The organism is Spiroplasma taiwanense CT-1 (genome assembly GCF_000439435.1).
Taxonomy (GTDB): domain Bacteria; phylum Bacillota_I; class Bacilli_A; order Mycoplasmatales; family Mycoplasmataceae; genus Spiroplasma_A; species Spiroplasma_A taiwanense.
Genome location: NC_021846.1, coordinates 576,715 through 1,038,087 on the forward strand (window position 1 = coordinate 576,715; position 461,373 = coordinate 1,038,087).

Annotated in this window: 463 protein-coding genes, 9 tRNA genes, 3 rRNA genes, 8 pseudogenes and 4 riboswitches (2 of these 487 cut by a window edge); of the genes and pseudogenes, 50 read left to right on the plus strand and 433 right to left on the minus strand. The window is 24.0% G+C overall.

The window, feature by feature from the left end; genetic code table 4:
* The 22 genes from STAIW_RS02915 to STAIW_RS03025 form a co-directional block, all read right to left on the minus strand.
* A protein-coding gene (locus STAIW_RS02915) for a hypothetical protein (RefSeq protein ID WP_020834357.1) crosses the window boundary here: on the minus strand, window positions 1-120 show its start. It extends 603 nt beyond the left edge of the window; only the first 120 of its 723 coding nucleotides appear in the window; it begins with the start codon at window positions 118-120; its stop codon lies off the left edge, out of view.
* A gap of 95 nt (window positions 121-215) precedes the next feature.
* On the minus strand, window positions 216-836 hold the full coding sequence (locus STAIW_RS02920) for a SprT-like domain-containing protein (RefSeq protein ID WP_020834358.1): 621 nt from the start codon (window positions 834-836) through the stop codon (window positions 216-218).
* A 14-nt stretch (window positions 837-850) separates the two neighbouring features.
* On the minus strand, window positions 851-2,164 hold the full coding sequence (locus tag STAIW_RS02925; protein WP_020834359.1) for a Y-family DNA polymerase: 1,314 nt from the start codon (window positions 2,162-2,164) through the stop codon (window positions 851-853).
* On the minus strand, window positions 2,157-2,975 hold the full coding sequence (locus STAIW_RS02930; protein ID WP_020834360.1) for a TlyA family RNA methyltransferase: 819 nt from the start codon (window positions 2,973-2,975) through the stop codon (window positions 2,157-2,159). Before STAIW_RS02930 ends, STAIW_RS02925 begins: the two co-directional genes overlap by 8 nt.
* Before the next feature lie 27 nt (window positions 2,976-3,002).
* Window positions 3,003-3,848 (minus strand): hypothetical protein, encoded by an 846-nt coding sequence (locus STAIW_RS02935; protein ID WP_020834361.1) that lies wholly within the window; start codon window positions 3,846-3,848, stop codon window positions 3,003-3,005.
* Window position 3,849: 1 nt separating this feature from the next.
* Window positions 3,850-5,490, minus strand: a complete 1,641-nt coding sequence (locus tag STAIW_RS02940) for a 1-deoxy-D-xylulose-5-phosphate synthase N-terminal domain-containing protein (RefSeq protein ID WP_020834362.1) — start codon at window positions 5,488-5,490, stop codon at window positions 3,850-3,852.
* A gap of 193 nt (window positions 5,491-5,683) precedes the next feature.
* Window positions 5,684-5,887 (minus strand): exodeoxyribonuclease VII small subunit, encoded by a 204-nt coding sequence (gene xseB, locus STAIW_RS02945; RefSeq protein ID WP_020834363.1) that lies wholly within the window; start codon window positions 5,885-5,887, stop codon window positions 5,684-5,686.
* A gap of 1 nt (window position 5,888) precedes the next feature.
* On the minus strand, window positions 5,889-7,157 hold the full coding sequence (gene xseA / locus STAIW_RS02950; protein WP_020834364.1) for an exodeoxyribonuclease VII large subunit: 1,269 nt from the start codon (window positions 7,155-7,157) through the stop codon (window positions 5,889-5,891).
* 22 nt (window positions 7,158-7,179) lie between these two features.
* Window positions 7,180-8,640, minus strand: coding sequence for a hypothetical protein (locus tag STAIW_RS02955; RefSeq protein ID WP_020834365.1), 1,461 nt, complete (start codon window positions 8,638-8,640; stop codon window positions 7,180-7,182).
* Window positions 8,641-8,657: 17 nt separating this feature from the next.
* Window positions 8,658-9,059: a transcription antitermination factor NusB gene (locus STAIW_RS02960; RefSeq protein ID WP_020834366.1), complete on the minus strand. Its 402-nt coding sequence runs from the start codon at window positions 9,057-9,059 to the stop codon at window positions 8,658-8,660.
* Between the two features lie 35 nt (window positions 9,060-9,094).
* Entirely contained in the window at window positions 9,095-9,994 is a 900-nt protein-coding gene (locus STAIW_RS02965; protein ID WP_020834367.1) for a lipoprotein, read from the minus strand.
* A gap of 99 nt (window positions 9,995-10,093) precedes the next feature.
* Entirely contained in the window at window positions 10,094-10,999 is a 906-nt protein-coding gene (locus STAIW_RS02970; RefSeq protein WP_020834368.1) for a deoxyribonuclease IV, read from the minus strand.
* 166 nt (window positions 11,000-11,165) lie between these two features.
* On the minus strand, window positions 11,166-12,056 hold the full coding sequence (locus STAIW_RS05675; RefSeq protein ID WP_020834369.1) for a riboflavin kinase: 891 nt from the start codon (window positions 12,054-12,056) through the stop codon (window positions 11,166-11,168).
* A gap of 4 nt (window positions 12,057-12,060) precedes the next feature.
* On the minus strand, window positions 12,061-12,336 hold the full coding sequence (locus tag STAIW_RS02980) for a hypothetical protein (protein WP_020834370.1): 276 nt from the start codon (window positions 12,334-12,336) through the stop codon (window positions 12,061-12,063).
* 887 nt (window positions 12,337-13,223) lie between these two features.
* Window positions 13,224-13,496, minus strand: a complete 273-nt coding sequence (locus STAIW_RS02990) for a hypothetical protein (RefSeq protein ID WP_020834372.1) — start codon at window positions 13,494-13,496, stop codon at window positions 13,224-13,226.
* Between the two features lie 52 nt (window positions 13,497-13,548).
* The gene (locus STAIW_RS02995) at window positions 13,549-13,896 is read right to left on the minus strand and encodes a hypothetical protein (protein ID WP_148285975.1); all 348 of its coding nucleotides are present in this window, start codon (window positions 13,894-13,896) and stop codon (window positions 13,549-13,551) included.
* A gap of 349 nt (window positions 13,897-14,245) precedes the next feature.
* Window positions 14,246-14,689, minus strand: coding sequence for an ATP-binding cassette domain-containing protein (locus tag STAIW_RS05985; protein ID WP_084676585.1), 444 nt, complete (start codon window positions 14,687-14,689; stop codon window positions 14,246-14,248).
* 39 nt (window positions 14,690-14,728) lie between these two features.
* Window positions 14,729-14,911, minus strand: a complete 183-nt coding sequence (locus STAIW_RS03005; protein WP_020834375.1) for a hypothetical protein — start codon at window positions 14,909-14,911, stop codon at window positions 14,729-14,731.
* A 2-nt stretch (window positions 14,912-14,913) separates the two neighbouring features.
* Window positions 14,914-15,252, minus strand: a complete 339-nt coding sequence (locus tag STAIW_RS03010) for a hypothetical protein (protein WP_020834376.1) — start codon at window positions 15,250-15,252, stop codon at window positions 14,914-14,916.
* A gap of 2 nt (window positions 15,253-15,254) precedes the next feature.
* Window positions 15,255-15,440 carry a hypothetical protein gene (locus tag STAIW_RS03015; RefSeq protein ID WP_020834377.1) on the minus strand — a complete coding sequence of 62 codons (186 nt, stop codon included), beginning with the start codon at window positions 15,438-15,440 and terminating at the stop codon, window positions 15,255-15,257.
* Window positions 15,441-15,632, minus strand: coding sequence for a hypothetical protein (locus STAIW_RS03020; protein WP_020834378.1), 192 nt, complete (start codon window positions 15,630-15,632; stop codon window positions 15,441-15,443).
* Window positions 15,607-15,936, minus strand: coding sequence for an ATP-binding cassette domain-containing protein (locus STAIW_RS03025; RefSeq protein WP_041618851.1), 330 nt, complete (start codon window positions 15,934-15,936; stop codon window positions 15,607-15,609). The genes STAIW_RS03020 and STAIW_RS03025 overlap by 26 nt, the downstream gene beginning before the upstream one ends.
* 28 nt (window positions 15,937-15,964) lie before the next feature.
* On the opposite strand from STAIW_RS03025, the gene STAIW_RS06875 reads away from it, so the two are divergent.
* On the plus strand, window positions 15,965-16,594 hold the full coding sequence (locus tag STAIW_RS06875; RefSeq protein WP_041618852.1) for a hypothetical protein: 630 nt from the start codon (window positions 15,965-15,967) through the stop codon (window positions 16,592-16,594).
* Window positions 16,595-16,633: 39 nt separating this feature from the next.
* Here the strand turns inward: STAIW_RS06875 and STAIW_RS03035 are convergent, their stop codons facing one another.
* Window positions 16,634-17,212, minus strand: coding sequence for an ABC transporter ATP-binding protein (locus STAIW_RS03035; protein ID WP_020834380.1), 579 nt, complete (start codon window positions 17,210-17,212; stop codon window positions 16,634-16,636).
* A gap of 230 nt (window positions 17,213-17,442) precedes the next feature.
* Here STAIW_RS03035 and STAIW_RS03040 point away from each other — a divergent pair, with 230 nt between their 5' ends.
* Window positions 17,443-18,081, plus strand: coding sequence for a hypothetical protein (locus STAIW_RS03040; protein WP_020834381.1), 639 nt, complete (start codon window positions 17,443-17,445; stop codon window positions 18,079-18,081).
* Window positions 18,082-18,121: 40 nt separating this feature from the next.
* On the opposite strand, the gene STAIW_RS03045 is transcribed toward STAIW_RS03040, so the two are convergent.
* From STAIW_RS03045 to STAIW_RS03090, 10 genes are all read right to left on the minus strand, one after another.
* Window positions 18,122-19,510, minus strand: coding sequence for a glycoside hydrolase family 1 protein (locus STAIW_RS03045; RefSeq protein ID WP_020834382.1), 1,389 nt, complete (start codon window positions 19,508-19,510; stop codon window positions 18,122-18,124).
* Window positions 19,500-19,709: a hypothetical protein gene (locus STAIW_RS03050; RefSeq protein ID WP_020834383.1), complete on the minus strand. Its 210-nt coding sequence runs from the start codon at window positions 19,707-19,709 to the stop codon at window positions 19,500-19,502. Before STAIW_RS03050 ends, STAIW_RS03045 begins: the two co-directional genes overlap by 11 nt.
* Window positions 19,710-19,760: 51 nt before the next feature.
* Window positions 19,761-21,098, minus strand: coding sequence for a PTS transporter subunit EIIC (locus STAIW_RS03055; RefSeq protein ID WP_041618853.1), 1,338 nt, complete (start codon window positions 21,096-21,098; stop codon window positions 19,761-19,763).
* 38 nt (window positions 21,099-21,136) lie between these two features.
* On the minus strand, window positions 21,137-21,985 hold the full coding sequence (locus tag STAIW_RS03060) for a PTS glucose transporter subunit IIA (RefSeq protein ID WP_041618854.1): 849 nt from the start codon (window positions 21,983-21,985) through the stop codon (window positions 21,137-21,139).
* 89 nt (window positions 21,986-22,074) lie between these two features.
* On the minus strand, window positions 22,075-22,605 hold the full coding sequence (locus STAIW_RS03065; protein ID WP_020834384.1) for a hypothetical protein: 531 nt from the start codon (window positions 22,603-22,605) through the stop codon (window positions 22,075-22,077).
* On the minus strand, window positions 22,595-22,822 hold the full coding sequence (locus STAIW_RS03070) for a hypothetical protein (protein WP_020834385.1): 228 nt from the start codon (window positions 22,820-22,822) through the stop codon (window positions 22,595-22,597). Before STAIW_RS03070 ends, STAIW_RS03065 begins: the two co-directional genes overlap by 11 nt.
* A gap of 37 nt (window positions 22,823-22,859) precedes the next feature.
* The gene (locus tag STAIW_RS03075) at window positions 22,860-23,204 is read right to left on the minus strand and encodes an MATE family efflux transporter (RefSeq protein WP_236608514.1); all 345 of its coding nucleotides are present in this window, start codon (window positions 23,202-23,204) and stop codon (window positions 22,860-22,862) included.
* Window positions 23,177-24,094, minus strand: a complete 918-nt coding sequence (locus STAIW_RS03080) for an MATE family efflux transporter (RefSeq protein WP_020834387.1) — start codon at window positions 24,092-24,094, stop codon at window positions 23,177-23,179. Before STAIW_RS03080 ends, STAIW_RS03075 begins: the two co-directional genes overlap by 28 nt.
* Before the next feature lie 89 nt (window positions 24,095-24,183).
* Window positions 24,184-24,477 (minus strand): hypothetical protein, encoded by a 294-nt coding sequence (locus STAIW_RS03085; protein ID WP_020834388.1) that lies wholly within the window; start codon window positions 24,475-24,477, stop codon window positions 24,184-24,186.
* A gap of 22 nt (window positions 24,478-24,499) precedes the next feature.
* Window positions 24,500-25,186, minus strand: coding sequence for a hypothetical protein (locus tag STAIW_RS03090; RefSeq protein ID WP_020834389.1), 687 nt, complete (start codon window positions 25,184-25,186; stop codon window positions 24,500-24,502).
* 112 nt (window positions 25,187-25,298) lie between these two features.
* On the opposite strand from STAIW_RS03090, the gene plsY reads away from it, so the two are divergent.
* Entirely contained in the window at window positions 25,299-26,099 is an 801-nt protein-coding gene (gene plsY, locus STAIW_RS03095; RefSeq protein ID WP_020834390.1) for a glycerol-3-phosphate 1-O-acyltransferase PlsY, read from the plus strand.
* A gap of 13 nt (window positions 26,100-26,112) precedes the next feature.
* Here plsY and STAIW_RS05680 read toward each other — a convergent pair whose 3' ends face one another.
* The 19 genes and pseudogenes from STAIW_RS05680 to STAIW_RS03180 form a co-directional block, all read right to left on the minus strand.
* Window positions 26,113-26,814 (minus strand): MBL fold metallo-hydrolase, encoded by a 702-nt coding sequence (locus STAIW_RS05680; protein ID WP_020834391.1) that lies wholly within the window; start codon window positions 26,812-26,814, stop codon window positions 26,113-26,115.
* Window positions 26,815-27,160: 346 nt separating this feature from the next.
* A complete protein-coding gene (locus STAIW_RS03105; RefSeq protein WP_169522262.1) occupies window positions 27,161-27,586 on the minus strand; it encodes a hypothetical protein in 426 nt (141 codons plus the stop codon).
* A 20-nt stretch (window positions 27,587-27,606) separates the two neighbouring features.
* A complete protein-coding gene (locus STAIW_RS03110) occupies window positions 27,607-28,305 on the minus strand; it encodes a UPF0236 family transposase-like protein (RefSeq protein WP_020834393.1) in 699 nt (232 codons plus the stop codon).
* A gap of 62 nt (window positions 28,306-28,367) precedes the next feature.
* Window positions 28,368-28,979: a hypothetical protein gene (locus tag STAIW_RS03115; protein ID WP_020834394.1), complete on the minus strand. Its 612-nt coding sequence runs from the start codon at window positions 28,977-28,979 to the stop codon at window positions 28,368-28,370.
* Between the two features lie 88 nt (window positions 28,980-29,067).
* Window positions 29,068-30,117: a hypothetical protein gene (locus tag STAIW_RS03120; RefSeq protein WP_148285976.1), complete on the minus strand. Its 1,050-nt coding sequence runs from the start codon at window positions 30,115-30,117 to the stop codon at window positions 29,068-29,070.
* Between the two features lie 908 nt (window positions 30,118-31,025).
* Window positions 31,026-31,202, minus strand: coding sequence for a hypothetical protein (locus STAIW_RS06200; protein ID WP_169522263.1), 177 nt, complete (start codon window positions 31,200-31,202; stop codon window positions 31,026-31,028).
* Entirely contained in the window at window positions 31,183-31,614 is a 432-nt protein-coding gene (locus STAIW_RS03125) for a hypothetical protein (protein ID WP_020834398.1), read from the minus strand. Before STAIW_RS03125 ends, STAIW_RS06200 begins: the two co-directional genes overlap by 20 nt.
* Window positions 31,589-32,143, minus strand: coding sequence for a hypothetical protein (locus STAIW_RS03130; RefSeq protein WP_020834399.1), 555 nt, complete (start codon window positions 32,141-32,143; stop codon window positions 31,589-31,591). Before STAIW_RS03130 ends, STAIW_RS03125 begins: the two co-directional genes overlap by 26 nt.
* Window positions 32,144-32,170: 27 nt before the next feature.
* Entirely contained in the window at window positions 32,171-32,902 is a 732-nt protein-coding gene (locus STAIW_RS03135) for a hypothetical protein (protein WP_020834400.1), read from the minus strand.
* An 80-nt stretch (window positions 32,903-32,982) separates the two neighbouring features.
* Complete coding sequence (locus STAIW_RS06205; protein ID WP_169522264.1) at window positions 32,983-33,132, minus strand: hypothetical protein; 150 nt, start codon at window positions 33,130-33,132, stop codon at window positions 32,983-32,985.
* Entirely contained in the window at window positions 33,092-34,780 is a 1,689-nt protein-coding gene (locus tag STAIW_RS03140; RefSeq protein ID WP_041618856.1) for a PTS glucose transporter subunit IIA, read from the minus strand. The genes STAIW_RS06205 and STAIW_RS03140 overlap by 41 nt, the downstream gene beginning before the upstream one ends.
* Before the next feature lie 190 nt (window positions 34,781-34,970).
* Entirely contained in the window at window positions 34,971-35,333 is a 363-nt protein-coding gene (locus tag STAIW_RS03145; protein ID WP_020834401.1) for a sulfite exporter TauE/SafE family protein, read from the minus strand.
* Entirely contained in the window at window positions 35,308-35,610 is a 303-nt protein-coding gene (locus STAIW_RS03150; RefSeq protein ID WP_020834402.1) for a TSUP family transporter, read from the minus strand. Before STAIW_RS03150 ends, STAIW_RS03145 begins: the two co-directional genes overlap by 26 nt.
* A gap of 12 nt (window positions 35,611-35,622) precedes the next feature.
* Window positions 35,623-36,459, minus strand: a pseudogene (locus STAIW_RS03155) (SUMF1/EgtB/PvdO family nonheme iron enzyme).
* 205 nt (window positions 36,460-36,664) lie between these two features.
* Window positions 36,665-37,801, minus strand: coding sequence for a hypothetical protein (locus tag STAIW_RS03160; protein WP_020834405.1), 1,137 nt, complete (start codon window positions 37,799-37,801; stop codon window positions 36,665-36,667).
* A 2-nt stretch (window positions 37,802-37,803) separates the two neighbouring features.
* Window positions 37,804-38,103, minus strand: a complete 300-nt coding sequence (locus tag STAIW_RS03165) for a hypothetical protein (RefSeq protein WP_020834406.1) — start codon at window positions 38,101-38,103, stop codon at window positions 37,804-37,806.
* A 130-nt stretch (window positions 38,104-38,233) separates the two neighbouring features.
* Window positions 38,234-38,752, minus strand: coding sequence for a hypothetical protein (locus STAIW_RS03170; protein WP_020834407.1), 519 nt, complete (start codon window positions 38,750-38,752; stop codon window positions 38,234-38,236).
* Complete coding sequence (locus tag STAIW_RS03175; protein WP_020834408.1) at window positions 38,752-40,959, minus strand: hypothetical protein; 2,208 nt, start codon at window positions 40,957-40,959, stop codon at window positions 38,752-38,754. Before STAIW_RS03175 ends, STAIW_RS03170 begins: the two co-directional genes overlap by 1 nt.
* 92 nt (window positions 40,960-41,051) lie before the next feature.
* Complete coding sequence (locus STAIW_RS03180) at window positions 41,052-41,489, minus strand: MarR family winged helix-turn-helix transcriptional regulator (RefSeq protein WP_020834409.1); 438 nt, start codon at window positions 41,487-41,489, stop codon at window positions 41,052-41,054.
* Window positions 41,490-41,695: 206 nt separating this feature from the next.
* Between STAIW_RS03180 and STAIW_RS03185 the strand changes: the two genes are divergently transcribed.
* Window positions 41,696-43,567, plus strand: coding sequence for an ABC transporter ATP-binding protein (locus tag STAIW_RS03185; RefSeq protein WP_169522265.1), 1,872 nt, complete (start codon window positions 41,696-41,698; stop codon window positions 43,565-43,567).
* 33 nt (window positions 43,568-43,600) lie between these two features.
* Here the strand turns inward: STAIW_RS03185 and STAIW_RS03190 are convergent, their stop codons facing one another.
* The 10 genes from STAIW_RS03190 to STAIW_RS03235 all read right to left on the minus strand — a co-directional run bounded on the left by STAIW_RS03190 (window position 43,601) and on the right by STAIW_RS03235 (window position 52,952).
* Complete coding sequence (locus STAIW_RS03190; protein ID WP_020834411.1) at window positions 43,601-44,350, minus strand: hypothetical protein; 750 nt, start codon at window positions 44,348-44,350, stop codon at window positions 43,601-43,603.
* Between the two features lie 167 nt (window positions 44,351-44,517).
* Window positions 44,518-44,718: a hypothetical protein gene (locus STAIW_RS03195; RefSeq protein ID WP_020834412.1), complete on the minus strand. Its 201-nt coding sequence runs from the start codon at window positions 44,716-44,718 to the stop codon at window positions 44,518-44,520.
* Window positions 44,719-45,399 (minus strand): hypothetical protein, encoded by a 681-nt coding sequence (locus STAIW_RS03200; RefSeq protein ID WP_020834413.1) that lies wholly within the window; start codon window positions 45,397-45,399, stop codon window positions 44,719-44,721.
* 34 nt (window positions 45,400-45,433) lie between these two features.
* Window positions 45,434-45,943, minus strand: a complete 510-nt coding sequence (locus tag STAIW_RS03205) for a hypothetical protein (RefSeq protein ID WP_020834414.1) — start codon at window positions 45,941-45,943, stop codon at window positions 45,434-45,436.
* Between the two features lie 288 nt (window positions 45,944-46,231).
* Window positions 46,232-48,286, minus strand: coding sequence for a PTS transporter subunit EIIC (locus STAIW_RS03210; protein WP_020834415.1), 2,055 nt, complete (start codon window positions 48,284-48,286; stop codon window positions 46,232-46,234).
* 30 nt (window positions 48,287-48,316) lie between these two features.
* Window positions 48,317-48,559 carry a hypothetical protein gene (locus STAIW_RS03215; RefSeq protein ID WP_020834416.1) on the minus strand — a complete coding sequence of 81 codons (243 nt, stop codon included), beginning with the start codon at window positions 48,557-48,559 and terminating at the stop codon, window positions 48,317-48,319.
* Window positions 48,560-48,856: 297 nt separating this feature from the next.
* A complete protein-coding gene (locus STAIW_RS03220) occupies window positions 48,857-49,075 on the minus strand; it encodes a YneF family protein (RefSeq protein ID WP_020834417.1) in 219 nt (72 codons plus the stop codon).
* 55 nt (window positions 49,076-49,130) lie between these two features.
* A complete protein-coding gene (locus tag STAIW_RS03225) occupies window positions 49,131-51,098 on the minus strand; it encodes a transketolase (RefSeq protein WP_020834418.1) in 1,968 nt (655 codons plus the stop codon).
* 152 nt (window positions 51,099-51,250) lie between these two features.
* Window positions 51,251-52,258 (minus strand): hypothetical protein, encoded by a 1,008-nt coding sequence (locus STAIW_RS03230; protein WP_020834419.1) that lies wholly within the window; start codon window positions 52,256-52,258, stop codon window positions 51,251-51,253.
* Window position 52,259: 1 nt separating this feature from the next.
* Entirely contained in the window at window positions 52,260-52,952 is a 693-nt protein-coding gene (locus STAIW_RS03235) for an ABC transporter ATP-binding protein (RefSeq protein ID WP_020834420.1), read from the minus strand.
* Between the two features lie 216 nt (window positions 52,953-53,168).
* Here STAIW_RS03235 and STAIW_RS03240 point away from each other — a divergent pair, with 216 nt between their 5' ends.
* On the plus strand, window positions 53,169-53,381 hold the full coding sequence (locus tag STAIW_RS03240; protein WP_020834421.1) for a hypothetical protein: 213 nt from the start codon (window positions 53,169-53,171) through the stop codon (window positions 53,379-53,381).
* A gap of 17 nt (window positions 53,382-53,398) precedes the next feature.
* On the opposite strand, the gene STAIW_RS03245 is transcribed toward STAIW_RS03240, so the two are convergent.
* The 32 genes and pseudogenes from STAIW_RS03245 to STAIW_RS03385 form a co-directional block, all read right to left on the minus strand.
* Window positions 53,399-53,677 carry a hypothetical protein gene (locus tag STAIW_RS03245; protein WP_020834422.1) on the minus strand — a complete coding sequence of 93 codons (279 nt, stop codon included), beginning with the start codon at window positions 53,675-53,677 and terminating at the stop codon, window positions 53,399-53,401.
* A 725-nt stretch (window positions 53,678-54,402) separates the two neighbouring features.
* Window positions 54,403-54,876 carry a hypothetical protein gene (locus STAIW_RS03250; RefSeq protein WP_041618857.1) on the minus strand — a complete coding sequence of 158 codons (474 nt, stop codon included), beginning with the start codon at window positions 54,874-54,876 and terminating at the stop codon, window positions 54,403-54,405.
* Window positions 54,863-55,141, minus strand: coding sequence for a hypothetical protein (locus tag STAIW_RS03255; RefSeq protein WP_020834425.1), 279 nt, complete (start codon window positions 55,139-55,141; stop codon window positions 54,863-54,865). The genes STAIW_RS03250 and STAIW_RS03255 overlap by 14 nt, the downstream gene beginning before the upstream one ends.
* Before the next feature lie 84 nt (window positions 55,142-55,225).
* Complete coding sequence (locus STAIW_RS03260) at window positions 55,226-55,597, minus strand: hypothetical protein (RefSeq protein ID WP_020834426.1); 372 nt, start codon at window positions 55,595-55,597, stop codon at window positions 55,226-55,228.
* Complete coding sequence (locus tag STAIW_RS03265) at window positions 55,563-55,907, minus strand: hypothetical protein (protein ID WP_020834427.1); 345 nt, start codon at window positions 55,905-55,907, stop codon at window positions 55,563-55,565. The genes STAIW_RS03260 and STAIW_RS03265 overlap by 35 nt, the downstream gene beginning before the upstream one ends.
* A 168-nt stretch (window positions 55,908-56,075) precedes the next feature.
* Entirely contained in the window at window positions 56,076-57,293 is a 1,218-nt protein-coding gene (locus STAIW_RS03270; protein WP_020834428.1) for a lipoprotein, read from the minus strand.
* Between the two features lie 162 nt (window positions 57,294-57,455).
* Window positions 57,456-57,818, minus strand: a complete 363-nt coding sequence (locus STAIW_RS03275; protein WP_020834429.1) for an ABC transporter permease — start codon at window positions 57,816-57,818, stop codon at window positions 57,456-57,458.
* Window positions 57,778-58,275 (minus strand): hypothetical protein, encoded by a 498-nt coding sequence (locus tag STAIW_RS03280; RefSeq protein WP_020834430.1) that lies wholly within the window; start codon window positions 58,273-58,275, stop codon window positions 57,778-57,780. Before STAIW_RS03280 ends, STAIW_RS03275 begins: the two co-directional genes overlap by 41 nt.
* A 19-nt stretch (window positions 58,276-58,294) precedes the next feature.
* Window positions 58,295-58,435 (minus strand): hypothetical protein, encoded by a 141-nt coding sequence (locus STAIW_RS06210; RefSeq protein WP_020834431.1) that lies wholly within the window; start codon window positions 58,433-58,435, stop codon window positions 58,295-58,297.
* Between the two features lie 12 nt (window positions 58,436-58,447).
* Window positions 58,448-58,801, minus strand: coding sequence for an Mbov_0396 family ICE element transmembrane protein (locus tag STAIW_RS03285; protein WP_020834432.1), 354 nt, complete (start codon window positions 58,799-58,801; stop codon window positions 58,448-58,450).
* Between the two features lie 400 nt (window positions 58,802-59,201).
* Window positions 59,202-60,032, minus strand: a complete 831-nt coding sequence (locus tag STAIW_RS03290; protein ID WP_020834434.1) for a hypothetical protein — start codon at window positions 60,030-60,032, stop codon at window positions 59,202-59,204.
* Between the two features lie 116 nt (window positions 60,033-60,148).
* Window positions 60,149-60,541, minus strand: a complete 393-nt coding sequence (locus tag STAIW_RS03295) for a hypothetical protein (RefSeq protein WP_020834435.1) — start codon at window positions 60,539-60,541, stop codon at window positions 60,149-60,151.
* A gap of 447 nt (window positions 60,542-60,988) precedes the next feature.
* Complete coding sequence (locus tag STAIW_RS03300; protein ID WP_020834436.1) at window positions 60,989-61,891, minus strand: Mbov_0401 family ICE element transposase-like protein; 903 nt, start codon at window positions 61,889-61,891, stop codon at window positions 60,989-60,991.
* Between the two features lie 61 nt (window positions 61,892-61,952).
* Entirely contained in the window at window positions 61,953-62,561 is a 609-nt protein-coding gene (locus tag STAIW_RS03305) for a hypothetical protein (RefSeq protein WP_020834437.1), read from the minus strand.
* Window positions 62,562-62,594: 33 nt separating this feature from the next.
* Window positions 62,595-62,690 (minus strand): annotated as a pseudogene (locus tag STAIW_RS06830) (hypothetical protein); the annotation flags it as partial.
* Entirely contained in the window at window positions 62,687-63,394 is a 708-nt protein-coding gene (locus tag STAIW_RS03310; RefSeq protein ID WP_041618860.1) for a hypothetical protein, read from the minus strand. The gene STAIW_RS03310 and the pseudogene STAIW_RS06830, both read right to left, overlap by 4 nt.
* Before the next feature lie 120 nt (window positions 63,395-63,514).
* Entirely contained in the window at window positions 63,515-65,344 is a 1,830-nt protein-coding gene (locus tag STAIW_RS03315) for an extracellular solute-binding protein (protein WP_020834438.1), read from the minus strand.
* 224 nt (window positions 65,345-65,568) lie between these two features.
* Entirely contained in the window at window positions 65,569-66,051 is a 483-nt protein-coding gene (locus STAIW_RS06215; RefSeq protein WP_169522266.1) for a hypothetical protein, read from the minus strand.
* 389 nt (window positions 66,052-66,440) lie between these two features.
* A complete protein-coding gene (gene guaB, locus STAIW_RS03325; RefSeq protein ID WP_020834440.1) occupies window positions 66,441-67,910 on the minus strand; it encodes an IMP dehydrogenase in 1,470 nt (489 codons plus the stop codon).
* Window positions 67,911-67,922: 12 nt separating this feature from the next.
* Window positions 67,923-69,461: a glutamine-hydrolyzing GMP synthase gene (gene guaA / locus STAIW_RS03330; protein WP_020834441.1), complete on the minus strand. Its 1,539-nt coding sequence runs from the start codon at window positions 69,459-69,461 to the stop codon at window positions 67,923-67,925.
* A 110-nt stretch (window positions 69,462-69,571) separates the two neighbouring features.
* Window positions 69,572-69,763, minus strand: coding sequence for a DUF896 domain-containing protein (locus tag STAIW_RS03335; protein WP_020834442.1), 192 nt, complete (start codon window positions 69,761-69,763; stop codon window positions 69,572-69,574).
* Between the two features lie 36 nt (window positions 69,764-69,799).
* Window positions 69,800-70,762, minus strand: a complete 963-nt coding sequence (locus tag STAIW_RS03340) for an ROK family protein (protein WP_020834443.1) — start codon at window positions 70,760-70,762, stop codon at window positions 69,800-69,802.
* Window positions 70,763-70,828: 66 nt separating this feature from the next.
* Window positions 70,829-72,124 carry a ribosome biogenesis GTPase YqeH gene (gene yqeH / locus STAIW_RS03345; protein WP_020834444.1) on the minus strand — a complete coding sequence of 432 codons (1,296 nt, stop codon included), beginning with the start codon at window positions 72,122-72,124 and terminating at the stop codon, window positions 70,829-70,831.
* Window positions 72,111-72,692, minus strand: a complete 582-nt coding sequence (locus STAIW_RS03350) for a YqeG family HAD IIIA-type phosphatase (RefSeq protein WP_020834445.1) — start codon at window positions 72,690-72,692, stop codon at window positions 72,111-72,113. Before STAIW_RS03350 ends, yqeH begins: the two co-directional genes overlap by 14 nt.
* 132 nt (window positions 72,693-72,824) lie before the next feature.
* The gene (locus STAIW_RS03355; protein ID WP_020834446.1) at window positions 72,825-74,129 is read right to left on the minus strand and encodes a hypothetical protein; all 1,305 of its coding nucleotides are present in this window, start codon (window positions 74,127-74,129) and stop codon (window positions 72,825-72,827) included.
* Between the two features lie 181 nt (window positions 74,130-74,310).
* The gene (locus STAIW_RS06085) at window positions 74,311-74,484 is read right to left on the minus strand and encodes a PTS sugar transporter subunit IIA (RefSeq protein ID WP_169522267.1); all 174 of its coding nucleotides are present in this window, start codon (window positions 74,482-74,484) and stop codon (window positions 74,311-74,313) included.
* Entirely contained in the window at window positions 74,454-74,714 is a 261-nt protein-coding gene (locus tag STAIW_RS06835) for a PTS sugar transporter subunit IIA (protein ID WP_084676591.1), read from the minus strand. The genes STAIW_RS06085 and STAIW_RS06835 overlap by 31 nt, the downstream gene beginning before the upstream one ends.
* A gap of 98 nt (window positions 74,715-74,812) precedes the next feature.
* Window positions 74,813-75,691 carry a mannitol dehydrogenase family protein gene (locus STAIW_RS03365; RefSeq protein WP_408640669.1) on the minus strand — a complete coding sequence of 293 codons (879 nt, stop codon included), beginning with the start codon at window positions 75,689-75,691 and terminating at the stop codon, window positions 74,813-74,815.
* Between the two features lie 291 nt (window positions 75,692-75,982).
* The gene (locus STAIW_RS03370) at window positions 75,983-76,648 is read right to left on the minus strand and encodes a ribulose-phosphate 3-epimerase (RefSeq protein ID WP_020834448.1); all 666 of its coding nucleotides are present in this window, start codon (window positions 76,646-76,648) and stop codon (window positions 75,983-75,985) included.
* Window positions 76,638-76,919 carry a hypothetical protein gene (locus tag STAIW_RS03375; protein WP_041618862.1) on the minus strand — a complete coding sequence of 94 codons (282 nt, stop codon included), beginning with the start codon at window positions 76,917-76,919 and terminating at the stop codon, window positions 76,638-76,640. The genes STAIW_RS03370 and STAIW_RS03375 overlap by 11 nt, the downstream gene beginning before the upstream one ends.
* Window positions 76,920-76,923: 4 nt before the next feature.
* The gene (locus STAIW_RS03380; protein WP_020834449.1) at window positions 76,924-78,645 is read right to left on the minus strand and encodes a PTS ascorbate transporter subunit IIC; all 1,722 of its coding nucleotides are present in this window, start codon (window positions 78,643-78,645) and stop codon (window positions 76,924-76,926) included.
* A 14-nt stretch (window positions 78,646-78,659) separates the two neighbouring features.
* Window positions 78,660-79,100, minus strand: coding sequence for a PTS sugar transporter subunit IIA (locus STAIW_RS03385; protein ID WP_084676592.1), 441 nt, complete (start codon window positions 79,098-79,100; stop codon window positions 78,660-78,662).
* 121 nt (window positions 79,101-79,221) lie between these two features.
* Here STAIW_RS03385 and STAIW_RS03390 point away from each other — a divergent pair, with 121 nt between their 5' ends.
* Window positions 79,222-79,995: a MurR/RpiR family transcriptional regulator gene (locus STAIW_RS03390; protein WP_020834451.1), complete on the plus strand. Its 774-nt coding sequence runs from the start codon at window positions 79,222-79,224 to the stop codon at window positions 79,993-79,995.
* A 430-nt stretch (window positions 79,996-80,425) separates the two neighbouring features.
* Window positions 80,426-80,725, plus strand: coding sequence for a hypothetical protein (locus STAIW_RS03400; protein ID WP_169522268.1), 300 nt, complete (start codon window positions 80,426-80,428; stop codon window positions 80,723-80,725).
* Between the two features lie 400 nt (window positions 80,726-81,125).
* Here STAIW_RS03400 and STAIW_RS03405 read toward each other — a convergent pair whose 3' ends face one another.
* The 9 genes from STAIW_RS03405 to STAIW_RS03435 all read right to left on the minus strand — a co-directional run bounded on the left by STAIW_RS03405 (window position 81,126) and on the right by STAIW_RS03435 (window position 88,995).
* A complete protein-coding gene (locus STAIW_RS03405) occupies window positions 81,126-82,415 on the minus strand; it encodes a DUF2130 domain-containing protein (RefSeq protein ID WP_020834452.1) in 1,290 nt (429 codons plus the stop codon).
* A gap of 686 nt (window positions 82,416-83,101) precedes the next feature.
* Complete coding sequence (locus tag STAIW_RS06220; protein ID WP_020834453.1) at window positions 83,102-83,473, minus strand: putative cysteine peptidase; 372 nt, start codon at window positions 83,471-83,473, stop codon at window positions 83,102-83,104.
* A 243-nt stretch (window positions 83,474-83,716) separates the two neighbouring features.
* Entirely contained in the window at window positions 83,717-84,208 is a 492-nt protein-coding gene (locus STAIW_RS06225; protein WP_408640670.1) for a lipoprotein, read from the minus strand.
* Between the two features lie 284 nt (window positions 84,209-84,492).
* Window positions 84,493-84,678, minus strand: coding sequence for a hypothetical protein (locus STAIW_RS06685; RefSeq protein WP_201764829.1), 186 nt, complete (start codon window positions 84,676-84,678; stop codon window positions 84,493-84,495).
* Window positions 84,679-84,683: 5 nt separating this feature from the next.
* Complete coding sequence (locus STAIW_RS06690) at window positions 84,684-84,980, minus strand: S66 peptidase family protein (protein ID WP_201764806.1); 297 nt, start codon at window positions 84,978-84,980, stop codon at window positions 84,684-84,686.
* On the minus strand, window positions 84,944-85,435 hold the full coding sequence (locus tag STAIW_RS06385; RefSeq protein ID WP_201764807.1) for an LD-carboxypeptidase: 492 nt from the start codon (window positions 85,433-85,435) through the stop codon (window positions 84,944-84,946). The genes STAIW_RS06690 and STAIW_RS06385 overlap by 37 nt, the downstream gene beginning before the upstream one ends.
* A 564-nt stretch (window positions 85,436-85,999) precedes the next feature.
* A complete protein-coding gene (gene rpiB / locus STAIW_RS03425; protein ID WP_020834455.1) occupies window positions 86,000-86,425 on the minus strand; it encodes a ribose 5-phosphate isomerase B in 426 nt (141 codons plus the stop codon).
* Between the two features lies 1 nt (window position 86,426).
* Window positions 86,427-87,101, minus strand: coding sequence for a ribulose-phosphate 3-epimerase (locus tag STAIW_RS03430; RefSeq protein WP_020834456.1), 675 nt, complete (start codon window positions 87,099-87,101; stop codon window positions 86,427-86,429).
* The gene (locus STAIW_RS03435; RefSeq protein ID WP_020834457.1) at window positions 87,091-88,995 is read right to left on the minus strand and encodes a PTS transporter subunit EIIC; all 1,905 of its coding nucleotides are present in this window, start codon (window positions 88,993-88,995) and stop codon (window positions 87,091-87,093) included. Before STAIW_RS03435 ends, STAIW_RS03430 begins: the two co-directional genes overlap by 11 nt.
* A gap of 143 nt (window positions 88,996-89,138) precedes the next feature.
* Between STAIW_RS03435 and STAIW_RS03440 the strand changes: the two genes are divergently transcribed.
* Window positions 89,139-89,969 (plus strand): MurR/RpiR family transcriptional regulator, encoded by an 831-nt coding sequence (locus STAIW_RS03440; RefSeq protein ID WP_020834458.1) that lies wholly within the window; start codon window positions 89,139-89,141, stop codon window positions 89,967-89,969.
* Window positions 89,970-90,029: 60 nt separating this feature from the next.
* Here the strand turns inward: STAIW_RS03440 and STAIW_RS03445 are convergent, their stop codons facing one another.
* The 8 genes from STAIW_RS03445 to STAIW_RS06235 form a co-directional block, all read right to left on the minus strand.
* Window positions 90,030-90,833: a hypothetical protein gene (locus tag STAIW_RS03445; protein WP_020834459.1), complete on the minus strand. Its 804-nt coding sequence runs from the start codon at window positions 90,831-90,833 to the stop codon at window positions 90,030-90,032.
* Window positions 90,834-90,965: 132 nt separating this feature from the next.
* Window positions 90,966-91,613 carry a hypothetical protein gene (locus tag STAIW_RS03450; RefSeq protein WP_020834460.1) on the minus strand — a complete coding sequence of 216 codons (648 nt, stop codon included), beginning with the start codon at window positions 91,611-91,613 and terminating at the stop codon, window positions 90,966-90,968.
* Between the two features lie 112 nt (window positions 91,614-91,725).
* The gene (gene rmuC, locus STAIW_RS03455; RefSeq protein ID WP_020834461.1) at window positions 91,726-92,880 is read right to left on the minus strand and encodes a DNA recombination protein RmuC; all 1,155 of its coding nucleotides are present in this window, start codon (window positions 92,878-92,880) and stop codon (window positions 91,726-91,728) included.
* 275 nt (window positions 92,881-93,155) lie between these two features.
* Window positions 93,156-93,965 carry a hypothetical protein gene (locus tag STAIW_RS03460; RefSeq protein ID WP_020834462.1) on the minus strand — a complete coding sequence of 270 codons (810 nt, stop codon included), beginning with the start codon at window positions 93,963-93,965 and terminating at the stop codon, window positions 93,156-93,158.
* A 224-nt stretch (window positions 93,966-94,189) separates the two neighbouring features.
* Window positions 94,190-94,516, minus strand: coding sequence for a hypothetical protein (locus STAIW_RS03465; RefSeq protein ID WP_020834463.1), 327 nt, complete (start codon window positions 94,514-94,516; stop codon window positions 94,190-94,192).
* Window positions 94,517-94,554: 38 nt separating this feature from the next.
* Window positions 94,555-94,668, minus strand: coding sequence for a lipoprotein (locus STAIW_RS06840; RefSeq protein ID WP_408640671.1), 114 nt, complete (start codon window positions 94,666-94,668; stop codon window positions 94,555-94,557).
* A 19-nt stretch (window positions 94,669-94,687) separates the two neighbouring features.
* Window positions 94,688-94,990 carry a hypothetical protein gene (locus STAIW_RS03470; RefSeq protein WP_020834464.1) on the minus strand — a complete coding sequence of 101 codons (303 nt, stop codon included), beginning with the start codon at window positions 94,988-94,990 and terminating at the stop codon, window positions 94,688-94,690.
* Window positions 94,991-95,053: 63 nt separating this feature from the next.
* Window positions 95,054-95,167, minus strand: coding sequence for a lipoprotein (locus tag STAIW_RS06235; protein WP_020834465.1), 114 nt, complete (start codon window positions 95,165-95,167; stop codon window positions 95,054-95,056).
* 359 nt (window positions 95,168-95,526) lie between these two features.
* On the opposite strand from STAIW_RS06235, the gene STAIW_RS03475 reads away from it, so the two are divergent.
* Genes STAIW_RS03475 through STAIW_RS03485 form a run of 3 tightly spaced genes read left to right on the plus strand, consistent with a single transcriptional unit; the run spans window position 95,527 to window position 97,533 of the window.
* On the plus strand, window positions 95,527-96,705 hold the full coding sequence (locus tag STAIW_RS03475) for a hypothetical protein (RefSeq protein WP_020834466.1): 1,179 nt from the start codon (window positions 95,527-95,529) through the stop codon (window positions 96,703-96,705).
* A 6-nt stretch (window positions 96,706-96,711) separates the two neighbouring features.
* Window positions 96,712-96,984, plus strand: coding sequence for a hypothetical protein (locus STAIW_RS03480; protein WP_020834467.1), 273 nt, complete (start codon window positions 96,712-96,714; stop codon window positions 96,982-96,984).
* A gap of 45 nt (window positions 96,985-97,029) precedes the next feature.
* Window positions 97,030-97,533: a hypothetical protein gene (locus STAIW_RS03485; protein ID WP_020834468.1), complete on the plus strand. Its 504-nt coding sequence runs from the start codon at window positions 97,030-97,032 to the stop codon at window positions 97,531-97,533.
* Window positions 97,534-98,730: 1,197 nt separating this feature from the next.
* Here the strand turns inward: STAIW_RS03485 and STAIW_RS03495 are convergent.
* From STAIW_RS03495 to STAIW_RS03535, 9 genes are all read right to left on the minus strand, one after another.
* Complete coding sequence (locus STAIW_RS03495) at window positions 98,731-99,315, minus strand: ComEC/Rec2 family competence protein (RefSeq protein WP_041618867.1); 585 nt, start codon at window positions 99,313-99,315, stop codon at window positions 98,731-98,733.
* 53 nt (window positions 99,316-99,368) lie between these two features.
* Complete coding sequence (locus tag STAIW_RS03500) at window positions 99,369-99,734, minus strand: MBL fold metallo-hydrolase (RefSeq protein ID WP_041618868.1); 366 nt, start codon at window positions 99,732-99,734, stop codon at window positions 99,369-99,371.
* Window positions 99,735-99,736: 2 nt separating this feature from the next.
* Window positions 99,737-100,999 carry a carbohydrate ABC transporter permease gene (locus tag STAIW_RS03505; protein ID WP_020834469.1) on the minus strand — a complete coding sequence of 421 codons (1,263 nt, stop codon included), beginning with the start codon at window positions 100,997-100,999 and terminating at the stop codon, window positions 99,737-99,739.
* An 11-nt stretch (window positions 101,000-101,010) separates the two neighbouring features.
* On the minus strand, window positions 101,011-101,997 hold the full coding sequence (locus STAIW_RS03510; protein WP_020834470.1) for a carbohydrate ABC transporter permease: 987 nt from the start codon (window positions 101,995-101,997) through the stop codon (window positions 101,011-101,013).
* Complete coding sequence (locus STAIW_RS03515) at window positions 101,998-103,881, minus strand: ATP-binding cassette domain-containing protein (RefSeq protein ID WP_020834471.1); 1,884 nt, start codon at window positions 103,879-103,881, stop codon at window positions 101,998-102,000.
* A gap of 12 nt (window positions 103,882-103,893) precedes the next feature.
* A complete protein-coding gene (locus tag STAIW_RS03520; protein WP_020834472.1) occupies window positions 103,894-104,823 on the minus strand; it encodes a DHH family phosphoesterase in 930 nt (309 codons plus the stop codon).
* Window positions 104,824-104,826: 3 nt separating this feature from the next.
* Window positions 104,827-105,120: a hypothetical protein gene (locus STAIW_RS03525; protein WP_020834473.1), complete on the minus strand. Its 294-nt coding sequence runs from the start codon at window positions 105,118-105,120 to the stop codon at window positions 104,827-104,829.
* 175 nt (window positions 105,121-105,295) lie between these two features.
* Window positions 105,296-106,150, minus strand: a complete 855-nt coding sequence (locus STAIW_RS03530) for a hypothetical protein (RefSeq protein WP_020834475.1) — start codon at window positions 106,148-106,150, stop codon at window positions 105,296-105,298.
* Window positions 106,120-106,686, minus strand: a complete 567-nt coding sequence (locus STAIW_RS03535; protein ID WP_041618869.1) for a lipoprotein — start codon at window positions 106,684-106,686, stop codon at window positions 106,120-106,122. Before STAIW_RS03535 ends, STAIW_RS03530 begins: the two co-directional genes overlap by 31 nt.
* A 94-nt stretch (window positions 106,687-106,780) precedes the next feature.
* Window positions 106,781-106,844: riboswitch (nucleoside riboswitch) on the minus strand.
* 265 nt (window positions 106,845-107,109) lie between these two features.
* Here STAIW_RS03535 and STAIW_RS03540 point away from each other — a divergent pair.
* Together STAIW_RS03540 and STAIW_RS03545 are read left to right on the plus strand one after the other, a co-directional pair.
* On the plus strand, window positions 107,110-107,310 hold the full coding sequence (locus tag STAIW_RS03540) for a lipoprotein (RefSeq protein ID WP_020834477.1): 201 nt from the start codon (window positions 107,110-107,112) through the stop codon (window positions 107,308-107,310).
* Between the two features lie 19 nt (window positions 107,311-107,329).
* Window positions 107,330-107,524: a hypothetical protein gene (locus STAIW_RS03545; RefSeq protein ID WP_020834478.1), complete on the plus strand. Its 195-nt coding sequence runs from the start codon at window positions 107,330-107,332 to the stop codon at window positions 107,522-107,524.
* A gap of 71 nt (window positions 107,525-107,595) precedes the next feature.
* On the opposite strand, the gene pnuC is transcribed toward STAIW_RS03545, so the two are convergent.
* The 9 genes from pnuC to STAIW_RS03590 form a co-directional block, all read right to left on the minus strand.
* A complete protein-coding gene (gene pnuC / locus STAIW_RS03550) occupies window positions 107,596-108,312 on the minus strand; it encodes a nicotinamide riboside transporter PnuC (protein WP_020834479.1) in 717 nt (238 codons plus the stop codon).
* Window positions 108,313-108,396: 84 nt separating this feature from the next.
* Window positions 108,397-109,305: a PfkB family carbohydrate kinase gene (locus tag STAIW_RS03555; RefSeq protein WP_020834481.1), complete on the minus strand. Its 909-nt coding sequence runs from the start codon at window positions 109,303-109,305 to the stop codon at window positions 108,397-108,399.
* A 10-nt stretch (window positions 109,306-109,315) separates the two neighbouring features.
* Entirely contained in the window at window positions 109,316-110,311 is a 996-nt protein-coding gene (locus tag STAIW_RS03560; protein ID WP_321163250.1) for an ADP-ribosylglycohydrolase family protein, read from the minus strand.
* A gap of 118 nt (window positions 110,312-110,429) precedes the next feature.
* A complete protein-coding gene (locus tag STAIW_RS03565) occupies window positions 110,430-112,055 on the minus strand; it encodes a hypothetical protein (RefSeq protein WP_041618871.1) in 1,626 nt (541 codons plus the stop codon).
* 244 nt (window positions 112,056-112,299) lie between these two features.
* Window positions 112,300-112,539, minus strand: a complete 240-nt coding sequence (locus STAIW_RS03570; RefSeq protein ID WP_236608515.1) for a hypothetical protein — start codon at window positions 112,537-112,539, stop codon at window positions 112,300-112,302.
* The gene (locus STAIW_RS03575; RefSeq protein WP_169522270.1) at window positions 112,529-112,750 is read right to left on the minus strand and encodes a hypothetical protein; all 222 of its coding nucleotides are present in this window, start codon (window positions 112,748-112,750) and stop codon (window positions 112,529-112,531) included. Before STAIW_RS03575 ends, STAIW_RS03570 begins: the two co-directional genes overlap by 11 nt.
* Window positions 112,751-112,773: 23 nt before the next feature.
* A complete protein-coding gene (locus STAIW_RS05685) occupies window positions 112,774-113,718 on the minus strand; it encodes an Mbov_0401 family ICE element transposase-like protein (RefSeq protein ID WP_020834486.1) in 945 nt (314 codons plus the stop codon).
* Between the two features lie 92 nt (window positions 113,719-113,810).
* Complete coding sequence (locus tag STAIW_RS03585; protein WP_020834487.1) at window positions 113,811-114,635, minus strand: hypothetical protein; 825 nt, start codon at window positions 114,633-114,635, stop codon at window positions 113,811-113,813.
* A gap of 86 nt (window positions 114,636-114,721) precedes the next feature.
* Entirely contained in the window at window positions 114,722-115,039 is a 318-nt protein-coding gene (locus tag STAIW_RS03590; RefSeq protein WP_041618872.1) for a hypothetical protein, read from the minus strand.
* Here STAIW_RS03590 and STAIW_RS03595 point away from each other — a divergent pair.
* Both STAIW_RS03595 and STAIW_RS03600 read left to right on the plus strand, forming a co-directional pair.
* Window positions 115,004-115,864: a PTS transporter subunit EIIC gene (locus STAIW_RS03595; RefSeq protein WP_053228512.1), complete on the plus strand. Its 861-nt coding sequence runs from the start codon at window positions 115,004-115,006 to the stop codon at window positions 115,862-115,864. The two genes, STAIW_RS03590 and STAIW_RS03595, sit on opposite strands and share 36 nt — an antisense overlap.
* A 27-nt stretch (window positions 115,865-115,891) precedes the next feature.
* Window positions 115,892-116,230: a hypothetical protein gene (locus tag STAIW_RS03600; protein ID WP_020834489.1), complete on the plus strand. Its 339-nt coding sequence runs from the start codon at window positions 115,892-115,894 to the stop codon at window positions 116,228-116,230.
* Between the two features lie 258 nt (window positions 116,231-116,488).
* Here the strand turns inward: STAIW_RS03600 and pgmB are convergent, their stop codons facing one another.
* The 5 genes from pgmB to STAIW_RS03625 form a co-directional block, all read right to left on the minus strand.
* Window positions 116,489-118,648 (minus strand): beta-phosphoglucomutase, encoded by a 2,160-nt coding sequence (gene pgmB, locus STAIW_RS05690; protein ID WP_148285980.1) that lies wholly within the window; start codon window positions 118,646-118,648, stop codon window positions 116,489-116,491.
* 44 nt (window positions 118,649-118,692) lie between these two features.
* Window positions 118,693-119,415 (minus strand): glycoside hydrolase family 65 protein, encoded by a 723-nt coding sequence (locus STAIW_RS03610; RefSeq protein WP_041618873.1) that lies wholly within the window; start codon window positions 119,413-119,415, stop codon window positions 118,693-118,695.
* Between the two features lie 103 nt (window positions 119,416-119,518).
* Window positions 119,519-120,109 (minus strand): hypothetical protein, encoded by a 591-nt coding sequence (locus tag STAIW_RS03615; RefSeq protein WP_020834490.1) that lies wholly within the window; start codon window positions 120,107-120,109, stop codon window positions 119,519-119,521.
* Window positions 120,110-120,452: 343 nt separating this feature from the next.
* Complete coding sequence (locus STAIW_RS03620) at window positions 120,453-121,835, minus strand: amino acid permease (protein WP_020834491.1); 1,383 nt, start codon at window positions 121,833-121,835, stop codon at window positions 120,453-120,455.
* The gene (locus tag STAIW_RS03625; protein WP_020834492.1) at window positions 121,825-122,859 is read right to left on the minus strand and encodes an alpha/beta hydrolase; all 1,035 of its coding nucleotides are present in this window, start codon (window positions 122,857-122,859) and stop codon (window positions 121,825-121,827) included. Before STAIW_RS03625 ends, STAIW_RS03620 begins: the two co-directional genes overlap by 11 nt.
* Window positions 122,860-123,046: 187 nt before the next feature.
* Between STAIW_RS03625 and STAIW_RS03630 the strand changes: the two genes are divergently transcribed.
* Window positions 123,047-123,388: a hypothetical protein gene (locus STAIW_RS03630; protein ID WP_020834493.1), complete on the plus strand. Its 342-nt coding sequence runs from the start codon at window positions 123,047-123,049 to the stop codon at window positions 123,386-123,388.
* Window positions 123,389-123,458: 70 nt separating this feature from the next.
* Here the strand turns inward: STAIW_RS03630 and STAIW_RS03635 are convergent, their stop codons facing one another.
* From STAIW_RS03635 to STAIW_RS03745, 28 genes and pseudogenes are all read right to left on the minus strand, one after another.
* On the minus strand, window positions 123,459-126,182 hold the full coding sequence (locus STAIW_RS03635; protein WP_020834494.1) for a DEAD/DEAH box helicase family protein: 2,724 nt from the start codon (window positions 126,180-126,182) through the stop codon (window positions 123,459-123,461).
* Between the two features lie 122 nt (window positions 126,183-126,304).
* Entirely contained in the window at window positions 126,305-126,739 is a 435-nt protein-coding gene (locus STAIW_RS06520) for a hypothetical protein (RefSeq protein ID WP_236608516.1), read from the minus strand.
* A complete protein-coding gene (locus STAIW_RS06525) occupies window positions 126,709-127,071 on the minus strand; it encodes a hypothetical protein (protein ID WP_236608517.1) in 363 nt (120 codons plus the stop codon). The genes STAIW_RS06520 and STAIW_RS06525 overlap by 31 nt, the downstream gene beginning before the upstream one ends.
* A 7-nt stretch (window positions 127,072-127,078) precedes the next feature.
* Window positions 127,079-127,597, minus strand: coding sequence for an MFS transporter (locus tag STAIW_RS06530; RefSeq protein ID WP_236608518.1), 519 nt, complete (start codon window positions 127,595-127,597; stop codon window positions 127,079-127,081).
* A gap of 138 nt (window positions 127,598-127,735) precedes the next feature.
* Window positions 127,736-128,020: a hypothetical protein gene (locus STAIW_RS06535; RefSeq protein ID WP_236608519.1), complete on the minus strand. Its 285-nt coding sequence runs from the start codon at window positions 128,018-128,020 to the stop codon at window positions 127,736-127,738.
* A gap of 143 nt (window positions 128,021-128,163) precedes the next feature.
* Complete coding sequence (locus STAIW_RS06540) at window positions 128,164-128,445, minus strand: glycerophosphodiester phosphodiesterase (protein ID WP_236608520.1); 282 nt, start codon at window positions 128,443-128,445, stop codon at window positions 128,164-128,166.
* A 33-nt stretch (window positions 128,446-128,478) separates the two neighbouring features.
* Complete coding sequence (glpK, locus tag STAIW_RS03650) at window positions 128,479-129,987, minus strand: glycerol kinase GlpK (protein WP_020834495.1); 1,509 nt, start codon at window positions 129,985-129,987, stop codon at window positions 128,479-128,481.
* 12 nt (window positions 129,988-129,999) lie between these two features.
* Complete coding sequence (gene glpO / locus STAIW_RS03655; protein WP_020834496.1) at window positions 130,000-131,157, minus strand: type 2 glycerol-3-phosphate oxidase; 1,158 nt, start codon at window positions 131,155-131,157, stop codon at window positions 130,000-130,002.
* 25 nt (window positions 131,158-131,182) lie between these two features.
* A complete protein-coding gene (locus STAIW_RS03660; RefSeq protein ID WP_020834497.1) occupies window positions 131,183-131,971 on the minus strand; it encodes an MIP/aquaporin family protein in 789 nt (262 codons plus the stop codon).
* Between the two features lie 567 nt (window positions 131,972-132,538).
* Window positions 132,539-133,942 carry a hypothetical protein gene (locus STAIW_RS03665; RefSeq protein WP_020834498.1) on the minus strand — a complete coding sequence of 468 codons (1,404 nt, stop codon included), beginning with the start codon at window positions 133,940-133,942 and terminating at the stop codon, window positions 132,539-132,541.
* Window positions 133,943-134,012: 70 nt separating this feature from the next.
* A complete protein-coding gene (locus STAIW_RS03670) occupies window positions 134,013-134,336 on the minus strand; it encodes a hypothetical protein (RefSeq protein WP_020834499.1) in 324 nt (107 codons plus the stop codon).
* 98 nt (window positions 134,337-134,434) lie between these two features.
* Entirely contained in the window at window positions 134,435-134,989 is a 555-nt protein-coding gene (locus STAIW_RS03675; RefSeq protein ID WP_020834500.1) for a hypothetical protein, read from the minus strand.
* Window positions 134,990-135,141: 152 nt separating this feature from the next.
* Complete coding sequence (locus tag STAIW_RS03680; RefSeq protein WP_236608538.1) at window positions 135,142-137,115, minus strand: PTS transporter subunit EIIC; 1,974 nt, start codon at window positions 137,113-137,115, stop codon at window positions 135,142-135,144.
* Between the two features lie 115 nt (window positions 137,116-137,230).
* The gene (locus tag STAIW_RS03685; RefSeq protein WP_020834502.1) at window positions 137,231-137,482 is read right to left on the minus strand and encodes a hypothetical protein; all 252 of its coding nucleotides are present in this window, start codon (window positions 137,480-137,482) and stop codon (window positions 137,231-137,233) included.
* The gene (locus tag STAIW_RS03690; RefSeq protein ID WP_020834503.1) at window positions 137,482-138,618 is read right to left on the minus strand and encodes an SIS domain-containing protein; all 1,137 of its coding nucleotides are present in this window, start codon (window positions 138,616-138,618) and stop codon (window positions 137,482-137,484) included. Before STAIW_RS03690 ends, STAIW_RS03685 begins: the two co-directional genes overlap by 1 nt.
* 2 nt (window positions 138,619-138,620) lie before the next feature.
* The gene (locus tag STAIW_RS03695) at window positions 138,621-139,394 is read right to left on the minus strand and encodes a DeoR/GlpR family DNA-binding transcription regulator (protein WP_020834504.1); all 774 of its coding nucleotides are present in this window, start codon (window positions 139,392-139,394) and stop codon (window positions 138,621-138,623) included.
* Between the two features lie 165 nt (window positions 139,395-139,559).
* Complete coding sequence (locus STAIW_RS03700; RefSeq protein ID WP_148285981.1) at window positions 139,560-139,757, minus strand: hypothetical protein; 198 nt, start codon at window positions 139,755-139,757, stop codon at window positions 139,560-139,562.
* A complete protein-coding gene (locus STAIW_RS03705; protein ID WP_020834506.1) occupies window positions 139,739-140,101 on the minus strand; it encodes a PTS lactose/cellobiose transporter subunit IIA in 363 nt (120 codons plus the stop codon). The genes STAIW_RS03700 and STAIW_RS03705 overlap by 19 nt, the downstream gene beginning before the upstream one ends.
* 11 nt (window positions 140,102-140,112) lie before the next feature.
* Window positions 140,113-140,406 (minus strand): family 1 glycosylhydrolase, encoded by a 294-nt coding sequence (locus STAIW_RS06695; RefSeq protein ID WP_201764830.1) that lies wholly within the window; start codon window positions 140,404-140,406, stop codon window positions 140,113-140,115.
* Window positions 140,358-141,229, minus strand: a pseudogene (locus tag STAIW_RS06845) (family 1 glycosylhydrolase). Before STAIW_RS06845 ends, STAIW_RS06695 begins: the two are co-directional and overlap by 49 nt.
* 59 nt (window positions 141,230-141,288) lie before the next feature.
* On the minus strand, window positions 141,289-141,561 hold the full coding sequence (locus STAIW_RS06705; protein ID WP_053228515.1) for a family 1 glycosylhydrolase: 273 nt from the start codon (window positions 141,559-141,561) through the stop codon (window positions 141,289-141,291).
* 16 nt (window positions 141,562-141,577) lie between these two features.
* Window positions 141,578-142,267: a PTS sugar transporter subunit IIB gene (locus STAIW_RS03725; protein WP_041618876.1), complete on the minus strand. Its 690-nt coding sequence runs from the start codon at window positions 142,265-142,267 to the stop codon at window positions 141,578-141,580.
* Window positions 142,268-142,269: 2 nt separating this feature from the next.
* The gene (locus STAIW_RS03730; protein WP_041618877.1) at window positions 142,270-142,656 is read right to left on the minus strand and encodes a PTS transporter subunit EIIC; all 387 of its coding nucleotides are present in this window, start codon (window positions 142,654-142,656) and stop codon (window positions 142,270-142,272) included.
* 92 nt (window positions 142,657-142,748) lie between these two features.
* A complete protein-coding gene (locus STAIW_RS05835) occupies window positions 142,749-143,399 on the minus strand; it encodes a PTS transporter subunit EIIC (RefSeq protein ID WP_063623136.1) in 651 nt (216 codons plus the stop codon).
* Window positions 143,400-143,441: 42 nt separating this feature from the next.
* A pseudogene (locus tag STAIW_RS03735) lies at window positions 143,442-143,939 on the minus strand (RpiB/LacA/LacB family sugar-phosphate isomerase); the annotation flags it as partial.
* 85 nt (window positions 143,940-144,024) lie between these two features.
* Entirely contained in the window at window positions 144,025-144,210 is a 186-nt protein-coding gene (locus tag STAIW_RS06020) for an RpiB/LacA/LacB family sugar-phosphate isomerase (RefSeq protein WP_084676598.1), read from the minus strand.
* A gap of 9 nt (window positions 144,211-144,219) precedes the next feature.
* Window positions 144,220-144,372 (minus strand): hypothetical protein, encoded by a 153-nt coding sequence (locus tag STAIW_RS06240; RefSeq protein WP_020834508.1) that lies wholly within the window; start codon window positions 144,370-144,372, stop codon window positions 144,220-144,222.
* A gap of 61 nt (window positions 144,373-144,433) precedes the next feature.
* Window positions 144,434-145,204, minus strand: coding sequence for a DeoR/GlpR family DNA-binding transcription regulator (locus STAIW_RS03745; RefSeq protein WP_020834509.1), 771 nt, complete (start codon window positions 145,202-145,204; stop codon window positions 144,434-144,436).
* A gap of 107 nt (window positions 145,205-145,311) precedes the next feature.
* On the opposite strand from STAIW_RS03745, the gene STAIW_RS03750 reads away from it, so the two are divergent.
* The gene (locus STAIW_RS03750) at window positions 145,312-146,157 is read left to right on the plus strand and encodes a class II fructose-bisphosphate aldolase (protein WP_020834510.1); all 846 of its coding nucleotides are present in this window, start codon (window positions 145,312-145,314) and stop codon (window positions 146,155-146,157) included.
* Between the two features lie 121 nt (window positions 146,158-146,278).
* Here STAIW_RS03750 and STAIW_RS03755 read toward each other — a convergent pair whose 3' ends face one another.
* From STAIW_RS03755 to STAIW_RS03765, 3 genes are all read right to left on the minus strand, one after another.
* Window positions 146,279-147,220 (minus strand): 1-phosphofructokinase family hexose kinase, encoded by a 942-nt coding sequence (locus tag STAIW_RS03755; protein WP_020834511.1) that lies wholly within the window; start codon window positions 147,218-147,220, stop codon window positions 146,279-146,281.
* Between the two features lie 37 nt (window positions 147,221-147,257).
* Entirely contained in the window at window positions 147,258-149,462 is a 2,205-nt protein-coding gene (locus STAIW_RS03760) for a PTS transporter subunit EIIB (protein ID WP_020834512.1), read from the minus strand.
* 70 nt (window positions 149,463-149,532) lie between these two features.
* Entirely contained in the window at window positions 149,533-150,267 is a 735-nt protein-coding gene (locus tag STAIW_RS03765) for a DeoR/GlpR family DNA-binding transcription regulator (RefSeq protein WP_020834513.1), read from the minus strand.
* 142 nt (window positions 150,268-150,409) lie between these two features.
* Between STAIW_RS03765 and STAIW_RS03770 the strand changes: the two genes are divergently transcribed.
* On the plus strand, window positions 150,410-151,255 hold the full coding sequence (locus STAIW_RS03770) for a class II fructose-bisphosphate aldolase (RefSeq protein WP_020834514.1): 846 nt from the start codon (window positions 150,410-150,412) through the stop codon (window positions 151,253-151,255).
* Window positions 151,256-151,293: 38 nt separating this feature from the next.
* Here the strand turns inward: STAIW_RS03770 and STAIW_RS05840 are convergent, their stop codons facing one another.
* The 3 genes from STAIW_RS05840 to STAIW_RS03785 all read right to left on the minus strand — a co-directional run bounded on the left by STAIW_RS05840 (window position 151,294) and on the right by STAIW_RS03785 (window position 155,646).
* Window positions 151,294-152,232 carry an ATP-binding cassette domain-containing protein gene (locus STAIW_RS05840; RefSeq protein WP_063623138.1) on the minus strand — a complete coding sequence of 313 codons (939 nt, stop codon included), beginning with the start codon at window positions 152,230-152,232 and terminating at the stop codon, window positions 151,294-151,296.
* A complete protein-coding gene (locus STAIW_RS03780) occupies window positions 152,232-153,941 on the minus strand; it encodes a hypothetical protein (RefSeq protein WP_148285983.1) in 1,710 nt (569 codons plus the stop codon). Before STAIW_RS03780 ends, STAIW_RS05840 begins: the two co-directional genes overlap by 1 nt.
* A 61-nt stretch (window positions 153,942-154,002) precedes the next feature.
* On the minus strand, window positions 154,003-155,646 hold the full coding sequence (locus STAIW_RS03785; protein ID WP_020834516.1) for a hypothetical protein: 1,644 nt from the start codon (window positions 155,644-155,646) through the stop codon (window positions 154,003-154,005).
* A gap of 325 nt (window positions 155,647-155,971) precedes the next feature.
* Between STAIW_RS03785 and STAIW_RS03790 the strand changes: the two genes are divergently transcribed.
* Together STAIW_RS03790 and STAIW_RS03795 are read left to right on the plus strand one after the other, a co-directional pair.
* Window positions 155,972-156,271, plus strand: a complete 300-nt coding sequence (locus STAIW_RS03790; RefSeq protein WP_148285984.1) for a hypothetical protein — start codon at window positions 155,972-155,974, stop codon at window positions 156,269-156,271.
* Window positions 156,272-156,583: 312 nt separating this feature from the next.
* Entirely contained in the window at window positions 156,584-157,360 is a 777-nt protein-coding gene (locus tag STAIW_RS03795) for a polysialyltransferase family glycosyltransferase (RefSeq protein ID WP_020834519.1), read from the plus strand.
* Between the two features lie 481 nt (window positions 157,361-157,841).
* Here the strand turns inward: STAIW_RS03795 and STAIW_RS03800 are convergent, their stop codons facing one another.
* From STAIW_RS03800 to cas9, 3 genes and pseudogenes are all read right to left on the minus strand, one after another.
* Window positions 157,842-158,198, minus strand: coding sequence for a hypothetical protein (locus STAIW_RS03800; protein WP_020834520.1), 357 nt, complete (start codon window positions 158,196-158,198; stop codon window positions 157,842-157,844).
* On the minus strand, window positions 158,188-158,550 hold the full coding sequence (locus tag STAIW_RS03805) for a CRISPR-associated endonuclease Cas1 (protein ID WP_041618879.1): 363 nt from the start codon (window positions 158,548-158,550) through the stop codon (window positions 158,188-158,190). Before STAIW_RS03805 ends, STAIW_RS03800 begins: the two co-directional genes overlap by 11 nt.
* A gap of 114 nt (window positions 158,551-158,664) precedes the next feature.
* Window positions 158,665-161,829, minus strand: a pseudogene (gene cas9 / locus STAIW_RS06775) (type II CRISPR RNA-guided endonuclease Cas9).
* A gap of 100 nt (window positions 161,830-161,929) precedes the next feature.
* A riboswitch (nucleoside riboswitch) is annotated at window positions 161,930-161,993 on the plus strand.
* Window positions 161,994-162,084: 91 nt separating this feature from the next.
* Between cas9 and STAIW_RS06710 the strand changes: the two are divergent.
* Both STAIW_RS06710 and STAIW_RS06715 read left to right on the plus strand, forming a co-directional pair.
* Window positions 162,085-162,471: an amidohydrolase family protein gene (locus tag STAIW_RS06710; protein ID WP_041618883.1), complete on the plus strand. Its 387-nt coding sequence runs from the start codon at window positions 162,085-162,087 to the stop codon at window positions 162,469-162,471.
* 20 nt (window positions 162,472-162,491) lie between these two features.
* The gene (locus tag STAIW_RS06715) at window positions 162,492-162,995 is read left to right on the plus strand and encodes an amidohydrolase family protein (protein WP_041618884.1); all 504 of its coding nucleotides are present in this window, start codon (window positions 162,492-162,494) and stop codon (window positions 162,993-162,995) included.
* A 186-nt stretch (window positions 162,996-163,181) separates the two neighbouring features.
* On the opposite strand, the gene STAIW_RS03835 is transcribed toward STAIW_RS06715, so the two are convergent.
* The 28 genes and pseudogenes from STAIW_RS03835 to STAIW_RS03945 form a co-directional block, all read right to left on the minus strand.
* Entirely contained in the window at window positions 163,182-163,463 is a 282-nt protein-coding gene (locus tag STAIW_RS03835; RefSeq protein ID WP_169522272.1) for a hypothetical protein, read from the minus strand.
* Between the two features lie 179 nt (window positions 163,464-163,642).
* On the minus strand, window positions 163,643-164,344 hold the full coding sequence (gene dcuC / locus STAIW_RS03845) for a C4-dicarboxylate transporter DcuC (protein WP_084676599.1): 702 nt from the start codon (window positions 164,342-164,344) through the stop codon (window positions 163,643-163,645).
* A gap of 2 nt (window positions 164,345-164,346) precedes the next feature.
* On the minus strand, window positions 164,347-164,970 hold the full coding sequence (locus STAIW_RS03850; RefSeq protein WP_053228516.1) for a nucleoside hydrolase: 624 nt from the start codon (window positions 164,968-164,970) through the stop codon (window positions 164,347-164,349).
* On the minus strand, window positions 164,961-165,263 hold the full coding sequence (locus tag STAIW_RS06720; protein ID WP_053228517.1) for a nucleoside hydrolase: 303 nt from the start codon (window positions 165,261-165,263) through the stop codon (window positions 164,961-164,963). The genes STAIW_RS03850 and STAIW_RS06720 overlap by 10 nt, the downstream gene beginning before the upstream one ends.
* A gap of 61 nt (window positions 165,264-165,324) precedes the next feature.
* Window positions 165,325-165,388, minus strand: a riboswitch (nucleoside riboswitch).
* Window positions 165,389-165,692: 304 nt separating this feature from the next.
* Window positions 165,693-166,397, minus strand: a complete 705-nt coding sequence (locus tag STAIW_RS03855) for an ROK family protein (RefSeq protein WP_020834522.1) — start codon at window positions 166,395-166,397, stop codon at window positions 165,693-165,695.
* A gap of 14 nt (window positions 166,398-166,411) precedes the next feature.
* Window positions 166,412-166,549 carry a hypothetical protein gene (locus STAIW_RS06250; protein WP_020834523.1) on the minus strand — a complete coding sequence of 46 codons (138 nt, stop codon included), beginning with the start codon at window positions 166,547-166,549 and terminating at the stop codon, window positions 166,412-166,414.
* A gap of 18 nt (window positions 166,550-166,567) precedes the next feature.
* Entirely contained in the window at window positions 166,568-166,873 is a 306-nt protein-coding gene (locus STAIW_RS03860; protein WP_020834524.1) for a hypothetical protein, read from the minus strand.
* Between the two features lie 189 nt (window positions 166,874-167,062).
* Window positions 167,063-167,179, minus strand: a complete 117-nt coding sequence (locus tag STAIW_RS06095; protein WP_148285987.1) for a class I SAM-dependent methyltransferase — start codon at window positions 167,177-167,179, stop codon at window positions 167,063-167,065.
* 128 nt (window positions 167,180-167,307) lie between these two features.
* Complete coding sequence (locus tag STAIW_RS03865) at window positions 167,308-168,510, minus strand: acetate and sugar kinases/Hsc70/actin family protein (RefSeq protein ID WP_020834525.1); 1,203 nt, start codon at window positions 168,508-168,510, stop codon at window positions 167,308-167,310.
* Between the two features lie 519 nt (window positions 168,511-169,029).
* Window positions 169,030-169,236, minus strand: a complete 207-nt coding sequence (locus tag STAIW_RS03870; protein ID WP_020834526.1) for a hypothetical protein — start codon at window positions 169,234-169,236, stop codon at window positions 169,030-169,032.
* Between the two features lie 47 nt (window positions 169,237-169,283).
* Complete coding sequence (locus STAIW_RS03875; RefSeq protein WP_020834527.1) at window positions 169,284-169,946, minus strand: 5'-methylthioadenosine/S-adenosylhomocysteine nucleosidase; 663 nt, start codon at window positions 169,944-169,946, stop codon at window positions 169,284-169,286.
* Window positions 169,946-171,046 carry a nicotinate-nucleotide adenylyltransferase gene (locus STAIW_RS06850; RefSeq protein ID WP_041618977.1) on the minus strand — a complete coding sequence of 367 codons (1,101 nt, stop codon included), beginning with the start codon at window positions 171,044-171,046 and terminating at the stop codon, window positions 169,946-169,948. The genes STAIW_RS03875 and STAIW_RS06850 overlap by 1 nt, the downstream gene beginning before the upstream one ends.
* Window positions 171,047-171,088: 42 nt before the next feature.
* Window positions 171,089-171,910, minus strand: a pseudogene (locus STAIW_RS06855) (Cof-type HAD-IIB family hydrolase); the annotation flags it as partial.
* 70 nt (window positions 171,911-171,980) lie between these two features.
* A complete protein-coding gene (locus STAIW_RS03885; protein ID WP_020834529.1) occupies window positions 171,981-173,654 on the minus strand; it encodes a hypothetical protein in 1,674 nt (557 codons plus the stop codon).
* Window positions 173,655-173,719: 65 nt separating this feature from the next.
* On the minus strand, window positions 173,720-173,965 hold the full coding sequence (locus tag STAIW_RS03890; RefSeq protein WP_020834530.1) for a hypothetical protein: 246 nt from the start codon (window positions 173,963-173,965) through the stop codon (window positions 173,720-173,722).
* A 479-nt stretch (window positions 173,966-174,444) separates the two neighbouring features.
* Window positions 174,445-176,487, minus strand: coding sequence for a lipoprotein (locus STAIW_RS03895; protein ID WP_020834531.1), 2,043 nt, complete (start codon window positions 176,485-176,487; stop codon window positions 174,445-174,447).
* Between the two features lie 26 nt (window positions 176,488-176,513).
* Entirely contained in the window at window positions 176,514-178,625 is a 2,112-nt protein-coding gene (locus STAIW_RS03900) for a lipoprotein (protein ID WP_020834532.1), read from the minus strand.
* A 14-nt stretch (window positions 178,626-178,639) separates the two neighbouring features.
* Complete coding sequence (locus STAIW_RS03905; protein WP_020834533.1) at window positions 178,640-183,172, minus strand: ABC transporter permease; 4,533 nt, start codon at window positions 183,170-183,172, stop codon at window positions 178,640-178,642.
* Between the two features lie 29 nt (window positions 183,173-183,201).
* On the minus strand, window positions 183,202-185,334 hold the full coding sequence (locus STAIW_RS03910; protein WP_020834534.1) for a hypothetical protein: 2,133 nt from the start codon (window positions 185,332-185,334) through the stop codon (window positions 183,202-183,204).
* A gap of 46 nt (window positions 185,335-185,380) precedes the next feature.
* Window positions 185,381-186,070 carry a hypothetical protein gene (locus STAIW_RS03915; RefSeq protein ID WP_020834535.1) on the minus strand — a complete coding sequence of 230 codons (690 nt, stop codon included), beginning with the start codon at window positions 186,068-186,070 and terminating at the stop codon, window positions 185,381-185,383.
* A gap of 156 nt (window positions 186,071-186,226) precedes the next feature.
* A complete protein-coding gene (locus STAIW_RS03920) occupies window positions 186,227-186,958 on the minus strand; it encodes a hypothetical protein (RefSeq protein WP_020834536.1) in 732 nt (243 codons plus the stop codon).
* Window positions 186,959-186,990: 32 nt separating this feature from the next.
* Window positions 186,991-187,944, minus strand: a complete 954-nt coding sequence (locus STAIW_RS03925; RefSeq protein WP_020834537.1) for a hypothetical protein — start codon at window positions 187,942-187,944, stop codon at window positions 186,991-186,993.
* Between the two features lie 60 nt (window positions 187,945-188,004).
* Window positions 188,005-188,166 carry a hypothetical protein gene (locus STAIW_RS06255; RefSeq protein WP_020834538.1) on the minus strand — a complete coding sequence of 54 codons (162 nt, stop codon included), beginning with the start codon at window positions 188,164-188,166 and terminating at the stop codon, window positions 188,005-188,007.
* A gap of 6 nt (window positions 188,167-188,172) precedes the next feature.
* Entirely contained in the window at window positions 188,173-188,283 is a 111-nt protein-coding gene (locus STAIW_RS06260) for a lipoprotein (protein ID WP_020834539.1), read from the minus strand.
* 34 nt (window positions 188,284-188,317) lie between these two features.
* Complete coding sequence (locus tag STAIW_RS03930) at window positions 188,318-188,824, minus strand: hypothetical protein (protein ID WP_020834540.1); 507 nt, start codon at window positions 188,822-188,824, stop codon at window positions 188,318-188,320.
* A gap of 135 nt (window positions 188,825-188,959) precedes the next feature.
* Window positions 188,960-189,217 carry a hypothetical protein gene (locus tag STAIW_RS03935; RefSeq protein WP_020834541.1) on the minus strand — a complete coding sequence of 86 codons (258 nt, stop codon included), beginning with the start codon at window positions 189,215-189,217 and terminating at the stop codon, window positions 188,960-188,962.
* Window positions 189,218-189,946: 729 nt separating this feature from the next.
* Complete coding sequence (locus STAIW_RS03940; RefSeq protein ID WP_020834542.1) at window positions 189,947-192,220, minus strand: hypothetical protein; 2,274 nt, start codon at window positions 192,218-192,220, stop codon at window positions 189,947-189,949.
* Window positions 192,221-192,251: 31 nt separating this feature from the next.
* Window positions 192,252-192,983: a hypothetical protein gene (locus STAIW_RS03945; RefSeq protein ID WP_020834543.1), complete on the minus strand. Its 732-nt coding sequence runs from the start codon at window positions 192,981-192,983 to the stop codon at window positions 192,252-192,254.
* An 86-nt stretch (window positions 192,984-193,069) separates the two neighbouring features.
* Between STAIW_RS03945 and ispH the strand changes: the two genes are divergently transcribed.
* On the plus strand, window positions 193,070-193,939 hold the full coding sequence (gene ispH / locus STAIW_RS03950; protein WP_020834544.1) for a 4-hydroxy-3-methylbut-2-enyl diphosphate reductase: 870 nt from the start codon (window positions 193,070-193,072) through the stop codon (window positions 193,937-193,939).
* Window positions 193,940-193,956: 17 nt separating this feature from the next.
* Here ispH and STAIW_RS03955 read toward each other — a convergent pair whose 3' ends face one another.
* The 26 genes and pseudogenes from STAIW_RS03955 to rpmG all read right to left on the minus strand — a co-directional run bounded on the left by STAIW_RS03955 (window position 193,957) and on the right by rpmG (window position 222,061).
* Window positions 193,957-194,751, minus strand: coding sequence for a Nif3-like dinuclear metal center hexameric protein (locus tag STAIW_RS03955; protein ID WP_020834545.1), 795 nt, complete (start codon window positions 194,749-194,751; stop codon window positions 193,957-193,959).
* Entirely contained in the window at window positions 194,744-195,436 is a 693-nt protein-coding gene (locus tag STAIW_RS03960) for a tRNA (adenine(22)-N(1))-methyltransferase (protein WP_020834546.1), read from the minus strand. Before STAIW_RS03960 ends, STAIW_RS03955 begins: the two co-directional genes overlap by 8 nt.
* Before the next feature lie 2 nt (window positions 195,437-195,438).
* Window positions 195,439-196,857 carry a sigma-70 family RNA polymerase sigma factor gene (locus tag STAIW_RS03965; RefSeq protein ID WP_020834547.1) on the minus strand — a complete coding sequence of 473 codons (1,419 nt, stop codon included), beginning with the start codon at window positions 196,855-196,857 and terminating at the stop codon, window positions 195,439-195,441.
* A 2-nt stretch (window positions 196,858-196,859) separates the two neighbouring features.
* Complete coding sequence (dnaG, locus tag STAIW_RS03970; RefSeq protein WP_020834548.1) at window positions 196,860-198,797, minus strand: DNA primase; 1,938 nt, start codon at window positions 198,795-198,797, stop codon at window positions 196,860-196,862.
* 16 nt (window positions 198,798-198,813) lie between these two features.
* Window positions 198,814-200,181: a glycine--tRNA ligase gene (locus tag STAIW_RS03975; protein WP_020834549.1), complete on the minus strand. Its 1,368-nt coding sequence runs from the start codon at window positions 200,179-200,181 to the stop codon at window positions 198,814-198,816.
* Window positions 200,182-200,285: 104 nt separating this feature from the next.
* A complete protein-coding gene (gene recO, locus STAIW_RS05715) occupies window positions 200,286-201,068 on the minus strand; it encodes a DNA repair protein RecO (RefSeq protein WP_020834550.1) in 783 nt (260 codons plus the stop codon).
* Between the two features lie 12 nt (window positions 201,069-201,080).
* Window positions 201,081-201,983, minus strand: coding sequence for a GTPase Era (era, locus tag STAIW_RS03985; protein WP_020834551.1), 903 nt, complete (start codon window positions 201,981-201,983; stop codon window positions 201,081-201,083).
* Window positions 201,984-202,000: 17 nt separating this feature from the next.
* Entirely contained in the window at window positions 202,001-203,134 is a 1,134-nt protein-coding gene (locus STAIW_RS03990) for a hypothetical protein (protein ID WP_020834552.1), read from the minus strand.
* A gap of 20 nt (window positions 203,135-203,154) precedes the next feature.
* Window positions 203,155-203,826 carry a hypothetical protein gene (locus STAIW_RS03995; protein WP_020834553.1) on the minus strand — a complete coding sequence of 224 codons (672 nt, stop codon included), beginning with the start codon at window positions 203,824-203,826 and terminating at the stop codon, window positions 203,155-203,157.
* Between the two features lie 56 nt (window positions 203,827-203,882).
* Window positions 203,883-204,605, minus strand: coding sequence for a hypothetical protein (locus STAIW_RS04000; protein ID WP_020834554.1), 723 nt, complete (start codon window positions 204,603-204,605; stop codon window positions 203,883-203,885).
* 34 nt (window positions 204,606-204,639) lie between these two features.
* Window positions 204,640-205,353 (minus strand): hypothetical protein, encoded by a 714-nt coding sequence (locus STAIW_RS04005; protein ID WP_020834555.1) that lies wholly within the window; start codon window positions 205,351-205,353, stop codon window positions 204,640-204,642.
* Window positions 205,354-205,395: 42 nt separating this feature from the next.
* Window positions 205,396-205,806, minus strand: coding sequence for a cytidine deaminase (gene cdd, locus STAIW_RS04010; RefSeq protein ID WP_020834556.1), 411 nt, complete (start codon window positions 205,804-205,806; stop codon window positions 205,396-205,398).
* A 3-nt stretch (window positions 205,807-205,809) separates the two neighbouring features.
* A complete protein-coding gene (locus STAIW_RS04015) occupies window positions 205,810-206,223 on the minus strand; it encodes a diacylglycerol kinase family protein (RefSeq protein ID WP_020834557.1) in 414 nt (137 codons plus the stop codon).
* 1,142 nt (window positions 206,224-207,365) lie between these two features.
* Window positions 207,366-207,842, minus strand: coding sequence for an rRNA maturation RNase YbeY (gene ybeY, locus STAIW_RS04020; protein WP_020834558.1), 477 nt, complete (start codon window positions 207,840-207,842; stop codon window positions 207,366-207,368).
* Window positions 207,843-208,267: 425 nt separating this feature from the next.
* Complete coding sequence (locus STAIW_RS04025; protein ID WP_020834559.1) at window positions 208,268-208,477, minus strand: hypothetical protein; 210 nt, start codon at window positions 208,475-208,477, stop codon at window positions 208,268-208,270.
* 149 nt (window positions 208,478-208,626) lie between these two features.
* On the minus strand, window positions 208,627-208,944 hold the full coding sequence (locus tag STAIW_RS04030) for a hypothetical protein (RefSeq protein ID WP_020834560.1): 318 nt from the start codon (window positions 208,942-208,944) through the stop codon (window positions 208,627-208,629).
* Window positions 208,945-209,089: 145 nt separating this feature from the next.
* Window positions 209,090-209,476 (minus strand): hypothetical protein, encoded by a 387-nt coding sequence (locus STAIW_RS04035; protein WP_020834561.1) that lies wholly within the window; start codon window positions 209,474-209,476, stop codon window positions 209,090-209,092.
* Window positions 209,476-211,506 (minus strand): annotated as a pseudogene (locus STAIW_RS06860) (cysteine peptidase family C39 domain-containing protein). The gene STAIW_RS04035 and the pseudogene STAIW_RS06860 overlap by 1 nt, the downstream one beginning before the upstream one ends.
* A 62-nt stretch (window positions 211,507-211,568) precedes the next feature.
* The gene (locus STAIW_RS04050) at window positions 211,569-212,054 is read right to left on the minus strand and encodes an LSm family protein (protein WP_020834562.1); all 486 of its coding nucleotides are present in this window, start codon (window positions 212,052-212,054) and stop codon (window positions 211,569-211,571) included.
* A 59-nt stretch (window positions 212,055-212,113) separates the two neighbouring features.
* Window positions 212,114-216,577: a PolC-type DNA polymerase III gene (locus STAIW_RS04055; protein ID WP_020834563.1), complete on the minus strand. Its 4,464-nt coding sequence runs from the start codon at window positions 216,575-216,577 to the stop codon at window positions 212,114-212,116.
* Between the two features lie 24 nt (window positions 216,578-216,601).
* Window positions 216,602-217,837 (minus strand): RIP metalloprotease RseP, encoded by a 1,236-nt coding sequence (rseP, locus tag STAIW_RS04060; RefSeq protein ID WP_020834564.1) that lies wholly within the window; start codon window positions 217,835-217,837, stop codon window positions 216,602-216,604.
* A complete protein-coding gene (gene dxr / locus STAIW_RS04065; RefSeq protein WP_020834565.1) occupies window positions 217,830-218,966 on the minus strand; it encodes a 1-deoxy-D-xylulose-5-phosphate reductoisomerase in 1,137 nt (378 codons plus the stop codon). The genes rseP and dxr overlap by 8 nt, the downstream gene beginning before the upstream one ends.
* Before the next feature lie 3 nt (window positions 218,967-218,969).
* The gene (locus tag STAIW_RS05720) at window positions 218,970-220,064 is read right to left on the minus strand and encodes a phosphatidate cytidylyltransferase (protein WP_020834566.1); all 1,095 of its coding nucleotides are present in this window, start codon (window positions 220,062-220,064) and stop codon (window positions 218,970-218,972) included.
* A complete protein-coding gene (gene uppS / locus STAIW_RS04075) occupies window positions 220,051-220,833 on the minus strand; it encodes a polyprenyl diphosphate synthase (RefSeq protein ID WP_321163251.1) in 783 nt (260 codons plus the stop codon). Before uppS ends, STAIW_RS05720 begins: the two co-directional genes overlap by 14 nt.
* Window positions 220,785-221,852, minus strand: a complete 1,068-nt coding sequence (locus STAIW_RS04080; RefSeq protein ID WP_041618891.1) for an aminopeptidase P family protein — start codon at window positions 221,850-221,852, stop codon at window positions 220,785-220,787. The genes uppS and STAIW_RS04080 overlap by 49 nt, the downstream gene beginning before the upstream one ends.
* A gap of 65 nt (window positions 221,853-221,917) precedes the next feature.
* Window positions 221,918-222,061 carry a 50S ribosomal protein L33 gene (gene rpmG, locus STAIW_RS04085; protein ID WP_020834569.1) on the minus strand — a complete coding sequence of 48 codons (144 nt, stop codon included), beginning with the start codon at window positions 222,059-222,061 and terminating at the stop codon, window positions 221,918-221,920.
* Window positions 222,062-222,204: 143 nt separating this feature from the next.
* Here rpmG and STAIW_RS04090 point away from each other — a divergent pair, with 143 nt between their 5' ends.
* A complete protein-coding gene (locus tag STAIW_RS04090; RefSeq protein WP_020834570.1) occupies window positions 222,205-223,035 on the plus strand; it encodes a hypothetical protein in 831 nt (276 codons plus the stop codon).
* Between the two features lie 74 nt (window positions 223,036-223,109).
* Here the strand turns inward: STAIW_RS04090 and STAIW_RS04095 are convergent.
* The 11 genes from STAIW_RS04095 to STAIW_RS04145 all read right to left on the minus strand — a co-directional run bounded on the left by STAIW_RS04095 (window position 223,110) and on the right by STAIW_RS04145 (window position 229,391).
* A tRNA-Leu gene (locus STAIW_RS04095) sits at window positions 223,110-223,198 on the minus strand.
* Window positions 223,199-223,215: 17 nt separating this feature from the next.
* Window positions 223,216-223,291, minus strand: a tRNA-Lys gene (locus tag STAIW_RS04100).
* A 20-nt stretch (window positions 223,292-223,311) separates the two neighbouring features.
* Window positions 223,312-223,386, minus strand: a tRNA-Gln gene (locus STAIW_RS04105).
* Between the two features lie 5 nt (window positions 223,387-223,391).
* Window positions 223,392-223,475: transfer RNA gene (locus tag STAIW_RS04110), tRNA-Tyr, on the minus strand.
* A 13-nt stretch (window positions 223,476-223,488) separates the two neighbouring features.
* Window positions 223,489-223,564, minus strand: a tRNA-Thr gene (locus STAIW_RS04115).
* Window positions 223,565-223,893: 329 nt separating this feature from the next.
* Window positions 223,894-225,204 carry a thymidine phosphorylase gene (locus STAIW_RS04120; protein ID WP_020834571.1) on the minus strand — a complete coding sequence of 437 codons (1,311 nt, stop codon included), beginning with the start codon at window positions 225,202-225,204 and terminating at the stop codon, window positions 223,894-223,896.
* 17 nt (window positions 225,205-225,221) lie between these two features.
* Complete coding sequence (locus STAIW_RS04125; protein ID WP_020834572.1) at window positions 225,222-226,121, minus strand: lysophospholipid acyltransferase family protein; 900 nt, start codon at window positions 226,119-226,121, stop codon at window positions 225,222-225,224.
* A gap of 3 nt (window positions 226,122-226,124) precedes the next feature.
* Window positions 226,125-226,595, minus strand: coding sequence for a dihydrofolate reductase (locus STAIW_RS04130; protein ID WP_020834573.1), 471 nt, complete (start codon window positions 226,593-226,595; stop codon window positions 226,125-226,127).
* On the minus strand, window positions 226,595-227,464 hold the full coding sequence (locus STAIW_RS04135) for a thymidylate synthase (RefSeq protein ID WP_020834574.1): 870 nt from the start codon (window positions 227,462-227,464) through the stop codon (window positions 226,595-226,597). The genes STAIW_RS04130 and STAIW_RS04135 overlap by 1 nt, the downstream gene beginning before the upstream one ends.
* A 77-nt stretch (window positions 227,465-227,541) precedes the next feature.
* A complete protein-coding gene (locus STAIW_RS04140) occupies window positions 227,542-227,862 on the minus strand; it encodes a holo-ACP synthase (RefSeq protein WP_020834575.1) in 321 nt (106 codons plus the stop codon).
* 5 nt (window positions 227,863-227,867) lie between these two features.
* Window positions 227,868-229,391: a CvpA family protein gene (locus STAIW_RS04145; protein ID WP_020834576.1), complete on the minus strand. Its 1,524-nt coding sequence runs from the start codon at window positions 229,389-229,391 to the stop codon at window positions 227,868-227,870.
* Between the two features lie 101 nt (window positions 229,392-229,492).
* Here STAIW_RS04145 and rnhC point away from each other — a divergent pair, with 101 nt between their 5' ends.
* Window positions 229,493-230,392, plus strand: coding sequence for a ribonuclease HIII (gene rnhC / locus STAIW_RS04150; RefSeq protein ID WP_020834577.1), 900 nt, complete (start codon window positions 229,493-229,495; stop codon window positions 230,390-230,392).
* Window positions 230,393-230,406: 14 nt separating this feature from the next.
* On the opposite strand, the gene STAIW_RS04155 is transcribed toward rnhC, so the two are convergent.
* The 17 genes from STAIW_RS04155 to oppB (STAIW_RS04235) all read right to left on the minus strand — a co-directional run bounded on the left by STAIW_RS04155 (window position 230,407) and on the right by oppB (STAIW_RS04235) (window position 252,509).
* Window positions 230,407-230,877: a deoxycytidylate deaminase gene (locus STAIW_RS04155; protein ID WP_020834578.1), complete on the minus strand. Its 471-nt coding sequence runs from the start codon at window positions 230,875-230,877 to the stop codon at window positions 230,407-230,409.
* Between the two features lie 3 nt (window positions 230,878-230,880).
* The gene (locus tag STAIW_RS04160) at window positions 230,881-232,224 is read right to left on the minus strand and encodes a hypothetical protein (RefSeq protein ID WP_020834579.1); all 1,344 of its coding nucleotides are present in this window, start codon (window positions 232,222-232,224) and stop codon (window positions 230,881-230,883) included.
* Window positions 232,225-232,241: 17 nt separating this feature from the next.
* Window positions 232,242-233,150, minus strand: a complete 909-nt coding sequence (locus STAIW_RS04165) for an RluA family pseudouridine synthase (protein ID WP_020834580.1) — start codon at window positions 233,148-233,150, stop codon at window positions 232,242-232,244.
* Window positions 233,150-233,896 carry a signal peptidase II gene (locus STAIW_RS04170; RefSeq protein ID WP_020834581.1) on the minus strand — a complete coding sequence of 249 codons (747 nt, stop codon included), beginning with the start codon at window positions 233,894-233,896 and terminating at the stop codon, window positions 233,150-233,152. The genes STAIW_RS04165 and STAIW_RS04170 overlap by 1 nt, the downstream gene beginning before the upstream one ends.
* A gap of 11 nt (window positions 233,897-233,907) precedes the next feature.
* Window positions 233,908-236,613: an isoleucine--tRNA ligase gene (gene ileS, locus STAIW_RS04175; protein WP_020834582.1), complete on the minus strand. Its 2,706-nt coding sequence runs from the start codon at window positions 236,611-236,613 to the stop codon at window positions 233,908-233,910.
* A 431-nt stretch (window positions 236,614-237,044) separates the two neighbouring features.
* Complete coding sequence (locus tag STAIW_RS04180; protein WP_020834583.1) at window positions 237,045-238,346, minus strand: lipoprotein; 1,302 nt, start codon at window positions 238,344-238,346, stop codon at window positions 237,045-237,047.
* Window positions 238,347-238,396: 50 nt separating this feature from the next.
* Window positions 238,397-238,747, minus strand: a complete 351-nt coding sequence (locus tag STAIW_RS04185) for a hypothetical protein (RefSeq protein WP_020834584.1) — start codon at window positions 238,745-238,747, stop codon at window positions 238,397-238,399.
* The gene (locus STAIW_RS04190; RefSeq protein WP_020834585.1) at window positions 238,747-239,604 is read right to left on the minus strand and encodes a MurR/RpiR family transcriptional regulator; all 858 of its coding nucleotides are present in this window, start codon (window positions 239,602-239,604) and stop codon (window positions 238,747-238,749) included. The genes STAIW_RS04185 and STAIW_RS04190 overlap by 1 nt, the downstream gene beginning before the upstream one ends.
* Before the next feature lie 10 nt (window positions 239,605-239,614).
* Window positions 239,615-240,643 carry an ABC-2 transporter permease gene (locus tag STAIW_RS04195; protein ID WP_020834586.1) on the minus strand — a complete coding sequence of 343 codons (1,029 nt, stop codon included), beginning with the start codon at window positions 240,641-240,643 and terminating at the stop codon, window positions 239,615-239,617.
* A 3-nt stretch (window positions 240,644-240,646) separates the two neighbouring features.
* Window positions 240,647-241,630, minus strand: a complete 984-nt coding sequence (locus tag STAIW_RS04200) for an ABC transporter permease (protein ID WP_020834587.1) — start codon at window positions 241,628-241,630, stop codon at window positions 240,647-240,649.
* A gap of 13 nt (window positions 241,631-241,643) precedes the next feature.
* Window positions 241,644-242,927 (minus strand): ATP-binding cassette domain-containing protein, encoded by a 1,284-nt coding sequence (locus STAIW_RS04205; protein ID WP_020834588.1) that lies wholly within the window; start codon window positions 242,925-242,927, stop codon window positions 241,644-241,646.
* Between the two features lie 8 nt (window positions 242,928-242,935).
* A complete protein-coding gene (locus STAIW_RS04210; RefSeq protein ID WP_020834589.1) occupies window positions 242,936-243,874 on the minus strand; it encodes an alpha/beta hydrolase in 939 nt (312 codons plus the stop codon).
* 59 nt (window positions 243,875-243,933) lie between these two features.
* Entirely contained in the window at window positions 243,934-246,216 is a 2,283-nt protein-coding gene (locus tag STAIW_RS04215) for an ABC transporter substrate-binding protein (protein ID WP_020834590.1), read from the minus strand.
* Window positions 246,217-246,232: 16 nt separating this feature from the next.
* A complete protein-coding gene (gene oppF / locus STAIW_RS06750) occupies window positions 246,233-248,398 on the minus strand; it encodes an oligopeptide ABC transporter ATP-binding protein OppF (RefSeq protein WP_020834591.1) in 2,166 nt (721 codons plus the stop codon).
* Window positions 248,399-248,402: 4 nt separating this feature from the next.
* Window positions 248,403-250,292 (minus strand): oligopeptide ABC transporter ATP-binding protein OppD, encoded by a 1,890-nt coding sequence (gene oppD / locus STAIW_RS06755; RefSeq protein WP_020834592.1) that lies wholly within the window; start codon window positions 250,290-250,292, stop codon window positions 248,403-248,405.
* Between the two features lie 13 nt (window positions 250,293-250,305).
* Window positions 250,306-251,268 carry an oligopeptide ABC transporter permease OppC gene (gene oppC / locus STAIW_RS04230; protein ID WP_020834593.1) on the minus strand — a complete coding sequence of 321 codons (963 nt, stop codon included), beginning with the start codon at window positions 251,266-251,268 and terminating at the stop codon, window positions 250,306-250,308.
* An 11-nt stretch (window positions 251,269-251,279) separates the two neighbouring features.
* Complete coding sequence (gene oppB, locus STAIW_RS04235) at window positions 251,280-252,509, minus strand: oligopeptide ABC transporter permease OppB (RefSeq protein ID WP_020834594.1); 1,230 nt, start codon at window positions 252,507-252,509, stop codon at window positions 251,280-251,282.
* 70 nt (window positions 252,510-252,579) lie between these two features.
* On the opposite strand from oppB (STAIW_RS04235), the gene STAIW_RS04240 reads away from it, so the two are divergent.
* A complete protein-coding gene (locus STAIW_RS04240) occupies window positions 252,580-253,062 on the plus strand; it encodes a hypothetical protein (protein ID WP_020834595.1) in 483 nt (160 codons plus the stop codon).
* Window positions 253,063-253,501: 439 nt separating this feature from the next.
* Here STAIW_RS04240 and STAIW_RS04245 read toward each other — a convergent pair whose 3' ends face one another.
* The 34 genes from STAIW_RS04245 to STAIW_RS04405 form a co-directional block, all read right to left on the minus strand.
* Entirely contained in the window at window positions 253,502-255,697 is a 2,196-nt protein-coding gene (locus tag STAIW_RS04245; protein ID WP_020834596.1) for an ABC transporter substrate-binding protein, read from the minus strand.
* A 16-nt stretch (window positions 255,698-255,713) separates the two neighbouring features.
* Window positions 255,714-257,867, minus strand: coding sequence for an oligopeptide ABC transporter ATP-binding protein OppF (gene oppF / locus STAIW_RS04250; RefSeq protein ID WP_020834597.1), 2,154 nt, complete (start codon window positions 257,865-257,867; stop codon window positions 255,714-255,716).
* 12 nt (window positions 257,868-257,879) lie between these two features.
* Window positions 257,880-259,565 (minus strand): oligopeptide ABC transporter ATP-binding protein OppD, encoded by a 1,686-nt coding sequence (oppD, locus tag STAIW_RS04255; protein WP_020834598.1) that lies wholly within the window; start codon window positions 259,563-259,565, stop codon window positions 257,880-257,882.
* 13 nt (window positions 259,566-259,578) lie between these two features.
* Entirely contained in the window at window positions 259,579-260,352 is a 774-nt protein-coding gene (locus STAIW_RS04260; RefSeq protein ID WP_020834599.1) for an ABC transporter permease, read from the minus strand.
* 68 nt (window positions 260,353-260,420) lie between these two features.
* Window positions 260,421-260,549 carry a hypothetical protein gene (locus tag STAIW_RS06725; RefSeq protein WP_020834600.1) on the minus strand — a complete coding sequence of 43 codons (129 nt, stop codon included), beginning with the start codon at window positions 260,547-260,549 and terminating at the stop codon, window positions 260,421-260,423.
* Between the two features lie 13 nt (window positions 260,550-260,562).
* Entirely contained in the window at window positions 260,563-261,780 is a 1,218-nt protein-coding gene (gene oppB / locus STAIW_RS04265) for an oligopeptide ABC transporter permease OppB (RefSeq protein ID WP_020834601.1), read from the minus strand.
* A gap of 684 nt (window positions 261,781-262,464) precedes the next feature.
* Window positions 262,465-264,633 (minus strand): oligopeptide ABC transporter ATP-binding protein OppF, encoded by a 2,169-nt coding sequence (oppF, locus tag STAIW_RS06760; RefSeq protein ID WP_020834603.1) that lies wholly within the window; start codon window positions 264,631-264,633, stop codon window positions 262,465-262,467.
* Window positions 264,626-266,335 carry an oligopeptide ABC transporter ATP-binding protein OppD gene (gene oppD, locus STAIW_RS06765; RefSeq protein ID WP_020834604.1) on the minus strand — a complete coding sequence of 570 codons (1,710 nt, stop codon included), beginning with the start codon at window positions 266,333-266,335 and terminating at the stop codon, window positions 264,626-264,628. The genes oppF (STAIW_RS06760) and oppD (STAIW_RS06765) overlap by 8 nt, the downstream gene beginning before the upstream one ends.
* 207 nt (window positions 266,336-266,542) lie before the next feature.
* The gene (locus STAIW_RS04280) at window positions 266,543-267,256 is read right to left on the minus strand and encodes a lipoprotein (protein WP_020834605.1); all 714 of its coding nucleotides are present in this window, start codon (window positions 267,254-267,256) and stop codon (window positions 266,543-266,545) included.
* An 18-nt stretch (window positions 267,257-267,274) separates the two neighbouring features.
* Window positions 267,275-269,620 (minus strand): peptide ABC transporter substrate-binding protein, encoded by a 2,346-nt coding sequence (locus tag STAIW_RS04285; RefSeq protein ID WP_020834606.1) that lies wholly within the window; start codon window positions 269,618-269,620, stop codon window positions 267,275-267,277.
* 14 nt (window positions 269,621-269,634) lie between these two features.
* Window positions 269,635-270,606: an oligopeptide ABC transporter permease OppC gene (gene oppC / locus STAIW_RS04290; RefSeq protein ID WP_020834607.1), complete on the minus strand. Its 972-nt coding sequence runs from the start codon at window positions 270,604-270,606 to the stop codon at window positions 269,635-269,637.
* A 2-nt stretch (window positions 270,607-270,608) separates the two neighbouring features.
* Window positions 270,609-271,883: an oligopeptide ABC transporter permease OppB gene (gene oppB / locus STAIW_RS04295; protein WP_020834608.1), complete on the minus strand. Its 1,275-nt coding sequence runs from the start codon at window positions 271,881-271,883 to the stop codon at window positions 270,609-270,611.
* A 114-nt stretch (window positions 271,884-271,997) separates the two neighbouring features.
* Window positions 271,998-272,216: a hypothetical protein gene (locus STAIW_RS04300; RefSeq protein WP_020834609.1), complete on the minus strand. Its 219-nt coding sequence runs from the start codon at window positions 272,214-272,216 to the stop codon at window positions 271,998-272,000.
* A gap of 76 nt (window positions 272,217-272,292) precedes the next feature.
* Window positions 272,293-272,601 carry a cell division protein SepF gene (sepF, locus tag STAIW_RS05730; RefSeq protein ID WP_020834610.1) on the minus strand — a complete coding sequence of 103 codons (309 nt, stop codon included), beginning with the start codon at window positions 272,599-272,601 and terminating at the stop codon, window positions 272,293-272,295.
* 3 nt (window positions 272,602-272,604) lie between these two features.
* Window positions 272,605-273,861 (minus strand): cell division protein FtsZ, encoded by a 1,257-nt coding sequence (ftsZ, locus tag STAIW_RS04310; protein ID WP_020834611.1) that lies wholly within the window; start codon window positions 273,859-273,861, stop codon window positions 272,605-272,607.
* Between the two features lie 17 nt (window positions 273,862-273,878).
* Window positions 273,879-275,198, minus strand: coding sequence for a cell division protein FtsA (locus STAIW_RS04315; RefSeq protein WP_020834612.1), 1,320 nt, complete (start codon window positions 275,196-275,198; stop codon window positions 273,879-273,881).
* 1 nt (window position 275,199) lies between these two features.
* Window positions 275,200-276,144, minus strand: a complete 945-nt coding sequence (rsmH, locus tag STAIW_RS04320; protein ID WP_020834613.1) for a 16S rRNA (cytosine(1402)-N(4))-methyltransferase RsmH — start codon at window positions 276,142-276,144, stop codon at window positions 275,200-275,202.
* Window positions 276,144-276,575, minus strand: a complete 432-nt coding sequence (gene mraZ / locus STAIW_RS04325; RefSeq protein WP_020834614.1) for a division/cell wall cluster transcriptional repressor MraZ — start codon at window positions 276,573-276,575, stop codon at window positions 276,144-276,146. The genes rsmH and mraZ overlap by 1 nt, the downstream gene beginning before the upstream one ends.
* Window positions 276,576-277,283: 708 nt before the next feature.
* Window positions 277,284-277,619, minus strand: coding sequence for a hypothetical protein (locus STAIW_RS04330; protein WP_148285989.1), 336 nt, complete (start codon window positions 277,617-277,619; stop codon window positions 277,284-277,286).
* An 89-nt stretch (window positions 277,620-277,708) separates the two neighbouring features.
* Window positions 277,709-277,885, minus strand: coding sequence for a 50S ribosomal protein L32 (rpmF, locus tag STAIW_RS04335; protein WP_020834616.1), 177 nt, complete (start codon window positions 277,883-277,885; stop codon window positions 277,709-277,711).
* A 14-nt stretch (window positions 277,886-277,899) separates the two neighbouring features.
* Entirely contained in the window at window positions 277,900-278,400 is a 501-nt protein-coding gene (locus STAIW_RS04340) for a DUF177 domain-containing protein (RefSeq protein WP_020834617.1), read from the minus strand.
* A gap of 4 nt (window positions 278,401-278,404) precedes the next feature.
* Window positions 278,405-280,813 carry a phenylalanine--tRNA ligase subunit beta gene (gene pheT, locus STAIW_RS04345; RefSeq protein WP_020834618.1) on the minus strand — a complete coding sequence of 803 codons (2,409 nt, stop codon included), beginning with the start codon at window positions 280,811-280,813 and terminating at the stop codon, window positions 278,405-278,407.
* Window positions 280,814-280,826: 13 nt separating this feature from the next.
* Entirely contained in the window at window positions 280,827-281,873 is a 1,047-nt protein-coding gene (gene pheS / locus STAIW_RS04350; protein ID WP_020834619.1) for a phenylalanine--tRNA ligase subunit alpha, read from the minus strand.
* A 36-nt stretch (window positions 281,874-281,909) separates the two neighbouring features.
* On the minus strand, window positions 281,910-282,488 hold the full coding sequence (locus STAIW_RS04355) for a hypothetical protein (protein ID WP_020834620.1): 579 nt from the start codon (window positions 282,486-282,488) through the stop codon (window positions 281,910-281,912).
* A 60-nt stretch (window positions 282,489-282,548) separates the two neighbouring features.
* Window positions 282,549-282,654: ribosomal RNA gene (gene rrf, locus STAIW_RS04360) — 5S ribosomal RNA — on the minus strand.
* A gap of 111 nt (window positions 282,655-282,765) precedes the next feature.
* Window positions 282,766-285,677, minus strand: a 23S ribosomal RNA gene (locus tag STAIW_RS04365).
* Window positions 285,678-285,968: 291 nt separating this feature from the next.
* Window positions 285,969-287,489: ribosomal RNA gene (locus STAIW_RS04370) — 16S ribosomal RNA — on the minus strand.
* Together the 16S, 23S and 5S rRNA genes form the textbook arrangement of a ribosomal RNA operon.
* Window positions 287,490-287,783: 294 nt before the next feature.
* The gene (locus STAIW_RS04375; RefSeq protein WP_020834621.1) at window positions 287,784-288,989 is read right to left on the minus strand and encodes a hypothetical protein; all 1,206 of its coding nucleotides are present in this window, start codon (window positions 288,987-288,989) and stop codon (window positions 287,784-287,786) included.
* A 115-nt stretch (window positions 288,990-289,104) separates the two neighbouring features.
* Window positions 289,105-290,520: an NADP-dependent glyceraldehyde-3-phosphate dehydrogenase gene (locus STAIW_RS04380; RefSeq protein WP_020834622.1), complete on the minus strand. Its 1,416-nt coding sequence runs from the start codon at window positions 290,518-290,520 to the stop codon at window positions 289,105-289,107.
* Between the two features lie 19 nt (window positions 290,521-290,539).
* Window positions 290,540-291,292 (minus strand): TrmH family RNA methyltransferase, encoded by a 753-nt coding sequence (locus tag STAIW_RS04385; RefSeq protein WP_020834623.1) that lies wholly within the window; start codon window positions 291,290-291,292, stop codon window positions 290,540-290,542.
* 4 nt (window positions 291,293-291,296) lie between these two features.
* The gene (locus STAIW_RS04390; protein WP_020834624.1) at window positions 291,297-292,394 is read right to left on the minus strand and encodes a hypothetical protein; all 1,098 of its coding nucleotides are present in this window, start codon (window positions 292,392-292,394) and stop codon (window positions 291,297-291,299) included.
* An 18-nt stretch (window positions 292,395-292,412) separates the two neighbouring features.
* Window positions 292,413-292,919: a dUTP diphosphatase gene (locus STAIW_RS04395; protein WP_020834625.1), complete on the minus strand. Its 507-nt coding sequence runs from the start codon at window positions 292,917-292,919 to the stop codon at window positions 292,413-292,415.
* Between the two features lie 67 nt (window positions 292,920-292,986).
* Window positions 292,987-294,267: a glucose-6-phosphate isomerase gene (locus STAIW_RS04400; RefSeq protein ID WP_020834626.1), complete on the minus strand. Its 1,281-nt coding sequence runs from the start codon at window positions 294,265-294,267 to the stop codon at window positions 292,987-292,989.
* Window positions 294,268-294,286: 19 nt separating this feature from the next.
* Window positions 294,287-294,613, minus strand: coding sequence for a S1 RNA-binding domain-containing protein (locus tag STAIW_RS04405; protein WP_020834627.1), 327 nt, complete (start codon window positions 294,611-294,613; stop codon window positions 294,287-294,289).
* A gap of 88 nt (window positions 294,614-294,701) precedes the next feature.
* Here STAIW_RS04405 and STAIW_RS04410 point away from each other — a divergent pair, with 88 nt between their 5' ends.
* Window positions 294,702-294,941 (plus strand): NifU family protein, encoded by a 240-nt coding sequence (locus STAIW_RS04410; RefSeq protein WP_020834628.1) that lies wholly within the window; start codon window positions 294,702-294,704, stop codon window positions 294,939-294,941.
* A gap of 32 nt (window positions 294,942-294,973) precedes the next feature.
* On the opposite strand, the gene sufB is transcribed toward STAIW_RS04410, so the two are convergent.
* Genes sufB through sufC form a run of 5 tightly spaced genes read right to left on the minus strand, consistent with a single transcriptional unit; the run spans window position 294,974 to window position 299,568 of the window.
* Window positions 294,974-296,386 (minus strand): Fe-S cluster assembly protein SufB, encoded by a 1,413-nt coding sequence (gene sufB, locus STAIW_RS04415; protein WP_020834629.1) that lies wholly within the window; start codon window positions 296,384-296,386, stop codon window positions 294,974-294,976.
* A 3-nt stretch (window positions 296,387-296,389) separates the two neighbouring features.
* Complete coding sequence (locus STAIW_RS04420; protein ID WP_020834630.1) at window positions 296,390-296,824, minus strand: iron-sulfur cluster assembly scaffold protein; 435 nt, start codon at window positions 296,822-296,824, stop codon at window positions 296,390-296,392.
* Window positions 296,825-296,840: 16 nt separating this feature from the next.
* Window positions 296,841-298,055: an aminotransferase class V-fold PLP-dependent enzyme gene (locus STAIW_RS04425; RefSeq protein ID WP_020834631.1), complete on the minus strand. Its 1,215-nt coding sequence runs from the start codon at window positions 298,053-298,055 to the stop codon at window positions 296,841-296,843.
* The gene (locus tag STAIW_RS04430; RefSeq protein WP_020834632.1) at window positions 298,055-298,825 is read right to left on the minus strand and encodes a SufB/SufD family protein; all 771 of its coding nucleotides are present in this window, start codon (window positions 298,823-298,825) and stop codon (window positions 298,055-298,057) included. Before STAIW_RS04430 ends, STAIW_RS04425 begins: the two co-directional genes overlap by 1 nt.
* Entirely contained in the window at window positions 298,825-299,568 is a 744-nt protein-coding gene (gene sufC, locus STAIW_RS04435) for a Fe-S cluster assembly ATPase SufC (RefSeq protein ID WP_020834633.1), read from the minus strand. Before sufC ends, STAIW_RS04430 begins: the two co-directional genes overlap by 1 nt.
* Before the next feature lie 207 nt (window positions 299,569-299,775).
* Between sufC and STAIW_RS04440 the strand changes: the two genes are divergently transcribed.
* The 3 genes from STAIW_RS04440 to STAIW_RS04450 are packed head-to-tail and all read left to right on the plus strand — an operon-like array spanning window position 299,776 to window position 304,374.
* Complete coding sequence (locus STAIW_RS04440) at window positions 299,776-302,172, plus strand: lipoprotein (RefSeq protein ID WP_020834634.1); 2,397 nt, start codon at window positions 299,776-299,778, stop codon at window positions 302,170-302,172.
* Window positions 302,172-303,911 carry a hypothetical protein gene (locus tag STAIW_RS04445; RefSeq protein WP_020834635.1) on the plus strand — a complete coding sequence of 580 codons (1,740 nt, stop codon included), beginning with the start codon at window positions 302,172-302,174 and terminating at the stop codon, window positions 303,909-303,911. The genes STAIW_RS04440 and STAIW_RS04445 overlap by 1 nt, the downstream gene beginning before the upstream one ends.
* Before the next feature lie 55 nt (window positions 303,912-303,966).
* Window positions 303,967-304,374, plus strand: coding sequence for an HIT domain-containing protein (locus STAIW_RS04450; protein WP_020834636.1), 408 nt, complete (start codon window positions 303,967-303,969; stop codon window positions 304,372-304,374).
* Between the two features lie 53 nt (window positions 304,375-304,427).
* Here STAIW_RS04450 and STAIW_RS04455 read toward each other — a convergent pair whose 3' ends face one another.
* The 11 genes from STAIW_RS04455 to ftsY all read right to left on the minus strand — a co-directional run bounded on the left by STAIW_RS04455 (window position 304,428) and on the right by ftsY (window position 314,948).
* A complete protein-coding gene (locus STAIW_RS04455) occupies window positions 304,428-305,390 on the minus strand; it encodes a 3'-5' exoribonuclease YhaM family protein (RefSeq protein WP_020834637.1) in 963 nt (320 codons plus the stop codon).
* A gap of 141 nt (window positions 305,391-305,531) precedes the next feature.
* Window positions 305,532-307,322 carry a biotin/lipoyl-containing protein gene (locus STAIW_RS04460; RefSeq protein WP_041618893.1) on the minus strand — a complete coding sequence of 597 codons (1,791 nt, stop codon included), beginning with the start codon at window positions 307,320-307,322 and terminating at the stop codon, window positions 305,532-305,534.
* A gap of 80 nt (window positions 307,323-307,402) precedes the next feature.
* Window positions 307,403-308,110: a hypothetical protein gene (locus STAIW_RS04465; protein ID WP_020834639.1), complete on the minus strand. Its 708-nt coding sequence runs from the start codon at window positions 308,108-308,110 to the stop codon at window positions 307,403-307,405.
* 37 nt (window positions 308,111-308,147) lie between these two features.
* Window positions 308,148-309,458: a methylenetetrahydrofolate--tRNA-(uracil(54)-C(5))-methyltransferase (FADH(2)-oxidizing) TrmFO gene (gene trmFO, locus STAIW_RS04470; protein WP_020834640.1), complete on the minus strand. Its 1,311-nt coding sequence runs from the start codon at window positions 309,456-309,458 to the stop codon at window positions 308,148-308,150.
* A complete protein-coding gene (locus STAIW_RS04475) occupies window positions 309,451-310,110 on the minus strand; it encodes a copper homeostasis protein CutC (RefSeq protein WP_020834641.1) in 660 nt (219 codons plus the stop codon). The genes trmFO and STAIW_RS04475 overlap by 8 nt, the downstream gene beginning before the upstream one ends.
* 1 nt (window position 310,111) lies before the next feature.
* Window positions 310,112-311,245 (minus strand): methionine adenosyltransferase, encoded by a 1,134-nt coding sequence (gene metK / locus STAIW_RS04480; protein ID WP_020834642.1) that lies wholly within the window; start codon window positions 311,243-311,245, stop codon window positions 310,112-310,114.
* 56 nt (window positions 311,246-311,301) lie between these two features.
* Window positions 311,302-311,396: riboswitch (SAM riboswitch) on the minus strand.
* Window positions 311,397-311,430: 34 nt separating this feature from the next.
* Entirely contained in the window at window positions 311,431-312,396 is a 966-nt protein-coding gene (locus tag STAIW_RS04485; RefSeq protein ID WP_020834643.1) for a serine aminopeptidase domain-containing protein, read from the minus strand.
* 45 nt (window positions 312,397-312,441) lie between these two features.
* Entirely contained in the window at window positions 312,442-312,807 is a 366-nt protein-coding gene (locus STAIW_RS04490) for a hypothetical protein (RefSeq protein ID WP_020834644.1), read from the minus strand.
* Window positions 312,808-312,878: 71 nt separating this feature from the next.
* Window positions 312,879-313,646: a TIGR00282 family metallophosphoesterase gene (locus STAIW_RS04495; protein WP_020834645.1), complete on the minus strand. Its 768-nt coding sequence runs from the start codon at window positions 313,644-313,646 to the stop codon at window positions 312,879-312,881.
* Entirely contained in the window at window positions 313,646-313,969 is a 324-nt protein-coding gene (gene ylxM, locus STAIW_RS04500) for a YlxM family DNA-binding protein (RefSeq protein ID WP_041618894.1), read from the minus strand. The genes STAIW_RS04495 and ylxM overlap by 1 nt, the downstream gene beginning before the upstream one ends.
* On the minus strand, window positions 313,962-314,948 hold the full coding sequence (gene ftsY / locus STAIW_RS04505) for a signal recognition particle-docking protein FtsY (RefSeq protein WP_020834647.1): 987 nt from the start codon (window positions 314,946-314,948) through the stop codon (window positions 313,962-313,964). Before ftsY ends, ylxM begins: the two co-directional genes overlap by 8 nt.
* A gap of 81 nt (window positions 314,949-315,029) precedes the next feature.
* On the opposite strand from ftsY, the gene STAIW_RS04510 reads away from it, so the two are divergent.
* Window positions 315,030-315,926: a hypothetical protein gene (locus STAIW_RS04510; protein WP_020834648.1), complete on the plus strand. Its 897-nt coding sequence runs from the start codon at window positions 315,030-315,032 to the stop codon at window positions 315,924-315,926.
* A 20-nt stretch (window positions 315,927-315,946) separates the two neighbouring features.
* On the opposite strand, the gene phoU is transcribed toward STAIW_RS04510, so the two are convergent.
* From phoU to STAIW_RS04565, 11 genes are all read right to left on the minus strand, one after another.
* On the minus strand, window positions 315,947-316,636 hold the full coding sequence (gene phoU / locus STAIW_RS04515) for a phosphate signaling complex protein PhoU (protein WP_020834649.1): 690 nt from the start codon (window positions 316,634-316,636) through the stop codon (window positions 315,947-315,949).
* A gap of 12 nt (window positions 316,637-316,648) precedes the next feature.
* Window positions 316,649-317,521, minus strand: a complete 873-nt coding sequence (pstB, locus tag STAIW_RS04520; protein WP_020834650.1) for a phosphate ABC transporter ATP-binding protein PstB — start codon at window positions 317,519-317,521, stop codon at window positions 316,649-316,651.
* Between the two features lie 2 nt (window positions 317,522-317,523).
* Window positions 317,524-319,650 (minus strand): phosphate ABC transporter permease PstA, encoded by a 2,127-nt coding sequence (gene pstA / locus STAIW_RS04525; protein WP_020834651.1) that lies wholly within the window; start codon window positions 319,648-319,650, stop codon window positions 317,524-317,526.
* 9 nt (window positions 319,651-319,659) lie between these two features.
* Window positions 319,660-320,853 carry a phosphate ABC transporter substrate-binding protein gene (gene ptsS, locus STAIW_RS04530; protein WP_020834652.1) on the minus strand — a complete coding sequence of 398 codons (1,194 nt, stop codon included), beginning with the start codon at window positions 320,851-320,853 and terminating at the stop codon, window positions 319,660-319,662.
* 24 nt (window positions 320,854-320,877) lie between these two features.
* Complete coding sequence (locus STAIW_RS04535; protein ID WP_020834653.1) at window positions 320,878-323,856, minus strand: AAA family ATPase; 2,979 nt, start codon at window positions 323,854-323,856, stop codon at window positions 320,878-320,880.
* A gap of 94 nt (window positions 323,857-323,950) precedes the next feature.
* On the minus strand, window positions 323,951-324,646 hold the full coding sequence (gene rnc / locus STAIW_RS04540; RefSeq protein ID WP_020834654.1) for a ribonuclease III: 696 nt from the start codon (window positions 324,644-324,646) through the stop codon (window positions 323,951-323,953).
* Window positions 324,646-325,650 (minus strand): phosphate acyltransferase PlsX, encoded by a 1,005-nt coding sequence (plsX, locus tag STAIW_RS04545; protein ID WP_020834655.1) that lies wholly within the window; start codon window positions 325,648-325,650, stop codon window positions 324,646-324,648. The genes rnc and plsX overlap by 1 nt, the downstream gene beginning before the upstream one ends.
* A 75-nt stretch (window positions 325,651-325,725) precedes the next feature.
* Window positions 325,726-325,944, minus strand: coding sequence for a hypothetical protein (locus tag STAIW_RS04550; RefSeq protein WP_041618895.1), 219 nt, complete (start codon window positions 325,942-325,944; stop codon window positions 325,726-325,728).
* 43 nt (window positions 325,945-325,987) lie between these two features.
* Window positions 325,988-329,800: an ABC transporter permease gene (locus STAIW_RS04555; protein WP_020834656.1), complete on the minus strand. Its 3,813-nt coding sequence runs from the start codon at window positions 329,798-329,800 to the stop codon at window positions 325,988-325,990.
* A 310-nt stretch (window positions 329,801-330,110) separates the two neighbouring features.
* A complete protein-coding gene (locus STAIW_RS04560; protein ID WP_020834657.1) occupies window positions 330,111-331,754 on the minus strand; it encodes a DAK2 domain-containing protein in 1,644 nt (547 codons plus the stop codon).
* 115 nt (window positions 331,755-331,869) lie between these two features.
* Complete coding sequence (locus STAIW_RS04565) at window positions 331,870-332,181, minus strand: Asp23/Gls24 family envelope stress response protein (RefSeq protein WP_020834658.1); 312 nt, start codon at window positions 332,179-332,181, stop codon at window positions 331,870-331,872.
* A 233-nt stretch (window positions 332,182-332,414) separates the two neighbouring features.
* Between STAIW_RS04565 and rpmB the strand changes: the two genes are divergently transcribed.
* Together rpmB and STAIW_RS04575 are read left to right on the plus strand one after the other, a co-directional pair.
* Window positions 332,415-332,615 carry a 50S ribosomal protein L28 gene (gene rpmB, locus STAIW_RS04570; RefSeq protein ID WP_020834659.1) on the plus strand — a complete coding sequence of 67 codons (201 nt, stop codon included), beginning with the start codon at window positions 332,415-332,417 and terminating at the stop codon, window positions 332,613-332,615.
* A 112-nt stretch (window positions 332,616-332,727) separates the two neighbouring features.
* Window positions 332,728-332,810 (plus strand) — tRNA-Leu (locus STAIW_RS04575).
* A 39-nt stretch (window positions 332,811-332,849) separates the two neighbouring features.
* On the opposite strand, the gene STAIW_RS04580 is transcribed toward STAIW_RS04575, so the two are convergent.
* From STAIW_RS04580 to rsmD, 12 genes are all read right to left on the minus strand, one after another.
* On the minus strand, window positions 332,850-333,464 hold the full coding sequence (locus STAIW_RS04580) for a thiamine diphosphokinase (RefSeq protein ID WP_020834660.1): 615 nt from the start codon (window positions 333,462-333,464) through the stop codon (window positions 332,850-332,852).
* Window positions 333,457-334,134 (minus strand): ribulose-phosphate 3-epimerase, encoded by a 678-nt coding sequence (locus STAIW_RS04585; protein ID WP_020834661.1) that lies wholly within the window; start codon window positions 334,132-334,134, stop codon window positions 333,457-333,459. The genes STAIW_RS04580 and STAIW_RS04585 overlap by 8 nt, the downstream gene beginning before the upstream one ends.
* Window positions 334,134-335,033 (minus strand): ribosome small subunit-dependent GTPase A, encoded by a 900-nt coding sequence (rsgA, locus tag STAIW_RS04590; RefSeq protein ID WP_020834662.1) that lies wholly within the window; start codon window positions 335,031-335,033, stop codon window positions 334,134-334,136. The genes STAIW_RS04585 and rsgA overlap by 1 nt, the downstream gene beginning before the upstream one ends.
* Complete coding sequence (locus STAIW_RS04595; protein WP_020834663.1) at window positions 335,034-336,047, minus strand: serine/threonine-protein kinase; 1,014 nt, start codon at window positions 336,045-336,047, stop codon at window positions 335,034-335,036.
* Between the two features lie 48 nt (window positions 336,048-336,095).
* Complete coding sequence (locus STAIW_RS04600) at window positions 336,096-336,854, minus strand: PP2C family protein-serine/threonine phosphatase (protein ID WP_020834664.1); 759 nt, start codon at window positions 336,852-336,854, stop codon at window positions 336,096-336,098.
* The gene (rlmN, locus tag STAIW_RS04605; RefSeq protein ID WP_020834665.1) at window positions 336,844-337,917 is read right to left on the minus strand and encodes a 23S rRNA (adenine(2503)-C(2))-methyltransferase RlmN; all 1,074 of its coding nucleotides are present in this window, start codon (window positions 337,915-337,917) and stop codon (window positions 336,844-336,846) included. The genes STAIW_RS04600 and rlmN overlap by 11 nt, the downstream gene beginning before the upstream one ends.
* A 250-nt stretch (window positions 337,918-338,167) precedes the next feature.
* Window positions 338,168-338,800: a hypothetical protein gene (locus tag STAIW_RS04610; protein WP_020834666.1), complete on the minus strand. Its 633-nt coding sequence runs from the start codon at window positions 338,798-338,800 to the stop codon at window positions 338,168-338,170.
* Window positions 338,787-339,281: a hypothetical protein gene (locus STAIW_RS04615; protein WP_020834667.1), complete on the minus strand. Its 495-nt coding sequence runs from the start codon at window positions 339,279-339,281 to the stop codon at window positions 338,787-338,789. The genes STAIW_RS04610 and STAIW_RS04615 overlap by 14 nt, the downstream gene beginning before the upstream one ends.
* 487 nt (window positions 339,282-339,768) lie before the next feature.
* Complete coding sequence (locus STAIW_RS04620; RefSeq protein ID WP_020834668.1) at window positions 339,769-340,515, minus strand: hypothetical protein; 747 nt, start codon at window positions 340,513-340,515, stop codon at window positions 339,769-339,771.
* Window positions 340,516-340,557: 42 nt separating this feature from the next.
* A complete protein-coding gene (gene rsmB / locus STAIW_RS04625; protein WP_020834669.1) occupies window positions 340,558-341,811 on the minus strand; it encodes a 16S rRNA (cytosine(967)-C(5))-methyltransferase RsmB in 1,254 nt (417 codons plus the stop codon).
* Complete coding sequence (gmk, locus tag STAIW_RS04630; RefSeq protein WP_020834670.1) at window positions 341,811-342,695, minus strand: guanylate kinase; 885 nt, start codon at window positions 342,693-342,695, stop codon at window positions 341,811-341,813. Before gmk ends, rsmB begins: the two co-directional genes overlap by 1 nt.
* Window positions 342,688-343,287, minus strand: a complete 600-nt coding sequence (gene rsmD, locus STAIW_RS04635; RefSeq protein ID WP_236608522.1) for a 16S rRNA (guanine(966)-N(2))-methyltransferase RsmD — start codon at window positions 343,285-343,287, stop codon at window positions 342,688-342,690. Before rsmD ends, gmk begins: the two co-directional genes overlap by 8 nt.
* A gap of 45 nt (window positions 343,288-343,332) precedes the next feature.
* Between rsmD and def the strand changes: the two genes are divergently transcribed.
* The 5 genes from def to STAIW_RS04660 all read left to right on the plus strand — a co-directional run bounded on the left by def (window position 343,333) and on the right by STAIW_RS04660 (window position 349,561).
* Window positions 343,333-343,941 (plus strand): peptide deformylase, encoded by a 609-nt coding sequence (gene def / locus STAIW_RS04640; RefSeq protein WP_020834672.1) that lies wholly within the window; start codon window positions 343,333-343,335, stop codon window positions 343,939-343,941.
* 184 nt (window positions 343,942-344,125) lie between these two features.
* Window positions 344,126-345,925: a ribonuclease J gene (locus STAIW_RS04645; protein WP_020834673.1), complete on the plus strand. Its 1,800-nt coding sequence runs from the start codon at window positions 344,126-344,128 to the stop codon at window positions 345,923-345,925.
* An 8-nt stretch (window positions 345,926-345,933) separates the two neighbouring features.
* Entirely contained in the window at window positions 345,934-347,538 is a 1,605-nt protein-coding gene (locus tag STAIW_RS04650; RefSeq protein WP_020834674.1) for an APC family permease, read from the plus strand.
* 67 nt (window positions 347,539-347,605) lie between these two features.
* Entirely contained in the window at window positions 347,606-348,592 is a 987-nt protein-coding gene (locus STAIW_RS04655; protein ID WP_020834675.1) for a hypothetical protein, read from the plus strand.
* 60 nt (window positions 348,593-348,652) lie between these two features.
* The gene (locus STAIW_RS04660; protein ID WP_020834676.1) at window positions 348,653-349,561 is read left to right on the plus strand and encodes a hypothetical protein; all 909 of its coding nucleotides are present in this window, start codon (window positions 348,653-348,655) and stop codon (window positions 349,559-349,561) included.
* Between the two features lie 67 nt (window positions 349,562-349,628).
* Here the strand turns inward: STAIW_RS04660 and STAIW_RS04665 are convergent, their stop codons facing one another.
* The gene (locus STAIW_RS04665) at window positions 349,629-350,414 is read right to left on the minus strand and encodes a hypothetical protein (protein WP_020834677.1); all 786 of its coding nucleotides are present in this window, start codon (window positions 350,412-350,414) and stop codon (window positions 349,629-349,631) included.
* A 206-nt stretch (window positions 350,415-350,620) separates the two neighbouring features.
* On the opposite strand from STAIW_RS04665, the gene STAIW_RS06865 reads away from it, so the two are divergent.
* The gene (locus tag STAIW_RS06865) at window positions 350,621-350,827 is read left to right on the plus strand and encodes a lipoprotein (protein ID WP_169522278.1); all 207 of its coding nucleotides are present in this window, start codon (window positions 350,621-350,623) and stop codon (window positions 350,825-350,827) included.
* Here STAIW_RS06865 and STAIW_RS04670 read toward each other — a convergent pair.
* Window positions 350,824-351,402, minus strand: coding sequence for a hypothetical protein (locus STAIW_RS04670; RefSeq protein ID WP_020834678.1), 579 nt, complete (start codon window positions 351,400-351,402; stop codon window positions 350,824-350,826). The two genes, STAIW_RS06865 and STAIW_RS04670, sit on opposite strands and share 4 nt — an antisense overlap.
* Here STAIW_RS04670 and STAIW_RS06730 point away from each other — a divergent pair.
* Complete coding sequence (locus STAIW_RS06730) at window positions 351,383-351,517, plus strand: hypothetical protein (RefSeq protein WP_269077201.1); 135 nt, start codon at window positions 351,383-351,385, stop codon at window positions 351,515-351,517. The two genes, STAIW_RS04670 and STAIW_RS06730, sit on opposite strands and share 20 nt — an antisense overlap.
* Before the next feature lie 35 nt (window positions 351,518-351,552).
* Here STAIW_RS06730 and STAIW_RS04675 read toward each other — a convergent pair whose 3' ends face one another.
* From STAIW_RS04675 to STAIW_RS04730, 12 genes are all read right to left on the minus strand, one after another.
* Window positions 351,553-352,749: a phosphoglycerate kinase gene (locus STAIW_RS04675; RefSeq protein WP_020834679.1), complete on the minus strand. Its 1,197-nt coding sequence runs from the start codon at window positions 352,747-352,749 to the stop codon at window positions 351,553-351,555.
* Window positions 352,750-352,885: 136 nt separating this feature from the next.
* Window positions 352,886-353,254: a hypothetical protein gene (locus tag STAIW_RS04680; protein ID WP_020834680.1), complete on the minus strand. Its 369-nt coding sequence runs from the start codon at window positions 353,252-353,254 to the stop codon at window positions 352,886-352,888.
* A 56-nt stretch (window positions 353,255-353,310) separates the two neighbouring features.
* Window positions 353,311-354,324 carry a type I glyceraldehyde-3-phosphate dehydrogenase gene (gap, locus tag STAIW_RS04685; protein WP_020834681.1) on the minus strand — a complete coding sequence of 338 codons (1,014 nt, stop codon included), beginning with the start codon at window positions 354,322-354,324 and terminating at the stop codon, window positions 353,311-353,313.
* A 118-nt stretch (window positions 354,325-354,442) separates the two neighbouring features.
* The gene (locus tag STAIW_RS04690) at window positions 354,443-355,342 is read right to left on the minus strand and encodes an ATP-binding protein (protein WP_020834682.1); all 900 of its coding nucleotides are present in this window, start codon (window positions 355,340-355,342) and stop codon (window positions 354,443-354,445) included.
* Between the two features lies 1 nt (window position 355,343).
* Window positions 355,344-356,603 (minus strand): DnaD domain protein, encoded by a 1,260-nt coding sequence (locus STAIW_RS04695; RefSeq protein ID WP_020834683.1) that lies wholly within the window; start codon window positions 356,601-356,603, stop codon window positions 355,344-355,346.
* 149 nt (window positions 356,604-356,752) lie between these two features.
* Window positions 356,753-357,586, minus strand: coding sequence for a DNA-formamidopyrimidine glycosylase (gene mutM / locus STAIW_RS04700; RefSeq protein ID WP_020834684.1), 834 nt, complete (start codon window positions 357,584-357,586; stop codon window positions 356,753-356,755).
* A gap of 10 nt (window positions 357,587-357,596) precedes the next feature.
* On the minus strand, window positions 357,597-360,293 hold the full coding sequence (gene polA, locus STAIW_RS04705; protein WP_020834685.1) for a DNA polymerase I: 2,697 nt from the start codon (window positions 360,291-360,293) through the stop codon (window positions 357,597-357,599).
* A gap of 53 nt (window positions 360,294-360,346) precedes the next feature.
* Window positions 360,347-363,343, minus strand: coding sequence for a DNA polymerase III subunit alpha (dnaE, locus tag STAIW_RS04710; RefSeq protein ID WP_020834686.1), 2,997 nt, complete (start codon window positions 363,341-363,343; stop codon window positions 360,347-360,349).
* A 200-nt stretch (window positions 363,344-363,543) separates the two neighbouring features.
* Window positions 363,544-363,924: a J domain-containing protein gene (locus STAIW_RS05845; RefSeq protein ID WP_020834687.1), complete on the minus strand. Its 381-nt coding sequence runs from the start codon at window positions 363,922-363,924 to the stop codon at window positions 363,544-363,546.
* A gap of 12 nt (window positions 363,925-363,936) precedes the next feature.
* On the minus strand, window positions 363,937-364,227 hold the full coding sequence (locus tag STAIW_RS04720) for a hypothetical protein (protein WP_020834688.1): 291 nt from the start codon (window positions 364,225-364,227) through the stop codon (window positions 363,937-363,939).
* On the minus strand, window positions 364,217-365,404 hold the full coding sequence (thiI, locus tag STAIW_RS04725) for a tRNA uracil 4-sulfurtransferase ThiI (RefSeq protein WP_020834689.1): 1,188 nt from the start codon (window positions 365,402-365,404) through the stop codon (window positions 364,217-364,219). The genes STAIW_RS04720 and thiI overlap by 11 nt, the downstream gene beginning before the upstream one ends.
* 14 nt (window positions 365,405-365,418) lie before the next feature.
* Window positions 365,419-367,170, minus strand: a complete 1,752-nt coding sequence (locus tag STAIW_RS04730; protein WP_020834690.1) for a hypothetical protein — start codon at window positions 367,168-367,170, stop codon at window positions 365,419-365,421.
* 264 nt (window positions 367,171-367,434) lie between these two features.
* Here STAIW_RS04730 and rpsD point away from each other — a divergent pair, with 264 nt between their 5' ends.
* On the plus strand, window positions 367,435-368,052 hold the full coding sequence (gene rpsD, locus STAIW_RS04735; RefSeq protein ID WP_020834691.1) for a 30S ribosomal protein S4: 618 nt from the start codon (window positions 367,435-367,437) through the stop codon (window positions 368,050-368,052).
* Window positions 368,053-368,101: 49 nt separating this feature from the next.
* On the opposite strand, the gene STAIW_RS04740 is transcribed toward rpsD, so the two are convergent.
* The 3 genes from STAIW_RS04740 to pgsA are packed head-to-tail and all read right to left on the minus strand — an operon-like array spanning window position 368,102 to window position 370,066.
* A complete protein-coding gene (locus STAIW_RS04740; protein WP_020834692.1) occupies window positions 368,102-368,617 on the minus strand; it encodes an L-threonylcarbamoyladenylate synthase in 516 nt (171 codons plus the stop codon).
* Complete coding sequence (locus STAIW_RS04745) at window positions 368,617-369,420, minus strand: SDR family NAD(P)-dependent oxidoreductase (protein WP_020834693.1); 804 nt, start codon at window positions 369,418-369,420, stop codon at window positions 368,617-368,619. The genes STAIW_RS04740 and STAIW_RS04745 overlap by 1 nt, the downstream gene beginning before the upstream one ends.
* Window positions 369,407-370,066, minus strand: coding sequence for a CDP-diacylglycerol--glycerol-3-phosphate 3-phosphatidyltransferase (gene pgsA, locus STAIW_RS04750; RefSeq protein WP_020834694.1), 660 nt, complete (start codon window positions 370,064-370,066; stop codon window positions 369,407-369,409). Before pgsA ends, STAIW_RS04745 begins: the two co-directional genes overlap by 14 nt.
* Before the next feature lie 99 nt (window positions 370,067-370,165).
* Between pgsA and STAIW_RS06735 the strand changes: the two genes are divergently transcribed.
* Together STAIW_RS06735 and STAIW_RS04755 are read left to right on the plus strand one after the other, a co-directional pair.
* Entirely contained in the window at window positions 370,166-370,288 is a 123-nt protein-coding gene (locus STAIW_RS06735; protein WP_020834695.1) for a hypothetical protein, read from the plus strand.
* Window positions 370,289-370,377: 89 nt separating this feature from the next.
* Window positions 370,378-370,872: a hypothetical protein gene (locus STAIW_RS04755; protein WP_020834696.1), complete on the plus strand. Its 495-nt coding sequence runs from the start codon at window positions 370,378-370,380 to the stop codon at window positions 370,870-370,872.
* Between the two features lie 43 nt (window positions 370,873-370,915).
* Here the strand turns inward: STAIW_RS04755 and STAIW_RS04760 are convergent, their stop codons facing one another.
* From STAIW_RS04760 to ytpR, 8 genes are all read right to left on the minus strand, one after another.
* Window positions 370,916-371,650 (minus strand): hypothetical protein, encoded by a 735-nt coding sequence (locus tag STAIW_RS04760; protein WP_020834697.1) that lies wholly within the window; start codon window positions 371,648-371,650, stop codon window positions 370,916-370,918.
* An 11-nt stretch (window positions 371,651-371,661) separates the two neighbouring features.
* Window positions 371,662-372,909: a tyrosine--tRNA ligase gene (gene tyrS, locus STAIW_RS04765; protein ID WP_020834698.1), complete on the minus strand. Its 1,248-nt coding sequence runs from the start codon at window positions 372,907-372,909 to the stop codon at window positions 371,662-371,664.
* 15 nt (window positions 372,910-372,924) lie between these two features.
* Complete coding sequence (locus STAIW_RS04770; RefSeq protein WP_020834699.1) at window positions 372,925-373,407, minus strand: gluzincin family metallopeptidase; 483 nt, start codon at window positions 373,405-373,407, stop codon at window positions 372,925-372,927.
* 17 nt (window positions 373,408-373,424) lie between these two features.
* On the minus strand, window positions 373,425-373,778 hold the full coding sequence (locus STAIW_RS04775; protein WP_020834700.1) for a hypothetical protein: 354 nt from the start codon (window positions 373,776-373,778) through the stop codon (window positions 373,425-373,427).
* Between the two features lie 69 nt (window positions 373,779-373,847).
* On the minus strand, window positions 373,848-374,543 hold the full coding sequence (locus STAIW_RS04780; RefSeq protein WP_020834701.1) for a hypothetical protein: 696 nt from the start codon (window positions 374,541-374,543) through the stop codon (window positions 373,848-373,850).
* Complete coding sequence (locus STAIW_RS04785) at window positions 374,536-375,474, minus strand: hypothetical protein (RefSeq protein WP_020834702.1); 939 nt, start codon at window positions 375,472-375,474, stop codon at window positions 374,536-374,538. The genes STAIW_RS04780 and STAIW_RS04785 overlap by 8 nt, the downstream gene beginning before the upstream one ends.
* 28 nt (window positions 375,475-375,502) lie before the next feature.
* Complete coding sequence (locus tag STAIW_RS04790) at window positions 375,503-376,558, minus strand: nicotinate phosphoribosyltransferase (RefSeq protein WP_020834703.1); 1,056 nt, start codon at window positions 376,556-376,558, stop codon at window positions 375,503-375,505.
* Complete coding sequence (ytpR, locus tag STAIW_RS04795; RefSeq protein WP_020834704.1) at window positions 376,543-377,121, minus strand: YtpR family tRNA-binding protein; 579 nt, start codon at window positions 377,119-377,121, stop codon at window positions 376,543-376,545. Before ytpR ends, STAIW_RS04790 begins: the two co-directional genes overlap by 16 nt.
* Window positions 377,122-377,200: 79 nt before the next feature.
* Here ytpR and STAIW_RS04800 point away from each other — a divergent pair, with 79 nt between their 5' ends.
* From STAIW_RS04800 to STAIW_RS04810, 3 genes are read left to right on the plus strand one after another with little or no spacing between them, the layout of a single operon-like run.
* The gene (locus STAIW_RS04800) at window positions 377,201-378,031 is read left to right on the plus strand and encodes a DegV family protein (protein ID WP_020834705.1); all 831 of its coding nucleotides are present in this window, start codon (window positions 377,201-377,203) and stop codon (window positions 378,029-378,031) included.
* 15 nt (window positions 378,032-378,046) lie between these two features.
* Window positions 378,047-378,877, plus strand: a complete 831-nt coding sequence (locus tag STAIW_RS04805; RefSeq protein WP_020834706.1) for a DegV family protein — start codon at window positions 378,047-378,049, stop codon at window positions 378,875-378,877.
* Between the two features lie 25 nt (window positions 378,878-378,902).
* On the plus strand, window positions 378,903-379,766 hold the full coding sequence (locus tag STAIW_RS04810; RefSeq protein WP_020834707.1) for a DegV family protein: 864 nt from the start codon (window positions 378,903-378,905) through the stop codon (window positions 379,764-379,766).
* Between the two features lie 50 nt (window positions 379,767-379,816).
* Here the strand turns inward: STAIW_RS04810 and STAIW_RS04815 are convergent.
* The 12 genes from STAIW_RS04815 to coaD form a co-directional block, all read right to left on the minus strand.
* Window positions 379,817-379,892, minus strand: a tRNA-Trp gene (locus tag STAIW_RS04815).
* Window positions 379,893-379,941: 49 nt separating this feature from the next.
* Window positions 379,942-380,017 (minus strand) — tRNA-Trp (locus STAIW_RS04820).
* Between the two features lie 61 nt (window positions 380,018-380,078).
* Window positions 380,079-380,516 (minus strand): Fur family transcriptional regulator, encoded by a 438-nt coding sequence (locus STAIW_RS04825; RefSeq protein WP_020834708.1) that lies wholly within the window; start codon window positions 380,514-380,516, stop codon window positions 380,079-380,081.
* Between the two features lies 1 nt (window position 380,517).
* Window positions 380,518-380,742 (minus strand): phosphopantetheine-binding protein, encoded by a 225-nt coding sequence (locus STAIW_RS04830; RefSeq protein WP_020834709.1) that lies wholly within the window; start codon window positions 380,740-380,742, stop codon window positions 380,518-380,520.
* A gap of 529 nt (window positions 380,743-381,271) precedes the next feature.
* Window positions 381,272-382,084, minus strand: a complete 813-nt coding sequence (locus STAIW_RS04840) for a hypothetical protein (RefSeq protein WP_020834710.1) — start codon at window positions 382,082-382,084, stop codon at window positions 381,272-381,274.
* Between the two features lie 60 nt (window positions 382,085-382,144).
* The gene (locus STAIW_RS04845) at window positions 382,145-382,447 is read right to left on the minus strand and encodes a hypothetical protein (protein WP_041618898.1); all 303 of its coding nucleotides are present in this window, start codon (window positions 382,445-382,447) and stop codon (window positions 382,145-382,147) included.
* A gap of 91 nt (window positions 382,448-382,538) precedes the next feature.
* Window positions 382,539-382,614: transfer RNA gene (locus tag STAIW_RS04850), tRNA-His, on the minus strand.
* A gap of 122 nt (window positions 382,615-382,736) precedes the next feature.
* On the minus strand, window positions 382,737-385,733 hold the full coding sequence (locus tag STAIW_RS05735) for a 2-oxo acid dehydrogenase subunit E2 (RefSeq protein ID WP_020834712.1): 2,997 nt from the start codon (window positions 385,731-385,733) through the stop codon (window positions 382,737-382,739).
* 68 nt (window positions 385,734-385,801) lie between these two features.
* A complete protein-coding gene (locus STAIW_RS04860; RefSeq protein ID WP_020834713.1) occupies window positions 385,802-387,058 on the minus strand; it encodes a Pr6Pr family membrane protein in 1,257 nt (418 codons plus the stop codon).
* A 107-nt stretch (window positions 387,059-387,165) separates the two neighbouring features.
* Entirely contained in the window at window positions 387,166-388,359 is a 1,194-nt protein-coding gene (locus STAIW_RS04865; protein ID WP_020834714.1) for an acetate kinase, read from the minus strand.
* The gene (pta, locus tag STAIW_RS04870) at window positions 388,359-389,342 is read right to left on the minus strand and encodes a phosphate acetyltransferase (RefSeq protein ID WP_020834715.1); all 984 of its coding nucleotides are present in this window, start codon (window positions 389,340-389,342) and stop codon (window positions 388,359-388,361) included. Before pta ends, STAIW_RS04865 begins: the two co-directional genes overlap by 1 nt.
* Window positions 389,342-389,776 (minus strand): pantetheine-phosphate adenylyltransferase, encoded by a 435-nt coding sequence (coaD, locus tag STAIW_RS04875; protein ID WP_020834716.1) that lies wholly within the window; start codon window positions 389,774-389,776, stop codon window positions 389,342-389,344. The genes pta and coaD overlap by 1 nt, the downstream gene beginning before the upstream one ends.
* A gap of 105 nt (window positions 389,777-389,881) precedes the next feature.
* On the opposite strand from coaD, the gene STAIW_RS04880 reads away from it, so the two are divergent.
* Window positions 389,882-390,631, plus strand: coding sequence for a type III pantothenate kinase (locus STAIW_RS04880; protein WP_020834717.1), 750 nt, complete (start codon window positions 389,882-389,884; stop codon window positions 390,629-390,631).
* A 64-nt stretch (window positions 390,632-390,695) separates the two neighbouring features.
* On the opposite strand, the gene STAIW_RS04885 is transcribed toward STAIW_RS04880, so the two are convergent.
* The 49 genes and pseudogenes from STAIW_RS04885 to STAIW_RS05130 form a co-directional block, all read right to left on the minus strand.
* Window positions 390,696-391,649, minus strand: a complete 954-nt coding sequence (locus STAIW_RS04885) for an L-lactate dehydrogenase (RefSeq protein WP_020834718.1) — start codon at window positions 391,647-391,649, stop codon at window positions 390,696-390,698.
* Window positions 391,650-391,802: 153 nt separating this feature from the next.
* The gene (gene rpsI / locus STAIW_RS04890) at window positions 391,803-392,207 is read right to left on the minus strand and encodes a 30S ribosomal protein S9 (RefSeq protein WP_020834719.1); all 405 of its coding nucleotides are present in this window, start codon (window positions 392,205-392,207) and stop codon (window positions 391,803-391,805) included.
* Entirely contained in the window at window positions 392,207-392,662 is a 456-nt protein-coding gene (gene rplM, locus STAIW_RS04895) for a 50S ribosomal protein L13 (RefSeq protein ID WP_020834720.1), read from the minus strand. The genes rpsI and rplM overlap by 1 nt, the downstream gene beginning before the upstream one ends.
* 111 nt (window positions 392,663-392,773) lie before the next feature.
* Complete coding sequence (locus STAIW_RS04900) at window positions 392,774-396,898, minus strand: ABC transporter permease (RefSeq protein WP_020834721.1); 4,125 nt, start codon at window positions 396,896-396,898, stop codon at window positions 392,774-392,776.
* Between the two features lie 289 nt (window positions 396,899-397,187).
* Entirely contained in the window at window positions 397,188-397,925 is a 738-nt protein-coding gene (gene truA, locus STAIW_RS04905; protein WP_020834722.1) for a tRNA pseudouridine(38-40) synthase TruA, read from the minus strand.
* 6 nt (window positions 397,926-397,931) lie between these two features.
* Window positions 397,932-398,813 (minus strand): energy-coupling factor transporter transmembrane component T family protein, encoded by an 882-nt coding sequence (locus STAIW_RS04910; RefSeq protein ID WP_020834723.1) that lies wholly within the window; start codon window positions 398,811-398,813, stop codon window positions 397,932-397,934.
* A gap of 17 nt (window positions 398,814-398,830) precedes the next feature.
* Window positions 398,831-399,724: an energy-coupling factor transporter ATPase gene (locus STAIW_RS04915; RefSeq protein ID WP_041618997.1), complete on the minus strand. Its 894-nt coding sequence runs from the start codon at window positions 399,722-399,724 to the stop codon at window positions 398,831-398,833.
* 311 nt (window positions 399,725-400,035) lie between these two features.
* A complete protein-coding gene (locus STAIW_RS04920; RefSeq protein ID WP_020834725.1) occupies window positions 400,036-401,238 on the minus strand; it encodes an energy-coupling factor transporter ATPase in 1,203 nt (400 codons plus the stop codon).
* Window positions 401,239-401,433: 195 nt separating this feature from the next.
* A complete protein-coding gene (gene rplQ, locus STAIW_RS04925; protein ID WP_020834726.1) occupies window positions 401,434-401,793 on the minus strand; it encodes a 50S ribosomal protein L17 in 360 nt (119 codons plus the stop codon).
* A gap of 16 nt (window positions 401,794-401,809) precedes the next feature.
* On the minus strand, window positions 401,810-402,763 hold the full coding sequence (locus STAIW_RS04930) for a DNA-directed RNA polymerase subunit alpha (RefSeq protein WP_020834727.1): 954 nt from the start codon (window positions 402,761-402,763) through the stop codon (window positions 401,810-401,812).
* An 8-nt stretch (window positions 402,764-402,771) separates the two neighbouring features.
* Window positions 402,772-403,161 (minus strand): 30S ribosomal protein S11, encoded by a 390-nt coding sequence (gene rpsK, locus STAIW_RS04935; protein WP_020834728.1) that lies wholly within the window; start codon window positions 403,159-403,161, stop codon window positions 402,772-402,774.
* A gap of 17 nt (window positions 403,162-403,178) precedes the next feature.
* Window positions 403,179-403,544, minus strand: coding sequence for a 30S ribosomal protein S13 (rpsM, locus tag STAIW_RS04940; protein WP_020834729.1), 366 nt, complete (start codon window positions 403,542-403,544; stop codon window positions 403,179-403,181).
* Between the two features lie 47 nt (window positions 403,545-403,591).
* Window positions 403,592-403,705, minus strand: coding sequence for a 50S ribosomal protein L36 (rpmJ, locus tag STAIW_RS04945; protein ID WP_020834730.1), 114 nt, complete (start codon window positions 403,703-403,705; stop codon window positions 403,592-403,594).
* A 52-nt stretch (window positions 403,706-403,757) separates the two neighbouring features.
* The gene (gene infA, locus STAIW_RS04950) at window positions 403,758-403,985 is read right to left on the minus strand and encodes a translation initiation factor IF-1 (protein ID WP_020834731.1); all 228 of its coding nucleotides are present in this window, start codon (window positions 403,983-403,985) and stop codon (window positions 403,758-403,760) included.
* On the minus strand, window positions 403,985-404,758 hold the full coding sequence (gene map / locus STAIW_RS04955) for a type I methionyl aminopeptidase (protein ID WP_020834732.1): 774 nt from the start codon (window positions 404,756-404,758) through the stop codon (window positions 403,985-403,987). The genes infA and map overlap by 1 nt, the downstream gene beginning before the upstream one ends.
* Entirely contained in the window at window positions 404,758-405,393 is a 636-nt protein-coding gene (locus STAIW_RS04960) for an adenylate kinase (RefSeq protein ID WP_020834733.1), read from the minus strand. Before STAIW_RS04960 ends, map begins: the two co-directional genes overlap by 1 nt.
* An 8-nt stretch (window positions 405,394-405,401) precedes the next feature.
* The gene (secY, locus tag STAIW_RS04965; RefSeq protein ID WP_020834734.1) at window positions 405,402-406,826 is read right to left on the minus strand and encodes a preprotein translocase subunit SecY; all 1,425 of its coding nucleotides are present in this window, start codon (window positions 406,824-406,826) and stop codon (window positions 405,402-405,404) included.
* Complete coding sequence (gene rplO / locus STAIW_RS04970; RefSeq protein WP_020834735.1) at window positions 406,827-407,264, minus strand: 50S ribosomal protein L15; 438 nt, start codon at window positions 407,262-407,264, stop codon at window positions 406,827-406,829.
* An 18-nt stretch (window positions 407,265-407,282) separates the two neighbouring features.
* Window positions 407,283-407,918 (minus strand): 30S ribosomal protein S5, encoded by a 636-nt coding sequence (gene rpsE, locus STAIW_RS04975; RefSeq protein ID WP_020834736.1) that lies wholly within the window; start codon window positions 407,916-407,918, stop codon window positions 407,283-407,285.
* 17 nt (window positions 407,919-407,935) lie between these two features.
* Window positions 407,936-408,286, minus strand: a complete 351-nt coding sequence (gene rplR / locus STAIW_RS04980) for a 50S ribosomal protein L18 (RefSeq protein ID WP_020834737.1) — start codon at window positions 408,284-408,286, stop codon at window positions 407,936-407,938.
* Window positions 408,287-408,309: 23 nt separating this feature from the next.
* Window positions 408,310-408,852 (minus strand): 50S ribosomal protein L6, encoded by a 543-nt coding sequence (rplF, locus tag STAIW_RS04985; RefSeq protein ID WP_020834738.1) that lies wholly within the window; start codon window positions 408,850-408,852, stop codon window positions 408,310-408,312.
* Between the two features lie 20 nt (window positions 408,853-408,872).
* On the minus strand, window positions 408,873-409,262 hold the full coding sequence (rpsH, locus tag STAIW_RS04990) for a 30S ribosomal protein S8 (protein WP_020834739.1): 390 nt from the start codon (window positions 409,260-409,262) through the stop codon (window positions 408,873-408,875).
* An 18-nt stretch (window positions 409,263-409,280) separates the two neighbouring features.
* Complete coding sequence (locus STAIW_RS04995; protein WP_020834740.1) at window positions 409,281-409,466, minus strand: type Z 30S ribosomal protein S14; 186 nt, start codon at window positions 409,464-409,466, stop codon at window positions 409,281-409,283.
* A gap of 19 nt (window positions 409,467-409,485) precedes the next feature.
* Window positions 409,486-410,025, minus strand: a complete 540-nt coding sequence (gene rplE, locus STAIW_RS05000) for a 50S ribosomal protein L5 (protein WP_041618999.1) — start codon at window positions 410,023-410,025, stop codon at window positions 409,486-409,488.
* Window positions 410,026-410,055: 30 nt separating this feature from the next.
* Entirely contained in the window at window positions 410,056-410,373 is a 318-nt protein-coding gene (rplX, locus tag STAIW_RS05005) for a 50S ribosomal protein L24 (RefSeq protein WP_020834742.1), read from the minus strand.
* An 11-nt stretch (window positions 410,374-410,384) separates the two neighbouring features.
* Window positions 410,385-410,753, minus strand: coding sequence for a 50S ribosomal protein L14 (gene rplN, locus STAIW_RS05010; RefSeq protein ID WP_020834743.1), 369 nt, complete (start codon window positions 410,751-410,753; stop codon window positions 410,385-410,387).
* Between the two features lie 17 nt (window positions 410,754-410,770).
* A complete protein-coding gene (gene rpsQ, locus STAIW_RS05015) occupies window positions 410,771-411,028 on the minus strand; it encodes a 30S ribosomal protein S17 (protein WP_020834744.1) in 258 nt (85 codons plus the stop codon).
* Window positions 411,029-411,408: 380 nt separating this feature from the next.
* Window positions 411,409-411,792 (minus strand): annotated as a pseudogene (gene rpmC / locus STAIW_RS06870) (50S ribosomal protein L29); the annotation flags it as partial.
* A 20-nt stretch (window positions 411,793-411,812) separates the two neighbouring features.
* The gene (gene rplP, locus STAIW_RS05025; protein WP_020834746.1) at window positions 411,813-412,226 is read right to left on the minus strand and encodes a 50S ribosomal protein L16; all 414 of its coding nucleotides are present in this window, start codon (window positions 412,224-412,226) and stop codon (window positions 411,813-411,815) included.
* A 2-nt stretch (window positions 412,227-412,228) separates the two neighbouring features.
* The gene (gene rpsC / locus STAIW_RS05030) at window positions 412,229-412,939 is read right to left on the minus strand and encodes a 30S ribosomal protein S3 (RefSeq protein WP_020834747.1); all 711 of its coding nucleotides are present in this window, start codon (window positions 412,937-412,939) and stop codon (window positions 412,229-412,231) included.
* A gap of 15 nt (window positions 412,940-412,954) precedes the next feature.
* Window positions 412,955-413,290: a 50S ribosomal protein L22 gene (gene rplV / locus STAIW_RS05035; RefSeq protein WP_020834748.1), complete on the minus strand. Its 336-nt coding sequence runs from the start codon at window positions 413,288-413,290 to the stop codon at window positions 412,955-412,957.
* Window positions 413,291-413,312: 22 nt separating this feature from the next.
* A complete protein-coding gene (gene rpsS, locus STAIW_RS05040) occupies window positions 413,313-413,582 on the minus strand; it encodes a 30S ribosomal protein S19 (protein ID WP_020834749.1) in 270 nt (89 codons plus the stop codon).
* A gap of 12 nt (window positions 413,583-413,594) precedes the next feature.
* Window positions 413,595-414,437, minus strand: a complete 843-nt coding sequence (gene rplB, locus STAIW_RS05045) for a 50S ribosomal protein L2 (protein WP_020834750.1) — start codon at window positions 414,435-414,437, stop codon at window positions 413,595-413,597.
* Between the two features lie 53 nt (window positions 414,438-414,490).
* Window positions 414,491-414,775 carry a 50S ribosomal protein L23 gene (rplW, locus tag STAIW_RS05050; RefSeq protein WP_020834751.1) on the minus strand — a complete coding sequence of 95 codons (285 nt, stop codon included), beginning with the start codon at window positions 414,773-414,775 and terminating at the stop codon, window positions 414,491-414,493.
* Window positions 414,775-415,401, minus strand: coding sequence for a 50S ribosomal protein L4 (gene rplD / locus STAIW_RS05055; RefSeq protein ID WP_020834752.1), 627 nt, complete (start codon window positions 415,399-415,401; stop codon window positions 414,775-414,777). Before rplD ends, rplW begins: the two co-directional genes overlap by 1 nt.
* A 19-nt stretch (window positions 415,402-415,420) precedes the next feature.
* Window positions 415,421-416,137, minus strand: coding sequence for a 50S ribosomal protein L3 (rplC, locus tag STAIW_RS05060; protein WP_020834753.1), 717 nt, complete (start codon window positions 416,135-416,137; stop codon window positions 415,421-415,423).
* Between the two features lie 50 nt (window positions 416,138-416,187).
* On the minus strand, window positions 416,188-416,496 hold the full coding sequence (gene rpsJ, locus STAIW_RS05065) for a 30S ribosomal protein S10 (RefSeq protein WP_020834754.1): 309 nt from the start codon (window positions 416,494-416,496) through the stop codon (window positions 416,188-416,190).
* A 148-nt stretch (window positions 416,497-416,644) separates the two neighbouring features.
* Window positions 416,645-417,889, minus strand: a complete 1,245-nt coding sequence (locus tag STAIW_RS05070; protein WP_041618901.1) for an ABC transporter permease — start codon at window positions 417,887-417,889, stop codon at window positions 416,645-416,647.
* 336 nt (window positions 417,890-418,225) lie between these two features.
* A complete protein-coding gene (locus STAIW_RS05075) occupies window positions 418,226-418,732 on the minus strand; it encodes a hypothetical protein (RefSeq protein ID WP_041618902.1) in 507 nt (168 codons plus the stop codon).
* A gap of 299 nt (window positions 418,733-419,031) precedes the next feature.
* Window positions 419,032-419,376, minus strand: coding sequence for a hypothetical protein (locus STAIW_RS05085; RefSeq protein WP_041618904.1), 345 nt, complete (start codon window positions 419,374-419,376; stop codon window positions 419,032-419,034).
* 119 nt (window positions 419,377-419,495) lie between these two features.
* Window positions 419,496-420,572, minus strand: a complete 1,077-nt coding sequence (locus STAIW_RS05090; RefSeq protein ID WP_020834756.1) for a hypothetical protein — start codon at window positions 420,570-420,572, stop codon at window positions 419,496-419,498.
* A gap of 105 nt (window positions 420,573-420,677) precedes the next feature.
* Window positions 420,678-425,705, minus strand: a complete 5,028-nt coding sequence (locus tag STAIW_RS05095) for an ABC transporter permease (RefSeq protein WP_020834757.1) — start codon at window positions 425,703-425,705, stop codon at window positions 420,678-420,680.
* Window positions 425,706-425,783: 78 nt separating this feature from the next.
* Complete coding sequence (gene alaS, locus STAIW_RS05100) at window positions 425,784-428,459, minus strand: alanine--tRNA ligase (protein ID WP_020834758.1); 2,676 nt, start codon at window positions 428,457-428,459, stop codon at window positions 425,784-425,786.
* Window positions 428,460-428,517: 58 nt separating this feature from the next.
* On the minus strand, window positions 428,518-428,775 hold the full coding sequence (locus STAIW_RS05105) for a hypothetical protein (RefSeq protein WP_020834759.1): 258 nt from the start codon (window positions 428,773-428,775) through the stop codon (window positions 428,518-428,520).
* Window positions 428,776-428,846: 71 nt separating this feature from the next.
* Window positions 428,847-430,736 carry a dihydrolipoyl dehydrogenase gene (lpdA, locus tag STAIW_RS05110; protein WP_020834760.1) on the minus strand — a complete coding sequence of 630 codons (1,890 nt, stop codon included), beginning with the start codon at window positions 430,734-430,736 and terminating at the stop codon, window positions 428,847-428,849.
* Between the two features lie 13 nt (window positions 430,737-430,749).
* The gene (locus tag STAIW_RS05115) at window positions 430,750-432,093 is read right to left on the minus strand and encodes a dihydrolipoamide acetyltransferase family protein (protein ID WP_020834761.1); all 1,344 of its coding nucleotides are present in this window, start codon (window positions 432,091-432,093) and stop codon (window positions 430,750-430,752) included.
* 16 nt (window positions 432,094-432,109) lie between these two features.
* A complete protein-coding gene (locus STAIW_RS05120) occupies window positions 432,110-433,099 on the minus strand; it encodes an alpha-ketoacid dehydrogenase subunit beta (protein WP_020834762.1) in 990 nt (329 codons plus the stop codon).
* Window positions 433,099-434,208 carry a pyruvate dehydrogenase (acetyl-transferring) E1 component subunit alpha gene (pdhA, locus tag STAIW_RS05125; protein ID WP_020834763.1) on the minus strand — a complete coding sequence of 370 codons (1,110 nt, stop codon included), beginning with the start codon at window positions 434,206-434,208 and terminating at the stop codon, window positions 433,099-433,101. The genes STAIW_RS05120 and pdhA overlap by 1 nt, the downstream gene beginning before the upstream one ends.
* Before the next feature lie 15 nt (window positions 434,209-434,223).
* Window positions 434,224-435,219, minus strand: a complete 996-nt coding sequence (locus tag STAIW_RS05130; RefSeq protein WP_020834764.1) for a lipoate--protein ligase — start codon at window positions 435,217-435,219, stop codon at window positions 434,224-434,226.
* A gap of 142 nt (window positions 435,220-435,361) precedes the next feature.
* Here STAIW_RS05130 and STAIW_RS05135 point away from each other — a divergent pair, with 142 nt between their 5' ends.
* On the plus strand, window positions 435,362-436,234 hold the full coding sequence (locus STAIW_RS05135) for a Cof-type HAD-IIB family hydrolase (RefSeq protein WP_020834765.1): 873 nt from the start codon (window positions 435,362-435,364) through the stop codon (window positions 436,232-436,234).
* Window positions 436,235-436,269: 35 nt separating this feature from the next.
* Window positions 436,270-436,719, plus strand: a complete 450-nt coding sequence (locus STAIW_RS05140; protein WP_020834766.1) for a peroxiredoxin — start codon at window positions 436,270-436,272, stop codon at window positions 436,717-436,719.
* Window positions 436,720-437,795: 1,076 nt separating this feature from the next.
* On the opposite strand, the gene pepF is transcribed toward STAIW_RS05140, so the two are convergent.
* The 8 genes from pepF to STAIW_RS05180 form a co-directional block, all read right to left on the minus strand.
* Window positions 437,796-439,568 (minus strand): oligoendopeptidase F, encoded by a 1,773-nt coding sequence (gene pepF / locus STAIW_RS05145; protein WP_020834767.1) that lies wholly within the window; start codon window positions 439,566-439,568, stop codon window positions 437,796-437,798.
* Window positions 439,569-439,610: 42 nt separating this feature from the next.
* The gene (locus STAIW_RS05150) at window positions 439,611-440,951 is read right to left on the minus strand and encodes a M17 family metallopeptidase (RefSeq protein WP_020834768.1); all 1,341 of its coding nucleotides are present in this window, start codon (window positions 440,949-440,951) and stop codon (window positions 439,611-439,613) included.
* A gap of 56 nt (window positions 440,952-441,007) precedes the next feature.
* Complete coding sequence (locus STAIW_RS05155; RefSeq protein ID WP_020834769.1) at window positions 441,008-441,586, minus strand: GIY-YIG nuclease family protein; 579 nt, start codon at window positions 441,584-441,586, stop codon at window positions 441,008-441,010.
* Between the two features lie 77 nt (window positions 441,587-441,663).
* Entirely contained in the window at window positions 441,664-442,851 is a 1,188-nt protein-coding gene (tuf, locus tag STAIW_RS05160) for an elongation factor Tu (RefSeq protein WP_020834770.1), read from the minus strand.
* A 104-nt stretch (window positions 442,852-442,955) separates the two neighbouring features.
* Window positions 442,956-445,025 carry an elongation factor G gene (fusA, locus tag STAIW_RS05165; protein ID WP_020834771.1) on the minus strand — a complete coding sequence of 690 codons (2,070 nt, stop codon included), beginning with the start codon at window positions 445,023-445,025 and terminating at the stop codon, window positions 442,956-442,958.
* 23 nt (window positions 445,026-445,048) lie between these two features.
* A complete protein-coding gene (gene rpsG, locus STAIW_RS05170) occupies window positions 445,049-445,516 on the minus strand; it encodes a 30S ribosomal protein S7 (protein ID WP_020834772.1) in 468 nt (155 codons plus the stop codon).
* Window positions 445,517-445,563: 47 nt separating this feature from the next.
* Window positions 445,564-445,983, minus strand: coding sequence for a 30S ribosomal protein S12 (gene rpsL / locus STAIW_RS05175; protein ID WP_020834773.1), 420 nt, complete (start codon window positions 445,981-445,983; stop codon window positions 445,564-445,566).
* A 96-nt stretch (window positions 445,984-446,079) separates the two neighbouring features.
* The gene (locus tag STAIW_RS05180) at window positions 446,080-446,823 is read right to left on the minus strand and encodes a hypothetical protein (protein WP_020834774.1); all 744 of its coding nucleotides are present in this window, start codon (window positions 446,821-446,823) and stop codon (window positions 446,080-446,082) included.
* Window positions 446,824-446,897: 74 nt separating this feature from the next.
* Between STAIW_RS05180 and STAIW_RS05185 the strand changes: the two genes are divergently transcribed.
* Window positions 446,898-448,034, plus strand: a complete 1,137-nt coding sequence (locus tag STAIW_RS05185) for a hypothetical protein (RefSeq protein ID WP_020834775.1) — start codon at window positions 446,898-446,900, stop codon at window positions 448,032-448,034.
* Window positions 448,035-448,071: 37 nt separating this feature from the next.
* Here STAIW_RS05185 and STAIW_RS05190 read toward each other — a convergent pair whose 3' ends face one another.
* The 13 genes from STAIW_RS05190 to STAIW_RS05250 all read right to left on the minus strand — a co-directional run.
* Window positions 448,072-448,272: a hypothetical protein gene (locus STAIW_RS05190; protein WP_020834776.1), complete on the minus strand. Its 201-nt coding sequence runs from the start codon at window positions 448,270-448,272 to the stop codon at window positions 448,072-448,074.
* Window positions 448,273-448,346: 74 nt separating this feature from the next.
* Entirely contained in the window at window positions 448,347-448,823 is a 477-nt protein-coding gene (locus STAIW_RS05195) for an ECF transporter S component family protein (protein ID WP_020834777.1), read from the minus strand.
* Window positions 448,810-449,517, minus strand: a complete 708-nt coding sequence (locus tag STAIW_RS05200) for a PD-(D/E)XK nuclease family protein (RefSeq protein WP_020834778.1) — start codon at window positions 449,515-449,517, stop codon at window positions 448,810-448,812. The genes STAIW_RS05195 and STAIW_RS05200 overlap by 14 nt, the downstream gene beginning before the upstream one ends.
* A gap of 41 nt (window positions 449,518-449,558) precedes the next feature.
* Window positions 449,559-452,045, minus strand: coding sequence for a hypothetical protein (locus STAIW_RS05205; RefSeq protein ID WP_020834779.1), 2,487 nt, complete (start codon window positions 452,043-452,045; stop codon window positions 449,559-449,561).
* 11 nt (window positions 452,046-452,056) lie between these two features.
* Complete coding sequence (locus tag STAIW_RS05210; protein WP_020834780.1) at window positions 452,057-453,532, minus strand: hypothetical protein; 1,476 nt, start codon at window positions 453,530-453,532, stop codon at window positions 452,057-452,059.
* Between the two features lie 243 nt (window positions 453,533-453,775).
* Window positions 453,776-455,116 carry a hypothetical protein gene (locus STAIW_RS05215; protein ID WP_020834781.1) on the minus strand — a complete coding sequence of 447 codons (1,341 nt, stop codon included), beginning with the start codon at window positions 455,114-455,116 and terminating at the stop codon, window positions 453,776-453,778.
* Window positions 455,109-455,939, minus strand: coding sequence for a peptide chain release factor N(5)-glutamine methyltransferase (gene prmC, locus STAIW_RS05220; RefSeq protein ID WP_020834782.1), 831 nt, complete (start codon window positions 455,937-455,939; stop codon window positions 455,109-455,111). Before prmC ends, STAIW_RS05215 begins: the two co-directional genes overlap by 8 nt.
* Before the next feature lies 1 nt (window position 455,940).
* Window positions 455,941-457,026, minus strand: a complete 1,086-nt coding sequence (gene prfA, locus STAIW_RS05225; protein ID WP_020834783.1) for a peptide chain release factor 1 — start codon at window positions 457,024-457,026, stop codon at window positions 455,941-455,943.
* Between the two features lie 15 nt (window positions 457,027-457,041).
* A complete protein-coding gene (locus STAIW_RS05230) occupies window positions 457,042-457,644 on the minus strand; it encodes a thymidine kinase (protein ID WP_020834784.1) in 603 nt (200 codons plus the stop codon).
* Between the two features lie 4 nt (window positions 457,645-457,648).
* Complete coding sequence (locus STAIW_RS05235; RefSeq protein WP_020834785.1) at window positions 457,649-458,599, minus strand: DHH family phosphoesterase; 951 nt, start codon at window positions 458,597-458,599, stop codon at window positions 457,649-457,651.
* Window positions 458,600-458,612: 13 nt separating this feature from the next.
* Entirely contained in the window at window positions 458,613-460,457 is a 1,845-nt protein-coding gene (locus tag STAIW_RS05240) for a hypothetical protein (protein ID WP_020834786.1), read from the minus strand.
* Window positions 460,458-460,548: 91 nt separating this feature from the next.
* Window positions 460,549-460,833, minus strand: coding sequence for a 50S ribosomal protein L31 (rpmE, locus tag STAIW_RS05245; RefSeq protein ID WP_020834787.1), 285 nt, complete (start codon window positions 460,831-460,833; stop codon window positions 460,549-460,551).
* A 95-nt stretch (window positions 460,834-460,928) separates the two neighbouring features.
* Window positions 460,929-461,373: the 3' portion of an SPE_1075/MLC_0560 family membrane protein gene (locus tag STAIW_RS05250; protein WP_020834788.1), read on the minus strand. Its footprint extends 392 nt past the window's final position; 445 of the gene's 837 nt are visible here — the last part of the coding sequence; its start codon lies beyond the right edge, outside the window; the stop codon is at window positions 460,929-460,931.

A 461,373-nucleotide genomic window follows, 5' to 3' on the forward strand; every position in this document is an offset into this window, starting at 1 on the left:
TCTTCTTACCTTAGCACCAATATCTTCTTCAATTTCCTTATTTTTATTAAAAACATTTTGTAATTCACACACATGTATTTTTAAGTGAGTGGGGCAAAACTTTGGTGCAAAACTACTCATATAACCTCCATATATTGATAATATAATTTTAACATTTTAATAAATAAAAATAGATTTGACTTTATTTTTTTAATTAGTGTATATTACAATATACACTAATTAAAAATTTTGAAATTTAAATTACAATCCAAACATTTTATATTCAATTCTTTTTCTCTTGTATTGTTAATAATTGTGTTACACCCTTTACATATATATTTTTTAGATTTATTATATCCTTTTGGTGTATGTTCAATAGCATCTTTATGAATTAATTTTTTAAATACATTTATATTAAAGTCAATTCTATTATTTATTAATCAAATTAATTCTTCACTAAGTTCTGTATATGCAAAACCTAATCTTACATCTCGAGATTTAATTTTTAATTTTGCAATATTTATTGCTGTATTTCTAAAATTTTTGTTATGTCTTTGATTATTCTCAGTATCTTTTAAATTATTTTCAAAATTAAATTGATGAATCATTTCATGAAGTAATACACCAATTATTTTTAAATAATCTCCATTTAAAGCTAATGTTCAAATAGTTATTTGATTTCTTTTATCACTTCAATCTTTTGAAGTAGAAAAGTGACCCAAAGTTAATCTATTTTTTCTTATGCTTGTTTCAATATTTATTTTGATTGGTTGAAGAGAATTATCAAAAAGAATTTTATTTAGTTGATTGTGTATTGAATGTAATTCAAGTATTAAATCATCAATTCTGTATTCCATTTATGTAAATCCTCCTATTTTTTCTTACTTCATTTATCTATTATTTGATTATTCGAAATATGTACGTCATCATTCTTTAAAAATTTTGATTGACTTATATTTTTATTCATATATTTCAATAATTTTTCACCAGTAAAAATTTTTTCTTTTCCAAATTTTAAATTTAAATTGTAAATTATTTTTTCTATTTCATTAAAATTTAATGTTTCATCTAAATTTATTTGATCTATTGAAAGTTGTTTCACTTCTTCAATTTGATTAGAAAGTTTTGATAATCTAACTCCAAGTAATAAAATAGGATCTCCTTCTCATAGTTCATAAAAACATTCTTTTGCAATAGAATAAATCTTTTCAACATTATTTGTTGGTTTTGAAATTGATTCTTGCTTTGTAATATGTTTTTTTCTTTTTTGTTCATTATAAATTTCAAATGAGTTATCTTCTAAAAATTTTAAAACAATTGAAACTGTTGAACCTTGTAAATATCTTTGCTTAGCTCTGTTAGAAACTTTTAAACTTAATTCATAAATCATTTCTTCAATTTCATCAGAATCTGTTGTTGTAAAGTTTAAAGTTAATTCGTTACCAATACTTTTAAATTCACTTGCATCACGTGAAATTTTATTTTCACCTTTTCCATTTGCCCAATATCATAATACCAAACCTCTTTTTCCAAAAAATTTTGAAATTCTATTTACATCAAAAAAAGCTAAATCTTTTATTGTAAAAATATTAAATTCATTAAATTTTTTTTCTGTCGAAGGACCAACCATAAACATTTTTCTAACCTCAAGTGGTCAAAGTTTTTCTTCAATTTCTTCTTCTAATAAAAATGAAATTCCATTTGGTTTATTAAATTCAACTGCCATTTTAGCTAAAAATTTATTTGTACTAATTCCAATTGAACATGTTAATTTAGTTAGTTTAAATATTTTATTAATAATTGTTTGAGCAGTTTTTTTAACACTTCCATATTTTTTTCAAATATTTGTAACATCAATATAACATTCATCAATTGATGCAACTTCAAAGTTTTTTGTAAAATATTTATATATTATTTCAAAAACCATTTCTGAATACTTTATATATAATTTAAAATCAGAATTAACAATGTATAAATCCTTACACAACTCTTTTGCCTTAAAAACAGGTGTTCCTGCTTTTATTCCAAACTTTCTTGCATTATAATTAGCTGTTGTAACAATTCCTCTTTTATTTGGAGAAGATACAACTAAATTTTTATTTATTAAACTTTGATCTTCTGCAATATGACAACTTGCAAAAAATGAATCCATATCTAATAAAAATATAATTCTTTTACTATTCATAATTGTTTTCAAAAAAGTCTCAACAAGTATTAATTAAGTTTGAAATATTATTGATATTAAATTTATTTTCAATTTTTTTAGTTTTTTTAATATAACACAAGTATTCAATATTTTTTTTCTTATTTCCAAGTATAGGAGATCAAATAATATCTATTATTGAAAAATTATTTTTGTTACAATAATTTAAAACTCTAGTAATAGATTTCATATGTGCTTCTTTTGAATTTATTTTTCCTTTTTTAACATCTTCTTTATCAGATTCAAACTGTGGTTTTATTAAAATAATACCAACAATATTTTCTCTTATAATATTTTTTAAAGGAATTAATATTTTTTCTACCGATATAAAACTCACATCGCAACAAAAAAAATCAATTTCTTTTTCAAAAAAATTTATTGTAACATTTCTAAAATTTGTTTTTTCCAGTGATTTAACTTTTGAATTATTTCTAAGTTTTCAATCTAATTGATTCGTGCCAACATCAACTGCAAAAACAAAACTTGCACCATATTGTAAACAACAATCGGTAAATCCACCAGTAGAACTTCCTATATCTAAACAAGTTTTATTTTGTAAATTAATTTTTCATTCTTCAATTGCTTTGTATAATTTTTTTCCAGCACGACTTACAAATTCTTTTCCCTGTGCCAACAATTTTATTTTAATTTTTTCTTGATTAAATAATGTTCCTGGTTTAGTAATTTTTTCATCATTAACGAGAACTTTACCATCAATTATAAAACCTCTAGCTTTATTTCTATTTTCTACTAAATTTAAATCTAATATTATTTGATCAAGTCTTTGCTTCATATTTTTTTTCCTTTCTACCAATTTATTTTATAATTTTGATTTTTTCTTTTTTAAAGCTTCAATTTTATTTATTCTATCGATATTACTATATAAAGCATTTTCTTCTTGAATTCAATTTTTTATTTTTTTAAATAATTCAGAACCATAAGTTTTTTCAAAACCTGTTTTCAATGCTTCTAATTTTTTCATATATCTTGCACATGATATTGTAATTGGTTTTTTCAAATTTAATTTTTTATAATGACCTGAATTTAAAATGTTTTTTATATTTGAAATAATAACTTCTTTTTCTTCTTCATCATTAACAATTATTTCTTTTTGATTTGTTAAATAAGGTTCTATTTCATCTTTTTCTAGTAATTTTGAAACTAAACTTTTGTCTTCCCCAAAATATTCATTTGTTAAATTTTCTTCTAAATCTCTAATTGTAATATCATTAAGTGGGTCAAGTGCTGTTTTTTCTCATAAATCTGTAGTTCTTTCTAAATCACTTGAGTAATCTTGAATATAAGGATTAGATAAATTTAATATATTTTTAGGTGTTGATATTTTTTTATTATATTTATCTTTTTTTATATTTTCAAAATCCAATGTATAAAAATCTGGAAAATCGTTATACATCTCTTTATTAAAAATATGTAGTTCTCTTATTAAAGTTTCTTCAGTCCCTGTTGGAATAATAATTAATTCATCAAATTCATCTAAAATTCTTTTATCCGTTTGATCTTTAATATGTAAAACTCTTCTAATTTCTTGCAAATTTTCAAAAAATGATAAATTATCTTTTCTAGACTGGTTTGAAATTAAATTATTAATTTTTCTATCTTTCAAGAGTTTATTTAAAAAATAATTTTGATCATATATCCTTCTCATTCTATTCCTCATATTCTATTTGATTTACAATACTTTCAATATCCATTTTTAATGCTTTTAATATATTTTTTTTATCACCATGATGAATATTTGTTTCAGAAAAAGAAAAACTAAAAATATCATTTTTATTATATAAATACTCTTTAATATTAGTAAATAAATTATTTTTGTCAATCACTTGTTCATAGACAAAAAGCTTATTTTCTTTATGTTTTTCAAGCATAGTCTTATCTATTGGATTAATAAATCTAGCATTAATTAAGTTTATTTTTAAATTATTTTCTTGAAAATAATTTAAAAAATCTTCAAGAATTGAACCATAACTAATTAATGTAACTTTATTATTTATATTATATTTTAATTCTTCTCATTCTCCAATTTCAAATTCATTTTTATTATCATTCATTATAGTTTTTTCATTTTCATAACGTATAAAAAATTGTTTATCATTTGTAAAATATGCCAAATCAATTAGTCTTTTTAAATCACTATAACTATAAGGTTGAGCAATTATAGCTTTTTTGAAGTTATTTATAAGAGATATATCAAAAATACCATGATGACTGATTCCCCCACCATAGTTTAAACCTCCCCTATCAATTAAAAAAGTCATTGGTAGATTATTTCTAAAAACATCATGTACTAATTGATCAAAAATTCTTTGTAAAAATGTTGAATATATTGAAATAAAAACTTTCTTTTTTGAATTTGCAATAGCACAAGCTGTTAAAATAGCAAATTCCTCATTAATTCCAACATCGATTACATTATTTTTAAATTTTTGTTTTAAATTATTAAAATTGGATGAATTTAACATTGCAGGACATACTAAAAAATCATTCTTTGAAAATTTTGTTTCAATATACTCTGCAATTAGTTTTGAATATGAATTTTCAATATTATTTTCAATTGAATGATTAAAAACAAGAGATCTTTCTCCGTTATAACCAAGTGCTTTTTGTGTTAAACAATGAATTACAATATGCTTTTTTGCTTTTTTAGCAATTTTAATAGCAAAAAATAGCTTTTTAAAATCATGACCATTTTCACAAAGAAAGTACTCAAAACCTAATGATTCAATATATTTTTTTGAATCTTTTAGAAATAAAGCATTTTCTCCAATTGCTTCTCTATTATCATTTAGAATTGTAATTGTTTTTTTATTAACATTATTTAAATTTAATAACCCTGAATGAACATAGCCTGTTAAAAATGCAGCATCTCCAATTATTGAAACTATATTTTTCATATTATTTGCTAAAGCATATCCAAATGCATATCCAAGTGAAGTTGAACTATGCCCTGTACTAATTCAATCAAAATTTGATTCATTTATTTCTTGAAAATTACTTAAACCATTATATTTTTTTAATGATTTAAATTTTTTAATTCCATTAACTAATAATTTATATACATGAGATTGGTGGCCTGTATCAAATAAAAGAATAGTATTTTTTAAATCAAATTGTGCAAAAATTGCAATTGTTAATTCAACAACACCTAAATTACTTCCAATATGACCGTTATTTAAATTAACAAAATTAATTAAAAAATCTCTAATGTTTTGCGATAGTTCTTCTAATTCAGCAATATTTTTATTATTATATAATTCTCTAAAAGTTAATAGTTTATTTAATTTCATAATAATTCTCCTATATAATTTTACAATATAGTTGATAAAAATAGAATAAATAAAAAAAACCACATAAAATGTAGATAAAAAATTCATTTTTACTTACTTATTTTTTTTGGAATTTAAAAATAAATTATAAGTTTTTTCTTTAGAATTTGGAGTAATATTTATTTTTAAAATTTAATTCATTTTTTAATAAAAATTAAAACTCTTCAGTTTTATTATCATCTAAAACTTTTTTTACTTCTCCTTCAAGTGATAATAATTGTTTTTTTGCTTCATTAATTAGTTCTGTACCTTTTTTAAATAATTCAATTGATTCTTCCATTGAAGTATTTGAGTCGTTTAATTTATCAGAAATAATTTTTATTTCTTGTAAAATTTGATTGAAGTTTTTTTCATTCATATTATTTTTTTTCTCCTTTAACAGTTAAATTTATTTCTCCATCGTTAATAATTGCAACAATGTCTTTAGTTTTATCTATTTGTTTTATACTTTTAATAACTGTATTATTTTGTTTTAAAATCGAATATCCTTTACTTAAAGGCAAAAATGGGTTTTGTAACTCAATTTTATCATTAAAAGAATTCAATATATTTTTATTAACATCTAATTTATGTGAAATTATTCTTTTTCAATTATTTAAACTATTAGTAAAATTTTGAGTAATTAAATTAAGTTTATTTTTAATAATAGAATTAAAAATATTTGAACTATTTCTAAATTCTTGTTTTAAATAACTAATTTTATTATTTAAATCGACTTTTAATTTATTTGAGTAATTATTTACTTGATCTTCAATTTTATCAAGTTTATTTTTTAAATTTTTTCCAAAATCATTTAGTTTTGAATTTAAGAGATTAATTATAGTTTGATAATCTGGAGTTGATTTTTCTGCTGCTGCTGTTGGAGTTGAAGCACTAAAATCTGCAACATAATCAGATAATGTAGTATCTGGTTCATGACCAATACCTGTTATAACTGGAGTAGTACACTTTTCAATTGCATAAATTACTTCTAATTCATTAAAACTTCATAAGTCCTCATAACTTCCTCCCCCTCTTCCAATAATTAATGTATCTAATTTAGGAATAAAGTTATCAGCTTGAATTATTTTTTTTGAAATATCTTTTGCAGCTTCTTCTCCTTGAACAAGTGTAGGAAAAATAAAAATATTTACAATAGGAAATCTTCTTTTTATTGTTGTAACTACGTCTCAAATTGCGTCTCCAGATGCAGCGGTTATGATTCCAATATTTTTAGGAATATTTGGAATTGTTTTTTTCTTTTGTTGATCAAATAAACCTTTATCTTTTAACTCATTATATCTTTTTTCATATATTAAAGAGAGCTCTCCGATACCATCAATTTTTACAGAACTAATTGTGAAAGTAAATTTACCACTTGGTTTATAAAAAGTTAAAACCCCTTTTGCTATTATTTCTGTCCCCTCTTTAACAGATAAATTTATAAAAGATTGAGTATTACTTTTTCAAATTGCACAATCAATTCTTGCTTCATTATCTTTCAAAGAAAAATAAATATGACCAGATTTATTAAAAGTTAAATTAGAAACTTCTCCTTTAATATTTATATTTTTAAATTGATTTGTTTTTTCAACAAAGTTTTTTATATTTTCATTTAATTCACTAATTTTAAATATTACCTTTGACATAAAAAATCCTTTCTATAAATTTTTAATTAATAAATTCAATTTCATTTAAGCAATTTTTAATTTTAATATATAAAAAATAAAAATTCATTAAATCCTGTTTTGAAATTTTTTTACTTTTTAAATCCATAATTAATAAATCTTTTTTACTTACTAAAAATTCCATTACTTCTCTGATATTTCTATTATTCATTTTCTTTTTAAAGATTTTATATTTTTTACTATCAAAATTTGTAGAAGTTAAACTTATTTCATTTTTAACTTTATCAAATAAATTTATAAAACCATTAAATTCTTTTATAATATTTTTTAAATCGTTATTAAAATAAAACTTCTCTTCTTTAGTAATATGATCAATAATACTAATATTTTTATTTTTATCGTGTTTATTTGATTGAGAAAATTTTTCTGCTTCTCCAAAAGTAACTGTTTGTAAAAGATCTTGTGTATCATTTCTTTCACTTGTATTAAATTCATCAATAAGAGCTTTATTTTTATTATCAGAAATAATATCTGATCAATATCTTGTTAATGTATTTGTAATTTCTGTTTTCTTTTCTTTAATTATTAGTTTTTTAACAACTTTTTTATTTACATTTAAATTAAAATCAGAAATATTTTTAAATTCATTTAATGTTAATACTTTTAATAAGTTAAAATATTTATTTTCACCAACTATATAGATTGGACATTCATTTTTAATTATATTATAAAAAATGTTTAAATTATTTAACATTGCGGTCTTGTAATAAGATTTTTGTTCTAAGTTATTTAAAAAAATAAAAATAGTTTCTTCATTAAAAGTTTGACTTATTTTTTTCAATTTTATTTTTAAATATTCTTCATCGTATTTAATTGGTGTATGAATAAATTTTTCTAAACTTGATATGATTTTTTTATTAAAAAAATCATATCAAATTGATTTAAAATCAAGTTTAATTCCCCTAAATTTATTTTCTGTAACTTTATTAAATAATTCTTCATCATATTTATAAAAGATTCTTTTTACTTCTTTAACATATTGTTCTAAATTTTTTGAAAATTTTATATCTTTTAAAAAATAATCGGCATTGTATCAATCCAAATTTCTTATAAATACATTTAATTTTAAATCTTTTGTAATATAATCAATTGCTTTATTAACTTCTTGATCATTTTTTAAAATAGGTTTTGCAGAAATAATTACAATATTTTTAAAAACTTTTTGCTCAATTTTTTTAGAACAATTTTCTAAATAATTTGTTATTAATTTATAATTTTTTAAACTAAAAATTGTATTTTCAAAATTATTAATGTAGCTTAAAGAAATATATTCACAAAAAGCATTTGTTAAATAACTTTTTTTATCAATATCATTAATTTCAAATTTAATTTTATAAATAAAATTTTTAAATTCTTTAAACATCATTTCTTTTATTTTATACTTTTCAATATTATTAAATTTCTGAAGTTCTTCTTTTAATTCTAATGGATTATTTAAACTCATATTACGAACCTTTCTAATTAAATAATTTTATCTAGTAAACCATTTATAAAATTTGTATCTCAACTTGGAAGATACTGTCTTGTTAATTCAATACTTTCATTAATAACTATAGCTTTTAAAGTAATATTATTTTTTATTTCATAAGCTCCATTTATCAATATTGCTTGAATTATTTTTGGAATTCTATTTCAATTTCAATTATTTTCTAATAAATTTGAAACAATTTCAATTAATAAGTCTATTTGTTCTAATAAATTAAATAAAAATTCATTTTGATTTTCATCTATTGATTTTAATTGAAAACCATCTAATATTTCTTGTTTAATTTTATCAATATTATTATCTAATAAAAAAAGGCGATAAAGTATTTGAATCGCTTTTTTTCTTCTATTTTTTAGTTCATTTATCGATTTTTGCATAATTTATTGCCTTTCTTTATTAAATTTTTAAAGAACTATTTTTTTTGAAATTGAATCTTTTTTTCTTCTGTTGTTATACCAAGAACAGTTGCAAGTTCAACAATTTCACCATTTTGTAACTTTTTAAAAAAATCCTTAAATTCCGTATTCTTATTAGCACTTATAATTCAATTAATAAATTGTTGTTCAGGACTTAAAAGAATATAGCCAGCCTTGACTTCTCCTTTAATTGAATAATTTTCTCAAGATACTCTCCTTTCAAAAAATAAATTACTATTTTTTGATTGTAATGTTTTTAAAATACCTTTAATAAATTTTAATGATGTTGAATTTTGTATTAATTCAGTACCATTGCTGATATTTGCCCATGTTACTTTTGAAGATAAAAAATAACTATCTAATTGATAAAAACCATCTGTAAAAGTAAAATTATTAAAATCAAATTCTGAATTTAATGTTGGTATGTTTGTTATATTTATTGGCAATTTTGAACTTTCACTAGTTTCAGTTTTATTATATGTAAAATAAATAGTTTTATTTGCTTGTTCATTATTATATTCTGTAAACTTTGAACCTAAGTAGCTAATTAAATCATTTTCAACATCTAAATTATTACCGTTTGAATAATAAAAATTAAATTTCAAATTTTTAAATTGATCTTCTTCCACCAAATTATCTTCATTTTTAAATCTGTAAGCAATTAAATTTTTTAATAAATTTTCTAATTTAGTTTTATCTAAAGTTACCTTATTATCATCTCCAAATTTAGCAATATCAAAAATACTAATTGTTTTAAATTCTTTAAAATCTCAATATTTTTCTATATCAGATAAAGTTTTAAAAGTATTATCTACTGGTGTAACACAACTTATAATTTGAGTTGCTGGAGTTAATGTAATTGTAAAACTTGATAATAATATTAATAATTTTTTCATTTTTTCACCTAATTTACTATTATTTTACATTATTATAGTAGTATTTTTTCAATAATACTTTTAAAATAACACTTTTTTTAAAGAAATAAAGTAAAAAAGTTACTTTATTTCTTTATCATTAAATGGATTTGTAAATTTTTTTTCCTTTAACATTTCTATTTCAACCTTATAAGGACTTGTTTTTGCATCAAGTCAAGGAGTTTCAAGCAAAATTGGAATTTCTTTAAATAAGGGGTTGTGAACTACCTTACAAAGTGCATCAAAACCAATATATCCATAACCAATATTTTCATGTCTATCTTTATGAGAAGAAATTGAATTTTTACTATCATTTAAGTGAATAGCCATTAATTTTTCCAATCCAACAATATTGTCAAATTCTTCTACAACTTTATCAAAGTTATTTTTTACATCATATCCTGCATCATGCATATGACATGTATCAAAGCATACTCCAACTTTTTCTTTTTGTTCTACTAGATCCAATACTGTTTTGATTTCTTCAAAAGTGATACAAACTTCAGTCCCTTTTCCAGACATTGTTTCTAATGCTATTTTTACTGGTGAATTTGGCAATTCTTTATATACTAAATTTAAGCCTTTAGCAACACTTTTTAAAGCATCTTCTTTTAATGCCCCAACAGCAGCTCCTGGGTGTAAAACAAGTAAGTGAACCCCAATTGCTTCAAGTCTAATTAATTCTTCTTTTAATAGTCTTACACCAAAATCAAAAGTTTCTTGTTTTACTGTATTTGCTAAGTTAATTGTATATGGACCATGACAAATTACTTTTGTAATATCAATTTCGTTTTCAATTAATAATTCTTTAAATTCTTTTATATTTAATTTTTCAGTTTCTGTTCTTCGAGTATTTTGTGGTGCTCCTGTAAAAAACATTAAAGTATTTGCATTGTTTTGGATTGCTTCAAGTGCACTTCCAACTAAAAATTTTCCAACCCCGTTCATTCCAACATGGCTTCCAAGATAAAAATCAGGTTTTTTCATATTTTTCACGCTCTTTCATTTCTAGTTTGATTATAGCAAACTAAAAAGAGATTATATAATCTCTTTTTAACACCATCAAAATTAAATGAAATATTACCAAAAAATAAAAAAACAAGTAAAAACTTGTTTTCTAATATACGATAAATATTTTATTTGACCTATTTACCTAAAATTTTAACATTTCTATTTTTTTAGTATTTTCAATATCTAATGCTAACATTTCTTTTAATTCTTCAAGATCATTTACTTTAACATTTTCTCTTAATTTTTTAAAAGGAGTTATAACTACTTTTCATCCATAAATTTCTTGATCAAAATCAATTATATTTGTTTCAAAAACAAGCTGATTTAATTCATTTGTTCAATAACAACCTGCTCCTAGAAAATGTTTTTTTAAGTGATCGATATAAACGTCACAAACATATACTCCTGGTTCAACTAATATTTTTTGAGGAGTAATTAAGTTAATTGTTGGAAAACCAATTTGTCTACCAAGTTGTTTACCGATAGATACTCTACCTGTAAATTGATAATAGAAATTTGTTTTTTTCTTAAACTCATTAAAATCACTATTTTTAATCAAAGAAATAAGTTCTTTACATTCTTTTTTTTCTTTAAAATTCCCAACAATTAAAGCGTTTTCTTTTCAATTATCTTTAATAAATTTTGTTGTAAATTTAGGTTCTATTTCACTTTTAAAATCCTCTGCAATCATTATTTTTTCAATACTCAAAAAATTTGAAATATTATCAAATAATTGTTGTTCTGTCATTAAATTAAACATTGGGTTTATAAAATAAAATAAAATTAAATCAATATCAACTTCATTTGCTTTTTTTATTAAATTTTCTTGATTTCATAATCCAAAATTCAATTCATCTTTAACAAGAACAAATAAAGTTGATTGCAAATTTTGCTCTTTTGCTTTTGCTTTTAACTCTTTAATTTGATTATCTTCAAACTCATTTCAATTCTCAAAATCTGTAATTAAACCAATTGATGGTTTTAGATGTACCATTATTAAAGTCATATTATTATAAAAAAAAGATTGAACCATATTTTTATTCCTTTTCCTCTTTTTTTATTTTTTTAATTTCACTTATAAATCTTTTTTCTTCATCTTTAAAATCAAAATATAAGACTATTCTTGATTTAAATTTTTTCACTCTTTTTTCATTCATTATAAATTTTGTAAAACATTTTGTGCATTTATAAGAATTATCTCTTTTATCAACTGCAATTTTTAAATGAATGCATCTAGAAATTCCTTGTGTAACATAATATTTTTGAATTTCCCATTCTAGATTTTCATCTAGATCAAATATATAATCTCTCATATTTCCAACTCACTTTTTAATATTTTACCATATTATTTGTAACTAACAAAATTGATTACTTATTATGCTACAATACTTTTTTACTAAAAATCATACTAAATAATACTGATTAAATTATTAATATTTAAAATTTTTCTTATTTATTTTTTTTATTATTATTGTGTCAAGCATAATAAAAATAAATGAATATATAAAATTAATTCTATAAGTTCAATAATTTGAAATAACTAAAGGTTCAACTTTTGTGTAGTTCATAAAAATAATATTTAAAAACGGTAAATACATTATTGTATTTTGAATATAATAATTGATATTACTATTTAAAATAAGTTGTAACATTTTAAATAGTATTGAAAAAATAAAAATTGAATATGAAATTATATAAAACCAGAACAATTTATTAGTTCTAATTTTAAAATAAAAAGCAAGCAAAACAAATATTCAATATATAGTAGTTAAAAAAATAATAGAAAAAACAATTCATAAATTAAAAAATCTTTATTAAATTGATAATCAGCTGCATATTTTCCTATAATAAAAATAAAAAACATAAATATTAAAGTTGCTGAAATAATTATTAAGTAATTTATAAAAAATTTATTTATAAATATATATAAATTATTATTTTTTTTAAAAAATTGTTATAGTTTGTATTATTAAGTTCGATTGTTATAAAAATTAATATTGCTCCAATTAAAAAAAGTGAACTAGACAATACACCAAAAATTTTTAAATTATTTATTCCATCTTCAAATACAATATATAAATAAAAAGTATTAACATCAGAAACAATGTATGTAATTAAAAAAATAATTATATATTTTTACCATTTATCAAAAATAAAGTTTCAATTTAATTTAAAATTTATTTTTAAAAAAATATTTTTCTTAAAAATTATTTTCACTAAAGTCTGAGTTTTTTGCTCTAACACAAAGACAAATCTCCATTTTTGTATATAACCCATTAACATGATAAACATTGTTAAATACAGTTGCAATTTCTAACATTGAAAGTCCTAACACTGCGCCAATAGATATTCCAATCACTGGAATTTGTGTAAGACCATTTAATATTTCTAGTATTTCTGCTAATCCTGCTCTTCCAGTGTATAAAAATCTTCAATAGAATTTATTAATTTTTCCTCAGCTTCAAAATTTCATAAACCAATAATAACTTCATATCATTGATATCTTGTTATATATTTATAACCTTTTACATTTCATTTTTTTCATAAGTTCATCTTGTATTAGTTCAATCAAAATTATTAATTAATATTTTAAGTACTTCTTTTGGTATTGCTAAATTTATTAAAATATTTATTGTTTTTTTAGTTAATAAATTCAAATTCAATATTTCATCAATTATTTTTTGATCATTTTTATATTTATATAAAAAATTTAAAATTTTATAATTTTTTTCTTTTGTTAAAATACTCATTTCATTAATAAAATTATCTTTATAATCATTAAGCATCAAAATTTCTAAATTTTTATTTATAAAATTTAAATTATTATAAAATTTTTGATTTTTTAAAATTTTTTCACTACTTTTATCAAACAAATCTTTTTTTATTTTCACAGGAAAATTATTGCAGCTTACTATTGTTAAAGTACTAGAACTAAATAAACCAATAGAACAGACAGTAGATAATAGTTTTTTTCATCTTTTTTCTCCTTAAAAGTTTTTAAAAATTATTATTTATAAATTAGTAATTACTATTAGATTTTTATTTTGATACAAAATACTTTATGTTAATTCAAGTTAATAAAAAAATAATTATTTTTACCCTTTTTCTCCTTTAATCAACATTTTTATATTATTTTTTTTATAAAAAAAATCAATTTTATTTAATTATTTTTAAAAAAAACTAATAAAATTAACTTAAGTCAATTATACTATCAATTAGTTTTTAATTTTCTTCTGTAAAATTAGGAGAAACCATAATTGCAGTTTTACCTTTTTGAGATAAAACTAATTTTTCAATATCATTTTTTTTAATTGAATCCAAATTTGCAGTTAATTCATCTAAAATAAGTATTTGCTTTTGATTATACATATTATAGGCAATTGACTGTTTAAATAGGTAAATATTTTGATCAATATAATCAATTTTATCTCTAAAACTTAAAAAATTATTTTGATTTATTTCAATATTATTTGCAATCAAATTACCATTTTCAATATCTACAATTCCAACAATTGCTTTTAATAAAGTTGACTTACCAGATCCACTTGTACCTGTTATTAAATATTTTTTGTTTTTTAAAAAATTATAATTAAAGTCTTTAATTATTTTTCTATCTGCAATTGAAATATCAATATTTTTTAATGAAATATCATTTATTACTTCTAATTTTTTTGATTTAGAAAATTCTTTTTGAGTATAATTAAATTATTTATTTAAATATCGCCCATTTTTTATTTGTCCAAAATAAATCCCAGAAGATATTACTAATGAAATAAAGGCTTCACTAACAGAAGACATTAAAATAACGTTTGCAATACTTAATCCCCCATTTAAATAAAGATAAACTACTGCTGCTAATATTGAAGCTGAAAATAAAACGACAAACATTTTTAAAGGAATATCCACAATTCCATATATTTTTGTAAATTTATTATAATTTTTTTATCTAATTGATATGTTAAAGTTATTTTTTCTTTAAATTTTTTTATTCTATTTCCAAAATAAAATACTTTTATTCCTAAAAGAGTTGACATTAGCCCATTTACATAAATTCCATAATTTTGAATATATTCAAAAATAGCTTTATTAAATTTTTTATATAAAATATTTGAAACTAAATACATTATTAATGCAAAAGCTAATAAGATTAGAAATAATACTCAACTAATTGTTAGTAATGCAGCACTATAGCTAATAGCACTTGCAATTATTCCAATAAAACTAAACAAAGTTATATAAATTTGTCCTGAAATTGTTGGAACATCGATACTATAGTGATTAACAATTTGACCAACTTCTTTTTTATTGTTTGAGTATAATCAAGATTTATAAATTGCTTTGTAACTCTTTTTCTTAAATCAAAATTAATAAGTGAAAGTGTTACATCTTGAAAGTATTTTGCAATAACTTTTGCCATTTATGCTCCAACTCAGATTCCAATAATAATATAAAGTTGAGTTCAATTAATATTTGTTTTATTTGTTTCATCAACAACAGTATATAAAAATTTTAATTGATAAATAGAAAAGAAATCAACAATGGATGAAATTAATAAAACAATTATTATTAAACTAAATAATAATTTAGTTTTCAATGATAATGTTTTCATTTTCTTTTATTCCTTTAAGTTCTATTTGTTTATCAATTAATTTTAAGTTTTCACTTGTAAAATCATGTGAAATCATAATTACTGTTAATTGTTTATCTTCTAATATTAATTTTTCAATTTCATTTTTTGTATTTGGATCTAAATTTGCAGTTGATTCATCAAGTAATAAAAATTTTTTATCACTATATAAAGCTTTTGCTAAAGCAATTCTTTGTTTTTCTCCCCCACTAATTTTTTGACTAATTCCCCCAATTTGAGTTTCTAAACCTTCATTTGAATTCTCAATTAAATAATCTAATTTCACTTTTTTAATAATTTTTTCAATTTTATCTTTGTCGTATTTTTCAGGTAATGCAATATTAAATGCAATTATTTCATCAAATAAATATATTTCTTGTTATATATATTCAATATCCGATCTTAAATTTATTAAATTCTTTTTTTTAATTTCTTTTGAATTTATAAAAACTTCTCCATTATTTATTGGAAGTAATCCAATAAAAGAATTTAGTAATGTTGACTTTCCAACACCACTTTTACCTGTTATTAAATATTTTTTATTTTCTTTAAAAGTAAAAGATAAATTTTTAATTATTAATGAGTCATTTCTTTTTATAGAAATATTTTTAAATTCTAAAGTTTTAATTTTTCATTTACTAATGTCTTTAATTTATTCATTATTTTTCATTTTAAATTTTAAAAATAAATCTTTTGAAGATTTAAAATTTTGAATATTTTCAAAAATACCAAAAATATTTGTCGAAAAAGTTATTGCAGTTAGACTTATTGAAAGTAAAACCCCAATTTGTACAAGATTAAATTTATATAAAAAAACAACAATTAAAAACATCCTAATAATTATTGCTGTTTTAAAAAATGATGTAAAAAATTCAATAATATTTTTTTTGACTATTATCTTTTTGTTCAACATTCATTTTCTCATTTGAATGTTTATAAATTAATTTTTCATATTCATCAATTTTATTTGAAGAATAATAAATTTAATAACCTGAAATTACATCAACTAAATTATTTTTATAACTTTGGTTACCAGTTGATATAGAAATATTTATCTTGTTTAGTAATTTTGAAGAAATTGTTAAAATAACTAACAACATTAAAATTGAAATTAAACCGAACAAAGATAATCATGGACTAAAAATAAACATTGTTATTAAATTTGCTAATAATAATGTAGAAAAATTAAATATTTCAAAAATAGCACCATATCTATCTTTTGTTAATACATCAAGATCGTTTGAATATCAAGAAATAAAAATTGCAGAATTTATTTCTTCAATTTCACTATAAGATAAATTTAAAATTTTATTTGTAATACGAACTTTTATATTTTCTCTAAATAATGTTTTTACTTTTATAACTATATAATAATTTAAAAAATAAAAACAAAATCCAATAATTGAAGTTGTAATAATTATTGAAACTAATATTATAATTTCTTTTGTATTATAATTTCCTATTTTACTTAAATTTGCCATAAAATAAGTAGAAACAGAAAAAAAGCCAGCACTTAAAATTATTGTAAGAATTGCAATAAAAATTCAAATTTTCATTTTCATTTTTTCTCCCTTCAATAAAATAGTGCTAAATTATTTAATTTAGCACTAGATACTACTTAATAATTATAATAACTAACCTTGATTTAATCATAAAATCTCACTTTCCTTTTAAAATAAATATATCATAATTAAAAAATTTTATTTATCTTTAAGTAATACAAAAGAAGTTTTATTTTTTTAAAAAAAATACTTTGCAAATGATAAAATTTTATTGATTACAGGAGAGAATAATGTTTGAGTTTACTTTAGTGGATATAATTTCATTAGTTACAGGAATTATAAGTTTAATATTAGCAACTTTTATCTCAATATGAATTTATAGAAAAGATGACTTTAAGGATTTTTATAGAGAATTTAAAGAAAAGTATTTTTTTACTTTCAATAAAAATTTATTAAAAGAAATTAATGCTTATATAAATATTAGTGAAAAAAATAGTGAGGAAATTGATTCAATTGAAAATCAATTAAATAAAATTTTATATTTTCTAAGTTTTTTAATTGAAAATAAAAAAACTATTAAATCAATTTATAACAAATATAAAAAACATATTAAAAATCATTTGAAGAAAATGAAATTTAATTCTTTTAGTATTAGAACAAATAAATCAACTAGACAAATTACTCTAAATAAAATTCCAGATACAGAAATGGATTTTTTACAAAACTTTAAAGATAAAAAAATAAATGAAATATTTAATAATTTTAATAAAATATATAATAACCTTTTCAGTATTTTTATTGATAAAAATACTGAAAAACAAAAACTGGATCAAACTATACAAGTTTTAAGTTTTTTATCTAAAACTGAACCAGATATTATTTTAACAATTCTTTGAATTTTTAAATTATCAAAAGCTGTTAGTGATTAAAAAAACCTTACTTTTGTAAGGTTTTTTTAATCACTCAAAATTATAGACCATTATTTTCAATCACTTTTTGATATCAATAAAAACTTTTTTTTCTATATCTTTTTAAATCTTTTAGATCATCATCAGTTCTATTTACAAAAACAAAACCATATCTTTTTTTAATTCCTTCATGAGTTGAAACTAAATAAATTGCACTTCATGGATTATATCCAATTAATTCAACTCCATCATTAATAGCTAATTTTAATTGTTCAATATGTTTTTGATAATAATCAATTCTATAATCATCATTAACTTTGTCATCAATTAATTCATCATATCCACCAATTCCATTTTCTGTAATGATTAAAGGAAGTCTATATCTATCATAAATTTCTCTTAATGTTGTTTTTAATCCAATTGGGTCAATTTCTCAACCAAATTGAGTTTTTTGTAAATTTGGATTATATACTTGTCTGTATACTCCTTTGATTGATCTCACTTTTTGTTGATCTGTTAGAGTTTTAAAATTATCATTTTCATATGACATTTCAGCAGTTCCAGAAGCATAATAATTAAAAGCAATAAAATCAGGTTTTGATTTTTTTAAAATTTCTAAATCTTCTTTATAAATTTCGAACATAGAATTGTGTTTTTCCAAATAATTTAAAACAAATTTATTGTATATTCCAAAAATATAACAGTCTAAATAAAATCAATTTCTAAATATTTTCATATTTAGAGCTGCGATTTGATCTTCAGGTTTATTTGTATTGGGATATATTGCAGCAATGTTTGGAGCTGAACCAATTTTTCCATTTTTTACAGTTTGATGGCATATGTCCATTGCTTTTGCTTGTGCTAACATCATATGATGATTTACTTGATAAGTATTTTTTAATCTCTCTTTTCCTTCACCAAATTTAACACCAACTATTTCACCAAAAATAATCATTACATTTTGTTCATTTATAGTTAATCAGTATTTTACTCTATCCCCAAAATTTTCAAATAGAATTTTTGCATAATTTGCAAAATGATCAATTGTCTCACGATTTAATCAACCTCCATTTTTCTCAAGTTCATTTGGTAGATCAAAGTGATACATTGTAACAATAGGAATTATATTATATTTTAATAGTTCATTAATAATATTATTATAAAAATTAATTCCGTCTTTATTTATTTTACCAAATCCTTTTGGCAAAATTCTTGTTCAAGAAATTGAAAATCTATATGATTTAAAACCCATTTCTGCCATTAAAGCAATATCTTCTTTTCAATTATTATAATGATCTGAATCTACTTTAAAATCAGTTGTTCCATTAGGTATATTTTTTCTAACATCTTGAATTAAAGGACCTTTTCCATCACTATCCCATCCTCCTTCAAATTGATAAGCACTTGTCGATGCTCCTCATAAAAAATTTTTTGGGAATTTATTTGACATTTTGTTTTATCTTTCTATTTTCTTTAAAAAATTTTTTAAATATAAAATAATCTATTTCCTGTTCTTTAATTACTTCATAACTAATTTCCAAATTATTAATAGCATTTTGATAAGTTAATAAAATATTTTTTAATAGTTTTTCATCTATTATTAATTTTGAATTTTCTAATAATGTTTCTATTTCTGATATTATTTTCATATTAAATGTTTTATAGTTAAGAGTTACTTCATCAACTTGTTTAGTTAATTGTTAAATCTCTAATTTTATTTTTTCAAATTTTTCATCTCTTTGATAATTATTATAATTTGTTGCAAGTAAATTATATTTTTCTTTATTAGTTTCAATATTTTTAATTGCCCTATTATAAAGTTTATCCTTATGAGTTGTAAATATTTCATTCGTTCTTTGTAATTTAATTTCTTTATTTGAAAGAGAAATTAAATTCTTTTCATATAACTTATAATTATTTTCTAATTTAATTTTATTTTTTATATTTTCTAATTCTTTTTTTAAATTAATTATTTTAAAATCATTTTTTTCAATATTATTGCTTGAAATTATTACTTTAAATAATAAATTGCTTACTTTATTAAATTCTTTGACTTCAGATTTTCTGTCAATATATAAAATAAATGTAATTAAAAATGCACTTGTAATTGAGATTGCTGATGCAATTAAACCCATAATTAGATTAGAATCAAGTCCTAAACCAATATATGACATTACACCAGTTCCAGTTCTTGAAACTTGATGAACATCTAAAATTCCTCCCACTGTTGCCCCAATTAATGCTCCAAAACTACCATACAAAAATGGTCAAAATTTTCTAAGATTTACACCATAAATTATTGGTTCTGTAATTCCAAAAATAGAACCAGGTAAACCATCAAAACATGCTTGTTTTATTTTGTTATTTTTTGTTCTTATAGCAACAGCTATTGTTGCCCCAATTTGTCCCACAATTGCAATTTGAAGTGCTGCATACATTACTGAAGGTTCAACTGGAGTTTGAGTCATTGGTAAACTTATTGCAGTAACAACAGCAACATGAGTTCCTGTTAATACTAAAGTTTGTCATAACATTGCAAATATTCCAAGTCCTAAACCATAAGGGATTTTTTCAAGTAATATTACAAATTGTGAAATTAATTGTTCAATAATTCTAAAAAATGGTCCTACTGTAAACATTATTATAATAAAACTAACAAATACCACAAATGCAGTTCTAAAAACAACATCAATAGCTGAAGGCATTCATTTTTTAATTCATACATTTAAATAATGAACTAAAAATCCTGCAGCAATCATTGGAAGTACAGTGCTTTCATAAGATTTTATTGAAATAGAATTACCAAGAAATGTGAATAATACTCAACCTGCACCAAATATATATCTACTTGTTAATAATAAGGCAAGTAATAGTGCCATTGAAGTTTCACCTTTTAAATATTTCACAGTACTATATAGAAATGCAACACCAATTAATTCAATTCCTACTCTTGATCCTACATAAAATAAAGCACTTGCAATATCATGATTCATAACTTCTGATGGACTTGCTGGGTTTTTTAAAACACCCGAAACCACTAAAATAGCTTGTAATCCCCCAATTATTCCAGTTCCAATTAATAAAGGAATAGTTGGAAATAAAATTGATGTAATAGCTGGTGCAAGTTTTTTCTTAAATGGAATTTTTTTATTTCTTCTTTAACATCTAAATTATTTTCAATAATATTTGAACATTCTTGCCTAACTTTATATACTTCTCCCCCAATTATTATTTGCAATTCCTGACCAGCTCAATTTATTCCTTTAACAATTGAAATATTTTTAATTTTAGTTTCATCAACAAGATCTTTATTTCTAATTTTAAAACGAAGTCTTGTCATGCAATTATAAAAATTTGTTTGATTTTCTTTCCCCCCAATTGCAGATAATATTTTTTGAGCTGTATCTACATATTTATTTATTTCTCTATCCATTTTTACAAGATCACTTGTATTAACTTCTTTTCTTTCAAAATCAATTTCAAAAAGCAAATCTCCTTGTTTTACTGTTTGATTTATTTTTTTTAGATTTATTTTATATTTTTTAAAATTTAAAGTTTCTATTAAAATAGATGTTTCAAGTGAAATATGACTAGATATACTACTTTTATCTAATTTCATTATTTCACTTTTTTTAGAAACTTTATCTCCAAGTGTTTTTAGTAATTCAAAAGGTTTACCTTCCAAATTTACTGTGTCTAAACCTACGTGAACTAATAGGTTAAAATATTTATTTGAAAAATAATATGCATGTTTTGTATCTGCAATTAATTCAATTTTTGCATTATCAAGAGGACTTGTCATTATATTATTTTCTGGAATAATAAATACACAATCTCCAAGTGATTTGGATGCAAATGCAGAATCACTTATTTCTTCAATTTTTTTGACATAACCATCAAATGGTGAATATACATTTACTTTCATTTTTTACCTCCTAGTTTTAATATAATAGGTGTAGAAAAAAATTCTATATAAGAAGCAAAAAAGTCTAATACTTTCCAAAAAGAGAAATATTAGACAATCATACTTTGTAAAGTAAGTAGTATATAGTCAATACATATTTTTCTATATTTAAAATTAATATATTTTTCATTATTATAAATAACAAATTTATCATTAAATAAATTTATTTTATTGGATTGAGATTCTGAACTAATTATAAATAAATTTTCTTTTTTACAGTCTTTATTTAAAAAATTAATAAATTCTACTAAAAATGTATTATCTTGGCCAGCAAGTAGCAATAAAACAGGTGTATTTTTAATATTATTAGCAACAATCTTATCTGATATTATTCGAATTTCTGAAAATAAAACTTCTATACCAATTTCTGAAAAAATATCATTTGCATATTTTGCACAAGGAATAAGTTGATAAGAAGAAACAATTATTATTTTTTTTGTTTTAATTATTTTTTCTATCAATTTTTGTGAAAAATCATTATTTTTCAAAATTAAACTATGAAAATAATCAAAAATTGTTTTATTAAGTTTATAAGATTCATTAAAATTTTTTTTTAGAATTATAATATCTTTAATATTCATTTTTTAAAGAAAAATTAAATTCTCTAAAACCACTAAAACCTAATTTTTTTGCAAATTTTGTAAGTACACTTTCACTTACAAAGCACTCTTTTGCAAGTTCAATTTGATTTTTAAATATTCCTGTATTGTAATTTTTCAATATTATTGTTGCAATACTTTTATATGAACTTTTTGAATTACTTTTAGATAAATCAACTAATAATTCTCTTATATTCACAATAATTCCCCATTCATTTTTTTAATTTAATACTGATTTAATGCCCAATTAAATTATCAGTTTGTTGTTCACCAATTTTATGAACATATTTTGTTCATTTTCCATTAAGTCATCGTATTACATATGTAATTGATCTTGAAACTGGATCTGTAATTAAAGTTAAGTAAATTAACAATAACCCTCAACCTTCAAGAAATTCAAAACCATAAACAACAAGCATAGGTAGACCAACCATCCCTATTCCCATTGTTATAAAAGAAACAAAAATTGGATATCACAAGTCACCAACACTTCATAAAGCTCTTAGTAAAGTCATATTGACTGTATCAAATAAAATTTTAATAGCATAAATTGTTAGTAAAGATATTCCTCAAGGCATCAAGTATTTTTAGGTCCCATTAATTCTAATAAAGGTCAACTCAAAGCAATCATTATTACATTTGCAATTAAAGTTGCATAAATTGATGCTTTTCAACAATTAATTGCAACTTCATATGCACCTTGCTTATTATTTTCTCCAACTTTTCGAGCAACAAATACACTTGTAACTGTTCCCATAGCTTGAATAAAAGCAGAAGAATATTGGCCAATGCTTGTTGCACTTCTATGTAACACTAGTCATGTATCGTTTCCTGCATTTGGAGATAAATGGGCAATTGCAGCTCCTGTTCCAAAATTACATAAGTTTCAAACACCCATTTCAATTGTAACAACTGTACTTTTTTTCATTGATTGTAGTCCTGCAATAAATACTTGAGGTAAAGACATCATTATTAATTTTATATTCATATATCTATAATAATCTGCAACAAATTTTAGTTCATTTGGTTCTAAAATAACATTATTATAGATAATTTGTGTATTATTGCTTGCACCCATTAAATAACCAATTTCATTTGCAGCAGCTTCTATTGAAATAAAAATTACACCTGTAATTGTAAAATTTACTAAAAGTCCTGTAACAACAACTTTTGAAACTTCTTCTTTTTTTCCTTGTCCAATTAAGTTTCCAGCAACAACAATTGCTCCTGTTGCAATTAAACTTGGGATAAATTGTAGAGTATTATAACTTAAAGTTGCTTTTGCAACAGCACCAGCATAAACTTCATCTTTATAATGATTCAAAGCAATTAAATTTATTTGAGAAATTAAAATATTAAAAAGCAATTGTATAAAAATTGAAATTGCCATTATGGCAATATCTTTTACATTATCAATTTTATAAAAAGGCGTCTTTATTTTTTCAAAATGACTTACTTTTTTAGTTTTCATTCTTTTTTCCTCGTTACAATTATTTTATACAAAAAAAAGTTTTAATAATAAAACTTTTTAAATTATAGTAATTATTTTAGAAATTTCTTTTAGATATTATCAATTTTTTTCTTAATGATTTGAATTTCTAATTCAAGATATATTAAGTTTTCTTTAACTTTTGCTAAATTATGATAATTTTTATCATTTGTTTTTCTTTTATTTAAATGAATTTGATAAATTAATAGTCCAAAACCTGGAATAAAGTATCATCAAAATAAATTTTTTTTTAACTTTTTATTTACTTCTTTTTCTTTTTTGAAAATATTTTTATATTCAATTTCTTTTTCTTTTAAATTATTTTCTAAATCAGGTTTTTTCATATTATTATATTTTTCAAACATTTTAAAATCCCTTTTCTCTCTTTTAGTTAGATACCAATGCTTTTAAAATCTCATTTATTAAATTATTCATTGATTGAAAAATTATTTTTAATTCGTTTGTTTGAGAAAGAAACACTGATTTATGTGCTTCAATTCCTACACCCTCTAAACTTGAATAAATATTTTTTGTATCCTGAATAAAATGTACCATTTTTTCAGTTGCTTCTAATTTTTTTGTAAAATCAGGATTATAAGTCATTTCAATAAGAATCCTTTTTAATTCTTCAACAAATTTTTTATTTCAAGATTCAACATCAAAATCTTGAATAGATTTTAAATAATCTTTATTAAAATAATCAATTTGAGCTGCAAAAAATTCTGAAATATAATCCATAAATATCATTCCTGAATCTGTTATTGAAATATCTTCTTTAATATCATTACAATAACCTATTCATTGAATAACTGCATTATTAAAATAATGATATCTTTGTAGTAAAAGAGTTAGCATTAAATTAAAATCCATTGAAGATGATTCTTGATATTTATTAAAGAAATTATCAAGTCCTTCAAGTAATGTTTTACTGTCTTCTGTTTTTGCAATTGCTTCTAATTCTTCTTTTTGTTCCTGACTGACTTCAAAGTCAGGAGAAGTAATAAAATTTTTAATATCCTTTTCATAAAACTTGAAAATTATTTTTCTAAAGTCTACTAGTTCAATTAATTTCATAAATTTCCTCCATAAATAATTATTATAAATAATTTTAACTCATTTATTTGCATAATACTATATTTTTATAGTATGATTATGATTGTATAAGAACAAGAGAGGGAGAAAAAATATGTATTTAGGTACTGTTTTAGCCTCTATTATTGGTTATTTTATAGGAAGTTTTAGTTTCTCAATTACAATTGTCAAATTTAAAGCTAACAAAGATGTTAGAGAATTTGGAAGTAAAAATGCAGGAGCAACAAATGCAAGTAGAATAATTGGTAAAAGTTGGGGTGTTGCAATTATGTTGTTGGATTTAACAAAAATCTTATTTACAGCAGTTGTTGCAATGTTAATTAATTTAATTCCCTCTGATTTATTTAATCAAACAAGCTTTATTATTCCAGGAATAATTGCATTAATTGGTCACTGTTGACCAATATATTACAAATTTAAAGGTGGAAAAGCTGTTAGTTGTTTTTTTGGTGTTTTACTTATTAGTAATCTTATTATATTTGCACTATTTTTTATTTTATTTATGATTTTACTTTTTACAACAAGAAAAGTAAGTATTGCCTCACTTTCAAGTGCTATTATTGCAACAGCTTTAATATGAGTACCTCAAATTTCAGGAGGTAATCAATTTATTTTTAGTGGTTATGACTTTTTTTATCAAGTATATGAAAATAATTTTTATGCAGTTTGATTTAACAAATTTCATGATTTAAGTGTAGACAATAAATTTTATGATAGCTTTATAACAATTGATATTGTTGTTACATTAGCTTTATTTCTGTTACTTTTTAGACACAGAGAAAATATAATAAGAATATTTAAGGGCACTGAACCTGCCTTTTTAAAATCAAAAAAAGAAAAAAAGAAATCAGAAATTTTAAAAACAAATAAAGAAGATATAAAAATGATCAATTAAAAATTGATCATTTTTATATTTCAAGATAATTTCTATTTTCTTCTTCTAATAGTTTTATATAATATTTTTTTAATATATTTTCTTCTTCTAAAATATTTCTTATTAAAAATCCATATTTATGATGACCTGGAAATATTGAATATTTTTTTGAAAATGACTGAAATAATCATTTCATTGTTCTTAAAATTTCTTTTTCCTTTATCTTATCGTTTTGGCTAAGATTAAGTCCATCAAATTCATTATAAATTAAATCTCCAATAAATAAACAATTTAATTCTTCAAAATCAAATATTAAACTTCCATTAGTATGTCCAATTTTTAAATAAATATTAATGTTATAACCATTTATAAGAGTTTTTATATCATTTGAAATAACTTTTAAATTCTTAATTGGTTTTGCAGCATACAAATCAATTTCTTCATATAATAAACTTGTATTTTTTCTTGGATCAAATAAAAATAATAAATCATCTTTACTAATATAAACATTAGGGTGATTTTGATTTTCACAAATTTCATTAATACCATAAAAATGGTCAAAATGACCATGTGTAATAAAAATATCTGTTATCTTAATATTTTTTTCTAAAATAAAACTTAAGATATCAGTATAAGAAAGATAGCAAGTGTCAATTAAAATTCCTTTACCCTCTTCATTATAAATAAGAAAAGAATTAGTGTTCTTAAATTTCTTGCATGAAAAGATTTGTATCAAAATATACTTCCTTTCTTTTAGCAAATATATATATTGTTTCCCTTTAAATTATATATAAAATAAAATATTTTACAATAAATAATTTTTTAATGGTTGTATAAAAAATGTGGGGGTTTTATTATTATAAATTTGTAATAAATAAAATATTCAGTTTTTGCTTGATTTAATTATAACTCTATTTTATAAAAAATATTTAAAAATTTAAGGGTGTATAACTTAAAGGTAGGGAATGGAAAATGCGATTTTTTCATTCAATTGTACTTTTATTATACATTTTTTAACATTTAAACAAAACAAAAATTACAAATTTTTTAGATTTGTTTGTCATTTATTAAATTACATATTATTAAAAGATTAAATTATTGTTCAATTTATATGCTCTTTCATTGAGCATATTTTTTAATACGGTTAATGAATATACTTTACTTCCATAACCCAACGCAGACTTTACAAGCCTTGAAACATCTGATTCAGCCGATACTCCAATATTTCATTTTGTACCTTGATTGATTATTCCTACCTTATTATTTTTAAAGTATTTAAAGACTTCTTTTGGAGCCTCAATTTCTAGTAATTCTATTAGATCATCATAATTACCTGAATAAAATAAATCTATGGCGATTTTAAATAATTCTTTACCATGATATTTACCACTAAACAAAAATAGCTTTCTAAATTCTCTAACAGCATGAAATCTATCTAAAATATAGTTAGCTCCCATAAACGAAGCTAATTCCTTAATTCAAGTAGCGCCATCTCCTCCAACTACCAATTTAGCATTTTCAAAGTTTTCTAGAAATTGCATCCTAATTCATAAATTCTTATAGCTAGTTCTTCAGTTGTTAACTTTTCATCTTTTCCCATAAAAAATGTAGTTCTTTTATCTTTTAATTTTCTACGCTTTTTATGAATTGTTTTAATATCAAAACCTGTGCAAAAAGAAATTACTCTTATTTGAGTATCCTTATTTCTTTTTAATTTTCTTCATTTATATTTATTTTTAAATCTATCAACATTAACAAATGCATCATCAACAAAAATATATACTCTTTGTTTATCAACTAAATTAACTTTCCTCTCAACTTTATTTCTTTTATCTTGATTTTCTATAGATTTAAAGATTCTTGAAATAGTCATTGGTGATAATTGAGCTTCAGGAAACATGTCAATAATATCTCTATAACGTTTACCAGTACCTAATTGTTCTTTGATTAATTCAATTAAATTTGAATCCAGTTTAGATCATTTCTTTAATTTTAATTCTTCATCAATTAGTGCTGTATATTTTCATTTTTTATTTATATAATGTTTATAGATATGTCTATCGAATGTTAAATTTTCAAACTCTGTCGTAATTGTTCTGGATTTGACTTTAACGAGAATGTATCTTTTTTTGTCTCTATTTTCAAGAAGTTCCATGTCTCTAGTCTCTATTTCTTCCTTTCTTTTGTTTAATAAATATTTATATTCTTCCTTACGATTAAATAACATATTATTTACCTCCTTTCTAAATAATTATATTATTTAATTAAATAAAAAATAGAGCTTATGCTCTATTCAAATTTAGTATTAACTTTTATACCATCTCAATATCAATTATTTATATTTTCACTATTTTGTTTCGGTTGCAAATTTCCAATACCAATAATTGCAAATTTTATTATTTCTTCATATTGATCTATTTCTCATTTAGAACTTTTAATATTCATAACTAATTCTTCCAAAGACAAATTCAATGCGCTTGGCAACATTTCAAAATATTCGCCATTTTTATTCAATAAAGAATATTTAATAACTTCTGAATCCTCATTGGAAGTAACATCAAATTTAGGATTAAAAAAATAAATTGAAATATCTAAATCTTTAAATTCATTTCATTTATTTTCAAATTCTTTTTCCGAATAAAAGTTTATTTTTTCATTCTTAAAAGAATTAAATATTTCTACCTTTTGGTCATCCAATTTATCAAAAAAATCCTTAACTATTATTGATTTTTCTATATTAAAATTATCAATTTTTTTTGATATTTCAGTAATTAAAGACAAATCCTCATTAGTTAAAGAATAACTTAATTTATCATTAGAACAAGAAATTACAGCCATTGGCGTTGCCGTTAATACAGATAATGATAATAAAGATAAAAGTTTTTTAAATATTTTTTTCACCTCTATGTATTATATTATCATTTTTACCCTAGTAATATTTTGTTTATTAATTTTAAATAATGTCAAATTATCTATTGAAATAACCTTATTATTTTTGCCAACTAACTTTATTTTTTCAATTACCTGAACCATAAATTCCGGAGATATCTATTAGCTTTGGATTTAATGTATTTAGTTCAAAATTATATTCTAATAAGTTATTGTTATTTAATTTAATTATATTATGATAATTAATTTTAAATAATTCATCTTTTTTACCAAAATAATTAATTCACTCCTTTGAAACTTGAACAATAAATTTTCCTATGTTTTCGTCTTCTAATTTAAAATCTTTAACAGATAATGAAGGTAATTGTGTTTCATCAATTTGATTAGGTAAAAAAGGTCAAATGAATCTATTTTTAGTTGTCTTAATTGTCAATGAATCTGAAATAGTATTTTTTAGCGAAATATTAGTTGTACCATTCAAAATATTTTCTAAATTAAAATATAAACTTTTTAATTTAACTTTAATTGAGTCTTTAAATTTTCAAATCCCAGTACCATCATCTTCAATAGTTCCAGTTCATATAGGTTTAGTTTGTAGTTCAAAAAATCAAGGTAACAAAATTTTATTATCTTCATTTAAACCTTGATTAATTGATAAAGAACCAAATATGTTATGTGATAACATTGCTCTAATAGATTTATAATTTTTGTATTGTTCTTTATCGATGTAATCAGGAAAATTTTGTTCTCAATTTTTTTCTAAACCGTCAATATATTCAACAATTGTTTTACCTTCAAATTCTTGTTTATATTTTGCCATTTCATTAAGTTCACCAGTCTGATCATTTTTATATCCCGAACCTTTAAAATTATTTTTATAATTATAACTAGCAGTAAGAACTTCATATAATAAGTTTAGTAGACTATTTGTTATTAAAATTTTTTCTCTATATAGTGTAATAGAATGTAATTTTTCATAACTATTAGCATATTTAATTTTTCCATCTTGTTTCTCAAATGAAGGACTATTACCAGGGATTTGCTGCGTTTTTCTTTCAGGATAAAATTCTTTTGTATCTCAATAACCTTGTCCAATACCTGTTATTACTCATGTTTTTTTCAGTGTAATGACCCTTATAATCAAACTCAATTTTTTTTAAATTTTTACCTTGTATGGTTTCTATTTCTATTTCAGTTTCTTCTGAATTATCTACAATTAAATCATTTATTTCTTTAGTATTTATAAATTCTTTTGCTTTCTCTCAAGGCAAAATATCTTCTATCATTCAAAAATTAAATAAATTAGCTTCTCCTTGATCATTGATTTCAATTGGATTAACTCAAATGGGTATTAAATCACTTTTGGATATAATTTCAGGAAATAACTCAATGCCCTCTTTTGTTTCTCCTAATACTTTTAAATTTGAAAGTAAAAATGAACTTGGTGCAGTTATTTTTAATTTCTTTAATTCAAGAGAATCTAACTGTTTACCAATTCTAAAAATAGCATTATTACTATCACGTGCAGCTCATGTATTTAGATCTACAATTTCGATATTTTTATTTCCATTCATATTATCTGTCAATGGACTATCTGCATCTATTTTTTGAATTAAATAACCAAAATTAGTAATGTCATCATCTGTTTCTAAAATGAACTCAGATACCATGTATAACTTATTTCTTGAGTATTTAAATGTCTTCCCATTTTCAAAATTTAAAGAACCTGTTAAATCCAAATATGAATATACGTTCTCTTTTTCGTATTGTGCAATATCAACTTCACCATCCATATTAGATACAGATTGTTTTGTACGATATTCATATGTTTGAGCATCTGGTCTTCAAGTTTCAAATTTTAAATACTCATCTTTATAAATAATTACTAAATTTACACTATTTGGTGAAAAAGTTAAAAGCGAATCTGTCTTACCTTTTATAAGTTTTTTAAGCTCATAAAGATAATATGTCTTTCTTTGACCGCTCGGAAGACTTTCTATTTGATCATCTTCTTCATATATAATTTCATTTGGATTTAAAGTCATAGGATTTGGCATATTAATCTCCTTCGTATTCTAAACGTTCTTTTTTCATGTATGAAATATAATTTTTCATCATTGCATATGTTCTAGCTTTACCATCTTTTCAACCATTTTGTTTAGCTAGTTCATTATATTCTTCTTCTATTTTTTGATAGTTTTCTTCTATATCTTTTTTAAACCTGTGGTAATTCACTGGGTCTATCTTCTTGCGAATCTTTGGCATATATTTCCTCCATTGATGGTGTATCCATCGCCTTCTTTAAATAATTTCATTTATCATAAGAAGAATTAGCTTTATGTGTAGTTTCTTCTAACTGATTTTTTAAAGTATCTAATTCTTCTAATAAATTAGAATTTATTAATTTACTCTGTTGAACATCTTCATATTTAATTGAAATACCTTTTTGTTGTTCTAGATGCAATTGGTATTCTTTAAATTTTCTATTTGTTTCTTTTTTAATTTCTTGTTGTTTTGCAATTACTTCTTTTTCTAGGTCATTTTTATAAGCTAAATTTAGTCCATGTTTTTTTTCTAATTCTAAAATCTGCTTTTTAAGATTTTGAGTTTTTTTATACTCACTAATTCATTTTTGTTGTAGATCCATCTTGTTTCTCCAATCTTTTTAATTGAACTATTTTCTTTTCTGTTTTGATTAGATACCAACACACAATTAATGTAATAACGGGAATAAGTTTTATAATTGCATTTACAGTAAACTTAGCCTTTTTACTAGGAATAAATTTATGAAAATTATGCAGTAGCGCGCCACTGGCACCTGGGATTAAAGTAAGCATTAATTGATTACCTCAATTATTAGCTCCAAAACCTTCCATGCCCATATTAGCCCATTCTAGTCAATATGGTAAGTCAATTAAAGAAGGTAATAAAGTTCAAAGTGTAGTAATAATTAATATGAATAAAGCACTAATGCTATTTATCATTTGACCTTGTTTCTTTCTAATTTTTTCAATTGGATTTAAAAACTGATCTTCATACCTTTCTCTATCTTTTACATAATCTCTCTTAGTTCTATTAAATGGTATAGAGCAATGTCAGGTATAATTAGGTTTTTCAATTTTATTATTTTCTATTATTTTTCTCCTTTTATAGTCTATTAGAAACCATATAATCATATAAAAATTCAGGTACTCAAATATAATTTATATTTTCAATTTGACCCTTTCATTAATAATAGTAAATGATGTAATAGTACTTTGACCATTAACTTTAAGGACTTTTCCATTATCATTAATATAAATACCATACATAATGATTAAAGAATTTAATGGTCTTTCGTTTTTTAATCTATCTTTTCAAAACTGATCGGATAATAATACTGTTTTTGGATTAAGTAATGTTTTGCTTAGTAAATTTAGTTTTTCAGTGAATTTAATTTCTAATTCGTTTTGTTTAATTTCTAATTCGTTTTGTTTAATTTCTAATTCATTTAATTTTTCAGTGAATTTAATTTGTAATTTTTCCTCAAATTTATTTACTAAATCTTCATTATCTACTAATTTAGTTGCAATATTGTTAATTAACTCTCCATCTTGACTTAATTCTTTTTTATATTTATCTAATCTATCTTCAACATAAGCAGCAATATCTTTAAATAAATTTTCAGATTTAATTCTGATTATTTCAATTAATTCATCAATTTCAGCTGCTGTGTATATATAATCAAAATTTTTATCCTTAATATGAGAAAATACTTCTTCTCATGTTGAATATACTTTTCATAGTTGTTTGATTTGAGTTTGATTAAGTGCCTTAATTGCGCTTGGAGTAAATATATCTTGATAATGGTTAGTTTCTCGTGTTTGATTTTCTTCGATTGAATATCCAGAATTATTTGAAAATGTTTGCTTTACATTTTTATCTGTAATTAACATTCCATATAATTTTGAAATAAATGTAGAATAGCATGCTGCTTTAATTAATTTTAATTTATTAATAGAAAGTACATATATTTCTATGTGAGAAAATAATTCATTAAAGAAAAAAGTACACCATAAATTGCAGGTTCAGTTATACCAAAGATTCCAGAAGGAATTGCTGCAATTGAATCATTTTTAGTTTTATTATTTTTTGAAATAATTGCCAATCCAATTATTGCTCCCAAACACCCCCATTGTGTCATTCCAACAGCAGATTGTAAGAAAGAAACTCCCCCATCTTTTTGAGCAACAGCAGTTAAAATTGTAATTATTGGTAAATGCATTCCCATCATAACCATTAAAGGTCAAAATATGCAAGAATTGCTTGTGCCATTCCAAATGGTGTAAGTGTCAAATAATAAACAATTCAGAAACAATTTGTTCTATTACATAGTAAATTGATCCTAATATAAAGAATGTTATTAGTGCAATTGAGAAAATAACTAATAAAGGTCTAAAAACTGTTTCAAATGATGGTTTAATTCAACTTTTAATTCAAACATCTAATTTACTTGCAAGATATATTCCATAAATTATTACAAATGGTCTATTTGTAAAAGGCATTACTTTAATTTGTGCAAGACCATATCACGCAGGGTTTTCATTTACACTTCCATTAATTCCTGTTTCAAATAATGTTCATTCAGTTCCATAAAGTCCATTTACAGTACTTCCACCATTAAATAAAATAGGATTTGCAATAACTAAACCAATTGCAGAACCAATTATTGGTGAAAGTCCAAAATAATTTGCAGCAGTAATTGCAGCAAATAGATCTAAAAATTTTAAAGGTGCATCTGAAATTACTTTTAAAATTGCTAAAAATACATTAGCATCTTTTAACAAAACAGAACCTTCTGGTATTATTCCATTTGGTGGAGTTTCATAAAGTACATTTGGCATTACTTTTGCAATTTGTAAAATAGATACAATTCCCATCATCATTACAGATGCAATTAAGACAGGAATTAATGGAACCATAACTCCACCAATTACACCAAAAAATCTTTTAAATAATGAGTTTTTTTGATTATTTGTTTTTACTGCAAAATTTGCTTGAGAAGAATTATTTAACTTAACAATTTCATCCTTTACTTTATAAACATCTTGACCAATTACAATTTGAAGTTCAACTCCATTTCAAATTAAACCTTTAACTCCCTCAGTATTTTTTATTTCTGATTCTTTAACATTAGTTTTATTTATTACAGTAAATCTTAATCTAGTTATACAATTATAAACTTTACTATAATTATCTTTTGAACCAACTAAAGTATTTAATTTTAAAGCTAATTGTGAGTAAAAATCTTTTTGATTAAAATAACTTTCAAGATCAATATTTAAATTTATTTCTTCATTTTTTACATTTGCAATAAATGTACCTATTAACTCTCCCTTTTTATAATTCAATTTATTTTTAAATATAAATTCATAATTAATATTTTTATTTTGATTATCAATTGTTATTGGACAACTATATTCATATCCTTCATTTTTAATACTTTGTAAATCAACATCAACAATTTTTGTATTTAAATTAACTGTGTCACCTAATTTAACATATTGATTAAATGGTTTACCATTTAATTTTACAGTGTCCAAACCAATGTGCATTAAAATATTTACATTTTCATTTATTTCAAAAAAATATGCATGTTTTTTATCAGTTACTAATGATAATTTTGAATTTTTTAATGGTGAATTAAAAAAACCATTTAGTGGTTCAATTCAAAAACCATTTCCAAGCATTCTAGTTGAAAATAATCCATCATTTAATTCTTTTAAATCATGTGCAATACAATCAACTGGTACATATATCTGAATTTTTTCCATTTTATTATTCTCTTTTCAAAATAATTTTCCAATAAAAAAAAAAAAAAACAATTTTATTAAGAAACTAAAAAATTACTTTCATTAATAGAAAGTAATTTTTAAACTATATCAATTATCATTTTAATTATTGAAGCTCATATTAAGATGATTAATAATCATTTTATATATATTTCTTTTGTAAAATATTTTTTTAAAAAAAGGCAGAAACAGTTGAAATTATTGCTGCAAAAGAGAGCGGTAATAAGAAGTTTAAAGTTATACTAGAATTCGTAAAATTCTCATTTTTTATAATTAAATTAATTAGACTTGAGATCATTATTATTGTGTGACTAATTGGTGCAGCTTCTTTCATATTTAAATAACACAATAAAACTAAAGCAGGCATAATAATTGGTCCTCCACTCATTCCAGTTAATGAAGTTATAATTCCTGCAAAAAAAGTAATTAGAGATATTTTTAGCATATTAATTTTTGTTTCACTTTTTTTATTAATATTAATAATTAAGAAATTTTTTTTATAAATTATTTTATTTGAACTTTTTTTTAAAAACATATTCAGATAAAATAAGCAAAATAGTCACAATTGTCAAAAATATTATTATTATATAATTTATATTTTTTTTAAAGCACTCTAAAATTACATTAAATGTTGCACTAATAAATACTAAAAAAGTCGATATAAATTTAATTTCTTCAAGTGCATATGTAGTTAAAATAACTAGAAGCAATGGAACATAAAGTACTCCTCCACCAACTCCAGAAATTGAACCTAAAAAAGAAACTAATAATGTTAAGAAAAGTAATAAAATGACAATTTCAATTGTTCCCATTTTAATTACCTCTTAAGTTATATCTTCTACAACTCTAAATCCTGTATTACTTGATGAAGTTGCAGCAGAAGCACCATTTCTAGAATAAACTTTATATCTTTTGCAATAAGAATCATGATATAAAAATGACCCTCCTCTAATTGCAAACATTTGATCTGAATTATAGCTAAATTATTCTTTCATTTTTAAAGCACTCATTTCATTAAAAAATTTATAATCAATTCTTGCTGGATTTAAGCATCATTCTCAAATATTTCCAACCATTTGATAAAGTCCATAACCATTTGGTTCAAAACTCTTTACTTTTATTACACCATTTTTAGTTTCAAAATTAGTAGTTTCACTATATTTAAATTCTCCTTTTCAAATATTACATCTCATTTCATTATTGCTATCAAGAAAATCATTTCCTCATGGATATATAGAATTTAGTAAACCACCACGAGCAGAATATTCTCATTCAGCTTCTGTTGGCAATCTTTTATTTGCTCATTTACAATATTCTAATGCATCATTTCTTGAAACATGAACAACAGGAAAATCTCACCTATTATCAATGTTGCTTTCTATTCCTTCTGGATGATCTCAAGTTGCTTGAGTAACAACATATCATCAATCAGCATTTGGAACTTTTGAATATTTTTTTCTTTGTTCATCATTTAATAATGAAAAAAATACATAACTAAATCCAAATTTTTGCGCGTCAGTAATGTAATTTGTTTTATCAATAAATTCTTTAAATTCCAAATTTGTAATTGGTGTTTCACTAATTTTAAAATCATTTACTTTAACAAGTAATGCTGGAGAATCATTATCAACTGTTTTATCTTTTATTTGTTCATTGCCCATTAAAAACTATTTCCCTTAATTTTAATCATACATTCACCATTTTCTTTCATTATAATTAATTTGATTATATCATTTATAAAAGAAGTGTTTTTCCCTATAAAAAAATAATTAGCATAATTTTATATAGTAATAAAAATACATGAACTATTTTTTCATTCATGTTTAATTTAAATTTAATTGCTACAATTACTTTTTTTACTTATTATTAAATAATAGTTATTTTGAAACTAAAGTTATCTGTACCTGGATAAAAAAGTGTTATTACTGTTTCACCAAGTTTATAGATTTTAAAATTAATAAATATTTCTTCACTATTAGTATCATTATAAGAAATTGAATAAAATTCAGCTACAGAAACATCACTTGATAAAATTTTTGAAAATGGTCTATAAAATCAATCTTTTATAATAACTTTAACTTTTTGAAATGGTAAATTTTTATATCATTTAAATTCTTGATCTGTTGTTCCTATTATAACTGCTTTTTTTGTTGTTTGAACAGTTAATGATCCCTTAAAAAAATCTGAATCTTCTATTGCAATTATTGTTACTTCTTTATTTGCAATTATAATATCATTCTCTATAGCAGAATCTTTTAGAAAATCTATCATAAAATCTTTTTCATAAGATACACGGTCAATTTTTAATAAAAGATTTAATTGATTTTTGACTAATTCCAAAATATCATTTCTTTTATTTCCTGCTTGTATAATAACTGAAAAATTAAATATATCAAATTTCTGAGTTATATATTCTTTTGAACCTCTAAAAAATTTATTGTTTGCTTTACACTCTACAATTAAATTTTTATTTTCCATAATTTGATCATTTAGTAAATTAAATGAATTTTTTTCATAAATAAAATTAAAGTCATTTTTAGAAAAATAATTAAATTTATTAAAAAATAAAGAAATACTATTTTGAAAATTATTTTCTATTTCTTCTTTTAGGAAACCTGCATTTGGAACAAAATTTAATTCATCCAATTCTAAAAAGCTTGATTTTATTTTTTTAACCCCTTTAAGAATATTATTGACATTATTATTTGCAGAAATAGTAATTATTTTGTCTCCTACAAGAAAACCATTATCAAAAGATTCGTTCTCGTAACTAATTGAAAAGTTATCAGCAGTAAATACATTTTTATTATTTAATTTATTTAAATTTTCAAGCACTTGCTCTAAAATAAATTCTTTTTTTGAGCCTGCATTAATTTTCAAATCTAAATTTTCTAAATCTAATCTTAAATCTTCATTTTTTTGTTTTTCTTCACAAGATACTACAGTAATACTTGGAAAAGAAAATAAGCCTATACTTCCAAATAACCATATTATTTTTTTCATATTTATTTTTTTCCTTCTATTTTATGTTCACGTTTAAATATATTATTTTTTTCTTTTGAATTATTTTTCAATAATTTTTCTTTCTTAAGTTTTCAATCTTTAATAATTTTTCTAATTATTTCTATTTCAAATTCAAGATCTTGAGTTTCTCTTTTATAGAACTCAATTTCTTCTTCTAAATAATTCTTTGCACCAATCTTTTTTTCAAATTCACTCTTTCTTTTTTTAGCAATTACTTCTTTTTCTTTTATTTTTTTATCCAAATCTGTTAAATATAAAAATGACTCTTTACAATATGACATATTTTTCCCTTTTTAGTTTTATTCTTATTTATTTTATTGCTAAAAAAAATAACTAAAAGATTTAAAAAAAAATAAAATATTTTTTACAAATAGTAAAAACATTTTATTTTTCATAAATAATCTAAAGTTTCTATTTTTCAAAACTTTTATATAAGAATGATTTTTTAAAAATCATTCTTATAAAAATTATTTTTTTGAATTTTGAATTTGAATTTTTACAAATTACAAAATTTTTAAAACTTTTTAAAATTTCAAAAGTTACTACTTTTTCTCCAAATAACATAAGAGAATTATTTTCCATTTTTAATATTGAAAAATACTTGCAAAATAGAATCATATATATTACAAAAATAATTTCATAGATAAAATAAACTGCAGATAAAATAATATAATTTTTGATAAAAAATTCATTTGTAATGTCTACTTTTAAAATTAGTTCTGGATTAAATAATATTAAAAATCAAAAAATACTTATAAATAGTAAAGATAAAAAAAAGAAAATATTTATACCTAAATAAGTGTAGGATATTTTAGTTTCTTTTATTTTAATAATTTTTAAATAATTAATAATAATTCATAAATTAATTAAAATAAAATTAGTAAATGAAAAATACGATAAATACTCAAACAATATTAAATATCAAGCCATTACTTTAATTCTCCCCTTGAATATATTTTTATTAAGTTAATTAGATTTTTATATCCTTGAATTTCATCATAATCAGATAGATTTAATTGATATTCAATAAAAGACTTATTAAAATATAAATTCTTTTTAAAATTTGTATCACTATAATTAAAATCAAATTTAGTATTACTTAATTTTGGACCTTTTTTTAGTTCCCTTGATATATTAGACTGTAAATCACTTTTATTTAAAACTCCTTTGTTAATTAAGAAATTAAATTTATTTGTTAAATTTGTACCAACTTTTAATTGCTCAAATCTAATTGAAGGAAGAAATTCAACACTTAAATCACTCTCAATTTGACCTGATTGAGTAACATGATCATATTTTGGATAAGCCCACATTGTATCTCCAGAAATATAATTTAAGTCTACTCATGGATAATCATCAAAATCTGAACTTCAAACATTATTTCCATTTTGTCATCCTGTTATTACATATTTTAAGAATGAAGGAGACCCTTGTAGTAATAGTGCCATTTGCATATATCCCAAAATACCTGGTTCTGATTTTGGTAAATTAAACGTGTTATCAACATCTAATGAATATTGACCTGTTTTTAATCCCAATTTATTTCTATTATTTAGCAATTTATTAAAATTTGGATTTGCTTCATTATAAACATCTAAAAAATATATTCATAATTCATCAACAAAGTCATAACCTGAAATATAATTATAATCAATGTCTCTATCTCAATCAGAAACAGCTAATTTTAAGTATTTCTTTTCTGGATCAATTTCTTTCATTCAATTATTATGTTGAGTTGTAGTTCACTTATCTTTTTCATCAATATAAAAATACAAATCTAGCTTATCAAATCAATCAGGATTTTTTGAATCAATATGATTTTTAAACTGCTCAAATCATCAAGTATTAAATTTTTTACCATTTTTATCTAAAATTGAACTGTTTGCAGTAAAATATTTTTTAGTTTTATCATTGTAAATCATCAAACCACCTTGATTTTGGCCTCAAACTGTATTAATTGAATTTAACATACCCCTTTTCATTCCAACTTCAACCATTAAATTTAAAAATTTATCAAATGTTGCTCAACTTTCATCACTAATATATAAATCATTTACAATTTCTTCAAAAACAATATCATTACCAAATAAATTATCTGTATTTAAATCACCCTTATATTGTCAAGGAATAAAATTCATTTCTTTTCTTCTATTTTCTCATCCATTATTTAATTCTTTTTCACCAAAATTAGAATTTCATTTTTCTGAAATATTCATTTGAAATCAATTCATACCCATTTCTGACATATAAGTAAATTCATTTTTTCAGTATTTTTCTCAATTATAATCAATATATTCATTCATATCATTTTTATTTAAAATAGTACTTGGTACTTTTCCATTATTATAATAGTAAGAACTTCACTCTGGAAAATGAAATAAATTATAATCAGAAACTGTATTATCAAATGATAAATTTAATGCATTTATATTAATATCTAAAATATTTGAAAATATATTTAAATTTTCTTGATTTGATGAAAAAACTTTAAATTTTGCTTTTATACTTTCATTACTTGTTGAAAGATACTTTGAAAAATCATTTGATTTAAATGAAATATATACAATATAAATTCTATTTTTAATAGCATTATTTAGTGCCTTATTTGAAGTCATCTTATCAGGAACAAGTAAAGTTCTATTAATTCCATAAGGGTTATACATTCCATTAGATAATTTACTACCTGATGCATAAATAAATTCTGCAAATCCATAGTTAACTTCAATTCCAATTTCTTCTAATTCCTCTTTATTTTGCAATTCAACAGATAAATTTAAGTTACTTATATCATTTTTTATAACAATTTGTGAATTTCAAAAATCATTATTTCATAAATCAATTGAATAATTTGAATTATCACAATAAGAATAATTATCATAATTTCCATAAAAAGAGGCATTTTCCAAATTATTGCTTTTCTCATTAGTAGTATATAAAGCAAAATTTTCAAGCCCATCTGCTGCAAATGAATGAATTTTTTCATTAGAGATATCTGTTGATGTTTCGCTAGAATGTTCACAACCTTCTAAAAAAACATCTCTAGTTAAATCTTTTTTTAAAGCAAAAGTTACAATTATTAAAATAAGTAAAGCTGTTTGAAATACTAAAATAGTAAATATCAAAAATTTGGTTTTCATGTTTAATACCCTTCTTAAAAAATTAGTATAAAGTTTTTTATGTTTTTATAATATCAAAAAAATAGTTTTTTATTTTTTAAATTAGATAATGATTAAAAATTTGAATATTTTTTAATCATTATCTTAAACATTAATGATAATTCTTTTGTGTTTTGTTCTGTAAAACCCATTTCTTTTTCATATTCATTAACTCATTCAATAATATCATTAACAACACTTTCTCCCTTTTGAGTCAAATAAATTTCATTTTCATTTGCTCTTGAAGAAAGTTTTTTTTCAATGTAATTATTTTTTATTAAGCTTTGAATATTTCTATGCATTGTTGAAGTATTTGTGTCTGTTAAATCTGCTAGTTCAACTTGACTTATTCCTTCCACATGTTTTATAAACATTAAATGTAAATATGCAAGTCTATAAAGATCTTGGTATTTTCTGATCATTTTTAAACTTATTCTTTTACTTAAAATAATAATTACTAAATTTCCTTTAACTAAAGTGCTTAAATTATCTAAATTATATTGTTTTTTCATTGACACCTCTTAATAGATATTATATGATTAACTTGTTTCATATGAAATAAGTTAATTTATTTGAAATAAAAAATGTTACTACCATAATTTATTATAAACAAAATAAAGGAGAAAATAATAAAATGCTTATTAAAAAAAGGAAAAAAATTGAACTATACACGCATTTATTCAGTGCACTAAAAAATAAAAAATTCTTAACTTTTTTAATGTTTATTTTAACAATAACTATTGCTTTACTTTTTATTTGAAATATTAAAGCAATTGAATATATTACAGCACTATTAGTCTCAAAAAGTGTATTGGATTCAATGTTATCAATGAATACAACAGATATTTATGAAATAATTCAAAAATTAGGTTTAGATTATACTCAAAGTCAAATTGATGAAATTTGAAAAAGTTTAAATTTTGGTTCAAATGTCTATGAACAAATAATTCAAAAATTCTTTTATGATTTTGTTTATTATGATGATGGCAAAAACTTATATTTGGTTTTTTGAAATATGAAATTTAATCTTTATTCACTTTCATTTACTATGATTGGTGATGTAAGTATTATAGTAGTACTTTCATATTTTAATTTTATTACAAGTGGTTTTATCGCTCAAGCTTATGAAAATGATTTAAAAAGAAAATTAATAAATAAAATAATTCTTCAAGATTTACATTATTTTAATTCAAATAAATCAGGTCAATTAATTTCAACAATAGTAAAAGATAGCTCAATTGTTACTTCATATATTAAAGAAGCACCAATTATCTATTTCTTATCAATTATTACAATTTTATTTTCAGCAATTGTTATGTTTAATATAAGCTGAAAATTAGCTTTATGTGTTTTTGGTTTATTACTAGTATTTATGCTAATAATTTTTATTACTATTTTAATTTCAAATAGTTCTACAAGAAAAATTAGTAAAATTTCACAGGGACTTGATAATGAACTTAGTGAAAAAATTTATAATATCAGACTAATTAAATCAGTTGGAACTTTTGAAAAAGAGAAAAAAAATTTTGATGATATGATCAATCATGTTGGAAAGAAAAAAAAGAAAAAATTCTTTGCTTCTGAAATCCCTTCTGCATTAATAATTGGGGGAATTGGAAGTTTCTCAATGGCATCAATTATATTTGGAGTATTTCTATTTTATAATGAAACACAAGCGCTTATTAGTATAATGACCTCTTTTACAGCAGGCGTTATTGTAATGACAATTCCAATTATGCAACTAAGACAAATAATTGGTGATGCTCCTCAAGCCAGAGTTTCTGCTGTAAATATTAGTAATTTAATAAATAGTGAAATATTTATTGAAAAAAATAATACTTTAATGATTAATGAAAAAATTAATTCTATAGAATTAAAAAATGTTGGTTTTGTATATTCTGAATCAAATGAATATGTAATTAAAAATTTTAATATAAATTTAGTAAGAGGAAAAAAATATGCTTTTGTTGGACCAACTGGTAGTGGAAAATCAACAATTGCAAAATTATTATTAAGATTTTATGATCCACAAGATGGAGAAATACTGATAAATAACAAATTAGATTTTAAAAAATTGAATTTAAAATCTTGATTAGATAAAATTGGTTATGTTGATCAAGAGCCCCAAATTTTAAGTGGAAATATTTATGAAAATGTAAGTTATGGTTTAGAAAATAAAACTCAAGATGATATTATTGAGGCCTGTAAAAAAGCAAAAATACATGACTTAATTATGAGTTGACCAGAAAATTATGAAACTGTTTTATATGAACGTGGAGCACAATTAAGTGGTGGACAAAAACAAAGACTAGTTATTGCACGATTAATTTTAAAAGACCCTGAAATTTTAATTTTAGACGAAGCTACAAGTGCACTTGATAATATTGTTGAAGCAGAAATTCAAAGTGAACTTGAAAAATTAATGGAAGGAAGAACAACCATTTCAATTGCTCATAGATTAAGTACAATAAAAAAATTTGATGAAATTTATGTATTAGAACAAAATAAAGGAATTGTTGAAATTGGAAATTTTGAAAAATTAATTTCTATTGACGGTTTATTCAAAACATTATATCAACTTTCAAAATAGAAGAACCTCATAATATTATGAGGTTCTTTTTTATTAAATTTTAAATAATGTTTCTAAGGTTAATTTATGAATTTGTAAATCTAAATCTACTATTGGAACAATTATAAAATCTTCTTTAAAACCAAAGTAAGGAATTTCAATAATATAATTATTACCATCTTGCTGTTCAATTATATTTTTTTGATTTGAATTTTCATAATCATTAATAAAACTTCTATTTCTTCATAATTCAAATTGTCTTTCATTTTTATTTTTTGGAATATAATTTTCCACTCTTAAAAATAAACTTTCTTTAACCATAACTTTGCAATCATTAACCTCAGTATTACATCAACCTTTTTTAGATTTTTCATCAACAGATATTTTCATTTTTTTTGCATTAAAATTTGAATTTATATATAGAGTAATTCAATTAAATGAATTTGTTGTAGCTTCACTAATAAATAACTTTTCATAATATTCTGGTAATTTATTATTTAAACCAATAACATATAAATCATTATTTTCTCACCCTATTTCAAAATATCCATGCAAAGTAAATTTACTTTTATTAGAAAAATTTAAGTAGTCTGATTTGAAAATAGTATTTTCAATTATATTAAAAGATAATTTCAATTTTTTATAGTTTTTGACACCCTCTAAATGAAATCAATTTTTTTGTCCATCATTTTTTACTTCAATTATATTTTCATTAGAAGTTTTAAAACCATTACTACTGTAATTAAGTATAATATCAAATTTTTCAGTTTTTATTTCATTTATATTGAAATGACATTCATTCAACCCATAATATTAACTTCAATTTTTTTATAATTTACACCTTTAAAAGTGTCATCATAAATTAATTTAAAATAAATATCATTTTTATTTATATTAAGAGATAAATAAAATTTATCATAAAATTTTACATTATAAAGTTTTGTAAAATTTTCTTTTAAGATTTCTGTTTTTTAAATTAAGTCTTCCATATTTTTAAAGTTTCCATCTTCATATAATTCCTGTACTTTTTTTAAAAAAATTTTTTCAAAATTTGGTGATTTTTCATAAACTGGTGGATCATATACAAAACTTGTATTAGAACATGAATTTACAAAAGTTATAGGTATAAAAGTAAGATATAACACAAAAATGCTTTTAATAATTTTCTTCATTTATTTTATTTCTCATTTTAAAATTTTTAAATCTAATGAAGTATTTTGTCATTTACTACCAAAACCTGTAACTCCTATAGAACCATAAATTTTATATTCCAAATCATAATTTAAATTTATTCTAACTGTTATATCACTATCAACTTCTGAATATACACCAAAACTAGTTTTTTTAAATTTTATTAATTCCACTTTTTGTTCAACATTTAATTTCATTTTTTCTAATGAAAAATTTGAATAATTTTTAATGTTATCATAACCATTTACATTAAATTTTAAATTTTTAAATTTATTTGTAAAAGCTTTAAAGTAATCATAATTGGCTGTTTGTTTTTGCTCATCTGTTAAGTAGTCTTTCAAATTTAAAGCTTTATATCAAATATTATTATTTTCTCAAAAATATGTATTAAGCGTACTTCAATTTGAACTAATTTTTTTATTTATTTTATGAAAAATTTGACGATTTAAACTGCTATAGTCATATGTAACATGAACAATTGCATTTAAAGAATTATGATTAAAATTAACAAAATTTGTTGAATTAATTATTACTTCGAAATAAGCTTCAGTATAACCACTGCTTTTATATGGTGATTTTATTTTTACATTTAAATTTTTAGAATTATTTTGTAATAATTTATCATAGTTATTATTTCCTCAAATATTATTTATTTTTGGCATCAAAAAATCATCAATAGCTTTTAATGCATCTGTTTTATTTAAATTTAATGATTCAGGAATTTCATTTTTTTTTCATCATTATTGTTGTTTGATTTTTTGAATTATTTGGATCAAAAAATTTATCAAATTCTGATAAATCGATACCTTGCTCAAATGGAACTAATCAAACATTAAATCAAGTAAAACCTTTAAATAACGAATTAGTTGGTAAAGCAAATATTAATATTTCATATTTATTGCCAATTGAATTTTTGAGAATAGTAAAATCTTCACCTTCAATAATGTAATTATTTTTATTTAATCAAACATCACTTAGAAATGCAATATCTTCTGGGTATTGTTTAATTAATTGTAAATATACGTAATTTCTAATATTTTTTTCATCATTTTTTATAGAAATACTATTTGGCTTTAATTTAAATTTTGAGATATCTTCTTTTTGATCAATTTCTTTTTTATTAATTGAATTTTCCTGATTATTTAATAATGGTACAGTATTTGTTAAAGTACCTAATGAAAATAAAGTTGCTAATAAAAAATTCATATTTTTTTTCCTTTATATTTTAAATTTGCATTTTTATATTTATATTTATATTTTAGTTTTTTAAATGCAAACTTATTTACATTTGTAATTTGTTAAATCAAACTAAATTATTTTTATTCCTCCTTTAGTTTCACTATATTTTCAAATTTTTTAAAAAAATTAAGATATTTTACTTTGAAAAAAAGTACCATAAGATTTTTAAAATTTAAAATTAGTTTTTTTAATAAAAAATAAAAAAATCTATAAAATTAAATTTCATAGATTTTTTATTTCTAAATTATAAAATTATTAACTAGATTTATTTCTCATCTCTTCAAGTAGTTTATTCATTCTTGGTTTAATTGCTTCTTGTTCTCCACCATAAACTATGTGAATACTGTTTCCTTTTACAAGACTTCCAGTAGTTCCTCCAAGTGCTTTAATTCCATTTAGATCTGCTATTGAAGAATCTTTTACAGTTAATCTTAATCTTGAAGCACATGAATCAACATCAACAATGTTGTCAGGCCCTCCAAGGAATTCAATAATTTTTGCAGCTTTAGCAACTCTTGCTTCTTCTGCCTCTGCACCTTTTCCTTCTTTTTTAGCTTTAAAGTCAGCTTTGTTAAATAATTTAAAGTCAACTTTACCTTCTCTACCTGGAACCATAACATTTCCATATTTTACTGCAAAATAGAATGCAAAGAAGTATGCAAATGCCATTGCAACTCCAACTAATAATACACCAAATACATTTCATGCACCCATTGCATTATTACCAAAGAATGGAATTAATCCAAAGACAATATAATCAATAAATCCACCACTAACTGTCATACTTACATGTGTTTGTAATAAACCTGCAAATAAGAATGAGAAAGCAGCTAATGGCATATGTACTCCATAGAATAATCAAGGAGCTAAGAATAAGAAAGTATATTCTAATGGTTCTGTAATTCCTGTTAAGAAACAAGTAAATGCAGCAGAGAAATAAATTCCCATTACTGATTTTCTATTTTCTTTTGGAACATTTAAGAACATAGCAACTCCAGCTGCTGGTAATCCAAATAACATAAATCCAAATTTACCACTTTGGAATCTTCCAATATTTAATCCTAATTCTTGTAAGAAAGTATAATTCATTATATCTAAGTTACCATTTACAGCATAAGCCATATTTTGATCACCCATTGCCCCTCAAAGTGAAGTTTTTGCAATAGCTTCTCTTAAATTAGCTCAACTTGTAAAAGTATTATTTTTGAAAAATGAATTATATAAGTCAAGTAATCTTTGTTGTTCAGTTGCATCTTTTACATTATTAAAAGCTTCTGCAATTGAACCTCCTGCGTTTGTTCATCATAATGGAGCATAAAATACGTGGTGTAATCCAAATGGTACAAGAGATCTTTCAATTATCTCAAATACAAATGAATCTACTCCATATCCTATTTCTCCTGATTTTTGTCCAAATCAAGCAAGACCTTGACCTAAATATGGTCATAGGAACATAAATATAAATGATAATGGTACAACTAACATAAATGCAATAATTGGTACAAATTTTGTTCCACTAAAGAAACTAATTGCACTTGGCAATTGAATTGCATGAAATTTGTTATAAGCGTATGCAGAAATTGCACCAACAAAGATTGCTGCAAAAACTCCAGTATTTAATGAATTAACTCCTAAATTTGAAGTAATTAATCCATTAGGAATTCCATTTATTCATAATAGTGAGTAAAGGATTTTTCCTGCTCCATCAATTTTTTCTAAATTTGAGTTTAACATTATTGTATTACTGTCAATAACACCCCCAACTGTTGGTGCAACACTACTACTAAAGTAAGTAATATTTTGTCCAACTCCTGGGGTATCCCCAACTCAAGCTGCTCATTCTCCATTTGAATATGATGCAAATCCTAAAATTTTTCCATCAATATCTGTTAAAGCAGCATAAACATTATTTTCAACAGTTTGGCTGTGTAATAAAGCTGCTTGCATTCCGTTTAAAACTAAAAATCCAACAACAGCTGTAATTGCAGCAACACCAGAATCTTTTGTATATGCCATAGCAACTGAAATAGCAAATAAAATTGGTAAATTTCCAAAGCAAACATCACCCATTTTATTCATAGTTGATCCTAAATAAAACCCAAATGATGCATCAGGACTATTTGAAGAAATAGCTGCCCCAACACCCAAAAATATACCTGCAATTGGCAATAATGCAATTGGAAGTAAAAAAGCTTTACTTAGTTTTGATAAAGTTGGTGAAATTCTTTTTCCAAAATTTTTTCATCACTGTTTTGAAAAGAAAACAACTTTATTTTGATCTATCACTTTTTCTGTAATATCTGTTTTCATTATTTATTCCTTTCTAGTAATATTTCAAATTTAAAAGGCTTGAATTGTCATTGCAATAAAAGTAATTACTATTACTACCATTAATAGAATTGAAAAAAATAAAATATTTTTTTTCAAAAAATTTCAAATATTATCTCTATTTGATTTTCCTGCTAAATTAGACTGAACATAATTTCTATTATTTTTAATTCAGTAATAAACTACAATTAAAATAATTAAAATTACAAAAGAACTAACCAGTCCACTAATAGAAATTATTTGTTCATTTGTCATAATTTTATACCTTTCTATTTAGTAATTCATACCTTTAATTTTTAGTGAGACTAATCTCACTTATAATAATAAAGAAATATAAAAGAAAAGCAATATTTTCTCCAAATATGTTAATTTTTTTAGAAATCTAATTGAAAATCTAGCATTTTTATTATTATATTATAAAAATATTTTTATAATTGGTTAAATGATTTACTTATTTTAAAATATAAATTATTTTTGTATTTTAAAATATTTTTGATTCCAATTTAAATTAAAAAGGAACAATATAAAATATTGTTCCTTATAATTATTTTTTTATTTACCTCTTTTAACAGCATTCATTGTTTTTTTAATGTCTGTTTCTGTAGGTTTTCTTCCCATACTTCTATACATTGCTCTTATTTGATTTTCATTAATTGGAGGATTATCTCTTAATTGTTTTTGAATTACTTTTCTTGTAATTACAAAACCAATTATTCCTCCAACAACAGCTGCTGCTATTCCAATTAACAAAGCTCCTCATCATGCTATCATAGTTAATATTCTCCTTTATAAAAAAAATATGTCTTATTAATAATAACATATTTAATTAATCAATACTATTTAAAATTTCTTGTGAAATATTTTGTGCATCAAATTTAATATGTTTTAAAACATCATTAAATGGTGCTGAATAACCAAATGTATCCACACCAAATGCTACTCCACTATCACCTAAAAATTGGTGTCAACCAAAAGTTGATGATAATTCTATTGAAAATCTTTTTGTATTTTTATCAATTATTTGATTTTGATATTCTTTTGATTGAAGTAAAAATTCATTCATATTTACCATTGAAACAACATTTACCTTATGATTTTTATTTTCCAAAATTTCTTTAATTTCTAATGCAAGTTGAACTTCACTTCCTGATGCAATTAGAGTTATATCTGCATTTTGTGATTTTGAAATTAAATAAGCTCCTTTTTTTACTTCATTTAAAATATCTTTTGAATGATCAAGCTCTTTTAAATTTTGACGAGTAGCTACAATAACACTTGGTTTTGTTTTATTATTTAAAGCACAATAATAACTAGCAAGAGTTTCTGCCATATCACAAGGTCTATAAACACTTATATTTGGTATACTTCTAAGCATTGCAAGTTGTTCAATTGGTTGATGAGTTGGCCCATCTTCTCCAACAGCTATTGAATCATGTGTAAATACTGAAAGTGTTTGAATTTTCATAATTGCACTCATTCTTAACGCTGGTTTTAAATAATCTGCAAAAACAAAGAAACCTGATGCAATTGGTAAAAGACCAGTATGTAATGCAATTCCATTATTAATTGCACTCATAGCAAATTCTCTTACACCATACATAATATTTCTGCCTGTTTTATTATTAAAATCATAATTGCCATCAGCACCTTTAATTTTTGTTGATTCGCTTAAGTCTGCACTTCCCCCAATTATACTTGAAATATTTTTGCTCAATCAATTAAAAGTATTTGATGAAGAAACTCTTGTTGCTTGTTCTTGTTTTTCATTTAAATTCATTAATTGATCAATATCAATATCTCATTCTTTATTGATTGAGTTTAAAAGTTGAGTTGCTAATTGTGGAAAGGTTAATTGATATTTTTCAAATAAATCGTTTCACTTTTTATTTGATTCAACTCCCCTATTTAAAACATTTTCTTTATAAAAATTATATACATCACTTGGAATACTAAAATCTGATTCATTTCAATTAAAATAGTCTTTAACTACTTTAATATCTTCACCTAACGCAGCACCATGAACTTTTACAGTTCCTTGATTTGTTGCACCAATTCCAATTATTGTTTTTACCTCAATATATGTTGGTTTATCATTTTTTTGAGCTTTTTCTATTGATTTAACAATGTTTTCTAAATCTTCACCATTATCAATTCTTAAAGTATTTCAACCTGCTGCTTTAAAGCGATCAGCAATATTTTCACTTTGTGCAACATTTACTGGTGCATCTAATTGAATATCATTTGAGTCATGAATAACAATTAATTTATTTAATTTATATCTTCCTGCAAAACTAATTGCCTCTTGACAAACACCTTCTTGTAAATCTCCATCTCCACATAAAACATATGTAAAGTGATTTATTATTTCTAAATCTTTTTGATTATATTTTGCAGCTAAATGACTTTCTGCAAGTGCCATTCCAACTCCCATTGCAAATCCTTGTCCTAAAGGACCTGTTGTTGCTTCAACTCCTGGAGTATGTTGAAATTCAGGGTGACCTGGTGTTTTTGAGTTTAATTGTCTAAATTGTTTTAAATCTTCAATTGATAAATCAAAACCTGATAAATGTAATGCACTATATAATAATCCACTTCCATGACCTGCACTTAACACGAATCTATCTCTATTAAATCAAGTCGGGTTTTTAGGATTAATGTTCATTATCTTTGTAAATAATGAATAAACAATTGGTGCTGCACCAAGAATAATTCCTGGGTGACCTGAATTAGCTTTGTTTACAGCTTCAACTCCAAGAATACGTAATGCATTTAAATTTTTATTGTTTTTGTTCATAGCTCTAACCTCTTCATTTCACTTTTATTATATATTTAAACATTAAGAAAATTGCACTATAAATTAAAATATCTAAAATTGATTTATTTTACAAAAATTTTAATTTTTTTACTTTTTGAAAAATAAAAAAATGTTAAATTAAATAACATTTTTTAAAAAAACTGTATAACTAACTTTTTAAACATATAAATCTTCTTTTGAAAAGATAATTTTTTTATATAAATAATTATTGATGAAATCCCTAAATAAAATATTGGTATAAAAATATTTAACCAAATATTATCTTTAAGTTTATATTCTTTAATTATTCATCAATAATTATTTTCATCAAGTTCTTGTGTTTTTATAAATTCTGAAGAAAAAAATAGTGGATTTATAATTAAATTATCTAAACATAAATAGCTAAAAATTTTAAAATTTATATAATTATTTTCTGAAATATCTCCCCCATTTGTCTTATACATGTAATAAAAAAATCAAGTTATTAAAATATAAGAAATAATTATTGTATAAATTATTATTGAAATAAAATTTTGTTTTTTTATTAAAAGAACAGCAATAAAAATTAAAATAGAAGTTAAAAATATATTAAAAATGATAAATTGTAAACAATATCAAAATAATCTGAAAAAATATTTATTTGCGTCTGTTGCAAATGCACGAAATATTAATATAATAAAGAAAATTAAAGAAGATAATATAATATTTAGAATAATTATAGCCAAACTTTTCATAATTATAAGTTTTTCTCTAGAAATTGAAAGACATAATCATGAAACAATTTTTCCACTTTTTATTTCAGAAATAAATATTTTATTAATAAAAATAACTGAGGAAATTGCTAAAAATGCTATTGTAGGACCTGCAAATAAAAAATTTGAAAGTAATGTAGAATAATTATTTGATACATATTCTGATTGAAAAATTCATTCAACATTTGGATCTCCTAATGGGGAGAAAGACATATCTATTTTGCCAATATATGGTCCACCTAAATGTTTTTCAATAGTTATTTTGTAATCTAAAAACATATAAATTGAAATTAAACCAATTGTATAAATCGTTGTTATTATTAAAAAGTATACTAAAATTTTTCAGTACATTTTAAAATGAGATAGTAAAATTTTATTATCATTTTTTAATTTTATAAAAATTTTCATTTTATTTATATAGACTTAAAAAGTCCTGCTCCAATTGATTTACATTTTTATTATTAATCTCAATTTTTTTTATTATTTTTCCATATTTTAAAAAGCCCACAAAATTAAATAATTTTGCAACTTCTTCAAAAATATGTGAACATAATAAAACAGCTGTTCCTAATTTTACTAAATCTTGAATTACTTCATTAAAAACATTTTGCATTAAAGGATCTAAACCACTTGTGGGTTCATCTAAAATTAAAATTTTTGGCTTGTTCATTAAAGCAGCAATTATGGCAATTTTTTGTTTTTGTCCTTTAGACATTTTTTTAACTTTTATTTTTAATATATCTTTTAAATCAAATTTTAAGATTAATTCTTCAATATATTGATTTTCATTAATTTTTTTATATTGTTTCATAAAATTCAAGTATTTTTCTCCTGTCATCTCATCAAATAAAATGATTTCACCAGCTACATATTCAGTTTCCTCCATTATTAATTTTGAATTATTCCAAGAAATAATTTCATTTAACTTAATTTCACCTTCAGTTGGTTTAATAAAGTCCATAATTTGCCTTATTAATGTAGTTTTTCCAGCTCCATTTGGACCAAGAATTCCATAGATATTAGATTTTTTTACATTTATATTTATATTTTCATTAATAATTTTATTATTTATAATTTTTGAGACTTCTCTAATTTTTATCATAAATTCATTTACTCCCTTATTTTGCAATAAGTTTTACAGCAGAAATATATCTTTGAACATTTAAGGTGCATAACTTAAAGGTAGGAAATGAAAAAGACATTTTTTTCATCAATTGTTAATTTAATTATTCCATAATTCTAGTCAAAATAAAACAAAAATTACAAATTTAATAAATTTGCATAAATAATATAATTAAATTAGAAAGGAGGCATTATTATGTTTTATAAGTTAAAGAGTCAAACATGACCAGATAATTATTCAACAGGTATTGAAGGAGTTATTATAAATGTTGCTCATATTATGAGAGCCTACAAAGTTGATTTTCAATATATTATTGTATTTCAAGATAATAGTAAAATTTCTCTAATGTACAATGATTCAAAAAATGATATAAAAGAAATTGAAAAATTAATGAATATCACTAAATAAATAAATTATTATTAAGTTTATATGCTTTTAGATTGATTAGCTTTCCTATTAAACGAATTTTTTAATAATCCATTAACTTCAATATAATAACCAATTGAAATTTTTTTATATTTATTTCATAATTCTAAATCTTCAAAAATTAGATCTATTCATTGATTATTGTCAAAAATAATCTTAATTTTTCTAATTAATCATTCACCAGAACCGTTAGCATTTTTACCAGAGCGTTCTTCTGGGTTTGAATAGACTTGTCCTGATAAATGAATTAAATTGTTTTTAACTATATCTTTATTCATTATTATCACCGTTAAATTTTTCAACTGTTAAATTTTTAATGGTATTTGATTGAGTATTAATTATCTTTAATAAGGTTTCCATTTCTTTTTATATCTTTTGACTTTTTCCTTTATATAATTTTTTTAAACGTAACTCTATTTCTAACTGATTGCATTTATTACAAACTTTCAAAACTTTACTTTTATTAATTAAATATCTAGTATGTGGAAAATAACTAAATTCTCTACTACAGCTTGTATTTTGACATTTATTTTTCATTTTAAATTACCTCTATATTTCTATAAAAGTATAAAAAATAACATTCTTTCCAGAGCCCGCTCAGGTTAGACGCACTTTGCACTATAAAAAGAACAAAGTGCAATTCTTTCGGTCACCACGCAACGGCCAGCATGCATGTGAGTATCATTTACATTTTCTACCCCAAAAACCTTTCACAAGGAATCTCACTTATGCAACTCATAAGAGTTTAGACTGCCATTTTTTGTTAATATCTAATAATTAGGTACAACAAAAAATCTACCTCTATCCATTAAAATTGGATAGCCGTACTTCAAGCGCAACCCTGAAGTTACCCCGCCTTTTATAGATGCGGTCTCTAATGGTTCACGTATACCACATAACCGGAGAACAATTTTTTAAAGAGTCACCCCAGAACATAAGCCGCCTCTAGCCATCCTTCATTTTAATGAGGATTAATTTAATTCACTCTCTTATGAGCTTTACTTTAACGTATATTTATTATACCTTCTTTTTTTGCTGATCCATAATAGTAGATAATAATTGCATCCACTTCATGCTCATTAATGCGTTTGGAGCACCAAAATCAACCCCCAGCACGACCAACTTTAAATATGAGTCCCTCAATTGATTTTTTATTATTTTGAATTTTATCTTTAAAGTTTTTAATCATAAATGAATTAATTTTAAATATGTTTTTATATTTAATTTCAATAGCACCTATTAACTTTGAATATGAAACCATATCTGTATTAGCTACATTATTTTGTAAGGGTCTCATTTCTTCAAAAATAATACATTCATTAATTGATGGGTATAGACCTCTAATTTTTTGTATGAATTTAAAATGTTCTTTTCACTCTTTACTAAAAAAAGTATGAATATTAAAACCATCAAAAATTGAGGTTGTACCAGTTCCAGAAATATCGATTCCTAAATAGTAACTATTAATATAAATCAACTCCCATACTTTTTGGCCTTCTTTGAAATTTAAATTCAATAGCCTCAAATGGAATTTCTAGATCTAGCATTTCATACACTTCATATAAATTATTTTTTAATCAAATTAGACATTCTTTAACTTTACTGCAAACAGGTAATTCAAATTTAATAATTTCTTCTCATTCTAATTGATAAGAACTGAATTCTTCAATTTTGTATAAAAGTCTAAATTCTTTAGAACCTCTAGAAAAACTCATATATTTAAATTCTATTCTCGCATGCATATTAAAATCTCTTTCCAATATTTATACGAAGTGTTTATTTGGTTTTACAAAAGAACAAAAAAAGACGAATTTATCGTCTTTTTTCTATTTTCCTACCTCTTTGTTATACGCCCGAACATTTATATATTTTCTAGTTAAACTTGCATTTCTAAAATTAAATGATACATTATATTTTACTACTAGTCTTCCTGCATCTGATCAATATAAACCTATATTTATCATTGCTAATTTTGGATAATTTGCATCTTCATCTGTATGAATAAATACAAATGAACCTATTTGTTTTCCATAAAATCCAGTGTCTGAAGGATAATTTCAACCCACTTTTAAATAACTTTCTTGTTTTTGACTTGGTGTTGTCAAGATTGGTTTATTATAATCACTAATATATTTTAAATCTGTGAAAAAATTTAAATAACCATTAAAAAAAATTATAAGAATTTCCTTCTGATTCATAAATTCCAACTAAAAATATTACTTTTACTTCAACAGAAGTATAATTTTGATTTATAAAATTCATATTACCAATTAAATTTGTATTCAAATAAACATCTCCTGTTCTAAAGTCTCCTTTTGTACTACTTCCTCAGCTTGAATAGCCCCCTTCAGTAAAACCTTCATTTGTTGGACTGTTAATAATAACATTGCTTTGTAGTTTATTTGTAATTGGACTTTCATTCAAATTATTTTTTGTTTGAATATTAGTCATTGATAATAAACTACTTTGAAAAATACACACTAATGATAAAATAGATATTCTTTTCATTTTATCCCCTTCTTTTGTAGTTACTTAAATTTGTAACTACAAATATTATACTTTTGCAAAAAAAAATATTTTAAAAATGCTAAATTCCTTTTAAAATATAAAAAATCTATATATTTAAAAATACATAGATTTTGAATTTTTCTAATGAATTATATATATTATATATTTTTATTGTGCTGCTGTTACTGTAACTGTAAAAGTAACATCTTGGGCACCAGTATAACTTACTGTTATTTCTGAATCACCAGCTGCAACACCTGTAATTTCAATTTTATTATTTTCTTTTATAGCAACTGTTGCATTAGCAATTGTTGCTGAAGTTGCACTAATTTCTACTCCATCAACAGGATGTGCAATTTCTACAGTAACTTCAATTTTTTCACCAGCAACAACTGTTTTGTTTTCAATTGGTGATATAACTGGTGCTTCTGCTTCTGCTTCTGCTTTAACAGTTACTATGAATTTTACACTTGTTGCACCTTCATAACTTACTGTTATTTCTGAATCACCAGCTGCAACACCTGTAATTTCAATTTTATTATTTTCTTTTATAGCAACTGTTGCATTAGCAATTGTTGCTGAAGTTGCACTAATTTCTACTCCATCAACAGGATGTGCAATTTCTACAGTAACTTCAATTTTTTCACCAATAACAACTGTTTTGTTTTCAATTGGTGATATAACTGGTGCTTCTGCTTCTGCTTCTGCTTCAACAGTTACTATGAATTTTACACTTGTTGCACCTTCATAACTTACTGTTATTTCTGAATCACCAGCTGCAACACCTGTAATTTCAATTTTATTATTTTCTTTTATAGCAACTGTTGCATTAGCAATTGTTGCTGATTCTGCTTTAAGTTCCACTCCTTCAACAGGATTTGTAATAGTTACATCAACTTCCAATTTTTTACCAATAACAACATTTTGATCTTGAATTGCTGATATAATAGGAGTTTTTGAATCATTTTCTTTTAGTTTAACAACTGAAACACCTTTTTTAACACTATCTGTATTTTTAACAAATTCATTTTTAGCTGTTCCTGCTTTTGTTGCATAAACTTCAATATCAAATGATAATTCAGCTACTTTTTTTGAAGTTTGACCAATTTTTAAGATTAAACTATCTGATTTTAATCCTGATAAACTTTCTGCATCTTTAACAACGTTTCCATCTTTAACAACAAATTTTGAAAATGTAGCATCAATAATATCTTGTGCTGTTGTTGTTCCTTCAATTCATGAGTCATTTCCTTTAGAAATAAACTCTTTAACATCATTTACTAATTTTTCAGCTGCGCTAACTTCTTTGTCACCACATGCAACAACAGTTGCGCTGGTTGTTGCAACTAAACCAGTTGCAGCTAATAATCCTAATAATTTTTTCATTTTTTCTCCTTTATTTTTTTGAATAACCCGACTTTAAGTCTATATATATTTTAATATGTACTACTAAGGTTAATTTATTTTAATCAAAATGAAAAAAAATTTAGTAAATAAAAAATAATATATATTTATAAATATATTATTTTTTACATTTTAAAAATAATTTTAGTTAATTTTGTTAAAATCAATTAAAACACTTGGAGAGTTATTTCTAATTTTTCAAGTTGTTATTAATAACGAAATAAAATATAAAAGAAAAATTAATATTCCAGCAGTTAAAGGAGCCCATCAAGTAATCCCAAAAGAAATAATCCCAATAAAGTTAATTATAATTTTAACGGATGTATAAATTGCAAGATAACTAAATGAAGCTCCAATTAAAAATGAGAAAAATGAAGTAAGAATTAATAAACCAAATATACATAAGAAAATTTCCTTATTTGAATATCCAAAATTTTTCATAACAATCATAAATGTTCTATATTGACTAACATATAAATCACTTATTAAAATAATTGTTAATATCATAATTGGAATATTTATTAATTCAGGTTTTACAAAAATCATATAATCAATAATAAGTATCATTTACCTTATTTCTTTTTGCAACAAATCTATCAACTGTATTTACTCCTGCAACTTTACCAAAATTAGATGCTACACCTTTAACAACATTTTTAGTAGTTGCTCCCATACTTGCTCAACCTTTTCTTGAAAATAAACCTCCAGCAAATGCAACACCACTTGTTGCACTTCTTGTAACTTTTCCAATAACACTTGGAAAACCACTCCTTTTTTGTTTTATATTTTGAGCAGCTGCAACATTTTGTTTTCCTCCTTCAATTGAACCATCTGGGTCCGAAGCAGAAAAGTTTTGTATTTTATCAGTAGCTTTATTTAATGCATTGGTTGCAGCATTTGAACCTTTAGATTTAAATAAAGCCATCATTCCAGCTCCTCCAGCAGCTCATCCAAGTTCTTTCATTCCGGCTCCAAATATGCATTTACCGTGTTTTTGCACTTAAAAGAGCATTTTGACCTTCACTATGTGTTACACCTTCTCCACCAGTAAAACTAGCTATAATTTGAGGAGCAACAAGTGCAAATGTTGATACACCAAAAATTACAACAATTAGTAAAAACATTTTTGTTGAAAATTAAAATTTATTAATTGATTTTGAAATAAATAACATTAAGAAATTAATCATTACTATGTAACTTAAAATATTTCCTATACTCACCAAAGCTTTAGCAATAATCATGTATTTTCATTGTTTCATTCTTATACCATGATCATTTACCATTCATGCAGCAACAAGTGGTCCAATTAAAAATAATAAAAATAACTCAATACTTTTTTGAACAATTGCCATACACAACATTATCAAAGTATAAAGTAAAAATGCAACTGCCAATATTTCTACAACTATATTATAGTTTCTAATATTTCCAGGAACTGCATAATCACTAGGTATATTTTCAAAATCCCCTTTTCAATCAGGGTCACCCATTTTATATAACAAATCTGCTAAATTGGCATTTTTTAAACCAAAAGCTAATTGAAAAGCTTTTTGTAAAAATTCGATTAAAAATGTTAATCCATAAAAAAAACAATTGGTATAAAAAATATAAACACTATTGCAAGTGCAGTTGATTTTAAAGATTTTACAATTCTTGTTTTTCAATCTAAATCTTCATTAAAAGTATTCGTATAGCAATAGTTAAAACTAATCCTAAAGTTAATGAATAAATTTTAATTACATTATCAATTTTTTTAATCATAAAAAGCCTCCAAACTATTTTAAAAAAATTTTTATTAAAATAATTTAATTTTATCATAATAAAAATTTTTAATAAATTAATTTTATACTCACTAAATACTCTTATTTTTTTATTTTATTTACTTATAAATTAAAATTCTAATTCTGAATTAACTACTTTAGAATTATTATAGTTTTCAATTTTTAATATTTGTTTTGAATATAAAATATTTGTCAAATAATTTAGACCACACCCTAAACCAACAGGTGCAAATACAACTGCAATTAATTCCACAGAAAATACTCCTCATCCTACAACATATGGATCTATTTGTGGATAAGGAAATGGTTTGTATGCACCCATTTCTCTATCATCTGGATAATAATTTATTAACATTGCAGCTCTAGTTAAGATATATACAGTATAAGTACCAATTAAAAGTATATTAAATCAACTATATTTTTTAAAATAAGTTTTATTGTTAACAATTCCTTTTGGAATTATAAAATAAAATACAATAACCAAAATTGGTGTTAACACATGTTCAAAAACTGATTTAAAAATATTATATCAAGTGTCAAAACCAGTCATCCCACTTCAATTTTTAGTGACACTAGATATTATTAATTGTGAATTATATATTAAAAAAGTAACAATATTTATTACAACAAGTCTAGTTAAATTATTTTTTCCTGAAATTCACTTTGGCATATTATTATAATTGATACTAATTCAATTTGTAATTCCATAAGCAGATGTTGCTAATGCACTTCAAACAGATAAATAAAGTGATTGAGAAATTAATGCATAATCAAAATTTACTGTATATTCTCCATCTTTTCCAGGTCCATATTTTGGTTGAATTGTTGTGAAAAATAAATCCAATAATACACATAAAATAGGAACTAGAGCAAATCAAATTAAAAAAGTCTTTTCAATTTTCTTTTGATTATGATTATTTTGTTTCAGAAAAAAATACATTTTAAATCCCCTTTACTATTATTTAATGATTATAACTTTTATGGTATAAAAAAACTTTTTAAAAAAGTGATATATTTTACTTTTAAATAAAATATATTACTTCAAGTTAAGTTATTTTATTCTGACAAAACTGGTTCATCCATTTGTTTATTTATTTCCATTTGGGGACCTGAATTTAATTCAGCAGGTGCACATAGAATTAAAATACCACCAATTAGTCCACTAAATAAGATTCCTAAAACGCCTAGTGCAACTTTTAAATTTGTTGATTTATTTTTTAATGCTTTTACAAACAAAATTAAAGTAACTAAAGTCCCTATCATAAATGATCCAAGGAAAAGAATAACTATAATAGTTGCTATTACAAATTCAATTCCTTGTTTAATTCCTAATAAAATTATTATTAGTGCATAAAGTAAGAAAAAGCCTAAACTTAAAGAAGACAAAACAACAGTTATGATTACTCCAACTTTAAATAAACCTTCAAATTCTGTTTTATTTTTTTCCATATTTTACTCCTTTTTATTAGTATACAAGTTTTTAATAAAATAATAAATAAAACTAAAAATTTTGGGTGTATAACTTAAAGGTAGGGAATAGAAAATGCGATTTTTTCATTCAATTGTACTTTTATTATACATTTTTTAACATTTAAACAAAACAAAAATTACAAATTTTTTAGATTTGTTTGTCATTTATTAAATTACATATTATTAAAAGATTAAATTATTGTTCAATTTATATGCTCTTTCATTGAGCATATTTTTTAATACGGTTAATGAATATACTTTACTTCCATAACCCAACGCAGACTTTACAAGCCTTGAAACATCTGATTCAGCCGATACTCCAATATTTCATTTTGCACCTTGATTGATTATTCCTACCCTATTATTTTTAAAGTATTTAAAGACTTCTTTTGGGGCCTCAATTTCTAGTAATTCTATTAGATCATCCTAATTACCTGAATAAAATAAATCTATGGCGATTTTAAATAATTCTTTACCTTGATATTTACCACTAAACAAAAATAGCTTTCTAAATTCTCTAACAGCATGAAATCTATCTAAAATATAGTTAGCTCCCATAAACGAAGCTAATTCCTTAATTCAAGTAGTGCCATCTCCTCCAACTACCAATTTAGCATTTTCAAAGTTTTCATAGAAATTGCATCCTAATTCATAAATTCTTATAGCTAGTTCTTCAGTTGTTAACTTTTCATCTTTTCCCATAAAAAATGTAGTTCTTTTATCTTTTAATTTTCTACGCTTTTTATGAATTGTTTTAATATCAAAACCTGTGCAAAAAGAAATTACTCTTATTTGAGTATCCTTATTTCTTTTTAATTTTCTTCATTTATATTTATTTTTAAATCTATCAACATTAACAAATGCATCATCAACAAAAATATATACTCTTTGTTTATCAACTAAATTAACTTTCCTCTCAACTTTATTTCTTTTATCTTGATTTTCTATAGATTTAAAGATTCTTGAAATAGTCATTGGTGATAATTGAGCTTCAGGAAACATTTCAATAATATCTCTATAACGTTTACCAGTACCTAATTGTTCTTTGATTAATTCAATTAAATTTGAATCCAGTTTAGATCACTTCTTTAATTTTAATTCTTCATCAATTAGTGCTGTATATTTTCATTTTTTATTTATATAATGTTTATAGATATGTCTATCGAATGTTAAATTTCCAAACTCTGTCGTAATTGTTCTGGATTTGACTTTAACGAGGATGTATTTTTTTTTGTCTCTATTTTCAAGAAGTTCCATGTCTCTAGTCTCTATTTCTTCCTTTCTTTTGTTTAATAAATATTTATATTCTTCCTTACGATTAAATAACATATTATTTCCTCCTTTTTAAATAATTATATTATTTAATTAAATAAAAAATAGAGCATAAGCTCTATTCAAATTTAGTATTAACTTTTATACCTTCAACTCATGCATTTTTAGGTTGATCTTTATCATGGCTAATTTTTATATCCCCTAATACTATTAACATATTTTTTGAAATCTCAAAAAAATTGTCAGTTTTTCATCGTTCACCAGTTCTTGCAATTGAAAAATCATTTATAGATAATTCTAATCATTCTGGCCAATTACCTTGATTAAATTGCTCTAAATTTTTATTATAATTTTTTTTATAATAACTTCACCCATGACCAGTTTCATCTTTTAAAACATCATATTCTTTATTAAAATAAACAATAGATATTTCTAATTTATCAAATTCTTGTTTCTTTTTATCAAATTCTTGTTCAATATAATTGTCTTTGGTTTCTTGTTTAAATTTATTAAAAATTATTTCTTTTTGTTCATCAAGTTCTATAAAAACATCTTTTAATAAAGTTACTAATTGTTTTACTTTTTCATTATTACTATTTTTAATTTTTTCTTGCAATTGTCTCATTATTTCAACTGAAACTTCATAATCCATAACTGTTCCATTTAGTTGTGCACCATTTGGTTCATTATTTCAAAATCAACCATCAAATCCCATTTTCAATGCCATTTCTATTAAAACATCAACAACTAAATATTTTCCTGTTGAATCTTTTTCAATAAAACCTTCAATTAATGGTTTTGTTAACCCATAATAACCATCTAAAAAAATATTTCCTAAAACTTTAGTTCCATTTAAATGAGCTTTTTAACTTGATTTTTTGCTGGTGGAACTATTATTCCTTCATCAATTGCACCAGCTCATGAAATTAAAATATCATTATATTGATAGTTATTAAAACTTCTTTCATAAGTTCTTTTTTTGTCAATAATAGTATTTTCTTTTGAAGTTGATTCTATAATTGTTGTCATATTTGCTTCAAGTGCTTTACTACTTTGACGATCAATTCATTTTTGAGCAACTTTTTCTTTATTTTGAAGTGGAATTCTTGAAGTATTATATTTTGCATCTAAATCATCTTCATATTTTCAATCCACAATTTTATTTTTTACATCATAAAGTTCTATTTTATTTATTTTCTTAAAATTAGATACAAAATTTCCATTTGGTAAAAACTTATTATTTAATGAAACTCCTGTTGCAACTTGTTTTTGTATTTCCATTTTTGTTTTAAAAGAAGTATTAAAATTATTTAAATCTAAATAACTCCCTCTTGACTCAATATCAATTTTTCCTAAATCTTCAATTTTATTTTCTGTTTTTGAAATTGGTACATTTCACTTATCAAGATAACCATTAAAATATGGTTCCTCATTTGTTCAATTTCAATTTGCTATTTTTGATAAATCAGTACCAAAATTATTACCCACACCACACGCAACAACAGAAATTGAAGGCGCAAAAAAAAATATTGATAATGTTATTCTCAATATTTTTTTCATCTTTTATTCCCACGATATGTAAATATATTATTTAAAAAAAAATTAATTTTCAAGTAGTTAGATAGAATATTTTTTTAATAAAAAAAAGAAATCTTTAAAAGTTTCTTTCTTCTTTAAAAATTAATTTTCTTTTCTATTTAAAATAATATTATTTTTATTTTCTATTGTAGTTTCAAATTCAGGTAATTTTAAAGGATTAATATCTGTTGCTATTGTATTAAATTGAGCAGTTGCTCCAACATAACTAACTTTTGAAGTATTTTCACCTTTTCAAAATTTATCCATTGTTAATTCACCATCTGACTTATACATTCCCACTTGAATTTCATTTTTAAATACTTTATCTCTAACTGAACCTCCTGGTTCAGCACTTTCGATTGTGTTAAAATTATGGTTATCTTTATCGCCTAATAATTTTGCAATTTGTGCAATTATTAAATTTTGACGATTATAGACTTGACCATCTTTATAATATTCAACTTCTTCTTCACCTGAAATTCATTTCTCATAATCTGTTTCAGTATATGCTTTTTCATTTGAAGGCATATAACCTGTTCAAATTGCCAATTTTGCCATATTATCTTTATTCATTAAAAAATGAGTAAATTCTTTTGTTACATTTGTTTTTTCCTCAGTAGTACTTTTAAATGAACCAAACCCTGCACCTTGTTGCATAATATGAGAACCACCTTTTTGAGTACTTTGTGCTAAAACTAAAATATCTGTTGGTTTAACAGCAACATCACTATTCACAGTTTTTCCAATATTTGCTTCAGGTGTTCATCATAAAAATGATTGTGAATTAGAACCTGATGCCATTAACATTGTTCCTTGTGAAAAATAATTAAATGAATAAATTTTACTTCCTGTATCTCTATTTGAAACAAATAAAGTTCCAGTTTCATCTAATTTTGATATATCTGAATTTAATGAACCAGTTGTTTTGTTATTATTATTTTCAATTAATCTCAATTCTTCCAATCAATCAACTGTTTCTTTTACACTTTCAGAACCACTTTGGTTATTTACATATAATTGATCATTATAATAATTATACAAAAATTTTTTATTTTCAGATGTAACTTTAATTCTTTCTTCACCAAGATTATTTGCATAATTTGAATATACTTTATTATCCATTGAATCAATTCCTAAAGCAAAAGCTTTTGCATATTCATTTTGTTCATTTTTTGCATTTTTTGTTTGTAAATTTTTAAAGTCTTTTGCAAGTTGAGCAACATTTGTATTAAGTTGTAAAATTTTTCTTAATGCATTTACACTATTTGCTTTTGCAATATCATTATATAATTCCTTATTTTCTGACACTACTATTTGACCATCAACAAATAAATCAGAAGATACAATTTTAATATCTTCTCCCTTTTCATCTTTTATTCCTAATTCATTTTTCATAAAAACTCCATTTGAGTCATAATTAGTTCCTGGATCTTTAAAAATATCTACCATTTCTTTTAATAATCTTAAATTTAAAGATGATGTATCAAAAGATTTTAAAACAGGTAAAACATACATACCCCCAGCAATAACACCTTCATCTAAAAATGTTTCTTGATATGGTGTAAATATTGAGTCATTTGGTAAATAACCTGCTTCTTTAACATCGACAACTTTTTCAGGTGCAAAAGCTTTATATTTTGCCAATACATCTGCATAAGTTATATATAAATCAGGTAAAACTTCATTTGCTTGAATTGAATTCATAATTTGTCCATCACCCCAAATTTGTAGTTCAACCTTAACATCAGAATCATTATAATTATTATTAAAGTCATCAATTACATTTTTATACGCATCAGAAATAGTTTGTGTTGTTCATTCATCAAGCATAAAAATTACTTTATTATCACTATCATTTTCACATGCAACAATTGTTGTTGTTGCTGAAACAACAAGTGTTGCAGAACTTAATAAACTTAATAGTCTTTTCATATACTTTTCTCCATTTAATTTAAATAATGTGAAATCAAAAATAACTTTTTAGATTTATACGTAAATTAATTAGTTTATTCAGTTTTAAAATTAGGAATTTATAATTTTTAATATTAACTCATAAATTTCTCATTGGTGAGAAAGTAGAAACACTAACCCGTTATGTTAGTTTATATAAGTTATTTATGATTCCATAATTATTTTACTATATAAAAATAGTTTTTTTATAGTTCTTTATTAATATTTTTTATTTTAAATTTAAAAGCTAAATTATTAATATACATTAAAAATAAATGATGTGCTGTTATTCAAAAGAAAAATATTACAGATAATAAAATCATATAGCTAAAAATTGAATTACCAATAAATAAATTCTCAAAATCTAAAAAAGGATAAGGTCATGCTCCAAAACTCAAGCTATCTTTTTCATACATCAACCCTCTTATGTAAATATAAAACATATATAGAAGAGGATATAACATAGCAATATAAATATCAAATTTTTTTCACATATTAAAATATTCAATTTTTTCATTTCCCATTACAAATCAATAAATAATTATTAAGCTTAATGGTGCAATAAAATGGGTTACAATTGTACAAATTATTTGGTTTTTTGAATAACTACTAATAAATTCAGCATCTTGATGAATATAATAAATTATTCCAATTCAAAATATTATGAAAACAATTAAATTTCAATTCATAATAACAATTCTAAATCGATCCGAATTGACTCCATACTTTCTTTTATTAAAAAAAATTAGAAAAAATATTATTCAAACAATTGTCATAATATTTACTTGAACAGATAAAAAACTCATTAAAATATCAAAGTTAAAAAAGCTTGAATACTCTGCATACCAATATTCTTTAAAGGAACATAAATATAATCCCCATAAAATAAAAAATAAAAAAAGTAAGAGCAATGCAAAATGATAATATCATATTCAATTTTTATACCATATCCTATTATTCATAATTACACCCTTTTAATTTGAATTATAACATAAGAATAAAATTTTTTTTAATTAAAATTTTAACAATTAAATAAAAATGCAAAATTATTTTAAAAAATTAATTTTGCATTTTAAAGTTACTTATTATAATTTGGTGTTTCTTTTGTCATTTCAACATCATGTGGATGTGATTCTCTTAAACCAGCACTAGATATTTTTACAAATTTGCAATCATGTCTAAGATTTTCAATGCTTTTACATCCAGTGTAACCCATTCCACTTTTTAACCCACCAGCTAATTGAAAAATTACATCTTTTAATTTTCCTTTAAAAGGAACACGAGCTTCAACACCTTCAGGTACTAATTTCTTGGCACCTTTTTGAAAATATCTGTCACTACTTCCTCTTTTCATTGCAGCTAGAGAACCCATTCCTACATAAGATTTATATTTTTTTCCATTAGCAATTATTTCTTCTCCAGGTGATTCTTCTGTTCCTGCAAAAATACTTCCTAACATTACACAATGTGCTCCCGCACCAATTGCCTTTACAATATCTCCAGAATACTTTATTCCCCCATCAGCAATTAAAGTAACATCTTTATCTTTTGCTCAGTTATAAACATCATTTATTGCTGTAATTTGAGGAACACCAACTCCAGCAACCACTCTTGTTGTACAAATACTTCCAGGACCAACTCCAATTTTAATACTATTTGCACCAGCCTCATATAATGCTTTTGCACCTTCAGCAGTACAAATATTTCCAGCAATAATTTGTAAATCTTTATATTTACTTCTAATTTGTTTTACAATTTCAATTATTCCTTTGCTATGTCCGTGTGCTGAATCAACAACTAAGATATCAATTCCTGCTTTTACTAAGGCTTCAACTCTTTGCAAACAATCTTCTGAAACTCCAACAGCTCCCCCAACTCTAAGTCTTCCTTTTGAATCTTTACAAGCGTTTGGATGATCAATTGCTTTATCAATATCTTTTGATGTTATTAAACCAATTAAATTATTTTTTTCATCCACAATTGGCAACTTTTCAATTCTATTTTTATGTAGTATTTTTTTAGCTTCTGCTAAACTTGTTTTTGAATTTCCAACAATTAAATTTTCTTTTGTCATAATTTCTTCAACTTGTGAGAAAAAATTTTCAATATATTTTAAATCTCTGTTTGTTATTATTCCAATTAATTTATTATTGTTATCCACAACAGGAAGTCCTGAAATTTTATATGTTGCCATAATTTTATCTGCTTCTTCAACTGTTGTTGATTTTAAAATGGTAATTGGATCTGTTATAAAACCTGATTCGTTTCTTTTAACTTTTTGAACTTCTAAACTTTGTTCTTCAATTGATAAATTTTTGTGAATAATCCCAATTCCCCCAGCTCTTGCCATTTCAATTGCAAGAGCTGATTCAGTTACTGTATCCATTGCTGCACTTATTAAGGGAATATTTAATTCAATATTATTTGTTAGTTTTGTTTTTAAACTAACTTCATTTGGTAGAATACTTGAATAATTTGGTACTAATAAAACATCATCAAAAGTAATTCCTTCACTAAGGATTTTGTTGTTTAAACTGTTTGTACACATTTTTAAAAACTCCTATTCTCATTCAATTGTTCCTGGTGGTTTTGAGGTAATATCATAAACCACTCGATTTACTTTATCTACTTTATTAATAATTTCATTTGTAACTTCATCAAGAAAATCTCAAGGTAAATGAGTACTTGTTGCTGTCATAAAATCAATTGTATTTACACAACGTAATGCAACAACATAATCATAAGTTCGATTATCTCCCATAACACCAACTGTTTTAACTGGAAGTAAAGTTACAAAGGCTTGAGATACTTTATTATATAAATTTTTTTCAATTAATTTATTTATAAAAATATCATCTGCTTCTTTTAGAATATCACATTTTTCCTTACTAATTTCTCCAATTACTCTTACTCCAAGACCAGGCCCTGGAAAAGGATGCCTATTAATCATTAAATCTGGAATATTTAATTCTTTTCCAACTGCTCTTACCTCATCTTTAAATAAATTTCTTAATGGTTCAAGCAATTCAAATTTTAAATCATCGGGCAATCCCCCAACATTATGATGTGATTTAATTGTTTTTGAACTGTGACCTTTTAAAGAAGATTCAATAACATCAGGATAAATTGTTCCTTGTGCTAAAAATTTTGCATTTTTTAAAATTCTTGCTTCATTTGAAAATACTTCAATAAAATTATGACCAATAATTTTTCTTTTTTCTTCTGGATCTTTTATACCTTTTAATGCATTGTAAAACTTCTCACTTGCATCAACAAATTTTATATTCATATCAAATTCCTTTGCATATAAATCCATAACTTTTTTGCCTTCATCTTTTCTCAATAAACCTGTATCAACAAATATACAAGTCAATTGCTTATTAATTGCTTTGGAAATTAAAGCAGCTGCAACAGAAGAATCAACCCCTCCACTTAAACCAAGAATTACATTTTGATCTTTAACTATTTCTTTTATTTCTTTTACTTTTTCTTCAATAAAACTTTCCATTGTTCAATCTTTTTGACAATTTGAAATATCAAATAAAAAATTTTTTAATATATCAATTCCATAAATTGAATGTGTTACTTCTGCATGAAATTGTATTCCATAAATATTCTTACTTAAATTTGCAATTGCAGCAACACTATTTTCAGAAGAAGCAAGCTGAACAAAATTATCTGGCATTTTTGTTACATGATCTGCGTGACTCATTCAAACCTGAGAATTATTTTCAATATTTTTAAATAATTTATTTTCAATTTTTTCTAAATTTAAATTTGCTTTTCCAAATTCTTGACTATCTGCAAGTTCTACTTTTCCACCAAAAGTTTCAGTAATTAATTGCATTCCATAGCAAACTCCTAAAATTGGTAAATTTAAATTAAAAATTTCATTATCAATTGAATATGCATCATTTGCGTAAACACTTGATGGACCACCAGATAAAATAATTGCTTTTAAATTTTTATATTGTTGTATTTCATCAGCTGAAATATCGAAAGGTAAAACTTCTGCATAAATATTTAACTCTCTAACTCTTCTTGCCAAAAGTTGTGTATATTGACTACCATAATCTAAAATAATAATTTGAGTATTCATTTATTTCTCCTATATAAAATAAAAAATAAATTTCTATTTTTTATTTTGAATATTTTATCTTATTCAAAAGAAATATTTTTAAAATAAACTATTTCTTTTTATTTTTATTTTTATTTTGGAGTAACATCATTTCCAAACTCATCAAGAACAACAACATTTTTAAGTTGTTGTTCTAATCCACTTCTAAAAATTTTAATATATTCTTTTCTTAACTCATCCCGTTCTTTTAATTCTTCAGAACTTAATTCTCTTTCTTTTGCAATTTTTGCAAGAACATTAATTCTTTCCAATATTTTTTGCATAATTCAATTATTCCTTTATAAAAAATGATTGAAAAATTAAAATATTTTTCAATCATTTAGTGCATAATATGCACTTCCAACCATAGCAGAATCATTTCCTAATTCTGCTATTTCAATGCTCAATTCTTCTTCTGAAGTATCAATAGTATATTTTTTAATATTTTCATTAATTATTTCTAATAAAGCTTCACCTAAAATAGTTAAACCACCTGCAATAATCAAGGCTTCAGGATCAAGTGCATTTACCATTGTTGCCATATGCATAATTAATGGTTCAAGTGCTTGTGTAAGTAATTCTTTAATCTCTAGTGGGTGATTTTCAATTTCATAAATTTCAAAAATTGATTTTAAATTAATTACTTCTAAATCTTTAAAATAAATTGCTGCAGGATGTTTTTTATTTTCTTTAAAAGTATCTGTAAAAAATGTTTCAATTCCTGTAACAGAAGACATTGGTTCAATACAACCTTTTAAACCACACTTACAATTATATTTGCTTTGAAATCAACCCCCACCATGACCAAATTCACCAGCATATCCTCTAGCACCAGGCATAAGTTTACCATCCAAAATAACAGCTCCTCCAATTCCTGAATCAATAAAATAAAATACTATTGAATCATACTGTTTTGCGACTCCAACTCAAAATTCACCAAGAGCACTTGCATTTGCATCATTAAGTACAAAAATTGGCTTTTTGAATAATTCTTCTGCTTTTTCTTTTAAATTTAAATTATTTCATTCCAAATTAGCAGAATAACGAACAATTCCAAGCATATGATCAACATAACCAACTGTTGCAATTGCTATTTTTTCAATTTCTTCTTCATAATTTACACCAATTGCTTCTAACCCTTCTACAATTTCACTGTGTAAATTTTCCAATAATTTTGCCTTATTATGTTCAATAAAAAATCTTGCCTGTAAATCCCCATATTGGTTTACTAAACCAACTTTTGAAGAATTAACACCAATTTCAATAGATAGAATTAATTTCATTTCTATTCCTCCTTAATGTTATTAATATAAATATACCACTTTTTAAATAAAAAAATAATGTTTATACTAAATTAATGCTGGTAAGTTAGTTACTCTTATTCCATATTCAGTTTTTGGTACAGTTATTTCAATTTTCATACCCTTAAAGGTAGTAACATTAACTCAACCAAGTCCAGAAATATGTAAGTCAATTTTTTTTGTATCTTTAAATTCAAAACTATGCGTTTCAAATTTAGAGTTATAATCTAACAACCTTGGAGATAAAGAATGACGATTTTTTTTAAAGTAATCATTAACATTATTTACTTTTGTTCTATGCAATGGCATTTGCTTATTTATATAAAAATGAAAACTTGTTTTTTGAGGTTTATTGTTTTTCTGATTATATTCAATCCCATCAATAAAACTAATTCAAGCAAGACCTCCATAAAATATTGTTTGACCTGCAAATAATTGATAAGTTACTTGTTTTATCTCTTTTTGAAAAAAGAAAAAATCTCAATAACTTGGTGCTGTTGCTATTGCAATATGATTATGTTTCACAAGTCCTGGAGTATCATATATATAATTTTTTTCAGTAAAGTTAATTTTAATTTTATCTAAAGTAGTATTTACATATTTTGATGTAACAATTGAAGGAATTTGATTATTTACTTTTAAACAAGCATTAATTAAACTAGATTTTCCAGCATTTGAAATTCCAACGATATATTGATCATAATTTATTGACTTTAATTCATTAACTAAAGCAAAAACATAGTCTTGTTTAATTGAAGAAGTCAAAATAATTTTTGCATTTTTAATTGGTGAATCTTCAAAAAAAGCTTGTACATATTTTAAAATTTTTGTTTTTTTGACAGCTTTTGGAAATAAATCAATTTTATTTACTAATAATACCACTTCTTTTTTTGAAATTAATTGCTCAAGTCAAGTTAATCTGCTACCTGGTAAATCAAAAATATCTACCACATAATAATAGCGAATTTTTTCAGTTGTAACGTTAATTTGATTAATAATATCAATAAAATCTTTATCATTTATTTCTTGTTCAACTAAACGATTATAATGTTTAATTTTAAAACATCTTAAACAATAATCTTGTGAATCAATTTTTAAAACATAACCTGGTTTTGTTTCATCTACTGTTTGAAGAATTTTTCCACATCCAACACACTTTTTTGGACCATTACCTTCTAAATTTGTAGTATTTCCAATACCAGGTTTTATTTCAGTTAATGAAACTTTACTTTTTTGTTTAACCTTAATAGTTTTATTTTTTAGAGAATTAATTTGTAAAACCTGATCTTCCAAATTTTCCAATTCTTTTTCAATATTATCAAACTCATCTTTAGAGAATTTCATAGTTTCCTCCAATTTCTCCTTCATTATAAAAACCTTCATGCAAGATATTTTTTTGTGATAATTTTTTTAAAATATGGTTTTCTAAAAATTGTACTATTTTATTTTCTTGATTATTTCTACTTAGTGGTGAAACTAAAATACTTTTTATATGAGACCTATTTGCAACTAAAACATCTGTTACTAATTGATCTCCAATCAAAATTATTTCATTTTCTTTATATTTAAATAATTTCTTAACAATTTTCATCTTACCTAACAATGGTTTTTTACAATCCCAAAAGTAATTTTTAATTCCTGCTTTTTTTGCAAAATTTTCAACTCTACTTTTTACATTATTTGAAAATAAAACAAATTCCATATTATGTGCATAAACATTTTTGATAAAATTTAAAATATCCAAATTTGGTATTCTTTCATTTCAACCAATTAAAGTATTGTCCATATCACATAATACTAGTTTTATTCCACTATTTTTTAGTGAATCCAAATTAATTTTTTTAAAACTTTCAAGATAAATTGAAGGTTTAAAATAATTTAATAATAAAAAAGTATTTTTTTTATTTGCCATTCTTTAAATTCACCTCTTATACTTAATTATTATACCTAAAAAATAAATAAGTATTTAAAGTGCAAAACATATATTTATAAAAAAATAAAGCATTGCCTTATTTTTTTATAAATACTAATGATAATTTATTTTTTAAGTTGTTGCAGTATTAAGTGTATAGGTTACAACAACACTTCCCCCTTCAATATAACTTACAGATCCACTTTTTACCTTAATTGTTGCTTCAATTAAGGAAGGTGTTCCATCAACTTCAACTTGTGAAGTATCTAAATTTGAATTTTTTGCCTTAGCTGCTGCTAAAATTTGGTCATTTGTTGGTGCTATTGTAGTATCATCAACTACAATTTCACCAAGATTTGTTTCCTTAATTGATTCATTTAAAGCAACTGTTTTTTGACCTAGTGTATAGGTTACAGTAACACTTCCTCCTTCAACATAACTAGTTGATCCACTTTTTACCTTAATTACAGCCTCAGTTAATGAAGGTGATCCATCAACTTCAACTTGTGAAGTATCTAAATTTGAATTTTTTGCCTTAGCTGCTGCTAAAATTTGGTCATTTGTTGGTGCTATTGTAGTATCATCAACTACAATTTCACCAAGTTCTAAAACTGTAACAACAGAATTTAATGCAACTTTTGCAACAAGAGTATAAGTTACATTAATTGTATTACCCACAACATAACTAACAGCATCACTTTTTACCTTAATTACAGCTTCAGTTAATGAAGGTGTTCCATCAACTTCAACTTGTGATAAAACTAAACTTGAGTTTTTTGCTTTAGCTGCTGCTAAAATTTGGTCATTTGTTGGTGCTATTGTAATATCATCAACTATAATTTCACCAAGATTTGTTTCCTTAATTGATTCATTTAAAGCAACTGTTTTTTGACCTAGTGTATAGGTTACAGTAACACTTCCCCCTTCAATATAACTAGTTGATCCACTTTTTACCTTAATTACAGCCTCAGCTAATGAAGGTGTTCCATCAACTTCAACTTGAGTTACAATTAATGAAGGATTTTTAGATTGTACCGTTAACAATATTTCTGCATTTGAAGGAGAATTTATATCTAAAACCAAAATTTCTCCTAAATCTAAATTAGTAATAACTGTTGTAATATTTATTTTTGGTACACTGTTCAATGTAAAAGTTACAGTAACACTTCCTCCTTCAATATAACTTACAGATCCACTTTTTACCTTAATTACAGCTTCAGTTAATGAAGGCGTTCCATCAACTTCAACTTGTAAAATGTCTAATTTTGAATTTTTTGTTCTTAAAAAATTCAGAATTTTTTCACTTGTTGGTGCTGTTGAAGTATCTGACGTTTCAATTTTACCTAAATCTAAATTAGTAATAACTGTATCTAGTGCAACTTTTTCATATTCTTCTGGCACTAATATTTCACATCCAACAATACTTGAAGAAGTCATTGAAATTATAGATATTGTTGTTAATAAACTTAATAGTTTTTTAATTACTCTCAGTCCCTTCTAAAATAAAAAAATTAAAATAATATTTTTATATAAAAATTATTATATTTTAATTTTATTATATTTTTATTATATTTTTCATATAATAAAAATATTTATTTAAAAGATTAGATTACATTTTTTATTCATTAAAAGTTATTAATTTCTCTACTTTTTTTAAATTCGGGTATTCAAGTAAATCTTCAAAAAAGGCTTCATCCATTGAATTAACTGCAATATTTTGTAATATATCTATCTGATCTTTTGGTTTAATTGCTAAAGCAATTACCACTTTAATTTTTGTTTTATCACTCAAAAAATTGAATTTTTTAAGTGATAAAACAAAATAATTGATTTTTCTAATACTTGCATTCCTTCATATGTTCCATGTGGAATTGCAATATTATTGCCTATATTAAAAGAACTTATTTTTTCTCTTTCTAAAATTGAATTTATATAAAATGAATTAATACCTTCATTTTCAAATTTCTTAAAAATGTCTTTTAATACTTCTTCTTTATTATTAAAATTTTGATTTAAAAATATATTTTCTTTTTTAACATTTTATTCTTCCTTGCTTAAAATATAATTTACTTGTTCTTGTGAAATGTTATTAATAATCTGTTTTATAATATTTTCATTTGTTATATTATTTTTTTTTGCATTTCTACAAGTTTTTTTCCATCTAAATCATTAGGGTTTAAATACTCAATTACATTTAAAATGCTTTTTCTTATATTTAAAGTTTTTAAATTTAAACATAAACCAATAAATAAAGGCTTTAAAATTCTTTCATTTAATTGTAATTTTAAATATAAATTTCTTCCAACTCTTTCCAAATTATCTTTGATATAAGGATTTTCAAATCTTTTTAATATTTCATTTATAATTTTTTTTACTTCTAAAATATCATAATTAAAATAATTAGAAAAAATTAATCCTACTTCTTCTAAATATGATAGTAAAAAAGATTTTAGTTCTTTAATTTTTAAGCTTTCATAAGTAAATGGTGAATTAAATTTATTTAATCTATATGAAGCTCAACTTAAACTTGCATGTCCTCCATTTAATAATCAAACTTTTTTACAAATTTCTGCATCAATATTTTTAGAATAAGTTAATGCATCCAATTTTTCTATTTCCTTTGGTCATTGATTTGTATCTACTATTCATGAATAATATTTTTCTACTTCAATATCTAAATTATTCATTTCTTGATCTGGAACAATCCGATCTACCATTACATCAACAAAATATATAAATTTCTCATTAAATTTATAATTTTTTATAATTTCTTTTTTGAATTGACTAGAAATTTTTTCACCATTTTCACAACACATTATTATTAAAACTTTTTTATTCAATTCACTTGTTTTTATAATATCTATTATTTGAGTTTTAATATATGTTAAATTTTGTGCTCCTATTGATGTAGTACAAATGTCTACATTATATTCTTTTAATTTTTGATTTAAATTTTGATTTGATACAGTTATTATAATAATTAATTCTACAAACTTTAATTACATTTCTATTTTATTATAAAAATTTAATAATATTAAAATAACCTTAAAAGTTCATTAGCATAGTTTTATATCTAATTCAATTACATAAATAACCTTTTTTAGTTTCAAAACATATTATTTATAAAATATATGAGTTTGATTATATTATTATTTTTGAATTATTTTTATTATATTTATATTAAATAAAGCATTTCTTTTTTGTTTTTGTAGATAAAATTCATTTAAATTATTGATTTACCTTATTTATTTTCCTTTAAAAATGTAAATAATTTAAAATAAAAATCTATCTTATTTAAGATAGATTTTTTCATTTAATTGTAATAATCTTTTACTATAATCTAATTCATTAAACAATCAAGAACCTACAACAATTAAGTCTAATCCTGTTTTAATTAAGTCAATAATATTTTCTTCTCTAACTCCCCCATCAATTTGTAATAAATAACTATAATTATTTTCTTTCCTTTTCTTAACAAGAAAATCAATTGTATTTCAAGTTAGTTTATTAAAAGCTTGACCAGCAAAACCTGGTTTTATACTCATAATTGTAACCAAATCAACTTGATCTAATAATTTTGAAATATCATTTAAATTATCATCTAAGTCAATTCCAATTCCAATTTTGATGTTTTTAGATTTTATTTTTTTAAATAATTCTTCAAGATTTGTTTTTTGTATCGAGGAAAAATGAATTGTAATATAGTCAACATCATTTAATTGATCTAAAATATTTTCAATATTATTAACCATTGAATGAAAATCTATTGTAATGTTTGGAAATATTTTTTTAATTTGTGAAGACATCATTGGGGTTAAACCAAGATTATTTACAAATTTTCCATCCATTAAATCAAAGTGAATTCAATCAATTCCAGCCTTAGACAGTTTTGTTAATTCAGTTTGAATATTTAATAAATCACAAGTCATAAGTGATGGTGTAATTTTATAATTCATATTTTTCTAAAAATTCTGTTAATTTTTCTTCTATTTCATCATTATCTAAAAGATTATTTAAAACTATTTTTTGTTCAAAATCAATTGAATCTGACAAATCAATTCCACATATTACTGCATTAATTGAAGAATCATTACTGTCAAATAAATTTAAATTTGCATGTTCAACAATAATATCATCTCTTCCCATTTGATTTAAAACATTTTTAATATTCATTTCAATTATTAGACTACTTCCTAATCCTTGACCACAAACTGCCACAAATTTCATATTTCTACTCCTTTCTAACTAAAGTTATTTTTGCTTCATATTCTTTATTTAAACTATTTAATAACTTATTATGTTCTTTTGTTAATTGCTCAATATTTTTAATTATTTGAGTTTTTTTATCTTTTTCTTTTTCTGTTTTTAGATTTAATTTTAAGTCTTTTAAATTTTTTTTGTAAATTTTAAATTCACTTTTTTCTTTTTGACTTTTTTCTTTTTCTAAATCTTTTACTTCTAAATAAACTTTTTTATAATTTTCATTTCTCATTTTTAGTGAGTGTAAAATTATACTTATCAATGGGAACATTAATCATAAAACAATCATTATACTTAATAGACCTCATTTTCCTGATAATTTTAATAATAATGCTGGAATTATCCCAACAATAAAGTCTGCATCTGCTCATGTTATATAAATTTGTTCACCATTACTTGAAACTAAATTTGGTGTTAATTCAAGTCCAATGAATAAATAAGGTATGATTGAAATAATAATTCCATTAATAAATGCTCCAATTAAACAACCAATTATTCCTCCCTTTGCATTTCCAAATACTCCACTAGTAGCACCAGTAAAGAAATGAGGAATAATACTTGGAATTATAATTGCAGCTCAAGGACCTGTTTTAATTGCAGAAGACATTCCTATATTTATTCCAAAAGCAATTAAACCCCCAACTGTTGAAGCAATAAATCCCATAATTACTGCATTTGGTGCAAATGGAAATACTACAGGGCAATCTATTCCAGGCTTTGAACCTTTAATAACTTTATCTGCAAACCCTTTAAATGCTGGTGTTATTTCTGCAATAAACATTCTTACACCAATTAAAAGAACTTCAACTCCAGCTGCAAAAGTAAATGCTTGAAGTATTCCTTGTACTATTGGAGAATCATTTTTTCCCAAAATTCCTGCTTCAACCATTGTATCAAAACCTTTTACACCTCAAACACTATAATAAACTATGCTAAATAGTATAAACATTGTTAATGCAATTGAAACATTTGTATTTCTTAAAAATGCAAGACCTTTTGGAAAATTAATATCTTCTGTTGATTTAATTTTTCCTTTTTTTGCTTTATAAATTAGTTCACCCATATATCCACTTAGTGCATATGTAATTGAACCAGTGTGAGCAACAGCTAAACTATTTCCTTTTATAATAATTTTTGTATGTCTATTTAGAAGAGCTGGAGAAATTACCATTCACATTGAAACAAATAATGATCCTGCTAAAATAACCAATCACATATCTGCTGTTGAATTTGCTCCACTAATTCATAAAACACTTGCAATCATTGTTGAAAAATATCATGCTGAATGTCCTGTTAAATATATATATTTTAAGTTTGAGAATTTTGCAATTACTATATTTAATAGCATTGCAAAAACTAAAATAAGTGATCCACAAGTTGCTATTTGTGCCATTCCTTCTTGTGATAAAAATAAACCTGGCATAACATCATTATTTGCAAGTCACCCTTCTCTGCCAAATAATAAATTAAATGCAGAACCAAATTTTCCAATTGAACCTGAAATAATTCCAGCTCCACCCCCAATTATTAGAAAACCAATTACTGTTTTAAATACAGATGTAAGAGTTTCTGCAAAGTTTTTTCTTTGTACTAAACAACCAATTAACGCAAATAAACCAATTATTAACGCTGGAGTTCCAAAGAATCCATTAATAAAGTTCATTAATTGATCTTGAACTGTAAATAATTGCATATTTTTTTCCTTTCCTAATCATTAAAGTATTTTTTATATATTTTTAAATATTCTTCATATGAATTTATTGACTCTAATTCCTTTATAAATTCTTTATTAGAAAAAGTTTTTGAAAATTTTACCAAATAGTCCATATGATCATCTGGTGAAGTTGTTGTTAAAAAGAAACAATATAATACTTTATGATGTTCTTTATGTGAAAAAGATATTTGTTCTCCTAATTTAATTAACATTAAATTAGTTTTCAAATTTTCTCCACCTGGTGAAATATGAACTAAAGATATATTTTTGGAAATTATAAAATAAAAACCCAATTTTTCAATTTCACTTAATAATTCATTATAATAATTTTCTCCAACAACTTGATCCCTTTGTAATTTTTCACAACCTTTTTTTAATAATTCTTTTCAATTTTTCGCACTTTTTAAATACATGAAATTGTTTTTCTCAATCATGTTTTTCTTTACACCTCTTTTCTAATTCACTAAAATATTATGTTACTTTTGGAAAATATTCCATTATTTTATAAAAATAGAAAAAAATAATATAATAATTAAAAAGAAAGAGGAAAACATTATGTTTATTGATGAATATTATTTAAATTTAACTAATTTGGAAAAAGAAATACTAAATATAATTTTTAAAAATGCAGAAGTTTTTATAGATATAAAAATACAAGATTTTGCAAAAAAACTTTATACAACAAGTGCAACAATTACTAAATTAATTCAAAAAATTGGTTTTACATCTTACAAAGAATTTCAAAAACATTTGAAAGAAGAAATTACAAATAGAAATATAGAACATAAAAATTTTGATGCATCAAAAATGGAAATAATAGCACAATTAGAAGAAATTCTTGAAAATGCAAAAAAATTCATTAAAAATGAATTTGAAGATATTAGTGAAATAATAATAAAATCACCAAAAATAATTACAATTGGTTTTGGAAATAGTTTAATTGCTGCAAATGAAATGTTTCAGTCTTTATCAAGATTAGGTTTAGATTCTTATTGTACAAATGATATTTTTGGTAATTTAACTTTATTTGAAAATATTTCAAAAGAAAGTTTAATTATTTTTTATTCACATCAATTTAAATCCAGAACTGTTTTTAGAGCATATGAATTAATAAAATCTTTAAATTTAAAAATAATATTAATTTCTTCAAATAATTATATTAGTGATTCATTTAAATTTTATAAAGTTATAATCTACAAAGATAAAAATAACAAAAATAAAAGTTTTAGTACAAAAATAAATCAAATTACTATCAATTTTATTTTGAAAGATTTAATTAAACAGAAACTAAACAAAAATATTAAAGATAAGCCAAGTATTTTAATTTAATTAACTTTTAGCAAAATAATTATTTTATAGAATTAAAACCCTTATTTGCAACTTGAGTAATATTCATTCAATACTTTCTTTCTCTACTTATTTTTTATGCCCTATCAATAAAAAGTATATTACTTATAAAAATTTAATTTATAAAAATAAAATGAAAAAGCAAATAATAAGTTTGATATTAATAATATTATAAAAATCAGCAGAAATAAATTTGGTCCCTTATATAAATAATTTATTATTTTATAATAACTATTACTATTTTCTTTAAATTCTTCATAGTTTACTTGAAAATAATTATTTGATATTGAAACTTGAAATGTTTCAATTGGTAATAAATTATCATAACTTTTAGTAACAAATCCAAACTTAGATAGATATTCAATTCATAAAAAAGGACTAGTATAGTAATGAAAAAACTGACCTCTTGTTGGTGTTTTTATTGCAGGTTGAGTTTTGAATAATTGATTTAAAAGTTTCAAGAGAATTTAATTTTCATTGATTAAATTGTTCAAATACTTCATTATTATCTGTTTTAGCTCTTAAATTTGCTTCAATTACTATAAGTTTTCTTATAATTGAAGCAACAAAAGCAAAGCTATCGGAATCTGCTATTAAAATGTTTTTATTTTTTTGAGAAACTAAAAATGATACTTTAAATTTTTCAGCAACACTTGTGCAACCAAAATTGCATAATTGCCACCTTCTTTTGCCATATCTTCTGTTAATTTAGATTCTCATGTTTCTTTTCATTCACCATTTTTACATTCAAAAACTATTTTTCCTAAATCAACTTCATTTTCTTTTATAATTCAACTTCATTTTTCAATTTTTACCTTTTATTTTATTATTTAAAATTCTATTTGTAGCACGAGCTACTTTTAAATCTGTTATTTATTTTGACATTTATGTTTAAAATTTTGATTTTTTATCTTCAATTTTTACAATAAGAATTGCTACAAATTCATTATTATTTTTATTCGTATAGACATTTTAAAAAAAACACTAACATATGTTTTTGTTACTTTTTCTTGATTTATGTTTTTCTCCTTTCATATCTGAGGAAAAAATAAATATACAAACAAATAAAAAACTAGTTCTCTATTTACCTTTTAATATAATATCATAAAAAATTAAGAACAATTTTCAGTTATAAATACTAATAATTCTTCAATTAAGTTATCTAAAATATCCTTGCAATAACCTTCTGCCTTACTATTTGCAATATTAATTTTATTCAATTCTTTCTGAATATTAATTATCTGTTCTTTTGATTTTTGTAACTTTTTACTCAAATCAATAGATATTCAATTAAAAATTTTAACTTTTTTTTCTTCTATTTGTTCATTTGAAACATATTTATTAATTAATTGCATTTCCTTATTCAGCATAATTCTAACAATTTGCGTAACAAAAATATAATATCCTGGATTACATACAAAAATATTTTTAGACGGAATTTTTTTAAAACCAATATCTCCAAATTTTTTGTTAAATGAATTTGCCAATAAAATTCCATAATTTCCTTTCTCTTTAGAAATATCATCTTCAAATTTTGATAATCATTCTGATTCTCATTTTTCTCCTGATTTAAGTTCAAATATTATTCTCCCAATTTCACTATCATTTTTATGAACAATTTCTCTAAAATCTGCTCCCTTTCCTTCTGTTTTATTAGTTACAATTTTCTCTATAATATCCTCAGGAAAAGTTGAATTTAAATTAGTTTTAAATTCTTCTTCAAATTCTTTACCAATTATTTGAGATGAAAGAGTTTTTTTAGAAATTATTTTTTTTTCTAAATTATTATTTTCTTCTCTCAACTTATTAATTTCATCATTTTTCAATTCTTTTATTTCTGAAACTTTTTCTGCTATTTCTTTATCAGTAACTGTCTTACTAGTTTCTAACTGAGTTTTCAAATTACTAATTTCTTCTCTCAACTTATTAATTTCATCATTTTTCAATTCTTTTACTTCTGAAACTTTTTCTGCTATTTCTTTACCAGTAACTGTCTTACTAGTTTCTAACTGAGTTTTCAAATTACTAATTTCTTCTCTCAACTTATTAATTTCATCATTTTTCAATTCTTTTACTTCTAAAACTTTTTCTGCTATTTCTTTATCAGTAACTGTCTTACTAGTTTCTAACTGAGTTTTCAAATTACTAATTTCTTCTCTCAACTTATTAATTTCATCATTTTTCAATTCTTTTACTTCTGAAACTTTTTCTGCTATTTCTTTGCTTACAATTAAATTATTTTCATTAATAAGTTCTTTTTTTATAAGTTCTTTATAATTATTTTCTCTTTCTTTTAAATGGCTCTCAATATAATCATTTAATTTTTTGTAATTAACTTCATTTTCTTTAAAACTTCCTTCATTAATTACTTTACTACAATAAGGACATACTATTTCTCACATATCTTTTTCTCCATAATTAAATAATAACAAGAAATGCCTTTAGTTGCATTTAAATTTAATTTTTTATAATTTGGATAATTAGTACATTGAAAAACTTTTTTGTTTTTAATTTTTTATCTATATTTTTTTTATTATTACTATAATCTGGTTTTGCAAATTCAATATACTCACAATTACGATAATTTGAGCAAATTTTGAATTTGATTCCTTTTTTACTTATTTTATCAAAAATATATCATTATTATATTTAAAACACTTTTTTGGGGAAGTTTTATTTTTGTAGGATAATTAATTTATAAAAACTAATGTTTATAATGATATGGTATTTATCATTTTTTAAAGTTTTAAAATTTTTTATCTGTAAAAAATATAAAATCTTTTTATAACAAAAAGGATAAATTATTTAAATTTGTTACATTTTGGAAATAGTGCATTTTTAAACCAAATCATTATATTTAAAATTAAATTTTTATGTTTTTAACTAAATTAAATATTATTTTAAAACTTATTAAAGATATTTTATTTTATAATATAACAAAATTAATATTTCTGTAATCATAAATATTTTAATAGAATAAAAAAAGAAATAAATTAAATTAATAACATATCTCTTTTATAAATAATATTGATATATTTCAAATACTAAAATTTGTATATTTATAAAAAATATTGTGCATTTTACTATTTTATTTATCTCTTAAACTATATCAAAATCCCATACTTAAATAATATCAAATATCTGATTTTTTAATTATTTGTCTACCGTATGTTCTTCATGGTCAACCATAGTTTACTACATATTCATTTGTTGATTTATTATAGCCATATATTACAATTGAATGTGCTTCTCCTCTAACAAAATATGATAATAATACAGGTCTATTATATTTTTTAATTCAGTCTTCAGGTTTTGAAGTGTGAGATCAACTTACTGAATAATCATCAATTAAATTTTTTGAATACTGACCTAATCATGTTTTCATAATTTTTCTCAAACTTTTTCTTTCTCTGATATCATATCATCTTCCCCCATATTTATCAGATACTTTTTTATACATCAAATAAGGAATTGCACTCTTATTACCACTACCACTTTGATAATGAATTACCTCACTAGAGTTTAATTTTTCAAAATATTTTTCTTTATCATAAACAGAATATAAATTATATTTTCCAAAAACCTGAGAATAGTTTATTAATATATTTAGTGCAATATATTCACATAATCCAGTTCCCCCAGATACACCATAATTAAGTAAATCTGTATAAGCTAAATTTTCTTCTTTATTTATATTTTCTATTTATCTCCAATTAGTAACTAAATTTGAAAATTTAGAAATTTCTTCAATTGTTCCAATTCTTCTTGTTATATTTGCATTTTCTGTAATTGAATAAAAATCAATTTTATATTCTTGAATTTTTTCATAATTATAAGTAAATTCTACTTCGCCTGTAAGAGCTGGTTTATCATGACCCTCAATAACTCTAATTTTGCATGAAGTTTTTGTTGGCAAACCAACAAATGCAATATGTTTTAATGGTGCTGATCAACCTCAGTCTTCAACGTTTTCATGTGCTTTTGAAATTCCATTATAGATAATTTCAAGACTTGGGACATCTTCTTGTCCTGAAATTGTTCCTAAATCAAAAATAATGAATGCATCCTTAAATGTAGTATAAACTTTTGGTGTTGTATCAAAACATGAAACAACACTTGATGATGAAGTTAAAATTAAAGTTACTGACCCTAACAAAATTAATAATTTTTTTATATCTTTTTTTCTCCTAAAAATATTTTATAACTTTTAAATATTGATTATAAAATTTAAAAAGAATTAAAAAATAATTATAAAAGAGAAAATATTTTATATTTATACTAATTTAAATAATATAGATAATAAAGTAATTATAAATAAAGTAAATTTAGTGCATGCAATAAATTTAATTTATTTATACTTTTTTGATTTTTCCACTAATTAACATATATTTTGAAAAAAATTTAAATATTTATTATAAGTATCTAAACTATTTTGTTAATTAATTTATTTTCATAAATTTTCTACTTTTAATTAATTACTTATAAAGTTTTTTTCAACTCAAAATCGATTTCACATTTTATTCCATATGGAATAATAGTTTTTGGGTGTGCATGCCCAAAGTTAACATTATAAATTATTGGAGTTTTATATTTTTCAGTTATATCTAACAATAATTTTTTATATTCTTCATAAAATCTTTCGTCTTGAGGTTTACCAACAATTATTGCACTTACATTTTATAGGTTTTTATTTTTTCCAATTCTTCTAATAATTTTTGATAATAAGAAATTTCTTCCTTTGGTTCACTTGTTTCTATAAAAAGTATCTTTCCTTTTCATTCATCATTTTTTGGAACAAGATTAAATTGATCTGCAATGGCTTGTTTAGGTGAATTTTTATCAATTAAAGAATATATTGTGTCTATACAACCACCAATCAATTCTCCTGATATATTTCCACTTTCTCTCAAAACTTCATAACCTTTGTTATCTAAATGTTTAATTCTTGAAGTTCCCATAGAATCCATTGAAAAATCTTTTCTTTCTTCAAATCAATATTTGCTAGCCTCAACTTCAATATTTTGGTTATTAAAAAATAATATTTCAAATGCTTTTTTGAATATTCTAGCATTTGATCATCTAACTCAGCAAAATCAACTAAAAATGAATGCCCATAAAAAGTGTTTAATCCTAATTTTCTAAACATTAAATGATTAACTGTTGTATCTGAAAAACCAATAAAAATTTTTGGTTTTTTTTGTACAATTTCTTTAAAAAAATCATTATTTAATAAAAATGGCGCTGTCTTATATGTATTAAATCCCCCAATAGCACATAAGATTTCATCATTTGCAAAAGCCTCAATTAAGTCATTTGCTTTAGCTTCTGGATTATTAGCTAAAAATTCTGTTCCTTTTAAGCTATTAGGCATAAAAACAGGTTCTAATCCAAGTTCTTTTAATCTTTTTATTTCTAATTTCAATTAATGTTTACAAAAAATTTCACCAAGAATTCCTGATGATAAACTAACAATAGCAATTTTATCTTCTATTTGTAATTTTTTTGGTTTTATTTTTCTCCTTTATTGATTATGTATGTATTTAATAATTTTCTTATTATATTTTTTATGTAAAATGATTAGTATATTTAACTTTAAATATTTACAAATCTTTAATTTTATTACTTCTTTAATTGAAGTTAAAATTACTTTGTCATTTTAAATAATATAAAAATACATAGTTTTTTATATTATTTATATTTATCACATGTATTTATTATAATAAAAAAATAATTTTTTATTTTTCAATTATTCAAAAAAATTGCAATTCTGAATATAAATGCTTTTCCTTCTTTTAATATTATAATCAAAATAATTAATTTAAATATTTAATATTAGTTATCTTTCTATTACAGTAAAATTAAATTTATTATTTTTATATTTTAAACTAAATTTAAAATTATGCAATGAATATATAAAACACTTAAAATAAATATAATTTTGTATAAAAAAATCTTGTAAAATTACTTACAAGATTTTTATAAACTATTATTTATACATTTCAATTCTTTTTTGATGTCTGCCACCTTCAAACTCAGCATCAATTCATTCTTTTATAATCATTTTTGCTAATTCTAGTCCAATAACTCTTGAACCCATAGATAAAATGTTTGTATTATTATGCTCTTTTGAAAGTTTAGCACTATAAGGTTCACTACAAACCACAGCTCTAATTCCATCTACCTTATTTGCAGCAAGAGAAATACCAACTCCAGTTCCACAAAAAATAATACCTAAATTTACTTCATTTTTTGCAACAACATCAGCAACTTTTTTTCCATAAATTGGATAGTCAGTTCTTTCTTCTGAATCTGCACCTAAATCAACAACTTGATAACCTAATTCAATTAATCATTTTTTAATTGGTTCTTTCAATATAAAGCCAACATGATCACTACCAATTGCTATTTTCATATTACAATCCACCCTCTATTTTTTTAATTTGCTCAATTAATTGATTATTTGCAACATTTATAAAAGCTCCTACAACCATAACTTCTGCACCACATTGTTTTAATTTTTGATAAGTTTCTTCTCTAACTCCCCCATCCACTTGTATAAAAAAATTTAAATTTTTATCTTTTTTATAATCTGAAAGGTATTTTAAATTATCATAAACTAATTCATTTAATTTTTGACCATTAAAACCAGGTTTAATAGACATACACATTACACCATCTAAAACTGATAAGTATTTATTAATGATTGATGGATTTGTTTCTGGATTTATAGCCATTACAGCTTGCATATTTTTACTATGAATATTTTTAATAATATTTATTATATTTTCTTCACTTTTATCAGTCACTGATTCAAAATGAAAATTAAAATATGTTACACCGCTTTGAGCAAAAGAATCAATATATCTTTGCGGTTCTAAGCACATTAAATGTGCATCAATAGTTATATTTGAATATTTTTCTTTAATATCTTTGCAAAACTTTTGACATAACGCATAATTATTAACAAAATTTCCATCCATTATATCTACATGAATCCAGTCAATTCCAACATTGATTAATTCTTCAATTTTCTTACCAATTTCTAAAAAATTAAATACATATATGGAAACTGCTACTTTATTCTTCATTTTTTTTCTCCATTTCTTCTTTAACATCTAAAGCAATATTCGAAACTTGGGGACCATATATAATTTGAATATTATTTTTCTTTTTAATTATTCCCATTGAACCTGTTTCTTTTAAAATTGTTTCATTTATTTTTTCTATATTTTTTACATCCACTCTAAGTCTAGAAGCACAATTTTTAATTTCTATTATATTTTCCTTAGTGCCCAGTCCCTCAATTATTTTTATAGATTGATTTAAGGAATTTTTATTTTTTTTATTTTTATTTAAAGAATCTACTGTCATTTTCAATGAAATATCATTTTCGTTTGATATTCTTCCAGGAGTTTTAATATTTTTAAACTTAATAAGAGCTCAAAATGAGAAGTAATATGTAGGACCAATTATAAGCAATCCATAAATTAATATTCATAATGCTCCATTTCTTCCAGCAAACATACCAAATATTTTTTTACTTTCATCACCAATTATGTTTACACCTGTTGAATATCCTGGAAGTAATCCAAAGAATACATAATCTATTAGTCCCGCTGTAAATCCATTACCTGCTTGAACATTTAGCAAATATGCTAATAAATAACTGATACCACCAATTAGAGCATGAACTCCAAATAATAATGGAGCTACAAATATAAATGAGAATATCAATGGTTCAATAATTCCAGTGGCCATTGATGTAATAATTGCAGATCCAAGTATTCCAGTAACTTGTTTTCTATTTTCTGGTTTAGCCATAAAAATCATTGCTAAGCCTGCAGCTGGTAAGCCATAATTATACACTGCAAATCTACCACTCATAAAGCCTGTTCCTACTTCTGTTGTATAGTGATTAAATGAAATGAAATAATTATCTCCATTTTGATATAACATATCTAAATAATTTGTCATATTTTGATCAATTAATTGTTGATATGCTGTTGGTGAAAGTTGAAAACTTTGCCCAACTCAATTCATTTGTTCAAAAAATACTGTATATGCTCCTTGAACTGAATTAAAACTTGTTATAACTCCATCAGTTACAACTGGAGCATATCAAGTACCACCAACTGAAGTAAACCAAAATGGTGTATAAAATACATGATGTAAACCAGTTGGAATTAATAATTGTTCAAAAACTCCAAAGAAATATGCTGCTATTGCTCCTGAAGTTCTTGTATATTCTTCTTTACTCCCAACATTCATTCATGTTCCAAGTCCCTCACCTGTTTTAAATAATGCAATCATAATCATAGGTCATATAAAGAAAACAATAATTCCTAATCCAATACCCATGAAAAATGCAGCAATTGGAACAAATTTTTCTCCTCCAAAAAATGAAAGCATTCTAGGTACCTTAATATTGTATGTTTTATTGTGTAGAACTGCTGTTAAACTTCCCACAATTATTCCACCCAAAACAGATAAATCCATTGCTGGTGAAATACCCATTACACTAGAAAGCATACCCTTATTTTGACCAACTGAAACCAATTTATTTTCACCTGTAATTTTTCAGGGATCAAATGTAACAACTAAATCACCATTTGAATTTGTATAAGGTATAAATAATGCAGAAACAGTAACTGTCATAACCATAAAAGCAATCATTGCTGAAACAGCTGCAACACCTCTTGATTTTTTTGCAAAACCAAATGCAATTGATGAAGCAAATAAAATTCCCAAACATGAAAATATTATATTTCCAATTGTTTTAATAATTTGAAAAAAATTTATTCAACCAACTCCTCATTCATTAGTTTGTGCAGCAGCTAAAAAGCCACCACCAATGCCTAACAATATTCCAGCAATTGGTAAAACTGCAATAGGAAAAACTATTGCTCTTGAAAGATTTTGAATTTTACTACCAGTTTTATTTCCAAAAGTTTTTCAAGATTCTTTTAACTTTAAAAAATTCATAATTTAATACCCTTCTATGAGAACTATATGTTCTTCATTTTTATTCTATTACTCAAAGTAAAAATGAAATAAAAATTTTATTTTTTGTTGCTAAGCAACAATTTTTAAAATGGTATAATTTTTTTAGAAAAGATGTGATTTTAGTGGAATTAACAAGTACAGAAAAATTAATATTATTAAAAATAAAAAATGATATTGAAGTATTCACAACAAAATCAATTTCTGAATTGAGTAAACTCTATTATGCCTCTGATGCTTCAATCTTGAGATTAGTCAAAAAATTAGGCTATAAAACTCTAAAAGAAATGCAAATTGAATTTGGTAGTAAGTTAAAAATTGACAATATGTTAGATGATTTTAAAGAAGATTTTCTTTTTGATGAAAATGCTAATATTAGTGAAACTATTTCAAGTATTACTGCTTTGAGTTTATATTCAATTTTTAAAACTGAGGAAAATCTAAATAAAGATTCAATTGAAGAATTTGTTAATATAATCTCAGATAGCGGTGAATTATCAATTTTTGGAATTGGAAATTCAAAAAATTCTGTTGAATTTTTAAACAATCAATTAAAAAGAATTGGAGTAATCTCAACAATACATAATTCTGTTCATGGTTTTTTAATTCATACAAATTTTTATAAAAATAAAAATATTGCATTAATAATATCAAATTCTTTAAAAACAAAAGAAGTGACATTTATATTAAATTACTTAATTGAAAATAAAATTCCATATTTAATTATTAGTTCTATTGATAGTACAAATAATAACTTGTTTATAGAAAAGGCAAAGTCTTATATTCTATATTCAACAAATTCAAAGGAAAAATATTCATTTCCTATGATAAGTTCTTTTTACTCACAAATTTTTATAATAAATATAATTTTCAATAGATTAATTCAAAAGACAAATGATTTTAAAACTAAAATTGAACTTGGAAATAAATTAACTAATAAGTGAAATGAATCCTAATTAAGTATTTTTTACATTAATTTAATCAATATTTCATTAAAAAAATATATAAAAATATTTTTATTTTTTTATTATTTGCAGTTCCTTTATAATATTAAAAAATATTTCTTCTATTAATGAAAAAAGTACTATTCTTAATCATCCTATATAAAGAAAAACTTGATTATATAATAAATTAATATCTCCATGCATAAATGAATTTCGTAAATCACGACCATTTTTTTTCTTATCTAAATATAAAATTCAATATATAACTTTAATACTTTCTTTAGATATAAAATCTTTAAAAATTTCATTAAATTCAAATATTTCTGCTAATTCAGTTTTTATTAATTTTTGTGATATTTTAAATTCTTCACTTCAAATATCTAATTGATTTTTATATACAAAAATTTTTTTGATAAGTAACTCAATTGCCTGAAGCATGCAAAATAAATGCCCTTGATATCTATAAGAATTTATTTCATTTTGTACTAAATTAAAAGATTCAAACACCGATTTTATTCATGAAAAAAAATATAAATATTCAGTATTAGTAAAATTAAATTTTTTTGTAATTAATTTAAAGTAGTAAATAATTCGATTAAAATAATCATAACTTATACTTATATTTTTAGTAAAAAATATACCATATAAGTTTAAAAAAATATTGAAAATTTTTACAAAAATAGAAACATCTAGAGTATTATATGTTTTATTTTTCAAATACCTTAAAAGAGAAAAATTTTCTTTAGATTTTGTTAATTTTCAAAATGAAGTATATGTTTTTTTAAATTTATCATATTTCAAAAAAATAAAAAATTTATTTTTGAAAAAATTCAATAATTCTTTTTCAAAAGTTTGATATTCAGTGAAATCTTTCATGAACTTTGTACTTCCTAATTCAATCAAATTAAATTCTTCAAGATTAATTGTTTTTCTTAAATTTTCTAATTCTAAAATTATATTTTTATTATTAATAATTTTTGTTTTTTCAAAGATTTTATTAAAATTATTTTAAAATCCCAATTTAAAAGTTGAAGATTGCATTTCAACTTTTTCTACTAATAAATTAATTTTATTTTCAATATAATTTTCATCTTTTATAGTTTTATAGTGAATTTTCAATAAATTTAAAAATATTTCAAAATTTAATGAAATATCTTCATTTAAAAAATTATCATCAATATTTTTTATAACTATTTTTTTTGTTTCATTGTAAAAAATATCAAAATTTTTAATAATGTAATTAATAAAATACAAGTCATTAGAAAAAAAATTTACAATTTTATTGACTACTTTAATGTTCTTTTTAATAAGATTTTTTTTCGTTCAAAAAATATGTTCAAAAAATTCTGAAAAGTAATCACTAAATAAGTTTGTCTCAAAAAATTTAAATTTATTTCAGTTTTTTATTAAAAAGTTAAATAAAAAGTTTTCATATACTATCAATTTATCAGAAAATAGTAAAATAAGTTCTTTTATAATATTTTTATAATTATCTTTAAAATTTATCTCAATGTCAATATTATTAGTTTTAATATCATTTATAAATTTTAATATCTCCCAATAATAAAAATGAAATTTAATTTCATAATTAATTTTTTTCTTATTTATTATCTGATATTCTTTTAAAGAACATTTATGATTTATTAATTCTTTCAAATCTTTTTCAATTTAATTTAGAAAAAAAATTAATGAATAATCATCTAAGCCATAGTAATTATTAAAAATATATTCTTCCTTCATAATTTACCTCAATTTTTTAATAAATTTTTTATTCTTGTGTTTTTAATAATTTATTATACATATTTGTTAATGAACTTTCTTTTACTTTTAAAGCATTGAAATTTTCAATTAAATTTTCAATTGTTTTAAATAAACTTTGTATTTGTTGATCATAATTTTTCATATATTTTATAACTTTACCAAGAATTTTAATTTTCTTATCAGCTTGATTTATATTATCAAATAAGTTCATATAATGATCTACAGAACTTATAATTCCAACTAATTTACTTCGTCCAGCAATTATTACTTTATTTTTAAACCCTTCATCAATTAATTCTGCAAAGCTACTTAAAAATGAAAAGATTCCTTCACTTGGAATAAACATAATTGAATAAACTGTATTGTCTTCCTCACTAATATATTTACTGGTTTCTTTTATTCTAGCTTTTATATCCGCTTTAAATTTTTTAATATTGTTTTGATAAACCTCACTATTATTATCCAAATTCTGAATATCAAGATAGGCATTAAATGAAAATTTTGAATCTATTGGAATATTTACAAATTTTTGTCCCTCTCCTTTAATAAATAAATCAGGTTTCAAATTTTTATCTTGTTCATCTTTTTTCTTCATTGTATATTGTCGTTCAAACAATAAATTATTATTTTTATTAATTCCAGCTAAATTTTCAAAAATTCTTTCTAAAAAATATTCTCCAGATTTTCCAGCTTTATTATTTTGACTTAAAAGATTATCTAATTTATAAATTTTTTCTTTAACTTCAAAAATTGGTGTTGATTGATCCTTTACTGTGTTTAATAAATTTCTTACTTCTCTATTTGAATTATCCAATTTTTCTTCTGTATGTTTAGTTTGACTTTCAATTCAATTTTTTACTTCTTTTTCTAGTGAAATAATTTTTTTAGTTTCTTTAATGTTTGAATTATAGAATTCTTCTTTAACTATTTTTTCAAAATTAGTTAATTTTTCTGAACTTTTATTATTAATTTCATTCATAAAATTTTTTAATTCCTCAGAACTTCTAATATTTAAATTTTCAATTTGTGATTGAAGCAGCTCCAATTCTACTTTACTAACCCCTTCGACTTTTAAATTTGATTTTTTTAATAAAAAAACAATACTCAAAATTATTACTACTGAAATTAAAATTATTACCAAAATTAATAGTGTAATCTCCATAGTTTTCCACTTACTTTTATTTATGTAAATATTTTATTATAAAATATTTACATAAATAAAAGTATTTTATATCTTTTACTTTCAAAAAAAAAATATTACATTAATATGTAGTTATTGATTTTTTATTTATAACTATATTTAATTTTTAAAATATAAAAAGCAACCTTTTGAAATTGTTTAGTTTTTTTAAAATGCTAAACATTTCTTTTAAGATTGCTTCTTTTACTTCAGTATTTATTTTTTTATATTAATATTAGTATCTAATAAAATAAAAATTAATTAGTTGCATTAGTAGTTTCTTGAATATATTTAAATCTACAATCAATTTTTCCAATATAAGCATCATCTTTAAGAACTACAGATACCTTATTTCCAAAATTATTTTCTAAAACTAATTTATCTCTAAAATTTTCCAAATCAGGATTTTTATCTATAATTACATTAAGAAGTTGCTCAATTGTTGGTCTTTCTAATGGACCCTTAATTTTGCCATGTTCACTAACTTTAAGTAAACTAGAAAGACTTTTTACATTTAAAGAATTTAAAATAAAATTATAAATAGATTCTAAATTTTTTAATGATTCATTAACTAAATCTTGTATATCTTTTAAAAAATCAGAACTTTCCTTCAAAATTTTAATAATACTTTCAATATTTATAATATTTTCATCTCTAGTAATTCCAATTTTGCTTTCAACTTTTATTGAATTCAATTCTATTGTATTTGTTTTTGGGTTAAAATCATAAACTTCAAACTCTGTTGCATTTGGATTAAATTCTAATCATTCTCCAAGAAAAATACCAATAATATTTTGTTCTTCAAAATATCTTTCTAAAAATAGAAACTCATAAACTTCAACTTTTTCTATTTTAAGGTTTCCAAATTTTTCATATTGTTTTTTTAAAGTTTCAGCAAATTTTTGAGAATACTTTAATAATCCTTCTTTTGCACTTTCTGATGTTGTAGGTCATGATGGTAGCAGAAAGTTTGTATTATCTTCAACATCAGAGTTACATGTAACAACTGATCCTACTGATGTAGCTGTTAGTGATAAAACAGCAAATGTACTTAATAATTTTTTCATTTTTTCTCCTTAATTTATAATATTTTTTATATCAATATTTTAAGTAATTTGTATAAATTTAAATTATTATTTATTGCAATTAATAAATATAATTATTTTTTTTAAAATTATTATTAGTTTTTTAATTTAAAATTTTATTTATCACGTTCATTACATGAAAAAACACTCAAAACTGGTGTTGTTGTTAATGAAAACATTGTCATTATTGTAATTAATTTTTTTATTTAACTACTAACTCCAAAAACACTATCATAATCTTTTTTTATTTCTTGTGCATAAATTCAACCATATGGTAAACCATTATTTTCAACTCAAAAATCATAAAATTCTAAAAAATAATCTCAAATATTAAATTCAGAAATAAAATCTCCTAAAAATTTATAATCTTTATATTTTTTCTCTAATTCATCAAAATTAAGATATGCTGAAAAATGATCATTAATTATAAGTGCATACATTTGTCATAAGTTCATTATTGCTGAAACAAACCCTATTCCTCCTTCTCTACTTCCCTTTTCTGCATCATTAAGTAATATAAAAACTTCTTCCATTTTTTGTTGTGCATTATCATTATTTATTTCTTTTAAATCTAAATAATAAAAGTTCCCATATTTGGAGCTTCACGTTCATTACATGAAACAACACTCAAAACTGGTGTTGCTGTTAATAAAAACATTGTCATTATTGTAATTAATTTTTTTATTTAACTTCTTCTTTCTTATTTAACTACTAACTCCAAAAACACTATCATAATCTTTTTTTATTTCTTGTGCATAAATTCAACCATATGGTAAACCATTATTTTCAACTCAAAAATCATAATATTCTAAAAAAGATTCTCATCTATTAAATGCAGAAATAAAAGTAGGTCAATGATAATAATCTTTATATTTTTTTTCTAATTCATCAAAATTAAGATATGTTTCAAAATGATCATTAATTATAAGTGCATACATTTGTCATAAGTTCATTATTGCTGAAATATAACCTATTCCTCCTTCTCCACTTCCCTTTTTCTGCATCATTAAGTAATATAAAAACTTCTTCCATTTTTTGTTGTGCATTATCATTATTTATTTCTTTTAAATCTAAATAATAAAAGTTCCCATATTTGGAGCTTCACGTTCATTACATGAAACAACACTCAAAACTGGTGTTGCTGTTAATGAAAACATTGTCATTATTGTAATTAATTTTTTCATATTTTCCTCTTTTCTTTAAAATTATATTTTTTAAATGTAATAAAATTTTTTTACTATATTTTTTAAAAATATTTTATTCATTTTCATTTTTTGAAAAAAATTTTTACATTTAAATTTTTTATAAAATTATTTTTGACCAAATAAAAATAATTTATTTTTAAAATTAAAATTTTTTATACTTTACTTTTTTTCTTTTTTAAATAAAGTGTTGCTTGAAAGGAAAAAAAAATTTATAGATAAAGTTTTTAAAACAATTTTTAAAAATAAAAAAAATATAAATAAAAAAAAGAAAAGTTATAATTTCATCAACAATTTCTATTAGTTTAGTTATATTATTAACACTTGGAATTACTTTACCAATGACACTAATTGATAAAAAAATTTATTTTAATAATATGATTTTTCAAAATGAAGAAGATTTATATTCTTATGCTAAACAAAATGCAAAAAAATCTTCATATTCATTTGACACAAAAGAATATATTTTTGATGATAAATTATTTAATAATTCAATATTATTAAATAATTATATTAAAGAAAAATTTAATATAATTAAGGAATTTACAAATAGAAATATTCAAGAATTTGTAATAAATACAGCTGGAGAATTAAATTCATTAGTTGAAATGGATAATAATGACTCTATTTATGAAATATTTGAAGGTAATGATTCTCTAAGTTATTTAAGTGAAAATGAAGCTAAAAAAACATTTTCAAAAAATATTAAAAAAAATTTTGCAATAGAAAATAAATATTTTGAAAATTGATTTTCTGCAAAAGAATATTTGAAAAATATAAAAATTGCAGAATTAGAAGAAAATAAAACTTCTGAGTGCTATATAGTTTCTAGCATTTGCTATACAAAAGACGAATTAACTACAAATATTCGTAATGAAATTTACAGTGGTTTTATACTTGAAGGAAATGAATTTTCAGATTTAAACTATAGTGAATTTTTAGAATACACAAAAGTATTAAGTGATAAAACAATAAATAAATATATAACAGAAAATATTAATGCAAAATATAATTCATATTGAATTAATCATGAAACAAAAAATTCTACAGGAACATTTTCAGGACCTCAATATGTAGAAACTGAAAATAAATTAGATACAAAACTCGAATTTAATTTAGTAAGTAATACTGCAATAAATCAAAATTTTGTAAATATTGCTCTATTGGGATCAGTTTTAAAAATATTTATAAATTTAAGCAATAAAGAAATTATTGAGGAAAATGATTTTAAATTAGATAACTTTTTAAATTTAAATTATAAAAAGTTAAACATAAGTCAAGAAAATTATAATTTAATCAATTCATTTCTACAAAATAACCGAAATTTATCTTCACAAATCAATCAAAATTTAAATAAAATTAAAAGTTCTGATTTTACACCAACTCATAAATTAATGGTTGCATTTAAAAGAATATCAGAACTAAATAAAATTTATGATTTAAAAGTAGAAGAAATAAATATTGAAAAACTTTTAAAAGATATTATGCTTGAAATAATTTTAGCTAATGATAATTTTTAAAAAAAAATGTCAAATGATAAAAGTTGAGTTTTATTATTAAGTGATGAAAAAATAACTTATAATGACATTTATTCAATATTTATAAATTTTCAAGAATTTATGTTAAAAGAAAATTGATATTCTGCTTTTATAAATAATTTAATTAATATACAAAAATTTTATGATGATTTAATTAACAGTTTTGATTTATTAAATGGAGTTGCAGATGCAACAAATGAACTTTCAAAAAAAATGCAAGATAAAAATAATGAGAAAGCTGTAAAAGAGATTAAAAAATAAAACCAAAAATTAACAAAATTATTTTTAACTAAACAAGATGAAATAATGGAACAATTTCACTTAGAAGATTTGAATTCTCAAACTTATGTTAGTCCAATTATTGTAATTGATCTTATTGTTAAAATGTGAGATCTAATGAGTGTAATTAGTTTCTTTTCATATAACACATATGAGGCTAAAATTGATAATACACAATCATTACTTTATTCTGAAATGGGAATTAAATTACCACTATTAAACATTCCCCTTTCACCTGTTGGAGCAAATGCAACTTCAGTATTATTAACTGAAAGTCCATTAGAAACAATGCCTGAAATTGAAGGAATTGAATCAAAACAATTATTTGTATTTAGAAATAAATATTTTCACACAAAAGAAGATGCAATAAATGAAATGAAAATTGATATGTATTTACATCCAGAAAATTATGCAAATACAACAAAAATGATGACAAATTCATTTAATAAAGAACATATTTTTACTTATGAAATACCAAAAATTTGTACAGTAAATAATGATGAAAATGAAAATATTGATTGTATTACTTAACCTCAATATGAAAAACAAATAAATATTGAAAAAGAAAATTATAATCAACATTTGAAGATTCAATAAATTGTTGATAGAGTTTCATATCCTTTAAATAAAAATTCAAATTATCTCTAATTTCAACTGGTTTATAACTTTCAACTCCACCTAAAATATAATTAACAATAAAATTATAAAAAGTTAAACTTGATCCTGAACTTATAGACGGATTATTTATTTGATTAAAAAAATCACGATTAATTTGAACTGGGTTATTTCTATCTAATTTTACATATTTATCACTTAGTGTATAAGAAATTTCTGTAGTACTAACTTCTTCAGTTTTTGCAATATATGGAATTCCATTATTTGAAAAACTAATAGGTGAATTTTTTTCTTTTCTGTTAAAAACGTTGCTGGTAAACTTGCAATAAAATTTAATGATAATAATAAAGTTATTATTATAGTTGAAATTTGTGCTTTTAATTTTAAACTTGCTAATGTGAAAAAACTAATTAATACTAAGTAAAGAAAATTAACTATTGTAACTTTTAGTACAAAAAAAATTAAATTTTAATTTTATTAATGAAGCTAATATATTTAGAACTGAAAAATTAATAAATCCTATTAAGATCAAATATAAAAATATAATAAGTAATTGAAATGTAATAATTTTAAATCTAGAAATTTGTTGTAAAGAAAGTATGTAAATTGTTTTATCATCAATTTTTGTATATAAAAATGAAAGAATAGTTAAGACAACAACTGCCTTATTTATAACTAACAATTTAAAATTGATACTTGATATTGTAAAAAACTAATATTTTTTTTCATTAACTATGAACCTACTTAATTTTAATTTCATAAATAATTAATTAATTTTTTTATTTACCCTATAATTAATTTTAATTTAAATAATAAATTTTATTTTTTTATTTTAAAGTTAAATTTCTAAATAATTTTATTCATCTTTAATAGTTATTAAAAAAATAATTTTATTATTTTTAAAATATGTAATCTTTATTATTTCTTTAAAAATAAAGATTACAATTAGTATAAATTCAAAAAAGAAAAAAGAATTATATTTTATAAATATAAAAAATAATTTACATTTATAAAATATTTCATTTTAATAAAATAAAAAGTTAGATTAATTAAATCTAACTTTTAAATATTTATTTGAATTGTATTATTACAAATTGAAAGTAATTTTCTTATTTAATTTAAACTATCTAAAATTGTTTCTTTATGTGTTATTGTTTCAAAAGTTTTATCTGCTTTTACTTTAAACTCGTAACTATAATTATAATTATCTAAGTCCCTAGTATTATCATTATATGGAGTTCCTGTTAAACTTAACTCTTTATCACAATAATTTGAAAGATTATTTAATGCACTTGTTGTAGGGAAAGGATGTCCCCCATCAAATTTACTTCAATTTGGTTCTTCAGATTCACTTGAAGTTCCAGAAATATAACAATATTTAGGTTCAATTTTCTTTAAAAAATTTGGACCAGCTGAATTTGCACTTCCATGATGTGGTACTTCGTATACATCAATTCGAATTAAGTTTATATTATCATTATTAACAATTTGAGTTGCTTCAGCCGCTTCTGAATCTCCAGTTATTAAAAATGAAATGTCATTTATTGTAAATTGCAAGAACGTACTTTTATTATTTTGATTAGTTATTTTTTTCAAATAATCTTGAATATAATAAGTTCAATTATTAAAAGTAATTCCCCCAAAATTATATTCTTCTTTAAAATCTGTAATTATATTAATTTCATCTTTATCAACCAAAATTTGACCTTTATTGATTTTTTCTAAAAAACCGCTGTGATCATATGGTAATACTAAATTATTTTTATTTTAAATTCCTCATCCACTTTATAAAGATTTGCATAATGATCTGTATGGTAATGTGTTAAAAATATTGGTTCAATTTCTTTAACACCTTGGCTTTTCATAAAATCTGATGAAAATGGATTTTTTATAAAATCATCTTGGATTCATTGTGTTGGATTTCCTCCAACTCCAGTATCAAAAACAATTGCTTTATCAGTATCATACTTTAAAAATGTAAATAAACCATTTCCAACAGATAATACATATAATGAACTGTCAATAAAAACTACATTTTTTGTTGAACAAGCAATAGCAGATGAAGTTGTTGATGCAATTAAGATTGTACTTAAAAAGGTTAATAATATTTTTTTCATAACTAACCTTTTTCTCCTCTTCCTCTTGTAATTCCGTTTATAATTAATCTATTTGTAAATAGAAACATAATTAACATTGGTAAGATTGATAAAGTTGCACCAGCTAATTTTAAATTTTGAGGATCTCTTGCTAATTCTTCTAAACCAACATCTCCCCCAACTCCCCCAGTGGCACTCATTATTCCCCATAACATCATAGGAACAGTTGCTCATCCTGAATCAGTTTTTAAAATCATTGTTGGTCATAAAACAGCATTTCAAGAAGAAATTAATGAAATAATTAATGAAGTTATTAAAACTGATTTTATTGATGGAAGTGCAATTTTTCAAAAGTATTTAAATGTTGAAAGACCATCAACTTTTGAAGCACTTTTTACACTTTTTCCAATTCTTTCAAATGCTTGTGACATTAAATAAATTGTAAAAACATTAGATAAGAAAGGTAAAATTAAAGCTAGAATATTATCTTTTAGTTTTAGTTTTACCATAAAAATGTATTGCCCTAATAAAAGAGCTTCTCCTGGAATCATTAATGTTGATAATAGAATTATTAAAATAACACCTTTTGCTTTTGTTCTATAATTTGCAAGTCCAAAACCTGCAATTACAGAAACAACTAATTGTAGTGCTGTTGAAATAACACTAATAATAATTGAATTTAAGAAAAATCTTGGTACACTAACAAAATACTTTAAATCATTTGAATTAATATATTCAAATAATGCTTTATATCCTTCTAAAGATCATGTTTCAGGCCAAAATGACATTGGTCTTGTTGGATCTAAATCATTTGTTGTTCTAAATGATGTTAATATCATTCAATAAAAAGGAAATATAATGATTACTGCAATAACAAATAAAAATAATGCTTGTAATACTTTAAGAATAATTCTTTTTTTTAAACTTTCACCAGCCATTGATGAAGTAAAAATTGTTTTTCTATTAATTAAATAATTATATTTAAAGTTTATAAAATAATTACCTATTGAATTAACTTTTAAGCTTAATCTTAAAGTTATTGATAAAAATAATTTGACAAATAAATTACTTGTTATTTTATATAATTCATCATGTTTTTCATGCTTATTTATAATTTTAAATTCACTTAGTTCTTTTCTTTTTTCTCTAATTAATTCCTTGTTACTTGAAGATTCTTTTAGTTTTAAAAAATTAGTTTTACTTTCTAAGTATTTTTGTTTAAAGTGAAGATTAATTTCTTTTCTATTAATTAGTTCACTTGTTTGTGATAAATTATTTTTTTCCATTAACTTTCTCCTTATCCATATTTCTTATTCAAAATATTACTAATTCTTTTATTTACAATTGTTAAAGCTAAAATAATTGCCATAAGAATAATTGAAGCTGCCCCTGCTTTTTGATATGAAGGAGAAGTAGAAGAAGCATTAATTTTATCATAGATATAAAATACAACAGTTTGACTATTTGAATTTGTTGCATCAATGTATGAACCAAATAAACCTAATGGAAAAACTTTAAAACTTGAAATTATTCCTGTTGTTATCATATAAACAATCATTGGAACAACTCCAGGTATTGAAATTCTTCAAAATTGTTTTCATTTTGGCATTCCATCAATACTTGCTGCTTGATAATATCTATTATCTAATTTTAAAAATGCTCCTGTAAACATTATTATTTCAAATGGCAATGACCTTCAAATTCCATAAATCATAACAAGTATTATTCCCTTACCTGGTGATTTTCATAGAATTGAATCTACTCCAAATCATCCCAAAATTCTATTCATTAATCCAAAATCTCCGGATGAAAAAATAAAGGAAAAGGACATAGCAATTGCCATTGATGAAGTTACATATGGTAAGAAAAATAATGATTGTAGAAATGAGAAAACTTTTTTATTTAATATATTAGAAAGAAATTTTGCTGTTGTTAATGTAATTAATAAACTAATTGGAATAACAACAACTGTATAAATTAGTGAATTTCTCAAAGCAATTGTAAATGTTGAATCTGAAATTACATTTTTAAAATTAACTGTTGAAAATTGAAAGTCAATTAATGGTCTTTTTGCTGAATTAAAACCAGTTTGAAATACTATAAAAATCGAATAGTATAAAAACATTGCTAACAAAAATAAAGCTGGTGTCATTCAGATAAGTTGATTAACCAAATCAAACTTTCTTTTTTCCATATTATTTAATTTATTTTTTTTATTTTTCAAAATTTTATCTACTTTTAGCCTGAACCATGATTTAGGTTTTATTTCTGAATTGTTATCCAACTAAATCACCTCCAGTAAATTTTTATTTTCGTCATTTTCAAAAATATAAATTTTATTTTTTAAAATATTAAATTTAATCTTTTGTCCAAGTTGTACATTTTCTAAAATATGTGAATCATAAATAATTCCAATAGTATTATTGTTAAATTTTAATTTAATAAAGTTTGTTTTTCCTAGCATTTCAAAAGATGTGATTTCTCCAATTAATGGTTTTTCATTTGAAATGTTTTGATTTGTTTTTGAAGAATCCAAAATTAAATGTTCTGGTCTAATTCCTACAATTACATCTTTATTTTTTAAATTAACTGATTTGGCAATTTTAACATCTTGTAAAAATATTTCTCCCTTTTCAGATATTTTTGTTTCCAAAAAATTCATTGAAGGTGTTCCAATAAAATTTGCAACAAATTTGTTAGCTGGTTTTTGATAAATTGATTTAGGTTCTTCTCCTTGTTGCAACTTACCTCTTGACATAACAAATACTTTATCTGAAATACTTAATGCTTCTTCTTGATCGTGTGTAACAAAAATAGTTGTAATTTTTGTATCTTGTTGAAATTTTTTAATTCATTCTCTTGTTGAAACTCGAAGTTTGGCATCAAGATTTGAAAGTGGTTCATCAAGTAATAAAATTTTTGGTTTTTTTATTACTGATCTTGCAATTGCAACTCTTTGTTGTTGACCACCACTTAACTCATATGGTTTTTTATAAAGCTGATCTTGTATTTCAACACGTTGTGCAACTTCAAAAACAGCTTTTTTGACTTCACTTCTAACAGAAGAAATATTTTTTCTGTAATTTAAAACCTCGGTTTTAAATTCTTCTTCTGTAAAGAAAATATCATTTTTTGAAAAATCCGTTATAATTTGTGACAATTTAAATTCCAAATCAATTAAGAATTTATCTATTATTACTTTTATTTCTTTATCATACTTTAAAGTAAAATCATCATTTATTGATTTAGCATCAATATTAAAATTTTCAATTATTTCTAGATATTCTGTATCATTTTTATCAAACAAAAATTCTTTTCCTGTTGTTTTTGTTTTTCTAATTTGCATTTTTTTTTCAAAATCAAATGACTTATTATGTTCATTTAATGTTCTTTTTGTTTCTTTTAAATTAAAAGAAATTTCATCAATATATTTTAGCTTTAAATCTTTTAAAAATTTATTTATTGAAGAATTAATATATTGATTTTTTTCTTTTTGATTTAATTCCTTTTTAAAATTTATTATTTTTAATTTAAAATCTCTTAATAATTTCAAATAAAAATCCAAATAAAATAATTTTGATTCATCATACATTCTTGAAATTTGTTTATTTTTAAAAACCTCAAGATGCGAACTTTTATAAAGTTCACTAATATATTTTTCAATTATTTGTCTGTATTTATCAAATAAATAACTTTCTAAATTTAAATATTTTTCATTTAAATCTTTTAAAAATTTATTAAATAATTCGAATAATTTTTCTTGAAGATCAAAAATATTTTTTTTCATGTTAGATTGTTTTAATTGATAAATTAATCTTGAATAATTTTGATTATTTTTTTTAACTTCTCTTTTAAAAGTTTTACTTTGATAAAGTGGGAATGCAATATTCTGAAATACATTTAAATGAGGATATAGTGAATAGTTTTGAAAAACTAAACCTATATTTCTCTTTTGAGTAGTTTTTTTTGAAACGTCAATACCATCAAAAATAATTTGACCACTTGTTATATTTATTAATCCTGCAATTGCATTTAATGTTGTAGATTTTCCACAACCACTTGGCCCCAGTAATGAAGCAAGTTCACCTGTTTCTATATCAATTGTTAAATTATCAACTGCAAGAAAGTTTCCATAATCAATACTAACATTTCTTAATTTTATACTCATAGTTTCATTCTCCTAAAGTAATTCATCAATATCTTTAATTATTGCATTAATTGTTTCTAAATCAGGAACAATTGCTCCTGCAGCAAGGTCATGACCTCCACCACCATATTTGGCAGCAATTTTATTAATTACTGTTTCTGCACTTCTAAATTCAACTCTATAAGATTTATTTTCAAATTGTGAAAATGTAATTCAAACTTTTATTTCTTCAAAACCTGCTAAAGTATTTGCATATTTATTCATCATTTCTGCTGTTAAATTATGTTTTTTTAAGTCTTCTAAAGAAATAATTACATATGCTAAACCTTTTTTTGTTAGTTTAAAAGTATTAAAAATTAAATTTGAAAATTCTAAATCTGATAATTTTCTTGTATTCAATTTTTTATAAAGTGCAAATAAATCAAATCCTGTTTTTAATAAAACAGAAGCTACTTCAAAAGTTCTTGCAGTTGTTCCTCTATATAAAAATCTTCCTGAATCTGTGACTGTTCCACAAAAAATTACTCTTGCTGCTTCTTGGGGAATATTTCAATTTAATTGAACTGCTAAATATCCAACCATTTCTGATGCAGAAGTAAAAGTAACATCCACTCACATTATATATCCATATGGAGTAACATTTGGGTGATGATCAATTTTAATAATTTGTTTTGCTTTTGAAAATCTTTGATCTGAAATTCTTTCTACATTAGCACAATCTGTAACAATTACTAATGCTTCTGAAAATACTTCATCATCAATTTGATCAACTTTTCCTAAAAAACTTAATCACTCAAATTCATCACCAACAACATAAACTTTTTTATCTTTAAAATTATTTTCAATTAAGTGTTTTAATCCAAATTGAGAACCATAAGCATCTCCATCAGGATTAACATGCCTTTGAATTATTATTGTTTGAAATTTTTTAATTTCTTCTTCAATTGTTTTTAATAAATCCATATATTAATCTTCTTTTCTATTTGGTAAAATTACTTGATAATTTAAACGTGTAGTTTCAAATTGAGCAGATAAATTTGGGTCTAAATCTGTTGCAATTATTTTAAATTCTTCAGTTGCACCTGTATATGAAACTCCTGATACTTTTTCACCATTTCAAAATTTATCAATTGTTAATTTTGAAGGTGATTTATACATACCTGATTGAATTGTATTTTTAAATACTTTATCACGAACTGCACTTCCAGGTTCTGAAGCTTCAACTGTTGCAAAGTGATTATTAGTTTTACCTGCAAGCATTTTATCAATTTGTGCAAAAATTAAATTAGTTCTATCATATTTATTTCCATTTTGATTACTAATTACTTTTTTTGTTCCTTTAACTCATTCATATAGTCACTATCACTATAACTTTTTGCATTTGCAGGCATATAACCTGTTCAAATTGCCATTTTTGCCATATTACCTTTATTCATTAAAAAATGTGTAAATTCTTTTCAACAGAAGCTTTTTCATTACTTGAACTTTTAAATAATGCAATTCCAGGACCTTGTTGCATTACATATGAATCACCTTTTGCTGTACTTGAAGCAACAGCAAATAAGTCAGTTGTTGCAACAGCAACATCAGCCATTACTTTTCCAGCTTTATAATCTGCTTCATTTTCAACAATTTTACTTGGTGTTGTTGAATAGTAGAATGATCCTGCACTTGAACCTGATGCCATTAACATTGTACCTTGTGCAAAATAACTTGAAGAATACACTTTGCTACCAGTATCTGAATTGGCCACAAATAATGTTCCAGTTTCATCTAATTTTGATACATCTGAATTTAATGAACCAGTTAAATTTTCAATTTTTATTAATTGTTCTAATCATTGAATTACTTCTGTAATACTTTTAATACCTGAACTATTATTTATTTTAAATGAATCATTATAGTAGTTATAAATAAAATCTTTGTTCTCTGAAGAAGTAACTATTCTTTGTTTTCCTAAATTATTTGCATAATTTGCATAAACTTTATTTCCCATTGAGTCAATTCCCAAAGCAAAAGCTTTTGCATATGTATTAGTTTCATTTTGAGAATTTTTAGTACTTAAAGATTTAAAATCTTTTGCTAAAATAGCAATATTTGAATCTTTTTGTAAAATTTTTCTTAAAGCTGATGCATCTGTTGCTTGTGCAATACTATTATATAATTCTTTATTATCTGAAGTTCCTGTTTCATTAGTAAATAAATCAGAAGCTTCAATTTCAATATCTTTTCCATCTTTTTGCAGTCCCAATTCATTCTTTAAAAATACACCAGTTGCTGCATATTCCACAGTTGAATCTTTAAAAATTTCTGTATTTGGTTTAATAATCTTAGATTTACTGTATTAATGTTAAAAGATTTTAATACAGGTAGAACATAAAGATTTTCTCCTATTGTTCCTTCTTCTAAGAAAGAACTTTGATATTCACTAAAAATAGTATTATCTGTAATATACCCTTCACTTTTTACATCCACTATTTGATCTGGAATTATTGATTTATATCTTGCTACATTATCTGGATAAGTTAAATATAAATCAGGAAGTGCTTCACCTGCATTAATTGAATTTAAAATTTGACCAGCTGATGGTGTTTCAATTTTAACTTCAATACCTAAATCATTATGATTTTCATTAAAATCTGTCACTACATCTTTATAATCATTTATAATCGACGAACTTATTGTTGTTAAAGCATCAATCATAAAAATTACTTCTTTAATTGATGATGCTGGTGATGATGAATCTTCATTACCACAAGCAATAACAGTTGTTGCTCCTGAAACTACAATTGTAGTCATACCTAATAAACTTAATAGTTTTTTCATTAAGGTGAAATCAAAAATAACTCTTAGTAAGCTCATGAGAAATCATAAATATTTATTTAGTTTTAAAGGGATTTTCATAAAAATTTTTTAAATCACTCATAGTTGTTTTATTGGTAAAACAGTAGAAACATCAACCCTTTATGTTGATATATATAAGTTAATTTATGATTCCACAAATATTTTACAATAAATAAAAAATATTTTATTAGTTTAAAAAATATTTGCTAATTTCAAATTTAAAACCCTATTTTAATTGAGTATATTTAAAAATAATATTTTCCATAAAAATATTAAATAATAGATATTTTTTCTAAATTATAAAATAAAATTTTTAATATTTAAAATTATTTTACTAATTAGACTTTTCTATTTTAAATAAAAAATATAGTTTTAAAATCATTTTGTGTTAAATAAGGGGGAAAAATGAAAAAATTATTATCTATCTTTGCAGCAGTTGGTTTAACTGCTACATCAAGTGGTTTAGCAACCACAGTTGTATCATGTACAGATTCTCTAAATGATGAAAATACTTACATTTCATATTACAATGAAAATAAGGATAAAAATAAGGAAGAATTAGAAACAATCTTTGCTGATTTAAAAGAAAAACAAAAAAAAAGCTAGTGATAAAATATTAGAAAGTTTGAGAAAAGATCAAATTAGTGAAGTTGATAAAATTTATATTTTTATGTCAAAAGTATTAGAAGATAAATCTACAATAGAAGATATATCTAAAATCTTTGCAGAATATTTACCACAAATTGAGAAACTTATTGGATCTGATTTTGTAAATAGCTTATATAAACTTAATATTATTACAATATTATTAAGGGCTTAAAAAAAATAAATAAAACCCTTTATTAAAGGGTTTTATTTATTTTTTTGTAAAAAACCTATTTAGTTTATAAACTATTTTTTTTTAGTACTTAATTGTTTAAGTTCTTCATAAGTTAATTGTTTAGGTTTTTGTTTTTGCAAATTTTTATTTAATTTTATTCAATTTAAAAAGCCATATATTGAATTAATTAAATATGAAATATGCATAATTATAAAAATTATTGCTGTTGATTGTTCATAAGCTTCATTTTCAATATTTACTAAAATAATAATTCACATAACTAAGTTTATAAAATTTACTAAAAGTCATAAAAATCATTGATCTACATATCTAAAAATCATTAAAATAACAGCAATAATACTTTCCACTAAAACAAAAGAATCTAATCAAACATTTTGTGCCTCAGTAAAATTAATCATTATTAATGAGTAACTTACTCAAATTAAAATAAGTGTAACACAAACTAAGATAATTCCTTGAATTGATAAGAATCTTGCAAAAACATCTCCTTGGTTATTTCTCTTTTTAAATCATAATGCAAAACCAATAATATTCATTGGAATATAAAATCCTGCATGTAAAATTACAGAACTGAGCAACATTCCTTCTAGAGCAATGATTATATATAAAATTGAATTAATTGATGCAATTATAAAAGAACTAATTTTTCCCTTTGCACCTAAAATCACTCCAATTGTTCCAGTAATACCTGCAATTATTGTAATTGCAATATCTTTTGCAATAATTCCTAAAACTAAAATTAGTATTAAGAAATAAATAACAAACATATTTCAAAAATATTTCATCCAGATAATTCTGTTTTTAAAAAATGCCATTTTGATTTTTTAATAGTTTGATTTTGATTGTTAATGTTATTCATAATTTTCTCCTAATTCTTTTAAAAAATTTATATTATTTAACTTTGTTCCTCTAATTTGAACTATTTGTGAAGAAATTAAATTTGCAAATTTTAATGCTTCTTTTATATTATTAGTTTTTCAAAAATAAAACATAAAGGCCCCAATATGTCCATCACCAGCCCCAGATGTATCTTTAATTTTTTTTACTTTATTTGCTTCAACTTTTATAAATTCTTTTCCATCATAAGAAATTGATCCATTTTCTCCAAGTGTAACAATAATTAAATTTTTATTTTCTAAATAAAGTTTTTTTATTGAATAAGTTAATTCAGTTTCATTTGTATATTCTAAAATTTCTTGTTCATTTAAATGAATTATTGGTTTTAAAAGCATTATTTTTTTTAATATTTTTTTATCAATTTGATTAAAAACAGGACCTGGTGCAAAATAAAACTTTTTATCTTTTAATTTTAATAAATAATCTATAAGTTTTAATGCATCCAAATTTTGCATTTTATATCCTTCAAAATAAATATTTGAATAATCTTCAATATTAATATTATTAAATCAATCCTGATAAAAATTTTGTTCTAGTCCTGAATAAGTTACAAAAGTTCTTTCACCATCAGGTTCTACAAAAGCAATACAATAGCCATTATCCATAGTATCATTTTTTATAACTATCTTATGTTCATCTTCTATTAATTGTTTTTCAATTATTTTTGAAAAAAAACCTGTACCAATTGGTGCAAATAATGTATATTGCATATCTAATAGTTTTAAAATATTTGCAACATTATAAGCACATCCCCCAACAACAAATAAACTATTTTTTGAAATTACATCTCCTTTTCTTTTTGGAAGATTTTCAACTTCAATAATAATGTCAACAATTGCAGAACCAATTACTAATGTTTTCATATAAAATTTCCTATTTACTTATATAACTTTCTATTTTTTCTACATAATATTCAAAATTAATATTATTATTTTCTTGAATACTTTTAACAAAATTTTTATTTATTTTTTCAATTCCTGTATATGCACCACAAATTGCACAAGCCATTGCCCCAATTGTATCTGTATCTACTCCAAGATTTGCAGATAAAAATGCAGCTTTATTTACATCTTTTGCATAATATGCAATTGCAATTGCACAAGGAACAGATTCACTAATATTAACACCCGCCCCAATTAAATCATATAATTCATCAATAAATTCTATATCTCTATTTTCAAATTTTTTTGCAATTGTAATTGCAAGTTTAATTATTTTTGTTAAAGAAGGACTATAAGTTTCAGATGCAACTTTTAGTGCTAAGTCATCAACAAAATAAATATTTTCAAGTATTTGATCAAAACTTAAACCATACATTGCACAACTTACTGCTGTTGCAATAATTGAAGCCCCTGAAATTGCAATATCACTTGTGTGTGTTACTTGTGAAACTTTAAAAACATAATCAATTAGTTCATTATGTTGGTTTGGTTTAAATAGTAAACCAATTGGTGCAATTCTCATTGAAGCACCATTACTTAATGCTTTTTTTGTAATTTGACTTGGATCAATATTTTGCTTAATTAATTTTAGTGCTTCTTTTGAAGTTGGTCCTAAAATATTATTTTCAAATGCATTATTTTCTTCTGCCCAAACTAATAAATTTTTTGCAATTATATTCTTATCAGGAACAAAATTATTTTCAAATAAGGAATCTAAAATAACTAAAGCTTGTGCTGTATCATCTGTGAATTGAGTCTTTTTATAATTCTTAGCAGCTTCATTTTCTTCAGGACCATCTAAAAAGTCTGTTATATAGCCTGAAAAATAATTTCTAATTTTTTTTCTTGCTCATAATTCTGAAGGCATCCCCATTGCATCTCCAATTGCCATTCCGTAAATAACACCTTGAATTTTATTTTTAAGTATTTATTTCCTCCATAATATTAATAATTACTCTTACTTTTTTATTATATTTGAAATTATAAATATAAGTATTTTAATATTAAAATAAAAGAAAATGTCACAAAATTTGTAACATTTTCTTTTATTTTATTGCTTTTTTCTTCTTTTTAATAAAAATTATACTTAATGAAATTATTGTTGCTGTTGCACCAACTGTAACTAAAACTATAATAAATATTTCAAGTGTACCTAAATTATTTTGCAATTGAGCATTTTCAAAAAAAGTTCCCTCATAAAAATCATAATAATTCAATTGACTACTATAATTAATATCTCTATAGTTATTCATTTTACTTCCAAAACCATCCAATGCATGACCGAATTCATGAATTAAAACACTATATTTTGCAGGTGAACTTCAAAATCCCATTGTGTAATCAGAATTAAACTGTTTAAAAGTTAATGATAAACCTGTCAATAGAATTGATGAATATGCTGAGCTTGAATAATCATTATAAAATCAATTAGATGTTATTCCCATCACCCCAGTTAAGTCCTCAGTTTTAGAATATATAGGATAATCAGGGGTAATTATAAATGCTGTTAATAAGTTTTTAACTCATGCTTCATTTTGAATCATTGAAAATAAAATATTATATAAAAATAAAGTTAATTCTTTTAAGTTTTGTGTATCTGATGTTGTTCATTTTTCAGAATCTTCAAAATTCATTGGTGTTGAATTTAAATATATTTTTTCAAGAGCACTATAAGTTCTTTCAAAATCAATTGTACTAATTTGATTAACATCTTTTGTTCATAAAATAAGTTTACTATTTAAATCTTCAAAACTTGAAAAATTATTTGTATTAAAATTTTTAAAACTTTCAATTGATTCATCACTAGCTTTTGTATAACTATCATTTAAAAAGTTTTCAAAAACAGATTTAAATTCTGCAGCATTTGTAATAGAAAAACTTACATAATAAGTATTAGCAATTCGACTATTAATACTTGATAAAATATTAGTTGTATTATTAATACCAAAATAATAACCTTCTAAAAAAGAACTCGACATATATTGCAAATCTACACTATTACTAGAAACATTTAAATCAAGATTATATTTTGTATCATCTGCTTCAGTTTTTTCTTCTTCTAAAACTTCATCAATTGATTCAATAATAGTTTCTTCTAAAGTAGAATTTTCAATTGTATTTGATAAAGCTCCACCTGTTTTTAAAATTTCAGGTAATACTGTTGTAAAAAAATCATTTGTTATTTCTCAACTTTTATTTTTTAATTCATCTGGAGTAGTCAATCATTTTGAAAAAGCTTCTGCAAAAAATTCTGCATCACTACTTGAACCATAAATACTTAAATTTATTGTTGAAGCAAAAATATTTTGTAAAAAAAGTTGTTTATAAAAATTATCATTTTGATTTTGATTTAAGTTACTATATTTTACTACTAAGTCATTTTCCAATTTAGTTAAATTATCTTCAGAAATAATAATATTATTTGCATAATAATATTTTAAAATTCTTCCAAAATACATTAATGTTGACTGATTATTTTGGCTAATAATTGGAGAAAAATAACTATTATACTTTAATTCTTCTGCTTTAGTATTTGCTTTATTATCAATTGTTAGTTTATTACTTATTAAAGTATTGTTATTATTATTTATTACTTTTATAAAACTTAGATTATATAAAAATAATGATAGCATAATAAGAATTTTACTAAATAGTTTGAATTTTTTATTCATTAAATCACTTCTTCTCATTTAAATAATATTACTACTTTTCTTTAAAAAAAGAAAGTTTTTTTAAAATAACGGTTGTATAAAGTTTTTTGGGGAGTATTATTTTAAGGTGATTTTAAAATATATATTATTTGCTTTTAAAACAAACACTTTTCTTACAAATCTATTTTAACAAAAAAACTATCATTTTTTAATATATTTATAAGTTTAAAGACTAAAAAAATACAAATGGAAATTTTTTTGCATACTAATGACTGTTGTGCCTGAAGCCTGGAACATTAAAAGTACCATTACTTCCTGATTTAGTGCTTTTATTTGTTTTCTTATCTCTATTTAAATAACCAATTGATTTATAATGATAAACATATTTAAAGTCATACTCTAAATTATCAATCTGAATTGTTTCTAAATCATATTCAAGGAGTGAGCTAAAATTATATCCATTAGTTTTCAATTTTTTAATTAAAAGTAAGTTATTAAAAGTCAAATAACTGTATATTTTTTGCATATCCTAAAATTGACTTAATAAATCAAGAAATCATTCCTTCAGTGTGAGAACTAGAATCAAAATTTTTATAATAATTTTCAATTTCTACTTTATTTCTCTTAATAAAAGCTATAAATGTTTTAAATTCTTCTAATTTCTCAAGTCATGATTGTTCTTCTAATCATAAGTATATATCATTGCATTTTTCCATAATTTCTTCAAATGAATGACCTTCTAATATTTGTTTTCTCAAACTATAAAAAAATATCTATATTTATCAACTATATCATTTTTTCTTCCACGAATAGGAAAAATAGCTTTTAAAAGTTTTAATAAATGAAATTTATCTAATACATATTTAGCATTCATTTCTGTAGCTAAATTTGGAATCCATTGTGCCGCATCTCCAAGTAAAATTAATCGTTTTCCTTCAACATTGCTAAACCACTTATTTAATAGTCGGCTGATTCTTTGAGCATATTTATTAGTTTTGATTGTTTCACCATTTTTAACTAATAAATAATCAACTCTTTTATTTTCTAAATAATTTCGTTTATGCAAACCTTTTCTAGAACCTGTATGCACAGTTAATAAGCGGACTCTATATTCTTGCTTTTTTTTATCAAATTTAAAAATTGGAAAGGTATCATCTGTTTCCAAATAAATATATGGTTTATCTAAAACATCAATTTTATTGCATTCCAAATCTAATAGAGCTTCATCAGAAATATTGAATCTCTTTACTACATTTGAAATAGTTTGCTCACTTATATCTGCATCTCTCAATGAATCAATAATGTCACAATATCTATTACCATTTCCTACTCTATTTAAAATTTCAACTTCTAAACTTGGTATTAATCTTTTATACTTTTTAATATTTATTTGATCATCAACTAAATATTTATATTCTTTCGTATGCTTATTTTGATACGTTTTTCTTGGAAAACAAATTGCTCCATAAATGGTTTTTTGCTTCCTAAGTCTTGTATCTTTTACATATCAACCCTTGTTTATTCTTTCAATACTATTCTTTATTTCTAAATCCATAGATATAAATTTACTAATTAGTTTTTCTATTGCCTTTTTTAAAAATTCTTCATGTATTTCTTTAAAAAAATTAATTTGATCAAAACATAATTTTTGTATATTTTTTATTAATTCAATCCTTTTATTCACTCTTTCATAAAGATTTTACCAAAAAAATATTTTTCTTATATTTTGTTAGCTTAGATTATGAAAAATAAAAAGCCTAATTTAGGCTCTTTATTTTATTTAATTTTTTTGGGCTTTGTTCTTTTTCAAATTCAATAAACAAGTAAACTAAAACTAGAATTAAATTTAATTGTTCTTGAATCAATTCCAATATAAGCTCCATGTCTATAGCTTGATCCAGCATTATAATTTAGCATTGTGTTTGTGGTAATTTTAAAATTTAAAGTATTTCCACTTCATGAATGACTTAATTTTGCTTCTATTCTATGGTAATCATTTGAACTATGATTAAATGATGGATTTAAAAATATATAACTTCCACTACTTGAGTTTAAATTATAATTAAATATCTTTCTAGTTGGCGTCCCCATATTCATTTTAGCGGATGATTGTTGTCACCCTTTACTTCCATTATTGGTAAAATTATATCCATAATAAAGATCAGCTGTAATTGAAGTATAATTTTTTAAGAACTCTGCTTTGGATGGAACATAATCAAGTGTATTAATACTTAATGTAGTTCATTCTTGACCTCATCATTTATTTCTATCACCTTTTGAAATTTCCTTATTGAAGTCATAAGATGAATTAAAACTATTTAGACTACCAAAGTCACTATATCGATGAATAAAAGTTCTTCTATCTTTTCCATAATAATTCATATTTTTTGTAAAAGTTGGATAAGTTGGATTATATCTTAAACCAGTCTTATAATCATAATCAACATTTGAATCATAATTTTGAACATTTTCATATTCTTTTTGAACATTTTTATCTAATTTTTGACTGTTTTCTTTAAAATTAGAGTCATTAAATTTAATTAATAGTGGCATTGTAATTAAAGTTGATAATCCTATTATTGATAAAAATATTTTTTTCATGCTTTTTCCTCCATTATTAGATAAATAAAAAACAAAACATTTGTTTTGTCTCGTCTTATCTTCCCTATAACATTAATATTAGTTTCCTATCTTTGTTTAGAATCTAATGTTTTTTCGTTATCTTTTTTATTTTCTAATTTTTCTTGTTGAAATTTATTCATTTCAGAAAAAATTGTTTCGATTTGATCACGTGAATAAACTCTATTTTCATAACGACCAGTTTCACCAGCAGCTTTTTGTTTCTCAGTTGCTGGACAAAACACAGTTGCTGGAAATGAATTTCAGGGTTTTTCCATTTCATTTGTTGTAGCATTTAATATTTCTTTTCCAACTGGAGGTAAAGAAATCTCAAAAGCTCCAATTGATACATGAATTATCCTTGAAAAATAGCCTATACTTCTCAAGTAATTTCTGCAATTGGTATTGCAATAATTGGTGCATATTTAAATATTTGAATTAAAAGAGTATCACCAAATGTTATTAATCAAATTACTGTTCCAACAATAACAATTCTTGGTTCTTTCACTATAAGATTATTTATTATTGGACCAGTTGGATATGTAATTGGTTCTGCAATTGGTATTGCATTTCAATGAGCTTTAACTGATGGGATTGCAAAATACTTTTTTGTTATTATAATTGGTTTATTTCACGCTGGATTTGTAATTACAGGAATGTATCACTTACTAAATGCAGTAATTTTACAAAATGTTGCTCAAAATTGAGGAGACTTTATTTTTATGAGTATTTGTGCTCAAGCAATTGGACAAGGAAGTGCTGTAATTGGGTGAATGATTCTAAATAGAAAAGACCCAAAAACAAAAGAAGTTGGAACTGCTTTAGTTGTTTCTGCCTATCTTGGAGTAACTGAACCTGCACTTTATGGTGTAAATTTAAAATATTTATTCCCTTTTATAGCTGGTTCAATTTCAACCGCTATTGCTTTAGAAATTTGTGTAATGTCTGGGGTAACAGCACAATCAATTGGAAATGGAAGTTGATTGGGAATTTTAAGTGTACAAATTAATTCAAAAGTAGAAGGAGTTAAAACATGAGCTGGTACTGCATACTTATGATTTATGATTGCCAATATTGTAAATGCAGCATTAGTTATTTCACTTTCTTATATATTTGGAAAAATGAAATTCTTTAAAAAATTTGATCCAAATTTTGTGGAATTAAAAAATGAAAATAAAAAAATTAAAAATAAAGAAAAAATAGTTGCATAATAATTTTGTAAGGAAAGGAAAATTAAAATGGCTAGAAATATTGATAAAACTGAATCAATTACCAAAGCAAGTTATTTTTTAGGAGTAGTTTGATCTTTGAGTTTAGTTATTGGAACAATACTAGTTTCAATATTGGAATTATTTAGTTTTTGGTGAATTTTAATAATTATTACACTTTTAAGTATTGGATTATTTATTATTCATTTAAAAATAACAAGAAATATTATGAATAACATCAATGTTGATAAGAATATTTTTATACTTCATTGATTATGTTTTATTCAATTACTAGCTTTAAATATTCCTTTATTTGCATATGAGGTAATTGGAATTTTATTTTATAAAAAAATTGCATATATACTATAAATTCTATGTTAACTAAAACTTAAAGTATTATTATAAAAGACATATAATAGTAATTCTAAGACCATGATGTAGTTCTTTGTAGATACTTAGATAATTGTAGTGTTAACTGCAAACTTACATTAGAAGTTTAATTACCCTTATTATAAGGGTGATTTTACATTTATACTAATAAAAAAAGTAAAAAAAAATAAATTTAATAAATAATTTTATAATTAAATAACTATAAATAAAAAACTCTGTTAAAACTAACAGAGTTTTTTATTTATTATATTCTTTTAAAATTTTTTCAAAATTAAGTTTATCAACATTTTCAAAAATTATATTTGCTTGACTTACCTCTTCTTTTTCTCCAACACCAATAGCAAACATTTTTGCAGATTTAATTGATTCAATACCTATTTTTGCATCTTCTACTCCTCAACAATCTTTAACATCGATTCTAAAGTAATCAGCTGCTTTTAAAAAGATTTCAGGATTTGGTTTATGTTTTAAAATATTTTTTGGATTTACTAAGTAATCAAATAATTCAATAATATTTGCTTGTTCCAAAATAAATTTTGAATTGCTACTAGTTGATGCCATAGCAATTAAAATATTTTGTTCTTTTAAGATTTTAATAAATTTTATTGTTCCTTCATAGATTTTAATGTTATTTTTTTGTTTTAAGTGATTTAAATAAACTTTATTTTTTTCAAAAATAATTTCCTTTTTTTCTTTTTTTGAAAACTCTCTTTTACTTATAAATGATTTTAAAATTAATTCTAAACTATCTTTTCTTGAAAGTCCTCTAAATTTATTTAAAAAACTTTCATCTAAATTAATATTTAACTTTTTATTTGCAACTTCTTTTCAAGATCAATAATGTAAATATGCAGTATCACTAATAACACCATCACAATCAAAAATAACTAATTTTGGAAATTTCATTATAATTGAATTTCCAAAATTAGTTATTAATTGGTACATTTTTTGATTGTGTTTAATATTTACATTATCACCTGATATTTTTTGCAAATATAAAATTTTATTTTTTAATTTAAAATTAATTATTGCAGATTGATATTCAATATTAATAGAATAAGAATTTATTTGATCATTAAATACAGGATCAATCATTAAAAATTCTTCTTCAATGTTAAATAATCCATAAATAACAAACATTCTAACTCCACCCATATTTGCCATATGTAATCCTCTATCTGTATTTTTATGAGTGTCATATAAATCAAGATTAATTGACTCTTTAAAATATTTAAAGCCAAAGTCTTTAATTTTTAGTCTGACTGCCATTATTGCATATACACACTTAGAACGTGATGAATCAGCTGTATCGGTTTTATCATAAAACTCTCAATTATTAATCATTGTTTCTTTATCAACTTTGTCATAAAAAAACATATTTGCCGAAACAACATCTGCTTGTTTTGTAACTCTTAGTGTATTTATTGATAAAGAATGTAAAGTTCTTAAAAAAGGCTTATATTTTTCAATATACTCTTTTGTAACTGGCTTTCTTTTTAAGAAATTATCGTGTTGTGGATTTAAATTCAATTCTTTATTATAAGGAATTAAAATAACATTTGCTAAATTTTCAAATTCCTTTAATTCCTCTTCAGTAATTTTAAGTTGTTCTTTTTTTTGATTATAGAGATTTATGTTTTTTTCTTTTAACATTTTAAAACTTTTATTTGCTCATTTTAAATTATATTGAGCAACACAATTTGTTCAATAATCATCATTTACAAGAATTTGATATTCATCTGGTCCTGTAACTGAATTAATATGTCCAACTCCATCAGTTACAACAATTTTATCTTCTCAAACTCTTGCAGTTTCAATTAAAATATCTAAACCATAATTAAATAAAAAATCATAATCTTTTGTTGCTTTAAAATAATTTATTATTGTAAAACAAATATCTCCATTGATATGATATTGAGCAGTTCCAGCTGGAAAATATGTGCTTGTTTCATCTCCATTTATTGTTCTTCAAGTAAATAAAGCACCTTTTGGGTGAGCTAAAAGTTTTGCTCTTTTTCTTGCACTATCTAAAGTATTATATCTAAACATTAACATTAATTTTGCAAGTGTTGGATCAAATAATGTTAAAGCAATGGCAATATAAATTTCTGAATCTCAAAAATAATGACCAGCATATCCTTCTCCTGTTAATCCTTTTGCAGCAACATTTGTTCAAGCTAATTTTCCAATATTTGTATAAAGTTGAAACATATTAAAATTATTTGCTAATAATAAATTTTGATTATTTTCTCCAAAATTACAGTTTGCTCTTTTTCAAAAATCTATAAAAAAATCTTCTTGTTGTTTTAAATAAAATTGATAATTATTTTTTGCAAATTCCATTAACTTTACTTTTGCTACGTTTATAGTTGGTTTTGAATAGTTTTGTTCATACAAAACACTAATTTTATCAATTATAATAGTTTCATTTAAAATTTTTTTTAATAATAAGTTTTCTCTTCATATTCAGAAAAATTAAATGAATTTAAGCCACTAATTTTTGTTGCATAAACAACTTTTTGATTTGACTTTAATGTTTTATAAACAATACTTTGAAAACTATTTGAAGATTCTCTTTCAATTTTATTAAAACTTTTTTGATCTTTTAATAAAGCTCTTGGGTCATTTGGTATGCCTTTATCTGTTGATGTTTCTTTAAAAATTAGTGGAAAATTAATTTTTACCTCTTTTTCACTTTTAAATGAAGTTGTAAAACTTATTTGTTGCAAAAATAATTCATAACTTATTTGAGATAATAATTTAGAAAAATAAAAATCTATATATTCTTCATCATTTAAGTTAAATCTATATTTTCTAACAATTTGACCAGATTGCATTTGATATTCAATAGAATAATTTGATGCTTTAGTTGGATCAAATAAAATTCTTTTATCATCAATATATATTTCCAAATTTTGAATATTGATTAATGGCATCATTCTTTGATATAAATCTGGATATCCTGTATATTTAGCTGCATATTGAATGTCAAAATAATCATAAAAAGCATTAATATAAGTGCCTTCAATTGAACTATTTTTATTCAAAATTTCCTCTTCAAATGAACCTCTAATTCCAATATAACCATTTGATATTGAGAAAATTAATTCTTCAACTTTTCTATTTTCAATTTTAAATTCTTTTTTTTCTATAAGTAATTCCATACTAACCTCCTTATAAATATTTTATTAAATAAAAGTAAATTTAAAGAGATTAAATAGTTTTAGTTGTATATACAAATAATTTAAAATTAAAAAAATGACTAGATTAAGTCATTTTCTTTTTTAATTCCTCACTATTTATACAGTCACTATCATTTCAATTTGCTAGTAGATTTATATAATTCATAAGTTCATATCCTTTATATATATCAATCAAATTATGTTTCTTTATTAATTCAAATTTTAAGTTAATATTCTTTCTTTTTCTTAAATGACCTCTAAAAAACTTCATTACATCTCTTACAATATCATAATTTTCATATTCATCTCCATATTTTTTCATAAATGTTTTAATTATTTCACTTACTTTATGCTTGTAAGATAAAACAGGATAGTATTTTGTATCATAAAAAAAATCATATACATCAATAAATTTAGAAGACATGCTTTCTAAATTTATCATAAAATTTTCAAAATTATTTGAAAAGAAAGATAAGGCTTGAACTTCTTGAAATTTAGACATGTAAAGTAACTCATCAATATTATTTTCCTTAATATATTGAGCAATTACAAAACTCATTTTTTCAAGTTCATTCATTAATTTTTTTTGATTTTTTCAAGTATTTGTAAATTGATAAACAAATTCATTTGATAAAATAAATTGATTTTTTTCCTCATTAAATTCCAAAATTCCCATACCAACAGTATATGGTATGTCATTAATTGTAATTTTTGGAAATTTAATTTTATATTGTTGATAAAACTGAAATGATTCAAAATCAATAATACATATTTTTTTTAATTTATGTTTTACCCCATTTATATAACATAGAAATTAAATTTCTATGCTTAAAATAATTATAAATTAAAATAAAATAAATTTAAAAAGGTTAGAAAGAGGAAATTTATTTTATCAATAAAATTTAATTTTACTAATGCAAAATTTTATTAATTTTGATTATAATTACAAACAATTTAATAAAAAAAATGTTGTAAAAATTATTAAAGTAAATTTTGATAAAAAAATAAAACCAAAGGTTTTATTTTTCATTAGTTAAAATTTTAACTGATTTGTCACTATCTGGATTTTTTGCTTTTTGTAATTTATTTTGAATATGATATTTTAAAAATCCTACTGGAACTAATAAAATTACAAGTAAAATCATAACAATTGGTTTTCATATATCTTTAAGTTCAATTCCTGTTAACAATAACATAAATGAACCAATTAAAGTTAAAATACAAGTTATATATGAAAATACAACAAATACTCAAAATAATCAATTTTTATATATTTTTTTATAATTTTGGTCTTTTAATCTTAAGTAAACTATGTTTGTTGTCATTAATATTTTTAATGAACTTACTGCAAGTGAAAAGTAACCTAATAATTCTCTTATTTCATTAAACATAATATAAATTGATGCAATAGCCATTAATAATAACATTGAGTACATTGGTCTTCCTGATCATTTTGAAAGTTTTAAGAAATGATGACTTAAATCTTTTTCTTCTGACATTTTTTGAACTAAACTTGTTTGGTATACTAGATAAGCATTGATACCACCAATAAATAAAACAATTGCAACTGAATTAAATACAATTGTTGCTCATTTTGGAAGTAAAGCAAATCCATTTAAAAATCCATCTTCTACTTTTCCAATTGATAAAATTGCAATTGCATATAATACATAAACTAACATAACAATACCAACACCAGCAAGAATTACTTTTGGTGTTGTTTTTTCAGCATTCTTAATTTCAGCTGTTACATATGTTGGAATTTCAGTTCCTGAATATGAAAACATTGTCATTGTTATTGCAGGAATTAATAGTGTTCCTCCAATATATGCCTGAGATAAATTTTCTTTCATAGCTCCTGAATTTAATAAGTTTTCACTTGTCCCATAAACTAAAGCTAAAATTAAAATAAATGCTATTGGAAAACTTTTTAAAACCATAAAAATAATTTGACTAACTTGACTACTATTTTTAATAAAGATTTGTGTTCCTCCAATAAAAAATAAAATTAAAATTGAAATAAATTTTCACAAATATTCATTATCATAGCCTGAAAAATCTCTAATAATATTTGTTAAAGCTAGACTTGCTGTTGCAATAGCAACAGCAGAAACAAATAATGTTAAAACTCAACCAAATCAAAAAGCCATAACTTTTCAATTTGCTCTTCTTAATCAGCTATAAGCTGTTCCATTTTCTTGAAATGAAATAGCTGGTTCAACCATTAAGAAAGTTTCAGGAAGGATAATAATTCCCCCTATTATTCAAACAAAAATCATTAATAAAGGATTATTTCCTGCCAGTGAAGAAACACTACCATAAGTAACAATAATGCTTGTTCCGATTGTTGCTGTAAGTGTTAAAGCAAGAACCGTTCAAAAACCCATTTTTTTAGTTTTCATTTACTTTTTTCTCTCTTTCATTTGCAAAATTTAAAGTCCTGTCCAAATATTGTTCATTGTAATCTGTTATTACATAAACATGATTTGACCCTTCTGGAGTTCAAATTTCACTAAGAGTATTTGATTCAAATTTTATTTTTTTATTATACATGTCTAAACTCATTTCATAGGGAATGAAAGTATCTCCAATTGCATGAATAAATAAAATTGGTATTTCTTTATTTAGATTCATTAATTTTAATAAATCATACTTACTTTGATTAGTTTTTGTAAGTTTACTAAATTTTTTTGTATATCCCATTCCCACAATTCATCACGGTTTTTTGAAAAAATTATTTTGAATATAATATCTATATTGAAGTTTTATACTACTAAAACCACAATCAGCTACAACTCAACTAATATCATCTTTAAATTTTCCAGTTTGAGAATAAAGAATTGATGTTGAAGCTCCCATACTATTTCCAATTAGTCCAATATTTTCAACTTGATATTCTTTTTTTAGATTGTCAATTATTTGATCAATCATTGAAATACTTGAATATCCAATATCAGTATTTTGCCCATAACTTTTTCCATGAGCAAAAGCATCAAAAGTTAAAATATTATAACCATTTTTGTAAAAATGATTAACTAATCTTAAAGCAAGATATTTATCTTCTGTTCAACCATGCATTCCAATAACTCATTTTTTTGAGTTACCATTTAATGCTTTTAAACAACTAATATTTCCTTTATCTGTTGTAATATCAAATTCAAATAAGTCTTGTTTTTTAAAAGAATCTTTGCCTAAATTCATTTTATCAATATCTCAATAATGATATTCTAAAGTATTAACCTCTACTGGAATATGGTTAAATTCTCCATTTGGTCCTTCATATTTTCCAAACCTTGGATATGTATAACAAAAGTACTTATATAATTTGAATAATTTATTTGATTTAATAAAGATTATTGGAAATAAAATAGTTGATAATATAATTTTTAAAAAATTGTATGTGTATAATTTTATTTTTTTTGACATAAATACTCCATTTAAATTTAAACCATTATATAATGATTACTTCTAAATTTTAAAATATATAAAAAAAAATATTACACTTTTTTATATTTTGAAATTTTTTTTCATAACTTAATTTTCAAATGTAATTTTTTTTTTTTTTTGCTAAAATGCCTTTTGTGTATATAAATGCATATAGAAAGAGGTAACTATGAATGGATTAGCAAAGGGTGGAATTATTACTAATTTTGTTGGAACAGCTTTAGCAGCATTAATTTCTATAATACTCTTAATTGCTTCTTTGCTTACTACAAGTACTTTACCAATAGCTGGAGGAATAATTATTATATTTACAATAATTTCTCTAATTTCTTCAATATTGATAATTATTTTTGGAGCTCTTGCATTAGCAAAAGGAAACAACAAATTTAAAATAACTACAGGAATAATTGGAATTATTTCAATACTATTTAATTGAATTGCATATTTCTTTGTTGCAATTATAATATTAGTAGGATCAATATTAACTTTATGCGGAAAAGCAAAAAATTAAATTAAATAAACTTTTAAATTATGAAATAATAAAAAGCAAGATTTTTTCTTGCTTTTTATTATTTCATAATTTACATATCAAATTCTGCTGTTAAATAATTATCTACAATCATATTATTAAAAGTGCCTATACCAATAAATTTATATAATTTCAAAAACATATTTTTCTGATTATAATTTTGTTTATCATGAATAAACAAATATTTTTTTATTTCTAAATTATTAAAATCCTTAATAATTTTATGTTCTAAAGTCATATTTTCTGGAATTGATCAATAAAATTTATTATTTTCCATATCATATTTAGTTAATTTGCCATACCCCATTCCATCTTCATCTGCTAAAATAATTTGCTTTGAATTATCAAAAGTCAAATAACCAGCTTGAAAAGTTAAAACTTTTAATTGCTCTCGGTAAAATAAAAAATTAGTACGACCCACTGCTGCTAAACACTGTTTTACTGTATATGTTGAATTTATAGAAAGAAGTTTTTCTGTATTATCAGAAAAAATTAATGTTTCATTATCTAATTTATATTTAAGAATTAAAATTATTTCTTCAACAATTAACTGATTATTATCCATAAAATACTGAACCAAATCATCTATTTTCAAATAATTAGGATATAAACCTAAGAATTTTTTCATACTTGTTATTTCATATAAGACTGATGTTATAAAAAGATTATCTAAATCATAATCAATATTTAATTTTTCAATTTTTCTTGTCAATCTTCTATAAAAATAAGAAATTATTTTATAGTTATCTAAAAATATAAACTGTTTTAAAATATTTTTATTTCTTTTTGTATCATTTTGAGTAGGTAAATAATTTGATATTTGCTTTGCAGTTTTTATAAACAAATCATCTAAATTATTATAAAAATCTTGAAGAGTTAATTCATAATCTTTAATTATCATTTCTAAACTTTTTAAATTATATTTTTGAAAATATTTAACTACTTGTTCTTTAATTATATTTTTATTGCCATATCATTTTTTTAAACTTTTTAAAATAATTTCTTCAGCATTTTTTTCTAAAGTAATCGTTGAATTATAAGGCAAGCCATGTTTGGTTGAAATAAAATTAGTTCCAATAATTTTTGGCTCAAAAAGATTTCTTATTCCTAAAGTTAAATCATACTTATTATCTATATTTGAAATTAAATCATAAACTTCTAATTTATTTTTCAATTCTGTCTTTCTTAGCCCTCTACCCAATTGTTGAAGATAAATTGTTTTTGAATTTGTTGGTCTTAATAAAATTATTGTATTTATTTCTGGTATATCAATACCTTCATTGAAAATATTTACAACACAAAGATAATTTATTCTACCTATCGAAAATTCATGAATAATTCTTTTTCTATCATTTTTATTCTGTGATGTTAAGACTTCTGCTTTTAAGTTTTTGGCTTTTAAAAAAGTAGCAATAATATTTGCATGCTCGATTGTTACACAAAAAATAAGTGCTGTTGGTCTAGCATAAATTCCAAGATACTTTTCAATTGTTTTAAATAACAATTCATTTCTAGATTCAGTATTTATTTTTTTAAAAATTTCTCTATCTGAATCTAAATCAACTCCTGTTAAATCAGTTTTACTATCATCAATACAATAATAATCAAATGGGCATAATAGTTTTTGATCAATAGCATCTCATAATCTTAATTCAGAAGCAAATTCATCATTAAAATATTTTTTAATATTTTTCCCATCTTCTCTTTCAGGAGTTGCTGTTAGACCAATAATTTGCTTTGGTTGAAAGTAATTAAAAGTTTTATCAAATGTATTTGCAGCTATATGATGTGCTTCATCATATACAATAATATCAAATTGTTCTTTTTTAAAATCTTCTAACCTATTTGATAAAGATTGAATTGTTGCAAATAAATATTCTGGATTTTCACTAATAATTTTTTGATCATATAAAACTTCACCAAAATTTGAGTCATTTAAAACTTGTCTATATGTATTAATTGCTTGATCAATTATTTCTTTTTGATGTGCTAAAAATAAAATTTTTAATTTTTTATTTACTTGCTCTATCTGTCTTTTATAATCAAAAGCAGAAACTAAAGTCTTTCCAGTACCTGTTGCCATTACAATTAAATGTTTATTTTTATTTAAAAACCTTCGATATGATAATTTATCTATTACTTCCTTTTGAAATTTATATAAATATTTTTTTGAATATTCAAATTTTGAATCTTGATTTAAAATTTCTAATTGAATTTTAGAATCCTGATTTTCTTTAATTCTTTGAATTAGAAAATCTCTTTCAAAAGAATTTGAAAAATCAACAAAATCTTCTTCTCATAAATAATCAAATTCTTTTATCAGTTGATGAACTAAATCATTTTTTTCTTTTGAAATAATTTTAATATTCCATTCCCTTCCGCTTATCATTCCTTTATAAGTTAAATTTGAAGAACCTATTATTGCACTATCTTGTTTTACTTTTCTTTTAAAAATAGCTGCTTTAATATGTATTCTTTCACTATGCTTTTCCAAATTATCTTCAATTTTAATTTTTATATTTTTATATTTTTCAGAAATTTTTCTTATTTCATTTAAATTATTAAATTGTGCTAAATCATCAAAAGTTGTAGAAATTATTTTAATAATAATATTATTTTTTAAACAGTATTCAAAAGTAGGTTCAATTTTATTTAAAATTGCTTTTGATATGAAAGGATAAATTAAATAAACTTCATCTGAAGTAACTATTTCATTTTTTATTTCACTTAAAAGTTCTTGCTGATCTTTATTTGTAAAAAATTTATCTTCTTTCATTTTTTTAGTTCCTTTTCTATTTTATTATTATATAGATATTAAAAATATAAACTAAAAAACATAATTTTTACTGACTTTTCAATTTAAAAAACCCAAAATCAATTAGGTTTTTTAAATAAAATTTATTTTATTATATTTCTTAATTTTACTTCATTTGCTTTTTCACGTTTTAAACAAATGACCGATATTATTCCTGCAATTGCTGCTAAAATACCAATTATAGTTATAACAGATAAACTGATTTGATTTGCAAACTTATTTGTTGCATAACCTGCTTCTGTTTCATATTTTTTTAATAAAATTGAATCTATTTGTCAAAACCAAGCATCTGGTGAGAAAGCAATACAAGAAATAAAGCCAACACTTGCTGCATATTCTTTTTGACTAACTTTAATTTCATAAATAGTAGCTCATCTATTTGTAACTAATGCTCAACATGATATTCCAAGCATTAAATAAAGAGTTGAAACTGCAACTTGTACTATAATTTTTCCAGTATGGCTCATACTTAAAAATGAATTCTCACTTAAACCTGAATTATTATTGCAATAAGACATAAAATTGATGAAATAAATAAACCAATTGTTATAAACAAAATATATTTACCTGATTTATCTGCTAATTTACCACTAGGTGCTGAAAAAATTGCTCTAAATAAATAAGTTCTTAAAATCCCCAAAGCTACAACCACCATAGCTGTAACTGTAAGTGCTTCTTGAATAAATGTTACAAAAACGCTTAATCCTGATTGAAACATATAAACACCCATTATTAAAAATGTTACTAATCAAATTTTGTAATTTTTTAAAACACTTGTTAAAGTATGTAAATCAAATTTATCTTCTTTTTTTACTTCATTTTTTGTTTCTGGTACAAAAAAACAAAGCAAAATACCATTAATTGCTATTAAAAAACTGAAAAAAAACCAATGTTGGAAAGGCTCAATTTCCAAGAGAATCTACAAAAACTGTTCCCATTATGTAGAAAATTAAATATACAAAACCAATAACAGCTGTTCCAATGATTCCATTTAAACTACCATGAACTCCATTTAGAACTCCATTTTGCTCATTTGTGCCTTGCTCGGAAAGAAGTTTTCATAAAGCACTTCAAAATATGAAGCAAGTTATAAAACTTCAAAGAGAAAATATTATATAAACCTGTGCTACTTTTCCTTCATTTATAAAAGGAATGAATCCATACCAAACTCCAATAAAACCTACTCCTAAAAGTCCAATTAAACATAATTTTTTTAAACTAATTTTATCTACAAAAAAACCTCCAACAAAATAACTTAATATAGCAACATATCCATAAATTGAATTTACTTGTGAAAACTCTGATGGTAAAATTTTTAATGAATTTGCAATTTTTACAGATGAAATTACATTTTTTAAATAAAATGGTACTGCCATTACAAGCACATCTGCTAAGGTTAGAATTGAAATGATTGATACAGTTTTTTTTACTAAGTTTATTTTTCACTTTAATTTTTTTTAAATCCGAAACTTCTACTTGTTTTTCATCCATAATTATTTATCCCCCCTTTTTTTCTAAATATTTATATCTAAATCAGGATTATCACTAATAAAAGAATTTATTAATTGGGGTTTATACATTTTTTTTATAATTTTTACATCACTATTATTTTTAAAAGTTCAAATATTCATTGGCAAATTTATTTTATTTATAATTTCAACATTATTTTTTTGTTTTAAAGATCCTAAATAAGAATTCAAATAGTCAAATTTTCTTATTAATTGCATATTTATATTGTTTAAACTTTCACATAAATAGGCTTTTTTAAAATCACTATTTAAAGTTAAAATAAATTCCAAGGCATTTTTTCCAAAAGATGAAACTATTATTTCAGCTTTAGTTTTTTTTCTAAATAAATCTAAAGCTGAATATAAAATTTGATATTCTTCTTTTGTATATCTATCAGGTTTAATTTCAACATTAATTACTTCATACTGATCACTTAGTTTTTCAATGAATTCTTCAATAAATAAACAAGGTATTCATTCAGGATTTTTTTGAAGTAATTAATGTTTTTTATTTCTTCATATGTAAAACTTCTAACAGTTTCGTCAATTGAACCAATTCTCTTAAAATTATGATCATGAAAAATAATAATTTTTTTATCTTTTGTCATACGAATATCAAATTCTACAGCTCTACATTTTTTTAAAGCATTTTGAAAATCAATAAATCTATTTTCACCATTTGGATTTCTAAAACCTCTATGTGCAACTAATATCACTTATATCATCTCTTTTCTTTCTTAAAAATTTTTTTACTCTATATCGGTTAATCATGAAAATGTTCTTTGAACAGCTTGTCTTCATCCTTTAATTAAATGATCTGCTTGTTTTTGTTCAATTAATGGATTCATTTCAAAGTCAAATTCAATATTTTTTCTAATTTCATCAATATCTTTTCAATAACCAGATTTTAAACCAGCTAAATAAGCTGCTCCCATTGCTGTTGTTTCAATATTTAATGGTTTTACAATTTTACATTGTGTAATATCTGATTGAAATTGCATCATAAATTTATTTTGAGATGCTCCTCCATCCACTTTTATACTATTAATTTTAGCTTTAACGTCTTTGCTCATTGCACTAACAACATCATATGCTTGATATGCAATTGCTTCTAAGGTTGCTCTAACTATATGTTCTCTTTTTGTTCCCCTATCTAAACCAAATATTGCTCCACGTGAATATGAATCTCAATAAGGTGAACCAAGTCCAGTAAATGATGGAACAACATAAACTCTTCTATCATCTTTTGTTTGACCTGCATATCATTCTGTTTCAATTGCATTATAAATAATTCTTAAATTATCTCTTAATCATTGAACAGCTGCTCCTGCAACCATTACAGAACCTTCTAAAGCATATGTAATTTTTCCGTTAATTGAATTTGCTACAGTTGTTAAAAGTCCATGATTTGAAAAAATTCTTTCTTCTTCTGTATTCATTAATATAAAACAACCAGTTCCATAAGTTACTTTTGATTCTCCCTTATTTATGCATAATTGACCAAATAAAGCAGATTGTTGGTCTCCAATTGAAGAATAAATTGGAATTTGTGTTTTATCCGTTTTTGAAATTAATCCAGGAAATGTATTTCCAAAATGAGCATTACAATCTTTAATTTCTGGAAGAATATTTTTTGGTATATCAAATAACTCTAATAATTCATCATCTCAATTGTTTGTATTAATATTGTATAACAATGTTCTTGAAGCATTAGTATGATCTGTTAGAAAAACTTCTCCTCCTGTTAATCGATAAATTAATCAAGTATTAATGGTTCCAAACATTAATTTATCCTCTTTTGCCAATTGTCTTGCTCCTTCAACATTATCCAAAATTCACTTAATTTTTGTTCCTGAAAAATAAGGATTAATTATTAATCCGGTTTTTTTTCTAACCATATCTACTTGTTGTTGATTCATTGATTCACAATATTTTGCTGTTCTTTGATCTTGTCAAACAATAGCATTATAAATTGGAAGTCCTGTTTCTTTATTTCAAATAACCACTGTTTCACGTTGATTTGTAATTCCAATTGCTGCAATTTGTTCACCTGAAATTCCAGATTTATTTAAAACTTGAACTAATGTTGAACGTTGTGTATTTCAAATTTCTGTTGCATTATGTTCAACTCAACCATCTTTTGGAAAATATTGAGTAAATTCTGTTTGATCAACTGCAACAATTTGTCCCTTTTTATTTGTAATCAATGTTCTTGCACTTGTTGTACCTTCATCAAGAGTAATAATATATTTTTCCATATTTCTCTCCTTTTAAACTATTGGAATAATTGCTTTTTCCTTTGAATTTCATTTTTCTTTTTTTTCTAATTTTCCATTAACATTCTCTATTAATTCAATTACCATATCTGCTATGGCTGGTGCTGATGCTATGGCTGGTGATTTCATTCCCCCAACATTTATAAATTTTTTATCACCACTTGCTGGTTTTATTCAAAAATCATCATAAATTGGTTCAATTGGTCTTGAACCTGAATAAGTCATACAAGTTTTTTGCATTTTAATATCGGGAATTAATTTTTTTCCAATTTCTCCAATAAAATCAAATTGTTCTTTTGTAACTAATCTTGTTTCATCTTTTGGTACTCCATCAACTGCTGTTGGACCAACCATAATATGTCCTGTTAATAATGGAGCTACAATAACTCCTTTACCGTGAATTGTGGGAACCATAAAAACAACTGAATTAACTATATTTTTTTCTGTTTTTTCAAGTATTCTATATTCTCCTCGCTTTGTTACTAAATTAAAGTCTGGATAGCCAGCCATTTTTGAAATTACATCTGCATAATGACCTGCTGCATTAATTACATATTCAGCAATAATTTCTTCATTTTTTGATGTAGTAATTGTATATTCTTCATTATTGTGTTTTATATCAATAACCTTTGAATTAACTCTTAATTCAATTCCGTTTTTAATTGCATTTGTAAATAAAACTTTAGTAAGTTCTGGTGTATCTACTGCAATGGATGAATTACAAACTAAAGCACCAATTGCTTCTTTTGAAATATTTGGTTCCCTTTTTTGTAACTCTTTTGCATCAATAATTTCTAGTTCTGAAGATTTTAGTCCGTTTGTTATACCACGCTTATACAACATATTAATATGTTTCATTTCTTCATCATTAAATGCAACAACAGTTGAATTTATTCTTAAAAAAGGAAAGTCCATATCTTTTATTCAATCTTCATATCTTAATTTACCGAGTTGATTTAGTTTTGCATTTAATTTTCCAGGTGTTGGGTCAAACCCACCATGTACTAGACCTGAATTCCCTGCTGAAGTTTCCATAGCAACTCTTGAATTTGCTTCTAAAACAATAACTTTTTTATTATATTTTCCAAGTTCACGAGCAATTGAAGCCCCAATTACTCCCCCACCAATTATACAAATATCATATTTTTTCATTATTTACCTAATTTCTATTTTATTTTTAAAAAAGTAAAAATATAGCTCCAACACTTACTCCTGCTAAAATTGCGGCAAGAACTGGAACAAATGAATATGATCAATCAGATTTTCCTTTTTCTTTTAATGGCATTAACATATGAATAATTCTTGGTCCTAAATCTCTAACTGGATTAATTGCATACCCAGTAGTTCCTCCAAGTGATAGACCTATTGAAATAACTACAATACCAATTACAATTGGACCAAAGAATGTTCCAGATGCAAATTTTCCCATTGCTAATGCTGCAAATACAAGTACAAATGTTCCAACAAATTCCATAAGTAGATTTAATAAAGTTGTAAATGAAAATAAACTACCTTTAAATGTTGAAGAAGTTGAATGCATTCCTAAAACATTTGCTGTTGAAAATTCTTCTTTTGTTTGCAAAGTTTTTTGAATATGTTTAAAATATAGTAAATCAATTATTATTTGCCCAAGCATTGCTCCAAGTAATTGAACAAAAAATAAACCAAAAAACAATCCAATTGCTCCTGAAGTTGAACCAGTTAATTGAATCATTAAGTCTCCTTTATCTGCAATTGTTGCCCCAACCATTACTGCTGGATTAAATCAACCTGGTGCACCATTGAATGATGATGCAATTAAAGCAGAAACTGTAACTGCAAATCCTCATCCAAGAGCAATTGCCACTAATCCAGCATTATTTCCCTTAGTATCTTTTAATACACAGTTTGCAACAATTCCATTTCCTAAAATAATAAGTAAGGATGTTCCAAAAAATTCTGTTAAAAATAATTCTGTTAAATTCATAACAAAAAACCTCCTTTTATTTTTTATTATTCCCCATTCAAGTTTAATAAGTAAAAGAATATTATTGTAAATTAGAAATATAAATTTTATTATATTTAAGCAAATTACATTATCAAAACATATTCTTTTTTTAAATTGAATAAGATGATTAATATAAACTATATTTGTAATGCATTTTTATTTATACATTATTTGTTAACAATAAATACTGTAAATAATTTTTTATTTAATTTTTATTAACTATAAAATTACTAGAAAACTAAACTAGTTCTATTAATTTAATATAGCAAATAAAAATACCCTCTTCTTTTACTCCTTTCCTAATTATTCTATCTAAAAAATGGAAAAAATTTCATTTTCATATCAAAATAAAATATTTTTTCTATTTATTTATTCTTTTAGACTATATTTAACTAATTCATTTTAATTTATGCATTAAATTTTAAATAAATTCAAAAAAATAACCATTAGATTATTTTTTTAAATTTATTTTTTATAGAATAGCAAAAAAATGATATTTTATTTAAATTATCATTTTTTATCTTAAATTTTTTAATAAAAAAATGTCTAATGTTTTTTAGTGTTATATTTATTTTTAACTTGTTGAATTTCTTTTTCCATTTCAAGTAAATTATTTTTGTCTTCAGTTTTAACTCAATGTGATAAATATATATTTTGAAATCTATCTCAAAAAATAAGAATTAAAGTAAATATAATAGTTAAATATAATGATCAAAAACTTGAAAGTGTATAAGAAATAATTTTAAATTTATCAACAAATTTAAATGAAAATATTGAAATCAAGAAAAAAACAATATAATTTAAAGGTAATAAATAAGATAAACAGTTTTTTAAATTGGAGATTAATAAATATTTATAAAGTAAATTTAGTAAGTATTTTGAATTAGTTTTTGATAAAAAAATAACATTAATTTTATTATCAATTAAATTTAAAGATTTATAAAATGATATTTTTAAAATTAAAAATTTTAATTCATAACTTTTAATACTTTTGATTCTTTGAATTTTTCTTTTCAAATTATTTAAAAATTTAAATTTTATATTAAAGATTTTTCATTCTAAATAGACAAACTTAATTGCAAAAGTAATTCCTACTGCAATAAAGGCTTTCATTATAATTGACAAGTATAGTTCAACAGAATCATGAAAATATATTTGTATTGTTGTAAATATAAAGTTTGTTTCATTATACAATGTTAAAATTGTAAATTCCTTTAAAAAAAAGGAATTTAGTGAATTTGCAATAAAAAGTAATAAAGCATTAATTTTTAAATTTAGTGAAAATAAATTTAAAAGAATAAAAATTAAAAATGGAATAATTAAATATAATAAATGATTTTTTAAAATATAAATTCCATTTATATACGATGAAAATTTTTGATAACCTATTGTAAAAAACATTATTGTAGAAATTATAAATATAGGAAATAGTATTTTAAATAAAGTAATTATAATTTCAGTTTTAATATAATTAAAATTTTTATTTTTAAATAGTTCTAAACTATAATAAAAAATCTCTACTAATAAAACTGCTGAAATTAAAGCTCCATATATCATCAAATTTTTTTCTCCAGTAAGAAATTGAATTGGATAAAAGCAAAAGATAGGAATAAAAATAATTCTAAGAATTCTTTTTGATAAAAACATTTCTAATAAAAATGTCCATACAAACATGAAACCAACAATAATTGATTGTTTTATAACTCTAAATATTAAATCTCACAAACCATAAATTGTGTAATTACTCATCATTAAATAACCACAAAAAATTAGTAAAGTAATTTCAATTAAATTATATTCACGTTTTATTTTTAATTTAGGTTTTTTCTTATGATTGAAATATTTTATTATTGAACCCAAAATTATAATTATGAATATAAAAGCACACAATAAAAAATTAACATTATCTTTTTTATTTTCAAAAAAATAGATAGTTAATAGTCAAGACAATAGAATAGAAATTGCAATAAACAATCTAATAAAAATTTGAAAATTATAGTAAATTTACTATTTTTACTCATTAACTTAGTATTTCTTTAACTACTTCTCTTAATTCATCATCATTTTTATAAAAATATAATTTTAAATTTCCATTATCATCAATATTAATATACATATAAATGATTGCTTCTTGACTTGAATATAATGTACTGTGTGAAATTCCCTCAATTACAGAATTTAATGCTCTTTGATAATCATAGAAATATATCTTTCCATTTGTTGAAAATTGAGAATTTACACTATAAATTGTATAAATTCCATCTTCTACAATATCATTAAAAGATCTTGGTCTCCCATTTCATGAACTATAATAAAGACTTTCCTTTATATTATCTTTTAGCAACAGGTATTTGATAAATCAGTTGCAATTAATTAAGATTTTAAAATTTAAAGTGTATAAAACTTTCTTGCCATCGTGAAATTAATATTAATTGAAATTCTTTAATTATTATCCACATTTAGTTTTCAGTTCTTTTGAAGAATGCATTTTATACTTATAAAAATTAAAAATCAAATCGCATACATATTCTTGATAAATCACTTACAGTATCACATTGGTTTTTTTATTGTGTAATAACATTTACATTTAATTTTTTTATGAAATATAAAAAATATTAAATCAGTATTTTTGTCTCATTCATAATTAATTCCAGAATTTACAAATCTACACATTGAATTAACTAGACCTGCACAATAGTCAGAATAATGAATTAAGAGATTATTTAAAGAATTTAGTTGAACAACTTGTAAATTTGAATTTATAAATTTTTGATTTAAAAATCAAGTAGTTTTAATAAATGCTTCCAATGATTCTAATTTAACACCATTTTTATTATATATATTTGGTACTACTTTTCTTTGATCAATATAAATATTAATATCAATCACTTCATTATTATCAATAAATAAATTACTTAATGTTCTTTCTATTATATAAAACACCATTATATTATGAATTGAATCCAAATCTGTTTTTCATTTTTCTTTGAAATTCATTTTTTTTAGATTACTTGTTATACTAATTTTTTTGATTGTAATTTTTTATATTATTAATTGAAAATTTTTTTAATCAATAGCAAAATTATAGGAATTAAAATTTTTGGAATTTAAAAAGACATATTCAAATTGAATATGTCTTTTTTTAACTTCTATTTACCTGTTTTTTCATGAACAATATTTGCAACATGTTCAACATCTGTTTCAATAATTAATTGTAAACCTTGATCTCCAAGTCTTTTTATACCATAAATTCCAAGAGCTTTAAGTTTATCATCATTAATATCTGTTTTATTATCTTTTACTGTTAGTCTTAATCTCGTACTACAATTATCTACTTTTATAAAATTATCCATTTTAACTATTTCAATAATAGCATTTGCAAGATTTTCATATTTTTCATTACTATTTTTTGCTTTACCTTTTACTAATGATTTATTTGAATTTACATCCCCAATTGTTTCATTTTCATCATCACGTCCAGGAGTTTTAATATTCATTTTTTTAATTATAATACTAAATGTAAAGTAATATGCAGGAAATGCCAGAGCTGCTAGAGCAAACATTCATAATGGATTTGACAATACTCCATAAGTTCCCCCATTTACAAGACCTTCATATTTGCTCATTCCTCAACTATTTGCAAAACTAATTATATAATCGATAAATCCACCACTAAATCCAAAACCAATATGCAGATGCATTGCAATTGCAATGGCTGCAAATATTGAAGTATAAACAGCATTTACAACTCATAATACTGGACCAACAAATATAAATGAAAATACTAAAGGTTCATCAATTCCAGTTAATGCAGCAACAATAGCAACTCCTCCTAAGAAAGTTGCAACTTCTCTTCTTCTTTCTTTTTTAGCACACATTATCATAGCAATAGCAGCACCAGGTAATCCTCCTCAAAACATTGGAAAGTATCCTGTTTGAAAGTTACCAGAAATCATTGATTTTTGAAAAGCATTTATATCCCCAAAAATTGTAAAACTAGGCAATCCACTTGTGGTTTGATTTAATAAGACACCTGTTGGGATAATTCCTTGTCTAATTGCAAAATATTCTTTAAAGTTTTCTCCTGTAATTGGGGTTGAATTGAACATTTTATTTGCTATTTCTTGAAGCATATTTTGTCCAAAATCACTTAATCCTCCATTTGCATTTAATAATGCTTCACTTGTCATTTTATTTCAAAGAACAATATGTCCATTAAAATCAACAATATAACCTTCAATTGGCATCTGGAATCACAAGAATGTATTTATAATATGGTGTAAACCTGTTGGTTGAACCAATCTGTTTAAAAGTCCATATAAAAATGCACCAGGAACAGCTCAAGAATCTCCTGAACTTACAAGTTTACCAAAAGAAATTAGTCCATATTGAAATCATGGTCAAATTATTGCAAATAAGAAAGCAACAGGAACTGATGCTACCATTATTACCATTGGTACAAATCTTCTTCCTCCAAAAAATGATAAGGTTTTTGGTAATTTAATATTTTTAAATTTATTATATGATCAAGCACTTAAACATCCTGCAACAATTCCACCAAGTACTCCAATATTTAAAATATATGTTCCCCCAATAATTTGTAATTTGTCATTTACCATTCCATAATTTGGAACATAAAATAAACTTGAAAGTTTACCAGCTACTTCTCAATTTCCTTCTGTATTTTTTGCAAAATAATCAAATGTTATTGTATTGTCATAAAATAATTTTGGCAATCCATTTTCACCAAGAAATGTAGTTAATATAAGGTAAAAAGCAGCACCAACTAATGCAGCTTCTCCTCTTTGATCTTTTAAAAGACCAAAAGCAGTTCCTATTGCAAAAAATAATGGTAAATTATCAAATATTGTTGAACCTGGTTTTTGAAGTATAAAACCAATTCATCAACCAGCATTATACTGATGTTCAACATTTAATTCCATAGCTAAAGAACCAAATCTGTTTAGTAAAGCTGCAAAAGGCAATAATGCTATTGGAAACATTAATGATTTTCCTAAACCTTGCAATTTTACTAGAAAGTTATTTCAGTGATTATTTCCAGCTTTATTTAATGGTTTTTCTGAATCTACTGTTTTAACTTTTTTTTCTTTTTTTGAAAGCATATTCACTCTGTATTCCCTCCTTCTTTCATTTTTAGTTTATAAATATATAAAAAAAAAATCAAATAATTTTAGAAATTATTTTATTTTTTATGAAAGAAAATGGAAATTTATTTCATTATTTTGTTAATTCAACAATTAACATTGAAAAACAAAAAATAATAACTAAGCAAATAAAAAATAATATAAAGGTTTTTAATCACTTACTAAATAAACTATAAATTTCTTTTTGAGGTCTTAAGTTAATTTGATTTTCCTTTTGCATAACTACTTTATTTTTTTTATTTCATTTTAAGTAAAAAATCATTAATATAAGAGCTAATAAAGCAAATATTAATCCACATAATAAACCAATTTCAATACCTGTCACTAATTAAAATCTCCATAAATTTTTACACCCTTAACAACACGATTAACTTCACCACTTGGACAAGGATTGTCTGGATTTATATTAACAGCTACTGAAGTATTTACTGCTAATAGCTGAGCAAATAAAATATAATATATACCAATTATTATTTCATTTAAATCATTTGTATCTAAATTTAAATAAAACTTTGTAAATTTTTCAAGATTTACATCATGTTTATTATCTAAAATAACAAGTTGTTTTATTTTTTTATCATTAGAAATTTCTGAAATTAAATCAAATTCATATTTTCTTGAATATTCATCTTTACTCATTAAAAAAATAATTGTTGTATTTTCATTTAAAATTGATTTTGGTCCATGTCTAAAAGCAAGTATTCCATTATAAAATGCTGGAATAATTCCTTGAGTAAGTTCTAAAAGTTTTAAATATGATTCAATTGCAATACCTTTAAACTCCCCACTTCCCAAATATACTACTCTATCATTTACTTGTAAATTTAAGTTTTTTATTGAATTGTTAAGTTTAAATAATATTTTGTCAAATCTACAAATTGCATTTTCAATTTGATCAAAACAATTTTGATTTACAAGTTGAGATAAAAATAATAAAGCTGCAATTGTCATTCCTGAATAACTTGAAGTCATTGCAAAACCTTCATCATTTGATTCTTTAGGTAGTAAAAATAATTCACTATTTGCTGTTTCTTTTGCTTTTTTTGCCAAAACACCGTTTTGATTACAAGTTATAACTAAATTAAAAATATTATTTACAAATTGATTTGCAATATCAAAAGTTGCAGTTGATTCAGGTGAATTTCCACTTCTTGCAAAAGAAATTAGTAAGGTTTTATCATTTGGATTTAAATAATTTTTTGGATTAGAAACTATATCTGTTGTTGGTATTGAAACTATATTTAATCCTTTTTTAAAAAAATATGGGCAAAGTGCATCACCAATAAATTGACTAGTTCCAGCACCAGTTAAAATTATTTTATAATCTTTGAACTTACTAATGAAATTTTGATAAAAATCCAAATTTTCTTTAAATTGATCACTAATTTGACTTCATATAATTGCTTGTTGTTGAATTTCTTTTGATGTTTTAAAATCATCAATATTTATTTTATTACTCATTTTTAATTCTCCTTTGAAAATACAATATTTAAATACTCTATTTTTTCAGTTATTAAACCTTTTGCTTTTTGATCTGTAATTAAATTATTAATGTCATTAACACTAATTAATTGATTTATTCCTTCATTTACAAATTTTGAAGAATCAACAAGAAGATTTTTAACAGTAGAACGCTTTAAAACTTCTATTAAAACATCTAATTCTGGTGCAAAATCATCATAGATATTTCCTTCATAATCAATTGAATAGCAGCTAAAAAATGCATTTGAGAATTTTATTCCTTCTAAATATTTTTTAGTATCTCTGTTATAAAAAACTTGAGACTTTTCTTTAAAAATACCACCAAGTAAAAAAACATCTTTTATATTTTTATTATTTCAAGCTGATAAAAAAACAGGAAAAGAATTTGTTACTAAAACTTTTATTTTTTTATCTATTTTTTTAACAAAATGTTCAATAGTTGTTCCAGGAGCACAAAAAATTACATCATTTTCTTTTAATAATTTTATAGCTTCATTTGCAATAGCTACTTTTTTGTACAATTCTTTTTGAGCTTTTTCTATTCTTCCAATTTCTAATTCGTTTTCTACTTTTGAAATAATTCCCCCAAAAGTTAAAGTTATTTTGTCTTCTTTTTCTAATTCTTTTAGATCTCTTCGTGCAGTACTTTCATTTATTCCATTACTTTGAGCATATTCCAAAAAGTCCTTTGAAGACATAAAGTTTTTTTCCACAATTTTTTGTAGAAGAATTTCTTTTCTTTTTAACTTATGCATATAACCTCCATTCACAAATATTATAGACATTTTTTGAAATAATTTGAAATAATTTGAATTATTAAAAATAAAATATAAAAAGCATATTTAAAAATATGCTTTTTATATTTTAAATGTTATATTAAACAATTGTAAATAAAATTATTAAACCAATTCCAATAATAATTAAAGTTGAAAAAGACTTCTTACTATTAATTTAGTATAAAAATTTTTATTTTCTTTTGAAATAACAAAATCCTTTGTAAATTCTGTTTTTTGTTTCAATTTTTTTTCAAAAAATAATAAAAGTAAAATTGAAATAAAAATTATTAAAATACCCAAAATCATTAAAATACCCAAAATCATTAAAATAATTCTAGTCATTTTTTTTGTTTTTTTCAAAATTCAATTAAATTATATGCAAGGTCTTTTAATAAAAGTGTTGTCATTAAGTGATCTTGACCATGAATTATAGTCAAAGTTATTTCATTATATTCTTCTTTTGCTTCTTCAAACAACATATCTGCTTGACTTCTATGTGCTTGATTTAGCAATTCTTCTGCTTCTTTCATTAACTCATCAATTTTTTCAAAATCATTATTTTTTGCATTATTTATACATTCCATAATTAAACTTCTTGCTTCACCTGCATATGCTACTAATTCTAAACCTTTAATGTTATTTCTCTTTTTTTTGACATATTTTTTACCTTCTACTCTGTCATTCATTTATAGATTTATTATAATAAATTTTTTTCTACATTATCTAAAAGTTTATCTAAATCAACTTTAGTATCTAATCTATCTTGTTTAGTCTTTTCCAATCATCAATAAGCTAAAAGTTTTTCATATCTCTTTTGATTTTCAAAATCTACATAAAATAGACCATATCTCTTATTATATCCATTAGTTCAATTAAACATATCCATATGACTTCATAAATAATAATGCTCTATTTTTTCACCTTCATCAATTAATTTTTGAATTATATCAAAGTGTTCTTGAATATAATCAATTTTTTCATAATCTTTAATAAAAGGAGTTTTTTTATATCTTCTAAATCACCAAAACCATTTTCTGTAATAGAAATTGGTTTTTTACAATTAAATTTTTCTGAAATTCATTTAACAACTATATATAAACCTTTTGGATAAATTGTTCAATCTCAATTTGTGGTTTTTACATCCGGTCTAAATACTACTTTTCATAAACCAGGAATATTAAATTTAGATTTTCCTTTATCACCTGTTGAATTTACAGAAAAGTCTATTATTTCATCAACTTTTTCTACAAAATTTGTAAAGTAATAATTTATTCCAATTCAATCAATTTGTTTTGAAGATTTTTTAATAATATTCAAATCTTCTTTTTGAGGTTTAAATGTGAAATCATATAATTCTAAAACAGAATTAATTAAATTAAGTGCTTCTTCAGAGTATTCCCCAGAACAAATTGGCTCAACAAAACTTCAATTTGTAATTGAATTAGTTCTATTTGAAGCTAAAATATCTTCTTTTTTTCTGTATTAGGAACAAAAGGACAAATATTTAACGGTATTCCTATCTCCCGTTTATATTTTTTTTCTTTAAATAAATTAACAGTTTTAGAATGAGCTAATACCATATTATATTGTTGTTTAAAAAAATGACCATATTCAAGTGTAAAGAAAGGTGGTAATGCAGCTTTAATATTTTTTTGTTCAGAATAAGCATTTATTTCATTAATTGTTGATCAATATTTTATTTCTTTAAATTCATTAAAACAAAAATCAGCGAATTTTACAAAATCATCAATATTTGTTTTAGAAAGAAAATCTCCTTTTTCAACAAATCATTGTGGAGAATCAAAATGATGCAAAGTAACATTTGGTTCAATTCCTTTTTCCTACATAGATTTAAAAAAGTTATGATAATGCTCTACTGCTTTTTATTAATTTCTGTTGAATTTGAAGGAAAAATTCTAGATCATGCAATAGAAACTCTTAAAACTTCAATTCCATATTTTTTGGCTAATTCAAAATCAGTGTTATATACTTTATAAAATTCACTTGTTGGTTCAGGACTATATTTTGCAATTGACTTATTATTTAATAATACATCATCTCAAATACACTTACCTCTTCCACCAGTATTTAAATTTTTTTCACATTGAAATGCAACTGTTGCTGTTCCAAATTTAAAATTTTTCATATTATTTTTTCTCCTTTTAATTTAAATTTAAACCTTCTAATATTTTTTTATAAGTAACTTTTTTATCTTTAATCATTTCAATAAATTCTGTTCCTTTAGTTTGATGAACAGTTAATTTAGTTTGTGTTTTTGCAAGATCCATTAAATCTTTTTCAATTGATCTTGCTTGAGGTGAAATAATTACAAGATCTGTTTCTGCAATATAAACTGAATAATTTTCAATTGAACAAGCTTTTGCATTTATTTTGTATTCAGATTCTTTAAAAACTTGATTAATTGTTTCAGCAAGCATTGCGCTTGTTCCTGCACCCATACAGATAACTAAAATTTCATATGTTTTCTTTGTAGAATTGTCTTCTTTATTAATTTGTTTTGTTTCAATAATTATTTCATCATTGTTTAAATTATTTTTTAATTGTTGTTTTTTATTTTTAATTTCTAAATGAATTTTTTTTCTAAAAAATAAATCGCCTAAATATTGAATTCCATTTCTAAAATCTACAAACTCTTTTTCTTTAGTTGCTTGACTTAATTCTTTTTTGTAATATACACTATCTTGTAAAATTAAAAATGGTGAGTACATTCCAAAACTTATTAAAATTCAAATTAATGGTAAAATAAACGATTCTCATTGGAAACCAGTACTTAACGGTAATGCAAAGAAAGTTGGCATACTTCAAGGCATTGCAATATAACTAGAATTCATATTTAAAACTTCAACAAAAAAACTCCTAGTAAACTATTAAATATTGGTGTTAATAAAAAGGAAATTGCCATCAATGGATTTAGAATTGTTGGAATTCCAAATAAAACTGGTTCATTTACTTGAAACATTATTGGAATTATTGCAACTAAACCAATTGATTTAAGTTGTTTTGATTTACAAAATAAAATTATTGCTAAAGGAACAGCTATTTGAGCTCCAGTTCCCCCCATTGAAAATGCTCCCATTTTAAATGGATCAGTGCATAAATTTGATGCATGTTCTCCTTGATTAACTAAAACAATATTTTCTTCTAATCCTAGTGCAGCTAGAGTATCTGTTATTCCACTTCAAACAGAAGTATAAATACCTAAAAATCATGTTAATGACAATACAAAAGCTCATATAACAAAAAATCAATTACTATTTGCCCCTTTTAATAAAGGAGTTAATCAATTAAATAGAACATTTAAAAAGGAATCTCCTAAAAAAATGCAAATAAAAATCCAAAAACTCCAAATACAATTATTACAAATAATAAAGAAAAAATATTTAAAAATGCTTGTGATATATTTTGAGGAACTTGTTTTGGTAATCTAATTATAATATTAAATTTATAACACAAATAAAAAAACCAAGGTACTATTGTTCCACAAATTATTGATATAAAAATCCCTTTTACACCAAAAATACTAAATAGTATGTTAAAAAAGCTACCATCTTTTGAATGTCCTACAGAAATTAAAAAATAAGCTATATATGTTGAAAAGGCATTAATGATAATATTCATTTTTTTGCTTGCTTCAAGTTTTGAATTTATTTTTTCAGACATTCTAGAGGAAATCGCAATACATAAACATGCACCCAACAAACCATATGATAAATTATACAATCTTAAACAAAAAGCTTTAAAATCATTATATCAACTATCAGCAGATGGTTTATAGCCAAATGAAATAGGTAACTCTGCTATCAATATAAATAAAGTTGAAGCTATTATAATAGGCATAACAAGTATAAAACTTTCCATAATTGAGGCTACAAATTTATTTTGAGAAATTTTTTGTGCTAAATTTATTCCTTTTTGTCCAAATTTTTTAAATAAGTTTTCAACTTTTCTTTTTTCTTTTATCATTTTATACTCCTTTAAAGAAATAAAAATTAAATTATTATACTTTTCATAATAGAATTCATCATTTCATTTTTTAATTTCTTTATCAAAAATAGTATCACTATAATCATTTTTAATTAATTCATTAATTTTATTAATAACAGCATCATTTTTACCTTCATATTTTGTATTAATAAAAGATTCAATAATTTAATACATTAATCCAAGCCCTATTATTCTTCCCCCAAATCCAACAATATTTGCTTCATAATTTTTACGTGCATCTACAGCTGAAATAACATCTTTTGTTAAAATTACTCTAGCGCCCTTTACTTTTTGTGCCCCATTTGAAATTCCAACACCTGTTCCACAAATTACTATTCTGAAATCTGCTTCATGTTTAACAACTTTATTAGCAACTCTTTGTCCAAAAATTGGATAATGAGTTCTTGTAAAATCAAATGTACCACAATCTATTACTTCAATTTTATCTCTTTTTAACATTTCAATTATTTTATCTTTGATATCAGTTACTATGTGATCACAACCAATTGCAATTTTCATTATTCACCCTCCAATAAATTATTTAACATATTAATTCTTACTAAATGTCTTCTTGCTTCAAAATTAGCATTTAAATATGAATCAATTATTTCCACCATATTTTTTTTGCAATAATTTTGTAACCTAAAGATAAAACATTTGGATTATTATGTTGAATTGTCATTCTTGATGAATGAAAATCTGAAATTTGAGCAACCACAATTCCTTTATTTTTAGCCATTATTAAAAATGGTAATGTTCCATAATCATCAATAAAAATAACTCTATTAATTTCATTTGTTTAAATTTCTTTAACTAATTGTTTATAAACTTCAAAAATATCATCAATTTCAATAAAATTTATTTTAAAATTATTGTTTTTAATATTTTCAATTAAATAATCTTTGTAACATTTATTAATATTTTTATCAAATAATATTTTTATTTTTTCCATTTTGTATCTCCATTAATATAATACAACAAAATGATAAAACAATAAAAAAAATGATAATAAATTATCATTTTATATCAATATGTGATTTTATATTTTCAAACTCTTTTTTTATAATTTCTTCATTAGTTAAAAATAAATCTATTTTTGAACTATCTACAATTTTGCTACCTGAAGGTGTAGGATTAAATTTTGAACTATCTACTAAGCAAATTACATTATTTGAATTTTTTATTACTAATTTAATTAATTCAGCTTCATCATCATTGTTATTATATAAGAAAAAATTTTTATCAATATTTGTAACAGTTATAAATGATTGAGAAAATCTCAAATCCTCAACAGTTTTGTTTGCAATTGGACCACATAATGCACTTGACTGAAGTCTAAGTTTTCCACCAATTATTACTACTCTGTGAATATTTTTATTTGAATTTGCAAGTCTTGCTATTTCAAAACCATTTGTATATACAATTTTTATTGGTCTGTCGATATTCTTAACAAAATTTTCCATTGTTGTTCCAGCACTTATAAAAATTTCATCAGCATTAAGTTCTTTTACAGCTAATTTTGCAATATTATTTTTTTCTTCTTTATTTTTTGCTTGTTTTTCAATTCTTGTTGTTTCATATTCTTTATTTTCAACTAATTTAATTAAGCCCAATTCCTGATAGATATAATTTAAATTTATTAATTCTTTTAGATCTCTTCTTGCAGTTATTAAAGGTATATTTTCTAACTCTGCTAAATTTAAATATGCTTTCATACTTATATCTTTTTCTTCTTTAAAGAAATCAATATATTTTTTAAACCTTATATGCTTTTCAATTTTCATATATTCACCTTTTTCGTTCACTTATATTTAATCATATTTTATAAAAAATAATAAAAAATTATCACTTTTTATCAAAATTTATGATAGTTTTAAAGTGAGGTGAATATATGAAAACTAAATTAAAAGAAGAATTATTAAAAGCAAAGCAAGGTAAATATGCTATTCCTGCTTTTAATTTTGATAATTTAGAAATGATGAAGGGAATAATTGAAGCAGCAGAAGAAGAAAAATCTCCTGTAATTCTAATGGTTACAGAGAGTGCTGCAAAATATATGGGAATTGATTATGTATTTAGTTTTGCATTAACTGCAACAAATAATGCAAATATTCCTGTTATATTACATTGAGATCATGGTTTTGATATTGATTTAATTAAAAAAGCAGTTGATGCTGGTTTTTCAAGTGTAATGCTTGATTCTTCATTAAAACCTTTTGAAGAAAATGTAAAAGAAACTATTGAAATAGTAAATTATGCTCATTCAAAAGGTGTTCAAGTTGAATCAGAAATTGGACATGTTGGGGGAAAAGAAGATGATAGAAACTCTGATTCTAAAGGTTATACTGATGTAAATGAAGCAATTGAGTTTGAAAAATTAACAAAAATTGATGCTTTGGCAATTGCAATTGGTACAAGTCACGGTTTATTTAAAGGACAAGTTAAACTACAATTTGATTTACTAAAAGAAATTGAATCAAAAGTATCAGCTCCCCTTGTAATTCACGGCTCAAGTCAAGTGCCACTTGAAGATTTACAAAAAACTATAAGTTTAGGAATTACAAAAATAAATATTGGAACAGATTTAAAAATGGCTTGTGCAAATGGTTTAAAACATTGATTTGAAAAAAATCCACAAGGATTTGATGCAAGAAAATATGGAAAAGAAGCAATTGAGTTTGTAAAAAAAGAAGCCAAAATTAAAATCAGAGCATTTGGTTCAAATAATAAAGCTTAAAGAAACTAGTAAATTAATTTTTTCCTTCTAAATAAATTAACAATAAAATTTAAATAAATAAAAAATAACCTATTTGAAAAAAATTTACAAAATATTTTTCTAGGTTATTTTTTAACAAAATTTATTCTATATTAATTATTTTTAAACTATCCATTGAAAGTAACATTTCTTCAATTAGCTCTAATGATGCTATTTTATCTGAATAAGCAGTTGCACTTCCACAAACTATTCCCATTTTAAGAGCTTTAGTATAGTCTTTTGTTTTTATATATTCACTTAAAAATCCACCAAGCATACTATCACCAGCACCTGCTGCATTAACTAATTGTTTATTTCAATTACCAATACTACACTTTTGTGTAATTTCTTTATTTAAGAAAATAGCACCTTCATCTCCCATTGAAATTAAAATGTTTTGAACACCTTTATCTAATAATTGTTTAGCTGCTTTTAATATATCATTTTGATTTTTTATTTCTGAACCTGTTGTTATAGACAATTCTTCTATATTAGGTTTTATTAAAAATGGTCTTTTTTCAATGGCATATTTTAAGGAATCACCGAATGCATCAATAACACAATGTGCATTTAAAGAATTTGTTAATTCTGCAATTTGTGCATAAATTTTATTATTAACTCCTGTTGGAATACTTCCTGTGGCAATAACATAATCATTTGTTGATACATTTTCTTTTAAATATTGCATCAGTTTTTCTAATTCTGAATTTTCAATTTCTGAGCTAGTTACACTACATTCAGTCTGATTTTGATCAATCAATTTTAAATTTATTCTAATTTCTCCGAGGGAATTAAATTTTTTATATTTAATTTTCATCAAATCTAAATTTTTATAAAAGAATTTTTCAAAATCACCATTTGAAAAAATAATTGATTCATTTTTTACTTTTAAATTATTTAGTAACATTGAAATATGAATTCCTTTTCCTGCAGGATACATTTCAACATTATTCGGTCTATTTGTTTTATTCATTTTAAGTTCATCAAATTTTAAAATATAATCAATTGCTGGACTTAATGAAATAATATATATATTATTTGCCATACTTAACCTTTCTCAATTTATATTTTTTATTAAAACATTAAATTGCTTTTGCTTTAATTAAATTTTCTTTAATTTCTAAGTAATGAATATCATCAAAATATTGATTTTTAAATTCTTTTAATTTTTTTTCTTTTACTTTTTCAATTTGATTTAAATTTTTTTCAATATCTACATAATATTTGTTAGTTTCAATTTCTAAGTTTTTCTGACTATCTGAAATTATTTTATTTAATTCACTAACTTGATTTTTTAGTGTTTCAATTTTTTCTAATTTGTAATTATTTTTTTCAGACTCTAAAATTAATAAATTTCCCTTTTCAGTTTTGAAACTAATGTTTGTATTTAAAAGTTTTTGTCCCTTATTAAATAATGAAGCGTTTTTTTCTTCTCTTAACTCTAAAAATCTATTTATTGTATATTCTAAGTTTGTTTTTTTTACAGTCAATTTATAATGTTTTTTTGTAACTTGATTTAATTCTTTTAAAAGTTTTACATTATTTTTAAGTTCTAAATAAATTTTATTTAATTCAATTTGTCTTTCAGTTTTTACTTCTTTCAACATATTTAATAAATCTTTTGTTAATTTAGAATTTTTAACATCATTTCTTAAATTTAAAATAAAATTAATTATTAATGGTTCTAAAGATTTATTTAATTTAATTACTTGAACTTTATTTTTTTCAAGTTCTTTAATTAACTCTTCTTTATCAACTTTTTTATTATTACTTTTTTTAATTAATTTAATTGTATTTCTTGCAGAAAAATCAATTTGACCAATTAAAAATTCTTGTTTTGCTAATTTTAAAGTTGTTTTTAATGCTAAACTTTTTTCTGTTTTTTCTTCTTTTCAGAATAAATAAGTAACTAAAATTCCCAAACCAAATGAAGCTAAATCAATTAAGATTGCAGCTACTAAGTCATCAGTATAAGCTAAAAACCCAACAATTCCACCAAGACCTGCTAAATTATCTAAACTTACATTGAAAATTCCAATTAATCATCCACCAATTCCACCTGCTAAAACACCTGTTAAAAATGGAATTCCTTTTGGTAAGTTAACCCCATATATACAAGATTCAGTTGGACCAGAAATTAAACCTGGTAAAGCAGCTGCAAATGCAGCAGATCTATCAATTATTTTTCTTGATTTAATACCAACAGCAATAGTCGCTCCCATTTGTGCTCATGCTGCTGCAAAAGCAGCTGCTAAAAATAATGAAGGAGTTCCTTCTTTTAAACTAGCAACAGCTGCAAAGAATAGGATATTGTGTACTCCTAAAACAACTAAAGGTTGTCATGTTAAACCAACTATTAAAGTTCCAAGCCCTATTGGCATATTCATAAATCAATCAAATGCAGTTAATAAAGCATTTTCTACAACACCCATAATTGGTCCCATTATAAAGAATGCTAATAATCCACCAACAAATAAAGTTAGAAATGGATTTAATAAAAAGTTTGCTACTGGGTGAAAATATCTTTCCATTGATTTTTGTGCATATGCAATTATTACACCCATTGCAATAAATACTAAGATTGTTGAATAAAATGGCTTAATTACTATTTCTCAACTACCAAGTTTTATTAAATCAATTCCAGCTTCTGGAATAATTGGTGAAACCATTATTAATGCAAGCGCTATTGCAATTGGAGTTTTACCTCCCAAATATCTAACAGTAGATCACATAGCAACTACACCCATCATTTTAAATCCAGTTGAAGCAATAACGTTTAGAACATAATCAAAAATATTATAATCTATTCCTAATTGTGATCCATCAGCTGCTGGATCAGATGCAACTCCACTTCTTATTAATAATTGTTGTAAAGCCATAATTAACCCAACACCAATTAAGAATGGAATTAATGGTCCAAAAATTGCAGAAACCGATTTTATAAATTTTCTTCAAATTGAAACATTATTTTCTTGAATTTGTGCTTTCACATTAAAATCTGTATTATTTTTATTATTATTTTGGACTTCACTTTTAAGATTGTTCTTAAATAAAGCAGTTATTTGAGATACCTCAGGACCAATAATTAATTGTAATTCACCATTTGATCATAAAGCACCTTTAATATTTGATATAGTTTTTAAATCATTTATGTTTGCAGCATCTTGATTATGTAAAGTTAATCTCATTCTTGTTGCACAATGATATACATCTTTTACATTTTCAGGGCCACCAACTTTATCGAAAATATTTTGAACTAATACTTCTTGCTTTTCAATTTTGCCCATTGAATATAATTTCCTTTCTACATAAATTGTTTTATGTTAGAAGAATGATTTAAAATCTAACTAAAACAATTTAAGCGTAAATAAATTTTCCTTTAAAGTCAGAGGGAGATTCTTTACTTATAAGAGCAGTTTCTTTTTTTACATCAACCTTAATTCTGTTTTTTGAATAAAATTTTGTTGGATCCATCAAAATATATGATTGTTCTGAATTTTTAATTACTTTTTCTTTAATCATAGCTTCTTGAATATTTGTTGTATAAAACTCATTATTATCATAATTGTTCATACCAACAAATGCTTTATCAAAGTAAAAATTATCAATGAATTTTAAAGATAATTCACCAGCTGTTGCATGTGTTGAAGGAATAATTGTTCCACCAACTAAACAGACTTCCATATCTTGTTCTATTAATTCTAATGCAATAGAATAACCATTTGTTACTACTGAAATTTTTTTATTGACTAAATATTTAATCATTTGTTTTGTTGATGTACCTGTATCTATAAAAATTAGGTCACCATTTTCAATTAATTCTGCAGCTTTTCTTGCAATTTTATCTTTAAATTCAATATTCACTTTTTCTTTTTCCTCATCAAAGTGTTCTTGCATACGTTTTGAAGAATTTTGCAATGATTTTGCACCACCATAAACCTTAATAATTTTTCCTTCATTATGAAGTTCATTTACATCTGTTATTATTGTTTGAATGGTAGAATTTGTTAACTCAGACAATGTTATATTTTTAACAAAACCTTTTTCATTAATTATGTTAATGATTTTTTCTCTTCGTTCATTTTTTAGCAAAGAATATTCCTCCTTCTTTTATAATACAATATATTTTAAAAAAGTTTAAAATTATTTAAAATAAATTAAAATAAGTTTAAAAAAGTTTAAAAAATATAGTAATATAAATTTGTAATATACAATTATTATAAGGAGAAATTTTATGAAAACTAAATTAAAAGAAGAATTATTAAAAGCAAAGAAAGGTAAATATGCAATTCCTGCTTTTAATTTTGATAATTTAGAAATGATGAAAGGAATAATTGAAGCAGCAGAAGAAGAAAAATCTCCTGTAATTCTAATGGTTACAGAGAGTGCTGCAAAATATATGGGAATTGATTATGTATTTAGTTTTGCATTAACTGCAACAAATAATGCAAATATTCCTGTTATATTACATTGAGATCATGGTTTTGATATTGATTTAATTAAAAAAGCAGTTAATGCTGGTTTTTCAAGTGTAATGCTTGATTCTTCATTAAAACCTTTTGAAGAAAATGTAAAAGAAACTATTGAAATAGTAAATTATGCTCACTCAAAAGGTGTTCAAGTTGAATCAGAAATTGGACATGTTGGGGGAAAAGAAGATGATAGAAACTCTGATTCTAAAGGTTATACTGATGTAAATGAAGCAATTGAATTTGAAAAATTAACAAAAATTGATGCTTTGGCAATTGCAATTGGTACAAGTCATGGTTTATTTAAAGAAGAATTTAAACTACAATTTGATTTACTAAAAGAAATTGAATCAAAAGTATCAACTCCCCTTGTACTTCATGGCTCAAGTCAAGTGCCACTTGAAGATTTACAAAAAGCTATAAGCTTAGGAATTACAAAAATAAATATTGGAACAGATTTAAAAATGGCTTGTGCAAATGGTTTAAAACATTGATTTGAAAAAAATCCACAAGGTTTTGATGCAAGAAAATATGGAAAAGAAGCAATTGAGTTTGTAAAAAGAGAAGCCAAAATTAAAATCAGAGCATTTGGTTCAAATAATAAAACTTAAAAAAAGCCTTTTAAAAGGCTTTTTTTATTTATATAAATTTATTTTTTTACACTTTCTTTATCTTCAAGTGCTTTATTTATTGATTCCATATTTATTGGTAGTTTAATTAAATTTAATATTGGATTTGTAAGACCAATAAAATATAAGAAAACCCAATTTATTTCTTTTAAAGATTTTGTTGCAAACACAATTGAATTTTCATCTTCATCATAATTGAAACTTTTAATGTTTTTTTCTGCTAAAAATGCTCTAAATTTTGGAACATCAAACTTTTGATCTAAGAATAATTTATATTTATTGTATATATTTAATTCTAATTGTGAACCTTCAAAAATTTTTTTGCCATCTTCAAGAATAATATAGTCATCAATAATATTTGAAATTTCATCAATATTGTGTGCTGTAATAATTACAGTTTTACCTTGTTTTTTATAATCATATAATAAATTTTTAATTTTATTTCTTCAATAAGAATCTAAATTTGCACCTGGTTCATCTAATATAATAATTTCTGTTCTTTTAATAAAACATAATATTAAATTCATTCTATTTTTCATTCCTCATGAGAAATTTTTAACTTTTTTTGTTCTATCTTCTCAAAGATCAAAATATTTCATTCAATATTCTATTTCTTCTTTTATTTCATTTTTATCTAAATTAAATGATAAACAAATTAATTTTAAAAAATTATAAGCTGAAATATCATATAATGAAAAATCCATTTGTGTATAAAATCCAAATAATGTATTTTGTAGATATGATCTACTTTTTCTACGATTTTCTTCATTAAAAATAATATCTCCTTTATATTTTTTAATTGCACCAATTATTGAATTTAATATAACAGATTTTCCACTCCCACTTCTTCCACATAAAGCTGTAATTTTTCCTGTTTTAATCTCTAAGTTAATTGGACCAATTTTTGTTTTTTTAAATTTTTTCTCAAAATTTTGAAAATTTATAATTATCTTTTCCATTATACAAAGTCCTTTTTCTTATAAACATTTAAACAAATTAAATTATTGAATAGTGCAATAATTAATTGAGCAATTGCAAAATAATACGGATTTACAAAATTATTATATGTTTCTGGTTTAATTTTATTTGTTTCATCTAAGTCAAAGTAATATGTTGAATAACTTAAAAATAAATTGTGTTGTTCAGATAAAATTATATACGAATCACTTTGATTATTAAATCAAATATCATCTCATGATTCTCCTGAGTATTTTGTATAAAGTGAAAACATATTTGCAATTGAATTCAAGTAAAAAAATGTATTATATAAATTTCTTCTATTTTTATAATTAATTCATTCATTTTTTGAAGTATCAAGTGAATAGTTTGTCAAAGTTATGTAAGTTGAAGTATAGTTAATAAAATATTGTTCCAAAACTCTTATTGCAATGTATAAAGGATCATACAAGATTTCATTAAATAGTTTTTTTGCATTTGCATCTCTAATAAAACCAATTGAATTAATACCATCAACAAAGTGAAGTCTATAACCATCAACTAAATAAGTTTTTGTGTATGTTTCACTAACATTTGGATTTGATGAAAGCTTAATTTGGCCATCATCAAAATTTAATAAATCTCCATACCACTTATAATATTGATTTTGATATTCTTCAGTTGATGAAAAATCTTCAAGCAAAGCAATTGAAAAGTTATATAAATCATTTAAGACTAATTTTTTACTATCATCTGTTTGTTCATCAACTAATGTTTTTAATGACTCTAAAGTAATAAATTTATTTTTTTGAGTAATTGAAACATTTACACTATCTCCTAATTTAATACATGTATCTCCATCATTTGAATTACAAGTATCACTTCAATTTGTTGGTAATTTAGAAATTGTTAAGTTGTTTGCACTAATTAATGAATTTGTATTTTCAATAATATCAAGTTGTTCTCAAAAATTAAATCTTGCGTTAACTGTTGCTTGATTAGTTCAGTTACTATTTTCTCTTAAAAAATTATTTATAATAAAAAAATCATTAATAAACTTTGATAAATATTTATATTTTATTTTTTCATTTTTTATGTGTTCTTGTAAATCAAATGCTTTATAAATTTCTTCAATTTTTTCAACATATAAATTTCCATTAGGTGAAGTAAAATACAAGTTTTCATTTTTTTCAGAAACAGAAATAAATTGATATGGAAGACTTGCAATAAAACTTAAAGCTAAGATAAGAGTAATTATAATTGTTGTTATTTGATTTTTTAAAAACAAACTTAAGAGTGTAAAAAAATTTATTAATAAATAACTTATAAGAAATAAATAAATCATATGAACTAATGTTGCATTTAAAATCACATTAGTATTTTTTAAATTAGTTATTAAAGCAAAAATGTTTATTATTAAAAAGTTTGTTAAAATCAACATTGATACATAAGTAAACAATGCAATTGTTTGAGTCAAAAATATTTTTGAACGCGAAATAGTTTGTGTTGAAATTATATAAATAGTTTTATCTTCAATTTTAGAATACATGAAAAGAAACACTAATCTCATAATTAATATTATTCATATAATTCCAGTAATAAACAGAAAATAATAATTATAGTAAATTATAAATTGCTCACCACTTTTAATAGCTAACAAAATAAACCCAAACAAAACTGCAAGGGCTGATGCTATAAAAATTATAATGGATGATGCTTTATCAAAAAACATTAATTTGAAATCAATTTTAAACATTGTAAAAAAGCTTATAGATCTTTTTTTTAATTGTTTTTTATTGATCTGATTCAGCATAAAAAATTGCACCTTTATGACCAAATCTATATTTAAAATATCCTAAATTTACAGTTAAATCTTTTGTTGTTGTCCCATCAGAAATAAGAAGACCTTCAGTTCAATTATATACATAGCTATTAGAATTACCTTCAATTTTTAAAATATTATTTTCACCATTAATAACTATTTTTTTCAAAGACTCATTATAATCTTTTCAAAAAAATGATTTATAAGATTTTCCATTAAAATCCAAATCAAGATCACTTCACAATGGACTATTTTTAGTTGTACTTGTTGCTGCTAATGGATTATTTCTAACATTACTTTTAGTATTTTCAATAATTTTAGTTTTTTGATGAAAATCAGAAAGTAAGTTTTTTAGATAAGCTTTTGCTTTAACTGAAGTTCCTAAAACATTGTTTGAACTTATTGTTGTAATATTTGATTTATAAGTAAATGGCATTATAATTTGTCCTAAATTTATTTGATTTCCTCCAGCATAACTTAAATTTAAATTATTTAATTTAAATTGACCAAATGAATATGCTCCTGTTAAATAATTTGTAATTTCTTGAATAGATGCACTTTCGTCCACTCATAAATTTGTAAAATTATTTACAGAACTTTCAAAATTTTTATATGATTCAACATTAGTTTCTAAATTGAAAAATTGATTTCAAAGTTCATCAGTTGATTTTGTTTTAAATACTAAGTCATTAAAAACCTGTAAATCAGTATTATAAAGAAACTTATTATTTGTATGACTAAAATTATTACTTACTTTTAAATCTTCAAAAAATGAATTTGTATCATATGTTATTTCAAATTGTTCATTATCAGTATATTCTTTCATTTTTTGTAAAAGTGAATTTATATTTTTTTCAACTTTAAAAAAGCTTGTAATAGTTTCTGAAACGTCTTTCCAACTTTCATTTTCAGTAATGTTTAAATCAACATTAGAAAAATGCAATGGTGATTCTAAATCACTGTAAAATTTTTTACCTACTTCTGTTAGTCCAATTATATTTGCGATTAATTCTTCATCATCTGAAATTGTAAAAGTTCCTTTGTAATCATAATTTTCAATATTAACTGCTTGTGTGTAATATTGTCATTTAAATTTAACATTAAAACTTCCTGAATAAGTTACATTGTTATTATTATCTGTTTGTTTTTTTATAGTTATTTCTTCTCCAAAGTCATAACCAACATAAACATTACTTACCTCTGATAAAAATACTGAATAATTATTTTCTGTATTATTTTTAAATGAATCAATACTACTTGCCAAATCTTGAAGATTTGCAAAATTTTGCATATCATTTTTAAAATAGTCAATATCACTCAATGAATTAATATTTAATGTTACTTCACCATCATTTGGATTTGAATATAATTTTTCTAAATTTGATTTTTTAAAAAAATTATACTTAATTGAATTTTTTGAAGTTTCTATAAATGGAACATTATTTTTTATAAAATGTTCATCAAATTTTTTATTAATATCATTTTTTAATGAATTTAATAACTCTTGATCAACAGTAGATTGATTTGATTTTGGTTTTGTACCACAAGAAACAATTGATGTTGTAGAACTAGCAACAATTGTTCCTATTGACAATAAAAACAAAAAATTTCTCATTTTTTCCCCCTTTTTTAGTTAGCATTAACTAATTATTTTTATTGTATTGTATAACCTATACAAAAAAAAAAAAAAATAAAAAAAAAAAAAAAATCTTATTAAAAATTTATTTAGTTTTGATAAATTATTTTTATAAGAATAAAAGTAAATTAATGTAAAAATTAATAATTTTATTTTTATTGAAATAAAGATTTTTAGTAAAAAATAAATATATTATTTAAATTAGAAAAAAAGAGAAAAAATATGAAAAAAATATTAAGCCTATTAACATCTATTATTCTAACAACAGCAAGTTTAGCAACTGTTGGTTGTGGGGTTTCAGTTAATGAAAATCAACAATATGAAGGAGGGAGATGTTTTTACAAGTTCACATCTAAATAATCAGTTAATGGATGATGCTATTGAAAAGACATCTGGTTCAAATAGAAATAATATCTCTGTATTTTATATAATTTGATCTGGTCAAATTCAAAATTTACAAACAATTTGAGAAATTATGCTTCAAAAACAATTACAACCAGATAAAGAGATTTATTTATATCTTGGAGCTGATGTTTTTGATCCAAAAATTTATGATTATGTTAATTTACTTGGAAAAAATCAAAATGGTAAAAACATTTTTTAAAAACACTATAAAGATGATGGTGAAAAAGGAGCAAGATATGGTGTAACGGATAAAGAAATAAAAGAAATGTACAAAAACATTGATATAAAAACAGGAGATAAAAAAATTGATTTCTATATGGGTGAGGAGGTAAAAAACCAAATAAATTAAATTAATGAAAGTAAAGGTTTTACACAAGGAATTTTTAATTTTTTAAAATATATTGATTCAATTAATTTTATTACTGATGGAACTTATAATTTTGTAACCAATGATTATACAAAAACCTATATTTCTTCAAGAACAGAAGAAGAAATAAATCAAGCAAAGCTATTGTGAAAAGATATATTTAATCAAACAAAAACAATTGATGATTTTATTAGTGAGGGAAAAACTATGCATGGACAGGAAAATTATAGACGTGTTGAAAAAATAAATTCTTTTGAAAACTTAGATGAAATGCTTCCACTATTAGCGTTTAATGATGAATTTAAAAATGAAAATGGTTCATATAAAATTAAAAGTTTTACGATCGATATTGACCCCTATTTAAATAATAAAGATAATAGTAATTATTGAAATCAAAGAGGTCTTGGTTTATATAAGGCATGAACTTTATTATCAAAAGATACTGATAATTATATATATGCTGGGGACATTATTGATGAAAACGAAGAATTAACAAATTATAACTTTAATATTTTAAAAACAATGATTAAAGAAAAAATTATTCCAAATAATAATCAAGGAAATATTATTTTAAAAGTTCATCCTCGTTCTGAAAATGAAGCTATTAATAAACTAATGGAGAAAATAAATAATGAATTTAAAGGTACTTTAAATAGAGACGTAATTATAAATTTAAAACAAACTGTAATTATTGAAGTATATATTTTAAGCGGATTAATAAAAAATGATGCTAAAACAAAATATCATTTCTCAGTAAATGGTACTTCAACTTCTGTATTAGGATTTTATGCTGCAAATCAAATTGAAATGATTGATGAGTTTATATTTGAAAATCAAAATGCTTTAGATCAATATAAAAAATATTATGGAGAAAATAGTAATATAATCGATTGAAGTAAAGTTATTAAAGCATGAAAATAAAAATGCTTTTATATTAATCTAGTTAATATAAAAGCATTTTTTATATCTATTTAGTTATTATTGGTAAAATAAATAATTTATAAAAAATTTTAAATAGTTCATTAATTTTATGAGAAAACTTATATTACAAATTAATGTTAAAGTCACTTAGAAAATATATGGTATTTAAATTTTTTTGAAACATTTTTTTATCTCGTCATGTACTCAATCAAATAGTGAAACTTTAAATATAATTAAAATTATCAACTATAATATTAAGTTATTATATTAAAAAATATTTTAATTATGAACTTGATTTAGTAATTTTCTAAAATAATTTTTATTTGTATCAATATACTTAATTAAACTTAAATAGCCACACTTTTTGCATCTTCATAAAGTTTTTTAACTTTAATTTCTTTATTATCTTCTAACATAACATAATCGTCCATTGAGTAACTGTTTATATTCATAATTTTATATACAAAAAAAGTAGAATAAGCTATTTTATTTCCTTGAGGAGTAAAAAAGGTTGATTAAAAAAATCATCAAGTATTTCTTCATTTTTATAATTAACTTTTATAATATAAAATTTTGATTTAACCTCTTTTAAAATATTTAAAGCAACTAATACATCAATATATTGTCTTATTGCACTTCTACTTACATACTCTTTATTTGAAGGAGTGATATTGCTTTTATTAGAAGATAAAAAATACTTATCAGTAGTTGAATAATTTGAAATTAATACCTCATCTCCAATGTTTAAATTGCATTCATACATTTTAAATCTAAATTTTTCAATTATTCCACAAATATCAGTTCCTATATTTCAAAATTTATGCTTATTAGTATTCATATATATCAATTGCCAATCTTTTACTTAAATATTCTGTTCTTTGCTCTACTTCATCAAAATTTCAAACTTTTGCATTTAAAATTGTTTTTTTAGAAGCTATTGAATAATTCTCATAAATTATTGGATTTCCTTTATCTTCAAGTAAAATTTCCTTTTTTCTTGTAAAAGACCTATAGTCTGCTAATTTTACAAGTAATCTTGAGGTAACAACAGATTTTAAGTTTTCAAATAATACAACGTTTAAATCTTCAATAGGAATTTTATAATTTTGCTCAACAGTTGATATGACAATATTATTTAAAAATAAACTAACTTTTTGTCCATCTTTAATTACAAGAATTTTTCAAGACATATATCTTTGCATAAAAAAAAAGAAACTAGGTTTCTCAGTTCCGGCATAAAACCTTATATATGATAGTCCTGTAAAATTATGTAGTAGAACAGTATTTCATATATAAAGTTATTATTATATATAAATTAAAATTATTCTTTTTTCTATTTTTTTATTTATATATTTAAACTCTAATTTATCCCCATCATTTGTTGAACCAACTATTATATAGTTTACAAGTTTCTGTTGATAATCAAATTCAAATTCATCGTATTTTGAAATATTAAATTTAAAAATATAGTCATTTGTAATTTTTCTTTCTTCTAAAATATTCTTATATTTTTCAGAATTTCTATCTAATATATTATTATTATTAAATTTTAATACTTTTATGTTTAATTCCACAACTTTATATCTATTTAATTTTTCACTATAATAGATGTCTCAACCTATTTTTTCCAAACTTGTATGAAAAATAATTTTATTATTTTTTACTTTTTCAAATTTATGTATAATTTCATGATATCTTTCATTTTTTGACTTATCTAAATATCTTAAATTTTTTATTAATGGCGGGTTTTTTTCTATTGATTGTTTGCAAATAAGTTGTCTTTCTACATATCTAAAATAACTAAATAGATTTTTAATTTTTATCATTTTATTTTTGTCATCTTTATACTCTTTATTATAATAAGTATCAAAAATATTCTTCAAATAATTAAAAGTTTTTGGATCAGATTTTTTAATAAATAAATCATAGTCATTAGTATTAAATAAATCATTTAATAGTTTAACTTGAAAATCATCAAATATATTCACTTTTAAAGTTTTTCTTAACTCTCCATTAATTTTTTTACCTATATAAATAGTTTCATTAAATAATTGATTATTATTTGTCTTTATATTTTTCTTTGTGAAAACATAATTAAAATTTTCAATTTCTCTTTTAATATTAAAACTATTATTTTCAAGCTCCCTAATATTATCAATTTTTTCTCCTTCTAAATGAAAAGTATCATTTTCAACATTATCTAAAATTGAACCAATAGTTTCGTTGGAATTAATTTTTATTAATTGTGATAATGCAATTACAACAGCATCTTTTGCATGATGAGAGTAATCATCTCTATTTTTTTGAGGTAATTCAAATATTTTATTTCTTAAAAAACTTGTAAATTGACCGTTTATAGTTTTGATTTTTCAAGGTTTATTTAATTCTCTTTTAAAAAATTTTAAATAATTTTTTACTCCCATCATTGCGTATCTAGTGTCATTTAAATTTCTTGAAATAAACTGCATTTGTTCTTTAATTGAAGTAAAATCTGATGTATTTACTAGATTTAAAAATTTTCTATATCCATATTTACCAAAACGTTTTGAATTTATATATAAATCAATTGCAGCTATTTTAAATTCTTCAAAATTTCTTCCAATTTTTCTAAAATATTGATATGGAGTTAATTGTTTTTTTTCTTGATTTTCTTCTCTTAAAACTAAAACCTTATTTGTTTTAGAATCATCAAAACTAATTGATAATGAGATTATATGATCAACTTCACAATAATTTGGATCTGTTTTTAATCTTGTAATGTCAATTGTTTTTCCAGAATAAGCACATTTTCCTTATTGTTCTGATAATAATAAAAACTTTTCTTTCATTTTAAAGTTTAATTTATTTTCATCCAATGAATAATCATTTGAAAGTTTTTTAACTAAATCAACATTTTGTCTTTGTATTTTTGAAATGAATTGTTTTTTTTCTGCAGAATTTTTTTTTGCCATTTCTATTACTATATCTTTAATTTCAAAATCCTTAAAGTGTCTTTCTAATTCTTTAATTATTTTTAAAGATTCTATTAAAGCTCTTTTAACAACTGGAGAAATATACATTTCATTAATTTTTTCTCTAAGAATTGGAATTGTTTTAAAATTAGTTAAATCAACTTTTAATTTATAATCTGGTTTTATTTTTAATTTTGCTAATGCTTCCATATGATTTAAATTATCATGAAACATTTCTTCAATTAATTTACTCATTGTTTTTTTAGAAAGTGCATGTGTACCTGTTAAAGAAATAACTGCCAATTTTTCACAAGTTTCTTTATCAAAAAAATCAAAATTCAATTCTTCAAGCTTTAAACTTTTATCTTCTATTGATTGATATTTAGTTAAAATATCAACAATTTTATCAATTTTATCAATATTTTCCAAACAAATGAAATCAATAGATTTATTATTTTTAACAAGAATGGAGCGCATTTTATTTGCACTCTCAAATACAGTAAAAATTGATTCATTTGAATTGGGTTTTAATCTATAACCTGTTATATTTTTTTCATTTATTTTTAAATATTTAGCAATTTTTTTTAAAGTTATATTTTCTGCTTTTTCTTTTTGATTTATAAGTGTTAAATTAATTAAATCTTTTTTATTTTCATATGTTAACTGGTTTCTATCTCCATTTATACTTAAATTATTTAAGTCATTTAAAATATTAAAAAGATAAGAAGTTAAACTATGTTTTGGAGCCCTTTGTTCTTTGCTATCATATGTATCTTTTCCAGCAAATCTATCAAAAAATTCCTCTTGATTTTTTCAACCATATTTACTTGGATTTAATAAATTTTTGTCTTTTGGTCCAGGACCATCATAATATTCTCTTTTTCTATTAAATAATTTTAAATAGTCCTTTTTAAAATCAAGATTTATTAATTTATTTTCAATTTGAGCATCTAAAATTAGATTAATTTCTTTAACATATCATTCATGATTTATTAAACTTTTTTCATTGTTTATTTCTCTAAACTTGTTATTTTCTTCTTTTAATTCAAATTGAATATCAACAGGTAATTTAAATTCACTTGATGTTTCTAATTCTTCTTGCGAAATATTTTTAAGTTCACTTAAATCTTCTCTATAATTAAAAGAACCACGATGTTTAATATAATTAAATAAAATAATCAACAATTGTTCTAATTCTATTTTAGAATTTATTGCTTTTTTTCTTAATTCTAATAAATCAAAATTAAAATCTAATTCATAAAAATCATTTTCTTTTTGTAGAAAATTATACTTAACAAATAAATTTATTAAATCCTGCTTTCATGTAATTTTTCTTCTTAAATTCCTTCTTCTTCCTCTTTGTTCTCTTCTTTTTGACGCAATTTTATCGCTTAAATTAGCCTCGTCAAATAATCTGCTTCCTGCTTTTAAAATTTTTCTAGATCACATTCAATAACTGCTCAACCAACAGAAGCAATTCCAATATCTAAACCTATATTTATTTTTTTCATAAAACATACCTTTCACTTATTACTTTCATTTTGATTATAAATTATTTCAAAGATTAGTTAATATAATTTTTAATGTTAAAATTATATTAACTTAATAAATTTAAAGCACTTATATAAACTAACATATTGGGTTAGTGTTTCTACCTCTTAACCAATTAAGAGACTATAAGTTTTTTTAGTCAAATTAAAGAAATTTATTTAATTTTTTTTAGTGTTTTATATATTAAGGGTTTTAATAAAGCACGAAAAAAATAAAGAATAAATGAATAAAACTAATTTAGAAAATCTAATGAAATTTGAAATGCATGTTCATATTGAAGGTACAATTTATCCTGAATTTCTAATTCAAAAAGCTAAAGAAAATAATATAAAAATTGATTTTGATACACCCCAAGAGTACTATGAGGATTATAAAACTAGAAATACCTTGCAAAAATTTTTAATGGCATATTATGGTAATATGAGAGTCCTTTGCAATGAAAAAGATTTTTTTGATTTAGCTTTTGAACATGCTAGAAGAAGTTCTTTACAAAATGTAAAGTATTCAGAAGTATTTTTTGATCCTCAACCCCATTTATATAGAGTAATAAAATTTGATGATATTGTAAATGGGTTATATAAAGGTTTTCAAGAAGCTGAAAAAAACTAAATTTTAAAGCACAATTAATTATGTTTTTTTTAAAAGATTTACCAGAAGATAATGCAGAACAAGTATTAGAACTAGCAAGAAAAGCAATTGGAGAAAATAAAATAATTGGAATTGATTCTAGTGAATCACCAAACTGAGTACAAAGATTTCAAAAAGTTGTTTTAAAAGCAAGGCTTTTAGGATTAAAAATAGTTACCCATTGTCAAGAAAATACAACAGATCAATCAGGAGGTGAAGTATTACACTTTTTACAACCAAATAGAATTGATCATGGTTATTTTATGCATGAAGACCAAAAAATTCTAGAAAAAATAAAAAATGATAATATTCATATTACAATGTGCCCTTTTTGAAGCACAAGAGGAAGTAAATTTCCTAATAAAAAGGATTATCCAATAAAAAAATACTTAGATTTTGGATTATCAATAAATATAAATTCAGATTACCCAGCATATCATGGGGCCACAATTAATGAAGGTCTCATATATGTTCAAGATATGTGAAATTTAACTAAAAAAGAATAAAAAAAAATTACAATATACTCAATTAATGCAACATTTCTAAAAAAAGAAGAAAAACAAAAATATTTAAATGAAGTTGAAGATTATTTTGCTAATTTCTGAATTGATTAAAAAAAAATACTTATATATTAATATAAGTATTTTTTTATTTTTTTAACTCAGCACTCATAATTAAAATATCTCGTTATTTTACAAAAATACAATTAGTGAAAGACTTAACATAAATAAAGCCCCAATTAATAATGGAACTGATGTTCTTTTAACTAGTTGAAATGGAGAAATTTTTATCTTTTGAGAAACAATAATTATTACTGAAAAAACTGGTGACATTCCTCTAAAAATGTTTCCAGCCATTTGTAATGGAATCATTGCAGCAATTGTACTTATCCCTGCAGCTTGTGCATACCTTTTCAAAACTCAGGAGTTAAATCAATTGATTTTCTTATACTTTTCATTCTTATCGATTGACAAATAATTGCAATTATAAAACTTATAAAAGTTACAAGTTCTACTGAAAGTTTTAATTTTCCATTAAAAGCACTAACACTTATAATAAATGAAATAATTACTAAAATTATTGAAAGTAATGGAAGAATAGTATAGGTTGTTTTAAATAATTTACCCCCCTCAATTAAAGGAACATCTAAATATTAATCTTCAAATTTCATTTTTCTATTTCTTTTTAAATCTCTTTTATCACAAAATAATTGCCAAAATAAATGACCAAAAGTCATTAGCAAAATTGTTGGTAAAGAAATAATAGCATGATATTTAAGAACATATTGAGTAACTGATATACCCATTTCTTCTGCAATAATAACATTATCACTTCCTAAAGGTGTTGGCATTATTGTTGCGGTTGTTGCAATAACTGCAGCTGCCGATAATGGAGATATTCCTGTTTTTACCAAAACTGGAAATAAAGTAGCCATTAAAATTAAAGCTAATGTTGCAGATGATGGTATTGCAAGAGAAAGTAAGTGTTCAAAAAGAAATACAAACGGTATCAAAAGATACTTCTTTTTAATTTTAAGTAAGGGTTTTGTTAAAACATTAATTACAACTTCATTTGCTTGAATTGTGCTCATAAAAAAACTATATCCGCCAAGTAGCAAAATTATAAACCCAGCTCCTGAAACCCCTTTTATAAAACTTTGTTTTACAACTTCTATAGGATAAAAAGCATTAAGTGGTTTTTCAATTTTCACTCTTCTTATAATCATTGCACATATACTTAATAAAATTCCAATTGTAAATAAAACTATAATAGTGTTAATTTTTTTAATTAAGAAAAAAATTAACGAACAAATTGCAAAAAAACCAAAGATATACATGAATATATCTGCTAACATAATTAATTTAGATTAATTAATTTTTCAACAATTAAGTTATTAAACTTAATTTCATCTAAATCAACTGCAACATTTATATTTGGTTCTTGCTTCAAGTAATTTTTGAAATCAATATAAGTAGTTCCTGCAGAAATACTATTTTGTGTATCTACACTAACATAGTATTTTTGAATTTTAAAAATAAATGGATTTAAAAGAAAAATAATAGAAAGTGAATCATACATTTTTAATCCTGTCTCAAAACTTTCCCCTCTATATTTTTTAAATAAAGAATAAAAAACTTCTCCAAATTTATTGGAAAGTTTTATTTTTTCAATATCATCTTTTTTAATTAGGGCCTTTAAGCCTAGGTCCATTGGAAATAAAATTATTTCAATTTTTGATTCTAAAACTATTTTTAAAGCTTCTGGGTCAAAAGCAGCATTAAATTCAGAATATATTCCTTTATTTTCTCTTCCAAAACTACCACACAGCATTAAAATTTTTTTAATCTTATTTTTTACTTTTGGAAATAATGTTAATAACATTGCAATATTTGTTAATGAAGCTAAAGTCACTAATATAATTTCTTCAAGAGCCATTATTTTATTGTAAAGTTCAAAAACTGCATGATTTTTTAATAACATATTATTAGAAGGTTTTTAAAATCATAGCCATCTAATTCTGTATTGCCATGAATATCATAAGCATAAACAGGACTTCTTAAAATAGGTTTATAACAACCTTTTGAAACCTCTATATTTGCATTAAATAAAGTAATTATTTTTAATGCATTTTCAGTAACTAAATCAATATTTGCATTTCGTGCAACTGTGGAAATTAACTTAATATCAAATTTTTCTTGGTTGATTGCAATTGCCAAAGCAACAGTATCATCAATACCTGGATCAGTATCGATAATAATCGGTATTTTATCCATTTTTTTTCCTTAAAAGTCCTAATAAAAAACTTGAAAAAAAAATGGTTAAAAAAACCATAAAACTTATAGACTTCTGATAGGTCAAAAGGTAGAAACACCAACCCAATATGTTGACTTATACAAGTTTTTATTAAGATATTTTTATAATAACATACAGATTAAATTGTATAAAATATTACTTATTTTTTATATAACTCAATTAAATGTTCTGCAATTTCTAAAATAATAAATCTGATATACCTTTGTCAATTTATAAATTCATTACAATAATTGAATTAATTTTAAAACAAGGAAAATTTTTCAAAAGTTAAAAATATAAAATTTAATTTTGTTTCAATTTCTATATTTATATATAAATCCATTATTTTATTTCTAATATTCAGTAAATAAAAAACACACAAAGTTTGTGTGTTTTTTATTTATCTAAACTTATAACTCACAACAACCAATTAGTGTTGAGTCATCAAGTTCCTTTGCAAATTCAAATTTAGTTTTATAACTTATATCAGAGGTTACTTCCAATACTTTATTAAAAATTGCATTAAATCAATCTTGATTATTCATAGCAACACTTCCCCCAATTACAATTATTTCTGGATTTAAGAAATAGATTGCTGTTGAGAATAGACTGATTAACTCTATTTCCATTGTAATAAAATAATCACTAACTATTGAATTTTTTCTTGTTTTAAAAATTTCAAAAGCTTCTTTTGCATTTTCCACTTTTACACCAAGTTCTTGTAGTCTTTTGGCAATATTTTTTCCACTTGCCAAGTATTCAAATCCACTTTTTGATGGTTCTATTGTGCTTATTTTTGGTAAAGCGTTTGCAATTTCACATGCTTTACCAGTAAAACCATTAAAAATTTTTCCTTCATTTATAAAACCAGCTCCTATTCTTGTTGAAACTGTAAAATATAATAGTGATTCAATAACTTTTCTTATAGAAAATTGACCTAATGCTGCAACATTTGCGTTATTATTAAATTTTATTTCCTTATTTAAAAAGATTTTTTTAAATTCTTCTACTAAATTTTTACCATTTCAAGCTGGCAAATTTGGAGTATTTATAATTTCTCCTGTTTTTAAGTTAAGTGGTCCAGGACAAGCCAAACCTATGAAATCAAAATCCATTTTTCAAAAGTCCACTATAGTTTTAATTTTTTTAAGTTAAAATCAAAATCATTTGGATTTGTTTCAAAAGTCTCTTTGGAGAAAATTTTTTTATCTTCGATAATCGCAATCCTAATTGATGCCCCACCGATATCTACTGCTAATTTTTTCATTTAATTACCCTTGATTTTCTATTTTTTATAAACGAATGTAATTGTTTTTACACTCGTATTTATTTTACTACCATAATTTAGTAAAATATTTTGCTTTTTGTAACGAATTTTAGTCAAAATTTGTGAAAACTCCTCAACTCCATATCAATTTAGTCTAAATTCTTGTTTTTCAACTAATTTATTATCAATAAAATAACCTATTTCATTAATAGTATACTGTTCAACTCAATTTATTAGTTTTGCATAATTTTTTATTTCTATAAACTGATTATTAATAGTATATGAATTTGTATACTCTGACCCAACATTAAAATCTGTTGGCAAAATTAAATCAATTACTAATTTACCATTTTTTTAAAGATTTATAAAAATTTTTAAGTATTTGTGTTAATTCATCTCTTGTTTCAATTAAATTAAAAGTTGCATTCGGAATAATTATATATTCAAAATAATTTTCTCTTTCAAAATTAATTAAGTCCTGATTTAATAATTCACAATCTAAATTATTTTCTTTTAATTTTTTTTACATAATTTGATCATTTGTTTAGATTTATCTATACCAATAACATCAATTTTATATTTTAATAACGGAATCAACATTCTTCCGTTACCAACTCCAGCTTCAAGCACTTTTCCTTCAATTGGAATTAATAATTCTTTATAAAATTGAATGTCTCCATCAATTGAAGTACCTGGAGGTTTGTATAATCATAAATTAAACTACTTATTTCTTTATATAAATTTTTCATATTACCTCATTATGTAATAAATTTTTTTAAATCATTTATAAAAATTTGATTTTTATCTCTAAAAGTTATTTGCTCTTTAAATTCATTAATAAGCACACTTTGAATATATTTTGAATCAAAAATAGCACCTGAAGCAATTATTTTTATTTTAGTTCCTAAACTTTTTTGCATTTTTTCAAGAGCAAATTTTAATTTATTTTTAAATTGAATAATTACAGAATATAAAAGATCTAAATCAAAATCAAATTCTAAAAATTTTGTACTAAATTTTCTAAAGTTTGCTTTTTCAAAAAAGTTTATTTCTTCTTCAATGAATGTACATTCACTTAAATCAAAATTATCAATATCTTTGATTGAAATATTTAATTGAGAGCATGCTATAAAAATATTATTTCCCCCATTTGAAGATACTGTTCCATAAACATATTTATTATCTAAAGTTTCATAGCAATATTGTTCTTCAAGTAAATTTTGAATAGGTTTATCAACAAGTAATCTAATTCCAAATGTTCTATTTGCAGATAAAATAGCTACATTTTTTTCTTTTAAAACATTTAAACCTAAAACTGTATTTGGAATTCCAAAATTTACTTTGCAATCATAGTTATTTAATTTTATATCATATCACTCTAATTTTTTATAAATTTCAGGACATATAATATTTTCTCTATTTACATATTTTAATAACTTTGGACTAAATTTAGATGTTTTAAAATCTAAAAGACCGGTTGAAGAAGCATCAACTATATCAATTATATTTTTATTAATTAATTTAATTGCAAAATACCCTTTTAAAGTTGTAAAAGAATAAGCCTTTATTGGTGTTTCTTTTAATTTAAATGAAGGAAAAACTGTAATATTTAAAATATTATTAATTTTCTTGGCAGCAATTAAGTCTTGTGAATTAATTTTTGGAATTAAAGCATCATGTGGTGTATAACCTTTTCCAATTTGATTTAAATTTTCGTCTAGTAAAAAAAGAAACATAGTAGAACAAGTAAAAATAATTCTTAGTCCTTTTTGATATTTATCTGTAAATTTAGTTATTTTTTCATTAAATCAATCTATTGCTTTATTTGCTGAGGCAAAATTGTGATTATCGAAATATATTTCAGCATTTGATAATTTTTCATACTCTAATTGATTATTATTTTGATCAAAAATTTTATACTCAATATACATATCTCCAAAATAAATATAAATTGTATTCATACATACCTCACTAAAAATATTATAAGTTAAAAAGCAAATTTAAAAATAAAAATCAGCATATTTGCTGATTTTTATTTTTTTTAGCCATGATTTTTATCATTTTTGCACATACCACAATCTTTGCAATTATCTTCTAATTTACATTCTATTATTTTTTCACTTCCTTTTGTAAATATTTTAAAACTAATTATATAAAAAAAGATACTTATATAAAAAAACTAATTATTTTACTTTTTTTGAATTACTTTTTTTGAATTAAATCTTTTTTTTCTTCTAATTCAGGTCTTTTATAAGTTTCTGCACCAATCATTCCAAAAAAAGAACCTGTAACAACAAATATCCCACTTATACCAAAGAAAATAAATAATAAACCTGAAAGTAAAATATATATACCTTGACTTACTGTTGAAGAAACAATAATAAATGGTAAAAGTGAAGCTAATATTAAAATTGTACCAGTTGTTAAGCCAACAAAATAGCCAATTCTTTGTTTATATGCTTTTCTTGAATTTATAAAAATTAAGAAAAAGTAATAATTACAATAATAACTAATGAACTTATAAATAAAGATATACCTATTGAAGTTATTTGAGTTAATACTTTTTCTGATAAAGAATTAAGCCATTCACCAATATCTCTTAATTTACTAAAACTGTCTATTGCAATTTGTTTAATACTCATCATAAAAACAGAAACAATTAGTATTGGAACTAATGAGGCTAACATAAAATGGGATCCTATATGGCATAATGTTTTTGAAACTTTAGTCCTTTTTATATCCTTTCTAAAAAAACACTTAATGTTTTTGAAATTATTTCACTACCTTTAGAAAGAATTTGTCTAAATTGTTCTTCATTAGTTTTACTTCCAATTTTATCACTTATTACTTTTAAACTAATTATTGGCTTTTTAAAAATATATGCTGCTTGAAAAAAAGCACCACATTCCATATCAAATATTTCAATTGATTTATCAATTTTGAAAATTATTTGATCAAATAATTTTTGTGAATTTATAAAAACATCACTTGAACAAATATTTGCATATTTAAAATTTTTATTTAATTTTTCATTTAAGTTTTTATCTGATAAATAATATTCTTGCATTTTTGGCACTTGACCTAATTTATAACCAAAACCAGTTGCATCAACATTTCCTAAATATGACTTATTAACTAAAACAACGTCTAATTGATTTAACACTAAACCAACACAACCACTTAATCCTGCATTAATATAATAATTAAAATCATATTTTTGATTAACATATGTAAAGCAAGTTGAAGCATTTATTAGACCAACATTAGAAATAGCAATATAAATATTATTTGAACAATAAATTTTAAATGGTTTTTCTTCAACTAATTTTGCATTTATATTTGAAATAAATGCTTTTGCTTCTTCTTCCATTGCAAATAATACACAGTATTTTTCCATTATTTATTTCCTTTTACTCAATATTGATAACTTTGTTTTAAATCATTTCCTATAGAATCCATTCCTGTTTTTTTAATAGCTTCTTCATATTGATTTTCTAAAAGCATTTTAAATCCTAATACTAAATCTGATTTTACAATTGCTCTAAATTCATCAACTCTTGGATAATTTCTTTCTGAAGATATTTTATCTGCGCAAAAAACTATCATATCAAGAATACTCATTTCTTTTGAAGCCACTGTATGTTTAAAAATTGAATTAATAATTTCATCATCATTAAATAATCAATCATATTTTAAATGCATAGCGCCAACATAAGAATGTCAAACTGGTTTTGGTTCATTAATTTTTTCAATGCAATATTTTTCTAAATATTTCATTAAAACTTTTTCATCTCATTGTTTTGAAATGTCATGTAATGTTCCTGCAATAAATGCTTTTTTTAAATCATAATTATTAAGTCTTGCTAAATCTAAAGTCATTTGCCCAACATTTAGGCTGTGAAAAAATCTTTTCTCATCCATTTTACTTTCTAATCTTTCATATAAATATAAAAGATTATAATTTACATAATCATTAATTTCTTTAATTTGAAGATTTAAATCCTCTAAGTTTCTAATTTTTGTAGAACTTAAGTGATTATTTTCAAATTCAAATGTTTCCAAATTATATTTTTCCACAATTTTTTGATTAATATCTTCTGTTCTTAAAAAAATTTTAAATTCTATTGCTTTAATCAATTCGTTAAAATTATCCCATTTTTCAAAATTATCCAATTGATCTGAGCCCATTATAAAGGCAAAACTTATATCAGGATACTTATTTTTATAGTATGAAACAGTATCATATGTATAACTTCTTTTAGTTTTTGAAATTTCATATTTTTCAATTTTTACATATTCCAAATCACTTAATGCTATTTCAAGCATTTCAAGTCTTTGTGCAACACTAGAGCTTGAAATAGTTTTAAATGGATTAACATATGCTGGAATAACTCATACTTCATCAAAACATAAATTTTTTTTACAACTTTTTATTATATTAATATGATCTGTATGTACAGGATCAAAACTTCCTCCAAATAGAGCAATTTTTTTCATTCTATTCTCCCTTTTTTTAATTAGTTCAATTAAATACTTTCCAACTCCATTATTATCAATTGTATCAATAACTTTTGAAGCAATTTTTTTCAAATTTTCCACAGAATTTCCTACAGCAAGTCCATTTTGGCTTCCCCTAACCATTTCAATATCATTATTATTATCCCCAATTACATGAATTTCATTGAAATCAATTTTCATTATTTCTGCTCATTTTTTTATTCCATATAATTTATCAATTCCCATTGGCATTGCATCCATTATTATTCTCGATTGCATTTTTGTTGAGGGATGATATAAATTTTTTTGTTCTAAAAATTTATCTAATTGTTTTACTTTTTCAACATCATTTCTCTCATCTAATGAATACATTAATTTAATTGCTTTATGAATTCCATTTTTTACATCATCAATCATTTGCAAGTAATTATCATATAAAAAGTAGTTTGGTAAATACTCTTTTGGATAATGACCATATAATTCACTATATTTTCTTATTCTCTCAGAATTTTTTAAAGCACATAGTGATGTTGCTGTGTATAAAGAAACATCTAGATCATTTTCTATTGAATAATTAAGCAATTCAATAACTAATTCTGTTTGCATAATATGCTCAAAATAAACTTTATTTGTTATTGGATCAGTAATTGCAGAACCATTTGAACTAATTACTGGAAGTTTTATATCAAGCTGTTTTATAAAATATTTCATATTTTGACTAGCTCTTCCTGTAACTATAAAAAAACTATTATTTGATTTTTGTTGATATTCCAAAATATCTTTAACTGTTTCATCCAATATTTTAAAATCCTCATTGTTGACAATAGTTCCATCAAGATCACTTGCAATAAATGGTAATTTCATATTTTTTCCCTCTTCCAATTATTTTAAATATTATTTTTAAAAAATATACTAATTTAAAACCTTAATATAATTATTTTTTATATAAAAAATTGTTTAAAAAATAATCTAATGTTGTAATATCTGCTATATAAAACGTTAAATCTTTAAACTTAACCTTTGGATATAAATTTAAAATATCATTTGTTATTATTATAAACTCATCTACAGTATCTTGTTTTATTTTTAATTGTTTTTTTATTTTTCTTATATCCTTTTCAAAAGTAGAAATTTTAGCAGAATAATTTTTTTGAAAAATATTATTAAATTCATTTGTATTTTCAAACGATCTTTTCATATTTTGCTCATTTTCTAAGTTATTTATAAAAAAATCATTAATTACAAAAAAAGTTTTATCAAGTCTTTTTTCATATATAACTGAGTTTACTTTTAAATTTCTAACATCTTTTTTTGCTTGTTTTCAAAAATATTTATTATTTTCTGGTTCATAAACAACAATTGAAGAATATTTTTTTGAAATAATCTTCAATTTATTATTTAAAAAATAATGTAGTTCAACTTTAATTTCATTATTAAAAATATTTAATATTTCTTTTTCAAAGTAAGTATACTTATTTAAAAAATTTTCAGTTAATCATATAAATTCTGGAAATGAAATTAAATATCTAGTACTAGTAGAATTCGTGAAAGATATAATTGGATGTTTATAAAAAATTGAAATAAAATCTTTACTATTTTTATAATTTAATAGCATTTTAACTAGTGAAAGTAAATCATCTTTTTCAATATTTTTATCAATATTTTCAATGACAATTTCATGCAAACTATCAACATATGTTTTTAACTCATATAAATCACAAATTTTAAAAGACATTTTTATTTGTTCAAGAATTAAAAATCATTGATATAAAGTAATTGAATTAAATAATTTTATTTTTTTAAAAACTTTATTTTTTAATTGTTTAATTTCAAGTTCAATTTTTTCATCCTTTCTTTCATAGAAAGTTTTAATAATATCAATTCTTTTTTGTTTTTCAAAAGAATCTTCTTTTTTAAAAAGAAGATCATAATTAATTGGATTTAATACATTAAATCGAAATTCAATTTCTTCTTCCAAATTATTAATACTAAAATATTCTTTAATTTCACAAAACTCTTTTATATAAGTATGCATTCAAATACAAATAAATAAATCCTTATATAATTTCAAGTTATACGCTTTATTTTCAATTAATTTATCTAAATTAGAAAAAATATTAATAGTATCTGAATTATTTTCAAGCAAAGGAATAGTCCAAGAAAAAATTGATTGATAATATTTTTTTAGACTATTTTTATACATATAATATTTAAATTTTTCATTTCCAAATTTAAATACTTTTAAATCTACATTAAAAGTTGTTTTATTAGCAGTTGACAAAAGAACAAATTCTTGTATTAGTAGTCTTGCAGCAGTATAGAATAATCCACTTAAAAAAGCTTTACTTGCAATAAAATCTGCTGGAAGTGTAAGTTTATGTAATTTACCATTTATATAAACGTTACTAATATAAAAACTAATTTTTTCATTTATTTTACTTGAAAGAATTTTTAATAAAAATTCTGGTTTTTTTTGATTCATTTTAAAAACTTTAAATACATTTTCTAAATCTCGATCGGTAATTCCAAAATAGTCGAAGTAATTTAATTGATTATTGTAATCATAAAAATTTGCCTTTCCCGAAATTTTATTAAAGTCTTTTATCATATAATCAAACCTCATTAAATTTATTATACTAATAAATAACTTAAAACATTGATAAAATATATAAGTTAATTACAATGCTTTAAAATCTTTAAAAATACATATTTACAATAATCGGTAATTCTATTTAATTGTGAAATTAAAAGATAATTTGCTTTATTTTTACAAATTATACAAAAAACATCTTCATTATTAATTTTTTTAGCTTTTAAATCAATTAAAACACAGTTTTTGCAAATATACTTAAAATTATTTAATTGATCTATTGATTTTAACTCTGCATTTTTTCCACATTTAACAAATAATATTTTCATATTCTTTTCCTCTTTTGTAAATATTTTATATATTTTTTAAAAAAATCAAAATATATAGTAAATATCACATTAAAAAATTAAAAAAAATAATTTTTTTTTAAAAAAAGTTGCATTTGTATATTTTATTTGATATATTTATTTTGTCCTTTGGACACACTATGGCAAGGTTAATTTTTAATGGTTTCATTTCCCTTTACATCACTTTCAAGAGATGAAATTACATTCTAATTAAATTTATAACATCCTTTCTTTCGATTTGGCTTATTCTGAGCTTGTCATAGTTTATAAACAGGAATAAGTCTTATTCATTACTCATTCATATCTTTTTAATTATTAGCAAATCAACAATTTAAAAATGCAAAAATGCATAATAATAAAAAAACACGTTCTGAGTGTTTTTTTCTGTTTAAATACAGTTATAAAAATAAAACCAAACATTAAAGTTAAAAATAAACTCTAGTGTTTGGTTTTTTAATATATTATCCAGTAATTTCAACTTGATTAATTGCTCATAAATTATTTTCTTTTGCAATTGAAATTGTAACAGTTTTTCCTGAGCCAAGATTATATTTATATTTTTCTTGACTAATAATTTCTGAATTTGCTACTGTTAATTTATTGTATTCAGTTTTAATATTTTCAATCATTTTTGCTTTTTGATCTGCAACTGTATCTTGAACATATTTCAATAAATCTTTCAGTCCAATTAAATTGTCTTTTACTTGATATAAATCAGCCAAAATTCCAGCTTCTTTAATCTTGTTGACTAATGCATCAACACTTGTTGGCATATCTTTAAAGATTGGTGCTAATTTTTTTAATAAAGATCCAATTGCAGTAAAGTCTATTTTAATTTCTTCTGCATTTTGTATTTTTTCAAAAATTAATTCCACAATTTCTTTTAAAGTTTCTGCCCCTTCAATAAATTCAAATTCTAAAATATTATTAATTCCTAATAATGAAGATAATGGTTTTTCTAATAGATTTTTTAAAGCTCAACTTTCATTTGCTGGTTTTCCCAATATTGCTCCTAAAAAATCCTCATTTCATAAAAGATTTAATAAATCAACATCGTTTTCTCCATTTAATCCATCAACTAATTTTTGAATTTTACTATCTTCTAGTTCTACACCTAAAAGAGAAAATATCAATGTTATTAATGCAGAATTCAATCCCTTTGTTATTGGAGTATTTGAAGCTATTTTTCCAATTAAGTTAACTAAAATAGCTGGAATATTTAAGTTTAATGCCTCAATGATTCCTTTAAACATATCTGGAAGTGAATCCAATAATTTTTTAATATCAATTGAACCGTTTAAAATTCTTGTCATTGCATAATTAAATCCTAAATCTCCATCAACAAAATCATCTTTTTGAAATTCTTGAAGTGATTGTATTATTTTTTGAATAACCTCTGAAAAATCTGATAAGTCAATATCTGATAAATCAAAAATCATATTTTTATAATAATCTTGTGTTGTATTTAAAAATAGTAATTTTAAAACATTTTTTAATGCAATTGGTGCATTTGTAGAGCTATTACTTCCAAAAATTGTTTCTTTAACCTTTTCAAACATTTCTTTAAAATTTAAGATATTTGAATCTGCAATTGTAGATATTTTCTTATTTCTAAATTCATTTACTTGCTCAGCTGTTAAATCAACTTCAAATTGATCACTTACAATAAAGTTTGAAAGATATAACATGCAAATTCTTGCAAAATTTACAATTTTTGCAATTGAATCTAAATTAGATAAAACAGTTGTTTCATCTAAAACTATTTTTTTATCTCTTAATTTTGTTAAAGATAACTCCAAATTTTGCATTGCATTTTTAAAGTTTGTTGCAGAAATATCTTCTTCATTGAAATCAGCTGTTGAATCCTTAACTAATTTTTTTAAACCATTTGCAATACCAATAAATGATAAATTGATTGTTTGAGTTCATGTCATATTTTGATATTTTTCCATACTTAATGCATCACCAAATGATTCAAGTGAATTTGCAACTTGGTCAATAATTGGTCCAGCTTCTTTAATTGTTTCTGGTGTTAATTCAACATTAAAGTATTTTAATAATTCTGACAATGTTGTTTTTAAACTTTCTGCTTTTTCCTCATCAGTTTGTCCTGATAATGAAAAAATTGAATTTGCTACAGTTGTTATTCCTAGAAGTAAATCTTTATCTCCTGGTTGTTGTCCTTTTGTATATTCAAATCCTGTTGTTTTTAGATTTGAACCAATTAGTCCATTTTTAAAATATTTTTCTTTAAATTCTTTTAATTCTGAACTTGTTAAACTTTTTTGATTTGATTTAAATGAATATGTTTCTAAAACATAATCAATATTATAACCACTTTTATTTAAATAAAGTGATTTTGAAACTTCTCCAAGAAATTCTTTCATCTTTTCTTGATCAAATGTTTCATCTTCTTTTGGGGTTTTTGTTTCACATGCAATAACTGTAATACTTGTTGATGTAATTATTGAAAGTGAAGCCAATAAAGATAATAGTCTTTTCATATTAAATTCTCCTTATTTATTTTTTATTATTTTGTATCATCATCTGAAAATACTATGTTTATGCTTAGATTATCTTTTGTTAAATATTCAAATTTTCCATTTTTTTCGCTTTCAAAAATTACTCTTAATTGCATATTTTGAATATGCAATCTAAGTGAATCATATCTTGCAATAACATCACTACTAATTGATGAAACCATATTTTCTCAAATAGCATTTTGTCCAATTTTTTTAAATTGAAAAACAAATTGTGCTTTTTCAATTATAACTTTTGAATTATTTAAATATTTTTCTTCAACTCCCAATCCCTTAATTAAAGAATCTGGAATTAAATTTATAATCATTTGCATTGACATTTCAGGTAGCATTTTATTTATTTGTTCATTTAAAGTAGTTGTAACTGTATCTTGAAAAAGAGGCATAAGAGCATCAATTGCTGTTCTTTCAATTGAACTTAAGTCCATATCATCTAAAATTGCAGAAATTTTTATAGAATCATTTGTAAAAAAGATCATATTTAAATTTGGACCTAAAAATAATGTATCCAATTCTAAATATCCTTTTTCACCTAAATTAAATAAATTATTAAAAATTTTCAAAACTATCTGTCCTGGACTGATAACAATTTTATCTAATAATTCATAAAGTGTTGCATTTTTAAACATTGTTTTTTTTACAGTTATTCCCAAAACTTTCAATTCAATATCCAAATTAAGTTTTATACTTAAATTTAATTTTTCATCAACTCTATTATTTTTATTGTAGTCAAGTAAAAGATTAAATAAAAGTGAGTCAATTCCCATTGTAGAACCACTTGAATCTGCACTATGGTGATTTTTATTATTTTTTGAATTAATAGTAAATAATCTATCATCCATTTGAGTAAATAATTCTTTTAAAAATAAGTACAAAAAGTTATGAGAACCACCTTTTGTTGTATTATATGTGTCGGGATTTAAAAATTTTGAAAACATTAAAACAATATTTGGGGCTACATTTGCAAGAATATCTCCAATTGCTACTTTATTTTGCACACCCTTTGATCCAATTTTTAAATCGATAAACATTTTTCCTTGTGCAACTCCACTACCAAATTCTTGTTCACCATTTATACTTGATAAATCTAAATCTATTAAGTCAAATAAATTAACATTTAAAAACTCAGAAACTTTAAAAGTAAAATCAGGTTTTTGTTCATTTCCTGCAATTGTAATTTCATCTTTTATTCCTAGAGACCTTAATAAATTTCCAAAAGCTGAAAATAAATCTTGCAAATTATTTCTAAAATCTCTGTCAAAGTTTTCATAAATTTGTTTACCATTTTGTTCATCTGGATTTGCTTGTGCAAGTTGATTTACATCTTGATTAACAAGATTTTTAATTGGTTGAAGTAATGGACCAATAAGAGATAAAATATCATCCATTCCTCCAGCTCTTAAACTAAAATTAGTTACTGATTTAATATTCAATAATTGAATTAATTGATAAATGGTTCCTAATGTAATTTTTATTCCTGGCACTCCCATATCAGCTCAATCAAAAAGAATTAAATCAACTTTTTTTGCAAGTAAACTATCAGGATTGGTAAAACTGTTTGTATGTAATGAATTTATAACTTTTTCAACGACATCATATTCAGGGACTGTTCAATTAAATTCTTGTGTATAAAGTTTTTTATTTAAGTAAAATAAATCTAATTTTGCTTTTCCTAAATTAACATTAGCATTTTGATCAAAAGTTATTCCATCACTTCCAATTCCATACAATTCAGGAAGTTTAAAAGTATTATCATTGCTAATTTCAATTTTAAAGTTATCATCTTTTATGTTTACTTGTTTTTTTAAGTATGAAATTAGATCATCTATTGCAACTAAATGATTTGCTATGTTTCTGGAAAGAATTTTTAAATTATTTTCTTCTTTAATTTTTACATCAGCAATAACAGTTGAATTTAAAACTGATTTAACATTATTTATTATTTCATCAGGACCATCTAAAATAAATTCTCCATCATTTTCATCAGAACCATCTTTATCAAATAAATTACTATAATCATTTCAATTTGAGCAACTAACAACAGTTAAACTAGAACTTGTAATTAAACCAATACTAGAAATTATTATTAATAATTTTTTCAAATAAATTCTCCTTTCTAATTACTAATTGTTAATGAATCTACTGGTTTTATTCTTAAAAATTGTTTATATGATATTAAGATTGTTGCAATATAAATTGATATTAAGATTGCAATAACTGCAAATGGTTGTCAAATTGCAAATTCATATGGAATTACAAATGAATAATTTGAAGACATATAACTTACAATTTTTTGAATACCAAATCACGCAGTTAAGAAACCAAAAATAAAGGTTGTGAAAATTGGTAAAATATAAATTCCCAAAATTTGAGCCATAACATAATTATTTGTATATCCCAAAATTTTCATTGTTGCAATAAATTGAGCATTTTCTCCAATAATCAAAATTGTTGTAATAACAATAATTATTATTGAAATTGTTAAAGCAATAAAAGTAATCAAATAAATTATTATTCTAATAATTGCTTCAACCTGATCTAATAATTCTCGTTTATCTTTTAATGAATCAATTTTATTTAAACTATTTTCACTATATCCTTGTGTATATGATGTATATGTTGTTCCAGTTTCATTATCAATTATTAAACTGGATTTTCCAACCATCCCTATTGAACTATAATCACCAAAAGCTTGTGTTTTTGAAGTATTTATTAATTGATCATTATATAAGTTTCAATTAGTATATTTATAATTAAATATTGGATATTCATTTTCAAATATTTTTCATAAATATTTTGAAGCATATTTATATCCATTTGGATCTACATAATCAGAAGATAATTTTAAAAACATATTAATAAATTCATCATATGGATTATCTGCACCAGTTACAAATTTATCATTATTATTTGCTTGACTTCATTTTGTAATTAAAAAATTAAAATAGTCTATAAATTTTTCTCATTGTGCTTGAGAAATTTCATACATAGTTTGTGTATCATAAAATTTTTTTAATGCAGGGCTTTCTTTTCATTCATTTAGGAAGAACTTATTAAAGAAATATTTTTTAATATTATCATATTTTAAAACTTTATTTGCATTTTCATTAGAAATTCATGCTTTTGAATTTCCATAATTTTCAGTTACACCAACTATTAAAAATTTTTTATCCGATCCCGTAAACACTTTTTTTATTTCTGATTTATTAGCAGCAGTTTGAATTTCTGTTTCTTTTGATATTCCACTTAATGTTTCTGATGCTATTTTTTTACCATTAATTGTTGCAACAGAAATTGGAGATTCTGAATCTCAAGTTTGATTTAATTCATTATACGCAAAGTAATTTTTTTTATGTTCAGAAATATAATCATTTACTGTTTGAGTTAAATAGTTATATTCTGATTTAATTCCCATATTTACATTATTTAAATCAATACTATTATTTTCTTTATCAACTAACTCTTTTTTAAGAATTGAGACATTCATAATGTCTTTTATTCCCAAGTTTAATTTTTTAGAAATAGTTTGGTTAATAATAATTGGAATATATTCATTATAATCAGAATTCAATTTTTTAAATAAATTTTCTTTTATATCAGTTCCTTCTGAATCACGTAAATAAACTGAAACTGAATTTGAATTCAATCCATAAATTTTTATATTTTGTTCATTTTTATTTGAAAAGTAAGTTCCATTTATCATGGTTCCTAATTCTTCTGTTTGATGATTATAAGGAATAATATTTGTTGCAATATTATAATCTTGATTTTTCAACAAAGCTTCTTTCATTGCTTGCTGAATGACATTTGTTTCTTTTTGATATGTTGACTCCATCAACATTGTTCCAAGTTTTGATTCAAAATGAATTCAATATCAAAGAATAATATAAGTATTAAATTTTCTAAAATCTTCTATATCTCATTGACTTAAATCATTTAAATCGATTTGCATAACATCAATTCCATTATAAAAAATTTTATTATTTTCAATATTAAAATCTGAATATATAAAATCATCTAGAAAATTTTCTCATTTTGAATTTATTGTGTCATTTCCATAAAACAAATAATTTGTTCCTTTTGTTGCAAGTTTAAATGGAGTTTTTACTTGATAAGTTTCGTAAACTTCTTCTCCTGAAGTTTCAAATAATTGATCATCAAAGTTAATATTTTTTATTTTTCCATAATTTAATGATTTTAAATCATTTTCATTTAAGTATTTAGAGTTTATATTTAAAGGTAAAGCATTTATATATTTTTTATAAAAATTTTGCAATTCTTGTGCTATTTTTTGTAAAGTTTCTTTTAAACCATCTTGATTACCCTGTTTAATAAGTTTAATAGCACTTGCTTCAATACTGTCAATTAAAAAGGAATAATCTGCTCATTGATTTGCAATTGAAACTATTGAATCATAAGGAACTCCTTGTGTATTTCTAGAAGGAATTTCTAATTCATCTAATTTTTTTAAATATTCAATTGAAGTATTTTTTCAATTTGTATAATTATTTTTAGCTATTTCTTTAAATAAATCATAATTATTATTTATTATTGGAATATTGTAAGAATAAAAATTATTACTAATATTATTATTCATTAAATCTCCAATAATTTGATCAGTGTCATAATTATAAGTTTTTGTTGTTGAATTGTACTTTAAAGGATATGAAGTTATATATTCTTGTTTTGAATTAGTAGATTCACTAATATCTGTTACATGATTTTCTTGATTATAACTTCATTTTTGTTCTTTAATCGGATTGTAAGTTTTTAGAAAAGTTGAAGGATTATTTGAAACTGGTTCATTAAATTCAACAACATCCTTATAATTTAACCCTGAAAATGTTGCTTTACTGTTTTTTTCCATGACTAGTGGTGTGATAATGGCTGTAGAAATTAATAAAGTAGAAACAAATAAAGTAGCGGATGTTCCTAATATTTTTCCAGTTGAACTCATTAGTAAAGCAGAATGTAATTTAAGAGTCGGATTTGCTTTTCTAAATAAAAACTTAAATCCTCTTCCTATTTTGCTATTTCTTTTCATAAAATTTCCAGCTAATAAATTTAATGCCCTTTGTTCAATTACGTTATAGGCAATTAATAAAGTTATTAAAGTCAATGTTATTAAAACAGATATAAATATTGCAAATGTATGTAAACTTAAAGAATCAAATCCTTTATAGTGAATATTAAAGTAATTTGCAAATATCGAAATAATATAATTTTGTATAACAAGTATTGATATGTACCCTAATATAGTTCCAACCAAGCTAATTACAATTGGTGTTGATATAAAGAACATTAGCAATGAGCGATTGGAATAACCCAAAGCTTTAAATGTTCCTAATTTAGATTTAGTTTCATCAACTTGTTTCTTAACAATTAATATAATTATGAAAACAGAAATTAATGCAATCAATATAAGTAAGAATGTTGAAAACACTCAATAAACTCAAATGACATGTCTATAACTTGCTGTTCTAAAATAAAATTTATATTCTGTATCTCTTAAATCAAAAAACATTTTTACAGCTGTCGTATTTAAATTTCCATACTCAATTCATTCCTTATTAAAAGCCTTTAAATAAGATTCTGAATTATGAGACTTACTTTTAAATTTTCCAGAAAAATAAACTTCTCTATCACTTTGTGATTCAAAATTTAATTTTGAACTTGAAAGGTCGTAGCTATAAATTTGCATTTTTGTTCCTTCTTCATTTTTTACTTCAACTTTATTAAGTCCAAAAATTGAAGGATCAACATATGCAATTAAATTCTTTTTTATTGAAGGTATTGTTGATTTAAAGTCTGTTACAGGATATACAAAATCAGCTGAAGAACCAAATCCAATTACTTGAAACCAAACTTGTTCTTTATATTCTGATGTATTAATTCCTAAAGTTGAATCATTGATACTAACACTTCCACCAAAAGTTAAATTTGAAATGTCATCTTTAACTAACAACTGATTTCCATAAATATCTGCAGTTAATCTTATGATATCTCCTCTTTTGATATTATTTTGGTTTGCAAAATTGGCTTGAATGATAACCTCTCTTGAAGCAAATTGCTTATTTTCTGAAAAATATCTATCTTTTTGGTTATCTTCTAAAATAATTTTGTCAACCAAGATTTGTTCAGTTTTTGTTTCATCAAACCTTTCATCAATTATTGATGTCTTAGTTAATGCTTTTATATTTAAGTCATTATTTTTCAGTTTGACATTATTAAATGTTCTTCCTTCTGTTCGAGATCAATTAAAATAACTATCTCCTTGAACAATTTGATTTTCAGATTTAATTCCTTTTCTTGAAAGAACATTAATTAAGTATTGAGAATATAAATCTTGATTTGCATATTCATCAATATTTTCTCCTCCAATTCATTCATTTTCATCAAATGAAATTCTTGTTGAATTATCAACATTGACTATAAAGTCATGTTGATTTGATTGATTTATAAGTTTATTATAACTTTCATCTACCCTGTTGATTGTTATAAAAACAGACATACCAACCATTATTGCTATTGTTACTAAAAAACCCAATCCAATTAATTGGCCCAAATTTTTCAAAGTAGTTTTAAATCCAGATTTAATAATTAAAAGTTTTTTGTTAGGTTTTTCTTGAATTTTCATAATTAATATCATTTACTTTCTAATAATTTTAAATAAAGATATTAAATTAAATCAATACTATTAATTACTACTGTTCAAGAGGATTTTAAATCATTACAATATGATTCACTGCTTAACTGTGAATCAATTTTTACTTTTATTATTAAATAATCAATATTATTTTCTTGAGTTTTAGAAATTGAATAATATAAATTACTTTTAAATGAATATGAAACTTTTGAACGACATTTAAATCAACTTACCTCTAAAAAAGGTACATTAAATTGTGTTCCATTAGTTGAATCTCTAAATAATTTATAATTATCATTTGTTGAAATTTGATCTAAATTTTCAGTTATTATATTTGTTCTTTCTCCATTTTTTAAAAATGATGCTGAAACTTCTTCGCTTCCACTAATTTTTTTAGGTCTTGTTGTTAAATTTAATTCAACATTTTGCTTATAATTTTTAGCTTCATCTAAACTTAAAGGGATTGGATATTTTAATGAAAAACTAGACTGTGGTGTAATTCAAGGTTTATTTGAAGCACCGACTTTTCAACCTAAATTTTGTTTTGATTCAAAACTTACAGCTGTTGCTGACCCATTTTGGGTATTTTCAATATTAAAACCACTATCTTTTTTAAAAAGTGTCTTATATCTTATAATTACATTTCCATAAAAAACTTTTGATTCAGGTTTTGCTGTTAACTCAATTTGCTCATATGTTGGTGAAGAATAATTAATATTACTCTTTATATTTTCATTTGTAATTCGATTTTGAATAGCATTGATAATTTCATCTGCTGTAATTCAATATAATTCACCTAAATTATGATTTGTAATATTAATAGCTGTTGATATATTTTGTCTTTTTATATTAAAAGACATTTCAACTGAATTTGTAAAACCAGTAATTGATAAGTCAAATTTTACATTTGCAATTGTTTGTTGATTAATATCAAAGCTTGGATATCTAATATTTTCTATTTTTAAATTACTTTTTTCTGTTAATTCTAATAATTTATTTTTTGATAATAATAAACTAATAATTTGCTCATTTGGATTATTATCATTGTAATTTGAAATATCTCCAATCTTTGTAACTTTTACAATTGAGTTTATATTTTCAATACTAAAAGTTAAAGTTTGAGCATTATTTAAACTATTATTTCTAATTGTAGCTTGTGATAATGAATTAAGTTCAATTATTGAATTATTTACATTTGAATATCTTGCAAAAATTGGATTTAATTCTTTTACTTTATTTAAAATTGTTATGTTTTCTAAATCATCAAGTGTACCTAAGTTTGTATTTTGAATTAATGTAACAATATCATTTGCATTATATCTAACAATTACTTGTGAAGAATCTTGAAATATATAAAGTTCATCATTATATTTTAAAGATATTGTTACATTTTCTGGTCCTTGACTATTTATATCTGAAATAAATAATTTATATTCATCATTTTGTAAAAAAGAAATATCTATTTCATCATTTATATTTACGTTTAATAATTTATTTGTAATTCAATTTTCGCTAATATCATTTGTTTCTCCTAAATCTCGAGTTACTAATATACTTTCTAGCGATATAGGTTTATATTCTAATTGAATTACTTCATTTTTTGCTTTTGTATCATTTTTTCAACTTATATCTATTTGATTTAAAGATTTTACTTTAATATCAAGATCATTTGAAAAGTCCATTCCTGAAATACCAGGATTTAATTCCTTTATTTTTTCTATAATGGTATTATACTTAATATTTTTTAGACTACCTAGTTGTCTAATTTTAATTAAGGCATCTAAACTACTAACCTCAAAACTTCCTACAGTTGTGCCAAAATAGTTTTCAACTGTAAATTTAACTTTTTTTAAAGATAATCCTTTTATATAAATTGTTTTATTTTTTAAAACTGAATTATATTCTTTAATTCTTTCAATAAGTGAATTATTACTAACATCACTTATTTCTCCAAGATTAGTATTTAAATTTAATATATTTATATTTTCAAATCCCTGGTTACTGTCATGAACATTATCGCCAACAACACCATCTTCTTTTTCGTTTGTGTCTGGACGATATTTTTCAAGGCTTTTTACAAAACCTTGCATTACTAATAAACTTGGTGTAACTATTAAACCAAAAGCTATAGTTATTACACCACTTATAATTAGTACTTTTTTCATATACTTAACACCTCTATTACTTTTAATTTGAATAAATAATAATAGATTAAATAAGTGGTATTTTGCTTCCTTTTCTTACAGTTAATAATATATTTTTTTGAGTATATGCAAAGATTTTATTAATAACAATTCTTTTAAAAAAAATTTTAATTGAATTTATTAAGCTTTTTAACTTTCTTTTCACTTTTTTATCAATTCAATTTTTTTTAAAAATAAATAAAAATGGTTCAATTGATAAAAAAATAAATGGTTCAAAAACTATAAAGTCATTTCTGTTTTTAAAAATTTTGTAAAAAATTAACATAATTAATAATGAAATTATTAATGATGTGTTTATTACAAAGAAAAATAAAAAATGAATTTTATTATCAATATTATAATGAATATTGTTTATTATAAAGTTTGTACTTGAAACAAGAACTATTGGTGCAAAAGCAAGTAAAAATTTTAAAATAAAAATTGATGCTAATCTTCGATTATATAATTTTAAAAAAGATTTTCATTTAAATTTTTTATACTTAATTTTTATTAGAACACCCATAAAGGTTATAAATAAAATTAATAGTGCAATTGTAAAAAATATATTATTAAATCAGTATTTTTGAAGTATACTTACTAAGTCAAAATTAATATTTCCGAATAAAAATATAGCTAAATAAGCAATTAAAAAAATATATAGTAATGATAATGATACTACATGTCGTGTTATCAATATATCTTTTATTTTTTTAACCATATTTTTTACTCCTTATCTCTTGACTTTATCATAATAAAAAGTTAAAAAAATAAGCATACTATAAAAATAAATTAATTTATTGAATTATAAAAATATTTTAAAATAATATAAAAAAATATTTTACTTTCATAAAATATTTTTTTATATTATTAAGTTTTACATTTTAATTTCTGTAATTGTATAACTTTCTATTATTTTCTTAATTTTAATTGTTACTTTTCTTCCTTGCCCTAAATTATAAGAATATTCGTTAGATGAAACTGCTTCAGAGAAAGCAATTGTTAAAGATTTATACGCTGAACTAATTGACTTTATTAACTCAGCTTTTTGAGTAGTGACATTTGAATTAACTCAATTACTTATTTCATACAAACCATTCATATTCTCTCTTGCAGAAATTAAACTATCTAATAAAGCTGAATCTTTTTCTATTAGATTAACTATTCCTTCAACACTTGTTGGCATATTTGAAAAAATTGGTGCTAAGCCTTTAATAACAGATGAGAGTTGTGAAAAATCAATTTTTGTAGGTTTTCCGTTAATTAATTCTTGAATTTTTTCAATAATAGATTTAAGTGAATTTGTATTATCTAATATTTCAAAACCTAAAATACTCTCTAATCCAAATAACTCTCCTAAATCACCAGTTAAAATATTTTGAATAGTTCCATAACCTCAAATATCATTATTTCAAACTACACTAAATAAATTTCCATTTGCTACTGTATTTGTATCATCAGTTGCTGATATACTATTAATTAATTTTTTAAAAGTTTCTTCAGTAAATGGTAAAGAAATTAAATTATTCAATAAACTAAATGTACTTGCCAAAGTTTCTCCACTTGTTTTAGATAAAATTGGTTTTCCAAGAGCTAATTTGCCAATCAAGTTAACACTAATATTTCCTAATTTTAAACTACCTAATAAAGGGAAATAATTGATCCCACTCCCGGTATTAACCCTTCAATAATTAAACCAACATTTAATTTATTGATAACTTCTGCAAGTCCATAACTGAATCCAAAATCTCCTTTATTAAATGAAAAATCATTAAATTTATCTAATCCTATTGTTTTTATTATATTAGATAAGTCTCCCCCTCCACTAGTAATTGAAGCAATTATATTTGCTAAGTTTATATCTAAAATCATATCATCACTATATTTTGATTCATCACTTACAAATAACATTTTTATTGCATTTTGTAAAAATGCTGGTGCTTTTTCATTATCACCTGAGCTAGTTGGAAATAAAATATCATGTACTTTTGCTAATAATTCACTTAAATCAATTGAATTATCTTTTTGAGTAATTTTTTCATTTCTAAATGATACTATATCATTTAAATCAATTTCACTATCAACATCATTATCAATTATAAAATTTGAAATATAAACTAATTTTATTCTTGCAAAATTTACTATTGAAGATATACTCTCCAAATTATTTAAAACTACACTATTTTCAAGTGGTTCATTTATTAATTTTGCAGCAGTTTCTCCAAATTCTGCTATTGCTTTTTTAAATACACTTACATAAGTATCATCTTTTGCATTAATTAGACTATTTGTAAAATCTGAATTTCCTCCAGATAATTTAATTATTCCATCACCCAATTCTGTTAAAGCCAAATTCATAGCTTCAGTTCATGTTTTATTATCATATTTTGACATATCAAGTGCGTCACTAAAAAAATTTAGTGAGTTTCCTACTGTTTTAATTGTTTCTTTAACTTCATTTGTTAAAGTTTCACTATTTAAGGTTACACCAAATGAATTTAAAATACCATTTACAACTTTTTCTAAATTTGAGCTTCCATCAGTGTTCTTTTTAACTGAAAATACTCCTGAAACAATATCTGTAATTTGAAGCAATAAATCTTTACCAGAAGGTTGTATTCCTGTTGTAATTGAAGTTATATCTGATGATATAAATTAATTTTTAAATCAATTATCTTTAAAACTTTTTAATTGTGTTCCTGTTAATGCTTTTGATGAACTTGAAAATGAATATTCATTTAAAACATAGTCCATATTATATCCATTTGTTTTATTTAAATAAGCTAATTTTGCAACTTCACCTAAAAATTCTTTCATTTCATCTTAATTAAACTCTTCTTCTGTTGGTATATTTGCATTATTACATGCAACTACTGTAATTGTTGTTGAAGCAGTAATGGAAACTGCTCCTAAAAATCCTAATAATTTTTTCATTTTATTTTTTACCTTTTTCCCTTAATTTTATTTTTTACAAATTTTCATTTGCATCTTTTGATGAAAATACTACATTAAAAGCAATATCTTCTTTTGTTAAATAACGAAATTCACCATTTTCCTCAGAAACTAAAGATATTTTTATTTGAACATTTTGAACATGTAGTCTAAAAGTATCATTATTATTTAGAATTCTATTTGAAATATTTCCCGATTGATTTTTTCATTCCTGATTTTCACCATATTTTTTAAATTGAAAAACAAATTGTGCTTTTTCAATTGTAATTGTTGCTTTATCTAAAATTGTTTTATCAAAATTAGAAGGAACTAGTCCTTTTATTAATGCATCAGGAATTAAATTAATAATTGTTTGCATTGAAATTTCTGGTAAATTACTATTTATTAATTCATTTAAAGTAGAAGTAATTTTATCTTCAAATAATGGAAGAAAAAGTTCAATAGCAGAACTTGCAAGATCTCCTAAATCTAACTTTTCAATTAATAACGTAGTATTTAAAGCAATTAATTCATTAAAATCCATATTTAAATTTGGTCCTAAAAAATCACTTATTTTAATTTCGTGACCATTTATTTCTAAGAAATCACTTATTCCAAATGTTTTTAATAAATTTCCTGTTTCTTTTAAAATTATTTCAAAAGCTGAAATAAATTTATTTTAAAATTCTAAATATTGTTCTTTTTCTTCTTGTGAAGAAGGGTCTAATTGAGCTAAAGCACTTAAATTTAAATTTCGAATTATATCTAGATTATTTCCAAGATTTGCATTTAAAGTTTTTAATAAAGGAACAAAAAAAATTAAGCTAGATAACGTACCTAATGTAATATTTAATTCTCCAATTATTAGAATATTAAATTTTGCCAATAAAGGATCAAATTTATTATCCTTAGTTTGAATATTAAATAGATCTAGCATTGATAGTAAAAAGTCATAACTAAAATAATTTCAATTAACTTTTTTGTTGAAATAACTTGTAAATTTTTTAACAATTCAACATTTACTACACCCATTTTAACTTTTGTTGATGTTGTAATTTGATTTTCTTCATTTATTCCTTCAATTAGAGGATTTTCAAATAAATTATCAATTAAATTTAAACTATATACTGTTCAATCTATATTTACTTTTTTTTGAATTGCGATTAGTAAATCTTCTTTTTGCTTTTCAAATGTTTTTCCTTGTTTTATAAAATTATTTATTAATTCAAATCTAGTTTGTGTTTCATCATTTTTTGAAGTTTCTGTATCAACAATTAAAGTATCATTAAGTGCATTTTCAAAAATATCTTTAATTTTTTGATCTTTATTTGAATTATCTTCAGGTTCTTTTTGAGATATATTCGAATTTCCACAAGAAATTACAGTCGTTGTTGCAGAAGCAGTTAAAGAAATGGCTCCTAAAAAAATTAAGTAATTTTTTCATATTTTTCTCTTTTTTAAACAAATTTAAAAATAAAAGTTAAATTGCAAAATTACCTAATTTAAAAAGTTTGAAAAATTTAATAAATAGTTTTTAAAATACAAAATTATTATATAAAAATCCAAATATAATACCCTTAAACTAATAATATATGATTTTGTAAAAATATTTTTTTGTAATACTAAAAAAAAATTATTATTTAAAATAATTTTTATTTATAAAATATTAAACAGATGGCTTATAGTCTGGATTATCTTGATTTTTCATGACATTATCTTCTCAATAACTTTTTAATTCATTTATTATTGAATTATCATTAATATTAATAATAACTTTCAAAGTTCCTAATGCTCTTTCTGAATCTTTCCATCAATTTGTAAAATCAATAATTTCGTCATATCTTTTACCATATGAATTTGTTTTTCCATAAAAGATATTAAAATCAAAAGAAATTTTATTATCAATTACACTTAAACCATATTGATAGATTTCTTGACTAAAATTAGATTCTTGATTGGAATTTACATCAAGTATTGCTAAAGGAATTTCCTTTTGTTTAAATAAATATCCAAATGCAATATCATCATCTCTATTTTCCATTGATTTTGCAATGCCATCTAAAGAAATATTTTTATCTCATATTTTTGGAGTTTGATTTATTTGACCATTTACTGGATCAAAATCCACATTAAATACACTATTTATTTCTTCATTCAGTTTTTTATTCATCAAGGAAACTAAATGATAAATTCTTCAACTTGAGCTTGTAACATTTGATAAATCCGATCCTGAATCCCCAAATGAAATTGCTTCCTTTAAGCTATCAAGCATTGTTTGAGAAACATCATTGTTCACAATATTAAATCCAAAAGGATCTACACTAAATTTTGAATTTGCATTAATTTCATAATTATATTTAGAAATTAAACTTGAATCTGAAATAAATCTATTTTCCAAGTAAATATTTTTAAAACCTGAATCAGCTATAAAATCTTGAATTTTATATTCATCTGGTTTATATCATCTTTCATCCCTTCCAATTTCTGAGTTACTTCTTCCATAATATTGAATTTCAAATTTATAATCATCATTATAGCCAAAATCTAAGTATTGCTCATTATAGCTTAAAGATTCCTGAACATTTGTAATTGCATTTTTCTTAAATAAATTCAAAGAAAGCTCTTCTTTTGCAAAATTATATTCTTTTGAAGATGAATTATTTGCTTCTCTTGAAATTTTAATAACTTCTTGCAATTTTACTTTAAAATCTTGAATTTCTCCTTGAGATAAACCAGTTTCTTGATCAACATTATAAATATTTTCCAAATTTTCTTTAAAGTCCAAAATTTCTTGAATTAGATTAGTTTTTAATATTTCCTCTAAACTCTCTTGTAAATCATTAAACATTTTGGTCATTAATATTTTTGAATATTCCAAATCATCATCAGTAAATAATTGTGTACCATCATCATTTGTTAAATTTCTTCTATTCAAGGCTTGAGAAAATAAAACAATATACAATTGATTTTTAAATCTTAAATATACATCTGTAGTTTCCAAACCTTCACTTAAAAATATTGGTTCTTCATTTAAATAATTATTAAATTGTTCTTCAACTTCCTTTTTTGAAGCTGCTAAAAGAATATTTGTAAAATCTAAGCTGTATATTAAATTATTTACAAAATCTGTTGCACTTGGTGAATAATTTATTACACCTGGAGCAATTTTTCCAATTTCATCTACAAAAATATTCTCTAAACTTAACAATTCACTTGAAGAGACAAAACCTTGATAAATTGAACCAACTCTATCATGTTGAACTGTTTCACGTGAAAGAAATTCACCATTTCCTCAAACACCCTCAGGATTTGAATAATCTGAACAACCTAAGCTTTGATAGTTTTGTTCAGTACAAACTTCTCCATCTTTTGTTGCTACTAATTTTTTATTAATATTTATTCTTGCGTAAACTGGTAAATTATCCCCAGCTCATCCTGTTTTATCTTCATTTAAAAATGTTACAGAAAGAGATCAAGAATTTAAACTAGGCATTCACCCACTTACATTATTTGATGCACCAATTTTTCCCTTATCAATTAAATCTTTAAGACCTCACTGAGATTGTCAACTTAATTTTGTTGAAATTCAACCATATCCTGGAATTTTTGATGAAATTTCATTTAGTAGAGCATTTGACATAACATACATTGTTAAGCTACTTTTAAGTAAAATTGCAATATCACTATCTTCATTATTTTCAATTAGTTCTGTTAAATCAAATGCCTCAATTAATGCATCAATATCATCATTTGATATACCTCTTTTTATTTTTACTCCATTACTTTCAAGCATATCTTTTGTTAAGTTTCTAATTCCAACCATTTTTTCTTCATCTGTATAATTTGAAAAAGTTCCTAAACCACTGTTACAAGCAACAACACTAATTGTTGAAAAAGATAAAATTGATAATGTCGCAAATATTAAACATAATTTTTTCATTGGTTCACTCACTTTCTAATTAGAAAAAAAATTATTTCTTCGTTTTTTTTCTTTCCTGTTTTTTTTGTAATTTTTCTAATTTTTGAATTCTTTTTGAATCTCTAACTTTATCTAAATATAATTTTATCATATTTAGTAATTTTTGAATTTGTCTTCCAATTCATTGTAATGCAATTCAAATAACTCAGAAAATAATGATAATAGCAAATACACAACCAACACCATAATATAAAAAAGCACTAATCCCAGCAACTCTACTCGTTAAATCTGTTGTGAATGTACCTTGAATAGCTACATATGTTTTGTGTGGTAATAAACTTCCCCCACCCATATATGATAATGCTCCGGGAATTAATAAAAATATTATTGCTATTCCAGAAAAATGAATAAATTTTGATCAATATAAATATTTTTCTTTTCCTACATTAATAAAACGATCACTTAATTTTTCTTGAATAAATCAATTTGCAAATGTAAAATACAAAATCGGAATTATAGGAATTATAGGAATAAATCCTATAATTGTTGCTGCAAAAATAAAACCCTGTGCAGAATTTGGTTCTTGTCTTGAATTTGCAAATAATGCATATAAACCATTAATTCAATAATAAAAACCTCCTTCTTTATGGGGAACTAAATATGAAAAGGAAAGCATTAATATTTGAAAAATAAATAAAAAAATTATAATAAAACACATTCAAAATATCTTATAAAGTCTTCTATATGGTTTTAATTTTATTAAAAAATTTGAAAAACTTTTCATTTATTTGCTCCATTCCATTTCATAATTATATTTTAAAGCAAAAAATTACTTTTAAATAGTAAAATAACATTAATGAGGTGAAAAAAATGAATGTTTTTAAAGTAACTCCCCGTGGTTTTTGTCTAGGCGTTGTAAAATCAATTAAAATGGCAAAAGCAGCAATTAAAGAATATTCTGACAAAGACATTTACATGATAGGTTTAATTGTACATAACAAGATAATTGTTAAAGAATTAGAAGAATTAGGAATTAAAGTAATTGACGATTGGAGAAAATCAAGAGCAGATATTATTAAAACAATCCCCAAAGGAAGTGTAGTTATTTTTTCAGCACATGGAACAGACCCAAAAGTAATAAAACTTGCAGAAGATTTAGGTTTAATTATTGTTGACACAAAATGTGAATGAGTTTTAGAAACTGAAAATTTAATTAATAAATACATTAATTTGGGATTTGATATTATTTTTATTGGAAAGCACTTTCATCCAGAAACTATTGCACTAACTTCTTTACACTTATCAAAAATTCATTTAGTAACAAATACTGATGAAGTTGAAAAATTGAATGTTTTAAATAGCGATATTTTTATAACAAATCAAACAACTTTATCAATAATTGATACAGATTTAATATATAAAAAAATAAAAGAAAAATATCCAAATGCTTTTTTTAAAAATGATATTTGTGAAGCAACATTAGTTAGGCAACAAGCAATTTTAGATTTAGATCCTAAAGAAATAGATTTATTATATGTTGTTGGAGACTCAAGAAGTAATAACACATTAAAACTTTTAGAGTTAGCAAGTGATAAGGGAATTAAAACAAAAAGAATTGATAATTTTAAAGATATTAACGATAATGATTTAAAAGGTATAGAAACAGTTGCTGTAACAGCAGGTGCTTCTACTTCAAGTTTAATTCAAAATGAGGTAATAAAATTCTTAGAACAAAAATAAAAAATACTTTCATTTATTTATAAAATAATGAAAGTATTTTTAATATCAAAAGCACTAACTTTTAAATCATCGTTAAAAGTTTTAAATAGTTTTGCTTTTATATCATCTATAAAATGGTTTTCCATATAATGTCCTAAGGTTAACATATCTATATTATTTTGATCTGCATATAGTCATTCATTTCACTTTGCCTCTCCTGTTACAAAAAAAGAATTTTGCAATTGTAGATTTACCATAGTACTTGCGCCAGCGCCAGGAGTTAAAAATATACTTGAAATTTCAGAATTCAAATCACTTTTTCTGCTTAATAATGCTTGTTGCTTTCCAAAAATAAATTTTAATTTATCAACTGATTCTTTTAAAGATATTTCTCTTAACAAATTTATTTTATATCCTTCTTTAAATAATCCAATTTTCTCAACTTCTTTTATATTAAATTGAGTACTTATTAATTCAATTATATTTTGATTATCGCTATTATCATAATTTGTATGAATTGAAAATACTTGTATTTCATTTTTAATACATAAATCATAAATTTCTTTTTTTGCTATATTTTGCATTTCTAATTCAAATTCTAAAAATAAAAATGGATGTCTTGTAATTATAAAATTTGATTTATTTTCAATAGCATATTTTACAGCTTCTAAAGTTAAATCTAAACAAATAACTACATGAGCAATTTGATCTTGACTTTCTAAATTATAAACTTCTTCAATTTGAAGTCCCACTTTATCTCATTCAGCTGCATTTTTTTGTGGAAATAAATCATTTAAATAATTAATTAAAGCATTTGCCTTTATTTTATTCATTAATTAAAGTTCTCCTTTTTAAGATTTTATTAATATTTTTTTTATATTTTAAAAATTCCTTACTTTTCTTATCTTTTACTGGTATTTGTTTTAATAAATCTAATATTTTCTGTTCTTCCTTTAATCATTTTTGAAGAAATAATTTATTATTATCTTTTCTTAAAATTGGTCCAAATAATACATCTAATTGATTTTTAATTTTATAACCAGCAAATTTATTTATTTTAATCAATTCATAAATTATTTTATTATCTTCAATAAGCAATTCTTTCTCAATAAAATATTTTTTTTGTTTTGCTCATTTTCTAATAGGTTCTAAATTTGTATTTGAAGCAATAATATAGCAATCAATATTTACATTATCTTTTTTTAGAATATCCAAAATTGTTGAAGAACCCATTCCCGCAATTATACATGAATCAAGTTTAATATTATTTGGAATAGTTCATTCAATTCCATCTGCCAGCATTGTTTCAACTTTATCTGATACACCAAAACTTGCTATATTATTTTTTGCCACACTTAATGGTTTTAAAGCAACATCTGTTGCATAAATTTTTTTAGCTTTTCCATCTTTTGCTAAAAATATTGGTAAATAAGCATGATCCGTTCCAATATCTGCAACAATTTCTCCTTCAGATACCATACTTGCCAACGCAAAGAGTCTTGGGGTTAAAAAACTCATAATTATCCTTTAAAGAAATCTCTTAAGGCTTTTGCTTTTGGATTTGAAGCTGATGGTTTAAACTTCCTAATTGTTTTTGCTTCAATTTGCCTTATTCTTTCTCTTGTAACTTTTAATTCTTTTCCAACTTCTTCAAGAGTTTTTGGAGAATCATACTTTGAAAGATGTAATTGAATTATAGGATTTCTAAATTTTTGAATTTTCTCAATTGAAGTATCATAGTGAATGTCTAATTCTGTAATTGCTTCTTTTAATTGCTCATAAGTTTCATCATCACATTCTTTTGCAAGCCTTACTAATGCTCTAAGTTTTGTTGGTAAAATACCAAATCTCATTCTTACAACTTTTTCTTCTCTTGGTGCAAGTATTTCTGAAAATACATCATCAATAACTTCTCTTAAAGCTTCTTTTTCAGCATATTCATCTGGAGAAGAAATATCTTTATCTTCTACAAAATCACCAAAGTGAGTATCATCTTCATCACCAAATGGTTTTTCTAAACTAACTGGTTCAATTGATAATTTCTTAATTTCAACAACTTTTTGTGGAGTAATTCCTTTTCCAAAAGTTTTTGCTATTTCTTTTGAAGTAGGTTCTCTTCCTAATTCTTGAGTTAATTGTCTTTCAATTCTTGTTAATTTATTTATAGTTTCAACCATATGAACAGGAATACGAATTGTTCTTGCCTGATCTGCTATTGCTCTAGTAATTGCTTGACGAATTCATCATGTTGCATAAGTTGAAAATTTAAATCCTTTTGTATAATCAAATTTATCAACAGCCTTCATTAGACCAATATTTCCTTCTTCAATTAAATCAGCAAAATCTAGACCTCTATTTAAATGTTTTCTTGCAACAGAAATAACAAGTTTTAAGTTTGAAGTAATTAATTTATCTCTACCTTCTTTTGCAATATCAGGATCAGAATCTTCTAACATTTTTGCATATTCTACTTCTTCATCTTTTGTAAGAATTTTTGATGATCCAATTTGATTAAAATAAGACTTAATAATATCTTGAATTTTTGTCTCATTACTAATTCCCCCAACTCTATATTTTACAGGGCCACTATTTTCATTTGCTTTTTTTAAGTCTTTTCTTACTTTTTCTCTTTTTTTGAAACTATCTTCAAGTTCACCTGCTGTTTCAGAATCATCTTCATCACCATCTTCAATGCCTTCAACAAAAGATAAGTCTTTCAAATCTTCATCATCTACTAAATCATCTGTAAAAATAACTTCTCTATCACTTAATTCCTGAAATAATTGATTTACTTCATCTTCATCAATATCTTTAAATTTTTTAAATAAAACTTCTTGAATCTCCTCTTGAGTAATTTCGTTATCATTTTTTTCAAGATAATTTCAAAGATATGTTTTAAATTCATCAATTGTTTCAAATTTTTTAAAATTTAATGCCATTTTTATGTACTCCTCTTCATTAAAATTTTATTTTTTTGTTTACGTAATTCTTCAATATGTTCTAAATAACTTTTTTGTAGCTCAGAATCATAAGTTTCTGAAATTTTTAAATTAAATTTTTCAATTTCTAAAGCTAATTTATAAATTTCAATTGCATCAAAAGCATCATTCAAACCTTTTTCAGTTATTGAATGTTCAATTTTTGCATAAAATTTATTTCTAATTTCAAAAATATATTCACAATATTTTATATCTATTTTTTTAATATCATTTGCAATTAATTCTCAATCATGACCCACATAGTTATTATTTTCATATTCTTCAATTATAAAATTAATAATTTTTTTTATACTATATGTTTCAATTTTATTAATATGTTTTTTAATTTCATTGAGAATTTTATCACTATTTAATAAGCTTCAAATTATTGAAGATTCCGCCAATTTTGCTGCTGTTTTATATTGATTTTCATAATTTTTTACTTTAAATTCATTAATTTTTTGAAATTCAAACCCTTGCATTGGTAGATTAGAATCAAAATTTTCCTCTTGATAATATGAATTCATCAAAGTATTTATTTTATCTTGATCAAAATAATCTTGAATATTATTTTGATCTGCTTTTAATTCCTCTGTATTATTTTTATTAATTTTTATTCTATAATTTTCAAATAATTTTTCAATTGCTTCTTTTTTAATTTGAGAAATATTTGCTAAAGTTTGTAAAATTTTATTTATTGTAATTATATTTATTTCATATTTTAATAAGTTAAGTATATTCGAAATAAATTCATTAATTTGATTTGAATCATTTATATCTAGATCTTTTGAGTAATAATTAATTGCAAAATCGACAGGGTGTTTTGCATTTTCAATCATTTGATAAATTAAATTTACCTCCCCATCTTTTACAAGTTCATCTGGATCTTTACCCGTTGTATTTTCAATAATGGTTACATTAATTCTTTTTTCCATTAATAGAGCTGCTGTTTTTAAAGCAGCTTTGATACCTGCATTATCACCATCCAAAAATAACTTATAATTTTTAGCAACTCTTGAAAAAAGTTTTATATGATAGTCAGATAAACTTGTTCCCATAATTGCAACAGAATTCTTAATATCAATTTTCTCTAAGCTAATTACATCCATGAAACCTTCTAAAATTAGTATTTCATTTTTAATTCTAGCTTCTTTTTTTGCGTTATTAAAATTATATGCCAATTTCGATTTCTTAAAAATTAAATTTTCAATAGAATTTTTATACTTAGGATTTTCATCAACATCCATTATTCTTCCTGAAAAACCAATAATATTTGATTCCTCATTTCTTATTGGAAAAATTAATCTATTTTCAAAAAATGATTTATAAGTCACTCCTTTTTGATAAACTAATCCAGATTCAAAAATTTCTTCTTTTTTAAAACCTAAGTCAATAAGATAATCAAATATATTAATATTTATTGGACAAAAACCAATAGTAAATTTTAAAATTTCACTAGCATTAATTCTTCTTTCTCTTAAATAATCTCTTGCTTTTTTAGATAAATTTGATATTAATAAACCATTAAATAAAGCAGCAATAGACTCATTAATTAAAAATAATTTAGATTCTTTTGAAGAATATTTTGGCTTATCATCATAATCTTTAATTCCGTCAATTTTTATTTTTAAATCTTTTGCTAATAAACTAACAGCTTTAAAAAAAGTAATATTATTAAATTCCTGAATAAAGGTAATAACATTGCCACCTGTTCCACATACAAAACACTTAAATATTTTTTTATCTAAAGAAACATGTAATGATGGGTCTGAATCATCGTGAAATGGACATACTGATAAATAATTTCGACCTTTTTTTTGAAGATCAAGATATTTACTAATTACATCAACAATATTTGCTTTATTTAAAACTAAATCAATTTGTTGTTGTGAAATTGCCAAATTTTTTCACCTCTCTTTAAATATTCTTTTCTAATAAATACTTATCTATTTCTTCAATTTTAATTCTTTGTTGCGACATTGTATCTCTATCTCTAATAGTTACACAATTATCAACTTCACTATCAAAATCCAGTGTTATACAAAAAGGTGTTCCAATTGCATCTTGTCTTCTATATCTTTTTCCAATATTACCAGTATCATCAAAAACTGCATCATAATTTAATAATAATTTCTCATATAAAATTTGTGCTTCTTCTTTTTGTTGTTTTTGAAGTGGCATTACTGCTATAGAATATGGTGCAAGTTTATAAGGTAATTTCATAACTATTCTTTCACCATTATCTAATTTTTCTTCCTTATAACTTTGGCAGAAAATTGCAAGCAACAATCTTTCAACCCCAACACTTGGTTCAATTACATTTGCCAAATATTTTTCATTAGTCTCAGGATCAAAATAAGTCAAATCTTGACTACTATATTCTTGATGTTGTTTTAAATCAAAATTACTTCTATGCGCAATTCCTCATAATTCTCCTCTACCAAAGGGAAAATTAAATTCAATATCTACTGTTCTTTTAGCATAATGTGCAAGTTCGCTTTTATCATGTTCTCTAATTGAATAATTTTCCTTATTTATTTGAATAACTTCTTCTAAAAAAAAGATTACTTTATTCAATCAATACTGAAATCAATCGTTTTGATCAGTTGGAGCAAAGAAAAACTCAAGTTCCATTTGTTCAAATTCTCTAGTTCTAAATATAAAATTTCCTGGTGTAATTTCATTTCTAAAAGATTTACCAATTTGACCAATTCCAAATGGCAATTTTTTTCTAAGTGCTCTTTGTGAATTTTTATATTGTACAAAAATACCCTGAGCTGTTTCAGGTCTTAAATAAACAATCGAACCTTCATCCTCAACAACACCTTGACTAGTTTTAAACATTAAAGTAAATTGCCTAATATTTGTAAAATCATTTTTTCCACATTTAGGACAATTAATATTTTCTTTTTTCAAAAAGTTTTCAAGTTGATTATTAGTTCAACCTCCAACATTTAAATCACTAAATTTTTCCTCAATTAATTTATCTGCTCTAAATCTTGATTTACAAGATTTACAGTCAATAAGTGGATCATTAAAATTACCAAGATGCCCTGAAGCATTTCAGACTTTTGAATTTAAAATAATAGAAGTATCTATTCCAATATTGTATTGATTTCTTCTAACAAAATAATCTCATCATAATTTTTTTAGTTTTGTTTTTACTTCGGCCCCTAATGGTCCATAATCTCATGAATTTGCAAGACCACCATAAATTTCAGATCCTTGAAAAACAAAACCCTGACTTTTTAAATGTGAAATTAATTTATCAATTTCTATATTCATATGTTTCTCCTTATTCAAAAAATGCACTTTAAAAACTTGCAAACTGAAATTAGTCCTTAATGATTTTCTATTTTTAAATAGAATGTGTCAATACACTATAAGTGTTATTTATACAAATCTATTTTATTTATAGGTACATTTAAAGTAACCTCATTTCTTAAAAAGAAAATTGGTCCTAAATAAAAACCTAATTCTCTTTCATAATAGTCAATGATTATATTATGTAAAACTACTAAATCTAAGGAATTGTACTTTTGATCAAGTAAAGAGTAAATATTTTTTTTACCAATATCTTGTAATAATTTCACAAAAGACTCTAAATGTATTTTTTCACCAGGTCATAAGCATTTTTTACAAATCAAACCTTTTTCAACATGCTCATATCTCACAATTCTTGAATTACTTTTTTTACATCTAACACATTTTGTCAATCTTAATGGTTGAATACTTTCTTGAATTAAATAGGTAATAAAAAATAAATAACTTTGAAATGAAAAAATATTTTTTTCAATATTTTCTAAAACATAACAAAACATTTTAAATATTTTGTATTTCTTATTAGAAATTTGTTCAATTTGTTCAAGAATTTTTATCATAATTGATACATAAATATAATTTCTATAATTTTTACTTATTTGAAAATATTCTTTTTTTAAAATACCAGTTTTTAATTTACTTATTTTATCTTCACTTTTTGATTTAAATATTTCAAATTCACTTAAAGATAAAGTTTGAATTGAATATTTATTTTTTGAAGTTGATTTATTAACTCCAGGAGCAAAAAATGAGAGCTTTCCATATTCTTTTGAAAATACTGTAATTATTTTTGCATAATCATCATAATCTACATTTGAAATAACTATAGCATTTATCTTTATTGCTCCCATTTTTTTTATCTCCTAATAACTATCTTTATCATAGCCCATTTGTTTTATTAAAGATGCAGATTGTCTTCATTTTTCCTTTACCTTAACAAATAATTCTAAATAAAATTTTTTATTAAATAGATCTTCTAATTTTTCACGTGAATTAATTCCAATTGCTTTAATTTTTGTTCCCTTATTTCCAATAATGATTCCTTTTTGACTTGATCTTTCACAAATAATTGATGCAATTACTTTTATAATATCTTTCTTTTCTTCAAATTTATCAATCAAAATTGCAACTGAATGTGGAATTTCTTGTTCTGTTTGCAATAATATTTCTTCACGAATAATTTCTTTTATTAAAAATCTTTCTGGTTGATCAGTAAGCATATCATCTGGATAAAATTTATTTCCAGTTACTGGTAAAATATCTTTTATTTCATTTAATAAATAATTCAAATTAAATCCCATTGTTGAACTAATTGGAATAATATTTTCAAATTGAAAATCCAAAGATTTTCATTCATTTATTTTATCTTGTAATTGTGATTCAGAAATTAAATCACTTTTAGTAATAATTAAAAATACAGGTAAATCTCTTTCTCTTAATGCTTTTATAATAAATTTATCATTTTCACCTATAAATTCATTACTTGGTGCTAAAAATAAAATAAGATCCACACCCTTTGTTGCAGAAAAAGCAACTTTATTCATAAATTTTCCTAATTCATGATTTGCTTTATGAATTCCTGGAGTATCTACAAAAACAAATTGATAATCTTCTTTTGATAAAATACCATTAATTTTATTTCTAGTTGTTTGAACTTTATTTGTTACTATCGAGACTTTTTTTTCTAAAAGTGTATTCAAAAGAGTTGATTTACCAACATTTGGTCTTCCAATAATTCCAATAAATCCTGATTTAATATTATCCAATTTTTTAATTTCCTTTTCTAAATTGTAGTTTCTGATTCTACTTCATTTCTTTCTTCTATAAACTTTTCAAACTCATTATCTTCATCAAACATATTTAAAACAATTGCTTTAATTTCTTCTTTATCTTTTAAGGTTCAAGTATACTTTATTGCAGACCTTAAACTTAAAGCTCATGGAATAATTAATAATATGTATAAATATAAATATCATTGTGAATAAATTCAAGCTTCATTTTGAATCATATATAATCCGTATGTAAATAATGAAAATAAAAATATTTGATTTGTTCAATAAAAAATTAAACTTATTTTATTATATGGAACAACATAGGCTGCTAAAAAAACAATATAACCAAAAATTAAAATAACATATTTAACGCTATTAAAACCAGTTGATGCAAATATATCCATTAGATGAAAAGCACTTGCAGTGAAAATACAAAATCAAGCTGCCACAATCATTAAATTTCTTGCAGAAATTTCTCCAGGAGTAACTCATGTTTTAAAGATAAAGGCATTTTCTCTATCTTCTGTTTTTCTATATCTATCAACTCTAATTCATTCTCTATTTCACATATTAACATCTTTAAAAATTGATCTTAATGGGCTAAAAGACCACATTGCAATTATAATTGCAAATAATCAAAGTCATTGTGTACTCAAAGCGAGTAATAATTCTGCTGGGTTTGAAAATTTATATAATAGTCCTGTTCAATCTAAAATGAATAAGAAACTTCCATATAAAAGTGCTTCACTGAGATATAAAACATTAAATAGTGCTGTAAAAATAGTTGTTCCTCTTCCAAGTGTCATATTCAACATAACAATAATTACAGAAGAAAGAATAAAAATATGATAAAGTTGAATTACAATAAACACATTTAATACATTGATTTGATCTACAATTAAAAGATTAGTTATCTCACTGTTTGTTTGTGAATTTAAAAAATACGCTTCAACAATTACTCTTGCATAAATAAAAAAACATGTAAAAAGAAATTGAACGGGTAGCGAATATGTTGCTCTACATAAACAACGTAATCTTGCAAGATAATCACCTTCAGAAACCATATTTACATTTCTTGATTTTAAAAATCTTTTTGTAAACATGTCTCCCATTTTTCCTGCAATAAGCCTATTAGTTTTTTGCATTTTTTATTCCTCCCTTCTTATTAATTAAAAAATACATTAATAAATATAAAAATAAATCCTAAAATTCAATTTCCTATTGAAAAGTAAAAAATAATTTTAAAATCCTTTCAAACTTTTTCCTTTTTTGTTAAATTTATTTGTCTTATATCATCATTCACTATTTTCTTAACTTTGCTAAATTCTAAAAATTTATTAAGAATACTTATTCCAGATGCAAATGTTATTAAAACTCAAATTGAAATTATTCCTGATGTTTCAACCATATTAGACATATTGAATATTCAAGAAAAAAAATCAAAATATGTTCCACCCATGATAACTAAAATTGTTCCAATTCAAATTCAAGTATGTAATCATGCTTTTTTTCTAATATTATTATGAATATGTCTTTTTGCATATAATTCATTAAAATATCATATGACTTCTCTTGAATTATATTCCATAGCTCCTCTAAAAATAGATTTTGCATAATGTATATCTGTATACAGTCTTTTTTTATTAACATTTGTTATTTTTGAAAGTTTTAAATCATATTTTAATTTTTCAAATAATTTTTCTCCATCCACTTTTGTGTGAAGTCTTTGGTTTAATATTTTTCTCTGTAAAGAAGAAAAATATAATGGAGAGAATATAAGGATTAATACTCCAATAGCAGCTAAAACGTCTGTTACTATTGTGTTTCAAGCTATCATAATTTCCCTCCAATCTATTTGATTATATAAAAAAACTAGTCAAAAACCTAGTTTTTTTATTCTATATAGTTTTTTTCAATAAAATTAAGATAATTTTCTGATTTTTCAATTCAAAAATCTATTATTTTATAAAAATATTCCGATCTTTTTCACTTGATTTCTGATAAGCCAGCAATATCCATATAAAAATTATTTTGATAATTTCCTAATATTTCTAATTCCTTAAAATTTTTTGGAAAGACAATCATTGGGCCGTAACCTTTATAAATAAGCATAGCTTGCATTAAAAATATAAAAAATAGACTTGTTGCTTTCCCAAAAGTTCCCTCAAGATAATTTCTATGATAAAAATAAGAGATTGTTTCAAAAAAAGATTTAAGGTCTTTAATCAAATAAATTTGCTCTTTTAAATCTTCCATTTCTTTTACTACATTCAAAGAATCTGGGCTTTCAAATTCAAATGTCCTTCAAAATTGACCATTAGGTTCTAATATTAGATATAAAGTTTTTAAATCTTCAACCCTAACATTTCAGTTTTCTCGACTCTTTACTTCATCATGTTTTTTACTTATTAAAATTAATCTTCGCACTTCAATTCAAGCATTTATAACCATTTTTAATTTTTTATTTCTAAATTCTATTTCTTTATTATTTTCAATTATTTCTTTTAAAATTAAATTTAAATCTTTCAAATTCATTTTGACCCTCATTGAGCGCAAAATACTTCAACAAAAATCAGCTCCACCAATTATTCAAAAATTATTATTAGTATAATACATTTATATCCTCATTAATAACTTTATAAAAAATTAACTAATATAAGTTAATTTTTTCCATTCTAAATAATTCAATTTTATTAGTTCAAAAATTTACAACTTCTCTAAACTGTTTTAAATTTGAAAAATCTTTTAATAAATATTTTTTAATTTCAATTGTAATTTTTTCTTGTAAACCAAAAATATATCTCAATTCTGATTTTTCAGTTATAATAATGGGACCATAACCTCTTGAAATTAAAACACATTCTAGCATGAATCAAAAGTAAATCCCTGTAAGTTCTCCTAAATCTTTTGTAATTAAAAGCTCAATAAAAGCAACCCCTAAAAACTCTAATAAGGGTTCTACAGTTTCAGTTAATGAAATTCTTTCAATAAAACTATCTAATAATCCAATAAATTTTTTACTCTCACTTGTTTTTCCTTCAAACATTGATAAGTATCTATTAGTTGGATCTAGAGTTTTATATAATAAAATAATCTCATCGTATAATCAACCTTCAGATATTTTTGTTTTATCTGTTTTGTGTTCCTTTATTTTTAAAACTAAAACTCTAACAATTTCTCAGGCTTTTGCAAGATTAATATAGATAGGCTCATAATTATCATTAACATCTTCATTCAAATATTCTCTTTGCGATATAAAATCTTCCATCTCATCTTTTGAAACTTTTACTTCCAAATAATCAAGTATAGTTGTAATTATATCTGCACCTGTTTCGACTCAAAATTTATTACTTGTATAAAACATTTTATCTCCCTAACTTTTAAATAAAAATTTGCTAATAAATTTTTAAGTCAAGTTTTCAAAAGAAAAACTATAAGGTAAAAAATCCTTCACAGTATAACAACCTAAAAATTCTTTATTATTATAAACTCAAATTGATTGATTTTCAAAAACTAATTCCGATAATGTTTGTCTGCAAGTTCCACATGGAGAACCAAATTTATTTGAATCTGTATAAAGTGCAATCATTTCAATATCATTTTTATTATATCCTTGTGTAATTAATTGTGATAAAGCAGTTCTTTCAGCACAAATAGTTGGATTATAAGCAGCATTTTCTACATTAACTCCAAAAACTTTAATACCATTTTTTAGATAAATAATGCAAGATACTTTAAATTTTGAATAAGGAACATAAGCATTTTCCTTTAATTTTTTAAGTTCTGCATAAACTTCTTCTTGATTTAATTTTGACATTTTTTAACCTCCAGCAAGTTCAGTTATTTTTTGAATTAATGGTGGTAAATAAATCAAAAATCCTATAACAACAGATAAAAGAGCATTTAATATGCTTGCAGCAGCACAAATATCTTTTATCTTTTTAACTTGAATATTATATTCAAAACTTAATAAATCAACTAAATTTTCAATTGATGTATTTACAAATTCAAAACCAATTAATACACCAATTGTTAAAATAATAACAGATCATTCTAGGGGAGAAATTTTTAATCAAATCCCTAACCCAATGCAAAATAAAATAGCAACTAAATAAACTATTAGTGTTGATTCTTCTTTAAAAGCAATATATATTCCTCTTGCAGCATTTGCAAATTTATTTTTTACTCTTATTCTTACATTCGCTTTTTTATTAATATTATTTTTTTTCGCCATTTTTTTTACTTTCTTTCTGCAAATTTATTATACTTTATTTACTTTTTTTTTGCTATTTTTAGAAATTTTATTATTAGATTGGATGGTGTTTTAAAAGTTAGAAAAAAACAAAGAAGTAATAGTTTTATAATTAGTTTTAAAAGTCAATTAAAAAGCCTCTTATCATTATCATTATAAAAAAAATAAAGAGCTTTTAAATATAAATAATAAAACATATTGTTATTTCAATCAAATAAGCAAGATTTATTACACTACCAAAAAAACCAATTTAATTAGTAATATACCCTTGAAGGTTGCTTATTCTAGCATTTTTTAAAATTTTCTGAAACTTATCCCTTATTTAGAACTAAAGTATAAAACACAATTCAAACTCCATTTCCTTTATCATAAATTGACAATATTGCAGAGTTTTCAAATAAAATAGATCTACAGATGTAGTAACTTAAGCAGTTAATCTGAAGTTGTTAAAAATAAAGATGAATTTAAACCAATTAATTCTCCCCCTGGATCATTAATAAAGTTTTAAAATTTTTTACATTTAACATGACCGATATGCAATTTTCAAAACTAAATCAATATCATTGTATTTTAACTGAAATATCATTATATTTCCTAATATTTTCATTATTTTAAACAAACAGTAGATTAAAAGCTTTAACAAAAGATAAATAACCCATTTTAAACATATAGTTTAGGCTTTTCAAAAAATATTCTTATTCAAAGAAATGTAATATTTACGACTTCATTTTTTAATGTTTAGTTTATTAAAATTAATTTTTGCAATTCATTGTTCAACTAAATTAAAATGTTTATCATTAAAAACTGATGAATTGTCAATTCATTCAAGGTTTTAATAAATATTATTTATTTTTAAAACATTTATAATTATATTATAGATAATATTATTACCCCACTAAACTTAATAAAAATTTCATTGTTAATCATTCCCTTTTTATTGGATAACTTCGTTATCCAGATTTATATTATTCTCAAAAAATAATTATTTTCTAAACCTTTAAAAAATGAAAAAAATATACTATATGAATAATTTCTTGATATAGTATATTTTTAATATTCTACATTGTTATAATTATTAAAACTAATTATACTTCTCTCAAACATTTATTACACTACCTATTTGATTAAAAAGGCATATTATATTTTATATTAATTTCTTGAAGAATCTGATCAGTTAAATCAAACATAATTTTTGCATTATTTTCATTTTCTTCATGATCATATCCCAAAATGTGTAATAAACCATGAGTAAATAATCAACACATTTCTTCGTAAAAACTATGATTATATAACTTTGCTTTTCTGATTGCTTCATTGGGTGCAATAAAAATATCTCCAATTTCTTTAAAATCTAGTTGATCATATATTCCAAACTCATCATTAATCGGAAAAGAAATTACATCTCCAATGTATTTTTTTTGTCTATATTCAGTATTTAGTTCAATTGATTTTTCATCACTAATATAATTTATTGACATACTTATTGGTTTACCCAACTTTAATATATCCTTTGTTATAATTAATAAATTATTGAATATTTTTTCAAAATCCATTAAATCTTTATTTTCCACTTCATAATTAAACTCTAAAAAATTATTCATATTATTTCTCCTAAATTAATTATACAACTAAACTAAATTAGAAAAAAGAAATGCTAATATTGAGGTTGTATAAAAAAAGTGAAGTTTTATTATTATAAATTTGTAATAAATAAAATATTCAGTTCTTGCTTGATTTAATTATAACTCTATTTTATAAAAAATATTTAAAAATTTAATCAGTTTTGGCTTTGCCAAAGAAATGATACCACTTTCAAAATCAAGTGAAAAAAACCCCTTATTATATAAGGGGTTTTTAAACAAAATTTTAGTGCTATCATTTTAATTTAGAGTACTAGCACTATTTTTAAACCATTCAATGGGTAAAAATGGTGGTGTGCTAGCACTCCATATCCTGCTACACTTCGTGAAATAGATATGGATAAATATTGAGTTAAAATTATTACTTTGAAGTAATAAAAATGATTTTAAAAGTAAAAAATTTTAGATAAAAGATCTAAATTAAATATTTTAATTTGAATTATATTAATTTTTATTGGTCCTTCAAAAGTGTTTTCTTCTTTTCATGTTTTTTGTAAATCTTTTATTCATTCATTTACATTAAAATACATAATTTTATATTTTGGTATTAAAAATCTTGAAACTTTTATTTTTTGATTATTTATTTTATTTGCCAAATTTGTTAAAAATGTTTTCTTGCCAACTCCTGGTTTTCCAAAAATATAAATATTTTTATCCTGAGTTTAAAAATTAATTAATCGTTCAAATGATTTATATTCTTTATCATTATCAACATTAAATTCTTTTAACATAATTTATCTCCTTTTTAATCATCTAAAAATTGATTTCTTTTATTTTCAAAACTATTTTTATACCTTAAAGATATAACTCTAATTTCTTTGCTAATTTCATTAAAGTTATTTTCTTTACAAATATGTGTTAACACTGCAAATTGATTTCTTTCTAATTTTTCTATAATTTGATAATCTTTATAAAGTTCTCAAACATATTTATTTTTTGATTTTAAAAATATCATTTTAGCTAATATATTTAATAATGATTGGATGTTTTTTTTAAATCAAAAAATCTTAATAATAAGACAAAACATTTTATAGTTTTTTCTTGTTATATTTTCTTTATTCATAAATTTTCCTTTCTTTTTATTATCAATAGGTTGAATTTTTATTTTTTTGTCCTTTGAGATATGTAAATATATGAATATTTAAGCAACAATGATTATTGACAATAAAAAAATACTTTTTCAAGTACTTAACATATTTTATTTAATTTTACAACTTTTTGACCCCCACATTTTTTATAAAACCTAATATTAAAATATTTTCAGAATATATCAAAACATCATTATTTGGGTATTTTAATACTGAAATGTTTTCAATTTCAACTTTTATAAATTCTTCTGAATACTTTAAAGAAGATGAATTTAATTCTAAAAAGCCTTGCTTTGTTTCCAATAAAATTTTTTTAATTACGGATATATTTAATTTTTCATTACTTAATAAATAAACTTCATTTTTCTTTTCATTATATTCATTAAAATACTCTTGAATAAAAATTGTTCCAGCTAATATTTTTTGTTTTGTAAATAAAGTTAAAGAAAACAAAAAAGCAGCTATAGATAATAAAAGTAAGTATAGAATAGTTAGATTGTTTTTCATTATAATATCTCCAATCTTTTTTGAAAAAAATCCATATAAGTTAAATCATGATCACACATAATAATTAAAGATTTTTTCTTATATTTAATAAATAATTTAAATAAGTAATATGCAGTTTCTTTATTGACATTACTTAATGGTTCATCAATTAAGTATATATCTTTTTCTGTAAAAAAAAGACTTATAAAATTTATAATTTGTCTTTGTCCCTTAATTAAATTTATTCCATTATCCTTAATTGTCTTTGAAACTTGAATATTATTTTTTTCTAACAATTTAAAAAAGTCTAAGTCTTTAAATAAATTTAAATCAATTTTATTTTTAAATTGTTGAATATTTTCTCGAACAGTTCCATCAAATAAATAATCATATTGTCCCAAATACAAAATTTTATTTTTATAATCTTTTAAATTAATATTCTTAAAATTTATTGTCTTATTTATTAAAAATAACCCTTCATAATTTTGAAAATTTTCAGATAAAAATTTTAATAATGTTGTTTTTCCTGTTCCACTTTTTCCATAAATAAATGTATTTGTTTCAAAAACAAAGGAAATGTCATTTATCATACATATTTCATTATTATATTTATAAAGGTTTTCTACTTTAATTTCATCTATTTTATTAATTTCAAATTGTTCAACATCACTTTTAATTTGTTTTTGAAATAAAAATTTAAGTGAATTATTTGAAATTTTTATTTCTTCTAAATTTAATATAAAATTTGTTAATAAATTACCAAAATTATTTATATATAGGCTAATTGAGGTATAAAATAATAAATCACTTGGATTAAATTAATTTTTGTTTATTAAAATATATGCAATAAAGAAAATTATAAAAAAGAAAAGCTTATTTACAATGGTTATTGCCATTGAACTTTTGCTATTTAATTTAAAAATTTTTTTTGATGTATCTAATGTTTTATTAAATTTTTTATCAATTTCTGAACTAATTTTTTTCTCAATATTTTTATATTTAATTTCTTCAAAGCCATTTAATAATTCTCTAAAAGTATATAAAAAATTTAAAATGTTTTTTTCCATTTTTAATTTATATTCTTTAATAAGATAGGTTACAAAAAAAGAGATAATTAATGTGAGAAAATTTTGAAGTATAATAATAAATAAAATTATTGAAAAAATTATAGTTAATATTATTGAACACATTAAAAAAAGTGGAGTTTCTAAAGGTAACTTTAAACAAATAAAAACTATAAAATCAGACATTACATTTATATGAAAAAGTTTTTTTGTTCATTCTTCTTTTGAGATTGAATTAAAGTTTTCAATATCTAATTCAATTAAGCTATTTTTAAAAGAATTAAATATATTTTCATTAATTTTTATTTTTATATTATTTAAAACTTTGTTTAAAAAATATGTAATTAATATTTGAAATAAAAATACTATAATAAAAATTATAAAAATTTCTTGTTGAATTTTTAATATATTTATTTTTACATTATTTAGATAAATTTTTAAAAAATTATTATTTATTAATATAAATAAATTTGATAATAATGAAATTATAAATATTAATAAAATTGCTAATTTAAAACCTCTAATAAAGAAAAACCAATTCAAAAAATTATTACTTTTAAATTTTATTTTTTCAATTCTCTTTGTAAATCCAAAATATCCTTGATAAATCAATTTTAACTCTTCTTTAGTAATTCATTTTAAGTCATTATTATTTGGATCTGCAATTAAAAAATTATTTTTTCTTTTTTTATAAATAATAATAAAATGCTCACTATTATCTTCTGTTTTTGTATTTACAATTAAAGGATTTGAAAAATCGATATTTGTTAATTCTTCAAAAGAACTAGAATAAGAAGTAAATTCAATTTTATATTTTTGTAATATTTCTTCAATATTATAAATACTTAACATATCATCTGATAATGAATTACTAAATTTTATTTCCTCAATATTAAAATTTTTATTTTGATAAAAATTAATTATCATTGTACAAACAGCAATGCCACAATCATAATTATTTAATTGTTTTGTAAATTTATATTCCAATTTATCACCCTAATTTTTATCGCTTAAAAAATAATAATTTTAATTAAATAAATAAAAAAAAATTAAAATTTTATTGCAAATCTTATAAAGTTTATATCTGCTCATTTTAATTTTATTTTTTTAGGTTTTCCTTTTATAAAGAAAGAAAATGTAAATAATTCATCTTTTTCTTCAACTAATGTTGCTTGAAATTCACTAATATTTTCAATTGGATTATTTACTTTTAAGTAAAAATATTGATTTATATTATTTTTAAGAATGTTAGAGTCCCTAACTTCCCTTTCTGCTCCCGCACTTGATACTTCCAAAATATAAGGTTCTGTTAATTCAGTTAGTGAATCTAAAAATATAGAAATTTTTTCATTTGCTTTAATTAAAAAATCAAATTCAATATCCTTTTTATTTAAATCAATATTTTCTACCAAAATTTGCAATACAATCGATTCATATTCATTAAGAATATTAATTTCATATAATTCAAATTCACATTCTTGTAGTAATAATTTAATTTTTTCCAAATAGTTTTGTTTAATTATTTTTAATTGCATTTTTTTTCCTCATTTATAAAATATTTTACATTAATAAACAAAAAAGATAACATATTTCACTAAAAATCAAATGAAAGTTGTTCGTCATCTTTTAAGTTATCTGTAATTTTTAATTTACTAAAAATTTCAATTTGTGTTTGTGTTACTTGTGTTCTTTGTTTTAAATCATTTACATTGACAATTTGTGTTTGAGTTCTTGCTTTAACAATAGAATTTGCAACAGCTTCACCTAAAGAATCAATTACATTAAATGGAGGATAAATTACTTTTTTTCCTGTATTTTCATCTTTTACAATAACAAATTTCATTGCATCAGAAATATTAAAATCTATATTTTTTATTTCAATACCTCTTTCAAGCATTTCAATTAATACTTCATAAATTGTCAATAATCCATTTTCTTTTGCAGAAACTGCTAATTTAGCATTTATTCTGTATTTTATATCTTCCATTTTAACTTTAATTTTATTAATACCACCAATACAACTTTCTAAATCAAAAAAATCTGACCTTGTTGTAAATCAAGTTGCATAATATTCTTCAGGATAATAAATTTTATATCAAGCAACTCTATATGCCATTAAAACATAAGCGGTTGCATGTGCTTTTGGAAACATATATTTAATTTTTAAACAACTATTTATATATCAATCTGGAACATTATGTTTTTTCATAATGTTTATTCATTCTCCAGAAAGACCGTTTCCTTTTCTAACACTTTCCATTATTTTAAATGAAGTTGAAGAATCAATATTTTTATTCATCAAATAAACCATAATATCATCTCTACATCCAATAACAGAAGATATATTTGCAATTCCATCACGAATTAAAGTTTGCGCATTTCCAACATATACATCTGTTCCATGACTTAAACCAGAAATTTGTACTAAATCTGCAAAAGTTTGTGGCTTAGTTTCTTTTAACATAGCTCTAACAAATTGAGTTCCAAATTCAGGTAAACCAATTGCTCCTGTTGTTTCTCCACCAATTTGTTCTGGTGTTAAATTAAGTGCACTTAATTCTGAAAACAAAGAATAAACTTTTTTATCATCTGTAGGAATTAATATTGGATCAATATTTGTTAAATCAAATAACATTCTTAAAGCAGTTGGATCAACATGCCCTAAAATATCCATTTTTAATAAATTATCATGAATTGAATGAAAATCAAAATGAGTAGTTAGTCAATCACTTTGTGAATCATCTGCTGGAAAATTAACTGGAGTAAAATCTTCAATTTCAAATTCTTTTGGTAATATTATTATTCCTCCAGGATGTTGTCCTGTTGTTCTTTTTACTCCTGTTGATAATTCTGCAAGTCTTTCAATCTCAGCTTTTCTAAAAGTTTCTAAGTTAATCTGTTTTTTTTCAAGATAACCTAATGTATATCCATAAGCTGTTTTTTCAGCAACAGTTGAAATTGTACCTGCTCTAAAAACATTTTCTTCACCAAACATTTGTTTTGTAAAATTATGTGCAATTGGTTGATATTCTCCAGAAAAGTTTAAGTCAATATCTGGTACTTTATCTCCATCAAAACCCAGAAATGTTTCAAATGGTATATCATGACCATCTCCCATTAATTTTTCATTACAATTTGGACATTTTTTTTCTGGTAAATCATAACCACACTTAAACTCTTCTAAAGTTTCAAAATCTGAATATTTACATTTTAAACAACGATAATGTGCTTTTAATGGATTTACTTCAGTAATTTTTGAAGTTGTTGCAACAAACGAACTACCCACAGAACCACGACTTCCAACCAAATAGCCATCTTCATTTGATTTTTTAACAAGTAAATGACAAATTCAATAAACAACAGCAAAACCATGTTTTATTATTGAGGCAAGTTCTTTTTCTAATCTATCATTAACAATCTTTGGTAAAGTTTGACCATACAACTCTTTTGCATTTTTAAAACATTCATCTGATAATAATTTATCAACATTTTCAATTTTTGGTGTGTATAGACCAAATTTTATTGGAACAACATCTTCATCAATCATATCTGAAATTTTTAAAGTATTTTTTATTACAATTTCATGAATTAATTCACTATCTTCAAGCCATTTAAATTCTTCTAACATTTCATTTGTTGTTCTCAAGTGTTGATCTGGATTATCTTTAACTCTTTGCTTAAAATCATAGAGTGGATGATAAACTCCACCCAAACCTTTTGTATTTATATAAATATCACGAATTACTTTCAATTCAGGCTCGACATAATGCGCATCACTTGTTGCAATTATTATTTTATTTTGCTTCTTAGATTCCTCTATTATTTTTTTAAGAATTAATTTTAAAGTTTCCAAATCTAAGTCTTCAGTTTGAATTAATTTTTTATATACGCTAAGTGGTTGAATTTCAATATAATCAAATATTGAAATAGCTTCTTGTAACATTTCAAATGTTCCAGTTCTTGCATATTCAAAAACAAGACCATTAATACATCCACTACCAATTAAAATATTTCCTTCTTTTCTAAAATTAAGTAATTCTGATTGAAATATTTTTGGACTATTTAAAAAGTTTTTTACATGTGAATAAGAAATTACTTTATAAAGATTTTTTAAACCCTCATTATTTTTTGCAAGAACATTTACATGATATCCTCTAATTCTTTTATAATTTTCATCTTCAAATTTATCTTTTGCAAATTTATTTCAATCTATATCATAATCTATTGAAGTTATTTTTTTTGCTTCATTTCACATATGTTCATAAACATTTGTTAAAACTTCTGCATCATAATCTGCACGATGGGCAATTTTATCATCATATAAAATTTGATATGCTTTAGCAACTGTTCCTAATCTATGATTTTTCAATTTTGGTTGTAAAATTCTTGAAAGTGCCAAAGTATCAATAACTGTATTTGTAAGTTCTGCATAACCAAATTTTTTTGCACAAACTTGCAAAAAATTAAAGTCAAAATTAGCATTATGAGCTATTAAAATTCCATTTTGAATTATTTCCATAATTTTTTTAAATTCAATCTCAATTGAATTTTTAGTTTCTAACATTTCATTTGTTATTCCTGTAAGTTCAATTGTAAAATTCTTTAATTTCTTTTTTGGTTTAATTAAAATATCATATTTTTTATGAGTTCCTGCTGCATAATCATAAACATTAGCTCCAAATTCAATTATTTCATCATACTCTGGTGACAATCCAGTTGTTTCTAAGTCCAAAACAACAAATTTTGATTTTCGTAAATTTTGATTTTTTGGATTTTTTATAAATCAAATATTTTCTTGAAGCATTGAAAGTTCACTACCATAAATTAATTTTATTTTTTCCTCTGGTTTTAAATTCTTATTTACTTCTTGAAGAGCTCAATATGCATCAGGAAAAGTTTGAACATTTAAGTGATCTGTCAAAGCAATTGCTTTTCAACCAAATCTTTTTGCAGCATGAATATAATCTTTTGCAGTACTTACTCCATCCATTACTGACATTTTTGTATGAATATGCATCTCTACTCTTTTTTCAGATGAACTATCTTTTCTAAATACCTTTTTTGATTCAATTTTTTTATATTTTTCAATATAAAAAATATATGTTTTATCAAAAGTAGAAAAATTATATTTACCATTAAAAGAAACTCAATCACCTTTTCTTATTATTTGATTCTCATAACCAGTTAATTTTTCCTTTGTTTCTTCAGTCAATTCATCAAAAAAAGTTGGGTCATTATTTTTTTGAAAAAAAATACAAGTTACAGATGAGCTTCCATCTGTGATTGAAAGATTATAAATATTTCTTCCAGCTTTTGATTTTCGAATTGATTTTGAAATAACTTCACCATGAATTGTAATATTTTGAGCATTTTCTTCTAAATCTACCAATTTTGAATAGGTTGGATTATTTAGTATTTCTTCATTTGAAACAAACTTTTGTCTAAATGAAGCAACTTTTTTATCAATTATAGTATTTTCACTTTTTTGAATTTCTGACTTTGTGTTTAATTCAACTGATTTCACATAATCACTATGAACATTTTCTAGGACATTTTTTTTATTTTTTTCCAGAATTTTAATATCTAAATCAATATTTCTAAAACCATATTTCATTAATTTATTTTTATAATATTCTCTATGTTCTTCAAGTAAATTTTTTTCTATCTCATTAGAAACATTAAAAAAAATTATTCTATAATCTTCAAAATATTCAACAGTTAAAGGAGATAAAATCTTTATTGCTCCAGTTTTAATTTCTGCTTTTAAGTCTTTAATATATTCGATATGATTTCAAATTAATTCTTTTGTATAGTTTTGATTTTCTACTTCTAAATTTAATTTCGTTGGAATAAAAGTATTTGTTGTTAGAGCACTTTCCACTTTATGAAGAATATGTATTGGTAGAAAATCACTTAATTTAATAAATACTCTTAATTTACTTAATTCTCTATCAAATTCTGCTTCCTTATAAAATATTGCATTTTCAAAATATTTTTCTTCTTCTTCATTAAGAAAAATATTTAATTTTTCAAATAATTCTTTAATTTCTAATTTCAATTCTCTAACCTCGCTTAAACTTACCTAAATAATGAAGTCCTTTATTGTAATTATAATAAATAATAATAAAAATAAAATTGCTCCAACACTATTTACAATGATCTTATATTTATATGGTAATTCTTTTTTTATAATCATTTCAATAAAATTTTCTAATAATCTATATCCATCAAGTGGAGGAATAAATATTAAATTTAAAATAAATAAATTTGCACTGATCATTGCAACATATAAAAAGAATTGATCTGCACTTCCTAATAAAGTTGCTGTTTGTCTCGCAACTCCAACTGGACCCGCCAATTGGTCAAATTGACCTGTAAAAACCATCCCTAAAGCTTGAAGAATTGAAATTGAATCTTTAAAGGTTTCTTTTCAACCTGCACCATAAGCTTCCCCTACACTTCTGTAAAGTCTATTTGGAGCAGCAATTCCAATTGTTTCTCCTGATTTATAATCAGAAAATTCTGTGTATTTTGGATTTTCATTTGAAACTCCCGAATATTTATCTACTTTTTTATAACTAAACATAATTTGAACATTTTCATATCCATTTGCTTTAGATAAATTATTTAAAAAATTGTATACTGTTTTTTCATAATTTGCAGATTGATTATTGTCTTCAGTATTTATTTTTTCATCAAGACATTCTGTTTGATTTTGTTCTGTTGTATTACAAATATTGTCAAATAAAACAATTTCTTCTTGAGATTCAGGATTAATTGTTTTCATTGTTCAACCTCAAATTACATATTCTTGACCAATATAATTAATTTCTGGATTATCAAGTTGCTCTTTTTTTAATATTAATTTTGCTGCAATTTTTTCTTGATCATAAGTTGCACCAAAATAAGACATATCATTTTTTTTAACTTGTAGAGCTGCAAAAATTGAAGTAAATAAAAGCAAAGCAATCGCTAAATTCATAGCTGGACCTGCCAAAATAAAAAACATTTTTTTTCATCTTGCAATATAATCTAATTTTCTCTCATTTGGAACTTCTTCATCTTCTCTTTCACTTGGAGGATCTACTTTATCAGATGCAATAGAACAATACCCACCAAGTGGAATTACTCTTATTGAAAATCAAGTTTCTTTTCTTTTTCATACAAAAATTCTTGGTCCAAAACCAATTGAAAATTCATAAACATATGCATTTGATAATTTAGCTACTATGAAATGTCCAAATTCATGTATTGTAATTAAAATTAACATTACTAATATACCAATAAAAAATGCCAATACTATTAAACCACTACTCATTAATAAATCCCTCTATTATTCTTTTTGTTTCTATTCTTATTTCTTGATCAAAATTAAAAATCTCTTCATAATTATTGTAATTAAAATTAATTGTATTATTAAATATTCTTTCAACAATTTCTGTAATTTGAAAAAAATTTATTTTTTCTTTTAAAAAAGAATCGACGCAAATTTCATTTGCTGCATTCAAAGCAATTGCTTTTGAATTTTTTGAGTTAATACAATCCAAAGCAAATTTTATTGGTTTAAATCTTAATTGATCTATTTCTTTTAATTCTAATTTCACTATTTCTTTAAAATTAATTGCTTTTTGATTTGTAAATTTTTTTCTATTAGGATAATTTAAAAAATAATTTATGACTTGTTTCATATCTGGAACTGATAATTGTGCTTTTATACTAAAATCGCTAAATTCCACCATCGAATGAATTATTGCTTGTGGATGAATTAAAGTTACTATATTTTTAACTTTAAACAAATGATAGGCTTCTAGTATTTCAAAAGCTTTATTGAACATTGTTGCACTATCAATAGTTATTTTATTTCCCATATTTCAATTTGGATGATTTAATGCTTCTGTTTTTGAAACGTTTTTAGTTTGCTCTAGTGTTAATTCTCTAAAACTTCCTCCTGAAGCTGTTAAATAAATTTTTGAGGGCTTGTTTTGAGTTTCTAAACATTGAAAAATCGCACAATGTTCTGAATCTAGTGGAAATATTTTAGCTTTAGGAAATTCTTTCAATTTTAAATTTATTAAGTCTCCTGCAGTCACAAAAGACTCTTTATTAGCATTTAATAAAATTAAACTTTTTTCAATTGACTTTAATGTAACTTGTAAACCGAAAAAACCACTTAAAGCATTTATTACAATTTCATCTTCAGTTGAAAATAAACTATTTATATTATCATTAAAAAAACTAACATCTTTAAATTTTAAATTCATTTCAGTTTTTTGTGTTGAATAAACTTTTTTAATATTTTTAAATTCCTTTAAAATTAAATCAAGTTCTGAAACATTTTTACCAACACTTATAGCAACTAAATTAAATTTATCTTTATTATTTTTTAGTATTTCAATACATTGCTTTCCAATATTTCCTGAAGCTCCAAATAAAATTACATTTTTCATTTTTTAAACCGTATTTGCTAAAGTAAGAAATAGAAATAAAATAAATAATGAAAAAACTATTGAATCTAATCTATCTAATAAACCACCATGACCTGGAATTAATTTAGAAAAATCTTTAATTTTTACAGATCTTTTAACTCATGAAAATAACAAATCTCCAAATAAACCAATTATAGGAAATGCAACAGCTAATAAAATATAAATCAATATCTGTATTGCTTGAGATTTTGTTTTTATTAGTTCCATTGTTTCATTTAATGGTTTATAGTCATCTAAAGTAAATATAAATATTAAAGCATAAATAATTCCAAAAAATGTAGACACACTTAAACCAATTAAAGCACCTTCTCAAGTTTTTTTTGGAGAAATTACAGAAGCTAATTTTGTTTTTCCAAGTGTCATTCCTCCAATATATGCAAATGAATCACTTAAAATTATCATTAATCATATTCAAATAATTGTATTAAATGAAAATCTTGCAGAAATTGATTCTGTTACTTCATAAAATGGATTTAATGATAATGAAGCAATTGAAAAACCTTTTAACCCAAAAATTATTATCATTGATATCATAAAATTTACTAAAGTATCTTTTTTCAAAATGCTTTTATTAATAAATGATGATAAAAAGTAAAAAAATAAAATAATACAAATAATTACTGGTAATTGTCAAGAAGAAAATCAAGAAGATAAATTCATTTTTTGATAAAAAGAAAAATTATATAAATCTTTTGATGTTGGAAAAATATATATAAAAATACCTACTAAAATAAAAAACATTTGTAAATATCATTTTGAAAAGTTTAAAGCCATATTAATTTCAAATAAACAAAATGAAAGAACTAATATCGTTGAAACAATTGAAAGATATGAAAAAATATCTGTGTCAAAAATGTTTATTAATGATGTATAAAGTGCACCAGTAACTATAAAGAATAATAAAAATAATAATAAAATAATTGTTGAAGCAAATCTAACTTTAAAACTATGTATACCATCTTTTGTTTTAAAACGATTTATACCAACTTCATTATTTTCAGGTGTTAAATCAACAATTTCTGTTAATTCAAATTCTTTACTCTTTTTATTTTTTTTCATTTTCCATTATTCCTCCAAATCTTCTATCTCTTAAATTAAAATCTTCAATAGCTTCTTTTAAATCATCTTTTGAAAAATCTGGTCAGTAAACCTTTGTAAAATATAGTTCTGAATAAGCCAATTGCAATAGCATAAAATTACTAATTCTTTGTTCCCCACCAGTTCTTATTAATAAATCAACTGGTGGAATATTTTTAGTGTATAAATTATCTATAATGTTTTGAATACTAAATTCATTAATATTCATTTGATTATTTATAATATTATTTAATACTATTTTAAATGAATTTTCTAGTTCAACAAATGATCCATAATCAAATGCAAAATTAACAATAATTGTTTTGCATTCTCTAGTTTCATTTTCTAAGTCCTCTAAAATTTTTCTAACTGAATCAGGAACAATATTTCTTCTACCAATTCAATTTATTTTAATGTCCTCTTTTAAATATTGTTTTTTCTTTTTTTCTGAAAAAATTTCACTTGGAAATTTCATCAAATACTCAATTTCTTTTTTTGGTCTATTTCAATTTTCAGTTGAAAAACAAAATAAAGTTACATATTTTATATTATATTTTTTTAAATTTAAAATTGTGGGAAAAATATTTTGCATTCCTATTTTATGACCATAAGTTCTCGGTTTTTTTCTTTCTTTTGCTCATCTTCCATTGCCATCCAAAATGAAGGCAATATGTTGTAATTTTTTAATAACTACCGCCTCTTTTATTTTACTATTTGTAACTCTCTTAATGGAGTTGTTAAATATTCATATCCATCTTTTGTTACAAGAATATCATCTTCAATTCTAATTCCACCAATTTCAGGAATATAAATACCTGGTTCTACAGTTACACACATTCCTTCAATAAGTTTCTTATTACCTGCAACTGAATTATATGGTTCTTCATGAATTTCAATACCTAAACCATGTCCTGTTCCATGTGTAAAATATTTACCATATCCTTTTTTATCAATGAAATCCAAACAAATTTTATGAATTTCACTTCCTAAAATGCCTGGTTTAATTGCTTCAATTCCAAGTTGTTGAGATTGATAAACTATTTCATAAATTTCTTTCAATTTTTTATTATCATCATTTCCCATTGCAAATGTTCTTGTTTGATCAGAACAATAACCATTGTAAATGCAACCCATATCTAAAGTAACAAAATCACCAATTTCGATTATTTTATCAGTTGGTACTGCATGTGGTTTACTTCCATTTCTCCCACTTGCAACAATAGTATCAAAACTTAATTTTTCTGCACCATTTTGTAAAAAACTATTTGTTACAAAGTGAGATAATTCTTTTTCTGTCATTCCAGGTTTTACAAATTGTAAAACATCTAAAAAAACCTTGTGAGTAATTTCACAAGCTTTTTTAACTTGTTCAATTTCTCATTTATCTTTTACCATTCTTACACTATCAAAATTATAACCAATAACTTCTGCTTTAATATTTCTACTAAATGATTCTGCTTGATTTACAAAAATTCAATCATTTTCAAAAACTATTTTTTTAATAGAATTTTGTTCAATTTTTTCATTTATTAATTCATACACTTTTCCAAATTCAATAATTTCATCAATATTATTAATTGATTTTGATTCTCTTGCAGTTGTTATATATCTTCCATCTAAAAATAGAAAACTTTTTGATTTTGTATATAAAATGTATCCTAAACTTGATTGAAATCTAGAAAATCAGTATCTATTTTGTGGTGAATATAACAAAATTGCATCCGAATTTGTTTCCTCTAATATTTTATTTAATATTTCTTTTTTCATAATTTATCACTCTTTCCTTCTTTTTTATAAAAAAAGGAAACAAAAAGTAAATTTCACATTTTGAATCCTTATTTTTTTTGTTTATGTATTTGGTGAGAATTACATTTAAAACAATGTTTTTTAACTTCTATTTTATTCTTTCTTTTATCATTTTTTGCAATATAATTTTCTTCTTTGCAAGTTGAACAACGTAGAATAACTCCTTCACGCATATTTTTAGCCTCCTTATTTTTATTAAGATATTAAGCAAATTAATAATATCAAAAAAAATTATAAAAGTCTTATTTTTTTATTTAAATACTATTTTTTTAATAAAAATGTGTAAAATAATAATAGTATTTTTAGGAGTGATATCATGAAAAAGTTACTAAGTGCAGTTTCGGCTATAACGTTAGTATCATCATCAACAATAACTGTTGTTGCTTGTAGTTCAAATGAATACTTTGAAAAATTTGAAGGTTGAATTGCAAATAAAGAATCTTTTGTACTTTATATTGGAGCAGATGATTGTGATTATTGTGTTCAATTTGAAAACGCAATGGATAATCAGAAAACTTATGTTGAACAAAAACTAACTAAAATGAGTACAGATTACCAAAATTTATACACAGAAAATGTTTATCAAGATTCTTTAACAGCTTTTGGAGAAAAATTAACAAACAATAAACCTGTTGACTTTAGAACATTTAAAACAGAAGAAAAAGCAAATAACTTTAAAGAAAAATGAAGTATAAATTTATTAGATTGAATTAAAGATAAAGTAATTGAAATATATTTTGATAATTTAATTGCTTCATCAATAAATAATTCAGATCTATATAAATTTAAAAAAATTGCTAAAGAAAAAGTAAATACTTACTTTGATTCTAATAAGGGTACTCCTTTCTTTCTAACTATTAGAAATGGAAAACTAGTTAGTTGAACTCAAGGATTTGAAAAAGATTCTTTAGGTTGAGATGAAAATTCTTTAAATAAGTTATTTGATCCAATTGTTAGTGAGTTTTTAAATAGTGAAATTGAAACTGAGATTGTTAATAAGATTAATGGTTCTTCAACTGGAGGAGAAGGTTCTACTGATTCTGCTGCAATGAAAGTAAATAATTATAATTATACAAATAATCTTGATGAATATTCAAAAAATTATGATTTACAATTATTACTAGATCAATATAAACAAACTTTATAGTTTGTTTTTTTATTTCTTAATTTAAAAATAAAAAAACACTTTTGAAAAAAGTGTTTTTAAATCAAGTCCTAATTTGGTCCCCGGGGCCGGACTTGAACCGGCACGACCGCTTAAAGTCGCTGGATTTTAAGTCCAGTGCGTCTACCAATTCCGCCACCCGGGGAATATATAAAAAATAAATGGTGTCCCGTATAAGACTTGAACTTATGACCCACTGGTTAAAAGCCAGTTGCTCTACCGACTGAGCTAACGAGACAATAATAATATAAAAATAAATGGCTGGGCCAGCAGGATTCGAACCGGCGCATGATGGAGTCAAAGTCCATTGCCTTACCGCTTGGCTATGGCCCAATAAATGGTGGGGAGAGACGGATTCGAACCGCCGAACCGTTAGGAGATGGTTTACAGCCACCCGCGTTTAGCCACTTCGCTATCTCCCCAATATAATATAAGTGGTGCTGACTAAAGGACTCGAACCTTCGACCTATTGATTACTAGTCAATTGCTCTACCAACTGAGCTAAGTCAGCAGTATTCTTCTTAAAGTAAGAACCTTTTCAATTATACAAAAAAATAATAAATAAAGTCAATATATTTTTAAAAAAGTATTATATTTTTTATATTTAATTTCAAAATAAAAGTACTCTGGGCGGAGTACTTATTTTATAAGAACTAGAACAAGCTTAAATTATAAAATATTATAAATTTAATTATTTTGTTCATTTGATAGGGCTAAATAAACATTTGGGCTAATGTAAAAAGCAAGCTCTAGTCTAAAATATTATAAGTTATATGAATTTTAATTTCAATATTTAATAAAGTTTTTTTAATTTTTAATAAAATAAAAAATAAATTTTTTTTAAATATCCTTTGAAGAAATTAATTTTAAAATTAAATTATCTTCACTTTTTTGATTACTTAAAACAATTAATTCTTTTGCTGTTTTAATAAAATTTTCAATGTCATTTCTATTTGTATATAAAGTCATAATTAAATCATCTTTTTTTACAAAATCATTAGTTGTTTTATTTAAATAAATTCCTGCTGCAAAGTCAATTTGTTCCTCTTTTGTTGCTCTCCCTGCCCCTAAAAGTACTGAAAGATAGCCCAAATCATCTGCAGTTTTAAAAGAAAGATAGCCATCAGTATCTGCTTTTATTTCAATTTTATGTTTTACTTTAAAACTATTATCATAATCTAAAATTAAATTAAAATTACCATTTTGAGCTTCAACAAATTCCTTTAACAAAGGTGCTGCAGATTTTTCTTCTAAAACTTTATATAATTCTTTTTTTGCAATTTCTAAATTTTTAAAAATATTATTTTCAACAAGTGTTAAAGCTGCTGCAATAACACATAATTCTTTTAAGTCCTCAGGACCATTACCATTCAATGTGTCTCATGCTTCTTTAACTTCAATTGCATTACCAATTGCTCTACCTAGTGGTTTATCCATATTTGTAATCATTACATTAACATTTCTGTTATGTTCTTTTCCTATAGAAATCATTGTTTTAGAAAGTTTAACAGCACTTTCCAAATCTTTCATAAAAGCTCCACTTCCCATTTTTACATCAAGAATTATGCTATCTGCTGGTATAACAAGTTTTTTTGACATAATACTAGATGCAATCAATGGAATTGAATCAACAGTTCCTGTAACGTCTCTTAAAGAATAAAGTTTTTTATCTGCTGGGACAATTTCTTTTGATTGACTCATAATTGAGATACCCACTTTATTTAAAGTTTCTTTAAATTTTTGTTCTGAAATTTCTCCAGTTCAACCAATACAACTTTCTAACTTATCAATTGTTCCTCCAGTTGGACCTAAACCTCTTCCTGAAAGTTTTGCAACTTTTACACCAAATTTTGCAACAAGTGGTGAAAAAATTAAACTTGTTTTATCTCCAACTCCACCTGTTGAATGTTTATCAGCTTTTATACCATCAACTCCATCAAAATTATAAGTTTTTCCTGAATTTATCATTTCTTGTGTAAAAATACCTAATTCTTTTGGAGTCATTCCATTAAATCAAACTGCCATATTAAATGCAGACATTTGATAATCTTTTAATGAATTATCTACAAATGATTTTATTAATCATTTTATTTCTTTTTCATCTAATTCAATAGATCTTTTCTTTTTTTCTATAATTGTTGAAAAATTCATTTTAATCTCCTATTCTATTAATAAAATACTACTCTACTTTTTTTATCAATTTTTTTAGGTGTTATATTAAGTTTTTTTGGATCTCAATCCTTATATAAATCCATATTCTTTTGAACTTCTCTTTGAACATTTTTTGTTAACATTTCTGTTTTCAAAGAAATAAATTTTTCAGGCATTAAAGGTTTTCCAAAAATAATCTTAATTCTAAATTTTCCTTTTGGTCTTTTAATGAATAATTTATATGAATCAATAATAGTTACTGGAACTATTGGTACATATGCCATTTGAGCAACTTTCATACTTGCAGATTGAAATTCACCAATTTCTTGTTTTGCACTTCGAGTCCCTTCTGGAAAAATAACCAAACTTCTTTTATATTCAGAAATTAATTCTTTTGCTTCTTTAACAGCAGTTAATGCACTTCTTGGGTTATTTCTATCAATCGGTACATTGTCTGTTAGATTCATAAAATTTTTAAATATTTTTTGTGTTCATAATTCTTTTTTTGCAATAAAAGCCACAGGCTGTTGAATTAAAAAATCATTAACTGAAAACATTAAAATTGGATCTAAATTTGATTGATGATTTGGTGCCAAAACAATTCCTCTATCAAGTCAATTTTCAATTCCTACAACATCAATATAAACATTTGTTAATTTTAAAACTTTTCTACACTTTTTTTTAACTCAATTATATCTTCATTCTTCTGTATAAAAATTAGGATCATTCTTAATTTTTTTATTAATTTTTTTTGCTTTTTTAATAACTGATCAAATACTAAGCATATTAAAAAATAATTTTGCTTTACTTAAATGAGCAGTTTCTGTCTTTTCCTTTGCTTCTTCTATTTCAACAGGGCTAAGTTCTTCAATTTTATTAACATCAGTTTGTTCTTCTTTTATTTCATTTTTTATCATTTGTTAATTCCTCTCATACACATAAACAATAAATTCTTCAAATTCAGTTTTGGACTCTAATCTATATTGTTTTTTATCTCATTTTGGTGCAAAAGTATCTCCATTATATTCTTTTTTTATTTCACTAATAATTAATTTATCTGCAAATTTTAATGCAGTTAAATAAATTTGTAGACCACCAATTACATATAAATCTTCTTGAGAATTTCTGTATTTCTCCAAAATAAGATCTAAGTCTGTTGAGATTTCAACATTATTATACCTTTTTTCCAGACTTCTTGAAGTAATTAAAATATTTTGCCTATTTGGTAGTGGTTTTATAGTTAAAGATTCTCAAGTATTTCTTCCCATCAAAATAGTTTTATTTTTTGTTGAATTAATAAAATGTTGCATTTCTTCTTTTATATTTCAAGGAAGTTTATTATTTAAACCAATAACACCTTTTTTTGTTTGAGCTCATATTAATATAACCATTAAACAGCAACCTTTCCCTTGATTGAAGGATGACTTTGATAATTTTCAATTTTTATATCTTCAAATTTAATATCATAGATTGATTTATTATTGAAATCTACTATTAATTTTGAAAGAGGCATAGGTGTTCTTGAAAGTTGAATGTTAATTTGATCTAAATGATTAAGATAAATATGTCCATCTCCAATTGTATGAATAAAGTAGCGTGGTTTTAAAGAACATTCTAAAGCTACTAAAGTTAATAATAAAGAGTAACTTGCAATATTAAAAGGTATTCCTAAAAAAATATCTCCACTTCTTTGATATAACTGTAAATCTAAATAACCATCCTTTGATACGTAAAATTGAAATAGTGAATGACATGGAGGTAAAGCCATTGTTTCAATTTCTGCTGGATTCCAAGCAGATATTATTAATCTTCTTGAAAATGGATTTGTTTTAATATCATTTATTAATTTTGCAAATTGATCAACACCATTAAAATTTCTCCATTGTTTACCATATACTGGTCCCAGATCACCATGTTTCTTTGCAAAATTATTATCCTTTCTTATTTTTTCAATAAATTCTGTTAAAGACTCATTATTATAATCTTTTGACTTTTTAAATATTTCAAATGGTCATTCATTTCAAATATTAACTCCATTATCGATTAAATATTTTATATTTGTATCTCCTTTTATAAATCATAAAATTTCATGTACTATGCCTTTAAAAAAGACTTTTTTTGTAGTTATTAATGGAAATCCATCCCTTAAATCATATCTTGATTGAATTCCAAATTTTGATATCGTACCAGTATTTGTTCTATCTTCTCTTTTTTCACCATTTTTTAAAATATCATTTACTAATTCTAAATATTGTTTCATATAATCACCTTTATAAATTATATATTAGATTAAAAAAAATAAATTAAATATAAATTTCAATAAAAAAATCTATATCACTATAGATTTAATGCGACTGCAACCGAATATTTTTTTTCATGACTTATAGATATTTCAATTCCTTTTAAATCATCATTTAAAATAACTGGTTTATTATTAATGTAGACAATATTTATTTTACTCATAGAAATTGGTTGTTCAAAACACTTTATAATTGCTTCTTTTGCAGCTCATCTACCACTTACAAATTCAATTTTTGCTTCTTCAGATGAAAATTTATTTAATATTAATAATTCATCTGAGTGTAAAATTTTTTTAAAAAATTTCTCTGATAAATTAATTCTACTATTTTCAATAATATCTATTCCTATTTTTGCCATTTTTTTTAACTCCACAAACTACTATTTGCAAAATCAAAATAGTAGCGTATTCAATAATATCCTCTTTTATTATAATTTTCTCAAAAATTATTTTCATTTATGCTTATGTCAGCAATTGTTTTGCCTGTTGATAAATTATTTGAAAATTGACCAAATTTAAGTTCTCCTGAAGGTACTATTTCCAAATTTTGAAATAAATAAGTCGAAGAATAACTTGAAGAAATAAAAGGTAAAGTATCCAAATTCTTTCTTGTAATAGAATTCACATAATTAATATTTTTTAAAAATTTATACACTAAATTTGGATTTTTCAAAACAGAAACAATATATCTTTCCTTTATTGTTTCTGTTGTTGCTCAAGTTTCATTAATATTTTGTGCAAGAGTTAAAAAAGGATTTTCCATTTGATTACTTTCAGCCCATGAGTAAAAATTAACCATTTCTTCTTCATTTAATCAAGCATCATGAATTCCCTCTGTTGAACCTTTTGTAGAAACATAATATGAATCTAATGCATTAATTAAATCAATACTATGTAAAGAAGTATTTTCATTAGCTGAATCTTGTGCTGCAAAAACTTTTGAACCATATAACATTGCTTCAGAAAGTAACCTGAAAATAGATCTCGAATCTTCTGGCATTGTTTCTATACAAGTTGTAATTGGTGATTTTAATGGATTATCTGATGAATAACCCTCTGTTAATAAATCTTCATAAATTATAAAGAAATTTGATAACGTACTTAAATTTTCATTTTTAGATAATTCTGTACCCATAACTAACATTGGTTTAATAATATATTTTGAAACACAAGAATTAGTATATGTAAAAGAAAAAATTGGAATACTTGGAATTGAAGTTGTTATATTATTTGCTATCGAATATTTTTTATATGATCCACCATTTTCAATATAATCATAATAATCTTGATCACTTCAATTTGAAGTATCAGTAAGACCTATTTTTTGAGTATCTGTTGAAAATATTGGAAAACTTGCAAAAAAACTCACGCTCATTGATAATATCATACCCAAAGCTAATCCATTAAAAGCCCCTAATAAAGTATCAACACTACCAACAACTTTAATAGATTTAAGTTTTTTCTTAATTGGTCAGTAAAGAATAAATCCAATTAAGTTAACAAGTGAAAATATAAAAATACTTAAACATAAATATAAAATTAGTGCTGAAAATGTTTTTAAAACCTCATAAGAAGCACCAGAACCGTCAATAGATAGATTTTCAGTTCCTCCTGGTAATAAACCAGTAATAAAGCCTGATAAACTATCTCCAAATGCACTAAAAAGATCTGTTAAACCAAATTTAACTAATAGTTTCATTACCAATGGATTTAATGAATTTGTAAGTAATGCTGGTATAAACATTAAAATAATAACTGCAATTACTTCAACTATTAAAATATAAAAAGACATAAAAAATCCACGAGCTATTCCAAAAATAGTACAACCTATTATTACAGAAATTGCTATTAAATCAAATAGTCATCAAGGTCCAATATTAATTAGCATATTTCACAAACCCTTCTACTAAAAATTATTATACCAATTTTATTAGTATGATACCTAATACTTATTTTACTTTATAATTTATTAAAAGAACGGTGGTTACTATGAATAGCTTTAAAAACGTTGAAATTTCAATAATAAATACAATTATCAAAGATAATAAAAAATTTTTAATAAGTAAAAATAATAATGCTAATATAAGATATTTTTTTCGTTTAGAAGATAATACAGTTATAAATATTTATAATAATAAAACCATTTTATTTCAAGGAAAAAGTGCTAATTTACTAGCAAATAAATATAATTTATTAAAAGATAAAAATTTAATTAATAAAATAGTAAACAATAAAATTATAGAATTACCTAATATTGGTTGTGATGAAGTTGGTGTTGGTGATTTTTTTGGTCCTTTAGTTACTTGTGCTTGTTATTTGGACAAGGACTTTGAAAAAAATAACTTAAATTTAATAAATATGATAAAAGATTCAAAAACTATTTCAAATGAAAAAATTGAAAAATTATTTTTTCAATTAAAAGATAAGGTTAAATTTAGTGTTTATATAATGAAAAATAAGGAATACAATGAAAAATATACTTTTTATAAAAATACACATTTTTTAAAAGCAATCGCTCATAATAATTCACTAAAAAAAGTAATTGAGTTAAATAATGATTTAAAAACAGTGCCTATAATTATGGATCAATTTGTTAATGAGAATAAATATTTTTATTATTTAGAAAAAGAAAAAGATATTGTTAAAAATATTTATTTTCAAACAAAAGCAGAGTCAAAATATTTAGCTGTTGCTTGTGCAAGCATAATTGCAAGATATTTTTTTCTAAGTGAAATAGAAAACCTGCAAAACACTTATAAAATTAAACTTCCTTTAGGAGCTGGGAATAATGTTAAATTATTTGTACAAAAATATAAAAAAGAATTTAAAGTTGAATCTATTAATTTTATAAAATTGCATTTTAATGATGAAATTAAAAAAAAGATTTAAATTAAATCTTTTTTTTAATCCATTATTTTTAGTTTAACTTCTTTTTTATTTTCATAAATAATTCCCGCATCATCAAGCATTCTTTTTGCAATTTTATTTTCAATTGTTCCATTATATTTATCATTAGAATATATTATTTTTTTTATACCTGATTGAATTATACTTTTTGTACATTCATTACAAGGAAATAAACTCGTATAAATAATACAATTTATAACTGATTCTTTTGAAGATAATATTGCATTTAATTCAGCATGTACTACATAAGGATATTTAGTATTTTCTAATTCGCCTTTTCTATTTCAAGGATAATTATCATCGCTTAATCCTCTTGGAAGACCATTATAACCTGTTGAAATAATTTGTTTTAAATCATTAACAATGACAGAACCAACTTGAGTATCTGGATCTTTACTTCTCATTGCATTTAATTGAACCATTGCAAGAAAATATGTGTCTCAATCAATATAATTTTTTCTTTTCATATTTTATAACCCACTATGTAAAGTGCCACTAGTATCATATCACCAGTATCAACCGTTTAAATTAAATAGTTTATTTGCACCTTCAATTGAAATATAACCTTTTTGTTTATATAAACTAATTGCATTTAATGAATAAATATCATGTGCTGAAGAAAATGATGGTATAAAAGTAAATGTAAATGCTGCCAAAATACATGCTGCTAATATAAAAATTGGTAAAATAAATAATTTATCTCTACTATTTTTTCAATCATATGTTAAAAGTACAGTAATACTTGTACTAATTGCAGCAGAAGCAATTATTAAGATGTATTGAAAGTATGAAGAAGTAAATAGTGGATAAATTACAAGCATAATGATTGGAATAACTAATCTATTTTTTGAGAACAATTGGATTGCTTCTCTTTTTTTAGATCAAGTTGTAACACCCAAAATACCAACAATACTTGCTAAGAATCCAAGACTACCAGAATAAATATAAGTTTCAGAAACAGAACTTGTTGATACAAAAAAACCTGCTAATGGATATGTAATAAATACTGCTGCAGCAAATTTAATTGAGCCAACAAGTCCCTCAGTATATCGAGATAGTTTAATTGCCATTCCTGAAATAAAGAAAATTTGAATTAAAGCAAAAATTATTCCACCAGAATTTGTTGTAAACCCATAAGTAAAAACTCTTCACCATTGTTGACCATTAATTGTTAAATTTCTATTTGTTCCACCAAAAAATAAATCAACAACATAACCATTTATTGATGAATTTGAAAAAAACATAAAAGATAAAATAACTGTAACAATTGGCATAATTATAAAAATTAATGAAAGAACTATTGAAATATTACTATGACGATTCATTCTTGCTACTGCATTTTTTAACTTAAGATTTGAAGATTTTGAAGGATTTGTTAACATTTCAATAACTTCTTCTGTTGAAATATTTTCAATTCCGTCTTCGTCCTCTTCTTTTAATTGATTTTTAAATCTTTTTTCTAATGAATTAATTTTTGGAAAAATTTTAACTAACCTTTTCATAGCTAATTCAACTGAGTCAACTATAACCAATTTCCCTTCAAATTCCAATTCAATTTTATCTGAAGTAATTGCAATATTCAAAATTTGAATTTTTTGTCTTTTTGCTTCTTTTAGTTCTTCTTTCAATTGTTCAAGATTTTTATCTGAACTAACAGGTGATCCAATAGTAATTCTAATTATTTTGTACTGATTTTTTTTATTTACTAAATAAGAAACATAATCAGAGCTAAATTTCTCAACTGCTTTATATTTTTCAACTTTAACAAAATAATTAACTAAATTAAGTTTAAGTTCATTAAAATTTGTTTTCATATTTTATACACCTATCTTTATAACTCTTTTATTTTATCATTAAATTCCTTTGGTAATTCACATATTAATTCTAATTTTTTATTTGTAATAGGATGATTAAATTCAAGCTTGTAAGCATGCAAATATTGACCAAATTCTAACTTTTGATCTTCTCTATAGGAATAAAGATAATCTCCTAAAACTGGATGTTTAATGTAATTCATATGAACTCTAATTTGATGTGTTCTTCCTGTTTCAATAACACAGCTAATTAAAGTATGTTTTTCAAATCTTTGAATTACCTTAAAATTAGTTTTGGCATGTTTTGAATTAATGTCTGTTACGGTCATTTTTTTTCTATCAGTTTTGTGCCTACCAATTGGTGCATCAATTAATCCTGCATTTGGTTCAATTACTCCATGTACAATTGCATAATACTCTTTGTGAATTTCATTTTTTGATAACATATCTGTTAGTTTTTTATGTGCATTATCATTTTTTGCAACAATCATTATTCCTGTTGTCATTTTATCCAATCTATGAACAATTCCAGGTCTTAAAACTCCACCAATTGAAGATAGATCCTTAATTTTATAAAGTAAAGCATTAACTAATGTTCCTGAAGGATTTCCAGCAGCTGGATGAACTACTAAATTATTAGGTTTATTTAAAACTAAAATATCATTATCCTGATATAAAATTTCAAAATCAATATTTTCTGGTTTAGCACTCATTTCTTCAGGTTCATTAATATTTATTGTAATGATATCTCCAACTAAAAGATTATATTTTGAAGTTGTAAAAGTATTATTTATTAAAATTTCTCCTGAATCAATCATTTTTTGAATATAACTTCTTGAAAAATTATATTCCTGTTTTAAATAATTTGTGAGATATTTATCTAATCTTTCTGAATCATAATCAATCTTTATTTCTATATGATTCATTAATTATTCTCCTTTTTTTCATTTTTTCATTTCATATTAAAACTTTTCATTTTTTGAATATATTCTTTGTAAGAAATTTTATTTTCTGAGTCTTTTTTATAAAAAGTTGATCAATATATTTCAAAAGTAAGTAATTTTTGTGATTGAACATCATTGTATATTTCAAAAAGTTTTTCATTCTTTTTTAATTTTAATTCATAAATTTCACAATATAAATAAATAATTAAAGCAATAATAATTAATATTACCGAGATTGTAACTCAAGCATCAGCTAAATTAAAAATATAACTATCTGATCCTAAAAAACTAAAATCGAATTTTAAAAAATCAACAACACCACCATAAATTCCATTTTCTGTTGGAGGTGCTCAAATTCTAGCAATTAAATTTCCAAGGCTTCCTGCTAACATAAAATTTATACCTAGTATTCATCATTTGTCTTTAACAAAAATAAAAGCAACTATTATAAATAAACTCACAAATATTGCAATAGAAATAGCCAATGTTGGTAAATCTGCATTTATCCCATAAGCTGCGCCAGGATTAATTGTATACTCAAAATTAATTAATCCTGAAATAAATTCTTTATCATCACCCAAATTCATTGTTGAAGTAACTATTCCTTTGCTCAATCAGTCTAAAAAAAGTAAAAAAAGTATGATTGGTAAACATCATACTAATTTGTACTTTAAGATATAATTATAGTTTTTTAAAGTTCCCTTTAAATTAAAAAAGAATTCTTTCATTATTTCACTTCCTAATTTATTACTTCATGACATCTTTGACAAATATCATCTATTAAATTATCAAAAATAGCTCAACATCTTTGACACTTTAATCCTTGTTTTAATTCTACACTAACATTTGCTACTTTATAATTAATATTTTCTTCTCCTGAAATAAATTCAATTGAGTTAACTATTAAAATTTGATACAAATCTTTAATTTTTTTAATATAATCAAAATCTTTTTTTAATTGAATAAATATTTTTGCTTCAAAACCCTTTTTTATAATTTTTTCATTTCTAGCTTTTTCAAGTGCCTCATTTACATCATTTCTAAGTGCAAGAACTGCATTTCAACGATTTACAAATTCATCTTTTTGAATAAAACTTTGTTCTTTTCAATCAACTAAATGAATTGAATCCTCTTTTTTAATGTTTTTCATGTGAGTATAAACTTCTTCAACAGTATGAATTAAAATTGGCTTTAACATATCAAGTAATGCTCATAGTTGTTCATACATTACTGTTTGAACTTGTCTTCTTCTAATTGAATCCTTTGCTTCAACATAGATAATATCTTTAATAAAATCTAAGTAAAATGATGATAAGTCATTTGTAATATAATTATTTATTAACTTAAAAACATTATTAAATTGATAATTTTCAAAAGCTTGTTTTATTTTATCTTTTGTAATTGATAAATTATGTAGTGCAAATAAATCAACTTCTTCTAAATCTTTTTTATAATTTAAATTTGGATCAAAATCAACTAAATTAGATAAAATAAATCGCATTGTATTTCTAATTTTTCTATATGATTCTGAAACTTGTTTTAATATTTCATTTCCAATTCTTTGATCATCTGTAAAGTCTGTTGATAATACTCATAATCTTAAAATATCTGCACCTAATTCATCTGCAATTACTAAAGGATCAATTGTATTTCCAATTGATTTTGACATTTTTTTACCTTTTTCATCATTTGTCATTCCATGAGTTAAAAGTTCTTTGTATGCTGGCTTTCCATCAAAAATAACTGAATTTATCATTGATGAATTAAATCATCCCCTATATTGATCATTTCCTTCCAAATATACATCAAAAGGTCTTTGTAAATTGAAATTTTGCTCTAATGCAATATTTGAACTTCCTGAATCAAATCAAACATCTAAAATATCTTTTTCTTTTGTTCAACCTTGATTTCTATATTTTTCAGGTAAAAAATCATCTGCTGGTAATTCAAATCAAACATTTGTTCCTTTTTGTTTTATTACATCAATTGCATATTTTACAACTTCAAATTCAATATGAGGATTTTTTTGTTTATCAAAAAAAGCTATAATTGGTACTCCTCACAATCTTTGTCTTGAAATAGTTCAATCATTTCTATCTTTTATAATATTTCTTAGTCGTTCTTTTGATCATTCTGGATTAGTTTTAACATTTTCAACAATTACTTTATCAATTTCTTTTTTTACTTTATCTAAACCAATAAATCATTGATGAGTTGCTTTTCACATTACTGGTTTTTTTGTTCTTCAATCATGAGGATATGAATGTTTTATAAATTTTAATTTTAATAAAAGATTTTTTTTACTTAAATATTCTCCAATAATTTTATTTGCATCTTCATAAAAAACTCCTTCCAATTTTTTATCATTTACTGTAACATCAAATTTTCCTTGTTTATCAATTGGTGCAAAAGCTTCTAAATTATTTTCTTTAACTATTTTAAAGTCATCTTCTCCAAATCCCCCAGCTGTATGAACTAAACCTGTTCCTGATTCACTTGTAACATGATCTCCAATTACAGTAAAACCTGTTTTTTGTTCATATCAAGGATGGTGATAATTTATGCCTTTTAACTCAATTCCTTTATATTTATTAATTACTTTAACTTCTTCTCATCCAATAGTTTCACTGACTATTTGTAATAAATCATTTGCAATTATAAAATAGCGAGAATCATTTTTAACAGATATTTGAACATATTCTAAATCACTTGCTATTGCAATTAATTGATTTCCTGGAATTGTTCAAGGTGTTGTTGTTCAAACTACAAAATATGTATTTTCAAATTTTTCATCCTTTATTTGGCAAGCAACATAAATACTCGGTGATTTAACTTCTGCATATTCAATTTCAGCTTCGGCTAATGCAGATTCACTTGAAGGTGATCAAAAAATTGGTTTTAAATCTCTATAAATCAATTGTTTTTCAATCATTTTTAAATAAAGATTTAATTCACTATTTTCAAAATCTTGAGTTAAAGTTATATATTTTACATCATAATCTGTAAAAATACCCAATCTCTTAAATTGTTCAGATTGAATTGAAATTTGTTCAAGTGCATAATTTTTACACATTTCTCTAAAAGTAACAGGACTTAATGTTTTTCTATCTACTCCAGTTTTTGCAATTGCAGTTTCAATTGGTAAACCATGAGTATCTCAACCCATTATATAATTTGAATTAAATCCAATTTGATTTTTTCATCTAACAATAAAATCTTTTAAAATTTTATTTAATGAATGACCCACATGAATATTTCCATTTGCATATGGTGGCCCATCATGAAGAGTGAAAGTAGGTCTATTTTTTACTTGTTTTAATCTTTTATTATATATTTTTTCACTTAATCATTTATTTTGAATTTTTGACTCTTTTAATTTCAAATCCGCTTTCATTTCAAAATCAGTTTGATAAATTAGCAAAGTATCTTTATAATTTTTTTCCATTTTTTAAATTCCCTTCTTAAAAATAAAACACTCCTAAATATAGGAGCGTTTAACCGCGGTACCATCCTATTTATATAATCAAAAAATGATTATATATCTTTTAATAGATTTATACGCAATCCTAACGAGGAGTTCTAATCAGTGTAAAACCTTTCTTCTCCTAATAAAATGAGTGATAAGCTTAAAAACTCCTTGTTAATTCACACCAAACATTAACTCTCTGAAAAGTGTTTTTTAAACTTGTGTCTCATTATTTTCTTCTTTTATTAATTCATCAACCAAAGTTGAGAAATAATCACTGTAATTAAATTTTAAAGTTTCAGAATTAATTGGAAACTCATTTGAAATAACTTGATCAATATTTATTGCAAAGTTGTTTAAGCCAACAAAATTTTTTAATTTACTTTGATCAACATCTTCTTTTAACTGATCTAGTGCTTTTTTATATTTGTTGGTTCGTTAGTTTCACTATTTATATCTTCTACTGTTCCTGCAATTGCACCATATTTATCTGCTAAACCAATTCTTACAGGTTTATTTACAAGTGAATAATAACCTGATCCATTATTTCAAGACAAATCAATTAAACTTCTAATTATTAAATAAAAATATTCAGGTTCTTGAGCACCTAGAGCAGAATATATTATTTCACCCTTTTTTAAATTAACATTTTTACTTGTAATTGTTTCCTTTGCAATAATGCTATATTTAGTTCTAAATATATTTGTAATTAATACATTTATATCTTCATACCATCCTTGTAATGATTCAATAAAAGGAATATAACTTGCAGAATTTCTTTCATAATCTTTTAAAAATAAATATTGTAATTTTGGAGATAATGTTAGATAAAAATTTTTATTTTCTAATCACTTTTCAATCATTACTTCTCTAATAGCTTGAGAAATAGTTTCTTGGCTTTCTCTATTATATAAAGTTTGACCAGAAATTGCTAAATCAATTCCATCTAAATTTAAAGTATCTATTTTTTCTTTTAAAGAAATTTTTAAATCATTTTTTTGGTCTCATGAAAAAAGCATTCTATCTCCTGTTGCGCCACCAAAAAAAGCTATGTATTTTTTTTGATCAATATTTTTATTTCTAGTATTTAAATAATCAATATTTTCCTTAGTTAATCACAAATCAAGATTTGTATCATAATTTTTAGTTGATAATAAATAAGCTAAATTAATAATTGAGTAGCTTGAATCTTTTAAATTTACTAGTAATGTATCTTCTGCAGATAAAGTTTTTGATTCAATTTTAGTTTCTCATTGATACCAATAACCTGATATATTATGCTCAGTATATTCAATTGGTGATTTTGCCTTTATAATATCTGAAACTTTTGCTTTAAAAGTAATTGTTTGATTTCTTTTAACTATTTTTGAATTTAAATTTGATGAAATTTTTGCAGTATATTGCATTATTTCATCTTCTCTTGGTTGAATTGTAGAATTTAGTAAAGTTATTGAAGAAAAATCAAAATAAATATTTACAAGTTTTTCAATATCACTTTCATTTTCTATACTAATTTTATTAATTTCTGCAAGTTTTTTAATAATGTATTTTTGATTAATTATTTCATCATCATTAACTTCAAAATTTCCTAAATCTCATTTTCAATTTAAAGATGAGAGATCTAATATTGTGTTATCAGAACAAGCAATTACAGATGTTGTTGAAGTTGCTACTAAACTTGTTACTGCCAATAAACTAAGTAGTTTTTTCATTTTAAAATCTCTCCCATATATAAAATTATTATACAATAAAACAATTAGTTTTATGAAGTAGTATCTTTATAAATTTTATCAACAATTTTTTTTATTAATTCTTTTAATTCATCTATTTCATCTGTAAGAAAATAATTATTTTTTTCAATAAATTCATCAACATATTTTTCAAAATTATTTTTATCTTTTTGGATTAAATAAAGAGTTTCTGAAATACTTTTTTTAAAATCATGTGTAAAGGTTACTGCTTTAAAGATGATTTTTTCTGCATTTTGTCTTGCAATATCATAAACTTCTTTTGTTTTTTTAATACCTGCTTCTGTATATTCTTCTTTTTTATAATAATTCTCTAATTCTTTTTCTAATTTTTTTATTTTCATTTGTAATTCATTTTTTTCCATTATAAATGTCCTTCAAAATTCCAATTTAAAGAAATTTCTGCAGTTTTTGCAAATTTTTCCTTAAATTCGTCATTTAAACTAACTATTATATTAAAAATTAAGTCAAAAATAATCATCTCTCCAGGAACTGAAGAAATTGATGGATATTTTATCTTATCATCTTTAATAGTTTGAGTTTCTATTATATAAATTTCTTTAATATTAACTTCTGGCTCTAATTGTTTTTTTGTTACTTCAATATCAGCAGTCAATATTAAAATAGGTATTTTTTTTGAGTATGTTCACTTAATTGATTCAATAATTTCTTTTGTTCAACCAGTTCTTGTAATAAAAATTGCAAAATCATTTTCATCAAAAAATATAACTCTTTGAGCATAAGTATGAATATTAGATACTCCTTGAGCTGGGATATCAATTCTTCCTAAGTTAAAAACAAATGAATTTGCACTAGTTTGTTGTTGCTCTAAACCAAAAATAATTATACGATTTGATATATACATTCTTCTTGAAATATCTTCAATTGTTTTATAATGAATATTACTTAAAGTTTCATTAATTGTATAAAGTGCAGCACCTCTAACATTATGAACAATTTGTTCAATTGTTTTATCATCACCCAATTGATAATAATCACTTTCTAATCTTGATTTTTCATAAACAAACATTTGAATTGATTTAAAAGATTTAAATCCCAATTTTTGACAAACTCGCGTCATTGTTGAAGGACTAACATTACTTTCTTTTGAGACTTCTTGAATTGAATGAGTACAAAAAAAAGTCGGATCATTATTGATTAAATTTAAAATTGATTCTTCAGTTGCATTTAACTCTGTTTTATCTAAATCTATAATTTTCATAAATTTCTCCTTATCTATTTTTACCCTTTTTATGCTTTAAATTTTTAAAATTGCTATAACCTTCATTATTTTTAATATAATTACTATCAAAACCTAATTGAGTTAGATGTTGACTTCTTAAATTATTTAATTCTTCAATATTAGTACACCTTTTGATATCTCTAATATATTTTGAAGATAATTTCAAAACAATATTTGCACCATAACCATCTTTTTTTCTTCTTTGCACGTTAATAATTATAAATGTAATTAGTAAAATTGAAAGTATTAGAATAAAAGAAAATGTAATTAAATAAGGAATTAATAAATTTTCTCTTAATTTAAAATCTACTTTATATTGTCCATTATTCTTTCCAAGGTAATTTAAATTTGTTGCATCAACTCAACCAGCCTGCATAACATTCATCATATATCTTTGAGGAACAAAATATAAGACAAAATTTAATCAAGGAGCATTACCTGCAATTGTTTCATAAGGAAATGCACAACCTAGTAAATTATATGAAATCAAATATATTAAACTTGCAATAATATTTCCTCAAGTTTGATTTTTACAAAATACATAAATTGAGTAACTTATTAAAACTGATAAAATTCAAAGTAAAAATGCTCCTGTTAAAAACATAGTCCAATTAACATGTTCAAACATATTCCTTTGTTCTTTAAAAAAGATTATTATTATTGTTAACATTAACATAAGAATTAAAGCATTTATTGTAAATGATGCCAAGATATTTGCAAAAGGCCTTAAAAAACCATTCATACCTGTAAATTTCATTCTTTGACTAAAACCAACAGTTCTGTTCATATTAACATTTCTATAGAAAGTATGAACACCATTTCGTGCTATTAAAGTCCCAATTGCACTTGCAAAAATAAATGGGTCATCACTTTTAAAAAGTAATCAAATTATTAAAATAAAAAGTATTAAAAAAACTCCTAAAAACATATTTAAAGGTGAATAAAGAAAGGATTTTATTGACAAAATATATAAATTATAAAAAATCTTTAAATTTAATTTGAATTTTGTTTTTGTCATTCTTTATTCTCCTTTTTTTATTTTCTTAATTTTTATTTTCTTAATTCTTAATTTTTTCATTTTTTCATTTTTTGGTAATAATGAATTTCATATTTTCATTGCTTCTTCAAGTTCACTAATAGTTGAAGCTCTTTTTATTGAATAAATAATTGCTAAGTGTTTTTTTGTATTTGAATATCTTTTGTATTTTTTGTTTTCATATTCAAATTTCCTTCTAAAAATAAATATCAAAATAATTAAAAAAACTAAAATTAAAATAAAGCTTACAACATAAGGAATTCAAAAATTTCCATTATAACCAAAGGATTCATTTTGCATATAAAAATCATTAATTCAACCTGAATCCATAATATTTAAAACATATCTTTGTGGAAAAAGAAAACTGATTATTATAATAGTTTGAGAGCTTGACAATGTACTGTATGGAATACCCAAACCAAGTAAGTAAACAGAACCAAAATAATAGATATTTCCATAAACTGCTGCTATTTCATATTTTTTTATTGTAAATGCTAAAATGAAGGCAATTAAATTTGACATTAAAAGCAATAAAATAAAGCCAAGAAAAAATGAAAATCAATTAACACTTTGTATAGATTGTCTTTGTTCTGGAAATAACATAGATAAACCAACTAAAAATAAAGTGACACAAGAATTCATAATTTGATTGAATAATATCATTGTTCCAAAAATAAATGTTTTTGATATCTTTGTATTAAAAAGCCTTTCAAAAAATAAAGTTGATTTAAAATCATGAAGAGTTTTATGAAAATTAAATAAACAATTTCTTATTCCACTAATACCAATAGCACTAGCAAGAACGAATTCATCATAAGTCATTGAACCAGAATTTTTGAATGCTAATCACACAACTAAAGTAATTGTTGTAATTACTCAACCAGAAAAAATATTAAAGCTATCTTTTTTATAATTATCTCATTGAATTTTTCAAATAGATTTAAAAATACTTCATCTTGATTGTTGCATAATTCATTCTCCATTAATTAGTAGTTTGTTTTTTTATTTTTTCTTGTCTTTTAAAATTTCTGTTTTCTAATTTCATTATTCTTATTTCTTCTTGAATATACTTTTTCTTTAAAAAAAATAACTCTGTGACTTCCTTTTTAGTCAATTCTGCTGTTAATTCATTTTCATTAACTAAAAATTTACTTGATTTAAAATTGAGGTATAATTCTTCTTCTAGATATTTTAAAAACATTGCAATTTTTTTAAAAAAAGTTAAGGCAGATTTTTTGTACTCTACTTTATTATCCATTTTATTAAATTGTCTTTTAGTTTTTTTGATTAATTTAATTAATTTTTTTGTGTTATTTTTAACATCATCAACATTTTTTTTATTTAAGGCTGATGTTGAAATATTAATTAATTGGTCATGTAATTCATTAACATGAAAATTTATATTTTTTATATAAATAATTTTTTCTTCATTTTCAAATTGAACATTTTTTTCTAAAAAAGTTAAAAATTTTGCTCTAAATTTTTCTAATTGACTTTCATATTTTCTTAAAATTGGTTTAAAAACTGGATCTGGATTAATATTGACTTCTTTTTCTGCAATTGCTTGCATTATTTGCAATGAATATTTATCAAAATCTAAATTTTCATTTCATTCAGAAATATAATCATCAGATATAATAAGTCCATTATCTAAAACAATAATTCTTTTACATAAATAATTAAAAGTAGTTTCATCTGGTGAAATTATTATAAAAGTTGCCTTGTTTTCATCTCTATATTTTTTTAAAAAACTTAATACTTTCACTTTAAAGTCTATTCCTATAGTAGATGAAACTTCATCTAAAACAACAAATTCTGGTTTATGAAGTATGGCAAGGGCTATAGAAAATAATTGTAATCAAGAATTATTACACATTGATAAAGTTTTTTCTCACCTTGATGAAATATCAAAAACATTTAAGATTTCATCTAATCATTCCTTATCTTTCATATTATAAATATTTTTATACAATTCAAAAATATCTTTAACTTTAAAACCATCAGGTCAAGATGTTTGTCTAAATTGAAAACCAATTGAACTTAATGCATCTCCATTTGAAAAGTAATATTCTATGATTCCACCTGTTTGTTTTATTTGACTTGCAATTAATCTTCCTAAAACACTTTTACCAGATTGATTTGGTCCAATAAGAGCAATACCTTCACCTTTATAAATTTTCAAATTTATCTTTTTAATTGCTCAAACTTTTTTGTTAAATATTTTTGAAACATTTTCTAAAACTACAATTAATTCTTTTTTATTCATATACTCACCTATTTAACTTTTTTAATAAAATCCTCTACAAGTTTTCAATACATTTTATTATGACTAATTTGTGTTCTAATATGTTCTCCTGTTTGAAAAATATGAATCACATCTTTTTCATTTAAAATTTTTCTTAAACTATAAAGTTTTTCACTATCAACATAATCTGTAATTTTATCTTCTTTGGAATGAATAAATAAAATAGGAAAAGATTCTTTACATAAAGGTAACATGTATTTTGGTGTATTTCCTTTTACATCGATATTATGATTTTGATTATACACTTCTATTACGTCTTCTACTAGTCCATCTAAAAAATTTCCAACTAGAGGTCCTCCAATTGTATTTATTATTTTTTTTAAAACTTTTTCTGTTTCAAAATAGGAAGAATCAGAAATTCCAAATGAAATTTTATATTTTTTTGGATTTATATCTAATGCTAATCTATTTAAAGTATGAGCACCCATACTAAAACCAATAAAAGCAATTTCTTTTGGATTAAAATTTTCTTTAAGGTAGTTTAGAGTTGCTTCTAAATCTTTTTGTTCATTTATTCCTAAAGTAATTTGAGCATCATCTGATTCTCCATGATTTCTAAAATCGAATGAAAAAATATTATATCCTAAACTATTAAAATAATATGCTCCCACAGCTGATGCTTCTTTTGAAGAAGAATAACCATGAATTGATATAATTCATTTTTTTGTTTTTTTTGGATTCAAATGATAAATGCCAACAATATTTTTATTGTCAAAAGATTTATATTCTACTCTATTAAAATTATTTAGATTTAACTCAAGAATTTTTTCATCTTTAATTTCATTTGCAATCGCTTGTAAATAAATTTTAAGTAAATTTTTATATCCTTGATTTTTATATAATTCAAAATTATTTCTATTTTTATCATTTAAAATTTGAACTATTTTTTCAGTTATTTTACTAGCCATTTTTACACCTCAATAATATAATAAAATAAAAATTCTACATTAGTAGAATTTTTATTTTATTATAGTCAGTGTACTATTCCTTCTCTATGAGTAGTCCAATCAGCATCGACTTCTTTTTTATTTTGATTAAATGTTTTCATAAAATCATTTATTTGTTCTCTTGTTCATAATTTTTGACTTATTTTTGCACCATAATAACTATATTGTGCAGTTCCAAATGCTTCATAAGATTTTGAATATGGAATTAAATTGCTAACTGTTCAAGTAATTGGCATTGCTCTTGTATACAAAGGAAGTCCAATAAATGTTTCATAGAAAAATGAATATTCTTGTTCTGCAAAATTTTTATAACGCTCTTGTTCTTCAGTTATATTTGCATCAATATCTGAAGTTTTATTTGTATAATTAATTCATGCTTCTAATAAATCTTTTGCAGCTGAACTGTTATCATTATTAGTAGCAGAAAATGCTATTTCATAATCATCTACAGAAATTGCTTTTGTTAAATTAGATTTAGTTTCTCCTTTCTTTTTAAATAATTTTGTATTTCCATTATAATTTGAATATGCTCCACCAAGAAATTGTGTTTCTAAGAATGAAGAAGGATCTTTATAGTCAGGTGATCATCCAGATATGAATAGATCAAATTTTCCAGATTGTGCTTTTGTAACATATTCATCTGTTGAAACTGGTGTTGTACTTTCAACATAAATTGGATTATTTTCTATTGAATTAAATGTTTTAATCATGTAGTTTACATATGGATTTGTAGAAACACTTCCTGATGGTGAAAGTAAAAATGATAATTTAACTTTTCCATCTTTATTTTTTACTAATTCATTTTTTGAAATAAATTGATTAATTGAATCCATTAATTCATTTCTAGATTTTCCATATAATTTTTGAGAGTTATCCAAGAATACATCTTTTCCATCTTGTAATGAATACGAATCATCAGTTGGTGGAGTAGTTCCTGTTTTATTATCATAAACATCTGAAACAAATTTTGTGTAATCTTTTCCTTCAAAACCAGCAACTTCTGTTCCTGTAAATGTATTTCTAAGCATTTTTGAAGGTTCACCAACTTCATCAATTGTTTTTGAAAAGTATCTTACAAATTTACTTCTGTCAAATGTAGTTGATAGAAAAGCTCTTACATCCTTTGATTGTAATAATTTTGAAGCTGATTCAGCAATTTTTTGCTCAGTTGGATTTGAAGCATCATTCATATTTCAATTATAAAAATTGTAAAATATTAAAAATGACGCTGCACTATCTGCAGATTTAGTTGTATATGCTCCATCAAAAATTGGATTTTCATAATCATCTCCGATATATGTTTTTCAACCTTTTAAATCATCTGCTGAAATATTAAATCCTGTAGTTGAACCTGATTCAAATAATGTTCTTGTTCTAGATGAAGAAGAACCTTCAAGATAACTATATTCAATTGTTTCAATATTTACATTATCTTTTAAAGGATAATCTTTATTTTTTTGAAGAATTATTTTTCCATTTGGATTAACTTCTTTTGGTAAAAATGCTCCATTATATCAAGTTTTAGTATAGTCAGTAATTACACCTGAGTATGCTTCAATAATTGGTGAAAACACTGAATATGTTAACAAACTTTCAAAGTATGGTGCAGATTTAACTAACTTAAAAGTTACAGTTTTTTCTTCATCATTTGCTATAATTCCAAATTTATTATTATTGATATAATCTTTAAATATTCTTTCTACAATTTCTTCTGAACTTTTTTTACTTTCTTTACTTTCTTTACTTTCTTTACTTTCTTTATCAATTTGTGCATTTATTTCTGCTGCTCCAACAATAAATGATGTTCATAAACTACTAACATCAGAACCATTTGCTGAAACTAAAGCATATTTTGCAGCTGTTATAATATCACTTGGTAAAACATCTCTTTGTATCACACCATTATGATCACTTCATTTAGCTTCATTTCTTATTTTATAAGTTCACTCTGTTTTATTATCATTTGTATCTCCAACATATGAATATTTATCATCATTTGAATGTTTTGATTGACCATATGTACTTTCAACAAGAGAACCATAAATTCTCCCATATTCATCAGTTTTTAATAGTGTATCAAATACATTTGATAATACTCTTTGATCTTCTGCTTGCATAGTGTGTGCAGTATTTCAACTTGTAATATTAAATGAATAAGTATCTTTAAACACATTTGGGTCAACAATTCTATTCATAAGTGAATCAAGAGAAATTCCACAAGCAACAATCGAAGAAGTAACTAATGTAGTTCCTAATGTAAAGCTAAATAACCCTAATGTTTTTTTCAAAAAATTTTTTGCCATAGTTATTTTCCTTTCTCTATTTTAACTTTCTTTTAATTTCTCTAATCTCTCTCTTATTTGCTCATACAAAATGACCTGGTAGAACTTCTTTAAAATAAGGTAAATCAAAAATATAATCTCTATGTTCTTCTTCTGGAATATAAACAATTAATTCTGTTTGCTTTGCAAGTTCAGGAACTGGAATTGGAATTGCAGATAACAATGCTTTTGTATATGGGTGTAAAGGATTTCTAAATAATTCCTCAGCAGGAGCTAATTCAACAATTTCACCATGATATATTACAGCAATTCTATCAGCAATGTGTCTTACAACTGAAAGATCGTGAGCGATAAATACATATGTTAAATCCAATTCTTCTTGAAATTTTTTAAATAAATTTAAAACCTGTGCTCTAATTGAAACATCAAGAGCACTAATTGGTTCATCAGCAATAATTAATTTTGGCTTCATTGCTAAGCTTCTTGCAATTCCAACACGTTGTCTTTGACCTCCCGAAAATTCATGTGGGTATCTTGACAGATGTTCTGGTAATAAACCAACAGATTTAATTAATTTTAAAATAATATGTTTTTTTACTAAATTTGGAGTTGCTTGTTCTATTGTTATCATACTATCGGGATTTTGTTCATTAAATTCCTTAACATACAATTCCTTAAAAATTTCTCCTTTATATAATTCAGGGAAATTTTCCATACCTTCTGCAATTATTTCTTCAATTGCCATTCTATCATTTAATGATGAACCTGGATCTTGAAAAATCATTTGAATATTTTTTCTAATTTCTCTTTTTTCTTTTTTTGTTTGTTTTTGAAAAAAGAAAGATTTTTTTACTATTTCATCAATTGATGGTAATTCTAAAAAATCACTAAGTTCTATAAATGATTGAATTTCTTCTTCTGTATAATTTCTTTCTATACCTTTTCATTTATAAAAGTACTCAATTAATTCTTTATCTTTTATGATATTTTTTTCAATAATTTTTTCAATACTTTTAAGTTCATCCTTCAATTGTTTTAATTGATTTTCAGTAATAGATTTTTTTTCTTTTATTATTAATTTTAATTTATCCTCAAATTCAGTATTTTTTAAACTTGAAGATAAAATTTCTAATTGTGAATAATCAATATTTTGATTTTCAAATATTTTAAGAATTTTTTTACAATTATTTAAATTCATATTTTTTCTTGATCAAAAATCAGTCTTAAAGTAATTTATTTTTTTAAATTCTAAATCATTAAAATCTGTATTATTACTCTCTAAAATTTTTAATTGTTTATTGCACTCTTGAAAAAAATCATCACGTCTTACATAAAGTAATTTATTATAATAATTAATAAACTTTTCACGGCTCTTTAATGGAGCTGATAAGGCATGCAATTGAAATTGCATTTCCTTAACTCAAACTAGTTTTGCTAAAAATTCCTTATGATTTTCAACCATTTCTTTTCAAAGAGCAAATAAAATTTTAAAAGTTTCTTCCACATTTTTAGATTTTAATTTAAAATATTTTTCTCTTTCTTTTGCGATATTATTACAAATTTTATAAATATTTTCAGCATTCTCTTTTAAATCTAACACTGCTTCTTTTGTTTCTTTTAATTTTGAAATAACAGAAGTTTCTAATTTTTTTGATAACTCAGGAATATAACTATTTAAATTATCTACAAATTTAATCATTTTATCTTCATTTTTGATAATTTTATTTATATACTTTAAGTTTGACAATAAAATTCCATTTAAATAAGTTAATTTTCCTGCTTTTAACTTCATTTCCAATTCTTTTTCAATATCTAAAGATAAATTATTTTTAAATTTATTATAAACTTCTTTTAAAGCTTTAATTCTTGATTGAATTTCTTGAGTTGTAATATCCATTTTTAATGACATATTATCAACTTTTTTTGAAATTTCTTTATTTAAATTATATAAACTTGTTGGTTTTCCAACAACAATAGAATCCTCCATATAAATTGCACCATTTTTTAAAGGTTGTACTCCAACAATTGCTCTTCCAATTGTTGTTTTTCCACTTCCTGATTCACCAACTAAACCAAATATTTCTCCTTTATAGATATCAAAACTAGTTTCTTTTACAGCATTAAATTTTTTGCCCTTATTGCGAAATTCAATCACTATATCTCTAATATTTAATAATACATCTTTATTAATTTCTATTGACATAATATTAACCTACCTTTTCTGCTTCTATAATTCTTTGAGTTAAATTTTTTAAAATATTTGGTTTTTCTATTTTTGGTGATCTTGAATCTAAAAGTCAAGTTTTAGCAAAATGAGTTTCAGAAATTTTAAACATTGGAGGTTCTTTAATATAATCAAGTTCTAATGCATATTTATTTCTTGGAGCAAATGCATCTCCTACAATTTCATTAAATAGTGATGGAGGAGTTCCTTCAATTGAGTACAATTCATCTCCTTTTTTACCAAGTTGAGGTAAAGAAGATAATAACGCTCAAGTATAAGGATGTTTTGCATTTTCAAAAATATCTGTTGCTGTTCCAACTTCAACAATTTGTCCTGCATACATAACAGCAACTCTATCTGCAATTTTTGCAACAACTCCTAAATCATGAGTTATAAAAATTACAGTAAATTTATATTCTTTTTGTAAATTTTTAATTAAATCTAAAATTTGAGCTTGAATTGTAACATCAAGTGCTGTTGTTGGTTCATCACAAATTAATATCTTTGGTCTACATGCTAAAGCAATTGCAATTACAACTCTTTGTCTCATACCCCCAGAATATCTTCCAGGAATATCTTTAAAACGTTTTTCAGGATCTGGAATACCAACTTTTCTTAAAAGTTCTATTGCCTCCTTTTTAGCCTCCACTTTTGAAAGTCCTATTTGCTTTCTTAAAACTTCAGTTATTTGAAATCCAACAGGCAATAAGGGATTTAAAGAAGTCATGGGATCTTGAAAAATTGTAGAAATAGTTTTCCCTCTTAATTGTCTTATTTCTTTTAAAGCTTTAATTTTATTTACTACATCAGAATTTTTTACTCTCTTTCAATCAACTAAAATATTATAAAAGTGAGCTTGATCAAGTTTTTGTGTATTGATAATTGAATAAGAAAGAATTTGTAATTCCTTTTCAAATCTATTTAAATATTCTTTTGTTGAAAAATATTCATTAACAAATTTGACTTCTTCATCATTTCAAGCCATATTAGTTGATATAAAATTTTCAATCATTGCAATTATTTTTGAAATCTTATTTCTACTTTTTAAAGTTAAGGGTTTAATTTTATTAATATCAATTTTATATTTTAAAATTTCTAAATATTTCTCTTTTATAACTTCATCTCTATAATTATTATCATTAATAAATTTTATAGTATCTTTAATAACCAAAATTTTAGCCTTTGTTTTTAAAATTTTATTATTTCTTTTATTACTTCCATTAAAATCGACATTTGATTCCAATATACTTAATTCTTCTTCTTTTTTAGTTAAATAATTTTTAAATTTCAAATTATTTTCCTCTTTTATTTGTTTAATATTATGTTCATTAATTAAAAAATCTTGAAAATAATTATCATAAGTTTGAATATTTGCTTTTATTAGTTCTGTAATTTGCTCATTTGTTTCATTTAATAATGAATTTTCTAATCTGAATAAATCAAGCTCCTTTTTAATAATATTTTTTGAATATTTTGGATTTAATTTATAAATTTTTTTAATTTCCTCAATAAGATTTTTAATCTTTAAATTATTTATTTTAACAACAGTTTTAATTGAATCTTTTGTAATTAATGGACTTTGTAAATTTACAATATCAATTGGTTCTTTAAAGTAAGTTTTTTCATCACTAATTGAATTTTGATTTGGTCTATAAACAATTGAACCATTACTAATTCATCCATTTGCTTCAAGCATTCCAGTAAATGTTTTTGTAATAACTGATTTTCCACTTCCCGATTCACCAACAATTGCCAAAACTTCTTGATCATAAATTTCTAAATCCACATTTCTAATTGCAGTAAGAAATCTTCCTCTTACTTGAAATTTTACTTCCATATTTCTTACAGATAAAATTCTATTTTCTTTATTCATAAAAATTTTTTTCCTATCTATGTGTTTTTGGGTCTAATGAATCTGCAAATACTTTTCCAACAAGGAAAAATAATAATGAAATTCCACCAACAAAAACTACTGGAATAATTAAAAGATGTGGATAAACTTCTCAGTCTGAACCTAATAATAATTCATTAAGAATTGAACCAAGAGAAGCTTGATCTAAAGTATTTGTTACAAATCCAAAGTTATAATAAGCTAATAATGAATCTATTGCTATTGCTGTTGGTATTGCAAAAGTTGAAGTTTGGATAACTATTGGCAAAATTTTTGGCATAATATTTTTTCTAATAATTTTAGGTCCTCTTGTTCCTAAAACTCTTGAAGCAATATTATATTCTGCATTTCTAATAATCATAATTTGAACTCTTATAATTCCTGCAAGAGCAATTCAACTTGTTATTGATATTGCAAAAATTAAAATTGGTAATGAAGTGGAACCTCCAAATAAAAATATAACAATTAATCATAAGATTAATGATGGAATAAGACTTAAAAATCTTGTTATTTCAATAAACACCATATCTAATTTTGAGTAAAATCCTCAAATGGCTCCTAATAAAATTCCTAATAAAATTTGAATTGATGCAACAAATAAAGTAAATATTAATGTTGTTCTAGTTCCAACTCACATTTTTGTTCATAAGTCTTCTCCAAATTTTCCCAATCCAAATAAATGATCTCAACTTGGTGATTCAATATCAACTCCTGGTGTATCTACTGGAACAGGTTCTGCACCAATTCCTATAGAAAATGCCATTAAAATAATTGTAATTAATAAAATTGATGAAATAATAAATGTCTTTGATTTAATAATTCTTGCAAATACTGATTTTCAATAACTATATGGTTTATTGCTTATTTTTTCTGCTTCCTCAAGTTTGCTTCCCACAACTGTAAATAATGAATTATTAATAGAATTCATTTCTTCTTGTGAATATTGTTTTTGTTCCATAATAATTCCTCCTATTTTTTAGTTAATTTAATTCTTGGATCTAACATTGCTAGTAGTAAATCTCCAACTAAACTTGAAAATACTCCAGCAGAAGCAGAAACAAAAATATATCCTAAAACAACAAATGTATCTTTATTTGCAACACCATTTAAAATGAACTTACTCATTCCATCAATTGATCAATGTCTTTCAACCAAGATACTTGAACCAAATAATGTAATTATAAACACTTCAGGCATAGTTTTAATTAATCTAATACCTGCATTTCTAAAGATATGAATATAAAATACATATTTTTCACTTAATCCTTTTGATAAAGCAAATTTTGCATAATCTGCTGTCATTTCATCAATTACATATCTTCGAGTACTTACAATAATCATTGGCATTATAAGTAACATAACCCCAATTACTGGTCAAATTTTAGTTCCAAAAGAAGAACCATCATATGTTCCATTTGCACCAAATACATAAATTGACATTTTATATAATAGTGAAATCAATACTAATGCAGGAATTGCACTAATTATTAAACTTGTACCATTAATTGCACTATCCGATGATTTATCTTTATTTTTTGCAGCAAGAATCCCCAAAGGAACACCTAAAATATAAGAAAATACAACTGCAATAGATCCAACTGCAAATGATGTTGGAATAGATCTTGCAAATGCATCTTGAACAAGAGATAAAACTTGTCCTCCACTTGCTTTATTCATAAACACACCTAAATAAAATCACATTTGTTTATGTTCTCCAAGAACATTTCCTGAAGTATCAACAACAGGATTTAATAAAATGTCTTTAGGTATAAATGGTGTTATATTTCTTAAATAAATAAATAATTGAGTAATTAAAGAACCATCTACTCCAAATGCTTTCATTCTATTATTTAGCAAATTATAGTATGCATCTGTTCCAAATTCTATTCCCATTTTTTCTAGATTAATATCTGCTAAATAAGCAGAATCTGTTGTTACAATTCTTAACATTATAAATACAAAAGCTATTGCAATATATAATGTTATAAAAGCATAAAATATTCTTTTTAATGAGTAACTAAAAAGTGGTGTCTTATCCATAAAATCTTCAAATGAAGAGTTAACTTTATTTAATCCAAATTTTAGTTTTTCAAATTTACTAGTTCTCAAATTAATTATTTCATTATCTAAATTTGTACTTTCTACAAGTTCATCTAACGAGAGATCACTAATTTCTGAACTATTTTTTTCTAGTTTCATATTGATAAAATTTCCTTTCTATATTAGCTTTTATATGCTACTCTTATATAATAAATAGAGGAGTAAACACATGAAAGAACAAAAAAATACAAGTAATTTAAAAAAATTAAAAGATTTACGTGAGCAAGAAAAGTTAGCTCACAAACAAGAGATATCAGATAAAGTTAAAAAACTTAATTCAGATCCTCTTGAAACTAGAACAAAGTTTATTCATTCTAAAAAACTTCGCTGATATGATTATTTAATCATATTTGGTTTTAGTACATTTATTATAGGTTTAGCTTTTATTTTAGGTATTTTTGCTTTCCAAAACATTGAAAAAACTGAATGAATTATAACTGCAATTGCAGTATTTGGTTTACTAGTTTGATTAATTCTTGGATGATACAAAAATAAACAAGTTGCTAAATTTTATAATGATGTACGAAGAAGATATCAATCTTCTCTTTCTGAAGAAGAAGGACATTTAAGAAGAATTTCTAAAATTATTCTTCTTATTTGTTTAATATTGGTTATAACTTCAATAATTCTTGGACTTATACTTTGAGTATAAGTTTTTTTATATTCTTAAAAAAAGAGTATTTTAATTTAGAAGTGTAGTAAATTTTATTACCTAATTACTTATAAATTAAAATACTCTTAGTATTATTAGAAACCTATTAAAAATTAAATATTTTATATCAATATCATTTAGAATAGTTTTTTAAATTTTATAAACAACTGGGTCATTTTACCATATCTTTTTCATTTCATTTATACGCTCTACGACTCATTACATTGCCTTTAAAAAACTTATTTTTAAATGACAATGGAGAAAACACAAAAAAGACACAAAATTTATTAACTTTTTTTAATATAGAATGCACCATTTATTCTGGTCTCCTTCATCGTCTAAAACAATAGTACCAAATATAGAAAAATTTTCAATCATTAGATATAAAAAAATAAAATTAAAAAACTTTACATTAAAAATGTAAAGTTTAATAAATTATTTAAGCTTTTCAAGCAGATGAATTTTGATGTAATTTTGGATCACCTATAACATCTGCTAATGCACTTTCAAATGCTGCTTTTAATTCTTTTATTTTTTCTGCAGACAATAATTCAGTATTTAATTCAACATCTCAATATCTATATTTTCCAAGCCCATATGGAGCTGTTGATTTTGAAAATGGTTGACTATATGAAACACTAAATTCTACTGGTGCAGCTTTTGTAAAAATTGGTAATAAATATGCATTTTCATATATTAATGTTGCTTCTTCATCAGCAAAATGTTCCATTCTTATATCTTCTGATTCACTTTCATCAATTGATTTAATTTTTTGTGAATAATTTGAAAGTAGTTCAAAATGATTTTTACTTACATCATCAGTTTCTACAAGAACTTTCGAATTAATATCAGTTTTAACACTATCTCATTTATTTTCATCTAATGAAAGATCCACTGAAGAATCTAAATTTTTATACATTCTGTTTGAACCCACATAGTTCTCTAAATCTCCACCAATTCTGTAAGTTGATAGATATGTATATGGATCTGCATAATCAGCACTTCATCCACTTAATGATAAGTAAATTTTTCCTTCATTTGTAATTTGTTTGTAATCATTTGCACTATTTACTCCTGAAGATTGAATAATTTCAATTTGATTTCCAGCAATACTATTAAATCCAGCAAACATATCTAATAATTTTGGATTTAAAGTACTATTATCATCTGGATTCAATGGAAACTCTAACTTTAATTTTCCACCATTTGCAGCTAAATAACTTTTTATAGCTTCATCTTTTTCAAAGTAATCTGCAACAGCTTTTAGCTGTTCTTGAAGAGTTCCTCCAGCATAATTTTCATTTTCATAGAAAAATTCTTTTCCATCTGCTAAATCACCATTTTTTATATCACTAAAGTCATCTTTTTTCTGTAATGATTCTGTCAAGAAACTAACATAATCTTTTCCATTTGATTCAATAAAATCAGGTGTATATGTATTTCTTATCATTTTTGAAGGTTCACCATCTTTATCAAAAGCAGATGAAAAGTAAGATACATATTTTGATCTATCTAAATTTGCAGATATAAACTTTCTTACTACTGGATTTTGTAAAGCTCTACTTGCAATAACTGCTTTTTGACTTACAGCTGAATTTGTTGATTCAATGTTTGAATTATATATATTAAACATTAATGTCATTGACGAAGAAACATCGAGTGAAGCACTTGAAGACATTCCTGCTGTTGCATTAGGGTTTTCTCAGTTTCCAACATACTTTTGTCACCCCGCAGTATCTGCAACTGCTGGTCTAAATGCATCAAGTGCTTTAGATTCAAATAATGTTCTTGTTTTATCTGACCCCCCAGTAATATAAACATATTTTAATCTATTTATATGTGTATCTTCTACTAAGTGATAGTTTGGGTTTTTATCAAGTATAATGTTACCTGTATTTACATAACTTGTTGGTAAAAATGCTCCTGAGTAATAACCTTTTCTATAGTCACTATCTGCTAATGGATTTGTAACTGCTGCTGAGTAAATTGGTGAAAACACTGAATATGTTAATAGTGTTTCAAAATAACTAGCAGATTTTTTTAATTTAAAAGTTACTGTATTTGCAGATTCATCAACCACAATTCCAAGACCAGCTTTATTTGCTTCTCAAATTGAATCAAAACTTCCATTTGGATCTGCTTTTGAAGCTACATATATTTCATCAGTTCCTTTTATAAATGATGTTCAAATACTAATAACTTCAGAACCATTTGACGCATTTAAAACATATTTTGCTGCATTTAAAAAGTCCGAAGCTGTTAATGTTGCAATTTTATTTCCTTGATAATCACTTCAAGTCGCATCACTTCTAACTTTATAAGTAAATTCTGTAAAATTCTCATTGTGATTACCGATATATGTATTTGTTTTACTATAATCTGTATTTGTCAATTCAAATATATCACCATAAATTCTTCCATATTGATCTGAAGCAAGTGGTGTAGCATTTGTATTTGCCAATATTGTATGATCTTCTGAGTGCATTGTATATGCTGTATTTCAGTGACCAACAGGCAATGAATAGCCTAGTTTAAAAGTATTTTCTGGATCTGCATTTGATCCACAAGCAATAACGCTTAAAGTTGTTGAACTAATTAGAGTTACACCCATTAGTCCAAATAATAATTTTTTCATTTTCTTTTCTCCTTTTTTATAATTTATCTTTTATTTCTTTTAATTCTCTTTTGTTTAAATAAACAAAGTGATTTGGTTTAATTTCTGTAAATCTTGGTAAATCGAACATATAATCACTATGTTCTTTTTCAGAATTATAAATAATACTTTTTTCTTTTTTTGCCAATTCTGGTTCGGGAATTGGAATTGAACTTAATAATGCTTTTGTATAAGGATGCAATGGATTAATAAATAATTCATTTGCATCTGCTAATTCTACAATTTGACCATGATAAATAACTGCAATTCTATCAGCTATAAAATGCACAACACTTAAATCATGTGCCACAAATATAAAAGTAATACCTAATTCTTCTTTAAATTTTTTAAATAAATTTAAAACTTGTGCTCTAATTGAAACATCCAAAGCACTAATTGGTTCATCAGCAACAATAATTTTTGGTTTCATAATCAAACTTCTTGCAATTCCAATTCTTTGACGTTGACCACCTGAGAATTCATGTGGATATCTTGATAAATGCTCGGGAATTAAGCCAACAGATGTTAATGCATTTAAAATTAAATATTTTTTAACATCTTTATTTTTAACTTGCTCTAATGTAATTTTTTGTTCTGGATTTAATTGATTATAATTAATCATATATTCATTCCTAATTTCCTCAGATTTATATAATTCGGGGAAATTCTCTAATCCTTCGCCAATAATTTCTTCAACAGCCATTCTATCATTTAATGATGAGCCTGGATCTTGAAAAATCATTTGAACATTTTTTCTAATCTGTTTTTTTTCTTTTTTTGTTTGTCCTTTAAAAAGATATGATTTATTAACTATTTCATCAATTGAAGGCATCTCCAAAAATTGCACAAATTCCTCTAAATTTTGTCATTCTTCTAAAGAAATATCTGATTCAATATTTTTTCAAAGCATATATTCATCAATAAGTTCTCTATCCTTAATAATATTTCTTTTAACAATTTTTTTTATATAATCAAATTCCTTAACTTTATCATTCAAATTTTTTTGAGAAATATTATTATTAATTAAAATATCTTTCAATTCATTTTCAAAATCAGTATTTTTCAAATCCTTTGAAATTGATTTTAACATTGAAAAATTTGGATTTACCTTTTGCATTTCAGTTAAAATTTTTGTACAACCATTGATATTCATATTATTTTTTGATCAAAAATCATTAATAAAATAATTATATTTTGCAAGAGTTTCATCTTTTTCAAAATTTGGTTTTTCTTTCAATAATTCTATTTGTCTTTTGCATTCAATTAAAAAATCATTTCTATTAATAAATATTTTTTTATAATAATAATTTAAAAATTTATTTTTTCTTTTAAAAGGTGCAGATAACGCTTGATTTTCATATTGATAGTTTATTGTTTCATCAAGTTTTTCTAAAAATTTCTTATGATTTATTATTATTTTATCCAATTTTTGAAAAATATTTATAAAAATTGTTTTAACATCAATATCTTCACAAGTGTATTTTTTTTGTAATTTTAAAATTGGCTGTGCAATTTCATAAATTTCATCTAATAGTTTCTTTAGCTGTAAAATACTATTTTTTACCTGATTTTGTTTTAATAAAATTGTTTTTTCTAAGTCTAATGAGATTTCATCAATTGATTTACTTATATTTGTAATAAATCTAATAATTCTTTCTTCATTAAGAAGAATTCTATTAATATACTTTAAATTTGAAAGAAATATATTATCAATAAATTCAACTTCATTTTTTTTAAAATTTTTTTTAAAATCTTCATTTGAAAAATTTTCAAAATTTGGATTTTGTTTATAATTTTTTTTTAAATTATTTATAAAATCATTTAAATAAATAGTTGTTGCATTCATTTTTATTTTCATGCTATACAATTTTTTTGTAATTTCTTTATTTAAAATAAATAATCTTGCAGATTTTCCAGCAATAATATCATTTTCCATATAAATTGCACCATCTTTTAATTGTTGAATTCCTACAATTGCTCTTTCTAAAGTAGTTTTTCCACTACCTGACTCTCCTACTAAACCTAAAATCTCTCCCTTTTTTATATTAAGATTAGTTTCTTTTACGGCATTTAATTTAGAACCTTTTGATCTAAAGACAACTTTTGCGTCTCTTATTTTCAAAAATGCATTTTCTTCATAAAATTTACTCATAAAATTCCCTTTCTATTCTTTCATTTTAGATTTTAAATTTATAATTTCTTTTGGTTTTTCAACTTTAGGAGCTCTTTTATCAAGCAATCAAGTCTTTGCAAAATGAGTTTCAGAAACTTTAAACATCGGTGGTTCAAAATTTAAATCAACTTCCATTGCATAATTACTTCTTGATGCAAATGCATCCCCCTCAATTTTGTTAAATAAAGATGGAGGTGTTCCTTTAATAAAGAATAAATCATCTCCCTTTGTACCAAGTTGAGGTAAAGAATACAACAATGCTCATGTATATGGGTGTTTTGGATCATAGAAAATATCTTCTGTTGTTCCAATTTCAATTATTTGTCCTGCATACATAACTGCTATTCTATCAGCTAATTTTGCAACAACACCTAAGTCATGAGTTATAAAAATTACTGTAAATTTATATTCTTCTTGTAATTCTTTTATTAAATCTAAAATTTGTGCTTGAATTGTAACATCAAGTGCTGTTGTTGGTTCATCACAAATTAATATCTTTGGTCTACATGCTAAAGCAATTGCAATTACAACTCTTTGTCTCATACCTCCAGAATATCTTCCAGGTATATCTTTATATCTCTTTTCTGGATCTGGTATTCCAACTTTTCTTAAAAGTTCTATTGCCTCTTTTTTCGCAGAACTTCTACTCATTTTAAGTTGCTTTATTAAAATTTCAGAAATCTGAAAGCCCACTGATAATAATGGATTTAATGAAGTCATTGGATCTTGAAAAATTGTTGAAATAGTTTTTCCACGTAATTTTCTTATTTCTTTTATTGCTTTAATTTTATTAATAAAACTAAAATTTTTAATTTTACTTCAATCTAATAAAATATTATTTAAATGATCTTCATCTATTTTTTTTTCATTTATGAAATTATCAATTAGGTCTTTTAATTCTAATTCAAATTTCTTAAAATGTTTCTTATTTATAAAATAATTATTTATAAAATCAATATTTTCCTGATTTAATTCAACATTATTTTCATAACTTTTCTTTAGAACTTCAATCATTATTGATATTTTTCTTCTTTCAAAAAAGTTTAAGTGTTTAATTTTTGAAATATCAATTTTTAATAATTCAATACTATTTTGTAAATCACTAATTATGTCATTTTTATATTCATCGTTAGAAGATATTTTTTTCAGTTCTTCTAAGTTATTTAGTCTAAATGTCAATCTATCAATTTTAATACTAGCATTATTTTTTTTAGAGAAAAAAATTTTCTCTTGTTGTTCAGTAATTTTTCTTCCAATTTCTAAAATTTGATTTTCGGTTTTTTGACTGTCTATTCCATTTATTTTTTTTATTTTTTTATCAATTTTTCTTATCTTTCTTTTAGTAATTTTGATAATTGATTTAATTGTAGTTTTTTCCATTAATTGATTTTGAAAATTAACTAAATCAATTGGTTTTTTAAAATATGTATTTTTATCATTTTGGGACTCAAAGTTTGGAGAATAAACTATTGACCCATCACTTATTCACCCATTATTTTCAAGCATTCCTGTAAAAGTTTTTGTAATAACTGATTTTCCACTACCCGATTCCCCAACAATTGCAATAATTTCCTTATCATAAATATCAAGTGAAACATTTCTAATAGCTGTTAGAAAATTTGATCTTACTTGAAATTTAACCTCTATATTTCTAATTGATAAAATTTTATTTTTCATATTCAATATTTCCTTATCTATGTAATTTTGGATCTAATGAATCTGCAAAAACTTTTCCTACAAAAAAGAATAATAGTGATATACCACCAATAAAACAAATTGGTATTATTAACAAGTATGGATAAGCCTGTCATGTTCCATCAGCAATAACCTCATTTAAAATAACTCCTAATGAAGTTTCAGTTAAAGGATTTTTTACAAATCCAAAGTTATAAAATGACAATAATGAATCAAGCGCTATAGCTGTTGGAATTGCAAAAGTTGAAACTTGAATTATAATAGGCAGTATTTTGGGAAGAATATTTTTTCTAATAATCTTTGGACCTTTAGTTCCTAAAACTTTTGATGCAATATTATACTCTGCATTTTTTACAAGAATAATTTGTACTCTTATAATTGAAGCCAATGAAATTCAACTTGTTAGTGAGATAGCAAATACTAAAATACCAAAACTTGAATTACCTCCAAAAACAAATATAATGATTAGCCATAAAATAAGTGATGGTATCATATTTAAAAATCTTACAATTTCAATAAATAAGATATCCAATTTTGTATAAAATCCCCAAATTGAACCAATAAATATTCCTATCAAAATTTGAATACTTGCAATAATTAATGTAAATAATAATGTAGTTCTTGTTCCTATTCACATTTTATTTCATAGTGATTCACCTAGTTTTCCAAGTCCAAATCATTCATCTGCATTTGGTTTGGCAGGGCTATTATTTGGTCTATCAACTGGAACAGGCACTTCATCTAAGGCAATACTACACGCTAAAACCAAAAATACAACTAAAATTAAAAATGATACGATAAATAGTCTATTCAGTAAAATTCTTTTAAATACAGATTTTAATAACTATATGGTTTAGAATTAATTTTTTCTACTGTCTGATCTTTTATTTCAATAAATTTAAACATGGAACTATCTATTTGATTAAATTTTTGAATTTCTTTTTCTTTACTATAAATTATCTCCATAAATAATTCCCTTCTATTTTGTTAATTTTATTCTTGGATCTAATAATGCCATTAATAGGTCACTCAATAATGAAGTAAAAACTCCACTAGCTGAAGAAATAACAATATAACCTAAAACAACATATATATCATTTGTACTTACACCACTTAAAATATATTTGCTCATTCCAGGAACATTTCAAAATCTTTCAACAAGAATACTTGAACCAAATAAACATAATATAAAGGCTTCAGGTAAAGTTTTTATAACTCTAATTCCTGCATTTCTAAATATATGAACATAAAATACATATTTAGAACTTAAACCTTTTGAAATTGCAAATCTTGTATATTCTGAAGTCATCTCATCAATAACAAATCTTCTTGTATCTACAACAATTATAGAAATCATTAAGAAAACAACCCCAATAATGGCAAAGAAATCTGAATAAGAATTTTCACCTCAAATTCCCATAGAACCAAATACTTTAATTGATATTATTCAAATCATGGTAATTAAAACTGTTGCGGGAATTGAGCTAATTCCTAAGAAAAAACCTTTTATTCCATTATCAATTGTTTTTTCTTTATACTTTGCAGAAAGTATACCTAATGGTATTCCAATTACATAAGATAATAAAAGAGCGACTCCACCTAATAAAAATGAAATTGGAATAGCTCCTTTAAATTCATCTAGAACATTTGAATTTACAAAACCATTATTCTTATTCATTATTACTCCAAGAAAAAATCAAGTTTTTTCATATGTTCCTTCAATTACTAAATTATTTATTCTAATTGGTAAAAAAACTTCCTTAGGTATAAATGGTGTTATATTTCTTCAATATATTAAGACTTGTTTTATAAGTGACCCACTTAAACCATAACCAATTTTTCTATTTTCAATCAAAGCATAATATTCAACACTTCCAGGTTTAATTGAAGTTGGTTTTCCAAAATCATAATCTGAAACTAGTGCTGAATCTGGCATAAACAATACAAGCAATATATAAACTATTGCAATTGATAAATACAAAGTAATAAAAGCATACAATATTCTTTTTAAAGAATAGCTGAATAAAGGTGCTTTTTCAAAAAATTCTTTTCTGGTAGAATTCAATTTTAAAACTGAAAACTTAAATTTTTCAAAAAATGATCCTTTAGTTTTTTTTACTTCTTCGTTTAAATCAACAGATTCAAGTAACTTCTCTAACTCCAAATCACTGAGTTTGTCTTTTGATACATTTTCCATAATTTCCCCTTTCTGAATAAATATTTTGATAATTTAATTAATATACTAAAATTTAAAAATTGTAATTTTATTTAGAATTAGTTAAATTAATTTTTTCCTTAAACTATTTTGAATTATGTTGTTTTATTGTATTTATAAATTTCTTTTCTTTCTTATTCATTTCCTATTTTATAATAAGTTTTCTATTCCAATATTAGTTTCCCTTCTACTAATAAAAAAATAGTATATCCTTTAGAATTTATTTAAAATTTATTTAAATATTTTCTGTAGATATACTATTCTTGTAATTATTTTACCTGGTTCACTTTATTTTAGTTTGAACTCGAATTTCAATCTACATAAAAAGATTTTTTTATAATATTTTTTAAAATTAGGCGTGTTAAAAAAATAATTGTGAACAATTTTTATTTGTTAATTTTAGTAAATGAAAAAGATCACCAGCTGCTTGTGATTCATAAATTTTTCCTTCAAGTGCAAATAATCTTATACTAATCATTACTTATTACCTCAATTAAATTTTTTTATAATATAAAAATATTTTATGTTTGTCAACTGTTTTTATAAAATTAGTTTATTTTATGTATATTACAACAGAAATTTTAAAAAATTAGTCAAAAAAAAAGTGCAAATTTGCACTTTTATGAATAATTTATAATTATTGATAACATCGAATTATTTTTTCAATTATAAGTTTTTACTATTTCTCATTTTTTTAAATTCTCTTTGATTACCATACACAAAATGATTTTTACTTACTTCTTTAAAATATGGAATATCAATTTCATAATCAAAGTGTTCTTTTTCGTAGTTATAAACTAATAGTTTTCTATTTTGTGATAAATCTGGATCTGGTATTGGAATTGCACTAAGTAAAGATTTTGTATAAGGGTGTAATGGGTTTTTAAATAATTCTTCTGACTCCGCTAATTCAACTATTTTTCCCTTATAAATAACAGCAATTCTATCAGCAAAGTATTTCACAACAGATAAGTCATGTGTAATAAATAAATAAGTTAAATCAAATTGTTCTCTAAATTTTTTAAATAAATTTAAAACTTGTGCTCTAATTGAAACATCAAGAGCACTAATTGGTTCATCAGCAATAATAATTTTTGGTTTTAAAGATAAAGCTCTTGCAATACCAATTCTTTGTTTTTGACCTCCAGAAAATTCATGTGGATATCTTGACAAGTGTTCTTCTGATAAACCAACTGATTTAATAAGTTCTAATATTAAATCATTTTTAATTTTCGAAGATTTAATATCTTTTAAAGTTATTTTATTTTCATACACTGCATTATATTTTTCAAGAAATTCTTGCTTTGCTTCTTTTGATTTATAAAGAAAACTAAAATTATCAATACCTTCAGATAATATTTCAGAAATTGACATTTTATCATTTAATGATGAGCCTGGATCTTGAAAAATCACCTGTGTATTTTTTCTATTCATTCATTTTTCCTTCTTAATTCTTTTTCTAAATAGGAATGAATTTGTAACAAGTTCATCAATTGATGGCAATTCTAAAAAATTAATAAATTTAAGTATTTCCTCTTTTTCTAAACCTTCAAGAAGTTTCTTTTCTGGTTTTCAATTTAAATAGCTTTGTATACTTTCTTCATCTTTTAGAATATCATTTTTAATAATTTTTAAAATATATTCATATTCTTTTTTATATTCTTTTAATTTTAATAAATCTACTTTTGAATTATTATATAAAAAACTTTTTAATGATAATTCAAATTCTGTTTGTTTTAATGAGTTTAAAAGTGAATTAATTTGATTCTGAGTATAATTATTTTTATTGATTAGCTTAAATATTTTATTAATTGATGCTAAGTTCATATTTGATTTTGATCAAAAATCTTTTAAATAAAAATTCAGCTTTTCAATTTCTTTATTATCACTAATATTCGATTTCAATAATAAATTAAGTTGTTTTAAAATTTCTTCATAAAACAATTCTCTTCTAATAAAGACTAAATCATAATATTTTTTTGAAATTTTATTTCTTTTTCTTAAAGGTGATGATAATGCCAGATTTTGTTCCTCTAAATTAACAATTTTCTTATAATTTTCTACTATATTTGTAAAGAAGTTAGATACTGATTTTATATTTTCCAAAATACGAATTAAATAACTATTTGAAATACTTTCTAAATTATTAGATTTACTTAGCATTTCTTTAAATAATTCTAATATATTTAATAAATATTCATAGCTTGAAACAAGATTATCTTTAACAAAAATAACTGAATTTTTTGTTTCATTATTCTTTGAAATAATAGCTTTTTCTAATTCTTTTGGTACCTCTGGAATATAAGAGTCAATATTCATAATAAATTTATTGATTCTGTCAAAATTTATTAATATTGAATTTATTGCTTTTAAGTTCTTAGAAATTAATAAAACTAATATTTTATTTTTTTGCTCTAAAAATTTTAAAGCATTTTTTATTTTTTCTTCACTTATTTTTTCAAGATAATAATCATCTGAAATTAATTTAATATCTATTAATTCTATAAATTCATTAAACAATAATAATAATGAATCAATTTTTAAATTCATTTCCTTTAATTTTTTTGTAATTTTCTTATTTAATTTAAATAAACTAGTTGGAGTTCCTGCAATAATTTGACTTTCCAAATAAATGGCACCATCTTTTAATTGTTGAACACCAGCAATTGCTCTTCCAATTGTTGTTTTTCCACTTCCCGATTCTCCAACAAGCCCAAAAACTTCACCTTTATATATATCAAAACTCACATTACTAACAGCTGTATTTTTTTTACTTCTATTTCTAAATTGAACAACAATATCTCTAACATTTAATAATTCTTCTCTATTACTCATTTTCTGTTCCATATCCATGTTGTTGTTTAATAAATTGATGTAAATTATCTAATGCAACTGGCCTTTCTAATTTTGGTGCTCTTTCATCTAATAATCAAGTTTTTACTAAATGTGTATCTGATACTTTAAAAATTGGTGGTTCATATAAATAATCAATTTTTAATGCATATTTATTTCTTGGAGCAAATGCATCTCCATTTATTTTTGAAAATAGTGATGGTGGAGTTCCTTCTATTGAATATAAGTTTTCTCCTTTTGTTCCAAGTTGAGGTAACGATAACAATAAGGCTCAAGTATATGGGTGTTTTGCATCATAAAATATTTCTTTTGTTTTTCCCATTTCTACAATTTGTCCACAATACATAACTAGTATTCTTGTTGCAATTGATGCAACAACTCCTAAATCATGTGTAATAAATACAACTGAAAAATTATACTCATTTTGTAAATCCTTTATTAATTGCAAAATTTGAGCTTGAATTGTAACATCAAGTGCTGTTGTTGGTTCGTCACAAATCAATATTTTTGGTTTACATGCTAATGCAATAGCAATTACCACTCTTTGTCTCATACCACCTGAATACATTCCTGGAATATCTTTATATCTTTTTTCAGGTTCAGAAATTCCAACTTTTCTAAGTAGTTCTATAGCCTCAACTTTTGCTTCTCTTTTTGATAACTTATGATGTTTTCTTAATACTTCAGAAATTTGAAATCCTACTGATAATAATGGATTTAATGAAGTCATTGGATCTTGAAAAATTGTAGCAATAGTTTTTCCTCTTAATTTTGTAACTTCTTTTAAAGATGTTCTTCTATTTAAAAAATTAAAGCTTTTAATTTTTTTTCAATCTTGCATAATATTTAAAAAATGTTCCTTATCTTCAAAAACATTTTTTTTCAAATCAAAGTAAATTTTTTTAAGTTGTGAGATAAATCTAACCGAATCGGATTTTGAAACTAAGTATTTTTCTATAAAGTAATCTTCTTGTTTTGTAAATTCCAAATTATTCTTAATTTTAGATTTTATAATTTTTGTTATTTTATTTAATGTAAATCTTTCAAAAATATTTAAAGTTTTATATTTAAAGTAATCAGATTTCTCTTCATTAATTTTTGTATTAATTTTTTCTAACTCTTTATTTTTAAAATCTTCATTTTTTAATTCATTTTTATATTTAATCAATTTCAAATTTTTTTCTAATTTACTAATTTTAAAATTTATAAATCATGAATTTTTAAATAAATTTTTTTCTTTTAATGTTTTTAATGTTTTTTCATTTTCAATGATCATTTTATCTCAATCATTTAATTTTTCTTTTAAATCACTTTTATTAATAAAGTTTATTTTGGAATTCATTTTTCTTATTTTTTTCTTACAATTTCTAAGAATAAATTTTCTTGTTGGTTTGTCAATTAATTGTTTTTGAGTATTAACTACATCAATTGAACTTTTAAAATCTTTATCATCTACATTTGGAATATATATAATTGAGCCCTCACTTATTCAACCATTACTTTCTAACATACCCGTAAAAGTTTTTGTAATAACTGATTTGCCACTTCCTGATTCTCCAACAATAGCCAATATTTCTTTTTCATATAAATCAAAAGAAATACCTCTAATAGCAGTTAATAACTTACTTCTTACTCTAAATTTAACTTCCACATTATTAACTACTAAAATTTTTTTACTTTCCATTTTATTGTTACTCCTTATTTCTTTCTATTCCTGGCTTAAAAACTTATTTTTTATAATAATCTTATTTATAAAAACCACCCCCTATTATAAGGTGGTGGTGTATAAATTTCTTTATTGAATTCAAACATTAAATTATTACTTAAACTCTTTAAAATTTAGTAATACACTCACTAAAAATAGTTTATTTTTTAAATACAATTAAATATATTAAAGTGATGGGTTAATAGTAATTTCTTTTTGATCTGATAAATATTTAGAAACATTTGCTGCCTTTATATTTACTTTTTTTCCTTCCACTAAAACTTGTGGATTATCTGATGACAAAGCACTATCAGATTCATAATCAATTTCAAAATCAGTTGGTGATACAGCAGAATTTACATTTTCTAAAGTTTTTATAGCGTTAAGAACTGCAGCATCTGATTCTTCTTTTGATTGACCTGCTCTTAAAGTAAGATTTAAAGTATCTAATGAAATTTTAACAACCTCAGGAACTTCAACTTCACTTTCAGTAGCAATTACTTTTAATTTAAAATCAACAGAAGGAGCATTTCCATATGATAGTTTAATTGATACATTTCCAACTTTAAATGCTTCAAGTTTTAATCTTAACTTTTTAGCAGGAACTTTTACTGTACTTCCATCAGATACATAACTTAATTCATCAGTTTGTACTATTTCTAGAACTTTTAATACTGAATCATCTGATGAAATAACTGCTAATTCAATGCTTTCTTCATAACCTCCTACAAAAACATCTGCATCCATTTTTTCACCAACATGAATTACTTGAATATCATTTGGTGCTGTTAAGACATTTTTAGGTTGTGTACTTACAGAATCACTACCACAAGCTACAACAAATGAACTAGATAAAGAAACAATACTTACTGATCCAATTAATGATAATAATTTTTTCATCTCTTTTTCTCCTTTATTCTAATCTTCGTAAAAGATATTTCCATTTTTTTTATAACTTATATCAGTATTAATTTTTTCTTTTTCTGCTTTATACAAATCACTTCAATCTTTTAATTGTTGTTTTGTTCATAATTGTTCATTTATTCTTCTTGTAAATAATTTATTTGGGCTTACACCATAAGTTGCATATCCATATGTATACTGTCTTAAGTAAGATATTGAATAACTTTTCAATGGCGCTGCATTAAAGTTTGGTAAAACATAAAAATTTTCATAAATTATTTCAGTTTCTAATTCACCAAAACCTTTTAATCTTTCTACTAAATCATATTTTTCTGCTCTATCGATTTCATAAAATTTATCTGTAGTATCTTCAATACTTGCAACAAATGAGTCACTTACAGTTGTTTTAAATTTATCATTTACTTTATATGTTAAATTTTCTTCTCCAACACCTTCACTTGCATCATCTCTTTTAAGCAATAATGGTGTTGAAGAACTTAATTCAGTTTGGAACCCTGTAAATTTAGATAAATCTCCATCAATTCCTAATGTTCCAACAAAACTACCAGGATCTGAGAAATCTGGTGTTCAAGCAATATTAAATAAATGAAATTTTCCTCCAAAATAAGCTTGTAGATAATCATTATAGGCTAGAATATTAAATTTAATTTCTATTGGATTATTTGGAATTTCATTAAATTGAGCAATTGTTCTTGTTAAATATGGGTTTATAGATGTATTATGTGTATCTGAACCAACATATTCTAACTCAATTTTTCCTTTTGAATTTTTAGTTAAATTATTTTCTTCTATAAATTTACTTATACTTTCAACTAATTCTGCTTTTGTTTTTCCAACATAAACACTTTCTTTATTTAAAAATGAATCTGTACCATCAACAAGTGTAGTTACAGAATTAGGTTTTGCACCAAATTTCTCCTTGTATGAATCTTCAATATATTTTACATAATCTTTTCCATTAGCATCATATGTTAATTCCGGTGCTGTAAATGTATTTCTAACATTTCCTGATAAATTAGGATCACTATCATATTTTTCAGAATAATATTTTGCCAAAACATTTCTATTAAATCCTGTTGATATAAAAGCTCTAGCTTCATTAAATTGAAGTAATTTACTTCCTGAAATTTTGGCTGCATCATCAACTGCACCAGAATTATAATTTGTATTATATGAAAGTGCAAAAGTTTGAGTTGAAAGTGCTTTTCCAACTGAAACTTCATCAATTTTGGGATTATTTATATCACTTCCCACATATCTTTCTCAACCCACAGCATCTGCTGGATTAATATTATATGAAATTGTTTCACCAGTTTCAAATAACGTTCTTGTTAAGTCAGTTGATTGTGTTGTAATTTTTTTATAAATAATTGTTTCAATTTCAGTTTTATTTGCAAAATAGTGACTATTATTTTTTTTGAAAACCATTTTTGTTCCATTTAAAATATTTTCCACATCATTTGGTAAATATGGCCCTGAAAACAATGTTTTTGATGGATCTGGTACAACCCCATTTGCTCCATTTGCATAATTTTCAATTGGAGATGGAGAAAATACGTTATATGTTAATAATGATTCAAAATAAGGTGCAGGTTTTTCTAAATGGAATGTAACGTTGTATCCATCATTACCATCATCTGCAATAATTCCAAATTTAAAATCCGCTATTCCTGCTTCATTTTTTTGAACATCATTACCATTTGCATCTTTAACAGTATATAAATAACCACTTTTAACTTTTTCAATAATTTGATCAAAAGTTAAAGTTGCATCCTTAAGTCTTCCAATTGCAGTTGATACTTCGTTTGCCCCTTTAATGAATTGCAATCATAAAAAAGATGTAGCAACATTATTTGCAGGAGTTAACGCAAATTTTGCTGAATTTAAAAAGTCACCCGCAGTAATTCTTCTTACTTTTGAACCATCTGCTTTATATCAATAAGCTTCATCTCTTAATTTATATTTTCATGTTGTTAAATCAATATTTGAATTTGTTGAATCGTTTCCAACATAAATACTTTTCCCACTGCTTGATCCTGAAACTCCAGCATAAGCTGACTCAACAAGATCTCCATATGTTCTTCCATATTCATCAACACTTAATATAGTTCCAAAAATATTTGCTAAATATTCTGTATCACTTGCTGATGAAGTTGCAATTGGGTTTCATGATTTTGGAGGAGCTGTATATACTGCTACATACTCCTTTGTATTAATTTTTTTATTTCTAATACTGGCAAAGTCAAATCCAACTTTACATGCAACAACAGAGGAAGTCGTTGTTGAAACTAATGTGACAGCTGAAATTGCACTTAATAACCTTCTTAATTTTATTTCCATATTATTTTTTCCTTTTATCTATGATTTTTTGGATCAAGAGAATCAGCAAATATTTTACCAACAATGTAAAATACTAATGATAATCCTCCAATAAATACGACTGGTACTATTAATAAATGAGGTGCTATTTGTCAATCAGATCCACTTAATAAATCAGTTAACATAGAACCAAGTGATGCTGATTTTGCATCTGAAACAGAAACGAAACCAAAACCTAAGTATGCAAGTGATGAATCAATTCCAATAGCTGCAGGAATTGAAAAAGCAATTGACTGAACTATTATTGGTAAAATTGAAGGTAAAATATTTTTTCTAATTATTTTTCCTCCCTTTGAACCTAAAACTTTTGATGCAATATTAAATTCCTTACTTTTATTTAAAAGAATTTGAAATCTAATTAAGGATGCTAATCCAATCCAATTTGTAATAGATACTGCTAAAACAGCTACCCACATACCTCTATTTCCTGAAAACAGAAATATAATAAATAATCATAATACAAGTTGTGGAATAATTGATATAAATCTAATTGCTTCTATAAAAGCAATATCAAATCTAGTATTATATCCTCAAATTGATCCAATAATAATTCCAAGTACTATTTGTATTAAAACAATTATTACTGTAAATAGTAAAGTTGTTCGAGTAGCAATTCATGTTTTATTCCATAAATCCTCTCCCATTTTTCCAATCCCAAATCAATGTTCACTTGATGGAGCTTGATTTATTGGGCCATCTGGATATGTTGGAATTGCATATTGTCCTAATGCAATTGTCATTGAACATATAATTATCAAAATTATTAAGACTAATGAAATTAGAAAAGCTGGATTTTTAAAAACCTTTAGAAATACTGATTTCCAATAACTATAAGGTTTTGTAACAATATGTTCAGCAGTAACTTTATCTTCACCAACAATAAGAAATAATTCTGAATCTAATTTCTCAAAATCATAATTTGTATTTTTATTTAAAATTACTTTCATAATTATCCTTTCTTTTTCTCCATTAGTTTTACTCTTGGATCTAGTAATGCCATTAAAAGATCACTAATTAAACTTAATAATAATGATATTGAAGCACTAACTAATACAATTCCCAAAATTAAGAAAAGATCAGTTTGACTAATTGCAGAAACTGTTGTATTTGCCATTCCAAGAACACTTCAACTTTGTTCAACAAGTAAACTTGCTCCAAATAAATTGGCAATTAATGCTGCAGGAATACTTCTAATAATAGCAATTCCTGCAATTCTAAATATATGAACAAAGAAAACATATCTATTTGTCATTCCTTTTGATAAAGCAAACTTTGTATAATCTGCACTCATTTCATTAACAATGTATCTTCTTGTTTCAAAAATAATTGCGGGTGTTCCTAATAAAACTAAAAGTAAAACTGGGAATATCTTTGTATATAATGTTGAATCAGTTCATAACGACCCTGCTCCAAGATAGTATATTGAAAATTGGAAAAATAACCTAACAATAACTAATGCAGGTAATGCAAACATAATTAAACAAAACCAAGTTATAAAATTATCTTTAACATTTTCCTTATTTATTGCAGCATAAATACCAATTGGAATACCTATAAAAAATGATATTACTGTAGCAATTGCACCAAGTTGAAAAGAAACAGGCATATTATTTGATAAAATTGTCTGCACAAATGTTCCTTTTGCAAATCCACCACTATCAGTAAAAGTAATACCTAAGTAGAAAAGCTTAGTGACCATTGTTCCTGTAATTGAACCATCAGATTCATAATGAGCATCTGTTAAAATTTCTTTTGGTATAAATGGTGTTATATTTCTTAAATAAATAATAATTTGTGATAGTAATGATCCATCAACACCTAATAATTTTTTTCTATTTTCAATTAAATTGTAGTATTGTTCTGAACCATAAATAATATTATTTTTATTTAAATCAATATCTCCAATATAAATACTGTCACTTGCAACAATATTTAATAATGCATATAAAACAGCAATAGCAATATATAAAGTTATAATTGCATAAAATATTCTTTTTAAAGAATATGTCAGTAGTGGATAACTACTTAAAAAATCATTTTTCTTATTATTTAAGACCCCTATTTTATAATTTAAAATATTTAAATTCACTTTCTTTTTCTTAAATAATTTGTTCTTTTTTATATCTAAAATTAATATTTTTATTCTTTCTTTCTCTTTCTCATTTTTATTTATATATTCATTCTCATTTTCTTTTAATTTTTTTATATTATTTTTCTCATTCATTTTTTCCTTTCTAATAATAAAAAAATAGTATATCTTAGAAAATTATTTAAAACTAATTTAAATATTTCTGTAGATATACTATTCTTGTAATTATTTTACTTGGCTCACTTTATTTTAATAGGAACCCGAATCTCAATCTACATCAAAAAAAACTTCCATGCTTTCATCATTCATGAAAATATTTTTTTTGGTAATATTATTGAAAATTGGACATTGTAAAAAAATAATTGCAAACAGTTCTTTTTTTGTTAATTTTAGTAAATTAAAAAGTTCACCACATAATTGTGATTGATAAACTTTTCTTTCAAGTATAGATATTTTTATACCACTCATTACTCATTACCTCCATTAACTTTTTTATATTAAAAAAATAATTTGCCTTTGTCAACTTTTTTGAAAAAGAATAAATTTATTTACTTATTCAAAAATAATATATACTTTTATCAATTTTTTTGTAATTTCCATTAAAACCATACATAACACCTGTTAAAAAATCAATAAGTCTTTTTCTTTCATCAATATTAATCAATTTTAAGCTAATAGTTACGTGATTAAATTTTAAAAGACAGTCTGCTATTTGTTTTGTTTCACCATAATTTAAAGGTTCGAAATGTGTTTTATTTAATTTATCAAATTCAATATCATCAATAAAATCTGAATTTTCATCATTTAAAATACTTTTATTATTTTTTTCAATTTCTTTATTGAAAAAACCCATTAATTATCAGCTCTTTCTTAAAAAAGTTGGAAAATCTCCATCTTCATCATCAGAAGATTCTTCAATTTTTTGTGCAACTGGTTGTTCATTATGATTATTATTTCATTGTTCAATTTTTTCTGGCACTATTTTTAATTCTTCTTCTGCTTGTCTAACATACTCAGGTCTTTTATCTTGATTATTCATAAATGAAGTTCTTTGTTCATAGACAGTTTCTACTTTTGAATTGTCACTATATTCCATTTGACCTTGATTTGAAATATCCTTTCTCTCATTAAATTGATTTGATTGATTTAGATTTGGGGCAACATAATCTTCATCAAATCCAGTTGCTATAACTGTAACTATTAAATCATCATCTAAATGTTCATTAATTGCAATACCAAAAATAATATTTACATCTTCTCCACTTGCTTGTTGAACAATATCAACTGCATCATATGCATCATTTAATGAAACTGTTTTTCCACCAGTTACATTAATAATTGCATCTTTTGCTCCACGAATTGATGTTTCTAATAACGATGAGGTTATTGCTTTATTTGCAGCTTCTATTGCTTTATCTTCACCTGAACCAATTCCAATTCCAAATAAAGCATTTCCTTTACCTTTCATTACTGTTCTTACATCAGCAAAGTCTAAATTAATAACAGCTGGAACAGCAATTAAATCTGTTATTGTCTGAACACCCTGTTTTAAGATATTATCAGCTTCTCTAAATGAGTCTTGAACTGGAATTCCTCCAATTATTTCCAATAATCTATCATTTGAAATGATTATTATTGAATCTACATATTTTCTTAATTCACTTACACCTTGAATTGCATATGAATTTCTCATTCTTCCTTCAAATCTAAATGGTTTTGTAACAATTGCAATAACTAATGCACCAGTCTCCATTGCCATTCTTGCAATTTCAGGTGCAGCACCAGTTCCAGTTCCTCCACCCATTCCTGCTGCTACAAAAATCAAATCTGCTCCTTTTAAAGCTTCTTTTATTTCAGTCTCAGATTCAATTGCTGCTTGCTTTCCTACTTCAGGATTTGCACCTGCTCCAAGTCCCTTCGATATCTCTTTTCCTAAAATTATTTTTGTTGAAGCAGAACTTGCCCCTAAAACTTGCATATCAGTATTTGCAACTATAAATTCAACTCCTTGAACATTATCATCAACCATACGATTAACAGCGTTGCAACCTCCGCCTCCAACTCCAATAACTTTTATATTAGCATTTTGATTAAAATCTAAATTTATAGCCATTTTATTACCTCACTTAATTATCTATTTCTTTGTGTATTTATAATACCATTTTGTTGTGGTATGTTTCTATTGTTTTGAAAATTTGAAACTATTCTTTGATTGTTGTTTACAATTTTATTTCTTAATTGATTATTTTCAATATCTCTAATTAACTCACTTTTAGAAATACTAAATGTACTTGTTTTTATTTCTTTATTATTTTTATTTGCAATATGTGCACATTTTATCATTCCACATATAGCAGTTGTTCATATTTCACTTGCTCCTGTAACAAGTGAAAAATATATTTGACACACATCTTTAAATTGACTTCTAAAAAGAATTTTTTCAAAGCCAGCAATTGTTGTAACTTTGCCAGTATGATGAATTTGAAAATTTTTAATTCTTTCAAATTCCCTTTTGATTAAAATATCTGACTTATCAATAATTGAATTTATTTCTTCTAAAATAATATTTTTTAAATCTTTTGATCTTAATTCATAATTAAAACCCTTTGAACTAATATATTTTCTATAAACTACTGTATCATCCAATGTATTTGATGAAAAATCTAGTATCTTAAATAAATATTTTTCTGCTATATCAAATTTTGCTTGCATTCTTTCTGCAACATTTTGAATTATGTTTTTTATTCCAAAATTTATTGTATCTTTTTTTGCAAGAGTTTCTTTTGAAAAATAACCAATATCAGTTTTTTCTCAATCCCAATTAATTATTGCAAAATTTTGTCTAAATGTTTGATCACTATTTGATTGACGAGCTAAAGCATATAATTCATTTGTTGAAATTAACTCTTCAAGTTTTAATGATTTTAAAATTTGATTAAAAGATTCTTTTACTTTTTTAGAGATTGTATAAACTTTTGCCTTCATTACAATATTTTTTGCTCTGTGGTTCAATGGAACGGTTCCCATTTGAGTTACATTATCTAAAGTAAATAAATATGGTTTTATATTTATTACTACATGCTTATCATCATAAATAATTTTTCTAGCTGTTGAATATAAAGTTTTAATATTTTCTTCTTTTATAACAAAATCAGCACTATTAATAAATTCTGTTGCTATTGCATCTTTAATTTGCATTGTTAATGTAGGATAAACAATTGAAATTCTTTCAATTTTTTGTTGAAATGTGGTATTGAATTTATGAATAATTTTACTTAATCTATGAGAAATTTGATTTGGATCTATAATTTCATCCTCATTTGTTAATCAATTTCCAGAAATTTTTTCCTTAAAGATAACTTTTAAACCTGTATTAATTTTATACTTACCTACTACAAATCTAATATCTTTTTTTGTCACTTGTAATACAGCATAAATTTCTGTTTGCATATTAATCTTCCACCTTTCTAATTGCTCATAGTTTTGCACTATGAGATCTCCTATTTTCTTCTAATTCTTGACTACTTGGTAAAATAGGTTTTTTAATAACCAATTCAAAATATCTTTTTGCTTCAATTGAAATTGGTAATTTTTTTAAAAACTTATCTTCTTTTAAAATAGTTTTAGTTTTAAAAATATCTTTAATTATTTTTTCTTCTAAAGAGTGAAAAGTAATTACTACTAGAACTCCATTTGGTTTTAATAATTCTAATGAATTACTTAAAGATTTTTTTAAAACTTCAAGTTCATTATTTACATAAATTCTTAGAGCTTGAAAAACTTTTTTTGCTGGGTGTTTTTTTTGTTTAAGGACTTTTTGAGGAAGTGAATTTTTAATTATTTCTACTAATTCAAAAGTTGTTTCAAGTTTCTTTTTTTTTCTGTATTCTATAATTTTTTTAGCAATATTATAGGAAAATTTTTCTTCTCCAAATTTAAAAAAAATATCCGCTAACTGCTTTTCTTCATAATTGTTTAAAACAAATTTCGCAGTTTTTATATTATTTTTCTGATCCATTCTCATATCCAACTCAGAATTAAATCTATAACTAAATCCCCTATGTCCTTGATCAAATTGTGGACTAGAGACACCTAAATCATATAAAATTCCATTAACTTTTTCTACACTATTTAATGCTAATAGAACTTTTATATCCATAAAATTTCCCTCTAAAATAGTAAAATTACTTGATATTTTTTCAAGTTTTTTTCTACTTATTTCAATAGCTTCAGCATCTTGATCAATTGAAAAAAGATGACCATTTTCTATTTTTTTTAAAATCTCTGCACTATGACCACCTCGCCCAAGAGAGCAGTCAACATATATACCATTTTTATCTATATTCAATAATTCAATTGATTCTTTTAATAAAACAGATTTATGCTCATGTTCCATTACTTAACTCCGCCCAATATTTCAGCTGCATCCACTAATTGATTTTTAATCAATTTATTATATGCTTGATGTTTTTCCTTATCTCAAATTTCAATTCATTCACCAGCCCCAGTTATTTGAACTGTTTTTGAGATTCCAACTTCTTCTAATAGATTTGATGGCAGTTTAATTCTTCCTGAATTATCTATTGATAATTCATCAGTATTAGAAAAAATTGTACGAACTATAGTTCGTGTAGAAGATAAAAGTTTATTTTGAGATTGTAATTCTTCATATCATTTTTTAAAAACTTCAGGAGTTCTCAATTCCAAACATTGCCCATCAATGCTTCTTGTTACATAAATTAATTCTCCTAATTTATTACGTAATTTTGAAGGTATTGTAACTCTTAATTTATTGTCCAAATTATGTTCAAATGATCCAAATAACATATTAATCTCCCACTTTTTCCCACACTTCTACAATTATATACCACTTTTAAACATAATCAAGTATTTCATTAAAAATAGTCCCACAAAATAGAAAAAATGAACAAATTTTAAACAAGTGAAGATAAATTTTGCATGCAAAAACAAGTGTAGAATTTATTTATAACAAAAAATTAAATATTAAGTAATTAATATCTGTTATACAAACCTATCACAAATATGAAATATATTGTGCAATTAAAAAATAATATCAAAATTAATTCTAGTAATTGTGACGTTGTATAAAAAGATAAAGTCTAATAACTTTAAATTAAAAGAAAAAAAGAAAATTAAAATTTAAGAATTTTGTAAAAAACTATAGACTAAAAAAAGACGATAATATAATTGCAATAAATTTATCAAATACAACTTAAAATAATCTTTATTTATCTACTGCTATTAACCTTAATAATTTTGCATAAAGTAAAGAAATATCAATGAGTAGAAATAGACATTGGATAATCAAGAAATTAAATATTTTTTGTTGCTTAAAAGGGGAAATACTTAAATAACATTTAAAATCAAAATATAATATAGCAGAAATATATGCCCATATTAATTGATACAATAATAAAATATAAAAAGATTAAAATAAAAAAACACCAGCTTATGCTAGTGTTTTTATTAATCTTTATTAAAGTATAAAATTTATTTTTCCTACTTTATTTTTTTCTAATGCACAATTTTAGATTCAATTGTTTTAATAGATTTGGCTAATTCTTCACCAAATATCTTTTCTGATTCTAAAACTCATTCAAGTGCAGTACTATTTTTTTCTTTTAATTTAAAAATTAAATATTTTGATAAAAATATTTTGTAGTATAAATAAAAAGCTTTTAATAAATCTGCACAAACAACAGGATTAGAATTGTTAACAATTTCCCTAAATTTTTCCATGCTCACTTCACATTCTAAGATGCTAAAACCATTTTCTCTTAATGAATGAAAAACTGATAATGGAACAATGTAATTTGAAATTTGATTTACAAAATTTAAAATAATTTTCACCTCCAATAATATAATCGTCATATATAAAAAAAATAAAAATTTTTTTAAAATAAAAATACAACCTTAAAGGTTGTATTTTTAAAAATTGATTAATCAACTTTTTTTGCTTCTTTATTTTTATAATAACCACATTCACGACAAACTCTATGTGGTTTTATCATACTACCGCAATTTTGACATGGAATAATCGATGAACTCACTAATGATAAATGACTTCTTCTTTTATTTTTTGCAGCTTTACTGGTCTTTCTAAATGGTACAGCCATATTCTCCACCTCCGTTATTCTTTAAATTTAAAATCTTTAAGTTTTTCTCATCTTTGATTAATTTGATTCATTTGTTCTTGTTGGTATTCTTCTTCAGACATAAGAATATAATCTTTACCGACAAATGAAATTTTACCATAATTAATGGTCAAATTCATAGGAATATTTAAAACAATTTGTTCCATTGTATAATCTAAAATATTAAATTTTTCCCCAAAAACAACATTTGACTGATCATTATTTATATTTTCAAAATAATATTCATCAACTCATTCAAATTCTTGATTAATTAAATTAATTAAATTTCCATCACGTGCATCAATTGCTTCAATATCTGTTTGAATTTTTGCTTTTACAATTAAAGATTTAATAGAATCTCGATAATCAAAAGTGCCTCGAACTTTTAGGTTTGAAATTTTTTTTATTAAATCATGATTATAGTTATAATTTAACGGTACTTCTATTTTTTTATCAAATTTTATGTGTTTTTTAAATATAATTTCTTTTTTAAGCATAAAATTATCTAACCTCAATTTTTAATTTTTTAAAATTATCTAATAATTTTTCTCACTCTATTTGAACATCTTGGGTTGTTAATTGATTTAACACATTATTAAATTCAAATGACACAGAAATAGATTTTGAATTTGTCTTTTTAAGTTCATCATCTTGATATATATCAATTAATTGGATATTTGTAATAAATGAAACATTATTTGTAATTGATTTTATAATTTCATCATATTTTTGATTATTATCTAAAATAAATGAAACATCTCTTGCAGTTTTTTGAAATTTTGAAATTTCTTCTGCTCTAATAAATGAATTCATATTTTCTTGGAGTTTTGTTATATTTAATTCTAAAATGAAGGTTGAATCTAATTTTTGAGATTGTTCAAATCTTGGATTTAATTTAAAAATATACCCAATTAATGTATTTTTAATAACTATTTTTGCATTAATAAAAGGATGCATATCACTATTTACATTTTCATATGTTTCAAATTTTATATCATTATCTTTTATATTGTAGTGGTTTAGTATTTCATCACAAATTCCTTTTAAGTATTGATAACTTGCTTTTATATCTAAATTATAACTTTTTTGCTTTAAAATATCACCACTAATTAAAACAGCTAAATGCCTTTCTCTTAAATTTTTTAAATTATATATATCTGCAAATTCATATAATTTTAAATTTCTATTTCCTCTTGAGTAATTCAAAGAAGCCGTCTCTATTATTGATGATGCCAGACTCAATCTGTAAACTTCTCTTAATTTACTTAAAGGAGACATTAATTTAATTGAATATGTAATATTAAATAAATTTCATCTTTCCATTAATTCATTTGAAATTAATGAGTAACTTTTAATATTATTAAATCCCAGACCTACTAAAAAATTTTCAATTTGATATTGTAAATTTAAATTTAGATTTTTATTTTTATAGTTTGAAACAATAACTGGGGGGACTGATTTGATATTATCATATCCATAAATTCTTGAAATTTCTTCCACTATATCTGCAGAATGATTAATATCTCTTCTATATTGATCTACTTCAAAATGAAGCTTACCATTTTTTTCTGTTACTTTAAAATCCAAAGTTTTAAACAGTTTTATAATTTCTTTTGTTGTTAATTCAATTCCAATTAATTTATTTATATATTCAAGTTCAACTTCAATTAATGTTTGTTTTTCATCTATTTCTTTGAAAATTTCCATTTTACTATTTGATTCATAAATATTGTATTGATCTAATCAATACAATACTCTATTTTCTGCAAGATTATAAAGTCTTGAGCTAATTGGTTTCATATAACGTTGTAAATCAATAGAGGATATATTAAATTCTTTTTGTTGTTTTCTCATAAAAATAGGATCTAAAGATAAATAAATAATCATTATTTCTTCTGATTTAGCTGTTGGTAAAAAATCTAAATTAAAATCTACACCTAAGGTTGAAATTATTTCATTTTCACACATTAGTTGTAAATTAGTTTGATGAGTTTCAGTTTTATTATTCCTAATTTCCAATTGAGCTGTTAATTTTTTTGGGTCTAGAAAAATAATAGGTTGCCCTGTTTCAATAGCAATTACATTTGCTAAATCTAATCAAAAATTATGAGTAGTTTTTACATTGTTAAATTTTAATCATATGTCATGATTAGAATATATTTCATTTTTAATTTGTTCAATACTTAAAATTTTCTTTTTTAAGACTATTTGTGAAGCAATTGTTTTTACATATTTTTCAATTGATTTCTCACATTTTATTGAAACTGGTAATGATAATTCATTTTGCTTATGTTTATAATTCTTTGTTAAATCCGATATATCTTTATTAAAGTAATTTGCTATTTCTTTAACCAATTGTAAAGCTGCTAAAGCATCACTTCTATTTAAAGTTAAGTCTATTTCTCAAACTGCATCTAAAAAGCCAATTTCTTCTAATGCTGTCTCGCTACCAATTAATGAATATAAATCTTTTTTTGATTTGATTGAATAAATTTGTTCTTTTTCTTTATCACTTAAAACCTTTACATTTATACCAATTTCTTCCAATGAACAAATCATTCCTTCTGAAATTTTGCCCTTAATTTCTTTTTTTTCTAATTTCATTCCTGTTGAAATAGTTTTTCCGGGTTCTGCTAAAATTATATATTGACCTTCTTTAACATTACTTGCACCACAAACTATTGGAGATACAAGTTCTTCACCTTTATCAATAAAGCAAAAATTTAAATGTGTATTTTCAATTGGGCTAACATTTCCAACATGTGCAATTTTAAGTTTGTCATTTAATTTTGAATAATCTTTAAATGAATCAACTTCAAAACCAAGAGAATTAAGTGCAATTGTTATTTGTTCATTTTCAATTCCCACTAAATCAATAAATTTATTCAATCATTTTCTTGTAATATACATATTCTAATTACCTCTAATTTCCAAAAAACTTAAATTGTTCAAGAAATCTTATATCATTTTCATATAAATCTCTTATATTTTTTAAACCATATTTTAACATAGCTAAGCGTTCTATTCCTACTCCAAATGCTAGACCACTCACTTTATTTGAATCTAATCCATTTGCTTGTAAAACCTCTGGTGCTAACATTCCTGAACCCAATATTTCAATAAATCCAGTAAATTTACAAATTGAACATCCTTTTCCATTACAATTCATACAACTTACATCAACTTCTGCTGATGGTTCAGTAAATGGAAAAAAACTAGGTCTCATTCTAATAACTGTATCATTTGAAAATAATCTTTTACACATATATTCTAAAACTCATTTTAAATTTGCAAAACTCATTTTTTCACTTATTGCAAAAACATCCATTTGCATAAATTGATGTGAATGTGTTGCATCATCATCATCACGTCTATAAACATTACCATAACTTAATGCAGCAACATTAATATTTTTTGAAATAGCAGCATTTGTTAACATTCTTGCTGTCATATTTGTAGCATGTGTTCTTAAAACAGTATTTTCATCTATATAAAAAGTATCTTGCATATCTCTTGCTGGGTGGCCTATTGGCATATTCAATTTTTGAAAACAATATTCATCCGTTTCAAATTCAGTTCCATCAACTATTTCATATCCTAATTCACTAAAAATTTTGGAAACTTCTTCAATAACTAAATTTAAAGGGTGTTTTGAACCTAATTTTAGATTAATACCTTTCATTGTTAAATCAATTTTTTCAGCTTTTAAAATAGATTTTAATTCATCTTGATTCAATTTTTCATAAATTATATTTAATTTTTCATTAATAGTTATTTTAACTTCATTTGCTTTTAAACCCGCAATTTTTCTTTCATCTGGAGAAAATGATTTCAAACTTTTCAGAACTTCCATTAATTTTGAATTTTTTCCAGTAAATTCTTTTTTTATTTCTTCTAAATCATTTTTTGAATTAATTTTATCTACTTTTTTATTAAACTCTATTAATATTTGATCAATTTTTTCTAACATAATGCACCTTTTCTAATGTAAAGCATATTTATTATACTAAATTATTGCTTTAATATAACACTCAGATATTTTAATTTTTGAGTTTTCAATATTTTTTTGCTCTTGAATAATGTTTTTTTCAAATTTTTTATTATAGTTTAAAGACTTTAATAAAATAAGATTATGTTTAATTAATTCAAATTTTAATATTTCAAGTTTTCACTCATAAAATAAATCATTATCAAAATACTTTTCATTTTCAAAAATTGATTCATGAATTTTTTCAAAAAATAAGTAAGTAACTATTATATTATTAATAAATTTTTTAATACTATTGTATATTGAGGATAATAAATTATCTAAAATAGTTATTTTATATTCAAAAAAATCTAAATTTTTGATTTTATTTAAATAATAATTAATTATATTTCTTAATTCATGAATTTTTTCCTTAATATCATCTTCTTGTTTTTTATTATATTCAGTATTTAAGGCCTTTTTAAACATTTTTATAAAATTATTAGTATTTACTATATCTGTAAAATTAATAAATTCTCAATAAAAGTTAATTGAATTGTATTTTACTTTTAAAATTTTTTTACTGTATTTATTAATTAAATAATCTAAATTTTTCATTTTATATCCTCTTTAAAATTATAAACAAAAACCTACCCTTTTATGAGTAGGTTTTGATTGAACTGGCAACTTCCTATTTTCGCATTATACTATCGTCGGCGTAGTTGATCTTAACTTCTGTGTTCGACATGGGAACAGGTGTGACCTCAACGCTATGATCACCAGATCTTTTTCTTTGAGAGAAAAGTTATTAAATATAATAACTAAATCGTTCTCTCAAAACTGAATATTAAATGATTTATATATCTATACAAGCAATTATGTTTATAGGTTTCTTTCTTTGAAAGACCTCGATCTATTAGTATTGGTAAGCTGAACACGTCACCGTGCTTACACACCCAACCTATCAACCATGTGGTCTACATGGGATCTTACTTCAAAAGAATGGGAAAACTCATCTTGAAGGAGGCTTCTCGCTTAGATGCCTTCAGCGATTATCCTTTCCGCACATAGCTACCCTGCTGTGCCACTGGCGTGACAACAGGAGCACCAGGGGTGCGTCCATTCCGGTCCTCTCGTACTAGGAACAGCTCTTCTCAATTTTCCTACGCCCACAACAGATAGGGACCAAACTGTCTCACGACGTTCTGAACCCAGCTCGCGTACCGCTTTAATGGGCGAACAGCCCAACCCTTGGAACCGACTACAGCTCCAGGATGCGATGAGCCGACATCGAGGTGCCAAACCTCCCCGTCGATGTGAACTCTTGGGGGAGATCAGCCTGTTATCCCCGGGGTAACTTTTATCCGTTGAGCGACGGCCCTTCCACACGGGACCGCCGGATCACTAAGTCCTGCTTTCGCATCTGTTCGACTTGTAAGTCTCGCAGTTAAGCACCCTTATACCTTTGCGCTCTTCGTACGATTTCCAACCGTACTGAGGGTACCTTTGAGCGCCTCCGTTACATTTTAGGAGGCGACCGCCCCAGTCAAACTACCCACCAAACACTGTCCCTGATCCGGATAACGGACCTAGGTTAGAACCTCAATATAACAAGGGTGGTATTCCAAGGATGACTCCACGATCACTAGCGTGACCGCTTCAAAGTCTCCCACCTATCCTCTACATGTTACACCAAAATTCAATATTAAGTTATAGTAAAGCTCCACGGGGTCTTTCCGTCTAGTTGCGGGTAACCAGCATCTTCACTGGTACTAAAATTTCACCGAGTCTATAGCCGAGACAGCGAAGGGATCATTACGCCTTTCGTGCGGGTCAGAACTTACCTGACAAGGAATTTCGCTACCTTAGGACCGTTATAGTTACGGCCGCCGTTCACCGGGGCTTCAATTCAATGCTTCACCGAAGCTAACATCTCCTCTTAACCTTCCGGCACTGGGCAGGCGTCACCCCCTATACTTCGTCTTACGACTTTGCAGAGAGCTGTGTTTTTGCTAAACAGTTGCCCCTCCCTCTTCACTGCGGCTCACCATAAGTGAGCACCCCTTCTCGCGAACTTACGGGGTTATTTTGCAGAGTTCCTTAGCTATAGTTATCTCGCTTGCCTTAGGATTCTCTCCTTGACCACGTGTGTTCGTTCTCGGTACAGGCACCTAACAAATTAACGCTAGAAGCTTTTCTTGGAAGCGTGGAGTCATGGACTTCGCTACTAGCCGAAGCGTTCACTCCCCATCATACTTCAAGGTTATAGCACGCGGATTTGCCAACGTACACCTCTTTGTATTTAGACCGGCATAACCAACAGCCGGCATCCACTATCCTTCTCCGTCACTCCATCACTTTGTTAGGTGGTACAGGAATATCAACCTGTTGTCCATCGACTACGCCTTTCGGCCTCGCCTTAGGTCCTGACTAACCCTGGGTGGACGAACCTTGCCCAGGAAACCTTGGTCAAACGGCATGGGAGATTCTCACTCCCAAACGTTACTCATGCCGGCATAATCTCTTCTAATCGCTCCACCAGTCCTCACAGTCTGACTTCATTGCAATTAGAACGCTCCCCTACCACTTACATTGCTGTAAATCCAAAACTTCGGTACTACGCTTAAGCCCCGGTACATTTTCGGCGCAGAAGCACTCGACTAGTGAGCTGTTACGCACTCTTTAAATGATGGCTGCTTCTAAGCCAACATCCTAGCTGTCTGTGCACTTCCACATCCTTACACACTTAGCGTAAATTTAGGGACCTTAGTTGTTGATCTGGGCTGTTTCCCTCACGAGCATGGACCTTATCACCCATGTTCTGACTGCCGAGTATGAAATTATGGCATTCGTAGTTTAATTGTAATCAGTACCCCTAGGTGGGGCCATCATACATTCAGAGCTCTACCTCCATAATTCTTAACCTCGACGCTAGCCTTAAAGCTATATCGGGGAGAACTAGCTATCTCCGGGTTCGATTGGAATTTCACCCCTAGCCACAAGTCATCCACGGTCTTTTCAACGAACGTTGGTTCGGTCCTCCATTAGGTTTTACCCTAACTTCAACCTGCTCATGGCTAGATCACCCGGTTTCGTGTCTACGACATCGTACTAAACGCCCTATTAAGGCTCGCTTTCACTACGGCTCCGTGTATTCCACTTAACCTTGCACGATATCGTAACTCGCCGGCTCTTTCTACAAAAAGCACGCCATCACCCATTAACGGGCTCTGACTTCTTGTAAGCATATGGTTTCAGGTACTATTTCACTCCCCTCACGGGGTACTTTTCACCTTTCCCTCACGGTACTGGTTCACTATCGGTAAAATGGTAGTATTTAGGCTTACCCAGTGGTCTGGGTAGATTCCAACAGGGTTCCACGTGCCCCGCCGTACTCAGGATACTCTTTCGAGGTTAGTGCATTTTGCATACGGGGATATCACCCTCTATGTCACTGCTTCCCAACAGCTTCTGCTATACACTAACTTTGTAACTCTAACAAGAGTCCTACAACCCCGGCCCGTAGACCGGTTTGGCCTGTTCCGCTTTCGCTCGCCGCTACTAACAGAATCACATTCGTTTTCTTTTCCTCTAGGTACTAAGATGTTTCAGTTCCCTAGGTTCCCTTCACACAACCTATGTATTCAGTTGTGGATACTATGAGATTAATCATAGTGGGTTTCCCCATTCGGATATCGTCGGATCAAAGCTTACTTCCAGCTCCCCGGCGCTTTTCGCAGGTAGTCGCGTCCTTCATCGGCTCCATTTTCCAAGGCATTCACCATACGCCCTTACTATACTTTCTAAAGAAAAACCTATTTGCATATATAGATAATCTATAAAATTAATGAAATTTTAGTTTTCTTAGTAATTGTTTTTAAGTTACTAAATACGTTTTCATATATGAAACGTAAGAAAAATAAAATGTCTATTTTCATCTAATATTCAGTTTTCAAAGAACGATTTTCTTTTCAGAAATTGTCTGGGCCAAAAGGCCCATAAAAAACAATCTCTGAAAACTAGATAGAACTTAGATATAACCAAAAGCTGTTTTATATTTCACACAGCTTTTTCTCTAAATCTACGAATACTCCATAGAAAGGAGGTGATCCATCCGCACGTTCCCGTACGGATACCTTGTTACGACTTCACCCTAATCGCTAATCCTACCTTGGTACGCTCCCTCCTTACGGTTAAGATACGTGCTTCTGGTATTACCAACTCTCATGGTGTGACGGGCGGTGTGTACAAGACCCGAGAACGTATTCACCGCGACGTTGCTGATTCGCGATTACTAGTGATTCCGGCTTCATGAAGTCGAGTTGCAGACTTCAATCCGAACTGAGACTGACTTTTTGAGATTAGCTCCCCCTCGCAGGATTGCAACTCTTTGTATCAGCCATTGTAGCACGTGTGTAGCCCAGGACATAAGGGGCATGATGATTTGACGTCATCCCCACCTTCCTCTAGCTTACACTAGCAGTCTCATTAGAGTCCTCAACTGAATGTTAGTAACTAATGATAGGGGTTGCGCTCGTTGCGGGACTTAACCCAACACCTCACGGCACGAGCTGACGACAACCATGCACCACCTGTCTCAATGTTAGCCTCCACTACATCTCTGTAGCTTTGCACTGGATGTCAAGCCCTGGTAAGGTTCTTCGCGTTGCTTCGAATTAAACCACATGCTCCACCACTTGTGCGGGTCCCCGTCAATTCCTTTGAGTTTCACTCTTGCGAGCATACTACTCAGGCGGAGTACTTAATGCGTTAGCTGCAGCACCGACAAAATGCCGACACTTAGTACTCAACGTTTACGGCGTGGACTACTAGGGTATCTAATCCTATTTGCTCCCCACGCTTTCGTGCCTCAGCGTCAATCACAGGCCAGTAGACCGCCTACGCCACTGGTGTTCCTCCATATATCTACGCATTTCACCGCTACACATGGAATTCCATCTACCTCTCCTGCATTCTAGTTAGCCAGTTTTCAAGGCGAACCGGAGTTGAGCTCCGGGCTTTAACCTCAAACTTAACTAACCGCCTACGCACCCTATACGCCCAATAAATCCGGATAACGCTTGCCACCTATGTATTACCGCGGCGGCTGGCACATAGTTAGCCGTGGCTTTCTGGTAAGGTACCGTCAAACTAAAAACATTTCCTTTTCTAGCATTTCTTCCCTTACAACAGAGCTTTACAATCCGAAGACCGTCATCACTCACGCGGCATTGCTTCATCAGACTTTCGTCCATTGTGAAAAATTCCCTACTGCTGCCTCCCGTAGGAGTCTGGGCCGTATCTCAGTCCCAATGTGGCCGATCAACCTCTCAGTTCGGCTACGTATCATCGCCTAGGTGAGCAATTACCTCACCTACTAACTAATACGCCGCATCCTCATCTTCTAGCGACCCAAACGGGCCTTTTAACACCTTCTGATGCCATAATGGTGTCGTATGCGGTATTAGCAGTCGTTTCCAACTGTTATCCCCCACTAAAAGGTAGATTAGATACGTGTTACTCACCCGTTCGCCACTGGGTGCAAGCACCCCGTTCGACTTGCATGTATTAGGCATGCCGCCAGCGTTCATCCTGAGCCAGGATCAAACTCTCATTAAAAATTAATGTGAAAATTTTGATTCTTGGCTATATCTCTATCTCAAAAAATTGAACTTGTATAAATTGTACAAATTAAATTGGTTGTTGTTCTATCTAGTTTTCAAAGATCGTTTCTTCACTCATAACGAGCGACATATAATAATATATATGATTTATTTTCAATAATCAATACTTTTTCTGAAATTTTTTATTTTTTTTTATTTCAAAAAGCAGACTTATTGACAAGATTTATAATAGCATACTTTTTAAAAAAAAAATAAAAAAAAGCAAAAATTTTAATTTTTTTTTGCTTTTTTAATCATCTCAATCAATTGTTGGCATAAAATCTGACTTTTTTTCATTTACTGGATCTAAAATTTTATTCAAATCTACATCAATTGTTTTTGTTTTTTGTTTTTTTGTACTATTTGCTAAAGAATTTACTTTACTTTGATTTATTGGTAAAGCAATATTATTATTAATTAAATTTCTTTCTTTTTTTTTCATAGCCTCTCAAATTTTGTCAGAATCACCAAGAAAAACTTTACCCTCATAATTACTATCATATTTTGGGACTTTTCTTTGAGAATTTACATTATTTTGATTTGCAACGACATTCCCAATTGGTTTTTGAAATTTTTCAGCTCTATATTGTGATCTTCTCGGAACAATTGTTTCTTTATATGGATCTTTTGGAACTAAAATTGGGGGTAAATCATTTTCTTTTGGAATATTATTTGGAGATACTACATTACTAAAATTATTTTTACTAATTTCATCATTTTTTTGATTATTTGATAAATTATCAATAATTTCAATTTTCTCACTAACTTCATCATTTAAAGACTTTAAATCTAATTCCTTTGTTTTTTGAGTCTCAACCTCATTAATAACAGAATTCATATGTTCTTCTTGAAAAACATTATTATTTAAATTATTTTTTAATTGTTCTAATTTATCAGCAATATTAAAAGTTTCTTCATTTGGAGTTGAAGTGAAATTTGGATTTATATTAAGTGCCCTTTGAATATTATTATTATTTTGTTCTGCTACAATTTCAGTTTGCAAATTAACTTTTCTATCTTTATCTTTTACTTTTTCTTCTATTTTATCTTTTGTTAATATTAATAAAAAACTTATTACTATTATCATAAAAACTATTGATAACCCAGATAATAAATAGTTTAAATATAATTTTTCAAAAATTATAGATAATTCTATACTGTTATTAAAAATAATAATTATAAAAACTAATGGATTAACTAAATTTAATAAAGCAATACCAACTGTAATAAACCATAACTTTTTAAATTTTTGATTAATTACATGAAAAGTTGTTGTTAAAAGTAAAAACAAACAAAATAATATTGATAAAATTGGCAAAATGTTTAGCATTGAAAATTGCCAACCCCCAAAAATAAAAACTATTGTTTCATTATGTAAGAAAAAAGATTGACCAAAAAATGAAAAAAGTCCTCCCATTAATATAAATAAAAAACTTAAAACTTTCATCATTTTCATAAAACTTCCCCCATCTTATTTGCCCTACAATATATTACTATTTTAGCATAATTTTATTTATTACAAACCCTAAAAATTATTAATTATATATAAATAAAAAAAGTCAATTGACTTTTTAATAATTTAAAACTATTCCTCTATATCTTGTCATGCTTAGTAATGATTCTCTAATTCCTTGAACACCTTCACCAGAATTTTTAATGCCTAAAAAAGGAAAAGAATCAGGACCTCTTTGAGATTTTGAATTTATATTAATTGTTCCTGTCTTTATTTTTTTTGCAGTATTTATTGCTGTTGAAATATCTTGGCAAAAAATACTTGCTTGAAGTCCAAATTCAGATTCATTTGAAATTTTAATCATTTCATCAATTGAATTTAATCTAATTATTGGCAAAACTGGACCAAAAGGTTCTTCTCATGCAACTCTCATTTTAATTGAAACATTATCAATTAGTGTTGGTCAAATTAAATTTTTTTCAGATTTATATCCTGTGATTATTTTTGCACCATTTTGTTTTGCATTATCAATTAAACCTAAAATGTAATTTGCTGATTTTTCATCAATAACTGGTGTTATATCACAATTATCAAAAGGTGAACCTACAGTTAATTTTTCAATTTTTTGCTTTAAAATTGGCAATAATTTATCTGCAATTTGATTTGTAGTTAAAACTCTTTTGATAGCCGTACATCTTTGTCCTGAATAACTAAATGCCCCTGAAATTATTTCCTCTGCATATTTTTCTAAATTTAAATCATCTAAAACTAGTGCTGGATCTTTTCCTCCCAACTCCAAAACTAAATCAGTTGTGCTTCCATTTTTTCTAATTTGATTCCCTATATTTACACTTCCTGTAAAAGAAATCATATCAATTTCTTTATTTGCAGTTATGATATCTCCAATTTCTCTTCCTCGTCCTGTAACGATATTAAAAATTCCTTTTGGTAAATTTGCTTTAATTACAAGTTTTGATATAAATGCTCCAACCAAACTTCCTGCAGTTGCTGGTTTAAAAACAACTGTATTTCCCATAACTAATGCTGGGATTATTTTTGCAAAAGCTAAATTAAAAGGATAATTAAAAGGAGAAATTGCAAGAATTACACCTTTTGCAACCCTTGAAAAAACACCAATTTTATTTTTTGCTCCCATTCCTTCTCCAGTTTGAGAATGTGGATCAATTCTTTTTGCCTCTTCAAACGTATAATCAATTATTTCAATAGTTCTTTCAACCTCATTTAATGAATCTTTTAAGGATTTTGCAATTTCTTCTGTCATAATTTGTGCAATTTCATTTTTATTTTCCACAATTAAATCTTTAAATTTTTTTAAAATATTAATTCTATCTAATAAATGTTTTGCTTCTCAAGCTTCTTGTGAAAGTCTTGCATATTTAAAAGCATTATCAATATCTTTTGCACTTAAAGCACTAACTTTACCTGCAATTTCTAAAGTTGTTGGATTCATAATTTCTAATCATTGCCCATTATCAATTAATTCATTATTAATTAAAGCATTATATTTTCTCATTTTTTCCACCTCTTATAAATTATACACCCTTATTTTTTGAATATATTTCATTCATTAAAATTGAGCCTGCAACACCCACATTCAAACTTTCCACCTCAGGATTTATTTTAATTTTTGCATTTAATTGTATTAAATCCCTAACTTCTTTTGAAATTCCATTTCCTTCATTTCCTAAAATTAAAGCAATTTTTTTCTTTTTTATTTTTTCATAATTAAAATTACTTTCATTTTGCAAAATAGTTCCAATAATAACGACTTCCTTTTGGATTAACTCTTCTAAAAATTTTTTTAAATCCGTATTTATTAAATTTAATTCAAAATGATTCGATTGAGTGGCTCTTAATACTTTTGAATTATAAAAATTTACACAATCATTTGAACAAATAATATTTTTAAATTCAAAAGCTAAAGCACTTCTTAATAATGTTCCTAGATTTCCTGGATCTTGTATTCCATCTAGAATTAAATAATTAGAATCAATTTCCTTAAAATCTTGAATTTTACATATTGCAAAAATTCCTTGTGATGATTTTAGTGAAGATATTTTTTTTGAAATATTATCTGTAATTTCAAAAGAATTAGTAAAATCTTTATATTTATCAATATATTGTTTTTCTATAAAAATAGATTCTACAACTCCTTTTGATATTGCCAAATCCACCATTTTAAGCCCTTCTATCAAATATTTTTTAGTTTCTTTTTGATAACTTATCTCTTTTAATAAAATTAACTCTTGAATGAGCTTATTTGCCACAGAAGTTATTTTTTGCATGTATTTACTCACTAAATCCGAAAGCTATTTCATATAGCTTATTTTCAGGATTTTCATAGTCCTTTCCTTTATATTTTGGATTTTCAACAGGATAACTAAAAATATAATTAGCTTTTCTTGGTGGTTCTATTAATTTTGCTTGAATTTCAAATAATGGCGAAAGTTGTTCTCCATTTTTTCTTTTTTCTTTTGCTTCTTGCATTATATCTTCATAATCTTTAATTTTTTCTTGTTTAACAAGTATTCAAATTTTATTTTCATGATATCACTTTACTATTTTTTTATACTCTTCATATGTAAATTTTTTAGCTTTATCTGCTACAATAAACCTCTTTGTTTCTTTATTTCAATCTACGACAAAATCTTTTCAAATTATATTTCCCGTTTTACCACTAACCATTAATTTTTTTGTTTCTTCAATACATTGATCTAATGTATTAAAACCATATCCAATAAAAGAATTTCCACTTCATAAATTTATATAGTTTATTTTTCTAGGATTTCATAATTCTTCAAAACAAATTGTAATTACTCAATATCTTTTATCTGTATTATTATGATGAATTTCAAAGCCATATTTGCTGTTCTTTATAAGAATTTCTCTATTTGTAACTTTTACAATTTTATATTTAAAATTTTTCATTATTTTTATTTTTTCTTCTTCAGTTAATTTAATATGTGGTTCATTTTTTAAAGTTTTCATAACTTCTTGTGTTTTATTAATTAAATTAACAGATTTTTCTCTTTTTTTACTAAATGAATTTAAAATGTTTAAATCAGAATTTGGATCTGGAAGAATAAGTTTACTTTGAGTTTCTAAATTTTCTTCATGTACTTGATTTTTAATTTCATTCGAATTAGATAAAGGATTTTTTACAAAATTACTACTTTCCTTTAATTTTTGAATAAGATTTTTTGCCTTTGAATTATCAATTTTTAGGTCTTCATTCAATTGTTCGTTGTTTATTTTATTTATTTTAACTTTAACTTCTTTATTTTCTAATTCCTGAGGTTCAGTTTTATTAATATCTAAAGAAGGAATTCTTGGATCTTTTGAATTTGAGGGTTTATAATCAAAAATTTCATTTCTTTTATTTTTCATTTTTGAACCCCCTTTTTATTAATAACCAGTATTTTGTCTTTTAAAATTTATTTCATTTTTATTGTTATAAATTTCTAATAATTCTTCATCTGAAACATTTAATAAATCTACTAAAACTAAAAAAACATTAAATAAAATTGAAAATGAATTGAAATCTTGGTTTTTTTGAAATTCTAATATTTTTAAATAAACTTCAATTGTTCAATCATCAATATTTAATATATTTAAAGTAGATTGATTTTTAAATTTTTCAAAATTAAAATTCAAATCATTTCCTAAACTTAATATAAAATGAAGTGCATCTATATATTCTTCTAGAAGGATATTTCTCTCACTTGGCTTCTTATTTGATCAATATTTAAATGATCTATACTCATTGACAAATTCTGAAATTTCAACCAATAATGCAATTATTTTTTTCTTTGTTATTTCAGAATTCACTACTAAACCTTTATTTTCCATAATATATTTATCTAAAATTATTTGTTTATCTTTTAAATAAATTAAATTTTTATTTTTTAACATTTCACACCTACTTCAAATATAATTTTAATTTAAAAAAACGATATTCAACTATCGTTTTTTAAAATTTTTAGAATCCTGGTTTTTTTAATAGTTTAAACATATTTGTTTTATAAACCTCAACACCTGGTTGATTAAATGGATTTACTTCAAGTAAGTATCCACTCATTGCACAAGCCTTCATAAATCAATATGCTGCATAACCAAACATTTCTGAATCCATTTTTTCAAATTCTAAAATAATATTTGAAACTTGACCCACATTTGCATGAGCATCAACTACTCCTTCTAATGCTGTTCTATTAATTTCATGAAATGAATTTTTGGTTAAATAATTTAAACCATCTAAATCTTCATCATTTAGTGGTACTTTTAAATCAATTTGAGGTTTTTTAACATCAATAACAGTTTCAAATAAAACATTTTTTGACCCTTCTTGAATAAATTGTCCAAGCGAATGTAAATCAGTTGAAAAAACACAACTAGTTGGAAATAATCCTTTACCATCTTTTCCTTCTGATTCACCAAATAACTGTTTCCATCATTCAGTAAAAATCTGCATTTGCATTTCATAACTTACCAATGTTTCTACTTTATAGTTTTCTTGTTTATGTAATAAATACCTTGCAATAGCATATTTATAAGCTTCATTTCAAGTATTTTTTGTATCTTCCATTGCTTTTTTAGCTCCAATAAATATTTTGTCTACATCAACACCAGCTACAAGCAGAGGAAAAATTCCAACTGGAGTAAATACTGAAAATCTACCTCCAATATCATCTGGAATAGTAAAAGTTTCATAATTCTCAGCAGTTGCTAATTGTTTTAAAGCTCCCTTTATTTTATCTGTTACTGCAATAATTCTTGATCTTGAATTTTCTTTTCCCTTTTGATTAACTAATAATTGCTCAAAAACTCTAAAAGCAATTCCAGGTTCAGTAGTTGTTCCTGATTTAGAAATATTTACAATTCCAAATTCTTTATTTTGCAAATAATCAATAATTTGTTGTGTATATGAAGAAGAAATTGTATTTCCTATGTAAATTAGTTCAACCTTATCTTTATGGTATAAACCTCTAATCATTTCATCAGCTGCTCTCGCCCCAAGATAACTTCCACCAATACCAACAACAAGTAGAACATCAATTTCTTGTCTTAATTTACTTGCTACTTCTTTCATTTTCTTCAATTCATTTTCATCAAATTCAACTGGCCAGTTAACTCAACCTAAAAAATCATTTCCTAGTCCTGTTTTATTTTCAATCATTTCATGAATTAAATTTATTTTTTTAATATCAAAATTTTTGATTTCACTTTCAATTTTAGTATTTTTAAAATTGCTTTTTATCATTGTTAATGCATCTCCTATTTTATTTAGATTCTATACTGCTCTTTAAGTTATCAAATCCACTGCCAGTTTCTTTAATTTTTACATCTGTTGACTTTAATAATTCTGGTCTTAATTTTTTATAGCTTAGCTTTATTTGATTTTTAGCATCAATTATTTCTATAACTTCTATTTCATATTCTTGTCCAACAGTTAAAAAATCACTAATACTTTTTACAAAAAAATCTGAAATTTCTGAAATATGAATTAGTCCTTTAATTATTTCATTTTCATGTTCTATTTCACAAAAAGCACCATAATTAACTATAGCAGTTACTTTTGCATTTATTTTTTGTCCTTTGTTTAACATTTTCATTGCTCTCCTTACAATATAATTGTAAACTTAAATTAAATAATAAATTAAATTTTAAAAAAAATTTTAAATAGAGGTGATTAATTTGGAAAAAAATAACTTAGAAAAAGAAGTAAAACAAGTTTTAGAGCAATTAAGAATGTATGTAACACAAGACGGTGGAGATATGGAATTTGTTGCAATAAAAAATAGACTTGTTTATATTCGTTTAAAAGGAAATTGTGTTGGTTGTAGTATGACAGAATTAACATTTAAAGAAGGTATTGAAACAGTTTTACTAGAAGAATTCCCATATGAATTAGATGGTGTTGAATTAGTAATGTAAAATAAAAATTCCACAATTGTGGAATTTTTATTTTAACCTACGGATCCTTCCATATCCATTTTTATTAATTGATTAAGCTCAACTGCGTATTCCAAAGGTAATTCTTTTGTAAAAGGTTCTAAAAAACCCATTACTATAATTTCAAGTGCTTGTGCTTCATCTAAACCTCTACTCATTAAATAAAATAATTGTTCTTCACTTACTTTTGAAACAGTTGCTTCATGTTCAATTTGAGATTCATTATTATGAACTTTATTTTGAGGAATTGTATCTGAATGAGATTGATTATCTAAAATTAAAGTATCACATTCTACTCTTGCTTTTGAATTAATAGCATTTGGTCCAATATATGCAAGTCCCCTATAATTTGCAGTTCCACCTTGAAATGTTATTGATTTTGAAACAATTTTTGATTTTGTTTCTTTACCTAAATGAATCATTTTACTTCCTGCATCTTGATAAACACCTTTTTTTGCAACTGCTATAGAAATTGTATCTCCTTGTGCTCTATCACCCTTTAAAATACAAGAAGGATACTTCATGTTCACTTTTGAACCAATATTTCCGTCCACTCATTCCATTCTTCCATCTTCTTCAACTAAACTTCTTTTTGTTACAAGGTTCAAAACATTGTCACTTCAATTTTGAACAGTTGTATATCTCATAGAAGCTCTTTTACCAACAAAAATTTCTACAATTGCAGCATGTAAATTATTTTTTGAATAAATTGGTGCAGTACATCCCTCAATATAATGCAATTCTGCATCATCTTCAACAATTATAAGAGTTCTTTCAAATTGACCTGAAGCTTGATAATTTATTCTAAAATAGGCTTGCAATGGCTTTTCAAGTTTAACACCATTTGGTATATAAATAAATGTTCCCCCACTTCAAACTGCTGCATTTAAAGAAGCATATTTATTATCATCATTGTCAACTAATGTTCCAAAATATTTTTTAAATAATTCTGGGTGTTTTTTTAAAGCTGTGTCACAATCTGTAAAAATTACACCTTGTTTTGTTAACTCATCTTGCATTCTTTCATAAACTGGTTTTGCATCCCATTGAACATTTATTCCCATTAAGAAATTTTTTTCAGCTTCCGGAATACCTAATCTTTCAAAAGTTCTTTTTATATTATCTGGTACCTCATCTCATGTTTTTACAGTATCTGAAGCACCTTCTGTATAGTAATAATAATCATTAAAGTCAACTCAGTTTAAGTCAGGACCAAAATTTGGTTGAGGTTTTTTATTAAATTTTTCTAAGCTTTCAAGTCTATATTTTAGCATTCATTCAGGTTCTTGTTTATGTTTTGAAATTTGTTTTATAACATTAATATTTAATCCTTTATCAACTTTATAAGTTGATAATTCCCCCTCATTAAAACCATATTTATAATCTGCTATTTGTTTAATTTCTTCTTCTTGTTTTAATTTTTTCATTTTTTACTCCTCTCCTTTTAATATTTTTCTAAAACCATCAGCTCCCAAAAGTGCACAATTTATTCTATTTCCTTGTTTATTTATTTCTCAAAATGCAATTAATTCATCAAGGATTTGTTCATTGTAATCATTTCCAGCAATCATATTATAATAATTCACTAACTGTTCTTCTGCTTCACTAAGTGTTAAATTGATTAATTTAGAAGATAAGATATCTGTTGATGCTGTTGAAATTGCACAAGCGTTTCCATCAAATCTTGCATTAATTATTTTATTATTTTCAATTAATAATTGAACATTTATTTCATCACTACAAGTTGGAGAATCTTGAAATTTAATAATAGCTTTTTCATTTTTAATAAGACCTTTATTTTCTGGCTCAGTATAATGTTCCATTATAATTTGTCTTAATTGAATTTTATCAGCCTTATTAAACATATTGTTTTCTCCTTTTTTAAATAATTTCGTTTATTCAATCATCACAATCTTTTAATGCTTCAATAAATGTATCAATATCTTGTTTAGTATTATAAATAGAGAAACTAACCCTTATTGTTGATTCAACATTTAATAAATTTGAAGTTAATCTTGCACAATGTTTTCCAACTCTAACTGAAATTTTGTACTTTTTATTTAAAAAAGATCCAAAATCTTGTGCATTAACTCCAATTAAATTAAATAACAAAATTGGTTGATCATTTTCTAAATTATAGAATTCAAATTTATTTATATTAATTTCATTAATTTTGCTCTTAAAGTACATTTTTAGATTTTTTTCATATTCTATAAGATTTTTCATTCCTAGTTCATTTATAACATCAATACACTTATTATATGCATAAATTGCAGATAAATTTAATGTACCTGCTTCAAATTTTTCTGGAATTGGGGCTAATTTATATGAATTTTTAAAAATACTTGAATTATTTCCTCCTCCATATAGAATTGGTTTCATTAATTTTAGTAATTCTTGTTTTGCTCATAAAATACCTAAACCAAATGGACCATACATTTTATGAGCTGAAAATGCAACTGCATCAACATTGAGCTCTTTCAAATTTATAATATTATGAGCAATTGATTGTGCAAGATCCAAAATAATTATTGTATTTGCATTAATTTTTTTTATTTCTTCAACAATGTTAATGACATCATTTTGGATTCCAATAGTATTAGAATTCATTGCAAAAGAAACAATTTTTGTTTTTTTTGTTACACATTCATTAATTTTTGAAATATCAATAGAGAAATTTTCACTGAGTTTAAAATAATTAATTTTTAACTTATTTTCTTCAGCAAGTACCATTCAAGGAAGTAAATTTGAAGAATGTTCTAGTTCAGTTAATAAAATTTCATCACCCTCTTTAAATATTTCTTTTAAGCCAAATACCAATTGATTTAATGAGTAAGTTGCTCCACTTGTAAAAATAATTTCTTTATAATTTTGAATTCCAATAAAATCTGCTATTTTAGTTCTTAATTCTTTTAATAAAGTATTTGCCTTATATGCATTATCAAATAAAGAATTATGAGTATTTGCAGCAATTTTTAAATCATAATCACTTTGTGCTTTAATAACTTCATCAAATTTTATGCTTGTAGCAGCAGAATCAAAATAAATTTCTTCAGCATTATTTCTAAAATAAGAAAATTTTTCTTTATAGTTCATTAAATCATTTCCTTTAAAGTTTTTTTCAAATAATTTAATAAATCTTCATTTTCAATTAATTGAAATACTGGTTCAAAATAACCATTGATTATAAGTTCTTGAGCTTCAATTTTATTTAATCCTCTTGATAGTAAATAAAAAATTTGATCTGGGTCTAACATTCCTATTGCATTTGCATGACTTGCAACAATATCATTTTCATCAATTAATAAAACTGGATCAGAGTCTGCTTTTGCTTCTTTATCTAAAACTAATAATCTTAATTCTTGATGAGCTTCAGATGAACTTGAACCTTGTCTTATATCACTAATACATCTTATAAATCCTTTTGAAATATCTTTTAAAACTTCATATGCTTGAATATTTGAAGAAGAATTTCTAGAATTATGAATAGATTTTATTACACTATTTTTATTAAAATTTTTATTAATAATTGTAGAACTATAATAATCTATTAATGAATTTTCTCCATTTAAATTAATTGATATATTATCATCACAATTAAAATTATTTAAATTTGCTATTTTTAAATTTAAATTACTATTTTTATTTAAATTAAAATCCAAATTAAATATTTTTTTTGAATTATCAATTGAGGGCAAAAATAAAATCACCAAATTTAATTCTGTATTATTATTAATATCAAACTCTATACTTCCTTGTGCTTTTTCTAAAAGCAATATTTTTGTTTCATTTTTACTAAAAGTATAACTACTAGGTAATTCATTTCTAAAATCTAAATATGCTGGTGATAAAGCTATCTCTAACATTATTTAACCAATTCCTTTGCTCATGAATAACCTTCAGTATTAATTTTTTCAACAATTTCATTACCACCACTCTTAATAATTTTTCCATTAATAATAACGTGCGCATGTGTTGGTGTAACTTTTTTAAAAAATCTATCATAATGGGAAACAATTATCATTGCATTTTTTGATAAATCAATTTCATTTAAATTTTTTGAAACAACCTCTAAAGCATCTACGTCAAGTCCTGAATCAATTTCATCAATCAAACTAAAAATTGGATTTAATAATTTTAGTTGTAAAATCTCATTTTTTTTCTTTTCTCCACCACTAAAACCATCATTTACAAATCTTTTCAACATATTTAAATCAAAATCCAAATTATTTGCTTGTTGTTTTACTTCTTTAAAAATTTCTTGCAATTTTTTAGATTCTTTATTATGAGCATTTACAATATATTTTAAAAATTCTAAATTTGTTACACCCGGAATTATTTGAGGATTTTGCATTGCAAGAAATATTCCCAGTTTACTTCTTTCATCAACACTTAATTCCAAAATGGATTCTCCATTAATTTTTATATCACCTGACGTAATTTCATATTTTGGATGTCCCATTATAGCCATTAGTAAAGTTGATTTACCATTACCATTTGGACCCATTAAAGCATGAATTTCTCCAGAGTTAATAATTAAATTAATACCCTTTAAAATTTCTTTCTCTTCTATTTTTACATATAAGTCTATTATTTCTAATTTATTCATGTTTTTTCTCCCTGCATAATTATTATATTTGTAAATATATTAAAAAAGCAAAAAAAGTATATTAATTCAATTTACAAAAAACAATTAAATTTTAATATATTCAACCATTTTTATTGAAAATAAATAACAAAATTTAATTAAAAGTCCTTTTTTTTTAAGTTTTTTTCTTTATAATTATTTTGATACACAAAACAAGGAGTGAATGGTGTGAAAAAATTACTGACACTATTAGGTAGTATTAGTATAATTGCTACAACTGGACAAATGGTTGTAGCTTGTGCTACAGATTATGATCAAAAAGATCAAGATGGTAATTCAATTCTTATTCAGTTTTTAAAAAAACTTGATGGAGTTGCAGAAATCAAAACATCAGATATATTATGAAAATTAATTAATGCTGAAAATGGACCAAAAAATAGAGAAAAATTAACTTTAGAATTAATGCAAATGATAAATTTATCAATTTTATCAAATGCAAAAAATAACTATGTTGATGGAAATGGAAAATATGTTCTAGATGATTCTTATCCATACAATAACTATGATCTTGCAAATACACTAGTTTCAAGATGAGATACTCTATCAAAAAATGTTGATAGACAAATTGAAAATGAAAAGAAAAAATATGAAAAAGATTATGGTAAAAAATGAGAATCTGAATGAGATAAAATGCTTTTAAATAAATATACAATTTATCAAGAAGATACAGATGATATGGATAGAAACTTTTTAGAAGCAAAATATAAAGCAGATATTTTATTAACTGATTCATCTAATAATGCTTCAAAAACTTTATTAGATGTATTAATAAATACAGATCAACAAGGTGTAACTTGAGTTGACCAAAATACAATTAAAACAAAATATTTAAAATTAAAAGCATATGTGGCAAATACTGAAGCAAATGCGGATTTAATTGCATATATTCGTTCAGATATTGATCAATTATCACAAATTTATAACTCAACAATTGAAGATTCAAGTGCTTGAGAAAATAAAGCTAAATCTTCAGATACTGATGAAGTTCTAATTGCAACTGCAAAAGAAGTAACAGGGAAAGACATTGCTGGGGAAAATGGAGAAAATATTTTATATGATGCTCCTTCAAATATTGATGAATTTACTATAAGTGATTCAACTTCAAGAAGTGGATTTTTAAGTAGCTCTCAAAGATTTTTTGTAGATAAATGATACAATGTTCAAGCTCCATTAGCTATTAGTGAAATAACAATAGGTTTTTCAGAAAATGGAAAATTTGATGATGGAATTACAGAAGCTGATTTTAAATCAGCAGTTGGAGATACAGATCAAAAAAATACTTTTGATTTATTAGCTGAAATTAAAAATGATACAGAGAACAAATCTTGAAAAACTTATATGGCTGGAGGAACTTTAAAACATCCTAAAGCTACAGTAAAACAATATGAAAAATTATTAACATTAAATAATTCTACAGACTTTACTCAAGATTTAAGAACAGTAGTATACGACTATGTTTTAGGAGAAGCAGCAGATAAGAATATAAATGAGAATGTCCAGAAAATTGAAATTACTGGGGATGCCAAGGAATTTATAAATAAATTAATTCCTGAAATTAATAGAACTAAAAATGAAGAAAAAAAATTTTATGGTGCTTTAAAAGTTGGAACCTTAATTTATATAGATTCAACAGGAATTCATATTGTTAATATTGACGGTTATGGTTTTTTAAAGGAATCAGAAAGTGCAAATAAAGAACTTACTGGGCAAAAAGGAATTGAAGATGATAAAGTAAATTCTGAAACTCTTAAGGAATTAAGTACTTTTAAAAAATATTCAAAATTAACAGATGAACAAAAAGTATATAAAATGCAAACTACTGTTAATAAAGATGTTAAAACAACTTCAGATTCTCAAGATGAAGATACAGAAAGTAATTTACAAAAGGCTGACTCAGGAATTGGGGCTAATACATATTTTTCAGAAATGAATTCAAAAGTTACAAATCCTTATTTACATTATTTAGTTAACACTTCTTTAGTAAAGGGTCTTAAAGGTGCATCAACAAGTTTTGATATTCTTAGTGAAGTTAAATCTTGAGCACAAATTAGTTCTTCAAGTTCAGATAGTTCTTCTGCATATTGAATGACTTGTGTTTTTGATTACTTTAAAGAAATTTCAAAACCAAAAAGTGGTAATGAAGAAATTGATCAAAATGAATTTATTAAGCAATTTATAGAGTTTAATACTGATTCTGAAACAAACGGAGAATTAGCAACAAGCACACAATCATGATTCTTTAATGGTTTAAAAACTAAACAAGATTGAACTAATATTCAACCAAGTATTTCTTTTGCACAAGCAAATAAAAGTTGAGTTGACACAATAAAATCTCAAACTGATGCTAGTGGTTATCCAAAAGCTATTATTGAAAATAGTTGGTATAAAAATGATTTAATTTCTAGATCTCAAAATTATTTTTGAAAACCAACTAAATCTACGCGCCTATTATTAAATTCTTCAATGGAATTTAATAATAATCTTGATTTAAATAAGCTTTCTTTAAGGATTTTTGATGAGATTGAATATGGTTTATTCTTTAAAACAAACAAGGAGGTAAAATAATGAAAAAATTACTTAGTCTTTTAGGAATTGCTTCATTATCAGTTTCTGCTTCTTCTCTTGTTGTTGCTTGTAGTAATGGTGAAAGAGTTACAAATCCTAAATTAAACTTAAATATTGTTAAAGATATTTTAGTAAAACTTTCAGGAGATAGTTCATTAGCAAATATTGATTTTGGTAGTCTTTTTGATTCATCACAAATAACAAGTGTTGTTGTAAACATGATTAATGAATTAATTTCTTTACAATATTCATTTGACTCAACTAATTCAAAATTTAAGACATTAAATTTTGAAGAATATGCACTTGATAATAATGGAAAAATTGAAGAAACTTTTAAAAATCAATATGACATAAAAAGTAGAACAATTGCAGAAGATAACTTATTTACAGAATACACTCAATCGATTACAAAAAATAATAGATTAGATTATAAAAACGTGCAAGATGGTTATGCTTTAAATCCAATTCAAGACAAAACAGTTGTTAAAAACAGTGAAAATATTTCAATTACTATAGCAAAAAGTTCAAAAATTTATATTAGTTCAGAGGAACCAACTTCTTCTAATAAAGATGAAAAAATTTGACAATTTGCAACAGAAAATGGTAGTAATTCACCTAATCTTCCAAAAATTGAAGATTTAACTTCTGAATTTAAAGAAGGAAGTAATGGAAACTTTTATGTTGAAGATCAAGATGGAAAAATGCAGCTGATTTCTTCAAAAACAGCTTTATATTTAAGATTTCAAGATTATTTTGAATCTAAACTATTAGAAGATATAAATGCAAATTTACTTACTAATTCATTCTTAGATTCAAATATGTTTAATATTAAAAAAAATACTAATGCAGAAGCAGCACCATATATTAATCCTTCTTCTGCATTATTTTCAAAAACTCAAACTTTAAAAGAAATTTCTGGAAATGAAAAATGAGAAACAAATGTCAAAATGGTTTGAACTCTTAGATTTGATAATACAAATGGAAATACTATAAAAAATAAGATTAGAGATATATTTGAAGGTTCAAATATTATTCAAGATAAAGCTTCTGGAGCATTAGATGTTACAAAAAGTATTAAAGAAATATATGAATTATTTACTGAGACTGCTGATGCGCCAAGTATTATAACTAATGAAAAAGATGCCTACGATCCATACTTTGGATTATCTGGTTTTCAAGGATTTACACTTTATGAAAATGGTTCATCAATTGGAACTAGCCCTATTTCAGGGAAAAGTTATGAAGATGCTGTAAAAAATTGAACTCATGGAAGCGGTGTTTTAAAATCAACAGATGGAAGTTGATCATTTGCAGATTCAGAAAATAAAAACTATGAAGTAGTAGTAGTAGTTTTACCAATATATATGATTGAGCTTCTTGGAGCTTCAAATGATAGTAGTAGTAATTACTACTCAATTAATGGTAAAAAAGATGAAGAAAAATCAATAATTAAATTTAGTAATACAATCAGTAATGAAACAGTTTATAAAGATAGATGAAATGCCCAAGATAATAAAGAATTACACTCAAAAGATATCAAAGACATTTCATTAGATAAGACACAACAAGAAGCAATGTTAAATCAAATAAAATATCTTGTTTCTAATGATAGTTCAACAAGTGAATTATCAAAAACTGTTTTATACTCAATGTACTTAGATGAAGATCAAGTATATTATGCTGGATTATATGATCAAATTGGAAAATATATTAAAAATAACGATGATGAAGATGATTAAAAAATAAACCAACATTTTGGTTTATTTTTTTGTAAAATTATTATGAGGTGAAAAAATGAATGAATGTATTTTTTGCAAAATTATTGCAAGAGAAATGGAAGCAAAAATATTATTTGAAAATGAACATACTATTGCTTTTTTGGATCTTTATCCAAATAGTGATGGACATAGTTTGGTTATTCCAAAAAAACATTTTGAGAATTTTCAAGAAACTGATGATTTTTACTTGAGTGAAGTTGTAAAGACAAAAAGAATAGTAACTGATTTATTAAATGAGAAATTAAATCCAGTTGGTTTCAATTTTGTTTCAAATCAAGGTGTTGAAGCATTTCAAACAGTGTTTCACTACCATGAACATATAATTCCAAAATATCATAGAGAAAAAGGACTTACTTTTAAAGTTAATAAAGAAGTCGACGATTTAGATGATTTACACAATATTCATAAAAAATTAAAAAATTAAAAATAATAAAAAATAGTCTGTATTTACTAAAAACATTTGATTTTAGATACAGGCTATTTTTTATTATTGAAATGTTTTAAATAACTTCTTCCATCCTCAGAAAGAATTCTTGAAGTTCACCCTTCATTTTCAACCTTTGATAATTCATCATTTATTTTATAAATTCTTGCATCAAGTGCATCTAATGAGGAAATAATTACAGCTTCTAGTAACATAGGTTCTACAGGTGAGCCATATTCATTTTTTCCATGACTTGCTAAAATTACATGTTGAAGCTTCATTACTTCTTGATCATGATCGATTTTTAAGTCAATTGCTTTTTTATAAACAAAATTATTACCTATTGATATATGGCCAAGTAATTTTCCCTCATTTGTATATTCTGAGGCATTTCTACCATCCATTTCAATTACTTTTCCAATATCGTGTAAGAGAGCACCACAGTATACTAATTCTCAATCAATTTCTGCATATTTATAAGTATCTTTTAGACCTTTTGCAGCATTTAGTAATGAATAACTATGTCAAAATAACCCCCCAACAACATTATGATGAATGCTTATTGCTGCTGGAAATGTCTTAAATTCTGTTTCATATTCTTCTAATATTGATTTTGTTATTTTCCTATAAACTTCATTTTTAAATAAGATAATGAATTCAATTATTTTTCCAAAATATAATTCTATATTAATTGGCGCATTAATACTAAACATATCTTCTTTTATATTGTACTTTTTAAAATCATCTTGTTTTATTATTGAATATGTCAATATTTTAAGTTGTAATTGTTGACGATAAAGATTTGCAACACCCTCTAATTTAATAACACTTCCACTCTTTAAACTTTCAATATCCTTATCAATCGCATTTCATAATCTCGCTTCAATTCTTCCACTTGAATCTATTAAATTAATTATTAAGTAATTAGACCCATTATTTCCTGTTGACAAGAATACTTTCTCAATTCTTGCAATTAATTCAATATTTTTTGACTCTAAGTTTATTTCATTTATCATTTTCCTATACCTCAATACTATGTTAATTTTAACAAAAAAGAACTAATATAAAAAATCATTTAAAGATAATATTTAATTTACTATTTTATATCTTAAAAATTAATTAAGGATAGTAAAACTATCCTTAATTAAAAAATTCAATTAAATTAAAAAGCCTGGATTTCTTAATAAATTCACAAAATATGAAGTAAATTTAATCATTTCTTCGAAAGCAATAATATCCTCATTAAATGCAAAACATAAATTCAAATAACTTGAAAGAATTCCATCCTCTTTAAAAGAATGAGTAATTTTTGAAAAGTATATTGTAATAATATTTTGTTCATACAAGTTTAATTTAGCGTTATTGATATTTGTATTTGTTAAATCAAATAATGAAATTTTTGCAATATTATTTTCATTTTTTACATAATTTTCAATATTTTTTGCAATATCTAAAATTGATGAATTTTCAAAAATTTCTACATTTTTTTGTACCAATTTACCTTTATTATTTTGAATTAGACAAATATAATCACTATCAATTTTTAACTCTTTAAATTTAATAAAAGATTTTTTTAAAGCTTTTGCAAAAAAAGCATTTAATTCTAATCAAATATCATTTTTTTTACTTGGTTCAATCATTAAAGTGTGTAAATTTATTAATGCTGTAATATCAATTGAGAAATCTACATATGATACTTGATTATTACTTGAATTCATTAAAACTTTTGAATTACTAGTATTTGATATCTTTTTAATCTCATTTTTTAAATCTTGATTTTCAAATTTTATTTGATTAAATTGATTTTCAAGTAATTCAATTTTACTATTTGTTTCTCCAATTAATAAAGTATTTTTCTTCAATTCATTCAAATCAGTTTCTAATAATTTAATTTTAGAAATTTTACTATTAGCAAATTCTAATTCTTTTTTAAGTAAATTAAATTTTTCTGCTAAATCATTAAACTTTATGTTATTTTTATTTAAAATAGATAATTCATTTTGAACTAATAATATTTTTTCATCTACTAAACTTTCAATTTCTTGAATTTTCAAGATTTTTGCATTTTCTAAATTTGATTCATCAAAATCGTTAATTTGAGTTTCATTAGTTTCAAATTTTATTTTGAACTCATTAGCGGTTAAATTATCTTCACTTTCTACACTTTGTGAAGATTCTATAATATTTTCACTTTTCACAATTTCATCATTAAATGCTGGTAAAATTTGCTGATTTTCAATTTCATCATTAATTTTAGTCTCTTTTGCTTTCAAATTATTTTCTTCAAATATTTTTAAATCAATTCCCTTTTTTAAAATATCAATTTTTTTTGAATGTCAAGCAAGTTCCTCTGTAATCGAATCTGAGATACTTACTGGATTTAAAATAACTTCTCTTTCAATTTCAATATTTTTATTTATAAGTTCCTGATTATCAAAAGCATTTAGTATTGCAGTCTCTGAATCAAAATAAATATCAAAATCATCCACAGTTTCAGTTGTAAAATTATTATCATTATTATTTGAAGTTGTCTCTACTTTTGTGAACTTTTCCATTTCTTGGGTTACTGAATCAACAGAAATATAATTTTTATTATTTTTACTTAAATCTTCAAAAGATTCCTTATTTATTAATTTTTCCAAATATCCAAATTCATTTAAACCTTCTCTTAATGTATCATTAATACTTGAGGGCTTTTTCAATAATGTATTTATTTCAAAATCCGTAAATACGTCAAATACTGTATCACCATGAGAAACAATTAAAGACTCAATTATATAAACATTTCTTATTACACCATCAATTGGTGAAGTAATATTAGATCTTTCTAATTGAGTTGTAATTACAGCTAACAGTTCATCTTTCTTAACTGGTTGTCCATCTTTTACATAAACTTTCTCTACAATACCTTTATATTTTTTTAAGTTTCTAAATTTAATTTTTTCCACAATTATTGCCCTTCCCAAAAAGTTTTGCCCAAACACTACATAGAACTATTTTACACTACTTTAATTACGAATTAAATATTTTATACAATAAACCATTTTAATCTTGAATTTTCAGAAGCATCTAATAAATCAATAAAACAAGATTTATAAAGTGGTGCAATATTATATTCACTTATTTTTAAATTTTTACATTGATTTGCTAGCTTTTCTCATTTTTCAATTCAAATATATAATTCCTCATTATATGCAGGAAAAATTGGTCCACATTCTTTAAAGATTAATATTGAATTTGCAAATATTCATAGAAATTCCATTGTAAACTCTCCAAAAAATTGTTTGTTTAAAAAGTAAATATAAATAATAAGCATGTATTCTATTAAAGATTCAATTCCTTCTAATGCAAATATTTTGCTTTCAATATATTTTATTTTATTTATAACTTCTTTTCCAATTTCATTATCTTCAGAAAAATTATTAATATAAGTTCCTTGTTCGTCTAAAAGTAAATAAATTTTTTTATAAGTTTCCAAATCAAAAGCTCATTTATTTATTCCCTTTTTTTGAAGTAATTTACTTTCCAAAATTTTAGATTTTATTAAATATCAAAATTTACCATAATTTATTAATTTAGGTTCAAAAAATTCTATTGCATTTTTATCTAAAAACTCTTCTTCAAAAACAAAATCATGTAATTCCTCTTCTGAAATTTTTATTCCTTTATAAAAAATTAAATATTGCAATAATTTAACACCTAATTCATCTAATATTTCTTTTTTACATAAAAACATAAAATATACCTCATCATTTCATACATACAATAATATTCTACTTGTTTGAATTAATAAAATATTTTATTTTTTTTATTGCTTCTTTATAAATAAATTCATTTTTTTCAAACTTATTATTAAAAATTAATTTTTTATCTATTTCTACTAGCCCCATATTTGCTTTCATAGGTTTTAATTTTTTAATATTTGGATTTGTAATATAATTTACTAAACTTCCTATAATACTCTCTTCAGGAAAATTAATAAATTTTTTTTGATTTAAATATGAAATAATTCCATATGCACTTACAAGACCTGTTGCAAATGACTCAATATAACCTTCAACTCCTGTAATTTGACCTGCAAAAAAAATATTTTTTTTCCTCATCATTTGTAATTTTTTATTTAGAATTTTTGGAGAATTAATAAAATTATTTTTATGCATAACACCAAATCTTCTAAATATAGCATTTTCTAAACCTGGCAACATTGAAAATATTCTTTTTTGTTCTTTTCAAGTTAAATTTGTTTGAAAACCAACAATATTATACAAATTATCAAGTGCATCATCTCTTCTTAATTGAACAACCGCAAATGGAATTTCTCCTTTAGAATTTGTTAATCCATTAGGAGACATAACTGATTTTAGTAATATTTTTTTTGAAACTCTTGCTAATTGTTCAATTGGTTGACAACCTCTAAAAAATATTTCTTTTTCAAAATCTTTTACTTCAACTTTTTGTGCATTAATAAGTTCTTTGTGAAAATTATTAAATTGTTCTTCATTTAATGGAATACAGATATAACTTTTATCATTCTTATGTCTTGACTGATAGTATACTTTTGAAAAATCAATACTTTCTTTTTCAATAATTGGCGCAGATGCATCTAAATAAAAAAGTTTTTGTTTTCCTAATAGTTGTTCAATTTTAAATTTAAATTCCTCTGAACATAAAGGTCCTGTTGCAATTAAAGTTACATTCTCATTATTTAAATCCAAAAATTCATCTTCAATTACTTCAATATTTGAATTATTTCTAATTTTGTTTTCCACTAATTGAGAAAATTTTTCTCTATCAACTGCAAGAGCATCATCTGATGGAATTTGAGTTTTATATGCACATTCTAGAATAAATGAATTTAATAATTTTAATTCTTGTTTTAAAATACCAACAGCATTCTGAGTTGAAATACTTCTTAAAGTGTTGGAACATACTAATTCACAAAATGTATCTAATTTCTGTATTTCATTTTTATTTTTTTTCTTTTTTTCATAAAGTTTTACTTTAAATCCAACTTTTGCAAGTTGTCAAGCAGCTTCACAACCCGCTAAACCAGCACCAATTACATTAATTTCATTTTTACTCATTTAATAACTTACTCACTTTTTGTAAATCAATTGGTGTATTTCAAGTATTATCTACTCTTGCTGCTGTACCTATATGAACATTTTTTGTTAAAAACATAGCTTTCTTAAAATTTTCTTTATTTATTCCTCCACCAACTAATATAATGGTAGATAATTTTAAATTCACTAATTTTTCAATTACAGCAAATCCATGTTTTAAATTTTGACCTCCACTTGTTAAAACATTATCAATTTTTAATTTAGCTATTTTTTTATATTCGACTTCAAAATCTTGAACTAAATCAAAAGCCTTATGAAAAGTAATAGACAAATTGCCCTTTATTTCAATTACTTTTTTTAAAAAATCTTGGTCAATTGTAAAATCCTTATTTAATGCCCCTATTACTATTCCATTTGCCTTTGTAGTACGAATAAACTCAATTTCTTTTAACATCTCACACTTTTCATCATTTATATAAAAAAAATCTCTTGCAGTGCTTCTAACAATAACATTAACTGGTAAAACTGAATTATTACATACTTCAACAATATCTTCTCTATTTGGAGTTAATCCCCCAACTTCTAAATTTTTACAAAACTCAATCCTATTTGCTTTTGTTTTATTAATTATTATTGAATCTTCAATGTTTTTGGCAATTATTTCAAGTAGCATTCTATAAAAATTCCTTTAATACTCTAACTTTATCTAATTTTTCTCAATTAAATTCCTTTTTACCAAAATGCCCATATTTACTTGTTCTAAAATAAACAGGACTATTTAAATCCAATTCTTTAATTATTGAACTAAGATTGAAGTTAAAATTTTCTATCAACGCTTTATATAAAACATCATTAGAAACTTTATTTGTGCCAAACGACTCAATAAATATTGAAATTGGATCTGCTTTACCAATTGCATAACTTACTTGTATTTCTAATTGATCTGCTAATCTTGCTGCTACAATATTTTTTGCAGCATATCTACACATATACGCTGCACTTCTATCAACTTTTGAAGCATCTTTACCAGAAAATGCTCCCCCACCATGTCTTGAATATCCCCCATAAGTATCAACAATAATTTTTCTACCTGTTAGACCTGTATCACTTTTAGGTCCACCAATTACAAATCTTCCAGTTGGATTTATAAGTACATTAAAATCAGTATTTAAATTATATCTTTTTGCAATTACATCCATTATATTTTTCTTTATAAAATTTTCAAATTCTTCTTTATTATAATCTTTATCATGTTGAACAGACATAAGAATTGTTTCTATTCTTGGATTTTTTGAATTTGTATAATCAATTGTAACTTGAGATTTCATATCTGGTTGCGCTCACTTAAAAGCTCCAGCTTTTCTTAATTTTGAAGCAATATGAACCAAATCATGAGCAACTTGAATTGAATATGGCATATAATTTGATGTTTCATTATTTGCATAACCAAACATTATTCCTTGATCACCTGCTCCCATATCCTCTTTTTCAACACCAATAGCAATATCCGGTGACTGTTCATGAATTTTCACAATAATTTCTGCCTTGTTTGGGTTAATTCCTGTACTTTCATCTTTATAACCAACTCTACTTAAAACTCATTTAGCAATTTCCTTATAATCTACAATTGCTGTTGTTTTAATTTCACCCCCAATTAAAACAAAATTATCAGTTATAAAAGTCTCACATGCAACTTTTGAGTTTTTATCTTGTTTCAAGCACTCATCTAATATTGCATCAGATATTTGATCACACAATTTATCTGGGTGTCCTTCTGAAACTGATTCACTTGTAAAAAATTTTTTCATTTTTAATTTCTCCTTATTAAAAAATAAAATCCTCTATAATAAGAGGATTAATAGATTTCTCATTGCTGGTTTCCCCTTATTTTAAGCACCTAACCAAAAAGGTTGCTACTATTTCACCGAGTTTTTTTCTCTCCATAGTTCTTAATAAGCATTTTATTTAATTTCAATATTTATAATATCAAATTTTAAACACTTTTTATTATTTTTTCAAAAATTTCAGATGTTTTTACTGAATTTAACATAAAATGTTTTTTATCTTTAAATGTGTCTAAATTATACTTACTTTTATCCAGTTTATTAATTAATTTAACTATTTTTTTTCTGCTACAATAAAAATCATTATTTGGCAAAATTAAATCGATTTTAGAGTTACTATTAGAAATATTTTTTACAATTTTTTTAGTTATTTTTTTAAATTGAAAGTATTCTCTAATATTTATTGAACCATTTTTATTATTCTCATCTTCTAATTTATTTGCATAAGTCGAATCATCAGTTAAATCTAAACCATTTATATTTTGAAATAAAAGAGTATTAATCTTAAAAGCAACACCAAATCATAATTTTATATAAAAAGAAAATGATTTTTTGTAAGTGAAATTCAATCTTAAAGATGACATTATTATTTTTTCCACATTATCATTTTTTGAAAAATAAGCTGCTAATGCAGAACCAAAACCTTCACCAAGTAATATTAATTTTTGATTTTTAAATTTTTCACTTAATTCTGTAATAATTTCTTCAATATCAGAAATTAAAGCACCTAAATTTTTATTTTTCTCTAATAAATTTTCCCCACAACTTCTTTGATCAAAAGAAACAAGAGAAAAATCTTTATATTTATTTTTTTGTAATCAATTAACTAAATTTTCGAAATCATTTCTTGTTCTTAGTAAATCATGAATAGCAAGTATTATATATTTACTATCTGAATTAACTTCACCATATCATCTTAAATCATAGGCATCAGATGTTTGAAACATTTTTTTCTTTATTAATTCACCTTTTTTAACTTTTTGAGATTTAAATTTTAAAGAAAAAATTTTAAATAATCTGAAAATTAATAAAAACAAAAAAATAAATATAATTATTCCTGAAAAAACATAAATAAATATACTAAATATTTCTCAAAAAATTGTTCAAATTTGCACATTATCACCTAACTATTAATATTTTTCATATATAAATAAATATACTTACTCTAAATCTGATAAATCTAAAGTATAAACATCAAATTGCCCCATAAATCAAAATGCAAAGATTACATTTTGTTTTCTAATTAAAAACTCTTCACTTCCCATAATATTAATTGCTTCATAAATAAGATTTCCTGTATCTTGTTCAAGATTAATTCTCATTCTTTCAAAATCATAAACTGATGATCTTCCATATATTTCATTTTTTCTTTCAAATTCAACTTCAGATAATATTCTTTCCAATGTATCTTGATATTTTGAAGAAGTTTTTAATTTATATTCAATACCACTACAAATATTTTTAACCTCTTTATCTAAGGCAAATAATGTATCATGTAAATTTCTAAGTTTTTCGTGTTTTTTCATTTTATTTTCATCCTCCTTAAAGTTGTTTATAAAAATAAAATATATAATATATATTAACAAAAAAATATTAATTAAGTTAATTGAATTCTTTTTATCATTTTTGCATTATTAGTTGAATCATCAATTTCTAAAATAATTCCACATAAAATACCATTATTTTCAGAGGGACTAAACTTAATAGGAAGCCCTGTTTTTTCCTTAAAAATTACTTCTTGTGGATTTGCCCCAATTATAGAATCAAGTGGTCCTGTCATTCCCAAATCAGTAATAAAAGCTGTTCCTTTTGGAAGAATTCTTTCATCTGCTGTTTGAACATGTGTATGTGTACCAAAAACTCCTGTTAATTGACCATCATAATTTCAAGCAAAAGCTATTTTTTCAGCACTTGCCTCACCATGAAAATCAACAATATGAATTTCTGCCTTATTTTGTAATAAAATTTGATCCATTATTTCATAGGGATTATTAACATGTTCCATAAAACTTTTACCCATAATATTTGTAATTCTTATAGTTTTATTTTTTATAAAAAACTCATTAGTTCCAAGTCCTGGAAGATAAGAATTCATATTTGCAGGCCTCAGTAAATCATGAGTTTCATTAATAAATTCAAAAGTTTCTCTATTTTTGAAAACATGATTTCCTGTTGTAATTACATTAACTTTTAATTTCTTTAAAAAATCATAATGATTTTTATTAATGCCTTTTCCATGGCTAATATTTTCACCATTAACAACAATAAAATCAATATTTTCCTGTTTAACTAATTTATTTAAATGTTTTTCTAGAATAAGTCTACCTGACTTTGAATAAACATCTCCAACTAATAAAATATTCACTATGTATCTCCCTCTAATTCTAAAATAAATTCTTCTTTTGAAAGTTTATTATTTTTATAGTTTTCAATAATTTCTCTTAATTTATCACTCTTATTTTTTAAAGTTAATTTTTGTTCAAAATCAATTAATAAATTAGAAGTTTTTGAAATACTATCATAAACTGCATTTCTAGATATATTAAATTCTTGTGCTATTTCTTGAAGTGTTAAATCCTCAAAAAAATATAATTCAAAATATTTTTGTTGTTTGTCAGTTAATAAGCTTTTATAAAAATCATATAATTGACCTATCAGAACAGATTTTACTATATCATTATTATTCATTGTCATCTTCTTCCATAAAGTCCTTTGTTAATTCTCATACATATTCATCAACATCAAATTTAACTAAATCATCAACTTTTTCCCCAGTTCCCATTAATTTTACTGGAATATTCAATATATCTTTAATTGCTAAAGCAATCCCACCTTTGCTTGTTCCATCCATTTTTGTAAGTATTATTCCACTTACCTGAGTTGTTTCAGAAAAAGCTTTTGCCTGACTAATACCATTTTGACCAGTTTGAGCATCAATTACAAGTAATCTTTCATGTGGACCATCAGAAACACTTTTTTGAATAATTTTTGTCATTTTTTCTAATTCCTTCATCAAATTTTCTTTATTTTGAAGTCTTCCAGCAGTATCTATAAGCAATAAATCATATTTCTCATCAATCGCTTTTTTTACACCATCATAAACTACACTAGCAGGATCCTTAGAATTATTAAAAGGCTTAATTAAATCAACATTTGTTAATCTTTTTGAACATCATTCCTGTAACTGTTCTACAGCACCTGCTCTGAAAGTATCCGCTGCTGCAATTAATACTTTCTTTCCCATTTTTGAATAAAAATTTGCTAATTTTGCAATACTTGTTGTTTTACCAACTCCATTTACACCAACAATTAAAAAAATATTAATTTTATTTTCCTTAAAGTTCAATTTTGAATTAAACTTCCCAGAATCCAAATAAGCTTCATAAATTTGTTCTGCTAATATTTCTTTAATTTCATTAAAATTATTTTTTGGCTTTATATGTTTTTGAACTCTATTAGAAATTTCTAAAACCATTTTCATTCCCATATCTGTTTTTATTAAAACATTTTCCAATTCCTCAAAAAACTCACTATTTGCACCTTTATATTTTTTACTTAATTTTTTAATATCATCTGAAAAAGTAAGGGTAGTTTTGTGTTCTTTTTTATGTTTTTTAATTTCTTTTTTTGTTTCTCTTTTTGCTTTTAAATTACTTCAAAATCCCATATTTTTTCTCCAATTCTTTAAAATAATTGTATAATAATTTTAATATAAATATAAAGTATTATTTGCAAGTGAGGAAAGAATATGAAAAAAATGTTGCCTGTTCTTCTTTCAATTGGATTAACTGTTACTCCAGTTGTGACAACATCATTTAAAAATGAAAGTAAAGATCAAAATAAATATTTAGATTTTTTAAAATCATATAATGAATACATGTATTTCTTTTATGATAAGAATGAAAATAAAGAAGAATATATAAAAAATAATTTAAAAGCGATATTGACAGAAAATTTTGATAGTAATGAAATCACTAAAAAAATTATTAATGAATTTGATTATGAAATTATTGAATTTAATGAAGATATTGTAAAAATTATTTTTAAAGATAAAAAAGATAATTTTATTTTAAATGAAGAGTTAGAGCTGGAATTTACTCTAATTTTATTTAATTATAATAATATTGACGATTTTAGTTCAGCTTTTCAAATTTATTTAAATTCAAATCCAATTTTATTGGAAAAAAATAATTATTTGCAAATAGAAATTGAAGATATATTAAAAATAAAATTTAAGAAATTATTTGATATTTATGCAAATTCAACACTTTATTTAAATGGAGTAAAGGAATTTTGAGAATTTTTAGATTTTGATTTAATTGAGAATTCATTAAATTTTGATAATTATCTAAACTCTGAATTTTTAACAGGAAAACAATTTAGTTTCAGTTTTTTAAGAGATTCAGTAGTTTTGCCAAAAAACATTTGACAAAAATATATTAATATATCAAAAAATATAAATATAACAAAACAAAATATATTTGAATGAATTTCAAAATATGCATTTTTTAATAATTCAACTCTAGCATATGATAAGGTTTTTAAAATTTTAAGTATCGATAAAAAAATGAATTTTGTAACAATCCAGCTTTCTGAAAATTTATTTTCAGTTCCTAAAATTATTACATTAAAAAATTTAAAATAAAAATAGTTTGATTAATTAAACTATTTTTTTATTTCTAATATATTTACGATTGTTTCTTGTAACTCTTCAAATTTACCAGTTCTAATAAATTGAAGTGTTTCTTCAACATTTATTAAGTGCTCTCCTGCTCTTTCTAAATTTTTCAATTGTCTTACTATTGTAATTATTTTTTTAGAATCATCTTTTGTTTTAGCTTCAAATGTTTTTTCAGCAAGAGTATTACTTAATTCTTGAAATTCTGTTGATAATTGTTTTTCCATTTTTAAAACTTTTATATGTTGATCATTATCATAATTTTCTATTAAAGTTGAGGTAATGTTTAACATACTATTTACTAAATCAAACATTTTCGAAATGTATTCAACTTCAATTGGTTCTGGTCTGTATTTTATTGTAAATGTACAAATATGTTTTGCAACATCAGCAATTCTTTCAATTTCACGACTAATTAAAACTCCTCCAACTGCAAGTCTTAAATCTCCTGCAACCATTTGTTGCTTTGCAATTTTTCATAAAGCCATTTTTGTAAAACTATTTTGCATATCATTTATCATAATGTCACCATCTACAACTTCTTTTGCAAGATCTAAGTTTTGAGATTTAAGCGCTTCAAAAGTATTTGCATATTGTGATTTTGTAGATTCAACTAATCTAATTAATTCTTTTTTTATAGTTTTAATATCACTATCTAATATTTTATTGTAAGACACTTTAACTTCCCCCTATCCAAATCTTCCAGAAATATAGTCTTCTGTTTTTTGATTTTTTGGATTTGTAAATATTTTCTTTGTTCTATCATACTCAATTAATTCTCCTTGTAAGAAGAAAGCTGTATAATCGCTTACTCTTGTTGCTTGAGCCATTGAGTGAGTAACTATTACTATTGTATATTCATTTTTTAATTTAAGTATAAGTTCTTCCACTTTTAAAGTCGCAATTGGATCTAAAGCACTTGTTGGTTCATCCATTAATAATATTTTTGGTCTCATTGCAATTGCTCTTGCAATACATAATCTTTGTTGTTGGCCTCCACTTAAACCTAAAGCAGAATCTTTTAAATAATCTTTTACATCTTCTCAAAGTGCTGCTTTACGAAGTGAATCTTCTACAATTTGATTAAGTGCTTGTTTATCTGAAATCCCTTGATTTCTTGGTCCAAAAGCTACATTATCATAAATTGATATTGGAAATGGATTTGCTTTTTGAAAAACCATACCTACTTCTGTTCTTAATTTTACAACATCGGTTCCAGTTTCATAAATATTTTTTCCATGAACATTTATTTCTCCTTCAATTGCAATATTATCTACCAAATCATTCATTCTATTAATAGATCTTATTAAAGTTGATTTTCCACATCCAGAAGGCCCAATTAATGCAGTAACAGTATTTTCTTTTATTGCCATATTTATATCAAACAAAGCTTGTTTTGCTCCACCATTATAATAAAAATTAAAGTCTTTAACTTCAATAACATTTTCTCTTGCTTTTAAAGGTACTTTTTTATGTTTTGAAAAAATTTTTTCTTCTGATATAAGTTCTAAATCTTCAGTATTATTTGCAATATTCTTATCTAATATTTTTTTGTCAGACATTTTTAATCCCTCTTTTTATCAAAAGTTTTACTAATTTTTTTTATTTTATTACTTTTGGCTTCTATTTTTATTTTTTTTATCACATTAGATCTAACTTTACTATTTTTTCTATAAATTTTTATTCTCTTGTAATTGAATAGATTAATAAAATTTTTTCATCAGATTTTTAATGTTTTTCCAAGACTTATAAATGTCTTTTTATAATTATGATAAAAAACTTTTTTATATCTAATAATTCACAATTGCTTGAAACTAATTTTTTTATAACCTGGTGTTAACTTAATACCAATATACTTACTTAATGCATTTAAACCTAAAACTAATAAAACTGTTACTAATGCTATTTGATATGCCACTCCAAGTGTTTCAGGATCACTTCCTTCTGAAGCCATCATATAAATTTCTGTTGTTAAAGTTGCACCTGAAGAGAAAAAACCTTCTCCTGGCATTCTCACAGCTGTTCCAAGTGTTAAATAAACTGGAGCAGATTCACCAATTATTCTTGCTATTGCAAGAATAATACCTGTAACTAGTCCTTTTGTTGCATTAGGTATTACTACTTTTAATAATACACCTGTTTTTGTCATTCCCATTCCATATGCAGCCTCTTTATAAAGAATTGGAACAGATGTAATAGAATCTTCAAAAGCTGTAATCATAGAAGGCAAAACAACAATTGTCATAGTTAAACTTGCAGCAAAAATTGACATAGGAATTCCCATAGCTACAACAAATAAACTTAAACCAAATACACCAAATACAATACTTGGAGTTGAAGCAAGAACATTAATTGTAAATCTAATAACTTTTGCAAATTTGCTTTCTTTATGAGCATACTCTGCAAGATAAATTGCAACAAATAAAGCTAATGGAATAGCAAATATAGTTGTTGAAAGAATTAACAAAAATGTTGTTAACATTAATGCAAATATTCCAGATCTTTGGCCCTCTATTTCTAAAAATGCATCTAAATTAAATTTTGCAAATCCTTTAATAAAAACTGTTAATAGAATTCAACTTGTAAATCCAATTATTATTGCTGTTGAAGAAATCATAAAAAATTTTAATATTGCACTATGCATTTTTTTAGCAAACCTTTTTTCTGTATAAGTTTCTACTAAAATGTTTAATTTACTTAATTCATAGGTGTAATGTTTATTTTTGAAAGAAGTTTTTTTAGGTTTATGCTTTTTAAAATTTTTAGTCTTATTTTTATTGATATTTCCAATTGCTAAAATAATTAAATTGATTATTATCACTATAAAAAATAAAACTAAACCAATTGCATATAGTGCAGATTCATGAATTGTACCATGATTTTCTAACATTTCTAACCCAATTGTTCCTGCAAGTGTTCTAATTGAAGAGAAGATAAAACCTAAAAAACCATCATCTGTATTTAATCCTTGAGTTGAATTTCCTGCAATTAAAATTACAGCCATTGTTTCTCCAATTATTCTTGCCACACCTGTAATAATAGCTGTAATAATTTTTGGAACTGCAGAAACTAATACAACACTAAATGTTGTTCTTTCCTTTGTCATACCTAAACCAAGAGAAGCATAACGGTGACTTTCAGGAACTGCTTCAATTGCATTAATTGATAATGCTATCATTGTGGGCAAAGCCATAAATGATAATGTTAAACTTGCAGTCATCATATTTCCACTACTTGGAGCTCCCATTAAAACAAATAATGGACCAATTTGATCAAGTGCAAATAATCCAAATACAACTGATGGAATTCCTGCTAACAATTGAATAACTGTTATTACAAATTTTTTTGTATTATTTTTTAAATATTCAGTAATAAACAATGAACTAAATATTGTTAAAGGAATTGCAAATAGTAATGAAATAAAAAGCATTGTTAATGTTGAAAGAATTATTTTTCCTAGTCCATATGAACCATCAACAGCACTTGAAGGAGTTCAATTTTCTGAAAAAATAAACTTAAAGAATGAAAAATTAGAAAATACTGGAACAGATTTATATAAAATAAATCCTACTAAAATAGCTAAAATTAATAAAACAATAGATGTAATAAATATAATTGAAGATTTAGTAGTTATATCTAATTTAGATGTTTTTGCCTTTGGCATTTTTTTGATTAAATTTTTTTCTCTCATAAAATACCTCTATATTTTTTTATCTACTGGAAGCGGGTTAAATTCAAAATTTTTAACCAAACCCTCATCTTTAAATACTTTTTCCGCACTTTCTTTTTGAGAATCATTTGAAGAATCTGTAAGAATAAATTCAAAAAAATCCAATATTTGATTTAAATTATTATAAGTATTAAATATTGCTATAAAAGGTCTCTTAAATTCATAGATATCTTTAATAAATAAATCATTAGTCGATAAGTTTGAATCATTATTTTCAGATGTTCATTCATCCCATTTTCCATTTTCAAATTTTTGCGGTTTGCCATTTTCTCCATAAGCAAGTTTTTTGCCATTAAATCCAGAAAGTTTAACAGTGCTTTCATTTGATAATTGACTTAAAAAGGCATTTGAAACATATCCAATACTTGGTGCTATTGCAATATTTTCAATCATAGATCCATTTGAGTTAACAACATTTGATTTTGGCATACTTTTAATTCCAGTAATATCTGAAAATGCACTCCTAGTACCAGAACCATCTTCTCTAGTGAAAGTTACAATTTTTTTTGATGCAGAACTATTATTTTTTATTTTTTCTAATAAATCTAAATATTTATTTTCATCATTTTTTATTAATTTTAATCCAAATTCTTCTCAAGTATAATTTCCTGCATATATTTCAGATAAATTATCATCTTCTTTTTTTGCAAAATCTACTAAATCATTTAGAGAGGTGTTTGATTGTTCTCCAATTTCATTTCAATATGTAGGAGAATTAAAAATAACACCAATTGCGTCAATTGCAAATTCTAAACCAATATATGAATTATTTTTTTCTTCTTTATTTGCATTATTTATAATATTTGTTTTAATAACATCAAATTCATCTTTATTTTTTACTTCACAACTTTGTGTTTCACAGTCTAATTTTTTAAATTTATGTCCAGTTGATAATGTTTCAGGTTTTATTTTTTTTGAAACAAATCCTGCTGAATACATTGTTTTTTCAACACCACCAACTCCTGCTTGACTTCCAGTGGAATTGTATACAAAGTCTGTTTTACCATTATCAAAATAAATTTTTGTCATTTTTTGCATAAATGGATTAACGCTTGTACTTCCTCCTAAAACAATTGAGTTTTTAGATGCTGTAAAAGATCAAATTCAAAGACTTAATACTATTGTTAAAAAAACCAATAATATCAAACTTATTTTTTTTGTCATGATTTTTCTCCTTAAAAGTATAAGTTATTTTGCATTAGATAATTGTTTTGCTTCAATTAACTTTATTTGTACAAGTTTTGTAACACCTTTTTGTTCCATAGTTGCACCAAATAAAGTATCACAATTTTCCATTGTTCCCATTCTGTGAGTAACTATTAAAAATTGAGTAACATTTGTAAATGTTTTCAAATATTTTGCAAATCTCTCTACATTTGCAATATCTAAAGGTGCTTCAACCTCATCCAAAATTACTAGAGGAATTGGTTTAACTTTTAGTATAGAAAATAAAACTGATAAAGCAACCATAGATTTTTCACCACCACTTAATAAATTCAGATTTGTAATTTTCTTACCAGGTGGTGATATTTTTAGATCAATTCCTGTATTTAAAATATCATTTTCATTTGTATAAATTATTGAAGCTGATCCACCTCCAAATAAAGTTATAAAAGTTTCAGGTAATGCACTATTTACATCTTTTATAATTTTTTTAAATTGAATTATCATTTGTTCATCCATTTCACTAATTGCATCTTTTAAATTATTTATTGAGTCAATTACATCTTGAGTTTGTTCCACATATGTTTGATATCTTGTGTTTTCTTCTTCAAATTCAGCAATTGAATCTAAATTTACGTTTCCAAGATAATTAATTTGAGTTCTTAATTCCTTAATTCTATTTCTAATTTCATCTTCTTCATTTATAACTACTATATTATTTACTTCCAAAGCAGCTTCAAAAGTTAAATCATAATTTTGTGCCAATCTAGAAGTTGAATTTGATTGTTTTTCAAGCAATAATGTTACATCCGAATTTAATCCAGAATATTTATCTTTTAATGAAGATAGCAATTTTCTTTCTTCATCAATATGTCTACTTAAACTATTTTGTCTTTCTGATGTTTTATCTTTTATTGTTCAAATTACATTTATCTGTTGTTGTATTTCATCTTTTGAATTCTGAAGAATTGTTGTTTGTTCAATAATTTTAATTATTTGTTCATCCACTGACTTAAATTCAATTTCATTTCCGTCCAATTCTTTTCCAGTAAGTATTCTATATTCTTCTTTTATTAAAAAGAGTTCCTTTTCTGTTAACTCACTAGCATGTTTACTTGCTCCAATTCAAGACTGAATTTCAGCAAGTTCTTCTCTTAAAATTTCAATTGTATCGCTTAATGATGAAACTTGTTTTGAAAAATTTAATTCCTTTAAATCTAATTCTTCTTTTTGTTTTTCTAATTCAATTATTTGTTCCGAATCATTTATTAATATATTTTTATGCTTACGATTTCCCCCAACTATTGCTCCATGTGGTAGTATCCGTTGCCCATCTAATGTTACAACATTAAATTTTGCATTTGTAATTTTTGAAATTTCTAAAGCATTATCATAACTATCTACAACAATATAATTTGCTACTAAATAATCTAATACTATTTGATATTTTTTTTCCGATTTTATTAATTCATTTGCAAAACCAATAAAACCATTTGATTTTTGTATAATAAATCTTGTTTCATTACTTATATAATTTGGTTTTAAATTGTCAAGAGGTAAAAATGTTGCGTAACCAGCTTTGTTTTTTTTCAAAAATTCAATTGCAATTTTCACATCTACTGCTGTTTTTGTAATTATATTTTGTAAACCGTTTTGCAAAATAACTGACATTGCAATTTCATATTCCTTATTAGTATTAATAACTTCTTGAACTGTACCAATAATCCCTGGTAAGATTTTTTTATTTTCTAAAACATTTTTCACACCTTCAAAAAGATTATCAAATGAATTTTTCCGAGAAATTAAATTATCTAAATTATTTTCTGTTTTAGCAATTTGTTTTTTTAAAATATCTAAACTTTGATTTAATTCAAATCTTTGTTTACTTGAATTATCTAAAAGATCTCTTTTCTTAATTTTATCCAATAATAATTTAGATAATTTTTTTTCCTCTGCTTCTAAATTAATTTCCAATTCTTTTGATTTATTTTTTAATTCGGCAATTTTAAATTCCTTATTATCAATATCAATTTTAGTTTTTTTTGCTTCGAGAGTAATTCTTGAAACTTTTAGTTCACTAATTTTTTCAACAATTTTTGTAAATTCTCTATTTAATTTTGAAAACTCTTTATCATGCGAAAGATTTGACTTAGAAATAGAAGTAAATTCTTCTGATGTTTTATTAATTGATTTTTCAAGTGAACTAATTTCTGTTTTAAGTTCAGATTTTTGTTCACTTAGTTCTAATATTCTTTTTTTATACAATTTTATATCATTAACTAAAACTGCAACTTCAATATTTTTTAGTTCATTGAACATTTCTTGATATGAGATTGCTTTTTTTGACTGCTTCTTCAAATTTGGAAGTTTTCTTTCAATTTCATTTATAATGTCATTTAATCTATCTAAGTTTTCTTGTGTTCTAATTAATTTTCTAACAGCTTCTTCTTTTCTTTTTTTATACATTGCAACACCAGCAGCTTCATCAAAAATTTTTCTTCTTTCCTCAGGTTTTGATTCAACAAAATGACTTATTGATCCCTGAGAAATAATAGCTAAACTTGATTTAGTTAAACCAGTTTCTAAAGCAATTTCTTGAATATCTTTTAATCTAACTTTGCTCTTGTTAATATAATATTCAGATTCCTTAGTTAGTTTAAAAAATTTTCTTGTAATTGATACTTCATTATAATCTAATGTGCTAAATGCTCTATTAGTATTGTCAAAAACAAGAGTTACTTCAGCAATATTCAATCCTTTTCTATCACTGCTTCCAGCAAAAACTATATCTTCCATTGAATCTCCACGTAGTGATTTATATGATTGTTCACCTAACGCTCACATAATAGCATCATTTATATTTGATTTACCGCTACCATTTGGCCCAACAATTCCTGTCATTGAATATTGAAAGTCTAAATTTATTGGTTCTGCAAAAGATTTAAAACCAAAAACTTCTATTTTTTTTAAAAAAATCATTTTATTTTCCTCTTGTTTTTGCATATAGCCGTCCTATATAACTTAAATACATTATATATATTTTTTGAAAATTGTAAAATTTACATAACTAAAAAAACCCCATTTTTAAAGGGCAATTTTAGTTTTTAAAAGTTTTTTTAATTTTTGATAAAGCACTTTTTGCAGCTGCTTGTTCAGCCTGTTTTTTATTTGTTCCTTGACCTGTTCCAAAAACCATTTCATCGAGAATTACATTAACTGTAAATAAATTTTGATTATTCTCCTCTTTTTCCTGAGAAATAGTTTTATAGGATAATTCCGTTCTCATTTCAATTTGAATTAATTCTTGTAATTCTGATTTATAATCATGAGAATCATCTAAATAAAAATTCATAATATCACAAGAAAAAATTGTTTTTTCTAATCAAATCTTCAATATTTCATCACCCTGATCTAAATAAATTGCTGCTGTAATTGATTCAAAAATATCAGAAAGAATTGAATCTTTTTCATATCCTTTTGATTCTCGTTCACCAACTCCAAGTCTAATAAAATTGGTTAAGCCAAATTTTCTTGATAAACTTGCTAATGTTTCTTTACGAACTATTGAACTTCTATATTTTGTCAATACTCCTTCATTTGATTGAGGATATTTTCTATACAAAAACTCACTTACCTTCATTTGTAAAATAGCATCTCCCAAAAATTCTAATCTCTGGTAATTTTTACTTAATCTATTCTCATTAGAATAAGAATTATGTGTAAAAGCTTCATTAAAATAACTTAAATCATTTATAGTAATTGAAAATTTTAAAAAAAAATCTCTAATATTCACTATTTTTCTAAAGCCTCTTTAATTTTATTAACTACATCATTTTTTATTGCATTATAAGTCATTTTTAAAGTTGCGTAAAAAGCAACTTTATCACTTGAACCATGAGATTTAAAAGCAATTTTGTTTACTCCCAATAAAATTGCTCCTGCATGATTTTTATAATCAAATTTTGCAGAAACTTCCTTAAATGCTTTTCTTAGTCTTAATGCAGCCAATTTTCTAAAAATGTTTTTTGTAAGTGCTGTTTTTATTTCTTTTAATAAAATTTTTCCCATACCTTCTGCTGCTTTTAAAGCAATATTTCCTGTATAACCATCAGTAACAACAATATCAACATCACCACTAGCAATATACCTAGGTTCAATATTTCCAATAAAGTTAATATTTTTATTTTCATCCATAAGTTTATAAGCGTTTTGATGCATTTCAAATCCCTTAGATTTTTCTTCACCAATATTCAATAAAGCCACTTTTGGATTATCTACATTATTTATTAACTTTGAATAAGCTGATGCCATAATAGCAAAATTTTGTAAATCCTCTGGATCACATTCCAAATTTGCACCAACATCTAGCAATAAAGTAACTTTTCCAGAAACTACCGTTGGTATAACCGGCATAAAACCAGGTCTTTTAATTCCGGGAATTTCTTTCAAAATAAAGTGACACCCTGCAATAAATGGAGCAGTAGCACCCGCAGTTGTAATTGCATCTACTTTATCGCTTTCTAGCAATTCAATTGCTCGAACCATACTAGAGTCCTTTTTTCTTCTAATTTCTAATATTCCATCAGTCATATTTATAACTTCTGTTGTATTAAAAAATTCAATTTGTTCTGGATTATATTTTTTTGTTGCTAAAACTGATTTCAACTTTTCTTCATTTCCTACAAAGATAATTTTTAAATCCTTTTGCTCACCTAAAAGTTTAATAGCAGCATCAACTGCTGGAATTAAACCATTATCCGAACCCATAACATCAAATGCTATTTTTTTAAAATTCATATTTTTTACTCCATTCTATTGAAATTATATATTATTTAAAAAATAAAGAAAAATACAAAAAATAAACCTATCTATTTATTTTTTGTATTTTTCTTTATTTTCTTGTTGTCTGATACTTCCTTTTTCACAACATGGACATTTTTTTGTTAAACATATTTGGCAATTTATGCACCTGAAGGAACTTTGGCACCCATGAAAAGAACCACTGCAAACTCTACAAGTATAACAATTGTGTGCTCCCCCCGGACAACAAACATCAGGCGAATTTTGTGTATTTTGTTTAGGTAATGGCATAATTAAAACCTCCCATTTTTAAATATAAAATCATTATACACTATTAACTTACTAATAAAGTCAATGGTCTTTTTTTAATTTGGAACATCGCCGCTAATCACCCTATATAAATAATTGCTCCTAGAACAATTAGAGAAACAAATGGAATTCAAGGTAAAGAAGGAACTAATATTAATATTTTAAATTGTTCTCAAACAATTGCTTGAATAATATATCAAATCATAACTGAGGCTAAGAATGCAAATACAAAACTAATAAAAGCTCCCGTTATATATTTTCCCATTACCATTCAATTTATTTGTCTATTTGAATATCCCAATGATCTCATAATTGTAATTATATTAATAGAATCTGAAATAATAATATTCATAATTACCACTAATAAAATTGTTAATAATACAATGTCAATTAAAATATACATTAACATAGAATTTGTTAATTTACTTATTAATTCATCAATTACAGATTTTAAAATAGGTAATGAAATAACACCGGGTTCCATAAAGAAATTAATATCTTTTGGAGCATTTATATTTTCCTTCATTTCCCTAATAATTTCTTCAAATCCGGTTAATGCAGGAATTTGTGAAATATCAAGATTCCTTACGAAAATATCTAATATATTTCCAACTCAAGGTTCTTTAACAGATGAAGCAAAACTAAATGTATCTTTTAAGTTTTTAAAACTATTAATTGATCCTCCAATATCAGCAAAATCAATTTTACCTTCACTGGCTAATTTTGTACTATTTATTTCATTGAAATAGTATTTTGAGTCTTTATCACTTAAATTTTTTCCAATTTTATCAATAGTAACTTTATAATCTACATAAACATTTTGAAGCATTGTATCATTTAAATTAATTGCAACAATTTTTATTTTTTGTTTTAAACCTTTATTACCAATATTAATTTCAAAAGTGTCTCCAATATTTTTATTAATTAATCTAGAAAGTCTAAAAGAAATAATTCCATTAATATAGTCATCATTCACTTCAGTTAGTTCTTTAAAATTTTCATCGTTCACTCCTGAAAAATTAATTATTTTTTTAAGATCTCCCCCATATTTTGATGTTGTGTCAAATAATTTTAAAATAGATTCATCGATGTCAACCTCACTGTTTCCTAAAATATAAAATGGTAAAACTTGCATTAACGCTTCTTTTTGGCCTTCAAATAAAACACTATTTATACTTATAAAAGGATTAATATTTTCTTTAGTCATGAAAAATGTTTGAACTAAAGTTTTTAAAGTATCACTAATGTTTAAATCTACAAGAGGAGTATCTTTTTTGCTCATTTTATTAGTATTAAAACTTGACAGTAATGATTCTTTATATTCTTCAATATTTGTACAATCAATTACTGTTTCACTTGGTGTTGAAACACACAAATATTGTGCAATATCATTTAAATAAAGACCTTTTAAAGTTTCAGGTTTAATTAAAATTAAAGAAGTTTCTGAAATTGGAGAGTTTTTTAATTCTTCTAAAAATTTTAAAATATTTTCAAAATTAGAATTAATCAAATCATCTTTTAATCCTGCCAATTTTTGCTGACCTTCTTCTAAAGGTAATAATAACATTGCAAAATTTAGTACAATACTAGAAAGACTATTTATTTGTTGGCTATTTGATGAATTTTTATTAATTTCTGTTTTAAGTTCTGCTGCTGCATTAATTAAATTTGATGCAAGAGAAGTATAATAATAGTCATCATTTTTATTTAATGAGTTTTGATCAACGTAGTCTTTTATTGAATTAAATCCTTCTTCGTTAACATTTACAAAATCTAAATGATAATCTGGTTTAGTTATATTTTTAGATAAACCATCTTTTTTAATATCCATATTAGTTGCACTTTTAAAATTATAAAGATGATTAGTTTCTGGTGAATAAATATTATATGCACCATCAATCATATTTTCAATTATTGGCATAGTTCTTAATTGTAAAGTAAATAAAAATGAACTAAAAGCAAATAATCCCATAATCAATGCAAATTTACCCTTTCCTGTAGAAACAAAAGCGTGTTGCATTCTAAAAGTGAAACCAAAATTTTTATTTTTTAAAATTTTTAAAATTAGTCAATTAAAGAAAAAATATATTAATGCTGGTCAAAATATTATTTTTAAAATTAAAATTAGTCAATCAAAATTAGATTTCTTTGGGCCTGAGCTTAATAACGCAAGAGCACCTTCAGATAAATATTTAAATATTGATAAGTAACTAAATAATGAAAAAATCAATGGAACTCCAATAATTAAAATAAATAAGAATAAAACATTAGAATAAATAATTTGATAATCAAAAATTACATAAGTATTAAATTGCTTTGTTGCCGAATCAATTTGAAAGGGCATTGATAATAAATAACCAATTGCTATTGCAATTATCATTGTTATAAATGTCTTAACTGCAAATATTCAAGTTAATTCACTAGTTTTATACCCAAGTGATTTAAATACCCCCAATTGTCTTCTTGTATTATTTATTTCTTTTTTTAGAACAAATAATATAAAGAAGAACGCTAAAATAAATAGTATTCCTCCAATTACAGCATAAATTCAAGTTATTATATATAAATTAGTCAAATTTTTAATTACTGAATGACTTGTCATTTCTTTAAAAACAGCTGAACCAGAATTAAAGATTAATGGAAAATCATCAGATGAAGATTCGGTTAAAATTTCATTTATTGAAATATCTAAATTATAATTATTAACGTAAGTTTCTGATCAAAATCTAAATCTTTTACCTGATGCAGTTGACTGCTCTCAAGAAGGATTTTTCTCTTCATTTAAAAAAATGTTCTTAAATGAATAATTTTCGTTTGATTTGAAGAAGTCATCTGTAGTAAAAATTTGAGCATAATTATCAATAGAATCGGAAAATGAAGAAAAACCTATTGGAGATAAAGTTGAATATTTAATTCCAATTCCTACAATTTTAAATTCATAATTTTCAGATATTTTAATATTATCTCCTATTGATAGATTCTGTTTTTTCATAAAGGCATCATTTAAAATTATTTCATTATTTTCTGTCGGTAATCTACCTTCTTGTAAAACAAGATTATTTAAATTTTGTGAATTCTGAATTAAAGATCCAACAGATGAAATAAAATATAAATACTGTTTATTAGTTGCTGAATCTCTAAAGTTTTTTGAAACATTATTAAAATTTGAATAATTAAAATTTGAATTACCTTCAAATGATGATAGCTGCGAAATTATTTGATCAATTATATAGCTATTTAAACTTCTATTATTTGAATTTAGAATTTCTATTGCTGTTGGAGTAAATATTTCATTAATTTTTAATTTATTCTCTTCTCCATCTTCATTGATTGATAAAATTAATTCTTTTGAATCGTGATAAATTTTGTATGAATTAAATAGTGATGATACCAAACTATTTTTTTCGCTTTTTTTATAATTTTCTTCACAATTTGTTTCATTAGAGTCATTACATGATTCTTCTATTTCAACTTTGAGTGATTCTAAATATTTATTAATTGCATCAATTGATTTTTCAGAAAATCAGCCTTCTATAGGAAAATCAATTTTAATTTCTTTATCTTTCACTTTTGTTATGACAACACTACCATTTATTTGATTTTCTGGAGTAAAAAATTTTTCAATAAAATCTTCACTTAATTTTCCATCTGTTTGGCGTTGCTCCTGTCAGGTTGAAGTCTCTCTTTTTATAGACGACGCCTTAAGTGATAATTGTAAGGGAGTTGCAAGCATACCCATTATAAGCATAGTAAAAATAATTAAAAAAATAATTGTTCCTAAAGTTTCAACTCAGGATTTAATAAAAAGTTTAATGTAAGATTTAAATATATTGTTCATTATTCCCTTTCTATTTAATTTTAAAAATCATAAAACTAAAATTATAAATCATTTTTTAAACGGCAAGAAGTACAATATTAACAATTTAAAACTTTAATTATATTAAACTATTCTTTATTACCCAAAAATTGATTACTAATATATTAAATTGTAAAAATAAAATTACATAAAAAATAAATCTACAAATTAAATCAAAATTATTTAAGTAAACTTATAAATATCATTTCATTTAACACTTATCTTTTTCAAAGTCATTATACATTATTATTAAAAATAAAAAAACTAATTTTATAAATTAGTTTTTTTATTTTTATTCAATTCCTATAATAAATGCATAGACTTCTTGTCCACCATCAATAACCTCATACTCAATATCATGATTTTCATCAAGGTGTTTTCTTAAATCACTAACATCTTTGAAACTTGCATCAGTTCCAGTAAAAATTGTTAATATTTCTGTTTTTGAAGAAATTAATTTTGATAAAGCTCTTGAAAATATTTCTTGTAATATTTTAGCCGAAATTACTACTTTTCTATCAACTGACATCATTCATTCATTTTCTTTTATTTTTACTCCATCAATAGTTGCATCTCTTGCTGCTTTGTTTATTGCAACAGAAATAACATTTTTGAGTGCTTTTGAAATATTTGTTTCATTTTTTTTGATACTTTCATCTGAGTCTAAATTTAAATATGCTGTAATACCCTGCGGAATTGTTTTTGTTTCAATAACTACAACCTTTGACATTTTCTCTAAATCTTTTGCTTGTTTTGCAGCAAGTAAAACATTACTGTCATTTGGAAAAATATATACTGTTTTTGCATTTACTTTTTCAATTGCCTTTAAAAAATCATTAGTTGAAGGATTCATTTTTGGCCCACCATCAATTACAAAATCAATACTTAATTCATTTTTAAAATAATCAACCATCCCTTTTGATCTTACAACTGAAATTGTTGCAACATCATTTAATAAAGTTCTTTGTTTTTGAGCTGCTTTTTGGGCTTCACTTACATCATTTTCATCTAACACATGTTTTTCTGCTTGAATATTCATATTTTCAACTTTAATTGTTTTAAATTCACCAAATTGTTGCAAGTAAGTTAAAACTTGCCCAGGAATTAAAGCGTGCGTATGAACTTTTAAAATATCTCCATCCATTACTGCAACAATTGAAGTATTTCCATATTGTTCAAAAGTACTTCTAACTGTATCAATTTTCAATTTATCAATTAATTCTTCATTTAGCATAACGATTGCTTCAGTACAATATCCAAATTCATCTTCTATTGCTAACTGAATGTTACCACCAGTATTTTCTTCTAATTTTTTTAATCTTGTTATTGGTTTTGAATTTTTAATAAAGTATTGCATTCCTTCAAAAAATTTAACTAAACCATAACCACCGCTATCAACTACTCCAACCTCTTTAAGAGGAGCTAATAATTCAGGTGTATTATTAAGAGAAACAGTTGATGCTTCAACTACTTTATTTCAAAAAGTAAGTTGATCAATTTCTTCAACTATTGAATTAATAAAATCACTTGTTTCTCTAATTACGGTAAGAATTGTTCCTTCTACTGGTTTCATAACAGCTGCATATGCAACTTCTTTTGCTTTTGTAAAAGCTAATTTTCAAGTTTCAAGATTTAAATTCTCTTTTTCTTTCATAGCATTTGAAAAACCTTTAATAATCTGTGAAAAAATTACTCCTGAATTACCTCGAGCTCCCATTATAAGACCTCTTGAAAATTTTGACATTAAGTCACCAATTTTATCAAATTCAGTTTTTTCAATTTCTCCAAAACCATTACTGCACGTTAAATTCATATTTGTACCTGTATCACCATCTGGAACAGGAAAAACATTTAATTTATCAATATGAGGATAATTATTGTAAATACAATTTACCCCACTAGTTATCATGCCCTTCAATATTTTTGCATCTTTCATAGTATATTGTCACCTTCTAATTTTGTTTTTCTATTATTCCATTGAAAATAAAAAATAATAAAAAATTGCAAATATTATTTTGCCAGAAAATTTTAACAAAGCAATTGATATTTTATTAAATAACTATTAAATCATCGACTGCAATGTCAACTATACAATTTTGCATAAAGTTAGATTCTTTTTCTAACTCATACTTTACACGTGTTTGAACTTCATTGACAACGTCTCGTATGTTAACACCATTAATTAAAATAATATGAATTTTTACTTTAAATGTTGTATCTAAATCAACAACCTCAACAGCTTTAGAAATATCTTCAGTTTTTAATTCTTCTTTTGTTTTTGCAGTGAAATTTGCAAAAGAAATAACACCAGGTACAGTAACAACAGAATTTTTAATTACATCTAATAATTTTTGCTCTATCACGTAAAACCTCCGTTAAAACTGTTTAAGTTCATTTATATTATTTTAGGAAACAACGAAATCATGAATATCATGTTTCAAACTAATACAAAAATATTTTACACCATTGTAATTAAGAATAATACTACTTAATATCAAAAAAAGAAATTATATATATTTCTTAAAAATAAATTTGTAATAATTATTGTATTTTAAAACTAATTATTATATTATTACTAAGTCCGAGGTGAATTAATATGGCAAGAAAAGACGGTTTAACAGGCAAAGGACCATTATCTGGTAATTCAAGATCACATGCTATGAATGCCAATAAAAGAAAATGAAACCTTAACCTACAAAAAGTTCAGGTTATGGATGAAAATGGTAAAGTTATGACTTTAAAAGTTTCAGCAAGAACTCTAAGAACTTTGAAAAAAAATAATCAATTAGCAAAATAAAATATTCGACATCTAAGATAATGTTTTTTTATTCTCTTAGATGTTTTTTTCTAATAAATTATTTATATATATTTTGTTTTAAATTATATTTATATATAATAATAATGCATTTGCCCTCTTGGCGAAATTGGTAGACGCAGCAGACTCAAAATCTGCCGAGTAATCGTGTCGGTTCGAGTCCGACAGAGGGTACCATTTTGAAAAAAAATAAAAAATTCCTTTTTTAGGAATTTTTTATTTTGTCATGATTACAATTAATTCTTTATCTAAAGTTATTATTGCATTTTTATAAGGAATAAAACAATTAGAAAAAGCTCTAGTAGAGTAAGCTATTAAAAATAAATCATCTACTTCATACTTTAAATTTTTAATAGAAATTTTTAAATTTTCTTTTGCAAAAAAAGATACATATGTAAATTCTTGAAAATTATTAAAATTTAAAATATTTTTTCCTGGATTTAACTTAAATATAATTGAATCATCATTTAAAATTGTTAAATTATAATTAAAAACATACTCTAAAATACTTAAATTCATATCATATCTTTTTGATGGATTAACTATCATAGTAATATCATCATATTTTCTTTTCTTTAGTTCTTCTAAAGCAGAAATTCCATCTAAATAATATTTTTCTGGATTTAATTCTATATATTCTTTAGTTTTTAATTTTATTAATTCTTTTTCTGCTTTTGATACTTGATCGAAATCAGAAATGGCTAAATCTATATTAATATTTTGCTTAATTAATTCTAAACAACCTCTCTCAACTCCAACAATAAAATAATTTTTCTCAAAGTTTTTTAAATCAATATTCGTTGGGGAAATAATTATTAAAGCTTTAGTCACTTTTTAGTTTTTTAACTCTTTCTTCTAAATTTAAAATATTTCCCCCCACAAGATAACTTCCTGCAACAATTATATCTACTCCTTCCAATTGAACTAATTTATATGTTGTTTCATTAATTCCACCATCAACTTGAATTGAAAAAACTAAATTATTATTATCTCTATAATTTTTAAGAAATCTCAATTTTTCTAAACTCTTAGTAATAAAAGATTGACCACCAAATCCTGGATAAACACTCATTATAAGAACATTATCAAGTTTATTTAAATATTTTAGAATTACTTCAACATTTGTATCTGGATTTATTGCAATTGAAGATCTCAATTTTTTGTTTATGCAAAATGAAATAAACTCCTCTATTTGTTCTGGTGTTAATGATTCAAAATGCATTGTTAATTGTTGAATGTTTTTAAATATAAATGAATTTAAATAATCTTCCATTTTGAAATTTTCTATTTTCACCATTAAGTGAACATCAATTTTAAAGTTAAACTTATTTGTTATATCTTCTAAAATTTTTGTTCCAAAACTAAGATTTGGAACAAAATTATAATCCATAACATCATAATGAATTCATTCAATTCCTGCTTTTTCTAATTTTTCCAATTCTTTACCTAAATTTAAAAAATTTGCTGTCAAAATACTTGGTGCTACAATAAATTTTTGCATTAATATTTTCTCCTTAATTGTTCATTTTCTAATTCCAATTGTATTTTTATATAATCCTCATAAATAAATTTTGGAAACTTATTATTTTTTACATCTTCAATTAACTGACAACCTGGTGTGTTATTTACGTGAATACAATTATTAAATTTACATTTATTTAAGATTTTTTTAAAATAAGTCAAACTCGTTGCAAGCATAGCAGGTGTCATTTCTTTAAACTCAAAAGAAGAAAATCCTGGTGTGTCTCCAATTAAACCATCCTTATAAATAAATAATTCATTTTTGGTGGTTGTATGTTTTCCTCTATTTAATGATTTCGAAATTTCTTGAGTCTTTTCAAAAATATTTGGAATAATATGATTTAACGTTGTTGATTTACCTGTACCAGTTTGTCCAGTAAATACAGAAACTTTTTTTTCCAAAGATAATATGAATTTTTTTCATTCTAAATCAGTTTCAATCATATTATTAATCAAATAAATTTCATAACCAATGTCTTCATATTTTCTAGCAAGATTTAGATATTCATCATTAATATCTACTAAATCAACTTTTGTAAAAGCCAATACAGGTTTTAATTCCAATGATTCAACAAAACATAAATATTTATTTAATGTATATGTATTAAGAATTGGTTCTTTAACTGAAGTTATTATAACAACCTGATCTATATTTGAAATTCTTGGTCTATATAATTCATTTTTTCTTTTTAAAATTTCAAAAATAATACCCTTAAAATCGTTAGTATCTAATATTTCAAATGTAACAAAGTCACCTGTTGTTGGTTTTTGATTATTATGTCTTAATTTTCCTTTTGATTTGCACTCATATACTTGTTTTTCAAATAAAACATAAGCATACTCACTAATTATTTTTAATATAATTCCTGTTTTTAACATTTAGATAAAAACCAAGACAGCAACTAAAATCAAAATCAAAAATAAAAATATCAAAGTAAAAGAAAATGAAAAAGCACTTTTTGCAATAACAGGCAATTTATCATATGTTGTGCCAACTTTAATTGTTTTTTGACCCTCTTTCATATTTAAAGTTACCTTTTTATGGTAATTGTATGGTTTTGGCGAATCTGTTTGTTTAACTTTTAATAAATCTCTTTTCACTTCATCAACTGATTCATATCTATATAATGGTTCTTTTTCAATCATTTTCAAAATTATATTTTCTAAACTTTGAGGAATTGAAGGGTTTATTAGTTTTGGAAGTGTTGGTGTTTCTTTCAGATGTTTTAAAGCAATTCCATTAGCTTCCTTATGTATAAATGGGGCAATTCCTGTTGAAAATTCATATAACATTATTCCTAATGAATAAATATCACTTTTAGGTGTAGCTTTTTGAGCAGCTATAATTTCAGGAGGCATATATTTTGGAGTTCCTATTGCTTTTTCTGTTTCTGTAGATCTATCTTCCATTACAGAAATACCAAAATCTCCCAATTTAACTTCCCCACTTTGGGTAAGTAATACATTATCTGGTTTTATATCTCTGTGAATAATTTTTAATTTATGTGCCTCAGAAAGAGCATCACAAATTTTTGAAAAATAATATTTTAATTCTCTTAATGTCATTGCTCCAAAATTTTGATATTTATCTTTTAAAGTGCCTCCTTCGACACATTCTAAAATAATATACCATTCATCTCCAGATTGAATTACATCAAAAAGTTTAACAACATTTGGGTTTAAACCTAATTTCGCAAATGCTTCTTTTTCTACTTCAAATCTTTCTTGACCCACAGGTTTTAGAACAATTTCGGGGGCTAAAATTTTAACAGCAACAATTGTTTTAGTGTAAATATCAAAAGCTTTAAAAACAGAAGCCATTCCACCTTTTCCAATTGCTTCAATTAATTCATATCTATCAGCTAAAATTTGACCTTTTTCATATTGTTTCATGTTAGAAACCCCCTTTCTCTTAATATAATAACAAAAAAAGCAAAGTAATTACTCTGCCTCTATAATTAAAATTGATAAATTATCTGTTGATATATTATCTTTTGCGTCTTCAACTATTAAATTAGCTTTTTCCTTTAATTTTATTTTCTTATTTGATAATGTTGCAACTGTTATATCTTGATCAATATAATCATGAACACCGTCTGTTGTTAACATATAAATTCCCTCTTGTTTTTCAATAAAATATGTATCAACTCTTAGTGTTTTTTGAGGTCCTAAGGCGCTTGTTAAGACTTTTCAAAAAGTTAGTTCATTTGCTTTTTCATATAAACTAGACATTTGAATATCTTTTCTTTCTGCTTCAGGAGTAGAATTTCATAAATTTTGGTCTTGTGTTATTTGAAACAAAGAATTATTAACTAATTTATAGGTTCTTGAATCTCCAATATTAATAACAAAACCTCCAATTTTAGTAAATAAAATTGCAGTTAATGTTGTTCCCATATCCTTTGTTTCAAATCTGTCGTTAGAATATTCTATCATTTCATTTAATATTTCATTAATACAATTTCTTAGTCATCTATTAATTTCTTTTTGATTCATATCAAAGAAATTTTGTTTTTTAAATAATTCAACAAATTTTTCAACAGCTAATTTTGAAGCTATTTCACCAAATGCATGCCCCCCCATACCATCACAAACTATTCCAAAAGCCTCACCGTTTTTATTAACAAAAAAATCTAAAAAATCTTGATTTGCTTTTCTATAATTTCCAATATCTGTTAAAGTTGCATATTTAAATTTCATTTTTTATAATTCCTTCTCTTTTTGCTCTTAATTGACCACAAGCTGCATCAATGTCTGCACCAAATTCTTTTCGAACTATTGCATTTATACCTTGTTTTTTTAAAATTTTAAAAAACTGATCAATTTTTGTTGATTGTTTATATGGATTTTCTTCTACTTCATTATATGGTATTAAATTAACATAACCATTAATTCCCTTAATTATTTTTGATAACTCCACTGCATGTTCAGGTAAATCATTGACATCTTCAATAAGAATATATTCAAAAGTAACTCTTCTATTAGTCTTATCAATGTAATACCTAACTGAATCCAATAATTGTTCAATTGGAAATGCCTTATTAATTGGCATCATTTTATTTCTTACATCATTATTTGGGGCATGAAGTGAAATTGCCAAATTAATTTGAGTCATTAAATCTGCAAATTGCCTTATTTTTGGAACAATGCCACAAGTTGAAATTGTAATGTGTCTTGCACCAATTTCAAAACCATTTTTATCGTTAATTATTCTCACAAATTTTAAAACATTATCAAAGTTATCAAAAGGTTCACCAATTCCCATAACCACAATATGACTTACTCTTGAACATTTATTATTTAAATCATTTTTATATTTTTCTTTTAAATATAAATTCATTGCATAAATTTGTCTTACTATTTCATCAGTTGACAAGTTTCTCTCTGTTTTTATTAATCCTGAAGCACAAAACTTACAAGCCATTTTACATCCAACCTGTGTAGTAACACAAACAGATTGTCCATACTTTTGCGGCATTAAAACAGTTTCAATAGTTCTTTTGTCATCTAACATAAATAAAATTTTAATAGTACCATCTTTTGATTCTTCTACAACTAAATCCTTTAAAAGATTAACAGTAAAATTTTGCTTTAAAAATTCTCTTAATGATTTATTTAAATTAGACATATTATCAAAATTAGTTTCCAACTTTAAATATAATCAATCAAATATTTGCTTCGCTGAAAATTTCTTAAAATCATTCTCTAATAAGGTTGCTTCCAATTCTTCAATTGTATAGTTAAAAATACTTTTTTGTTCCATGTGAAAATACTCCATTTTTTATTTTATCATACAAAGTAATTTAAAATATAATCTAAAAATAAAGTTAATTTTTTTTAACCTTTTTAATTAAAGATAATATTATTGCTACTACTAATCCCCCAATTGGAATAATTAATAAAATTAATCACTTACTTCAATCATTATTTTTTATTTGTTCATTATTTAAATTTTCATTATTTTCTGAATTTGAATTATTATCATTTTCAGAATCATTTGAATTATCATCTGTTTAATTAATTTCTTGTTTTAGTTCAGGATTATTTTCACAATTTGAAGTACAATTTTGTTGTTCCTCTTGAGATTCATTATTATTAATTAAGTTAAGAATTACTTTTTCACCCTTATTTGAAAATAACTCAATTTTTGCATTAAATAATGATTTTGTATTGAATTTAAAAACATAATTTTCTTTTTCAGTTTTTAGTGTTAAATTTTTAGAATAATTTACAACATTAAACTCCGATTTTAAAAACTCTATTTTATTGTTAATTTTTAAATCCTTAGTTACTTCTTTAAAATTTTCAAAAGTATAGATTGTCAAATTGTAATTTTTGTTTTTATATTGAAGATTTATTTCGTATTTTCCCGGAATATGGGACAAATAATTAATTTCATGTTCAGTTACAAATAGAGAAATATTTGAATTAATTGAATTTATTTTAATTTCTTCAAATTCTATGTTTTTTCAATTTATAATTTTTATTTGCCCTTGATTTTTAGATAAATTAATGGCTGTTTGATTTTCAAATATTATATCAGAGCTATTTTTCTTTATATTTACTTGAACTTTTATAGATTTTTTTGTTTCTTGTGAAAATACCTCAAAACTATATTTTCCTATTTTTGTACTATATATTTTCAAAATAAGTGTAGAGAAAACTATATTTATTAATTACTGATAAATTTGAAATATGATCAGTATTAATATCAATTGATCCAATATTTCCTTTTTCAATTTCAATAAAATTTTTTGATAAAGAAAAATCATTTTGATTATCAATTACAGTTACTTTTATTAATTTTATTTCTGATGCATCAATTGAATTAAATGAAATAAAACCTTCTCCTACTTTATTGGCAAAAACTTTAAATTCATCAATACCCATTTTTTTAATTTCAATATTTGAAGAATTGCTAATTTTTAAATTTCTAAAATCTTTTCCATTTGAAATTAAAATTATGTCTGACTCTCCGATATTAAGATTAATTTTATCTTTTGAAGAAATAATATCTTTAAAATTAAATTTGTCATCATTTATTTTTTCTTCCTTTATTACTTTATAAATATTCAGTTCATAATTTTTTTTGAAATGGGTAAAATTTACATTTGAAAAAGTGAGCATCTTCTGATTTTCACTTGCTATTTTAGAAGTTGGAATTATTCAAGCAGAAAATTTTAATTCTGCATTATTTTCTAAATTAATACTGTATTCAAAAGTAGCTCTTTTCCCATTTCTGAAATTAATTAATTCATTTGTATTTGCAAAATTAAATTGATTGAAATAAATATTTTTTTTCTATTTGATATCTTTTAGATATAAAGTAGTAAATCTTTTTATGAATTTCATCTAAATTTCTAATTCCTGAAATTAAAGATATGTTTTTGTTTTTTGTCTCACTATATTTTTTAGTTACAATAATTTTTACTTTTATATTATCTTTAATAATTTTTTTAGTACTAAAATCTTGAAATCTAAAATTTATAATTTTAGATTTTTTTGTAAAATCAAATTCAATGGAATAATAATTTATTACAACATCTACATTTTTATCTTTATTAATTTTATAGTCATCTCTTAATTTTAGTAATAATTTTTCTAAATAATAAACTTAATCAACATCATTAAAATTTATATACATTTCATATTCATTTGACTTATTATCTTTTTTCTGTAAATCACCTTTTTTACTTTGAAAATTCATTTTGGTTTTAGTTAAAATAAGTCCACCTTTTAATTCACAACCAAAGTCTTCACCGACTTTTCTGTAATTTGCAACAGGATCATAATAGAATTCTTCTTCAATTGCCCCAGTTAAAGTTAGCGCATTTATTCCTTGATGGAATCTAGTTACTACTAAATTTAATTTTGTATATATAAATAAATCATTTCATTTATCATGAAATGAATATTCCTGTTGAATTTCTTTTGATTTTTGCCTTAGTTTTAAATTAACTTTAAAACTATAACTCTTTTGCATTAAATTCATTCTTGGAGTTCCAAAATATTCATTATCTCCTACAAGATCTCTTTCAGAAATATTTTTAAATGTAAACTCCAAAGCTGAATCATATCAATAATCATCATAATTTTTTAATTCTAATCTTTCAGTTAATAAAACTTCTTCAATTGACTTTTTATAATAAGAACCCTGCGATCCAGACTTTTGTTTTTCTTTTTTAACAACATTTGAAGGGTTTTTTATTACGTAATACGGTTCAGTTATATACTCATTATTTTCAATATTTTCCTTGCTAATGTTTTTCACTAATTGATGATTAACACTTAAACTATTAGAAAAAAATGAAAACTGAGTCAAACTAAGAAAAGTTAATAATACTTTCAGTATAAAACTCATTTTTTTACCTCCATTAGTAATATCGATAGGAAATAAAAAAAATTATTTTTTTCTTAATCTGCAAATATAAAATCCATCAGTATTATATTCATCGCCAAATAAGATGACTTCTTTTTCTAAAACTAAATCTAAGTGTTTTTTAATAAATTTAGAAATTTGATATTCATTTTCATCTTTATTTATTGTACAAGTTGAATAAACTAAAAAAGAATTTTTTTTCATGCACTTATATGCTTTTTCTAATAACAGACTTTGAGTATTTAATAAAGTTTTGACCTCTTCATTTGAATATTTTTTAAGTTTTATTTCTGGTTTATGTTGAATAACTCCATATCCTGAGCAAGGAGCATCTAATAAAATATAATCATATTTTTTTTCATCAATATTTAAAGCATCATTACAATTTAATTCTACATTAGTTAACCCAAGTCTATTAATATTTGAAAGTATTAGTGATATTTTTTTACTATTAATTTCAAAAGCAGTTATTTTACCAGTATTTTGCATTAACTGACCAATATGTGTTAATTTTCCACCAGGTGCACTACACATATCAAGAACTGAACTATTTTTTTGTGGATCTAAAATAACTGATGCAAGTCCACTTGCTTGGTCTTGGATTGTAACCAAACCCTTTTCAAAAATTTCATGATGAATAATGTTTTTATCCAATAGATAAAATCCTGACATTAATTTTGAAGGTTCTAAATTTAAATCCACTAAATATTTTTCTTCAAAAGACTCAATAGAAATTTTTAAAGTATTAACTCTTATTGTTATTTTTGATTGTTGAATTGATTTTCTAATAAAATTTAAGGCTTTTTCCTTTGAATAATCTTTTTCAATTTTTTTAAATAATCAAAATGGAAAACCAGCTTCTAAGGGAATTTTATTTTGATTATTTTTAATAATTACCTCTCAATAATTTTTTTCATATAATTTTTTAGAAACTTTATTTACTAATGAAACTAAATTTGAATTTATATTTTTTGCAATTTTTACAGCTTCATTTACAACATAATACATTTCTGCATTTAAAAATTTATATTGATATAAATTCATTCACAATAATATTTGAATTTTAAAATCTGTTTTATTTGCATCAATTAATTTATTAGTAACATATTCCAAATAAATCTTGTATTGAATTGTTCCATAAACTAATTTAAAAATAAAAGCTATATCTTTTTTTGAAATAAGTTCATTTTTTATTAATTTATTTAAAAGTTTATTTGAAAATTCATTATTTTTAAAAACTTTAAATAAAATATTTAATGCTTCTTGTCTTGTATTCATTATTTATTAAAATGATCTTGTTCAATACTGAAGAAATTAACATCAATCATAAAATGTTCCAAAATTGAATTTACAAATTCACTATCTTCTAAAACTGATAATTGCTCACTTGCTAAAACGTGAGAATAAATTTTATTAGTCAAAAGATCTACTAAATATTTTTTAAAATCAAAATCTTTGTCAATTTCAGTTTCTCCAACTTTAATAACATTTTCTTTTCAATTTTGCACAAAAAAATGATATTGTTCACCTATAATTCTAAAAACATCTTTTTTAAGTTTTTCAAATTTACTTGTCATTGGATCTTTTTCTAAAGTTCCTTCTTTTAGTAAAACTTCTTTAACTTTTGCAACAGCGTTATCAACACTATCAATTTCAATAACATATTGATATTTGTGCTTTAATGGAATTTCTAATAATGCTTTATCTAGTCTTTGTTTAATAATGTCTTCTTTTTCTGTACCACGTTTTCTTAATCTTTGTTCCAATGATTTTAAACTTGGGGGCATTAAAAAAATTGAAATTAAATTTTCAGATTTTTCTTTTTTTAAAACTTGAGTTGCTCCAATAACTTCAATTTCTAAAATAACATTTTCACCCTTTTCAATTTTGTCATAAACAACTTTTCTTGGGGTTCCATAAAAATTACCAATAAATTCAGCATGTTCAATTAATTCATTATGTTGTATTGCATCATTAAAAACTTCTTTACTTACAAAGAAATAATTTACACCATCAACTTCTCCTGGTCTTGGATGTCTTGTTGTCATTGAGATAGACTGTACAAGATTTAAACTTTTATCTTGAGCCAATTCTTTATTAATTGTTCCCTTACCAACACCTGAAGGTCCAGATAAAATAATAATTTTGCCTTTTTTAATCATAAATATTTTCCTTTTCCAATCTTAGTAGATATAAATGTTTATTTTTATAATTTTTATATTTTAAGTTTTTCAAAAAATCCAATTTAGATAAATCAAGATTTGATTCAGATTCCATTATTAATATACCATAATTGTTAAGTAATCTATTTTCATAAATATAATTAAAAAAATCATAATAATACTCAACTTTTGCAAATGGTGGATCAAAAAAAATTAAATCCATTTTTTTATTTGTATTTTTAAATCATTTCAATACTTTTTTATAATCATAATTTAATAATTCATAATTTTGTTTATCAATCCCTTTTAAGTTTTGTTCAATTATTTTTAGTGCTGGTTTAAAGTGATCATTAATATATGCAAATTTTATTCCTCTGGATAATGCCTCAATTGATAATGCTCCACTTCCTCCAAATAAATCTAAACAAACTTTATTTTCATAAATAAAATAATTATCTAGTATATTAAACATATCTTCTTTAACTCTTGCAGTTGTTGGTCTTGTATTCATTCCCTCTAACGAAACAAGTTTTCTTCCCCTATATTTCCCACTAATAATTTTCATATTTTCAATTCCTGTTCTTTTTTTCATTATACAAAAATAAATATTATATAATCAAATAAGAGGTATTATTCTATGAAACTAGATTTAGAAAAAGATTTAATGCAAAATGAAATTCCTACTAATAAATGATTATGGAAAGAAACTCAACCAGAAGTTATTAGAAATAAATCAATTGATGTTAAATTACCCTTAAGTCAAAAAAATGAATTAATAATAAGAAAGTTGATTGATTTTGTAAGATATAGTCAAGATCCTGACTTAAATAAAAAAGAAAATCAAGACTATTTAAGACCTGCTGTTGGTCTTGCAGCACCACAAATTGGCAGTAATACAAATATGTTTTTTGCAAGATTTGAATGAGATGTTGAAACTGGAGATGTTGAAGAGTTTGCAATGATAAATCCAAAAATAACTGCAAAAAGTGATCAAATTGCATTTTTAGAAGGTGGAGAAGGTTGTTTAAGTGTTGATAAAGATATAAAAGGTGTTGTTCCAAGAAGTTATAAAATTCAAATTGAAGCTTATGAATGATTAAGCAAACAAAAAGTAGATTTAACTTTAAGAGGTTATCATGCAATTGTTTTTCAACATGAAATTGAACATAATCAAGGTAAGCTCTATCATGATAAAATTAATAAAGATAGTCCAAATTTTATTGACGAAAATTGAATTGCTATTTAAAAGATATTTTTAATATCTTTTTTTATTTTTAAAAATGTTTTTTTAATTAATTTTTGTTAAAATATTAAAAATTAAATCTTTTAAAATTATTTTGAAAATAATAATAGAACGAAATTAATATAATAAAACTTGTTTTTTTATAATTTTAAGAATGGTTTTTTATGGTGTTTATTAAGGAGAAAATATGGAAGATAAAAACAAGCAAACTGCCAAGCAACCTAGTGGTCTTGTAGCAGAACTTGATGCAAAAATTGAAATTAAAAAATTAGCAAGTTATAAAGTTCAAGAAAAGAAGAAAATTTCAAATGCACCTTACCCTACAAAGGTTTTTGCTTTGGGTGGTCTTGAAGAAGTTGGAAAAAATACTTATTGTATAGAATATGATGATGAATTAATAATGATTGATGCTGGTGTTAAATTTCCAGATGCAACACAATTGGGAGTAAGTGCTGTTATCCCAGATTTTAGTTATTTGGTTGAAAATAATTCAAAAGTAAAAGCATTATTTATTACTCACGGTCATGAAGATCATATTGGGGGAATTCCCTATCTACTTCAACAAGTAGAAATACCTGTAATTTATGCTCCAGAATTAGCTGCTGCATTAATTAAAGATAGATTAAAAGAATACAAATTACAAAATAAAACTGTTGTTAGAGAATATGTGGAAAACGATATTTATGCTTCAAAACATTTTAATATTCAATTTTCTGCAGTTAATCACTCAATACCAGATGCATTTGGAATTTATGTACAAACTCCAAACGGTTCAATTTTTTCAACAGGAGATTATAAATTTGACTGAACACCCCTTGGTCATTCTGCAAATGTTCAAAGACTTGCACAATGAGGAAATGATGGAATTGAGTTATTAATGGCTGATTCAACTAATGCAGAAGTTGAAGGTTATACTTTGGGTGAAAGAAAAGTTATTCAAAATATTGACACTCACTTTTTAAAGGCAAAAGGAAGAATTATTATCGCTTCTTTTGCTTCAAATGTTCACAGATTACAACACATTATAGAACTTGCAAATAAATATGGAAGAAGTATTGTTGTAATTGGAAGAAGTATTGAAAGAATTATTAAAATAATTAGACAAATGGGACATTTAAATATAAATGATAAGATGTTTATTAAACCAACAGAAATTGAAAATTTCCCCAAAAATCAAATAATGATTTTATGTACTGGTAGTCAAGGAGAGCCAATGGCTGCTCTTTCAAGAATATCAAGAATGGAGCATCAAACTATTAAATTGATTCCTGGAGATACAGTAATAATGTCATCCTCTCCAATTCCTGGAAATAGAGCTGATGTTGAAAATGTTATTAATAAATTAACAAAAATTGGTGCAACTGTTATTGAAAATAGTCTTGATAACAAAATTCATACCTCAGGTCACGCAAGTCAAGAAGAACAAAAATTATTATTTACATTATTAAAACCAAGATGCTTTATGCCAATGCATGGTGAGTATCGTATGTTGAAAATCCACGGTGAAACTGCTGTTTCAGTAAATGTAAAACCACATAATGTCTTTGTGGTTGCAAATGGAGATCAAATATTATTACATAACGGTAATGCTGAGCTTGGTAAAAGAGTACCCGCAGATGCTATCTTTATTGATGGAAAAGACATGACAGGTAAAGCTAGCAATGTTATTCGTGAAAGAAATATATTGAGTAGAGATGGCTTAATGGCTGTAATTATTTCAATTGATTCTCAAACAAATAAATTATCTGCACCCCCAAGAATTGTTTCAAGAGGAAGTTTTTATGTAAGAGATAGCGGTAATGTTATTGCCGAATCAATTAACATAGTTACAAATGCTGTAAATGATGTTTTAAAATCTCAAAAACCTACTTTTGGAGCAATTAAAAACGCAATTAAAGAGTCTCTTTCTCCTTTTATTTTTAGATATAAAAGAAGAAATCCTCTTATAATTCCAGTGATTTTAAACAAGAAAACAGAGGTTAAATAGAAAAAAATATGAACGCGAAAAAAGAACAGTTGGGGCTATTTTCGATTATATGAATGGGTTTTAGTTTTATAGCAGGAATAACATTTACTGCTAGTTTTTCAACAATTGTTTTAGGTGATGGGCAAGGTGTTGGAATTAATATATTATGAATATTTTTAATTGAAGGTGTTATTGCATTTATGTGTGCATGAGCATTTGGAAAATTAGTTAAATTTCACCCAGAAGCAAATGGTGGAGGAAGCCAGTATGTTAGAACTGCTTTTGGAAAATTTTGAGGACTACTAATGGGATTACTAAATTACTCAGTAATTCCTGTTATTGGAGTTGCTTTAATAGTTACAATGATTAGAGCTAACTTTGGTTCTGATCCACTTCAATTAGTTGGTGAAAATGGAAAATGAGGAGCTTGAGGTAGTTTATATTTAGACGTAATTGCTTTTGGTCTTTACATTTTTGCAGCAACAATTATATTTTTTGGAATCAAAAGATATAAATATGTTGCAATTATAATGGGTTATTTAACTTGAGGAATAACATTATTATTAATGATTTTTGGTCTAACAGTTGGATTTATGAGCATTGCTGATGGAAAATCAAATTTTGATGTTTACATTGAACAGGCAAAATTACTAAATGTTAAATCATTTAGTAACGCATTTACAACTTGTTTCTTTGCTTTTGCAGGTATAGAAACTTTCATAACTACAGGAAAAAATATTAAAAATAGAAGTAAAAATATGCCCATTGCAATTATTGTAATATTGACATTAACAACTCTATTTTACATAGTTTTTACAGTTATAGTTATGATGGCAATTGGAGGAGTTTTTGATCCAAATCCAAATAGTCAAATGTTTACTACATTTAATAGTGAATTTTTAAAGGTTTTTGGTCCATGACTAATAATACTTTGTACTGCATTAATGAGATTTAATTCTTCATTACAAATAACATTATTTGGTGCAACAACTTTAGAGCCACTAGCAAGTCAACATTTTGTTCCTTCTTCATTAAAAAAAGAAAACAAGGATAATGTTCCTGTTAAGGGAGTTATTACAACAATTGGATTATTTTCAATTACAACATTATTATTCTTATTTATTCCCGATATTGTTGAAGGAGTTACAAAAAAACCCTCTCCTTTCAACTATGCAACACTTGCAAGTTCTGCATCAATTATATTAATTGCAATTTATTCAATTATTATTCCTGTTGCACTTGTAAATGGTTTTAAAAAGAAAATAAAAGTTAAAAAATGAGAATATGTTGGTTGAATAACAACATTAATATTTTTGGCATTTACATTTGTATCTTATTTTATTGATTTATTTAATGTCTTTATAAATCCTTATGATTCAGACGGTGATTTTAATCTTCAAGGAGTTATAGCAAACATTTTTCAATTAATTTATTTTGTAACAATTGTTGTTGTTTTAATTATTGTTTACTACTTCTACTATAAAAAACAAATTGCAAAATTAGACCCTAATTCTCAAGAGGCAAAAGAATTAGAAATATATGAGCAAAATTTTAGAATTTTAAGTGAAACTGAAATTGAAGAAATTGAATTAATCCAAAATTCTTTAATAAAAGAAGAAAAAAAGATAGTTTAAATAATAAAAAAATAGTCAATTAGACTATTTTTTTATATTATAATTACTTTAATAAGGAGGGAAAATTATGAAAAAAGTATTGTTTTCTTTAACAGCAACTAGTTTAACTCTTGCAGCTTTTACACCAATTGTTAATAGACAAAATAGAATTGATCCCCCTTTTACTACAATTGAAAAAAGATTTTCATATTCATATAATTTCAATAACTTGGACTTTAATTCATGTAATTGAAACATAAATGCAGAAGGTTTAAAAAGTTGTACACTTAGTACTCCTGAATTTTCTCATGGCTTAGAAGATATGATCAAGGAAATCTATCAATTCGTAATTGCTGAGAAATTTGCAACAAATCAGTATAAAGTTCTTTCTATTTATACAAATTTTAATAATAGAAGTGATTCATTAAGAAATGAATTAGATAATTTTAATGAACTTTTATATATTAATACACCAACAAATACAAATATAGACCAAGTTAAAGTAACAAATCAATCAGTAACATTTGAAAGAACATATGATCCCTATTTTGGTGATAAATTTTATGTAAAAAATGTTATTGCAGAAATTGAAAATCATGAAACTAATATTTCAAAAAAAATAAACCTATATGGAATTCCTTCATATCATGTTTTTAAATCAGTTGATGAATTAAAGACAAATTTTATAAATCACTTTAATTTTGAATTAACTTTAGTTATTGATCTTACATATATTGATGATATATTTAAATCAGAAATAATTTTACCAAATGAAGTTTATTTTCAAGCTCCAATTCAAATAATTAATTGATTTGAAAAAAATGAAAATAAACAAAGAGAAAAAGTACTGGAATATATAAATAAAGAATTAAGTATTTCTTTAAAAAAAATCGATAAAATTAGTAAATTTTATAAAGCAGAATATGATTTTAATAGTAATCAATTTGTTCCGGTTGGAAATAACATAGGAGATAGTCGGGAATTTTATGAAGATCCATACTTCTTTATTGGTGTAACTTCAGAAGATGAATCAATTGGGGAATTCAAAATGTTAATTAAAAATTTAAAAAATTAAAATTAATAAAAATTTATTATTACTTTTTTAATGTATTATTACTTTAAGGAGGTGAATTTAATGAGAAAAATGCCTGGAAAATCATTAGGAACATTAAGATTTTTATTAATCTTAGGTAATGGATTTGGTTTAATTGTTGCTATTGTTGGTTTAATAAGTATGTTAAATTTTACTTTTTCAGAACCAATTTGATTTATCAGTAATGGTACATTAACAACACAACAATGAGCTGGGATATTTGCTTTAATTTCTTTTATTTTAGTTGGTAACATTTATTATTGCTCATTTATAATTCATTTTGTAAGAACTAGTGATGATGCTACATTAATTAATAATAGATGAATAATAGCTCTATTTTCTTTATCTGTTGGTGGATTTATGACACCATATGTTTTATCACAAATGCCAAACATTGGTGTAAAATCAACAATTGATCCAAAGTTTACTATTTCTAAAGGATATGGTGGTAATGCTTTAATTGCAGGTTCATTAACAATAGGTCTGTACTTTTTAATGCTTAATGCATTAAAATTACCAGTCCAATTTGATTTGGTAAGTCAAATAGTATGAATTGCTTTTGGAATTATCATACTTTGAGGGGCAATAAACCTAATGTTATTTGCAACACCAAATGCTAAAACTACTTGAGAAAATAAAAAAGGAATATATGGATTAATGAATTTTATTGCAGTAATTAATACAATTTATGCAACATTTATTTTATTAATTCAAATTATTCTTTCAATATTATCAATTATTTCAATAATTGCAGAAATGTTTGATAGAAGAAATGGATTCTTTGGAGCTATTTTAACAAGTATGTATGGTGCAATGAGAATTGCAATGCAATTGTTCATAATTTACACAATAAATAAAACAATTAAAGGTCTATGATCAAAACAAGGCGAATTTGAATATGGAGTATATTCAAATTTAGCTGAAAAACAAAGACAATATGAAATGTCATAAAAAATAATTTATAAGCATAACTAAAATCAACAAAACCCATGTAATTTAATACATGGGTTTTTAATTTTTATGAAATAAAAGTTATTAAATTTGTATTTGAATCTTTTACCATTAGTAAATCCTTTTCTAAAAGCAATATTCTAAAATAAAAAGCATCGGTAAATAAAATTTCTTCTTCAGTTATAATATTTTTTAATATTGTCTTATTTTCATTTTTAAAAGATATTAATATATTATTCTTATTTAAATAGCAAATTTTTTTAAATGAATTACTTTCATTAAGTACTTTTAAAAATTTAAAATCCTTATTATAAAGTTCAATATTTTCATTAACATTATGAATTACATAAAATTCTTCAAATTCTACTAAATTATTTAACTTAATTTCAATATTTTTTATAATATTTAAATTTTTATCAACTATTAGGTATTTTTGATTTTTTTTAATTAAAAGATTTTGATTAAAAAATTTTACAATTATTTGAAATTCTTCTAATTTTAATACTTCATTAAAAATAGAAGTAAATACTTGATTGTTTATTACAAAACTTATATAAGAAATGTCATCTAAAACAATAAAATTTTGAATATAATTGTTTGAATTATAAATTATTTCAATTTCTGTTTGCGAAGATAATTTTAAATTTGAAAATAAAGGATTTGGATGTGCTAGAAAACTTCTATTTAAATCCCCCTTTATTTTTAAATTTTCCTTTAATACATTTAAATTAATTTTACATAGAGAATTATTCATGTTTGAAGTATCAGTGTCTGTAAAGTACAAATTATTTTGTGAAATAAAAAAGTTACTTATTCACTGACTATTTTCTATTTTTCTAAATTTTAATTTCAATTTAATCACCTTTAAAAAGTATAACGTATTCTTAAAAAAATTCTCTTTATAAACTTTTTAACAAAAATTAATTAAAAAAATATTTATTAATAAAAATAATTTATTTTTTTAGTAAAATGCTTGATTTTTTTGATTTTTACTTTTAAAAAAAAAAATGTTATATAATTATTTTAAGTTGGCTATGCCAACAGGAGGAATAAAAAGAAATAAAAAAACTATTAAGATTATTAGCTTCAACTGCACTAGTTGCAACAACTAGTGCAACTGTTGTTGCTTGTGGAGATGAAACCGGAGATACTGTAACTCAAAAAGATTTAGCAACAATTACAGGAACTAACTTAAATATTACAGTAAGTGATAATTTACAAGCAACTGCAGAAACTGTTGCAATTGAAAAAATTAAAACTGTTTAAAGTGTTGATGTTGTAAAAACTACAGATGTAACTTTTACTTTTACAGCTGCAACAACTTCAGCAGCTGGATCAATAACAGTTAGTGCTGTTTCAACAAGTACTTTAGTTAAAGGAACAGTTACATTTAATTGAGCTGTTTTAGGCGGAGAAGAAACTGAAACTCAAAAAGATTTAGCAACAATTACAGGAGATGACTTAACTATCACAGTAAGTGATAATGCACAAGCAACTGCAGAAACTGTTGCAATTGAAAAAATTAAAACTGTTTTAAGTGTTGATGTTGTAAAAACTACAGATGTAACTTTTACTTTTACAGCTGCAACAACTTCAGCAGCTGGATCAATAACAGTTAGTGCTGTTTCAACAAGTACTTTAGTTAAAGGAACAGTTACATTTAATTGAGCCGAGCTAAGTGGAGAAGAAGAAATTGTATTAAAAGATTTAGGTGAAGATTTAACTGAACTTCTACTTGGAGAAATCGCAAATAAAGAAAATGAAACAATTTTAAAGGCTGTAAAAGAAATAAATCCTAATGTTGATACTACTCAATTAGAAGTGGCAAGTATTGTTGGCAATAGAGCAACAATTTCTGTAAAAGAAAATTCAACAGTTTACAATTGAACAACTATTGATGTAGCATTTACATTACCAGGAGAAACTGAATACTTTTACTTTTATATAAAATACTAATATAAAAAAATGATACAAATATGTATCATTTTTTTTTATATATTTTGAATACTTTCTACACCTGGAAGTTCTTTACCTTCCAGGTATTCAAGAGAAGCTCCTCCTCCTGTTGAAATATGTGTAAATTTATCTTTAAACCCCAATTGAATTGCAGCAGCAGCAGAGTCTCCTCCTCCAATTAAAGTAAATGAATTATTTAAGTTTGCTATTGCTTCACAAACTCCAACTGTTCCTTTTTTAAAGTTTTCAAATTCAAATACTCCCATTGGACCATTTCATGCAACTGTTTTTGCATCTTTTAAAATACTTTGGAATAATTCAATTGATTTTGGACCAATGTCTAATCCCATTACATCATCAGGTAAATCTATAGAAGAAATTGTTCCAGAAGTATCTTTAAAATCAGTATTATTAGCTGAATCTACTGGTAGAATTATTTTTCCATTTGATTTTTCAAGATATTGTTTTGCTAAGGCAACTTTATCTTCTTCACAAAGTGATTTTCCAATATTATGACCTTGTGCTTTAAAGAAAGTATATGCCATACCTCCCCCAATTATAATTTTGTCTGCTTTTGTTAAAAGATTATCAATTACTCCAATTTTATCTGAAACTTTTGCTCCACCAATTATTGCTACAAATGGATGTTCTGGATTATCAATACCTTTTGATAACATTTCTAATTCTTTTTGAACTAAAAATCCAACACAACTTTGAGAAATATTTAGTGCAATTCCAACATTTGAAGCATGAGCTCTATGAGCAGTACCAAATGCATCATTTACAAATATATCTCCTAAACTTGCTCAATATTTTCCTAATTCAGGATTATTTTTTGATTCATATTTAACAACTTCATTATCTTTAACATCTTCAAAACGAGTATTTTCAACAAGTAAAATATCTCCTTCTTTTAAATTTTTTATTGAAGTTTCTAATTCTGTTCCTCTTGTTTGTGCAACAAATTTTACTGATCTTTTTGCTAATTCTTCTAGTCTCTTTGCAATTGGTGCAAGAGATTTTTTTGACTTATCTGCCTCTTCTTTTATTCTACTTAAATGAGAAAATAATACTATTTTTGCATTATTTTCAACTAAGTAATTAATTGTTGGCAATGCAGCGTTAATACGGTTGTCATCTGTAATAACACCATCCTTTAATGGTACATTAAAGTCAACTCTAACAAGCACTGTTTTTCCAGATATTTGTATATCATTTAAAGTTTTTTTCATTTTGCTAATCTCCTTTATACATATTTATTTTAAAGTATTTTTAATAATAAAATCTAGGTAATAGAAGAAATTATTTGGATTTTCTTTATGAAAATTAGTAATTTCTTGATTTTTTATTAAAATATTTCTATTTGTTTTATAAAGTTTTTTTCAAGGTGTTTGTTCATGACAAATCACTACAATATCTCAGGACTTTAATTTTAATAAAAAAGTAATAATTTATTTTTTTATTTTCACTTGAATAAAGGCTTGAAAAACGATTATAAGTGCTTTTATCAAAAGAAAGTGATACATTATTTGCAGAAAACATAGTATGCTTTTTTCAAAGTCTATAAATAACAGGTCCTCATCTTCAAGTTTCAAAATTAATATCTGCAATTTTTTTCTCAAATAATAAAAAATAAGAATATACAATATATATTATTTTTTGAATTTGAATTTGTGTAATTTTTTCAATTACATTTAAAATGAAATTTAAATATTCATTTTTAGTATAAAAAAACATATTTCACCTCAATAAAAATATCGATTAAAAATATGTTTAAATTAAAATTTTTAAAATTATAAACTTAACATGTATTTAATTGTACGGATGAATTGTGATGTAAATGAATTTTCATTATCGTATCATGAAAATACTTTAATTAATTGTTTTCCATCAACTTCCATAACTTTTGTTAAAGTAGCATCAAAAATTGTTCCAAATGTTGATGATACTATATCTTGTGAAACGATTGGTTGTTCACAGTAATCCATAGCTAAAGCTAAGTCTGCATCTTTTTTAATTGCATTTTTCATTGAAGCATTAATTTCTTCAACTGTAACTTTTTTTTCTAATTCAACTGTTAAGTCAACAATTGAACCTGTAATTGTTGGAACACGTAATGCTAAACCATCAAGTTTTCCATTTAATTTTGGTAAAACTTTACCAACAGCTGCAGCTGCTCCTGTTTTACTTGGAACAATGTTTCAAGCAGCAGCACGTCCACGACGTAAGTCTTCGTGTGCTAAGTCTAATAAACGTTGGTCATTAGTAACTGCATGAATTGTATTCATTAATCCTTTTACAATTCCAAAATCTTCATCTAAGATTTTTACAATTGGTGATAAACAGTTTGTTGTACATGATGCTGCAGAAACAATAAGATCGTTTGCTTTAATTTCCTTATGGTTAACACCAAATACTATTGTTTTTAAATCCCCTGTTGCTGGTGCTGAGATAATAACTTTTTTTGCCCCGGCATCAATATGAGCTTGTGATTTTTCTTTTGATGCATAGAAACCTGTACATTCAACAACAAGATCAATTCCTAATTTACCTCATGGTAAATCAGCTGCATTTCTTTCTGCCAAAATTTTAATTTCTTTTCCATCAACTATGATAGCTCCATCTTTTGATTGAATTTTTCCAGACATAAATCTTCCATGTGCTGAATCAAATTCTAATAAGTATGCTAATGTTTTAGCATCTCCTAAGTCGTTAATTGCTACAACTTCTACTTCTTTTGATAAGAATAATTGTCTAAATGCTAGACGACCAATTCTTCCAAAACCATTAATTGCGATTTTTTTCATATGTATCGTTTCCTTTCACGATTTAATTTTATACTTTTTAACATTGCTTTTTTTAAAATGTTAATAATAAAATTTTCTATTTTTTTTAATTCTATTTACAAAATTGGAGATTTTTCCATTAATATCTTTTATTTTTACCTTGAATTTCAATTGAATTTGTTAATCCTTTAATTCTTTCTGTAAACCTTAATGTTTTTAATTGATCAAATTTAATTTGATCTTTTTCTCTAATTTTTTTATTTAAATAAAACTTTTGTAACTGTTCAATTGAAAAATTTGATGTAAAATGGGTTAACAAGTTATTTTCTAATCTGTAGTTTAATAAGCCAAATAATAATTCATCTCTACTTCAATCACTTACTAATTCAGCTCCAATGTCATCTAATATTAATACTTCAACATTAGAACATGTATCAAAAAATTTAGAGTATTGCATTGGTTCTGAAATATTAAAATTATTTTTCATAATTTTAATTAATTTATTAACAGTAACAAAAATAACTTTTTTATCATTTTTTGCATAAGTATTGGCAAGCATTTTCATTAAATACGTTTTACCAATTCCAGGTTCCCCATACAAATAAAAGCCTTTTTTTGAATTGGAAAAAAAACTTTTGTTGAATTGTTTTAAAAAAACAATAACAGATTTATCTAATTCATTTTGATCAACACTTTTAATGTATTCATCAATTGTTTTAATACTTGATATTTCATCATAATCTGCAAATAATATATTTTTAAATAATTTAAAATCTTGATTTTCATATATTCAATGATTACAATTTTTACTTGAAATATAAAAAGAATTATTTTTATAAATTAATTTTTGTTGAACTCCTTTTATAATTTGCTTACACTTTTCTAAATTTTCATTTTTTTGACAATATACATATTCATTTAAAAATCTTGAAAGAATAAACTTTTCTCTTTCAAGAATTGAGTCTCTAATTTGATATTTTTCAATTAACTGTTTAAGTCCCGAGTTTAATTTAAGTTCTTCAACTGAGTAAATTTTCATTTTAATTTTTCCCTCAAATTAGAGGTTCATTTGAATTGTTATCTTCAATTTTTATTTCATATGTTTTTTTTGTTGAAGCTTCTTGTCATTGAATTTGTGATTCATAATTATTTTTTTGTGATTTATTTTTTACAAAAGCTTTTTTATGTGCAATTTTTAAGTAGTGCATTGCTTCATCTGCTGTTTTAATATTATTTTCAATCATTGTTTGTGCAATTTTATAAAGATAATTTGCGATTATTGCTTTATCATTTTTAAAATAAGAAAATTCCAAAAGACAATTTATTACACTATTTCTAAGTTTATATTTATTTTGTAGAGTATCTATAATTTCTATTTGCGAATTTGTTAAACTTGTAATATTTAGTAAAGCAAGTAAATATTGTTTACTATCAATTGTTTCCATTTCTTTTATCTTTTTATTTGTTTGGTTTTTAATATATTGTTTACTATCAAATTCCACAGGCATAGTGTCAAGTTCATTATTATCAAATAACAAATTTGTAACCTGACTGTAAAATTCAGACTTAGAAAATGAAAAAATATCCGGCTTATATATTTTTCTAATTATCTCCTTAATTTGAAATTGACTTATATTATAACATCCAAAAACTTCTTCAATTATTTCTTTCACTTCGTGATTTTTATCACTAATGATAATTTTTTCTTTTTTTAGTGAATCTAGCAATACTGAATAATCTAATCCTTTTAATAAGGCATTTGTTCTTCTTGGTTTTGCTTCTAAAAATTTAGCATCATCATTATTTTTTAAATTTTTAAATTCATCAAATACTTCTAAAAATTTACTTGACGTATCTGAATAACCGCTTTCAGTTGAATAATCACCTTCATCTCTAAAAATAAATCGAGTAAATTCATATTCATCTTTTCCTATTTTTTTTTGCAAAGCATTATTAAAAATATTATTTTTAAAAAATGAAACTGGATCTAAAGGAGAAAAAATATTAAAAACCTTAGACATAGTTTTTAAGTTAACTAAAGTTTGAATTAAACCCATTGCTTCAAGTTTTCTAATATAATTTTTTAAATTTTCCAAAGACAAACCTGTAAGTTTTAAAAGTCTTGATTCATTAAATTCTATTTTTTTAAAACCATGCATAATTGATTCTTCACAAATCAAGCTTTGATAAATAGATATTGCTTTTAAACCTAAAATTGGTTGATATAAATAAGTTAATACTTTATTATTTGAACTATCGATAATATTCTTTAAGATAATTCTATATTTAAAAATACTCATAGCAACCTCCATATATTCCAAAATAATAATAAAAAAAAAATAAAAAAAAAGATATATTTTTAATTTTTTTTTAAAAAATTATAAAAAAATGTTTATTTAAAGATATAAAAAACCCCATAAATAATGGGGTTTTTAAAGTTATTCACATATTAAAACAAAAATTGGCAATTTGAGCAAAAATATGTACCTCTTCCATTAACTTTGATTTTATCAATAATAGTTTTACAATCATAACATTTTTTACCTTTTCTAGTATGAACTTTTAACTCATTTTGAAATTTTCCATCAATTCCTTGTTCTGGTTGATAGGTATCAATAGTTGAGCCCCCTAATTCTATAGACCTATTTAAAACTTTTACAGATGCTTCAAAAATTTTTTCATAATTTTCTAAATTTAAATTTAAAGCTCTTGATTCTGGATGAATTTTTGAGTGAAATAGTATTTCATCAGCATATATATTACCAATTCCTGAAATTTTTGTTTGATCTAATAAAACAGTTTTTATATATTTACTTGATTTAGACATAACATTAAAAAAGTATTGACCATCAATATCTTTTTGAAAAGGTTCGGGACCAACTTTATTTATTGGATTTTGTTGCAAATATCCATCAAAATTTTGCAAATGAAAAGTTCCAAATTTTCGAGTGTCATGATATACCAAAAAAGAATTATTACTTAATTCAAAAATAGCTTCAATGTGTTTTTGATTTAAAAAAATAAGATTTTCGTAAATAAATCATTTACCTTCCATTCTTAAATGACTTATTAATACTTTATCTTGAAAATGAAAAATAATATGTTTTGCAATTCTAGTAATATTATCAATTTTTCTTTCTTTTAAAATATTTTCAAAATCCTTAATTTCAATATTAGTCTTAATTAAATTTGGATATGTAATTTTTACATTTTTAATTGTTAAACCTTTAATTCTTTTATTTAAAGATCTAACAACAGTTTCAACTTCTGGTAATTCTGGCATACTTAATCTCCTATTTTAATTCAAATCAACTTTTTCCTTTTGAAAAATTAATTTCTAAATCAATTTTTGCAACTCTATTTTTATTTACTATCTTTAACAAATTATTGTATGAATTTTGCATAATTTCAATTACATTTTTTTTAATTTCCTCTGCTTCATTATCACTAACTAAAATAATAACCTCATCGTGAATTTGAGCAACCATTTTTGAATCGAAATTGTTTTCTTTAAAATAGTTTTCAATGTCAATCATAGCTACTTTTAAAATATCTGCTGCTGTACCTTGAATTGGAGCATTAACAGCTGCTCTTTCCCCAAACTGTTTTACCATATAATTTGAATTTTTTAATTCATAAATATATCTTCTCCTATTAGCCATTGTCTCCACATAACTATTTTGATATGCAAATTCAGTAACTATTCTTTTAAAATCTAATATTTTTGGAAAGGCTTCATAATATGATTTTATATAAGATTTTGCTTCAAAAATTGGTATTTTAAGGTCTTTGGCAAGCCCAAAATCGCTTAAACCATATAAAATACCAAAATTAAATACTTTTGCTACTCTCCTTTGTTCTGGATTAACTTTTTCATCTTCTTTTAAATTAAAAATACTTCTTGCAGCTTCAGAATGAATATCTCTTTTTAAACTAAAAATTTCAATTAATTTATCTTCATTAACTATATCACCAAGAACTCTTAATTCTATTTGAGAATAATCAAAGCTAAAAAAACTATATCCTTTTTGAGATATAAATATTTTTCTAACATTTTTTTGTTCTTCATCTCTTACAGAAATATTTTGAATATTTGGATAACTTGAACTTAATCTTCCTGTATTTGTAAGAGTCTGATTAAAAATTGTATGAACTTTATTATCAGAATGAATAAATTTTTCAAATCCTTTTAAATACGTTGAATATAGTTTACTATATTTTCTAAAAGATATAATTTTAGAAATAACAGGATGCTTATCTTCTAGTAATTCTAATGTTTCTTTATCTGTGCTTCCTTTATTATAATCTGGTAATTTTAAATTTAAATATAAAAGTTCTTTTAATTGTTTTGGCGAAGCTAAATTAAAGTCTTGGGAGATATAATCATTTAAATCATTTTTAATTTCATTCTCTAAATTTATAAGTAACTCTAAAATATTTTTAGTTTGAATATCTAATTCTGTTTTATCAATTAAAATACCTTCTAATTCCATTTTTAATAAAACTTTTGAAAATGGCAATTCAATTTTTTCATATAATTCATATTGCTTATTTTCAATTAAAATATTTATTACTTTTTGTTCTAATTCTTTTATAAGAAGAACTTTTTGAATTAAAAATTCATGTTTTATTTTTTGATCAATTAACTTTGTTTTTTTTACACCTTTTCCAAATACTTCATCAAATGTTTTTATTTCAATAGTTGAATTAATTAAAGCGACATGAGATTCAAAATTTGATTTCACATTAGAATTTATAATATAACATCCAAGCATCATATCATAAGTAAAATTAGTTTCATTTATTTTATATCCCATTTTTGTAAGTGTGACAATTGTTTTTTTTAAGTCATAAGTTTTAAATATTGAATTAGAAAGAAAGTTTTGAAATTCTTCATCAATAAAAACCTCATTTCAATTAAAAATATTTATTTCATCTGTTAAATTTAATTCATAATAAAAGTTACCTTTACTATTTGAAATTGAAATTCCTATAGCATCACCCAAGTGATAGTTTTCTTGAAAAGTTTCTAAATAAATTCAATTAATTGCATCTTGAAAGTTTTGATCTCATTTTTTCAAAACTTTAAAAACAATTTTTTCTGGTTCTAAGTCTTGTTGATTAGAAGCAAATTTTTTTATTAAAGAATTCATTTCATATTTTACAAAAAATTTTTTCATACCTTCATAATCAAAACTATATTGTCTAAAATTTAAATTTTCAATTTCAATATCAGAAACAATTGTTGCAATTTCTTTTGACAAAAAAGCATTTTTTTTATCAGCTACTAATTTTTGCTGTTTTGCACCAGTGATTTTATCAATATTATCATAAATATCTTCAAGGGAATTAAATTGTTGTAGCAATTCTTTTGCAGTTTTTTCTCCAATTCCTGCAACTCCTTTAATATTATCAGATGTATCTCCTCTTAAACCCTTATAGTCAATAACTTGTTCGGGTTTTATCCCCCATTTTTCAAAAAGTTTTTGCTTATCAATTATTGAAATATCACTTGTACCTGTTTGAGGAGATAAAACAAATGTATTATCTGATATAAGTTGATACATATCTTGATCACTTGTTAAAATGTGAACAATAGCTTCATTATCTTTATTTTCAATAATCCTTGTTAAAGTACCTATAATGTCATCTGCTTCATAAAAATCAAGTTCATATCAATCTATTTTTGCAGATGTTAAAAATTCCCTAACAATAGGAAACTGCTCTATTAATTCAATAGGAGTTTTCTGTCTTTTTCCTTTATAGTCTTCTAATTTGTCATGTCTAAAGGTTTTTTTTCCTTTATCAAATGCAATTTTTATATCAAAGTAATCATTTTTTAATGCTATATTCATTAGCATATTTATAAAAGAATACACTGCATTTGTTGGAATTCCACTTTTTGTTGTTAAGGTTGCTCTACCAAAAGAACTAAAAAAAGCTCTAAAGATAAGTGCATTTCCATCAACTAATAAATATTTTTTTGCCATATTTTTTCACCATTATTTTTATAATAACAAAAAAAGAGATATAAAAATTTTAATTATATTTCTTTAATTATGTCAATAAGCACTGCAGTTGTCTTACTATTAAAAGTTTGCGTTTTTATTTTTATAATTAAATTTTTTCCAATATTTAACTTTGTTTTTATTTTTTCATATAATGAAGAAAATATTGTAACAATCATATTTCCTGTTTCATCTAATATTTCAATAAAACACATTTCGTTACCGTTTTTGTCCCTTTTTGTAATTATGTTTTCTATATTAATCAAAACATCAACAACTAAACCATCTACTTTCACTGAATTTAGTGTTTTTAATTTTTCTTTATGCACAATTTTTTTTCTAATTATTGATAAAGGGTGAGCTGACACAAAGAAACCTAAATATTCCTTTTCATAACTAACAATTTCTTCAGGTTTATCTTTTTTTTGTTGTAAATCTAAAACTAAATCCTTAACTTTTAAATATTTAAAACTTGCACTTAAATTAAATATTTGTTCTTGATATTCTATTAAATCTCTTCTAGAAAAACCATAGAAATCAAATGCTCCAGAATAAACTAACGCAATATATTTTTGGGATGTTAATCCTTTATCCTTTATATTTGAAATTAATTCTAAAATATTATTAAAAGCATTTTTATTTTTCTTAAATAAAGTTTTTAAATTTCGTAAAAATTCAGGACCAATGTGTTTTATTACTGATAATGGAATATTTATCATATTATTATGATAAATATATAAACTATTTGGGTTTTTTATAGTTGGAGGATTAACTAAAAAACCTGAAGCTTTTACTTCATTTAAATACTGCATAGTTTTAACTTCATTTCTAATTGATCCATTAAGTAATGAACAATAAAATATTTCTTTATAATTTGCTTTTAAATATGCAAGTCAATAACTAATTATTGAATAAGCTATTGCATGAGACTTATTAAAACCATATGAAGCAAATTTTTCAATATACGTTCATAATTCATTTGCCTTATTTTCAGAATAACCGTTTTTTATTGCAGCATCAATAAATTCATTTTTAAATTTTTTCATTAATTCATAATCTTTTTTACCAATTGCTCTTCTAACAATATCTGCTCTACTCAAACTCATTAAAGCTACTCTTTGCAGCATTTTCAAAATCTGTTCTTGATAAACAATAATTCCATGTGTTGTTTTTAAAATATCAATTAAATTTTTATCAATTGAATAATCATGATTCTGGTCATTTCTTCTTTTAATAAATAATGGGATGTTTTCCTGTGGCCCTGGTCTATAAAGTGCACTTGTTAATGCAATATCTTCAACTGAGTTAACTTTCATTTGAATTAGAACATCTGTCATTCCTGCAGATTCCAATTGAAAAATTCCGCTTGTATCTCCTTGAGCAAGTAAACTAAATGTTTTCTTATCATTTAATTGTATATCTTCAAGATTCAAATCAATTTTTCTTGAAATTTTTATATTCTTAATAATTTCTTGAATTATTGATAAATTTCTAAGTCCTAAAATATCTGTTTTAATTAAACCAATGTTTTCCAAAAAATTCATTGAAAATTGTGTTTGAGAAATACCATTAATTCCAATTTTTGTTGGTACTACTTCATGCATTAAAACATCACAAAAAACCACACCAGCAGCATGTGTTCCTGTCTGTCTTGGTAGTCCTATAATTTTTTCAGAAATATCAAAAACTTGTGGGTATTTCTCTTTATATTTTTTTAAAATCTCGCTATCCTTTAAAGCTAATTGTAAGTCTTTTACATTTTTTTCATTAATTTGTTTTGTCATATGATTTATATCTTCTAAAGGAATATCAAAAATTCTACCACAATCTCTTAAAGCATTTTTTATACCAATTGTTTGAAATGTTGTAATTGTTGCAAAATGGTCTTTTCCATATTTATTAAATAGATACTCCAAAATTTCTTCTCTTCTATCATCTTGAAAATCTATATCAATATCAGGCATTGTTACTCTATCTATATTTAAAAATCTTTCAAAAATCAAATCTCATTTAATTGGATCTAATTTTGTTATTTTTAGTAAAAAAGCAACTAAACTTCCTGCCGCTGAACCTCTACCTGGTCCATATAAAATTTTTAGTCTATTTGCTTCTTCAACCATATCATGGACTATTAAAAAGTAATCTTCAAAACCCATTTTTTCAATAACATTTAATTCTAAATGTAATCTTTTCAGATAAATTTGTGAATCTAAATTTGAATATTTTGATAAATATTCTTGTAAAAAATCTACACATATAATTTTCAAATAAGATGTTGAAGGCATTTTTTTAGCATTTGGATATTTTAAAAAATGTTTTTTATTATCAAAAATTACTTCTTCATCAATTTGTTCTACTATTTTTGAAATATTATCAATATGCAAATTTAAATTAATATATTTTTCAACTTTTTGTTTTTTAAAAAAGTAATTTTTATTTATAGTTTCCAATTCATTTAAAAGTTTTCCTTGTTTTATTGCAATTAAACTTTTAAAAGCCACATATTCATTTTCATATAAAAAATTAATTTCTTGTGCAAAAACTACATTCTTGTATTTATTAAAAAATACGTAATTTATATTATCTATCCCAATAAAAAAACTATCTTCTTTAATTTTTTTATAAAATTGTTCTAAGTATTTATCAACATTTTCTATTGAAAAAATTGAAATAATTATTAAATCATCATTTATCTCTTTTCAAAAAATATCTTCAAGTTCAGAAATATTATTTGTTTCATTTTTAGACAAAAAAGAACTAAAAAAACTTAATTTTTTAAAGCCGCTATTATTTTTAGCAAATAGAATTACATTTCCAAATGATAATTGAAAGTTTAAACCAATAATTGGTTTAATATTGTTGTTTTTTGCCAACTCACTAAACTCAGCTGCTCCATACATTGTATTTTTATCAGAATAAAAAGCAAAATTAAAGTTATTATTTTTAATAAAATTAATATAATCTTCTAATTTAATTGTAGAATTTAAAAAATTATAGCAACTTTGTATATTAACTAAATTAGCATATTCCATAAAAAGCACCTCACTTAAAATATTTTACAACAGATTTTAAATAAAAAAACACTATCAGTATAACTGATAGTGCCATAAGCATATCTTAAAATCAACAATCTTTTATCTATAGTTCTAATTTGTCAGCAACATTTGTTGAAGACAAATTAATTATAATAAATTTTTCTGCATTTTTCAAAAAAAGTTGAATTTAAATAAAATTATTTTCTATGTTCCATAATTAAGTCATATGCGTTGTTAATCATAGTCATCTGTGCTTGAGCTTCTAAATCATTTGGATTTTTATCTGGATGATATTTTTTTGCTAATTCAATATATCTTTTTTTAATATCTTTAGTACTAGCATTTGTCGGCAAATTTAGTACTTTAAATGCTTCTTCCAGTTGTGAAGGAGCACTTCTACTAGATTCATCGTATCTTGAACTAAATCCCTCTTCTTGTTCAAAACCTTCATCAAAAGTTCTTTGGCCCCTATTATTATAAGAGCTTCTATTTCTAAAACCAGAAAATATTAGTTCAATAATTCAAAAAATAAACATGTAATATAAAATTCTTAATATAACTCTCACTAATTCATCCATAAACTCAACTCCTTAAACTACTAAAAATATAAATAATGATATTATTAATAATAATATAATAATATATACTGTTAATTTATATAAAAAGAAATTTATTTTTTTCTTTGGTTTTACAATATTAGGAATTTCTGGCTTTTTATCTTTTTTTGTTTGCGATTTAATTTCTGCAATTGTTAATGAATCCCCTTCATATTCTTCAATTTCAAATTCTGAATCAATAGCTAGTGTTTCACTATCGATTATATTTCCATTATAAACTCCAAATTTATTTTCCTGTTTTTTGTTCTTCTTTTTAATTTTCAATTAAATCACCTTCATTTCAAATATATTTTTTTATCATTTTATCTAATGTATAATTGATCATCTCATTTAATAAAAGATTTTTTTCCTGTTCAATAGCAATAAAAGATCTTGGTTTAGTAACTGGATTTTTTGGTACATACATTGAACAAACATCATCAAATGGAAGAATAGATATCTCATATGTATTTATTTTTTTTGATATTTCAATAATTTCTTCTTTATCAAAAGTTAAAACAGGTCTTAAGATTGAAATATTTGAAACTTCATTGATTACATTAATAGATTCAATTGTTTGACTTGCAACTTGTCCAAGAGATTCTCCTGTGATAATTGCCTTTGCTTTAATTGATTGGCAAAGTAAATTCCCAATTCTAATAAAAATTCTTCTCATAATTGTAATTCGATATGATTCCTCTTTAATATGCATTAATTCCTTTAAAATCATTGAAAAATCACAGATATATAATGTAAAATTTGATTGATTATATTTTCTAATTTTTTTCACTAATTCAAAAACTTTATCTAATGCCTCTTTTGAGGTATGAGGTGGAGTCATAAAGTGTAAAAAGTCTACTTGCATTCCTCTTTTTAAAGCTAAATAGCTTGCAACTGGTGAATCAATTCCCCCACTTAATAAAGTCAGTCCTTTACCACTAACTCCAACTGGAAGTCCTTTTGATCCTGCAATTTTTTTTGTAAAAATAAACGCACCTGAATTTTTAATAATGACTGTAATTTTATTTTTTGGAGAATGAACATCCACCTTTAAATTATCAGTATTTTTTAATATATTTGAAGCAATTGCAATCTTCAAATCTTGTGAAGTAACTGAAAAGCTCTTATCTTTTCTTTCGACTTCAACTTTAAATGTTCCTGAATTAAATTTTTTTGCCAATTGTAAAGTTTTTTCTAAAATTTTCTCTTCATTTTTTTCAATAATTTCAATTATTGAAAAAGAATATATTCCAAAAATATTTTTTAAAATTTCACAAATTTCTTCAATATTATCAGCATTTTTAATTTCCAAAACTAAACTATTATGATCTTTTATATATATTATAGATTCCTTGTATTTTCTAAGTTTATATTTAATATTTTGAATTAACTTATTTATAAAAATGTTTTTATTATTACCCTTTAAAGTTAATTCCCCATATCTTACTAAAATATTTGTCATTAATTATTTCCTTTTTATCTTTTATTTATTTTTTTTATATCTCCAAGTATTGGTAATGAATAACCTAGCAATTGGTCAAAATTTCTTTGTCTAAAAAAATCTTCACAAGTTAAAATAACTTTTTCAATTTCCTTATTGAAACCAACATATCTTTCAAGATATACAATTATTTCTTGTGAAATATAATCTAAAAAAATTGTATCATTTAAATCACTAACTATTCTTCACGTTTTTTGAGAATATTCTTCAATTTCATTTGCTAATATTTCTTTTTCCTTTTCTGATTCAATTTTTGTTAAATTTTCCTTTGAAAATTTAGATAATTTAAAATACAATTCTTGAATTGGTTCAATAAATTTTTCAAGTTCTCTAATTGATTTATATTGATTAATTTTTACATCACATTGGTTCAAAGTAGTTTGAATAAAAATTATTTGATTAATAATGGATTCAATATTAGTATTTTTGCTTTCAATTGCTTTTGCTGATTTTTCGAGCATTGTTATATTTTTTAAAAGTTGTTCCATTACGACTAAAAGTTCTTCTCTAGTTTTAAATAAGTCTAATTCTTTTCCATTTATCTCTAAATCAATACTTGAAAAAATAAAATCAGCTTTTTCTTTTGTTTTTAAATATTCAGCTCTTGCAGCTTCAAAATCACTTTTTTCTCTTGTAGGGTATTTTGACATTGATTCCATATTTTTAAATACTCTTTCAATTTGTCTTGTTGAATTTGATACTAAATCAAACTCACTTCTAATATCTTCAATTTTATTTTCAAAAAAAGCTTTTAAATTATCTTCATGTTCAACCATCTTTTTAAAATTTTCAATATAAACAAAAACTTGTTTTAAAGATTTATTAGCCTTTTTAAATTGCAATTTTAATAATTCATTATTTATTTTCACTCTTAATTTATCAACTTCTAGTTCCAATTCTGCATATTTTCTAGCATTTCTTGGTAATTTTCTTTCAACTAATCCAAATGTAACATGTTTATTTTTTAATTCACTCATCAATTGGGGAACCAAAGTTGTAATTGTAGAAATTACATATGGAATTGAGTCTAATAACTCAATTAAAAAAATTAATGCTTGATCAATTTTTAACAGACAATCCCAACTTTCTTTATATTTTCCATCATCTAATTCTAAATAAAAATCAGAAAATAATTTTTCAATCGAATCAATTGTTCTTCCTAATTTTTCTTGATCAATTCTAATATCCTTAAAAGTTGTCATTATTACTTCATCTTTTAACATTCTGAATAACTCTTTTTGAAATGTCAAAGAATCTCTTTGAATATATTCAATTTCAAGTGCACTTAATGTTTCAATAAAAATCTGATGAACATTTTGATTTATTTTTAAAAGTTGGTCATAAATAACTCTAAATTTATTTAAATTACCAATATTTGGAAAAGTATTTTTTTTCTTTTCAAGTAATGAAACTAATTCAATAAAACACTTACATAATTCTTTTTCAAATAATAATTCATATTTTGTTCGTCAAATCATTAACTCATTTTCTAAATTATTTGTTTCTTCAAAGATTATTGATATTCTTTGTAATCTATATCTTAATGGTGATTTTTTTAAATCATCTATTAAATCAATTGATTTTGCAATTGTTTGTAATATTTTTCTATATATATTTATAAGTATAAGAATTATTATAGCAATTCCTAAACAAACAAAAAAGATAGCCAAGCTAACTATATTACTCGTATTATTTAATAAATTATTTAAATCTCAATTTAGAAACATGAATACAACCCCTATAAAATTAAGATAATTATAACACATCAACCAATAATGGTGTTTTTTTTAAATTATCTAATTTTTTTATTAATAAATGATATATAATTATTTTTGGTTAATCTGCAAATAAACATAATAAAAAAATTAGTCTATAAATTATTTTAATAGTAACCTGAGCAGAAAAATGGCGAAATATAGACTTCCTTTATTAGAGTTTATCTTTAATATGAGATTTTCCAAATAATAAATTATAATGAAAGGTTTAAAAATATGTCAAGATATACAGAATCTGTTTTTAAAAAAGCAAGAAGATATGGATTTTCAATCTTAGAAACAGGAAAAGAATTTTCAAAAGGTAAAAAAAGAACAACTGCACCAGGTCAACACGGATCAAGAAGAACAAAATTATCTGGTTATGGTCAACAAATGCAAGAAAAACAAAAAGTTAAATTCATGTATGGTTTAACTGAAAGACAATTTAGAAATACTTATGCAAAAGCAAAAAAAATTCATGGAATTACTGGTACTAACTTTTTACAACAATTAGAATCTAGATTAGATAATATAGTTTATAGAATGGGATTATCTTTAACAAGACAAGGGGCTAGACAATTAGTATCTCATGGACATATATTAGTTAATGGTAAAAAATTAGATATTCCTTCATATACTGTAAAAGTTGGTGAACAAATATCAGTTAAAGAAAAAATGCATAAAAATGATAAATTAGTTGAAGCATTAGCTTCTAACGCTTCAACAGTTGAATTTGTAAAATTTGATAAATCAAAAATGATAGGTTCTTTTGTTAGATTACCAGAAAGAAAAGAATTAAATCAAGAAATTAACGAAGCTTTAATAGTTGAATGATATAACCGTTTAATTAAATAATAAAAAAATCGCATATGCGATTTTTTTATTATTTAATTTTAATAAGATATTATTTTCGAATTACAGTTTGTTTTGAAAAATCAATAATCATTGATGGGCTATTTTTTAACTCTCCATCTCAATAAACTTTAAAAATTTTATTGCTGAAGTTTTCTAATTCATCTTTTTGTGTTAAAAAATCAAAACCTGTTTTATTAACACTTGTTGAAAAAATTGGTCCTGTTTTATCAATAATTTTTTTTAAATCTTTTCTTTTAATCATTCTTAATGCAATGTTTTTATTTGGATTTTTTTTCAAGCTTATAATCTGAGTTATAGGTCTTAAATCTAAAAAATTATTTTCTATTTCATTATTAAGCAATATCATTTTTTTTGCCTGCTTTAAATTTGAAATTAGTATAATTAATTTTTTATTATTAGGTGACATTTTTATTGAATTTATTAAAATTTCATTTTCCTTTGAAATAACTGCGCTTATTCCGTAAATTGTGTCTGTAGGAATTATTAAAACTTTTTGATTTTTTAAATTTTTTATTATTTCTTTAATTTCACTTCTATTTAACATTATTTTCTCTTTCTTTGATAATTATACACTCCATTAAGAACCATTGATTTTGGCGCTCATTTTGTAAAACTTTTAAATATTTTGTTTCTATTTCCTATAATTATATAATCCTTCGTTTTAGTTTTTAAACCCTTTAAAAGACTTTTTTTTGCATAAGATTCTATATTCATAAATTTCGAATTATTTTTATATTTTGCTTCCTTTTGATTACTACTTCTATTTCAAAAATCAGTTTTTAATGGTCCAGGAGAAATTGTAATTACTCTAACATTTGATTTTGTTTTTTTAAGTTCAGTGTTAATTGCAATTCCTAAATTTAGAACATATGCTTTTGATGCAGCATAACTGGAAAAAACTGGTGCTGGTGAAAAAGCAGCAATTGATCCAATATTTAAAACTCTTCCCCTATTTTGATTTTCAAATTTTTGAACAAATAATTTTGTAAGAATGTGCAAAGCTTTTATATTTAAATCAATCATATTTAATTCTTTTTCTAAATCTGTTTGCTTAAAATATCCCCAAACACCAAAACCTGCATTATTAATTAATAAATCAACATTAAATTTTTCTGTTTTATTATAAAGCTCATTTACATTATTAATATTACTAATATCTAAATTTCAAGCCTCAATGATTAATTCTGGATAATGTTTCTTTAATACTTCAAGGCTCTTTGTGTCTCTTGCAATTGCAATTATATTATAACCCATTCTTAATAAATACTTACAATACTCATAACCTAAACCTTTGCTGGCTCCTGTAACAATCGCAAATGTATTTTTTGCTAATTTATTTTTTGTCATCACTTGTTCCTCTTTCAGTAGATATGTTAAAAAGCATTTTCCTATTTAAATAGATATAAATAGCTGCAGAAATTATAGATAAAATCACTGTAATGTACATTGGTATCATAATTAATTGATTAATTCCTCCATATTCTCCCAAATTACTTAAATTTTTAAAAGTTCCTAATCCAATAAAAAATAAAAGACTTAGTCCAATCATTTCAAAAGTTGCTTTATATTTTCCCATTTTATTTGCTGCCATAACATAAGAGGAATTTGCAAGCACTTGTCTTACAACATCAATTAGAAAATCTCTACATATTAATATTACACACATTCAAACCGGAATTAATGGTATTTGTCCACATGCAAAAACAATTAATACAGAATTTGTAAGTAATTTATCTGCAATTGAATCAAAAAATTTACCAAAATTTGTAACCATATTGTATTTTCTTGCAATATAACCATCTAACATATCTGTTAAACTTGCAATTATAAATAAAATACCAGCAATTAAATATGCAATAGATAATTCATAGTTTTCTCCAATTTTTATGTTGTTATTAAATACTTGATAGAAATTTGGAGATAATAATAGTAAAATAATAATAATTGGTATCAAAATAATTCTGACCATTGTGATTTTATTTGCTAAATTCATTTTAGACCTCTTTTCAATACTTATTTATTATAATACATAATATATTAACTAAGTATTTGTTTTACCCAATATGATAACATTTTAAAATAGGAGAAATTCATGAACAAATTTATTTCAGAAAAAATATATATAACTCTTGACGAAAGTGGAAAATTGAATCAAAATGATATCGATAATTATTTTATTGTGGGTGGGTTTTTTACTCAGATAAAGAAATTGTAAAAACGAAAATAAAACAAATTGAACAGGATATTAAAAATAAATATAATATTCCTAAAAATTTTGAATTAAAAGGTAATAAATCAGATGATATGGCTACAATTGATTTTATAAATGAAGTTTTTAGTGAAATTAAAGATTTAATAGTACCTATTTTTTCTGTAGTATCTAGAAATGAATTAGTTGAACATTTTACAATTAATGAAATGTTAGCATATGATTTCTTTGTAAATAACTTATTAAGTTTTTATTCAAAATTATTTAATTTTGAAAATTATTGTAAAACAATCTATATTTTAATGGACGAAAGAAATTTAAAAAAAACAGATTTAAATCAATTAGAAAATTTATTAAAAACTAATTTTATAGAAAAGCAATTTAATATTTACACTTATTACTTATCAAGTAAAATGACTGATGTGATTCGTTTTGCAGATATTTTAGATCATGTTGTTTATACTTTCTATAATAATCCTGACTCAGAAAAAAATTACTTATATCAAAATAAAATTAAAAAGGAAATCTTAGAAAAATTAAAAAAGGAACAATTTATTATCCCTTTAAAAAATCTTATTTTAAGACATTAGAATATTTTTATAATAATGAAAAAAATCTTAAATAAGATTTTTTTTAAACTCTTATTGCACTTGGAACATATTGTCATTCTTTGACAACATTTGTATATATTTCAACATCTACAATTAAACCCATAAATTCAGCATTTGCACTTGATAATTTAACAACATCATGGACTCAACCATATTCATCAATAAGTGCATTATAATCAACAAAATAATCTGGTTTTAATATTACATTTTGTCTAATTAAAATTTCCCTAGTTAAACCCAAAATTTCACCAATATCTTCACATAATGTTATTTTTTTTAATAGTACTAACAAATCTTTTATTTCGTTTTTAGTAATTAATCTTTCTGGAAGATTTTCAAATTTACTCAGTATTCTTTGCGCATAAGCTGCAATTTTTCTAACAACAAATTTATCATTCATATTAATTTTTGTTGATTCAAAACTATTAGAGTCTTTTAAAAATTTAATTTTTTCAAAAGCTGCTTTCACTTTTTTAAAAGCCTCGTTTGCAGCAGAAAGTATTATTTCTGTACTTGCAAAAATTTTAGTATCAAATTTTTTTAACGCTAATTGTGATTGATTGTCTTGTCTTAAAGTATTAATATTTTGAACAATTTTATCAATTAAAAATAAACTATTAATGTCAATATTACTAATAACATCTTCTGAATTAATTTTTAATAACCTATCATTTATTTTAATATTTAAAAGACAATCATTATTAAAATAATTTAACAAATCTTCAATTGTATTTTTCAAAGTAATATTTAAATTCATTTTAGAATCCTTTAAGAAATCAATTCAACTACAGAATAATTTCTTTTTCCCTTTCTAACTATTATATAACTATCCACTGTTAAATACTCTTTATCAATTTTTGTATTTTGTGAAAAATCATTTGTATTATTAATTCAAATTGCACCTTCATTTATTAATTCTCTTGCTTCTCTTTTTGAAGTTACAATATTTGATTGAACTAAAAAATCTACTAATTCAAGTGAAGTTGTAACTTTTGTAACAACCAAAGAATTAACTATTGAAAGTAATTCCTTTTTTTTAAGTTCTTGTATATTACCACTAAATAATGATTCTGTAATTTTTTTTGATTTTTCTAAACCATTTTCACCATGAACAAATTTTGTTACTTCTTCGGCTAATGTTTTTTGCATTAATCTTTTAAAAGGTTCTTGTTTATGTTTTTCAATTAAAATCTCTATTTCATCTATTGAAAGAGTTGTTAGAAAATTTAAAAGGTTTTCACAATCTTCATCATTCTGATTAATAAAAAATTGATAAAATTGATATTCTGAAGTTTTATTTTTATCTAATCAAATCGAACCTGACTCAGTTTTTCCAAATTTTACACCATCTTTTTTCGTTAATAAATTCATAGTTATTCCACAAGCTTTTGAGTTTTCTCTACCAATTTTACTCGAAATATAGTCAATACCACTTGTTATATTTCCTCATTGATCTGAGCCACCAATTTGAACTCAACATTTATAATCTTCATATAGTCTATAAAAATCATATCCTTGAAGCATTGTATATGAAAATTCTGTAATACTCAATCCTTTTTCAATTCTAGTAGCTATATTTTCCTTTGCTAATAAATAAGCCAAATTAAAATCTTTACCAATATCTCGTAAAAAATCAATTAATGACATTTTTGAAAGTCAATCACTATTGTTTACAACTTTTATATCTGGTATTAAAAAAGAAAGTTGTTTTTGAATTGATTTCACATTATTTTCAACTTCATTTAAACTTAATAAGTTTCTTTCCTGACTTTTAAAACTAGGATCCCCAATCATTCCTGTTCCACCACCAAGAATTGCTATTGGAGAAAAACCATAATCATTAAATCTTTTTAAATTCAAAATTTGAATTAAATGACCTACATGTAAAGAATCTGCAGTTGGATCAAATCCACAATAAATTGCTGCATTTTCTTTTTGAGCATTCAATATTTTTTCTTCATTTGTAAACTGTTTTAATAATTTTCTTTCTTTTAATTCTTCTAAAATGCTCTTCATTTCTATTTCTCCTTATTAATTTTTTTGTTTTTTGGAATCTTCTACCTCATATACATCGTCACTCATACTAACTGAAACATCTTTTACTTTTGAATAAACTTCATCAGCCTTATCAATAATATCAACGGTAATTAATGCTAGATCCTTAGCAATAATTTTCATATTATCAGACTTTGCCAATTCCGAACCAATTTTTATTGAAGCTTGACCTAATTTTTGAAGTGCCTTGTAAGCTATTTCTTTAGTTTTTGCAGAATCTAATTCATTACTTGCTTCTCTTATGTTTGCCAATTTAATTTCAATGTTTGCAGCAACTTCATCTGACTCATCATTCTGTGATTTTTCTCAAGTTTCTTCTACTGCTGAAATAAATTTTTTTAATTGAGGTCTATATTTTTTTAAATAATCAACAAAATCTGCTCTAATTTCTACTCCTCTTTTTGGTGCTAAAAGCATACCTAAAAATAATCATGAGCCTATTTTTAATAATTTAAACATAATCAAGTTTCCTCCAATTAATCTTCTGAATTTGCAAATTCTCTCAATTTATCAACTAATTTATAAATAATATCTTTATTTTTTGTTGCAACTTTTACTCATGATTTTACATTTCTTTTTGCAAAAGCATCAAAAATATCAACATAATTTGTTACTCTTGCTACAGTATCAACAGTTGCATTCAACATTTCTGACTTATATGTTAAATCTTCAAAAAAGTAATCAACTTTTTTTGCAGCAATTCCCACTTTTCTCAAAGTAATAATTGTATATAGAGTTAAAATAATTGCTAATGCAAGTAAAATTGTAATCATAATTGTTTGAGTAGTTTCTACACTGCTATTTGCTAATAATATAACTGATATATTCATAAATAATTCTCCTAGTAATCATAATCATTATACAACACTATAATATCTTAATATAAAAAAACTTGATAATTAATCATCATCAAGCCCCAATCTTTCTTTTCAAGATTTAACTTCCCTTGGTGATTCTTTTTTTGAATCACTTTTTATTTGATTAGATCAAGCCATATCTCTATTTTTTCTCATTTCAATAATTCTTCTTGCTCTTTCAGTTTCTGCATTGTATGCATTGTTATAGATATGTTTTCTTCTTTGTTGAAGAGAAATATTTGCCTCACCTAAAACAATTGTATCAATATCATCTTGAATTTTTTCTAATGCTGAAAAGTACTCATCTTGAAGTTCCAATGTTTTTTCTAGTTCATCCTCTTTATTCTTATCTAAAAGGTTTGATATTTTTTTGCTTGTTTTATAAATTAATTTTGTAAGTTTTTGTTCTTCTTTAACTAATTTTTTTTCTAGCATTTTATTTTGAATTTCTATATCTTTAAATTCCTGTTTAACATTTGAAACTGTTTCTTCAATTTCCTTTTTTTGTTCTTCTGTAAAAGGTAAATTTTTTCTTTTACGAGGTTTAATAATTTCAGAATTTGATTCTAGATCTAAATTTGTATTTTTTCTTTTTGGTATAAAAAAGTTACTAGATTCAGAGTTTTTCCCCATAATTTCATTACTTTTTTTAATTTCATCTAATCTTTTTTTAGCCTGCTCATTTTGATTATTTTTAGTTTGTAATGAATCAACATTATTCTGGTTTTCATTATTCATTACTATCACCTACTTTATTTTTTGTTTTTTGTAATCTTCTTGGTTTAATAAGATTAGCTGTATATTCACTATTTTCCTGAAGAACTTTATCAAATTCTTTTAATTTTTTTAGCAAAAACTTTTCTTTTTTAACTTCATTATCAATATTATTCAAATTCAGTCCTTGAATAGTCTCTTCTGCTTCCTGATCTAAGTACTTTTTTTTAATATCCACAATTTGATTAATTTTTTCTTTAACCTCTTGCTCTAAAAAAAGAATTTTACTTTTATGTTGTTTATTTAAATTCTTTAAATTTTCACTAATATCAATTGTTTTATCTTGATTCATTTTAAATATTCCTGAAGTTTTATCAGAATTATCTTTTTGACTATTTCTTGCTTCTTGTGCTTCACGAGTAAGTCTTTTTGCTCTTTCTAAATCAGATTCTATTATTTTTGTTGAATGTTCTTCATGAAATGCTTTTGCTCTTTCACTATAGTTAACGCCTTTATTTTGAATTTTTGTAACATCTGTATACAATTCAACATCAACTCCACCCGTTTTCTTTAATTCTTCAATTTTTTGAAGTTTTGCAATTACTGGATCGTTTTCAATTACTTCATTTTGAATTATTTGTGATTTTTCTCTTGCACCATTAATAATTGATCCTAATACTCCTTCAACACTAGTTTTTTTCAATTCGCCTATTTTTTCTCTTAAATTCTTAAGTTTTTCTGAAGCTTCACTTGAAGTATTAACTTCCAGTTCCATATTTTTCTCTTCTACAAAACTTTGAATTTTAATAGACTTTGAATTTACATCATCTGTAAAAATAGGTTCCATATTTAATATAGGATCATCATTATATGTTCAATGATTTGGCGATCTTGATTCTTCTTGAGAATTAACAATTGCAGATTGAATTTTTTTCTTCTTTTTAAAAATCGCCATTATATTTACCTCAAATTCTAAAACTATACTAATATTTTATACTTTTTATTCTTTTAGAGTTAATGTTTTCTCTACCAAATTTTGATTGTTTTTCTCCATTAATTAAAACAATATCTCCTGTAAAACTAATTTTATTCTTTGTAATTGCTTCACCAACCCCATATATATCTACAGGAGTGTTTTCTTTTTCAAATCATGCAATTTTTTTCTCATCAAAGCCAGATGAAACAATTATTTTAACTTTTTCAAATCCATTCACATCAAGTTTTTCTCTTAATAATTTTATTAATGTTGGATTAACTCCATGTAATTCATCTGAAATTTCTTTTAAATTCATTAATGATTTATCTACTAACCCTTGAGAAGTATCTAGTCTTATAGCTCAAATTTTATCTTTAAATTCACTACAAACAGCTAAAGCATCTTTTATACAATCATTGTTATAATCAACTAAAACAACTAAGTTATTATTTGGGAAAACTTTGTTGTAAGCTTCTGTTGCTGCAATTAAATCACCATTAAATGATGCAATTAATGAGTGAGGCATTGTGCCGTTTAAAACTGGTTTTTCGTCTAAAAACTCAAATGATGCTGATGTAACAAAATTCTTTATTCCCCCAACATAAGAAGCATAGCCATCGATTTGCTGATTTAAAAAATAATCCATTCTATCATTCATGTTTAAAACAATTTTATTATTCGCAACACTTTTGATTTTTGAACAGTTTGTAGCTATTGTTGAAGCCCTTGACAAAATACCGTCAAATAAACCTTCAAAATGAGCAAATTCTTGGTATTTACCTGTAATTTTTAAAACTGGTTCTAAACTATTTACAATATCTCCATCATTTAATCCTTGAACCATTAAATTTTTATTATTTGATAAACTTAAAATTTCTTTGATAATTTCAATTCCACAAAGAACTATATTTTCTTTTCTTTGAAATCATTGCATTGTAATTATTTGATCTTTCTTGAATTTCAAAAGAATTTCTTTAGTTTTTTTAAAATAATCTGCAGAGTAATAATCCTCAAAAACTCTTTGATCAATATTAAATCTTCATTTTTTTATATTATTTCTCATATTGATCTTCCTATTTTAGAATCGTCTATTTTTAATTCCAAAATCCCTTCTGTATTAAAGTTAGAATTAGTGATTTCTAATTCTTTTGCTGAGCATAACATCCCATATGAATCAAAACCTTTTAATTTTCCTTGATTAATTCGCATTCCATTAGGCATCCATGATCCTATAGTTGCTAAAACTGTTAACATTTCTTTTTTTACATTATCAGCGCCACAAACAATTTGAATTACTTCTTTACCGGTGTTTATTTTACACAATGATAAGTGTGTATTTTGTATTTTTTCAAAATCAATTATTTTAACAATAATAAATTGATTTTCAAATTTAAAATTTTTAAAATATTTTTGCAAAATAGGATATGCAATTTCTTTTAACTTTGAGTCTTCTAAATTAAATTTTTTATTTTCTAACTTTATTTCAAAAACATTAAAACCCACTATTTCATCACCATTAAATAAAATTTCAACATTCTCTTCCCTTTTAGTGCTAGTAATATTTTTTTGCTCCATAGATATAATTAATGTATTAAATTGTTTTACATATTTTAAAAATAATTTCATTTTTTAAATCTCCTTTTTTATTGGAATAATACTAAAACAATTATATAATAATATAAGTATTATATATAGAGGAGGAAAAATGAAAATAGCAATTTTAATTGATTCTTCTGCTGGAATTAAAAATATTAATGAATATAAAGATTTATTTTTAGTTCCATTGATGATTACAAAAGAAAATGGAGAGCAAATTGCAGATGATCAAAATTTATTAGAAGATGAATTTTATGAATTAAATAATTTACAAGTATTAAAAACATCTCAAACAATTACTGGCAATATGCTAGAAAAATGAGATAACTTATTAAAAGAATACGATCAAGTTGTATGTCTTTTAATTTCTAAAGGACTTTCAGGACAATACAATACATTTAAAATGTTTTCAAAAGAAGAAGAATATAATCAAAAAGTATTTGTTATAGATACAAATGGAGTTAGCATTATTATAAAAAGGCAAATTGAAATAGTAAATAAATTAATTGAACAAAATAAAAATGGACAAGAAATTTTAGATATTATGGAAGAAAAATATAATAATTTTAAAGGATATATTATTCCAAAATCATTAAATCAATTAGTACGTGGGGGAAGAATAAGTAAAGCTGCTGCAGGGCTTGCAAAAATACTAAAAATTACACCAATACTAAAATATGATGGAACTATAGATAAACAAGGAAAAACAAGAACATTCAAAAAAGCTGTTGAAGAAGCAATTTCTCTACTTAGAAGTAGTTCAAATTTAGAAATAATTGATGTTGCTTATTCAAAATCAAGTGATGAAATAATTAATTTAGTAAAGGAAATAATTGAAAAATCTGGATTAAAAATTGGTTTATTTGAAAAAATACCAAATGTTGTAACATGTCATACAGGGGAAGAAACTTTTGCTTTCTTACCAATGATTGATATCTAAAAGGGAGAAAAATTAATGAAAATAGCTATCATAACTGATTCAGCAAGTGGAATAAATAATTTTAAAGATTATAAAGATTTATTTTTAGTTCCATTGATGATTACAAAAGAAAATGGAGAGCAAATTGCAGATGACGAAAATTTTACTGCAGATGAATTTTATGATTTAAACGATAAACAGTTATTGAAAACTTCTCAATCAATTCCAGGAATAATGATGGAAAAATGAGATAACTTATTAAAAAAATATGATCAAGTTGTATGCCTTTTAATTTCTAAGGGACTTTCAGGACAATACAATACTTGTAAAATGCTTTCACAAGAAAAGGAATATCTTGGGAAAGTATTTGTTGTTGATACAAATGGAGTTAGCATTATTTTAAAAATGCAAATTCAAATGGCTTATGATTTAATAGACCAAGGAAAAAATGGACAAGAAATTGAAGAATACATTGAGAAAAACAATCAAAATTTTGAAGTCTATATTATTCCAAAATCATTAGATCAATTAGTACGTGGGGGAAGAATAAGTAAAGCTGCTGCAGGGCTTGCAAAAATACTAAAAATTACACCAATACTAAAATATGATGGAACTATAGATAAACAAGGAAAAACAAGAACATTCAAAAAAGCAATTGAAGAAGTAATCAAATTACTTCAAGAAAATAATAAAAATAGTGAATATATCGATATTGCTTTTTCTAGAACAAGTGAAGAAGTAATTAAACAAGTAAGAGAAATAGTTGAATCAAGTTCGTTTAAAACTAGATTATGAGATGAAATACCAAACACTGTTACTTGTCACACAGGTAAAGAAACGTTTGCTATTGGGGTTTGAAAAAAATAATATTAATATAGATAGGTGATAAAATATGAAAATTGGAATTTTAGTTGATAGTTCAGCTGGAATAATTGAAAAAAATATTGAATCTAAAATTATTAAAGTTATACCACTACATTTAATTGTTGAGGATAAGGATGATTTTTTTGATACAGCTGAAAATATTGAAAATAATAACTTAATAGATATATTAAAAGCAAATAAGAAGACTTCAACTTCTCAAGCTTCTCCAGGAGAATTAATGAATAAATACGATGAAATGTTAAAAGAATTTGACCATATAATTCATTTAACAATTCCATCAAATTTATCTGGAATGCATGAAACTGCGGTTATGGTTTCAAAAGATGATGAGTATATGGGTAAAGTTACAGTAATAAAACATAGTTTAGCTGCAAATACAGTAAAGTATTTGGCTTTTAAATACAATGAAATGATTAATAATGGTGAAAGAGAACCAAGTAAATTCCAACAAGAAGCTGATTTATGAAAAGATGGTACTTTTATTAGTATAATTCCTGGTGATTTTCAAAAATTAGCTAAAGGTGGTAGAGCAAAATCGCTTTTAGTAACTATTTTAAAAATGATTAAAACAAAGGTTGCAATTCACTGATTAGAAAAACCAAAAAAACTTGGTTTAGGAAGAACATATGGTGCAGTTTTAGAAAAAATTTATTTTCCACTTTCAAATGAAATGAAAAATTCATATGAATTATTAATTGTATATCTAAATGAAGCATCGATTAAAGTTACTGATCAAGTTAAAAATTTCTTTAATGAAAAAAAGGTTTCTTTTACAATTGAAGAAATTCCTACAGTTTTCCCGTGACATGCTGGAGTAGATACAATTGGTATTATTGCAATTGAAAAATCATTAATGCCTAAAAATAAATAAAAAACCATTATATTTTTATAACAAAAATATAATGGTTTTTTTCTTCTAAATGGCAAGGGTAGCAGGACTTGAACCCACGACACTCGGATTTGGAGTCCGATGTTCTACCAACTGAACTATACCCCTATAAAAAAATGCCCTATTTTTTACTGGGCACAAATATAAATCTCAAATTTGGCAGGGGTAGCAGGACTTGAACCCACGACACTCGGATTTGAAGTCCGATGTTCTACCAACTGAACTATACCCCTATAAATACTTACTAATTATAACATTAGTAAGTTATTTTAATTTATAAAATGAGAAGTTTTTTTACTTTTTACATGATTCACATATACCATGCAATTCAAGTTTAAAATGTTCTAATTGCATTTTTTTAGATTCTAATATTTTTGAATATTCTAAAAATAAGTCACTTGCTAATGATGGGCTTTCCAAATCTTCCAATTTACCACAAATATCACAAGTAATATGTATTAACTGCTTCGAAATTGCCTCATACATGATTTGCTTTCCATTCATAGTATTTGCAAATAATAAGTGCATTTCCAAAAATAAGTCTATATTATTATAAATTGACATAACATTAACAGTTCCTAAATCTTTTTCAACAATTGATATTAATTCATTTATTGTGAAGTGTTTTGTTGTAGCAATTGCCTTTAACATAGAAAGTCTAACATCAGTTAATTTTATTTTTTTAGACTTAAATAGTTCCAAATATTCTGTAATTTTATTTTCTATTTCCATATTATTTCTTTAAATTTTCAATTACATTTAAAAGATCGCCCACAACTTTAATTGACATTAATTCATCATCTGAAATAGTTATATTTAATTTTTCTTCTAAAAGAACAATCATATCCATTAAATCTAATGAATCAAGTCCCATTGTTTTAAAATCTGTTGCATTTGTAATAGACCCTTTTGCACCTTTTTTCATAAGTGCTGATTTAATTTCTTCAAAATAATTCATATAATCACCTTAAATTATTATATAATAATTTAAGGTAAAATTTCAAATGTATTTTGCATGATTTTTCAAATACTTTATAGAAATTTTCTTAGGAAATTCTTGATCATCAAAGCTGAAAAGTAATTTTACATTGATATTTAATGGTCCTAAATTTTGAAATTCTACTAGAAAGTAGTATTTAAATTCAGGTAAATTAAAATAAGGCTTAGATTTAAAAAAATTTACTATGTACATTCTTTGTTCTAATTTAAAATTTATGTTCAAATTTTCTTTTGCAAAAAATTTTAAATTATTGCATCAACTTCATTATTTCCTGAATTTTCTGGTTTCTGTTCATCTGATGGTTTATTTGGTTTTATTGAACCATCTTGACCTAAACTGTTTTCATCAGTTGGTTTTTATTTAACAACAGTTTGATTTATATCAATAGATTGAGTTTTTATATATTTATATAAATAAATAGAAATGGGAATGAATGCAGATATTAATAAAATTAGTAAAAAAAATATCTTAAGTATTTTTTCTTTTTCTAAATAAATTCAATTATTTTAACTTTATTATTAATACCAATTTTTATTAATTCATCAATATTATATTCAATTACTACATTATTAAAAAGCTTTTCTGAAAAATTTAAATTGTTTATTTTATAACTATCTATATATTTATCTGATACAGAATAATTAATATTAATTAAATTTGAATTATAATTTATTTTTCTATTAAAAATAACATTTCCTTTATTTAGAGGGTTAAATAAAATTCCTTTAACTCCATTTAAACTTTCTTTTACAACATTTTTTGTATGAGAATATTCCGTTTGAGTTATGGATGAAACTTCATAATTTACATTTTTTATTAAAACTTGATCTTCGATTTTTTTAAGTGCATAATATTTTTTCGCTTCACTATTTAATATAATTGATGGTTCAGATTCAAAATTGATTGTTTGATTTAAACCTTTTATATATAAATTAAGAAAAGTTGAAAATTTTTTGCCAAATAATTTTTCGTCTGTAGTTTCTCATTTTTTATACTTTGTTTGAATTATAACTTTTGGATCTATTAGATTTATTTCCTTTTTAACAAAAGTAAAGTCAATTTTTTCTCTTAAAATATTATAATAAAATAAATTTTGAGTTTGATTAAAGTCATTTTGAAAAACTCCAAATATTTTATTTCCTATTTCTAATCCATATTGATCAGAGTTTTTTGTATACTCCGTAATATTATTTCTATTTATTTCAATTAACCCAGTTGTTGTATGATCTTTCAATTTATTACCAATAATATTGTAGCTAGCAGTGTATAAGATTTTTAATTCATTATATGGTTCAATCATTTGAGCAGAAATTTTTAATTAATATATTTTATATTCTAGAATAATTAAAACGTCATATTTTTATATTTTAATAGTTTCAGTTCCATTTACTGTTTTCATATAAAATTTGATTGCACCACTTTTTAAAGTTACATTGGTTTTAAATGGAAAAATACTTGAGTTTTGAATTTCTTTAAAATAGTCAAAACCATTTTTTCTTGATAAATTTGGTCTAACAAATAATCTAAAATATTCTTTCTTATTTAAAGTTACCTTATCATTTATGAAAATGACATCCAAATTTAATTTATAATTATCAACCTCACTGACCTTTAAAGAATCTTTTATATTGAAATTATCCTTAAGGACAATTTCATTTTGCATACTAATATCAACTATATTTATCACCTCATAGTAAATATCGACAAAAAAAGAAAATAAAAAAACTTATTAAAAATAAGTTTAATTTCTTTAATGGGGCGTATAAAGGGAATTGAACCCTCGAGTGCCGGAACCACAATCCGGAGCGTTAACCACTTCGCCATATACGCCATGTTGTGTTAAGCACTCTAATATTATACTAAAAAAAATAATTTTGAAATAAAAAATATTAATATTTAATTGTTAAAAAACTTTGTGATATTTTACTTCACAAAGTTTTTTTTGTATTTTTTTAAGAAACTGTTAAAATTTCTGGTTTTTCAAGTATTTCTTTTACTTTTGCTAAAAACCTTCCCGCTTCTGCTGCATCAATTATTCTTTGATCAACAGTTAAACTAATATTCATAATTGCTTTAATTGCCAATTTCTCATTTTCAACAACTACAGGTTTTTTTACAATCTTTCCAACACCAATTACAGATGCATTGGGATAAAAAATTGTGGGTGTTGCTTGAATTGCTCCAATATTTCCATAATTTGCAATTGTAATAGTACTTCCCTCTGTTTCATAGTTATAAATTTCACCAGCTCTTAATCTTTGAGTCATTTCTCTAATATCCATTGCAACTTCCTTAATAGATAATTTTTCCACAAATTTTAAAACTGGTATTATTAATCCTTCACTTGTTTCAGTTGCCAAACCGATATTGTGATATTTTTTAATTATAACTTCATTGGTTTCAGGGTCATAACTAGAATTTAATTTTGGGTAACTTTCAAGTGCTATTGATATAGCTTTTGAAATAAATGAAATTGTTGTGAATTTTATATGATTTTGAGTTTGTTTTAACATATGTTTTAATTTTAAAATTGAACTCATATCAATTTCTGTTGAAATTGTTAATGGAGGAATATAATTTTGACTTAAAATCATTGATTTAACAGCAGCATTTCTATTCTTATTAATCTTTTCTCTTTTTACAATTTTATTTTCATCACTTGATTCAAAATTTAAATAACCAATTGTTGTATCAGGACTAACCTTTTCAAAATTTACTTTCTTCAAATCATTTTCAAACTTTAAATTTTCTTTTTTATCTAACTCCAAATTTAATTCTTCTTTTAATTCTTCTTCTTTTTGTTTTAATAATTCTTTATATTTCTCTAATTCTTTTTCTTTTAAATTAAGTTTCAACTGTTTTTGATTATCCAAATCTCTTTTAATTTTTTCTTCTAAAATTTTTTGTTGTATTAATTCTTTTTCTAACAATTCTTTCTCCAATGAATCATGTTGTTTTCATAATGATGATTTAATTTCAAGTTCTTTTAAAAGTTGATTTTCCTTTTGCTCTTTTAGTGTTTTTTCTAATAATTCTTTTGCAAAATAGTTTATTTCGTCTTTTATAGTACTTTTTAATTCTCCAACACTTGGTTCTCTTTTTGGATTAATATTTTGCATCATAGTTTGCATTAACATATATTGCATCATTTGACCAAAAGTATCTGTTCCAGCATTAAAATTAGAACTTTGGTTTAATTTTGATGTTGCTTGATTTAATTGATTTTGCTCTTTTAATGTTTTTTGCAAATCATTAATTTGCTCTTTTAAATATTTTATTGTCTCCATTGCAATATCTGCATTTGCAATTTCTTTTAATTCTTTATCTTGCTTCAAAATTTCATCTCTTATTTCTTTTTTAACTGATTTAGAAGTTTTTTGTGCTAATTTTTTTTCTTCTTGAATATTTTCTTCCTCAAGTGAATCAACTTCCATGCTATCATCATTATTTTTTTTAAAGCTTCTGGTTTTTAATAATTCTTGAGTTTCTTCTTCAATTTGTTTATCATTATTATACTCAGTATATAATTCTGATTCTCTTAATCAACTTTCAAATTCCTTTTTACCTTTTGGTGTTTCATTATATGGAACGTATTGAATTTTTCCAGTAGTTACATTTTGATAAGGAACTTCACGCAAAAATTCATCCGGAACTCCTCCTCTTTCTAGTGCTTTATAAAATAAAGAATTATGATCCTCTTCAATACCTCTTTCAACTGCTTTTCTTCTTTCATTAAGAAAATTTTTCTCATCTCTTGTTTTCATAATATCTCAACGTTTTTTATTATCATATAAATTTGAAAGTCTTGAATCTGCATATGTCTTATTTTTTTTATCATTTATTTCATTCATTATTTGTAATGGTTTCTTTTTTGGAAAAGTAAATCCACTATAAGGGCTTAAATCATTTTCATCAATAACTATTGAGTCATCATCATCGCTATATTTTGCAAATGAATTTGAATAATCTTTTTTATTAGTTCAATTTTTTTCTTTCATATCTTCCATCCCTTCATCCTTGATCTCTTCAAATTTTTTTTGACTATCAAGTATTGCATTTTGTTTTGTAGCAATTATATCTCTTTCAAGTACGCTCGGATCTCCATTTGCTTGATTTAATTTTTCAATTCTTGATTGAATAATGTTTCTCATTATCAGTGGTCTACCCTTTTCATCAGTTTTTGACATTGCATTTATTTCTTGATCTGCTTCTTCAATTTCTTTAAAATTATTTTCCTCTAGTAGTTTTTCTTTTCTTGCTTGAACTAGTTGTCTAAATTTGCTTATTCCACTTGAATTTTCTTTAGAAAATAAATTTGCTCCATCATTTTCAGTTACTGGTTTATTTACTAATTTTTCTATTTCTTCTTCTGAAAGATTACCTGTATTTTTTAGTTGTGGAGCATTTTTAATTGATTCTTTAATGTTTGCTCTCATTTGAGCAAATCTATCTTCTGAATTTGTTAAATCTCCCATTTCTATATCCCTCTTTTCTTGATCTTCAAAGTTTTGAGTTGAATCTATAATATCATCTCTTGTTGATGAAAAAAGAGTTTTAGCTTGATTATATCTATCATACAAAACAGCTCCTGAAAATGAATCAGCACCTGTTTCCACTTCTTGAAAAGTTTTCTGACTATTTTTAGAAATAAAAACATCATCTTGAGTAAGCTCATCTGAACCTATTCTTTTAATTTTAATCCTTTTAAATTTGGCAATTTCTTTATCTCCAATTGCAATATTTGCAATAATACTTCCATTTTTGATTGCAGTATTTAATTGAATAGTTTTTGTAATTACACCATTATAGTTTGATTTAATTTTTAAATTTGAACCATCCTCTAATTCTACTAGAGCAAAGTCTTCTCCAAATGATATTTTATCTCCCTTAAAAAGTCACTCTTTTAAAATACCCTTTGTAGGCAAGTTTCTAGCTCTTAAATGTACCATCTGCAATCACCTCATTATTTTATATCATCTATTATTATATAAAAAATAAAGGTAAATTAACACCTTTATTAGTCAACATATTTAGATTTAGTTACGATTACACCATTTTTAACTAATTTTTTATATCTCTCAGCTTCTCTTAAATTTTCTTTAATTATAAACCTATCTTTATAATTTACAGAAGCAATAAGTCTTTTAATCTCACTTTTTCTGGTTTTTCTATTTATGACATTTTGTTTTAAATATGCTCTTCTAATTTTTTCTTCTAAATCTTTTTTCTTTCTTCATTTTTTTAATTCAAGTATTTTCAAATCTTTTGGCAAATTTTCAATTGTTTTTTTAAAAACTTTAAATTTAGATTTTTTATGAATTTTTTCTTTTTTGAATTCATTTTTAAATTTAATTTGATTAAATTTTCTATTTTTATTTCTATAGTCATGCTCCTCTTTTGTTATTAGTTTTCCATTAATATCATGCCATTTATAAAACTTATCGTTATTGAAATTTAAGTAGAAAAATTGAAATGAAATAACTAATGTTGTAATTCCAATAAATGCCATAATAAATGTAAACACTAATAAAGTCATAGAAGTATCCATATTTGATTCATAAATTTTTCCATTAGCACTTAAAGTATAATTATGAATATTTAAAAACCAATATGGATATCACATTTGACTAGTAAAATGAACATTATTTTTTATAACACCACTAGTTGAATTTCAGACATTTGTTCAAAAATCTGAATTTGGATTTGAATAGATGTAATTATAAAAATCAGGTGAAAAAATATCAAATCTAATTTCTCCTCTTATCATTACAAAAATTAAATATGCAAATGGATAGAAACAAGTAAGGGGTAATGCAAATTTTGAATACTTTCTTTTTGAGTGATAACAGTCACCACAAGAAACTAAAAAATAGCCAATCATAATTGAAGGTATAAGTAAATGAAGTACAATTGTAGATATTCAATTTGCCTTATTATATGTACCAATTTCATTTGCTGAAGCTAACAAACCAAATCAGAATACAATCATAGTCAATGTTATATAGACTGTCATTGCCAATTCAATACCAAATGCAGGTTTTGTATTATAAATTTTTTTCATAAATAGAGCAACTACCAAATAAATTACAACTGCATAATTTGATTGAGTTGTAAAATATGCATAATAAATGCTAAATCTTTCCATTAATGGAATACCTAATAAATTTCTTTTTGGAATATAGATTTGTAATAAAAAATCAAAAATCAAAAAAAATACTAATGCTATTAATACCATTAATTTTATTGAAAACTCTAAATTCTTGTTTATTTTCAAATATCTCACCCTAACTCTAATTATTAAGATTTATTATATCAAAAAAAGTAACCCCAAAAATAGGGTTACTTTTAAAAATAGTTTAAATTTTTAAAATAAAAATCTTTTTATTTTAAAAATTTAATAGTTTCTTTACAAATCATTAATTCCTCATTTGTTCTAATTTTGTAAACAGGTATTTTAGATAAAGGTGATGAAATTTCCAAATAATCATCATATTTACTATTATTTTTTTGGTCTTCTATTGATAAATTTAATAAGTTACACTTATTTACAACCATTTTTCTTATAATTGATGAATTTTCACCAATTCCTGCTGTAAATACTATTGCATCAATTTTCTCATTAATTTGATTTGTAAATTTTACAATAAAATCAGCAACTATTTGAGAATACATTTCCATTGCAAGTTTTGCTCTTTTTTCTCCCTTATTTGCTTTTTCTGAAATATCTCTCATATCACTTCCTACACCACTTATTCCATGTAATCCTGATTGCTTATTTAATTCATCTGTAATTTCAAAAATATCTTTATTCAATTCTTTTCCAACGTATTGAAGAATTGAAGGATCAATATCACCACTTCTTGTTCCCATCATTAAACCTGCTAATGGAGTTAATCCCATTGTTGTATTATATGATTTTCCATTTTTAATACCGCAAATACTTGCCCCATTACCTAAATGACATACTATTAAATTTAAATTATCTTTATTTTTTGAAAAAATTTCTTGTGCCTTTACAGTTATATAATCATAACTAATTCCGTGAAACCCATATTTTCTTACTTTTAAATCTTCAAATCAATTATAGGGTACAGGATACATATAACTAATTTCGGGCATTGTTTGGTGGAAAGAAGTATCAAAACAACCTACTAATTTTGCATCACTTAAGTTTTCCTCAAAAGCATTAATTGAGGTAAGCGCTCCTGGATTATGTAATGGTGCTAATCTAATATTTTCCTCTATTGTTTTTTTAATATCTTTTGTAAGTTCTACTGTATTTACAATGTTTTCACCACCATGTACAATTCTAAAACCAATGCCTTTAATGTCTTCTGGTTTAGAAATTACTTTTAATTCAGTAAATCTTTTTAAAATTGATTTAACTGCATCTAAATGATTTTCCATTTTATCTTCATAAGTATTTTTAATTCCATTAAGTTCAATTGTCAATTTTCCATCAACCGAAATTCTTTCTGCTAAACCTTCTACTTGTGAAATTGGATTTTGCTTATCTTCTATTGAAAAAAGTTTAAATTTTATTGAACTACTACCTGCATTTACAACTAATATCATTATTTCTGTTCCTCACTTGTCATTGCTGAAAAAATTGTTACTATTGATGTTTGAAAAATATCTTCTAAAGTTGCTCCTCTAGAAAGATCATTTACTGGTTTATTTAAACCCAAAATAAATGGTCCTGCTGCTTGAAAACCTCCAAGTCTTTGAGCAATTTTATACCCGATATTTCCTGCATTTAAATCAGGAAATACAAATACATCAGGTGATACTTTTGTAATTTTTGAATTTGGATATTTTTTATCTCTCACGCTCTTATCAAAAGCAGTATCAAATTGCATTTCTCCATCAAACAAAATATTATCATATGTTTTTGAATTTAAATTTTTTAATGCATTTTGAACTTTATCTACTGAGGGACCCATTCCACTTCCAATAGATGAGTAGCTTAAAAGTGCCACTTGAACATTTTTTTCATTTAAATTTTTTGCAAAACTTGCAGCCATTGATGCAATTTCTGCAAGTTGTTCTGAATTTGGGTCTACATTAAAAGCACAGTCTGTAAATACATAACTTTCACTTTCTCTTGACATTAAAAATACTGATGACGCAATTGAATAATTTGGATTTGTTTTAATAATTTGTAATGCAGGTCTTAAAGTATCTGCAGTTGTATATTCTAATCCACAAACCATTGCATCAGCCAAATTTAACTTCATCATCATTACACCAAAATAATTTCTTTGTTCAATTAATTTTTTTGCATCACTTTCGTTTAATTTTCCTTTTCGTACTTCCAAAATTTTATCGAGCATTTTTGATTTATCAAAATCACTAATTGAAATTGCTTCAATATTTGAATTTAAATTTTGAGGTATTTCATCTTTTGAATTAAACAGTAAGATAACTTTGGCTAAATCTTTTTCCACTAACATTTTAGCATTTTCTAAAATCTTCTCTTGTTTTCCTTCAGCAAAAACAATAGTTATTTTTTTACTTGATTCTTTAATTTTATTTTCTAATTCTTTTATTGTTCACATTAATTTTTTCCATCCTTTTTATAATTTTCTATTTCTTTTAAAAAAGTTGATGATACTTTTCTACTTCCTAGATCGGAAATAAAAAAAACAGTTTCTAATTCTGGATATATCAATTTGTTTCCATCATATAATTGTATTTCATAATCTAAAGTATCAATATCTCTAATTCCCCTAATTAAATAATTTATATTTCTTTCTTTTGCAAAATCAGCTGTAAGCTGATTTATATTTAAAGCAATCTTTTTATTGTTGATATTTTTAGTCATTTTTTCAATTAAATCTACTCTTGCTTGCAAATCTGGTTCAAGGTCCTTATTAATATTTTTAGTTACTACAATGATAATCTCATCAAAAAGTTTAGATGCTTTTTTTAAAATATTTAAATGACCCTCATGAAAAGGATTAAAGCTCCCTGGATAGATAGCTCTTTTCATACTTCCTCCTTTATTGACTATGTATATATTTTATAATTTTTTTATGGAAAAATTTTTTTTATTAAATTTTTTATGTAAAATGATAATGTTTAGGGAGTGATAATAATGAAAATATTATTAATTGATGTTGGCAATACAACAATTGATTTTAGAATTTGAGATAAAGAAAAAAATAGTATTGAAAAAATAATTAGACCATTAACAAACGACCCAACTTTTAAAAGGTCAAATGCATTGAAAAATTATTTTTTTGAAAATAATATTAAATTTAATGAAATTGTATATGTTTCAGTTGTTCCAGAATGAAATGATATTTTAAGAGCTTTTGCAGCTAGTATGAAAGTTACAATTTATAATATTAGACAAGATTTTATAATTAATAATTCCTTATTTAAGCTTGACAATATTAGCTCATTGGGAGCAGATTTTATTGCAAATTTTTATGCTGTTCTTCCAAATAATTCAAAACTTGCTGTAATTTCAATGGGAACTGCTTCAACAATAACTTTAATTGAAGATAACTATCTATTAGGTACTATAATTTGTCCAGGTATTGGTTCATCTTTAAAGGGTTTAATATCAAATGCAGCGCTACTTGCTGATTTTGAATATGAAAAATCTGACAAAGAAATTGGAAAAAATACTGTCGATTCAATAAATATTGGGACATATAATAGTCATTACTTAATGCTTAAAGCTATAGTAAGAGAACTAAAAGTTAATAACGTTATTTTTACTGGAGGATATAGCAACCTTTTTAAAGAAGAAATTAAAAGAGATAATTTTATCTTTAAAGAGGACTTAATTTTCAGAGGTTTAATTGCTTTATACAACATCAAAATAGAATCATTATAAAAGAAAAAAATGAGTTAAATACTCATTTTTTTCTTTTATATTATATTTAATAAGCAGTTTTAAACTATTGAATTGCTTCTTTTGCTACACTAAATACCTCTTTTAATTGATTACATGAATTTGTAAGCCCTGCTAATTCTTCTTTTGATAAATTTCATTCAATAATTTGCTCAATTCCATTTGCTCCTACAATACAAGGAACACTTATATAAAGATCTGAGTTTCCATATTGTCCTGATAAATAAGCTCCAACCATTAATGATGATTTTTCATCATTTAAAACTGATTTAACAATTCTTGTTAAACAAGCCCCAATCCCATAAAATGTTGCCCTTTTTTTCTCTATTATTTTATATGCCATATGAACAGCTTCAGATTTAACTTCATCTAATTCTTGTTTAGTAATTTTACCCTCATCTAAATATTCTTGAATTGTTTTTCCCATAACAACTGATCTACTTCAAATTGCCACTGATGAATCCCCATGTTCTCCTAAAAGATAAGCTTTTACAGATCTTGGATTAACTTTTAATTTTTCTCCCAATAATTTTCTTAATCTTGAAGAATCTAAAGTTGTTCCTGAAGAAATAACTTTGGAATTATCAAATCCTGTAACTACTTGATAAACATGTGTAAGTACATCAACAGGATTTGATGCAATAACTGTTATTCCATTAAATCCAGAATTTTTTATTTCAGTTGCAATTCCTTTCATTATTCTTGCATTATCTGCAACCATTTCTAATCTAGTTTCTCCTGGTTTTTGAGGTCTACCCGCTGTTATAACAATAACATCAGCATCCTTACAATCTGAATATTCTCCAACTTTAATACTACTAAATGGATTTGGCAATACAGCATGTGCATCAGTTAAATCCATTACATTTCCTTCAGCAACATCTCTAAATACGTCGATTAAAACATAATTTTGTGCTAATCCTTGATTAATAGCTGAGTATATGAAACTAGTTCCTACAGCTCCACAACCAACTAAAACTACTTTTTTACCGTTAATCATAATTTTAAATCTCCTATTCTACAAAAAAATATTAACACATATATAAAACCAATATTGTTAAAAAAATTCTGCAAAAATTTTTCATAAAAGAAAATTTTTTAAAAAATAAAAAAACACCCATAAATGGGTGTCATATGCGCATATGATAATATATTAACGTTTTGAGAATTGTGGTGCTCTACGTGCTCCATAAAGTCCATATTTTTTACGTTCTTTAACACGAGCATCACGAGTTAATAAACCTTTTGTTCTTAATTCAGGTTTGTAATCTTTGCTTGCTTCCAATAAAGCTCTTGCAATTCCAAGGCGTGCAGCTCCTGCTTGCCCTGTGAAACCTCCACCTTTAACAGTTATTTTAATTGAAAAGTCTGCTTTTGTTCCTGTTGCTTCTAAAGGTTGTTCCATATCTTGAACTAAAGTTGCATATGGAAAAAACTCTAAAGCTGGTTTTCCATTAACAATAATTTCACCTTGTCCTGGAGTTAAAATTACTTGAGCTACTGAAGATTTTCTTCTTCCAGTACCTCTATACATAACAGTGTTCTTTTTAGTAGCCATTATTTATTTTCTCCTTTTTTAGTGTTTATTAACAATAATTCTGGATTTTGTGCTTGATGTGGGTGCTCAGCACCTGCATAAACATGCAATGCACGATATTGATTTGATCCTTGTACATTTTTTGGCAACATTAATCTAACAGCCCTTTCAATAATTCTTTCAGGGAACAATTTACGTTGTGTTTGAACGTTTCTTGATTTTAATCCCCCTGGATGCATTGAGTGGTGGTAATAGTTTTTATCAGCTTCTTTTTTTCCTGATAAAACTACTTTTTCTGCATTAATTACAATAACATGATCTCCATTATTTATATGTGGAGTGAATGTAGGTTTATGTTTTCCTCTTAAAATGATAGCAATTTCTGTAGATATTCTACCCAAAGTTGCTCCATTTGCGTCAACTACATATCATTTTTTAGAAATATCTGCTGTTTTAATAAGTGTAGTTTGTTTCATGTGCTTTTTCTCCTTCGCTTCCGGGGCTTGTGAGTAAGCAAATATATTATACAATATTTTTATTAATATTAGGAAAAATAAAAAAGTAGTTAATTAAAACTACTTTTAAGATTAATCGTTTATTTTTAAAGCTTCTAGAGGGTTTATTTTTTGAATATTTGCTCATCCTGCTAGAAAACTTAGAGTATATACTCCTAAAATAATCAAAAAGACACTAACTGGTATTCATCATACAAATGAAACTGGTAATACTCAAACTGTTGTTAAAGCAAGTAAATCAATTGCTCAAACAAATATAAATCACCCAGTTATGAATCCAATTATAAATGTAAATATAATTGGTAATACATACATACCTAAAATTTGTCTTACAATATATTTATTTGAATAACCAAGTATTTTCATTGTTGCAATAAATTCCTTATTCTCATAAATAATTAACCCTGTTGTAAGAAGAATAATTGTTATTGAAACAATTAATGCAATTACCATAAACATTATCATAGTCATATTAACAATTTCTGTAATTTGGCCTAAAATTTGTCTAGTTTTTTCTAAAGGCATCATTGTTGATAATGAACCAATTCCTAAACCTTCAACATATTCACTGATAGTTCCATCATCTTTATTAGCTGAGTATGTTCCATTTAACCCTCTTGAACTATAATCACCAAATCTTTGAGAAGTTGAAAATCCTTTAGTTAAATCTAGAAATTCTTGATTTGGTGAATTTTTATAATTAAATACAGGATATAAATTATTAAATAAATCATTAATTTTATTTAATTCTTCTTGATTTTCCCCACTATTTAGTTTTTCAAAAAAATTATCATAATCAGTAATATTATCTATAATTGTTGGATCACCACCAATTGCACTTTTTAATTCTGGCAATTTTGCTCATTCTTTCATAAAATAGTTTTCAAAATATCATTTAATAATTTTATCATAGCTCATAATTTTATTTGCATTTTGATTTAAAACTCAACCTTGGGCTTTTCCATATCCCTTTTGAATTCCAACAATTTTAAATTTGTTAGAACTATCTTTATTTTGAAAAATATAAGTTTCTCCACCTAAAACACTCTGATGAATTTGAGTAGTATTTGTTGAAGAAGATGCATTTGACCCTGATATACTTTTATTTCCATATTTAATTGAATTAACATCTCCAAAAATTGGATTATCAACAAAACTTTTTCCACTACTTGAATAGTAAGTTCTACTTGATTGTGATCGATATTCTTCAAAAGCAACTTGATTATTTTTTGAAAAATTATCATCCAAATTCAATACTTCATCATTTTGAATAACTTCATCCTTAATAACTTCTAAGTTAATAACATCATCAACTTTATAACCACTTTTTGTTGCAAGCGTCTCATTGATAATTATTGGAATCAAATTATCTTCTTCAATATTATTTTCATATAAATTTTGATTTAATTTTTCTCCTGTTTCCGAACGTAAGTCTAATAAATTTGTATCTGGATTTATTCCATAAATTTTTGCACTTTCTAAAATTTTTTTTCTATTTTGAAAATTTATATTAAAAAATGTCCCTATTTCTTCTGTATTCGGATCATAAGGTACTAAATTAAATGAAATATTGTATTTTTCATTATTTTCGTATGCTGTTTTTATATATTGTTGGACAAAATATGGTGCTCTTGAATATGCTGTTTCTAATATTACAGCCCCTAATCTATTTTGAAATGTTGCTGTATATCACATTATCAATGCTTGATTTAATTCTAAGACTTTATTTTGATCTTCGATTTCTTCAATTGAAATGTTTTTAATATCAATACCATAAAAATCTATTTCCGCCATTTTTGTTTTTTCATTTAATATTGGTTTAAAATTTTGATTTTCTTCTGAAATAAGATCTTCAATATTTCCATTTAATCATAATTTTTTAACTATTTCTGTTTTAAACATAGAATCAATTGTTTTTCCAGAATCTCATTTTCAGTCTAATCAATTTTCTTCCTTTTGAGTAAAACTTGGATTAAATTGTAAAGAAATACCTGATGTATATTTTTTATAAAATCATAATAAGGAATTTGCCAGCTCTTTTTCTGTTTGTACAGATTGTATTTCTGTTTTAAAAAGACCATAATCAATTCATTGATTTAATAAAGTGGCTAGTCCAATATTATTTATAATATTATCCTCCATATAAACTTTATCTAAATTCTTTAAAAAATCGATTGATAAATTTTTTCAGTTTAGATAACTCATAACACTTCATGGTTCAGGGCCACCATTGTGTTCTTCTTGATCTCCATAAATATCATATGTATAAAATTGAGAATTAATATCTCCATTAATAATTTGATTAATTATTTTTTCCACATCAATTTCAGTAGTTGTTCCATTATTAATGACTGGTGCAGCTGTTTTTCCCGTAACTTTCTTTTCACCACTATATGTTTGAACATATTTTTCTTCATTATATCCTCAATCATCGTTTTCAAAATTAAGATTATATGTTCTATAAAATGATAATGGATTTGATGCAATTGGTTGAGTATATTCAATTTGGTTTTTGAAATTCAATCCATTAAAAGTTTCTGTCATATTATCTTTTAAAACTTTTGGAGCAACTATTGTTGTTGTAAGCATAATTGTTCCTAAAAACATTGTTATTGAAACTCCAAATAATTTTCCTAAAGAAGTAGTTAAAAGAGCAGTTCTTAATTTTGAATTAAAATTACCTCTTGAAAATCCCCTTTTAATAGCTAAACCAAATTTTGAAATACCTCTATCTGCATTTCCTTTTAATAGGTTAAGTGTACTATTTTTAATTGTATAATATGCCATTATAATTGCTGTTATTGTTAATATTAATCAAATAGCAATTATTGATACAATTAATGAAATTACTTCAAAAGTAAATCCTGTAAAAGCTATATTAAAGTATTTTGAAAAAACACCAACTATTGTACCTCCAATAAAAATTGAAATAATATATCCTAATATAGAACCAATTATAGCAACAATTAAAGGAGCTGCAATAAAGTTATTTACAATTTCACGTTTTTTATAACCAAGAGATTTTAAACAACCAATTTGTCTTTTCATATTATCAATTTGTTTTCTTGTTATTAAAATAATTGTAAATAATGAAATTACTAAAATAATTATTAATAGTAAAGTTGCTGCAATATTGTAAGCATTTATAACTGATTTAAATGTAAGAGTTCTTGAGTGAAATCTATAATTTTGATCATCACTTTTAAAAAAGAAAGTAATTTCTTTTTTAATTTTTCCATAATATTTAAAATCAGTATTTAAATTTTCAATTTGCTCTTCTGTAATATTAGATGAATTAAATTTTAATGAGTAATATGTTTCTTTATCAGAATCAGAAGAAACTACAATTACGGAGTTTCTATTATCAAAATTGTAAATATTATCATTAGAATAATTTTGCTCATAAAGAGACAATCCAAATAATTGAGGGTCAATATACATTATTGCTTCAGTATCAACATTTGGAATTACAGTTGTGCTATCAATTATTGGAGTCACAAAATCAGATGAAGATCCAAATCCTATTACTTTGAATCAATTCATTCCTGAATATTCAGAATTTTCAATATCATAAAAGGATTCTCAACTCTCCATTTTTTCTGCAATATTTTTATCACTTTTAACAAGTAATTGATCTCCATATTGATCCTTTTGAACACGAATTATATCCCCAACAGATAATTTATTTGCTAATGCAAATGATTCCCCAACAATTATTTCCCTTTTTGATTTTTCTTTTTCAGCTGAAAAATTTTCTCCTTTTGATACAACCAGTTTATCCACTGCTTTTTTATCATTTTGATTTGTTTTTGCCAAAATTTTAATAACTAAAGAGCTATTCGCCATTTTTATATCAGAAAATGTTCTAGCTTCAGTTCTTGATCAATTAAATTTATAATTTTGCGCCATTTTATTTAAAACTCATTGTTGATAAACTTCTTGACTTTCAATATTTAAGTTAAATTCATCAGGTTTTTCAAGTCTCGTTGTAGTTTGATCAATATCCATAACAACATTTCGAACATTTGAGTTAGTATTTAAGTATTCATAGGCATCAATTACTCTTGTAGAAGTTGAAGAAAGCAACGAAGTTATCATTGAAACTAACATTACTAAAGATGATAATCCTATTAATTGAGATGGGCTACGTCAGGCAGTTTTGAATGCATTTTTTAAAAGCAATCTTATTCCTCTCATATTATTCTCCTCTATTTTTTATAATAATATTTTCCTATAAAATTCAAAAAAAAATTTATATTTGATTTAAAAAAATCTTTCAAAAAAAAAAATCTTATTGCGAATATGTTTTATCCTTTTTAATAAGATATTTTTTTCAAGTCAGCTAGTAATTAACTGTTATAATTTAACTTTCCCTTATTTACCAATGGTATTATTCAAAAAAGATAAAGCTATAACAAGAATTTACGAATTTGGTGTATATAAGTTCTAAAATAACTGACTTATTATTATAATAAACTATTTTTTACTAATAATCTATTTTTTTTAAAGTTAAACCCTCAGGATTTGCAATAAATGGAAGTTTTTGCCTCTTTAATTCTAAAGTATCTTTAATATCTTTTAAAGTTATCTTATCTCTTGAATAAGCTAAACAAGCTCCCATAATCATTCTAATTTGATATCTTATAAATCCTTTTGCTTGAAAAGTTATGTTTAGTTTATTTTTAAATGTTTCTAAATTCAAAAAATCAATTGTTCTTATTGTTTCAATCATTTCTAATTCTTGTTTTTTAAGCCCTGAAAAATTCAAAAAATTATGTTTTCCTATAAATAAATCTAAGGCTTCTTTTAATTTAAAAACATTTATTTCATAATTTGCAAAAAAATAAAATCTATTCTCAAAAACATTTGTTTCTTTTAACTTAATTACATAAATATAAGTTTTTTTTCTACAATTTCTAACTCTAAAATCCTTATTTATCTCTTTTATTTTTTTTATTGTAATACCTAAAGGTAATGTTTTATTTAAAGCAGATAAAAAACCTAAAATATTAGGTTTAAAATTTAATTCAACTCATGCTTTTTGATCTTTTGCATGTACTCCTGAATCAGTTTTAGAAGCACCAACAATTCTAAATTTAGAATTTCTTGCAACTTTTGAAATTGCTTTTTCAATTTCTCCTTGAATAGTCGGTTGATTTTTTTGTTTTGCTCATCCATAAAAGTCTGTTCCATCATATTCAATTGTAAATAAATAGTAATTCATCAAATTTTATACTTTTAAAATTGCATCAATTCTAGGTATTTGAATATTATGTAAAGTTGGAATATATGGATAACAATATAATGTAACTATTACTGCCATGCATATTGTAAAAATAATAACATCTAAAAATCTAAATTTCACTTGTCTATATCTTGTTCTTTTTGCATGTGGATCATAACCTCTTGAATCCATTGCATAAGCTAAATCTTCTGCTTTTTGAAAAGCAGAAACAAGTAAAGGAATAATTAAAGAAGTTAGTGATTTAACTTTATCTTTTATTTTTCCATTATGAAAATCTATACCTCTTGAGGATTGTGCTTTCATAATTCTTCCTGCTTCATCAATCAAAGTGGGAATCATTCTTAATGCAATTGAAATAATTGTAGAAAAAATATAAACAGGAATTCCAATTAACTTTAAAGGTCATAATAGATCTTCAATTGCTAATGTTAACTCTAATGGTTGAGTTGTCCCTGTTAAAATTGTTGTTAGAGTAATCATTAAGAAAATTCTAATTGACATATAAATAGCAGAATATGCTGCTTTTTCTGAAAAATAAAATATTTTTCAATTAAATACATAACCAAATCCTGCAACTTGTCCGTCAACCATATTTTCCATATTTGGTTTTAACATCAATACATTAATAATAATTAAAACAATAAATATAAATGTAATTGGAATAAAAAGTTTAATAAGCATTTTAAAGCTTAATCTACTAATTGAAAACATTGCAAAAATTAGTGAACCTGCAAGTATTTGTCCAGTAAAGCCTATTGGAAAAAATACAACAACAATTAATGCAATAATCATAAATAATTTTAATCTTGGATCCATTTTATGAATTATTGAATTATATGGCATATATCTACCAAAAACCATTCTCATATTATAATTCCTCCTTCTTATTTAAGTTTAGACTTAACTGCTTGAGCAAGTTCTTCAACTGTTCTAAATTCAATTTTTGTTATATCTAAGTCTTTTTCTTTTAATTTATGTGCTAATTTATATAATTTTGGTGGTTCAATTTCAATTTTTTCTAACAATTCCTTATTTGAAAAAATTTCAAAAGGAGTTCCAACAGATATTACTTTTCCCTTATGCATAACAATTACTTCATCTGCAATTTGTAAGACATGATCCATATTATGAGTAACTATAATAATTCTCTTACCTTTTTCTTTATTTAATTTATAAAATAAATTCATAAAATCTTCTTCACCTTGAGGGTCTAATCCTCCTGTTGGTTCATCAAGGACTAAAGTATTACCATCCATTGCAATTATTCCTGCAATAGCTACACGTCTTTTTTGACCACCACTTAAATCAAAAGGGCTTCTCTTTGCATAATCTTCTGGTAAGTCTACTGTTTTCAATAAATCACGAACTTTTGCTAAACTTTGTTCCTTATTTGCTCCTAAATTAATTGGTCCAAAAGCAATATCTTTTTCTATTGTATCTTGAAATAATTGATATTCTGGGAATTGAAAAACTAAGCCAACTTCTCTTCTTAAATCTTTAACTTCTTTAATTTTTTTAGTTGAAGCTGGTATTTGATATTCTCCAATTATTGTTCTTCCAGTTTCTGAAATTATTAAACCATTAGTTAACTGAATTAAAGTTGATTTTCCACTACCGGTCATTCCAATTACAGCTGTAATATTTCCTTCTTTTATTACTAAATTTGTACCATTTAGAGCACTAAATTCAAAAGGAGTATTTATACCATATGTATAGGATACATTTTCAAATTTAATTTCACCATCAAAGTTAAAATTTGGAGATTTAGCAATTGCCATTTTTCTTTTAAATTCTTTTTTTATGCTTTTATTTTGATCCTGTTGAGCGTCAAATCATTGTTTTACATCAGCCACTCTACTAGAAATATTTTTTTTGTCTTCTCTTCTAAAGTTTGCAATTTCCTTTTGATATTGTTTTTGATTTGAAGAATCACTTTTAATTATATTAATTATTTCTTTATGTTTAATTTTTCTTTTTTGAGCATCTTCTTTTTGTTTAATTGAAATCTCTTTAATATGTTCCTTATATTCTGCTTTTGCTGCCTTTTTCTTAACAATTAACTTTGCTTTTTGTTTTGGTGTAATTCTTTTTACTTTTGACATATATTATTCACCAACTCTTCTAAATCATTGCATCCTGAAATTTTTATTCCCACATTTTGCAATGCTTCTTCAACCTGTGCAATAAATGGGATATCTAAGTGTATTGATCTTAAAAATTTTTTATCATTTAAAATTTCTTTTGGGCTACCAAATTTTACTAATTCTCCCTTATTCATAACAATAACTTTATCAGCATTTAAAATTTCATCCATATCATGTGTTATTGAAAAAATAGTTTTTTCTCTTGTATTTTTTAATTCAACCATAATTTCTTTAACTTGTGTTTTACCTTTAGGATCTAACATACTTGTTGCTTCATCAAAAATTAAAATATCTGGAGATAAAGCTAAAGCAGAAGCAATTGCAACTCTTTGTTTTTGACCACCGCTTAACATTAAGGGTTCATGATCTAAAAATTCTTCCATTTTAACTTTTTTTGCAGCTTTTAAAATAATATCACTCATTTTGACTGGTTCTATTCTTCTATTTTCCAAACCAAATGCAATATCATCTCTTACAGTTGAACCAATAAATTGATTATCAGGATTTTGAAAAACTATTCCTAAAAATTTACGAATAATATTAATATTACTTCTTGTAACTTTGTTTCCATAAATTTCAATATTTCCCATTGTTGGTTGAAGAACACCAATGATTATTTTTGATAAAGTTGATTTTCCGCTTCCATTATGCCCAATAATTGCAACATAATCACCATGATTAACACTTACACTAACCCCATTAACTGCAAATGGATGATCATCTCTATATCTAAATTTAATGTCAGTTAATTTTAATGAAACATTATTTAATTTTGTTAGTTCTCCCCCAAGTCCTCTATCTTTTACTGCAACTTTTGATTCTTTATATAAAAAATGAGCAAATTGAAAATCTTCATATGACACTCAATATTCCTTTGAATTTTTTTTATAATTTTGTAAATTTTTTTCTGCAGTTTTTAAATTATTTAAAAAAGGTTGAATATTTGAAACTTGCTTAAAAGTTTTTTTTAAATCTCTATAATTAGTTTCTGCAGTTTTAACAAAATCTTTATCAACTTCACGTCTTGAAAATTTACTTCTTGCAATTATCATTTTTTGACTTGCATGAACTAATTTATCATTAAATTCATTTAATTGTAATTTAAAATTATTTAAATCTTCAGTTGTTAGTAAATTATTATTTGACATTATGACTTTCCCTTTCATATTGTAATGATTATATCAAATATTAGTTTTTATTGAGTTAAATTATAAAAAATATAAATACCTAAAAAAACTATCTAATTGTTTTACCTATTAATTATACATATAATAAAAAAAAATTATCTTTTTATTTATTAGATAATTTTTTAACTATAAATAAAAAAAACCTATAAATAGGTTTTAAACAAGTTCAATAATACACATTGGAGCATTATCTCCACGACGATTATCTAGCTTTAAAATTCTAGTATAACCACCATTTCTCTTATTGAATCTTTTTGCAATTGTTGTAAATAACTTTTGTAGGGCACTTTCCTTCTCAGAAGCATCAACATGTCTTAATCAAGCTGCTGCTTGTCTACGTGCATGTAAATCCCCTCTTTTTGCAAGTGTTACCATACTATCAAAGTGCTTTCTTAACTCTTTTGCTCTAGTTTCAGTAATTTCTAATTTCTCTGAAATAATCAGTTCTGTAGTTAAGTTTCTCATTAAAGCGACTCTTCAAGCTGTATTTTTTCCTCTTTTTTGAATATATGACATATCAAATTACACCTTTCTAGTCTTGTCTGAAAGTAAGTCCTAATTGAACTACTTTATCCTTAATTTCTTTTAATGATTTTCTACCCAAGTTTCTAATTTCTTGAATATCGTCTTCGCTACGTGAGACTAAGTCTCGTAGAGTATTTATATTCGCTCTTTTTAAACAATTTAAACTTCTCTGAGTAAAGTCCAAATCTTCAATTAAACGATCTAATTCTTTTTCATCTTCCTCATTAGTTGTACCAATTATATTTAATTCATTGATTTCATCATTTAAATTTACAAAGAATTGTAAATGTTCTACCAAAATTTTTGCTGCTGTTGCAACAGCATCACTTGCTGTTACAGTTCCGTCAGTTTCCACTTTTAAAATTAACTTTTCAAGGTCCACTGATTTTCCAATTTTTGTTGTATCAACATTATATGCAACTTTTACTATTGGAGAATAATTTGAATCTATTGTAATAGCATCTACTACTAATTTTTCTTTTTTATTATCTCTAAAAGTTCTATACCCTCTTGAGTTTTTTGCAAACATTGTTAAATCTAATATTCCCCCATCTGCAATTGTACAGATATGTAACTCTGGATTTAAAACATCAACTCCAGTAGGTAAATCAATATCTCCTGCAGTTACATCCCCAACTCTTGAAAGATTAATTTTTAATTCTACTACTTCTTCATCTTCAAAAATTTTTGTATCTATTTTTAGTGCTAATTTTTTTAAATTTAATATAATTCTACTAACATTTTCTACAATTCCTTCAATTGAAGTAAATTCATGCGCAGCACCAACAATTTTTATTGCATAAACTGCCGCACCTGGTGTTGATGATAGAAGTGTTCTTCTTAAAGCATTACCTAGTGTTGTTCCAAATCCTCTTTCCAAAGGTTCAACTTTGAATTCCCCATAATTTCTGTTTTTCTCTTCTTTTAATAATTTAAATTCAGGTTTTGCAAATTGTTTCATTTAAATTATTAACCTCTTGGTCTTTTTCTAGGACGAACTCCATTATGAGGGATTGGTGTTGTGTCTCTAATTGATGTTATTTCTAATCCGATACCTTGTAAACTTCTTACAGCAGCATCTCTTCCTGGACCTGGACCTTTAACTTCTACAGAAATTGTTTTAACTCCATGATCCATTGCTCCTTTACCAGCAGCTTCTGCTATTAATTGAGCAGCATATGGTGTTGATTTTTTGCTTCCTTTAAATCCTAAAGCTCCAGCACTTGATCAAGATAATACATTACCTTTTTCATCTGAAACAGTTACGATTGTGTTATTGAATGTTGAGTGAATATGAGCTACACCTTTAGCAATATTTTTTTTAACTTTTTTCTTATTATTTTGTTTTTGATTTGCCATAGTTTAAACTCCCTTAACTATTTTTTCTTGTTAGCTACAGTTTTTCTAGGACCTTTTCTTGTACGTGCATTTTGTTTTGTTGATTGTCCACGAACTGGTAGTCCTTTTCTGTGTCTCATTCCTCTGTAACATCCAATTTCCATTAAACGTTTAATATTTAATGCTGTTTCTCTTCTTAAATCTCCTTCAGTTTTGAATTTTGAGATTTCTTGTGAAATTGATTTAATATTATCTTCCGATAATTCCTTAACTCTAATTTCTTCGCTTACTTTTGCAGCCTCTAGAATTTTTTGTGAAGTTGATAAACCAATACCATAAATATAAGTTAGAGCAATAACTACTCTTTTTTCATTAGGTATTTCTACCCCATTTATACGAGCCATTATTTAGTTCCTTTCTAATAAGATTTAATTTATTAATATTAATAAAATTAACCTTGACGTTGTTTATGTTTTGGTTGTTCACAAATAATCATTACACGGCCTTTACGTCTAATTACACGACACTTGTCGCAAATTTTTTTGACAGATGATCTAACTTTCATCTTTATAACCTCCTGATTTTGTGTACTTTATATTTATGTTTAATTAAAATTACTATTTACCATTTTTAAAACGATAAGTAATTCTTCCACGTGTTGGATCATAAGGTGAAATTGCAACAGTGACTTTATCTCCTGGTAAGATGCGAATGTAATTCATTCGGATTTTACCAGACACGTGGGCGTCTATTACTATTTCATTTTCTAATTTCACCTTAAAAGTAGCATTTGGTAGAACTTCTGTAACTGTTCCATCCACCTCTAAATAATCTTCTTTTGCCATTATTTTGTCTCCTTTTTGGGTTTAAATAAAGTTAATATTTCTGGTTCTCCATTAGTGACCAAAATAGTGTGTTCAAAGTGAGAAGTCATGCTACTGTCTTGTGATGAAACTGTTCATTCATCATCACTAACCACAGTTTTATTAGTACCTATTTGAACCATTGGTTCAATACAAATTGTCATGCCTTCAACTAATCTCATTCCAGTATCTGCAATCCCAACATTAGGTATAAATGGATCTTCATGCATTTCTAATCCAATTCCGTGGCCTGAATAATCTATTGGCAAATGAAAACCATAATCTTCTATAAAAGTTTGAACAGTAGAAGATATAGTTCCAATGCGCACACCAGCTCTTACCTGTTCAATTGCCAAATAAAGTGACTTTTCTGTCACATCTATTAGTTTATCATATAATTTATCTTTTGAGTTACCACAAATGACAGTAAATGCAGCATCAGCATGGTATTTTTCAAAAATACACCCTGCATCAATTGATACAATGTCACCATCTTTTAAAATTCTGTTTTGTGGTATTCCATGAATTAATTGTTCGTTTATTGATATACAAACACTTGCAGGAAAACCATAATAACCTTTAAAATTACTGCTACAACCCTTTTCTTTAATAAAATTACTAAAATATTTATCTATTTCTAAGCAGTTTAATCCAACTTTTATCATTGATTTAATATTATATAGAGCTTCTCCAAGCACTTGACCAGCATATCTCATTTTTTCTATTTGTTCTGAATTTTTTATTGTAATTGCCATTAAATTTTTAATACTCCCAAAATTTTATTATAAACTTCTTCTGAAGATAAGTTATTTGCATTAATTATTTTCAATTTGTTTTCATAAAATTTAATTAGTGGCGCTGTTTGAGTATTATAAGCTTCTAATCTAATTTTAATTTTATCTTCTTGATCATCAGGTCTAGTAATTAAAGTACCATTATCAAAATCACAAAATCCATTTCTTATAGGTTTTCTATTTACTTTGTGATAACTTCTTTTGCAAATTGAACAAACTATTCTCCCTGTCAATCTTTCAAGTAATAATGACTCATCAATTTCTATGTAAATTACTAAATCTATTTTACTATTTAAAAGTAAAAGCATTTTATCTAATTGTTGTGCTTGATCATCAGTTCTTGGATATCCATCAAAAATTAAATTATCATGTTTTCGCTCTAAATATTCTTTAACCATTTCATTTGTTATTAAGTCTGGTACCAATAATCCTTGATTCATATACTTTTGTGCTTCTAATCCCAATTTTGTTTTATTTAAAATATTTGTTCTAAATAAATCACCTGTTGAAAGTTGTATAAAGTTTTTTTTATCACATAAAAATTCTGATTGCGTTCCTTTTCCACTTCCTGGTGCCCCTAATAGTATAATATTCATTTTTTCTCCTATCAAATGTGTGAATTATATTTATCAACATCATTTGTGAATTTATCTTGTTTTTTATCTAAAAATGATTGTTGTATTAATCTACCTTTTAATTGTTGAACTGTTTGAATAGAAACAGAAATAACAATAATTAATCCAGTTCCCCCAATAGCTAAGCTACTTGGTAAACTTGTTAATTTTGAAATTGTATAAGGAAGAATTGCTATTCCAGCAAGGAATAATGAACCTAAAATACTTAATCTATTAATTACACCTTGAATAAATTTTTCTGTTTCTTTTCCAGGTTTTATACCAGGAATAAATGTTCCAGATTTTTTAAAGTTCTCTGCAATTTTTTCAGGATTGATTTGAACTTGTGCATATAAGAATGTAAATAATACTGTTAAAACTCCATATATTCCAATTCCCCACCAAGTTGAAAATGATAAGAAATTTTGGGTAAATGCAACAAAGCCATTATTTGGATTACTTGCAGCAATAATTTGTGCTACTGTCATTGGCGTAGAAATTATGGCTGATGCAAAAATTACTGGAATAACTCCTGCATTATTGAGTTTTAATGGAAGGTAAGGGGTGTGTTCTTTTGTATCAACAAGCCCAGAACCAGTCTGTTGAATTGGTATTTTTCTTTCAGCTTCATTCATTAAAACAACTACAAAAATAACTAATAAGAAAGAAACAATATAAATTAAGAATTTTAATATTCCATCAAATAAGATTGTTGTTTCTTCATTTCCACTAACTCAAAACTCAAAAGTTGATTTAAAGTTTGTAGGCATTTGTGCAACAATTCCTGTAAAGATTATAATTGATATACCATTTCCAATACCCTTAATTGTTATTTGATCTGCAATTCATAACATTAAGTAAGTTCCACCAAGCATTACTAATGGAATTAAAATGTAATAAAATCAAGAAGGACCAGTTCCAAGTTCATTAGTACCTCATTTTGCACTGATTAATCCCTGAGTTGTTAAAGTAAAAATTGTTGCAATTGATTGCATTAATGCAAAAGGAATTGTTAAAACTTTTGTTAATCTATCTAATTTTTTTCTTCCTCTTTCACCAGACTTACCTCAACGTGTTAAAACCGGTATTACATCAGTTGAAAGTAATTGAACAATAATTGATGCTGTAATATATGGAGAAACCCCAAGAGATAAAATTGAAAATTGACCAATTGAACCTCCTCCAAGAGTTGCTAAAAGTTGAAAAAACTCTTGATCACTTACTTGATTTTTAAAATTATCATCAAGTTGTACTCCTGGAACAGTTAATAATGCACCAACTCTAATAATTATTAATACTATTAAAGTAAAAACGATTCGTTTTACAAGGTCTTTATTTCTAACAAAAAAATTACCCTTTACGAATTCGCTCTTATATGCAGTTAATTTAGCTTTTTTAGCTTTTTTAACAGCCACCTAAATCACCTCTATAGTACCACCAGCTGCTTTGATTAAATCCTCTGCAGACTTTGATACTTTATTTACTTTTACTTTTAATGCTTTAGTTATTTTACCATTTCCTAGTACTTTTACTAAATCTTTTTCACTTTTAATTAATTTTTTTTCAATTAAAGTTTTATGGTTAACCTCTGTTAAATCCATTTTTTCAATTCTATCTAAATTTAAGATTACATACTCTTTTCTGTTTAAACTTGTAAACCCAATTTTAGGTAATCTTCTAAATAATGGAGTTTGACCTCCTTCAAAACCTGGTCTTACTCCTCCACCAGAACGTGAATTTTGACCTTTGTGTCCTCTAGTTGATGTTTTACCTTTTCCTGAAGCCATACCACGTCCAACACGTGTTACTTCTTTTTTGCTTCCAGGTGTATATTTTAATTCATGTAATTTCATTAAACTCTTACTCCCTTACTAAGCTTTTTGAATAGCTTCCCTATTTTCAACTTGAGTTTTTCCACGTAATCTTGCAATTTGTTCTGGTGTTTGCATTTCTTTTAAACCTTCTAATGTAGCTCTAATCATATTAATTGGTGTATTTGATCCTAATGATTTTGTATAAATATCTGAAATTCCAGCTAATTCAATAACAGCACGCACAGGTCCCCCAGCAATAACTCCAGTACCTTTTTTTGCAGGTTTAATCATAACTTTTCCTGCACCATAATGACCCATAACATCGTGAGGAACTGTTGAACCAGCTAAAGGAATTCTTACTAATGATTTTCTTGCTTCCTTAATTGCCTTTTTAATAGCATCAGGAACTTCATTTGCTTTTCCAGTTCCTAATCCAACTCTCCCTTTTTTGTCTCCAATAACAACAACAGCTGCAAATCTAAATCTACGCCCACCTTTTGTAACTTTTGTAACACGATTAATTGTTACTACTCTTTCTTCAAAAGGGTTGTCTTCTTTATTTCTTGAAAATCTTAAATTATTTCTTGGTCTATCATTATTTGGTCTTGTGCTTATTTTTGAATCATTTGTTACTGCTGATGGTTCTTTTTTATTAGTAATCTCAGCATTTACAACTTTTTTTTCTTCTGTCATTTTTTCTATCTCCTTTTCTAGAATTTCATACCGTTTTCTTTTGCAGAATCTGCAAAAGCTTTTACTTTACCATGGAATAAATATCCACCTCTATCAAATACTACATCAGTTATTTTTTTATTTTTTGCTTTTTGTGCAATATCTTTTCCTACTGCTTTTGCAGCTTCAATATTACATCCATTTTTTAATCCCATTTTAATTGAAGATGATGATACTAAAGTAACTCCTTTAACATCATCTATAATTTGAGCATAAAAGAAAGAATTTGATTTAAATACATTTAATCTTGGTTTAGCACTTGTTCCAGACACTTTAGATCTAACTCTGTAATGTCTTCTTTTTCTTGCTTCTGCTTTAGTGTATTTCATAATTATTTCTCCTTAGCAACAGCCTATTTACCAGCTGCTTTACCTTCTTTTCTAATGATTTTTTCATTTTTGTACTTAACTCCCTTACCTTTATAAGGTTCAGGTCTTCTATATGCTCTTATATTTGCAGCAACTTCTCCAACTAATTGCTTATCTATTCCTGAAATTTTAATTTCAGTTGGTTTTGGAATTTCCACTGTAATTCCTTTTGGGATTAAATATTCAACTGGGTGTGAAAAACCTAATGATAAATTAATTTTATCACCTGCTAGTGCAGCACGATAACCAACCCCTACAATTTCAAGTTCTTTAACAAAACCTGTATGAACTCCAACAAGCATTCCTTCTAGCAATGAATTTGTTGTTCCATGCAATTGTTTTGTATGTTTTTGCTCATTAATTCTTAAAGTTTTTAATTCAGTGCCATCAACCTTTATTTCAATTAATGTACTAAAAGTTTGTTTTAATTCTCCCTTTGGACCTTTAATTATTACAACATTATTTCCTTCATTTTTTACTTCAACTCCAGGAGGAATTGTCAATACTCTATTTCCTATACGTGACATATAATATTAACCTTTCCTAACTATCAAACAAATCCTAGAACTTCTCCACCAATTTTTTGGTGACGAGCTTCTTTATCTGTCATAATTCCATTTGAAGTTGAAATAATTGCGATTCCCAATCCATTTAATACTTGAGGTAATTCATGTGAGTTTGAGTAAACTCTTAATCCAGGTTTTGAAATTCTTTTTAAGCCTTTAATAACTCTAATTTTTCCCTTGTATTTTAAGCTAATTATAATGTCTTTCTTGAAATCAGTTGAAACTTTGAAGTCATCAATGAAGCCTTCATTTTTCAAAATATTTGCTATTTCTAATTTAACTCTGCTTCCAGGAATAAGAACTTCTTTGTGAAAACGTTGATTTGCATTTCTTATTCTAGTCAGCATGTCTGCTATTACATCTGTTGTCATAATTTCATTTTCCTTTCATTATCATGATGCTTTTTTAATACCTGGGATTTGTCCTTTATATGCTAAATCTCTAAAGCATACACGGCATAAATTGAATTTTCTTAAAACTGAATGGGGTCTACCACAATTCCCACATCTTGTATATTCTCTAACTTTGAATTTTTGGACTTTTGCTTGTTTAACTTTTAATGATTTTTTTGCCATATTTTCTAGTTCTCCTCAATTATTTAGCGAAAGGCATCCCTATTTTTTGAATTAGAGAAAATGCATCTTCCTTATGGTTGGTTGTTGTAACTATTGTAATGTCCATCCCACGAACTTTTTTTACTTTATCATAATCAATTTCTGGGAAAATAATTTGTTCTTTAATTCCTAAAGTATAGTTTCCTTGTTTATCAAAACTTGATTTAGGAACTCCTCTAAAGTCACGAACACGAGGTAGCGCAACAGAGATTAATTTATCTAAAAATTCATACATTCTTTTTCCTCTAAGAGTAACTTTTGCACCAATTGGCATACCTTCACGCAATTTAAATGCTGCTAAAGATTTTTTAGCCTTTGTTACAAGAGGTTTTTGTCCTGTAATTAGTGTCAATTCTGCAACAGCATCATCTAATTTTTTGCTGTCTTGTACTGCGTCACCAACACCCATATTTATAACTACTTTTGTAATTTTTGGAACCTGCATTACTGATTTATATTGCTTTTCTTTAAATAATTCTGGGACAATTTTTTCTTTGTAAAGTTTTTCTAATCTATTAATGTTTGACTTTGCCATATTTAATTATCCCTTCTATTTAATTTCAGCGCCAGATTTTTTTGCAATTCTAACTTTTTTTCCATCAGTAATTTTATATCCAACTCTTGTAGTTTTATCCTTATTTTTTGGATCCTTTAATGCAACATTAGAAATATCTATTGATATAGCTATTTCTTTAATTCCACCTTCTTGATCTGTTTGCGAAGGTTTAACATGTTTAATTCCAGTAATTCCTTCAATATAAACTCTTTTTTTATCTTTTGTTAATTTTGTGATCGGTCCTGTTTTTCCTTTATGATTTCCTGAGATAACTTTTACTACATCTCCTCTTAAAATTTTTGATTTATTCATAAAAGTTTCTCCTATAACACTTCTGGAGCTAGAGATGCAATTTTTGCAAATCCTGCATCCTTAACTTCACGCGCAATTGGACCAAATATACGTGTACCTCTTGGGTTTTTATCTTCTTTAATAATAACAGCAGCATTTTCTGAAAACTTTATATAAGTTCCATCTGCTCTTTTCAAACCTCTTACAGTTCTTACAATAACAGCTTTAACAACTTGACCTTTTTTAACAGCTCCTCCAGGAGATGCTGCTTTTACCGTTGCAACAACAATATCACCAATATTTGTAAATTTTCTAACACTACCACCTAAATTACGAATAACCAATATTTCTTTAGCACCTGAATTATCTGCAATTTTTAATCTTGATTCTGTTTGTATCATATATACTTACTCCTTAATTAAATAATTGCTTTTTCAATAATTCTTACTAATCTAAAGTTTTTTGTCTTACTTAAAGGACGAGTTTCCATAATTTCTACTCTATCCCCTAAATGAGCTTGTTGGTTCTCATCATGTGCTTTATATTTTTTTGAATATTTAACACGTTTTTTATAAATTGGGTGGTTTTTATATGTTTCAACTAAAACAGTTATAGTTTTATCCATTTTGTCTGATACAACTTTACCTGTATAAGTTTTTCGCAAATTTCTTTCCATATTTATTTAGCTCCTTTTGTTGTTGTTTTTTTGGCTGCCGCTTTTTTATTTGCTTCTTCAATTTGTTTTTTAGCTTCTTGAGCATTTGAACCAAATGTATATGTTTTAGCATTTTTTGGTTTTTTTGAAAGTTTTAATTCAATTCCTTCAATTCCTTCACCTTTAACAGTTCCAACTTTAACAGTTTTTGGTTTAATACTTTCTAATGCTGCCTTACCTTTACCAGTTGATTTTGCTTCACCCTTTTGTAAATTAGGTAGTTCAATTTCTTTTACTTTTGCAACTGATTCTTTTTTAGGAGCAGATTTAACTTCTACTTCCTTTTTAGCTGCAGATTTTGCAACTGATTCTTTTTTAGGAGCAGATTTAACTTCAACAGCTTCTAAATTTTCATTTTCTGTTGCTTGTTGCATTGCTGCCATTATTGCGTCTTCTGAAATAGCATTATCTGAACCAAACTGTTCACTTTGTAATTTTTCAATCATTTCCTTATGTTTTTTACGTACTTGTTTTCCTGCTTTTTCTGCTTCTTCAACTGCTTTTGAATAATTTGCTTTTATGTTTTTATTAATAATCTCTCCAGCATTTTTTCTTTCACTTAGTAAAAATTCAATTCTTGCAACATCTTTTTTAAGTGTTTTAATTCTGTGAGTTTGTTCTAAACTACCAACAGCAGCTTGAAATTTTAGTGCGAATAATTCTGCACGACGATCTTCACCAAGTTTTATTAAATCTTCAATTGTTTTAGTTCTTAATTCTAACATGAAGTCTACTGCTTTAGACATTATTCATCACCTCTCTTAACGATTTTACAACGCACAGGTAATTTATGCATTGCTAAACGTAAGGCTTCACGAGCAACTTCTTCTGAAACACCAGCCACTTCAAACATAAACTGACCAGTTTTTACTACTGCTACTCAATCCTCAGGAGAACCTTTTCCTGATCCCATACGTACTTCCAAAGGTTTTTTTGTTTTTGCCATATGTGGAAATATTCTAATTCAAACTTTACCAAAACGTTTCATATAACGTGTCATAGCAATACGAGCAGATTCAATTTGTCTTGATGTAATTCAAGCAGCATCAAGTGACATTAATCCATATTCACCAAATGCAATAAATTTTCCACCTTTTGCTTTTCCCTCATAACTTACTCTATGCGGACGACGATATTTTACTCTTTTAGGCATTAACATAATTATTTAACCCCCCTTGGTAATTTTTGTTGAGGTTTTCTATCCTCAATAACTTTTGAATTATTTTGATTTTGTTTACCTAATATTTCTCCATGGTTTATTCAAACCTTAACACCAATTTGACCATATGTGGTTCTTGCTTCATATAGTGCATAATCAATATCACTTCTTAAAGTTGATAATGGTACTGAACCTTCTAAATATCCTTCAGTACGTGCCATATCTACTCCACCAAGTCTTCCAGAAACAGCAGTTTTAATTCCTAATGCTCCTGCTTTTAATGCTTTTCTAATTGCTAATTTTTGAACTGTTCTAAAAGAAGCACGATTTGTTATTTGTTCACCAATAAATTGTGCGACCAATTTAGCATCTACATCTGGGTTTTTAATTTCAATTACTTTTACTTTAATAACTGCTTTTCTATCTTTGATAGTTTTTTTAACGTTTAATACTATATTTTCAACATTTTTTCCTTCTTGACCTAGAACAATAGCTGGACGAGCAGAGGAAATAACTAGAGTTATTTCTTTTTTAGTTCTTTCAATTTCAATTTTAGAAACTGCGGCATTTTTTAATAATTTAAAAACTGCTTTTCTAATTTTGATATCTTGATGTAATCATTTAACATATTCGCCTTTTTCAGCAAATCAACGATTTTCTCAACCTCTAATGACACCAATACGTAAAACGTTTGGAGATACTTTTTGTCCCATACTCTAATTTCCCTTCTACTTATCGTCACTTACAATTATTGTAATGTGACTTGTTCTTTTTAAAATTTCATATGCTCTACCATGAGCTCTTGGTCTAAAACGTTTTAATGTTGGTCCCTCATTAACAAATATTATTTTTATAAATAATTGGTCTGCTTCCATACCATTATTATTAACAGCATTTGCTACTGCTGAATTTAATAATTTTAGTACTGGTTCTGAAGATCTTTTATCTTGATTTTGAAGAATTGCTACAGCTTCTGATATTTTTTTACTTCTGATTGTGTCTGCTACTAGTCTAACTTTTCTTGGTGATATTCTAATCATTGTTAATTTTGCTTTTGCTTCCATTTTTTAAAAACTCCTATAATGATTATTTTTTCTTTTTCTTATCATCACCATGCCCACCAAACTTACGTGTTGGTGAAAATTCTCCTAGTTTGTGACCAACCATATCTTCTGTAACATAAACTGTAATGAATTCTTTACCGTTATAAACACCAAATGTATGACCTACAAAACTTGGAAAAATTGTTGAACGACGTGATCAAGTTTTGATTGATTCTTTTTTCTCACCATGTGCTTCAACTTTTTTTAATAAATATTCATCAGCAAATGGACCCTTTTTTAATGATCTTGACATAAACTAATCCTCCTATTTGTTATCATTTCTTCTTCTAACTATTAATTTAGTAGAAGATTTTTTCTTATCACGTGTTTTAACACCAAGTGCTTTTTTACCTCATGGTGTTAATGGTGCTTTACGCCCAATTGGAGCACGACCTTCTCCTCCCCCATGCGGGTGATCAATTGGGTTCATAACAGAACCACGAACTGTTGGTCTTATTCCTCTTCAACGGTTTCTTCCAGCTTTTCCTCAATTTACTAAGTTATATTCTTCATTTCCTACTTCACCAATTGTTGCAAAACATTCAGCAAGTACTTTTCTAACTTCTCCAGATCCTAAACGTAATGTTACATATTTTCCATCTTCTTCTTTTCCTAAAATTTGAACTGAACTTCCTGCACTACGTGCGATTTGTCCACCTTTTCCTGGTCTTAATTCAACATTATGAACTAAAGTACCCTCTGGAATATTTTTTAATGGTGCAGCATTACCAATTTTAATATCTGCATTTTGTGATGCTATAATTTCTTGACCTACTTTCATTCCTTTTGCAAATAAAATATATCTTTTTTCTCCATCAATATAATTTATTAAAGAAATAAATGCATTTCTATTTGGATCGTATTCAATTGTTGCTATTTTTCCAGCAATATCTAATTTATTACGTTTAAAATCAATAATACGATATTTTCTTTTATGTCCTCCACCTTTATGGCGAGTTGTAATTTGACCGTGATTATTTCTTCCAGCCTTTTCATTAACTTTTGAAAGTAATGAATTTTCAGGCTTTGAAGTTGTAAGGATACTATAATCTAAGCTGGTCATATTTCTACGACCATTTGTCGTAGGCTTATATTTTTTGATTGGCATAATTATCCTCCCTGTATCGCCTAATCTTTAAAACTTATTAATAAATTAATATTCTATAAGTCTGATAAGATATCTAATTGTTCACCATCTTTTAAAATGATTACTGCTTTTTTAAAAGCAGCTGTTTTACCAACATATTTTCCCATTCTTTTATCTTTTCCATCATAGTTCATAGTTCTTACTTGTTTTACTTTGACTCCAAAGATTTCTTCGAATGTTTTTTTAATTTGAGATTTATTTGCCTTTTTATCAACAATAAATGTGTATGCACCACTTTGTTGACCTAAATATGTTTTTTCAGTTAACAATGGTTTTTTAATTACTTGCGTTAAATGCATTATGCATACACCTCCTCAATTTTATTTACAGTATCTTCAGTAACTACTAATTTAGTTGCATTTAATAAATCAAAAATATTCATTTTTTGAAAATCTAAAGTTTTAACCCCTGGAATATTACCAGCTGACTTAACTACTAGTTCTTCATGCTCTTTTGTAACAATTAAAATTTTTTGATTTTCAATTTTTACATTTTTCATCAAATTTAGCATTTCTTTTGTTGAAGGTTTTTCAAAAATAAATTTATCTAAAATAACTAAATTTAATTCTTTTGCTTTTATACTTAATGCGCTTCTTATAGCTAATTGTCTTACTTTTCTATTAACTGCTTTTTTGTAATTAATATTTGGTGTAGGACCAAAGGTAACTCCCCCACCTTTTCATTGTGGAGCTCTAATTGATCCTTGACGAGCACGTCCTGTACCTTTTTGTCTTCAAGGTTTTCTACCTCCACCACGAACTTCTGCTCTAGTTTTTGTTTTTCTTGTTCCTTGTCTTAAAGCTGCTTGTTGTGAAACCACTGTATCATAAATTGCTTGCTGATGTGGTTCAATTCCTCAAACTTTGTCATTTAAATTAATTTCTTTAAGAGCTGATCCCTTAACATCTAAAACTTGTGCTTTCATGTTAGCAATTTCCTCCTAATTATTCAGCATTTGATGATGTTTCTTCTTGTGATTGTATTGAATTTGATTCAACACTTTTTGCACTTCTTGATAATAATGAAACTGCATCATTTGCCTTTCTTCCTTTGACATTTTGTTGGATTACAACAAATCCTTTTCTTGGACCAGGAACTGATCCTTTAACTAAAACTAAATTTCTTTGTTCGTCAACTTTAATTACTTCTAAATTTTGAATTGTCACTTGTTCATGACCCATGTGACCTGCCATTTTCTTTGATTTGAAAATTCTATTAATAATTGCACCCATTGATCCAATACCACGGTGATAACCTGAACCGTGAGCCATTGGCCCTCTTGAGTAATTGTGTCTTTTAATAGCCCCTGCAAATCCTTTACCTTTTGATATACCTGTAACGTCCACAAATTCACCAGCATTGAATACGTCGGCTGCATTTATAACTGCACCAATTTCGTATCCTTTCATATCTCTGATTTCTTTTACGAAGCGCTTAGGTTCAGATTGAGCTTTTTTGAATTGACCCATATCTGGTTTATTAATTAAGTTAGCCCTTTTATTGATTGTTCCAAGTTTTAAAGCTTGATAACCATCTTTCTCAACTGTTTTAACTTGCAAAACATTGTTTGGTTCTACAGAAATTACAGTTACAGGAATTAACTTACCGTTTTCGCTAAAAATTTGAGTCATTTCTAACTTCTTTCCTAAGATTCCTTTCATTTGATATTTCCTCCTGCATTATATTGTTATCATGTATATCTTGTAAAATTTTATAATTTAATTTCGATGTTAACACCTGTAGGCAATTGAACTCTTGTTAATGAGTCCATTGTTTTTGGTGTTGGTTCAACTATTTCAAGTATTCTTTTATGTGTTCTCATTTCGAACTGCTCTCTACTATCTTTGTATTTATGAGTAGCTCTTAAAATTGTTATAATTTGTTTTTCTGTTGGTAACGGAATTGGTCCACGAACTTTTGCTCCAGTTGACTCAGCTGCTTCAATAATTTTAGCAATTGACTGGTCAACAATAGCATGATCGTAACCTTTTAATTTGATTTTAATTTTTTGTTGAGCCATTTGATCCTCCTTCAACATTGACAACCCTTTCCAGTGTGTTGTCATTATGAACACAAAATATACATGCCTCTCAATTATTGCATTTTAGATAATTAAAATCAATAGAAAATCAAAAAAAAATGAAATTAATCATTTTTAAAAATATAAGTTATTCATTTCCAATTAATGATGAAAGTCTAATTCTTTTAATTAAAATCATTACTATTGTATATGCAATTGCAAATATAAAAACCCCCGCTAACAGTACAACTGGAAATAAAGCAATATTTATTGTTAAGGGTACAGCTATATTTAAATTTAATAACACAGAAGGAACTAAATATTTTGTAATTAATCATATTACTATAATTCCTAAAGAAACTGCAAGAATCGCTATTGGTAAAAAAATTCACAAAATTATAGAATTAATTTCTTTCATTGTATATCCTTGAATTCTCATATAACTCATAAATTTTTTATATCGTCCAATAAACAAATCTGTTATTAAATAAATAACAATCATAGCTGTTATCATTGAAATTGTTATAAAGATTGTTGAAATTAAAATAATTGATGTAATTAAATTTTCAATTGCTTCTTTTTTAACTTTTATATAATCTGTATAGCCAATAGCTGAATTAAAATATTTATCAAATGAAACAGATGCATTATTTGAATTAATAGAATTTAAAATTAATCTTTGCATTTGATCTGAAATCTGTCTATTTTTACTCATTTTTGCATTACTTCAAATATTAATTGAATTTCCATTTTCAAATTTTTGTCTTGAATCAAATGATTTGTTAAAACCTAAAAGTTGATTTGCATACAATTGTTCTAGATAAATTTTATTACTATCATAAAGTTTTTCAATACCAACAACTTTTAATTTTTTTTGTGATTTGCTTGTTACAAAATTATTTTTTAGTAAACCTTCATTTAAAGCAATATTTATTCAATTATTAGTTCCAGATGTTAAATCAATAAAGGAAAATTCTATAGGTTTTCCATCTTTATCATATTTAAATATATTAAATGGATGAATTACACTATCTAGTGATGAAGTTGATGATATATTACTATATTCATCATATTCCTTATTTACTTTATTTAGTATTTCTTGATTAAAGTTATCAATATCTAAAATTACATTTTGTAAATTTAGATATTTTTTATAACTATTTGTTTCATAGTCATAGTAATAAAATTTCTGAGTGTCTAAATCTGTAATTGAATACGACATTTTACTTAAATCAAACTTATATAAATCTAAATCTTCATTTTCAGAATCTTTATATTTTCAATCATCTTCTTTTAAAATTTGTAAACTATTTTCATTATTCACATAAGATAATTTTTCGGATTTTATATTAATATTAAATTCATCTCCAATTTTAAATCCTTCAAGTTCCATTTTTTTATTTATCAAAATTGGAATGTAATCTAAATTGTTATTATATTTAATTGAGTTTTTATTTAATAAAGATAAATTATTTGATTCATTTTCTAAATCTATACCATAACCGATTATATCTATATTATTTTTATCTTCAATTTGCCCATTAAATCTTGTATATAATTGGTCTTCATTAAAATTTACTAGAACTTTTGAAAAATTAAAAGTAAATTTTTTAAATTCATTTTCATCATTGTTTCAATTTTGTTTTACTGTTGAAGGAAGAATATTATTTGAAATACTCTTTATGCAATCATTATATTGATTTGGAGAATCATTTAATTCAATTACTTCTTAGCCAAATAAGGTTGGCATTACTTGACAAGTAAAATTATTAAAATTTGTTTGAATTCACTTACTATTTGTAGTATTTTTTGAAATTGAATCAACTTGTTTTGCATAATTTAAAAAGTCTTCCATAACTCCTGAAGAAATTAAACCACCTTTAAATGTAAGAAGAATATTTGTAAGAACATTATCAAATGAACTTCTAAAAACATTAGACTTATTTGCTCAATACTCAATATTTTCTGTTGAAATTAAATTTTTATAACTATTTAAATCTTTAATATTTACATTAAATATAGAAGCTTTCATATTACTTTTTCTTATATTTTCATCACTTTGATAAAATGAATATCTTGTAAGTGGATTATTTGAAATTGTATTTGTATAATTATAATCATTATTATACTTAATATTTCTATAATATTCATTTGACATATTTGTAAAAATGCTAGGAACTATAGAACAAAGTGTAATTACAAGACTAGAAACAATTAAAACATTTGCAAAAAACAAATAAATCCTTAACGGATGAAGAAATTATAATTCCTCTTAATTTTGAAGTAAAATTTAAATATTTGATTTTTGAAAAAGCTCTCGTCAACAAAAGATTTGGTTTCATATTCTTACTTGGTGATAATAACTCTAATGGTTTTTGTCTAATTGTGAAATATGTAGTTACTATTACCATCAAAGAAACAATTGAAATGAAACTAATTCATGAAATTATTAAAATTTGCCAGTCAATATTAAATATTGTTGGTATATTAAAATACCTTTCAAAAATATTCATTAATGGTGTCTGTAAAAATAAACTAATTATTCAACCTAATGGCACTAAAATTATCACTGGTATTAACATATAAAAAAACATAATTAATAATAATTTTTAAATTTAAAATACCAAGAGATTTTAAATTTCCAATTTGTGATCTTTGAAAAATTAAAATTTTCCTAAAAATATTATAAATAACAAAACACAAAGATAAAGCAAATATTAAACAAAATACAATTGCTATTATATAAAAGCCTGAAACTATTGATCCATAAAATGTACTTCTAAAATTTAATGAATAGGTATCATCAAAAGATTGAATATTAATTGATGATAATTTATTATTTGTCATATTTGAATTAATAGTTTCTGATACACTTTTCAATTTATATACATTATCTGCAAAATAGGTGCTAAAAAGGGCTTTATCTGCTTCTAAATTTAATTTATCACTATTTTTATAGGTTAAATATGCTCTACTTACATCTTGATATTGTTCATTATTTAGTTCAGTATTAAAAACTTTTGAAATAAAGTATTACTTATATAAAATACGGCTTCATTTTCTTGATTAATTAATAAATCTTCTTCATAAATTGTAGGATAGACATTTAAAGAATCAACCCCTGTTGCATCAAGTCTATATTTTTTTGTTGTATTTGGAAATAATTCATATTCTTGACCTAATACTAAATTATTAAATTTGGCATAACCATTTGAATCCATAAAACTATTTTCAGTAAAAATATTATCAGATTCATTTTTTAAATAAATTGTATATAAATTTTCATTGTAAAAATGCACACTGTAATTTTCATTACCTGGTTCTTTTTGGTTATAAAAAGCTGATATATATCTAAATTTATTTCCATTTTGAGTTCACATTACAGTTTCATTTGTTGTTTTAACTTTAAAATTGCTTAAGTCCCCTAACAAATTGAAATAACTATCAAATCAACTTCTTTGAGTAAGTGAATTTTCTAAAATAATATATCCATTTAAATCAATCCCAGTTTTAAATATATCTCTTGAATCATGTTTCTTTATATTAAAGCTTGCATAATTTTCATAGAGATTTTTTTCCACTATTTGAGATTTATTTGATTTAAATAAAGAATAAATATTTTTTGAAAAATAATATTTATTATCTTGATCAAATTTTCCAACTCTTCCAATAGATTCATTTGATGTTGATAAATTCAAGAAATCTTCAATATTTTTTCCATCTTCATTTTTATTATATTCTTCAATTAAATCTTGTTTAATTGAATAGGTCAATGCTGAATTATTTAAATAAAACATAAAATTAAATATATCTATAGCAGAATCTATTTGAGAATTTGTTAAATTTTTTTCTAAAAAATAATTATTTTTTAAATAAATTTGACCAATTAGTGAGTTTTTAAAATACTTTGATGAAAAATTAAATCGATAAAAGTCTCCAAATAACGAAATAAATATTTTTAGCAAAATTGAAAAGATTAAAAAATTATAATTTATAATTAAAGATTCAAAAAAAGAAAATGAAAATAAAATACATAAAAAATAATGTACATTCTTAAAAGAAATTATACTTTTCATTTTCTTTTGCTCCTTTTTAATAAAAGTTAAGAGCTATTCCCGACTCTAAATTTTATATTTCTATTTTAATGAAAAAAAATAAAAATCAATTAAATAATTTTTATTTTAACCCATTAATGTAATAGGAGATTCTGTTCTTATTTTTCTTGTAGTAATAAGTATTGATGAAATGTAACTAGTAATAATTAAAATTGATGAGGCTAATGGTGACCACCAAGTTAGTCCAATTGGAATAGAAATTAAATTGCTTTGAACGAAAGTGGTTGTTAATCAAACTAATCCAAAACTAGTTAAAATTCCTAAAGCTAAACAAATTGTTGCTAAGAAAGTTAGAAAACCAAATGAATATTTAATTATTTTTCAGTTTGAGTATCCTAATGATTTCATAACAATCATAAATCGTTTATATTGATTTGCATATAAGTCAGTAATTATTATCATTGATAATGTTGCAATAATTATAATTACAACAATAAAGGTAATTCCAATTGTTAGCACTAATGAAGTAATTTGATTTATTAGAGATTTTTGCTCAGTTAAAAATTCAACTTTTTCCATTTCTAAACCATCATAATATTGACTATTACCATTTAAACTATATTCACCAACTCTAACTGATTTTGAAAATGAAGCTTGAGTAGTTAAAAATAATGGTTCTTTTTCTTGAGAATATATTCCATTATTTCATTGTAAAGGTTTATAAGTTTTTTGAGCTTCATTGCCCCAAATTCAATTCTTTTCATTTTCTGTAGCAATTAAATCTTCAGGTGTATTATACTCATAAGTTTGAATTTCATTATTATTTAATAAGTATGAACTTTTTTGTTCTTTTTCAAAAATATAATTAAAAGGAATATAGATATCATCTGAAAAACCATGTAATAAATTAATTAATCTTTGATCTGCAATTATTAAATTTTTTCCAAAAACATCTAACTTTGAAATAGGTACTAAGTTTATTTGCTTAATTCCTTTTTCTTTTCAATTCATATCTGTATATTTATCAATAATTGCTGGACTCAATTGTAAAAAATTCATTTTGTAAAAAGAATTATAATGATTTAATAAATAATCTAATTCTCCTCCTGAAAAATTTGTTTCGACAGGTTTAAAAGTTGAATCAAATCTTAATGAATATGGCCTAATTCAAATAAATTCATCTGTTTTGTTTGCACCTCATGCATTAATAACTTCATCTGGTGCACTATTTGTTTTCCCATGTCATTTTGAATTATCATTATTTGAACCCATTTTAAATAATGAAGAAAAATCTTTTTCATATTTTGTTGGTACAAAAAGCAGTAAGTTTTCATACTGATAATATGATCTAATTTCTGTTTTTAAATTATTTTCATTATCATAATCAACATTTATAAAACCATAAGAATTATTTGTTAATTTTAAACTATTGCTTGTGCCATTTCAATCGTAATCATAATCATAATTACTTTTATCAAATATTTTTGCAAATGTAAATTTTGATATATCCATGTTAAAAGGATTTAAAAATTTATTTAAATTTTCATTTTTTAACGTTTTCCAATCACTATCATCATATATTCAAGCACCATTTGGAATAGATTTTTTATCACTAGATAGAACAAGTCTAGTTGATTGAAAATCATTAACTTCAATTTTTTTTCCACTTTGTTTTAAATTTAATTTAGCTTGTTCATTTAAATTAACTGGGATATTTAATACACCATTATTATAAAGCTCAAATCCCGTATTTGTTTTAATCGAACTAATTGAGGAATTATTCCCCTCATTAATTACTTTTTTTAATTGTTCTATTTGCTCGTTACCAATAAAAATTTCATCACCATTTTTTTCAAATTTATATGCCTTTTGGTTTGACAACAACCCTAAAATTTTTGAGTCTTTTCCATTGATTGTATTAAAGTCTGCTTCTGTATAAAAATCATCTTTTCCTGGAATATAATTTGAATAAGTTCAACCAAAATTATATTGATTAAATCTATTCTCACTTTTATCAAGAAAATTTTTAACATAAGTTGGTGCTTGTGAAAGAATTATATTTATTATATTTTCTTTTCATGAACCATTAATATTTCCTTCACTTTCAACTAAAGGAAATAGTTGATCCATTACTTGAGGTAATCCTTCAGTTAATAGGCCTGTAATATTTTTTACATCTTTTTTAAAACTTTCCATATTATTAGATTGATTTCTTCTGTAATCATGTGCCATTCATTCAATTATTCTTTGTATTTCTGCAATACTAATTCCCTTCCCCAAACTTTGTGCAAGACCTGAACCAAATATTGAAAAAATAACACTTAATAATGCTGAATTTTCCTCAGTATTTAATTGATTACTTGAATTTGTAATAAAATCAAATAGTCATTCAGATTTTATTTGCTTATTTGGGTCTTGATTTAAAACTAACTTTGGGAACATTGAAAAGTCACTTATGCTTGTAGTATTAGTTACAGAATTACTTAAATAGTTAATTCCATCAAATTCATTATTTATATTAATTAAATAATTTTGATAATAATCCGCCCCATTTCATGGTGACAATGCTGTTTTTGCCATGGGAGCATTTCCAATTGGTTCAATATTTTTAATTGAATTTGAATACTTAACATTTTTATAATATGAAGTAACAGCTTTACTTACCATTCCAGGAATTGCCATTGAAGAACTAATAAGTAAGCTTGTAATTAGTATTGTAATAGATGCAATAAGTGTTGGTTTCATAGTGCTTGTTGCAAGTTCAATACTAAATCTAACTGTAAATTTTGTTCTTCTAGTAATTTTAGTTTTTAAATTATCTAATCAGACTATTCTTTTGACAACTTCTTTTTTTTCAATTATTTTTAAAACAGGTTTATTAATTAAATAAAAAGCAGTAAAATATGAAACTAAAATAACTGTTATTCCAAAAGTAAATAATAAAATAGCAAGTGAATAACCATTAAATGTGACCTGTTTATATGCTCCACCCATATATGATATAAATAGGCTTGAAAAAGGATCTTGTAAAAAACCACCAAGAAATCAAGAAATTGGTATTACTATTAATAATAAAATTAATCCATATGAAATATATCCAAATGATATTTGTGAATTTTTAGCACCTAATGCTTTTAAAATTCCTATTTCTGGAGAATTAAAATTTATTGTTTTTCTAACACTTATAATAATTGTAATTAAACATATTAATAAAATTATTGAGCAAGTAGAATATAAAATTATTGAAAAAGTTTTTAAAACAATTGGTGTTAAATCCCAATTTCAAGAAAAAAAATGTTCATTATAAGAAACAAGTTTTGTTCCATAATCAATTGTTAAAGTTCCCTCACTTTTAATATTATTTAAATCATCATAAATTTTATCTTTATATGAAAATGATAATGAATTATATAAGGAAATATCTTTTTTTACATCTGTTTTATTTTTACCTGTAAAAATTGTATATAAATTGGTTGTTGATATTTTTGCATCAGCAGTTTTTATTACTAATTCTAGTGCTTCAGGTGAAATAAATATTATGGCTCCTTTTTTATTATTTGGAAATGGAACAGATAAATCAGCTAAAGGAAAGTTTGTATATGGATCTGCTGCATATCCCGAAACAGTTAAGTCAAAGTCACCGACTTTAATATTTTCTCCAAGTTTAATTTTATTTTGTTTTGCATACTGTGGATTTATTAAAATTTCATTTAATGTCCTTGTATTTTGTCCCTGGTATATCGTAAGGTTTGATTTAGTTTGATTATCCATTAGAACAAATCTATATTGTTTTTCTTGATTATTATCTGGTAAGTTTAATTCTAATCTTGAATACACATCTAAATTAGTAACAAATGATAATAAATTAGTTCTATACAGATAACTCGTTGGAATTGAAGCATTTTCATTTAAATAATTGCTTTTATCTTTAAATGCCTTTTTATATCTAAGTGTATTTGCAATATTTCCTTCTTCTTTTAAAAGAGTTAAAGCAGCACCACTGTCATTTGCTTTCACCAAATCATTTTCATATGTAATTTGAATTAATGAACCTCTTGCACCATTTTCATAAATATTGTCTCCATTTTTTAAGATATTAGCAGTTTGTAAATTAGAAGAATTAACTTTTTGATCTCATTCCTTATTATTTTCATTTACTATAAAATTTTCATTTACATTATCGTTAATATCTAATTTTTTACCAAATAATCAACAATAAATAACTGAAGCATTATTAATATTTGATTTAGATAAGCCACTGTTTGTAGTAAAGTAATCTTCTCAATTTATTTTTTGCAAAATTGCTTGATCCATTCAATACTGTACATAATCATGCATCATTTTATTTAATTGAGCAATTATTGAAACTATTGAATAATTTATATATACATCTAACTCTTTAAGAATTGTTTCTTTTGTAAAACCACTTTGAATTTTTTTATTAATAAATTGAGAAATTAAACTATTGTCATTAAATTCACTTATTTCAAGCTGATTTTTAATCAACTTTATTGTTTCTTGAACAAAATTTGCAAAACCATTTAAACCATTTTTTGTTGATGTATAAACAAGATAGGGAGATTTATATTCATAATCATTGTATTTATTTAATGAATCGAATCTATATCAAAAATTTGTTTTATCTCTATTTGACATTGTTTCATCCATACCATATGCATTAAAGTATATTGGTTTAGATTCATCATAGTTAAAATCAAACCAAGATTTTGTAAAATCCGACGAAATTAACTTTTGAAATATTTTTTTAAAATTATCACTTTCAAATGCTTTTGTAAGAAAAGTTGATTTATAATTTTCATTATTTTCAAAAGATGAAATATTAAAATTATAAGCAATAGATTTATCATCAAATTGCAAAAATTGATTTGAAATAAAATCCACAAATGGAGTAAATTCTTTTGATTCACTTTGATTTGATGATTCAAGAGTTTGCGTCTCTATATAGTCAAACTTAGCAGTATTTCCCATTGTTCTGTTATATTCATATTCTAATCTATCATTAATTGAAAATGTGATACTTAATATTAAAGATGCAAAAAAACCTAAAATAACAATTAAAACAAATTGTATTTTGTATTTAAATATTCCCTTGACACCTTGTTTGGTTAACAAAAAAGCATTAATTTTTTTCATATTTTCACCCTCTACTAAAAACTATTATAAGAAAAAAAGTAAAAAAATACAAATATTAGCTTTTTTACTTATAAACTATTATAAAATTTTTCCTTGAGCAAAAGTTTCATTTCCTCCACCTTTTACTTTAAAGTCTTTTGTATTTTTAAATATTTCAATTGCTTTAAATTGTGAAGAAATACTTTCACTAACTGAAACAATATAAATACCATTTTGTTTATTAACAAATTTAATTATTAAGTTATCAAATTTATTTTGGAGTTTATCGGCTAATGCTTTTAATTCTTTCATATCCAAATCATTAATTTCTAAGGAAATTTCATTTATACCTTTATCTAAAATTGGAGAAATGTTATTATATTTTATTAATTTTTCTTCTAACAAAATATCTTCGATTTCTTTTTGATAAATTTTAAAAGAATTTTTTAATTCATTAACTTTAGTTTTTAATGAAAATAAATTATTTTTATTAACTGATATATTATTTATTTCATTTATTGCTTCTTCAATCTCATAATTTTTTAATCTATTTTTTCAATTATCAAATTTATTTATTAATCCTGATATTTCATTTTTTTGTTTTAAAAATTGTTCTCTTAAAAACAAAGAAACTCCACTATGACTTGTAACTGCATGATATCTATAAACACCACTTCCCTTTGATTCAACTTCTGTTATAAGTAAATCTTCAATATCTTTAGAGTTTTCAACATGAGTTCCTCCACAAAGTTCACAAGAAAAGTTACCAAACTTAATAACTCTAACTTCAGAACCATATTTTTCTGTAAATAAAGCTAATGCATTATGTTTTTCAACTGCCTCATCTAATGAACAATAAATGATTTGTCTAGGAATTTGATTATTTATTTCCCTTGTCATTACATTATGAATTTTTTCAATTTCTTCTTGAGACGGTAATCTATTATAACTTATATCAATTCTTAATCCATTTTCATCATTATAACTACCTGATTGAAGTGCATTTTTGCCTAATACTTCTTGAATTGAAGATTGCAATAAATGTGTTCCTGAGTGATTTTTCATTGTATAGTATCTTTTTTCACTATCAATTTTTGCTATGACTTTATCTCCAATATTTAAAATGCCATTTATCTGAACTTTATGAATATGTTGTTTATTTGGTCCTACCTGAACATCTAAAACATTATGTCTATTCATATTATCATCTATTAAAACACCTGTATCTGCTGCTTGTCCACCTTTTTCTGCATAAAATGGACTTTCATCTAATGTCAAAAATACAATTTTATTTTCTGCACTATTTAAAATTACTTCTTCTTCAAAAATAAAATTAACTTTTGTTATGATTTCTTCTAAATCATAACCAACAAAATCACTTTTAATATCTAAGTTAGTTAAAATTGCAGATTGTTTATTTCAAGCTTTTTCATTTTTTCTTGAATTTCTTGCCAATTCTTTTGAGTCTTCTAGTAATTTTTCATAACCTTTAATATCAACTTCAATATTTTTTTCGGTTGCCAGTTCTACAGTTAATTCTATTGGAAATCCAAATGATTCAAATAATAACAATGCATTTTTATCACTAATTTTTTTTTCTTTTTCCATTATTATTTCAAGTGAGTCATAACCTTTTGATAAAGTGCTTAAAAATCTGATTTCTTCACTTTTTATAACTTCTTTAATAGATTCACTTTTTTCTTTTAAATAAGGATAAAAAAAAGACATTGTATTAATAACTTCATCTACTAATAAATATAAAAATGCATTTGCTATTCCTAATTTTCTTCCATATACAGAACTTCTTCTAATTAATCTTCTAATTATATAACCTCTATCTTTATTTCCCGGAAATACACCATCACTAATTGCAAAAACTGTTGCTCTAATATGATCAGCAATTACCTTGAAAGCAGTATTAATTTTAGTTTGTTCTATTTTTTCATTAAAATAATTATCGATTGAATATTTAAAAGATTTATCACATAATTCTTCTATTTTTTTTATTGTTGGTAAAAAAATATCTGTTTCAAAATTTGTTGGAGTTTCTTGAAAGACAGAAACAATTCTTTCTAAACCAGCTCCCGTATCAATATTTTTTCTTGGTAATTCTGTATAGTTATTATTACCATCATTATTAAATTGTGAAAAAACAATATTTCAAATTTCAACATAGCGATCATTTTCAATATCATCTTTTAATAATTTTGAACCAATATTTTTTGGGTCTCATCTAATACCTCTATCAAAAAATATTTCTGTATTTGGACCACAAGGTCCTTGACCAACATCTCAAAAATTAGTTTCTTTTGTTCCTTTAAAAATATGATCTTCTTTTATTCCAATTATTTTAGTTCAAATATTATATGCTTCTTTGTCTTCTTCAAAAACTGTTATATATAAAAGTTCAGGGTTCATTCCAAATCATTTATTAGAAGTCAACAATTCTCAAGCCATCTCAATTGCTTCTTTTTTAAAATAATCTCCTATTGAAAAATTACCAAGCATTTCAAACATAGTTTGATGTCTTGCAGTAACTCCAACATTTTGAATGTCATTAGTTCTAATTGACTTTTGTGAGTTTGTAAGTCTTGGTGAAGGTGGATTCATTCTCCCATCAAAATATGGTTTTAAAGTGGCCACTCCTGAATTAATTCAAAGCAAACTTGGATCATCTACAGGTACTAAACTTACTGGCTCAAGAAAAAAATGATTTTTTGATTTGAAAAAATCTAATCACATTTTTCTTATTTCATTTGATAAAAGTTTTTTCATTTTATTATTCTCCTATAATTAACAAAGTTATTTTAGCATATACAATTTTAGAGATAAATTAAATTAAACATTCCTTATGTACAGCCATGGTTATACCACTAAAATTATTTTCATTATAATTTTCATTATTATAAAATTTTATATTTCAACTTTTTGAATTATTTTCCACAGAATAATGACTATTAAAATCCATTGGTTCTTGACAAACTAAACAAATTCTATGAGCATCCATTATATCTTTTTCATCACCACAGTGACATAATAATGCATTACTTCAAGCATTTAATGCAATATCATCTAATTTAATTTTTTTCATACTTTTCCTCTTTATTCTTAAATATTGTATAAAAAAAACTACTTAATATAAATTAAATAGTTTATATTCTATTAGAAATTAATAGGTTTCCCCGATTCAAGAGCTTCTGCTGCTTCACCAATTGCTTCACTTAATGTTGGGTGAGGATGAATTGCTCTTGCAATTTCTGTAATTGTTCCTTCTGATTCCATCAATGTTGTTATTTCAGAAATCATATCTGTTGCTGTGTTTGAAATAATGTGACATCCTAAAACTTGCTTATATTTTGGTTCACATATTAATTTAACAAATCCTGTTGTATTACCATCTGCTAATGCTTTTCCAATTGCTGCAAATGGGAATTTAAATGCTTTATATTCAACACCTGCTTTTCTAAGTTCATCTTCTGTTTTACCAACAGAGGCAACTTCTGGGTGAGTATAAATACAACTTGGTACTCTTTCGAAGTTCATTGCCAAATCTTCAGCATGTTCTTTTTGGAGCCTTCTTGCAATTCTGTTTGCTGCAATAATTCCCTGATGTGAAGCAACGTGTGCTAACATCATTTTTCCAGTAACATCCCCAATTGAGTAAACTCCATCAATATTTGTTTCACAATATTCATTAACAACAATATGACCACGTTCATTTATTTGTAATCCTATGTTTTCAAATCCTTCTGTAACAACTTTTCTTCCAACAGATTGTAGACAATAATCGGCTTTTAATTTAATTTCTTTACCATCTTTTTCATATATTACTTCATTTTTTCCAAATGATTTTGTTGTTGCTTCAGTAATTATCTCAAGATTTCCCCTAGAAATTAATTCCTTGGTCATTTCTTTTGAAACATCACTATCTAACATTTCTAGAATTGTTGGTAAAAACTGTAATATTGTAACTTTTGTGCCTAATCTTTTATAAACACAAGCAAATTCGACTCCAATTACTCCCCCACCAATTATAACCATTGATTTTGGAATTTTTGGAAGTGATAACGCTCCAGTTGAATCAATTAATCATCCAGATTCAATTGCTTCTTTTGCTCCTGGTATTGTAAAGTGATTTGGCACACTTCCTGTTGCAATTATCATATTATCACAAGTATATTGTTTTTTGTCAACTTCAACTGTATTTTTATCAATTGCTTTTGCAAAACCTTCAACTGTAGTTACTTTATTTTTCTTTAATAATCCTTTTACTCCTGTTGTCAATTTATTAACAACATCAGCTTTTCTTGCTTGAATAGCTTTTCAATCTGCTTTAACTCCTTCTTGAGCCACTTTAATTCCATATTTATCAGCATGTTTTGTTATTTGTTCATATAAGTCAGCTGATTTTAATAACGTTTTTGTTGGAATACACCCAATATTTAAACATACTCCCCCATAATTTCCTTTTTCAATAATTAAAGTATTTAAACCAAGTTGAGCACATTTAATAGCACAAACATATCCTCCAACTCCTGCACCAATTACAATTACATCATAATGATTTGCAGTATCTTTTGGCGAAAATTTAGGTGCTGGTTTCAATGTTCTCCCATGTCCACTAACTATTCCTGGCATAGGTGTGTTTCCACTTACTGCTTCTATTACTTTTGCAGCAATTGATTCTTTTGGCGGAACAGTTCTTCCTGCTCTACCCCTTGATAATAAATCATTTGAAACTGGTGTTGCACCAACAACTGATGCATTTTCCTCAGCAGTTTCTGCTTTTTTTTCTGGTTCCGCTGTTGCTTCACCTTTTCCATCATCAATTTCGATAACAACATCTCCAACTTTAATTTCTTGATTCGCTGAAATTAAAATTTTTGCTATTTTACCATCTACTGGTGCATAAATATCTGAAGTAACTTTATCTGTTTCTACATTAAATAATCTATCTCCCATTTTTACTGAATCTCCAATTTTTACAAGAACTTCAGTAACTGTTCCCTCTGTTAAACCTTCTCCAATATCTGCGAATTTTACTTTAAACATATTTTATAACCTCCTAAACTAACAAAGTTGCAGGATTTTGTAGATAATATGCAACTTTTGTTAAAAATCTTCCAGCATCAGCACCATCTATTACTTTATGGTCAGCTGTAATTGAGAAAGGCATGAAATCTCTAATTTCAATTTTATCATTAATAACTCCAGGTGCTCTTGTGATTGTCCCAACCCCAAGTATTGCAGACTCTGGGAAATTTACTATTGGTGTTGCATAATCAAGTCCTACAGCTCCAAAATTAGTTACAGTAAAAGTTGCTCCAGACATTTCATTTGAAGCTAACTTTTTACTTCTTGCTTTCATTGCAAGATCATTTATTTTTACAGCAATTTGTAAAACACTTAATTTATCTGCTCCCTTTATAACTGGAACCATTAATCCATCAGGTGTGTCACAAGCCATACCAATATTTATTTGTTGTGCAAATTTAGTTGCTTTATTTTCTTCATCAATTCTAACATTTAAATTTGGCATATCTTTTAATGCATTTGCGCAAGCTTTAATAATAAAAGCAAGATATGTTAATTTAACTCTTTGTGAATCTGCAAAAGCTTTTAATTGTTTTCTAATATTTACAAGTTCTGTGACATCCAAATTTCTTAAACCTGTAAATCCTGCAACTTTTTCATGTGCTGTTGTCATTGCTTTTACTGTTGCTTTTCTAATTGGATTTCAAGGTTTTGATTCAAATGTTAATGGCTCATTAATTTCAGGAACTGAAATTAATGGGTTTGAGTAATCAATTTGTTGTTTTGCTGATGCTCCACCAACAAAAGCAACTGGTGCGCTTTTTGCAGGATTTGCAGCAAAACTTTGAATATCATTTGCCAAAATTCTTCCGTTTGGTCCTGTTGGTGTTACTTTTGAAAGATCAACACCCATAACAGCAGCAATTTTTCTTGCTAATGGTGACGCTTTTACATCAACATGACTATTATCAATAATACTTGCCTGATTTGAAATTGTTTGCTTTGTAGCGACATTTCTATTTGTATCTCTTGAAATTAAATCATTTGAAACTGGTGTTGCACCAACAACTGATGCATTTTCTTCAACTGGTTGTACATTAGATGAAGATTTTTTTTCCGGTTCCGCTGTTGCTTCGCCTTTTCCATCATCAATTTCTATAACAACATCTCCAACTTTAATTTCTTGTTTTGCAGAAATTAAAATTTTTGCTATTTTACCATCTACTGGTGCATAAATATCTGAAGTAACTTTATCTGTTTCTACATTAAATAAGCTATCTCCCATTTTTACTGAATCTCCAACTTTTACAAGAACTTCAGTAACTGTTCCCTCTGTTAAACCTTCTCCAATATCTGCGAATTTTACTTTAAACATATTTCTTATTCTCCTATTAGAATTTGTAATTTAACAAATCTTCCATTTTAACTAATATTTTTTTTGGATGAGGTTGGTGAAATGCTTCACCTGAATCAAATGGTATAACAATATCATAACCTGTACATCTTGATAAAGGTGCTTTTAAGTATTCAAAACATTCTTCATTAACTGAAGCAATGATTTCAGCTGATACTGAAAAAGATCTAATTGCTTCATGAACAACTAATAATCTTCCAGTTTTTTTAACTGATTCAAAAACCATTTCTTTATCTCATGGTTGAATTGAACGCAAATCAATTAACTCAATAGTAATATCAGGGTTTTTACTTTCTAATTCTTCAATTGCTTTTTGGCAATCCACTGTTTGTGCTCCATAAGTAACAACAGTTAAATCATTTCCTTCTTGAATTTTAAATCCTTTACCAATTTCTACGGTATAAAATCCTTCAGGTACTTCTTGTTTAAAAGCTCTATATAGCTTTGTTGGCTCAAAAACAATAACTGGATCTGGTGATTCAATTGCTGCTAAAATTAAACCTTTTGTATCATATGGAGTTGAAGGACAAACTACTTTAATTCCAGGAGTATGTGCATAAATTGCTTCCATTGCTTCTGAGTGAAGTTCCAATGCTCTAATTCCTCCACCCATTGGCATTCTAATAACAACTGGTGTAGGGTATTTCCCTCTTGTTCTATTTCTCATTCTTCCCATGTGACCTAAAATATTTTGAAGAGATGGTCAACCTAATCCCTCAAATTGTAATTCAATGACTGGTTTCATTTTATTTATTGCCATTCCAAGAGCAACACCAGCAAAAACTGCTTCAGAAATCGGTGCATCAAAACATCTTTCCTCTCCAAATTTTGCTTGTAATCCTTCAGTTGCTCTAAAAACTCCACCTTCAAAACCAGCGTCTTCTCCATAAACTACTACTTCACTTCATTTTTCCATAGCTACTTCTAGTGCTTCAGAAACTGCTTTAACATTATTTAAAGTTTTCATTAATGATGTCCTCCTTTTGCTTCAGGGTGTGCTTCAAAGAAAGCTTTAGCTTCTTTGTATTGTTTTTCTAAATCAGGTGTTTTTTTTGCAAATTGATAATCAAAAATATCTTCAATTGGATAATCTTTATTAGCTTCTGCTCAATCAAACTCTGATCTAATAAATGTATCTTGTTCATTATCTAATTTTTCTTGTTTTTTATCATCTCATGATTTTTTATTAATTAAGTATTGTTTTAATCTAATTAAAGGATCTTTAGTTAAAGCTTCATCGAATTCATTTTGTGGTCTATAGATTAGTGGATTATCTGAAGAAGAGTGTGCTCCAAGTCTATATGTATCACATTCAATAAAAACAGGACCATTTCCTTTTCTTGCATACTCAATTGCTTCACTTGCAACAGCATAAACTGCCAAAAAGTCATTTCCATCAACCTTAATTGATGGAACACCTGAAGCAATTCCTTTAACTGCAATATTAAGTGATTTTGTTGATTTTTTATATGGAGTTGAAATTGCTCATTTATTATTTTCACATATAAATATTACAGGTAATTCATGTAATTTTGCAAAGTTCATTGCTTCATAAGTTTCCCCTTCACTCATTCCTCCATCACCTGTTGTAGTAACTGCAACACCTCCAGTTTTTTTATACTTTTCAGCAAAAGCTATTCCAGTTGCTTGTGAATATTGTGAACCTATAATAATATTTGGTGGTAATGAATTTACACCTTCAGGTGATCTACCTCCATATTCATTTCCCATTCAATAAAGCATAATGTTTTTCATTGGCATACCTACAGTTAATCAAGCCGCATTGTTTCTATATCCTGAAACAAATCAATCTTTTCCTTTAATTAAAGGTAATGTGAACCCAATTTCTGAAGCCTCTTGTCCAGTAGAAGAAAGAAATGATAAAAGTCTTCCTTGTCTTTGTGCTTTATTTTGAAAATCATCTTGTCTTCTTGAAAGATTCATTAGTTTATATGCTTCAATTAATTCTTTATCACTAATTTTTGGCATTAAACTTTCATTAATAATTTTCCCATTTTTATCCATTATCTCTACTATTTCATTTTTTAATGGATCAAATTTTCCTATAAATTTCATATAATTTTATACCTCCTATTGAATTAATAAATCTAAAATATCCTGTACAACAAAGTTTGCACCAAAAATTCCTACAATATCAGTTTCATTTAAAACTTTTTCAACTTCTGATGCTTTATACTGCACATTAATTAACTTATTTTCTAATTCTTCTGTTCCTTTAAAACCTAGAAAATCTCCATATATTTGCGCATTTTTAATAATATTTTTTTCAATTTGTAAAAGAACTTCAACTGTTCCCTTACCCTCAATTCTTTTTTTATTTCTATAATCAAAATCTGCATTTTTTGCAAATGTTCAATCTGGATTTGAAAATTTTTCCCTAAATAATTTGTCAATTGCTGCGAGATCATCTTTTTCTAAAACCAATGGATTTACTACATCCATTTTTTTATAAGTTTCAATTAGTTTATCCATAAAATAACTAATTTCGATTTTTTCTTCAATTTCTGAATTTACATTTGTTACTCTAGCTGAGATTGATTGGATGTTTTTTGCTATGATTTTTGCTCTATCCACTGTTAAATACTGTGCTAATCTATCTAAATTTGCATTAAATAAAACAGTACCATGTTGTAAAAATCTATCTTCATATTTTCACATAGCATTTCCTGATATTTTTTTTCCATTTAACTCAATATCATTTCTACCAGAAAATACAGCTGGTGCTCCTAATTCATTTAATGTATTTATTACAGGTGATAACATGCTTGAAAATAAAGAAACTCCCTTATTTTCAATATCAGTATATATAATACTGAAATTCATATTGCCTAAATCTTGAAATACAGTACCTCCACCAGTATTCCTTCTTATAATATTAACACTATCTCTTTCTGCATTTTGCAAATTAATTTCCCAAGCAACATTTTGATTTTTTCCAATAACAATTGTATTGTCATTTTGTCATAAAAACAATATTGGCTCTTTATACTTTTTTGATTTTACAAGGTATTCTTCTGTTGCCAAATTATATTTTGGATCAACACAAGAAGTTTTAAAAATTAACATACCTTAAATACCCCCTATTTACAATTATATTTTAAGTCCTTATTTATTTCTACTATATTATTTTTAAAGAATGAAAATTTTTTTCATATTTCATTATTCTTAATTTAGAATAATATTATGTTGTATAGATAGGAATGATAATATGCAATTACAACACTTATCAAAGAAAAGACTTATCTTAGTTGACCTTGATGGTACTGTTTTAGCAGAAAATGGTGAAGAAATTCACCCAAAAACAAAAGAAGTTTTAAATAAAGCAATGAAAGATGGCCATGAGGTTTGTATAATTACGGGAAGACCCCACAGAGCATCAATAAGGTTTTATAAAGAATTAGGATTAACAACACTTTTAACAAATTTTGATGGTGCTCATATTCATGATCCACTTAAGAGAAGATTTAAACGAATTGTCTTGCCAATTAGTGAAGAAATTGTACTACAAATAATTAACAATCCAGCAATAAAAAATAAATGTTCTAATATTCTTATAGAATCATATAATAAAGCTATTGTTCAACATAAAGATGAATTTGTTGAAAAATTTTTTCATCTTGATGATGTGGAAGATGACGATTATTTTATTTCAGATCCATATAATAATTGAGAAGGACCTGCAACAAATGTTGTTTTATTTTTAAAAAATGATATGGATAAGGATAATGTTTTAAGAGCATTAGAAAAATTTAAACATACTGTTAAAATTCAATCAGGTAATGCTTATGGAAATTTAACAAAGCAATCAACTGCTATGATAACTTTAACAAATAAAATTGTTAATAAAGGTTTTGTTTCAGAAATATTAGCTCAATACTATAATAAAGATATAAGAGATGTTATTGCTTTTGGAGATCAAATGAATGACTATGAAATGATCCAAAAAGTAGGTTATGGAGTTGCAATGAAAAACGGTAACTCTGAATTAAAAAATATTGCTGATGGAATTACAATATTATCAAATAATGAAGGTGGTGTGGGAGATTATTTAGAAAAACTTTTAAATGGTTTAGAGGTATAATTAATTTGACTAATATAGTTATGCAAGGAGAAATCATGAAGTTAGAAAATAAAAAATATCTTTTAGACAGTAATAAAGAAGTTCAATTAAATGAATTAGTTGGAGAAAAAGGTTTAATAATGTTCTTTTATCCTAAAGCACATACATCAGGATGTATTTTAGAAGTTCAAGAATATGAAAAAAGAAATATAGAATTTAAGGATTTAGGTTTCAATATAGTTGGTGTAAGTGGAGATGATGTAGAAAATCAAAATAGTTTTTCATGCGATTATGTTCTAAATTATCCTTTAATTGCAGATGTTAATAGAGAATTAATTGCTAATTTTAATTTAGAAGCTGAAACTACAACTTGAGAAAATCAAACTATTAAAATTACTAAAAGAAATACATATGTATTAAATAAAAATCTTGAAGTTATCAAGGAATTTAGTGATGTAGATCCTGTTGGCCATATTAATGATGTAATAAATTTTTTAAAAAAATAAAAATAGTTTTTATAAATAAACTAACTATACTTTATTAAGTATACAAAATGTTTTATTTTAAAAAAGCAACATCTTATTTAAATGTTGCTTTTTTTTATACATTTTTGAAATAGATAATTACAAGGCATTTATGTCTTATAACAATTCTGTCATAGTTATAATATGCGATGTAGTATTCAATTAGTTTTTCTAAATTATTAAAATCATTTTTACATTAATGTTTTTTGTTTTTCAAGTTTTATTTGAAAAAGAAAGTTTTACATATAACATTGTCTATTAAATTCACTGTGTATAAAATGAATATATTATACTATTCTTATTAAATCTTCTTGCTCAAACTTAATAATATTGATTATCATTGTCGAATGAACAATAAGTTTATAATTTCCTTTAAATTTAATAGATTTTTATTTTCTTTGAGTTTAAGTTGTTGTTTCTTAATCCTTAAGGTAGAATAAGGAACCATGAGTCTCAAAAACAAGAAATTCTTGTTTTACTTACATTTTTAGTTAAGATATTTATTCCTAAAATTCATATAAGTCATTAATCATAATAGAAATTTCTTTCATTTCATTTGAAATAATTCTGCAAATTTAATTTGATTGTAGTTTACCACTTTGTGCTCATTGATAATAATCATTTAGTAATCATTAAAGTTCTACAATTTATAGATATTAAAGATTCCCTTTTTAACTCATGAATTAATAAGTTTTTAAAATAAATTATTTTTTTAGCTCACTTTTCATTAACACATTAAATTTTTTTAACACATTTTTGCAATCGTACTATTTCACAATTTTTAAATCAATAAAGTTACTTCTAATCAATTATTACTGTATTTTGTAATTTTTGATGTTAAAAAATTGTTTACAAATTTTTAACAATCTAAAATCATTTTATTGGCCAAAATAGAATACACTATCAATATTTTCTAAAACTAATTTTTGTTTTAAATTGAGCAAATGATTAATGTTAAACAGGTTTTTGTTATATATAAAATTCCCTCATATATTTTAATGATATTGATTTTTTATCATTTTGTATATTTAGAGAATTATATTTAAACCTTTTTATTTTTAAATTAATTTTTTTAATTCTTCAATTAAATAAGATATTTCATTTACTAAAGGTAAATATGTTTCTTCCTTTTCAAAATCTACTCCGACATCTTTTAAAATATCTAAAGGTTCTTTTGAACCACCTGACTTTAAAAAATTTAAAATATTATTATTTCCATTTTTAAAATCACTGTACAATTTAAAACTTGCTACTAAATCAATTGCATATTTGTAAACATAAAATGGTGAATGAAAAAAATGGGAAATATACGATCAATTATATACATCTAATTGATTGTCATCAAAAATATCATATCCAAATTCAATTTGTTTTGTTTTAAATAATTCCATTAAAGTTTTTGTAGTAATTGGTTCACTATTTTCAACTAATTTATGCGCAGAGTATTCGAAATCTGCAAATTGAATTTGTCTATAAAAAGTTGAATTTAAATCAAAAATTCTTTGTTGAAGTAAATAGATTTTTTCATTTTTTTCATTAGCTTGATTATACATATAGTCAAAGAGAAAATGCTCATTTAAAGTTGATGCAACTTCTGCAAGTATTATAGGATAATTATTTAATGGATATTTTTGATATTCATCTGAAAAAATTGTATGAACTGAATGTCCTAATTCATGTAATAATGTATTTACTGATGATAACTTGAAATCTCAATTCATTAAAATAATTGGTTCAATTCCATTACCCCCAGATGAATATGCCCCTTGAACTTTATTTTGTGATTCATAAAAATCTATTAAATTTTCTTTTAATGCAATATTTAATTTACTTATATATATTTCTCCTAAAGGTTTTAAAGCTTCCTTTGAAATTTTTATTGCTTCTTCTACTGAAAAATCTTTATCATAATTTTGAACTAATTTAAGTTTTCTATCTGTAGAATTAAATGTCTTTAAGTTATACTTTTCTTTTATAAGTAAATTATATTTTTTGAATTCATTTATATATTTTTTCCCAATTTCTATCAACTTTAAGTAAATATTTGAATTTACTTCATCATTAAATAATGCCATTTCCAATATATTATTATATTTTCTAATATTTTTATTTTCAATTTGTTTTTGCAAAATTGCTTCATAAATTTTTGAAAAACTATGTTTTCTTTTTGTAAAATTTGAAAAATATAGTTTCTCAGCATTTTGTCTTAAATTTTGCTCAAGTATGGGGTCTGAATCTTCCATAATTTTTTTATATACTAAATTATTTAATTCTTTTATTTCTTTATTTAATTCAATCTTTTCAATTTCATTATCCGCATATGCTAACGAATCATATAAATTACCAACTGCGCTTCTACTTCTTGATATTTTATTTATTAATTCTTCTTCTGATTCTGATAAAACATATTTTGATTCTTTAAAAAAATGTCTAAAAAAATATGCAAACTCTTTATATTCAGAATTTAAAATTCAATTCGAAATAATTTTTTCACCAATACTTTTAAGTTCATTTGAAATAAATGAAGTTCTTATATTTGAAATTTGTTCAAAATTTTCCATAATTGAATTTAATTCTTGAAATTCAAAATTAGTTTGATCAATATCTAATAAATGTAAATAATGACTTAATTTCACAATTAATAGATTTTTTTCTTTTTCTAATTTCAAGTAATAATAGAAAAAATTTCTTTTTTTCAATTTATTTTTTAATTCTGCAATTTTATTAACTAAAACTTCAGCTTTTGTTAAGTCATTTTTTCATTCATCAATATTTTTGTAAATATTTGAAAAATCTCATTTATATTTTTTTTCAATATGTTCTCGTTTCATTCTTTCCTCCTAAAATAAAAACACCATTAGGGTGTTTTTATTTTATTTATTCAACAATTCAAACATTGTTTTTAACATTGGTGCTCTTCCACGTTTATTTCTATCTGCTGTTGCTGCAATATCTAAATGTATATATTCTTTTGATTCTGCAAAAGAATCTAAAAATGCTGCAGCTGTTGAAGAACCCGCTTCTCTTCCTGGTTCTGAATTTGCTAAGTCCGCAACTTTCGAACATTGCATTTCTTTTAAGTGTTCTTCAATTAAAGGTTGTCTTCAAATATTTTCTTGCGCTTTTTTAGCAGCATTACTAAATTCATTATGAAAAACATCTTGTTTAGAAAAAGTACCTGTAAATCATCTTCCTAATGCAATAGCTATTGCTCCTGTTAATGTTGCAACTGTAATTGCTCTTTCTGCTTTTTCATTTCTAATTGCATAGGTAATACCATCAGCTAAAACTAATCTACCTTCAGCATCTGTATTTGTAATTTCAACTGTTTGTCCATTCATTGATTTAATTACAGATTCAGTTAAAGTGGCACTTCCCCCAATTCTATTATCAGTTAACATTGCAATTGAAACAACATTACATTTGGCTTTTGCTTTTGCAAGAGCCATAACAGTTGAAGAAACTATTGCAGCCCCTGACATATCAAATTTCATATTTTCAAGAAAATTAGATGGTTTTAGATTATATCCCCCAGTATCAAAAGTTATTCCTTTACCCACTAATGCAGTTCTTTTTTGTGAAGAATCTGAATTATACTCTAAAACTACAACTCTTGGTTCAACATTACTTCCAGCGTTTACTGCTAATAATAAACCCATTCCCATTTCTTCAATTTGTTTTTTATTATAAATAGTAACTTTAATTCCATTAATTTCTTTTGCCTTTGAGGAAATTTTATCTGCTATAGCAATTGAAGTTCCAATATTTGGTGGAAGATCTTGTAAATCTCTTGCAAAATTTAAATATTCCATTTTTATTAATGAAATATTTAAAAGATCATTAAATTTTTCATCAATTATAAAATTATAAGAAATTTCTTTCACTTCTTCTTCTTTTTTAAAGACTATCGCTTTATGAGAAGCAAAAATAATTGTTTCAATAACTTTTTGAAAAACTTCTTCCTTATTATTGAAAATTTTTAAAAAAGAATCAACATCTACATTTAAATTATATTTATTTGAATTAATAAATCTTTCTAAATTACTTTCTAATTGATCAATAGATACATTATCTGCTAAATAGAAATAAATTTTTTTATCTTCGCTTATTAGGGAAGCTACTCCACTTTCTTTAATAACTAATTCATTCAATTTATCTTTTGAGCTAACAGCAGATAAAGTTAATGAGTGGTTACCCTTATTTATATTTATCATTTTTTCTCTCCTTTAAATACAAGAATATAATACACCTTTTAATAAGCAATAGAAATCTAATTTATAATAAAAATCTCTTTGCATTCATTATTTTTACATTTTCCATAAATATAAATTAGCAAATTCAAACTATTTTTATCATAAGTCATATAACTTCTAGTATTACCATGGCCATTTGGACACTTTAATTTTTTATTAACTAATTTAGAATTTAAATTAAAAAATTTAGATTTAAAAATATAAATATAATAAGTCTCTTTCATTAATCTAAGATTTTGATCTTCAATTTCATCTAGTATTAAAAAATTTATTTGATTTGATGAAATTATTTTTTTTCTCATTTTAGAATATAACCTATTTTTAGAATTAAAATTTCTTAAATGTTGTTTTATTCTTTGCCCCAAATCTTTTGATTCACCAACATATGTAAAATTTAAATTTTTATTTTCAATTGAATATAGTAAATATACTCCAGCAACTTTATTTTTTGCCAGTTCCATAATATCAATTTTTTTATTTTTTTCAATTAATTCTTGAATTATTTTTTTACAATATTGTTCTGAAATATCTTTATATTTCAAATCTCTTGAAGTTTTTATTTTTCAAATTAATTTATATTCATTTTTTAAATCCATAAATTCATTATATCTTTATAACATAATTATATTTAATTAAAATTAAAAAACCCTTTAAAGGGTTTTTTAATTTTAATTTAATCTACAATTGAAACAACAGTTCCAGCACCGATTGTTCTTCCACCTTCACGAATTGAGAATTTTGTTCCTTGTTCAACAGCAATTGGTTTAATTAATTCAATTACTAATTCAACATTATCTCCTGGTAAAACCATATCTATTCCAGTTGGTAAATGAACTTCTCCAGTAACATCTGTTGTACGGAAATAGAATTGAGGACGATATTTATTAAAGAACGGTTTGTGACGTCCACCTTCTTCTTGAGTTAATGCATAAACAGAAGCATTTAGTTTTGTATGAGGTTTAATTGTTCCTGGTTTTGCAAGAACTTGACCACGTTCAATATCATTTCTGTCTACTCCTCTTAATAATGCTCCAACATTATCTCCAGCTTGTGCTTGATCTAATAATTTTCTAAACATTTCTAATCCAGTAACAACAACTTTTTTGCTATCTTCTACTAATCCAACTATTTCAACTTCTTCGTTAACTTTAACAATTCCTCTTTCAACTCTACCAGTTGCAACTGTTCCACGCCCTGTAATAGTAAATACATCTTCTACAGGCATTAAGAAAGTTTTATCTGTATCACGAGCTGGAGTAGGAATATATGCGTCAACTGCAGCCATTAATTCTTCCACTTTTTCAACTCATTTTGCATCACCATTCAATGCTCCTAAAGCTGAACCACGAATTACTGGTGCTCCATCTCCATCGAAATCATATGCTGATAATAAGTCTCTAACTTCCATTTCAACTAAATCGATTAATTCTTCGTCGTCTACCATATCACATTTATTTAAAAATACTGTAATTGCTGGTACTCCTACTTGTCTTGATAATAGAATGTGTTCTCTTGTTTGAGGCATTGGCCCATCAGTTGCTGCAACAACTAAGATTGCACCATCCATTTGGGCTGCTCCTGTGATCATATTTTTAACATAATCGGCATGTCCTGGACAGTCAACGTGAGCGTAGTGTCTATTTTCTGTTTTATATTCAACGTGAGAAGTATTAATTGTAATACCTCTTTCTCTTTCTTCTGGTGCGTTATCGATGTTTGCATAATCTTTAAATTCTGCTCCACCTTTTGCTGCTAATACTTTAGTAATTGCAGCTGTTAAAGTAGTTTTACCGTGGTCAACGTGTCCAATTGTTCCAATGTTAACATGAGGTAAACTACGGTCAAAAGCTTCTTTTGCCATGTTTTTCATTCCTTTCATTTTGTTATTTACGACAAAATGTCATAAATAATTATAATTGATTTTATTTAAAGTACAATATTTTTTTGTATTTGAGAAATATAAAACTATTTACCTGATTTTTTAATAATTTCTTCAGCAATACTTTTTGGTACTTCATTATAGTGACTAAAAATCATTGTATAATTTCCACGTCCTTGTGTAAATGAACGCAATTCTGTTGCATAACCAAACATTTCTGAAAGAGGAACTTTTGATTTAACAGTTTGTGCATTTCCCCTTTGTTCTGAACCCTCAATTAATCCACGTTTTGATGAAATATTTCCCATTACATCTCCATAGTATTCATCAGGAACAGTTACTTCTACTGACATAATTGGTTCTAAAAGAACAGGATTTGTTCTTTTAGCAGCTTCTTTTAACGCCAATGAAGCTGCAATTTTATATGCCATCTCATTTGAATCGACATCATGGTATGAACCATCAACAATTGTTGCTTTAACATCAATCATTGGAAATCCTGCAATTACACCATTTTGCAATGCATTTTGTAAACCAACTTTTGCTGCATTAATATATTCTTTTGAAATTTTTCCACCAACAATTTTATCAACTCATTCGAATCCTTTGTCATGGTTTGGTTCAAATTCAATCACAACGTGCCCATATTGTCCACGACCACCTGATTGTTTAACATATTTTCCTTCAGCTTTAGTAGCTTGTTTTATTGTTTCACGATATGAAACCTGAGGAACTCCAACATTAGTTTCAACTTTAAATTCTCGTCTTAAACGATCAACAATAATATCTAAGTGTAATTCACCCATTCCTGCTATAATTGTTTGTCCAGTTTCTTCATCTGTATAAGTTCTAAAAGTTGGATCTTCTTCTGAAAGTTTGTTTAATGAAATTCCTAATTTTTCTTGATCAGCTTTTGTTTTTGGTTCAAGTGCTAAATGTATAACCGGTTCTGGAAATACCATTGACTCAAGAATAATTGAATTTTTTTCATCACTTAAAGTATCTCCAGTTGTTGTATCTTTTAATCCTACAGCTGCTGCGATATCTCCTGCATAAACTTCTTCAATTTCTTCACGATTATTTGCATGCATTTTTAATAAGCGGCCTACACGCTCTTTTTTATCTTTTGTAGCATTTAATACATAACTACCCTTTGTTAAAATTCCAGAATAAACTCTGAAAAATGTTAATTTACCAACAAATGGATCTGTCATTATTTTAAAAGCTAATGCTGAAAATGGTTCAGTATCTGATGAGTGTCTAATTGCTGCTTCTCCATTTAATAATGTTCCATTAATTGCAGGAACATCTAATGGTGAAGGCAAGTAATCAACAACAGCATTTAAAAGTAATTTAACTCCCTTATTTTTGAATGCAGAACCAGCTAAAACTGGGAAGAACTCAGCTGATATAACTCCTTTGCGAATTGCTGATTTTAATTCAGGTATAGTTATTTCACCACCATCTAAAAATTTCATCATTAATTCTTCATCATATTCAACTGCAACTTCAATAAGTTTGCTTCTTAATTCTTCTGCTAAATCTTTTAAATCACTTGGAATTTCAATTTTTGTAGCAATTTCATCTGCTTCACCATCAAAACCCCATGCTTCCATTTCAACTAAATCAATTATTCCTGAAAATTGATCTTCAGCTCCCATTGGTAATTGAATTGGAGCTGCTTTTGCACCCAATCTATCTCCGATTGTTTTCACTGAATATAAAAAATCAGCTCCTATTTTATCCATTTTATTTACAAAGACAATTCTTGGTACTTTATAAGTTGTTGCCTGTCTTCAAACTGTTTCAGTTTGAGGTTCAACACCACTTTGACCATCAAGTACTGCAACAGCACCATCAAGAACTCTTAAAGATCTTTCAACTTCAACTGTAAAGTCAACGTGACCTGGAGTGTCAATAATATTAAAACGATGATCAGCTCAAAACGCTGTTGTTGCAGCAGAAGTAATTGTTATACCACGTTCTTGTTCTTGTGCCATTCAATCCATTTGTGATTCTCCCTCATGGGTTTCACCAATTTTATGAATTTTACCTGTGTGAAATAAAATACGTTCTGTTGTTGTTGTTTTTCCAGCATCAATATGAGCCATAATACCAAAGTTTCGAGTCATTTCTAAACTATATTCTCTTGGCATATTTTTTTCTCCTTATTTAAATTTTATCAGCGATAATGTGCAAATGCTTTATTTGCTTCTGCCATTTTATGTGTATCTTCACGTTTTTTAACTGACCCACCAACTCCATTTGATGCATCAATAATTTCATTTGCTAATCTATCTATCATTTCTTTTTCATTTCTTAATCTTGAATAGTTAATTAATCATCTTAATGCTAATGTAACTTTTCTATCTCCAGAAACTTCAACAGGAATTTGATAATTTGCTCCACCAATACGGCGAACTTTTAATTCTAAATGTGGTTTAATATTTTCCATTGCTTTATCAAATACTTCAATTGGATTAGAACCTGTTTTCTCTTTTATTTTATCAAAAGATTTATATAAAATAGTTTGAGCTGTTCCTCTTTTACCATCTAACATAATTTTATTAACAGCCCTAGTTACTAATTTTGAATTATAAACTGGATCTGGTAATACATCTCTTTTTTCAGCTTGATGTTTACGCATATTTTTTAACTCCTTTCCTTTTATACTAATGTGCTAATTTTACACAATTATTTTTTTTCTTTTGGTCTTTTTGTTCCATATAATGAACGAGATTGCATTCTTCCATTAACTCCTGTTGTATCCAAAGTACCACGAATTATATGATAACGAACCCCCGGTAAATCTTTTACTCTTCCTCCACGAATTAAAACAACACTATGTTCTTGTAGATTGTGACCTTCACCTGGAATATATGCTGTTACTTCCATTCCATTAGTTAATCTAACCCTTGCATATTTACGTAAAGCAGAGTTAGGTTTTTTGGGAGTCATAGTTGCAACCCTTGTACATACACCTCTTTTTTGAGGAGCAGATAATCTAGTAACTTTTTTAAGTAAAGTATTCACACCTCTATTAAGAGCTGGAGCTTTAGTTTTTCAAGTTTTAGCTTTTCTTGGTTTTCTAACTAATTGATTAATTGTTGCCATTTAAGTTTCCTCCTTTCCACAATACCAAGTGTATTGTAAGCACACAAATTATATTATATATCAAAAAATATAATATACTAAGTTAATATTAAAAAATTAATACATTATGATATTAGGCAATATATTATCGAAAGCTTCTTTTGTCATCATCTCTTCTTGAAGCGGATAAATTAGTATTAACTCTAATAAAAAATTAAATAAATAATATGCATTGATATACTCCATCAATAATTTCATTCTTTTAGGAGTAAACTCATCTTCAATGGATGTTGCAAATTTTTGGTAACTTTGTTGGTAACTTTGATTAAATTCTATTAAATTTTCCATTAACTTAGTAAACGCCAATTCAGCACTCATTTGAGAAATTTTAATTAAAAAATTATTAGTTGAATTAAATATTTTCTGAGGATCATTTAGTAATTGTAGTTCGTCAAATTTTTTTAATAATTCATTTGATTTCATACCTAGTGCTTGAACTGAGGTACCTATTATTACATCAACTCCTGCAGTTGATGTAATAATTTTACTATCAATTTTTTCAGTTTCAAGATTTCTTTGAATTGAAAATAATACAATTAATGAATTTTGTAAAATTGACAGTAAATGTGTTATGATGATGCTTTTTTCATTTTGTTGTCAATCATTAAAAGTTTTATCTAAAGAAATTCCTAAGTTTTCAATATCTTCCTTTTTTTGCAATTGTGGATTTTTTACAAAAAAATCTTTAATAAGTTCAGGAATTTCAAAATCTTTATTTACATTCATTTTAAAATTTTGATATACATTATTTACCTTAGTAATAATTAAATTTTCATAATTTATTGGTTTAATTTCCTTCATAAAAGTCTCTTTTCTATACATATAAATAATACTATAATTTCATATTATAATATTTAATAAGGAGAATGATTAAAATGGTATGAGGAGAATCAAATTCACGAGATTTTCTTGATTGAGCTGATTTTTGTAGAAATAACTCTATTAAGCAAAGAGGCATTTTAACAACTAATGGACCAAATTTTGCAAATGATAAAAACTCGTCACAATATAATTCTGTAAAAACAACTATTTTAGATGTAATTCAAAAAAATAGATCAATCAGTATTCAACAATTATATAATATTTTGCCTGATAGTATAGTTGCCAATCCGACTTCAAAACACGTTATTTTGCAACTATATTTTGAAGATAATTTACAAATTCAAGGGCAACAAAAAAATAATGATTCTAGGGAATCAAATTTTGTTGTTGTTTTTGTAAAAAAACAACAACAATCTATTCCTAAACCACAAATGAATAAAAAAGTAGAAAGAAAGCAATCTAACATAGAGGATTTAATAGATAATAACTGAAGAACAACCGGTAGAAAACTAAAATTTGATAAAATGGAAAAAGAGGAAAAGAAAAATTTAAATATAAATTTAAAAAAAACTAATCCAACAACAACAAATAAACCTGCAGAAAAACCAAATATAGATGTGAGAAATATTAATAAATTTGAACCACCTAAAGAGGAAACTATTAGAGCTTTACCAAAAGAAAATAATAAAGTTGAAATAACAAAAAATAATAATATTAATTACATTCAAGTACCAATTTTTAAACCAGAACCTGAAAAAATAGTTGAACCTCCATCAATTAATTTAAATTTACATTTTAAGCCTGAACCACCTAAAAAGGAAATTATTTTTGAAGATAAAATTTTTTATGGTTTAAGTGCATTTGACTTATACTATATTGAAGCATTTCTAACAGATGCAATAATTAAGGAAAGGAAATTTAAAACAAAAATTGATTATATTAAACAAAAGGTAAGATTAAAGGCGGATATAAAGTATTTAGAAGAAAAACAAAATACAAACATAGCAATAACAATTTTAATTTTATTAAGTTGTCTAATAATTATTGGAATAATTATTCTTGCAATAAAAGCAAAAAATAAAATTAGAAAGAAAGCAATAAAAATTTATAATGAAAATTTAAAAATGAAAGGCTATGATAATTTAAAAAAAGAGCTTAAAGAAAAATATTCAAAAATTATAGATTTTTAAAAAGAAAAGGAACCCTCAAAAGGTTCCTTTTAAATTATTATAGAGACTGTTTCTTATAATTACTTTTAGCAATTTTTGCTTCACTTGAAATATTTTTTAATTCTCTCTTTTTTATTTTTAAATCTATCTTAGCTCTTTTAATTGATTCTTTTGCTTTCTCAATTAAAATTTCTTGATCGTTTTTTTTACTTTTAAATTCATTAAGTACTGCTTTAAAGTCTTCTTTTGATTGTGCCATTTTTTTCTCCTTTATAAAAATTGTCCATTTTTTATAAGTTAATTTTAAAACTATTTAAATAATTTGTCAAATAATTATCTATTTTTTAAATCAAAAATAATAAAAAAAATAAATGTAAAAATTGTAGTTGCAATATATTGAATAGAATCAATAATTAATTCTAAATACATTGCGGATAAATCAAATAATAAATAAACATAAGCTACATATAATAAAATTCATAAATAGCAAATAAATACTGCAAAATATTGATTTATTATTTTTCTAAAAAATAAAAATGACACTCCTATTAAAATTTTAATTATAATTGTAATCGGAATAAAAATTATACCTCCAGAATATAAATCAATTAAAATTCCACTAATAACTGAAGAAGTTATTAATGTTAAAGGGTTAATTATTTTAAATAAAGAAAGAAAAATAATATCTGAAAATTGCAAAATGCTTTTACCTGTTATATTTGAAAAAGTAATAACTATAAACCCAATTATAAACATTATGGTGGTTAGAAAGCCACATAAAACTATTTGTTTTGTACTAATTTTTTTCATTTTTTTCCTTTAATAAATTATTTATCAATGTAGATATCCTAGATTGTTCCTTTTTTATTGGTTCACTATATTTCATTAAAACTTGATTTTCTCTTGGATTTAAAATTAAGCAATCTTCTACTTTTAAATTTGATGAATATTCAAACATTTTTTTATGTAAAAATAATTGAAAAATGTATTTTTCTATAAAATTTACTTTACTAGTTTTAATATCCATTATAAAAATTTTTTCCTCATTTTGTAAAATCAAGTCTATTGTTCCTATAAAGTTACTATCAAAATTTAAATATACAAAAGTTTTTTGGCTATAAATCTTTTGAATATTATATTTATAAATGAACGAATTTATTTCTGTAATCATTTTTTTTGCTAAATTAATATTTTTTAAGTTTTTGCAAAAATTTATTTCTAAAAATAATCTTTTGGATTTTCTATTTTTTATGCTATTAAAGATCATTTTATTAACACAATTACTCAATTCAATTGATTTATTAACTACTTCAATTTTTAAATTATTATTAATTAAAAAAGGAAATGCTTCTTGTAAAATTTCAGAAACTTTCGGTAAAAAAATTAACCCATCATTATTTATATAATCAGTAAGTTTATTTAATATAGTATTTTTTTCTTTAGAAATTAAAAAATAGTTGAAAGCTTCATCAATTTCTATAAAATCAGTAATATCAAAAAACAAGTGCAAATTCCTACTTTATAATAAAAAATAATGTTTTATTATTATTTTTTATTATACACATGTCTAATTGTTAAAGAATCAATAATTGATTTTGGATTGCTATTTTCTAATTCATTAATTGTTTTTGAAAGTAACTCAATTTTTTGTGATAACTTCATGAATTCATCATGAATTTTTTTATTTTCATACTCTATGTCAATACTATAAATTAATTTTTCCAAAGAAGTTATTCTTTCTTCAATATTTTGCAATTTCTCATTTTTTTCTTCACAAAAACAAACTTCTTCTAATTCGCTTGAATTATTAAATTCAATATTTATAAAATTATCATCAAAATCTTCTAATTCAATTTCATTTTCATATAATTTATTTTCTTTTTGATCAAGTAAAATATTTTCTAAATTACTATCTTCAATAAACTGTAATTCTGTATTTTCATTTTCAGATAACGAAATATTATTTACTAATTTTTCTTGAATAAGACTAGTTTCTTTTTTAATTTGATCTAAGTTTTGATTTTCTAATAATGAAGAAGAAGTTCCTTCTTTTATATTTTGTTTTAGTAAAAGATCTATTTTATATTTTTTTGTATTTTCCAATTGTTTTATTAACATTTCAGATGCTAATAATTCATCTTCTATTTTAAAATCATTATATATTTCGTGTTCCTTTAAATTTGAAACATAGCTCTCATTTAATTGATTTAAATCGATATTAATAGCTCTTGCCATATTTTCTATAGCAAATTTATCTTCTGAATTTTCAATTTTTGATTTTGTTTTTTTTGAATTTGGAATAATAAATTCTTCAAATTCCTTTTCTTCAAATTCTAAATTATTTTGATCTATTATAGGTTTTGCTGTTGCAACAAAATCAATTTTATTTGCAAATAAAGATTTATTTACATTTTTTTCTAAATCCTGTTGATTAAAAACATCCAATGTAAGATCTGGCTGTTCAAAATTGAAATCCTCATAGATTTCATTTATATTTGAACTAATCAAAGAATTTATTTCTAATTGATTAAAATTAACATTTAATGCATCGTTCTGTTCTTCTTCTATTATTAATTCTTCATTTAAATTTTTAATTTCTATTATTTCCGGAAGTAATTTATTATTTTGAATAAACGATTCATTAAGATTTTTTTGTAAATTTTTCCCATTTAAAACTTCATTATTTTCTTTCAAATTTTCAATTAGTGTAAATTGAAAAGAGTTTTCATATGAATTATTAATTATTTCAAAATTTCTAAATCCAAAATCTTCCAACATTTCTTGTTCATTTGTAAAAGAAGAATCGATTTTTAGTAATTGATTTAAATCCATATTAATAGCTCTTTTCATTTTTGATAATACAAATTTATCATCAAAACCTTTCATTATTGTGCTTGTTTTTACTTCTGAGCTAAGTAATTTGTTAATTTCCTCATCCATTTGTGAATACGAATTGTAAATTTCATCTTCTTCATCTATTGATTTTATATCTTGTTCTTTAATAAATGAGTTTGAAGTTGAATTAAATGATTTGCTTTCCAAAGTAATTTCTTCTTGAAAAAGAACATCCTCTTTTTTATTTGAATTTATTTCACTAACTTCAAAATTTAAATTTATATCATTTTTATTTGATAATTCTCCAATTATAAGGTAACTCATTTGATAAAACTCAGGAATATTTAAATTTCTTGCCATTTCATTTGAATTTAATACTTTATTATTGAAATCTAACACCTTTTTCAATTGTTTTGGATTTAAGTTTTTTAGGTCCATATTTTCAAATTCTTTTTTTGTATCAATTAAACTTTGTTTTATTTTTTTTCATTTAAAATAATTATTTTTAAGCTTAGAATTTTTGAAATATTTATCTAGGTCTTTTTGATTTTCAACTGACAGCACAAGATTATCATTTACTTTTTCTTGCTCAATTTTGCTTTGAAAATTTATTTGATTTTTTTGTATCAAATCTGTGCTGTCAATTAACTTTCCCTCTTTAGATACCTCTCTTTCGAATTTACGTTCTTCTTTATAAATCGCTATTAAATTTCTTTCCTCTGCAAAATTATTTAATGCCTCAGAATCAAATAATAGAACTTCTAATAAGACAAAAGTAAATAGTAACAGTGTCCCCCCAATAATTAAAATAACTTGCCCTACTAGTAAACTCAATACACTTATTATAACTATGTATACTTTTATAAATGGCTTTGAAATTTTTTGAGCTTTTTTCATTCTAAGTAATTCAATTATTGAAATTACAATCATTGAAACTCCGATAGCACTAATTAATCCAATTGTAACAAATACTTGTCATTCCCCATTTTCTAAATTTGAAGAACTTATTAGAAATTGACTATCATTAGTTAAAAAAGTTATATACTTTTGTAAAGCTATTGAATTAAATATATTAAGTAATGATTCGCTAGAAGTAGATCATATACTAAATGTAAGTGATAATGCAACAAACATTGCAATTGAAGCAGAAGCTGCAATTGCAACAGTCCATGCACTTATTATAAAAAATTTAAACATCTTTTTTCCTCCTATTTATTTAAATCACTTCAATTTCCTGAAATTGAAGTTCCTTTGTTATTTATATTAGTATTTGATGATTTATTATTAATATTTATTAAATTATCTTTTCTAAATTTTGCAAAAACATTTTCTTCTTTATTATTTTCAACATTTTCTTTTCTAAGAATAAAAGGGTTAAAATTTGAATTTCCATTCTGTGATAACCTATTTAATTGTTCACTTTTTTCTTGTTCTTCTAACTCAATTCTTTGTTTTTCTAAAACTGTATTAACACGAATTCTTAAATTTGAATTAATTCCATAATCATTATTTAAATCACTAATTTTATTTTCCTGTTTTTGATTTTGAAAATAATTAGAGTTTAGAAATTCTAACTCCTCCAAGTATGGGCTCTCGATATTAAAATTTTCTTCTTCCAAAACATGGGGAATATCACTTTTAAAATAATTTTTATTAAAATCGTTTTTTACAATTTTTACTTCCATTGCTTTTTCAATTAATAAAATATTCTCAATGTTACAATCTAAATCATTAAGTAAGCTTATATTTTCTTCTTTAAAATTTAAACTAATTCTTATATTAGGAATATTAACAACTAATTCGGTTAAAAAATTAAGAATTAAGAAAATTTTTTCTTTTGGAATTTTTTCAAAATCTAAAATGAATAAATCTATTGTTTTATTAAATTGATAATCAAAAAATAAATTTTTAAACTCTTGAATAACCATATTTATAGGATCATCTGTTAATGATAAGGATTCTATAATAAAGTCAATATCTGAAGTTGTTTTTCCCCATTCTGTTCCTGCTAATAAGAGAGAAGTTCTTTCTCATAAAACTTTCTTATCTTCAACAGTAATCTGTTTAGGAAGGGAATTAATTATTTGTTTAAATAAGAATAAACAGGGCAATGAATACATCATTATTTTATTTATTTTAATAACTATTTTTTCATTAAAAGCATTTTCATAATTTAAATTATCCACTAATTTTTCAAACTTCTGTTTCTCATTAACCAAAATAAATATTTTATTTATATAGTCTCTAGTTTTTATTAATTCAGTATAACTATTAAATTCCAAAATTTCTTTATTAAAATTAATATCATTTGTTTTTAAAGAATTATCCAAATCCTCAAAATCTAATACTAACATATCTTCTTCATTACTATTAATAAAGTCTTCTAATTTTTGTTTATTTTCAAATTCTTCTAATGAGTTAGAATAAAAATTTAAATTTTGATTTAAATCTACAGAATCCTTTTGAGAACTTCTATCTTCATTATTAATAAATGGAGGTAAATTAATTTTCCTTGGTTCTCCAATAAGGTCTCTTATGAATGAAGGGACTACTTCTTTATCCTCAGTAAAACCCATTTGTGCACCTAATCTAGCATACTTTTCTTTTTCTTTCTCTACTTCATAAATTTTTTTTTCTTTTTCTTCTTTTAATTTTTTCATTCTTTCAAATGGATTTACATACATTTAAAGCACCCCCTATAAGTACATATTTATTATAGCATAAATTTTATTTTTTTCACTATTATGATTGCAATACATTAATTTGTTTGATATTATATATTACAATTTTTTTTAATGAATTAAATAAAATTAAAAGTATGACCCAGCTTATATATGCTGAAATCATACTTTTAAATTATTTTATAAATTTATTATAGCATAAAAAAATTAATAATACACTATTTTAACTATGAAAACAAATATTTTTTAAAATTTTTTGTTTATTTTTAATAATTTAAAACCGAGAATTATATAAACAGTTAATATAAAACTTATACTAATTATTGATTGAGATGCATATTGTAATCCTGATAGTCAAGGGTTTTTAACAATATTGTTAGAATTTATAAATGTTGTTCCTAACATCTCTTTTAGAGTAAGAAAAATTTCATTGTTTTCAGCAAAATATTTATTTAATTCAATTCCTATTTTATTATCATTTCAAATTTCCACTATATGTTGAATTTGGTTAGATGAATATGTAGTAATAGAAATAATTAAAATAATTTCAATAAACATAATTAAAAATTGTAATTTGAAAAATAAATTATTTGTATTTCAACCTTTTGTATAAACTAAAAAGAAAATGCATATTGTTCCCATTAAAAAACCAGAAATAATTATTGGCAAACTTTTAATAATAAAATTCGAAACATTACTATTTGTCAAAGAACTTAAATTTACATCCTGACTTTTAATTAAATCTGGCGCAATTGTCGATCAATTTAATAGTGAATTAATCTCTGAATTAAAAATAGACATAATAGAAATAAAAATTAATTGAGGTAAAAAAACAAGAAATGTTGCAGAAATTAATCAAGCTGAGATATTTTTACTATTATTTATTACTAATTTATTTAAAAAATAGCTCAATTTACTTTGATCCAAATTTTTTCTTATAGAGGTTGCTTCAATTTTTTCTTGCTTTTTTATCTCAAGTGAATTTAATAGTATTGCAAAATATATAATTATCACCATAATTTTAAAAATACAAATTCATCATGTAAAAGTATCTGAAGTTCATCTATATTGAATTATATTAATGCCATTTTCACTATAATATATTTCACTAAATTTTTTTTGTAAAAAAAATAATTCTTCCACGAATGGTTTATTAATATTTTGTTTTGCTAAAAATATGTAAAAAACATGAAATCTTGAATAGTTGTATTCAGAAATTGAGCTAAAAATTATTGAAAGAATAAGTAATAGAGTAATTAAAATTGTAAAAGCTACTTTTATTGTTAATTTTATTTTTTTTCCAAAAATAAAGGGAATTAAAAAAATAAAAATAAGTGTAAGTATAAAAATTGCAAAAGCAGCTCACATAAAAAATAGCATTGACATTTTAGTAACTATAACTGACGGACCAAAATTTTTTTCAATTAAAATAAAATAATTAAAATAAAAATTAATTGCTGGATTCATATAGTAAACAATTATAAACGAAATTGTGGGTGTAATAAGAATTAAAAAAATTACTAAAGTTTTAAAAAATTTATCTCATATTTTTATTGACTTGTTTTCCACAAATATTTTCTTATCCATTACTATCTCCATTTTTTAAAACAAAATACCTTCAATGATTTGAAAAATCTTTTTTAAATTCTAAGTTATATCTTACTCCTTTTGAATTAAAAAGTAATTCTATTTCCTCTTTTTGATTAAAACCAAACTCACTTATTATTACTAAATTATTATTTAATAAAAATAATTTTTCAAGATTTTTAAATAAAACTTTATAAAAAAATAAACCATTATCTTTTGCAAATAAAGCCATTCAAGGTTCAAATAATTTAACATTTTTTTCAATATTAATATCATTTTTATTAATATAAGGTGGATTTATTAAAATAAAATCCATTTTTAAATTTTTTTCAAAAATAAAATCTAAAAAATTAGAATAAAAAATTTTTGCTTTCATTTTTTTTATTCTTAAGTTTTTTTTGCAAACTTTTAAAGCACTTTTTGAATAATCAGATAAGTATAAGTTAATATCATTAAATTCTTGTTTTAAGCTAATTCCAATACATCCACTTCCACAACATAAATCTAATACATTTTTATTAACCAAATCAAACTTTAGAACTTCCTCTACAATTAATTCTGTTTCATATCTTGGAATTAATACATTTTTATTAATAAAAAAATCACTCTTATAAAAAAATTTTTTATTAATAATATATGCAAGTGGTTTTTTAGTTCTAGAAACCTTATTAATAATATTTAAAAATTTTTTAAATTCCTTTGGATTTAAAGTATCATCAGAAATAAAAAAAGCTTTATTTTTAAGGAATAAAATGATTTTTTTAAAATTATCTTCTGAAATTATTGAAGGAACATATTTAATTTTTAAATCAAAAATTTTCAATTTAAACCTCTATTTGTTGAGCAATTATATTTTTTTGCTCATTATTTATTAATTCTGTAATTATTTCTTCTAAATTACCTTCCATTACTTGATCTAATTTATTTAGAGTTAAATTAATTCTATGATCTGTGATTCTATTTTGTGCATAATTATAAGTTCTAATTTTTTCACTTCTTGCACCTGTTCCTACCGCTGTCTTTCTAACACTAGCTGCTTCGCTCTGTTGTTCTTCTAACTTTGCTTCATATATTCGAGCTCTTAACATCGTCATTGCTTTATCTTTATTGTCGTGTTGGCTACGTCCATCTTGTGATGCTGCAACAATTCCTGTTGGAATATGAGTAATTCTAACAGCTGAATCTGTTGTGTTAACATGTTGACCTCCAGCTCCAGATGATCTGTAAGTATCAATTCTCAAATCAGAAGGTTTTATTTCAACTTCAACCTCACTAATTTCTGCTAGAACTGCAACTGTTGCAGTAGAAGTCTGAATTCTACCTTTGGATTCAGTTTTTGGAACTCTTTGTACTCTATGACTTCCTGATTCAAATTTCATTTTAGAATATACCTTATCTCCCTTTACCATAAATGAAATTTGACTAAACCCTCCTGCTGTTGATTCACTTTGATCTAATATTTCTACTTTTCAATTATTTTTTTCTGCAAATTTTAAATATAATCTAAATAAGTCACCGGCAAATATATTTGCTTCATCTCCTCCTGCAGCACCTCTAATTTCAAAAATAACATTTTTATCATCATTTGGGTCTTTTGGAAGTAATAGTAATTCAATTTCACCCTCAATTTCTTCGATTTTACTTTGTGATTCTTCTAATTGAGATTTTACAAAATCTCTCATTTCCTCATCTTTTTCAGTTTCTAATAAAGACTTTGCATCACTAATATCATTAAATAATTTTTTATACACTTGATATTTAATAACAATATCTTCTAGGTTTGCTTTCTCTTTATTTAATTCCTTTAATAATTTTATGTCCTTTAAAATTTCTTCACTTTGTAAATTTTCTTCTATAATAGACACTCTTTTTTCCATAATATCTAATGCTTCTTGAGTTTTTTTATTCATATTAATCACCTCTATCTATTTTGGTTTAATATAGCAATGTCGGCATCTTGCTTCATATTTTTCAATTGCGGAAATAACAATTATAGGCTCATTTGCTTTTGCTGGTTTACCATTAATTATTCTTTGCGTTCTATTTGCATTTCCTCCACAAACATGACAAATTGATGTTAATTTATCTACATATTCTGCCTGCACTAATAATCTATCTACATTTTGAAAAGGATTATTTTTAAAATCTTTGTCTAAACCATTAACAACAACAATTATTCCTTCATCAGCTATTGAAGAAAGAACTTCTACAATATTTGTATCCAAAAATTGAACTTCGTCTACTCCAATTATATCAATAGATTTTTCTTGGTTTTTCAAATTTACAATTTCCTTTAATTTCTCACTATTTTCCACTGGTATTGATTCAATACTTAAACCTGAATGTGAAAAAACATCATTTATAGAATATCTTCGATCAATTAAAGGTTTAAAGACTAAAACATTTTGCTTTGCATATTGATATCTTTTTAATCTTCTTATAAATTCTTCTGTCTTTCCCGCAAACATACATCCTGTTATTAACTCAATTCAACCTCTTTTACTTTTATGATTCATTCTATAGCTCATTATACTATTCCTCCAAATTAATTAATTTTTCTAAATCTCCTACTAAATTTTCTAAATCATCTCAATTTTTAATTTTTGCCCCTGATGCTAATCTATGGCCTCCCCCATTATACATTTTTGCTACATGATTAACATCAAATTCTCTACTTCTTAATGAAATTTTTATATTTTCATTTTTAACTGATTCATAAGCTAAAAACCAAATTTTTACTTCCTTAATACCTGATAAAACATTTAAACAACTTTTAATCTCCTCTTCTCCCAAAACTGTCTTTTCAAAAAAATCTCTTGTTAGTTTAATATACGCAATTTCATTATTTTTAGAAAAAATAGCTTTATTAAAAATATCAAAGTGAAATCTTGTTATCTCCAAGGTTCTTAAATATAATGAATTATAAACTTCATTAATATTAATTCCCCTTTTAATAAGAATTTGGGCTGCATAAAAAGTTTGAGAATTCACTTTATTAAATAAAAACCTTCCTGAATCTGTAACTAAACCATAATAGAGAAAAGTTGCAGCTTTTTTTGAAATTTTTAAATTCATTTCATTAGCTCAAATTGTAATTATTTGTGTACATGCAATTGCAGAAATATCAACTAATTTATTTTTTGCAAAATCATCAATTTCTAAATGATGATCAATTTTAAAAATTTCCTTAACTTGATCTTTGAATTCAAAATCTATTCTTTCAAAATTTGCAACATCCACAGAAATTAGCAAGGATTTTTTAATTATTTCCTGATTTAATTCTTTTTCATCAAAATCACGAATTCCTAAATTTAATTGCTCTCCCACAATATAAATCTTTTTGTTTTTAAAATTATCCAAAATAATTTCTTTTAGAGCTAAAGCACATCCTTGTGTGTCTCAATCAGGAGAAGCGTGTTTTGCTATAATAATAAAATCATTTTTATTAATAATATCTATTAAATTTCTATATTCAACTTTCATCAAAACTTTTCTCCTATAATACTTCTAATATTGAGTCTTCAGATATATAAATATTGATTTTTTGATCATCATTTAATTTTTCAGTAGAATAAAAAATTAATTTATTATTATTTGAAGTGAATTCATATATATTTTTATCATTAAAATAATCTATTTTTTTAGCACTTCCATACATTTGAATAATTATATTTTTTGATTCCTTTTTATGTAAAACTATTTTAAAAGGATCAAAAAGAATTTTTCCACTATTTTTAAAAATAGTAGATTCAATTTTTACTTTTTCTCCAAAAATATTGATTATTTTTCCATCATATGAATAAGGTATCATATTACCTAAATGAAAAAAATCATTTCCATATGTATTTCAATATTTTTTTAAAAGTTCACTGTAACCTATTTCTATAACTGATTTATCATTTAATAAATTAATTTTGCTTTTTAAATCAACTATATTTTTTAAATCTTTTTCTAAAAAAATTATTGAAAATTTTTTATTTATTTTTTTTAAATTTTCAATTGCTTTAACTAGTTCCAAAGCTTCTTCTTTTGTTAATTTTGAAAATATATTATAAAAGATAATATTATACTTTTTTAAGTATATTGCTTTGAGTAATTTGAATAAAATTATATTTATACTTTTTCATTTCAATGAAATAAAATCAAAAGAGATTTCAAGATTTTTTAATGTTTCTACAATATAGCTATCTGCTTGACTATAAATACTCCTAATTGTTTTTTTTAATTTATTTTTTTTATTTTTAAATTCAATTGAATTTCCCTCTTCAAGTTCATTATTTAATATTTTTTTATGATATCTGTGCATAATTTCAACAATTTTCCCTTTTAAAATTGTTGATTCATCTGCAAGACCTTCAAAAAATATTTTTTCTTGTTTCTGCCTAAATTCAAAAACTTGATCTTTTGCAACTTTTCTTCAAGAAAAAATTTCTTCCAAATCTTTTAGTTTTTTATATTTTAAATTAAACTTCCCCATTTCAAAAAGTATTTGTTTTTTTAAATTTTTTAAAATGAATTTATTTTTTGCAATTTTTCTTTTTATTGCAGTTACCTTTAAATCAATAATTTTTAACTGTTTTCTAATAACAAAATTTATTTGATGAAAATTTAACTGAGAAGATAATTTTTTAATAGATTTATCTTTTGTTTTTTTTGCATTATATTCACAAGTACATAAAGAATTCAACTCTATAAAGACATATACCTTATCTCATAAGTTTTGTAAAAAAGTTTGAAACAATTCAAAATTTAGTGTTTTTTCAACTAAATAATAATAATCTTTAATAATTATTTTTATATAATTTTCTAAATTTGGATATTCTTTTTCTAAATTAATTTCATTAAAATTAACAATATTATCCAAAAATTCGCTTTGTCATTGTTCTTCAATTTCAATTGAACTATTAATAAATTTTGAAACCATATTTTCAATCTTTTTTCTCATCTCAAGGTCTGTTTCATTATTTTTAGAAGTTGAAAATGATAAATATGAATACTTATCATTAATATAATTTATTTTTGACATATTATAAAAATCTTTATTTAATAATAATGAAGTATAAAGTCAAAACTTTTCAGGTCATTTTCTAAATATTAGACCATGTTTAATTATTTCTACTCTTTTATTTGTTCACTGCTTATTAACTTTATCAAAATTATCAATTTTAAAAATACCATCTTTAACACTATATTTACCTTGCAAAATATTTTTAAAATTTTTTAGTAACTCTGAATCATAACTTAAAACTGTAGTTAAATTACTTTCTAGCGCCTCAAAAGTTATTACTTTTGGATTAACTTTTTTATTAATAAATTTTGCATTTTTTATAAAATAACTCATGAAAGCCCCCTATTATATATTAATTGTATAACATAATGACTTAAAAATAATAAAACTAGACTTTATTATATGTCTAGCTTTATTTATTAAATTATTTTTTAGTAGATTTCTTAGCATTTTCTGCTTTTTGAGCAGCTGATTCTTTTTCCACTTCTGCAGCTTTTGCTTCCTTTTTAGCAAATTTTTCTTTGAATTTTTCTACACGACCTTCAGCATTTGCAAAATTTTGTTTTCCTGTATAGTAAGGATGGCAATTTGAGCAAGTATCAATTCTAACTTCTTCACTTTTTGTTGATCCTGAGATAAACTCGTTATTGCATGTTGTACATACAAACTTAGCTTCAAAATATTGTGGATGAATGTTTGATTTTGGCATAATCTCACCGTCCTTTTAAATAACATTAATTCCAATACAAAAATAATAATACCATATTTTTTAAAAAACAATAAATATTTTTAGATATTACATTACTAAATATTTTTATTAACCTGATTTATTTTGAAATACTTAATACATTTTTTAATAAAATTTAAAAACATATTTATATATGGTCCTGCTATAAAAGTAAAAGCTATTGTTCCAATTCCAAAATTTTTAGTTAAAAATAGCAATCTTTGATTTCAATTTCCAGGAATAAAAAATCAAAAAACTATTCCTGGAAAAAAAATGCAAAAATCAATTATAACTCTTGATTTTAAGTAATTCATATTAGTTAATCTCATTAACTGATAACAAATATTATTAAATGGTCCCATTATAATTCCTGAATGAACTCAAAGGGCAATACCAAAGCAAAAAATTGTAAAACCTGCTATAAAAATTCAATTTCTAATTTCTTGAGTTATTTTATCACTCATTATTTTATCCAAAATTATAACATTTTTAAAATAAAAATTTAGTAATAAAGGAGTCAAA